304 protein-coding genes, 1 tRNA gene, 3 rRNA genes, 6 pseudogenes and 1 riboswitch (1 of these 315 cut by a window edge) are annotated in these 397085 nt (G+C 70.6%); of the genes and pseudogenes, 204 read left to right on the forward strand and 110 right to left on the reverse strand.

All coding sequences use genetic code 11. The features are described 5' to 3' along the window. The 3 genes from AN215_RS26695 to AN215_RS26705 all read left to right on the forward strand — a co-directional run. A protein-coding gene (locus tag AN215_RS26695) for a M16 family metallopeptidase (protein ID WP_070010635.1) crosses the window boundary here: on the forward strand, window positions 1–1323 show its 3' portion. The gene continues 84 nt to the left of window position 1, outside the view; only the last 1323 of its 1407 coding nucleotides appear in the window; its start codon lies beyond the left edge, outside the window; the stop codon is at window positions 1321–1323. 88 nt (window positions 1324–1411) lie between these two features. Beyond that, entirely contained in the window at window positions 1412–2170 is a 759-nt protein-coding gene (dapB, locus tag AN215_RS26700; RefSeq protein WP_070010634.1) for a 4-hydroxy-tetrahydrodipicolinate reductase, read from the forward strand. Window positions 2171–2174: 4 nt separating this feature from the next. After that, window positions 2175–2684, forward strand: a complete 510-nt coding sequence (locus tag AN215_RS26705; protein ID WP_079123435.1) for a tetratricopeptide repeat protein — start codon at window positions 2175–2177, stop codon at window positions 2682–2684. Window positions 2685–2724: 40 nt separating this feature from the next. On the opposite strand, the gene AN215_RS26710 is transcribed toward AN215_RS26705, so the two are convergent. Both AN215_RS26710 and AN215_RS26715 read right to left on the reverse strand, forming a co-directional pair. Next, a complete protein-coding gene (locus AN215_RS26710) occupies window positions 2725–3315 on the reverse strand; it encodes a hypothetical protein (protein WP_070010633.1) in 591 nt (196 codons plus the stop codon). A gap of 157 nt (window positions 3316–3472) precedes the next feature. Then, window positions 3473–3709, reverse strand: a complete 237-nt coding sequence (locus AN215_RS26715; RefSeq protein ID WP_070010632.1) for a hypothetical protein — start codon at window positions 3707–3709, stop codon at window positions 3473–3475. A 336-nt stretch (window positions 3710–4045) separates the two neighbouring features. On the opposite strand from AN215_RS26715, the gene thyX reads away from it, so the two are divergent. From thyX to AN215_RS26755, 8 genes are all read left to right on the forward strand, one after another. Continuing rightward, on the forward strand, window positions 4046–4786 hold the full coding sequence (thyX, locus tag AN215_RS26720; protein ID WP_070010631.1) for an FAD-dependent thymidylate synthase: 741 nt from the start codon (window positions 4046–4048) through the stop codon (window positions 4784–4786). Window positions 4787–4990: 204 nt separating this feature from the next. Then, entirely contained in the window at window positions 4991–5890 is a 900-nt protein-coding gene (dapA, locus tag AN215_RS26725) for a 4-hydroxy-tetrahydrodipicolinate synthase (protein WP_070010630.1), read from the forward strand. A gap of 264 nt (window positions 5891–6154) precedes the next feature. Next, window positions 6155–7840: a ribonuclease J gene (locus tag AN215_RS26730; RefSeq protein ID WP_070010629.1), complete on the forward strand. Its 1686-nt coding sequence runs from the start codon at window positions 6155–6157 to the stop codon at window positions 7838–7840. Window positions 7841–8239: 399 nt separating this feature from the next. Next, window positions 8240–9767 (forward strand): 16S ribosomal RNA (locus AN215_RS26735). Window positions 9768–10116: 349 nt separating this feature from the next. Continuing rightward, window positions 10117–13245: ribosomal RNA gene (locus tag AN215_RS26740) — 23S ribosomal RNA — on the forward strand. A gap of 147 nt (window positions 13246–13392) precedes the next feature. Beyond that, window positions 13393–13509, forward strand: a 5S ribosomal RNA gene (gene rrf / locus AN215_RS26745). Together the 16S, 23S and 5S rRNA genes form the textbook arrangement of a ribosomal RNA operon. Before the next feature lie 102 nt (window positions 13510–13611). Further along, window positions 13612–14298, forward strand: coding sequence for a DegT/DnrJ/EryC1/StrS family aminotransferase (locus AN215_RS26750; RefSeq protein ID WP_070010628.1), 687 nt, complete (start codon window positions 13612–13614; stop codon window positions 14296–14298). Window positions 14299–14459: 161 nt separating this feature from the next. Next, window positions 14460–14532, forward strand: a tRNA-Thr gene (locus AN215_RS26755). 80 nt (window positions 14533–14612) lie between these two features. Here the strand turns inward: AN215_RS26755 and AN215_RS26760 are convergent. After that, window positions 14613–17228: a SpoIIE family protein phosphatase gene (locus AN215_RS26760; protein ID WP_070011305.1), complete on the reverse strand. Its 2616-nt coding sequence runs from the start codon at window positions 17226–17228 to the stop codon at window positions 14613–14615. Window positions 17229–17749: 521 nt separating this feature from the next. On the opposite strand from AN215_RS26760, the gene AN215_RS26765 reads away from it, so the two are divergent. The 8 genes from AN215_RS26765 (at window position 17750) to AN215_RS26800 (ending at window position 31828) form a co-directional block, all read left to right on the forward strand. Next, complete coding sequence (locus AN215_RS26765; protein ID WP_070010627.1) at window positions 17750–23470, forward strand: HAMP domain-containing protein; 5721 nt, start codon at window positions 17750–17752, stop codon at window positions 23468–23470. A gap of 246 nt (window positions 23471–23716) precedes the next feature. Further along, a complete protein-coding gene (locus AN215_RS26770; RefSeq protein WP_070010626.1) occupies window positions 23717–24424 on the forward strand; it encodes a response regulator in 708 nt (235 codons plus the stop codon). A 118-nt stretch (window positions 24425–24542) separates the two neighbouring features. Next, entirely contained in the window at window positions 24543–27296 is a 2754-nt protein-coding gene (locus AN215_RS26775; RefSeq protein WP_070010625.1) for a DNA translocase FtsK, read from the forward strand. Window positions 27297–27486: 190 nt separating this feature from the next. Beyond that, the gene (locus tag AN215_RS26780) at window positions 27487–28311 is read left to right on the forward strand and encodes a helix-turn-helix domain-containing protein (RefSeq protein WP_070010624.1); all 825 of its coding nucleotides are present in this window, start codon (window positions 27487–27489) and stop codon (window positions 28309–28311) included. Window positions 28312–28456: 145 nt separating this feature from the next. Then, entirely contained in the window at window positions 28457–30046 is a 1590-nt protein-coding gene (gene rimO / locus AN215_RS26785) for a 30S ribosomal protein S12 methylthiotransferase RimO (protein ID WP_070010623.1), read from the forward strand. After that, window positions 30043–30753, forward strand: a complete 711-nt coding sequence (gene pgsA / locus AN215_RS26790; RefSeq protein WP_070010622.1) for a CDP-diacylglycerol--glycerol-3-phosphate 3-phosphatidyltransferase — start codon at window positions 30043–30045, stop codon at window positions 30751–30753. Before rimO ends, pgsA begins: the two co-directional genes overlap by 4 nt. Further along, window positions 30746–31312 (forward strand): CinA family protein, encoded by a 567-nt coding sequence (locus AN215_RS26795; protein ID WP_245694735.1) that lies wholly within the window; start codon window positions 30746–30748, stop codon window positions 31310–31312. The genes pgsA and AN215_RS26795 overlap by 8 nt, the downstream gene beginning before the upstream one ends. A 132-nt stretch (window positions 31313–31444) precedes the next feature. Continuing rightward, entirely contained in the window at window positions 31445–31828 is a 384-nt protein-coding gene (locus AN215_RS26800; protein WP_070010621.1) for a helix-turn-helix domain-containing protein, read from the forward strand. A 632-nt stretch (window positions 31829–32460) separates the two neighbouring features. Here the strand turns inward: AN215_RS26800 and AN215_RS26805 are convergent. Both AN215_RS26805 and AN215_RS26810 read right to left on the reverse strand, forming a co-directional pair. After that, window positions 32461–33285: an Fpg/Nei family DNA glycosylase gene (locus tag AN215_RS26805; RefSeq protein WP_070010620.1), complete on the reverse strand. Its 825-nt coding sequence runs from the start codon at window positions 33283–33285 to the stop codon at window positions 32461–32463. A 153-nt stretch (window positions 33286–33438) separates the two neighbouring features. After that, entirely contained in the window at window positions 33439–38187 is a 4749-nt protein-coding gene (locus AN215_RS26810) for an ATP-dependent helicase (RefSeq protein WP_070011303.1), read from the reverse strand. A gap of 57 nt (window positions 38188–38244) precedes the next feature. Here AN215_RS26810 and AN215_RS26815 point away from each other — a divergent pair, with 57 nt between their 5' ends. From AN215_RS26815 to recX, 6 genes are all read left to right on the forward strand, one after another. Further along, window positions 38245–39072 (forward strand): AraC family transcriptional regulator, encoded by an 828-nt coding sequence (locus AN215_RS26815; RefSeq protein WP_070010619.1) that lies wholly within the window; start codon window positions 38245–38247, stop codon window positions 39070–39072. 106 nt (window positions 39073–39178) lie between these two features. Continuing rightward, window positions 39179–40006 (forward strand): AzlC family ABC transporter permease, encoded by an 828-nt coding sequence (locus AN215_RS26820; protein WP_070011302.1) that lies wholly within the window; start codon window positions 39179–39181, stop codon window positions 40004–40006. Next, window positions 40003–40317, forward strand: coding sequence for an AzlD domain-containing protein (locus AN215_RS26825; protein ID WP_070010618.1), 315 nt, complete (start codon window positions 40003–40005; stop codon window positions 40315–40317). The genes AN215_RS26820 and AN215_RS26825 overlap by 4 nt, the downstream gene beginning before the upstream one ends. Window positions 40318–40372: 55 nt before the next feature. Continuing rightward, the gene (locus AN215_RS26830) at window positions 40373–40567 is read left to right on the forward strand and encodes a DUF3046 domain-containing protein (RefSeq protein ID WP_070010617.1); all 195 of its coding nucleotides are present in this window, start codon (window positions 40373–40375) and stop codon (window positions 40565–40567) included. A 289-nt stretch (window positions 40568–40856) separates the two neighbouring features. Further along, window positions 40857–41990 carry a recombinase RecA gene (recA, locus tag AN215_RS26835; protein ID WP_070010616.1) on the forward strand — a complete coding sequence of 378 codons (1134 nt, stop codon included), beginning with the start codon at window positions 40857–40859 and terminating at the stop codon, window positions 41988–41990. A gap of 69 nt (window positions 41991–42059) precedes the next feature. Then, complete coding sequence (gene recX, locus AN215_RS26840) at window positions 42060–42767, forward strand: recombination regulator RecX (protein ID WP_079123437.1); 708 nt, start codon at window positions 42060–42062, stop codon at window positions 42765–42767. 65 nt (window positions 42768–42832) lie between these two features. Here the strand turns inward: recX and AN215_RS26845 are convergent, their stop codons facing one another. The 5 genes from AN215_RS26845 to AN215_RS26865 all read right to left on the reverse strand — a co-directional run bounded on the left by AN215_RS26845 (window position 42833) and on the right by AN215_RS26865 (window position 48671). Next, a complete protein-coding gene (locus AN215_RS26845; protein ID WP_070010615.1) occupies window positions 42833–44704 on the reverse strand; it encodes an FAD-dependent monooxygenase in 1872 nt (623 codons plus the stop codon). A gap of 292 nt (window positions 44705–44996) precedes the next feature. After that, window positions 44997–45869, reverse strand: coding sequence for an amino acid ABC transporter permease (locus AN215_RS26850; RefSeq protein WP_070010614.1), 873 nt, complete (start codon window positions 45867–45869; stop codon window positions 44997–44999). After that, window positions 45866–46513, reverse strand: a complete 648-nt coding sequence (locus AN215_RS26855) for an amino acid ABC transporter permease (RefSeq protein WP_070010613.1) — start codon at window positions 46511–46513, stop codon at window positions 45866–45868. Before AN215_RS26855 ends, AN215_RS26850 begins: the two co-directional genes overlap by 4 nt. 172 nt (window positions 46514–46685) lie before the next feature. Further along, on the reverse strand, window positions 46686–47606 hold the full coding sequence (locus AN215_RS26860) for a glutamate ABC transporter substrate-binding protein (RefSeq protein WP_070011300.1): 921 nt from the start codon (window positions 47604–47606) through the stop codon (window positions 46686–46688). A gap of 288 nt (window positions 47607–47894) precedes the next feature. Continuing rightward, window positions 47895–48671, reverse strand: coding sequence for an amino acid ABC transporter ATP-binding protein (locus AN215_RS26865; protein WP_070010612.1), 777 nt, complete (start codon window positions 48669–48671; stop codon window positions 47895–47897). 275 nt (window positions 48672–48946) lie between these two features. Between AN215_RS26865 and AN215_RS26870 the strand changes: the two genes are divergently transcribed. Together AN215_RS26870 and AN215_RS26875 are read left to right on the forward strand one after the other, a co-directional pair. Further along, window positions 48947–49669: a response regulator transcription factor gene (locus tag AN215_RS26870; RefSeq protein WP_070010611.1), complete on the forward strand. Its 723-nt coding sequence runs from the start codon at window positions 48947–48949 to the stop codon at window positions 49667–49669. A gap of 27 nt (window positions 49670–49696) precedes the next feature. After that, entirely contained in the window at window positions 49697–51160 is a 1464-nt protein-coding gene (locus AN215_RS26875; protein WP_070010610.1) for a sensor histidine kinase, read from the forward strand. A 101-nt stretch (window positions 51161–51261) separates the two neighbouring features. Here AN215_RS26875 and AN215_RS26880 read toward each other — a convergent pair whose 3' ends face one another. Both AN215_RS26880 and AN215_RS26885 read right to left on the reverse strand, forming a co-directional pair. Next, window positions 51262–54306 carry an alpha-mannosidase gene (locus tag AN215_RS26880; protein WP_070010609.1) on the reverse strand — a complete coding sequence of 1015 codons (3045 nt, stop codon included), beginning with the start codon at window positions 54304–54306 and terminating at the stop codon, window positions 51262–51264. Window positions 54307–54597: 291 nt separating this feature from the next. Further along, entirely contained in the window at window positions 54598–55041 is a 444-nt protein-coding gene (locus tag AN215_RS26885) for a RidA family protein (RefSeq protein ID WP_338057942.1), read from the reverse strand. A 268-nt stretch (window positions 55042–55309) separates the two neighbouring features. On the opposite strand from AN215_RS26885, the gene AN215_RS26890 reads away from it, so the two are divergent. Beyond that, window positions 55310–57499 carry a WD40 repeat domain-containing serine/threonine protein kinase gene (locus AN215_RS26890; protein WP_070031262.1) on the forward strand — a complete coding sequence of 730 codons (2190 nt, stop codon included), beginning with the start codon at window positions 55310–55312 and terminating at the stop codon, window positions 57497–57499. 149 nt (window positions 57500–57648) lie between these two features. Here AN215_RS26890 and AN215_RS26895 read toward each other — a convergent pair whose 3' ends face one another. Together AN215_RS26895 and AN215_RS26900 are read right to left on the reverse strand one after the other, a co-directional pair. After that, window positions 57649–58671, reverse strand: a complete 1023-nt coding sequence (locus tag AN215_RS26895) for a TAXI family TRAP transporter solute-binding subunit (protein WP_070010606.1) — start codon at window positions 58669–58671, stop codon at window positions 57649–57651. Between the two features lie 138 nt (window positions 58672–58809). Continuing rightward, window positions 58810–59400 (reverse strand): TetR/AcrR family transcriptional regulator, encoded by a 591-nt coding sequence (locus tag AN215_RS26900; protein WP_070010605.1) that lies wholly within the window; start codon window positions 59398–59400, stop codon window positions 58810–58812. Between the two features lie 99 nt (window positions 59401–59499). Between AN215_RS26900 and AN215_RS26905 the strand changes: the two genes are divergently transcribed. The 3 genes from AN215_RS26905 to AN215_RS26915 all read left to right on the forward strand — a co-directional run bounded on the left by AN215_RS26905 (window position 59500) and on the right by AN215_RS26915 (window position 62871). Beyond that, window positions 59500–60405 carry an oxidoreductase gene (locus AN215_RS26905; RefSeq protein ID WP_070010604.1) on the forward strand — a complete coding sequence of 302 codons (906 nt, stop codon included), beginning with the start codon at window positions 59500–59502 and terminating at the stop codon, window positions 60403–60405. Window positions 60406–60516: 111 nt separating this feature from the next. Next, the gene (miaB, locus tag AN215_RS26910; RefSeq protein WP_070010603.1) at window positions 60517–62025 is read left to right on the forward strand and encodes a tRNA (N6-isopentenyl adenosine(37)-C2)-methylthiotransferase MiaB; all 1509 of its coding nucleotides are present in this window, start codon (window positions 60517–60519) and stop codon (window positions 62023–62025) included. A gap of 108 nt (window positions 62026–62133) precedes the next feature. Further along, window positions 62134–62871 carry a class III extradiol dioxygenase subunit B-like domain-containing protein gene (locus AN215_RS26915; RefSeq protein ID WP_070010602.1) on the forward strand — a complete coding sequence of 246 codons (738 nt, stop codon included), beginning with the start codon at window positions 62134–62136 and terminating at the stop codon, window positions 62869–62871. Between the two features lie 135 nt (window positions 62872–63006). On the opposite strand, the gene AN215_RS26920 is transcribed toward AN215_RS26915, so the two are convergent. Continuing rightward, entirely contained in the window at window positions 63007–63216 is a 210-nt protein-coding gene (locus AN215_RS26920) for an antitoxin (RefSeq protein WP_070010601.1), read from the reverse strand. A gap of 442 nt (window positions 63217–63658) precedes the next feature. Here AN215_RS26920 and miaA point away from each other — a divergent pair, with 442 nt between their 5' ends. From miaA to hflX, 6 genes are all read left to right on the forward strand, one after another. Continuing rightward, window positions 63659–64606, forward strand: coding sequence for a tRNA (adenosine(37)-N6)-dimethylallyltransferase MiaA (gene miaA / locus AN215_RS26930; protein ID WP_070010599.1), 948 nt, complete (start codon window positions 63659–63661; stop codon window positions 64604–64606). Window positions 64607–64707: 101 nt separating this feature from the next. Beyond that, window positions 64708–65373, forward strand: a complete 666-nt coding sequence (locus AN215_RS30575) for a hypothetical protein (protein WP_245694736.1) — start codon at window positions 64708–64710, stop codon at window positions 65371–65373. Window positions 65374–65470: 97 nt separating this feature from the next. After that, window positions 65471–66340, forward strand: coding sequence for a diaminopimelate epimerase (gene dapF, locus AN215_RS26940; RefSeq protein WP_070010598.1), 870 nt, complete (start codon window positions 65471–65473; stop codon window positions 66338–66340). A 205-nt stretch (window positions 66341–66545) separates the two neighbouring features. Beyond that, window positions 66546–68759 (forward strand): RelA/SpoT family protein, encoded by a 2214-nt coding sequence (locus tag AN215_RS26945; protein WP_070010597.1) that lies wholly within the window; start codon window positions 66546–66548, stop codon window positions 68757–68759. A gap of 100 nt (window positions 68760–68859) precedes the next feature. Next, window positions 68860–70356, forward strand: coding sequence for a M1 family metallopeptidase (locus tag AN215_RS26950; RefSeq protein ID WP_079123438.1), 1497 nt, complete (start codon window positions 68860–68862; stop codon window positions 70354–70356). Window positions 70357–70734: 378 nt separating this feature from the next. Further along, window positions 70735–72243: a GTPase HflX gene (gene hflX, locus AN215_RS26955; protein WP_070010596.1), complete on the forward strand. Its 1509-nt coding sequence runs from the start codon at window positions 70735–70737 to the stop codon at window positions 72241–72243. A 97-nt stretch (window positions 72244–72340) separates the two neighbouring features. Here the strand turns inward: hflX and AN215_RS26960 are convergent, their stop codons facing one another. Both AN215_RS26960 and AN215_RS26965 read right to left on the reverse strand, forming a co-directional pair. Continuing rightward, the gene (locus AN215_RS26960; protein ID WP_070010595.1) at window positions 72341–73540 is read right to left on the reverse strand and encodes a trypsin-like serine peptidase; all 1200 of its coding nucleotides are present in this window, start codon (window positions 73538–73540) and stop codon (window positions 72341–72343) included. A gap of 345 nt (window positions 73541–73885) precedes the next feature. Further along, a complete protein-coding gene (locus AN215_RS26965) occupies window positions 73886–75103 on the reverse strand; it encodes a trypsin-like serine peptidase (RefSeq protein ID WP_070010594.1) in 1218 nt (405 codons plus the stop codon). A gap of 430 nt (window positions 75104–75533) precedes the next feature. Between AN215_RS26965 and AN215_RS26970 the strand changes: the two genes are divergently transcribed. The 4 genes from AN215_RS26970 (at window position 75534) to AN215_RS26985 (ending at window position 82466) form a co-directional block, all read left to right on the forward strand. Beyond that, window positions 75534–77480: an IucA/IucC family protein gene (locus AN215_RS26970; RefSeq protein WP_420856169.1), complete on the forward strand. Its 1947-nt coding sequence runs from the start codon at window positions 75534–75536 to the stop codon at window positions 77478–77480. A gap of 37 nt (window positions 77481–77517) precedes the next feature. Next, window positions 77518–78354 (forward strand): GNAT family N-acetyltransferase, encoded by an 837-nt coding sequence (locus tag AN215_RS26975; RefSeq protein WP_070010592.1) that lies wholly within the window; start codon window positions 77518–77520, stop codon window positions 78352–78354. 157 nt (window positions 78355–78511) lie between these two features. After that, the gene (locus AN215_RS26980) at window positions 78512–80380 is read left to right on the forward strand and encodes an IucA/IucC family protein (RefSeq protein WP_070011297.1); all 1869 of its coding nucleotides are present in this window, start codon (window positions 78512–78514) and stop codon (window positions 80378–80380) included. A gap of 52 nt (window positions 80381–80432) precedes the next feature. Then, complete coding sequence (locus tag AN215_RS26985; RefSeq protein ID WP_070010591.1) at window positions 80433–82466, forward strand: ATP-dependent DNA helicase; 2034 nt, start codon at window positions 80433–80435, stop codon at window positions 82464–82466. A 236-nt stretch (window positions 82467–82702) separates the two neighbouring features. Here the strand turns inward: AN215_RS26985 and lexA are convergent, their stop codons facing one another. Then, complete coding sequence (gene lexA / locus AN215_RS26990; protein ID WP_070010590.1) at window positions 82703–83515, reverse strand: transcriptional repressor LexA; 813 nt, start codon at window positions 83513–83515, stop codon at window positions 82703–82705. A 442-nt stretch (window positions 83516–83957) separates the two neighbouring features. Between lexA and nrdR the strand changes: the two genes are divergently transcribed. The 7 genes from nrdR to AN215_RS28965 all read left to right on the forward strand — a co-directional run bounded on the left by nrdR (window position 83958) and on the right by AN215_RS28965 (window position 91874). After that, window positions 83958–84626 carry a transcriptional regulator NrdR gene (nrdR, locus tag AN215_RS26995; protein ID WP_079123439.1) on the forward strand — a complete coding sequence of 223 codons (669 nt, stop codon included), beginning with the start codon at window positions 83958–83960 and terminating at the stop codon, window positions 84624–84626. Window positions 84627–84765: 139 nt separating this feature from the next. Further along, on the forward strand, window positions 84766–87654 hold the full coding sequence (locus AN215_RS27000; RefSeq protein WP_070010589.1) for a vitamin B12-dependent ribonucleotide reductase: 2889 nt from the start codon (window positions 84766–84768) through the stop codon (window positions 87652–87654). A 174-nt stretch (window positions 87655–87828) separates the two neighbouring features. After that, a complete protein-coding gene (locus tag AN215_RS27005; protein ID WP_070010588.1) occupies window positions 87829–88707 on the forward strand; it encodes an SDR family oxidoreductase in 879 nt (292 codons plus the stop codon). Window positions 88708–88796: 89 nt separating this feature from the next. Next, complete coding sequence (locus AN215_RS27010; protein ID WP_070010587.1) at window positions 88797–89405, forward strand: YdbC family protein; 609 nt, start codon at window positions 88797–88799, stop codon at window positions 89403–89405. 27 nt (window positions 89406–89432) lie between these two features. Next, the gene (locus AN215_RS27015; RefSeq protein ID WP_070010586.1) at window positions 89433–90092 is read left to right on the forward strand and encodes a histidine phosphatase family protein; all 660 of its coding nucleotides are present in this window, start codon (window positions 89433–89435) and stop codon (window positions 90090–90092) included. A 396-nt stretch (window positions 90093–90488) separates the two neighbouring features. Next, entirely contained in the window at window positions 90489–91184 is a 696-nt protein-coding gene (rnhB, locus tag AN215_RS27020; RefSeq protein WP_070011296.1) for a ribonuclease HII, read from the forward strand. Between the two features lie 264 nt (window positions 91185–91448). Beyond that, window positions 91449–91874, forward strand: a complete 426-nt coding sequence (locus AN215_RS28965; protein WP_338057943.1) for a hypothetical protein — start codon at window positions 91449–91451, stop codon at window positions 91872–91874. Window positions 91875–92026: 152 nt separating this feature from the next. On the opposite strand, the gene AN215_RS27030 is transcribed toward AN215_RS28965, so the two are convergent. Continuing rightward, on the reverse strand, window positions 92027–94219 hold the full coding sequence (locus tag AN215_RS27030; RefSeq protein WP_070010585.1) for a RecQ family ATP-dependent DNA helicase: 2193 nt from the start codon (window positions 94217–94219) through the stop codon (window positions 92027–92029). A gap of 139 nt (window positions 94220–94358) precedes the next feature. Here AN215_RS27030 and AN215_RS27035 point away from each other — a divergent pair, with 139 nt between their 5' ends. The 14 genes from AN215_RS27035 (at window position 94359) to AN215_RS27095 (ending at window position 113051) form a co-directional block, all read left to right on the forward strand. Then, window positions 94359–95609 (forward strand): DUF4192 domain-containing protein, encoded by a 1251-nt coding sequence (locus AN215_RS27035; RefSeq protein ID WP_070010584.1) that lies wholly within the window; start codon window positions 94359–94361, stop codon window positions 95607–95609. A 107-nt stretch (window positions 95610–95716) separates the two neighbouring features. Further along, the gene (locus AN215_RS27040; RefSeq protein WP_107374471.1) at window positions 95717–97861 is read left to right on the forward strand and encodes a glycogen debranching N-terminal domain-containing protein; all 2145 of its coding nucleotides are present in this window, start codon (window positions 95717–95719) and stop codon (window positions 97859–97861) included. Window positions 97862–98037: 176 nt separating this feature from the next. Next, the gene (locus tag AN215_RS27045; RefSeq protein ID WP_070010582.1) at window positions 98038–98799 is read left to right on the forward strand and encodes an NUDIX hydrolase; all 762 of its coding nucleotides are present in this window, start codon (window positions 98038–98040) and stop codon (window positions 98797–98799) included. A gap of 233 nt (window positions 98800–99032) precedes the next feature. Then, window positions 99033–101669 carry an ABC transporter ATP-binding protein gene (locus AN215_RS27050; RefSeq protein WP_070010581.1) on the forward strand — a complete coding sequence of 879 codons (2637 nt, stop codon included), beginning with the start codon at window positions 99033–99035 and terminating at the stop codon, window positions 101667–101669. A 142-nt stretch (window positions 101670–101811) separates the two neighbouring features. Continuing rightward, window positions 101812–102825: a FadR/GntR family transcriptional regulator gene (locus AN215_RS27055; RefSeq protein WP_079123441.1), complete on the forward strand. Its 1014-nt coding sequence runs from the start codon at window positions 101812–101814 to the stop codon at window positions 102823–102825. A gap of 400 nt (window positions 102826–103225) precedes the next feature. Further along, the gene (locus AN215_RS27060) at window positions 103226–104857 is read left to right on the forward strand and encodes an RNA polymerase sigma factor (RefSeq protein WP_275521579.1); all 1632 of its coding nucleotides are present in this window, start codon (window positions 103226–103228) and stop codon (window positions 104855–104857) included. Between the two features lie 120 nt (window positions 104858–104977). Next, window positions 104978–105859 carry a tyrosine-type recombinase/integrase gene (locus AN215_RS27065; protein ID WP_079123442.1) on the forward strand — a complete coding sequence of 294 codons (882 nt, stop codon included), beginning with the start codon at window positions 104978–104980 and terminating at the stop codon, window positions 105857–105859. Between the two features lie 257 nt (window positions 105860–106116). Beyond that, a complete protein-coding gene (locus tag AN215_RS27070) occupies window positions 106117–106392 on the forward strand; it encodes a hypothetical protein (RefSeq protein WP_216093824.1) in 276 nt (91 codons plus the stop codon). 382 nt (window positions 106393–106774) lie between these two features. Continuing rightward, the gene (locus AN215_RS27075; RefSeq protein WP_070010579.1) at window positions 106775–106969 is read left to right on the forward strand and encodes a helix-turn-helix transcriptional regulator; all 195 of its coding nucleotides are present in this window, start codon (window positions 106775–106777) and stop codon (window positions 106967–106969) included. Window positions 106970–107046: 77 nt separating this feature from the next. Further along, window positions 107047–108348, forward strand: coding sequence for an AAA family ATPase (locus tag AN215_RS27080; protein ID WP_107374472.1), 1302 nt, complete (start codon window positions 107047–107049; stop codon window positions 108346–108348). A gap of 347 nt (window positions 108349–108695) precedes the next feature. Beyond that, entirely contained in the window at window positions 108696–109052 is a 357-nt protein-coding gene (locus AN215_RS30930) for a zinc finger domain-containing protein (protein WP_431306318.1), read from the forward strand. Between the two features lie 672 nt (window positions 109053–109724). After that, on the forward strand, window positions 109725–111134 hold the full coding sequence (locus AN215_RS27085; protein ID WP_070010578.1) for a phage major capsid protein: 1410 nt from the start codon (window positions 109725–109727) through the stop codon (window positions 111132–111134). A 15-nt stretch (window positions 111135–111149) separates the two neighbouring features. Further along, window positions 111150–111422, forward strand: coding sequence for a hypothetical protein (locus AN215_RS27090; protein WP_070010577.1), 273 nt, complete (start codon window positions 111150–111152; stop codon window positions 111420–111422). Window positions 111423–112835: 1413 nt separating this feature from the next. Beyond that, the gene (locus AN215_RS27095; RefSeq protein ID WP_070010576.1) at window positions 112836–113051 is read left to right on the forward strand and encodes a hypothetical protein; all 216 of its coding nucleotides are present in this window, start codon (window positions 112836–112838) and stop codon (window positions 113049–113051) included. A gap of 240 nt (window positions 113052–113291) precedes the next feature. Here AN215_RS27095 and AN215_RS27100 read toward each other — a convergent pair whose 3' ends face one another. After that, window positions 113292–113486, reverse strand: a complete 195-nt coding sequence (locus AN215_RS27100) for a DUF397 domain-containing protein (protein WP_070010575.1) — start codon at window positions 113484–113486, stop codon at window positions 113292–113294. Further along, the gene (locus AN215_RS27105; protein ID WP_070011290.1) at window positions 113483–114307 is read right to left on the reverse strand and encodes a helix-turn-helix domain-containing protein; all 825 of its coding nucleotides are present in this window, start codon (window positions 114305–114307) and stop codon (window positions 113483–113485) included. Before AN215_RS27105 ends, AN215_RS27100 begins: the two co-directional genes overlap by 4 nt. Window positions 114308–114421: 114 nt before the next feature. On the opposite strand from AN215_RS27105, the gene AN215_RS27110 reads away from it, so the two are divergent. Further along, on the forward strand, window positions 114422–114676 hold the full coding sequence (locus AN215_RS27110) for a hypothetical protein (protein WP_070010574.1): 255 nt from the start codon (window positions 114422–114424) through the stop codon (window positions 114674–114676). Further along, window positions 114673–114876 (forward strand): hypothetical protein, encoded by a 204-nt coding sequence (locus AN215_RS27115; protein WP_070010573.1) that lies wholly within the window; start codon window positions 114673–114675, stop codon window positions 114874–114876. Before AN215_RS27110 ends, AN215_RS27115 begins: the two co-directional genes overlap by 4 nt. Before the next feature lie 280 nt (window positions 114877–115156). Here AN215_RS27115 and AN215_RS27120 read toward each other — a convergent pair whose 3' ends face one another. Continuing rightward, window positions 115157–115408 carry a hypothetical protein gene (locus AN215_RS27120; RefSeq protein WP_139140787.1) on the reverse strand — a complete coding sequence of 84 codons (252 nt, stop codon included), beginning with the start codon at window positions 115406–115408 and terminating at the stop codon, window positions 115157–115159. Window positions 115409–115805: 397 nt separating this feature from the next. On the opposite strand from AN215_RS27120, the gene AN215_RS27125 reads away from it, so the two are divergent. Continuing rightward, the gene (locus tag AN215_RS27125) at window positions 115806–116648 is read left to right on the forward strand and encodes a S1 family peptidase (RefSeq protein ID WP_079123444.1); all 843 of its coding nucleotides are present in this window, start codon (window positions 115806–115808) and stop codon (window positions 116646–116648) included. 258 nt (window positions 116649–116906) lie between these two features. Here the strand turns inward: AN215_RS27125 and AN215_RS27130 are convergent, their stop codons facing one another. Next, window positions 116907–117134, reverse strand: coding sequence for a DUF7455 domain-containing protein (locus tag AN215_RS27130; protein WP_055487912.1), 228 nt, complete (start codon window positions 117132–117134; stop codon window positions 116907–116909). Window positions 117135–117557: 423 nt separating this feature from the next. Between AN215_RS27130 and AN215_RS27135 the strand changes: the two genes are divergently transcribed. From AN215_RS27135 to AN215_RS27150, 4 genes are all read left to right on the forward strand, one after another. Next, window positions 117558–119705, forward strand: coding sequence for a DNA gyrase/topoisomerase IV subunit B (locus AN215_RS27135; RefSeq protein ID WP_070010571.1), 2148 nt, complete (start codon window positions 117558–117560; stop codon window positions 119703–119705). Window positions 119706–119851: 146 nt separating this feature from the next. Further along, window positions 119852–120484 (forward strand): DUF485 domain-containing protein, encoded by a 633-nt coding sequence (locus AN215_RS28970; RefSeq protein ID WP_079123445.1) that lies wholly within the window; start codon window positions 119852–119854, stop codon window positions 120482–120484. After that, the gene (locus AN215_RS27145) at window positions 120481–122067 is read left to right on the forward strand and encodes a solute symporter family protein (RefSeq protein ID WP_070010570.1); all 1587 of its coding nucleotides are present in this window, start codon (window positions 120481–120483) and stop codon (window positions 122065–122067) included. Before AN215_RS28970 ends, AN215_RS27145 begins: the two co-directional genes overlap by 4 nt. A 319-nt stretch (window positions 122068–122386) precedes the next feature. Beyond that, the gene (locus tag AN215_RS27150) at window positions 122387–123247 is read left to right on the forward strand and encodes a glycoside hydrolase family 16 protein (RefSeq protein WP_070010569.1); all 861 of its coding nucleotides are present in this window, start codon (window positions 122387–122389) and stop codon (window positions 123245–123247) included. 30 nt (window positions 123248–123277) lie between these two features. Here the strand turns inward: AN215_RS27150 and AN215_RS28975 are convergent, their stop codons facing one another. Next, complete coding sequence (locus AN215_RS28975; RefSeq protein ID WP_171904291.1) at window positions 123278–125044, reverse strand: ATP-binding protein; 1767 nt, start codon at window positions 125042–125044, stop codon at window positions 123278–123280. Window positions 125045–125565: 521 nt separating this feature from the next. On the opposite strand from AN215_RS28975, the gene AN215_RS27160 reads away from it, so the two are divergent. Beyond that, window positions 125566–126816, forward strand: a complete 1251-nt coding sequence (locus tag AN215_RS27160) for a CobW family GTP-binding protein (protein WP_070010568.1) — start codon at window positions 125566–125568, stop codon at window positions 126814–126816. Window positions 126817–126934: 118 nt separating this feature from the next. Here AN215_RS27160 and AN215_RS27165 read toward each other — a convergent pair whose 3' ends face one another. After that, a complete protein-coding gene (locus AN215_RS27165; RefSeq protein WP_070010567.1) occupies window positions 126935–129379 on the reverse strand; it encodes a DNA gyrase/topoisomerase IV subunit A in 2445 nt (814 codons plus the stop codon). A gap of 292 nt (window positions 129380–129671) precedes the next feature. Here AN215_RS27165 and AN215_RS27170 point away from each other — a divergent pair, with 292 nt between their 5' ends. The 3 genes from AN215_RS27170 to AN215_RS27180 all read left to right on the forward strand — a co-directional run bounded on the left by AN215_RS27170 (window position 129672) and on the right by AN215_RS27180 (window position 133944). Continuing rightward, window positions 129672–131051 carry a M16 family metallopeptidase gene (locus AN215_RS27170; RefSeq protein WP_079123447.1) on the forward strand — a complete coding sequence of 460 codons (1380 nt, stop codon included), beginning with the start codon at window positions 129672–129674 and terminating at the stop codon, window positions 131049–131051. 59 nt (window positions 131052–131110) lie between these two features. After that, the gene (locus AN215_RS27175) at window positions 131111–132481 is read left to right on the forward strand and encodes a M16 family metallopeptidase (RefSeq protein WP_070011287.1); all 1371 of its coding nucleotides are present in this window, start codon (window positions 131111–131113) and stop codon (window positions 132479–132481) included. Window positions 132482–133095: 614 nt separating this feature from the next. Further along, complete coding sequence (locus tag AN215_RS27180) at window positions 133096–133944, forward strand: M23 family metallopeptidase (RefSeq protein ID WP_070010565.1); 849 nt, start codon at window positions 133096–133098, stop codon at window positions 133942–133944. A gap of 80 nt (window positions 133945–134024) precedes the next feature. Here the strand turns inward: AN215_RS27180 and AN215_RS27185 are convergent, their stop codons facing one another. Then, window positions 134025–135257, reverse strand: coding sequence for an IS30 family transposase (locus AN215_RS27185; protein ID WP_070008649.1), 1233 nt, complete (start codon window positions 135255–135257; stop codon window positions 134025–134027). 136 nt (window positions 135258–135393) lie between these two features. Continuing rightward, a complete protein-coding gene (locus AN215_RS27190) occupies window positions 135394–135678 on the reverse strand; it encodes an HPr family phosphocarrier protein (RefSeq protein WP_070010564.1) in 285 nt (94 codons plus the stop codon). A 140-nt stretch (window positions 135679–135818) separates the two neighbouring features. Here AN215_RS27190 and AN215_RS27195 point away from each other — a divergent pair, with 140 nt between their 5' ends. The 4 genes from AN215_RS27195 (at window position 135819) to AN215_RS27210 (ending at window position 141264) form a co-directional block, all read left to right on the forward strand. Then, complete coding sequence (locus tag AN215_RS27195; RefSeq protein ID WP_070010563.1) at window positions 135819–138695, forward strand: bifunctional acetate--CoA ligase family protein/GNAT family N-acetyltransferase; 2877 nt, start codon at window positions 135819–135821, stop codon at window positions 138693–138695. 28 nt (window positions 138696–138723) lie between these two features. Next, entirely contained in the window at window positions 138724–139308 is a 585-nt protein-coding gene (locus AN215_RS27200; RefSeq protein ID WP_070011286.1) for a DUF5998 family protein, read from the forward strand. Next, window positions 139308–140510, forward strand: coding sequence for an alkaline phosphatase family protein (locus tag AN215_RS27205; protein ID WP_070010562.1), 1203 nt, complete (start codon window positions 139308–139310; stop codon window positions 140508–140510). Before AN215_RS27200 ends, AN215_RS27205 begins: the two co-directional genes overlap by 1 nt. Before the next feature lie 85 nt (window positions 140511–140595). Further along, window positions 140596–141264 carry a thymidine kinase gene (locus AN215_RS27210; protein ID WP_070010561.1) on the forward strand — a complete coding sequence of 223 codons (669 nt, stop codon included), beginning with the start codon at window positions 140596–140598 and terminating at the stop codon, window positions 141262–141264. Window positions 141265–141347: 83 nt separating this feature from the next. Here AN215_RS27210 and AN215_RS27215 read toward each other — a convergent pair whose 3' ends face one another. Next, entirely contained in the window at window positions 141348–142202 is an 855-nt protein-coding gene (locus tag AN215_RS27215; RefSeq protein WP_070010560.1) for a VOC family protein, read from the reverse strand. Between the two features lie 186 nt (window positions 142203–142388). Between AN215_RS27215 and AN215_RS27220 the strand changes: the two genes are divergently transcribed. Then, window positions 142389–143231 carry a sulfurtransferase gene (locus AN215_RS27220; RefSeq protein ID WP_070010559.1) on the forward strand — a complete coding sequence of 281 codons (843 nt, stop codon included), beginning with the start codon at window positions 142389–142391 and terminating at the stop codon, window positions 143229–143231. A gap of 57 nt (window positions 143232–143288) precedes the next feature. On the opposite strand, the gene sepH is transcribed toward AN215_RS27220, so the two are convergent. Next, window positions 143289–144383, reverse strand: coding sequence for a septation protein SepH (gene sepH, locus AN215_RS27225; RefSeq protein ID WP_070010558.1), 1095 nt, complete (start codon window positions 144381–144383; stop codon window positions 143289–143291). 642 nt (window positions 144384–145025) lie between these two features. After that, entirely contained in the window at window positions 145026–146393 is a 1368-nt protein-coding gene (locus AN215_RS27230; protein WP_079123534.1) for a D-arabinono-1,4-lactone oxidase, read from the reverse strand. A 128-nt stretch (window positions 146394–146521) separates the two neighbouring features. Here AN215_RS27230 and AN215_RS27235 point away from each other — a divergent pair, with 128 nt between their 5' ends. Further along, window positions 146522–147697, forward strand: a complete 1176-nt coding sequence (locus AN215_RS27235) for a ferrochelatase (protein ID WP_079123448.1) — start codon at window positions 146522–146524, stop codon at window positions 147695–147697. 118 nt (window positions 147698–147815) lie between these two features. Then, window positions 147816–148625, forward strand: a complete 810-nt coding sequence (locus AN215_RS27240; protein ID WP_070010556.1) for an inositol monophosphatase family protein — start codon at window positions 147816–147818, stop codon at window positions 148623–148625. A 124-nt stretch (window positions 148626–148749) separates the two neighbouring features. On the opposite strand, the gene AN215_RS29980 is transcribed toward AN215_RS27240, so the two are convergent. Next, entirely contained in the window at window positions 148750–148923 is a 174-nt protein-coding gene (locus AN215_RS29980) for a hypothetical protein (protein ID WP_171904292.1), read from the reverse strand. Window positions 148924–149265: 342 nt separating this feature from the next. On the opposite strand from AN215_RS29980, the gene AN215_RS27245 reads away from it, so the two are divergent. From AN215_RS27245 to AN215_RS27260, 4 genes are all read left to right on the forward strand, one after another. Further along, on the forward strand, window positions 149266–149919 hold the full coding sequence (locus AN215_RS27245; RefSeq protein ID WP_070010555.1) for a response regulator transcription factor: 654 nt from the start codon (window positions 149266–149268) through the stop codon (window positions 149917–149919). A 5-nt stretch (window positions 149920–149924) separates the two neighbouring features. Further along, the gene (locus tag AN215_RS27250; RefSeq protein ID WP_070010554.1) at window positions 149925–151208 is read left to right on the forward strand and encodes a sensor histidine kinase; all 1284 of its coding nucleotides are present in this window, start codon (window positions 149925–149927) and stop codon (window positions 151206–151208) included. Between the two features lie 446 nt (window positions 151209–151654). Beyond that, entirely contained in the window at window positions 151655–151954 is a 300-nt protein-coding gene (locus AN215_RS27255) for a DUF4193 domain-containing protein (RefSeq protein WP_070010553.1), read from the forward strand. Beyond that, window positions 151890–152828, forward strand: coding sequence for a hypothetical protein (locus AN215_RS27260; RefSeq protein WP_420856168.1), 939 nt, complete (start codon window positions 151890–151892; stop codon window positions 152826–152828). The genes AN215_RS27255 and AN215_RS27260 overlap by 65 nt, the downstream gene beginning before the upstream one ends. 115 nt (window positions 152829–152943) lie before the next feature. On the opposite strand, the gene AN215_RS27265 is transcribed toward AN215_RS27260, so the two are convergent. After that, window positions 152944–153420 (reverse strand): DUF3093 domain-containing protein, encoded by a 477-nt coding sequence (locus tag AN215_RS27265; protein WP_070010552.1) that lies wholly within the window; start codon window positions 153418–153420, stop codon window positions 152944–152946. A 161-nt stretch (window positions 153421–153581) separates the two neighbouring features. Here AN215_RS27265 and AN215_RS27270 point away from each other — a divergent pair, with 161 nt between their 5' ends. The 5 genes from AN215_RS27270 (at window position 153582) to AN215_RS27290 (ending at window position 157029) form a co-directional block, all read left to right on the forward strand. Further along, a complete protein-coding gene (locus tag AN215_RS27270) occupies window positions 153582–154145 on the forward strand; it encodes a PaaI family thioesterase (protein ID WP_070011283.1) in 564 nt (187 codons plus the stop codon). Further along, entirely contained in the window at window positions 154142–154663 is a 522-nt protein-coding gene (gene dut / locus AN215_RS27275) for a dUTP diphosphatase (protein ID WP_107374473.1), read from the forward strand. Before AN215_RS27270 ends, dut begins: the two co-directional genes overlap by 4 nt. A 1-nt stretch (window position 154664) precedes the next feature. Then, the gene (locus AN215_RS27280; protein ID WP_070010551.1) at window positions 154665–155450 is read left to right on the forward strand and encodes a DUF3710 domain-containing protein; all 786 of its coding nucleotides are present in this window, start codon (window positions 154665–154667) and stop codon (window positions 155448–155450) included. Window positions 155451–155687: 237 nt separating this feature from the next. Beyond that, window positions 155688–156098 (forward strand): OB-fold nucleic acid binding domain-containing protein, encoded by a 411-nt coding sequence (locus AN215_RS27285; protein WP_070010550.1) that lies wholly within the window; start codon window positions 155688–155690, stop codon window positions 156096–156098. A gap of 4 nt (window positions 156099–156102) precedes the next feature. Then, window positions 156103–157029, forward strand: coding sequence for a DUF3159 domain-containing protein (locus AN215_RS27290; RefSeq protein WP_245694739.1), 927 nt, complete (start codon window positions 156103–156105; stop codon window positions 157027–157029). A gap of 66 nt (window positions 157030–157095) precedes the next feature. Here AN215_RS27290 and AN215_RS27295 read toward each other — a convergent pair whose 3' ends face one another. Both AN215_RS27295 and AN215_RS27300 read right to left on the reverse strand, forming a co-directional pair. Next, a complete protein-coding gene (locus tag AN215_RS27295) occupies window positions 157096–157767 on the reverse strand; it encodes a potassium channel family protein (protein ID WP_079123449.1) in 672 nt (223 codons plus the stop codon). 34 nt (window positions 157768–157801) lie between these two features. Beyond that, window positions 157802–158470, reverse strand: a complete 669-nt coding sequence (locus tag AN215_RS27300; protein ID WP_070010548.1) for a potassium channel family protein — start codon at window positions 158468–158470, stop codon at window positions 157802–157804. Window positions 158471–158548: 78 nt separating this feature from the next. Between AN215_RS27300 and AN215_RS27305 the strand changes: the two genes are divergently transcribed. Further along, window positions 158549–160663 carry an APC family permease gene (locus tag AN215_RS27305; protein ID WP_070010547.1) on the forward strand — a complete coding sequence of 705 codons (2115 nt, stop codon included), beginning with the start codon at window positions 158549–158551 and terminating at the stop codon, window positions 160661–160663. A 102-nt stretch (window positions 160664–160765) separates the two neighbouring features. After that, window positions 160766–162118, forward strand: a complete 1353-nt coding sequence (locus tag AN215_RS27310) for a class I SAM-dependent RNA methyltransferase (RefSeq protein WP_070010546.1) — start codon at window positions 160766–160768, stop codon at window positions 162116–162118. A 22-nt stretch (window positions 162119–162140) separates the two neighbouring features. On the opposite strand, the gene AN215_RS27315 is transcribed toward AN215_RS27310, so the two are convergent. Both AN215_RS27315 and AN215_RS27320 read right to left on the reverse strand, forming a co-directional pair. Beyond that, window positions 162141–162407 (reverse strand): hypothetical protein, encoded by a 267-nt coding sequence (locus tag AN215_RS27315; protein WP_070010545.1) that lies wholly within the window; start codon window positions 162405–162407, stop codon window positions 162141–162143. Between the two features lie 46 nt (window positions 162408–162453). Then, window positions 162454–163569 (reverse strand): alpha/beta hydrolase family protein, encoded by a 1116-nt coding sequence (locus AN215_RS27320; RefSeq protein ID WP_245694740.1) that lies wholly within the window; start codon window positions 163567–163569, stop codon window positions 162454–162456. A 422-nt stretch (window positions 163570–163991) separates the two neighbouring features. Between AN215_RS27320 and AN215_RS27325 the strand changes: the two genes are divergently transcribed. Then, the gene (locus AN215_RS27325) at window positions 163992–164753 is read left to right on the forward strand and encodes a S1 family peptidase (RefSeq protein ID WP_070010543.1); all 762 of its coding nucleotides are present in this window, start codon (window positions 163992–163994) and stop codon (window positions 164751–164753) included. After that, window positions 164746–166284: a hypothetical protein gene (locus AN215_RS27330; protein WP_070010542.1), complete on the forward strand. Its 1539-nt coding sequence runs from the start codon at window positions 164746–164748 to the stop codon at window positions 166282–166284. The genes AN215_RS27325 and AN215_RS27330 overlap by 8 nt, the downstream gene beginning before the upstream one ends. A gap of 36 nt (window positions 166285–166320) precedes the next feature. Here the strand turns inward: AN215_RS27330 and AN215_RS27335 are convergent, their stop codons facing one another. Continuing rightward, on the reverse strand, window positions 166321–167274 hold the full coding sequence (locus tag AN215_RS27335; protein WP_070010541.1) for a TIGR01777 family oxidoreductase: 954 nt from the start codon (window positions 167272–167274) through the stop codon (window positions 166321–166323). A 149-nt stretch (window positions 167275–167423) separates the two neighbouring features. Here AN215_RS27335 and AN215_RS27340 point away from each other — a divergent pair, with 149 nt between their 5' ends. Then, window positions 167424–168071 (forward strand): TetR/AcrR family transcriptional regulator, encoded by a 648-nt coding sequence (locus tag AN215_RS27340; RefSeq protein ID WP_070010540.1) that lies wholly within the window; start codon window positions 167424–167426, stop codon window positions 168069–168071. Between the two features lie 87 nt (window positions 168072–168158). Here AN215_RS27340 and AN215_RS27345 read toward each other — a convergent pair whose 3' ends face one another. From AN215_RS27345 to AN215_RS27365, 5 genes are all read right to left on the reverse strand, one after another. Continuing rightward, a complete protein-coding gene (locus tag AN215_RS27345; RefSeq protein ID WP_070010539.1) occupies window positions 168159–169271 on the reverse strand; it encodes an ABC transporter permease in 1113 nt (370 codons plus the stop codon). Then, window positions 169268–170230 carry an ABC transporter permease gene (locus tag AN215_RS27350; protein ID WP_070010538.1) on the reverse strand — a complete coding sequence of 321 codons (963 nt, stop codon included), beginning with the start codon at window positions 170228–170230 and terminating at the stop codon, window positions 169268–169270. Before AN215_RS27350 ends, AN215_RS27345 begins: the two co-directional genes overlap by 4 nt. Continuing rightward, window positions 170223–171851 (reverse strand): sugar ABC transporter ATP-binding protein, encoded by a 1629-nt coding sequence (locus AN215_RS27355; RefSeq protein WP_070010537.1) that lies wholly within the window; start codon window positions 171849–171851, stop codon window positions 170223–170225. Before AN215_RS27355 ends, AN215_RS27350 begins: the two co-directional genes overlap by 8 nt. Then, window positions 171851–172927, reverse strand: a complete 1077-nt coding sequence (locus tag AN215_RS27360; RefSeq protein WP_070010536.1) for an ABC transporter substrate-binding protein — start codon at window positions 172925–172927, stop codon at window positions 171851–171853. Before AN215_RS27360 ends, AN215_RS27355 begins: the two co-directional genes overlap by 1 nt. A 176-nt stretch (window positions 172928–173103) precedes the next feature. Then, window positions 173104–174135: a LacI family DNA-binding transcriptional regulator gene (locus AN215_RS27365; protein ID WP_070010535.1), complete on the reverse strand. Its 1032-nt coding sequence runs from the start codon at window positions 174133–174135 to the stop codon at window positions 173104–173106. 173 nt (window positions 174136–174308) lie between these two features. Here AN215_RS27365 and AN215_RS27370 point away from each other — a divergent pair, with 173 nt between their 5' ends. Further along, window positions 174309–176984, forward strand: coding sequence for a PA14 domain-containing protein (locus AN215_RS27370; protein ID WP_420856137.1), 2676 nt, complete (start codon window positions 174309–174311; stop codon window positions 176982–176984). A 134-nt stretch (window positions 176985–177118) separates the two neighbouring features. Here the strand turns inward: AN215_RS27370 and AN215_RS27375 are convergent, their stop codons facing one another. The 7 genes from AN215_RS27375 to AN215_RS27405 form a co-directional block, all read right to left on the reverse strand. After that, window positions 177119–179986: an SCO7613 C-terminal domain-containing membrane protein gene (locus AN215_RS27375; protein WP_079123451.1), complete on the reverse strand. Its 2868-nt coding sequence runs from the start codon at window positions 179984–179986 to the stop codon at window positions 177119–177121. A gap of 197 nt (window positions 179987–180183) precedes the next feature. Beyond that, the gene (locus AN215_RS27380) at window positions 180184–180897 is read right to left on the reverse strand and encodes a S1 family peptidase (RefSeq protein WP_070010534.1); all 714 of its coding nucleotides are present in this window, start codon (window positions 180895–180897) and stop codon (window positions 180184–180186) included. Window positions 180898–181245: 348 nt separating this feature from the next. After that, on the reverse strand, window positions 181246–181863 hold the full coding sequence (locus AN215_RS27385; protein ID WP_070010533.1) for a TOPRIM nucleotidyl transferase/hydrolase domain-containing protein: 618 nt from the start codon (window positions 181861–181863) through the stop codon (window positions 181246–181248). Window positions 181864–181958: 95 nt separating this feature from the next. Beyond that, window positions 181959–182738, reverse strand: a complete 780-nt coding sequence (locus AN215_RS27390) for an enoyl-CoA hydratase-related protein (RefSeq protein WP_070010532.1) — start codon at window positions 182736–182738, stop codon at window positions 181959–181961. Then, window positions 182662–185094 (reverse strand): acetate--CoA ligase family protein, encoded by a 2433-nt coding sequence (locus AN215_RS27395; RefSeq protein WP_070010531.1) that lies wholly within the window; start codon window positions 185092–185094, stop codon window positions 182662–182664. Before AN215_RS27395 ends, AN215_RS27390 begins: the two co-directional genes overlap by 77 nt. Further along, the gene (locus AN215_RS27400; protein WP_070010530.1) at window positions 185094–186284 is read right to left on the reverse strand and encodes an acyl-CoA dehydrogenase family protein; all 1191 of its coding nucleotides are present in this window, start codon (window positions 186282–186284) and stop codon (window positions 185094–185096) included. Before AN215_RS27400 ends, AN215_RS27395 begins: the two co-directional genes overlap by 1 nt. Window positions 186285–186298: 14 nt before the next feature. Beyond that, on the reverse strand, window positions 186299–186865 hold the full coding sequence (locus AN215_RS27405) for a thioesterase family protein (RefSeq protein ID WP_070010529.1): 567 nt from the start codon (window positions 186863–186865) through the stop codon (window positions 186299–186301). Window positions 186866–187037: 172 nt separating this feature from the next. Between AN215_RS27405 and AN215_RS27410 the strand changes: the two genes are divergently transcribed. Next, window positions 187038–187874 (forward strand): IclR family transcriptional regulator, encoded by an 837-nt coding sequence (locus AN215_RS27410; protein ID WP_070010528.1) that lies wholly within the window; start codon window positions 187038–187040, stop codon window positions 187872–187874. A 28-nt stretch (window positions 187875–187902) separates the two neighbouring features. On the opposite strand, the gene AN215_RS27415 is transcribed toward AN215_RS27410, so the two are convergent. From AN215_RS27415 to AN215_RS27435, 6 genes are all read right to left on the reverse strand, one after another. Further along, window positions 187903–188691: an ABC transporter ATP-binding protein gene (locus tag AN215_RS27415; RefSeq protein WP_070010527.1), complete on the reverse strand. Its 789-nt coding sequence runs from the start codon at window positions 188689–188691 to the stop codon at window positions 187903–187905. Beyond that, window positions 188688–189827, reverse strand: a complete 1140-nt coding sequence (locus AN215_RS27420) for a FecCD family ABC transporter permease (RefSeq protein ID WP_070010526.1) — start codon at window positions 189825–189827, stop codon at window positions 188688–188690. Before AN215_RS27420 ends, AN215_RS27415 begins: the two co-directional genes overlap by 4 nt. Further along, the gene (locus AN215_RS27425) at window positions 189824–190867 is read right to left on the reverse strand and encodes an ABC transporter substrate-binding protein (RefSeq protein WP_107374506.1); all 1044 of its coding nucleotides are present in this window, start codon (window positions 190865–190867) and stop codon (window positions 189824–189826) included. Before AN215_RS27425 ends, AN215_RS27420 begins: the two co-directional genes overlap by 4 nt. Before the next feature lie 42 nt (window positions 190868–190909). Further along, window positions 190910–191091, reverse strand: a riboswitch (cobalamin riboswitch). A gap of 188 nt (window positions 191092–191279) precedes the next feature. Further along, entirely contained in the window at window positions 191280–191750 is a 471-nt protein-coding gene (locus AN215_RS27430) for a hypothetical protein (RefSeq protein ID WP_070010524.1), read from the reverse strand. Between the two features lie 640 nt (window positions 191751–192390). Then, window positions 192391–192768, reverse strand: coding sequence for a hypothetical protein (locus tag AN215_RS29660; RefSeq protein ID WP_139140788.1), 378 nt, complete (start codon window positions 192766–192768; stop codon window positions 192391–192393). 54 nt (window positions 192769–192822) lie between these two features. Beyond that, window positions 192823–197409 (reverse strand): DUF6531 domain-containing protein, encoded by a 4587-nt coding sequence (locus AN215_RS27435; protein WP_070010523.1) that lies wholly within the window; start codon window positions 197407–197409, stop codon window positions 192823–192825. 289 nt (window positions 197410–197698) lie between these two features. Here AN215_RS27435 and AN215_RS27440 point away from each other — a divergent pair, with 289 nt between their 5' ends. From AN215_RS27440 to AN215_RS27505, 14 genes are all read left to right on the forward strand, one after another. After that, window positions 197699–198190 carry a DUF6069 family protein gene (locus AN215_RS27440; RefSeq protein WP_216093823.1) on the forward strand — a complete coding sequence of 164 codons (492 nt, stop codon included), beginning with the start codon at window positions 197699–197701 and terminating at the stop codon, window positions 198188–198190. 251 nt (window positions 198191–198441) lie between these two features. Next, window positions 198442–198681 (forward strand): DUF6411 family protein, encoded by a 240-nt coding sequence (locus tag AN215_RS27445; protein ID WP_070010522.1) that lies wholly within the window; start codon window positions 198442–198444, stop codon window positions 198679–198681. A 141-nt stretch (window positions 198682–198822) separates the two neighbouring features. Next, window positions 198823–199260 carry a hypothetical protein gene (locus AN215_RS27450; RefSeq protein WP_070010521.1) on the forward strand — a complete coding sequence of 146 codons (438 nt, stop codon included), beginning with the start codon at window positions 198823–198825 and terminating at the stop codon, window positions 199258–199260. Continuing rightward, entirely contained in the window at window positions 199257–199628 is a 372-nt protein-coding gene (locus AN215_RS27455) for an MmcQ/YjbR family DNA-binding protein (RefSeq protein WP_070010520.1), read from the forward strand. The genes AN215_RS27450 and AN215_RS27455 overlap by 4 nt, the downstream gene beginning before the upstream one ends. Before the next feature lie 111 nt (window positions 199629–199739). Further along, window positions 199740–200453 carry a haloacid dehalogenase type II gene (locus AN215_RS27460; RefSeq protein ID WP_070010519.1) on the forward strand — a complete coding sequence of 238 codons (714 nt, stop codon included), beginning with the start codon at window positions 199740–199742 and terminating at the stop codon, window positions 200451–200453. Between the two features lie 75 nt (window positions 200454–200528). After that, a complete protein-coding gene (locus AN215_RS27465) occupies window positions 200529–201083 on the forward strand; it encodes a GNAT family N-acetyltransferase (RefSeq protein WP_070010518.1) in 555 nt (184 codons plus the stop codon). A gap of 161 nt (window positions 201084–201244) precedes the next feature. Then, on the forward strand, window positions 201245–201808 hold the full coding sequence (locus AN215_RS27470) for a dihydrofolate reductase family protein (RefSeq protein WP_070010517.1): 564 nt from the start codon (window positions 201245–201247) through the stop codon (window positions 201806–201808). 255 nt (window positions 201809–202063) lie between these two features. Beyond that, window positions 202064–202789 (forward strand): HAD family acid phosphatase, encoded by a 726-nt coding sequence (locus AN215_RS27475; protein WP_070010516.1) that lies wholly within the window; start codon window positions 202064–202066, stop codon window positions 202787–202789. Window positions 202790–203163: 374 nt separating this feature from the next. Further along, the gene (locus AN215_RS27480; protein ID WP_070010515.1) at window positions 203164–203784 is read left to right on the forward strand and encodes an L-threonylcarbamoyladenylate synthase; all 621 of its coding nucleotides are present in this window, start codon (window positions 203164–203166) and stop codon (window positions 203782–203784) included. A gap of 281 nt (window positions 203785–204065) precedes the next feature. After that, a complete protein-coding gene (locus tag AN215_RS27485; protein ID WP_245694741.1) occupies window positions 204066–204470 on the forward strand; it encodes a GntR family transcriptional regulator in 405 nt (134 codons plus the stop codon). Further along, window positions 204467–205408 carry an ATP-binding cassette domain-containing protein gene (locus AN215_RS27490; RefSeq protein ID WP_070010514.1) on the forward strand — a complete coding sequence of 314 codons (942 nt, stop codon included), beginning with the start codon at window positions 204467–204469 and terminating at the stop codon, window positions 205406–205408. Before AN215_RS27485 ends, AN215_RS27490 begins: the two co-directional genes overlap by 4 nt. Then, window positions 205405–206349: a hypothetical protein gene (locus AN215_RS27495; RefSeq protein ID WP_070010513.1), complete on the forward strand. Its 945-nt coding sequence runs from the start codon at window positions 205405–205407 to the stop codon at window positions 206347–206349. The genes AN215_RS27490 and AN215_RS27495 overlap by 4 nt, the downstream gene beginning before the upstream one ends. A 219-nt stretch (window positions 206350–206568) precedes the next feature. Next, window positions 206569–209211 (forward strand): LuxR family transcriptional regulator, encoded by a 2643-nt coding sequence (locus AN215_RS27500; protein ID WP_070010512.1) that lies wholly within the window; start codon window positions 206569–206571, stop codon window positions 209209–209211. Window positions 209212–209865: 654 nt separating this feature from the next. Then, window positions 209866–210789, forward strand: a complete 924-nt coding sequence (locus tag AN215_RS27505) for a trypsin-like serine peptidase (RefSeq protein ID WP_139140789.1) — start codon at window positions 209866–209868, stop codon at window positions 210787–210789. Window positions 210790–210860: 71 nt separating this feature from the next. Here the strand turns inward: AN215_RS27505 and AN215_RS27510 are convergent, their stop codons facing one another. Both AN215_RS27510 and AN215_RS30935 read right to left on the reverse strand, forming a co-directional pair. Beyond that, the gene (locus tag AN215_RS27510) at window positions 210861–212183 is read right to left on the reverse strand and encodes a hypothetical protein (RefSeq protein ID WP_171904293.1); all 1323 of its coding nucleotides are present in this window, start codon (window positions 212181–212183) and stop codon (window positions 210861–210863) included. Between the two features lie 199 nt (window positions 212184–212382). Continuing rightward, window positions 212383–212697: pseudogene (locus AN215_RS30935) on the reverse strand (ATP-binding protein); the annotation flags it as partial. Between AN215_RS30935 and AN215_RS29985 the strand changes: the two are divergent. Next, window positions 212584–212844, forward strand: a complete 261-nt coding sequence (locus AN215_RS29985; RefSeq protein ID WP_070010509.1) for a hypothetical protein — start codon at window positions 212584–212586, stop codon at window positions 212842–212844. The pseudogene AN215_RS30935 and the gene AN215_RS29985 overlap by 114 nt on opposite strands. A gap of 488 nt (window positions 212845–213332) precedes the next feature. On the opposite strand, the gene AN215_RS27520 is transcribed toward AN215_RS29985, so the two are convergent. Continuing rightward, a complete protein-coding gene (locus AN215_RS27520; protein WP_171904294.1) occupies window positions 213333–213554 on the reverse strand; it encodes a DUF397 domain-containing protein in 222 nt (73 codons plus the stop codon). Window positions 213555–213556: 2 nt separating this feature from the next. Beyond that, window positions 213557–214015 (reverse strand): Scr1 family TA system antitoxin-like transcriptional regulator, encoded by a 459-nt coding sequence (locus AN215_RS27525; protein ID WP_070010507.1) that lies wholly within the window; start codon window positions 214013–214015, stop codon window positions 213557–213559. 15 nt (window positions 214016–214030) lie between these two features. On the opposite strand from AN215_RS27525, the pseudogene AN215_RS30580 reads away from it, so the two are divergent. Then, a pseudogene (locus AN215_RS30580) lies at window positions 214031–214183 on the forward strand (ATP-binding protein); the annotation flags it as partial. On the opposite strand, the gene AN215_RS27530 reads toward AN215_RS30580, so the two are convergent. From AN215_RS27530 to AN215_RS27540, 3 genes are read right to left on the reverse strand one after another with little or no spacing between them, the layout of a single operon-like run. After that, window positions 214168–214503 (reverse strand): hypothetical protein, encoded by a 336-nt coding sequence (locus AN215_RS27530; protein ID WP_139140790.1) that lies wholly within the window; start codon window positions 214501–214503, stop codon window positions 214168–214170. The pseudogene AN215_RS30580 and the gene AN215_RS27530 sit on opposite strands and share 16 nt — an antisense overlap. Beyond that, window positions 214500–215867, reverse strand: coding sequence for a hypothetical protein (locus AN215_RS27535; protein ID WP_070010505.1), 1368 nt, complete (start codon window positions 215865–215867; stop codon window positions 214500–214502). The genes AN215_RS27530 and AN215_RS27535 overlap by 4 nt, the downstream gene beginning before the upstream one ends. 5 nt (window positions 215868–215872) lie before the next feature. Continuing rightward, window positions 215873–216205, reverse strand: coding sequence for a hypothetical protein (locus tag AN215_RS27540; protein ID WP_070010504.1), 333 nt, complete (start codon window positions 216203–216205; stop codon window positions 215873–215875). Between the two features lie 295 nt (window positions 216206–216500). Here AN215_RS27540 and AN215_RS27545 point away from each other — a divergent pair, with 295 nt between their 5' ends. From AN215_RS27545 to AN215_RS27600, 12 genes and pseudogenes are all read left to right on the forward strand, one after another. After that, entirely contained in the window at window positions 216501–217559 is a 1059-nt protein-coding gene (locus tag AN215_RS27545) for a hypothetical protein (RefSeq protein ID WP_070010503.1), read from the forward strand. Window positions 217560–218275: 716 nt separating this feature from the next. Further along, on the forward strand, window positions 218276–219307 hold the full coding sequence (locus AN215_RS27550) for a 2,5-dihydroxypyridine 5,6-dioxygenase NicX family protein (protein ID WP_070010502.1): 1032 nt from the start codon (window positions 218276–218278) through the stop codon (window positions 219305–219307). A gap of 97 nt (window positions 219308–219404) precedes the next feature. Continuing rightward, complete coding sequence (locus tag AN215_RS27555; protein ID WP_070010501.1) at window positions 219405–220673, forward strand: FAD-dependent monooxygenase; 1269 nt, start codon at window positions 219405–219407, stop codon at window positions 220671–220673. 123 nt (window positions 220674–220796) lie between these two features. Beyond that, window positions 220797–222215 carry an MFS transporter gene (locus AN215_RS27560; RefSeq protein ID WP_070010500.1) on the forward strand — a complete coding sequence of 473 codons (1419 nt, stop codon included), beginning with the start codon at window positions 220797–220799 and terminating at the stop codon, window positions 222213–222215. A gap of 162 nt (window positions 222216–222377) precedes the next feature. Then, on the forward strand, window positions 222378–223247 hold the full coding sequence (locus AN215_RS27565) for an FAD binding domain-containing protein (protein ID WP_070010499.1): 870 nt from the start codon (window positions 222378–222380) through the stop codon (window positions 223245–223247). Next, complete coding sequence (locus AN215_RS27570) at window positions 223244–225745, forward strand: xanthine dehydrogenase family protein molybdopterin-binding subunit (protein ID WP_079123538.1); 2502 nt, start codon at window positions 223244–223246, stop codon at window positions 225743–225745. The genes AN215_RS27565 and AN215_RS27570 overlap by 4 nt, the downstream gene beginning before the upstream one ends. Continuing rightward, a pseudogene (locus AN215_RS27575) lies at window positions 225742–226248 on the forward strand ((2Fe-2S)-binding protein); the annotation flags it as partial. The gene AN215_RS27570 and the pseudogene AN215_RS27575, both read left to right, overlap by 4 nt. A gap of 179 nt (window positions 226249–226427) precedes the next feature. Continuing rightward, on the forward strand, window positions 226428–227159 hold the full coding sequence (locus AN215_RS27580) for an SRPBCC family protein (protein ID WP_070010498.1): 732 nt from the start codon (window positions 226428–226430) through the stop codon (window positions 227157–227159). After that, window positions 227156–227860 carry an isochorismatase family protein gene (locus AN215_RS27585; protein ID WP_070010497.1) on the forward strand — a complete coding sequence of 235 codons (705 nt, stop codon included), beginning with the start codon at window positions 227156–227158 and terminating at the stop codon, window positions 227858–227860. The genes AN215_RS27580 and AN215_RS27585 overlap by 4 nt, the downstream gene beginning before the upstream one ends. Before the next feature lie 87 nt (window positions 227861–227947). After that, window positions 227948–228802, forward strand: coding sequence for an alpha/beta fold hydrolase (locus AN215_RS27590; protein WP_070010496.1), 855 nt, complete (start codon window positions 227948–227950; stop codon window positions 228800–228802). A 186-nt stretch (window positions 228803–228988) separates the two neighbouring features. Next, window positions 228989–229471, forward strand: coding sequence for a MarR family winged helix-turn-helix transcriptional regulator (locus tag AN215_RS27595; protein WP_070010495.1), 483 nt, complete (start codon window positions 228989–228991; stop codon window positions 229469–229471). A gap of 233 nt (window positions 229472–229704) precedes the next feature. Beyond that, window positions 229705–230436, forward strand: a complete 732-nt coding sequence (locus AN215_RS27600) for a maleate cis-trans isomerase family protein (RefSeq protein ID WP_070011278.1) — start codon at window positions 229705–229707, stop codon at window positions 230434–230436. A gap of 30 nt (window positions 230437–230466) precedes the next feature. On the opposite strand, the gene AN215_RS27605 is transcribed toward AN215_RS27600, so the two are convergent. Continuing rightward, entirely contained in the window at window positions 230467–231585 is a 1119-nt protein-coding gene (locus AN215_RS27605; protein WP_070011277.1) for an L-talarate/galactarate dehydratase, read from the reverse strand. Between the two features lie 391 nt (window positions 231586–231976). Between AN215_RS27605 and AN215_RS27610 the strand changes: the two genes are divergently transcribed. Next, window positions 231977–233314, forward strand: a complete 1338-nt coding sequence (locus AN215_RS27610; protein ID WP_070010494.1) for a gluconate:H+ symporter — start codon at window positions 231977–231979, stop codon at window positions 233312–233314. A 15-nt stretch (window positions 233315–233329) separates the two neighbouring features. On the opposite strand, the gene AN215_RS27615 is transcribed toward AN215_RS27610, so the two are convergent. Then, window positions 233330–233560: a hypothetical protein gene (locus tag AN215_RS27615; protein ID WP_070010493.1), complete on the reverse strand. Its 231-nt coding sequence runs from the start codon at window positions 233558–233560 to the stop codon at window positions 233330–233332. A 284-nt stretch (window positions 233561–233844) separates the two neighbouring features. Here AN215_RS27615 and AN215_RS27620 point away from each other — a divergent pair, with 284 nt between their 5' ends. After that, a complete protein-coding gene (locus AN215_RS27620; RefSeq protein ID WP_070010492.1) occupies window positions 233845–234378 on the forward strand; it encodes a MarR family winged helix-turn-helix transcriptional regulator in 534 nt (177 codons plus the stop codon). Between the two features lie 41 nt (window positions 234379–234419). On the opposite strand, the gene AN215_RS27625 is transcribed toward AN215_RS27620, so the two are convergent. Continuing rightward, on the reverse strand, window positions 234420–235649 hold the full coding sequence (locus tag AN215_RS27625; protein ID WP_070010491.1) for a PP2C family protein-serine/threonine phosphatase: 1230 nt from the start codon (window positions 235647–235649) through the stop codon (window positions 234420–234422). Between the two features lie 240 nt (window positions 235650–235889). Here AN215_RS27625 and AN215_RS27630 point away from each other — a divergent pair, with 240 nt between their 5' ends. Further along, window positions 235890–236759: a SigB/SigF/SigG family RNA polymerase sigma factor gene (locus AN215_RS27630; RefSeq protein WP_070010490.1), complete on the forward strand. Its 870-nt coding sequence runs from the start codon at window positions 235890–235892 to the stop codon at window positions 236757–236759. A gap of 198 nt (window positions 236760–236957) precedes the next feature. Here the strand turns inward: AN215_RS27630 and AN215_RS27635 are convergent, their stop codons facing one another. Then, window positions 236958–238187, reverse strand: coding sequence for an FUSC family protein (locus AN215_RS27635; protein ID WP_079123460.1), 1230 nt, complete (start codon window positions 238185–238187; stop codon window positions 236958–236960). Between the two features lie 147 nt (window positions 238188–238334). Between AN215_RS27635 and AN215_RS27640 the strand changes: the two genes are divergently transcribed. Continuing rightward, on the forward strand, window positions 238335–239546 hold the full coding sequence (locus AN215_RS27640) for a phospholipase D-like domain-containing protein (RefSeq protein WP_070010488.1): 1212 nt from the start codon (window positions 238335–238337) through the stop codon (window positions 239544–239546). A gap of 19 nt (window positions 239547–239565) precedes the next feature. On the opposite strand, the gene AN215_RS27645 is transcribed toward AN215_RS27640, so the two are convergent. Next, entirely contained in the window at window positions 239566–239760 is a 195-nt protein-coding gene (locus AN215_RS27645) for a DUF397 domain-containing protein (RefSeq protein WP_070010487.1), read from the reverse strand. Continuing rightward, a complete protein-coding gene (locus tag AN215_RS27650; RefSeq protein ID WP_070010486.1) occupies window positions 239757–240581 on the reverse strand; it encodes a helix-turn-helix domain-containing protein in 825 nt (274 codons plus the stop codon). Before AN215_RS27650 ends, AN215_RS27645 begins: the two co-directional genes overlap by 4 nt. A gap of 220 nt (window positions 240582–240801) precedes the next feature. Here AN215_RS27650 and AN215_RS27655 point away from each other — a divergent pair, with 220 nt between their 5' ends. The 9 genes from AN215_RS27655 to AN215_RS27695 all read left to right on the forward strand — a co-directional run bounded on the left by AN215_RS27655 (window position 240802) and on the right by AN215_RS27695 (window position 250480). Next, window positions 240802–241263 (forward strand): ATP-binding protein, encoded by a 462-nt coding sequence (locus AN215_RS27655; RefSeq protein WP_338057944.1) that lies wholly within the window; start codon window positions 240802–240804, stop codon window positions 241261–241263. Window positions 241264–241539: 276 nt separating this feature from the next. Beyond that, window positions 241540–242595, forward strand: coding sequence for an NAD(P)/FAD-dependent oxidoreductase (locus tag AN215_RS27660; RefSeq protein WP_070010485.1), 1056 nt, complete (start codon window positions 241540–241542; stop codon window positions 242593–242595). Window positions 242596–242723: 128 nt separating this feature from the next. Further along, window positions 242724–242960, forward strand: coding sequence for a hypothetical protein (locus AN215_RS27665; RefSeq protein WP_070010484.1), 237 nt, complete (start codon window positions 242724–242726; stop codon window positions 242958–242960). Between the two features lie 245 nt (window positions 242961–243205). Continuing rightward, window positions 243206–243823 carry an ABC transporter ATP-binding protein gene (locus tag AN215_RS27670; protein WP_245694742.1) on the forward strand — a complete coding sequence of 206 codons (618 nt, stop codon included), beginning with the start codon at window positions 243206–243208 and terminating at the stop codon, window positions 243821–243823. Continuing rightward, entirely contained in the window at window positions 243820–245367 is a 1548-nt protein-coding gene (locus tag AN215_RS27675; protein WP_070010482.1) for a hypothetical protein, read from the forward strand. The genes AN215_RS27670 and AN215_RS27675 overlap by 4 nt, the downstream gene beginning before the upstream one ends. A 365-nt stretch (window positions 245368–245732) precedes the next feature. Further along, entirely contained in the window at window positions 245733–246635 is a 903-nt protein-coding gene (locus tag AN215_RS27680; protein WP_070010481.1) for a S1 family peptidase, read from the forward strand. Between the two features lie 221 nt (window positions 246636–246856). Continuing rightward, window positions 246857–248293: an ATP-binding protein gene (locus AN215_RS27685; protein WP_070010480.1), complete on the forward strand. Its 1437-nt coding sequence runs from the start codon at window positions 246857–246859 to the stop codon at window positions 248291–248293. Between the two features lie 331 nt (window positions 248294–248624). Beyond that, the gene (locus tag AN215_RS27690) at window positions 248625–249923 is read left to right on the forward strand and encodes a molybdopterin-dependent oxidoreductase (RefSeq protein WP_245694776.1); all 1299 of its coding nucleotides are present in this window, start codon (window positions 248625–248627) and stop codon (window positions 249921–249923) included. Window positions 249924–249976: 53 nt separating this feature from the next. Further along, the gene (locus AN215_RS27695) at window positions 249977–250480 is read left to right on the forward strand and encodes a hypothetical protein (protein ID WP_070011274.1); all 504 of its coding nucleotides are present in this window, start codon (window positions 249977–249979) and stop codon (window positions 250478–250480) included. 18 nt (window positions 250481–250498) lie between these two features. Here AN215_RS27695 and AN215_RS29990 read toward each other — a convergent pair whose 3' ends face one another. After that, complete coding sequence (locus AN215_RS29990; protein WP_070031264.1) at window positions 250499–252676, reverse strand: hypothetical protein; 2178 nt, start codon at window positions 252674–252676, stop codon at window positions 250499–250501. A gap of 1010 nt (window positions 252677–253686) precedes the next feature. Between AN215_RS29990 and AN215_RS27705 the strand changes: the two genes are divergently transcribed. The 8 genes and pseudogenes from AN215_RS27705 to AN215_RS30585 all read left to right on the forward strand — a co-directional run bounded on the left by AN215_RS27705 (window position 253687) and on the right by AN215_RS30585 (window position 274990). Beyond that, a complete protein-coding gene (locus AN215_RS27705; RefSeq protein ID WP_070031265.1) occupies window positions 253687–261498 on the forward strand; it encodes a type I polyketide synthase in 7812 nt (2603 codons plus the stop codon). A 74-nt stretch (window positions 261499–261572) separates the two neighbouring features. Beyond that, window positions 261573–263324 (forward strand): annotated as a pseudogene (locus AN215_RS27710) (beta-ketoacyl [acyl carrier protein] synthase domain-containing protein); the annotation flags it as partial. Between the two features lie 74 nt (window positions 263325–263398). Next, complete coding sequence (locus tag AN215_RS27715) at window positions 263399–265147, forward strand: SDR family NAD(P)-dependent oxidoreductase (RefSeq protein ID WP_079123539.1); 1749 nt, start codon at window positions 263399–263401, stop codon at window positions 265145–265147. Between the two features lie 5 nt (window positions 265148–265152). Continuing rightward, entirely contained in the window at window positions 265153–270108 is a 4956-nt protein-coding gene (locus tag AN215_RS27720; RefSeq protein ID WP_275521593.1) for a type I polyketide synthase, read from the forward strand. An 85-nt stretch (window positions 270109–270193) separates the two neighbouring features. Then, on the forward strand, window positions 270194–270448 hold the full coding sequence (locus AN215_RS27725) for an acyl carrier protein (protein WP_245694778.1): 255 nt from the start codon (window positions 270194–270196) through the stop codon (window positions 270446–270448). Window positions 270449–270454: 6 nt separating this feature from the next. Then, window positions 270455–271321 carry an alpha/beta fold hydrolase gene (locus tag AN215_RS27730; RefSeq protein WP_070010475.1) on the forward strand — a complete coding sequence of 289 codons (867 nt, stop codon included), beginning with the start codon at window positions 270455–270457 and terminating at the stop codon, window positions 271319–271321. Beyond that, on the forward strand, window positions 271318–272514 hold the full coding sequence (locus AN215_RS27735) for a glycosyltransferase (protein WP_070010474.1): 1197 nt from the start codon (window positions 271318–271320) through the stop codon (window positions 272512–272514). The genes AN215_RS27730 and AN215_RS27735 overlap by 4 nt, the downstream gene beginning before the upstream one ends. A gap of 31 nt (window positions 272515–272545) precedes the next feature. Then, window positions 272546–274990: an ABC transporter ATP-binding protein gene (locus AN215_RS30585; RefSeq protein WP_245694744.1), complete on the forward strand. Its 2445-nt coding sequence runs from the start codon at window positions 272546–272548 to the stop codon at window positions 274988–274990. 122 nt (window positions 274991–275112) lie between these two features. Here the strand turns inward: AN215_RS30585 and AN215_RS27750 are convergent, their stop codons facing one another. After that, the gene (locus tag AN215_RS27750; protein WP_245694745.1) at window positions 275113–276015 is read right to left on the reverse strand and encodes an SGNH/GDSL hydrolase family protein; all 903 of its coding nucleotides are present in this window, start codon (window positions 276013–276015) and stop codon (window positions 275113–275115) included. Window positions 276016–276414: 399 nt separating this feature from the next. Between AN215_RS27750 and AN215_RS27755 the strand changes: the two genes are divergently transcribed. From AN215_RS27755 to mmuM, 5 genes are all read left to right on the forward strand, one after another. Continuing rightward, on the forward strand, window positions 276415–277713 hold the full coding sequence (locus AN215_RS27755) for an AAA family ATPase (RefSeq protein WP_070031268.1): 1299 nt from the start codon (window positions 276415–276417) through the stop codon (window positions 277711–277713). Between the two features lie 113 nt (window positions 277714–277826). After that, on the forward strand, window positions 277827–278162 hold the full coding sequence (locus tag AN215_RS27760) for a nucleotide pyrophosphohydrolase (protein ID WP_253186463.1): 336 nt from the start codon (window positions 277827–277829) through the stop codon (window positions 278160–278162). A 99-nt stretch (window positions 278163–278261) separates the two neighbouring features. Next, window positions 278262–278747, forward strand: a complete 486-nt coding sequence (locus AN215_RS27765; protein ID WP_338057945.1) for a DUF6099 family protein — start codon at window positions 278262–278264, stop codon at window positions 278745–278747. Window positions 278748–278922: 175 nt separating this feature from the next. Then, on the forward strand, window positions 278923–279843 hold the full coding sequence (locus AN215_RS27770; RefSeq protein WP_070010471.1) for an LLM class F420-dependent oxidoreductase: 921 nt from the start codon (window positions 278923–278925) through the stop codon (window positions 279841–279843). Beyond that, a complete protein-coding gene (gene mmuM / locus AN215_RS27775; RefSeq protein WP_070010470.1) occupies window positions 279840–280784 on the forward strand; it encodes a homocysteine S-methyltransferase in 945 nt (314 codons plus the stop codon). Before AN215_RS27770 ends, mmuM begins: the two co-directional genes overlap by 4 nt. Before the next feature lie 84 nt (window positions 280785–280868). Here mmuM and AN215_RS27780 read toward each other — a convergent pair whose 3' ends face one another. Beyond that, on the reverse strand, window positions 280869–281690 hold the full coding sequence (locus AN215_RS27780; RefSeq protein WP_245694747.1) for an alpha/beta hydrolase: 822 nt from the start codon (window positions 281688–281690) through the stop codon (window positions 280869–280871). Between the two features lie 98 nt (window positions 281691–281788). Here AN215_RS27780 and AN215_RS27785 point away from each other — a divergent pair, with 98 nt between their 5' ends. The 3 genes from AN215_RS27785 (at window position 281789) to argF (ending at window position 284918) form a co-directional block, all read left to right on the forward strand. After that, the gene (locus AN215_RS27785; protein ID WP_070010469.1) at window positions 281789–282406 is read left to right on the forward strand and encodes a TetR/AcrR family transcriptional regulator; all 618 of its coding nucleotides are present in this window, start codon (window positions 281789–281791) and stop codon (window positions 282404–282406) included. 153 nt (window positions 282407–282559) lie between these two features. Next, window positions 282560–283795: an arginine deiminase gene (locus AN215_RS27790; protein ID WP_070010468.1), complete on the forward strand. Its 1236-nt coding sequence runs from the start codon at window positions 282560–282562 to the stop codon at window positions 283793–283795. A 118-nt stretch (window positions 283796–283913) separates the two neighbouring features. Then, the gene (argF, locus tag AN215_RS27795; protein ID WP_070010467.1) at window positions 283914–284918 is read left to right on the forward strand and encodes an ornithine carbamoyltransferase; all 1005 of its coding nucleotides are present in this window, start codon (window positions 283914–283916) and stop codon (window positions 284916–284918) included. 215 nt (window positions 284919–285133) lie between these two features. On the opposite strand, the gene AN215_RS27800 is transcribed toward argF, so the two are convergent. Beyond that, window positions 285134–286102, reverse strand: coding sequence for a LysR family transcriptional regulator (locus AN215_RS27800; protein WP_070010466.1), 969 nt, complete (start codon window positions 286100–286102; stop codon window positions 285134–285136). A 104-nt stretch (window positions 286103–286206) separates the two neighbouring features. Between AN215_RS27800 and AN215_RS27805 the strand changes: the two genes are divergently transcribed. Continuing rightward, window positions 286207–286947 carry a sulfite exporter TauE/SafE family protein gene (locus AN215_RS27805; RefSeq protein ID WP_420856167.1) on the forward strand — a complete coding sequence of 247 codons (741 nt, stop codon included), beginning with the start codon at window positions 286207–286209 and terminating at the stop codon, window positions 286945–286947. Between the two features lie 134 nt (window positions 286948–287081). Here AN215_RS27805 and AN215_RS27810 read toward each other — a convergent pair whose 3' ends face one another. Next, window positions 287082–287852, reverse strand: coding sequence for a sulfite exporter TauE/SafE family protein (locus tag AN215_RS27810; RefSeq protein WP_070010464.1), 771 nt, complete (start codon window positions 287850–287852; stop codon window positions 287082–287084). 245 nt (window positions 287853–288097) lie between these two features. On the opposite strand from AN215_RS27810, the gene AN215_RS27815 reads away from it, so the two are divergent. Together AN215_RS27815 and AN215_RS27820 are read left to right on the forward strand one after the other, a co-directional pair. After that, window positions 288098–288925 (forward strand): enoyl-CoA hydratase family protein, encoded by an 828-nt coding sequence (locus tag AN215_RS27815; RefSeq protein ID WP_070010463.1) that lies wholly within the window; start codon window positions 288098–288100, stop codon window positions 288923–288925. A 40-nt stretch (window positions 288926–288965) separates the two neighbouring features. After that, on the forward strand, window positions 288966–291284 hold the full coding sequence (locus tag AN215_RS27820) for a bifunctional salicylyl-CoA 5-hydroxylase/oxidoreductase (protein WP_070011270.1): 2319 nt from the start codon (window positions 288966–288968) through the stop codon (window positions 291282–291284). A 609-nt stretch (window positions 291285–291893) separates the two neighbouring features. On the opposite strand, the gene AN215_RS27825 is transcribed toward AN215_RS27820, so the two are convergent. Then, on the reverse strand, window positions 291894–292124 hold the full coding sequence (locus tag AN215_RS27825; RefSeq protein WP_070010462.1) for a DUF3099 domain-containing protein: 231 nt from the start codon (window positions 292122–292124) through the stop codon (window positions 291894–291896). 166 nt (window positions 292125–292290) lie between these two features. On the opposite strand from AN215_RS27825, the gene AN215_RS27830 reads away from it, so the two are divergent. Both AN215_RS27830 and AN215_RS27835 read left to right on the forward strand, forming a co-directional pair. Further along, complete coding sequence (locus AN215_RS27830) at window positions 292291–293196, forward strand: AraC family transcriptional regulator (RefSeq protein WP_070010461.1); 906 nt, start codon at window positions 292291–292293, stop codon at window positions 293194–293196. A gap of 158 nt (window positions 293197–293354) precedes the next feature. Then, window positions 293355–294104, forward strand: a complete 750-nt coding sequence (locus AN215_RS27835; RefSeq protein WP_070011269.1) for an SDR family oxidoreductase — start codon at window positions 293355–293357, stop codon at window positions 294102–294104. Between the two features lie 102 nt (window positions 294105–294206). Here the strand turns inward: AN215_RS27835 and AN215_RS27840 are convergent, their stop codons facing one another. Further along, window positions 294207–295040, reverse strand: coding sequence for a PaaX family transcriptional regulator (locus AN215_RS27840; RefSeq protein WP_070010460.1), 834 nt, complete (start codon window positions 295038–295040; stop codon window positions 294207–294209). Between the two features lie 21 nt (window positions 295041–295061). Then, the gene (locus tag AN215_RS27845; RefSeq protein WP_079123465.1) at window positions 295062–296828 is read right to left on the reverse strand and encodes an AMP-binding protein; all 1767 of its coding nucleotides are present in this window, start codon (window positions 296826–296828) and stop codon (window positions 295062–295064) included. 151 nt (window positions 296829–296979) lie between these two features. On the opposite strand from AN215_RS27845, the gene AN215_RS27850 reads away from it, so the two are divergent. Together AN215_RS27850 and AN215_RS27855 are read left to right on the forward strand one after the other, a co-directional pair. Beyond that, window positions 296980–298116: an acyl-CoA dehydrogenase family protein gene (locus tag AN215_RS27850; protein ID WP_070010459.1), complete on the forward strand. Its 1137-nt coding sequence runs from the start codon at window positions 296980–296982 to the stop codon at window positions 298114–298116. 92 nt (window positions 298117–298208) lie between these two features. Further along, entirely contained in the window at window positions 298209–298601 is a 393-nt protein-coding gene (locus AN215_RS27855; RefSeq protein WP_070011268.1) for a RidA family protein, read from the forward strand. Window positions 298602–298643: 42 nt separating this feature from the next. Here AN215_RS27855 and AN215_RS27860 read toward each other — a convergent pair whose 3' ends face one another. Next, window positions 298644–299048: a PIN domain-containing protein gene (locus AN215_RS27860; protein WP_070010458.1), complete on the reverse strand. Its 405-nt coding sequence runs from the start codon at window positions 299046–299048 to the stop codon at window positions 298644–298646. Then, window positions 299033–299287: a type II toxin-antitoxin system Phd/YefM family antitoxin gene (locus tag AN215_RS27865; protein WP_070010457.1), complete on the reverse strand. Its 255-nt coding sequence runs from the start codon at window positions 299285–299287 to the stop codon at window positions 299033–299035. The genes AN215_RS27860 and AN215_RS27865 overlap by 16 nt, the downstream gene beginning before the upstream one ends. 208 nt (window positions 299288–299495) lie before the next feature. On the opposite strand from AN215_RS27865, the gene AN215_RS27870 reads away from it, so the two are divergent. Continuing rightward, window positions 299496–300014, forward strand: coding sequence for a MarR family winged helix-turn-helix transcriptional regulator (locus AN215_RS27870; protein ID WP_070010456.1), 519 nt, complete (start codon window positions 299496–299498; stop codon window positions 300012–300014). Then, a complete protein-coding gene (locus AN215_RS27875; protein WP_079123467.1) occupies window positions 300011–301294 on the forward strand; it encodes a multidrug effflux MFS transporter in 1284 nt (427 codons plus the stop codon). The genes AN215_RS27870 and AN215_RS27875 overlap by 4 nt, the downstream gene beginning before the upstream one ends. 9 nt (window positions 301295–301303) lie before the next feature. Here the strand turns inward: AN215_RS27875 and AN215_RS27880 are convergent, their stop codons facing one another. From AN215_RS27880 to AN215_RS30590, 4 genes are all read right to left on the reverse strand, one after another. Further along, window positions 301304–304066 (reverse strand): ABC transporter substrate-binding protein, encoded by a 2763-nt coding sequence (locus AN215_RS27880; RefSeq protein WP_070010455.1) that lies wholly within the window; start codon window positions 304064–304066, stop codon window positions 301304–301306. A gap of 275 nt (window positions 304067–304341) precedes the next feature. Then, entirely contained in the window at window positions 304342–305133 is a 792-nt protein-coding gene (locus AN215_RS27885; RefSeq protein WP_070010454.1) for a hypothetical protein, read from the reverse strand. 209 nt (window positions 305134–305342) lie between these two features. Beyond that, window positions 305343–306674 (reverse strand): hypothetical protein, encoded by a 1332-nt coding sequence (locus tag AN215_RS27890; RefSeq protein ID WP_070011266.1) that lies wholly within the window; start codon window positions 306672–306674, stop codon window positions 305343–305345. A 158-nt stretch (window positions 306675–306832) separates the two neighbouring features. Then, complete coding sequence (locus AN215_RS30590; RefSeq protein WP_070010453.1) at window positions 306833–307456, reverse strand: alpha-L-rhamnosidase C-terminal domain-containing protein; 624 nt, start codon at window positions 307454–307456, stop codon at window positions 306833–306835. 36 nt (window positions 307457–307492) lie between these two features. Here AN215_RS30590 and AN215_RS30595 point away from each other — a divergent pair. Then, window positions 307493–307936: pseudogene (locus tag AN215_RS30595) on the forward strand (substrate-binding domain-containing protein); the annotation flags it as partial. Between the two features lie 11 nt (window positions 307937–307947). Here the strand turns inward: AN215_RS30595 and AN215_RS27905 are convergent. Further along, window positions 307948–308364, reverse strand: a complete 417-nt coding sequence (locus AN215_RS27905; protein WP_070011265.1) for an SLOG family protein — start codon at window positions 308362–308364, stop codon at window positions 307948–307950. A 317-nt stretch (window positions 308365–308681) separates the two neighbouring features. Between AN215_RS27905 and AN215_RS27910 the strand changes: the two genes are divergently transcribed. From AN215_RS27910 to AN215_RS27920, 3 genes are all read left to right on the forward strand, one after another. After that, window positions 308682–311408 (forward strand): alpha/beta fold hydrolase, encoded by a 2727-nt coding sequence (locus AN215_RS27910; protein WP_079123470.1) that lies wholly within the window; start codon window positions 308682–308684, stop codon window positions 311406–311408. Then, window positions 311405–312280: an ABC transporter permease gene (locus tag AN215_RS27915; RefSeq protein WP_070010451.1), complete on the forward strand. Its 876-nt coding sequence runs from the start codon at window positions 311405–311407 to the stop codon at window positions 312278–312280. Before AN215_RS27910 ends, AN215_RS27915 begins: the two co-directional genes overlap by 4 nt. Before the next feature lie 111 nt (window positions 312281–312391). Then, window positions 312392–314083 (forward strand): alkaline phosphatase family protein, encoded by a 1692-nt coding sequence (locus AN215_RS27920; protein ID WP_245694751.1) that lies wholly within the window; start codon window positions 312392–312394, stop codon window positions 314081–314083. A gap of 190 nt (window positions 314084–314273) precedes the next feature. On the opposite strand, the gene AN215_RS27925 is transcribed toward AN215_RS27920, so the two are convergent. Further along, window positions 314274–315884: an HtaA domain-containing protein gene (locus AN215_RS27925; protein WP_070010450.1), complete on the reverse strand. Its 1611-nt coding sequence runs from the start codon at window positions 315882–315884 to the stop codon at window positions 314274–314276. Window positions 315885–315974: 90 nt separating this feature from the next. Beyond that, entirely contained in the window at window positions 315975–317441 is a 1467-nt protein-coding gene (locus AN215_RS27930) for an HtaA domain-containing protein (RefSeq protein ID WP_070010449.1), read from the reverse strand. A gap of 190 nt (window positions 317442–317631) precedes the next feature. Here AN215_RS27930 and AN215_RS27935 point away from each other — a divergent pair, with 190 nt between their 5' ends. From AN215_RS27935 to AN215_RS27955, 5 genes are all read left to right on the forward strand, one after another. Further along, window positions 317632–318648, forward strand: coding sequence for a heme/hemin ABC transporter substrate-binding protein (locus AN215_RS27935; protein WP_070010448.1), 1017 nt, complete (start codon window positions 317632–317634; stop codon window positions 318646–318648). Between the two features lie 149 nt (window positions 318649–318797). After that, window positions 318798–319910 carry a FecCD family ABC transporter permease gene (locus AN215_RS27940; protein ID WP_070011262.1) on the forward strand — a complete coding sequence of 371 codons (1113 nt, stop codon included), beginning with the start codon at window positions 318798–318800 and terminating at the stop codon, window positions 319908–319910. Window positions 319911–319951: 41 nt separating this feature from the next. After that, window positions 319952–320839 carry a heme ABC transporter ATP-binding protein gene (locus AN215_RS27945; protein ID WP_079123471.1) on the forward strand — a complete coding sequence of 296 codons (888 nt, stop codon included), beginning with the start codon at window positions 319952–319954 and terminating at the stop codon, window positions 320837–320839. Between the two features lie 334 nt (window positions 320840–321173). After that, on the forward strand, window positions 321174–321401 hold the full coding sequence (locus tag AN215_RS27950; protein ID WP_070010447.1) for a hypothetical protein: 228 nt from the start codon (window positions 321174–321176) through the stop codon (window positions 321399–321401). 96 nt (window positions 321402–321497) lie between these two features. After that, entirely contained in the window at window positions 321498–322733 is a 1236-nt protein-coding gene (locus AN215_RS27955) for a right-handed parallel beta-helix repeat-containing protein (protein WP_070010446.1), read from the forward strand. Window positions 322734–322849: 116 nt separating this feature from the next. On the opposite strand, the gene AN215_RS27960 is transcribed toward AN215_RS27955, so the two are convergent. Beyond that, the gene (locus tag AN215_RS27960) at window positions 322850–324379 is read right to left on the reverse strand and encodes a helix-turn-helix domain-containing protein (RefSeq protein ID WP_070010445.1); all 1530 of its coding nucleotides are present in this window, start codon (window positions 324377–324379) and stop codon (window positions 322850–322852) included. Window positions 324380–324635: 256 nt separating this feature from the next. Between AN215_RS27960 and AN215_RS27965 the strand changes: the two genes are divergently transcribed. The 10 genes from AN215_RS27965 (at window position 324636) to dxs (ending at window position 340449) form a co-directional block, all read left to right on the forward strand. Continuing rightward, a complete protein-coding gene (locus AN215_RS27965) occupies window positions 324636–325532 on the forward strand; it encodes a bifunctional helix-turn-helix transcriptional regulator/GNAT family N-acetyltransferase (protein WP_070010444.1) in 897 nt (298 codons plus the stop codon). 263 nt (window positions 325533–325795) lie between these two features. Next, on the forward strand, window positions 325796–328603 hold the full coding sequence (locus AN215_RS27970; RefSeq protein ID WP_070010443.1) for an aconitate hydratase: 2808 nt from the start codon (window positions 325796–325798) through the stop codon (window positions 328601–328603). Window positions 328604–328966: 363 nt separating this feature from the next. Continuing rightward, window positions 328967–330385 (forward strand): N-acetylglucosamine/diacetylchitobiose ABC transporter substrate-binding protein, encoded by a 1419-nt coding sequence (gene ngcE / locus AN215_RS27975; protein ID WP_070010442.1) that lies wholly within the window; start codon window positions 328967–328969, stop codon window positions 330383–330385. Window positions 330386–330452: 67 nt separating this feature from the next. Continuing rightward, window positions 330453–331529, forward strand: a complete 1077-nt coding sequence (locus tag AN215_RS27980) for a carbohydrate ABC transporter permease (RefSeq protein ID WP_079123472.1) — start codon at window positions 330453–330455, stop codon at window positions 331527–331529. A 23-nt stretch (window positions 331530–331552) separates the two neighbouring features. After that, the gene (locus AN215_RS27985; protein ID WP_070010441.1) at window positions 331553–332491 is read left to right on the forward strand and encodes a carbohydrate ABC transporter permease; all 939 of its coding nucleotides are present in this window, start codon (window positions 331553–331555) and stop codon (window positions 332489–332491) included. A 296-nt stretch (window positions 332492–332787) separates the two neighbouring features. Then, window positions 332788–334041, forward strand: coding sequence for an ROK family transcriptional regulator (locus tag AN215_RS27990; RefSeq protein ID WP_070011259.1), 1254 nt, complete (start codon window positions 332788–332790; stop codon window positions 334039–334041). 212 nt (window positions 334042–334253) lie between these two features. Further along, window positions 334254–335345, forward strand: a complete 1092-nt coding sequence (locus tag AN215_RS27995) for a substrate-binding domain-containing protein (RefSeq protein WP_070010440.1) — start codon at window positions 334254–334256, stop codon at window positions 335343–335345. A 123-nt stretch (window positions 335346–335468) separates the two neighbouring features. After that, entirely contained in the window at window positions 335469–336236 is a 768-nt protein-coding gene (locus tag AN215_RS28000) for an ATP-binding cassette domain-containing protein (protein ID WP_420856166.1), read from the forward strand. Continuing rightward, on the forward strand, window positions 336233–337540 hold the full coding sequence (locus AN215_RS28005; RefSeq protein WP_070010438.1) for a sugar ABC transporter permease: 1308 nt from the start codon (window positions 336233–336235) through the stop codon (window positions 337538–337540). The genes AN215_RS28000 and AN215_RS28005 overlap by 4 nt, the downstream gene beginning before the upstream one ends. A 986-nt stretch (window positions 337541–338526) precedes the next feature. Further along, the gene (dxs, locus tag AN215_RS28010; RefSeq protein WP_070011258.1) at window positions 338527–340449 is read left to right on the forward strand and encodes a 1-deoxy-D-xylulose-5-phosphate synthase; all 1923 of its coding nucleotides are present in this window, start codon (window positions 338527–338529) and stop codon (window positions 340447–340449) included. A gap of 218 nt (window positions 340450–340667) precedes the next feature. Here the strand turns inward: dxs and AN215_RS28015 are convergent, their stop codons facing one another. Further along, window positions 340668–341033 carry a VOC family protein gene (locus AN215_RS28015; protein ID WP_070010437.1) on the reverse strand — a complete coding sequence of 122 codons (366 nt, stop codon included), beginning with the start codon at window positions 341031–341033 and terminating at the stop codon, window positions 340668–340670. A gap of 225 nt (window positions 341034–341258) precedes the next feature. On the opposite strand from AN215_RS28015, the gene AN215_RS28020 reads away from it, so the two are divergent. Continuing rightward, window positions 341259–342770: a glycosyltransferase family 39 protein gene (locus AN215_RS28020; RefSeq protein WP_079123474.1), complete on the forward strand. Its 1512-nt coding sequence runs from the start codon at window positions 341259–341261 to the stop codon at window positions 342768–342770. A 320-nt stretch (window positions 342771–343090) separates the two neighbouring features. Here the strand turns inward: AN215_RS28020 and AN215_RS28025 are convergent, their stop codons facing one another. The 6 genes from AN215_RS28025 to AN215_RS28045 form a co-directional block, all read right to left on the reverse strand. Beyond that, window positions 343091–345223, reverse strand: coding sequence for a 3-hydroxyacyl-CoA dehydrogenase NAD-binding domain-containing protein (locus tag AN215_RS28025; protein ID WP_070010436.1), 2133 nt, complete (start codon window positions 345221–345223; stop codon window positions 343091–343093). Beyond that, window positions 345220–346443, reverse strand: a complete 1224-nt coding sequence (locus AN215_RS28030) for a thiolase family protein (protein WP_070010435.1) — start codon at window positions 346441–346443, stop codon at window positions 345220–345222. The genes AN215_RS28025 and AN215_RS28030 overlap by 4 nt, the downstream gene beginning before the upstream one ends. Window positions 346444–346946: 503 nt before the next feature. Continuing rightward, window positions 346947–347105: a hypothetical protein gene (locus tag AN215_RS29995; protein WP_171904295.1), complete on the reverse strand. Its 159-nt coding sequence runs from the start codon at window positions 347103–347105 to the stop codon at window positions 346947–346949. A gap of 15 nt (window positions 347106–347120) precedes the next feature. After that, a complete protein-coding gene (locus AN215_RS28035; RefSeq protein WP_070010434.1) occupies window positions 347121–348398 on the reverse strand; it encodes a ribonuclease D in 1278 nt (425 codons plus the stop codon). Between the two features lie 193 nt (window positions 348399–348591). Continuing rightward, complete coding sequence (locus AN215_RS28040; RefSeq protein WP_028433019.1) at window positions 348592–349266, reverse strand: response regulator transcription factor; 675 nt, start codon at window positions 349264–349266, stop codon at window positions 348592–348594. 297 nt (window positions 349267–349563) lie between these two features. Next, on the reverse strand, window positions 349564–350232 hold the full coding sequence (locus tag AN215_RS28045; RefSeq protein WP_070010433.1) for a DUF3000 domain-containing protein: 669 nt from the start codon (window positions 350230–350232) through the stop codon (window positions 349564–349566). A gap of 265 nt (window positions 350233–350497) precedes the next feature. Between AN215_RS28045 and hemE the strand changes: the two genes are divergently transcribed. Continuing rightward, a complete protein-coding gene (gene hemE / locus AN215_RS28050) occupies window positions 350498–351565 on the forward strand; it encodes a uroporphyrinogen decarboxylase (RefSeq protein ID WP_070010432.1) in 1068 nt (355 codons plus the stop codon). A 114-nt stretch (window positions 351566–351679) separates the two neighbouring features. On the opposite strand, the gene AN215_RS28055 is transcribed toward hemE, so the two are convergent. Continuing rightward, window positions 351680–353122: an FAD-dependent oxidoreductase gene (locus AN215_RS28055; RefSeq protein WP_070010431.1), complete on the reverse strand. Its 1443-nt coding sequence runs from the start codon at window positions 353120–353122 to the stop codon at window positions 351680–351682. Window positions 353123–353240: 118 nt separating this feature from the next. Here AN215_RS28055 and hemG point away from each other — a divergent pair, with 118 nt between their 5' ends. Both hemG and hemQ read left to right on the forward strand, forming a co-directional pair. Then, entirely contained in the window at window positions 353241–354749 is a 1509-nt protein-coding gene (hemG, locus tag AN215_RS28060) for a protoporphyrinogen oxidase (RefSeq protein WP_070010430.1), read from the forward strand. A gap of 4 nt (window positions 354750–354753) precedes the next feature. Beyond that, a complete protein-coding gene (gene hemQ / locus AN215_RS28065) occupies window positions 354754–355485 on the forward strand; it encodes a hydrogen peroxide-dependent heme synthase (protein ID WP_070010429.1) in 732 nt (243 codons plus the stop codon). A 34-nt stretch (window positions 355486–355519) separates the two neighbouring features. Here hemQ and AN215_RS28070 read toward each other — a convergent pair whose 3' ends face one another. Together AN215_RS28070 and AN215_RS28075 are read right to left on the reverse strand one after the other, a co-directional pair. Beyond that, window positions 355520–357148 carry an alpha/beta hydrolase gene (locus AN215_RS28070; RefSeq protein ID WP_070010428.1) on the reverse strand — a complete coding sequence of 543 codons (1629 nt, stop codon included), beginning with the start codon at window positions 357146–357148 and terminating at the stop codon, window positions 355520–355522. Window positions 357149–357469: 321 nt separating this feature from the next. Next, window positions 357470–358861 carry an MbnB/TglH/ChrH family RiPP precursor modification enzyme gene (locus AN215_RS28075; RefSeq protein ID WP_070031269.1) on the reverse strand — a complete coding sequence of 464 codons (1392 nt, stop codon included), beginning with the start codon at window positions 358859–358861 and terminating at the stop codon, window positions 357470–357472. Window positions 358862–359090: 229 nt separating this feature from the next. Here AN215_RS28075 and AN215_RS28080 point away from each other — a divergent pair, with 229 nt between their 5' ends. The 5 genes from AN215_RS28080 to AN215_RS28100 all read left to right on the forward strand — a co-directional run bounded on the left by AN215_RS28080 (window position 359091) and on the right by AN215_RS28100 (window position 364455). Next, window positions 359091–359942 carry an ATP-binding cassette domain-containing protein gene (locus AN215_RS28080; protein WP_079123475.1) on the forward strand — a complete coding sequence of 284 codons (852 nt, stop codon included), beginning with the start codon at window positions 359091–359093 and terminating at the stop codon, window positions 359940–359942. Next, window positions 359939–360607 (forward strand): ABC transporter, encoded by a 669-nt coding sequence (locus AN215_RS28085; protein WP_070010425.1) that lies wholly within the window; start codon window positions 359939–359941, stop codon window positions 360605–360607. The genes AN215_RS28080 and AN215_RS28085 overlap by 4 nt, the downstream gene beginning before the upstream one ends. A 113-nt stretch (window positions 360608–360720) precedes the next feature. Next, window positions 360721–361248, forward strand: coding sequence for a (2Fe-2S)-binding protein (locus tag AN215_RS28090; protein WP_070010424.1), 528 nt, complete (start codon window positions 360721–360723; stop codon window positions 361246–361248). A 10-nt stretch (window positions 361249–361258) separates the two neighbouring features. Then, a complete protein-coding gene (locus AN215_RS28095) occupies window positions 361259–362224 on the forward strand; it encodes an FAD binding domain-containing protein (RefSeq protein ID WP_338057946.1) in 966 nt (321 codons plus the stop codon). After that, complete coding sequence (locus AN215_RS28100; protein WP_245694752.1) at window positions 362221–364455, forward strand: xanthine dehydrogenase family protein molybdopterin-binding subunit; 2235 nt, start codon at window positions 362221–362223, stop codon at window positions 364453–364455. The genes AN215_RS28095 and AN215_RS28100 overlap by 4 nt, the downstream gene beginning before the upstream one ends. Before the next feature lie 157 nt (window positions 364456–364612). Here the strand turns inward: AN215_RS28100 and AN215_RS28105 are convergent, their stop codons facing one another. Next, complete coding sequence (locus tag AN215_RS28105; RefSeq protein ID WP_070010422.1) at window positions 364613–365992, reverse strand: alkaline phosphatase PhoX; 1380 nt, start codon at window positions 365990–365992, stop codon at window positions 364613–364615. Between the two features lie 266 nt (window positions 365993–366258). Beyond that, window positions 366259–367428: a cell division protein ZapE gene (gene zapE / locus AN215_RS28110; RefSeq protein WP_420856135.1), complete on the reverse strand. Its 1170-nt coding sequence runs from the start codon at window positions 367426–367428 to the stop codon at window positions 366259–366261. 88 nt (window positions 367429–367516) lie between these two features. On the opposite strand from zapE, the gene AN215_RS28115 reads away from it, so the two are divergent. The 4 genes from AN215_RS28115 to msrB all read left to right on the forward strand — a co-directional run bounded on the left by AN215_RS28115 (window position 367517) and on the right by msrB (window position 371046). After that, a complete protein-coding gene (locus AN215_RS28115; protein WP_070031270.1) occupies window positions 367517–368443 on the forward strand; it encodes a pyrimidine reductase family protein in 927 nt (308 codons plus the stop codon). 78 nt (window positions 368444–368521) lie between these two features. Next, window positions 368522–368989 (forward strand): universal stress protein, encoded by a 468-nt coding sequence (locus tag AN215_RS28120; RefSeq protein ID WP_070011255.1) that lies wholly within the window; start codon window positions 368522–368524, stop codon window positions 368987–368989. Between the two features lie 190 nt (window positions 368990–369179). Beyond that, a complete protein-coding gene (gene murC / locus AN215_RS28125) occupies window positions 369180–370592 on the forward strand; it encodes a UDP-N-acetylmuramate--L-alanine ligase (RefSeq protein ID WP_070010420.1) in 1413 nt (470 codons plus the stop codon). Between the two features lie 46 nt (window positions 370593–370638). Then, complete coding sequence (gene msrB, locus AN215_RS28130) at window positions 370639–371046, forward strand: peptide-methionine (R)-S-oxide reductase MsrB (protein ID WP_070010419.1); 408 nt, start codon at window positions 370639–370641, stop codon at window positions 371044–371046. 133 nt (window positions 371047–371179) lie between these two features. On the opposite strand, the pseudogene rho reads toward msrB, so the two are convergent. Continuing rightward, a pseudogene (rho, locus tag AN215_RS28135) lies at window positions 371180–372430 on the reverse strand (transcription termination factor Rho); the annotation flags it as partial. A 396-nt stretch (window positions 372431–372826) separates the two neighbouring features. Between rho and AN215_RS28140 the strand changes: the two are divergent. From AN215_RS28140 to katG, 4 genes are all read left to right on the forward strand, one after another. Further along, window positions 372827–374305 carry an MFS transporter gene (locus AN215_RS28140; protein WP_070010418.1) on the forward strand — a complete coding sequence of 493 codons (1479 nt, stop codon included), beginning with the start codon at window positions 372827–372829 and terminating at the stop codon, window positions 374303–374305. A 43-nt stretch (window positions 374306–374348) separates the two neighbouring features. Next, window positions 374349–374972 (forward strand): LysE family translocator, encoded by a 624-nt coding sequence (locus AN215_RS28145; RefSeq protein WP_070011254.1) that lies wholly within the window; start codon window positions 374349–374351, stop codon window positions 374970–374972. An 86-nt stretch (window positions 374973–375058) separates the two neighbouring features. Continuing rightward, window positions 375059–375499 carry a Fur family transcriptional regulator gene (locus AN215_RS28150; protein WP_420856165.1) on the forward strand — a complete coding sequence of 147 codons (441 nt, stop codon included), beginning with the start codon at window positions 375059–375061 and terminating at the stop codon, window positions 375497–375499. A 30-nt stretch (window positions 375500–375529) separates the two neighbouring features. After that, window positions 375530–377761, forward strand: coding sequence for a catalase/peroxidase HPI (gene katG, locus AN215_RS28155; RefSeq protein WP_070010416.1), 2232 nt, complete (start codon window positions 375530–375532; stop codon window positions 377759–377761). Between the two features lie 111 nt (window positions 377762–377872). Here katG and AN215_RS28160 read toward each other — a convergent pair whose 3' ends face one another. Continuing rightward, on the reverse strand, window positions 377873–378853 hold the full coding sequence (locus AN215_RS28160) for a GNAT family N-acetyltransferase (RefSeq protein WP_070010415.1): 981 nt from the start codon (window positions 378851–378853) through the stop codon (window positions 377873–377875). A 378-nt stretch (window positions 378854–379231) separates the two neighbouring features. Between AN215_RS28160 and AN215_RS28165 the strand changes: the two genes are divergently transcribed. Beyond that, entirely contained in the window at window positions 379232–379837 is a 606-nt protein-coding gene (locus tag AN215_RS28165) for an FHA domain-containing protein (protein WP_070011253.1), read from the forward strand. On the opposite strand, the gene glgX is transcribed toward AN215_RS28165, so the two are convergent. Next, window positions 379831–382050 (reverse strand): glycogen debranching protein GlgX, encoded by a 2220-nt coding sequence (gene glgX / locus AN215_RS28170; protein ID WP_070010414.1) that lies wholly within the window; start codon window positions 382048–382050, stop codon window positions 379831–379833. The two genes, AN215_RS28165 and glgX, sit on opposite strands and share 7 nt — an antisense overlap. Before the next feature lie 223 nt (window positions 382051–382273). On the opposite strand from glgX, the gene AN215_RS28175 reads away from it, so the two are divergent. The 5 genes from AN215_RS28175 (at window position 382274) to AN215_RS28190 (ending at window position 387039) form a co-directional block, all read left to right on the forward strand. Further along, on the forward strand, window positions 382274–383536 hold the full coding sequence (locus tag AN215_RS28175; protein WP_070010413.1) for a DUF5919 domain-containing protein: 1263 nt from the start codon (window positions 382274–382276) through the stop codon (window positions 383534–383536). 50 nt (window positions 383537–383586) lie between these two features. Beyond that, entirely contained in the window at window positions 383587–384114 is a 528-nt protein-coding gene (locus tag AN215_RS28180; RefSeq protein ID WP_107374510.1) for a DUF1697 domain-containing protein, read from the forward strand. Between the two features lie 395 nt (window positions 384115–384509). Then, window positions 384510–385748, forward strand: coding sequence for a S8 family peptidase (locus AN215_RS28185; RefSeq protein WP_070010411.1), 1239 nt, complete (start codon window positions 384510–384512; stop codon window positions 385746–385748). Between the two features lie 255 nt (window positions 385749–386003). Next, a complete protein-coding gene (locus AN215_RS30940; protein ID WP_420856134.1) occupies window positions 386004–386099 on the forward strand; it encodes a putative leader peptide in 96 nt (31 codons plus the stop codon). 313 nt (window positions 386100–386412) lie between these two features. Further along, entirely contained in the window at window positions 386413–387039 is a 627-nt protein-coding gene (locus AN215_RS28190; protein ID WP_070010410.1) for a winged helix-turn-helix domain-containing protein, read from the forward strand. 61 nt (window positions 387040–387100) lie between these two features. Here the strand turns inward: AN215_RS28190 and AN215_RS28195 are convergent, their stop codons facing one another. The 9 genes from AN215_RS28195 to AN215_RS28235 all read right to left on the reverse strand — a co-directional run bounded on the left by AN215_RS28195 (window position 387101) and on the right by AN215_RS28235 (window position 396710). Next, on the reverse strand, window positions 387101–387865 hold the full coding sequence (locus tag AN215_RS28195; protein ID WP_070031271.1) for a sirohydrochlorin chelatase: 765 nt from the start codon (window positions 387863–387865) through the stop codon (window positions 387101–387103). Window positions 387866–387981: 116 nt separating this feature from the next. After that, window positions 387982–389358, reverse strand: coding sequence for a sulfate adenylyltransferase subunit 1 (locus AN215_RS28200; protein ID WP_070010408.1), 1377 nt, complete (start codon window positions 389356–389358; stop codon window positions 387982–387984). Between the two features lie 2 nt (window positions 389359–389360). Continuing rightward, complete coding sequence (gene cysD / locus AN215_RS28205; RefSeq protein ID WP_070010407.1) at window positions 389361–390296, reverse strand: sulfate adenylyltransferase subunit CysD; 936 nt, start codon at window positions 390294–390296, stop codon at window positions 389361–389363. Next, complete coding sequence (cysC, locus tag AN215_RS28210) at window positions 390293–390859, reverse strand: adenylyl-sulfate kinase (RefSeq protein ID WP_070010406.1); 567 nt, start codon at window positions 390857–390859, stop codon at window positions 390293–390295. The genes cysD and cysC overlap by 4 nt, the downstream gene beginning before the upstream one ends. Before the next feature lie 61 nt (window positions 390860–390920). Then, entirely contained in the window at window positions 390921–391631 is a 711-nt protein-coding gene (locus AN215_RS28215) for a phosphoadenylyl-sulfate reductase (protein ID WP_070010405.1), read from the reverse strand. Beyond that, the gene (locus AN215_RS28220) at window positions 391628–391822 is read right to left on the reverse strand and encodes a hypothetical protein (protein ID WP_070010404.1); all 195 of its coding nucleotides are present in this window, start codon (window positions 391820–391822) and stop codon (window positions 391628–391630) included. The genes AN215_RS28215 and AN215_RS28220 overlap by 4 nt, the downstream gene beginning before the upstream one ends. Before the next feature lie 82 nt (window positions 391823–391904). After that, window positions 391905–393602: a nitrite/sulfite reductase gene (locus AN215_RS28225; protein WP_070010403.1), complete on the reverse strand. Its 1698-nt coding sequence runs from the start codon at window positions 393600–393602 to the stop codon at window positions 391905–391907. Between the two features lie 430 nt (window positions 393603–394032). Beyond that, the gene (locus tag AN215_RS28230; protein WP_070010402.1) at window positions 394033–394740 is read right to left on the reverse strand and encodes a GNAT family N-acetyltransferase; all 708 of its coding nucleotides are present in this window, start codon (window positions 394738–394740) and stop codon (window positions 394033–394035) included. Next, a complete protein-coding gene (locus AN215_RS28235; RefSeq protein WP_245694753.1) occupies window positions 394737–396710 on the reverse strand; it encodes an ABC-ATPase domain-containing protein in 1974 nt (657 codons plus the stop codon). Before AN215_RS28235 ends, AN215_RS28230 begins: the two co-directional genes overlap by 4 nt. Between the last annotated feature and the right edge of the window lie 375 nt (window positions 396711–397085).

The following is a 397085-nucleotide window of genomic DNA, read 5'->3' on the forward strand; positions in this document are numbered from 1 at the left end:
ATGTCCGGCGGCGGACGCCCGACCGCGGCAGGCGAGGGCGAGGTCCGCAAGACCGTCCTGCCCGGCGGGCTTCGCGTCATCACCGAGACCGTGCCCACCGTCCGCTCGGCGACGCTCGGCATCTGGGCGCACGTCGGCTCCCGTGACGAGACGCCGGCGCTCGGCGGCGCCACCCACTACCTGGAGCACCTGCTCTTCAAGGGCACCAGGCGACGCAGCGCCCTCGACATCTCGGCCACGCTGGACGCGGTGGGCGGTGAGGTGAACGCCTTCACCGCCAAGGAGTTCACCTGCTACTACGCACGTGTCCTCGACTCCGACCTGCCGCTGGCCATCGACGTCGTCGGAGACATGCTCACCGGCTCGGTGCTGGACGCCGCGGAGATCGAGGCCGAGCGGGGCGTCATCCTCGAAGAGATCGCCATGACCGAGGACGACCCCGGCGACTGCGTGCACGACCTGTTCGCCCGCGCGCTGCTGGGCGACTCACCGCTCGGCCGCCCCGTCCTGGGCACCGTCGAGACAGTGGGCGGCTTCACGCGCGACCGTCTCGCGCGCTTCTACCGCAAGCATTACGACGCGCCGCACCTGGTCGTCGCCGCCGCCGGCAACCTCGACCACGACACCGTCGTGCGGCAGGTGCGTGCGGCCTTCGACAGGGCGGGCGCCCTCGAACGTACGGCGGGCCGCGAGCCGGTGGGTCCCCGTACCGGCGCCCGCACCCTGCGCGCGGGCGGCCGCGTGGAGATCGCCGACCGCAGCACGGAACAGGCCCATCTCGTACTCGGAATGCCGGGCTACTCGCGCAACGACGACCGCCGCTGGGCCCTGGGCGTGCTCAGCGCCGCGCTGGGCGGCGGCATGAGCTCCCGCCTCTTCCAGGAGATCCGGGAGAAGCGCGGCCTGGCCTACAGCACGTACTCCTACACCTCCGGCTTCGCCGACTGCGGCGTCTTCGGCGTGTACGCGGGCTGCCGTCCCGGCCAGCTCTCCGACGTGCTGAAGATCTGCCGCGACGAGCTGGACCAGGCCGCACGGCACGGCCTGCCCGACGAAGAACTGCGCCGTGCCATCGGCCAGTTGTCCGGGGCGACGGTGCTCGGCCTGGAGGACACCGGCGCGCTGATGCACCGGCTCGGCAAGAGCGAACTGTGCTGGGGCGAACAGCTCTCCGTCGACGAGATGCTCGCCAGAATCGCGGCCGTGACACCCGACGACGTACGCGAAGCAGCCCGCGACGTCCTCGGCCGGCGTCCCTCGCTCGCCGTCATCGGCCCGCTCACCGACCGGCAGGCATCCCAGCTGCAGGACGCGGTGGCCTGACACGCGCCCCTTCCCGCCCCCACTCCCGTCTCCCGCCACAGACCCCCGGCCCGCGCACCGGCCCGGGCAGTCACGAAGGAACGAAACGATGAGCAAGCTGCGCGTGGCCGTACTCGGCTCCGAAGGACGGATGGGCTCGGAGGCCGTCCGGGCCGTCGAAGCCGCCGCCGACATGGAACTGGCAGCCGCCCTCGACCGCGACGACAGCCTCGACGACGGTCTCACCCGCTCCGGCGCCCAGGTCGCCGTCGACCTGACCCACCCCGACGCCGTGATGGGCAACCTCGAGCGCTGCGTCGCGGCGGGTGTCCACGCCGTCGTCGGCACCACCGGCTGGACGGACGAGCGCCTCGCCGCCGTACGGGGCTGGCTGGAGGCCTCACCGGGCACCGGCGTCCTCATCGCACCCAACTTCGGGATCGGCGCGGTCCTGACCATGCAGTTCGCACAGCAGGCCGCCCGCTTCTTCGAGTCCGCCGAGGTCGTGGAGCTGCACCACCCGGACAAGGCGGACGCACCGAGCGGCACGGCTGTACGCACCGCGCAGCTCATCGCCTCCGCCCGTGAGGAAGCCGGCCTGCTCGCCCAGCCCGACGCCACATCCACCGCCCTGGACGGCGCACGCGGCGCGGACGTCGACGGCGTCCCGGTGCACGCCGTACGGCTGCGCGGTCTCGTCGCCCACCAGGAGGTGCTGCTCGGAGGCGAGGGGGAGACCCTCACCATCCGGCACGACTCGCTGCACCGCAGCTCGTTCATGCCGGGCGTGCTGCTCGGAGTGCGCCGCGTCGTCTCCACGCCGGGACTCACCTACGGGCTGGAGCACTTCCTCGACCTGGACCGGTGACGGAGTGCGGGCGAAGATCACGTACTTCGTACTGGCCGCCGTGCTGGTCGCCTACTTCGTACTGGCGGGCAGCCGCGGGGTGCTGCTGATCGAGCAGGGCACGCCGCTCACCGTCACCTTCGGCCTCGCCGTCCTCGTCCTGCCGCTGATCGGCGTCTGGTTCCTGTGGCAGACCACCCGCTTCGCACAGAAGGCCGAGCGGCTGGCCCGGGAGCTGGAGGCGGAGGGCGGGCTGCCCGCGGACGAACTGCGGCGCACGCCGTCGGGCCGTATCGACAGGGACTCCGCCGACGAGGTGTTCACCCGCAGGAAGGCCGAGGCCGAACGGGAACCTGACGACTGGCGCCGCTGGTTCCGGCTGGCCGTCGCCTACCGCGACGCAGGCGACACTCCCCGGGCCCGCAAGGCCATGCAGCACGCCATCCACCTGCACGACAGGGAGGACCGGCGCCATCCGCACGGCCCGTCCGGCGGGCCCGCGAACGGCCATGCAGGCAGCGGCGACGCCCCCTAGCGCTGTGCCCGGGAAGGTCCACCGGCCGCGGCGCCGTCGGTCACCAGCGGTGCGCCGTTCCCTCCGCGACCGACCGCGATTCTGCCGCCCAGCCCTCTATGACGTCGGCTGCGCGGTCGAACGCCTCGGGCCGCGCGAGAAAGTCCGCGTTGTGGTCGGTGAGCAGCGTGCGCAGCCGCTCACCGTCGCCGGCCCGTACGACGTCCAGCGCCTGCCCCTGAACGGTCCGCGGCAGCCCCAGCCACCGCACCGGCTGCTGCACCGTCCGTACGGCCGCCACGTCGGCCCAGCCCAGCGTCACCGTGTTGAGGAGGCCGACCCGCCGCAGGCCGTACGCCGAGACCCATACGCCCACCCGCAGGAGCCGCAGCGCCAGCCCGATGACCGCCGCCGCGGCGCCGAGACAGACCAGCGCGCCGGGAATCGCCCCCGACATGGCGATGATCAGCGCGGAGAACAGCATGTACGAGGCGAGCAGCAGCAGCACCGCGGCACCCCCGACCCGCCAGGGGCCGGGACGGTACGGACGGCGCCAGTGCTCACGGACGTCGTGCGGCAGGGGGCTGGGGCTCTGGTCCGGCTGCTCTGCCGCGCCGGACTGTCCTGCGGACGTCATGAAGGGCAGGGGCACTGGTGGTCCTCGCTCGGAACGGTCCCGTTCGGGTGGATCGGGTGGTGCGCGAGGACACTAGCGAGGTGTGCGGGACCCGGCCAGCCCGGCAGGTCGGCGCGGCGCGGCGCGGCCGCCGGGGGGCGGAGGGAACGTCGGGCTGTGACGCCCGGTGGGGTCAGCGGCTCTCGGCGGCGGCGGGCCCGCCGTGCTGCGACTGACGTTCGGGATCGAGGGCGGGGACGCCCAGAATCAGGGAACCGACGAGCCCCGCCACGACCGTCAGGCCGAACAGGGCGCTGCCTGCCTTCTCGGCGGCACTTCGCTGGGCACGCGGCGGCGGCGTGACATTGCTGCGGAACCGGTCGGCGTCGGCGAGGAACGCGAACGGTACTGACTCTCCGCGGCGGAACATGGGCAGGGGGCTCCTGTCGAGATCGTTCTGGAAGGTTTCGTAGGTAGAACGCCCGTGGCGGCTCAGAAGTGCCGGGTGAAGGAGGACGTGCATCAAAAATACCAAGCGGACACGTGGCATCCAGCAGCGACCCCCCTTATCACATCAGACCGCACCTTTTGTCCGGACAGAAGGTGCGTACGCGACAGCCCAGGCCTGCGAAAACGCGGTCCCACGGCAGGCGGCCACGGATGCGGTCGGGAGCTGGGCGAAGGACGCCGGGCACGGTCGGGGAGTGTCGGTGGTCCGCCGTAGGCTTGGCGCGCCCGGAAGCCGCACCACACGGAAGGACCGCCCGTGACCGACACTCCAGACCAGCCCGCCGCACCCAGCTTCCGCGGAGACATGACCGTCGAGCTGGTCAAGCACAGTGCCGCCGACACCGACGTGCTGTGGGCGGCCCGGGTCTCGACGGGGGGCGAGAAGTCCCTGGAGGAGCTGCACAAGGACCCGCAGCGCTCCAAGGGCCTGATCAACTACCTGATGCGCGACCGCCACGGCAGCCCCTTCGAGCACAACTCGATGACCTTCTTCATCAGTGCTCCGCTCTTCGTCTTCCGGGAGTTCCACCGGCACAGGGTCGGCTGGTCCTACAACGAGGAGTCGGGCCGCTACCGCGAGCTCCAGCCCGTCTTCTACACCCCGGCGCCCACCCGGAAGCTCGTCCAGCAGGGCCGTCCAGGCAAGTACGAGTTCGTGGAGGGCACCCCTGAGCAGCACGAACTGACGAGCTCCGCGATGCAGGAGTCCTACCGGCAGGCGTATGAGACCTATCAGCGCCTGCTGGCCGGTGGTGTCGCCCGCGAGGTGGCCCGGGCCGTCCTCCCGGTCGGCCTGTACTCCTCCATGTACGCGACCTGCAACGCCCGCTCCCTCATGCACTTCCTCGGCCTGCGCACCCAGCACGAGCAGGCGAAGGTGCCGTCGTTCCCGCAGCGGGAGATCGAGATGGTGGGTGAGCTGATGGAGGAGCAGTGGTCGAAGCTGATGCCCCTCACGTATGAGGCCTTCAACGCCAACGGCCGCGTCGCTCCTTAAATGCCCGGATTGCGGGCTTTCGTGTAGTACGTCTACGCTGAAATCACGGCCCGGCACTGCTTGAACCCCCGAGCAGGCAGTGCCGGGTCTCCCTTGCCACAGGGCGCCGTCAAGAGCGTGTAATCCGCCTTCGTAACCGCCGGATGACCATGACCATGGCCCCGAGGGGGCACGACCGCCCGAGCTGCGAGTAGCGTGGACCCTATGGCTCCGACCTCCACACCGCACACGCCCTTCGGGCGGGTCCTGACAGCGATGGTCACGCCGTTCACTTCAGACGGCGCCCTCGACCTCGACGGTGCGCAGCAGCTCGCCGTTCACCTGGTGGACGCCGGCAATGACGGCTTGATCCTCAACGGCACCACCGGCGAGTCCCCGACGACCAGCGATGTCGAGAAAGCCCAGCTCGTGCAGGCAGTGGTCGAAGCGGTCGGCGACCGCGCCCACATCGTCGCCGGAGCCGGTACGAACGACACCGCACACAGTCTCGAACTCGCGCGCGACGCGGCGAAGGCCGGTGCACACGGCCTGCTCGCGGTGACGCCGTATTACAACAAGCCGCCGCAGGAGGGCCTCTTCAGGCACTTCACCGCCATCGCCGACGCCACTGATCTCCCGGTGATGCTCTACGACATCCCCGGCCGTTCCGGCGTCCCGATCAACACCGAGACGATCGTGCGGCTTGCCGAGCACCCGCGGATCGTCGCCAACAAGGACGCGAAGGGCGACCTGGGCCGTGCCAGCTGGGCCATCGCCACCAGCGGACTCGCCTGGTACAGCGGCGACGACATGCTCAACCTGCCGCTGCTCTCCGTCGGCGCGATCGGCTATGTCTCGGTGGTCGGTCACCTGGTCACGCCGGAGCTGCGTTCGATGCTCGAGGCACATCTCAGCGGTGATGTGACCAAGGCCACCGAGATCCACCAGAAGCTGCTCCCCGTCTTCACGGGCATGTTCCGCACGCAGGGTGTGATCACGTCGAAGGCCGCCCTCACGCTCCGCGGCCTGCCGGGCGGGCCCCTCAGGATGCCGCTCGTCGAGCTTTCCCCTGAGGAGACGCAGCAGCTGCGGCACGACCTCGCACACGGCGGCGTGCAGATCTGAACACCGACGTCATAACTCCATAACGGGCAACACCAGAAGAATCCAGACATAGTCAGTACGAGCGAGAAGCATCAACCCCCATTACCCGAATATCGCGCGCGCCACGTGTCCCACGGGTCCCTCATGCCGGAGGCCGGTGGGGTTCCCCATGCCGGAGGCCGGCGGGGTCCCTCATGAGGAGACCCACCGGAACCCTCATGCCGGAGGCCAGTGGGGTCCCCACGCCGGAGGCCAGGGAGGCGCGCGTCTGGTGAGGAGAGTCTTTTGAGTCATCCGCATCCCGAGCTCGGCCCACCGCCGAAGCTGCCCGAAGGCGGCCTGCGCATCACGCCGCTCGGCGGCCTGGGCGAAATCGGCCGCAACATGACTGTCGTCGAGTACGGCGGCAGGCTGCTGATCATCGACTGCGGCGTGCTCTTCCCCGAGGAAGAACAGCCCGGAGTCGACCTGATCCTGCCGGACTTCACTTCGCTGAGGGACCGTCTCGACGACATCGACGGCATCGTGCTGACGCACGGGCACGAGGACCACATCGGCGGCGTACCGTTCCTTCTCCGCGAGAAGGCCGACATCCCGCTGATCGGCTCCAAGCTGACCCTCGCACTGATCGAGGCGAAGCTGCAGGAGCACCGCATCCGGCCGTACACGCTGGAGGTCGAGGAAGGCCACCGCGAGCGCATCGGGCCCTTCGAGTGCGAGTTCGTCTCGGTCAACCACTCCATTCCCGACGCGCTGGCCGTCGCGATCCGCACGCCCGCGGGCATGGTCGTCCACACCGGCGACTTCAAGATGGACCAACTCCCGATGGACGGGCGCCTGACGGATCTGCGCGCCTTCGCGCGCCTCGGCGAGGAAGGCATCGACCTGCTGCTCTCCGACTCGACGAACGCCGAAGTACCGGGCTTCGTCCCGCCGGAGAGGGACATCTCGGGTGTGCTCCGGCAGGTGTTCGCCGGAGCACAGAAGCGCATCATCGTGGCGAGCTTCGCCAGTCACGTGCACCGCATTCAGCAAATCCTGGACGCCGCCCACGAGTTCGGACGGCGAGTGGCCTTCGTGGGCCGTTCGATGGTCCGCAACATGGGAATCGCCAGGGACCTCGGCTACCTGGACGTCCCCGCCGGTCTCGTCGTCGACGTCAAGACGCTCGACGACCTCCCGGACGACGAAGTGGTGCTCGTGTGCACCGGATCGCAGGGCGAACCGATGGCGGCGCTGTCCCGCATGGCCAACCGCGACCACCAGATCCGCATCGTCCAGGGCGACACGGTGATCCTCGCCTCGTCCCTCATCCCGGGCAACGAGAACGCCGTGTTCCGGGTCATCAACGGTCTCACCCGCTGGGGCGCCAACGTCGTGCACAAGGGCAACGCCAAGGTCCACGTCTCCGGGCACGCCTCGGCCGGCGAGCTGCTGTACTTCTACAACATCTGCCAGCCCAAGAACCTCATGCCGGTGCACGGTGAGTGGCGCCATCTGCGCGCCAACGCCGAACTGGGGGCCCAGACCGGAGTGCCGCGCGAGCGGGTCGTCATCGCGGAGGACGGGGTCGTCGTCGACCTGATCGACGGCAAGGCCACCATCGCGGGCAAGGTCCATGCCGGCTACGTGTACGTCGATGGCCTCTCGGTCGGCGATGTGACGGAGTCCTCCCTCAAGGACCGCCGCATCCTCGGCGACGAGGGGATCATCTCGGTCTTCGTCGTCGTGGACAGCAGCACAGGGAAGATCGTCGGTGGGCCGCACATCCAGTCGCGCGGCTCGGGCATCGACGACGCCGACTTCGAGCGGGTGGTTCCGAAGATCGACGAGGCGCTCGCCAAGTCGGCACAGGACGGGATCGCAGAAACGCACCAGCTCCAGCAGCTGGTACGCCGCACAGTGGGCAAGTGGGTCTCCGACACCTACCGCCGCCGCCCGATGATCCTCCCCGTGGTCGTCGAGGTCTGAGTCCCAACGACGAGCGGAGCGCCTCGATTTGCATCCAGGCGCTCCGCTCGAGTATGTTTGCAGCTCCAACTCAGCGGGTAACGGGCGATCTTCGCCGACGCAGACCCGCAGCCAGTACCAACTGGAGGGTCCGGCAAACGGATTCGGAAAGCGGTCCTGGTAAGGTTGGAATCACCGAGAGGGAAGCGCCCGGAGTGGCCTGTGGCAGGGTTGTGATGGAAGCGTCCGTTCTTTGAGAACTCAACAGCGTGCCAAAAGTCAACGCCAGATATGTTGATACCTCGTGCCCCTGGTGTGTTTGCCGGGGGTGGGGATTTCTTTGATGACAGCGAGGATGTTGTGCGCGACCGGGATTATTCCTTCTGGTTGTGCCGCTCTTTCGGGTCTGTCTTGTAGGCATTCACGGAGAGTTTGATCCTGGCTCAGGACGAACGCTGGCGGCGTGCTTAACACATGCAAGTCGAACGATGAAGCCCTTTCGGGGGTGGATTAGTGGCGAACGGGTGAGTAACACGTGGGCAATCTGCCCTGCACTTCGGGACAAGCCCTGGAAACGGGGTCTAATACCGTATAGGACTGCCGGCCGCATGGTCTGGTGGTGGAAAGCTTCGGCGGTGCAGGATGAGCCCGCGGCCTATCAGCTTGTTGGTGGGGTGATGGCCTACCAAGGCGACGACGGGTAGCCGGCCTGAGAGGGCGACCGGCCACACTGGGACTGAGACACGGCCCAGACTCCTACGGGAGGCAGCAGTGGGGAATATTGCACAATGGGCGGAAGCCTGATGCAGCGACGCCGCGTGAGGGATGACGGCCTTCGGGTTGTAAACCTCTTTCAGCAGGGAAGAAGCTTTTGTGACGGTACCTGCAGAAGAAGCACCGGCTAACTACGTGCCAGCAGCCGCGGTAATACGTAGGGTGCGAGCGTTGTCCGGAATTATTGGGCGTAAAGAGCTCGTAGGCGGCTTGTCGCGTCGGATGTGAAAGCCCGGGGCTTAACCCTGGGTCTGCATTCGATACGGGCAGGCTGGAGTTCGGTAGGGGAGATCGGAATTCCTGGTGTAGCGGTGAAATGCGCAGATATCAGGAGGAACACCGGTGGCGAAGGCGGATCTCTGGGCCGATACTGACGCTGAGGAGCGAAAGCATGGGGAGCGAACAGGATTAGATACCCTGGTAGTCCATGCCGTAAACGTTGGGCACTAGGTGTGGGCGACATTCCACGTTGTCCGTGCCGCAGCTAACGCATTAAGTGCCCCGCCTGGGGAGTACGGCCGCAAGGCTAAAACTCAAAGGAATTGACGGGGGCCCGCACAAGCGGCGGAGCATGTGGCTTAATTCGACGCAACGCGAAGAACCTTACCAAGGCTTGACATACACCGGAAAGCTCTGGAGACAGAGCCCCCCTTGTGGTCGGTGTACAGGTGGTGCATGGCTGTCGTCAGCTCGTGTCGTGAGATGTTGGGTTAAGTCCCGCAACGAGCGCAACCCTTGTCTCGTGTTGCCAGCAGGCCCTTGTGGTGCTGGGGACTCACGGGAGACTGCCGGGGTCAACTCGGAGGAAGGTGGGGACGACGTCAAGTCATCATGCCCCTTATGTCTTGGGCTGCACACGTGCTACAATGGCCGGTACAATGAGTGGCGATGCCGTGAGGTGGAGCGAATCTCAAAAAGCCGGTCTCAGTTCGGATTGGGGTCTGCAACTCGACCCCATGAAGTCGGAGTCGCTAGTAATCGCAGATCAGCATTGCTGCGGTGAATACGTTCCCGGGCCTTGTACACACCGCCCGTCACGTCACGAAAGTCGGTAACACCCGAAGCCGGTGGCCCAACCCCTTGTGGGAGGGAGCCGTCGAAGGTGGGACTGGCGATTGGGACGAAGTCGTAACAAGGTAGCCGTACCGGAAGGTGCGGCTGGATCACCTCCTTTCTAAGGAGCATCTCTCACCGCCGGCCCCCGGGCCGGGTGGTGACAGAGCCAGTACACCGGCGCACGTCCGGTGCTGGACGCTCATGGGTGGAACGTTGACTATTCAGCTCTCGTGCCGGTGTCGGCCGTTAGTACTGCCTGTGTTGTTGCAGGTGTGGAAGACGGTCCGCTGCCGGCGGTGGGGGCTGGGCGCGCTGTTGGGTGTCTGAGAGTGCGGGCGGCCGCTGGTTTCCGGTGGTTGGTCGTGGGTCTCTTGGTTGCCGGTCCCGGTGTACTTCGCCCCGATGGGGTGGGGGTGGTGGGTGGCTGGTTGTTGTTTGAGAACTGGACAGTGGACGCGAGCATCTGTGGCCAAGTTTTTAAGGGCGCACGGTGGATGCCTTGGCACCAGGAACCGATGAAGGACGTGGGAGGCCGCGATAGGCCCCGGGGAGTTGTCAACCGAGCTGTGATCCGGGGGTGTCCGAATGGGGAAACCCGGCAGTCGTCATGGGCTGTCACCCGCATCTGAATGTATAGGGTGTGTGGAGGGAACGCGGGGAAGTGAAACATCTCAGTACCCGCAGGAAGAGAAAACAACTGTGATTCCGGGAGTAGTGGCGAGCGAAACTGGATGAGGCTAAACCGTATGTGTGTGAGACCCGGCAGGGGTTGCATGTACGGGGTTGTGGGAGTTCTCTTGTCCGGTCTGCCGGCCGGTCGGCGAGTCAGAAATTGTTGATGTAGGCGAAGGGTATGCGAAAGGCCCGGCGTAGAGGGTAAGACCCCCGTAGCTGAAATGTCAGCAACTTGTTTGAGGACCACCCGAGTAGCATGGGGCCCGAGAAATCCTGTGTGAATCTGGCGGGACCACCCGTCAAGCCTAAATATTCCCTGGTGACCGATAGCGGATAGTACCGTGAGGGAATGGTGAAAAGTACCGCGGGAGCGGAGTGAAAGAGTACCTGAAACCGTGTGCCTACAAGCCGTGGGAGCGTCGCGTGCCAAGCTTGCTTGGTGCGTCGTGACTGCGTGCCTTTTGAAGAATGAGCCTGCGAGTTTGCGGCATGTTGCGAGGTTAACCCGTGTGGGGGAGCCGTAGCGAAAGCGAGTCCGAAGAGGGCGGTCTGAGTAGCGTGTTCAAGACCCGAAGCGGAGTGATCTAGCCATGGGCAGGGTGAAGCGGAGGTAAGACTTCGTGGAGGCCCGAACCCACCAGGGTTGAAAACCTGGGGGATGACCTGTGGTTAGGGGTGAAAGGCCAATCAAACTCCGTGATAGCTGGTTCTCCCCGAAATGCATTTAGGTGCAGCGTCGTGTGTTTCTTGCCGGAGGTAGAGCACTGGATAGGCGATGGGCCCTACCGGGTTACTGACCTTAGCCAAACTCCGAATGCCGGTAAGTGAGAGCGCGGCAGTGAGACTGTGGGGGATAAGCTCCATGGTCGAGAGGGAAACAGCCCAGAGCATCGACTAAGGCCCCTAAGCGTGTGCTAAGTGGGAAAGGATGTGGAGTCGCAGAGACAACCAGGAGGTTGGCTTAGAAGCAGCCATCCTTGAAAGAGTGCGTAATAGCTCACTGGTCAAGTGATTCCGCGCCGACAATGTAGCGGGGCTCAAGCACACCGCCGACGTCGTGTCACTCCAACGTGAAGGGCTAACGCCTGTTGGGGTGGGTAGGGGAGCGTCGTGTGCCGGGTGAAGCAGCACCGGAAGGTAGTTGTGGACGGTATGCGAGTGAGAATGCAGGCATGAGTAGCGATACATGCGTGAGAAACGTGTGCGCCGATTGACTAAGGGTTCCTGGGTCAAGCTGATCTGCCCAGGGTAAGTCGGGTCCTAAGGCGAGGCCGACAGGCGTAGTCGATGGATAACCGGTTGATATTCCGGTACCCGTGGCAGTGCGCCAGCGCTGAATCAGGTGATGCTAAGCCCGTGAAACCCCCGGTCGGATTCTTCGGAAAACGGCTGGTGTGGTGGAGCCGGCGGTCCGAGTCTGTAGTAGGTGAGTGATGGGGTGACGCAGGAAGGTAGTCCAGCCCGGGCGGTGGTTGTCCCGGGGTAAGGGTGTAGGGCGTCATGCAGGTAAATCCGCATGGCACGAAGCCTGAGACCTGATGCCGAGCCGATTGTGGTGAAGTGGATGATCCTATGCTGTCGAGAAAAGCCTCTAGCGAGTGCTGTTGCGGCCCGTACCCTAAACCGACTCAGGTGGTCTGGTAGAGAATACCGAGGCGTTCGGGTGAACTATGGTTAAGGAACTCGGCAAAATGCCCCCGTAACTTCGGGAGAAGGGGGGCCACGGCCGGTGAAGAGTCTTGCACTCGGAGCTGGTGGTGGCCGCAGAGACCAGCGAGAAGCGACTGTTTACTAAAAACACAGGTCCGTGCGAAGCCGTAAGGCGATGTATACGGACTGACGCCTGCCCGGTGCTGGAACGTTAAGGGGACCGGTTAGTCACATTTCGGTGTGGCGAAGCTGAGAACTTAAGCGCCAGTAAACGGCGGTGGTAACTATAACCATCCTAAGGTAGCGAAATTCCTTGTCGGGTAAGTTCCGACCTGCACGAATGGCGTAACGACTTCTTGACTGTCTCAACCATAGGCCCGGTGAAATTGCACTACGAGTAAAGATGCTCGTTTCGCGCAGCAGGACGGAAAGACCCCGGGACCTTTACTACAGCTTGATATTGGTGTTCGGTTCGGTTTGTGTAGGATAGGTGGGAGACTGTGAAGCATTCGCGCCAGCGGGTGTGGAGTCGTTGTTGAAATACCACTCTGATCGTGCTGGATGTCTAACCTGGGTCCGTGATCCGGATCAGGGACAGTGTCTGGTGGGTAGTTTAACTGGGGCGGTTGCCTCCTAAAATGTAACGGAGGCGCCCAAAGGTTCCCTCAGCCTGGTTGGTCATCAGGTGGTGAGTGTAAGTGCACAAGGGAGCTTGACTGTGAGACTGACGGGTCGAGCAGGGACGAAAGTCGGGACTAGTGATCCGGCGGTGGCTTGTGGAAGCGCCGTCGCTCAACGGATAAAAGGTACCCCGGGGATAACAGGCTGATCTTCCCCAAGAGTCCATATCGACGGGATGGTTTGGCACCTCGATGTCGGCTCGTCGCATCCTGGGGCTGGAGTCGGTCCCAAGGGTTGGGCTGTTCGCCCATTAAAGCGGTACGCGAGCTGGGTTTAGAACGTCGTGAGACAGTTCGGTCCCTATCCGCTGCGCGCGTAGGAGTCTTGAGAAGGGCTGTCCCTAGTACGAGAGGACCGGGACGGACGGACCTCTGGTGTGCCAGTTGTTCTGCCAAGAGCATGGCTGGTTGGCTACGTTCGGGAGGGATAACCGCTGAAAGCATCTAAGCGGGAAGCCTGCTTCGAGATGAGGACTCCCACCCCCTGTGTGGGGTTAAGGCTCCCGGGAGATGACCGGGTTGATAGGCCGGATATGGAAGACCCGTGAGGGTTGGAGTTGACCGGTACTAATAAGCCGAGGGCTTGACCACACATGCTTCGCGTCCACTGTGCAGTATCTGAAACAACAACCCCCCGCACCCCGCACCAAAGGGTTGCCGGCCGGTTGTTAAGTGAAGAGTGCGCTGACACAACACAGAGAACACAGAGTTTCCCCCACCCGTGTGTGGGGGGTGTGTTTCGGTGGTCATAGCGTGAGGGAAACGCCCGGTCACATTCCGAACCCGGAAGCTAAGCCTTACTGCGCCGATGGTACTGCATGCGGGAGCGTGTGGGAGAGTAGGACACCGCCGAACTATCATTCAAGGGCTGTGGTTCCGAAACTGTTCGGTTTTGGAACCACAGCCCTTATTCATTTCGTCACCGGCAGTTCATTTTCCGCCCGCACCATCGGCGCCATGAGCGCGACTGAGATGACGGGCGTCGGCATAGGCAGCGGAGACGAGGTTGTGGTGCCGGGCTTCGGCGGAGCCGAAGTGGCAGGCGCAGTACGGGCGGTGGGGGCGCGCCCGGTGTTCGCGGACATCGATCCGTTGAGCTTCTGCTTGTCCCCCGCGGCAGTTGACGCCGCGGTCACGGACCGGACGGTCGCCATCGCGCCGGTTCATCTCTTCGGTCATCCCGCGGACATGGTGTGCCTGCACGAGGTCGCCCAGCGGCGAGGTCTCCGGGTGGTCGATCCCGAGCCCGAACGCTCAGTGGTCTCCGTGGACGCCGCGCGCCGCCGGCAGTTCGCCGACTACCTCGAGAGGCGGCTGCGAGGCGTGGTCATACCCTCCGTCGCCCTCGGGGTGCAGCATTCGTTCACCGAGTACGTGGTGCGTGTGCCGGGCAACGGACGACCCGACCGGGACGCCTTCAAACGCGCACTCCGGTCGCGCGGAGTGGACTGCTACGTACCGGTCAAGACGCCGGCCCACCGCACCGCGGAGTTCCGCAGCGATGTGTGGCTGCCCGAATCGGAGCGTGCGGCGGACGAGACGCTAGCGCTCCCCGTCTCTACGTCGATGACGAAGCGCGAACTCCATCGCCTGGTCTCCGCCTGCAACGGGCTCGGTGGCCTGCTGATGGATTCCGCCTGCTGACAGGGCCCGCCCTGCTGAGTCCGCGGATCTTCGCCGTCCGTATGTTCACAGGCGGCGTCTGCGGGCTGCGAACCCGGCGAGCGTCAGGGCGGGTTGGTGCCGGGCCGCCGGGTCGATTTGTGGAGCGGCATCGTCCGTCGGGTAAGATCCGGCTGCAGCGCGCCCCAATAGCTCAGTCGGCAGAGCGTCTCCATGGTAAGGAGAAGGTCAACGGTTCGATTCCGTTTTGGGGCTCTGAGCAGCGAGTTGAAGAGGCTTCCGTCCACCGGCGGAAGCCTCTTTCGTGTTTGCGCCCGCCGGTTTCCGTGCCGTGTCTACTCGGGAACGCGCATGGCGAGGATGGCCATGTCGTCCGAGGGCGCCGCGCTGGCGAATCGCTCGACGGCGCGCATGATGCGCGCGGCGACGGCGCCGGCAGTGAGGCCCGTACAGCTGGTGAGAACGTCCGCGAGCCCGTCGTCCCCGAGCATGCGGGTGCCTTCGCGGCGCTCGGTGACGCCGTCCGTGACGCAGAGGAGCACGTCGCCGGGGTCGAGGATGACCCTCTGCTCATACAGTTCGAGGTCGTCCATGACGCCGAGGAGGGGCTGCGGGTCGGCGGCCGGTTCCACACTGCCGTCCTGACGCAGCCGCAGTGGAAGCGGATGGCCGGCGCAGACGACCTTCAGCTCGGCGCTGCCGTCACGTTGCGGCCGCAGCTCGCCGTAGAGAAGCGTCAGGAAGCGGCTGCGTGCGCCCTCGTCGAGGATCGCGGTGTTCAGCCGGTCCAGGACCGCGGGTCCGCCCAGGCCCTCGCGGGCGAGCAGGCGCAGGGCGTGCCTGGCGAGTCCGGTCACCGCGGCCGCCTCGGGGCCGGTGCCGCAGACGTCGCCGATGGCGAAGCCGTAGGTGTCCTCGGAGATGTCGAAGAGGTCGTAGAAGTCGCCGCCGACCTCGTTGCCCTCGCCCGCCGCGCGGTAGATGACCTCGACCTCGACTCCGCCGCTGACCTCGGGCAGTTCGGGCGGGAGGAGGCTGCGCTGCAGCGACTGGCTGATGGCCGTACGTTCCGAGTAGAGCCGCGCGTTGTCGAGGGCCAGCGCCGCACGGCGGGAGAGATCCTCGGCGAGTTCGAGGATCTCCTGACGGAACCGTTCTTCTGCCGGTTTGCCCAGCGTGAGCATGCCGATGACGCGGTTGCGGGCGACGAGCGGAAGCACGACGGTCTCGCCGCCGACCGCTGTCGCCGTGGCCCGGGTCGAGCCCGGCGACAGATGGTGTTCCTCCTCGCCGAGCACCACCGTGCGCAGCGAGCTGCGCAGCGCCGCCGAGTGCGCCGCGTCCGACGGGGCGCTCCACACACGGGCGCCGGGAGCGGGCACGGGGTCCGGCGGATCGACCTTGTTGAGGAGCGCCTTGAGGTGGTCGATCCGGTCCTCGTCCTCGTGCAGCACGTACGAGAGCTTCGGGTCCGAGCCGGGTTCGGCGACCGTGTACACGGCGCACCAGGCGGCGAGCGTGGGCACCGTCATCTGCGCCATGAGCGCGAGCGTCTGGTCCCGGTCGAGGGTGCCGGCCAGCAGGTCGGAGGCTTCGACGAGGAAGGAGAGCGAGCCGCGGCGCAGCCTCTCCAGCTCGGTGAGGCGGGCCCGTTCGACGGCGAGCGCAATGCGGTCGGCGGCGAACTGGAGGCGCAGGGCTTCCTCGTTGGTGTACCGGCCGGGGGACTCGGTGGCCACGCCCAGCGAACCGGTGAGCCTGCCCTCGACCTTCAGCGGCACCGTGACGACGGAACGCATGCCCGTGCCGGCGAGCAGCGGCACCGCCCCCGGTACGACCGTGAGGTCCTCGTGCACGGAGGGCATGCGGGCCGATCCGTAACGCCCGGTGCCCGCCTCGACCGGGACGCGGGCGAAGCGCTGGCGGGCGGAGGGCAGCCCGGTGGACGCACGGACTTCGAGTTCGGTCTCGTCGTCGGTGGCCAGCAGGAGGTAGGCGGAGTCGCCGTCCAGCATGTCCCGGGCACGCTCCACCGTTCGCTGGAGCAAGCCGTCGAGATCGTCCGGAGCCGGGGAACCGATAAAGATTTCGAAGGGGTCGCCGGGGCCCTCGCCGCTGTCGTGGCGGCTCGCGGAGTCGGGTGCCGGAGAGCGCAACGGGGACTGCAGAACGGCCCGTTCGTGGTCGCGTACGAGCAGGCACACGGTGGACGGTTCGCCGTCGCTGTCGCGCACACGCAGGTGAGAGGCGTAGACGGGGATCGTACGGCCGTCGGCGTCCCGCAGCCCGTACGAGCCCTCCCAGCGCGAGAGGTGGAGCGCCTCGGCGATGCCGGTGCTCGTCCCCGGCGTGTGGGGCCAGGCGGCGAAGTCGGTGAGCGGCTTGCCGACGACCTGCTCCGCCGGATATCCGAAGAGCTGCTCCGCGTCCTCGTTCCAGGCGGAGATGGCGCCGCCGCGGTCGATCTGGATGACGGCCACGTGTACGCGCGCGTCGGCGACGGGAAGGGCGTCGTCCGGCAGGGCGGGTCCTGCGGCACGGGTGCCCACGGGGCGTTCTGGCAGGTCGAGGCTGAACCAGACGCGCTTGTCGGCGGCCGTGTAGTCCACGCCCCAGTGAGAGGCCAGTGCGGCGCACAGCAGGAGCCCGCGGCCGCCTTCACGGTCCGGGCTGCCGAGGACGTGGGCGGGGTCCTGGAGCGGCAGTTCGCGCTCGGGATAGCGGTCGACGACCTCGATGCGTACGCCTTCGCCGTCGCGCAGGCACACGACCTCGGCGGCCGTGCCGGCGTGCACCACTGCGTTGGTGACGAGTTCGCTGGTCAGGACGACGGCGTCGTCGACGATGTCGCCGAGCCCCCAGCCCTGGAGGGTGTCCCGCACGAAGGCGCGGGCCGTCGCGACGGAACGTCCGACAGGCTCGAACGTGGCCGCTGCCCTCGCGGTGATCACTCGTCTCCCCTTGTATCGCTGATCGCTTCCGGCCCGCGCCCCGTCGGTGCCCTGCGCCCCGTCGGAGCCCTGCGGGGCGTGCTGCGCCGCGATGGCGGGCGTTCTCGCGCTGCCGTCTGCGGGGCCGTCCCCGTTGCGGCCGGCCGGGAGACCCACGTCGCCGTCCGCGGGCGGACTCCCGCGCTCGGCGCTCTGCTCTTGCGTCACCCGCGGCGCCCCTCCGTTGCCTTTCATGCTCTCGCAGCTGCCCCCCGGCCCTCTCCGTGCGTTTTCGTACGATTCGCACTTTTCGCGCTCTGTCCGCAACACGGGACGGATGGACAGCCGGAAGCCAGGTTACTTACGTTCGCAGTGTGCGCGGGTGCCGGATCCAGTGTGTTTTCCGTCCGGGGTGTGTGGAGAGCGGTGTGCCATGCTGCCGAACTGTTATCGCCTGGTTCGGGCAGGGTGAAACACTGGGAAGGCTCGAAGCAACAGCCCGGGTATGACGGCAGGACGGTCGACCCTTCGGGAGGGACACGGTGGAGTCTGGCGCAGCGGCGCGTGGCAAGAGTGCGCGTGCGAAGGGCGGCCGCTCCCGGAAGAGCGGGACGATCGAGGTCGACGCGGCTACCGTCAATCGGCTGCTGACGGCCCTGACGGCGATGCGTGACGGTAACTTCCGTAAACGTCTGACCGTCACCGGTGACGGGCCCATGGCGGAGATCGCCGCGGTCTTCAACGAGGTCGCGGATCAGAACCTCCACCTGACCGGCGAGCTGGCCCGCGTACGGCGGGTGGTCGGCCGTGAGGGCAAGCTGACGGAGCGGCTCGAGACCGGCACGTGCGAGGGATCGTGGGCGGCGGCGATCGACGCGTCCAACGCCCTGGTGGAGGACCTGGTCCGGCCCGTCTCGGAGGTCGGCAGAGTGCTGACCGCGGTGGCCGAGGGCGACCTGGAGCAGCGGATGGATCTGCGCTCCCGCGGGGCCGACGGCAGCGGGCGGCCGCTGCGCGGCGAGTTCCTGAAGGTGGGGCGCACCGTCAACGGGCTCGTGGATCAGCTTTCCGCGTTCACGGACGAAGTGACGCGCGTCGCAAGCGAGGTCGGCACGGAGGGGAAGCTGGGCGGCCAGGCGCGGGTGCGCGGCATGTCCGGCTCCTGGAAGGACCTGACGGACTCCGTCAACACGATGGCGTCCCGGCTGACCGCGCAGGTGCGGGACATCGCGCTCGTGACGACCGCGGTCGCCAAGGGTGATCTCTCGCGCAAGGTCACCGTGCATGTGGCCGGTGAGATGCTGGAGTTGAAGAACACCGTCAACACGATGGTGGACCAGCTCTCCTCCTTCCAGTCCGAGGTGACGCGGGTCGCCCGGGAGGTCGGCACCGAGGGAGAGCTCGGCGGCCAGGCCCGCGTGCAGGGCGTGGCGGGCGTGTGGAAGGACCTGACGGACTCCGTCAACCTCATGGCGGGCAATCTCACTTCACAGGTGCGTGAGATCGCTCAGGTGACCACGGCGGTCGCCAACGGCGACCTGTCGCAGAAGATCACGGTCAACGCGCGGGGTGAGGTCGCGCAGCTCGCCGAGACGATCAACACGATGACGGAGACGCTGCGTACGTTCGCCGACGAGGTGACCCGCGCGGCGAACGAGGTCGGTACGGAGGGCGTCCTCGGCGGTCAGGCGCAGGTGCCGGGCGCGGCAGGGATCTGGAAGGACCTGACGGACTCGGTGAACACCGCGTTCCGCAACCTCACCGCGCAGGTCCGGGACATCGCGCAGGTCACGACGGCCGTGGCGAACGGCGACCTGTCGCAGAAGGTGACCGTTGACGTCTCCGGCGAGATGCTGGAGCTGAAGACCACGGTGAACACGATGGTCGACCAGCTCTCCTCGTTCGGCGCCGAAGTGACCCGCGTCGCACGGGAGATCGGCGTCGAGGGTGAACTGGGCGGTCAGGCGCAGGTGCCGGGTGCGGGCGGCACCTGGAAGGACCTGACGGACTCGGTGAACACCGCGTTCCGCAACCTCACCGGCCAGGTCCGCAACATCGCGCAGGTCACGACCGCTGTAGCGAACGGCGACCTGTCGCAGAAGGTCGCCGTGGACGTCTCCGGCGAGATGCTGGAGCTGAAGAACACCGTCAACACGATGGTCGACCAGCTCTCCTCCTTCGCCGAGCAGGTCACGAGGATGGCCAGGGACGTCGGTACGGAGGGCCGTCTGGGCGGCCAGGCCCGCGTCGACGGCGTCTCCGGTACGTGGAAGGACCTCACGGACTCCGTCAACTTCATGGCGGGCAACCTGACTTCGCAGGTCCGCAACATCGCTCAGGTGACCACGGCCGTCGCCCGCGGCGATCTGTCGCAGAAGATCGAAGTCGACGCCCGCGGCGAGATCCTGGAACTCAAGAACACCATCAACACGATGGTCGACCAGCTGTCGTCGTTCGCCGAGCAGGTCACGCGGGTGGCCCGCGAGGTCGGTACGGAGGGACGGCTGGGCGGTCAGGCGCAGGTGCCCGGCGTCGCGGGCGTCTGGCGCGACCTGACCGACTCGGTGAACGGCATGGCCGGCAACCTCACGGACCAGGTGCGCAACATCGCCCAGGTGGCGACGGCGGTCGCCCGCGGTGACCTGTCGCAGAAGATCACCGTGGACGCGCGCGGTGAGATCCTGGAGCTCAAGAACACCCTGAACACGATGGTCGACCAGCTGTCGTCGTTCGCCGAGCAGGTCACGCGGGTGGCCCGCGAGGTCGGCACCGAGGGCATCCTTGGCGGCCAGGCGGAGGTCAAGGGCGTCTCCGGGACGTGGAAGGACCTCACGCAGTCCGTGAACTTCATGGCGAACAACCTCACCTCCCAGGTGCGGAACATCGCGGAGGTCACGACGGCCGTCGCGCAGGGCGACCTGTCGAAGAAGATCACCGTCGACGCCAAGGGCGAGATCCTCGCTCTCGTGACGACGGTGAACACGATGGTCGACCAGCTGTCGTCGTTCGCCGAGCAGGTCACGCGCGTCGCCCGCGAAGTGGGCACCGAGGGCATGCTCGGCGGTCAGGCGCGGGTGCCGGGCGTCACCGGCATCTGGAAGGACCTGAGCGAGAACGTCAACCTCATGGCGAACAACCTCACCAGCCAGGTCCGTAACATCTCGCAGGTCGCCACGGCCGTCGCCAACGGTGACCTGACGAAGAAGGTCACCGTGGAGGCGAGCGGTGAGGTCGAGCAGCTCGCGGACACCCTCAACACGATGGTGACGGCGCTCTCGACGTTCGCCGAAGAGGTCACCAGGGTCGCCCGGGAGGTCGGTACGGACGGCGTCCTGGGCGGACAGGCCCGGGTGGCCGGCGTGGCCGGTACGTGGAAGGACCTGACCGAGTCGGTGAACTCGATGGCCTCCAACCTCACCGGCCAGGTCCGCAACATCGCGATGGTCACCACCGCGATCGCCCGCGGTGACCTGACGAAGAAGATCGACATCGAGGCGAACGGCGAGATCCTTGAGCTGAAGACGACCATCAACACGATGGTCGACCAGCTCTCCTCGTTCGCGGAGCAGGTGACCCGGGTGGCCCGCGAGGTGGGCACGGAGGGTCAGCTGGGCGGTCAGGCGCGCGTACGGGGCGTCGCGGGCACGTGGAAGGACCTGACCGACTCGGTGAACGAGATGGCCTCCAACCTCACCCGGCAGATGCGCGCCATCGCCGACGTCGCGACCGCCGTGACCCGCGGCGATCACAACGTACGCATCGACGTCGAGGCCGCGGGCGAGATCCTGCAGCTCCAGGGCTACATCAACACCATGATCGCCAACCTGCGCGAGACCACGCTCGCCAACCAGGAGCAGGACTGGCTCAAGGGCAACCTCGCGCGCATTTCCGGTCTCATGCAGGGCCGCCGCGACCTCAAGGACGTGGCCGGCCTGATCATGAGCGAGCTGACGCCCGTCGTGTCCGCGCAGCACGGAGCCTTCTTCCTGGCCTTCTCCACCGGTGCGGACAAGGAGGACGTGGGCATCGGCGCCGACCACAGCGCCGACGGCAACTACGAGCTGCGCATGGTCGGCAGCTACGGCTACTCCACGGAGGCCATGCCGACGACGTTCACGCCCGGCGAGTCCCTCATCGGCACGGCTGCGCAAGAGGCCCGCACGATCCTCGTCGAGAACGCGCCGCCTGGCTATCTGAAGATCTCCTCCGGGCTCGGAGAGGCGCCGCCGGCGCACGTCATCGTGCTGCCCGTCGTCTTCGAAGGGACGATCCTCGGGGTCATCGAACTGGCGGCGTTCCAGCCGTTCGCGCAGATCCAGAAGGACTTCCTCAACCAGATCGCCGAAATGATCGCGACGAGCGTCAACACGATCAGCGTCAACACGAAGACCGAGGTCCTGCTGCAGCAGTCGCAGGAGCTGACCGAGCAGTTGCGGGACCGCTCGGAGGAGCTGGAGAACCGGCAGCGCGCGCTGCAGGAGTCCAACGCGCAGCTCGAGGAGAAGGCAGAGCAGCTCGCCCAGACCAACAGCGACATCGAGATCAAGAACAGGGAGATCGAGGAGGCGCGGCAGGTCCTGGAGGAGCGCGCCGAGCAGCTGTCGGTCTCGATGCGCTACAAGTCCGAGTTCCTGGCGAACATGAGCCACGAGCTGCGTACGCCGCTCAACTCGTTGCTCATCCTCGCGAAGCTGCTCGCGGACAACGCCGAGGGGAACCTCTCCCCGAAGCAGGTCGAGTTCGCCGAGACGATCCACGGCGCGGGCTCGGACCTGCTCCAGCTGATCAACGACATCCTCGACCTGTCGAAGGTCGAGGCGGGCAAGATGGACGTCAGCCCCACGCGCATCGCGCTCGTCCAGCTCGTCGACTACGTCGAGGCCACGTTCCGGCCGCTCACCGCGGAGAAGGGGCTCGATTTCTCCGTACGCGTCTCGCCGGAACTGCCCGCCACGCTGCACACCGACGAACAGCGGCTGCTGCAGGTGCTGCGCAACCTGCTGTCCAACGCGGTGAAGTTCACCGACACCGGCGCCGTCGAGCTGGTGATCCGCTCCGCTCAGGCCGATGTTCCCGACGTGATCAAGGAGCAGATGCTCGAGCACGGATCACTGCTGGACGCCGACGCCGAGATGATCGCCTTCTCGGTGACCGACACCGGTATCGGGATCGCGGCCAGCAAGATGCGGGTGATCTTCGAGGCGTTCAAGCAGGCCGACGGCACGACGAGCCGCAAGTACGGAGGCACGGGCCTGGGCCTGTCCATCAGCCGGGAGATCGCCCGGCTGCTGGGCGGCGAGATCTACGCGGCGAGCGAGGCCGGCCGAGGTTCCACCTTCACGCTCTACCTGCCGCTGCATCCGACCGAACTGCCGCCCCATGGCTACGCGCAGCTGGGTTCGGGCACGCTCGCCGTCGCCGCCGCCGCGGAGACGGGCGCGGCCGCCGCCGAACGCATCGAACCGCTGGAACGGGCGGACGAGACGCCGCAGCTCGGTCCTGGGGACCAAGGCGCCGAGGACACGGCCGAGTCCGGCGCGGCAGAGCCCGGCGAGACACCGGACCAGTCGGCGAGCGACGTCGCCGCCTCCGAGGCGGAACGGGCCGCCGCCTCGCTCGTACGACGGCGTCGGCAGCGCAACGCCACGGAGCCCGAGCAGCAGCGGGAGTTGCCCCCCGAGGCGCAGCCGGAGCCCCGCGCGCTCCAGAACGGCCGCGGCGCTCAGGGGGCGCAGAACGGCCGTACGGCCCCGGGCACCGCCTCCGGGCGGGGCAAGGCCGGCGGAGCCGCCTCGAAGGCCGCCGAGGGTGCCGAGAGCGCGCAGGGCGACGACGCCTGGCTGCACAGCGGACAGGATCTGGTCGAGCCGGGCCCCGGGGGCGACTTCGGCGGCGAGAAGGTGCTGATCGTCGACGACGACATCCGCAACGTCTTCGCACTCACCAGCGTCCTCGAACAGCACGGGCTGCAGGTCCTCTACGCCGAGAACGGCCGTGAGGGCATCGAGGTCCTGGAGCAGCACGACGACGTCACCGTCGTGCTGATGGACATCATGATGCCCGAGATGGACGGTTATGCGACGACGGCGGCGATCCGCAAGATGCCGCAGTTCGCGGGGCTGCCGATCATCGCGCTGACGGCCAAGGCGATGAAGGGCGACCGGGAGAAGAGCATCGAGGCCGGAGCGTCCGACTACGTGACGAAACCCGTGGACACCGACCACCTGCTCACTGTCATGCAGGAGTGGATGAGCGCGCGCTGATGTGGCACCGTGCTGGTAGCAGTCGACCGCTGACGCAGTGTGTCGAAGACGTGTGGAAGTGCGGTCGTCCGGGAACCTTTTGGTCCCCTGAGGCGTTTCTGCTGTGTGCACAGTGACATCACGGTGACAGGGTGTGGTGAACGTCGGCATGCGGCTACGATGACCCGCACAAGGACGGGCGGCGCTGTCGATGAGCGGCCCCCAGGGGCGGCGTCCGACGGACTGCCGGGGCGAGGAGGACGGGCCATGGTGCAGAAGGCCAAGATCCTCCTGGTCGATGACCGGCCGGAGAATCTGCTGGCGCTGGAGGCCATTCTCTCCGCGCTCGATCAGACACTGGTGCGGGCATCGTCAGGGGAGGAAGCGCTCAAGGCGCTGCTGACGGACGATTTCGCGGTCATCCTGCTCGACGTCCAGATGCCAGGCATGGATGGCTTCGAGACGGCGGCCCACATCAAGCGCCGGGAGCGCACGCGCGACATCCCGATCATCTTCCTGACGGCGATCAACCACGGCCCGCACCACACCTTCCGGGGCTATGCGGCAGGCGCGGTGGACTACATCTCCAAGCCGTTCGACCCGTGGGTGCTGCGTGCCAAGGTCTCCGTCTTCGTAGAGCTCTACATGAAGAACGTTCAGCTGCGTGAGCAGGCATCCCTGCTGCGGCGCCAGTTGGAGAACGGCAGCGGTCCCGGTCAGCCCCCCGCGGAGAGCGCGGAGACCGAGGAAGGCACCGAGCCCCCGGGTCTGCTCGCGGAGTTGTCCGCGCGTCTCGCCGCCGTGGAGGAGCAGGCAGAGGCGCTCTCCAAACAGCTCGGCGACAGCGCAGAGTCGGCCACGGTCGCCACGGCCGCACACCTGGAGCGGAAAATCACCGGGCTCCGCAGGGCACTTGACGCCCTGGAACCCGGCGCCGGCGGCAGCGCCTCGGCCCAGGTGCCCTCGCAGAACTGACGAGCCGGGCGCCGGTCCGAGCGGTACGGTGCCTGACCTCCCGTCAGCGGCCCCTCGGCGCAGCCGCGCTGCACAGCCGTTCGTGCCCCCGCCGCCCGACGACGGTAACCTCACAGCCATGGCCTCTCGTACGTCCGGCTCCGGAAAGGCAGCCAAGAAAGCGCCCGCGAAGAAGGCTGCCGCGAAAAAGGCGCCGGCGAAGCAGGCCACCGCCAAGAAGGCAGCGGCCAAGAAGCCGGCCGCCAAGGCGAAAGCCAAGGCCGCGCCCAAGCCGGCGCCATCGCCCACCGGCGGCATCTACCGGCTGGTGCGCGCCTGCTGGCTCGGCGTCGCACACACCGTCGGTGCGCTCTTCCGCGGCATAGGGCGCAGCACGAAGGGGCTCGATCCCGCGCACCGCAAGGACGGGCTGGCCCTGCTGCTGCTGGGCATCGCGCTCGTCGTGGCCGCGGGCACCTGGTCCAACCTGGACGGCACGGTCGGCGACCTCATCAAGATGCTCATCACGGGTGCGTTCGGACGGCTCGATCTTCTCGTGCCGGTGCTGCTCGGCGTGATCGCCGTACGGCTCATCCGGCACCCGGAGAAGCCGGAGGCCAACGGCCGCATCGTCGTGGGTCTTTCGGCGCTCCTCATCGGCGGGCTCGGGCTCGTGCACATCGCCTGCGGTGCTCCGGGGCGAAGTGCGGGCGAGAGCGCGATCCAGGACTCGGGCGGCCTCATCGGCTGGGCGGCCTCACGGCCGCTCATCGAGACCGTCGGCCAGGTGCTGGCCGTGCCCCTGCTCGTACTGGTCGCCGTCTTCGGGCTTCTTGTCGTCACCGCCACTCCCGTCAACGCCATTCCGCGGCGGCTGCGTGCGCTCGCCGTGCGGCTGGGGCTCGCCGACGCCCCGGCCCCCGCACGGGAGTCCGAGGACGACGAGACGGACGGGGAGCAGCACGCACGCCCCCGGCGCGGCAGCGCGCACAACATGCGCAAGGACTATCTCGACCCCGCGCACGCGGAGAAGGAAGCTCTCGACAGCCGCCGCTCCTCCCGCAAGGGCCGTGCCCGGCGGGGCGGTGCGGCGGCGGACGCCGGCCACCACGACGAGTCGCGCGACGTCGCGGCGGACGCCGCCGCTTCGCTCGACGGAGCGCTGCTGCACGGCGTGCAGCCCTCGCCGCTCGTCGCCGACCTGAGCAGCGGTGTCTCCTCCGGCGAGCGGCGCAGGGCCGCGGCCGCGGGGGACGGGGAAGCCCGGGACGCCGGGCCGGGGCGCAAGGAGACGGGAGCGGACTCGAAGGACGCCGGCAGGCGCGAGGACACCCCCGTACCCGATCTGACGAAGCAGTCGGCGCACCAGGAGCCGGATTCGCTTCCGCCGCGCGCCGAACAGCTTCAGCTCTCCGGCGACATCACCTACTCGCTGCCGTCCCTTGACCTGCTGGAGCGCGGCGGCCCGGGGCGTACGCGCAGCGCGGCCAACGACCGGGTCGTGGAGTCGCTGACGAACGTCTTCGGCGAGTTCAAGGTGGACGCCGCCGTCACCGGCTTCACCCGGGGCCCCACCGTCACGCGGTACGTGATCGAACTCGGGCCGGCGGTCAAGGTCGAGAAGATCACCGCACTGACGAAGAACATCGCCTATGCCGTCGCCAGTCCGGACGTGCGCATCATCAGCCCCATCCCGGGCAAGTCGGCGGTCGGCATCGAGATCCCCAACAGCGACCGGGAGATGGTCAATCTCGGCGACGTGCTGCGCTCCGCCGAGGCCGCCGGCGAGGAACACCCCATGCTCGTGGGCCTCGGCAAGGACGTCGAGGGGGGCTATGTCTCGGCCAATCTCGCCCGCATGCCGCACATCCTCATCGCGGGCGCGACCGGTTCCGGCAAGTCCTCCTGCATCAACTGCCTCATCACCTCCGTGCTGGCGCGTGCCACCCCGGAGGACGTACGGATGGTCCTCGTCGACCCCAAGCGGGTCGAACTGACCGCCTACGAAGGCATTCCGCACCTGATCACGCCCATCATCACCAACCCCAAGAAGGCCGCCGAGGCCCTGCAGTGGGTCGTGCGCGAGATGGACCTGCGCTACGACGACCTCGCGGCCTACGGCTACCGCCACATCGACGACTTCAACGCGGCGGTGCGCAGCGGCAAGGCCACCGCCCCCGAAGGCAGCGAGCGCGAGCTGGCCCCGTACCCCTATCTCCTGGTCATCGTCGACGAGTTGGCGGACCTGATGATGGTGGCGCCACGGGACGTCGAGGACGCGATCGTACGGATCACGCAGCTCGCACGGGCTGCGGGCATCCATCTGGTGCTGGCCACACAGCGCCCGTCCGTCGACGTCGTCACGGGCCTGATCAAGGCCAATGTGCCCTCCAGGCTGGGCTTCTCCACCTCGTCCCTCGCCGACAGCCGCGTCATCCTCGACCAGGCGGGTGCCGAGAAACTGATCGGCAAGGGCGACGGGCTCTTTCTCCCGATGGGCGCGAACAAGCCCGTCCGCATGCAGGGCGCCTTCGTGGACGAGGAGGAGATCCACGGGGTGGTCGCGCACTGCAAGGCGCAGATGTCCCCGGTCTTCCGCGAGGACGTCGTCGTCGGGCAGAGCAAGAAGAAGGAGATCGACGAGGAGATCGGCGACGATCTGGACCTGCTCTGCCAGGCGGCCGAGCTGGTGGTCTCCACACAGTTCGGTTCCACGTCGATGCTGCAGCGGAAGCTGCGGGTGGGCTTCGCCAAGGCCGGACGGCTGATGGATCTGATGGAGTCGCGGGGCGTGGTCGGGCCGAGCGAGGGGTCGAAGGCCCGGGACGTGTTGATCAAGCCCGACGAACTCGATGGTGTGCTGGCCGTGATCCGCGGGGAGTCTCACCCGTAAGGACGAGTGAGGCAACCGTTTCCCTGGCGTATACGTCAAGTTGGAGAAGGGAGCGGGAGGAAGTGTCCGGAGTCAGGCGGTACGACAATCCTGATGGCGTACAAAGTTCGTCCGCCCGCTTGCCCCACTCTTTTGCTCCGCCCCTAGACTGAACGTCCAGCAGGTGGCTACACGCTCGAAAGGCGCCCCCGTGTCCATCGGCAACGCAGCGGAAGAGGACCGTCCATCGGTCGGTCAAGCCCTCCAGCAAGCCCGTACTGAAGCACGGCTGACTGTCGACGAAGTCAGTACGTCTACGAGAGTGCGCGTCCCCATCGTGCAGGCGATCGAGGCCGACGACTTCTCCCGCTGCGGCGGTGACGTCTACGCCCGCGGGCACATCCGAACCCTGGCACGCGAAGTCGGACTGGATCCTCAGGAGCTCGTCGCGCAGTACGACGAGGAGCACGGGGGGCGTCCTCAGCCGACTCCGCCCGCCGCGCTCTTCGAAGCCGAACGCATCCGCCCGGAACGGCGCAGGCCGAACTGGACGGCCGCGATGGTCGCCGCGATCGTGGCGGTCGTCGGCTTCGTCGGCTTCACCCTCGTGGGAGGGGGCGGTGACCAGGAGCCCTCAAAGGCGAAGGAGACGCCCTCAGCGAAGCCCACGGAGACCGACACCCCCTCAAGGCCTCCCGAGACCACGGATCCCGCCGAGGACCAGAAGCCCTCGGACAGTCCGGACCCATCCGACAGCGCGATCGCCGCGGCACCCGCCGACAAGGTGACGGTGCAGATGACCGCGGAGCAGGACGTGTGGATCTCCGCGCGGGACCACAACGGACGGCTGGTCCACGAAGGCGTGCTGAAGAAGAGCAAGAGCAAGGTCTTCACCGACGACAAGCGGCTCAGCCTCGTACTCGGCAATGCCGGCGGCGTGAAGCTCTACGTCAACGGCAAGGAAGTCGAGAACGTCGGCGAGGACGGTCAGGTACAGCGCGTCAGCTACACCCGGGGCGACCCGGAAGCGGGTTAGCCGCGACCGCACGGACGGGCCTCGGCACGCCTGACCTGGGCGCCGCCGCAGGGCCGCACACGGTCTCAGTCGCAGCGCGTCCCGCCCACCAGCCGCAGCATCACCTGCGGCTGGTGGGCGGGACGTGACGAAGTACGCTGAGTCCATGCCCGAATCCCGCACCGTCGCCCTTGTCACGCTTGGGTGCGCCCGCAACGAAGTCGACTCCGAAGAGCTCGCAGGCCGCCTGGCGGCGGACGGCTGGGATCTGGTGGAAGACGCCGCGGACGCCGACGTCGCCGTCGTCAACACCTGCGGCTTCGTCGAGGCCGCGAAGAAGGACTCCGTCGACGCGCTGCTCGAGGCCAACGACCTGAAGTCCGGCGCGGGTTCGGACGGCGCCGGCCGCACGAAGGCCGTCGTGGCGGTGGGCTGTATGGCGGAGCGGTACGGCAAGGAGCTCGCCGAGGCGCTGCCGGAGGCCGACGGAGTGCTCGGGTTCGACGACTACGCCGACATCTCCAGCCGGCTCCGTACCATCCTCGGCGGCGGCGTGCACGCCCCGCACACCCCGCGCGACCGCCGCAAGCTGCTGCCCATCAGCCCCGCCGAGAGGCAGGACGCCGGCTCCGGCGTCGCGCTGCCCGGGCACGGTGCGCCGGAGGACCTTCCGGCCGGAGTGGCTCCGGCGTCCGGGCCCCGTGCGCCTCTGCGGCGGCGGCTGGGCGGCAGCCCCGTCGCGTCCGTGAAGCTGGCGTCCGGCTGCGACCGGCGCTGCTCGTTCTGCGCGATCCCCTCCTTCCGCGGCTCCTTCATCTCGCGGCGGCCGTCCGACGTTCTGGGCGAGACGCGCTGGCTGGCCGAGCAGGGCGTGCGCGAGGTCATGCTCGTCTCAGAGAACAACACCTCCTACGGCAAGGACCTGGGCGACATCCGGCTGCTGGAGACGCTGCTGCCCGAACTGGCCGCCGTGGACGGCATCGAGCGGGTCAGGGTCAGCTATCTGCAGCCGGCCGAGATGCGTCCCGATCTGATCGACGTACTGACGCAGACGGAGAAGGTCGCCCCGTACTTCGACCTGTCCTTCCAGCACTCCGCGCCGGGTGTGCTGCGGGCGATGCGGCGGTTCGGCGACACGGGGAGCTTCCTGGAGCTGCTGGAGACGATCAGATCCAAGTCGCCGCAGGCGGGCGTCCGTTCGAACTTCATCGTGGGCTTCCCCGGCGAGAGCGAGGCCGACGTCGAGGAACTGGAGCGCTTCCTCAGTGAGGCCCGGCTGGATGCGGTCGGAGTCTTCGGATACTCCGACGAGGACGGTACGGAAGCCGCCGGCTACCAGGAGAAGAACGCTCCCGACGTCGTCGCGGAACGCCTGGAGAGGGTCTCCCGGCTTGCTGAGGAGCTCACGGGGCAGCGCGCCGAGGAGCGGCTCGGCGAGACGGTTCATGTGCTCGTCGAGGGGGTCGAGCAGGACGAGGACGGTGACGGGGACGGCGAGGGCGCAGTCGACGCCTCGGGCCGCACCTCGCCCGCCGGCACGGTGCTCCTCGGCCGCGCCGCGCACCAGGCGCCCGAGACGGACGGCCAGGTGCTGCTGAGCGGGGGGCCCACTCCGCTACGGGGCTCCGCGATCGGACGTATGGTCGAGGCGAAGGTGGTCGCCACAGAAGGCGTGGACCTGGTCGCCGAGCCGCTGCACAGCGGTGCCGAGGGGGGCGACGAGGGCGGCGGAGGCAGCAAGGAGGCCGGCGGATGACAGGAGTGCCGGCTTCCGCGGCGAGTGGTGGTGCGATGGCCAAACCCCAGCACAAGCCCCAGTACGAGGCCCTGTCCGGTGGCGCTGCAGGATCGGTCCGCCGGGTCAGCCTGTGGAACATCGCCAACATCCTCACGATGGTGCGGCTGCTGCTCGTCCCCGGTTTCGTGGCGCTGATGATGTGGCACGGCGGGCACGACCCGGCCTGGCGCTCGTTCGCCTGGGCCGCCTTCACCGTGGCGATGATCACCGATCTCTTCGATGGGGAGCTCGCCCGCCGGTACGACCTCGTCACCGACTTCGGCAAGATCGCTGACCCGATCGCGGACAAGGCGATCATGGGAGCCGCGCTGGCCTGCCTGTCCGTCCTGGGCGACCTTCCCTGGTGGGTGACCGGCGTGATCCTCTTCCGCGAGCTCGGCATCACCGCGTTGCGGTTCTGGGTGATCCGGCACGGCGTCATCCCCGCCAGCAGGGGCGGCAAGCTCAAGACCCTGGCGCAGGGCGTCGCGGTGGGCATGTACGTACTGGCGCTGACCGGGCCGCTCGCGACGCTGCGCTGGTGGGTCATGGCGGTGGCCGTCGTGCTCACGGTGGCGACCGGGCTCGACTACGTACGGCAGGCGATCGTGCTGCGCCGGGCCGGGCGGGCGCGTGAGCGGGCGGCGCGGGCGGCGGGTACGACAGGCCGGGGCAGCGGTGAGTGACTCCCTGGAGCCGGACGAGTGTGAAGAGGCTTACGCCGACGTCGCCGCACAGGTACTGGAGCTGCTGGTGGAGCGCGGCGAGACGCTGGCCGTCGCCGAGTCGCTGACCGGCGGCATGGTGGCCGCCGAGATCACGGCGGCGCCGGGGTCCTCGCGGGCGTTCCGGGGCTCGGTCACGGCGTACGCGACGGATCTGAAGAGGGATCTCCTGGGCGTGGACGGGGCGCTGCTGGCGGAACGGGGCGCTGTCGACGAGGACGTCGCCCGCAGGATGGCCGAGGGAGTGCAAGGGGCGCTGAGCGCCTCCTGGGGCCTTTCGACGACCGGGGTCGCCGGCCCCGAGCCGCAGGACGGCCGGCCGGTCGGCACGGTCTTCGCGGCCGTCGCGGGTCCGCACGGCGCGACGGTGTCCCGCGGGCTGAAGTTCGAGGGCGACCGCGGGGAGATCCGCGAGCAGAGCGTGACGGGTGCACTGGAGCTGTTGCGCGGCGAACTGGCCGGGAACGTACGGGGGAAGGGTAAGGAACAAGACGGGGGGAATGGTTGTTTGCAGCCCTGAGTGAACACGACATCGCTCCCCGCACGGGTGCAGCCCGAGGCGGTACGGTGGAGCCTGAAGGATTCACGCCCGATGGGGTGGTGGGTATATCAAGCTGTGGAAGACGCCGCGCGTTGAGAGGGAGGAGCACCGATGATTCTGCTCCGTCGCCTGCTGGGTGACGTGCTGCGTCGGCAGCGCCAGCGCCAGGGACGAACCCTGCGCGAAGTCTCTTCATCTGCCCGGGTTTCGCTCGGGTATCTCTCCGAGGTCGAGCGTGGCCAGAAGGAAGCTTCCTCGGAGCTGTTGTCCTCGATCTGCGACGCCCTGGATGTCCGGATGTCGGAGCTGATGCGGGAGGTCAGCGACGAGCTGGCGCTCGCGGAGCTGGCCGAGTCGGCTGCGAGCGACACGGTGCCCGCGCCGATGCGCCGCACTGTCCTCAACCCCGTTTCCGTGACATCGGTCACAGGAGTCCCGGAGGAGCGCGTCACGATCAAGGCGCCCGCCGAGGCCGTCGACGTGGTCGCGGCCTGACGCGTACCTCGTACGGACGGCGCGACAGCGAGAGAGTTCGACGAGAGGCCCCGCCGGTTGGTCCGGCGGGGCCTCTCGCTGTCCGTGCCGGGCGCTGTGGTGGTGCGCCGCCACCGGCCTACCCGAACCGGCTTCTTCGTCCGGGGCTGCTCGCGCCCACTGCCCCGTGGGCAGCGGGCTTCCCGCTGCTGTCGCGGGGTCGCACAGAGTGCGCGACCATGGGCGGAGCGTGTCCAGCGACCGGTTCATCCGGGAGGTGCGGGAGATGGCGGGGTGCATACCGCGGCCGGCGGTGCGCCGGGCTCTGGCAACCGTCGGCACGGTGGGAGCCGTGTGGCTCGTGTGGCGGCTCATAGCCCCCGGTGCACCGCCGGCTGAGGCGATGGCTGCAGTGCTCGGCTGGGGGCTGGGGGTGGTGCCCGTCCATGTGACGCTCAGGGACCGGCACCAGGGGGAAGCCGGTCCGCGTACGACGGTGCGGCGTCCGGCGCAGATGTACGAGCGAGGAGCGGGGAGACGAACGCGCGGGCGGGACAGGCGAGTTCGGTGGCGGGGGGACAGAGGAGAACCCCGGTGGTGAGCCCCGGCCACGGCTCCGGTCACGGCCACTGCCACTCCCACTGCCACGGTGGTTACGGCTGCTTCGGCTGCGGGCCGGGCTGGCAGCGGGGGCAGTAGAAGGCGGTGCGCGAGCGGTCGGGCGGCCCGTGCGTGCCTGTGCGCACGCGGTTGCCGCAGCGGTGGCAGGGCCGGTGGGTGCGCCCGTACACCCACAGAGCGCGGTCGCGGTCGGAACCGGCCGGCGCCTGGGTGGTGCGGCGGTCGAGGCGTTCCTTGTTGGCGTCGAGGAGATTGCGGGCGGCAGCGAGCAGCTTCTCCAGGCGTGGGGGTGGGAGCTCGCCGACGGGGCTCCAGGGCGAACGGCCCGCGAGGAAGCAGAGTTCGGCGGCGTACACGTTGCCGATGCCCGCGAGGTTGCGCTGATCCAGCAGTGCTTCGACCAGGGGGCGGTCCGGTTCCGCGAGGAGACGCTGCCGGGCCTCGTGTGCGTCCCAGTCGGGGCCCAGAAGGTCGGGGCCGAGATGCCCGAGCGCTGCCGACTCCTCGTCGGTGCGCAGCAGTTCGAGGAGGGGGAGGCGGTAGCCCGTCGCCGTGCCGGTGGCCGTCGCGAGTACGACGCGGATCTGGTGTGACGGTCCGCCACCGCCTCGTGCGGGACGTTCGGGAGTGCTGACCCGCCACGCGCCCTCCATGCCGAGATGCGAGTGGATCGTCACGCCGCTCTCGACACGGATGAGGATGTGCTTGCCGCGGGGGACGGCTTCGAGGGCGCGGCGGCCGGAGAGGTCCGCCGTCGCAAGCCGCGGTACGCGGAAGTCGGTACGCGTGAGGGCCTGCCCGGCGAGCATTCCGTGCAGCCGGCGGGCCGTGTACCAGACGGTGTCTCCTTCGGGCATGCGCTCATCCTCGCAACGGAGGCGGAGGCGGAGGCGGAGGCGGGAGCGGGGCAGGAGGTGAGGGCAGTCGTGGGTGCATTGCGCCGGTGGCCTTCGCCCGCGCACCGGTCTCCGGCGCCGCAAGGGCTGTCGCCGTGCCCCGGACCGGTGCCGTCATCGGGCCCGCAGGCGCAGCCCGCGTGGAGTGGCGTGGAAGCCGGCGCTCTCCAAGAGGCTGCCGAAAGGTGACGAGAGCGCCGGAACTCCGTTCACCCGTTCCACGGTGACGGTGCCCAGGGCGCCCTCCAGCGCGGCACGTGCCAGTGCCTCAGCTGCCGTGGCTGGAGCGGGCACGCCGCCCGTATCCATGACGTCGTCGTGCGGGGCCGTGCCGCCGTCGGCGGAGGTGCCCGGCCAGACGAGCAGCGTCTTGCCCCCGCGCTCCATGTAGATCGTCAACTCGCCGTCGACCAGGACGACCACGGCTCCCGCTTTGCGGCCCGGTTTGTGCGTCGCCCCCTCGGGCGGCTCGGGCCACGGGAGAGCCGCTCCGTATGCGTTCGCCGGGTCGGCGGCGGCCAGCACCACGGCGCGGAAGTGCTGGTCCCGTTCGCGGGCCGTGTGCACCGCGCGGAGCCTGTCGATGGCGCCGTCCATCGCGAACTGCGCGGCGCCCAGGCCCTCCACGACATATCCGCGCCGTGCCTGCCCGCTCTCCTCGAACGCCGACAGAACCCTGTACGCGGCGGAGAAGCCGCCCTCCACACCCTCCGCGGCCACGGCGCCGCGCGTGACGATGCCGTGCCGGTCGAGGAGCGTACGGGCAAGGGCGTGCGCCCGGTGCGTCGCGTCCGTCTCGGCGGCGGGCAGCAGGGACCAGCGGCCCGCGACGGTCGGCGGGCCGTTGCGGGAAGCGGTCGGGCGGTTCGTGCCGCTGCGGGTGGTGGCGGCGGTGAGGGAGCCGTAACGCCCGCGCGGGACCGCTCGCTTGGCGCGGTGGGCCGTCGCCCCCGCCGTACGGCCGGAGCCGAGGAGGGCGCGGAGCGGAGCCAGCGTGTCGTTGGAGACGCGGCCGGACCAGGCCAGATCCCAGAGGGCGTCGGCCAGTTGAGGATCGGTGGCCTCCGGATCGCCGGCGGCGCGCACTTGGTCGGCGATCTGACGGAAGAACAGGCCGTAGCCCGGCGCGAGCGCATCGAGGACGGCCTGGTGCAGAGGCCCCGGCTCGAGCGGCAGCGGCGGCGGCAGCAGCAGCGGCGCCGTGTCGGCCGGATACAGCGAGACCCAGCCGTCCTTGCCGGGCAGCGAACCAGCGCCGGCCCAGACGATCTCGCCCGAGGTGGTGAGCTCGTCGAGCATGCCGGGGCCGTAGTCACGTACGCGACCGGGCAGGACCAGCTTCTCCAGCGCCGAGGCGGGCACCGGCGCGCCCTGCAACTGCTCGACGGTGCGCATCAGTCCGTCGATGCCGCGCACGCCGCCCGCGCCCGACGGGGACACATGCTGCCACTGGGGGAGGAAGGCCGCGAGCGCGGACCCCGGCACCGGCTCCAGCTCCTGGCGCAGCGCCGCGAGCGAACGGCGCCGCAGCCGGCGCAGGACGGAGGCGTCGCACCACTCCTGGCCCACACCGGCGGGATGGAACTCTCCCTGCACGAGACGCCCGCCCGCCCCGAGCCGCTGCAGCGCTCCTTCCGCCACGGCTGTGCCCAGTCCGAAACGGGCCGCGGCGTCGGCGGAGACGAACGGCCCGTGCGTACGGGCGTACCGGGCCAGAAGGTCGCCGAGCGGATCGGGCACCGGCTCGGTGAACGCCTCCGGGACACCCACGGGAAGGGCGACGCCCAGCGCGTCACGCAGCCGCCCCGCGTCCTCGACGGCAGCGAAGTGCTCCTCTCCCGCGATACGGACGCGGATGGCCCGCCGGGCCGACTCCAGATCCACGGCCCACTGGGGATCCGCTCCGCGCTCCCGCAGCGCGGCACTCGTCAGCGGGCCCAGCAGCCGGAGCAGATCGGCCACGCCCTCGGCGTCCTTCACGCGCCGGTCCTCGCTCAGCCACTGCAGCTCACGCTCCAGCTCCGTCAGGACCTCGGCATCGAGCAGCTCACGCAGCTCCGCCTGGCCCAGCAGCTCGGCCAGCAGCCGGGAGTCCAGCGACAGGGCCGCCGCGCGGCGCTCCGCGAGGGGTGAGTCGCCCTCGTACAGATACTGCGCGACATAGCCGAAGAGCAGCGACCTGGCGAAGGGGGACGGATCGGCGGTGGTGACCTCGACCACGCGGACCCGGCGTGCCTCGATGTCGCCCATCAGCTCGGAGAGGCCCGGCACGTCGAAGACGTCCTGGAGGCATTCGCGGACCGCCTCCAGCACGATCGGGAAGGAACCGAACTCGGATGCGACCTGGAGGAGTTGGGCGGCGCGCTGCCGCTGCTGCCACAGCGGTGTGCGCTTGCCGGGGTTGCGGCGCGGCAGCAGCAGCGCACGCGCGGCGCACTCCCGGAAACGGGCGGCGAAGAGCGCCGAGCCGCCCACCTGGTCGGTGACGATCTGCTCGACGTCGCCCGCGTCGAAGAGGACGTCGGAGACGCCGACCGGTGCCTGTCCGTCGTCGAAGGCCGCACTGCCCCCGGACGGAGCGTCCGCGGCGGCCTCCTCCAGCAGATCCAGGCCCATCAGGCCGGCGTCGGGGAGGCGGAGCACGAGGCCGTCGTCGGCGTGCATGACCTGGGCGTCCATCCCGTACCGCTCGGTGAGCCGGGCTCCGAGAGCCAGCGCCCACGGCGCGTGGACCTGCGCCCCGAAGGGGGAATGCACGACGATCCGCCAGTCGCCCAGCTCGTCGCGGAAACGCTCGACCACGATCGTCCGGTCGTCGGGGACGTGACCGCAGGCGCTGCGCTGCTCGTCGAGATAGGTGAGCAGATTGCCGGCCGCCAGCTCGTCGAGGCCCGCCGCCGACAGCCGCTCGCGCGCCGCTTCCGGGCCGAGCGAGCCGATCTCGCGGAGGAACCCGCCCAGCGCACGCCCCAACTCCAGGGGACGGCCCAGCTGATCGCCCTTCCAGAAGGGCAGACGCCCCGGCACACCGGGAGCGGGCGTGACGAGCACACGGTCCCGGGTGATGTCCTCGATCCGCCAGGAGGTGGTGCCCAGGGTGAAGACGTCGCCCACGCGGGACTCGTAGACCATCTCCTCGTCGAGCTCGCCGACCCGGCCGCCGCCCTTCTTCGGATCGGCACCCGCCAGGAAGACGCCGAACAGACCGCGGTCGGGGATGGTGCCGCCGGACGTGACCGCGAGACGCTGCGCCCCGGGCCGTCCGCTGAGCGTCTGCGCCACCCTGTCCCACACCAGACGCGGCCGCAGTTCGGCGAACGCGTCGGACGGATAGCGGCCGGCGAGCATGTCCAGCACGGCGTGGTAGGCCGACTCGGGAAGGGAGGCGAACGGCGCGGCGCGGCGCACCACGAGCAGCAGCTCCTCCACGTCCCACGTGTCCACGGAGACCATGGCGACCAGCTGCTGCGCGAGAACGTCCAGCGGATTCGCGGGGACGCGCAGCGCCTCGATGGCACCGTCGCGCATCCGCTCCGTGACCACCGCCGACTGGACGAGATCGCCCCGGTACTTGGGGAAGACCACACCGGCCGAGACGGCGCCGACCTGATGGCCGGCACGCCCCACACGCTGCAGTCCGGACGCGACGGACGGAGGGGACTCGACCTGGACGACCAGGTCCACCGCCCCCATGTCGATGCCCAGCTCCAGGCTGGACGTGGCGACGACGGCGGGCAGCCGCCCCGACTTCAGCTCCTCCTCCACCTGCGCACGCTGGTCCTTGGAGACCGAACCATGGTGCGCGCGGGCCAGCAGCGCGGGCGCTCCCTTCGCCGAGCCCGCCTCGGCCATCACCTCCGCCGGCGAATGGTGCTCGGGCATGGGCTCGCCTGTGGCGCGCTCGTACGCGATCTCGTTCAGCCTGTTGCACAGACGCTCCGCGAGACGGCGGGAGTTGGCGAACACGATGGTCGAGCGGTGCGCCTGCACGAGGTCGGCGATGCGCTCCTCCACCGAGGGCCAGATCGACGGCTTCCCGCCGCCGCCCGGACCGCCGCCGCCCGGGGCGCCGGCGTCCTGGGCGGGCGAGCCGCTCAGCTCGCCCATGTCCTCGACGGGCACCACCACCGACAGATCGAACTCCTTGCCGGACTGCGGCTGCACCACGGTGGCCTTGCGCTGCGGCGAGAGGAAACGCGCCACCTCGTCCACGGGCCGCACGGTGGCGGAGAGGCCGATGCGGCGGGCGGGCCGCTCCAGCAGCTCGTCCAACCGCTCCAGCGACAGCGCCAGATGAGCGCCACGCTTGGTGCCGGCCACCGCGTGCACCTCGTCCAGAATCACGGTCTCGACGCCGGAGAGGGCCTCGCGGGCCGCGGAGGTGAGCATCAGGAACAGCGACTCGGGCGTGGTGATCATGATGTCCGGCGGGCGGCGGGCCAGCGAACGGCGCTCGGCGGCCGGGGTGTCACCGGAGCGGATGCCGACCCTGATGTCCGGCTCGGGCCGGCCGAGCCGGAGCGACTCCTGCCGGATGCCGGTCAGCGGGCTGCGCAGATTGCGCTCCACATCGACCGCGAGCGCCTTCAGCGGCGAGACATACAGCACACGGCAGCGCTTGACCGGATCCGCGGGCGGGGGAACGGAGGCCAGCCTGTCGAGCGACGCGAGGAAGGCGGCCAGGGTCTTGCCGGAGCCGGTGGGCGCCACGACCAGTGCGTCCGACTCCTCCGCCAGCGCGCGCCAGGCGCCCGCCTGGGCGGACGTGGGCGCGCGGAAGGCTCCCGTGAACCAGGCCCGGGTCGCGGGTGAGAAGGCATCGAGAGCCGAGGCGGGTGCGGAGCCCGGCGAGATCTGACCCATGGAGTCCATCGTGCACCTCACCACTGACAACGCCGCCGCACGGCGCAGAATGGCCCCATGGGAGCGGGAGAGAGCGCGCGGCACTGGCGGCATCCGCAGCTGCCGGGCGTCGATCTGCTGCGTGCGCGCTATCTGACCAAGACCTTCGCCCGGCACACGCACGACGCCTACGTCATCGGGGCCATCGCCGAGGGCGTCGAGGTCTTCCGGCACCGCGGCGCCGAGCACCGAGCCGGGCCGGGCGGGCTGGCGCTGATCAATCCCGGTGTCCCGCACTCGGCCCACGCGGGCGGGCCGGAGGGCTGGCGCTACGACGTGCTGTATACGGACCCGGGACTCGTCGCCGGCATAGCCGCCGAGACCGCGTCGGTCCGCGGCACCCCGGGCTTCGCCACCGCCGTCGCCGACGATCCCGGGAGCGCCGGTCTCGTCGCCCGCGTACACCGCGCCGCGGAGGAAGGGCAGGTGCTCGCCGCGGACAGTCTGCTGCGGATCGCGGTGGCCAGGCTGCTGCGGCTGCACGGCGGTCCGCTCCCCTCGCGTCCCCTCACGACGGCAGGTGCCAGGACGGCGGAGCGCGCTCGTGCGGTCCTGGAGGAGCGGATGGCGGACCCTCCCACCCTGGAAGGGCTCGCGGACCAGCTGTCCACCGGAGTGTTCGCGCTGCTGCGGGCCTACCGCGAGCGGTACGGGATGCCGCCGCACGCCTGGCTGACCGACGCCCGTGTGCACCGGGCGCGCTCGCTGCTGGAGGCGGGCGTGCCACTCGCGGACACCGCTGCCGCGGTGGGCTTCACGGACCAGTCGCATCTCAGCCGGCACTTCGGACGCATCGTGGGCGTACCGCCGGGCGCCTACCAGCGCGAGCGTCTGCGGCCCGGCTGAACCACCCTGGCGGGCGCCGTGTGCGCGGCCTCGCTGTACGGGGCCGGCGGCCGGGGCGCAAGAACGTACAAGACCGCGGGGGCGTCCCGCGGCTAACGTGACGCCCGTGCTCGAACAGAAAGACGACTCACAGCCTCCCACCAGCCCGCACTCCACTCCGGGTGCCGACGACCGCGCAGTCGTACGCGACGCGCTGGGCGTGGGGGTCGCCGTCGGGCTGTCCGGATTCGCCTTCGGTGTGACGGCGGCCGGCGCGGGCGTCAGCCTGCCGCAGACCTGCGCGCTCAGTCTCTTCGTCTTCACGGGGGCCTCGCAGTTCGCCCTCGTGGGGGCGCTCGCGGCGGGCGCGAGCCCGCTGACGGCAGCGGCGGGAGCGTTCTTCCTGGGCGTACGGAACGCCTTCTACGGACTGCGCCTTGCCACCCTGCTGCGGCTGCCGCGCGCGATACGTCCTCTCGCCGCGCACATGGTCATCGACGAGACCGCCGCGGTCACGCTCGCCCAGCGGACCCGGCGGGGCGCCCGTATCGGCTTCACGGTCACCGGCGTGACTCTCTTCGTGCTGTGGAACCTCACCACGCTGCTCGGCGCGCTGGGAGCGGGCGCGCTCGGGGACACGAAGACATGGGGCCTGGACGCGGCGGGGCCCGCGGTCTTCCTGGCACTGCTGGCACCGATGCTCCGCACGTCCGCCGCCCGCGCCACCGCCGCGCTGGCCGTCGCGCTGGGGCTCGGGCTGCTGCCCGTACTGCCGGGAGGCGTGCCGGTACTGCTCGCGGCGCTGGCGGCGCCGGCCGTGCTGCTGCTGCGCGGACGCCGGGAGCGGGAGCGGGGGGACGAGGCCGGGACGGGGACGAAGACGGGGACGGAGACCGCGCCGGGGACTGGGACGGAAACCGCGACGGTTACGGAGAAGGGGGAGGAGCGGCGATGAGCGTGTGGATCGCGATAGGCGCGACTGCTCTGGGCTGCTACGCCGCGAAGCTGCTCGGGCTGTCCGTGCCCGAAGGGATGCTGGAACGCCCGGTCGTCAAGCGGCTGGTGACGCTGCTTCCGGTCGCGCTGCTCGCCGCGCTGACGGCACAGCAGACCTTCAGCGACGGCGGGGCGCTGCTGCTGGACGCGAAGGCGGCGGGGCTTGGGGCGGCAGCGGTGATGCTGCTGCTCCGTGCGCCCTTCCTCGTGGTGATCGCGGCCGCGGTGCTGGTCACGGCCGCGGTACGCGCACTGGGCTGGTCCGCGTGAGCGGAGGGCCCATGGGGCCGGCGGCCGGTGCGGACCGGGCCTGGATACTGGGCCCATGCGCTTGACGGACTTCTGGCAGCGGATGGCGGACCACTTCGGCGAGTCCTACGCGGACTCCTTCGCCCATGACCATGTGATGTCCGAACTCGGCGGCCGTACGGTCTGCGAGGCCCTGGACGCGGGCTGGGACGCGAAGGAGATCTGGCGCACGGTGTGTGCCGTCATGGAGGTGCCCGCCGAGAAGCGGTGATCCTGCAGGGCTCCAGTCGGCGGCCGTGACTGTGGAGCCGCGGCTGTGGGGCCGTGGCCGCCGGCCGTGCCGTGGCAACTCGCCTTTTTGGGCGGGGATTTCGGTAGTTGTCCACAGGATTTCAGGGTGGCTTGACGCAAAAATCGAACATCGATTCTTATGGAGGCTCTGGCGGGGTCCTCCCGCTCCCCCTTACCGGGTGAGGAGCAGGGAGCCGGGCCGATTGTCAGTGGCAGACGCTAGCGTCGTGGACGTGAAGCGATCGACTCAAGCAAACCGGGTGGCCCCAATGGCAGAAACCGACCGCGAGAAGGCGCTCGAAACCGCCCTCGCGCAGATTGAACGGCAGTTCGGCAAGGGCGCCGTGATGCGCATGGGAGAGCGGCCGAACGTGCCCGTCGAGGTCATCCCCACGGGTTCCACCGCCCTCGATGTCGCTCTCGGCGCCGGCGGCCTGCCGCGTGGCCGCGTCGTCGAGGTGTTCGGGCCGGAGTCCTCCGGCAAGACGACCCTGACACTGCACGCGGTGGCCAACGCCCAGAAGGGCGGCGGCACGGTCGCGTTCGTCGACGCGGAGCACGCCCTCGACCCCGAGTACGCGAAGAAGCTCGGTGTCGACACGGACGCGCTGATCCTCTCCCAGCCGGACAACGGCGAACAGGCCCTGGAAATCACGGACATGCTCATCCGATCCGGTGCGCTCGACCTGATCGTCATCGACTCCGTCGCCGCGCTCGTGCCGCGTGCGGAGATCGAGGGCGAGATGGGCGATTCGCACGTGGGCCTCCAGGCCCGGCTGATGAGCCAGGCACTCCGGAAGATCACCGGCGCGCTGAACCACTCCAAGACCACTGCGATCTTCATCAACCAGCTGCGCGAGAAGGTCGGCGTCATGTTCGGGTCGCCCGAGACCACGACGGGTGGCCGCGCGCTGAAGTTCTACGCCTCCGTGCGGCTCGACATCCGCCGCATCGAGACGCTCAAGGACGGTACCGACGCCGTGGGCAACCGCACCCGCGTCAAGGTCGTCAAGAACAAGGTCGCCCCGCCCTTCAAGCAGGCCGAGTTCGACATCCTCTACGGACAGGGCATCAGCCGCGAGGGCGGGCTGATCGACATGGGCGTGGAGAACGGCTTCATCCGCAAGTCCGGCGCCTGGTACACGTACGAGGGCGACCAGCTGGGCCAGGGCAAGGAGAACTCCCGCAACTTCCTGCGCGACAACCCCGATCTGGCCAACGAGATCGAGAAGAAGATCAAGGAGAAGCTGGGCATCGGAGTGACGCCCGAGGAACCGGGCGGAGAGCCCGGTGCCGACGCCGCAGGTGCGGCAGCGCCCCCGGCCGACGGTTCCGCGGAAGCGGTCAAGACGGCGCCGGCTTCGAAGGCGAAGGCTCCCAAATCCGCTGCCGCGAAGAGCTGATCCGTGACACGGCGCACACAATGGCCGGTCCAGGAAGACAGCGGTGGCCCCACTTCGTCGAGGGCCGAGGTGGGGTCACCGCGTTCTGCCCGCACATCACGCAGGCGCACGTCCGGTGCCCGGCGCACAGGTGAGGGAGCGCTGCCGGGCGACGCCGAGGACGGTGACGGCCAGGCCGCGGAGGACGGTGACGCCCGGGCGGAGGCAGACGGGCTCGCAGACGCCGCTGGTGACGGTGAGGGGGGCCGGTCGCAGGGAGCCGGGCCGGAGAAGGACCCTGCGGAGCAGGCAAGGGCCATTTGTCTGAGGCTGCTCACCGGCACGCCGCGGACGCGTCGGCAGCTCGCCGACGCCCTGCGGAAGCGGGAGATCCCGGACGACGTCGCCGGGGAGGTGCTCTCCCGCTTCGAGGAGGTCGGGCTGATCGACGATGCCGCCTTCGCCGACGCGTGGGTCGAGTCCCGCCATCACAGCCGGGGGCTGGCCCGCAGGGCACTCGCGCGCGAACTGCGCACCAAAGGGGTGGATTCCCAGGTCGTGGACGACGCCGTCGGGCAGCTCGATGCCGAGCGGGAGGCGGAGACGGCGCGTGCTCTGGTGGAGGGGAAGCTGCGCTCCACCAGGGGGCTCGACCGGGAGAAGCGCATCCGCCGCCTCGCCGGGATGCTGGCCCGCAGGGGGTACGGCGAAGGGCTCGCGTTGCGTGTGGTGCGGCAGGCACTGGAGGAAGAGGGGGACGATCCGGAGCTGCTGGACCGGTATCTGCCAGAGGACTGACTTCCTCAGCCCACCGCGTCGCCCGCCGCCGGTCGTTGTGCGGCATGCGCCGGTCTATCCGTCGTCTACCGGCGTGCTCCGCGGGACGTTGCCGGCCGGTTTCCGGAAAGGGTGCCTCCGCGCACGGCGTCCGCGCACGCTCGCAACTGACCGGTGCGCGGCCCGGGCAGGGCCACCACCAGATGACCGTCGGGCCGTATCACCAGCACGGTGTGTGCGGCCGCGCCCGGATACTGTTCCGTCACCAGCAGCCGGGCCTTCAGGGGCAACGCGTCCACGGCCGCGGCCAGTTCGGGCATCAGGCCGGCCGAGAGCCAATGCCGGCTGTCCCAGACGGCGGTGCCCGGAGCGACGAGCAGCACCAGCAGTTCGCTGCCCGAGCCGCACAGCTGTGCGCGCAGCCTCCCGCGCTCCCCGTCCAGCGCGATCACCGGCACATCCTCGACGGGCCCACCAGGCAGCGTCCCGACCGGCACGGTCTCGACGGCGCTCCGCGCGGGTGTGAGCGGCGAGTGCCGGTATGTGGCGGGCGCCCCCAGCAGCCCGCGCCCCAGATGCCCGTCCGTCAGCAGCTCCAGCGGTGTACGGGCGCCGCCGCCCGGCAGCATCGACCGCAGACCGCCGCCCTCCCTGCGTACCAGCGGCAATGCCTGGTCGACAGCGCGGAGCCGGGCTCCCACGGCGCCGCGCCGCTCCGACTCGTAGCTGTCCAGGAGCACTTCGACGGCGTCCCGGTCCACGCGCGGCCCCCGTACGCCGTTGGCCTCGTGCCAGGCCAGAGCCAGCTTCCAGGCGAGGTTCGCCGCGTCGCGCAGCCCTTCGTCCACCGACTGCACGCCGAGCGCCCCGACGAGATGGGCTGCGTCGCCGGCGAGGAACGTACGTCCCACACGCCAGCGCCGTGCGAGCCGCTGGTGGGATGTGTGGACGCCGGTGTCGAGGAGTTCGTACGGACCGACGTCCTCCGCACCGCCGCCACTGCCGCCACCGCGCCCCCCGCCGGCTCCGCCGTCGCGCCCCGCTCCTCCCACTCCGTACCACTGGCCGAGGGTGGCGTGGACGCGCTCCAACAGGGCGTCCGGGGTGACGAGTTCGCCGCGCGGGGGCAGCAGCCAGTCGAGCCGCCATACGCCGTCCGGCAGCGGCCGGGCCGTCACCTCCGTCTGCCGCCCGCCACTGCCACGTCCACCGCCACCCCGGCCGGCGCCGCCTCCGCCGCCCAACTCCCGGTGCAGCACGGCCTGTTGTTCCCACGGAAGCTCTGTGCGCAGCGCAGCGACCGCATGCCGCTCGACTGCGGTACGGCCCGCGAAGGGCACACCGAGCAGTTTCCGTACGGTGGAGCGTGCGCCGTCGCAGCCGACGAGATAGCTGCCGCGCCACCAGGTGCCGCCCCTGCCGGGCCTGTTGCCCCGCCCACCGCTGACCTCCGGCAGGCGGTCCGGGCCGTCCGAGCCGTACCCGCCTCCCCCGTCGCCGTCGCCGGCCGCCGGGACAGGGACGGCGGAGCCGCGCGGCCGCGTGTGCGCGGTGACACCCGTCGCGTCCTGCTCGACGATGTCGACGTGGCTGCGGGTGACGATCTGTGCGAGCTTCTCCCGCGCGAGCGCGTCACGCAGCCCGCGCTCCAGCGCATGCTGCTCCAGATGCAGCGGTGCCGTCTCCTCCGTCAACTCCACGTCCTGGACGAGCTGTTGACGGCGTCTCGTGCTCCAGCGGGTCCAGCGCGCGCCCGGGACGGCGGAATCCGGAGCCGTCAGTGCCGCGAGCCACGAGGCGGTGTCGGGGCGCAGCACACAGCTGCGGGCGGCCCGCACGGTCACCTCCCCGTCGCCGTTGTCCAGTACCAGCGAGGGCACACCGGATTTCGCGAGCGCCAGTGACAGTGCGAGCCCGGCCGGCCCCGCGCCGACGACGATGACTTCGGACTCACTCACGCGTGCGTCCCCGTGCGGTGCCGGACAGCGCGGACCGCACGGCCCGCGCAGGCGGCTGAGGAGGGGGGAGAGGAAACGGGTGGAGCACAGTGCGCGATCACGAAACGTATGCAACCCAGTGCCAGGTCACCCGTCAAGCTGAGGTGGAGCGGCGGGAGCGGCTGCCCGGACAGATCGTGACAAGTCCAGGCCGCCGCTCCCGTGCTGACGGCTACCGCCGGCCGTTCCTCCGCGGACCACCGGCCGCGCTCCGGTGGGGATGCGGCCGTCGCGACATGACCGGCTCTCCGCGTCAGGTCGCCGGTCCTGCGCCCCCGCCCATGTCGGGTGCCGCCTTCTGCGCTTCGGCCACCTTGATGCCCGTCTTGGCCCGCCGCCCCCGCTTCTCGATCCAGTTGGCGAGCGCGGACAGGGCGAGGCACATCGCGACGTAGATGGCGCCGAAGACCAGCACGACCGGGACGTAGGGGTTCTCCCCGTCGACGAGGATGGTGCTGGCCATCTGCCGCCCGGCGTACAGGAGTTCCTCGTAGGTGATGACGAAGCCGAGCGAGGTGTCCTTGAGCGTGACGACGAGCTGGCTGACGATCGTCGGCAGCATGGACCGCACGGCCTGCGGGATGAGGACGGTGGTCATCACCTGCGTCTTGCTCATGCCCAGCGCGTACGCGGCCTCGCTCTGCCCCTTGGGTACGGCGAGGATGCCCGCGCGCAGCACCTCGGCCTGCACCGCGCCGTTGTAGAGCGTGAGGCCGATGACCACCGCCCACAGCGGGTCGCTGGTGAAGAAGCCCACCCACAGCACGTAGATGGTGATCAGCAGCGGCACGGCCCGGAACAGTTCGATGACGCCTGTCGCCACCCAGCTGACGGGCCTGTGGTCGGAGAGCCGTGCCACCGCGAGCAGCACGGCCAGCACCAGCGACAGAACACCCGCGATCGCGAACGCCTCAAGGGTGCTGACGAGGCCCTTGGCGATGGAGTTGCGCACCCCGGCGTAGTTGAAGATGTCCCACATCGCACCGTCCAGATGGCCCTTCGCGGCCAGCCGGTAGACGATGAAGGCGATCAGCCCGAGAAGCGCGGCGGAGCCTGCGACGGCGTAGATGCGGTTGCGTGCGCGGGCCTTGGGGCCCGGAGAGTCGAAGAGAACGGACGAGCTCATCGGGCGACCTCCATCCTGCGCTCCAGCAGCCGGAAGAAACCGCTGATCAGGAAGACGAGCACCAGGTAGGCGAGGGCCACCCAGACGAAGATGACCATGACGTTGTAGCCCTTGTCGCTCAGCACCTTCTGGACGCTGAAGAGTTCGGGGTTGTTGAAGGCGCCGGCGATGGCGGAGTTCTTCGTGAGCGCGATCATGATGCTGCTCAGCGGGGGGAGCACGGTCCGCGTCGCCTGCGGCAGTACGACCATGCGGAGTGTCTGTACGAAGGTCATCCCGAGGCTGCGGGCGGCCTCGGCCTGCCCGAGCGGCACGGTGCTGATGCCGGAGCGAACCGCTTCGCACACGAACGACGAGGTGTAGAAGCCGAGCGCCAGTACGCCCAGGACGTACGAGCTGATGCCGGGGAAGAGGACCTGCGGCAGCACGAAGAAGGCCACGAGGAAGAGCAGCGTAAGCGGGGTGTTGCGCAGCAGCGTCACCCACGCGGTGCCGAACGCACGCAGCGGCGGCACCGGCGAGACCCGGAAGCCGGCTATCAGCACGCCGAGTATGAGCGCGAGCGCGGCACTGGCCGCGGTCAGCGAGACCGTTCCGATGAATCCGTCGCGGAACAGGTCCAAGTGGTCGAGCAGAACATTCATAGGGTCTCCGCAGGGCGGTCAGGGAATGCCGCGTCCCGTACGCCCGCCCGTGCGGACGGGCGTACGGGACGCGGGTTGGCGCCGGCCGGCCGGTCGGTCGTGACCGCCGCGCGAGGTGGGCTGTGCCGTCGGATCAGGCTGTCTGATACGCCGGCGCATCCCGGAGAGTCGGTCAGCGCTCGAGGGCCGGCGGCTCCTCGAACTTCGAACCGGAGCGGCCCAGCGTCGCGTCGTAGGCCTTCTTGTAGCTGCCGTCCTTCTGGTGCGCCTCGACGGCGTCGAGCACGGCGCTCTGCAGCTCCTTGTCGTCCTTCTTGAGGCCGATGCCGTACGGCTCCTCGCTGAAGGTCTCGCCGACGACCTTGAGCTTGGTGGGACGCTCGGCGGCGTAGCCCTTGAGGATGGCGTCGTCGGTCGTCATGGCGTCGACCTGGCCGTCGAGGAGCTGCTTGACGCAGTCGGTGTACTTGCCGAACTCGACGGGCTCGGCGCCGAACTTGGACTTGTTGTCCTTCAGGTTCTGCAGCGGCGTCGAACCGGTGACGGAGCAGACCTTCTTGCCCTTGATGCTGTCCGGGCCCTTGATCGACTTTTCGTCCTTGCGGACCAGGAGGTCCTGCCCGGCCATGTAGTACGGGCCGGCGAAGCTGACCTGCTTCTTCCGCTCGTCGTTGATCGTGTACGTGCCGACCATCAGGTCGACCTGGCCCTTGGAGATCGCGGTCTCGCGGACGGACGAGTCGATCGTCTTGAACTGGACGTCCTTCTCCGGGTCGAAGCCCAGGTCGGCGGCGACCATCTTGGCGACCTCGATGTCGAAGCCCTCGTACTTCTTGGACGAGGGGTCCTGGAAGCCGAGGTAGGGCTGGTCGGACTTGGCGCCGATGATCAGCTTGCCGCGCTTCTGTGCCTTCTTCAGCACGGGCGAGTCGACCTTGACGTCCTTGGCGACCTTGTACTCCGGCAGCGCCTTGGTGTCCGTGTCGCCGCCGGGCTTGTCACCGGCGGGGCCTTCCTTGCCACCGCAGGCTGTGGCGGACAGGGCGAGAGTGAGGACCACGGCCGCCGAGGCGGCGGTCTTCCGGAACTTCATGATGGGCATCCCTTGCGCTCGGTGTTCTGCTGGTCGGCGGTGTTACGCCGCCGGTCGTGCGGGTCGCCGGCGGTGCGGGCGGCTGCCGCGGGTCCGGCCTCCGGCTGCCGGTGGGGTGGCAGCCGGACGGCCGGTGAACCGGGGCGGCTGGGGCCGGCGGTCGTTGCGGGGGCGTTGCTGGCTGGACTGGGATCTGCTTCGCAGATCTGCTCGGAACTGCTCTCTGAACTGGGCTGATCTGCCAGGAACCGACCGAATCCCGCTCGGAAGGTTCCGCTCAGCGGCACATCAGTGATGAAGGATCTTCGCAAGGAAGTCCTTCGCCCGGTCACTGCGGGGGTTGTTGAAGAACTGGTCCGGCGTCGCCTCCTCGACGATCCGCCCGTCCGACATGAAGACGACGCGGTTGGCGGCCGAGCGTGCGAACCCCATCTCGTGTGTGACGACGACCATCGTCATGCCCTCGTCGGCGAGCTGCTTCATCACCTCGAGGACCTCGTTGATCATCTCGGGGTCGAGCGCCGACGTGGGCTCGTCGAAGAGCATCACCTTGGGGTCCATGGCGAGCGCGCGGGCGATGGCCACCCGCTGCTGCTGCCCCCCGGAGAGCTGTGCGGGGTACTTGTCGGCCTGGTTGCCGACGCCGACGCGGTCGAGGAGGGCACGTGCCTTCGTCTCGGCGGCCTGCTTCTCGGTGCGGCGGACCTTGGTCTGCCCCAGCATCACGTTCTCCAGCACCGTCTTGTGCGCGAAGAGGTTGAACGCCTGGAAGACCATGCCGACGTCCGCACGCAGCTTCGCCAGCGGCTTGCCCTCCTGCGGGAGCGGCTTCCCGTCGATGGAGATGTGGCCCGAGTCGACCGTCTCCAGACGGTTGATCGTGCGGCACAGGGTGGACTTGCCCGACCCGGAGGGCCCGATGACGACGACGACCTCTCCGCGCGCGATCTTCAGGTCGATGTCCTGGAGCACATGCAGCGCACCGAAGTGCTTGTTGACGTTGTCCAGTACGACCAGATCTTCCGCGGCCGGCGCGGCGTCCTTGGTCACCGATACTTCGCTCATCGGCGTGTAGCTCCGTCCTCGTCGGTTGCGAGGACACTAATGAGCTACCGCCACCAGCGTCATTACATCTGAGGGGAAATTGAGCATAACGATCCCGTCGCGGTCGTCACCCGCACGCACGATCGCCGCGGAATCCGTAGTCTGTCGTACCGGCTGCATGACGGAAAGCCGGTGGGATCAGGAGCCCCTTGACTCACCTGCGCCGATACGGGTGGATGCAGTGCTTGTGCGCGGGCCCGCCGCGCACCGGGACGGCATCGCGGAGGGAGGCCCGAGTGAGGTTGCTGCTCGTCGAGGACGACAATCACGTCGCCGCGGCTCTCTCAGCCGTGCTCGAGCGCCACGGCTTCGACGTGGTGCACGCCCGCAGCGGCGAGGAGGCACTGCGTGAGCTGCTGCCCTCCGACGAGGTGGCTCCCTTCGGAGTCGTCCTGCTCGACCTGGGGCTGCCGGACCAGGACGGCTTCGAGGTCTGCGGCCGCATCCGGAAGATAAGCAGCACTCCCGTGATCATGGTGACCGCGCGCGGCGGCGTGCGCTCCCGCATCCACGGCCTCAACCTGGGCGCCGACGACTACGTGGTCAAGCCGTACGACACCGGTGAGCTGCTCGCCCGCATCCACGCCGTCAGCCGCCGGGCGGCCGTCCCCGACGAGAGCGAGGGCACTGCACGCGACGACAGCGTCCCCGCGGACTCCACCCTCCGCGTCGGAGCCGTCACCATCGAGCTGCCCACACGGCAGGTGTGCGTGGACGGCACGGCCGTCTCGCTGACACGCAAGGAGTTCGACGTGCTGGCCCTGCTCGCGCAGCGCCCCGGCGTCGTCTTCCGCCGCGAGCAGATCATCAGCGAGGTGTGGCGCACCAGCTGGGAGGGGACGGGCCGGACGCTGGAGGTGCACGTGGCGTCGCTGCGCTCCAAGCTGCGCCTGCCCGCGCTGATCGAGACGGTACGGGGCGTCGGCTACCGTCTCGTCGAGCCGTCACAGACCGTCTAGCCGCAGGGGACCGGGGGCCGTAAGAGGATGCACGCCCGTCTGCTGCCACTCCTGCTCGTCCTGCTCGCCGGTGTGCTGCTCGCCCTGGGCTTCCCGCTCGCCGCCAGCCAGGCCGCAGCCGAACAGCAGCGCGTCGTCGTCGACCGCATCGACGACACGGCCCGCTTCGCCGCGCTCGCCCAGTTCGTGGCCTCCTCACCGGACGAGGGCGAGCGCCGGGCGATACTCCAGGACGAGCTGCAGCGGTATCACTCCCTCTACGGCATCGAGGCCGGCGTCTTCCTCCGCGACGGCCGCGCCCTCGCCGTGGCCCCCGACGGCTGGAACGTGCCCGACTCCGGGCAGGGCGCCGACGCCTTCGCCGAGGCGCTCGCCGGACGGCGCAGCCACGACCCCGCGCAGGTGTGGCCCTGGCAGGAGGGACGCATCGCCGTCGCCTCGCCGGTCATCCGCGACGGCGACGTGGCGGCGGTGGTGCTCACCGATTCACCGACCGGGCATCTGCGCTCGCGCATCCTGCAGGGCTGGCTGCCGATCATCGCGGGCGAGGCCGCCGCGACGCTGCTCGCCGTGGGTCTGGCCCTGCGCCTGACGGGCTGGGTGCTCCGCCCCGTACGGACCCTGGACCGGGCCGCCCACGAGATCGCCGTCGGCCGGTTCAAGTCCCGCGTCGCCGTCTCGGGCGGTCCTCCGGAGCTGCGGCGGCTGACCCGCTCCTTCAACGAGATGGCCGACAACGTCGAGGACGTGCTGGAGCAGCAGCGCGCCTTCGTGGCCGACGCCTCGCACCAGCTGCGCAACCCGCTCTCCGCCCTGCTGCTGCGCATCGAGCTGCTCGGGCTCGAACTGCCCGAAGGCGAGGAGGAGTTCAAGTCCGTACAGGCCGAGGGGAACCGGCTGGCACGGGTGCTGGACGACCTGCTCGACCTGGCTCTGGCGGAACACGCCTCGGCCGACCTGCGGGTGACGGACGTGGCGGAGCTGGCGGCGGAGCGAGTGGAGGCGTGGCGTCCGGTCGCCGACATCAGGGGCTGTGTGCTGGAGTCGGCGGGGCCGCAGGCGGTGACGGGATGGGCGGACCCCGTCGCGCTCTCCAGCGCCCTGGACGCGGTCGTGGACAACGCCATCAAGTTCACGCCGGAGGGCGAGCGGGTCACCGTGAGCGTCTCCCGGGAGGGCGACAGCGTCACCGTGGAGGTCGCGGACCACGGGCCGGGGCTCACCGAGGAGGAGATGGAGCGGATCGGCGACCGCTTCTGGCGCAGCAACCGGCACCAGAACATCTCCGGCTCAGGGCTGGGCCTGTCCATCACGAGGGCGCTGCTGGCGTCGGGCGGCGCGGAGCTCGCGTACGCGCACAACGAACCGAAGGGACTGCGCGTCCTGATCACGGTGCCGCGGAATCCGCCCACGGCCGACGACGGCGACGAGGGCGGCCGGGACGGCAAGGCGCCCGGGCAGGTCGTCTCCTTGATCAAGCGACCCCGGTGATCCGCTGACACGGAGAGCCGGGGGCCGTGGCCCGGAGCGACTCTTGCCGGGCCCGTGCGGAGGCCCGCTCCGGCAGGCCCCCGCACGGCGTGCGCGCCCCGCTACGCCTTCGCGAAGCGCAGCGTGAGGATCTGGAAGGGGCGCATCGTCACCTCCACGGAACCGTCCGGTGACAGTACGTGCGCGGAGGTCGCGGCGGTCTCCTCCAGCGGCCGCTCCAGCAGATCCGTCTCGGTCACGGACGTCACCGGTGTGCCCGTACGGAGCACCGCTCGTGCGCGCCCGCCGTGCGACTCGTACAGCCGCACCACGACATCCCCGCTGCGGTCGTCCGCCAGCTTCACCGCCTCGACCACGACCTGGTCGTTGTCGACGCCGATCAGCGGCTCGACGGTGCCGCCGGCCCCCCGCACCGTGCGCTCCGGCAGATTGATCCAGTGGCCCTCCCGCACCGCGTCGCCCACGCTCGCGCCCGGTGCGAGCGCGAAGCGCAGCCGGTGTGTGCCCTGGTCGGTCTCCGGGTCCGGGTAGCGCGGTGCCCGCAGCAGCGACAGCCGCACGGTGGTGGTCTGGCCGCCGTCCTCGCGGACGGCACGGGTCACGTCGTGCCCGTACGTCGAGTCGTTGACGAGCGCGGCACCCCAGCCCGGCTCCTCCACCTGCAGCCAGCGGTGGGCGCAGATCTCGAACTTGGCAGTCTCCCATGAGGTGTTGGTGTGCGTCGGACGGAAGACGTGCCCGAACTGCGTCTCACCCGCCGATCGGTCCGCCTTCACATCCAGCGGGAAGGCCGCCTTGAGGAACATCTCGCTCTCGTGCCAGTCCACTTCGGTGTCGATGTCGAGCACCTTCGAACCGGCGCGCAGTGTCAGCCGCTGCACCACCGTCGAGTCCCCGAACGAGCGGGCGACGCGTACGGTCGCGCTCTCCTCGCCCGACTCGGCCAGATCCAGCTCGTCCGTACCGGTCAGGTCGGTGACGTTGTGCCGGTAGAAGGAGTCGACGTCCCAGGCGTCCCAGTGGTTGGGCAGATCCGGGTGGATCTGGAGCAGGTTGGCCGCCTCGCCCGGTGCGACGCTCTCGCGGCGGGCGTCCTTGTCGTAGGCGGAGACGACCAGGCCGCGCCCGTCGACCTCGATACGCAGCAGCCCGTTGGCCAGGACCCAGCCGCCGCCGGGGCGTGCCTCGGCCGTGACGGGCGTCCCGCCGGTGCGCTCCCGGGCCGGCGCCGCGCCACCGGCGGCCACGCCGTCGCGCGCGTGCGGCGCGGCGTTGAAGACGACCGGCTCGTCGCCGTCGCCGGCGAGGGCCGCCTGCGCGCCCGCGATGATCTCCTCCAGTTCGGCCCGCACCCGCGCGTACGTCTCCCGGGCCTCGCGGTGCACCCACGCGATCGACGAGCCGGGCAGGATGTCGTGGAACTGGTGCAGCAGCACCGTCTTCCACAGCTCGTCCAGCTGCTCGTACGGGTAGGTGTGCCCGGTGCGTACGGCCGCCGTCGCCGACCACAACTCGGCCTCGCGCAGCAGGGATTCGCTGTGCCGGTTGCCCTGCTTGGTCTTGGCCTGTGAGGTGTACGTGCCGCGGTGCAGCTCCAGATACAGTTCGCCCGCCCAGACGGGCGCCTTCTGCGCGTACTCCTCCTGTGCCTTGGAGAAGAACGCCGAGGGCTTCTCGACCGTCACCCGCGGCGAGCCCTCCAGATCCTTCAGCCGCTCCGCCCGCGCCAGCATCTCGCGCGTGGAACCGCCTCCGCCGTCGCCCCATCCGAAGGGCGCGAGCGAGCGCGAAGCGCCGCCCTTCTCTCGGTAGTTGCGTGCGGCGTGCGCCATCTCGGCGCCGCCCAGGTCGGAGTTGTAGGTGTCGACGGGCGGGAAGTGCGTGAAGACGCGCGTGCCGTCGATGCCCTCCCACCAGAAGGTGTGGTGCGGGAACTTGTTCGTCTCGCTCCAGGAGATCTTCTGCGTCAGGAACCACTTGGCCCCCGCCAGCTTCACGATCTGCGGCATCGCCGCCGTGTAGCCGAAGGAGTCCGGCAGCCACACCTCCTTCGTCTCGACGCCGAACTCCTCCAGGAAGAACCGCTTCCCGTAGACGAACTGCCGCGCCATGGCCTCTCCGCCGACCATGTTCGTGTCGGACTCGACCCACATGCCGCCCACCGGTACGAACTGGCCGTCCGCCACCTTCTTCTTGACCTTCGCGTAGACCTCGGGCCGGTAGTTCTTGATCCACTCCAGCTGCTGCGCGGAGGACATGGCGAAGACGAACTCGGGGTGGTCGTCCATCAGGTTGACCATGTTCGACGCCGTACGCGCGACCTTCCGTACGGTCTCGCGCACCGGCCACAGCCACGCCGAGTCGATGTGCGCGTGCCCGACGGCGCTGATCCGGTGCGCGGAGGGGCGCGCGGGCGTGGAGAGCACACCGCTGAGCGCGGCACGCGCGGCGGAGGCGGTGCCAACGATGTCATGCAGGCTGAGAGCGTCCAGGGAATCCTCGATGGCACGCAGCAACTCCCAGCGCCGCGCGTCCTCCAGGGGCAGCTCCCGCATCAGCGAACCTGCCACCTCCAGGTCCTGGACCAGCTCCCACACCTCGGTCTCGAAGAGCGCGAGGTCCATCCGCCGCAGCCGGTAGAGCGGGCGGTCGTCGGCGGTGAGCCTGTCGCCCTGGTACGTCGGCGTCTGGGGCGTGTTGACGATGGGGTTCGCCGCAGCCTCGACGAACAGCTCCACCTCCTCGCCTCCGGCCGCCGCCTCGGCGATGCGGACCCAGTCGTTACGGGGATTGAGCGCCTTGACCGCTTCGCCGTCCGCCCGGTAGATCAGGCCCTCGCACTGGAAGCCCGGCATGTTCCGCTCGAAACCGAGATCCAGCACGGCCTCGACGGTGCGGCCCTGCCACTCCTGCGGCACCTGCCCCGTGACCTTGAACCACGTCGTGCCCCACGCCGGGCCCCATCGCTCACCGGCCTTCGAGGGCGCGTACGTGGCGGCGAGCCCCTCCGCGACGGGCACCGGCTCTCCCGGGACGTCCCAGCGTTCCACGGTCAGGGGGAAAGGGCTGCTGTATACGGCGGGCTTGATCCGCTCGGCCAGGACACGGCGCAGGCGGTCCTCAACGATGCGGCGGTCGTCGTGCATGCGGCTGCTCCGATCTACGGGTCCTCGGGTGCTGTGCTCGTTACGTTCGACCTGGTGAGGAGCCTGCCATCATGCGGGCCGCGAAGACAGCGTTGTGTTTCGGCCCGTGGTCGCGTATTGGAGGCACGGCGGCACGACGCTTCGTACCTGGACCCGGAGAACGGGCAATTGGCGGCAGACGTCGGCATCCGCACGCCGGAAGGCGGTCAGTTCCACACGGTTGGTTGTTGCCGAACCGCGGAGCGGGGGGAACGACCCGGGAGCGCCGGGAACGGGCCTGTCGGAGGGCGCCTACGGTTCCCCGGCCTGGTCCACGATGGCGTCGATCTCCACTTCGACGAGCCAGTCGGGATCGATGAACCGTGAGACCTCGACGAAGGTGGCTGCGGGACGGACCGAGGCGAACCGCTCTCCGTGAGCCTGCGCGGCCTCCCTCCACCGCGACACGTCGGTGAGCATGACGCGGGTCCGCACGACGTCCTGCAGCGAGGCTCCCGCTGCCTTCAACGCACTCTCTGCCACATCCAGGCACCTGACGGTCTGGGCGTGTACGTCGTCCTGTCCCACGGTGTTCCCGTCGTCGCCGATGGGAGCAGTACCGGCAACCACAACATGCGCGCCTTTGCGGACCGCCCGTGAGAACCCGATCCGTGGTTCGAGCGGCGATCCCGAACTGACTGTCTGCCGGCTGTGTTCCATCGCACCATGATCCCAGAGCGCTCCGCCGGAACGCATCCGCAGGCGTCGACACCCGGCGCGGCAGGCCGAGTTGGGGGCCGCTCCGGAGGGGGAGCGGGCAATGCGGTCCGGCGGTCCTGAGGCACCGGGGAGATCTGTTCAGCGGTGTCGGGGTCGTCTAACCTGTGGCTCGCTCGGACACCCCGCCAGGCCTCGGCCTGGGAGCCGGGGGCGGGCGGGGGCCGGGACCGCTGGGCGGTCCTCGCCGCATCAGGGGGCCGACGGCGGGGTGCGGTCGCAGAAGATCAGCGGGGGGACAGTCGGCATGTCTCAACTGGGCCATGGCCGCCCGGCGGTTCCGCCTGCCGGCGGCGGACAGCGACCGGGCTGGCCGACCACTCCGCCGCCGCACCGGCCGCTCGGGTCCGCCGATCCGGCCGAGGTCGGTCCGTACCGGCTGGAGGCCGTCCTCGGCGCAGGCGGGATGGGCCGCGTCTATCTGGGGCACACCCCGGCCGGCAGCGAGGTTGCGGTCAAGCTCGTGCACCGCGAGTACGCGGGCGACGGGGCGTTCCGCAAGCGCTTCGAGCAGGAGGTGGCCGCGGCCAGGCGGGTGCAGGGGCTCTACACCGTGCCCGTCGTCGACGCGGACCTGCAGGCCGACGAGCCCTGGCTGGCCACGGCATACGTCCCCGGGCCCTCCCTTCAGCAGGCCGTCGACGACGGCGGTCTCCCCGGAGGCAGTCCAGAGGGAGGTCCGCTGCCGGTCGATGCCGCACTGGTGCTGATCGCGAGGGTGGCCGAAGCCCTGCAGTCGATCCACGCCGCGGGCGTGATCCACCGCGATCTCAAACCCTCCAACATCATCCTCACCGCGGAGGGTCCCAAGGTCATCGACTTCGGCATCGCACGCGCCGCGGACGTCACTTCGGTGACCGGTACGGGGATGCGCGCGGGGACGCCCGCGTACATGGCGCCCGAATACATCAGAGGGCAGGCCCTCACCGAGGCCGTCGACATCTTCGCCCTCGGGCTCGTCGCGCACTTCGCCGCCACCGGAGGGCTCGCGTTCGGCGGTGGCAGCGCACACAGCGTCACCTACCGCATCCTCGAACAGGAACCCGACCTCGGCGACTGCCCCGAGCCCCTCCGTACGGTCGCCGCCCGCTGCCTGGAGAAGGACCCTCAGCGGCGGCCGACCCCCGCCGAGGTCATCCAGCTCTGCCGCAGTACGCCCGCGCCGGAAGGCACGGTCGTCGACGTCCACTCGGCTCCGACCCGGCCTGCTCACCCCGCCGAACCCGTCCTGCCGGGTTCGCCGGGCGCGGCCGCGGCGCCCGCGCCGCCTCCGACGAGGCAGGACCCGGCGCAGGGGACGCCTCGTCAGGCGCCGGACGCCCGCCCTGTGAGCCCGGCTCCGCCGGGTGCGTACTCCCCGAACCCGCATGCCGCCCTTGGTTCTTCCGCGTCCGGAGAGTCAGGTGCGTGGGTCGTCTGGAGCGCGCTCGGCGCCTTCCTTCTTGTCTCCGCCCTGATATCCGCCCTTCTCTTCCTTCCCGAACGCGATGGTTCTCCTCCCTGGCGCAAGCCCACGGCGACGCTCACCAGCCCGAACGACGCGGTTCGCGACGTGGCGTTCAGTCCGGACGGGAAGACGCTCGCCGCCGGTGTCCAGCAGGGCATGGTGCGGCTGTGGGACGTAGCCGGGCGCGAACAGCTGGCCACCCTCACCCAGCGCGACGAAGACGGCCAGGAGCAGGTGATCGGGATCTCCAGCGTCGAGTTCAGTCCCGATGGCAGGACGCTCGCGGCCGCCGCCGGCGACGGAACGGTGGGGCTGTGGGACGTGGCCGAGCGCAAGCAGACCGCCACCTTTGTCGCGAGTGACTCGGATCCGCTCCGGGACGTCGCCTTCAGCCCGGACGGCAAGCTGCTCGCCACAGGCAGCGAGGACGGCAAGGTGCGGTTGTGGGACGCCGGCAGCCGGAAGGACCGTGACCTCGCCACTCTCGACCACGGCCTGCCGGTGTGGGACGTCGAGTTCAGCCCGGACGGCCGGTCGGTGGCCTCCGCGGGTTACGAACCGGCCGGGGGCCTGACGCCCACGGCGAAGCTGTGGGACGTGGCGGGCCACAAGGAACGCCACAGCCTGCGTCACTCCAGGAGCGTCACGGGTGTGGCGTTCCGTCAGGACGGCAGGACCCTGGTCACGGTCAGTTCGTCGGACAAGATCAGGCAGTGGGATGTGGCCGGCGGTGGTGAGACGGAGCCCCTCAACGACGGAGGATTCACCTCGGCCGACGGTGTGGCGTCCAGCCCGGACGGCGAGACGGTCGCCACCGCCCACTGGCGTGAGGTGCGGCTGTGGGACCTGGCAGACGGCGAACCACGTGCCGTCCTGGAGGGCAACAAGAACAGTGTGAGCGGCCTGGCCTTCAGCCCGAGCGGCCGGCTCCTCGCAACCGCGGCCGAGGACGGCAAGGTGCGGCTCTGGAAGACTGCGAAGGACGGCTGACATGGGGCAGCTGACGGCTGACAATTTTCACCGGTTGTCAGCCGTCAGCCCGTAGCAGTCAGCTGTCAGTCGGTTGTCCTCAGCCGTCAGCCGTCAGCCGTCAGCCGTCAGCCGCCAACTGCCTGGCGCGCCCCGCTCGCTGCGACGCCTCACGGCTTCACCGACCTGTAGTAGTCGCGGGCGCCCCGGTGCAGCGGCAGCGGTGCCGTGTAGATCGCCGTACGCCTGTCGACCTTCTGCGCCGCGTGCACCTTCTCGCCGATCTGGTCACGGCTGTTGAGCACGGCGCGGGTCATGCCCTCCGTGAGGGCGGTGTCCGTACGGTCCGTGGTCACCAGCAGATTCGCGACGGCCACGGTGTTGACGGGCTCTCCCTGCTGCACCGCCGGATAGGCGTCGGCGGGCATCACGGCGGCCCGGTAGTGGCGCGTCTCGGGCTGCAGGGCGTGGAGTTCCTCCACCAGGTCGCCCAGCTGCACGAGCTGGATGTTGGTCTTGGCGGAGAGGTTCTCGATGGCGCTCGTCGGCAGGCCGCCGGACCAGAAGAAGGCGTCGATCCTGCCTTTCTCCAGCAGACCGGGCATGCGGTCGATGCCCTGACGCACCGCGTGCACGTCCTTGTCCACGTCGAGGCCCGCGGCGCGCAGCAGGCGTCCCGCGATGAGGTTCACGCCGGAGCGCTCCTGGCCGACGCCGACCCGCATGCCCTTGAGATCCCTCGCGCTGCGTACGCCCGAGCCCGCCGGGACGACGAGCTGGATGTAGTCGTCGTACAGCCGGGCGCACGCGCGCAGCCGGTCGGCTCCCGGTTCTTTCCCGTCGCGGTAGGTGGCCACGGCGTCCGAGGCCGCGATGGTGAAGGAGGCCTTGCCGGAAGTGACCATGTCCAGGTTCTGCACCGAGCCCTGGCTGGGAAGCAGCCGCAGCCGGACGTCGGGCATCTCGCGGTGGACCCGGTCCTGGAGGAGGGTGCCGTAGCGCGCGTAGACCCCCGTGGGCACCCCGGTGGCGAAGGAGACGTTGCCGCTCGGGGATGTGCTGCCGCTGGGCACCAGCCACCACAGCAGCAGGCTGAGCACGACGGCCGCGGCCGCCGCGGCGCGGAGCACGCGCCGCCTGCCGGGGCGCAGGCGGCCGCCCGTGAGGTGTGCGATTCGGGGGAGACCGGCCATGGACGGTGATCGTGCCAGCCGCGGGCGCGGGAAGCGAGGCCGGGGAGCCGGCCGCCTCCCCGGCGGGACTCCCGGTGCATGCGTTGGCCGGGTGCCCGGAGTCCTGACGTGGCCTGGCGCCGCGGCGCCCGGGCGCGGTCAACGCCGGCGCAGCCCCGAGAGCAGCCTCTCGACGGCGTCAGGAACGACGGTCTCCAGCTCCTCCACGTCGAGCATCCCGCTGTTGGCCATCGCGGCGAGCCCGTGGAGCGTCGCGAGCGCCACCTGCGCCAGGGACTCCGGGTCGCCGGGTACGAGTTCGCCCGACCCCTGCGCCTCCGAGATGACGCCCAGGGAGACCGCGAACGCCTGCTCCGCCGCCGCGTGCACGGACTCGGCGCCCTCGCGGTGCTTGCCGGTGTACATCAGCTCCAGCAGGGCCGCGTGCCGCGTTGCGAACCGGACGTACGCGCCTGCGAGGGCCTGGAGCCTGGCGGTGCAATCCGGTTCGGCGTCCCGTACGGCTCCGTCGAGGGCCTGGCCGAGGCGTACGAATCCGTCCTCGGCGAGCGCGTCCAGCAGCGCCTGCCGGTCGCCGAAGTGGCGGCGGGGGGCGCCGTGGCTGACGCCGGTCTCGCGGGCGAGTTCGCGCAGGGAGAGCGCCTGCACTCCACGCTCACGCACCGTCTCCTCGGCCCGTGCGAGAAGGGCGGCTCGGAGATTGCCGTGGTGGTACGAGCGGGCGCGCATGGCGGCAGAGTACTCGACTGCTTGTTTGCCTCCCTGGTCAACGGACACTTGGCGCAACGGCGTTGACGACGAATGTAGTCACTGACTACATTCCCTCCCATGACTACTTCCGCATGGACAGCGCAGCAACTCCCCGACCTCTCGGGCCGCACCGTCGTCGTGACGGGGGCCAACAGCGGACTCGGCCTCATCACGGCACGCGAGACGGCCCGCGCCGGAGCCCACGTCGTCCTCGCCGTGCGGGACACCGCACGCGGTGAGGCCGCCGCGTCCACGGTGCCGGGCAGCACCGAGGTGCGGCGGCTCGACCTCGCCGACCTCGCCTCCGTACGCGCCTTCGCCGAGGAGTGGCAGGGCACGCTCGACCTCCTGATCAACAACGCCGGCGTGATGGCGATACCCGAGCGCCGCACCGCCGACGGCTTCGAGATGCAGATCGGCACGAACCACCTCGGCCACTTCGCCCTCACCAACCTCCTGCTGCCGCACATCACCGGCCGCGTCGTGACCGTCTCGTCCACGGCCCACCGCATGGGGCGCATCGCCTTCGACGACCTCAACTCCCACAGCGGCTACAGCCGTTGGCGGGCATACGGGCAGTCCAAGCTCGCGAACCTGCTGTTCACCGCCGAACTGGCCCGGCGGCTGGAGGCCGTGAGCTCACCGGTCACCGCGCACGCCGCACACCCCGGCTACGCCGCTACGAACCTGCAGTCGCACTCGGGCAGCAAGGTGGAGAACGCGTTCATGACCGTCACGAACCGGCTGGTCGCCCAACGGGACGAGATGGGCGCCCTGCCCACGCTCTACGCCGCCACGCAGCCACTGCCCAGCGGCAGCTACACCGGCCCCGGCGGCCTCATGGAGAGCCGTGGGTACCCGGCGCCCGCCCGCAGGAGCGCGGCCGCGCGCAACGAGCGCGACGCCGAACGGCTCTGGGGCCTCTCCGAGAGCCTGACCGGAGTCGCCTTCCCGCTCGCCCCGGCCGCCTCCGGACGCGCCTGAGCCGCGGCCTGCTGCGGCAACGGGGGCAGCGGTGACGGGGCCCGCCGCGAGCGGGGACCCCGGAAGCGGCGGGCGTGCGCCGCGCCCGAGCGCGTACCCTGTCCGACTGAGATGACTGCGAAGACTTACGAGCTGCGGACGTTCGGCTGCCAGATGAACGTCCACGACAGCGAGCGGATGGCTGGCCTGCTGGAGGAGGCGGGCTACGTGCGCGCGCCCGAGGGCCCGAGCGGCGACGGCGGTGCCGCGGACCTCGTCGTCTTCAACACCTGCGCGGTGCGGGAGAACGCCGACAACCGCCTCTACGGCAATCTCGGTCAGCTCGCGCCGAAGAAGGCCGCGAGCCCCGGAATGCAGATCGCTGTCGGCGGCTGCCTGGCGCAGAAGGACCGCGAGACGATCGTGAAGAAGGCCCCCTGGGTCGACGTCGTCTTCGGCACGCACAACGTCGGCAAGCTGCCGGTGCTCCTGGAGCGTGCCCGCATCCAGGAGGAGGCGCAGGTCGAGGTCGCCGAGTCGCTGGAGGCGTTCCCCTCGACGCTGCCGACGCGGCGCGAGAGCGCGTACGCGGCCTGGGTGTCCGTCTCCGTCGGCTGCAACAACACCTGCACCTTCTGCATCGTTCCGCAGCTGCGCGGCAAGGAGAAGGACCGCCGGCCCGGCGACATCCTCGCCGAGGTGGAGGCGCTGGTCGCCGAGGGCGTCACCGAGATCACGCTACTCGGGCAGAACGTCAACGCCTACGGCTCGGACATCGGCGACCGCGAGGCGTTCGGCAAGCTGCTGCGCGCCTGCGGCCGCGTCGAGGGCCTGGAGCGCGTCCGCTTCACCTCCCCGCACCCGCGCGACTTCACGGACGACGTGATCGCGGCCATGGCCGAGACCCCCAACGTGATGCCGCAGCTGCACATGCCCCTGCAGTCCGGCTCGTCGCGGGTGCTGAAGGCGATGCGGCGCTCCTACCGGCAGGAGCGCTTCCTGAGCATCATCGAGAAGGTCCGCGCCGCGATGCCGCACGCTGCGATCTCGACGGACATCATCGTGGGCTTCCCCGGCGAGACCGAGGAGGACTTCCAGGAGACGCTGCACGTCGTGCGGGAGGCGCGCTTCGCTCAGGCGTTCACGTTCCAGTACAGCAAGCGGCCGGGGACGCCCGCCGCGGAGATGGACGGACAGATCCCCAAGAAGACCGTCCAGGAGCGGTACGAACGGCTCGTCGCCCTCCAGGAGGAGATCTCTTGGGAGGAGAACAAGAAGCAGGTCGGACGCACGCTCGAACTGCTCGTGTCCGAGGGCGAGGGCCGCAAGAACGACGCCACGAAGCGGCTGTCCGGGCGCGCTCCCGACAACCGGCTCGTGCACTTCGCCCGCCCCGCCGAACCGGTGCGCCCCGGCGACATGGTCACCGCGGAGGTGACCTACGCGGCGCCGCACCACCTGCTCGCCGAGGCGCCGCCGGCCTCTGTGCGGCGTACGCGCGCGGGCGACGCGTGGGAGGCACGGAACGCCGCGCCCCGCGACGCGGCCGGTCAGCAAGGCGTGATGCTCGGTCTGCCGGCCGTCGGCGTACCGGAACCGCTGCCGGCCGACGCGGGCGGCAGCGGCTGCGCCGTCTGCTGACGCGTACCGGAGCGCACTCAGGCCGTCCGGCCGGCGCAGAACCCGGGAGCGGCACCGGTCCGCACCGTGTGGTTACGCAGAGCGACTTGCGGCGTTAAGCTGCCCGCCATGCTTGTCGCCGCCGCCACATGCCCTTGTCCGCCCCTGCTCGTCCCCGAGGTCGCGGGAGGCGCGGCCCACGAGATGGACGCCGCCCGCGCCGCCTGCGACGACGCTCTCGGCGCCCTCGCCTCCGCACGCCCGGACCGTCTCGTCGTCGCCGGCCCCGCGGAGCAGTCCGCGCGGGGCACGCATCCCCAGGGCGCGAGGGGTTCCTTCCGCGGTTACGGGGTGGATCAGGAGGTCTCCCTGGGCAAGGGGGAGCCTCCCGCCGACGCCCGCCCGCTGCCGTCGTCCCTGGCCGTAGGGGCGTGGCTGCTGACACGCAACGAATGGACGGCCGCACCCGTCGAGGGCCTCGGCGTGGGCGAACCGCTCAGCCGCGCGCGCTGCGAGGAGACGGGCCGTCAACTCGCGGACTCTGCCGAACGGGTGGCTCTGCTGGTCATGGGCGACGGCACCAACTGCCGTACGGTCAAGGCCCCCGGCTACTTCGACGAGCGCGCCACGGCCTTCGACGCGGAGGCGGCCCGGGCCCTGGGGAACGCCGACGCCGGCGGACTGCTGGCGCTGGACGAGGAGTTGGCGTACGAGCTGAACGCTTCGGGCCGTTCCTGCTGGCAGCTGCTCGCGGGCGCGGCGGGCCGCGGCGGAGGCGCGGACGGGAACGCCAGGGGACTGCGGGGCAAGCTGCTCTACGACGAAGCCCCGTACGGCGTCGGCTACTTCGTGGCGAGCTGGACCTGACCCGCGAGCTTCACCACGCCTCGCGGTGACCTGACGCGAACGGGCGTGCGCCCGCCGGATCTCCGGCGGGCGCACCCACGTGTGCTCGCGGACCCTCGCGGACCGACAGCCGCCGGCCGTCCGGAAGCGGCGCGGTCAGGACCCGCTCTGAGGGCCCTTCCCGCCGCCGCCCTCGCGGCCGTACTTCTGGGCCTGGTCCTTGGCCTTCTGGGTGCCGGTCCGGATCTGGTTGCTGTACTTGCCCTTGGTCTTCGAGTCGGCCATGCCCGCGGCCTTGTCGATTCCCTTGGAGATCTTGTCGCTGTGCTGGCCCAGCATCCCCTTGACCTTGTCCATGAAGCCCATGGCGGCACCTTCCTTCCGTCAGCGGCAGTTCAGTTTCGGGCGTCGTCCGCGGCTTCGCTGTCGGCTGCTCCGTCTGCTGACTGCTGCTTCGGGATGCCGACGTCCTCGGACTCGTCCCCGGCTCCGGCCGCCCCAACCTCCTCTTCCTTCGCCTTCTCGCCCGCTCCGGCCTCAGCGGCCGGGGCGGCGCCGGCGGCCGGCTTCCGGGGCGACCCGGAAGAACGGCGCAGAAGTCTTGCAAAGACGCCCATATCTACACTCCTGACCTTACTCACGTGGCTGCGATCCGGCGCACCGGGAACGAGCGCCCCTCCCCGCCTGCGGCGGTACGGTCCCGGAATTCGGCTGCGGGACCCTCGCAACAGGCAACGAAACCGGAGGGCCGCCGTCACGTAGCTCGTTCGGGTCCGGAGGGGTGCGGGAGGTTTGCGACACTGACGGCGTGAATGCCGCACTCTCGTCCCCGTCATCCCCGCCCGTCGTCGCGGTCGTCGGCCCCACCGCCGCCGGGAAGTCCGACCTGGGCGTCGCACTCGCCCGCCATCTCGGCGGTGAGGTGATCAACGCGGACTCGATGCAGCTCTACCGCGGCATGGACATCGGGACGGCGAAGCTCGGCCGCACCGAGCGGGAGGGCGTCCCGCACCACCTGCTGGACATCTGGGACGTGACGGTCGCGGCCAGCGTCGCCGAGTACCAGCGGCTCGCACGAGCGGAGATAGACCGGCTGCGCGCCGCCGGCCGTGTCCCGGTCCTGGTGGGCGGTTCCGGCCTGTACGTACGCGGCGCGATCGACGCCATGGACTTCCCCGGCACCGACCCGGCCGTACGGCAGCGGCTGGAGGACGAACTCGCCGAACAGGGCTCAGGAGCGCTGCACAGACGGCTGGCCGGGGCGGACCCGCAGGCGGCACGCGCGATCCTGCCGAGCAACGGACGCCGCATCGTGCGGGCGCTGGAGGTCATCGAGATCACCGGACGGCCCTTCACGGCGAACCTTCCCGGCCACGAGGCGGTCTACGAGACGGTGCAGGTCGGAGTCGACGTCGCCCGCCCGGAGCTGGACGGGCGGATCGCGGCCCGCGTCGACCGGATGTGGGAGGAGGGCCTCGTGGCGGAGGTACGGGAGCTGGAGGCGGCGGGTCTGCGCACAGGCCGTACGGCCTCGCGTGCGCTGGGTTACCAGCAGGTCCTCGCGTCGCTCGCCGGCGAGTGCACCGAGCAGGAGGCGCGCGAGGAGACCGTACGCGCCACGAAGCGCTTCGCCCGGCGCCAGGATTCCTGGTTCCGCCGCGACCCGCGCGTGCACTGGCTCAGCGGCGCGGAGGACGACAGGCCGGAACTGACCGCAAAGGCACTGGCCTTGCTGGAAGAAGCGGTCACAGCCTGATCACGTGATGGCATCGGGACGTCCTGGGCGTCTGCCGGGGCCATACGGGCGTGCCATCATCGACCATCGATCGGAGCCTGCAGTCGTAGTTGGGAGGGCGGGTGGCGATGGAGGCCGGCCCTCGTGACAATGAGGAGACCGCCGTCGACGAGGTTGAGCGTGGCGCGTCCGTGGGTCGCATCGACGACCTCACGGAGTTCGGCGGGCGTAGCGGAAGCGTGCCCCTCGGCAACGGGGACGCCGCGGCCGACCGCCCGCGCGGAGCACGGGAGATGAGCGGCGGCCTGGACTCCGGCGAGGGCGTGGACGCCGGGGAGAGCCTGGACGCCGGTGACGTCCCCCAAGCCGGATCCGGCGACGACGGCGGCCCGGACATCCACAGCGGACGCAACGGTTCCGACGCACCCCTCGAAGCCGACGGGACGCCCGTGGAGCCGCACGAACTGCGCCCGCAGCGGAAGCTCCGGGTGTGGCAGCTCGCCCCCATCGTGGTGCTGAGCGCACTGGGCTCCCTGATGTTCGCCTTCCCGCTCGCCTTCGAGCCCGGCGGCGGCACGGGCGCGGTCGTCTCCATGCTCGGCCTGCTGATCTGCGGCTGCGCCGCCGGCTGGGCCGTGGCGGCGGCCCGCAGGGTCGGGCTGTCCTGGCCCGGTCTGCCCGCCCCGGACTCCGGGGAGCGCCCGGACTGGCGGATCGTCGCGCTGTACACGGTCGTCGTCGGCACGGTCGTGATGCTGGCGATCTGGCGAGTGGCCAGGCTGAGCTGATCCCGCCGACCGGCCGGCGGGCGCGCGGAAGCTACTGAGGTACGGGCCGGGTCCGCCCCAGCCGGCGGGCACGCACCGCTCCCGTACGATCGTCCGTATGACCTCCGCGCGACCTGTGCCGTTCCTCAAGGGGCACGGCACCGAGAACGACTTCGTGATCCTCCCCGACCCGGACGGGCTCCTCGACCTGTCGGCGGAGACGGTCGCGCGGCTGTGCGACCGCCGGGCCGGGATCGGCGGCGACGGGCTGCTGCGGGTCGTACGCTCCGCGGCACACCCCGAGGCACGGGCGATGGCCGGCGACGCGGAGTGGTTCATGGACTACCGCAACGCCGACGGCTCGGTCGCGGAGATGTGCGGCAACGGCGTGCGCGTCTTCGTGCGCCACCTGGAGCGTGCCGGGCTGGTCAAGCCGGGGGAGGTCGCCGTCGCGAGCCGCGCGGGCGTGAAGCGCACGCATCTCGCCGAGGACGGGTCGGGCGTCACCGTCTCCATGGGCGCGGCGGTGCTGCCGGCCGGCGACGTGACCGTACGGGTGGGAGCGCGGAGCTGGCCCGCCCTGCACGTGAACATGGGCAATCCGCACGCGGTCGCCTTCGTCGGTGATCTCGCCGACGCGGGAGGGCTGCTGGAGGCTCCGGGCGTGGAGCCGGCGAACGCGTACCCCACCGGTACGAACGTCGAGTTCGTGGTGGACCGCGGGCCACGGCACGTCGCGATGCGCGTGCACGAACGCGGGTCCGGCGAGACGCGCTCCTGCGGTACGGGCGCGTGCGCCGTCATGGTCGCGGCGGCACGGCGCGACGGCGTGGACCCGGCGGCCGACGGCGAGGACGCCACATACACCGTCGATCTGCCCGGCGGCAGCCTCGTGATCACCGAACGCGCGGACGGCGAGGTCGAGATGACCGGTGCCGCGGTGATCGTCGCCGAGGGCACCGTCGACCCGGAGTGGCTGCGCCTGTAGCACGCAGGAAGGGCGCGTGAGCCCGGCGCCGGCGGGCGCCCTGAAGGGCGTTCAGAAATCGAACTCCCAAGTGCCCCGCGCCCGAACGTCCCTCGGACGGGTGATCCGTTTCACGCTGCGCAGGACCCGGACATCAGCCTGTGCTGGGGTCGGTACCATCACAGGCCCCGGGCCTGGCCGGGGCTTCGCGTCAGCGGGAGGTGCCATGAAGAGTCTCCGAAGGCTCAGCCGCGCGGCCCTGCTGGGGCAGGCACCACGCCGTGACGGGCTCCCCGACGCCATCGAGCACGTGGCCCAGGTGCACCGTGCGCACCATCCCCGAGCAGAGCTCGGCGTGCTGCGCCGCGCGTACGTCCTCGCCGAGTCCTCGCACCGCGGTCAGATGCGCAAGAGCGGCGACCCCTACATCACGCACCCGCTCGCCGTGACGCTGCTGCTGGCCCAACTCGGCGCGGAGACGACCACGTTGACGGCCTCCCTGCTCCACGACACCGTCGAGGACACGGATGTGACGCTGGAGCAGGTGCGCAAGGAGTTCGGCGAGGAGGTCGGGTATCTCGTCGACGGCGTCACCAAGCTGGAGAAGGTGGACCACGGCGCCGCCGCCGAGCCGGAGACCTTCCGCAAGATGCTGGTCGCGACCGGCAGCGACGTCCGGGTGATGTCGATCAAACTCGCGGACCGGCTGCACAACATGCGCACGCTCGGCGTCATGCGCCCCGAGAAACAGGTCCGCATCGCCAAGGTCACCCGTGACGTCCTGATCCCGCTCGCCGAACGCCTCGGCGTGCAGGCGGTCAAGAGCGAGCTGGAAGACCTCACGTTCGCGATCCTGCACCCCGAAGAACACGCCCTGGCAAGGGAGTTGATCTCGGAGCACGCCCGCGAGCCCGATCCGCTCACGGGCGTGGCCACGTCCGTACGCAGGCTGCTGCGTGAGGCGGACATCGCCGCCCAGGTGCTGATCCGGCCGCGGCACACGGTCTCCGTGCACCGGCTGCGCCTCAAGCGCGGCGACCTGGGGCCCTGTGACTTCGCGCGGCTGCTGATCCTGGTCGAGGAGGACGCCGACTGCTATGCGGTCCTCGGCGAACTGCACACCTGCTTCACGCCGCTCGTCGCGGAGTTCAAGGACTTCATCGCCGCGCCCAAGTTCAACCTCTACCGCTCGCTGCACACCGCCATCGCCGACGACGAGGGCAGGGTGGCCGAAGTCCTCGTGCGTACAAGGCAGATGCACCGTGTCGCCGAAGCGGGGGTCATCGCACTGGGCGATCCGCACCGTGCGTCGGCATCGGCCCCGGCGCCCGCACCTGAGCAGGCCGGCGAGGGCGAGGGCACCGGTGAGCACGGCGGCCCCGGCTGGCTCTCCCGCCTGCTGGAGTGGCAGAGCCACGCCACCGACACCGAGACCTTCTGGACGGAGCTGCACGACGAGCTGGCGCAGGACGGCGAGATCACCGTCTACTGCGCCTCGCCCGGGGCGGCGCCCGCGTCCGGCGGCGGCCCCCTGGCGCTGCCCGCGGGCGCGACGTGCGTCGACGCGGCGTACGCGCGGTACGGAGACGCGGCGCACCGCTGCATCGGGGTCCGCGTCAACGGACGGCTGACAGCCTTGAGCACCGTCCTGCGGGACGGCGACGCCGTTCAGCTCTTCATGGAGCCCGCCGCGGGGGCGGTCCCGTCGGGACCGTCGCCGGAGTGGCTGGAGCACGCCCGTACGCCCGCCGCCCGCATCGCCATCCGGCAATGGCTCGCGGCGCATCCGCCCGCGCCGGAGCAGGAGCCGGCCACGCCGGGGCCGGGCGAAGCGGGCGTGGACGCCGCCGATGTGTGGCTCGCCGACGACGTGCCCCCGGGGTCGGTCCGTCGCGGCGCCGCCGCCGGGGAGTCCCGTACGGACGGGGGCGTGCGCACCGCCCGGCGGGGGGAGTGCGGCATGGCGGCGGGAGCCGGAGACGGCACCGCCTCCGTCGTCGCGGAGGACCCGCACGCCGCGGTACGGCTGGCCGGCTGCTGTACGCCCGTACCGCCCGACAGCGTCACCGGATTCGCGGTGCGCGGCGGCACCGTCACCGTCCACCGCGACAGCTGCCACTCCGTGACCCGGATGACCTCCACCGGGCGGCGTCCGGTGCCGGTGCGCTGGGAGCAGGGCGCTTCCGGGTGCCGGGTGACGCTGCGTGCCGAGGCGCTCGGCCGGACACATCTGCTGGCCGACCTGACCGAGATCATCGCGGCACAGGGGGCGACCGTGGTCTCCGCCGAGGTCGAGCCGCCCCGCGAGCAGCGCGTGCTGCACACGTACACGCTGCAACTTCCCGACGCCGCCGGGCTGCCGGCCCTGATGCGCGCGATGCGCCGTGTCCCCGGGGTCTACGACGTCACGCGGGCCGCGCGCCCGGTTCCGGCCCGCTGACGCCGGGGCGGCCGAGGCGGCCGCCGCGTACCGACTTCTTTCGGGTGTGCCGCTGCTGTGCCGACCCCGAAGGCGGACAGTGTGCTGATAGCACTAATGCATGGTCGACTCATCTCCCGCAGTGAAAAGGCCTGCTCACACCCCCCGCGTCCGCTTCCGGAACCACAACCGCGCCCGCGCCCGCACGTCCGCGGCCGTCGCCTGCGCCGTCCTCGCGCTCGTCGGCGCGGGGCTCCCCTCGCCGAAGCCGCTCGGTGTGGGCGACCGTCTCTTTCCGCACCTGGGGAATCCCGGGTACGACGTGCGCGCCTACGACATCTCCTTCCGCTACGAAGGCAACACCGAGCCGCTGGAGGCCCGTACGGTCATCGAGGCCGACGTCACCGCGCGGGACGGACTGCCGCGCTTCAACCTCGACTTCGCCTCCGGCAAGGTGCGCTCCGTGAGCGTGGCCGGACGCGGCGCCCGGTTCGAGCAGGCAGGCGAGGACCTCGTCGTCACCCCCCCTGAGAGCGTCCGCAAGGGCGAGCGCATGCGGGTCGTGGTCCGGCACACGAGCCCGACGCAGGGAGTGGCGAACGGCGGCTGGGTGCAGACACGGGACGGGCTGGCCATGGCCAACCAGCCCGACGCGGCGCACCGCGTCTTCCCCGGGAACGACCACCCCTCGGACAAGGCCCGCTTCACCTTCCACGTCACCGCGCCCCGCGAACTGACCGTGGTCGCCGGCGGACGCCTCAAGAACAAGGTCCGCAGCGGCGAGAGCACCCGGTGGACGTACCGGGTCGCCCACCCCATGGCCACCGAGCTCGCCCAGGTCTCCATCGGACTCTCCCACGTGCGGCGTACGAAGGGGCCGCACGGTCTGCCGCTGCGGGACGTGGTGCCGGTGCGCGACCGGGAGGAGCTGCGGCCCTGGCTGGAGAAGACCCCCCGTCAGATGAAGTGGCTGGAGCGGAGACTGGGCCCCTACCCCTTCGAGACGTACGGGTTGCTCGTCGCCGACGCGCAGACGGGGTTCGAGCTGGAGACTCAGACGCTCTCGCTCTTCGAGAAGCAGCTCTTCACCGTCCCCTCGGTCCCGTCCTGGTACAAGGAGTCGGTGATGGTGCACGAGCTCGCGCACCAGTGGCTCGGCGACAGCGTCACCCCCGAGACGTGGGACGACCTGTGGCTGAACGAAGGCCACGCCACCTGGTACGAGTGGCTCTACGGCGCCGAACGCGGCGGCGCGTCGCTGACCTCCCGCGCGCGGGACGCGTACAAGAAGTCGGACGACTGGCGCAAGCGCCACGGACCTCCCGCGAAGCTGCACGCGGTGAAGACGGACACCAAGACCGACATCTTCCGCAAGAGCGTCTACGAGGGCTCGGCGGTCGCGCTCTACGCGCTCCGCCAGAAGATCGGCGACGAGGACTTCAGGCGTCTTCAGCGTGAGTGGATCACTCAGCACCGCGACGGAAACGCCTCCACCGCGGACTTCACAAGGCTCGCGAATGCCGTCGCGAAGAAGGATCTCACCGGTTTTCTCAAGGACTGGCTGTACGGCGAGAAGACCCCGCCGATGCCCGGGCACCCGGACTGGCGCAGCTCCTGAGAAAGAGTCCCCGGGGAACCTTTTCGCAACCGGCAGGGGAGCGCCGGGCCGACGGGCGGACGGAGCCGGTCCGGACACGGTGCGCGCGCCTGAAGGGGCCGCTGCCCGTGCCCGGCGGGGGGACGGTGCGGATATGTGCGGCGATCCGGCCCGGTCCGGTCCCGCGGCCCGGCGGAGCGGACCCGGCGGTCGGGGCGCCGTCCGTCCGGAACAAATCCGGATGACGGCACGGGGCGCCCGTGCCACCATTTCCGTCGGCGCACGACGCGCTTCGGCGGGCCTGCGGCGGGAATCAATACCGCCTGACGAGCGTTGTCCGGTCAGGGAACAACCGGCAATTTCTCCGGCCCGGATCTCTCACTTCGACGTAAGGACCAAATGACCTTCTCCTCTTCTCTTCCGCACAATGGCCAGCGTGTCGCCGAGTCCGACCGCCGAGCTGACGCCCTGATGGAAGAGGACGTTGCTTGGAGTGACGGGATCGACGGCGAGCGTGACGGCGATCAGTACGACCGCAGCGAGCGTGCGGCGCTGCGCCGCGTGGCGGGCCTCTCCACCGAGCTGGAGGACGTCACCGAGGTCGAGTACCGGCAGCTGCGACTGGAGCGCGTGGTGCTCGTGGGGGTGTGGACCGCCGGAAGCGCACAGGACGCGGAGAACTCCCTGGCGGAGCTCGCCGCCCTGGCGGAGACGGCGGGCGCCCTCGTGCTCGACGGGGTCGTCCAGCGCCGTGACAAGCCGGACCCGGCCACGTACATCGGCTCCGGCAAGGCGCAGGAGCTGCGGGACATCGTTCTGGACAGCGGCGCGGACACCGTGGTGTGCGACGGTGAGCTGAGCCCTGGCCAGCTGATCCATCTCGAGGACGTCGTCAAGGTCAAGGTCGTCGACCGTACGGCCCTGATCCTGGACATCTTCGCGCAGCACGCCAAGTCCCGTGAGGGCAAGGCCCAGGTGGCGCTGGCACAGATGCAGTACATGCTGCCGAGGCTCCGCGGCTGGGGTCAGTCGCTCTCCCGGCAGATGGGTGGCGGCGGCTCCGGCTCGGCCGGAGGCGGCATGGCCACCCGTGGCCCCGGTGAGACCAAGATCGAGACGGACCGCCGGCGCATCCGCGAGAAGATGGCCAAGATGCGCCGTGAGATCACGGAGATGAAGACCGGCCGTGAGATCAAACGGCAGGAGCGGCGCCGCAACAAGGTGCCGTCGGTCGCCATCGCCGGATACACCAACGCGGGCAAGTCCTCGCTGCTCAACAGGCTCACGGGTGCGGGCGTCCTCGTGGAGAACTCCCTGTTCGCCACGCTGGATCCGACCGTACGCAAGGCCGAGACGCCCAGCGGCAGGGTGCACACGCTGACCGACACCGTCGGCTTCGTGCGGCATCTGCCGCACCACCTGGTGGACGCCTTCCGCTCGACGATGGAGGAGGTGGCGGACGCCGACCTCATCGTGCACGTGGTCGACGGCGCTCACCCCGCTCCCGAGGAGCAACTGGCCTCGGTGCGCGGCGTGATCCGGGACGTGGGTGCCTCGGCCGTGCCGGAGATCGTGGTGGTCAACAAGGCCGACGCGGCCGAACCGCTCGTCCTGGAGCGGCTGTTGCGGGCCGAGACGGACGCGATCGCTGTGTCGGCACGGACCGGGCAGGGCATCGAGGAGCTGCGTGCCCTGATCGACGAGGAACTGCCGCGCCCCTCGGTCGAGTTGGAGGCCCTGGTGCCGTACACCGAGGGCAAGCTGGTCTCGCGTGTGCACAGCGAGGGCGAGGTGCTCTCCGAGACGCACACGGAGGACGGCACGCTGCTCAAGGCGCGCGTGCACGCGGAACTCGCCGCGGAGCTGCGCAAGTTCGTGCCGCAGGCGGCGGACCTGCAGCGGCTGTAGCGGTGTCCGGCGGCTCATGACATGGCTGTGGCCTGCTCCTCGGTTCCGACCGGGGGCAGGCCACAGCCGTTGTGCCGGCAGGCCGGCGGGCGGGGTCTCAGTTCTTGCCGGCGTACTTCCTGCTGACGGCGTCGAACACGCCCTTGGCCGTCGGTCCGAGGCGCGGTCCGGCCAGCCAGGCCGCGGGCTGCGGGCCGATCGAGTTGACCGACACCAGCTCGGGCTTGCCGCCCCCGCCCTTCATGAACCAGCCGCCGCCGGAGGACCCTCCTGTCATGGTGCAGCCGATCCGGTAGAGCGCCGGCTGCGACGGGTCGATCGTCAGCGCGCCCGGCTTGTCGGTGCAGCTGTACATTCTCGCGCCGTCGAAGGGGGGCGCCGCCGGGTAGCCGTAGGAGCTGAGCCCCGAGAAGCGGTCGGCGCGCGGCGCACGGAAGTTGATCTTCACGGCGGCGCCGACCGTCTCCTCGAGCGACTTGCCCGCGGGCCGCTCGAGGCGTACGTGCAGCACGGCGAAGTCCTGCTGCGAGCCGCCGCCACCCGAAGCGGAACCCTTCTTGATCCAGTAGTCGCTGGTCTGCGCCCACTCGCCCCACCACTGACCGTACGGGGCGACGTCCTGCGGCTGTGAGCTCTCCACCTGGGACGGCGGCAGGCCACGGTTGTTGTAGGCGGGCACGAACATGATGTTGCGCAGCCAGCCGCCGTCGCGGCCCGAGTGGACGCAGTGCCCCGCGGTGGCCACCAGGTTGGACTTCCCGGGGTTGCGCGGGTCCTCGACGACCGTTCCGGAACAGACCATCGGCCCCTTCGGGGTCTCCATGAAGACCTTGCCCGCGGGTGCCGCGTGCCGCGTGTACGGCGTCTCCACGCCGCGTGCCTTCACCGGGCGCGGTTCGGGGCCGGTGGCCTCGGCGCCGGAGGCAGCCTCGACATCGGCCGGGACGCGCTTGCCGTTGTCCTCGGCCTGGTCCATGCGCTCCTGTTTCCAGTGGTCCTTGATGTAGGGGTTCACGAACTTCGAGCCCTCACGGACCCATTGGTCGCGGTCCCAGTTCTTCCATTCGCCGTTGCGCCACTTCTCAAGATCCTTCAGGGACGTGGGGAGGTCCTCGGGCAGGTCCTCCGGAATGCCCAGGTCCTCGGTCGGCGACGGCTTGGCGGAGGCCCCGGCCCGCGCGTCGGTGCCACCGCCGCCTCCGGTCTGGCAGGCGGTCACGGTGAGGGCGAGCGCCGCGAGCACGGCGGCTGCGGCCCTGCCCGTACGGCGGTGCCGGCGGCTGCGTATGGATGACATGGAAGGAGATCCCCCTGGGACTGGCACCGGAACAGGCCTGAACGGACGTGCCGGTGAGGCTGACGAGACGACGAGGGCGGCGAGGCCGACGAGGCGGCGAGACTGACGAGACGGACGAGACGGACGAGGACGGCGGAAGCACGCGCCGGGAGGCGTGCGAACCGGCGGGCAGCCAGGGGAGCGGGGTGCGGTGCGTACGCGGACGCGTGCCGTCCGCCGCCGGCTCCGGCCGGGTGGTCCCGGTGGCGGATCCGGCGGCGCGCATCGCGAACACCCCGCCCCTGACCGCAGGTTCACGGGCGCCTCCGGAGCGGAGTCTGCTCCCGGGCGCCCGCTTCCCGGCGCCTACTTCGCGGAGATGCCGTCGAAGACGCCCTTGGCCTCCTTGCCGAGACGCGGCCCGGCGAGCCAACCGCCCTCCACGGGCCCGACCGACGTGACGGAGAGCAGCTGCCTGCCACTCGGGCTGAGCCAGCCGCCGCCGGAGGAACCGCCCGTCATGGTGCAGCCGACGCGGTACATGGTGGGCTGGTGCGGGTCGAGCGTCAGCCGCCCGGGCTTGCCGTTGCAGGTGAGCATCTTCGTACCGTCGAACGGCGGCGACGCCGGGTATCCGTGCGGCGTGAGACCCGGGATCGCCTTCACCCGGGGCGTGTTGAAGTTGATCTTGGCCGCCTTGCCGACGGTCTCCTCCAGCGACGGACCGGACTTCCTGTCCTCCGGCCGCACCTTCAGCATGGCGAAGTCCTGCGGCGCGCCCTTGCCGCCCGTCTTGGAGCCCTTCGCGATCCAGTGGTCCGTGGTGCGTGCGTACCGCGCCCACCAGACGCCGTCGGGGGCGACGTCCTTCCTTGCCGCCTTGGCCAGTTGGGCCTCCGAGAGGCCCTTGGGGTTGTAGCGGGGCACGAAGACGACGTTGCGGAACCAGCCGCCGCTCCGGCCCGCGTGCACACAGTGCCCGGCCGTCGCCACCAGGTTCGACTTGCCGGGGTTGGCCGGGTCCTCGACGACGGTGCCGGAGCAGACCATCGAACCCTGCGGGGTGTCCATGAACACCTTGCCGACCGGCGGACTCGACTTGGTGTAGGGCAGCTTGACCTGCTTCGCCGGCACGCGTGCCGGAGTGGGATCGGTGACGCCCTCGTCCTCGCCGGTGCCGCCGTCGCCGCCGCTCCCGCCGTCGTCGATCTCGCTGTCGTCGACCTTGCGGTCGTTCCCGTCGGCGTCCTTCATCCGGTCCGGGTCCCACAGGTCATCGATGATCGGGTTGATGAACTCCTTGGCGCGCCGGAGCCATTCGTCCCGGTCCCAGTTCTTCCATTCGCCGTTGCGCCACTTGTCGAGGTCCTCGAGCGAACTGGGCAGGTCCTTGGGCAGATCCTCCGGAAGGCCGAGGTCCCGCTTCTTGTCCTGCTCGGCCGCCGATTCGGAAGCAGCCGGCTCGCTCCCCGCGCCGTTGTCCTCCGGGCCGCAGGCGGTGGCCGTGACGGCCAGTGCTGCGACGACCGCAGCGACGGCCGACGCGGTACGTCGCCGCCGCGCGGGCCTGATGGTGGCTGACATGAATGAACTCCCCCTGAATGTCCTCGTGCTTGTTGAATTGTCATGACCGCCCTGCAGAAGGCGGGACGAGCCTCCCGGCGGAAACCGAGGTGGGACCTCACCGGCGAAGCCAGGGGAAACTATGCCCCGTGCGGTGGGGGACGGGCCCGGCGGGGTCCACGGTTCCGACCGGTTCACGTCACAGATCTTCACTTCGCCCGTGATCGGGGCGCTCCGGATTCGTTGGTACGGACGGGGGATGCGGCCCGCACTTCTGCGCGCCGAGTCGAGACCGGAGGAGACCTCTGTGAACGCGCGTACCGGAGCGGCCCATTCAGTCCCGCGGGACCTCGTCGTCAGCGACGAGTCCGGCACTCCCGTACCGCACGCCCCGCCGGTCTCCGGTGCCTCTCTGACGCCGTCGGCGCCGCCGGTGACTTCGGCGCCGTCCCTGCGGCCTGTGTCCGTATCCGCGTCCCCGGGACTCCTGCCCGGACAGGCGCAGCGCCCGGCGCCGGGTCCCCGCACGGAAGTTCCCGTGGCCGCCGGCGTCGACGATCCGGCACGTACGGCCGATGCCGCCGCCGTCGCCAACCTGCTGTGCTGCTGGGTACGGGAGAGAGACCTGCCGGAACCCGCGGACGGCAAGGCCCTCCTGCTCCCCATGGACGCCACCGGGGTCACGGTGCGCGTCCCCGTGCGCTACTGGTCGCCCACCGGACGGCATGCCTTCGGGCCGCCGCTCCTGGACGACGCCGCCGACGGCGCCCCACCGCTCGACGCCGTCGCCCTCGCCGCACTCATCGCGCGCGAGGCCGCCCACCGCAGCCGCGGCGGCGGCCCCGGTGAAGCGAAGACGGACCGCGGTCCGGACGTTCACTCCGCGGATGCGCAGGGTGCCCGGAGCACCGCGGGTCCCGTCCCCACCGACGCCGCAGACCTCGTGGCGCGGGTCGCGGACTCCGTGCGTCGCGCCACGGAGTTCCTCGCCGAGCGCACTGCCGAGCCCGGACTCCCGCCCGGTAACAGCCCGTTCCTCGACGCCGAGCAGTCGCTCGTCCTCGGCCACCCGCTGCATCCCGCCCCCAAGAGCCGCCAGGGCCTCTCGGACGACGAGTGCCGTGCGTACTCCCCCGAAATGCGGGCGGCCTTCCCGCTGCACTGGATCGCCGTGGACGAGTCCGTCCTCGCATGCGACTCCGCCTGGACGGAGCGCGGACGCACCGTCGGCGCCGAGCAGCTCGCCGTCCGGCTCGCGGGCGAGGCGCTCACCTCCCGGCTGCCCGCCGGCACCGTGCCCCTGCCGCTGCACCCGTGGCAGGCGCGCCGGCTCTCGCACCGTCCCGCCGCCGCCCGGCTTCTCTCCGAGGGGCTGCTGACCGACCTGGGCGAGGCGCCGGGCGTCTGGCACCCGACCTCGTCGGTCCGTACGGTGATGCGGCCCGGCGGACCGGCGATGCTCAAGCTCTCCCTCGGCCTGCCCATCACCAACTCCCGCCGGGAGAACCTGCGCAAGGAACTCCTGCGCGGACTCGAGGTGCACCGGCTGCTGCGCTCCGGCCTCGGCGCACAGTGGCGTGCGGTGCATCCCGGCTTCGACATCGTCCGCGACCCGGCGTGGCTCGGAGTCGACGGACCCGACGGACAGCCGCTTCAGGGCCTGGACACCGTGATCAGGCACAATCCCTTCGGGCCGGAGGAGGACGCCGTCTGCGTGGCCGGGCTGACGGCCGAACACCCCTGGCCGGGCGCCCCGCGCGGGATGCTGCGCTCACGACTGGCGGACATCGTCGAGGGACTCGCCGCACGCACGGACCGGTCGGTGACGACGGTGACCACAGAGTGGTTCCTGCGCTACCTCGACGCGGTCGTGGCGCCGGTGCTCTGGCTGGACGCACACGCCGGCATCGCTCTGGAAGCCCACCAGCAGAACACGCTCGTGCTGCTGGACCGCGCCGGATGGCCGTCCGGCGGCCGCTACCGCGACAACCAGGGCTACTACTTCCGCGAGTCCCGCCGCGAGGCCCTCGGACAGCGGCTTCCGGGCGCCGGCCCCGGCGTCGGGAGCGACTCCTTCGTCGACGACTCCGTGGCCGACGAGCGCTTCGCGTACTACCTCGGCATCAACAACGTGCTCGGTCTTGTCGGCGCCATGGGCGTCCAGGGCCTCGCCGACGAACGGGTGCTGCTCGCCGCCGCGCGCCGGTTCCTGCGGACGCGGGCCGAAGGCACTCGCGACGGCGGTCCCGTCTCGGCGCTGCCCGCCCTGCTGCTGCACTCGCCGACGCTGCGCTGCAAGGCCAACCTGCTCACCCGGCTCCACGGCATGGACGAACTCGTGGGCCCCGTCGACACGCAGTCCGTCTACGTCACCGTCACCAACCCCCTGTGCCGGTGAGCGGCCGCGCCGCACCCCGGGAGGGAGGAGGCCCCAGATGAACCTTCCGGACCCGGGTGCGTCAGGCAGACCTGACACATCCACTCCGTCCGCCGCCGGACCGGCCCGGGAGCCGGCCGGTGACGACACCATCGATCTGCGGCTCACCGGCGAACTCGCCGATCTGCTCGCCGAACACGAGCAGTTCGGACGGGACGGACGGGACGCCTCCGACGGCCGCGTAGGGCACACGCGTGCGGCTGCCGACCTGCCGGGGGAGCGGCCCGGGGACGGGCACGGGCCGCCGCCCCCGGCGCCGGAAGGCGACCTGCTCGACTCCGTCGGCGACTGGCCGGCTTCCGCCACACCCGTGGGCACACTGCGGCTCGTCCCCGTCCGCATGGACCGCGACCTGCGGCTGATCGCCGCCTGGATGAACGATCCCGCGGTGGCCGCATTCTGGGAGCTGGCGGGCCCGCGGGAGGTGACGGCGGCACACCTGCGCGCCCAACTGGAGGGCGACGGGCGCAGCGTGCCCTGCCTGGGGGTACTCGACGGAGTCCCGATGAGCTACTGGGAGATCTACCGCGCCGATCTCGACCCGATCGCCCGCCACTGCCGTGCCCGTCCCCATGACACGGGTCTCCACGTCCTGATCGGCGGTGTGCCGGACCGGGGGCGCGGCATCGGCACAGCGCTGCTGCGTGCCGTCGCGGATCTCGTACTCGACCAACGGCCGCGCTGCGGGCGGGTGCTGGCCGAGCCGGCCGTACGGAACGTCGCCTCCGTCGCCGCCTTCCTGAGCGCCGGCTTCCGGCTGTCGGCCGAGGTCGATCTGCCCGGCAAGCGTGCCGCGCTGATGGTCCGCGACCGGGCCCTGCGCGACGTGCTCTGAGGGCCGCCCAGTCCCAGCACTCCGGCCGGTGCTCCCACGGCCCCGGCCACTCCTGTCCTGTCCCCGAACAAGGAGAACCACTGTGCACCTGCCGGACCCCGAAGACCGTCACGACGACTCCCGCACCTCCGCCGCCGCACCGGCACTGCCGCCCGGCATGGACCACGACAGCTGGCGCCGGGCAGGCAGGCGTCTGCTGGTGAAGATGATCAGTGAGTTCGCGTACGAGGAGATCATCCGGCCGGTGCCCGACACCCAGCACGACGCACGTCCCGGCACGGCGCCGGGGGAGCAGCCGGAGCGACCGGCGGTCGCCGGGGCGGCGGAGGTCTCCGGCGCCCCGGAGCCCGCCGAACCGTCCGAGGCGTACGAACAGACCCCCGGCGCATCTCTTCCGTACCGTCTCCGCGTCAGCGACGACCTCACCCTCCGCTTCCGGGCCCGCCGCGGCGCCTACGGGCACTGGAACATCGACACCGCCTCGCTCACCCCGGCCGACGCCGACCCCTTCGGTTTCGTGCTGCGCGCGCACGACACGCTCCTCGGACTCACCGGCGACACCACGGGCCACCTCATCCGCGAACTGTCCGCCACTCTCCTCGCCGACGTACGGCTCAGCGAGCGCCAACTGCCCGCCGCCCGTCTCGCCGACCTCGGATACGCGGAGCTCGAAGGCCACCAGAAGGGCCACCCCTGGCTCGTCGCCAACAAGGGCCGGCTCGGCTTCTCCGCCTCCGACGCCGCCCGCTGGGCGCCCGAGGCACGCCGGGAGCAGTGCCTTCCCTGGATCGCCGTACGGACCGGCCTCGCCGCCTACCGCGGCGTGCCCACCCTCGCGGAGCCGCACCGTCTCTACGAGCGCGAACTCAGCCCCGAGACCCTCCGGGACTTCCGCCACACGCTGCGCTCCCGCGGACTGCCCTCCGAGGACTATCTCTTCCTGCCCGTGCATCCCTGGCAGTGGGACGAGACCATCGCGCCGCTCTTCGCCGACTCGCTCGCCAAGGGCGACATCGTCCCCCTCCGCTCGGACGGCGACATGCGGCTGCCGCAGCAGTCCGTGCGTACCTTCCTCAACACGAGCCGGCCCGAGCGGCACACGGTGAAGCTGCCGCTCTCGGTGCTCAACACCCTTGTCTGGCGCGGCCTTCCGACGGAACGGACCCTCGCGGCGCCGGCCGTCACGCAGTGGATCCACGCGCTGCGCGACGGCGACGCGTTCCTGCGCGACGAGTGCCGGGTGATCCTGCTCGGCGAGGTCGCCTCCGTCACCGTCGGACACCCCCTCTACGACCGGCTGCCGCAGGTGCCGTACCAGTACCGCGAACTGCTGGGCTGCATCTGGCGCGAACCGCTCGTCGGGCAGCTCGAATCGGGGGAGCGGGCGCGCACCCTCGCCTCCCTCATCCACACCGACGCCCGCGCGAGGTCGCTCACCGCGGAACTCGTGGCGCGGTCCGGTCTATCGCCGCGCGTGTGGCTGCGCCGGCTCTTCGCAGCGCTCCTGCCCCCGCTTCTGCACTTCCTCTACCGCTACGGGACGGTCTTCTCGCCGCACGGTGAGAACGCGATCGTCGTCTTCGACGAGGACGACGTCCCCGTGCGGCTGGCCGTCAAGGACTTCGTCGACGACGTCAACGTCAGCGCCGAGCCGGTGCCCGAACTGGACGCCATGCCCGCTCAGGTGCGCGAGGTGCTGCTGACCGAACCGCCGCACTTCCTCACCCAGTTCATCCACTCGGGTCTCTTCGTCGGCGTCTGCCGCTACCTGGCACCGCTGTACGAGGAGCAACTGAACGTCCCGGAGGCTGAGTTCTGGTCCCTGCTGCGCTCGGAGACCGACCGCTACCACGCGCGCTTCCCCGAACTGAAGGAACGCTTCGCGGTGTTCGACCTGCTCACACCGCGTATCGAGCGTCTCTGCCTGAACCGCAACCGGCTGCACATGGACGGCTACCGCGACAGCTCCGAGCGCCCGCACGCCGCCGTGCACGGCACCGTCGCCAACCCCCTGCACCCGGCGTGAGCGCACCGGTGGCGGACGCGGTGTCAGAGGTGCCCCGTAGGGTGTCGGATCTATGAGCAAGCCCGCCCTCACCGATCTCCTGCACGCCGCCGTCACCGCCGTCGGCGGTACGGAACGGCCCGGTCAGGTCGCCATGGCCGAAGCCGTCGAGGAGGCCGTCGGCAGCGGCACCCATCTGCTGATCCAGGCGGGCACCGGCACCGGCAAGTCCCTCGGGTATCTCGTGCCCGCGCTGGCGCACGGCGAGCCCGTCGTCATCGCCACGGCCACGCTCGCCCTGCAGCGGCAGCTGGTGGAGCGCGATCTGCCCCGTACGGTCGAAGCGCTGCATCCGCTTCTGCGGCGCCGGGCTGCCTTCGCCATGCTCAAGGGCCGCTCCAACTACCTCTGCCTGCACCGCCTCCACGAGGGCGTGCCGCAGGAAGAGGAGGACGGCCTCTTCGATCCTTTCGAGGCAGCGGCCCCCACCTCCAGGCTGGGCAAGGACCTGCTGCGCCTGCGGGACTGGTCCGGAGAGACGGACACGGGGGACAGGGACGATCTGCGTCCGGGAGTCTCCGACCGTGCCTGGTCCCAGGTATCGGTCTCCTCACGCGAGTGCCTGGGCGCCTCGAAGTGCGCGTACGGGGCGGAGTGCTTCGCGGAGGCGGCCCGCGAGCGGGCCAAGCTCGCCGAGGTGATCGTCACGAACCACGCCCTGCTCGCCATCGACGCCATCGAGGACGCTCCGGTGCTGCCGCCCCACGAGGTTCTGATCGTCGACGAGGGGCACGAACTGGTCTCGCGGGTGACGGGCGTGGCCACGGGCGAACTGACCCCGGCCGGCGTCAACCGTGCCGTCCGGCGGGCGGCGAAGCTCATCGACGAGAAGACGGCCGACCGGCTCCAGACCGCCGCCGAGAGCTTCGAGCGGCTGATGGAGCTGGCGCTGCCCGGCAGGCTGGAGGTGGTCCCGGACGATCTCGGGCACGCGCTCATGGCCCTCAGGGACGCCACCCGCGCATCGGTCACGGCCCTCGGCAACACCCGCGACAAATCGGTGCAGGACGAGGACGCGGTGCGCAAACAGGCCCTGGCCTCGATGGAGAATGTCCACGACGTCGCCGAACGGGTCGCCGAAGCCTCCGAGTTCGACGTGATCTGGTACGAGCGGCACGACCGCTACGGCGCCTCGCTGCGCGTCGCCCCGCTGTCCGTGTCGGGGCTGCTGCGGGAGAGGCTCTTCGCCGACCGCTCGGTCGTCCTCACCTCGGCCACGCTCAAGCTCGGCGGCGACTTCAACGGTGTCGGGGCCTCGCTCGGGCTGGCCCCCGAGCGCGTGCTGAGCGACGACTCGCCCGGCGGCGAGGGTGAGCCGCAGCGGCAGGAGACTCCCCGGTGGCGCGGCCTCGACGCGGGCTCTCCGTTCGACTACCGCAAGCAGGGCATTCTCTACGTCGCCGGCCATCTGGCGCCGCCCGGGCGCGAGCCGTCCCGGCGCGACATGCTCGACGAGCTCGCCGATCTGGTGGGCGCGGCCGGCGGCCGTACGCTCGGGCTGTTCTCGTCGATGCGGGCCGCCCAGACCGCGGCGGAGGACCTGCGCGGCAGGCTGGACGTGCCCGTACTGCTGCAGGGCGAGGAGACGCTCGGTGAGCTGATCCGCCGCTTCGCCGAGGACGCCGAGACGTGCCTGTTCGGCACGCTCTCGCTCTGGCAGGGCGTCGATGTGCCGGGCGCGAACTGCCAGTTGGTGGTGATGGACCGCATTCCCTTCCCCCGGCCCGACGACCCGCTGATGAGCGCCAGGCAGAAGGCCGTCGAGGAGCACGGCGGCAACGGCTTCATGGCTGTCGCGGCCACGCACGCGGCGCTGCTGATGGCGCAGGGCTCGGGGCGGCTCGTGAGGGACTCCGCGGACCGCGGCGTGGTCGCGGTGCTCGATCCGAGGCTGGAGCGGGCGCGTTACGGCGGCTTTCTGCGGGCTTCGATGCCGGACTTCTGGTACACGACGGACGGCGCCCAGGTGCGCCGTTCACTGGCCGCGATCGACGCGACGGCGAAGGCGGAAGCGAAAGCCGTGGCGGACGTGCCGGCCGAGGCGTGACGGCCGAGGCGGACGCGAAGGGCCGGTGAGCGGGAAGGCACGGGGCGGCCTGGAAGGCTCCACAGACGACTCCGGGAAGAACCCCGAACCGGAGGGACCCGGGCAGAGCAGGGGCGGGCGCGGCGGGCGGCATCGGCGTGCGGATGCGGACACGGCGGAGCCGCCGGTTCCGGCGCAGTGGAACCGGCGGCTCGTGACTCGCGAGGGGCCCGGGCCACGGGCCGCTGCGCGGGGCTTCAGACCCGGCGCAGCACCGCGACGACCTTGCCGAGGATCGTCGCGTCGTCACCAGGGATGGGCTGATACGCGGAGTTGTGCGGCAGCAGCCACACGTGACCGTCCTCGCGCTTGAAGCGCTTCACGGTGGCCTCGCCGTCGAGCATCGCCGCGACGATGTCCCCGTTCTCGGCGACGGGCTGCCGCCGTACGGTGACCCAGTCGCCGTCGCAGATCGCCGCCTCGACCATCGAGTCGCCGACGACCTTGAGCACGAACAGCTCGCCGTCACCGACGAGTTGGCGCGGCAGCGGGAAGACGTCCTCGACGGACTCCTCCGCGAGGATCGGGCCACCTGCGGCGATCCGGCCGACGAGCGGCACGTAGGACGCCGACGGCTTGCCTGTGGTGTCGGTGGTGACCTGGGTGGCCGGGGTGTCCGAACCGCGCACCTCGTAGGCGCGGGGACGGTGCGGGTCGCGACGGAGGAAGCCCTTGCGTTCCAGGGCCATCAGCTGGTGCGCGACGGACGAGGTGCTGGAGAGACCGACGGCCTGGCCGATCTCCCGCATGGACGGCGGGTAGCCGCGGCGCTGCACCGAGTCACGGATCACTTCGATCACGCGGCGCTGGCGGTCCGTGAGCCCCGAGCTGTCGGCACGGATTCCCGGAGGTCGCCCCGGCAGCGAGCGCTTTGCCTGTTGAATGTCCTGTGCCTCGGCGTCCAGGGCGCCGTCCGCCTCTTCCACCGGGGTCACCGGCGGGATGTGGTCGAGCGACTGCGCGGAACGGTTCTGGGACGTGATGGTGGCACTGTCTGCTGTGGTGGTCACGGCGGCCCCTCTCGAGCGTTTCTCCCTAGTGGGACAACGGTAGTTGGTTTCGAAAGGTTGCGCCAAACACACGTTCGAGTGAAAAATTGCTGGTTCTTCTGACGGGACCGGCGGGCGCGGTGTAGTTGCCTGCTGCTGCCGAGTGTCCGTACTTCCTCACGGAGTGTGGCAGGAGTGCCCCGTCCGCAGGGGGCGCACCTGCACTCGCGTACCCTCGTCCACTGCCGCCAACCTGCGACACGCTTCCCTCCAACTCGCGTGCCGACACCAGATCTAGTGGTTAGATTGGCGCACGCCACCCACAAGTTGTGGTCCCGCTGCTCCCAGTTGGGAGATTGTGGACTATGCTGGTGGCAACTTCGCGGACTCCTGCCGGGTCCGTGCGAGGGCGTAACAGTCATGCACGAAGCGGGCTTTCGCAGGCTCAAGGAGGGTGGGGGAAATGCACTGTCCCTTCTGCCGGCACCCCGACAGCCGTGTCGTCGACAGCCGGACGACGGACGACGGCACCGCGATCAGGCGGCGCCGCCAGTGCCCCGACTGCTCCCGTCGCTTCACCACCGTGGAGAGCGCGTCCTTGATGGTGATCAAGCGCAGCGGTGTCACCGAGCCCTTCAGCCGGGACAAGGTGATCGCGGGCGTGCGCAAGGCATGCCAGGGGCGCCCGGTCACGGAGGACGCCCTCGCTCAGCTCGGCCAGCGGGTCGAGGAGACGGCAAGGGCCACGGGCAGTGCCGAGCTGTCCACGCACGACGTGGGCCTCGCGATACTCGGCCCCCTTCAGGACCTCGATCTTGTGGCGTATCTGCGGTTCGCCTCCGTCTACCGAGCCTTCGATTCCCTCGAGGACTTCGAGGACGCGGTGACGGAGCTCCGGGAGGCCCGCGAGAGCGACCCGGCCGCCGGTGACGGTGCAGGTGGCGAGGGCGAGGGGGGCGCGGACGCGGCACCCCGGGGGAGCCAGGGGGACCAGGCAGGCCAGGGCATCCGCGACCGCGAGGCCCGTGGGACCCGCGAGTCCCGGGAGTCCCGCGCCGGTGGCGCTGAGAGCAGTGCGGACGTTGCGGGCGCGATCCCGGAGGCGCCGCTTCCGGCGCGCTCCGGCGACTGACCGGCGGAGCGTCGAAGAAGACCTTCGGTTCCGGCGGGGATGCGCACTGTCGCGCAGGCCGCCGAGAGCCATGAACAAGCAAGGTGTCCCGGGAAGATCCGGGGCGCATCGGGGCGTTATGCCCGTTAAGGGAGGCGGAATGACAGAGACGACGAGCGGCCCGGCACGCGGCTCCCGGGCCAAGGGCGGCAAGACGGCGAAGGGGCTGCGGATGGAGCGGATCCACACCACCCCCGGCGTCCACCCCTACGACGAAGTGCAGTGGGAGCGCCGTGACGTCGTCATGACCAACTGGCGTGACGGTTCGGTCAACTTCGAACAGCGCGGCGTCGAATTCCCCGCCTTCTGGTCGGTGAACGCCACCAACATCGTGACCAGCAAGTACTTCCGCGGCGCGGTGGGCACACCGCAGCGGGAGAACAGCCTGAAGCAGCTGATCGACCGTGTCGTGAAGACGTACCGTGCCGCGGGCGAGACGCACGGTTACTTCGCGTCACCCGCGGACGCCGAGACCTTCGAGCACGAACTCGCCTACGCGGTGCTGCACCAGGTCTTCAGCTTCAACTCGCCCGTGTGGTTCAACGTGGGCACGGCGCAGCCGCAGCAGGTCTCGGCCTGCTTCATCCTCTCCGTGGACGACTCCATGGAGTCGATCCTCGACTGGTACAAGGAAGAGGGGATGATCTTCAAGGGCGGTTCCGGCGCCGGCCTGAACCTCTCGCGCATCCGCTCCTCCAAGGAGCTGCTCTCCTCCGGCGGCAACGCCTCCGGGCCCGTCTCCTTCATGCGCGGTGCCGACGCTTCCGCGGGCACGATCAAGTCCGGCGGAGCCACGCGCCGCGCGGCCAAGATGGTCGTGCTCGACGTCGACCACCCGGACGTCGAGGCCTTCATCGAGACCAAGGTGAAGGAGGAGGAGAAGATCCGCGCGCTGCGTGACGCGGGCTTCGACATGGACCTGGGCGGCGACGACATCACCTCCGTCCAGTACCAGAACGCCAACAACTCGGTGCGTGTGACCGACGACTTCATGAAGGCGGTCGAGTCCGGTTCGAAGTTCGGGCTCCGCGGCCGCATGACCGGTGAGATCGTCGACGAGGTCGACGCCAAGGAACTCTTCCGCAAGATGGCCGAGGCGGCGCACGTCTGCGCGGACCCGGGCATCCAGTACGACGACACGATCAACCACTGGCACACGTCGCCGGAGTCGGGCCGTATCACCGCCTCCAACCCGTGCAGCGAGTACATGCACCTGGACAACTCCTCGTGCAATCTCGCCTCTCTGAACCTGATGAAGTTCCTGCGCGACGACGACGAGGGCCACCAGTCCTTCGACGCCGGGCGCTTCGCGAAGGTCGTCGAGCTCGTCATCACGGCGATGGACATCTCCATCTCCTTTGCCGACTTCCCGACCGAGAAGATCGGTGAGACGACGCGGGCCTTCCGTCAGCTGGGCATCGGCTACGCCAACCTGGGCGCCCTGCTGATGGCCACGGGCCACGCGTACGACTCGGACGGCGGCCGTGCGCTCGCCGGAAGCATCACGTCGCTCATGACGGGCACCTCCTACCGGCGCTCGGCCGAACTGGCCGCCGCCGTCGGCCCGTACGAGGGCTACGCGCGCAACTCCGACGCCCACAACCGCGTCATGCGGCAGCACTCCGACGCCAACGACTCGGCCCGGCGCGCCGACGACCTGGACACCCCGGTGTGGGCCGCCGCCACGGAGGCGTGGCAGGACGTGCTGCGGCTCGGCGAGAAGCACGGCTTCCGCAACGCTCAGGCCTCCGTGCTGGCACCGACGGGCACCATCGGCCTGATGATGGACTGCGACACCACAGGCGTCGAACCGGACCTGGCCCTGGTGAAGTTCAAGAAGCTGGTCGGCGGCGGCTCGATGCAGATCGTGAACAACACCGTGCCCAAGGCGCTGAAGCGTCTGGGCTACCAGGCGGAGCAGATCGAGGCGATCGTCGAGCACATCGCCGAGCACGGCAACATCTCCGACGCCCCTGGCCTGCGCCTGGAGCACTACGACGTCTTCGACTGCGCCATGGGCGAGCGCTCCATCTCCCCGATGGGGCACGTACGGATGATGGCTGCCGCGCAGCCGTTCCTCTCGGGCGCCATCTCCAAGACGGTGAACATGCCCGCCTCCTCCACCGTCGAGGACGTCGAGGAGATCTACCTGCAGGGCTGGAAGCTCGGCACGAAGGCGCTCGCCGTCTACGTCGAGAACTCCAAGGTCGGCCAGCCGCTTTCGGCCAAGCGCAAGGAGGAGAAGGCCGAGCCCGAGCCGGAGAAGGTCGTCGAGTACCGGCCGGTGCGGCAGCGCCTGCCCAAGGGCCGGCCCGGCATCACCACGTCGTTCACGGTGGGCGGCGCCGAGGGCTACATGACGGCGAACTCCTACCCCGACGACGGCCTGGGCGAGGTCTTCCTGAAGATGTCCAAGCAGGGTTCGACCCTCGCGGGCATGATGGACGCCTTCTCCATCGCGGTCTCGGTCGGCCTGCAGTACGGGGTGCCGCTGGAGACGTACGTCTCGAAGTTCACGAACATGCGCTTCGAGCCGGCGGGCATGACGGACGACCCGGACGTGCGGATGGCGCAGTCGATCGTCGACTACATCTTCCGGCGCCTCGCCCTGGACTTCCTGCCGTTCGAGACGCGGTCCGCGCTGGGCATCCACTCGGCGGGCGAGCGTCAGCGTCACCTGGAGACCGGTTCGTACGAACCGTCCGAGGACGAACTGGACGTGGAGGGCCTCGCCCAGTCCGCTCCCAAGGCCGAGACCGTCAAGGAGGCCAAGGAGAAGGCGAAGGAAGAGGCCAAGGCTGAGGGAGTCAGCGAAGCCCAGGCGCCGGCTCCGGCGCCGGGTGGCGCGCACAACTCCACGGAGCTGATGGAGATGCAGCTCGGGCTGAACGCCGATGCGCCGCTGTGCTTCTCCTGCGGGACGAAGATGCGCCGCGCGGGAAGCTGCTACCTCTGCGAGGGCTGCGGTTCGACCAGCGGGTGCAGCTGAGGCGGCTGACCGCTGAGGTGTGACGCCTGACGAGGGCGACGCCACTGCGACGAGGCGGGGGCCGGCGGATGCGCCGGTCCCCGCCTCCGCTGTTGCCGGGGGGCGGGCGTTCGGGCGGCCGGGGTTTGGCGGTGGCTGCGCATGCGGAGTATGGACTGGTGGAGGAAGGACCGCATGAGCACAGGAGAGTCCGGCCCGGCGGGCCCGGTACTGGTCACCGGAGGCACGGGCACCCTCGGCCGCCAGGTCGTACGGAAGCTGCTGGCGCGCGGGCGGGCGGTCAGGGTGCTCAGCCGCCGTACGCACCCGGAAAGCGGGGCTCCGGCTCGGGCCGGTGGGAGTGCGGGCACGGGCGAGGGTCTCTCCGGGCCCGAACGGGCGATAGGGGATCTCACCTCGGGCGCCGGGCTCGACGCCGCGGTGACGGGAGTCGCGAGCGTCGTCCACTGTGCGACCACCGGGACCCGCAAGGACGTCGTGGGGACGCAAAGGCTGACCGAGGCGCTGAGCCGGTCGGGCGGCAGCCCGCACCTGGTCTACATCTCCATCGTGGGAGTCGACCTCGTTCCGTTCTTCTACTACCGGGCGAAGCTGGAGGCGGAGCGTGTAGTCCAGGGCAGCGGACTGCCGTGGACGGTGCTGCGCGCCACCCAGTTCCACGATCTGATCGCGCGTCTCACCGCGGCGCAGCGGTGGTTGCCCGTCACGCTCTTCCCCGCCGGTCTGTCCTTCCAGCCGGTCGAGGTGGAGGAAGTCGCGGAACGCCTGGTGGAGCTGGCACTCGGGCCGCCCCAGGGACGGGTCCCGGACATGGGCGGACCCGAGGTGCGCACCTCCCGTGAGCTCGCACGGCTGACTCTGCGCGCGTACGGGCGTCGCCGTCCGTTGCTGCCCGTCCCGCTCGCGGGGAAGGCCGCGCGGGGCTACAGGGCCGGCCACCACATGACGCCGCCGCACGACATGACGGAAGCCGCACACGCTGCAGGACACACCACCTACGCCGAGTATCTGGCTGCCACGGCCAGGCCGGTGCGGGACCGCCGCGGGCGGTGACCGGCGGCGCCGGGGCGCGATCCCCGGCGCGAGGGCACGCGGGACCGTGTGCGTACGGATTGTCACCCGGTTGGCCGTACGATGGCGCGGTGCTGGTCAAGTGGATGCGCTGCACCGTCGTGGACCGTCGGGGGTTCGAGCGGGGGCAGCGGAAGTGGGCTGGGCTGCTCGGTGAGCCGGGTTTCCGGGGTCAGGGCGGCGGATGGAGCCGTGCCAGGGAGGGTGTGGCACACCTCTTCGGCTTCTGGGAGAGCCGTGCCTTCTACGACTCGTTCATGGCGCGATCTCATGACCGGCTGCATGCGGCCCAGGTCGGCACGTACAGAGACATGCGGGTGCGTCTCTTCGAATACCGCTTCGACGTGAAGACCGGCTTCCGGCCCGTCTTCGCGGACGCCGATCTGCTGCGGGTCGCCCACTGCAGGGTGCGCGGCGACCGGATCGAGCACTACACGCTGATGCAGGAGAAGGTCTGGAACCCGGCGATGGCAGGGTCGCCCGGCATGCTGCGCGGCGTGTTCACACAAGCGCAGACCGAAGACGAGTTCATGGTGCTGTCCATGTGGGACTCGACGGCGGAGCACGGCAAGTACCGCACCGAGCGGGTGGAGCGCCTTGCGCTCCGTGCCCAGCTGGGAGCCGACGTGACCGGAATCGCCGGGGACGTGATCGATCTCGAACCCTCCTGGACCGTCTGAATTCGCCGAGGGCCATAGAGTGGCCATATGGCACGACCGAGGCGCATCGTCCTGGTCCGGCACGGAGAGTCGGAGGGGAACCAGGACGACTCCATCTATGAACGTGTGCCCGATCATGCCCTCGCGCTGACCGAGAAGGGGATGCGGCAGGCCCAGGCCACGGGGGAGGGGCTGCGTGAGCTCTTCGGCCAGGAGCATGTCTCCGCATACGTCTCCCCCTACCGCCGCACGCACCAGACGCTCGCCGCCTTCGGGCTCGACCCGGCTCTGCTGCGCGTACGGGAGGAGCCGCGGCTGCGGGAGCAGGACTGGGGCAACTGGCAGGACCGCGAGGACGTACGGAAGCAGAAGGAGTACCGGGACGCCTACGGGCACTTCTTCTACCGCTTCGCACAGGGGGAGTCCGGGGCGGACGTGTACGACAGGGCGGGTGCGTTCCTGGAGAGCCTCTGGCGCAGCTTCGAGCGGCCCGACCACCCGCCGAACGTGCTGATCGTCACGCACGGGCTGACCATGCGCCTTTTCTGCATGCGCTGGCTGCACTGGACGGTGGCCGAGTTCGAGTCGCTGTCGAATCCCGGGAACGCGGAGACCCGTACGCTGGAACTGGGGAAGGACGGGCGCTACCACCTCGACCGCCCCTTCGAGCAATGGTGCATCCCGCGCTCGTACGGAACCTGCATGTGACGGTCCACCGGCCGCGGTGGGCGGCACGGGCACGTGGACGACGACAACCGGACGACGCACTGTGAACGCTTGACCATGAACCCCGAATCCCAAGATCCCGCAACCGGCGAGGCGTCGGGCGAACCGGGCGGCAAGTCGGCTGCGCCGCACGGCCATCGGGGCGTCCCGCAGGACGACCGGTGGGGAGACGCGTGGGACAGCCGCACGGGCCGCGAGCAGGATGAGAAGACCGAGGCCCGGGAGCGGGGCGGCGCAGGGGACGGACGCGAGACCTGGCCCGCGCCGGGGCCGGGAGACGGGGAGGGGGCAGCCGGCCCCGGTCCCTCCGGCCCCCTCTGCCCCACCGGTGGCCCCGGCGGGCACACGGCGGAGAGCCGGCGCTACGCTGAACCGGCCATGCCGATCACTCCTCCAACACACCGCGTCGAGCGGTCGATTCGCGCCAGGACGGGCGCCAAGGTCGTGGCGGGAATCGACGAGGTCGGCAGGGGAGCCTGGGCGGGACCGGTCACCGTGTGCGCCGCGGTCACCGGGCTGCGCCGGCCACCCGAGGGCCTCACCGACTCCAAGCTGCTGACTGTGAAGCGCCGAACGGAACTGGCGGGTGTGCTCGATGACTGGGTCTCCGCCCACGCCCTCGGCCACTCCTCGTCGGAGGAGATCGACGAGTTGGGGATGACGGCCGCGCTTCGGCTGGCCGCCCAGCGTGCACTCGAAGCGCTGCCTGTCTGCCCGGACGCGGTGATCCTCGACGGCAAGCACGACTACCTCGGGGTCCCCTGGCAGGTACGAACCGTGATCAAGGGCGACCAGTCCTGCATCTCCGTGGCGGCCGCCTCCGTGCTGGCGAAGGTGCGCCGGGACGCTCTCATGGCCGAACTCGGTGCCGCCCACGCTGACTTCGCATTCGGCGAAAACGCCGGTTACCCCTCGCCGGTGCACAAGACCGCGCTCCAGGCGCTGGGGCCCACTCCGCACCACCGGATGTCGTGGGCGTTCATGGACGCGCTGCCGCGGTGGCAGCACCTCAAGCGCACACGTGCCGTCCCGGACGAAGAGACCCCGGCTGCCGAGCAGATGGGCTTCTTCTGACCAGCCCGCCCTCGAACGGAAAACCGCTGGCCGAACCCGCTTACGCGCGTCACGCCGGCGTTTGATAGACATCACCCCATGCCTCTCACCCCTGAGGAGCCACAGATTCACGAGAGTGTCCCGGGCAGCCGCAGCTCCGCGGCCGCGACCCGGACCCCGCAGGCTTCCCGCCCCGCAGCACCCATCCCCGGACCCCGGGCTCCGTCGCGTCCCAAGCCGCCGCGCGCGGACAGTAAGGGGCCGACTCCGGGCCGGCCCGGCACCGTGCGCACAGCTGGTGCGCAGCGGACCGCCGCCGCGCCCGCGCGTACCGCTGCGCAGATCGAACTGGTCACCGCCGCCGACGCGACAGCTGTCGACGTCGCGGACGAGACGGTGGACAAGCTCCTGGACGAGGGCACTCGTCCAGGTGACGTCCTCGTGGTCACCACCGGCGAACAACATCCGTGGGCGCAGCATGAACTCTCCTTCGGTGAGGACGCCTACTGGCGTCAGCTTGCTGAGGGTGAGGACGTCTTCTGCGTGCACACCACGGCGTTGCCGAGCGTCGGACGCCGGGCCGTGGTCGTCCTCGCCGTCAACGGAGGCACGGACTCCGAGGCCGCCGAAGCGCTGCCCGCAGCGCTCACGAAGGCGGGACGCAGCCTGATCGTCTGCGGCGACCCGCAGCGTCTGCGTCAACTCCTCTGAGCTGAGGAACTTCGTCCACGTCCGGGCGCCGATTCCGGACGTTCTGCCTCTCCGTCTGTGTGCTCGCCTCCAGGTGGTGCTCCTCCTCCTGCTCCCCGGTGGGCGTGTCCTCTACCGCTGGGCGTGCCAGGAGCGGAGGGACGCCCCTGGCATCACCCCTGTGCGGCGAGGACCAGCGGCAGCACCCGCTCCGCGCCGGCCCGCAGCAGCAGCCGCGCCGCAACGGCGAGCGTCCAGCCGGTGTCGGTGAAGTCGTCCACCAGCAGCAGCGGACCGGCCGCGTCCGCGACCGCGGCCGACAAAGGCTCGGGAAGGATCAGCGACCCGTGCAGTGCGCGCATCCGCTGTGCCCCGTTGCTGCGTGCGGGAGCGACGTCCGGAACCCCTTCCGCGTACGTCACCGTGCCGAGCAGGGGCATGCGGCCGATCTGAGATATACGTTCGCCGAGCGACTGCACGAGTCGGGGCCGGGTCCGCGAGGCCACCGTGACCACGCCGACAGGCCGGGCAGGGGCATCCGGCGCTCCGGTGCCCCAACCACCGGGAGCCTTGGCCCAGTCGGCGAGTACGTCCACCACCGCGGCGACGACGTCATCGGGCACCGGGCCGTCCTGCGACTGCGGAGCTAGGAGGGGGCGGAGCCGGTTGCCCCAGCCGATGTCCGAGAGCCGTCCCAACGCCCGGCCGGTCGCGGGCTGTTCACCTGGTGGGATCTTCCCCTTGAGATCCACTCCGATCGCCGGCAGACCCGTCGGCCACATCTTGCGAGGCTCCACTTCGACTCCGGGCCGGGCGAGTTCACCGCGGGCCGCCTCCAGGGTGACCGCGGAGACCTCGGCCGTGAACCGCGGGCCCGTGCAGTTGTCGCAGCGTCCGCACGGAGCCGCCTCGCCGTCGTCGAGCTGGCGGCGCAGGAACTCCATCCGGCAGTCCGCGGTCGCCGTGTAGTCCCGCATGGCCTGCTGCTCGGCTTCACGCTGCCGGGCCACCCAGGCGTAACGCTGCGTGTCGTACTGCCACGGCCGGCCGGTGACCGTCCAGCCGCCGCGCACCCTCCGCACCGCGCCGTCCACGTCGAGCACCTTCAGCATGGTCTCCAGCCGCGAGCGGCGCAGCTCGACCTGCGGCTCCAGCGCGGGCAGCGACAGCGGCCTGTCCGCCGCCCCCAGGACGTCGAGAGTCCTGCGCACCTGGTCCTCGTCGGGGAAGGCGAGCGAGGCGAAGTAGCGCCAGATCGCCTCGTCCTCCCGGCCCGGCAGCAGCAGCACCTCCGCGTGCTCGACGCCGCGGCCTGCGCGGCCCACCTGCTGGTAGTAGGCGATGGGGGAGGAGGGGGAGCCGAGATGGACGACGAAGCCCAGGTCGGGTTTGTCGAAGCCCATGCCCAGGGCGGACGTCGCCACGAGGGCTTTGACGCGGTTGGCCAGCAGGTCCGCCTCCGCGGCCTCCCGTTCCGTGTTCTCCGACTTGCCCGTGTAGGCGGCCACCGTATGGCCCTGGCCTCGGAGGAACGCCGTCACCTCTTCCGCCGCCGCGACCGTGAGGGTGTAGACGATGCCGGAGCCCGGCAGCTTCTCAAGCTGCTCGGACAGCCAGGCCATCCGGTGGGCCGCGTCGGGGAGTGTGAGGACGCCGAGGCTGAGGCTCTCCCGCTCCAGCGGCCCGCGCAGCACCAGTGCCTCGCCGTCGCCCCTGTCCGGGCCGGCACCGTCGCCCGCGGGGACGGTGCCGAGTTGGTCGGCGACGTCGGCGGTCACCCTGGCGTTGGCCGTGGCCGTCGTGGCCAGCACAGGCACGCCGGCGGGCAGTTCGGCCAGCATCGTGCGCAGCCGGCGGTAGTCAGGCCGGAAATCGTGGCCCCAGTCGGAGATGCAGTGGGCTTCGTCGACCACCAGCAGGCCCGTGGCCGCGGTCAGTTCGGGAAGCACCTGGTCCCTGAAGTCAGGATTGTTCAGCCGCTCCGGGCTGACCAGCAGCACGTCCACGGTCCCTTCGGCGACCTCGGCCTGGATCGCCTGCCAGTCCTGCGTGTTCGAGGAATTGATGGTGCGGGCGCGGATACCGGCGCCCGCAGCCGCGGCCACCTGATTCCGCATCAGGGCGAGCAGCGGCGAGACAATGACGGTGGGTCCCTGCCCGGCCGCCCGGAGCAGCGCGGTCGCGACGAAGTAGACGGCCGACTTGCCCCATCCGGTGCGCTGGACCACAAGAGCCCGCCGCCGCTCGGCGACCAGCGCCTCGATGGCCCGCCACTGGTCGTCGCGCAGCCGTGCCTCGCCCGAGTCGTCGCCGACGAGGCGGGCGAGAACAGCATCGGCCTTGAGGCGCAGTTCCGTGTGGTTCATGGTCTCCATGCAACCGGATGCGGGACGCCCGGGCCAATGAGCCTGTGGAAAACCGACCTTCAGTAAGAAAGAAATACGAACGGGCGCAGCTGTGGATAAGTCATGACGAACAGCGACTCGTTCCCGGCACCGTTGCGCCATGACTCATCGAGACAACGGACAACACGGCCACAGCGACGACGGCACACCGCGCGAGCCCGGCGCCACTGAGCCCGCCCCGGTCGGCACACCCCACGAGGTAAAGAGCGAGATCGCGTTGCGCAACCCGGCCGAGCTGGCCGACGCCCTTCCATACCTGCTCGGCTTCTATCCGGACGACTCCGTCGTGGTCGTCGCCCTGCACGGTCCACGAGGGCGCTTCGGCGGGCGGATCCGGATCGGTATCCCGACCTCCGCCGACGAATGGGGCGCCGTCTCCGAACAGGTAGCCACCTGTCTGGAGGGCGAAGTGAGGTCGGACGGCCGTCGGCCCGAAGGGGCCATCGTCTTTCTCTGCCAGGATCCCGGCGCCGGGCAGCGGAAGGAGGAGGTGATGCAGCGCCTGCGGCCGCTCGCCCAGGCGCTGCGCACGGCCTGCGGCGCCCGCGAGATCCCGGTCTACGAGGCGCTTTGCCTGTCGGATGGCTCCTATTGGTCCTACTGCTGCCCCGACTCGTCATGCTGCCCGAGCGAAGGCCGCCCCCTGGGTGCGACCGGAACATCGGCCATGGCGGCCGCCGCTGCCTATGCGGGAATCCAAGTCCGGGGCTCCTTGCGGGAGATGGAGCGGCGCCTGGCCGCGCTCGGGTCCGGCCTGGCCCAGGAGCAGGAGAGTGCTCTCGATTCGGCGAGCTCCGCCCTCGTCCCCCGCATGCTGGCCCCGGACGGCTGCGCGGCCGTGCGAGCCGAGACGCTGCGGCTTGCCCGTTCGCTGCTGGACCGGTTCCGTGAGGCAGTTCCCGATCAGGCCGACAGCGCCCTCGCCGACGAGTACGACGACGCGCTCCTCGGCCATGACGACGCGGCAGCGGTGATCCTCGGCCTCCAGGACCGCCGCACCCGTGACCGGGCGGCAGAGTGGATGGAAGGCTCCGACTCGGCCCCTGCACTGCGGCTTTGGCGTGCCCTGTCCCGGCGCTGCGTAGGCCCGTACAGCGAGCACGCCGCGGCTCCGCTGACGCTCGCCGGCTGGGTCGCCTGGTCCACCGGAGACGGGCCCTCGGCGCGGGTCGCGCTCGACCGCGCCCTTCGCAGCGACCCCGACTACGTATTCGCGCAGCTGCTTCACCGCGCCTTCAACGACGGCATGGACCCGGAGCCCTTGCGCCGCTGCATGCGCAAGGAGCGGGCAGTGCGCCAAGCGGAGGACAAGCGCGGTTCTGCCGGCCCCACCACCTGCAGCGTGCCGTGACCAGCATGCCCGTCAACCGTTCAACTCTGTGCAGACGCCGCTCATCTCCAGCCCCGGCCCAGACCGGACCACACACAAGAGGAAGCGGAGGTACGTCCATGTCCCCGATGTCGCAGCCGGTTTCGCCCCAGCCGCGCACCCCCGGCCGGTATCCGACGGCCGCGCCGCCACCCGCTCTCATCGCTGCGCGGGGAGAGAGGCCCGCCCCTGGACGCACTTTTGCGCAGCCGCCACCCGCGGCGGAGCACCAGTCGGCCCACGCCGCGCTGATCTGCGTCGCGGCGCCGCATCTCGCTGTGTCCGCTGAGCACGGCCAGTTGAACGGCGAAGGCATGGAGGGCTTCTACTACGGGGGCCGACGAGTGATCGCTCGCTGCCGCCTCCTCCTGGGCGGCAAGGAGCCGCTTCCGCTGCAGGGACGCATGATGAGTGCCAGACAGGCCCGCTTCACAGCGACAGCGCCGACGACGGTCGGGACCGGGCCCGATCCGGCGCTCGTCGTCGAGAGGCTGAGATCCGCAGACGGCACGGAGCGCGTCACCGTACGGAACACCGGCGGGCGGCCGGTGAGGCTGCCGCTCGAGCTGCGTCTCGGCACCGACCTGGCGGAGATCGCCGCCATCGCAGTCGGGCAGGCCGGGCACGAGCTCCCCGCATCGGTTCACGGTTCAGGCCTGTTGTGGTCGGCGGGAAATCTCCGCGCCGCCGTATCCGCCGAGCCGCAGCCTGACACCCGCTGGGCTCAGCTGGGGCTGCTGAGGTGGGACTGGGAGCTGCCACCCGGGTCCGAACGGAGTGTGGTCCTCAGGACCGACCTCGTACGGACTCCCGCCGCTGCCCCGAAGGGCAAGGCCAAGAGCAGGGGCAGGAGCAGGAAGAGAGTCCCGGGCCCGGTCTCCGTCCTCGCCGCCGGCCGGCCGCCGAGGCTCTGGCGCGGTGCCCGTGCGGACGGTGACGACCCCAGGGTCGTGGCCCTCTTCAGAGCCGGGCTCGACGATGCCAACGCGCTCCTGATGAGCGATCCGGCGGCACCGTCGGATCTGCATCTCGCCGCTGGAGCACCGTGGCGCTGCGCCCTGGCCCCTGCCGACTCCCTTCGTGCGGCCCGGATGCTGCTGCCCCTCGGCACTCGCCTGGCGGCGGGCACCCTGCGCACACTCGCTCGCGGCCAGCTGACCGGGCCCGGCCCGGATGCGGGCCGCCTCCCGGGCGCGCTGCGTCACGCGGGCCCGTACGCCCCGCCGAGCTGCAGCGGGACGGAAGCCACCCTGCTCTTCCCAGCCGTCCTCGCCGAGGCACGGCTGTGGGGCCTGCCCGAGTGCGACACGCAGCAGCTCCTGCCCGCGGCCGAACGCTGCCTGACCTGGATGCTCAACACCGCAGGAGAGGGATTGTTCCTGCCCGACCCGGCGCCCGACGGCCTGTACCGCTGCGAAGTACAGGCGAGCGCCCACCGCGCCGCGCTGCTCGGAGCCGACCTCCTCGACGCCTGCGGAGGCGACGGGGGAGGAGCGCTGCGGGAGTGGGCTGAGGACCTGGCCCACCGCTTCCAGGAGGAGTTCTGGCTGGAGGAGGAGAGCGGGGCGAGACCTGTGGCGGCCCGTGCCAAGGATGGGGCCGTCTTGACTCATCTGACTTCCGCAGCGGTGGAGTTGCTTGATACGGGCCTGGCCGCAGGTGGCCGTCCCGCCGTCGGGCTGCTGACCAAGGAGCAGACGGAACAGCTCTGCCGTTATCTGGAGAGTCCCGAGCTCGATTCCGGCTGGGGGCTGCGCAGCCTCGGCCAAGGCGACGCGCGGCACAATCCGTTCGGGCATCGCGGCGGTGCCGTTCGCGTCCAGGAGTCCGTGAGCGCTGTCGCCGGGCTCGCCGCGGCGGGCCATGAGGAAGAGGCGTGTTCACTACTGCACGGAGTGCTCGACGCGGCAGCGTCGTTCGGCTTCCGGCTGCCCGAGATGTACGCGGCTGAGCAGCGGGCGGGAGGTGGCATGCCGCTTCCGCACCCCGCGGCGTGCCGGCCCGCTGCGGTGGCCGCGGCAGGAGCCGTGCATCTGCTCCTCACGCTCGCCGGGGTCCGCCCGGATGTCCCGGCGGGAACGGTGTCCGTGCGGCCGCTGCCGGACCCGTCGCTCGGTGCCGTGCGGTTCGCCGGTCTGCGTGTCGCCGGGGAGCCGTTCACTGTCCGGGTGAGCGGCACCGGGGAGGGCGAGGTCGAGGAGGTGTCGGACGGGGTGAGGACTGCCGTCGACTGAATTGCCGCCGACCGAAGGGAAGCCCGGTGCACCAACAGCGGGAACACCCGCGGCAGTAGCGCCGATGCGCCGTCCGGTCGCGGCCCGGAGAGCGGTCCGGACGGTTGGCCGCACCCTGATGGAAGACCCGCCGGGAACCGCCTGATTATCGTCAGGAAGACGACTATGATCATGGCATGCCCTACGAGCCGTCGGCCTTCCCTCCCTTCGCCGTCACCGTCGACCTCGTGGTGCTCACGGTGCGCAGACACGCGCTCTGTGCTCTGGCAGTACGTCGTGGCGAGGCACCGTACGAGGGGAAGTGGGCGCTGCCCGGGGGCTTCGTCCGGGCAGACGAGGATCTTGATTCCGCCGCCGCGCGTGAACTCGCCGAGGAGACGGGCCTGCAGGCGCACGACACGGCCGGGGGACTTCCCGGTGCGCACCTCGAACAGCTGGCGACCTACGGCGATCCCGGCCGCGATCCGCGGATGAGGGTTGTGAGTGTCGCCCACCTCGCCCTCGCACCGGATCTGCCGTCACCCACACCCGGGGGAGATGCGCGGGGCGCCCGTTGGGCTCCCGTCGAAGACCTCCTCGTCGACGACGCCTCCACCCGTCGCCACGCCGACGACGGAGACAAGGCATCTCTCGCCTTCGACCACGACCAGATCCTCGCGGCCGGTGTGGAAAGAGCGCGTTCGAAGATCGAGTATTCGTCGCTCGCCACCGCCTTCTGTCCACCGGAGTTCACGGTCGGCGAGCTGCGCAGGGTCTACGAAGCGGTGTGGGGCGTGGCTCTCGATCCGCGCAACTTCCATCGCAAAGTGACCGGGACGCCCGGCTTCCTCGTCCCCAGCGGAGGAACGACCACGCGTCAGGGCGGCCGTCCCGCACAGCTGTTCCGGGCAGGTGGCGCCAATCTCCTGAACCCGCCGATGCTGCGTCCCGAGGTCTGACTCCCCGCCACCGCTCCCGACCCTGCTCCCCGGCAGCGACCACCGGCCGATCCGCACACCGCCGTCTGCACACCGCTGTCCGCACACCGCCGTCTGCACACGTCCGTTCGCCCGAGCCCACAGCCCGCCCGCCGGCAACGGACCTGGCCGTGCGCAGTGCATTACCGGTGAAAGCAAGACATGTCGCGCTATCTTGCCTGGGTGCATCCCCCATGCGTTACGCGGGAGAAGCGATGATCCAGGCAATCGGGCTCACGAGCCTGCCTCGCCGTCACCAACTCAAGCCCGCTGTCGACGACCTCACCTTCGAGGCCCGTCCCGGCAGGGTCACCGTGCTCCACGGACCCGGAGGCTCGGGCAAGACAACTGCCCTGCGTCTCATGCTCCAGCTGCAGGCCGGACGCGGAACGGCCCTCTTCCGGGGGCGTCCGGTACACCGGATCACGAACCTCGCGCGCGAAGTCGGCGTGCTGTTCGGCGAAGTGAACGGGCACCCGGGCCGTACCGCCCGGGGTCATCTTCGGATGCTCGCCGCGGCAGCCGGTGTCCCGGCGGGCAGAGCGGACGACGTGCTCGACGTCGTCGGTCTCAGCGGGCTGGCCGACCAGCGGATGGGCATGCTCTCCCGTGGAATGGACCGACGCCTCGGCATGGCCTGCGCCTTGCTGGGAGATCCGCACACGCTGATCCTCGACGAACCGGCGAACGGCCTGTCCCCTCGGGAGACGGCCTGGCTCTATTCACTGCTGCGGGGATACGCGCACCAGGGCGGTGCCGTCCTCGTCACCTCACACCTCTCCGAAGAAGCGGCCGGACTGGCCGACCGCGTCATCAGCGTCGACTCGGGCCGGCTGATCGCCGACCAGGGTGTCGCAGACTTCGTGCGTACGCGCCTCCGCCCGCGCGTGGCCGTGCGCACGCCGTACGCGGAACGCCTCGTCGCCGTACTCACGCAGGAGGGGCGCAAGGCGGGCAAGGACCGCGACAACGGCCCGCTCAAGGTCGTCCGCGAAGGAGGTACGAGAGTCTCCGTCTACGGCAGCAGCTGTGCCGAAGTCGGGGAGTACGCCCACCGGAACGGCATCCTCATCCATCAACTCACTGACGAGAGCGGCGATACCGGAGACGCGCACGTCCCTGGTCCGCTCGAACGGGCCGACGGCCGGGGCCCGTCACGGAGCGAGGCCGGGCCCGTTCCCGCAGCGGCGGCTTCCGCGCAGGCGCATGCCGGGACGGAGGCGGCCGACGAAGCCTTCGCGCCCACTTCACCTCCCGGGGCTCCGGAACCGGACAGCGCGGGGACACCCGTCGAACCGGAACCCACGACGAACCCGGTACTCCTGGAACTCGAAGAGCTCACGGAACTCGAAGACCCCGCTGCAGACGAAGACGCCGCGCCCGACTCCCGCCCGGGAACGGTGAGTTCGGAGCAGCCGCCGCCCCATCACGGGACCGACCACCGTCCTCGCCCCGAGCCCGGCGACGACCCCGGCACGGAACCGGAGCCCGTGCTCGTCTCGAGCCCCGCGGCAGCACCGGCGTCCGCCACGACCTCAGCCTCCGGTCTGACCGGACCGGCGTCCATGAGAGCCGCGTCCGGTGACGAGACGCCACCGCACGGCCTGGACGCACGTCCCGGTACGGCTTCCGAGGCCGACCCGGAGACGATCGCCTCGGAGGCACCGACGGTCCGGCTCAGCGAGAGCCCACTCGACGGCCCGCCCGACGCACCCTCCGCCGAGCTGCGAACCGATTCGCGAACCGATCCGGAAACCGAACCGTCAGCCGATGCGGTCACCGATTCCTCCGAGCCGGGCCGCTCCTCCTCCGGCACCGTCTCCATCGGCCCGGGCATCGTGCTGAAGCCGCTTGCCGACCCGGACCTCCGCGCCAAGTCCACCCCCGCCAAATCGACCTCCTCCGAGGCCACCTCCGCCAAGTCCTCGTCCCGCGAGTCCGCCTCCGCCTGGACCCCGAACCGTCCGCCCGCACGTGCCGCCGCCGAACTCCCGCCGCAGCTGCACGCGGTCGCGCGTCCCGGCCCTGCCGCACCTCTGCGCTATGAACTGTGCCGCCTGATCAGCATCCGCAGCACCTGGACGGCGATGGTCCTGACGCTGGTGGTGGCACTCTGCGTCGGTCTCGTCATGGCACGCACCGGTGCGGGACTTCCCGCAGGCTCGGGCGGCTCTCTGACACCGGCCGTGCGCCTGCTCGCGGGCTGGCCCGCGGGCGGCGTCTTCTTCCTGCCGCCCGCCGCCCTCGCAGCCGGACTGCTGGGGGCCTTCGCCTTCGGTGAGGAGTTCCGCTACCCCGCACTCGCCCCTGCCCGTTCACCCGTGCCGCGCCGCCTCAGCCTCCTCGCGGCCAAACTCGCCGTCTCGGCAACGCTGGCCCTGCTGCTCAGTGTCGCTGTCGCGGTCGTCAACGCGGCAGGCGTGACGCTGCTCTTCGGGTCCGAAGCCCTCTCGCTCCCCTCGGACACGACGCCTGTCGCCGACGGCTCGTGGCAACTGCACATCGCGGCGGTGTTCGCATTCGCGGTCGGCTGCGCCTGGGCCGGAGTTCTGGCCGCGGGAGTCTTCCGTTCCGGCGTGGTGGGCACGGCAGTCGTGGTCACGGTTCCCTTGCTGCTCGCGCCTGTTGTACGGACGTTTCTCGGCGGTGCCCCGGGTCCGGGCCGTTCCGCCGAGGGACTTCCCGGACGTCTGGAAGCCGCGCTTCTGGTGCCCTGGCCGCCCGGAACCGAGGACTGGGTGGCTGCGGTGCTGGAGCTGGCCTCCCAACCCGTCGGCTCCGCACTGGCGTTGTCGCTGACGGTGCTGCTCGCCGGATACGTCGTCACCGTCCTGAACAGCAAGGTCAGATAGCGCCGGGCGAGACCTCGGGGGCTCACTTCGCAGGCTGTTCTCCTGCATCAACACGCCGCATATGACAGGAAGATGACCCCCGGGCAACGCCTTCTTTCCGATAAGGCGTCAATTGTCCCGAAGTCAGTGATCACCCTTTCGTGTGCTTTTCACCAAAGCCCTCAAGGCCGCCCGGAGGGCCGCCGACAAAGGATGCGTGACTACCCTTGCGCACTCCATGATGACCTCCGCTCGCTCAGCCGACTCCGGCCTCGCCGGCCCGGGCGAACTCGACCGTTACGCGTACGCCGAGTCCTCCGGCACGGCACGCACGACCAGCAACGTCCCTGCCTGGCAAGGCTCCGAGGCCGACATCAACCGCGCCGGCCGCCGCGCGGCCGGCAGCCGCGGACGCGGTCTGCACGGCCAACTCGTCCAGCAGCTCGGTCAGATGATCGTCTCCGGCGACCTGGGGGCCGACCGTCCCCTCGTTCCCGAGGAGATCGGCCACCGCTTCGAGGTCTCCCGCACCGTCGTCCGCGAATCCCTCCGCGTCCTGGAGGCGAAGGGACTGGTCAGTGCCCGGCCCAACGTCGGTACCAGGGTGCGCCCCGTCAGCGACTGGAACCTGCTCGACCCCGACATCATCGAGTGGCGGGCCTTCGGCCCGAAGCGTGAGGACCAGCGGCGGGAGCTGCGTGAACTGCGAAGCACCATCGAGCCGTTGGCCGCGCGCCTCGCAGCCGGCCAGGTGCGCGACGAGGTGCAGCAGCGCTTGGCGGACATGGTCGAGATCATGACGCACGCCGTCGGGCAGGGCGACACCCTGACCTTCTCCCGTGCGGACGCCGAGTTCCACGGCCAGCTCCTCCAGGCGGCCGGGAACCGCATGCTCGAACACCTCTCGGGCATCGTCTCCGCCGCCCTCCAGGTGTCGGGCGGTTCCGGTACGGGATGCGACGTCGCCACGGAGGCCTCGATCGCCCAGCACCAGCGGGTGGTCGACGCGCTCGCCTCCGGTGAGGGCGCCGCCGCCGAGTCGGCGATGCGGCACGTCCTCAGCGGCCGTCCCGACGCCGGTGCTCCTCCGGTCTCGCAGCCCGGCGTGGGGAGCGGCGGCTCCGCCACGGGTGCGGCCGGCGCCGATCACGTGGTCCCCCCGCCGCGCGAGCACTGAGTCCGGCGGTCCCTGAGCAGCGAGAGCCGCTCCGTGCCGGCCGCAGGCGGGGTGCCCGGCCGGCCGCGTCCGGCGGGCCTCGTTCCGCCGCGAAAACGGATGCGCCGCCGGAATTCGGCGGCGCATCCGTTTCCGCCCTCGTGCATGCGGGGCAGCTTCTTTGGAGTGGCGTCCTTTTCGTCGGCCTCTTTCCAGAATGTATGGAGAAGGGTGTGACCCGGGCCACGTGTATTGCCCGTAACGCTTCGCGTCACAGCGCGATGACTCAAGAGGTGACAGCCGAGGAGGGAATACGGCACCCGCAGCCGGTGCTCGTACAGGCGCTGTATCCCCTCCCAGCCGAACCCGCGCCGTCGGTTCATCCCCACCGGCGGTTTGCCGTTTCCATCGTTCCGAGAGGTTGTTCGTGTCGGCCAGCACATCCCGTACGCTCCCCGCGGAGATCGCCGAATCCGAATCTGTGGTGGCGCTCATCGAGCGGGGAAAGGCTGAGGGGCAGATCGGCGGCGACGACGTGCGTCGGGCCTTCGAGGCTGACCAGATTCCGCCAACCCAGTGGAAGAACGTACTGCGCAGCCTCAACCAGATCCTCGACGAGGAGGGTGTGACGCTGATGGTGAGTGCCGCAGAGGCCCCCAAGCGCACCCGTAAGAGCGTTGCGGCCAAGACCCCCGCCAAGCGCACCGCCACGAAGACGGTTCCGGCCAGGTCCGCGGCCGCGAAGAAGGCGGCCGGCAAGCCGGAGACGGCGCCGGCGGAGGCCGACGCCGCGATCGCGGAGGACGCCGTCGACGTGAGCGCCGTCGAGGCGGTCGCCGCCGAGATGGCCGACGAGCCGGTCAAGAAGGCCGTCGCCAAGAAGGCCACCGCGAAGAAGACGGCCAAGAAGGCGGCAGCGAAGAAGGCCGCTCCGAAGAAGACAGCCGCCAAGAAGTCCGTCGTCGACGAGATCCTCGAGGACGGCGACGAGTCGTCCGAGGAAGCACCCGCCAAGCCCGCTGCGAACAAGCCCGGCGCCGACGACGGCCCCGCCGCCGAGGTCAAGAACGAGAACGAGGGCTTCGTCCTCTCCGACGACGACGAGGACGACGCCCCGGCCCAGCAGGTGGCGGCGGCCGGCGCGACCGCCGACCCGGTGAAGGACTACCTCAAGCAGATCGGCAAGGTCCCCCTGCTCAACGCCGAGCAGGAGGTCGAGCTCGCGAAGCGGATCGAGGCGGGCCTGTTCGCCGAGGACAAGCTGGCACCCGCCACCGACAAGCTGGCACCCAAGCTCAAGCGCGAGCTGGAGATCATCGCCGAGGACGGCCGCCGCGCCAAGAACCACCTGCTGGAGGCCAACCTCCGCCTCGTGGTCTCCCTGGCCAAGCGCTACACGGGCCGCGGCATGCTCTTCCTGGACCTGATCCAGGAAGGCAACCTCGGTCTCATCCGCGCCGTCGAGAAGTTCGACTACACCAAGGGCTACAAGTTCTCGACGTACGCGACGTGGTGGATCCGGCAGGCGATCACGCGCGCGATGGCCGACCAGGCCCGCACCATCCGCATCCCGGTGCACATGGTCGAGGTCATCAACAAACTCGCGCGCGTCCAGCGCCAGATGCTCCAGGACCTGGGCCGCGAGCCCTCCCCGGAGGAGCTGGCCAAGGAGCTGGACATGACGCCGGAGAAGGTCGTCGAGGTCCAGAAGTACGGGCGTGAGCCGATCTCGCTGCACACGCCTCTCGGCGAGGACGGCGACAGCGAGTTCGGTGACCTCATCGAGGACTCGGAAGCCGTCGTCCCCGCCGACGCCGTCAGCTTCACGCTCCTCCAGGAGCAGCTCCACTCCGTTCTGGACACGCTCAGCGAGCGCGAGGCGGGCGTGGTCTCGATGCGCTTCGGACTGACGGACGGTCAGCCCAAGACCCTCGACGAGATCGGCAAGGTCTACGGCGTCACGCGTGAGCGGATCCGTCAGATCGAGTCCAAGACGATGTCGAAGCTGCGGCACCCCTCCCGTTCCCAGGTCCTGCGCGACTACCTGGACTGAGGGATTGCCTCGAAGGGGCCTCTGACCTGCACTGTTGCGGGTCGGGGGCCTCTCTTCGTGTGAGCGCAGCGCTCCCAGTACAGATATCGGGCGCGGCCTTCCGGAGTACCCTCGGCCAGCATGAACCTGCACGAACTGCTCTCCTCGTGGCTCGTCCACCTCAAGGCCGAGCGGAAGTCTCCCGAGACCCTGAAGTCTTACAGCCGAGGCGTAGGCGCCTTCCTGGCCTGGTGTGAGGCGAACGGCGTAGCTCCGTCACTCGACCGGGTTTCGGTCAACGCATGGACTGCCTCGCTACTCGACTCGGGAGCGGAGCCGTCTACCGCCAGGGCCCGTCAACTGGCTGTACGCCGGTTCTCTTCCTGGCTGGCCGACGAGGGAGAGATAGACACCGACCAGCTCGTCAGGCTGAGGCCGCCCAGGCTTGAGCACAAGATCACCCCTGAACTCTCCGAGGACCAGCTCGGGAATCTGATCAAGGCGTGTTCGGGGAAGCGTCTGGTCGACCGACGGGATGAGGCGATCATCCGGTTCATGATCGAGACCGGTGCGCGGGCCGGTGAGGTGGTCGCGATGCGTACGGGTGACGCGGATCTGTCCGGTGGTGCCGTTCTCCGCAAGACGAAGTCGGCACGCGCGAGAACTGTCCCGTTCTCCCCGAAGACGGCTCAAGCGCTGGACCGGTACCTGCGACTGCGCAAGGGGCACCGGCTGGCGGACACCGACACGCTGTGGCTCGGCGCCCAGGGGCGTGGCCTGTCCTACGACGGGCTGTACTCGGCGTTGAAGGCTCGGGCCAAGGATGCCGGGATCGAGGACTTCCACCCGCACCTGTTGCGCCACACGGCGGCTGCCCGGTGGCTTGCTGCCGGTGGCTCCGAGGGCGGCCTCATGTCTGTGGCCGGTTGGACGCGCCGGGACATGCTGGACCGCTACACCCGTGCGTCATCGGAGAAGCGTGCGGCAGAGGAGGCCAGGCGGCTCGGACTCGGGGAGTTCTGACGGTGCGCTACGCTCGGTGAAGAGACACCGGCACGAAGATCCTTTTGACGGATAACCGTCATTTTGATCACTCGGTGCCGCCGAACTTGTGGGGCGCCCCACGTTTTCAGTCTCCGGACCCTCGTTGAAATCGGGATGGTTACCCGAGGTCCGTCAACGTCATCACGCGTCCGTCCACGTCGGGGCGGCACCCGCGCAGAGCTGGCCACTGGATCGCGCGAATCGCCCAACTCCCTCTTTACGGAGTGTGATTCGCCGTGGATCTCTCTGACATGACTCCGGCCCAGCGCCGCATGCGTGCCTCTCTGGCCGCCCACGAGATGTGGTCCAACTGCCCTGACCGTAGCGCCCGTACGGCCCGTGCCCGTGCCGCGTTCCTCGACCGGTTCGAGGACGAGGTCGACCCTGACCGCCAACTCTCTGCCGAAGAGCGCAAGTTGAGAGCCGGCAGTGCCATGAAGGCTCACTTCGCCCGCCTCTCTCTGTTGTCGTCGAGGGCGAGGGCCAAGCGCAAGGGCAGTCAGGCCAGTTGAGCGCACTGTGCCTACACCGAGGGAACTCCCAGCGCCCGTCAGATGTTCGGGACCGAAAATTTCAGCGGGCAGATCAATTCTTGGGGCGCCCCAACCTTCACAAGATCGCCCGGTGGCGCGACCCGGATCGCCAAGAACGATCTTGCCAATTACGGGCGCCCGCGTTTTTCGGTTAGCGCCCAGGACATCTTCGGCAAGGAGAACTTCTTCTTCGACCAGATGGACCACCACGCCGGGCCTGAGCATGGGGGTTTCGGGGGCTCTGACAACTCACGGTGCCCGGTATGTGTATCTCTAGGCGCGCAGATCTCCGTGGGTCTTCCAGGTCGTGTTGAAGTATGGCTCGCAGCTCAATCGACGAGAGCTGTGAGGAGCACCCGGAATGAAGCAAGTCCTTTTGCCCGACGTGATGACCGCCGACGAGTTGGCCGCCTATCTCCGTATGTCCGTGGAGACGGTCCAGAGGTGGGCGCGGTACGGGTACGGTCCGCCGCATGTCCGCTGTGGACGGTCGCTGCGTTGGCGGCGTGAAGACGTGGAGACCTGGATCTCTAGTGGAGGCGACCAGGCGGCATAGCCAGAACCCATTAGGCCGACCGGTCGTTGCTTCCCGCGCGGCGACGGCCGGTCTTCTGGGAAGGAAGACAACACGATATGGACGGCAACTACAGCGCCCCCTCCGGGAAGATCGGAGAGGGCGCCCAAGAAACACACCTGAATAACTCAAACGGTACCACCGAGGATGCCGCTGCGGCGCTGACCGAATTGCTGGTCCTCCTGCCCCAGGAGAATTCCAAGCAGCGCATCGACAGAATCAAGGAACTCTTCGCAGTCCTGCCCAAGGAACTGCAACACGAGCTGTACCGCACCCGCCCCAAGATGGGTGAGTGGAGCAGTGCCATCTCCATTGCCCGCAAGGCCGTGGCTGAGGCACAGGCAGAGCGTGAGGCACAGGAAGAGGCGGAGAGGGAGGCGCGTGACCGCCTCGGCTTGCACCGCATAGTGCCCGGGGACGCCTTCGTACTCGATGTACCCACCCATGTGCCCGCCCTGTGGGGGGCCGGCCAGGAGGTGCTGTGGGCCGAGGGCGAGGCGTTGATGGTCTGCGGCTCACCAGGCGTCGGCAAGACCACCCTCATCGGTCAGGTCGTGCGCGCACTCATCGGCCTGGGCGACGGCAACGTACTCGGGTATCCCGTGCAGCCCGCCGAGGGCAAGGTGCTGTACCTCGCCATGGACCGGCCGAGTCAGATCAGGCGCTCACTGCACAGACAGTTCACCGAGGACGAACGCAAGGCGCTTGAGGAACGGCTGATCTTCATGCCCGGCCCGCCACCCATGGACCTCGCCAAGCACCCCGACCTGCTGGCCGACCTGTGCGAAGAGGTGGGCGCCTCACACGTCGTACTCGACTCGCTCAAGGACGCGGCCATAGGGCTCACCGAGGACGAGACGGCCGCCGCCTACAACCGTGCCCGGCAGACAGCCCTCACCCGAGGCGTGCAGGTACTGGAGTCGCACCACCAGACCAAGCACGGCACCACCGGAGGTAAGCCCGACAAGCTGGAGAACGTCTACGGATCGACATGGCTCACGGCCGGAGTCGGTTCCGTCGCGCTGCTGGTCGGTGAGGCGGGCGATCCCGTCGTCCAGTTCAGGCACCTCAAGCAGCCAGCCGAAACCGTGGGCCCCTTCACCGTGCAACACGACCACGACACTGGTCGCTCATGGGTCGAGGACCAGGTGGACATTCCCTCGCTGGCCGCCGCCCGAGGCACGGGTGGACTCACCGCACTGGACCTCGCACGAGTGCTGCACGGTAGGGACCCCACAGCGGCGGAGCGTGAGCGCGCACGTCGGAAGCTGGACAAGCTCGCGCGGGACGGGGTGCTGAGTAAGCGGGACGGGGACACGTCGGCGGGGCGGCCAGACACGTATCACAGGGGGGTGCTGTAGCCCGTGGTTACACCCTCACGCACCCCTCACGCTTGGGGCATTTCGGACTCTTGCGAGGCACCCCTTTACGACCCTCACGCCCAGAGGAATAACCGCAGGTCAGAACCCCTCACGGCAACCCCCACGACCCTCACGCCCACTCGACCGGCTACCCCTCACGAAACCCAAGGGGCCTGTAAGGCCCCTGGGGTGAGTAGCTCAGGAATTGATCAAGAAGGGAAGACCGAATATGAATCACAACAGGAAGCTGGGCGAAGGACACGACTCTCTGGTCGATCATGACCCGCTGGTCGAATCTCCATCGCTCCCCGATCCTCTGCCGTACTTCGGGGCCGAGCCACTGGGCGATGGTTTCGACGCCCAGGCTCGCGCTTCGCGCTCGCTCCACCCCGATATGTGTGGTGGTTGACGTGGCACGGAGATCACTCAGTGGTGCGGTGGATGCATTGCAAGCTGAAATACACGGGCTGGCCGAGGCGATCGACACGCTGAGCGGACTCGTGTACGCCCTTCTCCCGCCCTCGGACCGTAGACCCGGGGTTCTGGCTCATACCGAGACACGTTCGGCTGGTGCAGCGCCACACGGCACACCCTGTCCCGAGTGTCATGCGGGGATAGGCAAGCCGTGCCGTTCTCTCCGAGGTGACCCCCTTGATGTGAGCCACGGTGCACGACGAATGGGAGGTGCCTCATGCCGTGGATGATCTTCAGGGGAATCTGCCGTCACTGTGACGCGTTCGCCTCGGCCAACCGCGAGCCCGGAGATGAAAGCCTCGCCGCCGAATGCAATCACCGTCGTGGCTGCCGGTGGGCCGAACGCTGGATAGATCAAGACGTTGGCGAAGAGATTGTCACCGTCCCGCCCACGCCGAACAGACCGGGGGGTGGGGTAGTGGTGCACCGTCGTGCCGATGTCGAGGACTCTATGCATTCCGAGTAGATGCCCGTAGAATGTGGAACATAACTTCATAAGCATGGAGGCATCGCACTTTTCATGTGTAGCCCGATGCGCACATTGCCCGCTTTCAAGGTGGGCGATCCTCCTTATCTCGCATCCACCTTCCAGGATTGTAATGATCTTGGTGAGGACCGGGCGGGCAATGTGTCGGGGCACACACAAAGGCGATGTCATTCCATCGAAGTGAAGTACAAGCCGTCGAACGGGCGAGCCTGGGTGAGTGTAGACCTGCGAGAGGTTAGGGGCTAGAGCCTCCCTTGTGGGGGAGCACAAGTATCTCCCGCTCTAGTAGGACGCCGGTGCTGAGAGTCGAGCCATAGCTCCTCCCGCATCTGGATTGGGGACAGCCATCCCCCTCATCAAACACGTCTGAGTACAGCCCAGTTGAGGTGTGCTCTATTCGAAAGTAGGTATTGCCATGACTCGAAGCAAGCGATGGCAGCAGTTCGAGGACGGAGACGAGTTCGAGTTCGCACTCACCGCACTCCGCTCCGCTGGTCACTGTGAAGAGGTACTTCACACACTTCATGAGAGTGCGGGTCCGCGCGAGCTAGACGAACGCGAGCAGCAGCTCTGGGATGCGGTGAAGGAACGCGGCGAGCGGTTCCAGCGTGCCGAGATCGCAGCCGCGAGGGGCTACGTCGACGGGCCCTCGGGCATCGGTCACCGCACAGCCAACGAGGTGCGCAGTGCAGCTCTCCGCCACATGGATCACCACGTGAACACCGGGGCTCTCTCACCCGAGGGTGCGGAGATCATCGATGGTGTCATGGGTTCGGGCTCGTACATGGAGCGCACCATGTCCCAGAGGTGGGCGATGGCGACGGGCAACCCGGCGTACGAGTCGGCGTTCGCCAAGATCCTGATCAATCCCCAGCGCGGGCACATGCTCTGGACTCCGGCCGAGCAGCGTGCGGTGCAGATCGTGCACGAGGTCAGGGCCGCCATGTCACTGGGCGCCGGCACCGGTGCAGAGTTGGTACCTCTCACTCTGGACCCGACGATCCTGCTCACCAACGCGGGTACTGCGAACAGCCTTCGCAAGGTGAGCCGCGTTGTCCAGACCTCAAGTGGTCAGTGGAAGGGCGTCAGTTCGTCTGGTGCCACGAGTGAATGGCTGGCCGAAGCGACCGAGGCTGCCGACGGTTCGCCTCCCCTCGACGACATCCCGATCCCCGTGTGGAAGGCGGCCGTCGACGTGGTGTGGTCTTACGAGATCGAGCAGGATTCGGCCGGTGACTTCCTGAAGCAGGTTCGTACGGTGTCGCAGGATGCGGTCGACAACATGACAGCTCTCGCTTACACCACCGGCACTGGTACTGCGCAGCCGAAGGGCTTCGTCACTGCACTGGCCGGTACCACGAGTGAGATCAACACGACTGGTACCGAGGCGATGGTGGCAACGGATCCGTTCGCTCTTCAGAATGCGCTGGGCGCACGGTTCTCCGCGAACGCGTCGTTCCAGTCTCACATCGGTACGGCCAACGCACTGCGTGCATTCGAGACCAGCAACGGTGCACTGTACTGGCCGGAGTTGCGGAACAATCCGCCTGCCCTGGCGGGCAAGCCGTGGCACGAGAACTCGCACATGAAGAGTTCGACTGCGGTCAACCCGGCAGTGACTGCGAACAACTACGTGCTCGCGTACGGGGACTGGAAGCACTTCGTGATCGTGGATCAGATCGGTGCTCTCTTCGAGATCATCCCTGGTCTTGGTGCGAACCGGCGTCCCACCGCACAGCGGCACGGATTCCTCACGTTCCGGACCGGGTCGGATGTCACCATGAAGGAAGCGTTCAGGCTGCTCGACATTCCGACGACCGCCTGAGAGTGGGGAGTTGACATGGCTATCACCCTCACTGAAACCGCAACCATCGTGGCCGCCCCTCACAACAGGACGGTAAGCCAGACGGTCACTGTTGATCTGCATGGTGATGACGTGATCACCTGGGGATTCAAGTTCGACCCGAAGACCCCGGGCGACCACCAATTGCTGGTGAACAGCTACCCCGATGGGCTCGGGAATTGGGTCTTCGATCTGCGTCGAGATCCGTCGGTGAACTACGCGGTCACGGTGTACGTGATCACGGATGGGCAGCCCTCTCGCAAGAGGTAGTATCCGAATGCAAGAAGAGCATCACCCTGGCGTTTACTCATGGCGTCGGGGCGGTGCTCTTCTCATTTCGTAGGAGCAGCGAAATTCTCCCGAAGATGATCTTGGATAGTAGGAGCCACGTGACACACAGGTAAATGATCATGGGGTACATGAGTGGCGCTCAAGGTGTAGTGCGTGGTCGAGTAGCGGTAAACACCCATGCCTGGTTGAGTCGTAGTACACCATGGATGCGCACGCAAATGATCATGGATAGTGGAGGGGCGCCCAACCTGGCCAAAGGGGAGGGTGATAGGCCCCCATGACCTGGGGGTGCGTGCATATAGGGGCAGGGGTAAGCACCTATATAGGGGGTTTCAAATACCCCCTTCAATGCCCTCGATGCACTATATAGGTCAGCACACTATTACACATTACCCAATGCTGTGTACTAGCAACACCTAACTAATACACATTACGCAATACACATATAACCAGTACAGCAATACACAATGCACATGAAGTAATGTACTAGTACATGTATATACTCACACCACATGTATACACTACACATGTGTATAGATATACTCAATGCATAATACAATATATGTAATGGATTGTTTAAGGAATCCCTTATCGCATATGTAAGGAATCCATTAACAGATCTCTTAAACAATCCATTAAGGAATCCGTTAATGGATTCCTTAAACAATCCATTAAACGATCCCTTAAGAGATCTGTTAAGGAATCCGTTAAGGAGTCCATCTAAGGAATCCATTAAAGGATCCCTTGAGGTACCTGCACCTACCCCCTTGATGGCTCCTTAACAGATCTCTTAAGAGATCCCATGGAGACTCCCGGTAAGGGATCCCTTCTGAGACTCCTGCGAGGGCCCCTTGGAGACATCAGCAAGAGATCCCTTAGAGACTCCCGAAGGGGATCCCCTTGGTGCCGCAAGGGATCCTTTTGAGACTCCTCAACGTTCCCTTGCAAGGGTTCCCTTCAAAGCGTGGTGCATGTTCATCGAGGGTGGGGCCGGGTCCCGCGACGGAAGATTTTCACGCCCCACGACCCCGCTCTTCCTTCTCTTCTCTCTCTTGAGAAAAATCTCGCGGATTTCTCGAATATCTCAGAACTTGGAACACCCTCCCATAGGCACACACGTAGAGAGTCTTTCAGGCTGGCTGGCGGTCAGTGGGAGTCGTTCAGGTGCGCGGCTGAGGCTCCGGTACGGGCTGGTGCCGTTTTCCTCCGAACTGGGCGCAGTTCGCGTTGGGCTATCCTGATCCGAACTGGTTTAGGGGGTAGGGGGTCCCCCCGATTTCGAGTTCTCACGCGTCGTCTAGCGAATTCGAGGCTCGTCAGCCAGCTCAGCAAGATCAAAAGTACGTAGGGGGTCCCCCACCCCCACCAAACGCGTAGCTGAGGAGCACGCCAATGAGAAGTCTTACGGATTTCGTCCTGGACGAATGGATCGCCGCTCCGGCTATGGCCACGGACATCGACATCAGGCGGGGCTGGGACCTATGGGTTGAGGCCCGTGCCGCCTGGGGTGAGGAGCGAGGGATAACGCCCTCCAAGTTCGTGGAGGAGTGTGAGCTTCGGCGGACCTTGATGGCCTACGGGCTGCCCTACTGGGCCATGGCGGTATGAGAATCCCGGTTCCCGACAAGGACACGCGCTGCCGACTCGAACTGGTCAGAACGTTCGCTGCGGTGTGTGCGGCGTTGGGGTCGATTGCAACGCTGGTCGTTGTCCTGGTCGTGCGGTAACCATCGTCCACAAGATCGCCGGTGGGGAGGCAATCCCCAGAAACGATCTTTCGACAGGTCGACCAGTCCGGAACGCACAACGCCCCCGCCACGAACAGGGCAGGGGCGAAGGCTGGTCGAGTCACAGGGAGTCGATGAACGCCTGCCAGGCACCGGCAGCGACGACCAGGGCTGGTCCCTCCGGTGCCTTGGAGTCCCGTACGGGGACCACGCCGGGGTAGCCATCAGCGACCTCGACGCACTCGCCCCCCTGGCCGTTGCTGTAGCTGGACCGGCGCCAGGCTGCGGCGCCCAGGTCCAGGCGGTCCGTACTCATGACATCTCCTCTTGTGCCTTACGGATGAGGGCGGCTGAATCCTCACGGTTGAGGGCCGTTGCCTGCAAGAGAGAGTAGGCCACCCCGCAATCTGTGACCTGCTCTGGCTCCTCGAAGAGCTGCCCCGTGAAGGGCCCTTCGACGTAGGCGACCCCCGGTGCGTCCGGCAGGGTGAGCATGGTCAGTGTCCCGCCGAGTGCCGCGTGGGCGCCCACAGATGTTGGCAACACCTGGATGACCAGGGCGGGATCCTCGGTCAACGCTGCGAGGTGGGCGAGCTGTTCGGCCATCGTTTCCCGGCCTCCGACTGGGCGCCGAAGCAACTCCTCTTCCAGGACGAACCACAGGGCCGGCGGATTGTCCCGGGCCAGGAGTTCCTGACGCCGCAACCGCGCCTGGACACGGTTCTCGACCTCCTCGACCCGGTCGCGTGGTCGTCCGGCCCTGAGCACGGCCCGTGCGTATCCCTCGCTCTGGAGCAGCCCTGGCACAACCATGGGCGCGTAGCCGTTGATGGCGGTGGCCAGTATCTCCAGACGCATGTACCGCTGCACCCAGTCCGGGAAGGCGGGAGTGCTGTCCATCAGGTCGATGAGCCTGGCGAACAGGCCGCCGGTCTCCAACGCGACGTCAAGTGCAGTGGCGTTGTGACGAGTTGCCGGGATGGAGGCCAGTTCGATCTGGGCGATCCGAGAGGGGCTGATGTTGGTCTTCGCCCCGAGGTCCCGCTGCGACCACCCACGCTCTTCGCGCCGCACCCGCACCTCTGCCCCGAAGAACGCTGCCGGTGAGGCGGAGTGGTCAAGTTCCTTGCCAGGCACGGGGATCACCGCTCTTTAAGACTCAGAAGTTAAAGGGCTGCCTCCTGTTGAGACTACCCACATGCAGTCAGTCTGTGACGTGCAGTTACAGCGATTGTCCCGGAAGGCAGACCCATGACCGACCAGAGCCCGACCCTTGCCGAACAGGCAGCGGCCCTACGAACCGAAGGTGAGGAGGTCGACCCGGACTCGGCCGTCCAAGCCCTGGGTCTCGCCCTGCGCTCGGCGGACATCATGCTGCCCGACCTCCGGGCCGACGACTGTCTCTGCGGACACATCAGCACCGGCCCGCTGATCGAACTCGGCTCCGTGCGCCCGGATGTGGCGGTCGCTCTGGCCGAAGTCATCGCGAAGGGGACGAGGGCATGAGGTACCTGCTGGTCGACACCCGCACGTCCAAGATCGGCGAGCTGGTGGGCCGCGACGGCACCCAGCTCCTCCTGCGGCCCGTACGGGGTGGGCGTGAGTGGACGTGCCCCCCAGGCTCCACACGGGAGCCCACGGCGGCCGAGAAGATGCACGCAGGGGTGGCGGCGGCCAATGCTAGGAGCACGGGAGGGCTGCGGTGAACCTCTCTCTAACGGAGCCAGTGCCCGTGCCTATGTGCCCTACCTGCGACCGGCTGCGGGACCAGCGCCAGAAAGCTCATGACCGAGGAGACCGGAGCGCGGAGACGGACGCCCGTGTACTCCTCGCCCGGCACCTCGCGAGCACCCACCGATGAAGACGGCCGTGCGCGTCGTGGGGCGATTCGCCGGACCACTGCTGATCTTGCTGATCGTGACCGGCATGGTTCTCGTGGTCGCCCTCGCCGTTGCTGGCAGCTCGGAGTGACCGCTTTCGATGCCGTCAGGAGCGTCGTCGGAGGGCTTCGGCCTGGTACTGGAATTCCGTACTGGTGAGGAGGTCAAGGCCGATGGCGTCGCCACCGTTGAGGTGGACCTCTCCCCTGTCCAGATCAAGCTGGAAATCCGGACGATTGTCGATCAGCCACTTCATGTTGACGAGGGCGGTGGCCGTCGTCTTGCTGATGTTCTGCTCGGCCGCGAGCCTGTCTACGGGCCCTTCCAGACGCTTCTTCCAGTCTTCCTTGTTCTCCATGGCGATCACCTCGCGCGTGCCTCTCTTTCCAGTATCGCTCCCGATCTGCGCCCGCCACTCGGGTACCGGGCCGTTCTGACAGAGGGAACACGAGGCCAGAGTCGACCCAGGATATTTCGCGCCTAGCGCTCCCAACTGACCTGCGATGCAGGTGGGGATGCGTACCGCTGAGCCGTTCATATTGCGCGACTACCTGGACTGAGGAGAGCAGCGGCAGCGCGCCGCTCGCGCCAGACGGCTGAGACAACGGCTGAGACAGGGGCCGGTGACCTTACCAAGGGTCACCGGCCCCTGCCGTGCGTAGGCACCGTCCCCTCAGGATGCGGAGCTGCTCCATCCGGATCACTCTTGATGGTCCGGAAGGCCTTCCCCGGGGCCCTCACCGCCAGGAGGCTCTATGCGTCCGCTGCGCGCTCTCCCGCTGCCCGCGCTGATACCCGTGATACCCGCGCTGCTCGGCGTCCTGCTCGCGTTTCTGCCGGCGCCTCAGGCCCAGGCCCGGGACCGGGCCGTGGTGGGCGGCCGCCCCGTGGACGCCGCCGAGCACCCGTGGGTGGTGGCGCTCGCCAGCCGGGACCGCTTCGGGGACACCCGCTCCGGCCAGTTCTGCGGAGGGGCGCTCGTGGGCGTCCGTACGGTGATCACGGCCGCGCACTGCCTGAGCCAGGAAGTGCTGGGCGTCGCACACGCGGAGGTCGACGACCTGCATGTCATATCCGGGCGGAACGACCTCGGTGAGGACACCGGGCGCGAGGTGAAGGTGGGCAAGAAGTGGATCAATCCCGGCTACGACACCGGGACGAACGCGGGCGACATCGCCGTACTGACCCTCGACGAGGCCATGCCCGGGGGTTCCACGATCACGATGGCCGGCAGCGGCGACCGCGGCTACACCCCGGGCTCGGCAGCCGAGGTCTACGGCTGGGGCGACATCAGCGGGAACGGCGACTACGCGCCGCAGCTGCGTGCGGCCGAGGTGGACATGCTGGAGGACTCGGCCTGTGCCCGCGCCTACCCGAACCGCTCCGAAGGGGCCTTCGACAAGGACTCCATGGTGTGTGCGGGGGTCGCGGAGGGCGGCCGGGACGCCTGCCAGGGCGACAGCGGCGGGCCCCTGGTGGCGCACGGAAAGGTCGTGGGGCTCGTGTCGTGGGGGGCCGGGTGCGGCGAGGAGGGCCGGCCCGGCGTCTATACCCGTGTCTCGGCCGTGGCCAGCCTCGTCCGAGAGCACAGCGGATGAGCAGATCCATCGCGGTCTGTTCGCTGAGAGCGGAAGCATGGGGGAGCCCACAGCCCACGGCGGAGTCCGAGCCCGCTCGCCCCGGCCGTCGCGTCGACCCGGAGTCGACCCGGACAGGAGCCCGGTCCAGGGGCCGGGCGGTCCGGGCCCTGGACATGGAAGGGCGGCCACCCGGTGTCACCGGATGACCGCCCTCCGATTCCGGCCTTCAGCCGGTCCGAGCTCGTCGGTTCGGGACGTCTTGTCAGGTCAGGACACTCAGCCCTCGCCGGCCTCCGTGCCGGCAGGAGCGGTGAGCTTCTCCGTCTCGTCCTGTATCTCCGCGGCGATCTTCTTGAGCTCCGGCTCGAACTTACGCCCGTGGTGTGCGCAGAACAGCAGCTCTCCGCCGCTGAGCAGTACGACGCGCAGGTATGCCTGAGCGTTGCAGCGGTCGCAGCGGTCGGCGGCCGTCAACGGAGTCGCGGGGGTCAGAACAGTAGTCACGTCGCCTCTTCTCTAGCTCGACGAGCTGTCGTACCAGGGTCAACATCCAACCAGGTCGAAAACGTTCCCGCTCTCGACCGATCCTCGAAGATTTCTCCCCGGGGCGGCTGCATGTTGCCGGGTGGCGGCGAATGAGCCGTATTGCGTGGATTGCTTCGTGGTCAGGGTCTTGGTTGCTGTTGTCCAGTTGTTTGTCTCTGCAGTGTTCCCGTGTTGAAGGGGACGTGCCCGGAGCCTAAATGGTTCATGCGCCAAAGGGAACGTGATGTGTGCGTCACCCCATCGAGTTATCGAACGTACGAACGAGCTTGGGCTACCATGTATGCCTTCATGGGTGGCGCGGCACGCCCTGTCCTGCAGTCTCGGTACCCTCTGACGCGGCAACCAGCCACCACAAGCAGAATTCAGCGAGGAGCGAACCGCGTGACCGCCGACTCTTCCCTGGCCTCCGGCAGGGGGAACACCAAGCCGTCCACCGCGCTGCTCGCCGGGGCAGACAGGGACGGCGGCACGAATTACACCGCGCGGCACCTGCTCGTCCTGGAGGGGCTCGAAGCGGTGCGCAAGCGCCCCGGCATGTACATCGGCTCCACCGACAGCCGCGGCCTCATGCACTGTCTGTGGGAGATCATCGACAATTCCGTCGACGAGGCCCTGGGCGGGCACTGCGACCGGATCGAGGTCGTCCTGTACGAGGACGGCTCGGTGGAGATCCGCGACAACGGCCGCGGCATCCCCGTCGACGTCGAGCCCAAGACCGGGCTGTCCGGCGTCGAGGTCGTGATGACGAAGCTGCACGCGGGAGGCAAGTTCGGCGGCGGCTCCTATGCGGCCTCGGGTGGCCTGCACGGCGTGGGCGCCTCCGTCGTCAACGCGCTCTCCTCCCGCCTGGACATCGAGGTCGACCGCGGCAGCCGTACGCACTCCATCAGCTTCCGCCGCGGCGTTCCCGGCATCTTCACCGAGTCCGGTCCGGACGCCCCGTTCGACCCCGCGAGCGGGCTGCGCAAGGGCAAGAAGCTGCCGAAGAGCCGCACCGGTACGCGCGTGCGCTACTGGGCGGACCGGCAGATCTTCCTCAAGGACGCGCGGCTCTCCCTGGAGACGCTGCACGGGCGCGCCCGGCAGACCGCGTTCCTCGTGCCGGGACTCACGCTGGTCGTGCGGGACGAGCGGAGACTCGACGGGAAGGACGTCTCGGAGGAGGTCTTCCGCTACGACGGCGGCATCAGCGAGTTCTGCGAGTACCTCGCGCAGGACAAGCCCGTCAGCGACGTGCTGCGACTGCAGGGGAAGGGCCAGTTCAAGGAGACGGTGCCCGTCCTCGACGACCGCGGCCACATGATCCCCACGGAGGTGCAGCGCGAGCTGGACGTCGACATCGCGCTCCGCTGGGGCACGGGCTACGACAGCCTGCTGAAGTCGTTCGTCAACATCATCGCCACCCCCAAGGGCGGCACTCACGTCTCCGGATTCGAGCGGTCCGTGGCCAAGACCGTCAACGAGGCGCTGCGCTCCACGAAGATCCTGCGGGTCGCCGAGGACGACGTCGCCAAGGACGACGCGATGGAGGGCCTCACGGCGGTGGTGACCGTGCGGCTGGCCGAGCCCCAGTTCGAGGGACAGACGAAGGAGGTGCTGGGCACCTCGGCGGCCTCCCGCATCGTCGCGCAGGTCGTGAGCAAGGAGCTCAAGAACTTCCTGACCTCCACCAAGCGGGACGCCAAGCAGCAGGCGCGTGCCGTGCTGGAGAAGATCGCAGCGGCGGCCCGTACACGCATCGCCGCCCGTCAGCACAAGGAGGCGCAGCGGCGGAAGACTGCACTGGAATCGTCCTCGCTGCCCGCCAAGCTGGCCGATTGCCGCAGTGACGACGTCGACCGCAGCGAATTGTTCATCGTCGAGGGCGACTCGGCGCTGGGCACCGCGAAACTGGCCCGGAATTCCGAGTTCCAGGCGCTGCTGCCGATCCGCGGCAAGATCCTCAACGTCCAGAAGTCCTCTGTTTCGGACATGCTCAAGAACGCGGAGTGCGGCTCGATCATCCAGGTGATAGGAGCAGGGTCCGGGCGGACCTTCGACATCGACCAGGCGCGGTACGGGAAGGTCATCTTCCTCGCCGACGCGGACGTGGACGGCGCGCACATCCGCATCCTGCTGCTCACGCTCTTCCAGCGCTACATGCGGCCGATGATCGAGGAGGGCCGTGTCTTCTCCGCGGTGCCTCCGCTGCACCGGATCGAGCTGGTCAGCCCCAAGAAGGGGCAGGAGAAGTACATCTACACCTACTCCGACAACGAGCTGCGGCAGACGCTGCTCGAACTGGAGCGCACCAAGGTGCGGTACAAGGACTCGATCCAGCGGTACAAGGGCCTCGGTGAGATGGACGCCGGCCAGCTCGCGGAGACCACCATGGATCCACGTCACCGCACGCTTCGCCGGATCAACATCAGCGACCTGGAGGCGGCGGAGACGGCCTTCGACCTGCTGATGGGGAGCGAGGTGGCTCCCCGCAGGGAGTTCATCAGCTCCTCCGCGGCGACGCTGGACCGCGCACGCATCGACGTCTGATACGCGGCTCCGGCGCCGGACGGGGACACGGCGCCGGAGCGTGCGTCGTGCCGTGATCATGACTGGTTACCCGGTAAGTCACCTGAAGGGGTGAACAGTCCGGGATGCCCCATCCGTGATCTTCTGTGCGTGCCCATCCTTGGGCCATGCGCACCGATGATCCCTGGTACGACACCGTGGCCTCCGGCTCGGGCGACCACGACGACGCACCGCTCGCGGAGGCAGCCACGGCCGCGGCCCGACGTGGCCGTGAGCAGTGCACGGGTGCCGCTGCCGGGGGCGTCACCGGAGCCGCTGGCTCCGTCGAGGCTGCCGGGTCCGTCGAGGCCGACGGGTCCGCCCGATCCGGGACATCACGGGGGTCCGCTGGGTTGCCGGGCCGCGACGCGCGGCCTCGTGGCGGGCGGGCGCGTGACGCGCACGCCGCCGTCTATCTCGCGGTGCAGCGCAGCGACGCCTTCCAGCAGGTGCGGCGGCGCTACCGGCGCTTCGTGCTGCCCGTCAGCGCGCTGTTCCTGATCTGGTATCTCGCCTACGTCGTCACCGCGACCGCCGCGCCGGAGCTGATGGCCCGCCCCGTGGCCGGGGTGTTCAACGTGGCCATGGCCGCCGGCCTCGCGCAGTTCGCCAGCACCTTCCTGCTGACGTGGGCGTACGTGCGTCACGCGCGGCTGCGGAGGGACGCGCTCGCGCTCGAACTCCGCTGGGAGACACAGGACATGGCCCGTGCGTACGCCGGTGCCCCCGCCCCACGTACCGCCAGGGAGAACGTGCGTTGACCGGCACCCATCAAACAATGACCCTGGTGCTCTTCAGCGCCGTCATCGCCGTCACCCTGGCCATCACCACCTGGGCGAGCCGCAGGCGGCAGGGCTCGCCGGAGGAGTTCTACGCGGGCGGGCGTCTGTTCAGCCCGATGGAGAACGGCCTCGCCATCGCCGGTGACTACATGTCGGCCGCTTCCTTCCTCGGAATCTCCGGTCTCATCGCTCTCTACGGATACGACGGCATGCTCTATGCGGTCGGCTTCCTGGTCGCGTGGCTGGTGGTGCTGCTTCTCGTCGCCGAACTCGTGCGGAACTGCGGCCGGTTCACGCTGGCGGACGTCGTCACGGCAAGGCTGCGCGAACGTCCGGTCCGTATCGCCTCGGGCATCTCGTGCGTGACCGTCTCCGTGCTCTACCTCGTCGCGCAGATGGTCGGTGCGGGCAGTCTCGTGGCGCTGCTGCTGGGAGGTGCGAGCGGTGCTGCGCGTTCCTGGACGGTGGTGGGGGTGGGCGCGCTCATGGTCGTCTACGTCTCGTGCGGCGGTATGCGTGCGACCACGTGGATTCAGATCGTGAAGGCGGTGCTGCTGCTGGGCGGGGCCGTCACGCTGACGGTGCTGGTGCTGATGCGTTTCGGCGGCGACCTGGGTGCGCTGCTGAGCAGCGCCGCCGAACGGAGCGGCCACGGCCGGGACTTCCTCGCGCCCGGGCTGCGCTACGGAGGCGAGTGGACGCACCGGCTGGACTTCATCAGCCTCGGTCTCGCGCTCGTACTGGGGACCGCGGGGCTGCCGCACATCCTGTCCCGCTTCTACACCGTGCCCACGGCGCGGGCCGCGCGCCGCTCCGTCGTCTGGTCGATCGGGCTGATCGGCGCCTTCTATCTGATGACGATCGTGCTCGGATTCGGGGCCGCGGCGCTGCTGGGCAGCGGCGCCCTGCGTGGTTCCGATGCGGCGGGGAACACGGCGGTGCCGCTGCTGTCGCTGGAGCTGGGCGGGGGAGCCGGGTCGACGGGGGGCGCTGTGCTGTTCGCGGTCGTCGCAGCGGTCGCGTTCGCCACGATCCTCGCCGTCGTCGCGGGGATCACGCTCGCGTCCTCCGCGTCGGTCGCCCACGATCTCTACGCCTCGATGAGCAAGCGCGGTGCGCGCGGGGAGGTGGGCGTCGCCCGGGTCGCCGCCGTCGGGGTCGGCGTCGCGGCGATCGGGCTCGGACTCCTCGCGCAGCATCTCAACGTCGCGTTCCTGGTAGGCCTGGCCTTCGCCGTCGCAGCGGCCGCGAATCTGCCGGTGCTGCTCTATGCCTTGTTCTGGCGCCGGTTCACCACCAAGGGAGCGGTCTGGTCGGTGTACGGCGGGCTGCTCCCGGCCATCGTGCTCGTGCTGCTCTCGCCGGTCGTCTCGGGCGGGCCGGACGCCCTCTTCCCCCGACTGGACTTCGCCGTCTTCCCGTTGGAGAACCCCGGCGTGGTCGCGATTCCGCTCGGCTTCTTCTTCGGGTGGCTCGGCACCGTCACGTCGCGGGAGGTGGCGGACGACGCCAGGCATGCCGAGACCGAGGTGCGGTCGCTGACGGGAGCGGGAGCCGTGTGACATGACGCGGCCAGGGGCCGACTTCATGCGGGCACGTGTGCCGGGGCCTGCAGACAAGTTGTGAAGACAGGCACGCAGATAGGTCCGGACCTATTGACATCGCTGTCGTGGCGCCGGAGATTGTCTTCAAGAGATGACGGCATGCCCATCGATGCGGTCCGCTTCCTCCTGCTGCCAAGCGAACAGCCGTTCGCCGCCTGGGTAGTTCACCGGAGTGCGGCTCGTCCCTCGGACTGCCGGAGCGCGACCCGGCCGCCCCCGCGACCGGGACCTTCTGGGCCGCCGTGAGCGGTCCCTCCCCACAGGAAGGCACCGCTCGATGAGACCCAAGACATCCCTGACGGCCGGGCTGTTCGCCGCGCTGGTACTGGCCACGACCCCGCTGCTCACGACCTCCGCGAACGCCGCCGCACCTCCCGCCGGCGGGCAGCCGGCCAAGGTGGCGGAGTTCAGCGATAACTTCGACGGGCCGGCCGGGAGCGCCGTCGACGGATCGAAGTGGACGCTCGAGACCGGCGACAACGTCAACAACCACGAGCGCCAGTACTACACGTCCGGGACGGACAATGCGGCGCTGGACGGCAACGGGAACCTCGTCATCACCGCCAAGAAGGAGAACCCGGGCAACTACAGCTGCTGGTACGGGCCCTGTGAGTACACCTCGGCGCGACTCAACACCGCGAGCAAATTCACCACGACATACGGGCACGCGGAAGCCCGTATGAAGGTCCCTCAGGGGCAGGGCATGTGGCCCGCGTTCTGGATGCTGGGTGAGGACATCGGCAGCACGGGCTGGCCCGGCTGCGGCGAGATCGACATCATGGAGAACATCGGCTCCGAACCGAGCACGGTACACGGCACGATCCACGGCCCCGGATACTCCGGAGGAGAGGGCATCGGCGCCGGCTACTCACTGCCGAACGGACAGAAGTTCTCCGACGACTTCCACACCTTCGCAGTCGACTGGTCACCGGAGAAGATCACTTGGTCGGTCGACGGCAACACATACCAGACCCGCACGCCAGCCGACCTGGGTGGCGACCGATGGGTCTTCGACCACCCCTTCTTCATGATCCTCAACCTCGCGGTCGGCGGCTACTGGCCGGGCGACCCCGACGGCAGCACCACCTTCCCGCAGCAGCTGGTCGTCGACTACGTACGCGTGACCGGCGGCAACTGACGGCCCGGACAACACCGGAATCCGGCGGGCTCACCCGGATGAGCCTGCCGGATGCAGCGCCTCCGGCAGCACCACGGTGAACTCCGCGCCTCCGCAGGCCGCTTCGCCGGCCCGTGCCGAGCCGCCGTGGCGCTCCGCGAGCCGGCGCACAAGTGCCAGGCCGAGCCCCCGCTGCCGGTGCGGGGGCGGCTCCTTGGTGGACCAGCCTTCGGCGAAGACCAGTTCACGCCGATCGGACGGGATTCCCGGACCGCTGTCGGTCACCCTGAGGACGATGCCGGTGCCGCCGCTTCCGTCTCCCGCGCCGTCTCCGTCTCCGGCTTCGGTTTCGGCTTGGAAGGAGGTTGCCGCTGCGGATTCGTCCAGGTCCTCGTTCCGGCCCCCGTTCCGGCCCTCACCCTCCGAGGCGCCGGCGTCCGGGACGTCTGTGCCCGTGGCCTCTGCGTCCCTGACGTCGAAGTCCGCGAGGGACGCGTCGTATTGGTCCGCGACGGGATCCGTGCGGAGCTCCACCTCGACCAGGGCGTCCGCCGAACCAGCCGCCGCGTCCAGCGCGTTGTCGACGAGGTTCCCCAGCACTGTGGCCAGTTCTCGGGGGTCGACCAGCCGGTCGGGCAGACGCGTGTCGGCAGTGAGGCGCAGAGCGACCCCGCGCTCGGCGGCCACCGTCGCCTTCCCCACCAGCAGTGCCGCCAGCAGCGGGTCCTCCACGCGCTCTGCGATCTGCTCCGCCGTGGCCCGCTGCACACCGACGGCCTCGCTGAGATACGCGGCCGCCTCCTCGTACTGCTCCAGCTGAAGCAGCCCCAGCAGCAGGTGCATCCGGTTGGCGTGCTCGTGATCCTGTGCGCGCAGGGCGTCTATCAGGCCGCGGGACCCGTCGAGCTCGCGGCCGAGCAGTTCCAGCTCCGTACGGTCCCGGAAGGTGGCCACCGCGCCCCCGTCGCCCGTGGGCATGCGGTTGGCGACGAGCACCCTGCCGCCGCTGACGGTGAGCAGATCCGCGCCGGTGACGCTCCCGCACAGCACGTCTGCGGTGCGTCCCGGCCCGAGCACCTCAGCCAGCGGACGGCCGGTGTCCTCGGGGCTCAGCTCCAGCAGCCGCTGTGCCTCGTCGTTGACGAGCCTGATCCTGCCGTCCGCGTCGAGGGCGACGACACCTTCGCGGATGCCGTGGAGCATCGCCTCCCGCTCGTCCAGGAGGGAGGAGATGTCGGAGAAGGCGAGGTCATGGGTCTGCCGCTGCAGCCGGCGGGAGACGAGCAGCGAGGCGAGTACGCCGACGGCGAGTGCCCCGCCCGCGTACGCGAGCAGCTCCGGCACCGCTTCGAGGAGCCGCTCACGCACACCCTCGTACGCGATGCCGACGGAGACGGCCCCGACCACCTCGCCGTGCTCGTCGCGCAGCGGCACCTTGCCGCGGGCGGAGCGGCCCAGCGTGCCCTCGTCGATGTGCCGCACCTCGTGTCCGGCGAGCGCGGCGCCCGGGTCGGTGGAGACGTGCCGCCCGACGCGGCGCGGCTCGGGGTGCGACCAGCGGATGCCGCGGGTGTCCAGGACCACGACGTAACCGGCGCCGGTGGCCTTGCGTATCTGCTCGGCCCGCCGCTGGACCGGGCCCTCTGCGGAAGGGCCGGGTCCGGTTGCGAGGCGGTGGGCGAATTCGGGCCTGGCGGCGGTCGTCTGCGCGATGGCCAGGGCACGGTCCATCGCCCGTTCGTCCAGTTCGTCGCTGAGCGGAGCCAGGAAGAAGCCCGTGACCAGGGCGGTGACGCCGGTGGCGAGCGCCAGCTGCATCAGCAGCACCTGGGCGAAGACCCGCTGCGGCCAGCGGACACGGCCGAGGGACGCGGACAGGCGGCCCCGTCCGGACGGGGCCGCCGCCGATGCCCCCTGCGGCGGCCGGCCCGGCGTCCCGGCAGGCGCCTGGGCAGCCGACTCCCGTGAGGCGGCTGCTCCGCCACCGGGGGCGGCACCCGAAGGCGCCCCGGCTCCGGCGCGGGGCTCAGGGGTGGAAGCTTCGAATGGAGCGGTCACGGAGACCTCGGTGCTCTGCGGGACGGAGAGACGGGGTGGGGACGCACGGGCGGGGAGGGGCGGGGGAGGCCCGCCCCCGAAGCCCGCACGGACGCCCGGAGGCAAGGACGGCCGGACGGCCGCGAGGCAGGACCGGACAGGACCCAGGCCAGGACAGGCCGGTCCGGCTCGGGCTCCTCCGAGGACCGTAACGGGTCGGCGGAGCTGGGCGCTGTGACGTGCGGCATCGCCGCGTACGATCGGCATCCGCCCCGCACCTCGCACATCCCGGAGGATCACTCGTGGCCCGACCACGCCGCGTACCGGTCATCGTCCTGGCGGGCTTCCTCGGCTCGGGCAAGACCACCCTGCTCAACTACCTGCTGCGGCACAGCGGCGGCACCCGCGTCGGCGCGGTCGTCAACGACTTCGGCAGCATCGAGATCGACGCCATGACGGTGGCCGGTCAGGCCGACTCGATGGTCCCGCTCGGCGACGGATGCCTTTGCTGTGCGGTGGACACGAGCGACATGGACGTGGTTCTGGACCGGCTCGCGCAGCCGTCGGCAGGCATGGACGTGATCGTCGTGGAAGCCAGCGGCCTGGCGGAGCCCGAGACCGTCATCCGCATGATCCTCGCCTCCGGAAGCGAACACATCGTCTACGGCGGACTCGTCGAGGTCGTCGACGGTGCCGGGTTCGAGGACGTCCGCAGGCGCCATCCCGAGCTGGAACGGCATGTGCGGGCCGCCGACCTCGTCGTGCTGGGCAAGGCCGACCGGGTGCGGGAGCCGGAGCTGCGGCGGCTGAAGGAGATGCTGGAGGCGATCGCCCCAGGGAGACCCGTCGTGCCCGCCGCACACGGGCGGATCGATCCCGCGCTGCTCTTCGACCCCGTGCAGCGGCCGCGCCCGCAGGTCGAGCAGCTCTCCTTCGACGTCCTGTGGCGGGAGGCGGAGGACGGGGACGCCTGTGCGGACGCGAGTACGGAAGAGGGCCCGGGCGCGGACCACTCCGGTCATCTGCACGCGGCGTACGAGAGCGTCGAGTTCACGTCGGCGAAGCCGCTGGACCCCAGGCGTTTCCTGGGCTTCCTGGACAGCCGCCCGCCGGGTCTCTACCGGATCAAGGGGTTCGTCGACTTCGGCTCGGCCGACCCCGTGAACAGCTATACGGTGCACGCCGTGGGCGCGTTCCTCCGCTTCGCGCCCTCGCGGCGGCGGACGGGCGAGGAAGGCCTGACGCAGCTCGTGCTGATCGGCGCCGGGACCGACGGCGAGGCGCTGCGCAAGGAACTCGCGGCGTGCGTCGTCGCCGACGACTCCGCCCCGCGGGACCCGCACGCGATGTGGGGAGTGCTGCGGTACGTGGAGGCCGCCGACGACGGACCGGACGGCGTCGGGGCAGAAGTGCCCTCCGCCGACGCCGAGTTCGGCACCGACATCGACGAGCACCTCGGCGGCGGCTGGGAGGACGACTTGGACGGGGACGTGGACGGCGACTTGGACGATGACGGCATCAGCACCGCCCATGGACCCGGTGCGCAGCACTGACCCATCCGCGACGCCCGGCTGACTGGCCGTTCGCCCCCGCGCCCGGCCGCACCCGGCGCCGTGAGCGAAACGGCTCGCCCGTCGACCCCGGCGGTCCCGCACGGGCCCGCCACCACGGCTACACCGGCCCCGCCACCACCGCGACCGGCTTCTTCAGCGGCACCCCTGAACCGTCCCGGCGCGGATCCAGCTCGGGCAGCTCCGCCGGAGTGCCGTTCTGCGCCGCGGCCTTCGCCGGGACCGGCCCCGCCCACGCCATGGCCAGCGAATCCTCGCCCTTCAGGAACCGCTGGCAGCGGACACCGCCCGTCGCGCGCCCCTTCCTCGGGAACTGGTCGAACGGCGTGAGCTTTGCCGTACTGATCGAGTCGTCCAGCGTGCCGTGCGATCCGGAGAGCGTGAAGACCACCGCGTCCACCGCCGGATCGACGGCGGTGAAGGAGATCACCTTCGCCTCGCCCGTCAGCTTGATGCCGGCCATGCCGCCCGCGGCGCGCCCCTGCGGCCTGACCTGGTTCGCCGCGTAGCGCAGCAGCTGCGCCTCGTCGGTGATGAAGACCAGGTCCTCCTCGCCCGTACGAAGCTCGGCGCCGCCCACGACCCGGTCGCCCTCGCGGAGCGAGATGACCTCCAACTCCTCCTTGTGCGACGGGTAGTCGGGCACGACCCGCTTGACGACGCCCTGTTCGGTGCCCAGCGCAAGGCCGGGGGAGGACTCGTCGAGGGTTGTCAGGCAGATCAGTTCCTCGTCGTCCTCCAGGGACAGGAACTCCGACACCTGTGCGCCCCCTGCGAGATGGGGTGCGGAGGCGGACTCCGGAAGCTGCGGCAGGTCGACGACGGTGAGCCGCAGCAGCCGGCCCGCCGAGGTGACGGCCCCGATCTCGCCGCGCGTCGTCGCGGGCACGGCGGAGACGATCACGTCGTGTTTGACGCGCTTCGCCTCCTGGTCGAAGGCGGGTTCGCCGTTGGCCGTACGGGCGAGGAGCCCCGTCGAGGACATCAGCACCCGGCACGGATCGTCGGCGACCTCCAGCGGTACGGACGTGACGGGAGAGCCGGCGGATTCCAGAAGCTCCGTGCGGCGCGGAGTGGCGTACTTCTTCGCCACCTGGGCGAGTTCGCCGGAGACGAGCTTGCGCAGCTCCGCGTCGGACTCCAGGATCCGCGTCAGCTCCTCGATCTCCGCACGCAGACGGTCCCGTTCGCTCTCGAGCTCGATGCGGTCGAACTTGGTCAGGCGGCGCAGCGGGGTGTCCAGGATGTACTGCGTCTGCACGTCGCTGAGGCCGAAGCGGGCGATGAGCGACTCCTTGGCCTGCGCCGCGTTCTCACTCGACCGGATGATCCTGATGACCTCGTCGATGTCGACGAGCGCCACCAGCAGACCCTCGACCAGGTGCAGCCTGTCGCGCCGCTTGCCGCGCCGGAACTCGCTGCGCCTGCGGACCACCGTGAAGCGGTGGTCGACGTAGACCTCCAGCAGCTCCTTCAGGCCGAGCGTGAGCGGCTGCCCGTCCACCAGCGCCACGTTGTTGATGCCGAAGGACTCCTCCATGGGTGTCAGCTTGTACAGCTGCTCAAGGACGGCCTCCGGGTTGAACCCGTTCTTCACCTCGATGACCAGACGCAGCCCGTACGTCCGGTCGGTGAGGTCCTTCACGTCCGCGATGCCCTGCAGGCGCTTGGAGTTGACCAGGTCCTTGATCTTGGAAATGACCTTCTCGGGACCGACGGTGAAGGGCAGCTCAGTCACGACCAGGCCCTTGCGGCGCGGGGTGACCTGTTCGACGGCGACGGTGGCGCGCATCTTGAAGCTGCCGCGGCCGCCCGCGTAAGCGTCCTTGATGCCGTCCATGCCGACGATCCGTCCGCCCGTGGGCAGGTCGGGGCCAGGCACATGGCGCATCAGCGTCTCGAGGTCGGCGCCCGGATGCTTGATCAAGTGCCGCGCTGCGGCGATGACTTCGCCGAGGTTGTGCGGAGGCATGTTCGTCGCCATGCCGACGGCGATGCCGGATGAGCCGTTGACGAGCAGGTTGGGATAGGCGGCCGGCAGGGAGCCGGGCTCCTGCTCGCTGCCGTCGTAGTTGGCGCCGAAGTCGACGGTGTCCTCGTCGATCGACTCGACCATCAGGCCCGCGGCGGGCGCGGCCCGGCACTCCGTGTACCGCATCGCGGCGGGCGGGTCGTCGTTGCCCAGCGAGCCGAAGTTGCCGTGGCCGTCGACCAGCGGCAGGCGCATGGAGAACGGCTGTGCCATGCGCACCAGCGCGTCGTAGATCGCCGAGTCGCCGTGGGGGTGGAGCTTGCCCATCACCTCGCCGACGACGCGGGCGCACTTGACGTAGCTGCGGTCGGGGCGCAGGCCCATCTCGTGCATCTGGTAGAGGATGCGCCGCTGAACGGGCTTCATCCCGTCGCGGGCGTCGGGGAGCGCCCGCGAGTAGATGACCGAGTAGGCGTACTCCAGGAAGGAGCCCTGCATCTCGTCGACGACGTCGATGTCGAGGATCCGTTCCTCGAAATCGTCCGGCTGTGTCTTCGTACTGCGGGGGGCCATCGCGGCTGCGGCTCCTTCTGTGCATTCCGCACGGCGACGGGGGCGGACCCGTCCGGTGCGGAGGCGGCTCTGACGCGGACCATTGTGGACCGCGGCGCTGACAACCGGTTCCCCGACCCGGCGGTCGGGGGCCGGTCCGTGCCGTTCCCCGCCGTTCGTACGGAGAATGACGGGGACCGGGCCCGGTACACGGGCGTACGGTACGGGAACTTCGCACGCGCTCGGCCCGGTTGCATAGGGTGACAGGACCGCTTGCGCACGTACACGCATCTGACGCGATCGAAGGGACTCCATGCCCATGGGTCACACTGCCACGCCCCCGCCGGCCACCGGCGGGCTGACAGCGACGGAGCACCGGCTGGCCAACGGCCTGCGCGTGGTGCTCTCCGAGGACCATCTCACTCCGGTCGCAGCGGTCTGTCTCTGGTACGACGTCGGCTCCCGGCACGAGGTCGCCGGCCGCACCGGGCTCGCCCACCTCTTCGAGCACCTGATGTTCCAGGGCTCCGCGCAGGTGCAGGGCAACGGGCACTTCGAGCTGGTGCAGGGCGCCGGCGGCTCGCTCAACGGCTCTACCAGCTTCGAGCGTACGAACTACTACGAGACCATGCCCGCCCACGAGTTGGAACTCGCGCTCTGGCTGGAGGCGGACCGCATGGGCTCCCTGCTGACCGCCCTGGACGACGAGTCCATGGAGAACCAGCGCGACGTGGTCAAGAACGAGCGCCGCCAGCGCTACGACAACGTGCCCTACGGCACCGCGTTCGAGAAGCTCACGGCCATGGCCTACCCGGAGGGCCACCCGTATCACCACACCCCGATCGGCTCGATGGCCGACCTGGACGCGGCGTCGCTGGAGGACGCCCGGGAGTTCTTCCGCACGTACTACGCGCCGAACAACGCCGTGCTGACCGTCGTCGGCGACATCGACACGGAGCAGACGCTCGGCTGGATCGAGAAGTACTTCGGCTCCGTCCCGGGCCACGAGGGCAAGAAGCCGCCGCGGGACGGCACTCTGCCGGAGGTCATCGGCGAACAGATGCGCGAGGTCCTCGAAGAGGAGGTGCCCTCGCGGGCGTTGATGGCCGCGTACCGGCTGCCGCACGACGGCACCCGCGAGTGCGACGCCGCGGACCTGGCGCTGACGGCGCTCGGCGGCGGCGAGTCCTCGCGCCTCAACAAGCGCCTGGTCCGCCGGGACAGGCTCGCGGTCGGCGCCGGGTTCGGGCTGCTGAGGCTCGCCGGTGCGCCGTCGCTCGGCTGGCTGGACGTCAAGGCGTCCGGCGGCGTCGAGGTGACCGAGATCGAGGCGGCCGTCGACGACGAGCTGCGGCGCTTCGCGGAGGAAGGCCCGACGCCGGAGGAGATGGAGCGCGCCCAGGCCCAGTTGGAGCGCGAGTGGCTCGACAGGCTCGCCACCGTGGGCGGCCGCGCCGACGAACTCTGCCGCTACGCGGTGCTGTTCGGCGATCCTCAGCTCGCGCTGACCGCCGTGCAGCGCGTCCTGGACATCACCGCCGAGGAGGTGCGCGAGGTGGCCGCCGCCCGGCTCCGTCCGGACAACCGCGCGGTGCTCGTGTACGAGCCCACCGAGCCCGCGGAGTCCGCCGAGGCCGCCGAGCAGGCCGCCGGCGACGACGAGACCCACGAGACCGAGGAGCCCGGCCAGTGAGCGACGCCCCGAACCAGCAGACCGCCCCGGCCGGCACCTCACAGGCCCAGGGCAAGCAGATGGAGTTCCATCCGCGTCCCGGTGGCGGCCGGCCCAAGCCCTGGGCATTCCCCGCACCGGACCGCGGCGTGCTCGGAAACGGGCTGACGGTGCTGCGCTGCCACCGCCCGGGCCAGCAGGTCGTCGCCGTCGAAGTCACGCTGCAGGCGCCGCTGGACGCCGAGCCGGCCGGCCTCGACGGGGTGGCGACGATCATGGCTCGCGCCTTCTCCGAGGGCACGGACAAGCTCGACGCCGAGGCATTCGCCGACGAGCTGGAGAGCTGCGGAGCCTCCCTCGACGCATACGCCGACCACGCGGCCGTGCGCGTCTCGCTGGAGGTGCCCGCCTCCCGGCTGCGCAAGGCGCTCGGCCTGTTCGCCGACGCGCTGCGCGCCCCCGCCTTCCCGGAGAGCGAGGTCGAACGTCTCGTCGGCAACCGTCTGGACGAGATCCCGCACGAGCTGGCCAACCCGACGCGGCGTGCCGCCAAGGAGCTCGCGAAGGAGCTGTATCCGGCCTCCGCCCGGATGTCCCGTCCGCGGCAGGGCACGGAGGAGACGGTCGCCCGTATCGACGCGGCAGCGGTCCGCGCCTTCTACGACGCGCACGTACGGCCCGCCACGGCCACCGCGGTCGTGGTCGGCGACCTCGACGGCGTCGACCTGGACGCCGTACTGGCCGAGACCCTGGGAGACTGGACGGGGTCAGCGGCCGAGCCGCGGCATGCGGCCCCCATCACGGCCGACGACACCGGGCGCGTCATCATCGTCGACCGGCCGGGCGCGGTGCAGACCCAGCTGCTGATCGGCCGCATCGGGCCCGACAGGCACGACCGCGTCTGGCCGGCGCAGGTCCTGGGCACGTACTGCCTGGGCGGCACCCTCACCTCGCGGCTCGACCGTGTGCTGCGCGAGGAGAAGGGCTACACCTACGGTGTGCGCGCCTTCGGGCAGGTCCTGCGCTCCACCGCCGACGGCACGGGCGCGGCCCTGCTCGCGGTCTCCGGATCGGTCGCCACGGACGTCACCGGCCCGGCCCTCGCGGATCTGTGGCACGTGCTGCGCACGCTCGCCGCCGAGGGGCTCACGGACGACGAGCGCGACGTCGCCGTGCAGAACCTGGTGGGCGTCGCACCCCTGAAGTACGAGACGGCTGCCGCCGTCGCCGACACCCTCGCGGAGCAGGTCGAGCAGCAACTCCCCGACGACTACCAGGCGAACGTCTACGAGGAGCTGGCCCGTACGGGCACGGTCGAGGCCACGGCCGCGGTCGTGTCGGCCTTCCCGCCGGACAGGCTCGTGACGGTGCTCGTCGGCGACGCCTCCCAGATCGCCGGTCCCGTACGGGAGTTGGGGATCGGCGAGGTCAAGGTCGTGACCGGCGGCTGAGCATGCCGCACGGCTGACGCACCACCAGGACACGCGCCGCGAAGACACACGCGCCCCGGTTCACACAGAGCGTGAACCGGGGCGCTGTGCCGTCGCGGCCGAAATGCCGCTGAATGCCGCCGAGAGGCGGTCCTAATGTCCGTATTGCCGGTAGTACCCCGTTCCGTTGTGTGGGCTGCGCGACAAAACAAGGGTTTGGTTTGGCCGTTGGCAGATGTCCCCTTTAGCGTCGATCCGGCTGTTCGTCAGAAGTGACCGCGACCGCGGCCGACGTTCGGCTTCGCCGAGTCTCCCCGTACGACGACGTACACAGGGAGAGCCGGGGGCTCTTCCCTCGCGGCGCCGCCAAGGCGCAGAGGGTCCCCTCCCAGTCCGGACCGGAAACGGTACGGCGGGGGAGGGGGTGGGGTGAATCGGTCCGCTGCGCTGCGGACCGTAGGAGACCTTCCTGCTCCGAACCGACTGGGGGCCCCTCCCGCCGGATTCCCCGCTGGATACCGCCGGGTGTTCCGCCGCAGCGATGCGCGGAGACCCGTGCGCGACCCTGCGCGGAATCATGCAGGCAGGAGGCAGACCCGGTAGGCGAGAAGGAGGGAAAGGAGTCACGCCACCCCATGGCGTTCATCCGTGCCACCGGGACGCACCGCCGTACCCGCCCCAAGAGCCGGCGTGCGAAGGCCGCAGGCATAGCCGGCCTGACCGTCGGCGTCGTCGGAACCCTCGCGACCCCCGCGCTGGCCGGGACAGGCCAGACGCAGACAGCGAGCGGCGCCGCTGAGAAGAGCGTCCAGGAGACCCGGGACGAGGCCGGTCACGAGGCCGGCAAGGCCGGCTCCGGAGCCGGCCACGACACCGGTCTCAGCCGTGCCGTCGGATTCGGCGACTCGATCGCCGAGACCGTCAGCGAACAGGCCCAGCTCCAGAAGGAGGCCGCCGCCCAGGCTAAGGCCGCGAACGAGGCCAAGCGCAAGGCCGCCGCCGACAAGGCGAAGCGCGAGCGCGAGGCCGAGGAGAAGGCCGAGCGGGCCGCAAGGGCAAAGGAACGGGCGAAGCTCAACGCATACGTCGCCCCGCTGGAGGACGCCTCGCTGTCCACCCCGTACCAGAGCTCCGGCGGGCTGTGGTCCTCCGGCAGCCACACCGGTGTCGACTTCTCGGCCGGCGAGGGCACCGAGGTGCGTTCGGTCGCGTCCGGCGAGGTCGTCGAGGCAGGCAGCGACGGCTCGTTCGGCAACAGCATCGTCATCAAGCACCGGGACGGCACCTACACGCAGTACGGACACCTGTCGTCGCTCAGCGTCTCGGCCGGCCAGACGGTCAAGGCGGGCCAGCAGATCGCGCTGTCCGGCTCCACCGGGAACACCACGGGCCCGCACCTGCACTTCGAGGCCCGCACCGGTGCCGACTACGGCTCGGACATGGATCCGGTCGCCTACCTCCGCAAGCACGGCGTCGACCTCTGACGGGCGGCGTCCTTCGCACGGAGCACGACGAAGCCCCCGGCCGCCAGGGCGAATTCGAGGGGTCGTTGCAACACAAGTGATCAACTGGCTGTTGCCAGGAGCTTAGCGAGGCGCTCGGCTGGGGTTTCCCAGCCGAGCGTTTTGCGTGGGCGGCTGTTGAGTTCGGCTGCGACGGCGTCCAGGTGGTCTCGGGTGTGGACGGACAGGTCTGTTCCTTTCGGGAAGTACTGTCGCAGCAGGCCGTTGGTGTTCTCGTTCGAGCCGCGCTGCCAGGGGCTGCCGGGGTTACAGAAGTAGACGGGGATGTCGGTGGCGATGGTGAATGCCTGGTGGGCGGCCATCTCCGAGCCCTGGTCCCAGGTCAGAGACTTCCGCAGGTGCGGCGGCAGGTCCTTCACGGTCTCGGCCAGCGCGTCTCGGGTGTTGCCCGCGCTGTGACCGGCCGGCAGGTGGACGAGCAGGACGTAGCGGGTGGCTCGCTCCACGAGGGTGCCGATCGAGGACTTGTGATCCTTGCCGATGATGAGGTCGCCCTCCCAGTGGCCGGGAACGGCCCGGTCGGCGGCCTCAGCGGGACGATCGCTGATCATCACCATGTTCGGGATGCTGCGGGGCTGGCGCTTGTAGGACTGTCGGTGGGGCCGGCGCCGTGCGCGACCGGTTCGCAGGGCTCGGGTCAGCTCGCGGCGGAGTTCTCCGCGGCCCTGGACGTAGAGGGCCTGGTAGATGGTCTCGTGCGTCACGTGCATCTCCGGCCGGTCGGGAAAGCGTGCACGCAGAGCGTGGCAGATCTGTTCCGGGCTCCATCGCAGCGTGAGGTGGTCCTGGATGAAGTCACGCAGCTGCGAGTTCTGCCCGATCTTGCCGGGCTTGGGACGCGGGCGCCGCTGTTCGGCTCGGCGATGGGCGGCATGCGGGCGGTAGACCCAGCAAGACGCGTCCCCGCGTAACGGCATGCCGTTACGGCGTACTTCTCGACTGATCGTGGACGGGCTGCGGTCCAGCTCGGTGGCAATCTGCCGGATCGAGGCGTTCTCCCTCAACCGGTCGGCTATGTGGATGCGGTCCTTCTCCTGGAGGTAGCGCGAGGAGCCGGAAGCCGAAGCCTCGACATGGATCGGAGGCTTCGGCTTCCCTGTAGGCGGCGCATGCCAGCCGTTGCGCCATCTCTTGCCGGTCCGCAAGTTGATGCCGACGATCCGGCAGGCCTCTCTGCTGCTGTAGCCCTGCTCCATGAGCCGGAAGTATGCCGCCCGCTCACGCGTCAGACGGCGCCCCTTCTGATGCCGGTCCGCCCGGATCTCGAAGTCCATCGCACCCCTTGAACTGGGGTGTTGCAACGACCACTAGAACTCAAGTCGGGCGGCCGGGGGCTTCGTGTCGCTGTCCGGCTGTGTGGCCGGGCGCCCGATCCGTACGAAACCGGACGCTATTCGCGTAGAGAGGGCGTCAGACGGTCTCGGGCAGTTCCTCCAGGCCCTCGGAGACCAGCGTCGCCAGACGCTCCAGAGCGCCCTCGGCGTCCACCGCGTCGGACGCCAGCACGATCACCTCACCGGACTCCGCGCCCAGGCCCAGGACACCGAGCATCGACGCCGCATTGACCGGAGTGCCGTCGTCACCCTTCCTGACGGTGACGGGGACACCGGCCGCGGCCGCCGCGCGGCAGAAGATCGAGGCAGGACGGGCGTGCAAGCCCTCCGCCCACCCGACGGTGACGCGGCGCTCTACCATGGTTGTTGCCCTTCGAATCGTGCTTGCGTCCCTCCGGGACAAGTCTCGCATGCCCCTCCCGGTGGGCTGTCGCACCCCCTTGACGTGCGCTGCCGGATGTCCGGGGCCGTGTCCGCCGGTGCGGCCTTACCCTGATCCCCATGCGTACCCCTGGGGAGCGTTCGTACCCGGCGCACTGGGAGGCCGACGTGGTGCTCCGCGACGGCGGCACCGCGTTGATCAGGCCCATCACCCCGGACGACGCCGGGCGCCTCGTCGGCTTCTACGAACGAGTGTCCGATGAGTCCAAGTACTACCGCTTCTTCGCGCCCTACCCGCGCCTCTCGGACCGCGACGTGCGCCGCTTCACGCACCACGACTACGTCGACCGCGTGGGCCTCGCAGCCACCGTCGGGGGCGAGTTCATCGCCACGGTTCGCTACGACCGCGTCGACGACAGCGGACGCGCCGCCACCGCGTCCTCCGACGAGGGGGAGTCCGCACAGGCGGAGGTGGCCTTCCTCGTACGCGACGACCAGCAGGGACGCGGCGTCGCCTCCGCTCTGCTGGAGCACATCGCCGCCGTCGCACGCGAGCGCGGCATCCAGCGCTTCATCGCGGAAGTGCTGCCCGCCAACACCAAGATGATCAAGGTGTTCACCGATGCGGGCTACTCGCAGCACCGCAGCTTCGAGGACGGTTCCGTCCATCTCACCTTCGACCTCGAACCGACCGAGCGCTCCCTCGCCGTGATGAGCGCGCGCGAACAGCGCGCGGAAGGCAGCTCCGTGCAGCGGCTGCTCGCACCCGGTTCGGTCGCGGTCATCGGTGCCAGCCGCTCGCCGCGGGGTGCCGGACGGCGGGTCCTGGAGAGTCTGCGCGCCGGCGGGTTCACGGGCCGGGTGTACGCCGTCAACCGCGGGCTTCCCGAGGGAGGCGGCGAAGTGGGGGGCGTCTCCGGGTTCCGTTCCGTCAATGACGTGCCCGAGCACCTCGATCTGGCCGTCGTCGCCGTGCCCGCGGATCAGGTGCACGCCCTCGCGCGGGAGTGCGGGGAGGCGGGTGTGCAGGGACTGGTCGTGCTCACCGCCGACTTCAGCCGCGACGAACAGCGCGAACTCGTCCGGCTCGCCCGCTCGTACGGCACTCGCGTCATCGGTCCGAACGCCTTCGGCCTGATGAACACCGCACCGGACGTGCGCCTCAACGCCACACTCTCCCCGGAGATGCCGGGGCGGGGCACGGTCGGCCTGTTCACTCAGTCCGGGGCCATCGGCATCGCGCTGCTGGCCGGCCTCCACCAGCGCGGGATCGGGCTGTCCAGCTTCGTCTCGGCGGGCAACCGCGCGGACGTCTCGGGCAACGACGTGCTCCAGCACTGGGACGACGATCCCGACACGGACGTCGCGCTCCTGTACCTCGAATCGATCGGCAATCCGCGGAAGTTCACCCGGCTGGCCAGGCGCATCGCCGCACGCAAGCCGGTCGTCGTCGTCAAGGGGGCGCGGCACAGCGGGAGCGCACCACCGGCGGGTCACGCCGCGCCGGTCTCCCGTACGCCGGTTGCGACGGTCACCACGCTGCTCCGGCAGGCAGGCGTCGTCATGGTCGACACGGTCACCGAACTGCTGGACGCGGGTGCCCTGCTCGTCTCCCAGCCGCTCCCGGCGGGGCCGCGCACCGCCATCCTCGGCAACGCCGAGTCGCTCGGGCTGCTCTCGTACGACGCGGCTCTCGCCGGCGAGCTCCGGCCGCAGCCGGTGCGCGACCTCGGCACGTCCGCGACGCCGGAGGAGTACCGGCGGGCCGTGCGTGAGGCACTCGACGACCCGGAGACCGACGCGGTCGTCGTCACCGTCATCCCGTGGGTCGGCGAGAGCCTCGCGGCCGAGCTTGCCGACGCGCTGCGCGAGGCGTCCGAGGGCGCGGAGAAGCCCGTGACCGTCGTGCACCTGGCGATCGAGGGCCTGGAGAAGGCACTCGCGGAACGCGGCATCCCCTCCTATCCCGCTCCCGAGCGGGCGGTGCGCGCCCTCTCGGAGGCGGCGCACTACGCGAACTGGCGCCGTGAGGCGGAGAACCCGGGCCGGGTACCGGAGTTCGAGGCCGACGAGGCGGCGGCCGCCGCGCTGCTGGAGCGTGCGGCGGCGGAGGCGGCGGGCCAGGCGCAGGAGGCGGACCAGGCACGGGCCGCACCGGACGAGGCGCAGGACGCGCCGGTCCACGCGCGGGACGCCGTCCCGGCAGCCGGCGAGGCAGGGGCCGGACCCGCGGTCGGCACTGAAGCCGGACCCGGAACCGGACCCGGTGCCGCCCGCCCCGCCGGAGACACCGCCGGGGAACAGGACCGGAGCATCACTCTCAGTTCCCGTGACGCCGCGGATCTGCTCGCCTGCTACGGCATCGAGGTCCAGCCGGCCCTTCCCGCCCCCAGCGCCGACGACGCGGCCGCGGCGGCGCGCCGCCTCGGATACCCGGTCGCGCTCAAGACCACGGCCCCGCATCTGCGCCACCGTGCCGATCTCGGCGGCGTACGCCTCGACATCTCCTCGAAGACCGAACTGCGCCGCGACTACGCGGAGCTCACGGACGCACTCGGAGATCCCGCCGAACTGCGCCCCGTCGTGCAGGCCATGGCGCCGCGCGGAGTCGACACCGTCGTCAGGGCGGCCGTCGATCCGTCCATCGGGGCCGTGATCTCCTTCGGCCTCGCGGGAACGCCGTCGGAACTGCTCGAAGACGTGGCGCACCGGCTCGTCCCGGTCACCGACAAGGATGCCGCGGAGTTGGTACGTACCATTCGCAGTGCTCCGATACTGTTCGGCTGGCGCGGCGCGCAGCCCGTGGACGTCGAGTCCCTGGAGGCCCTGCTGCTGCGGGTCTCCCGCCTCCTGCACGACCGTCCCGAGATCGTCGCCGTCGACCTGGAGCCGGTCGTCGTCGCTCCGCGCGGACACACGGTTCTCGGCGCGGCCGTCCGTGTCGCCGAGCCCTCGCCGCAGACGGACCTGGGCCGCCGCAGCCTGCCCGCTTACTGAGAGTCGGCGGGCCCGTAGGATGGCCCGCATGGCGAAGACCGGTACGACGACCCAGGGGCTGCGTGAGGCGATCGAGCGCAGCGGCTACTACCCGACCCTCGTGGGCGAGGCCGTCGAGGCGGCGGTGGGCGGCGAGCCCGTCACTTCCTACCTCGTGCACCAGGAGACGACGTTCGACTCCAACGAGGTGCGTCGCCACGTCACGGTCCTCGTCCTCACCGGCACGCGTTTCCTCGTCAGCCACACCGACGAGCAACCCGCGGACGGCACCTCGTCCTCCCCGTATGCGACGACCTCCACGGAGTCCGTGAAGATCCAGCGCATCTCGTCCGTCGTGCTCTCCCGCGTCGTCGCCGACCCGGAGTCCTACACGCCCGGCACCCTGCCCCGCGAGGTCGTGCTCACCATCGGCTGGGGCGCCGTCTCCCGGCTCGACATGGAGCCCGCCACCTGCGGCGACCCCAATTGCGAGGCGGACCACGGCTATACGGGCTCCTCCACGGCCGACGACCTCTCGCTGCGTGTCAGCGAGGCGGCCGACGGACCGGACACGGTGCGCCAGACCCTCGCCTTCGCGCAGGCGCTCTCAGAGGCGACGGTGACCCCTTCCTGATGGCACAGGCCGCCACCGAGAATCCGCAGGAACCGCTCCCGCTGGATCCGCGCACCGCACCCGTACCGCGCTACGGACACGCATCGCTGTCGGACCTGCTGCCCGCCGTCGTCACCGCACAGGGGCTGGAGGGGCTGGAGGGGCTGCAGACGGGGCTGCGGCTGGAGCCGGCCGACCGTGCCTGTGTGTTCCTCGTCGACGGCCTCGGCTGGGAGGCGCTGCGGGCGCATCCGGAGGAGACGCCGTTCCTCACCTCGCTCCTGGACACCTCCCTCGGCGGCACCGGCACCGCCCTGACCGCCGGTTTTCCCTCCACGACCGCGAGTTCGCTGGCTTCCGTCGGCACGGGCCTCCCCCCGGGGAGGCACGGGCTGCCGGGCTACACCGCCCTCGACCCGGACACCGGCAGGCTGATGAACCAGCTGCGCTGGCAGCCCTGGACGGAGCCGCACGTGTGGCAGCCGTATCCGACGGTCTTCCAGCTCGCCGACACCGCGGGAATCACCGCCAGCCAGGTCTCCGCGCCGCACTTCGAGCAGACCCCGCTCACGCGCGTCGCCCTGTCGGGGGGCACGTTCTACGGCGTGCTGAGCGCCGAGGACCGGATGGACCGGGCCGCCGAACGACTCGCCGCCGCGGACCGCACCCTCGTGTACACGTACTACGCCGAACTCGACGGCCACGGCCACCGGTACGGCATCGACTCCGACGCCTGGCGCGGCCAGCTGATGTATGTCGACAGGCTCGCCCAGCGGCTCGCCGAGCAACTGCCGCCCCGGTCGGCGCTGTACATCACCGCAGACCACGGCATGGTCGACGTGCCGACGACTCCGCAGGCACGTTTCGACGTCGACGAGGACTGGGAGTTGAGCGCCGGTGTCGCCCAGCTCGGCGGCGAGGGCCGGATGCGCCACCTGTACGCCGTGCCCGGTGCCGCGCGCGACGTGGCGTCGGTGTGGCGCGAGGTGCTCGCCGGACACGCGTGGGTGGCCACCCGTGAAGAGGCCGTCGGACTGGGGTGGTTCGGGCCGCGGATCGACGATCGCGTGCACGCCCGTATCGGCGATGTGGTGGCGGCGATGAGCGGGGACGCCGCAGTGGTGGCCACCGAACGCGAACCGAAGGAGTCCGCGCTCATCGGCATGCACGGCTCGGCCACCTCCGCCGAACAGCTCGTCCCGCTCCTCGAAGTCCGTACGTAACAGCAGCCGCCCGTGCGTACGCCGGACCCCGGCCCGTACGAGGCGCACACGCCCCGCCCGCCCGTGCAGAAAGGCCGACGTCCCCATGCCAGAGCTGGTGTTCTTCTCCGGAACGATGGACTGCGGAAAGTCGACACTCGCTCTCCAGATCGAGCACAACCGTTCCACGCGCGGCCTCCAGGGCATGATCTTCACGCGCAACGACCGCGCGGGGGAGGGACGGCTCTCGTCCCGGCTCGGTCTGGTGACGGACGCCGTCGAGGCGAGAGACGGCTTCGACTTCCACGCCCACCTCGTGAAGCATCTGACGGCGGGCGGCCGTACGGACTACGTCATCGTGGACGAGGCGCAGTTCCTCACCCCGGAACAGATCGACCAACTGGCCCGCATCGTCGACGACTTGGGCATGGACGTGTTCGCCTTCGGTATCGCGACGGACTTCCGGACCAGGCTCTTCCCAGGTTCGCAGCGGCTGATGGAACTGGCCGACCGCATCGAGGTGCTGCAGGTCGAGGCGCTGTGCTGGTGCGGGGCGCGGGCCACGCACAACGCCCGTACGGTCGGCGGGAAGATGGTCGTCGAGGGTGCCCAGGTCGTCGTCGGCGACGTCGGCGAACCCACCGGCGAAGTCGGCTACGAGGTGCTCTGCCGCCGCCATCACCGCCGCCGGCTCACCTCGGCGACAGCACGGGCGGGGGCGCTCTCGCCGGACGTGCTGCCCATCGACGCACCCGCCACGCCCCACGTGTTCTAGCGGCACCTCTCTGCCGGGGGCGCCTCCGGCAGCCGGCCGCACGTGTTCTGGCGGCTGCCGGAGCGCGCTGTGGCACCGGTCGTTCAGACGTGCGCGGTCACGCTGAACTGCGCGCCTTCGGGATCTGCTGCCGTGGCGACCCGCCCGTGCGGGGTGTCGGACGGCAAGTGCACGATGGAGCCGCCGAGTTCGAGTACGCGTCGGGCCGTGGCGTCGGTGTCGGCGACGGCGAAGTAGGTCTTCCAGTACGGTCCGCGGTCGCGGGGCAGGGCGCGTCCGACGCCGTGGATGCCCGCCACCGGCGTGCCGCCGACGTGCAGCGTCAGATAGTCGTCCGCCGCGTCCTCCCTGGCACCCGCGTCCTTCCCGTGCTCCCCCTCCCTCGCTTCTGCGTCGCCCGTCCCGGCGCCGCCCTCGGACTCGTAGCCGAAGACGGCGGGGTAGAAGACGCCGGCCACCGAGGAGTCGCGCGTGATCAGTTCGTACCAGACGGGCGCGCCCGGCACCTCTGCCGTTGCAGGACTCAGACTGTCCGGCTGCGGCGCCGGCTGCCACACACCGAAGCTCGCACCCGCGGTGTCCGCGGCGATCGCCATCCGCCCCGCGCTGTCGGCCTCCAGCGGCCCGACGGCGACGGTGCCGCCGCGTTCGCGGATCACTCCCGCCGTAGCGTCGGCGTCGTCGCATGCCATGTACGGCAGCCAGGCGACGCTCAAGCTCCTTCCCGGCACGATCTCGCCCAGCCCGGCCACCTCGTGTCCGTCGGCCAACGCCCGTACGTAGGGGCCCGGTTGATCCGGTCCCGTATAGAACTCCCATCCGAACAGCTCGTGGTAGAACTCCTGGCTGCGCCCGAGGTCGCGCACCAGCAGACTCGCCCAGCACGGTGTGCCGGGCATCTGTCTCGGATGCGAGTGGCGAGTCACTGACTCCGTCATGCGTCGTCTCCCTTGTGACCATCGTCGATGTGGCCGCGTCGTGTGTTGTCTGCGACGGACCCCTCCGGGTCCTGTTCCGTGCCCCTTGCTGATGGTCCCACCACCTGTGGCGCCATAGTCACCGACACCGCCGGTAATTCCCCTTTCGCAGCGTTCTGTTCCGCACAGGTGAGTGAAAATGGCGGGATGACAGCCATCACTTCCGCATCAGCTCTCGCGGACGAACTCGCTGCCGGCCAGCCGCCCGTGCTCCTGGACGTCCGCTGGCAGCTCGGCGGCCCCGACGGCAGGCCCGACTACGAGGCAGGCCATCTGCCCGGAGCCGTCTACGTCGACCTCGACTCCGAACTGGCCGCACCGCCGGGCGCGTCGGGCCGCCATCCACTTCCCGACCCGGAGGTCTTCCAGGCGGCGATGCGCCGTGCGGGCGTCTCCGCTGCCCGGCCGGTGGTCGTCTACGACGGCGGTACGGGCTGGGCCGCGGCGCGTGCCTGGTGGCTGCTGCGCTGGGCCGGGCACGGCGACGTCCGGGTGCTGGACGGCGGCCTCGCCGCATGGGACGGGCGGCTGGAGGCGGGCGAAGTCACGCCCGAGCCCGGCGACTTCACCGCGCGCCCGGGATCGCTCCGCGTCCTGGACGCCGGCGGCGCGGCGGCGCTGGCGCGGCGCGGCGTTCTGCTGGACGCGCGGGCCGCCGAGCGGTACCGGGGCGAGACCGAGCCGATCGACCCCGTGGGAGGCCACATCCCGGGCGCCGTCTCCGCGCCGACGGCGGAGAACGTGCGGGGCGCCGGGCCCGAAGGAGCGCCCCTGCTGCGTTCCCCCGACGAACTGCGCGACCGCTTCCGGGAGTTGGGCGTCACCGAGACGACCGAGGTCGGCGTCTACTGCGGCTCGGGCGTCTCGGCGGCCCATGAGGTACTCGCCCTGGCGCAGGCAGGCATCGACGCCGTCCTGTACCCGGGCTCCTGGAGCGAATGGTCCGCCGACCCCGGCCGTCCGGTCGCCACCGGACCGGAACCCGGCTGACACCGCGCCGCTGCGGCCTCAGCGCGGGCGCCGGGAACAGGTGACCGGAGCGAGCGGTCAGTCCTTCTTGCGGCGGGTCCCGAAGACGATCTCGTCCCAACTGGGCACCGCGGCACGGCGACCGGGGCGCACACCGTCCGCCTCGGCCTGCCGGTCGGTGTTCCCCTTCAGCCGGTCGCGGTGCGCGCTGACCGAGCGCGGCATCAGCACGTCCGCGTACGCCGAACCGGCGCCCGCGGCCGTCGCCGGAGGCTCGACGGGCTCCTCCTCTTCCTCCGCCTCCCGCTCGTCCTCGGACGAGGTCTCCGTCTCCGACGGGGACGAGGTGTGAGCGGCGGAGGCGGGGCCGCTCTGCTGCTCCGGCACGACCATGTCGCCCCGGAAGTTCGGCACGGCCTCCAGCAGGCTTGTCAGCGAGTCGGGCTGGTCGCCGTCGCCGTCCGCCCCGTCGCCCGACGGGCCGCCTGAGAAGCCCGCCGGTTCCAGCTCCGCCCGGTCGCCGCCGCGCTCGCCCTTGTCGCTGCGCTCCCTGGGGAGCCGCGCGATCCGCGGCACGAAGGGAGTGCTGGGCTCGGGGGTGTCGTCGGTCTCGCCGATGAGCGAGCGGGCCTCGTCGTCGACTGCCTGTACCAGGCGTCGCGGCGGGTCGTACGTCCATGTCGCGGAGTGCGGCTGACCGGCCACCCGGTAGGCGAGCAGCACTTCCCACGTGCCGTCGTCGCGTCTCCAGGAGTCCCAGTGCACCGCGTCCTTGTCGGCGCCGCGCAGCAGCAGCCGCTCGGCCACGGCCTCGCCGAGCTGAGGTCCCGCGTTCTCCCCGGGGCGGCGTACCGGCGTCTTGCGTGCGCGCTCGGCCATGAACGCGCGCTCGGCCAGCACGGGGCCCTCGAAGCGGCGTACGCGGTCGACGGGGATGCCCGCGAGCTGTGCGACCTCCTCAGCGGAGGCACCGGCCCGTATGCGCGCCTGGATGTCGCGGGGACGCAGGTGGCTCTCGACCTCGATCTCGATCTGGCCGAGACGTGCGCGGTCGTTGCGTACGGCGGCGCGCAGCCGCTCGTCAATCGGAAGCGTGTATTCCGTGCTGTCGGCAGCTTTGAGCACCAGACGTGTGCCGTCGTTGCTGACGGCCACGACACGCAGTTCGGGCATGTGAACCTCCCGGGTGGTGCCTGCCGACATCACGTGCGTCGCTGCTCCCGCTGGACGAATGTGGCCTGCCCGTGTGCGGCCTGCCACAACCTTGCCGACCTGTCCGACGTCCGGGACCTTCCCGGAACCGCATGCGGCACGGTTATCACTTCGCAACGCATAGTGACCGTCCTCGTCACCTGTGCTGCCTGAGCCGGGTCTGAGCCGAGGCCAGGGCTCGTCACACTACTCCATTAGGGCCACGGGGGTGGACCGGCGCGCCGTTCAAATTGCTCGCGGGGAAAGGGGTTTGAGGCCGGGACAGGTCTTGAAGCGGCGTTCACGGGTGGCAAGAGTCACAGAACCGCCGGGAACGGAACCATTGCCTTCGGATCCTGCCCACTTGGAGGCACGTTATGAACGGATCGTCCACCGCCGCGTGTTGACAGGAAGGAGCGGCAAGTCCCCCGGACCGGGGACCACTTCGGACGAACCACCGAGTCGTTCAGGCACGCACGTGGGTGCGCCGGGGGCGGACGGAGGCAGCGCCCCGGCGAACGGAGCCGTCGCGTGCTCCCCTGACTGCGCCCGGGAACCGCCCATGCCACCGGCGGACCCACTGCCGCAGCTGCCGACGGGCGGCGGATTCCGTGCCGGAATCCGTCAGTCGCCCAGCACGCGCCGCAGGTAGTCGTTGCCGAAGACGCGGTCCGGGTCGAGCCTGTCGCGGACCCGGGTGAATTCGGCGAACCGCGGATAGGACGAGGCGAGATACGCGACGTCCCGTGTGTGGACCTTGCCCCAGTGCGGACGCCCGCGGTGCGCCGTCATGATCCGCTCGGCTTCCGTGAAGTACGCCTCGTGGGGCGAGCCCCGGTACATGTGCACCGCGACGTATGCCGTCTCGCGCCCGTGCGCCGTGGAGAGCGGGATCCCGTCCGACGGCGCGGTACGCACCTCGACGGGGAAGCTGACGTGGAGGCGGGAGCGTTCGACGAGCCGCTTCAGCTCCCGCAGCGCCGGAACGAGCGCCTCGCGCGGCAGGGCGTACTCCATCTCGATGAAGCGCACGCGCCGGGGGCTGGTGAAGACCCGGTACGGGATGTCCGTGTACGTACGGGCCGAGAGGGCCTTGCCGGCGATGCGGGCCATGGCCGGCACGGCGGACGGTGCCGCCGCTCCCAGCGAACAGACGCCCTGGAAGACGCCGTTGGAGAGCAGCTCGTCGTCTATCCAGCCGCGCACCCGGGGCAGCGGGGCCGCCGGACCGTCGCTGCGGTTGTTGCGCTTGGTGTTGCAGTTGTCGGTGTGCGGGAACCAGTAGAACTCGAAGTGCTCGTTCTCGGCCACGAGTTGATCGAAGTCGCCGGTGACCTTGTCGAAGGCCATCGGTTCCTCGCGTGCGGTCAGCAGGAACTCCGGTTCGACGGAGAACGTCAGCTCGCTGATCACGCCGAGAGCGCCGAGCCCGAGCCGTGCCGCCGCGAAGACCTCCGCGTTCTCCTGCTCCGAGCAGCGCAGCACCGATCCGTCCGCGCACACCAGCTCCAGCCCGCTGACCTGCGCCGCGAGTGACGCCGACGTACGGCCCGTGCCGTGTGTCCCCGTACTGACGGCACCGGAGACCGTCTGCTCCATGATGTCGCCCATGTTGGTCAGCGACAGTCCGGCCGCGGCCAGCGTCTCGTTGAGGTGCTTCAGCGAGGTTCCGGCGGCGACCGTCACCGTTCCGGCGTCGCGGTCCAGCTCCCGGATGCCGGCGAGGCGTTCGGGCCGTATCAGCATGCCGTCCGTGGCCGCCGCGGCCGTGAAGGAGTGCCCTGTGCCGACTGCCTTGACGCGCAGCCCTTCCTCGGTGGCGCGCCGTATCGCCTCCGCCAGCGCCCCGGTGGTGGAGGGGGAGACGGTTCGTGCGGGGGCCGTCGCGACGTTCCCGGCCCAGTTGCGCCAGGTCGTGCGGGTACCCCTCGCGGGCCCGTCCACCCGGCCCGTCCGGCTGCTCCGGCCGCTGCTCGTCGGCTGCGCGCTCATCAGGCCGTGCCCCCTCTCGCGGTGACATCGGATCATACTCACGGTCCGGGGCCCGTACGGCCGAGGGTTCCGCGGTAGGCGGGAGGGCCCCGCGGGCTCCGCGGGCCCCGGGATGGCAGGATCGGGACATGTCCGATGTGCTCGATGCCGGTGGCGCTGCCGACGACTCAGCCGGCGTCTCCGCCTCCTCCGGCGCCCGTCCCTACGACGCCCTGCTGCTGCTGTCGTTCGGAGGCCCGGAGGGGCCTGACGACGTCGTGCCGTTCCTGGAGAACGTCACGAGGGGGCGCGGCATCCCGCGCGAGCGCCTCGCCGAAGTCGGCGAGCACTACTTCCTCTTCGGCGGTGTCAGCCCGATCAACGCCCAGTGCCGGACGCTGATGGACGCCCTGCGCAAGGACTTCGCCGAGCAGGGCGTGGAACTCCCCGTCTACTGGGGCAACCGCAACTGGACGCCGTATCTGACCGACACCCTGCGCGAGATGGCACGCGACGGCCGCCGCCGTGTGCTGACGTTCGCGACCAGCGCCTACGCCTCGTACTCCGGCTGCCGTCAGTACCGGGAGAACCTGGCCGAGGCACTGGCCGCCGTCGAAGCGGAGGGCCTCCGGCCGCCCCGCGTCGACAAGCTGCGCCACTTCTTCAACCACCCCGGCTTCCTCGAGCCGGTCACCGACGGCGTCGTCGCCGCGCTGGAAGCGCTGCCCGCCCCGGTGAGGGAGGGCGCGCACCTCGCCTTCACCACCCACTCCATTCCCACCGCCGCCGCCGACACCTCGGGACCGCCCGGACAGCACGGCTCCGGCGGCGCGTACGTCGCGCAGCATCTGGACGCCGCCCGGCTCGTCGCCTCCGCCGTGGCGGAGCGGACGGGCACCGAGCGGCCCTGGCGGCTGGTGTACCAGTCGCGCAGCGGCCCGCCCGCGGTGCCGTGGCTGGAGCCGGACATCTGCGACCACTTGGAGACCCTGCACGCGCAGGGCGCGCCGGCCGCCGTGATGGTGCCGGTCGGCTTCGTCTCGGACCACATGGAGGTCCTCTACGACCTCGACACCGAGGCCACCGCCAAGGCCGGGGAGCTCGGGCTGCCCGTGGCCAGGTCCGCGACCGTCGGCGCGGACCCGCGCTTCACGGCCGCCGTACGCGAACTGGTCCTGGAGCGCGCCGCCACAGAGCGTGGCGCGCGCCCCGAACGGTGCGCCGTCGGCACCCTTGGACCCAGCCACGACGTGTGCCCGGTGGGCTGCTGCCCGGGCCGTACGGCGAGGCCCGCCGCCGCGGGAGCGGACAGCCCCTTCGCGTGAGGCAGTGCAACGGGACACCTCCGGCGCCCGTCACGCGTAATGCCGCCGCCTCCCGAGCAGGAGCAAGGGTGGGGAACAACCGCGACCAGCAGGACCAGAGCACCGAGCAAGGAGAATCGTGAGCGCCCAGGTCGACCAGCTCAAGGCCGAACTCCTCGAACTCGCCCTGGAGGCCGCCCACCGCGCCGGTGCCCTCCTTCACGACGGACGTCCCGCGGAGCTGGAGGTCTCCGCGACCAAGTCCAGTTCCGTCGACGTCGTCACGGAGATGGACCTCGCCTCCGAGAAGCTGATCACCGGCTATCTCTCGGAGCGCCGTCCGGACGACGGCTTCCTCGGCGAGGAGGGCGCGTCCTCGCCCGGCACGAGCGGCGTCCGCTGGATCGTCGACCCCCTCGACGGCACGGTGAACTACCTGTACGGGCTGCCCGGCTGGGCCGTCTCCATCGCGGCGGAGTTCGAAGGGGAGACCGTCATCGGCGTCGTCGAGTCGCCGCCCCGCCGCGAGACCTTCCGTGCCGCGCTCGGTCACGGCGCCTTCTGCAACGCCCAGCCCCTGCGGTGCCGCCCGGCGCCCCCGTTCGACCAGGCCCTCGTCGCCACCGGCTTCAACTACGTGGCCGAGCGCCGCGCCGCCCAGGCGGAACTGGTGCGGCAGCTCATCCCGCGCGTCCGCGACATCCGCCGTTCCGGCTCGGCAGCCGTCGATCTGTGCGACGTCGCCGCCGGGCGGCTCGACGCCTTCTACGAACGCGGGCTGCACGCCTGGGACCTGGCCGCCGGCGACCTCATCGCGCGTGAGGCGGGAGCGCGTACGGGCGGCCGTCCCGGTCTGGCGCCGGACGGCGAACTGGCCGTCGCCGCCTCACCGGGTGTCTTCGAGATCCTCCAGCCGCTGCTCGACCGCCTCGGCGCCTGGCACGACTGAGCCGGCGCGGGCCCCGGCCCGGCGTCCGGGCGGGGCCCTGCCCCTGCGCGCGGCGGCGTCCCGGACATGAGTGAGCCCCGGGGCGGGGGCTCCCGGGGCTCATGGTGCGTGTGCGGCCGGGCGTTCAGACCGAGCCGGCGCCGATCTCCACGCCGTGCTCGGCGGCGATCCGGTGGAGATCTTCCAGCTCCGACTGTTCGACGTCCACGAGGAAGTCGTCGCCCGACTCACGAGCGCGGCTCAGGTCGCTTTCGGTGTTCTGTATACGCTGCAGAAGTCCGGCAGTGAACGCGTCCATGGGTGCGCCCCCTCGTCATGGGTCGGTGGCACGGGGTGTGTGCCGAGGGTTCGGTCGATCATGATCACGACGTGCTCCCTGGCTGGACGGTCGGCAGCCGGAGCGGCCGGTCTCCCGGACGCGGTGGCAAGCCGCCTACAGGGCGTGATCGCGGGGTGTGCCCCTCGTCCTCCCCCTCCGCAACCTCAGAGAAACCTCAAGTCACGAAAAATCTCGCGGGCCGCCCGCGGCCTGGCTCTTACCGGCGATTTACCGACGTACGGGGCAGGATTGCAGCATCACAGCAAGTCGCCGCACGGCTGGTGTGCGGGCGGATTCAGCACCCAGGAAAGGGAAGGTGCCGTGCGCGTACTCGTCGTCGAGGACGAACAGCTGCTCGCCGACGCCGTCGCCACCGGGCTCCGCAGGGAAGCCATGGCAGTCGACGTGGTCTACGACGGAGCGGCGGCCCAGGAGCGCATCGACGTGAACGACTACGACGTCGTCGTCCTCGACCGCGACCTCCCACTCGTGCACGGCGACGACGTCTGCCGCAGCATCGTCGAACTCGGCCTGCCCACGAGAGTGCTGATGCTCACCGCCTCCGGCGACGTCAGCGACCGGGTCGAGGGCCTGGAGATCGGCGCGGACGACTATCTGCCCAAGCCGTTCGCGTTCTCCGAACTGGTCGCGCGCGTACGGGCGCTCGGCCGCCGTGCCACGTCCCCGCTGCCACCCGTGCTGGAGCGCGCCGGCATCCGGCTCGACCCGAACCGGCGCGAGGTCTTCCGTAACGGCTCGGAGATCCAGCTCGCCCCGAAGGAGTTCGCCGTGCTGGAGGTGCTGATGCGCGGGGAGGGCACCGTCGTCTCCGCCGAGCAGCTGCTGGAGAAGGCCTGGGACGAGAACACCGATCCCTTCACCAACGTCGTACGCGTCACCGTGATGACGCTGCGCCGCAAGCTCGGCGAGCCGCCCGTGATCCTCACTGTCCCCGGCGCCGGATACAGGATCTGATCGCCATGGCCGCCCACACGACCCCCTCGGGGCCGGCGGAGCCCCGGCAGCAGCCGCCGTCCGGGCCCGCCTCCGCGCCGCCGAAGCCCACCTGGGACCCGGGGGAGCCCGCACGCCCGTACCCCTGGCTGCGTCCGACGATCCGGATACGGCTCACGCTGCTGTACGGCGGCATGTTCCTCATCGCGGGGATGGTGCTGCTCACGCTGATCTATCTGCTCGCGGCCGAGGCCCTGCACGAGGGCAGCAAGCTTCCCTTCCGCATCCTCAACGCCAACGCACAGCTCACCTCCGACAGTTGTCCCGGCCTGACGGGCACGCTGCCGAGCGAGCAGTTCATGGAGCGGCTGGGCGAGTGCACCGACGCGCAGCGCGCCGTCGCCCTGGACGAACTGCTGCAGCGCTCCCTGATGGCGCTGCTCGGCCTCGCGGTCGCCGCCTTCGCCTTCGGTTACGTGATGGCGGGGCGGGTTCTCTCGCCGCTGGGACGCATCACGCGCACGGCGCGCCAGGTCGCCAGCTCGGACCTGCACAAGCGGATCGAGCTGGAGGGCCCGGACGACGAGCTGAAGGAGCTCTCGGACACCTTCGACGACATGCTGGACAGGCTCGACCGCGCCTTCACGGCCCAGCAGCGCTTCGTCGCGAACGCCTCCCACGAGCTGCGCACGCCGCTGGCGATCAACCGCACGCTGCTGGAGGTCCAGCTCTCCGACCCGGAGGCCTCGCAGGAGCTCCAGCAGCTGGGCAAGACCCTCCTCGCCACCAACGAGCGCAGCGAGCAGCTGGTGGAAGGGCTGCTGCTGCTCGCGCGCAGCGAGAACGAGATCGTCGACCGCAAGCCCGTGGACCTCGCCGAGGTCGCCGGCCGCGCCGTCGAGCAGGTGCGCGCGGAGGCGGACGGCAAGGGGGTCGAGCTGCGCGGAGTGCGGCACCCGGTGTACGTACAGGGGAACGGGGTGCTCCTGGAGCGGGTGGCCCTCAACCTCGTGCAGAACGCGGTGCGTTACAACCTGCAAGAGGGTGGATGGGTCTCCGTCGCCACGGAGCCTCTGCCCGGCCACGCGGTGCTGCTGGTCGAGAACACGGGCCCGGCCGTCCCGGGCTACGAGACCGACAACCTCTTCGAACCCTTCCGGCGGCTGGGCGGCGACCGTACGGGCAGCGACAGGGGAGTCGGGCTCGGCCTGTCGATCGTCCGCTCGGTGGTGCGGGCACACGGCGGCACGGTCACCGCGGAAGGGCGGGAAGGGGGCGGCCTTGCGCTGCGCGTCGTGCTGCCTGTCTGACGTTCCGCCGGGATGGCTCGCGTACCGGGGCATGCACGGACGGTGTCCGTGTAGGGCGGCCGTGAGGGTAACTCCCCGAGTTCGCTATATGCGGAATTTTGTCCGGCGGCGCGCACTGGACGTGTCTGTGATCGATCACACACGCGATTTTCCCGTTCCCCACCCTGGGTGATCTCGTTACGGGAAGAATTACCGGAAAATCCAGGTTTCCGCAGGTGGAGATCGTGGGCAGTACCCGGGGTGCGTGCGCGCAGCGCGAGCAGGGGACCGTTTAAGGTCCTCCTCGGCAGCCGACGCGATCACCTCTTCAGGGGCGCGGTTGGGTGTCGATTGAGTAACAGACCTTGATGTGAGGCAAAATCTCCGCCTCAGGTCGGGCACAAGTCCGGCCTCTCACGCGTTACGTGCGCTGGAGACACCAAAGAAACCCAGAGGGGGAGAGCGAAATGGCAACGGACTACGACACCCCACGCAAGACCGATGACGATGTCAACGAAGACAGCATCGAGGAGCTGAAGGCCCGGCGGAACGACAAGTCGGCGTCCAACGTCGACGTCGACGAGTTCGAGCAGGCCGAGGGTCTGGAGCTGCCCGGCGCGGACCTCTCCAACGAGGAGCTGTCCGTGCGGGTCCTGCCGCGCCAGGCCGACGAGTTCACGTGCATGAGCTGCTTCCTCGTTCATCACCGGTCCCAGCTCGCCGCCGAGAAGAACGGCCAGCCCGTCTGCCGCGACTGCGCGGCCTGACCGGAGCGGGGCTGCCGTAGTGGCGGACGAAACGCGTGACGACGAGCGAGGCGAGCCCGACCAGCGGACCTCGCTCGTGCCTGTCCCCGCGAAGCCGGCTCGACGCTACCGCCTGCCGTGGCCGCGCAAGGGGGGCGGCACGGCGCAAGGCAGTGACGTCGCAGAGGGCGCGGACGCGAGCGGGGACGAGACGGCGAAGCAGCGCGGCAACGGAAGGGTGCGCGCCTTCCTGGGCCTCGTCGCCGACCGTGTGATCGAGACGGCGCCGCGTATCCCCGTACGGGATCTGGAGACGCTGCGGCACCAGTTCCCCGGCCTGGGCCGGGAGGAGATGGCCGACAAGCTGGTCGCCGGAGCGGTTCGCGGCTCGGCGACGGTGGGAGCCGGAGTCGGTGCCGCCGCGATGATGCCCGTACCGCCGGCCATGCCCGCCGAGCTGGCCGCCGAGATCGTCGGTGTCGCCTCCGTCGAGCTGAAGCTCATCGCTGAGCTGCACGAGGTGTACGGACACCGCCCGCCCGGCAACGTCAAGCAGCGGGCAGCCGCCTATCTCGGGGCGTGGACCTCCGAACGCGGCATCGACATCACCAGACCCACGACGCTGAACGCCGCTCTCGGCGGTCAGATGAAGCGCGAGCTGCGGCAGCAGCTTCTCAAGCGCACCGTGCGCAACCTCCCCAACCTGACGCCCTTCATGGTCGGCGCCGCGGTCGGCGCGGTCATGAACAGCCGGGACACCAAGAAGCTCGCGGAGAAGATCCGCGAGGACCTGCGTGCCTCCGGCGACGGCTGGGAGGCGCTGCCGCCCGGCGTCGAAGGCAGCGACGGCGCCGGACCGGCCGGCAGGCGGGCCCTGCCCCCGTCCCCGGGCTGACTCCGCGCCCGGGCAGGTCCTGTGGTCCCGCGGACCACGGCGGACCTCGCCGGTCCCTCCAAGGCGCCGTGAAGCCCGCAAGACCCCGTTGAAGGTCCTCAGGGCCCCGGAAAGGTCACTCCCGCGCCGTCCGCGGCTCCGCCGCCGCCGGGGAGAGCGCGTCGGCCAGCCGCTGCGGCGTACGCGTGGAGAGAAAGATGTACGGCGTCGGGTCGGCCGGATCCGTGACCTCCACACGCACCGCGGTCCGGATGTAGCTGCGCAGCAGCATGTGCGCACGCGGATCCGCCTTGTGCGTGCGCCAGGCGAAGGCCTCCTCCTCGTCCAGCACATGCGCCGTTCCGAGCGCCGACAGCGGTACGCGGGCGTCCCCCGCGACGAGCGAGTCCGCGAGGACGCGGATGCGTGCGGAGCCGTACGAGCTGACGGCCACGGCCGCGAGAACGCCCGCCGTCGCCAGCCCGCCGAGCATCGGCAGCACACCGAGGGGCAGCATCACCAGCGCGCCCGCGACACCTGTGAGTGCGGCGATGAGCCACCAGGAGCGGGGAGCCGTGAGGCGTTCGTCGTAGGGCCGTTCCCGAGCAACCATGCGCCCAGCCTGTCACGTGCCGCCGGCCGCCCACGGGCGGGATCCGCGGCCCTTCGGCGCCACGTGGCCGCAACCCGGCGGTAAGGTCTGCACACGTGAGTACAGCCCGACCGCGGAACGCGCCCGAGACCGAGGGGCGGCCCGACCCGCCCAAGACACCGCTGACGCCGCCCTCCGGCGCCGCCGCAGCGGTACGACACCCCGACGCCCCCGCGCCCGGAGAGCTTCTCGGCTCACATTACGAGCACTGTTTCGGCTGCGGCGGCGCACAGGCGCACGGACTGCACCTGGAGGTCAGGGCGGGCGAAGGAGTGGACGTCACCGCCGAGTTCACAGTGCGTCCCGTGCACCAGGGCGCTCCCGGACTCGCGCACGGCGGCGTGCTCTCCACAGCTCTGGACGAGACGATGGGCTCGCTCGGCTGGCTCATGCACATGATCGTGGTGACGGGACACCTGGAGACGGACTTCGTACGCCCCGTCCCGGTCGGCACCGTGCTCCACCTGAGCGCGGCCGTCACCGCCGTGGACGGCCGCAAGGTCTTCACCAGGGCGACGGGCAGGATCGGCGGCCCCGAGGGGCCCGTCGCCGTCCGCGCCGAGGCCCTCTTCATCAAGGTGGACGTCGAGCACTTCACCGACCACGGGCGCGACGAGGAGATCCAGGCAGCCATGGCCGATCCCGACCAGGTCCGGCGCGCGCGGGCCTTCGAGGTGAACCCGTGAACGGGACGCCCGTCGACGTCATGCTGCGGCGCCTGGACCCGGGCGTACCCGTTCCCGCGTACGCACATCCCGGGGACGCGGGCTGCGACCTCGTCACGACCGAGGCCGCGGAACTCGCACCCGGCGAGCGCACGGTACTGCCCACGGGCATCGCCATCGCGCTGCCCGAGGGCTTCGCGGCGTTCGTGCACCCGCGCTCCGGGCTGGCCGCCCGCTGCGGCGTCTCCTTGGTCAATGCACCCGGAACGGTCGACGCCGGGTACCGTGGAGAGATCAAGGTGATCGTGGCCAATCTTGATCCGCGCGAGACCGTGCGGTTCGAGCGTCTCGACCGCATTGCCCAACTCGTCGTCCAGCAGGTGGAGAAGGTGCGTTTCCACGAGGTGGCGGAGTTGCCGGGCTCGGTGCGGGCCGCGGGGGGATTCGGCTCCACAGGCGGTCACAGCCAGGCCGCCGCACATCAGAATGACTACGTTCCGGTCGGAGCCGACCGGCATTCCGACCTGAGAGGACAGTGACGTGTTCGGACGTCGTCGCAAGAAGAGCGAAGAGCCTGAGACGGGCACCTCGGACGACTTCGGCTCGCACGGGCAGGAGGCCGAGGATGCCGGTTCCGCCGACGCGGTCACGGACGCCGAAGCGACGCGCGTGAAGCTGCCGCCGGCGCCGCGCCCCGACGGTCCCTGGGACGTCAGCGAGGTCAGCGACCCCGGCAGCGGCCGTGTGGACCTCGGCGGCATCTTCGTGCCCGGTGTCGAGGGCATGGAACTGCGCGTGGAGGTCGCCGGCGAGTCGATCGTCGCCGCCACGCTCGTCGTACAGGACAGCGCACTCCAGCTGCAGGCGTTCGCGGCGCCGAAGCGCGAGGGCCTCTGGGAAGAGGTGCGCGAGGAGATCGCGACCGGCATCACCAAGCAGGGCGGCGTGATCGACGAGGTCGAGGGCCCGCTGGGCTGGGAGCTGCGCGCTCAGGTCCCGGTGCAGCTCCCGGACGGTACGAACGGGGTCCAGGTCGTGCGCTTCGTCGGCGTCGACGGGCCGCGCTGGTTCCTGCGGGGCGTGATCTCCGGTCAGGGCGCGGTCCAGCCGCAGACGGGCGGCCTGCTGGAGCAGGTCTTCCGCGACACGGTCATCGTGCGCGGCGAGTCGCCCATGGCTCCGCGCGACCCGATCGTCCTCAAGCTGCCGGAGGACGCCCAGATGGTGCCGGACGGCGTCCAGCAGGAGACCGTCGAGGAGGGCTCGCGCTTCGCGGGCGGCCTCGACAAGCTGCAGCGCGGACCGGAGATCACCGAGGTGCGCTGACGCGGTCGGTTCGGGGCTACGGGGGTCGTCCCCCGGGAGATCGCAGCACCGAGGTGCGCTGAGCCCACGACGGCACCGCCGCGTCACCGCGTCGGCTGACGACAAGCGGAATGGGACGAGCCGCCGCGTGCCCGCAGGAAGCGGGCCGCGGCGGCTCGTCCGCGTCGGGGCAACGCCGCCCGGTGGTACGGCCACGGGCCCGGTATCGGGGCCCGGCCGCACCGGTACGCTTGCAGCATGAGTGGCGCCACCCGAGCAGAGAAGGCACAGCGGGGGGAAGGCGGGCGCTTCAAGCGTTTCCTGGAGCGGCTGTCCTCGTCCGAGGAGGATCTGCATTCGCAGGAGCTGCGGCAGGAGGCCGACAGCACCGGCTGCACCCGCATCGCGGCCTGCGGCGACCGTCAGATCGTCCGCGTGACAGGTACTCTGCGCACCGTCACCCTGCGTCCGCGGGCCGGGGTGCCGACGTTGGAGGCGGAGCTGTTCGACGGCTCCGCCGCCCTGGACGTGGTCTGGCTGGGGCGCCGCGCGATCGCGGGCATCGAGCCGGGCCGCGGCCTGACGGCGTGGGGGCGGATATCGATGAATCACGGCCGCCCGGTGATGTTCAATCCGAAGTACGAGTTGCGACCCCTCGGACAGGAGTAGCTGGGTGACCCCCCTCGACAAGCCGATCGCGGACGGAACCGGAACACCGAGCGGTGCGGGCCCCGAAGCGGGCACCGGATCCGGAACCTCGAACGGGGCCGACGGCGAGGCGGCCGCTCCCCGCGCCGTCACCGAAGCCGCGCTCTTCGAAGCCTTCGGCGGGCTGCGCGGACTGGTGGAGACGACCCTTCCCGGCCTGCTCTTCATCTCCTGGTACACGTTCAACAAGGACATCCACTCCGCGGCGCTGACGGCTCTTGCCGTCTCCGCGCTGCTGGGTGTCCTCCGGCTGGTCCGCCGCGACACCGTCAAGCACGCCTTCAGCGGGGTCTTCGGCGTCGCCTTCGGCGTGCTCTTCGCGATGATGACGGGCAACGCCAAGGACTTCTATCTGCCCGGAATGTTCTACGGGCTGGGCCTGGCCCTCGCGTACATCATCACGGCGGCCGCCGGGGTGCCCCTGCTGGGGCTGGTGCTCGGACCGGTCTTCAAGGAGAACCTCTCCTGGCGCAAGAGGAACCCGGGCCGCAAGAAGGCGTACACGAAGGCCAGTTACGCGTGGGGCTTCATCCTGCTCGGCAAGTCCGCCATCCTCTTCCCGCTGTACCTGTGGGGGGACACCACCCGCTTCGGCTGGGTCACGGTGGCGTTGAAGATCCCGCCGTTCCTGCTGGCCGTCTACCTCACGTGGATCTTCCTGGCGAAGGCTCCCGCGCCCATCAACGTCATCGCGGAGATGGAGGCGGAGGAGAAGGCGGAGAAGGAGCGCGAGGAGCGGCTGAAGCAGGAGGACGAACAGCAGCGCAGGACGCTCGCCGCGATGGGCGACGAGTTCACCGAGGACGCCTCACGCGCACTGCTCGCCGACTCCGAACGGGTGCGGGACGATCCCGGCTCCGGTGCCGGTCCCGGGGGACGGCACCGCCGCTGACGGCCGTTCACCGCTGAGCCACGGTCCGGGGTTCGCCCGCCCGTACGTACGACGGCGGCGCGGCGTCTACGACGGTTCGCCGCGCACCGAGAGCAGGTCCTCCAGTTGCTCCTCGCGCGCGGGCGCGGCCACGAACAGCAGCTCGTCGCCGACCTCCAGCGCGTCGTCACTGTCGGGCACCAGCACCCGGTTGCCCCGGATGATGGTGACCAGAGCGGTGTCCTCGGGCCACGTCACGTCGCCCACACGCGTCCCGGCCAGCGCGGCCTCCGGCGGCAGTGTCAGCTCGACCAGGTTCGCGTCGCCCTGCGAGAAGCGCAGCAGCCGCACCAGGTCGCCCACGCTCACGGCCTCCTCGACGAGCGCCGACATCAGGCGCGGCGTCGAGACGGCGACGTCGACGCCCCACGACTCGTTGAACAGCCATTCGTTCTTGGGGTTGTTGACGCGTGAGACGACCCGCGGGACCCCGTACTCGGTCTTGGCGAGCAGCGAGACGACCAGGTTGACCTTGTCGTCGCCGGTGGCCGCGATCACGACGTTGCACCGCTCCAGCGCGGCCTCGTCGAGCGAGGTGATCTCGCACGCGTCGGCCAGCAGCCACTCGGCCTGCGGCACCCGCTCCACCGAGATCGCCGTCGGCGCCTTGTCGATGAGCAGCACCTCGTGCCCGTTCTCCAGCAGCTCGCCCGCGATCGAGCGCCCCACGGCGCCCGCGCCCGCAATGGCTACCCTCATCGGAGAAGCCCCCTGTCCGCTGTGCGTACGCCGGTCACGAGCGCCCCTCCTCGGGACCCGTCGCGAAGACGGCCTCCACCTGATCGATCTGATCGCTGCGCATCATCACATGCACCAGATCGCCTTCCTGCAGCACCGTCTCCGATGTCGGCAGCATCGCCTCACCCACCCTGGTGAGGAAGGCGACCCGCACCCCGGCCTCCTCCTGCAGCCTGCTGACCCGGTGGCCCACCCAGTCCGGCCCGGTGTGCACCTCTGCGAGCTGCACACCGCCACTGGGGTCCCGCCACAGCGGCTCGGATCCTGAGGGAAGCAGCCTGCGAAGCATCTGGTCGGCCGTCCAGCGCACCGTGGCGACGGTGGGAATGCCCAGACGCTGGTAGACCTCGGCCCGCTTGGGGTCGTAGATGCGGGCCGCGACGTGCTCGATGCCGAACATTTCCCGTGCGACCCGCGCCGCGATGATGTTGGAGTTGTCACCGCTGCTGACAGCGGCGAACGCGCCGGCCTCCTCGATACCGGCCTCCCGCAGGGTGTCCTGGTCGAAGCCGACCCCGGAGACCCGGCGGCCGCCGAAGCCCGATCCCAGGCGGCGGAAAGCCGTCGGGTCCTGGTCCACGACCGCGACGGTATGGCCCTGCTGCTCCAGTGCCTGAGCGAGCTCGGCGCCAACCCGGCCGCAGCCCATGATCACAACATGCACGCCCGTCCCTCTCGTCACATACAGCGGGCCGTCTCAGGATCGCACGACCGACCGCATACGATCCTTCCCGTGCCAAGGATGACCCATCTCCCGAAGCGGCTGCTGCTCGGGCGTGCGCTCCGCAGCGACCGGCTGGCAGAGACGCTGCTGCCGAAGCGCATCGCGCTGCCCGTCTTCGCCTCCGACCCGCTGTCGTCGGTGGCGTACGCCCCGGGGGAGGTTCTGCTCGTCCTCTCGGTCGCGGGCGTCTCCGCATACCACTTCAGCCCCTGGATCGCCGTCGCCGTCGTGGTGCTGCTGTTCACGGTCGTCGCCTCGTACCGGCAGAACGTCCGTGCGTACCCCTCGGGGGGCGGCGACTACGAGGTCGCCACGACGAACATGGGCAGGAGGGCCGGGCTGACCGTCGCGAGCGCGCTGCTCGTCGACTACGTGCTGACCGTCGCCGTGTCCATCTCCTCCGGGGTGGAGAACCTCGGCTCCGCAGTGCCGTTCATCGTCGAGCACAAGACCCTCGTGGCCGTCGTCATCATCGTGATGCTGACGCTGATGAACCTTCGTGGCGTACGTGAGTCGGGCAAGCTCTTCGCCATCCCCACCTACTGCTTCGTGGCGGGCGTCTTCGGGATGATCCTCTGGGGTGTCATACGCGGGGCCGTGCTCGGCGAGGAGATGCGGGCGCCCACGGCCGACTTCGAGATCGACGCCGAACACAGCGGCGGACTCACCGGGTTCGCCCTCGCTTTCCTGCTGCTGCGGGCCTTCTCCTCCGGCTGTGCCGCCCTGACGGGCGTCGAGGCCATCAGCAACGGAGTGCCCGCCTTCCGTAAGCCCAAGTCCCGCAACGCGGCCAACACCCTTGCCATGATGGGCCTGATCGCGGCCGTCATGTTCTGCGGCGTGATCGTCCTGGCCCTCGCGACCGACGTGAAGATGGCCGAGAACCCGGCCACGGAACTGATCATCAACGGCAGGCCTGCAGGCCCTGACTACGCGCAGAACCCGGTCATCTCCCAGGTGGCTGCCGCGGTCTTCGGTGACGGGACCTTCCCCTTCATCTTCCTCGCGTCGGCCACCGCGCTCGTGCTCTTCCTCGCCGCGAACACCGCCTACAACGGCTTCCCGCTGCTCGGTTCGATTCTCGCCCAGGACCGTTACCTGCCACGGCAGTTGCACACCCGCGGCGACCGTCTCGCCTTCTCCAACGGCATCGTGCTGCTGGCCGGGGCCGCCGCCATACTCGTCGTGGTCTACAACGCCGACTCGACCCGCCTCATCCAGCTCTACATCGTCGGCGTCTTCGTCTCCTTCACGCTCAGCCAGATCGGCATGGTCCGGCACTGGAACCGGCTGCTGACCGACGAGCGGGACACGGCCGCGCGGCGCCGCATGCACCGCTCCAGGGCCATCAACGCCTTCGGCGCCTTCTGCACGGGGCTCGTCCTGGTCGTCGTACTCGTCACGAAGTTCTCGCACGGGGCGTGGGTCTCGCTGCTCGGCATGCTGCTCTTCTACGGCGTGATGACCGCGATCCGCCGCCACTACGACCTCGTCGCGGAGGAACTCGCCGCCGACGACCCGGACGAGAAGCGCGTACGCCCCTCCCGCGTGCACTCCATCGTGCTCGTCTCCAAGACGCACAAGCCGACGATGCGTGCGCTCGCGTACGCACGGCTGATGCGCTCGGACACGCTGGAAGCGCTCACCATCAGCGTGGACGCCCAGGAGACGGCACAGCTGCGCAGGGAGTGGGAGGAGACGGGCATGGACGTGCCGCTGAAGATCCTCGACTCGCCCTACCGTGAGATCACGCGGCCCGTCATCGACTACGTGAAGCGGCTGCGCAGGGAGAACCCGCGCGACGTCGTCAGCGTCTACATCCCGGAGTACGTCGTGGGCCGCTGGTACGAGCAGCTCCTGCACAACCAGAGTGCGCTGCGCCTCAAGGGCCGGCTGCTCTACACGCCGGGCGTGATGGTGACCTCCGTGCCCTGGCAGCTGGAGTCCTCCGAGGTGGCGCGCAAGCGCCTCAAGAAGCGGGCGGACTGGGCAGCGCCCGGCTCCGTCCGTCGCGGGCCGACGGCGCGTCCGGGAGCGGGACGCGGGAACGGCGGCGGGACCGGCACAAGCAACGGCGGTGGCGGCAGCGGCGGTGGCACGACGGCCGGGAAGCCGGACGGCGACGGGCAGTAGACTGCACCGCTGCCCCCGCGTTCGCGCGTTCGCGCACTCCCGCCGCCTTCGGGCGGCCGCCGAGCCGGCGCCTCGATTCCGTACCTCTGGAGCTCACCCGTCATGCCGTCCGAAACCCCCGCAGACGCCCTTGCCCCATCGCTGGTGGGGGAGGAGTACGAGGTCGAGGTCGGCCCCGTCGCGCACGGCGGGCACTGCGTCGCCCGTACGGAGGCGGGGCGGGTGCTGTTCGTACGCCACACGCTCCCCGGCGAGCGCGTCGTCGCGCGCGTCACGGAGGGCCGCGAGGACTCCCGGTTCCTGCGCGCGGACGCCGTCGAGGTGCTGGACGCGGCGAAGGACCGCATCCCCGCGCCCTGCCCCTTCTCAGGTCCGGGCCGCTGTGGCGGCTGCGACTGGCAGCACGTCAAGCCGGGCGCGCAGCGGCGCATGAAGGGCGAGGTGCTCACCGAACAGCTGTGGCGGCTGGCGCAGTTGACCCCTGAGGACGTCTCGTGGGACGGCACCGTCGAACCGGCGCCTGGCGACAAGGTGCCCGCGGGGGAGGTCCCGGCATGGCGCACCCGCGTGCAGTTCGCGGTGGACGACGAGGGGCGCGCGGGGCTGCGGCGGCACCGCTCGCACGAGGTCGAGCCCGTGGACCACTGCCTCATCGCCGCCCCGGGCGTGGAGGAACTGGGCATCGAGGACCGCGAGTGGCCGCAGATGGCCGGGGTCGAGGTGACGGCGGCCACCGGTTCGCAGGACCGGCAGGTCGTCCTCACGCCGAAGCCCGGCGGGCGTCTTCCCATCGTCGAACTGGACCGCCCCGTCTCGGTGTTGAGGGTGGGGGAGCGCGGCGGCGACAAGGGCGTCCTGCACCGCGTGCACGGCCGTGACTTCGTACGCGAGCGCGCCGACGGCCGTACGTGGCGGGTGGGCGCCGGCGGTTTCTGGCAGGTGCACCCGCAGGCGGCGGAGCTGCTCGTGGACGCGCTGATGCGCGGACTCACCCCGCGCAAGGGGGAGATGGCGCTCGATCTGTACTGCGGCGTCGGACTCTTCGCGGGCGCACTGGCCGACCGCATCGGCGAGAGAGGGGCCGTGCTCGGCATCGAGTCGTCCAAGCGGGCCGTGGAGGACGCCCGGCGCAACCTCGCCGACTTCCCGAGGGTCCGCGTCGAGCAGGGCAAGGTCGACTCCGTACTGCCGCGCACCGGCATCGCCGAGGCGGACCTGGTCGTGCTGGACCCGCCGCGAGCGGGCGCGGGCAGGCAGACGGTGCGCCACATCGCGGGCCTGGGCCCGCGCCGCGTCGGCTATGTGGCGTGCGATCCGGCAGCACTGGCCCGCGACTTGGGCTACTTCCGCGACGCGGGGTACGTGCCGCGCTTCCTGCGCGCCTTCGATCTCTTCCCGATGACGCATCACCTGGAGTGCGTGGCGATCCTGGAACCGGCGGGGAAGGGGACCTGACCTGAGTCCCAAAGACGCCGAGTCACCACGGCCTGTTCCGGCGGCTCGGGTCGAACGGACCCATTTCCAGGTCTCGCATGGTCTGAAAGCGGCGCGCCGTCGTCATGTACCACTGGCCCAGGACGGCGATCGTGACCAGTGCGCCGACGGTGCACACCGCGATCGTTGTGAAGGCACCGCCCTGCAGGTACACCCACGCTCCGAGACCGACCACCACGAAGAGCCACCCCCTCAGCCACACGATGTGGTGGCCGCTGCGGGCGAAAGCGAGCTGATGGACAGCCGGCACCAGGAGCGCGACGCTCCCGTGCCAGCTCGCACGCGGCCCGCCGTACTCAATCGATGAAACGCACCTCCGGGTGGGCGGGGGAAGGGCCGTTCAACAGGTCCTGGGGCCGGCCCCGCAGGTGCTGGTCGAAGAACGCGGTGATGAAGGCGCGCTGGGCGGCGGTACTGCGTTCGGGATCCACCGTGCCGATGTACTGCTCGCGGAGTGCGGCCGGGACGTCCAGATGCTCGTCCAGGGCCGGCACGAACGACTGTGCATCCGTGTAACTGAAGTGACTGCCGTCTTCGAGACTCAAGTCCCGCTTCCACCCGGTCGAGCGGTCCCAGAAGGACCGCCAGGAGGGCTTGTTGAGGTGTGTCTGGTCGGCCTTGCCCATGAGCATGAACGGACGGTGCAGTCCGCTCCGGGCCACCGGCAGGAATTCGCTGTCGTTGTACTGAAGCGTGCCGTCCATGTTGACGCCCGCGTCGATACGGCGGTCCACGCGCATGGTCTCGGCCGCGGTCGCGCCTCCCCCTGAATGTCCGAACATCCCGATCCGCTTCAGATTCAGCGTCTTCCCCAGGCACTTGGGCAGTCGGCGCCCCTCTGCGTCCGGGTTTCGGCCGCTGTGCAGCAGGGCGAGTTGACCGAGAACGAAGCGTGTGTCGCGCACCCGGGTGTCCACGGCCTTCTTCAGTCCTTCGATGCCGGACATCGGCTTCTGAAGCTCGACCCGGCCCTGCGGAAACTCCACCGCGGGGGCCTCATATGTGTGATCCACGGTGACGACGACATAGCCACGGCTTGCCAGCTCCGCCGCAGTCGAGGTGCCGAGTGTCCGGGAGGTCTTCAGGCCCGGCGAGTACAGCACGACAGGCCGGTCCTCACCGTCGTCGGCAGGGGCCGTCGCGGCCGCCTCCGTGCGGACGCCCGCCCAGTCCACCTGGCCGGGCCCGGCAAGACCGAAGGAGCCGGATTCGTCCACGGAACGCGCGACGCCAGGAGGCATGTACGGCTGACGCGGATGCCGCTCCGCCCGACGGGCCGGATACCAGATGCTGACCATCAGTTCCCGGTCCTTGCCGGCGACCCAGGGGTCACGCCGAGCGCTGTCGACGAGATGGAGTTCGGTGCTCCCGACCGGGTGCCGCCCCGTCGACTCCGGCAGCTCGAACCGCACACCCCCATGAGTACGGGTGGGGGGCGGAGCGGAGGGTGCGGCAGAGGCGGCAGCCCCTGCCGCGACGACCAGGCAGAGGGCAAGAGGCACGGTAGTCTTCACGACCGGTCGAATACGCATGGCGACCAATCTCCGCCCGGGCAGCGCTCAGGACATCCGTCGCCAGGCGGACTCGCCCCCTGGCATCCCCCGAGCGGCTTCTCGTCAACTCGTCAGGGTCGGCTCCGCGCCCGGGAGTCTGCAGGATCCCGCGGGCCGCGGGCCCCGGCCGGCGGGCTGGTGCCGTGACGTTCCCGGACCCTCCGCGCGTTGTCGCCCTTCCTAGCTCACCCTGTCCCACTTCTTGAGCAATCGCTCAAGAAGCTATACCTTCATTTTGAGCAGGCGCTCAAAACCTCTGAACGGCCGGAAGGGACGAGGACATGGGAGTGCACGTACACCGCCGGAGAAAGATCACCGCTGCCGGTCTTCTGGCCGGCCTCGCGGCGACCGGGACAGCCTTCGCCGGTACGGGTTGGGCGATCACCGAAGGCAAGGAGGCCGCCGGCGCGCCGAACGGCATGGTCCAGGTCTCCACCAGCCGCACGGGGAACGGGACTTCACTGTGCGGGGGGTCGCTCATCAACGAGAGGTGGGTGCTCACGGCAGCGCACTGCGTGGAGGCGAGCAGCGAGGGGGGAGAAGTCGAGTCCATCAGGGTTCTGTACGGCAGCCTGGAACGCGACAGGGGCTCGGCCCTCGCGGTGAAGCGCCGGCACATCGAGGCGGGGTTCGACCTCGCGCTGCTGGAACTGAAGGACGGTGCAGGCGCTGCTGCCACCGCGCCCCTCGCCGATACCGGCCCCGCGGTCGGATCCACGGGCGAGGTGTCCGGCTGGGGGACGACCGGAAATGGTGAATTCCCGGACAAGTTGAGGACCGCACGGGTCAAGGTCGACGCGGTCGGCGGGGACTGCACGGACGGAGCCGGAGGGCCGGGCGTGTGCACTTCCGAGGTCACCGGTGAATTCGCAGGCGGCGACTCCGGTGGTCCGCTTTTCGTCGACGGCAGGCAGGCCGGCGTGGTCTCCAACAGCGAGAACTTCGCCTTCGCCGGCGTCGCCGGCAGGCTGCCGTGGATGGAGAAGACGACCGGGCTTGACCTTGACGACGACGGCAGCGGCGGAGCGGGTCCCGATGCCTGACTGGACCTATCACCCGCTGCGCGGCATCGCCGCAGCACTGCTGGGGGAACGCCGGTCTCAACGGGCCGCGCTGCGGGCGCTGGCCGCCGTCGCCTCCCTGCCCGGTGGCGGCCGCCTGATCGTGAAGGCGGCCGGCCACCGCTCTCCGCCGCCCGGCCTGGCCGGGTCGGTCGACGGCGCCGCCGTGACCGTACGTCTCGGCGCGGTGGTTCCGCCGGACGTGGCGCGGGACGCGGTGCGCGCGCTGCCGCCGCTCGGAGCCGGGCTGATCGAGATAGCGCCGGTCGGCCCGGCCGACGTCCCGGCGGTGTGCGAGGCCGCCGCCGGCCGGCGCGTACCGGTGGTGATACGGGCCGAAGGGCCGGATGCACCGGAGGTCGTCGAGGCGCTGTCACCCCATGTCGACGCCGTACGTACGGGGCCGGACTCCTGTGCGGTGCAGGCGACTTCGGTTGCCGATGCCGCGGCCGCACTCGCGGACACGGAGAGCGTGGTCCTGGCGACGCCCGCGGTGCTGAAGCAGGCGGGGCCGGGCTGGTTCACGCGGGTGGCCGAGGCGGCGACGCACACGCACCCTCCCGCGGCCGGACTCGGCGAGGTGGGCCGCGATCCGCGGCGCTGGCCGGCGTGGTGGTGGGGCGTGCTGGTCGGCGCGGGGATGATCTGTGCCGGGATCGGGGCCGCCGCGATCACGCTCGGTCCGGTGCTGCTCTGGTACGACCGCGACTACCTGGGCATGTCGACGGAGCAACTGCACGCCGCCAACCACCACTTGGTGCACTTCCTGCAGCACGACCGGATCACCATGGCGGGCACCATGGTGACGATCGGCATCCTCTACGTCGCTCTGTCCGCCGGCGGGATGCGCCGCGGATGGCCCTGGGCCCGGGAGGCCTACCTGGTCTCCGGATGGATCGCCTTCCCGCCGCTCTTCTACTTCCTGGGCTTCGGCTTCCTGGAGCCGCTGCACACCGCGGTCACCCTGGTCCTCTTCCCCGTCTTCCTTCTCGCCACCCGGCGCAAGGGCGTCGGCCGGCCCAGGTGGACCTTGCTCCCGGAGGGGCCCGAACGCGAGCGCAGACGGGCTCTGGCCGGCCAACTCCTGCTGATCTTCACCGGATCCGGGATCTTCATAGGCGGGGCGGCCGTGTCCGTGGTCGGTCTCACCAGCGTATTCGTACCCCCCGACCTGGTCTTCCTGCATACCGGGCCCGAGGCGCTGCATACGGCGAATCCGCGGCTGATGTCCTTCATCGCGCACGACCGGGCCGGGCTCGGCGGCGCCCTGATGGCCACCGCCGGGGCGGTCGTGCTGCTCACCGCGTGGGGGTGGCGCCGCGGGGAGTCCTGGGTCTGGTGGACTCTGCTCCTGTGCGCCGTCACCGGCTTCCTCCCGGCGATCGTCGTGCACGGCGCCATCGGCTACACCGACTTCCTCCATCTGGCACCCGTCTACCTCGGTGTCCTCCTCACCGCCACAGCGCTGGCCCTCGGCCGCGCGTACCTGTGCGCGCCGCGCGCCGTCAGGTGACCGTCCGGTGTGAGGTGACCGGCCGGTGGTGACCGTTCAGGCGGTCGAGCGTTCCCCGCGCACCCGGCTCACGAGATCGGCGGCGGCCCGCGGCCATTCGCCCTGGTCGAACGTGAATCCGGCGTCCAGGAGACGGCCCGGCGTGACGCGGCGGCTCTTCAGCAGGAGTTCGGTGTCGGTGCGAAGCGCGAACGCGCCGAGCTGTGCCATCCACTTCGTCGCGGGCAGGCCCACCGGGACACCCCAGGCGGTCCGCAGCGCGCGCATGAACGCGCGCTGCGGCAGGGGTGCGGGGGCAGCGAGATTCACGGGCCCGGTGAGCTCGTCCTTCTCGATCAGGAACTCCACCGCGCGGACGAAGTCGTGGTCGTGGATCCAGGACACGTACTGCCCGCCTCCGGCGACCGGTCCGCCGAGCCCCAGCCGCGCCAGTCGCAGCAGGACATCGAAGATGCCGCCGCGGTCGGGGCTCATGACCATTGCCGAGCGCAGGGCGACCTTGCGGGTGTGAGGAGTCCTTGCGCGGGCCTGTTCGCGTTCCCAGTTCTCCGCGATCTTGACGCTGTAGGACCAGTAGTCCGGAACGCCGGGTTCCGTGCCGCCCAGGATGCCGGTGGCCTCGTCGTTGGGTGCGTCGAAGCGGTGGGCATAGATCGTCGCGGTGCTCATCTGGAGCCAGACACGGGGAGGCCGCCGGGCTGCGGCGACGGCCTCACCCACCACTCGGGCGGAGTCCACGCGCGAGTCCATCATGGCCTGGAGGTTGGCCTGGGTGTAACGGCAACTGACGCTGCGTCCGGCCAAGTTGATCACGGCGTCACTGCCGTCCACGGCGTCCACCCAGCTGCCCTGCGTCTTCCCGTCCCAGTGAACGTCAGTGTCGCGGACCGGCCTTCTGGTCAGAACGACGACCTCATGGCCGGCGGCTCTCAGGGCGCGGTCGAGAATCCCGCCCACCTGACCGGTCCCCCCGGGTATGACGATCTTCATCGGCTTCACCTCTCGTCGGCGCCACCGTTTGAGCGGTCGCTCAAACAGGTCTTCAGTTTAAGCATTCGCTCAATAGTTGTGCCATACTCGCGGGCGCATGGTCCGGATCTGATCGGAGGCGACGCCGTGGTGCGCGAGGAGTTGCGGGGATGAGCGCGGGCGCGGACACGCGCACGAAGCTGCTGGCGGGTGCGCTGCGGACCGTGACCGAGCAGGGATATGCGAAGACCTCCGCCCGTACGGTCGCCGCCGCGGCCGGGGTCAACCAGGCGCTGGTCTTCTACCACTTCGGCAGCGTCGACGAACTCCTCGCCGCGGCCTGCCGGTACGGCGCCGAGCAGCGGGTCGCGCTCTACCGCGAACGCCTCGCCCGGGTGGAGAGCCTGGCCGAACTGCTGGCGCTCGGGCGGGAGTTGCACGCGGAGGAGCGTGTCGGCGGCAACGTCGCCGTCCTGGCCCAGCTCCTCTCCGGCGCGCAGACACAGCCGCGGCTCGCACCCGCCACCGCCGCGGGACTCGCCCTGTGGATCGACGAGATCGAGCAGGTGCTGGCCCGCGTCCTCACCGGCTCGCCGATCGCCGAGTTCGTCGACGCGCCCGGTCTCGCCCGTGCGGTGGCGGCGGGCTTCGTCGGGCTGGAGCTCTACGAGGGTGTCGACGAACAGGGCGCACAGCGTGCCCTGGACGCGCTTGAGCAGCTGTCCGGGCTGGTCGGCGTGCTGGAAGAGCTGGGCCCGGTCGCCCAGCGGGCGGTGAGGGCCAGGCTGCGGCGGGGCTCCGGGCGACGACGCGCCTAGAAGGTGCCGCGCGGCCGGCCGGCCCCCCGTACCCGGAGGAGCCCCGGAGTCAGACGAGTGAGGCCGGATGAGGTCAGGCGGGTGAGGTCAGCCGGGTGAGGTCAGGCGGGCCTTTCGGCGGCGGCCCAGCCAGGTCTGCACGACCACGACCACGATCAGGAAGGCGCCGCTGACCACCTGCTGGTAGGCGGAGTCGAGCGAGCCGATCTGGTTGATGACGTTCTGGATGACCTTCAGCAGCAGTACGCCGGCCAGCGACCCGCTGACATAGCCCATCCCGCCGGACAGCAGCGTCCCGCCGATCACCACGGCCGAGATCGCCTCCAGCTCCATGCCCTGCCCCAGGATCGTCACCCCGGAGGCCAGCCAGGCGGCGTTGAGCGCTCCGGCCAGCCCGGCGAGCAGCCCGGACAAGACGTACACCGACACCTTCGTACGGGTCACGGAGGCGCCCATGAGGGAGGCGGCGTCCTCGTTGCCGCCGACCGCGTAGACGTGCTGGCCGAACCGTGTGCGGCGCAGCAGCAGACCGCCGAGCACGAACAGGACGAGCGTGATCCAGACGGGTATGCCGACGCCCAGCAGCTTGCCGCGCCCGAGCTCGGCGAAGACCGAGTCCTTCGCGAGCAGGAAGGTGGAGGTGCCCTCTTCGGTGATGTTCAGCATCAGACCACGGGCACCCAGCATCGCGGCCAGCGTGACGATGAACGGCGCCAACCGGGCCCGGGCGATGAGCAGTCCGTTGATCAGGCCGATCGTGCCGCACACCGACAGTGCAAGAAGCAGCGCGACGACCGGGCCGTACCGCGAGCCCCAGGCGGCGAGTACGCCGCCCAGCGCGAAGACGGAGCCGACGGACAGGTCGATGCCGCCGGAGACGATCACGAACGTCATGCCGAGCGCGACGATGGCCAGGAAGGCGGAGGAGACGGCGATGTTCTCCAGGTTGCCGGCGCCGGCGAACGAGTCGAAGGACAGCGAGGCGATCAGTACCGTCAGCAGCAACGCGACGAGTGCGCCGTGCTGTTGGGCGAGGGCGCTGAGCCGTTCGGCACGGATGCCCCCGCTGCCCGGGCCTGCGGGGCCGGCCCTGTCCGCCGTCCGGTTGCGGGGTGCGCGGCCGGCCGGACCGGCGCCTTCCTGCGAACCGGCGGCTTCCTGCGAACCGGCGCCGCGGTGACGGGTGTTCGCCGCGCTCATCGCTTCCCCCTCTCACGTGCCGCGTACACCGCGAGAACGATGACGGCGGCCTGCGCGATCTGCGTCCACGAGGGAGGCAGGTCGTGCTTGATGAGCGTGGCCGTCAGCAGCTGGATGAGTACGGCGCCGGCGACGGTGCCGCCGACGCGTACACGGCCGCCGCTGAGCGGGGTGCCGCCCACCACGACGGCGGTGATGGCCGACAGTTCCATCAGGCTCCCCAGCGATGTGGGATCGCTGGCCTGGAGCCGGGCCGTGGCCAGGAAGCCGGCGACGGCCGCCAGCGCTCCGGAGGCGACGTAGACGCACAACAGCACGCGCCGCACGGGGAGTCCGGCCAGCCGGGCCGCCGGGCGGCTGTCGCCGATCGCCAGCAGCTGTCTGCCGAAGGTCGTGCGCCGCACCGCGAAGCCGACCAGCAGCACGAGGGCCAGCGCGATCAGCACCGGGTAAGGGACGCCCAGCAGGTCACCCGAGCCCAGGGCGCGCATCCCCGGGTCGCGCACGTCCTCCAGCTGCGGGACCAGTACGAGGGCCAGGCCCCGGCCGCCCACCATGAGCGCCAGCGTCGCCACGATGGGCTGGACACCGACGAACGCGACCAGCGAGCCGTTGACCAGGCCGATCGCGATGCCGCCCAGCACCGTCGCAAGCAGCGCGACCCACGGTCCGTAACCCAGGTACAGCGCCACCAGTGAGGTGGAGAGGGCCATCACCGAGCCCACCGACAGGTCGATTCCCTCGGAGCCGATGGCAAGTGCCATGCCCAGAGCCACGATCAGGATGGGGGCCACCTGCACCGCCTGTGTGCGGAAGTTCTCCGCGGACAGGAAATGGTCGGTGAAGGCGACGTTGAAGAGCAGCAGTACCCCGACGCCCACGTAGACGCCGTACGCCTGGAGCCAGGAGTGGACGGCGGCCCGGTCCGGTGCGATGCGGCCGGCGACGGCCTCAGCCATGCGGTGCCCCTTCTCGCGCGGAGCCGGGCGCGGAGTCCCCCATGGGGACCGCTGCGGGGGTCTCCGCCGGTGCCTCCGAGTGCGGTTCCTCCTCCGCCGCTCCCGCGATGGCCTCCATGAGCCGGTCCTCGGTGACGTCGTCCCCGGTCAGCTCGTCGACCACGGCACCGTCACGGAGCACCACGACCCGGTCCGAGCCTTCGATCAGCTCCTCCAGGTCGGAGGAGATCAGCAGCACGCCCAGACCCTCTGCGGCCAGCTCGTCCACCAGTTTCTGCACCTCTGCCTTGGCACCGACGTCGATGCCGCGGGTGGGCTCGTCCAGCAGCAGCACCCGTGGTTCGGCGGCCAGCCAGCGGGCCAGCAGGACCTTCTGCTGGTTGCCGCCGGAGAGTTCGCCGGCCTTCTGGTGCGGCGAGGACGCCTTGATCCGCAGCCGCTCCATGAAGGTGCGCACGAGTGAGTCGATGCGCGCCTCCGACACCAGCCCGGCACGGGAGAGCCGGGGCAGTACGGCCAGCGCGATGTTCTCGCGCACGGACAGACCGGGCACGATGCCCTCGCTCTTGCGGTCCTCGGGCAGCAGGGAGACGCCTGCGCGGATGGCCGCGCCCGGGGAGCCCGTACGTACGGGGGCACCGGCCACCGTGACCCGCCCGGCGCTGCGCGGCACGGCACCGGCGACTGCCTTGACCGTCTCCGTACGTCCTGAGCCCAGCAGCCCGCCCAGGCCGACCACTTCACCGGGGCGCACCGTGAAGGAGACCCCGTGCAGCTGGTGCGGGACGCTGAGCCCTTCGGCGTGCAGCACCGGCTCCGCGGAAGCCGCCTCGTGGTCGCCGCCGAACTTGGTGGTGCCCTCAGCCCGCACCTCGCCGATCTCGCGCCCGAGCATCAGCGAGACGAGCCGCAGCCGCTCCAGCCCTTCGAGCGGGCCGGTGTGGACGGTGCGTCCGTCGCGCAGCACGGTGACCGTGTCGCACACGGCGTACAGCTCGTCGAGCCGGTGGCTGACGTAGACCACGGCGACGCCGCGGTCCCGCAGCCGCCGGATGACGCCGAAGAGGGTCTCGACCTCCCGTGGCTCCAGCGAGGACGTCGGTTCGTCCATGACGACGACCCGCGCGTCGACCGACACGGCCCGGGCCAGGGCGACCATCTGCTGTGCCCCGACGCCCAGTTCGCCCAGCCGACGGCGCACGTCGGCGCGGACGCCGTAGTCGCTCAGCAGCCGTTCGCCGTCCCTGTGCATCCGGCCGAAGTCGATCAGCCCCAGCCTGCCGCGCGGCTCGCGGCCCAGGAAGAGGTTGCGGGCCACGCTCATCAGCGGAACGAGATTGACCTCCTGGTAGATGGTGGAGATCCCCGCCCGCTGGGCGGCCAGCGGGGTGCCGAACGAGACGGGCCCGCCGCCGCGGAGCACCTCGCCCTCGTCCGGCGCGTACACGCCGGTCAGCACCTTGATGAGCGTGGACTTGCCCGCGCCGTTCTCGCCGATCAGCGCGTGCACCTCGCCGGGCCGCACGCCGAAGTCGACGCGGTCCAGGGCGAGTACGCCGGGGAAGCGCTTGGTCAGCCCGCGCGTGGAGAGCGCGTACGCACCGGGCCGGGTGGGCGGCATCAGAACGCCTTGCTCAGATCCCGCTCGGCGTTGGCGGGGGTGTAGGCGCCGTCCTTGATGACGATGCTCTGGCCGACCTTCTTGCCGCTGGTGAAGTCGTCGAGCGTCGAGAAGGCGAGCGGGCCGAAGCGGGGGTTGGACTCGATGACTCCGTGGATCCACTTGTCCACGACGCCCTGCACCGCGTTGCGTGTGCCGTCCACCGTGACGATCTTGACGTCTCCGGCCTTCCTGCCCGCGCTCTTGAGGGCGTTGACCGCGCCGAGGCCCATCTCGTCGTTCTCCGCGTATATCCCGTCGATGTCCGGCTTGGACTGGATGAGCTGTTCGGTGACCTGCTGGCCCTTCTCGCGGGCGAACTCACCGGTCTGCTGGAAGACGACGTCGAGTTCAGGGGCCTTCTTCTTGATGCGGTCCCGGAAGCCCTTGGTGCGTTCGGTGGTGACGTTGTTGCCGGGTGTTCCGAGCAGGATGGCGACCTTGCCCTTGCCTCCGGTGGCCTTGATCATCTGGTCGGCGGCGCGGCGGCCCTGCTGTACGAAGTCGGAGCCGATGAAGCTGACGTAGTCCTTGCACGCCGTGGCGTTGATCTGCCGGTCGACGGTGACGATCGGGACGTTCTTCGACGCGGCCTGCTTGAGCACCGGTTCCCAGCCGTCCGAGTTGAGCGGCGCGATGACCAGCAGGTCGGCGCCCTTGGAGATGAGGTCCTGCACGTCGCTGATCTGCTTGGAGAACTGTGACTGGGCGTTGGCCGTGAGCAGCTTGACCCCGCGCTTCTCCGCCTCCGCCCTGATCGAGGCGGTCTCGGCTATCCGGAAGGGGTTGGCCTCCTTCTCGGACTGGGAGAAGCCGACGGTGGCCTTGCTCAGGTCCAGCTTCTCGCCGCCGTACCGGCCGACGGTGCAGGTCTTCGCGCCCTTCGTCGGCTCGGCGGCCACCTGTCCGCCGCCCTCGGAACCGGCGCCGGAAGTCGGCTTGCCGGCCTCGTCCTCCGACTTGGCACAGCCGCTGGCCAGGGCGAGCGCGGTGAGCAGGGCGGTGGCGGCGGTGAGACGTCTTGCGAGCGGCTTCATGGGGACCCCCACGGTGTGTCGTGCAGACGACGTGACGCCAGTTTTTTACATCGTTGAAGAAGCGCTGTAAACAGTGCGCGCGCGAACTGGCCCAGACCTGGCGCGAGTTGGGCCTTCCTGGGGGCATCCGGCCTGCGGGAACGGCCGGTCGGCGTGCCGGTGCCCGCGGCAGGGGCTCAGCCCGGAGGGCGCCGTCCGCGTGTGCTCTCCCGCTCCACGAGGGTGAATCCCGCCTGCAGCTGACGGGTCGCGGCGCCGTCGCCGGCGTCCTTCCCGGCCAGGCGTCCGGTGATCGACTCCACCGCCATCCTGGCGATGGCCTGCTTGTCGGGTGCCACCGTCGTCAGGGTCACCGCGCCGTACCGTCCCTCCGTCAGATCGTCGAAGCCGACGACCGCGATGTCCTCCGGCACCCGCAGCCCTCGCTCGGACATCACCCGCATCGCCCCGATCGCGATCAGGTCGTTGTAGGCGAACACCGCGTCAGGCCTCTCACCCGCGTCGAGCAGGGCCGCCATCGCCGCCGCGCCGTCGGCGCGCTCCCAGCCGTCCACCGGCGCGACGAGACCGTCGTCGGCCTTCACGCCGCGGGCGGCCAACTCCGCCTGCCAGCCCAGGAGCCGGAGGTGGGAGGGCTGGCTGGGGCGGTCGCCCCGTGCGCCGAGGAACGCGATGCGGCGGCGGCCCAGATCCAGCAGGTGGCGCACCGCGGCACGGGCCGCCGCGATGTTGTCTATCGCGACGTGGTCGTGCGGCAGGTCGTAGCGCCGCTCGCCGATCAGCACCAGCGGTGCGCTGTCGGTACGTGCGGCGAGGTCTTCGGTCTCCAGCTCCAGCGGGTTGAGGATCAGCCCGTCGATGACCTGTGCCTGGAAGCCCTGGGTGACGAGGAGTTCGCGCTCGCGGCTGCCCTGGGTGTGGTCCAGCAGGACGGTGTAGTCGTGCGCCGCGGCGGCGTCGATCACGGCGCCGGCGAGTTCGGCGAAGTACGGGTTGCCCAGCTCGGGCACCGCGAGCGCGATGATCCCGGTACGGCCCTTGCGCAGGTGGCGGGCCGTCAGGTTAGGCCGGTAGCCCAGGGTGTCGATGGCCCTCTGGACCTTCTCCCGGGTGGAGGGAGTGATGTGCGGATACTTGTTCACCACGTTGGAGACGGTCTTGATCGACACCCCCGCGTACTCCGCGACGTCCTTGAGACTCACCCTCACCCTGCGCTCCCCACTCCCGTCGGGCCGTCGTGCTTCCGCTGCCGTCACGTGCCTGGACAGGTGACAGCAGGCGTGCTGTCATGCCAACAACCCTTGTTTCCAACGTTATACAAGACGGATCGGGCCAAGGGCAGTGCCGCAACCATCTCCTGCACACCTCATCCGGAGGTCCCGTGAGACGCGCACACACCTGGCCGGCGGCAGCTGCCGCCGCATTCTCCCTCCTCGTTCTCCTGGCGGTCTCGCTGGGATCCGTACGGCCCGCGGCGGCCGCCCCGCCCGGCCAGGCACCCCCCGTGGTGCACGGGCTCAAGGGCGAGTACTGGACCCAGTCGGCCCCTGGCGCATACGACTTCGGCACCCTGGAGGCCACCGCCTTCGACCCCTCCCTCGACTTCGCGGACCTGGAACCGCGCCTGAAGGAGCGCAGCGGCCGCGCCGACCACGCCAGCGTCCGCTGGACCGGGTCGGTCACTCCCACGAGGACGGGTGAACACACCTTCCACATCACAGGCGACAACGGCTTCCGCATGTGGGTGGACGACGAACTCGTCATCGACCACTGGGTTCCCGACTGGGACAACGAGCAGAACTCGGCGCCCGTCCGGCTGCGCGAGGGCGCACGGCACTCCGTGAAGATCGAGTACTTCGAGGAGGAGGGCGGATCCGGCCTGCACGTGCGCTGGACACCGCCCGGCGGCGAGAAGACCGCGATCCCGCAGTCCGCCTACACCCCGCCCGAGGACTTCGACTACGACGGACCGGCCGAGGTGCGCGTCGGCACCTCCGGGCGCACCCTGGAGATGGCCTTCGCGCAGCGCCTGGCCGAACCGCCCGCCGCGTTCCCGGAACACCTCAAGGCCGTGATCGGCGGCGTCGAATGGCCGCTGGACGGCGCACGGCTGGACCCGGACGACGACCACCGGCTGGTCGTCACCCTCCCCGAGCCCGTGGTCGGCCAGGGCGGTGCGGCGGACGTGCGCTACGACGGCGACGGCGGTCTCGCCGGCGCGGACGGCGAGCAGGTCGGCGCCTTCTGGACCGCGGGCGAGAACGGCTCGGAGTACCAGCTCAGGACCGACTGGGCCGAGGAGGTCGGACCGGACAACGCGCTGCCCGAGTACCCCCGGCCCCAGCTCAAGCGCGACCAGTGGCGCAACCTGAACGGCATCTGGCAGTTCGCCGGTGCCGAGAAGGGCGAGCGGCCGCCGACCGGCGAGAAGCGCCGCCTGGGGGAGAAGGTCCTCGTGCCCTATCCCGTCGAGTCGCAGCTCTCCGGCGTCGAACGGCACGAGGAACGCATGTGGTACAAGCGGTCGTTCACCGTCCCGGAAGGCTGGGACATCGGCTCGGGGAAGCGTCTGTACCTCAACTTCGACGCCGTCGACTGGCATGCCGCCGTCTACGTCAACGGTGAGCGGGTGGGCGCGCACAAGGGCGGCTACGACCGTTTCACCGTCGACGTCACCGACGCCCTGCGGCCGGGGCGGTACCAGGAACTCGTCGTCGGCGTGCACGACCCGACGGACTCCCCGGAGGGCGAGAATCCGCCCGTCGGCAAGCAGCGGCTGGAGCCGGAGGGCATCTGGTACACGCCCTCGTCGGGCATCTGGCAGACCGTCTGGATGGAGCCCGTGGCCGCCGAGCACACCACGGACGTCAAGACGACACCGGACGTGAGCGGCGAGCAGGTGACCGTCACCGCGCGGGGTGTGCCCGACGGCGTGCCCGTCACGGCCGTCGCGTACGACACGAGGGGCGGCAAGACAGGCGGTCGCGAGGGGCCCGGGAGTGAGCGGGGCCGCGGAGTCGGACGCGCCACCGGAACCGGCGACGAGCCCTTCGACGTCCCCGTGCCCGATCCGAAGCTGTGGTCGCCGGACGATCCGCACCTCTACACCCTCAAGGTGACGGTGGGGGAGGGCGGTTCGGCCGACGCCGTCGAGAGCTACTTCGGCATGCGCGAGATCGCGGTGAAGACCGTCGACGGCAAGCGCCGCATGGTGCTCAACGGTGAGCCGGTCTTCTCCATGGCAACCCTCGACCAGGGCTTCTGGCCCGACGGCCTGTACACCGCGCCGACCGACGAGGCCCTCGCCTACGACCTGCGTGCACACAAGGAGCTGGGCTTCAACTCGGTGCGCAAGCACATCAAGGTCGAGCCCGACCGCTGGTTCTACCACGCCGACCGCCTCGGCCTGCTGGTGTGGCAGGACATGCCCTCGATGCGCTCGGACCGCACGCCGGACCAGGCGGCACGCGGTCAGTACGAACACGAGATGAAGCGCATGATCGAGCAGCACGACAGCCACCCCTCGGTGATCATGTGGGTCACCTTCAACGAGGGCTGGGGACAGTACGACCAGGCCCGTATCGCCGACTACGCGAAGGGACTCGACCCCACGCGGCTGGTCAACAACATGAGCGGCCACAACTGCTGCGGCGCCGTCGACGGAGGCAACGGCGACATCTCCGACGCGCACGGTTACCCAGGCGCCCAACTGCCCGAGCCGGACGGCGAACGGGCCCTGGTGAGCGGTGAGTACGGGGGCCTCGGGCTGGCCGTGCCCGGCCATTCGTGGCCGGTACGGCACACCTACGTCGGTGTGGAGAAGGAGAAGTACACGGACGAGTACCTCACCAAGCTCAAGGACATCGAGCAGTTCGCCGCCTGCGAGGGCAGCAGCGGCGCCGTCTACACCCAGATCACCGACCTGGAAGGGGAGTTGAACGGCCTGATGACCTACGACCGTAAGGTCGGCAAGGCGGACACGGGCCGCCTCGCAGCGGCACACGCCGCCCTGCTGAAGGGCGCCGCCGAGGGCACCCTCACCTGCGAACGCGGGTGAAGCATCCCTTCCACTGTTTCCCCTGCCTCTGCCACGGGTCCGGCTCCCGTGGCAGAGGCGGTTCCGGGTCCGCCGCCTTGTTCCGGCAGCGTCGCCGACCGGACGCCCGGCGCTCGCGCGCACGGACCACGGCCTCAACTCAGCCGCTGCCAGGCGCGCTTCAGCCGGCGCGCCTCCTCCAGCCGTCGCTCGTACGTGGCACCCGTCGCGACCAGCAGCAGACCGGCGAGCGCGGGCATCAGCCAGCGCGGCAGCAGCCAGGCGACCTGGGCGACGTACGGGGCGAGTTCGTGTGCTCCGACCGCCGCGAGAGTTGCCCCGCCGAGCAGCAGCGGCGCCTGCGTCCGCCACCGGGCGCCCGCGAGTGTGGTGCCCAGCGCGCCGGCGCCCAGCAGCAGCGGGCGCAGCCAGTGCGGGTCGCTCCCCACCATGATCAGGCTCGGCAGGAACGTGAAGGCGAGCCCGCCGCCGTACGCCCACCACGACGACACCCGCGTCCGCGCCGCCGTCCCGCCGCCGGCCGTCCGGCGCCTGCGCAGCCAGCCGATGAGCAGCAGGGCGACCGAGACCGGCAGCGTGTACGCCTCGGGGGTGGAGACGCCGGAGGCGGACAGCCGTACCCACGTGGCGAGTACGAGCAGCGCGGCCGAGGCATGGCCCGCGCCCGGACGCCGGTCGGCGCGGAGGGCGACACCCGCGGCGGAGACGGCGCAGAGGGCGAGTGCGAGCCAGAGTGTGCCGGGATGCGGGGCGCAGAGCAGGAGCGCGGCCAACGCCGTGGCGTAGCCCGTGCATTCGACGGCGAGTGAGACCGCCTTCCGGGAGGCGGGCACCGTCGCATCGGCGTCGCGGCTCAGCAGGGCGGCCGCCGGCACAGTGCACACGGCGACCGCGAGCACCGCGAACGCGGCCTGGTGCGCGGGATACTGCAGCGACGCGGCCAGCGCCCCCGCCAGCCCGGCCGCATACGCGACCGCCGACGCCGCAAGTGCGGCCAGGCGTCCCGGGCCGCCCTTGGGCGACCACGCCGCGGTCGCCGCGGACGCCACGCACAGCAGGGCCGACACGCCCAGGGTGGCGGCCTGTTGAGCGAGGGCCCAGCCGGTCGCGGTACCGGCCAGGACGAGGCCCGACACCAGTGCGGTGACGCCGGTCGTGGCGTCCGTGACCGTGACGGCGGCGGCGAGCAGGACGACCGCCAGGGCGGTGACGACGGCGACGGTCGGCACATACGGCAGACCGAGGGCCGGCGGCGCCGTCGCACCCGCGGCAGCACACAGTGCGGGCAGGGCGGGAAGCGCGGGCAGCGCGGGCACATACGGTCGTGCGGCTGAAAGCTTGCTGAACGCGCCGTCGTCGCGGGGCTGTTGACCGTCCCGGTGCTGACCGTCCCGCTGTTGACCGTGCTGCTGCCCGTCACTTGCCGCCCTGCCGGGCGCGCGGGCGAGCAGTGCCACCGACAGCGCCAGCGTCAGGAGGATCAGCAGCGTCGCGGCGGAGCCCGTCCATGCGTGGTGAGAGTCGACGGCCTGCCCGACCGGGCCGCGCCGCGGCCCCTCCCACGCCCGCGTCACGAAGGACCACGGCCCGGACACCGCCTCCACCACCGGCCGCAGCACCCACACCAGCGCACCGCACTGCACCACGACGGCCCCCACCACGAGCCCGGCGGACTGCTCGGCACTCGGTGCGTTCGGTTCGCCCGGTGCGTTCGGTTTGCGCGCTGCGCGCAGGACGAGCACCGCGCCCGACAGGCCCGTCGCGCACAGCAGATACACCAGCACCCGCCAGTCCCAGCCGGCCGTGCCCCCGGCCCGTACCGCCGCCCACACGACACCCCCCAGGGCCGTGATCAGCACCAGCCCGGCCGCCGTGCCCAGCGGGCCCGCCAGCCGACGGGCCTGATGCCGCCGCCCCGCATACAGAAGGACGGCCGCCGCCACCGCCTGCAGGGCGTTCCAACTCGCGGCCGCGGCGACACCGTCGGTCTGCTGCGCCAGGGTCACGCCCATCATCGCTACGCCCGCAGGCACGGCCGCCACGGCAGCCGTCAGACGTACCGCCAGTGCGGTCGCGCGCATGCCCCGCCCGTCCCGCTGTCGCGACACCGCCAGAACGACGTCCGCGGCGAAGGTGAGCAGCAGCGCGACGGCCAGTCCGTAGAGCCTCCGGTCCGAAGTCCCGGCGAGCGTCAGCGCCCAGAGCGGCAGCGGCAGTTGGGCGACAACGACGGCGAAGGGCAGCGGCAGCCGCAGCCCCGGCCCCGGAAGCGCCAGCCCGTAGCCGGCCCACAGTGCGGCGATCACGGCCGCACTGGACGCGGCATAGCCGAGACCGTCCGCGGACGGGAATGCGACCTCGTGCAGCGCGTACGCGTCCAGCGCCAGCAGCGCCAGTCCGAAACCGGCGACGGACTCGGCGGTGGCCACCAGCTTGCGGCGCAACAGCGGCAGGGGTGCGGCGAGGGTGCCGAGAGTCAGCCCGCCGAGCACCGCCGCACGGCCGCCGATGCCCATGTCGCCCCAGCTCAGCAGCGTGAAGGCGAGCGCGGCCACGGTGAGCAGCAGCCCGCCGAGCACGAGCAGGACGTTGCGTGCGGTGTACGAGGAGGTCTCGGCCCGCCCCGCGCCCCACGGCCTCGGCACAGGCCCGTGCGCCGGACCAGGTCCGTGGACCGGCCCAGGTCCGTACGCCGGCAGCGGCCCGTAGGCACCGCCCGGAGCTCCGCGCCTTGCCGGCGCCCCGTGCGAGGCACCCCGCGCCGCGGCCCGCAGCCCGGCCAGCAGGGTCTGCCGCCGCCCGTGGAGAGCGGCGCGCCGCTGTTCAAGACCGGCCAGCTCCGCGTCGATCCGCCGCACCTCCCCGTACTCCTCGCCGGTCAACGGCAGTGCGCAGTACGGGCAGTGGGCGGGCCCCGGCCCTTGCCCCTCCCCGTGCTCCGCCGCCTGTCCCAGCGGTCCGCGGCAGTCGGGGCAGTGTGCGAGCGGCTGGTTGTACTCCATGCCGGGCAGCCTGACGTGGTGCCCGCGCCCCTGACATCCGTAGGGATACTCAGATCTGCCCGGACCGGCCGCTCCTCTCGACACCCGGCGGCAGGTGACCGGCACGGTGGGTGTACGGGCCGCCGGCCCCGGGTGTACGGCCGCCGCCCCGCTCGAACGGCGGGGCGGCGGCCGGCGGCGTTACGCGCAGGGGCCGGTCAGGAGAGGGTCAGGCCGTAGACCGCGAGGACTTCCGAGACGGGCTGGTAGAAGGTCGAGCCGCCGCCGGAGCCGACGATGAAGCCGAGGGCGGTGTTGCCGGAGAAGGCGGGGCCTCCTTCGTCGCCCGGCTCCGAGTGCGCGGTGGAGCGGAAGAGGCCGTTGACGGTGCCCTCCGGGTAGTTGACCGAGACGTTGACCGCCTCCACGGTGCCGCACTGCAGGCCGCTGACGCGTCCCACGTGGCACATCGACTGGCCGACGACGGGGGAGGCGCTGCCCGTGATGTCGACCGGTTCGCCGGTGCCGGTGTTGATCTCGCCCGGGCGCGCCACGTCGGGGTTGGTGTAGCGGATCAGCCCGTAGTCGTTGCCGGGGAAGGACGAGCCGGCCGTCGCGCCCACGGGCACGGTCATGGCGGGGTCGGCGTACCAGGTGCTTGCGCCCGTCACGCAGTGGCCGGGACTGATGGCGTAGTCGTCGGTTCCGTCGGTGGCGTTGAAGCTGACGGTGCAGACACGCCCTGGTGCGTAGAGGGAGTCGCCGCCCCGGACGGCCGTCTGCGCGGCGGCGGCGTGCCGGTCCTGCGTGCCGGCGCGGGCTGTGCCGGAGGTGTCGCCGTCCGGTGCGGCGACTGCGGCCTGCGCGGGCATCGCACCGAGCAGCAGTACGGCGAGCAGGGCGGCGCCCGCGGCGATACGTGCGCGGGGCATCGTGTGTGCGAACGCGTGAGGTCTTCGCGGTCTTCGCGGTTTCCGTGTTCTCATCGTCCGGTCCTCCTCCTATGACGCGCCGCGGCAGCAACTGCTTGCCGCGGCTTGCGTGTTGAGCCCGTCATCGGGCTATCTGTACGAGCTCGCCCATTGTGTGAGAAGGGCCGCCGGCCCACCAGACGGTCTCGCGGCGGCGTTTGCCCGCGCTTGCCCGCGGTCGCCGCATCCCGCCCGCGCGCCTGGTCGCCAACCCCCGTACGCGCCAACCCCCGTACACGCCAACCCACGTGCGCGCCTGCGCGCCTGTGCGCCCGAGTTCAGCCCCGGGCCCCCGGCATTCCCCAGTGGTCAGAGGCTGGTGAGCAGGTCGTCGAGCGGGGCGGGTACGCGGTCGGGGTCGAGTGCCTCGACGAGCACCCGGCCGTAGTGGATCTTGCGCCCCTTCTTCGTGCCGAGGAAGCGCCGCAGCTGCTGCTGTGAGGTGCGGTCCCGTTGTGCGGGCTGGCGCAGGAAGGTCTGCAGGGCGCGCACGTCGCCCTCCGCGTGGACGAGTTCCGCCACCCGTGTCACGCCCAGCGCGCGGATGAGTTCGTCCTCCAGGTCCGCCGCGCAGACGAAGAACTCCCGCCGGGCCGCACCGGCCCGCTCCAGGCCGCGGTCGTAGAAGCCCCGTTCCGCCTCGTCGCACAGCCCTGTGAGGCGGAGGCCCAGGCCGGGTGGCCCGAGCAGGTGGGCGTAACGCCCGACGCTCATCGCACCGCCCATCGGCAGGACGCAGACCCCTTCGGCCGCCAGGTCCCGCCCGCGGCTCGCCGCCAGGGCGCTGACCGCTTCGGCGTCGCTCGACCCTTCGAGCAGGACTGCCGTCCGCACGCGCAGCCGCGCGGCCAGTTCGCGCGCGGGATCGCCGGGGCCGCCGGCCGCCCACGCGGTGACCGCTTCCCGGAAAGACCCCATGTCTGCCATGAGGCGAGTCTCCGGCCTTTCCGGCCGCCACGGTAGGGAATTTCCGCCGGGCGCGGCGGACCGGGTAGGCAGGGGTGCGGACGGCGGCCTGGGACTCAGCTCCAGCGGGGCGCCCGCTTCTCCGCGAAGGCGCGCGGCCCCTCCTGTGCGTCCTCGGAGGCCAGCATGGCGCGGTAGCGGTGCATGCCGGTGCCGCGCATGCGGGCGTAGGCGTCCTCGATCCCCAACTGCTCGGTCGCGCGCAGCACTTCCTTCACCGCCGCGATGGCCGGTGGCGCGCCCTCACGGATGGTGTGTGCCAGGACGAGCGCCTTCTCCAGTGCGGTGTGCGGGTGTTCGGCGACCTTGTTCACCAGTCCCCACCGTGCGGCTTCCCCGGCGCCCAGCCGCCGGCCGGTCAGCAGCAGCTCCGTCGCCACGGCACGCGGCAGCCTGCGCGGCAGCCGCAGTACACCGCCGGAGTCGGCGATCAGGCCGACCTTCACTTCGGGCAGGGCGAACTCCGCGTGGGCGTCGGCCACGATCAGGTCGGCGGCGAGGGCGAGTTCGAAGCCTCCGCCCAGTGCGAGGCCGTTCACCGCGGCGATGACCGGCTTGTCCAGGTCGAACAGTTCCGTCAGCCCCGCGAATCCGCCGGGCCCGTGGTCGGCGTCGACGGCCTCGCCGGCGGCGGCCGCCTTGAGGTCCCAGCCCGCGGAGAAGAACCGTTCCCCCGCGCCGGTGATCACGGCGGCCCGCAGTGTGCCGTCCGTGCGAAGGCGGTCGAAGGCCTCGTACAGGGCGTGACTCGTGGGGGAGTCAATGGCGTTGGCCTTGGGGCGGTCCAGTGTGATCACGAGTACGCCGTCGTGTACGTCGAGTCGTACGGGGTCCATGGTCTCCTTGTCCTTGTCCTTGTCCTTGTCCTTGTCCTTGTCCTTGTCCTTGTCCTTGCCCTTGGTCGCCGTCGCCGTCGCCTTCGCTGCCGTCGTTGCCGTCACCGGTGGACCGGCTGTTGTCCTTCCGGCGGTTCCCGCCGTTCCCGCGGTTCCCGCCGTTCCCGTCGTTCCGGTCGTCCGGGTGCCGTGTGATTCGTCTGAGCAGCACGTCCGCGGCGACCGCGCCCCGCCCGGCGGGCAGCACCAGCAGCGGGTTGACGTCCAGTTCGGTGATCTCCGGGTGGTCGCGTACACAGGCGGCGACGGCCTCGACCGCGTCGACCGCCGCGCGTACGTCGCCCTCCGGGCCGCCCCGGAAGCCGCACAGCATCGGCCACAAGCGCAGTGAGGAGATCGCGGCTCCGATCTCCTCGCGGGTGGCGGGCAGCAGCAACGTGGCGGTGTCGCGGACCAGTTCGACGAGTACGCCGCCCGCTCCCAGTGTCAGCGCGGGGCCGAAGACGGGGTCGTGGTGCACGCCGACGAGGAGTTCCGCGACGGCGTCCGGCACCATCCGCTCGATGAGGAACCGGCCGGTGAGCCCCGCCATACCCGACACGGCCTCCTCCACCGCCGCTCCACCGGTCAGCCCGAGGCGTACGCCGCCCGCTTCGCTCTTGTGCGCCAAGCCGGGGTCGAGGGCCTTCGCGACGACGGGGAAACCCAGACCGCGCGCGGCATGCGCGGCCCCGCCGGGTGCCGTCACGACGCCGTCCGGGACGGTCACGCCGTACCCGGCGAGCACCCGCTTTCCCGCGTGCTCGTCCAGTACTTCCTCGTAGGGTGTCCCGGCTTCGCGGGCGGCCGGCCGGGGTACCGGGCCGTACGGCGGCGGCAGCCGTTCAGCCGTGCGCCGGGCGGCGCCGATCCGGTGGGCCGCCGCGACGGCCCGTACGGAGTCCGCCAATCCCTGCAAGGGGGCGATCCCCTCCGACAGCAGCCGCTGCGCCACCGGTTCCGGCAGCCCCTCGGGCAGCGAGCCGACGACGCACGCCGGAGCACCGGTATGGCGCTGTGCCGCGGCGTAGGCGTCCAGGGTGCTGATCCAGGCGTCGCTCTCGCACCGGTCGGCGCGTGGCACGTCGAGCAGCAGAAGGTTCATGTCGCAGCCCGCGTCCAGGAGCGCGGCGAAGCACTCCCGCTGGGCCGTGAAATCGCCCCAGATATAGGTGTGGTAATCCAGCGGATTGCGTATGTGCACCTTCTCGCCGAGCACTTCGCGCAGGCGCAGGGCCGACTGCTCGGGGAGCGGCGGGAGTTCGACGCCGTGGCGTTGCGCGGTGTCGGCGAGCAGTGCGGCCTCGCCGCCCGAGCAGCTGGCCGAGGTGATCCGGGCACACCCCACCTGATACGGGACGCCGCCCGGACCACTTTCCGGGCCGGCTGCCGGACGATCTCCCGGGCCACCTTCCGGACCGTCGTCCGGTCCGCCGCTCAGGGGGCCGTGCACGTGCAGCAGCTTCAGCGTCTCCACGAAGGTGCCGATCTCCTCCACCCGCGCGACACCGGTACGCCGGAACAGGGCGTCGCACAGCACGTCGGAGCCGGCGAGAGCGCTGGTGTGGCTCATGGTGGTCTGCGCGCCAAGCTCCGAAGTGCCCGTCTTCAGCGCCACGACCGGCACTCCGCGCCGCAGCGCGGACAGAGCCGCGCGGGCGAACCCGGCGGCGTCCTCGATCCCTTCCATGTGCAGCCCGATGGCGGTCACCCGCGGGTCCTCCAGCAGCGCCTCCATCAGCCGGGGTGTCCCCGTGACCGCACCGTTCCCGGAGGTGATCACGTACGAGAGGGGGAGAGCGCGGCGCTGCATGGTGAGGTTCTGGGCGATGTTGCCGCTCTGGGTGATGACGGCGGCGCCGCTGTCCGTGCGGACGCCGCCTTGCTGGTCGGCCCAGAGTGCCGTGCCGTCGAGGTAGTTGAGGACGCCGATGCAGTTGGGGCCGATCACCGGCATGTCGCCCGCGGCGGCACGCAGCCGGTCCTCCAGTGCGGCGCCCCGCGGCCCGTCCTCGGCGAAGCCGGACGCGTGGCACACGGCCCCTCCGGCGCCGCGCCGGGCGAGTTCCGCGACGATCCCCACGGTGGCCTCCCCGCGCACCGCGACGAAGGCGGCGTCGGGCGCCGTGGGAAGCCCGGCCGTGCTGCGGTGACAGGGCAGGCCCTCGATGTGCTCCCGCCTCGGGTGTACGGGCCACAGCTCGCCCTCGTAGCCGACGGCGCGGCACTGGCGTACGGCCTCGGCGGCCGGCTCGCCGCCGTACAGGGCGATGTGACGGGGCGCCAGCAGACGCCGCAGGGAGTGCGGGCCCGTCATCAAGCGCCCAGTGGCCGCAGCAGGGAACGGGAGATGATGTGCCGCTGGATCTCGCTCGTGCCGTCCCAGATGCGCTCCACGCGGGCGTCGCGCCAGTAGCGTTCGATGGGCAGTTCGGCCATGAGGCCCATGCCGCCGAAGGTCTGGACCGCCTGGTCGGTGATGCGGCCCAGGAGTTCCGAGGCGTACAGCTTGGCCATCGCCGCGTCGCGGTCGGTCATGGTGCCCTGGTCATGCTTCCAGGCGGCGCGCAGCGTCAGCAGTTCGGCGGCCTCCAGTTCGGTGGCCATGTCGGCGAGCGGGAAGCTCACGCCCTGGAACCGGCCGACGGGCTGCCCGAACTGCTCGCGTCCGGCGGCCCATTCGAGGGTGAGGTCGAGGACCCGGCGGGCGCGGCCGATGCTCGTGGCGGCGACCTGGAGGCGGCTGGCTCCGAGCCAGCGCCCCATCAGCGCGAAGCCCTCTCCTTCTTCGCCCAGCCGCTGCCCGGCGGGCAACGGGACGTCGGTGAAGGTGAGTTCGCACTGGTGGTAGCCGCGGTGCGACACGCACCCGGAGCCGCGCCGCACCTCGACGCCCGGCGTGTCGAGGTCCACGAGGAAGGCGGTGATGAGGTTCTTGGTGCCCCGCGGTGTCTCCTCGGTGCCGGTGGCCGCGAACACGATGGCGAAGTCGGCCATGTCGGCATGCGAGATGAAGTGCTTGGTGCCGTTCAGTACGTAACCGCCTGCGTCATCCCCGCTGTTGCCGCTGCCGTCGGCGACCCGTACGGCGCGGGTCCGCATCGAGCGCACGTCGGAGCCGGCGCCCGGCTCGGTCATGGCGAGACAGTCGTGCCGCTCGCCCCGGACAGCGGGGAGGAGGTAGCGGGTGCGCTGCTCTCCCTCGCACGCTTCGAGGATGTTGCTCGGGCGCGCGACGAGCATCTGGAGGGCGAGACCGGTCTTGCCCAGCTCGCGTTCGACAAGGGTCAAGCTGACCGCGTCGAGTCCGCCGCCGCCGGTCTCCACCGGCATGTTCGCCGCGTACAGCCCTGCCTCGATCGCCTTCTCCCGGATGCTGCGGGCCAGTTGGGGTGGTATGGCGTCGAGCCGCTCGACCTCGTCGGCATGCGGGTCCAGTTCGTTCGTCACGAACTTGCCGACCGTCTCGACGATCATGCGCTGCTCGTCGGTGAGCCTGAACTCCACGGTTCCTCCTCCTGTCACGTGGCCCGGCGGCCGCGGTCACCGGGTATGCCCATGGGTTTGCCGACCGTTCCGGGCACGGGAAGTGCGTCGTGCGCGGTCTGGATCGCACCGAGCCGGCGCAGCAGTTCGCCGGGGAACGGGCAGGCCCTGCCCTGCTCCGTGTCGACGTGCAGCAGCATCTGTTCGGCGGTGGCCAGCAGCGCGTCGTCCCTGCCGTGCCGCATCTCGTGGAAGAGGTGCACGCGCTTCGCGTCGTGGTCGAGCAGCCGCAGCGTGAGCCGGAGCGGTTCCCCCTCGGCGGCCTCGCGCCTGTTGTGCAGGTGCGTCTCGACCGTGTAGAGCGACCCGCCCCGCGCCCGGTACTCCTCGTCGATGCCGAGGAAGCGGAAGAAGGCGTCGGAGTTGTCGCCGAAGACGAGCAGGTAGCAGGACTCGCTCATGTGCCCGTTGTAATCCACCCACTCCGGCCGCACCGGAGTGCTGTGCAGCGCCAGCGGCGCCGGAACCGGTGCCGTGTCCACCCACGGCCGGTGCCCCGTCCCCTCGTACGGGGTGACGACGCGTGCCGCCTTCTCTGCCATCTGCCCACCCGAGATCATACCGTGGATCGCATATTGTGCGACGTACGTTCGTAATATGCGACGCTACGAGTGAGCGTTCCGGCCGTCAAGGGGCGGCGAACGCCCCCGCGGGCCCCGCCCGTGCGGACAACTACGCTTCCCGGAACGGACGGAGAGAGCGGAGGCAACGGAAATGGACGCGGCACACGCCCCGGTCGCCCCGGACGAGCAGGACCAGCAGGACCAGCAGGACCAGCAAGGGGACACCCGTACGGGCGGAGGCCGGGTACAGGCACTGGAGCGGGCAATCGCCCTGCTCAACGCGGTCTCCGCGAGCGCCCCCGACGGGCGCCCCGTCGCCGAACTCGCCGCCGAATGCGGCCTGAACCGGGCCACGGCCTGGCGGCTGCTGGCCACCCTGGAACACCACGGCCTGGTCGAGCGCGACCCGGCCGGCAACCGCTACACCATCGGTTCCGCGATCAGCCGCATGGCCTCGAACGCGAGCGTGGAAGGGCTGATCCGCCGATCGCACGACGTACTCGAGCGGCTGTGCCAGGACACCGGCGAGACGGCGAACCTCGCGGTGGCCGGGCGGCTCGGCCTCACCTACGTCGACGAGGTCGTCCCGCCCGCGGTGCTCAGTGCGCGCTGGCTCGGCCGGCAGGTGCCCATCCACGCCACGTCCGCCGGCAAGGCGCTGCTGGCCTGGAAGGCACCGGGAGAGGTGGACGCGCTGCTCTCCGGCCCGCTCGCCGGGTACACCGAGACCACCCACACCGACCGGCGGGCCCTGCACGCCGAACTCGCCAAGGTCCGCGCCCAGGGCTACAGCGTCAGCGTCGGCGAACTCGAACCCCAGCTGTACGGAGTCGCCGCCCCCGTCCTGGACGCGGGCGACCGTCCCGTCGCCGTCGTGAGCGTTTGGGGCCCGCGGGACCGCGTTCCCGAATCCCGCTTCGCGGAACTCGGCGCACAGGCGCGACAGGCGGCGCGCGAAGTACGCGAACGCCTCGCTCCGGGAGTGTGACCGCCGCCGGGCAACCGGCGGACACCCCTCACGCCAGGCGTGCTTTCTCCGGCAGGAAGGTCACCTGCGGTGCGCCCGTACGCGGATGGACGGCGACCTCGGCAGCCACGCCGTACACCTCGTCCAGCAGCCGCGGAGTGAGCACGTCGGCGGGGGTGCCGGAGGCCGCCACTTCACCGTCGCGCAGCACGTAGAGGCGGTCGCAGTAGTACGCGGCGAGGTTCAGGTCGTGCAGGGCCACCAGCACGGTGGCGGGCAGCCGGCGCAGTACGCCGAGCACCTCCAACTGGTGCCGTACGTCCAGGTGGTTGGTGGGTTCGTCCAGTGCCAGCAGCGACGGCTGCTGCGCCAGGGCGCGGGCGATGAGCACGCGCTGGCGCTCACCCCCGGAGAGCCGGTCGAAAGTGCGGTCGGCAAGGCCGACCGAGTCGACGGCCTCCAGGGCCGATTCGACGAGCCGGTTGTCCTCGGCGCTGTCGCCGTCCAGCAGACGCTTGTGCGGGGTGCGGCCCATCGCCACGACCTCCCGCACGGTCAGGTCGAAGTCCGCCCCGGCGTCCTGCACCACGGCCGCAAGGGTCCGTGCCAGCCGGCGCACGGGCAGCGACCAGGCGTCGGTGCCGTCCACGCGTACGCACCCGGCGTCGGGGCGCAGCACGCGGTAGACGGCGCGCAGCAGACTGGACTTGCCGCTGCCGTTGGGGCCCACCAGGCCGACCACCTCACCGGGCCGTACGTTCAGGGAGACGTCCCGCACGAGGTGGTGTGCGCCGGCGGTGAGAGTGACGTCCTCGACGTGCAGCTCGGTCGCGCTCATGCCACTCCTCGGTCGGTGTTCCGCCGGGCTTCACGGCGCATCAGCCACAGGAAGAACGGCCCGCCGCACAGCGCCGTCAGCACGCCGACGGGGATCTCCATGGGGGCGGTCAGGCTCCGCGCCGCGATGTCGGTGCAGACCAGGAAGACCGCGCCGCCCAGCGCGGCCGCCGGCAGCACCCGGCGGTGGTCGCCGCCCACGAAGAGGCGGACGATGTGCGGCAGCATCAGGCCGACGAAGGCGATCGGCCCGGCCGCCGCCACCAGCACGCCGGTGACCAGCGAGAGGAGGACGAACATCCGGGAGCGGAACCGGGCCACGTCCAGGCCCATCGTCGTGGCGGCCTCCTCGCCCGCCAGCAGCAGGTTCAGCGGCCTGGCCTGGATCAGCAGGACCACGATGCCGAGCAGCAGCGCCGCGCCCGGCAGCCACAGCGAGTCCCACTGCACGCCGCCGAGGCCCCCGAGGGTCCAGGCGAGGACGGCTCGCGCCTCGTTGCCCTGCTCCGTCGTCAGCAGCAGCAGGTTCGTCACCGCGCTGAGCACGGCGGCGACCGCCACTCCGGACAGCACCAGCCGCACCGAGGTGATGCGCCCGCCCGTGCGGGCCGTCGTGTACACGAGCAGGAGCGTCAGCAGCGCCCCCGCGAACGCCGCCGCCGACAGCGACACCGGGCCGAACACGCTCACGCCGAAGACGAACACCGAGACGGCACCCAGCGACGCGCCCGAGGAGACCCCCAGCAGATAAGGCTCCGCGAGGGGATTGCGGACCAGGGCCTGCATGGCCGTGCCCACGAGCGCGAGCCCTGCACCCGTCACCGCCCCGAGCAGTACGCGAGGAGCCCGCACGTCCAGCACGATCGTCTCGCGCGCCTGCGACCAGGCCGGGTCCGGCCCGCCGGCGCCCAGCGCGTGCGCGACGATGCCCCATACCTGACCGGGCGGCACGTGCACGGAGCCGGTGGCCAGCCCCGCTGTGAGCGACGCCAGAAGCAGAACACCGAGGACCGCCAGGGTCACCGTGAAGGACCACCGGCGTGGCCGGTTTCCGTCGCGGTCTGCCTTGCGGTTCCCGTGACCGCTGCCGCGGGCGGCGCCGGAAGGGGGCGCGGAGGTCCCGGCGGGGGCCGTCACCGGAACCTCTCGGGATGCAGTCCGCGGGCCAGATCTCCGACCGCGTGCGACGGCCGTACGCCGACCAGGGTCGCGGTGAGCGGCACCACGACGAACCGCTTGTTCCTCACGGCCGGTACGCCGGCCAGCGCGGGCTGCGAGAGCAGGTACTTCTTCTTCCGCTCGACGTTCCCGGCTCCTCCGTAGTCGTAGATCGCGATGACTTCGGGTTTGCGGGCGACGACCTGCTCCCAGGACACGTCGCCGAAGACGTCGTCCAGGTCCGCGAACACGTTCCGCCCGCCCGCGAGTTCGATGATCTCGGTGCCGAGGCTCCTGCCGCCCGCGGTGAGCGCGGACTTCTCGCCGCTGTCGTAGACGAAGACCGGCACGGCGGGTTCGCCCTCGACCTTCCGGGTGGTGCGCTCCACGCGTGCCCGGAGGTCCTCGACCAGCTTGCCGGCCCGCTCCCGCACTCCGAAGATCCTGCCGATGGTGCGTATCTCGTCGTACGTGTCCTGCATGGACACCTGCTTCTTCCCGCAGTATTCGCGGTTGAGGTAGGTGTCGATGCCGGCGTCCGCGAACGCCTTGCGGGAGCGCCCCTCGTTCTTGGCGAACGCACTGCCGTAGCCGCCGTACACGAAGTCCGGTTCGGCGTTGAGGACCGTCTCGAAGGACGGTTCCTTCTTGGCCAGTTCCGGTACGGCTTCGAAGTCCTTCCTGAGCTCCGGCAGTACGGCGGAGTCGGGGAAGGCCGTGCCTGTCATGCGGTCCTTGAGCCCCAGCGACAGCATCAGCTCGGCGGGGTGCTGGTGGATGGTGACGGCTCGGGCGGGTGGCTTCTCGTACGTGGTGCGGGTGCCGCAGTTGTCGACCGTGACCGGGAACCCCTTCGCCGACGAGGGCGCTTCCTTGCCGTCCCGGGCGGTGTCGTTCGTCGTACCGCAGCCGGTCAGCACGGTCGCGGAGAGGGCCGCCGACAGGGCCGCGGTCAGTGTCGCGGTGCGAAGTGCCCGGCGTTTGCGGGCAGTCGGGGGGATGGAACGGGGGCGGGTCATGCACTCGTACACGTAGAGCCTCCTGGGGAGTCCGCGCTCCTCGGAACGGGCCCGCGACAGGCCAGTGTCCTGACTCCCGGATCGACGTTCCCCCGGCCTTCCCGCGCGCGTGCGCAGTGGCATGTCGAAGGGTGCACTCCCCGGTCACAGTGGCGGGACCGTGCCGGATTCGCACCGGCTTCCTGTCTCCCGTCGCGGTGATGACCAGGCGATATTACGTTCGGCCGCGCGGGAGGCAAAGAGTGCGGGGGGCCGGACCGGGCGCGTGGGCAACGGATTTGTCCCGGCGTCAGTTGCCCGGGGGCGCAGGCGAGCGGGGCGGCGCCGGACGCCGCCCCGCCGCTACCGGATGACGCGGTTGCGCGGTGCCTCAGGAGTGGTGCTCACGGGGTGGTGCTCACGAGTGATGCCCTCAGAAGGTGAACGGCCCCGGCGACTGGGGCGATGTGGCGGTGCAGTTCACCGTGATGGTGCCGAAGATCACGAGCTTCACCGACTTCGCCTCCATGACGTCGCCGGCGGCCACGGTGCCGTCCAGCGGGCCGGAGTTGACGTCGTCACCGGCGGACATCGCCGGGTTGGACTTGCCCGTGAAGGTCGCGGTGTCGCTGCCGTTCTTCGTCATGGTGAGCGTGGTCTCGACCGATCCGGCGGCCACGTCGATCGGGGCCTTCACGGCCGAGGACGAGAGAGTGATCGTCGCGGCGGTTCCGTCCTGCGTGGCCTTGAGCGTGGCCTCGCCGGAGCCGGCGCTTCCGCAGTCGGCCGACACGGTCGCCGTCGTCGGGTCGACGGCAGCCGCGGTCGGCGCGAACGCCAAGGCGCCCACCGCGAGTACGGCCGTACCCAGTCCAGTTGCGTACGCTGATCTGCTGCGTCCCATGGAAATGCCTTCCGGTTGTGGGGGAGTTGCATGACCACCGCAGTCGTCGCGTCACGTCTGACGCGCGGGGACGGTGTGGGGGGGTGCGGTGCGCGCTGCGGTCTCCACGGAGGCGAACGGCCGTTGCTCAGGCCGCACTCCGGGACGCCACAGTGTCTGGCCAGTCAGTTCACGCGTTGCTAATTGATGCGCGTGATGCGGGTGAACGCAAGAGTGCCTGTGGCCGACTTCAAGCCATCTCCGCGACGCGGGGCGGGGCTTGGCGGCGGGGGCCGCAGTCCGCCCGCCCCCTGCTGCACCAGAGGGCGCCCCGGGCTACGGTCCTCTGCTCGTGGTAGCAGACAGGCGCTACATGGACGACGTCAAGAATGGACGTGGGCGCTTACGAGTAAGGATCCGCTGAGAACTCCGGGTGGCGACTTGGGAAATCGTCCGGAAAGATGTCGAGGTTCTGCACGCCTGCGCACGCCCCTCCGTCCGCCATCCGGACCGGCTTCCGTCCGGCACCCTGAACTGCCCAACGGGGCGGGGGAGTCGGGGTTACAGGGAGCGAGCGGTACGGATGGGAGTCGTACCGGTAGATGCGGGCGGTGCGCCTGAAGGCGCAACAGGCAGGGTTCTGCTCGCACGAGCCAAATGTTCAGCTATCGGCTGTGTTGGGGGGCTGTTCCCGCGCAGAAGGGCGCACACCCAGGCAAGCGATGACCTTGATGGCCTCGGCGTCGAGAAACAATTGGAAGTAGAACCCGCCACGCTCCCTGTCGTCAACGTACCCAATCCGGAGTTCTTCCTCATCGAATTCTTTCAATGCGTGCATTGCCTGAGTGAAGCCGATGGAGGGTTGTTGAATTCTCCGGTTGTGTTTTTCTCTTCTGGCGTAGATGGATGCGACCCGGTTCGTATCGGTCGTTTCTTCCCAGACCGTGAATGGTGAGCCACTCGCGAGTGCTTCTGCGCAGCGGCTGGCTGGCTCGTCGCCATGCGATACGAGCATTAGTCTGAGTTCTTCCCTGTTCACAAACCATCGCTCCATGAAGAGAAGTGGGAAGCGCCGTACGGAGTATTACGTCGATCAAGGCCTGCGCCAAGGGCCTCTGTCTACGCTGATCTCAGCGCCAGATACAGTCCCACGTATTGCATGCTCCATCTCTTCGTAGCTCTCATGATCGGTGTCGTGGACCTGAATATTCCTGTCTGCGGGTATTTCGGACTCCCTCATTCTCATCACAATACCGCCCGGTCCGAGTTCGTCCGCAGCATCCAGGGCCACACCCTCATAGTCGTGAGTCCAGGAGGTGAAAATACTGTCGGTATAACCGCCAGCATGTCTTCCTGGGTCATCGTGCCCGCCGCGCGGCTCCGCGCGACCGGCGAGCGCATCGTTGTACATAGGGTGACCAGCGGGAACTCCCCGATATAGATACCCGTCCCCTGCGCTGCAGGGGGAGAGCCCGAGGACGTCAGTCCATGTGTGGGGGTTCTGGACGTAGGCCGCCGGGTTCGGCGCCGGTGCGAGCCCCAGGGGGTCCGGGGACGTGTAGCGGGCGGTCTCCGGGTCGTAGTGGCGGAAGTAGTTGTAGTGGAGGGCCGTTTCGGGGTCTTCGTACTGGCCCGGGAAGCGCAATGGCGTGTGGGCCGTGGCGTCGCTGTTGCGGGTGGTGGTGCCCCAGAGGGTGGTGCGGCTGTACCAGGCGATGTGGCCGGTTTCGTCGACGAGTTCGGTGGGGGTGCCCACCAGGTCGGTGACGATGGCGAAGAAGCGGGAGTCGTACTCGTCCTGGGTGAGGCCGTCCGTCGCCCGTGGTTTGCGTTCGAGCTGGGTGAGGGGCTTGTGGCCTTCGTGGTCCCAGGTGAGGGTGACGCCGGTGGTGGTGTCGGTCTGTTCGGCGAGGCGGGTGCCGTCCCAGGTGAAGTGGACGGCTTCGACGGGTGAACCGCTCTCGTCGAGGCGGTACTTGGCGGTGCGGCGGCCCATGGGATCGTAGGTGTAGCGCCACCGTGTTCCGTCTGGTGTGGTGCATGAGGTGAGGCGGTCCTCGGCGTCCCACTCGTAGCGCCAGGTGTCCGGCTTGCGGGAGAGGCGGCGCTTCTGACGCAGGGTCATGCGGCCTGCGGCGTCGTGTTCGTAGCGGACGCCGCCGGCGGTGAGGATGCGGGTGCCGGTGTACTGGCGTTCGCCGCGGGCTTCGGAGCGACCTGCTCCTTCGGGCCACCTCGCCTCGGTCTGGTTGCCTGCCTGGTCGTAGGCGTAGGACTCGGTCCAGCCGTCGGCCGTGACCGTCAACGGGCGCCCGGCCGGGTCGAGTTCCATCTGCTGCCGCGTACCGGTCACGTCGTCGGTGATGGACGTGAGGTGGTTGTCGGCCCGGTAGGTGTAGTTCCGGGCGCGCAGGGTGCGGCCCGGGGTTGCGAGGGCGTGGGCGACAGGACGGCCGGCCATGTCCCAGGCGGTGGTCAGCGCGACCGGGGACGTGTCGGAGCCGAGCGCGCGGGTGAGTTCCTGGCCGAGGGCGTCGTGGGTGAAGTCCAGGCGGTGGCCGTCGGTTGTGAGCGCAGAGCGGTCCCCGGTCGTGTTGTAGGTGAGCTCCGTGAGGGCGCCGGTGGGAGTGGTTCGGGAGGCGCGGCGGCCGAGCACGTCGTATGTGAAGCGTGTCGTGCGGCCGTCGACGGTCTCGGACAGGAGCCGCCCCATCACGTCCCGTGCGAAGGCGAGCGTGGAGGTGGGGGAGGTCGCGCGTATGAGCGCGCCGGCGGCGTCGTACGCGTACTCGGTGCGGATTCCCCCCGCGTCCTTCGCCGTCACTCGGCCCAAGTCGTCGTAGGAGTAGGCGATTTCCTGCCCGAGCGGCGTGGTGCGTGATGTGACGCGGCCCAACGCGTCGTGGGTGTATGTGACTTCGCGGTCGTCGAAGTCGGACTCCGCGGTCAGATTCCCGGCGCCGTCGTAGGTGTAGTCCCAGGTGAGGCCCTGGGGGTTGTGGACCTGAGTGAGGCGGAGTTCGGCGTCGTAGCCGAAGGCGTAGCGGACACCGTCGGGCCCGGTCCGGGCGGCGAGCTTGTCGAAGTGGGTGTACTCGAAGACCGTGGTGCCGCCGTGTGCGTCGGTTCTGCTCAGGCAGTTGCCCTCGCCGTCCCAGGTGAGGCGTTCGGTGCGGCCGTCAGGGGTGGTGCGCGCCGAGACGCGGCCTTCCACGGTCCACACGGCGCGGGTGACCGCCCCGAGGGGGTCGGTCATGGTGGTGGGCCGGCCGAAGGCGTCACGCTCGACGGTGGCGATCCTGCCGGAGGTGTCGGTGACGGAGACCGGCAGGCCCGCGTCGTTGTTGCCGTAGGTGGCGGTCGCCCCTGACGGGTCGGTGGCGGTGGCCACGGCGCCGGTGCGGTGATGCGTGAAACGGCTGGTCGTACCGTCCGGACCCGTGACCGCGGTGCGGTTTCCCCACTCGTCGAACTCCTGGGCCCACACGGCTCCGTCGGGTCCGGTCGCGGAGACCGGGAGGTTGAGTTCGTTGTAGGCCGCCGTGACGTGGCTGCCGTCCGGGAGGTGGACGGCGGTGACGTTGCGAGCCTCGTCGTACTCGTAGCTGGTCGTCGCGCCGAGCGGGTCGGTGCGGGAGAGGAGGTTGTCGTAGCGGTCCCACTCCGAAGTGGTCGTGTGGCCAAGGGGGTCGGTCTCGGCGACGATCTGGTGGAGGGCGTTGAGCTGGTAGACGGTGGTGGCCCCGGTGGCGTCGGTGAAGTGGGTGGTGCGCCGGACGCGGTCGTAGGACCAGCGGGAGGAGAGGTAGCCGTCCGGCCCGATCGTCTCGGTGACGCGGTTCGCCTCGTCGTAGACGTAGCGGTACGTGGAGTCGTTGCGGTCCGTCCAGGCGGTGATCCGGCCGTGCGTGTCGTAGTCGAAGACCAGGGCCTGGCCGCTCGAGTTGGTGACGTGTGTGAGGTTGCCCGTGGCGTCGTGGCCGTAGGACATCACGTCCACAGGGCCGTCGGGGGTGTTGAGCGTGAGACGGGTGAGGCGTCCGAGATCGGTGTGCAGGTTGACGCGGTAGCCGCCGGAGTGGACGAGCGTGGTGGGAGTGCCGTCCTCAAGGCGGGCGAGGGTGATCTCGTTGCTGTTGCGGTCCTGCCACCAGCGCAGCCAGTACCAGCCCGAGCGGTGAGCGGGGCTGTCCGCGAAGCCGCGTGTGATGCCGGTGTGCGGGTCGTCGATGCGGTAGGTGATCTCGCCGAGGGCGCCCGTGCCCTCCCAGCTCAGCGGCAGGCGCGGCCCTTCCTCCGGCATGACCTCGTCTTCGCCGTCGGCGGCGGGAAGACGCGGGTAGTACAGGATGGAACCGTCCTCGCGTGACCACCGCACTGCGCCCCTGTCGTCGACTTCGAGGCGTTCGTCGAGCGTGGAGGCCCAGGAGGGGCCGAAGAACTGGCCGTAGCGGTATGTCGACAGATGCGTCCGGGTGATCAGCAGCGGCAGCACGCCGGGAAGGGCCAGGTCCGTCTGGGGCAGCATCATCTCGCCGCTGGCCACGTCGACCGGGTCCGTCTTGCAGACCCTGTTCTGACCGTCGCGGCCGGTCAGCCGCAGATCCGACCCTGACTTGTCCATGGAGTCGGGCTTCACATGGCTGGAACCGCCGTCCGGTCCACCGCCGTTGGGCCCCCGGCCGTCGTTGCGGGAGTTGATGCCTTTGAGGTCGTCGACGATGGAGTCTTCGTTGCGTTTGTGGTTCTTGGAGGTGGTGCGGATGGCGCGGGTCATGCCGTCGGATATGTGGTCGCGCAGGGCGGGGCCTGCCTTCTTGGCGGCTTTGACGCCGGAGTCGATGAGGGCGTCGAAGGGGGCGGTGAAGGCGTCCTTGCCGCGGACGCGGCCGTGGCTGGAGTCGGCACGGTCGAGCTTGGACAGGGCGCCGGAGTCCATTTTCGAGCCGAGGCTTGCGAGGCTGGTGGCGGCGGTGTCGTGTTCGTCGTGGTCGACCTTGACCTTGCCGGTCTTGCCGGGTCCGGAGCCGAAACCGGCCGATCCGGGTGCGGAGTTGAGCTGGGTGGCGTCCTTGCCCTTGGGCGGTCCGTCGCCGCCGGGCAGGCCGAGTGCTTCGGAGCCGAGCTCGACGAGGAGGTCGGCGGCCTTGCTCTCCAGCTTGGCCACGACGGGCTCGGTCAGTTTCGCGACGAGCTCCTCGACGATCGCCTCGGAGGCTTCCTTGATGGCGCGGCGGATGGCCTCCCGGCAGGCGGCGCTCGCGGCGGCGCCGCCCAGGGCGGACAGGCCGCCGGTGAAGACGGCGGCGGCCAGCGAGATGCCGACGGCGGCGGCCATGACGCCGAGTTCGATCTCGGCTTTGCGTTTCATTCCTTCGATGAGCCCGGCGATGACGTCCATGGCGTCGGCGAAGGTGCGGGAGACGTCGGCGACGTCCTGGAGGTGTTTGGTCTTGACTTTGCCCCAGTGTGCTTCGAGGGCGTCGGCGGCGGCGCCTTCGCCGGAGGAGAGCAGCCGCTGGATCGCGCGGTGGGCCTCTGCTCCGTGGTCCTCGATGTCGTCGGCGAACTCGCGCAGGCCGGTGGCCATTTCGCGGTAGTCGTCCTCGTCCACGTTCGGGAAACTGATCCCGATGTAGTCCAGGACCTCGTCCGCCCATTCCGGCAGCGTGTAACCCACCGTCAACTCCCCCGTGTGCCCCGTGACTTCGCGCCCTCCCCAGGGCACTTGTCCGCCAGAATGCCACAGTGAACTCGGCGGAGCACGGCGATAATCGGACCCTCGCGGAACAGAACACGAGGTCAGCGGTGTACCCGCCCGTGCTGCAGCCGACTGGCACCGGCCGTTGCACGGGGACGTACGCGATGTCCGGGGTGAACTCCTCCTCCAGGCCGATGAGTTCGGCCGCCCGCGGCCGTCTGTCTCTGCGGAGCCCTCGGCCGAGGGCCGGCCGTCTGAGGAGGCAGAGATGAGCGAGAACCCCACCAACGACATGACCGCGCCCCGGCCGGCAGGAGCCGGCACGGCCCCGAGCCCCCTCCGGTCGCGGATCACCGCGCAGCCGGTCTGGCGGCTCGGTGTTCTCGTCGCCGTGGCCGGTGCCGCGGTCACCGAGGTGTTCGCGCTGGGTGCGCGCGGACTCGGCGTTCCCATGGAGGCCGCCTCCCCGGGCGCCGCGGCCGCCCAGGAGATTCCGCTCTTCGGCTTCGCGTTCGGAGTCCTCTTCAACTCCGTCGTGGGCATCGTCCTCGCGGTGGCCCTGGCCAGATGGGCGAAGCGGCCCGCACGGATCTTCCTGGTCACGACGGTCGTACTCACCGCGCTGTCGCTGATCCCGCCGGCACTCGCCCCGCACACCGCGGTCTTGACGCAGGTCGTGCTGGCTCTCTCCCACCTGGTGGCGGCTGCCGTCATCATCCCGCCGCTGACGCTCCGGCTGAAGCACGCCGAGGGGCGTTGAGGCGGCGGCGCGCGACGTCGCTCCGCGGTGGCCTTCCTGCGGTCCGCAGGCGCCTCTCAGTCCGAAGCCGCTTGCGGAACCGTTCAGATGAGCTCCCGAAGTGAGCAGACCGCCGCGGAACGACTCCTCGTACGCCGAGCGAACGTGGAGCATCCGAATTCGGTAACTTCCGTCACATCCTCGGTCCTACGGTGTATGGGCGCCCACACGGGGCACTCCGGCGTTCCGTAGCAACGAAGGAGTGTGTCCCCGTGGTCATCGGCATCGTCGTGGTCTGCGTCGTCCTGGCCGTACTCGCCTTCCTGCTGCCGCGGTTCTCGCACCGTCCGCAGCGTGGGGCGCAGCGCTCTCTGGGGGCCGGGACCCAGGTGGCGGGCAAGGCACCCGGGAAGTCCGGCCGCCTGCTCAGCAAGCCGTTCCGCAGCAGTTCGCGTGCTGTGGGCAAGAGCGGGCGTGCCGGCCGCCGGGCCCGCCGCCGTATGCCCTTCTGATACGCCGCCCGGCGCCCGTCGGAACCTCGTGCCCGGCCCCTGCCCCGGGATCGGGACCGGACCCGGACCCCGGCCCGCCCCCGTGTGCGGGGTGGGGCCCGCCGGATTACGGTCGTCGGAGGCGGCGATGAGCATGAACGCGTGAAGACATCGATACCGGCACGGCTCGCCCGGCTGTGCGCGTTGATCCTCGGCACCGGTTTCGTGGTCGTCGGCGTCATGCGGTTCGTACCGCTGTCCGGGCTGCCCGGCTGGGAAACCGCCGAGCCCCTGCACGGCACGCTGCATCTGGCCTCCGGGCTGCTGTGGCTCGCCGCGGGCCTGTGGGCGCCGCGGGGGTGGGGAGCCGCGCGGGCCGATCTGTCGCTCGGGCTCTTCTGGCTGCTGCTGGGAGTGTTCGGCAACCTGTCGCTGCTGGACTGGGCGGAACCGTTGTCCTTCGACGACAACAAGGTGCACCTCGCCGTCGGCATCCTGGCGACGGCGGCCGGCTGCGCCGCACACATCGATGACCGCCGCGCCCGTCGCCGGCCCGGTCGCGCCGACGGCGGATCCGGCAGCAGAGAGGACCGGGAATGAGCAACATGGACCGCCTGGAGCGGATCGCTGCGGAACTGCCGGAGGCGGAGCGCGTCGACATCGAGCAGTGGGGCGACCATCCGACCTTCCGCGTACGCGGGAAGAACTTCGTCTTCTGCGACGGAGAGGCCCAGCATCTCTCGCTCAAGCTGACACGGGAGGAGGCCGCGGCCGTCGTGGCGACGGACCCCGACGCCGAAGCGGCCGGTTACGGGCTGGGCCGACACGGGTGGATCGCCGTCACCCTCGCTCCGGACGCCGACGCGGAGCGCTGGCAGCAGGTCACGGAGTGGGTCCGTACGTCGTACGCACTCGTCGCGCCGAAGAAGCTGGCACGCGTGGTCCTCGAGGAGGACGGCACGCTCTGACGTCCGGGGCCGGGGAATCAGGAAGGCGGCCGACCGCGTTCGGCCAGCAGCCGCTGCACCGCCTGCCCGCCTCGCGCACAGGAGACGTCTCCCATGTCAGCCACGTCAGTCATGTCAGAGCTGGAGACCGATGAGATCGATGCCGTCGTGTTCGACGTGCTCGGCACGCTCGTCGACGAGCCCGCCGGTATCCGCGCCGGCATCCGCCGACTCGGCCCGTCGCTCGAAGAGGCCAGGACCGAAGAGCTCTTGTCCCTGTGGCATCAGCACATCGACCGCGAACAACGCCGCATCCTCGACGGCGTACGTTCCTACGTACCCGGCGACGTTCTGGACCGCGAAGCCGCCCAGCTTGTCGCGGACGCGGCCGGAGTCGGCGATGCGGCCGCCGTGGCGACGCTGGCCCGCTCGGGCCGCCGGCTTCCGCCGTGGCCCGACACCGTGCCGGGGCTCGCCCGGCTTGCCGAACGGTTCCCGCTGATCGGGCTCTCCAACGCGAGCCGGACCGCGCTGCTGGAACTCAACGCCCACGCCGGATTGCGCTGGCACCAGGTCCTGTCCGCCGAGGACGTCCGGACGTACAAGCCGGACCCGGCGGTCTACCAGCTGGCCGTCACCGTCTCCGGACGACCGCCCGAGCGGCTGCTGATGGCCGCCGCCCATGCGTGGGACCTGCGCGCGGCGCAGGAACTCGGCCTGCGCACCGCCTACGTGGCCCGCCCCGTCGGTGACCCGCCCCTGCCCTCGGACCGGTTCGACGTGCATGCCGAGGACGTGGCCGACCTGGCCCGGCAACTGGGCGATGCCCAGGGCCTGTCCGGCTGATCCCTCGGTCCGTCACGGCCGGCACCGCCTCTTATCCGATTGCCGCCGGCCGGCCAAGTCGGATAGGAAGCCTGCATGCTGAGGGGGAACAAGGTCGGGCTCAGGGCCCGGCACGAGGACGACATCCCGGTCCTGCAGGCCGAGTTGCACGACGACGTGGCCAACGCAGCGCGGGCCCAGGGCCGGCCGTGGCGGCCGATCACGCCGGGCTCGAAGGAATCGCAGTTCGTGGTGGACGACAAAAAGCAGGGGCACGTCCCGTTCTCCGTGGTGGAGCTGGACGGCGGCGCCCTGGTCGGCGCCGCGACGCTGTGGGGCATCGACGATCACAACCGGTCCGCGCACATCGGGCTGGGGCTGCTGCCGTCCTCCCGCGGCAGGGGCTACGGGACAGACGTGGTCGCGGTGCTGTGCCACTACGGTTTCGTCGTGCGCGGCCTGCAGCGGCTGCAGATCGAGACGCTGTCGGACAACGCGGCGATGCTGCGCTCCGCCGAGCGCAGCGGCTTCGTACGTGAGGGCGTGCTGCGCTCCTCGGCCTGGGTGCTGGGCGAGTTCATGGACGAGGTGCTGCTCGGCCTCCTCGTCCAGGACTGGAAGCCGGACTCGAAGCAGTACTCGAAGGGCTAGAGCTGCGGCCTGCCGGTCGGAGCCGGGCCGCGGAGCCGGGGACGGACGACGGCGGGTCAGGACGGCGCGTCGTCCCGTCCGGCGATCGCGGCACACCGATGATTCCCGGCCTTCGGCGCGGTCGTACGGGGAGACCCGCACCGACTTCGCAGAGGGACGGCATGCGCACACTCGCGATCACCCAGAACATCACCGTCGACGGCGCCGTCGAAATGATCACTGACTGGTTCGACCCTCAGGGCCAGGGCGCCCCGGACATGAGCGACGTCCTGGAGGAGAACCAGCGGCAGAGCAGCCGGGCCGACGCCGTGCTCCTGGGCCGGCAGACCTTCGAGGACTTCCGCGGCTACTGGCCGCTGCAGACCGACGACACCACAGGCGTCACCGACTACCTCAACCGGGTGCAGAAGTACGTCGTCTCCTCCTCGCTCACAGATCCCCGGTGGGAGAACTCGACAGTGCTGGCGGGCGACCCGGTCGAAGAGGTGGCCTCGCTGAAGTCCGGTAGCGGCAAGGACATCGTGCTCACCGGCAGCATCACCCTGGCGCACGCGGTGATCGGGGCGGGACTGGCGGACGAGTACCGCCTCTTCGTGTATCCCGTCGTTCAGGGCCGCGGCCGGCGCCTGTTCCCGGACGGGTACGAGATCCCGCGGCTGCGCCTGCTGGAGTCGAAGGCGTTCCGCAGCGGGATCACCCTGCAGCGCTACGCCCCTGTCCGCTGAGGCGGCGCCTTCTCATCGCTCCATCACCCCTGTTCCCGCGCCCACTTCGCACGGAGGAGCGGGGGAGCGGGTGTGCGTGAGCGCCCCGCGTCGCAATGGCTGCTTTTGCACGGTGCAGAACATGTCATCACTACCGACCGGTAGCCGGAACTTTCCCCTCCGTCCATGATGAGACGTGAACATGCCACCGGGCCCCACGCCGTTCCGGCGAGGGGCCATCCCAAGTCGGTTTCGCGACTCAGGAGTGAACCCCCCATGCATGGACGTAACTGGAAGAAGCGGATCTCGGTGTCCGTCGCCGGAGCGGCCGTCGCGACGGTGACGGCCGTCGGTGTGGCTCCCGCCACGGCCGCGCCCCCGCAGGCCCCGGCGACGGCGCAGGCGCCCGCCACCGCGCCCGCCGACTCGCAGGCGGCGCCCGCGACTTCGGCCGTGACCTTCGCCGGGCCGCACGGCGCCGACGGCCACTCCGCGCTCGCGGAAGAGGTCGACTACGAACAGTGGAAGCGCGACGTGAGCGCGGTCACGGACGAGGCACGCCCGTACCTCGAAGAGCGCATCTCGCAGGGCGGCGGCGAGAAGATGGCGATCGTCCTCGACATCGACAACACCTCGCTGGAGACGCACTTCCACCCCATCTGGGAGCTGCCGACGCCCGCGGTCGAGCAGACTCTGGACCTCGCCCGCTACGCCGACTCCCAAGGCGTGGCCGTCTACTTCGTCACCGCCCGCCCGGGCATCATCTACGGGCTCACCAAGGACAACCTGGAGAAGGAAGGCTTCCCGATCTCCGGTCTGTACGTGCGTGACCTGCCGGACATCTTCGACGAGGTCAGCAAGTACAAGACCGCCAAGCGGGCCGAGATCGAGTCCAAGGGCTACAAGATCATCGCCAACATCGGCAACACTCCGACGGACGTCGTGGGCGGGCACGCCGAGAAGACCTTCAAACTGCCGGACTACGACGGCGCGTTGAGCTGACCCCGAACGTCTGCCTCTTCAGAGCCTGACCCCCGGAGTGGCCGAACGGCCAGGGCTGCGCGAGAGCCCTGGCCGTTCCCCGTTCGCAGGCACCGCTGCTGAGCGGCCCCGGCGCTGATCTGCGAACCGTCAACGGACCTGCGGGACTGCGGGGTCCGTCGGCGGCACCGTCCCGGTCGGCATGGGGGCCCGGCCGGAACCGTGTGCCTGCTCACGGAACACGATTCGCGGAGGGTGATGCCGGGCGAGTGAGTAATCACCGCTCAACTTCCCTGTGTGGCGGTCCCGTCACGTGGGGCAGCCGTTCAGTTCGCCGCATCGTCGCCGTTGCGGTCCCCGGACCGCTGTCCGGCGAGATCACATAGGGTCGGCGGATGGCGAAGTACTTCGACGTGCACCCCGACAATCCGCAACCGCGCACCATCAGCACGGTGGCCGACAGTCTCCGCTCCGGCGCGCTCGTCGCGTATCCGACGGACTCCTGTTTCGCGCTGGGATGCCAGCTGGGCAGCCGCGACGGCATGGACCGGATCCGGTCGATCCGCAACCTCGACGACCGTCACCACTTCACGCTCGTGTGCCAGAACTTCGCGCAGCTGGGCCAGTTCGTCCACGTCGACAACGACGTGTTCCGCGCGATCAAGGCGGCGACGCCCGGCAGTTACACCTTCATCCTCCCGGCGACCAAGGAGGTGCCGCGCCGTCTGCTGCATCCGAAGAAGAAGACGGTCGGCGTCCGGATCCCCGATCACGCCGTGACCCAGGCGCTGCTCGCCGCACTCGGCGAGCCGATGCTCTCCAGCACCCTGCTCCTGCCCGACGAGGACGAACCGATGACGCAGGGCTGGGAGATCAAGGAAAGGCTCGACCACACGGTGGACGCGGTGATCGACTCGGGGGACTGCGGTACTGAGCCGACCACGGTCATCGACTTCTCGGGCGGCGGCGCCGAGATCGTACGCCGCGGCGCCGGCGACACCGCGCGCTTCGAATAGCCGCACCGGTGGCGGGACGCCGCCCGGGCCGGGCGGCACGTCAGTCACGGCGCGGCACGGTGCGATAGCACTGCACTGCACACCACCTCACCTCATCGCCCTTCCCCGCACAGGAGACGCGGGGGAGGGCGATGACGTGTGCGGGGGTAGTGGCCGTACTCCCGACGCGCGCCTGACCTGCGTACATGCCTCCGCGAACGGGACGGATCCACCGGAGACTTGACAGTCACCGCACCTTCATCCACCCTTTCACTACTCAATTAGTGAAAGGGTGCTGGGGCTTGACCGCAGCAGGATCAATCCAGTTCCGAATCGACCGCAGCAGTGGTGTCGCCACGTACGTGCAGTTCGTGCAGCAGGTCAGGCAGGCCTTGCGCCTGGGCCTGCTGCAGCCCGGCGACAAACTCCCCACGGCACGCGAGGTCGTGGAGGCGACAGCCGTGAATCCCAACACCGTGCTGAAGGCGTACCGCGAGCTGGAGCGCGCGGGGCTGGTCGAAGCGCACCGGGGGCTCGGCACCTTCGTCCGGGACACGGTGAGTGCCGCTCAGGCCCTCGACTCCCCGTACCGGGCCGGCCTGGAGGACTGGGTTGCCCGCGCCCACGAAGGCGGCCTGGAGCGGGAGGACATGGAGGCCCTCTTCGACTCCGTGCTGAACAAACACTTCCCGCAGGAGACCCCATGAACTACGACGCGTCCGCCCTGGAGGCGACCGGCCTGGGCATGACGTACACGCGCCACAGGAAGGCCGTGCTCGCCGACTGCTCCTTCCGGCTCCCACAGGGACGCATATGCGCCCTGGTCGGCCCGAACGGCGCCGGCAAGACCACTCTGCTCAGACTCGCGGCCGGGCTTCTCCGGCCCACCGCCGGGGCCCTCACCGTGCTCGGGCGGACGCCCGCCGAGGCACGTGAACGCATCGCGTACGTCGCCCAGTCCAAGCCGCTCCACCCGCATCTGTCCGTCGCCGGCACGCTCCGGTACGGCGCGGAACTCAACCGCCGGTCCGGCCGCTGGGACCAGCAGGCCGCCGAACGGATCGCGTACGGCGACGGCTCCATCGACCCCGGCGCCAAGATCCGGACGCTGTCCGGAGGGCAGCGCACCCGCGTGGCGCTCGCCCTCGCCTTCGGCAAGCGGGCCGAACTGCTGCTGATCGACGAGCCGATGGCGGATCTCGACCCGCTGGCCCGGCAGCAGCTCACGGGAGCGCTGATGTCGTCCGCAGTCGAGGACGGAACCACCATCGTGATGTCCTCCCACGTGATCCCCGAACTGGAGGGCACCTGCGACTTCCTGTTCCTGATCGCCGACGGCCGGCTCCGGCTCGGCGGCGGGTTCGAGGAGGTCATGGCGGCGCACACCCTGCTCACCGGCGCCGCCGCCCCCGGCCCCGGATGCGGGACCGTGATCGAGCAGCGGCCCGCGGGCCGTGGCTGCACGGCTCTCGTCCGTCCGGACGGTGACCGTCCCGGCGACTGGCTCGCCGAGCGGCCCACCACGGAGGAAGTCCTGCTGGCTCACATCCGCAACACCCAGGCACCGCCGTTCCTCACCGAGTCCGCCCGCCCCGTCCCCCGTCAGCGCCAGCAGAGCGCCCGGCCGCAGGAGAACGCCGCATGAGCAGCACCCCCACCAAGGCCCGCACGCCCGCCCCAGCCCCGGCAGGCGCCGAGCGCCGCGGAACGCGGTTCGGCACGGTGCTCCAGGTGCACCGCACGGCGCTGTGGATCTGGATCGCCTTCGTGGTGATCTCGGCAGCGTTCCTTCTCTGGCTGCGCTACGGCCCGGACGCGAGCGCCGCCGCGCAGTTCCAGGCCGAGTGCGAGACCCTGACCCGCACCGGCCGCTGCAGCGCGTTCTCCGACGACGCCGCGGCCGTCCGCTGGTACGAGTACATCGGTACGGATCTGGTGTCGCTCCTGCGCAACCTCCCCCCGGTCGTCGCCGGATGGGCCGCTGCCGTACTGATCGGGCGCGAGCTGGAGAACGGCACCGCCGAGCTGGCCTGGACGCAGTCCATCAGCCCCGCCCGCTGGCTCGCGGAGAAGCTCGTCGTCCCCGCGGTGTTCATCACCGCCGGCACGGGCCTCCTCGTCCTCGGGCTGCGCGGTTTCATCGACTGGACCGCCGCGCACCGGCTGCTCGCCGCGGGCTACCAGACCAACGACGCCTTCTTCGCCCTGGGTCCCTCGCTCGTCGCACATGCCCTGCTCGGCCTGGCAGCCGGCGTCCTCGCCGCCCTCCTCACCCGCAGGATGCTGCCCGCGCTGGCTGCCGGAGCCCTCACCACCTGGGCCGTCGCCTGGCTCGTCAACCCGTGGCGCACCGAGATCTGGCCGGCGGTCGCGCGTACCGCGAAGGGCGAGGGCCCCTTCGGCTTCACGGCGTGGGCCTGTAAGTACGACCAGGCCGACCACAAGTACTCGGTCGACGCCTGCATGGGCGCCCGGCCGGCCTCCAACTTCTGGCCCGCTCAGCTCACCGAGACGGGCTTCGTCCTCCTCCTCGCCGTCCTCGTCGTGGCAGGCGCCTTCTGGTGCCTTCGCCGGCGTACGGGCTGACGACGGGGGTGCGCGGTGGAGATCCGGTCCGGGGAGGTGTGGTCCCGTACGAGCAGTCCGGCTGCAACCAATCGAGCCCGTGCTGCGTGCTGTGAAATGAGACTCGACGAAAGGAACAAGCCACGGTGCAGTAGGGATCGCCCAGGGCCGAAGACCCAGCCGCCCAGTCCGGGGGCGGCCCGGCCCGCAGGGCACCCGGGCTCTGCGGAAGGGGGATCAATGGTCGACGCGATGACGTGGCCGTTCGTCGGGCGGGACAGGGAGACCGCCGCGTTCGACGAGGCCCTGGCCGACGGGTCGTGCCACGCGTTCATCCTGCACGGCCCGCAGGGAGTCGGGAAATCCCAGCTCGCGAACGTCTGCCGGCGCCGTGCCGAACAGGCCGGCCATGCCACGGGCAGGACGATAAGCGTGCCCCAAAGTCTCGCCTCCCCCTTGGCCTCCGTCGCCCATCTCCTTCCCCAGGACGTGCGTGCCGACGACCCGGTGACCCTGTTCAGGAGGACCCGCGACGCCCTGACCGAGCTCGACGGCGACGCCTCGTCCCAGGAGGTACGACGCCGGTTCGTCCTCCTCGTCGACGATCTCGACAGCCTGGACGAGTCGACCGCCAACCTGGCGGGACAGCTCCTGGAGGCCGGAGTCCTCTTCCTCGCGGGCACCGTGAGTTCCCTGAAGGAGCTGAAGCCGGTCGCGTTCTCGCTGCAGGCCTCCGAGGCGGCGCGGAGGATCGATCTGCGGGGGCTGAGCGAGGCCGAGGTGGGCGACGCGATGAGCAGCGCGCTCGGCGGACCGGTCGAGCCCCGCACGGTCGCGATGATGCACAGGGCGAGCGAGGGAAGCCCGCGCTACCTCAGGGAGTTCGTGCTGTGCTCGTTGTCCACGGGCGCCCTCGTGGACGACGGTGAGTCGTGGGCGCTCGTCTCGGAGGTGGGCCCGACGCCGCTCCTGGAGTCCCTGCTGGAGAGACGGCTGGCCGGCGTCACACCGGCCGCTCGCACGACGCTGAACAGAATCGCCCTCTGCCAGCCCGTCGACGCCGCCGGCCTTCCCGGCGGCGTGACCGACGAGCTCGAATCCCTCGGCCTCGTACGGGCGTCGCGCGACGGCCGGCGTGAATCGGTGTCACTGAGGCATCCGGCACACGAGAAGGTGCTCCGGCTGGCGATCCCCTCCTCCGAGAGACGCCGGATATTCGAGGAGGAGACCGCGCTCGTCCGGGCATGGGGAGCCAGACGCCGCACGGACCAGATCCGCATCGCCTCCTGGCAGCTGTCCGCCACGGGATCGGCCGATCCGGAGACGCTCCTGCAGGCCGCGAGGCTGGCCCGCCGGGACCAGGACTTCCGCCAGGTCTCCGAGTTCGCCGAGGCCGCATGCCGGGTCGGCGAGGACTTCGAACCCCGTCTCCTCCTGGCCGAGTCCCTCTACGAACTCGGTGATCTCCCCGGCGCCTGGAAGGTGTTCGAGGACGCCACGGACAGAGCGGTCCACGATCCGGACCGGCTGCTCCTCGCGCTCGGCAAGTGCAGGCTGCTGGCATGGGGACTCATCGACGACGAACAGGCCCTGGACGTCACCGCCGAAGCGATGCGCTCGATCACCGGGACGCCGTACCGCGACGTGCTGAAGGCCGCTCGCGGGGCGGTCTTCATGGCGTTCGGCCGGCCCGCCGAGGCACTGCAGGCCCTGAGCGACGTCCGGTTCGACGGCAACGACCAGGCGGGCATCGTCGGCAAAGGCCCGCTCGCCGCGGCCACCGTGGCGACCGGCCGCGTGGACGAAGGACTCGAACTGGCCCGGGAGGCATACCAGGACCGTCTCGGGCTGGAGGACTCCTCGGCGATCCCCCATCCCGTCCAGTACCTCAACACCGTGATGTTCGCGCTGGAGGAGGCAGGCAGGCTCGACGAGGCATACAGAACCGGCCAACAGGGGTGGGAAGAGGCGCTCGCCGCCGACGCGGCGGGTGCGGAGGGCTGGATCGCCGCGGCGCTCGCGCGCTGTTCGCTGCTGCGCGGCCGTCCCCTCGACGCCGAACGCTGGGCTTCTCAGGCGGCATCCGTGGCGGGGCGGCATTCACTGCGCGGGACGCTGCACATGGCACTGGCGCGGAAGGCGGAGGCGGCCGCGCTGAAGGGCGACGTTGCGACCGCGGAGAAGTCGCTGAACGAGTGCGAGGACCTGCCGGAATGGGGCGCCTTCCGCTCCGAACTGCCCCTGGGCCGCGCATGGTTGGCCGTCGCGAAAGGAAACGTGCGGGAAGGCCGGAACGTGCTGTGGGAGGCGGTCGCCTCCGCGCGGACCGCCGGTCATCTGGCCAGCGAATCCAGGCTCCTGGTGGACATCGCACGGCTCGGTGACGCGAAGGGCGCTCTCGCAGGGCTGCGCGGAATCTCCGGCGCCATGGACGGTGAACTGTTCCGGACCCGCCTCTCCTGTGTCCGCGCCCTGGCCGAGGGCGACCCCGAGGGGCTTCTCGACAGCGCGCAGGCCCTGCGGCGTACCGGATCCGTGATGCTTGCCGCCGAGGCCGCGGCCTCGGCCTGCCTGCACTGGGGCAACAGAGGCGAACAGCGCTCCGCCGCAGCCGCCGAGAATCTCTCCTTCGCACTGCGAGGCCACTGTCAGGGCGCCGCCAGCCCAGGGCTCTCGCTGCTGGGAGTGGCCAAGCATCTGACGCGGAGAGAAGCCGAGATCACCGATCTCGTGTGCTCAGGCCTCACCAATGCGGAGGTCGCCGGAACGCTCACCGTCTCCAAGCGCACCGTCGACAATCATCTGCAGAACATCTACCGGAAACTGGGCGTACGCAACCGCGCGGCGCTGCAGGCGGAACACCTCAGGCAGAACGGCAACTGACGCCCCGTTCCGGCCTGTCGGACCACGTCGGATCACGTCGGATCACGCAGAGGGGCCGCTGCTCCGCCGGGACCGCCTCGCCGGGGAGTCCCGGAGGGAAGAGCCCCGCGCCCGGCTGCGGCGGCGACGGATCGCGGCGGGCTTGCCGGGGCGATGGCCTGCCGCCGGTTCCGTCGGTGCGCACCCTCCCCCTGTCCGGGCCGCGGGGCTCTGGCTCAACGGCTTCACTCGGTCCTTCCGTCAGCTGTCCGCCGCGCAGGTCTGCGAGGCGGGGACGAAGCGCCGGCGCCGTCACGCAGAAACCCCCCGGTATCTGCCTGGACGACGTCGGGCAATCGGAATTCACCCCCTTTCCTTTGTGGAATTCCTTCGTGATGCACCGCTCTCACAATTCGCCGAGCGGCTGTCCCGGATGTGAAGTTACCGCTTCACCCGAGGCCGTGCATGAGTATTCCGTGCTCACATCACGGGAGGTGGAGGGCGCGGAAATCAGGGCCCGGGAAGGTGTGTTGCTCAATTCTCCGGAACCTCGTTGCGGCGCCGGACGGGCGCTGGTCGACTGACCGCTTGTCAGGGCACGGAACGGTCTGCGGAAACCGGAGTCGATCAGTGGCCCGTCACCGTACCGAATTCCCGGAAAAGGAGAAGTGGACCATGAAGAGACGTACGAAGACAGCCGCCGCTGTTCTCGTCCTGGCCGCGAGTGGCTGGATCGTCAGCGGAACAGCGGGAGCGGGCGAGGCGGATGGGAATTCGTCCCAGCAGACGAAGGACGCCGCACCCGCGGAACCCGCGGAGCGATCCGCCGCCCCGGCCGCCGGCTGCAGCGAGAACGACGGCAAGGGCAGCCAGGACACCACCCCCGCCGAAGCGGCGCTCTGCGACGCGGGAATCACCACCGCCCCCGTGGGGAGACTCACCCGCCCGCAGGGAGACAAGGTAGGGCTCTGCACGGCGACGGTGGTGGCCCGGAACGTGGTGCTGACCGCCAAGCACTGCACCGGTGAGGAGGGAACCAGTCCCACGATGACCTTCACCCCCGGCCAGACCCCCGAGGGAAAGCCGCACGGTTCGTGGAAGAGCGAATCCATAGTCCGCTCCGCGACCCAGGATCTGGCCTTCATCAGGCTGGGCTCCGGCGGAGAGAGCGGCAAGCCGGTGGGCGACGTCGTGGGGACGCACAAGATGTGGTTCGACGTCCCCGACGCCTCCCTGCCCGCCACGAACAAGGGCCTGCCGGAGACGATCACGCTGATGGGCTACTCGGGAAGCGGCCACGACGACGGCACCTCGCTGGACCTGGAGATCTGCCAGAACGGCGCCGTGGACGAGACGGCCAGCGAGGTGACCGAGGCGGAGGAAGGCCCGTCCATCAGGTCAGGCGTCGTACACGGGGACTACGCCTGCTTCGCCGAAGGCGTCGACGGGCCCGTGATCGAGGGCGGGGCCTCGGGCGGCCCGTGGTTCGGGCTCGCCGCGGACGGCAAGCCGTACATCCTGGGCACGCATCACGGCGGGCACCGGGCGGCGATCGCCGGCACCGAAGCGCAGGAGCTGCTGGAGAGCGCCTCCCGATAGGAGCGCCAATGGAGCCGCACGGCCTCCGTTCTGACGGAACGGAGGCCGTGCGGCTCTTGGCTGACCGGCGGCTACTTCTTGATGCGCTGCTCGTAGTACTGCTTGACGGCCGCCGCGACGGCCTTGCCGGTCTCCTCGGGGTGGTCGTTCTTCAGCGAAGGGCCCATCTCCAGCTGCACCGCGTCGACCTGGCAGGGGGATTCGGTGCGCTCCAGCAGCGGTTCGTACGTCGTACCCGCCGCGTTTGCCTGCTGCTCCGGGTTCTCCTTCTGCAGGGCGCCGGTGATCCGTCGCGTGACGTCCTCGTTGGCCGCCTTGCCCCCCTCGCTCTCGTCCGCATAAAGGGCGCCCGTGCCTGCTGCCGTGCCGGCGCCCTCGACCTTCCGGGTCTCCTCCTTGGACGCCTCCGCCAGGCGCACTTCGCCGTCGATCACCTTCTCGCGCCCGACGACGCCGTCGTCCAGTTTCATGTCCGGGAAGGTCACCAGCGAACCGGTCTCGCCACCGCTCCCCGCGCTGCCGGCCGACTTGTAGAAGACCGGCTCCTGGCCTCCGACGGCGGCGAAGTCGTATCCCGCCAGCTTCTCGACGCCGTAATGCCGCGTCGTGTACCCGCCGTTGAAGGGGTCCTCGGACGCTTCGAGATCGTTGTGGAAGGCTTCCCCGGCCGGGATGAAACTCTCCGGGCTCTGGTAGATGCCCTGGCGGAGCACCTCACTCTGGAGCGGCTCGAGGAAGTCCTCCTTGATGCCGGGCTTGCTCGCCTCCGAGATCGAACTGCCTTCACCGGTACCGCGGTTGAGGTCGTCCGCCGCCTTGCCGTGCACGTCGATGATCAGTGCGCGCTCACTGGTCTTCTCTATCTTCCGGCAGAATTCGGCGACCTTGTCGTGATAGAGGCCGTAGCCTTCCTTCGCGTCCTGCGACCCGGCCTCGAAGTGCTGCCAGGCGCCGGCCGCGCGCCGGTTGTTGTCGACGAAGCCTCTGGCTATGGACGACTTGACGACGTACGGCTTCGCGGCCTCGTCGAAGTTGCTCCGGATCGCGTCGGTGACCTCGATGGTGTTTCCGTCGAAGGCATCGAACGGCGCGTCCTCGTCGAAGGTCACCTCCCCGTCCCCGTAACCGGCGAATGCCGAGTCCTTCTTCCGTACGGGCGCGTCTCCCGGCTTGGTGTCGCCGCCGTGTCCGGCGAGGAGAAGAACGGGGATGTTGCCCTCCTGCAGGGTGACGCAGGCTCTCGTATCACCGCCCGCCGTCGTGCATTTAAGGGATTTCTGTTCCTCCACGGCAGGGGAGTACGGAGCGAGCAGCGCCCCGCCTGCAACGGCAGCCCCTGCGACCGCCGTTGCTCTTATCCACTTCCTGGTCGCACTTCGGCCTCGTCCGGTCATGAATTCCTCCTTCGGTTACGGCGACGGTCACTCGCCGACCGGTGGACGGCGAGCTCCCGGGTCTGCGCGGCGTCCTGCAACAGGCAGAACCGGCAGTGCGTTCAGCGATCGGTGCATGCGCCTCTAACCCCCCTGCACACACCGGGAACACGACACTCACCGTCAGTCCGCCGCCGAGGGGAGTCTCGACGGCAGCGGACGCGCCGTGCGCGTGCGCGATGGCCACGACACGGGACAACTCACTCCCCGGCTCGCGCTGTTGCTCACTCCCCGGCTCACTCCCGGGCTCACCGCCCGGGTCGTTCCGGCCGGTCTCCCGGCGTCGCGCGAGCGACATCAGCGACGTCACGCGCTGAGGGGGGACGGGCGGCCCGGTGTTGCTGACTTCGAGCGTCCGGTCGTGGACGCTGAGCGTGATCCGGCCCTCGTCGTGGTTGTGGCGAACGGCGTTCTCCAGAAGGCCGCAGACCAGCCTGCCGAGTTGCACCGGGTCGCCGTCGACGGTCGTGGGCACGGTGCGGACGGCGAGCGTGAAGCCGCGGCACCACACCTCGTCGGCATGGCCGGCGGCCACGGCCCGTACGAGATCGCTGAGTTCGACCGGCTCACGGCGCGGCGGCTCCCCGCCCGTCATCGGCGGGCACACGGCGTCGTCCTGTGAGAGCCCGCAGCGGACGGGTTCCGGGCAGCCGGCGGCCTCCGCGGGGCGCGCCGGGAGCGTCATCGGCGTCCACGGGTTCCGTTCCGGCCGTACGCTCGGGCGCGCGGACCGTTCTCCGCGCATACCGAACTCACTTCTCTCGCTTCACCTACGGTCATGACGCCGGCTTCGGGCGCCGGCGAGGGCGGGCGGCCGGTACGTTTCCCCGTGCCTGAACAGGCTCTTCAGCGCTCGCCTGCCCACTGCGACATGATCCGGGGGCGGCGGCAGGCAGCGCATGAGTATGCGGCGCTCAAGTTCGGTATGAGGGGTGAGCTGGGACGACGGCCTGGACCGGGGGTACGGGTGCGTTCCCGGGGTCTCGTCTGTGTGAGGAAGGGGCTCAGTCGTGAGCTTCCTGCTGAAGGAGCACGGGTTGCCCTGGAACGGTTTCAGTTTCTGTACCGCACAAAGGCCCCGCTTCCGCGGGGCCTGAGGCGAACCGTGCGTCAGTTCGGAGAAGCCGTCGGGACCGAGCCCGCTCCTCGGGCTCGGCCGTGCGCGGCGTAACTCACGAACCGTCCCCACCCCTCATGCCCCACGGTGAACGCGGGACGTGCCAAGTCCTTGGAGTCGCGTACGTGGACGGCCTGTTGGGCGACGGCGACCTCGATGCAGTTGTCGCCCTGAGCGGTGCTGTAGCTGGACTTGTACCAGTAGATTTCGGACATGCTCACAAGGCTCCTCGCATCCGCTGCAGCAGACCCGTGGAGTCCTTAGGGGAGAGGGCCTGCGAGCGCAGTCTGGCATAGCGCATCTGGATCCTGCTGACCTCTTTCGGGTCAGCGATCAGGCGGCCGTTCTCCTGGCCCTCGGAGTACGCGAGCCGCTGGCCGTGAGGGGTTTCCAGCACGCACGCGGGCCCGACCAGGCACGCGTGGAACTCGCTGTCGGCAGGCATGATCTGAAGCGTCGTGTTCCGCAGTGAGCACAAGTCAAGAATGTGGTCGAGGAGTTCACGTGTGACGTCGCCTCCGCCGAGGCGGCGCATCAGGACGGATTCCTCGACGACGAAGTCGAACGTGGTGTTGGGCTTCTCGCGCAGCAGCCGTTGACGGTCCATCCGGGCAGTAACCGTGACTTCCAACTCGTCGTCGGTCAGTGGCGGAACGGTGACCGCTTCCCTGGTCACCGCCCCGACGCGGGTTCCGAGACCGAGTCCGGCCGCGGGCTCCTGCTGATCGGAGCGCTCGCCGACCGCTGGGGCGCGGAGCCGTACCCACCGAGCGGCAAGACAGTGTGGGCCGAGACAGACCTCCGATCTCCAGGCGACTCGTCAGAGCGTCACCACGGGTCGTAGGCGAGGACCAGATACGCGTAACGAACGGCTGCAAGGACCAGCATCGCGGCCGGTGGTGCGAACCAGAGTCGTCGCAGCCAGCTCAGCTTCACAGGGAGGATGGTCAGCAGCAGCGTCGGCAAGGCGAAGCCCATCGTGAACAGCGCGCCAAGTCCGGCGCCGTCCAGCGCCTCCTGGTCGTGTTCGTCCTGCGGCACCATCCAGAACGCGACGAAGAGCCAGAACGCGGCGACGAGGTTGCATCCGCCCAGCACGAGCACGCTGAGCACGGACCCGAGAGCGCGTGGCCGTCCCGGTCGCTGTTCCTGCTGCACGGTCACCTCAGAGCCTGCCCTGCCTGTTCACGATTCTGCTCGAATCTGTCGGCGTAGCCCTGGGCGTCGCCGCCTTCCCAGTGAGGACCGCCGTTGTACCGCGCGGCCAGCTCGCGGTACTGGGCTTGCGTCATCTCCTCCGGCGGCACGTCGGCGAATGAGCTCTGGGCCTTGAGATCGGCCATGTACTTCGCGGAGATCAGCATGTTCTGGCTGGGGTCCTTCAACGAGGTGGTCAATTCGTCGCGCTGGTCCTCGGTGAGATTCTCCGGGTCGTACCCCAGGACCTCCGCCGCGCGGCGGACCTGCACGGCCATCGGGCCGTACGAGGTGTTGTCGCGGTCCCCGGCGAGTGGGCCGGGAAGGTAATCCGGGGTGAGCGGGCTCCACCCGGACTCGGCAGCGCTGCGAGCCCAATCGGTCATGCCGTCGGCGACGTAGGGCTTGCCGCCGACCTCGATCCAGGCGATGCCGGCCATCATGTCCGGCGGAAGGCCGTACGCCCGCGCGGCCTCCTTGATGGCACCCTTGTTCGCCGCGATCCACTCCTCCTTGCTGCCGAAGGCGTCGGTCAGCCACATGCTGTCGACCTCAGGCATGCTCTTGCGGTTGTTCCGAAGGTCCTGGAGCAGCGGTGAGACTTTCTCGTCGCCGACCATCGGCAGGCTCCCCTTGCCCTCGGTGCTGCCGGGTAGCTGTGTGAGCGGGTTGTCGGCGGCCTCCACCTTCTCGAAGGACAGCGCCTTGACCTTGAAGAGCAGGGCTGCTGCGTCCTTGTTCGCGGTGCGGAAGTCGGGGATCAGGCCCTTGGCCCGCTTGAGAGCGGCCACGCACTCGGCGCGCGGACCCCTCTCCGCGCGCAGGGCGGCGCTGAACGCCTCGTCGGCCTGGTCGTAGTAGCGGTTGGCGTCGTCTCTGATGGCGTCGGCGTCCACGCCGAGTTCGGCGAACCAGTCGAGCACACCCGTCGTGGACCGCACGTCTTCCCAGCGCCGCATCGGCTCGGCATCCTGTGCCGTACGCGTGATCGGCATGGCCTCGCGGGAGATCACCTCGGACAGCCGGTCCTGTGCGTCTCCGCCTTGCCGGAGACTCTTCCGGGCTTCCTCAACGGCGTCGGCGTACTTCAGCAGCGCCTTCCACGCCGCTTCATAGCCTTCCATCAGCCCCTGGACCAGGCCCCGTACGTCCTTCAGCCGCTCCTCGTAGGAGGCCCGGGCGTCGCTGGTCCACTCCACGGACTGCGCCCTCTTGACGGAAGGTTCGAGGGAGTCCAGCAGGTCGCGCATGCGCTTGTATTCCGCGGCGTTGCGCTCGATCAGCTTGGGGTCGCAGTCCTCCAGGAACTCGACGTCCGCGTAGTAGGTCACGGCGATCAGTTTCCCTTCGGCGCGACATACGACGACGAGTCGACGAAGTCCTTCAAAGCGGCCGCGGTGCTGCTCTCCACAGAGGTGTAGTTGTTGCCCGTGGCCTTGAGCAGGGTGGACAGCGCGGTCAGCAGCGCGGCGAGATCCTTGCCCTGGTCGTCGGCGAAGCGGGCGAAATCCAGCACCGCGACCGACACGTCCCTGTGCGAGCGCGGCACGCGCGCCATGGTGCCGATGTCGCCGTCGAGACTGCCCTGTTCGAGCAGCCCGGCGATCTCCAGCAGCAGGTGCGCGCTGCCGTCGATCGACTCGGGCACCGCGCTGAAGCCCTCACCCATCCCCCGACCTCCGTCCCCCGGTTCACGTCGATGGCAAGGCTAGCCAACGCCCTGGCCGGGCGGCAGCGTGCAAGCGGGAGGTAGGCGGGTTTCGGCCGCCTCAAGACGCGCACCCGAAGCAAGGCCCCACCGATTCTCTCCGGAACTGTCAACTGGCTTGGTCTGATCCTTGGTTGAAGCCGGGCCGGGAGTTGAATGCCCGCAAGGGTGAGCGCGTCGACGCCGGACCGGGAACGGTCCCCCGGGCGTCTGCGTCGTACATGCATTCACGTCCACGGCTCGGAGGAGATGGGGCATGCACGAAGGCACGCGGCGGGCCGCCGCTGTCCTGGCGGCGGCGATACCCCTCCTGGCGGCGGCGATGGCGGCCGTGCAACTGGCGGCCCTGGACAGCGCGATCTCCGCTGGACGCCCTGGCTACCCCGAGGACGACGCGGACGACGCGGAAGAGATGTGGAGGGCCGGCCTGCACGACGTGGCCTGGGACTGCGGCCCGCTGCTGCTCGTCGGGCTTCTCGCGGTGCTCTTCGCCCACAGGCTGTGGCGCGGCTCGGCGCGGTCCGGAGGCGCCCTGGCCTGCTTGGCCGTGCCGATGCTCTTCGCCGGGTACATCGCCTTGGGCGCCGACGCGGTCAGCGGCGCGCTCTGGCTCGGCACCAGCGACACGGGCAGCACGCTCGTCGACACGCCTGGCTGGTGCGAGCCCGCGTCGAAGGCGCTGCTGTGGGCGACCGCCGTCGTCCAACTGGTCCTCGTCGTCGTGCTGCGGCCCTGGCAGCTGCTGAACGAAGCGGCAGAGCCGCGACTCGACCCTGACCGGACCCGTCGCGGCTCGTGGCTGCTCACAGCCGCGGCCGGTCTCGGACTCGGGCTGATCGGGCTGTACTGGGCGGCCTTCGGAATCACGGAGGCCCGGGTGCAGCACCTGGCCGAGGCTGACGACCTGCACTACGCCGGCCTGACGCTGCTGTGGACGGGAGCGCCGCTCGCACTCGTCTGCCTGGCCCTCCTCGCTCTCGCGCTTCCGGCTCGCCGCGGGGTGTTCTGGGTGACGGCGTGCGTGTGGCCGCTGAATGCGCTGATGCTGTCGGCGGTGGTGCTCGTCGGCTGGGCACACCCGCTCAAGCTGGACCTGATCGAGGAGGGCGCCGACGCCGGGGACGACTACGGGCCGGTCATCGACGCGATCCCCGGCTGGTACATCCCCGCGCGCATCGCGCTCTCGCTCGCGGTCGTGGCCGTGTGCTTCGTCGCGGCGAAGTCCCTGAGAAGCTCCCGGGCGACTGGCCGGGACCGAGCCGGGCCACTCGGCCGACGGCACGGCGAATACTCGGCCACGACCACCGGCCCGTGAACTCAAGAGCGTTCGAAGGTCGTCACGCCGGCCCGGTACCGGGCGTCCTCGCGGGCTTCTGAGATCTCGACGACGAAGTCGGGGAGGGCATGGCCGGCCGGACTGCCGTCCGCCCGTGGTCGAGCCGGGTTCCGCTTCCCAGTCGATCAGATGAACCACTGCACAGTACTTTCCGCTGTCCAGCGGGACGGTGTTGCATCCCGCGGACGAGGCATCGACCTCCTCGATGCCTCCAGTGCAGACGGTTCCGTGCGACGCGAGAAGATAAGGACCGGAGCTCACGAAGACGTACTCGCGCTCCCTCCCGGTCAGCCCTCCGCGTTCCGTGCGTCCCCTCAGGGCGAGTTGATACGCCCCGTCACTGCCGATGTTCACCGGGACGAACGCCCCTGCCTCTATGTACGGCAGGAAGCGGGCGTCCTCTCCGAACGTGGCTTGGTCCAAGCCGAATCAGGCCGTGGCGAAAAATCGGCGTTAACTCCCGCCCCGACCCTTGCCAAGCGGAGTTAGTACGTGTTCGGATTAGTTCTGCCCAGGCGTACAGCGCCTGCAGATTTCCGCTGGTCAGAGCCTATGCGGTGGGCCGATTCCGGCCTGCGCCGACGACGCCCCGACGGCCGCGAACGGCCTCGACGGTCCGCTTTCCGCGGTGGAGCGCCGTCACGGACAGGCCACAGGCCCCCATAGCTGAAGCGAAGACTCCTGGAGGAACATCCATGTTCGATCTGTCGTCCGTCGATCTGCTCGGCGCGTTCACCCGAGAACTGGAGCTGTGCAAGCTCGAGAAGGGCGAGCACGTCGTCGTCCTCGCCGAGCCCGGCAGCCGCGGCGACTACGTGGCCGCCGCCTTCGGAGCCGCGAAGTCCCTGGGAGCCCACGTCATCTCCGCGACCGTGCCCGGCGGCAGCGCCGCCCCGATGGACAGCACCCACACCGGTGCGGGGCCCGGACTGACCTCCGTCCTGGACGACACCGCCGCTCAGGACCTGCTCAAGTCGGCCGACCTGGTCGTCGACCTCACGCAGGAGGGCTTCATCCACGCCCCCGTCCAGCAGGAGATCCTGCGGACCGGCACCCGCATCATCTTCGTCTGCGACGCCCCCGACGTCCTCATCCGCAACCTGCCGCAGGCGAGCGACAAGGAGCGCGTCCTGGAGGCGTCCGGCCTTCTCAAGCGCTCGGAGATCATGCGCGTCACCTCCGCCGCCGGTACGGACCTGACAGTGCAGCTCAAGGGCTCGCACCCGGAGTTCCAGGTCGGCTTCGCCGACGACCCGGGCCGCTGGGATCACTGGCCGAGCACGATGGTGCTGTGCTGGCCGGAGTTCTCCGACGGCCGGCTGGTGCTGGCGGAGGGCGACATCCTGCTGCCCTTCAAGGAGTACGTCCGTGACCCGGTCACTCTGGACATCGCCGACGGCCACATCGAGAAGATCTCCGGCGGCGCCGAGGCGAAGCTCCTGGACAGCTTCTTCGAGGACTGCGACGACCAATGGGGGCGCAGCCTCTCCCACATGGGATGGGGTCTGATGAAGACCGCCGACTGGTTCGCCACCGCCCTGTACGGCAAGGGCGAGCTGATGGGCATGGACGCCCGCGCGTTCGCCGGTAACTTCCTCTGGTCGACCGGGCCGCACCCCGTGCTCGGCCGTGAGTCCTATGCGCACGTGGACATCGCGATGCGCGGCTGCACCGTCTCCGTCGACGGCACGGACGTCGTCGTGGACGGGAAGCTCACCGAACGCTGACCGGCGGCCCGCACCGGCCCGCACCGGCACCGGCCCGCGACGCCCCCCGTACACGCGTCCGTTCACGCGTCCGTTCACGCCTCGCCTTGGAGGAGCTTTGGCGCCCAGCCAGTCTTTCGAAGTCACCGTCGTCGGCGGTGGATTGGGCGGTCTGACCGCCGCGCTCGCCCTGCGCCACAGGGGCATCCGGGTCACCGTCCTGGAGCAGGCACCCGAGCTGGGAGAGGTGGGGGCCGGAATCCAGACGGCGCCCAACGCCAGCCGCGTCCTGCTCGGACTCGGACTGCGCCGCCAACTGGAGGCCATCCACACCGAGCCGCAGGACCAGGTGCGGCGCAGGTGGAAGGACGGCAGCGTCGTCGGCCTGACCAGGCTGGGCCAGTACTGCAAAGACCAGTACAACGCCCCGTACTGGCACTACCACCGGGCCGACCTGCACCGCGTGATCATGGACGCCTGTACGGACCCGTACGGTCCGGGCCCCGTGGTGACCCTGCACACAGACCAGAAGGTCACAGGGCTGGACCGCGGCGACCCCCGGCGCCCCGCGGCCCTCACCGGCGACGGCTGCCGCTACGAGAGCGACGCGCTCATCGGGGCGGACGGAATCCGCTCACGGGTCCGTGACGCCATCGGCGCTGAGGACACCCTGCTCTTCTCCGGCGAGATGGCCTTCCGGGCGCTGATCCCGGGCGACCTGATCGCCGCCGACCCGGCGACGAGGTGGCTCGTCGACCGCTACCAGAGCACCATCTGGTACGGCCCCGACCGGCATCTCGTCCACTACATGATCCGCCGCGGCGAGTTCCTGAACGTCGTCGCCTGCGTACCCTGCACCGACGAGGTCGCCGAGAAGTGGGTGGTGTCCTCCAGCGCGCAGGAGCTGGCCGAGGCATTCCCCGGCTGGGACGACCGAGTCCCCGCGATGCTCTCCAAGGCAAAGGAGGACGTGTCCTGCTTCGCCCTCTACCACCGGCGTCCCGACCCGGTGTGGATGGACGATCACATCGCCCTTCTGGGCGACGCATGCCATGCCATGCTTCCCTACCAGGCACAAGGCGCCTCGCAGGCCATGGAGGACGCCGCCGTGCTCGCGGAGGAACTGGGAGCCGTCACCGCCGACGGCATCCGGGGAGCGCTGCGCCGCTACGTGGACCGGCGGGCCAAGCACGCCGGGATGGTGCAGCAGGCCTCACTCCGCAACAAGACCTTCTACCACTTCCCCGACGGGCCCGAGCAGCGCGAACGCGACGCGAAGCTGGCGCACTTCGACGGAGAGTCCGACGTCTCCTACGACTGGCTGTGGAGCGGCACCCCGCTCAACGACCCCGACCTGGGGTCCTTCTCGTACCAATTCTCCCGGTGAGCCGCGCGGGCGCGCCGGCGCGGCGTCCCCGCTGTCCCCCCTGACAACAGGCGAGCGAACCGGCGTCGGCGCCGTCCACCCAGGCGGCGCGCACGAGCCCATCACCGAACCGTGGAGCGAACCGTGAAGACAGGCGATCAGATAGTCCAGGAACTCCCATGGAAATGGGGTGTCCAGGGCAGGATTTTCATCATCGGTGGCCTCGGCTACCTGTTCGACGCGTGGGACATAGCACTCAACGGCTTCCTCATGCCGTTGCTGTCCAAGGACTTCGGCCTCACCGTCGGCGAGAGCGGTCTCGTCGCCACGGCCAACCTCGTCGGCATGGCGGTCGGAGCCGTCGTGTGGGGGGCCATCGCCGACCGCATCGGCCGTAAGCGGGCCTTCAGCGCCACGTTGCTGATCTTCGCGGTGTTCTCGGTGCTCGGCGCCCTCTCGCCCGACTACTCGGTCTTCCTCGTGCTGCGCTTCCTCGCCGGTGTCGGCCTCGGCGGCTGCATACCCGTCGACTACGCCCTCGTCAGTGAGTTCTCACCGCGCAAGCACCGGGGCCGCATCCTGACCGCGCTCGACCTGTGGTGGCCCGTCGGCGTCACGCTGTGCGGACTGGCGGCGACCCTGATGATTCCGCTGCCGGGCAACTGGCGCTGGATGCTCGCGACGATGGTCCTGCCCGCGCTGCTGCTGTTCTGGGTACGCCGCGGAGTGCCCGAGTCCCCGATCTACCTCACCCGGGTCGGCAGGGAGGCCGAGGCACGGCAGGTCATCGACTCGCTCGTCGCACGCACCGGCGCGGTGCCCGAGCCGTACGAGATCCCCGTGCCCGCCGCGGGCGAGGGCTCCGACAGGCCGAAGGGCCTGCGCGCCGGCTACGAGCAGTTCCGGCGGCTGTGGAAGTTCAACCCCCGCATCACCTCGGTGTGCTGGCTGCTGTTCGTGACGATCATGCTGGTCTACTACGCGGCCCTCACCTGGATGCCTTCGATCCTCAAGGAGGAGGGCTACGACGACACCGCGTCCTTCATGGGCCCCACCCTGATGAGCGGCGTCGGCATCCTGGGCGTCCTGGCCTCCACCTGGCTGGTCGAGATCACCGGCCGCAAGTGGCTCATCGGGGTCTCCGCGCCCCTCTCGACGGCCGCGCTGGTCGGCTTCGCGCTGGTGCTGAAGGTGGAGACGGCCGCCATGGCCGCGATCGCCGTCTTCGGCTTCCTCATCCAGCTGACCATCCCGGTGCTGTACGCGTACGCCGCCGAGCTGTACCCGACGACGCTGCGCGCCAGCGGCTTCGGGTGGGCGTCCTCGGTCAGCCGGATCAGCACCGGATTCGCCCCGATGCTGTTCGGGTCGCTGATGTGGCCGCTGCTCGGCCTGCCGATGACCTTCACGGTGCTGGGCGTGGTCGTGGTCCTCGCGGTCGTCTGGATGGCCTTCGGCGCGCCCGAGACCAAGGGCAAGGACCTGGACGACGTCGATGAGGAACCGGTCCTCGAACAGGTGACTGTTCCGCCGCCGGCTGAGAAGACGCCCGTACAGGGCTGAGCAGGGAGCCGTCCTGCGGGCGCGGGTGCGTGGCCCCTCGTCCCCGCCCCGCAGGACACCGCCTGATCACCGGCCGTCCGCCGCCCTGCGGCCCCGCCGCCCGGCTGTCCCGGCCGTCCGGCAACCGGCCGTTCCACCGACCCCGTCCCCGGGAGGAGAGCGATGAAGCCCGCCGCCTTCACGTATCACCGTGCGCGCGACGTCGAGGGCGCAGCACGTCTGCTCGCCGAGCTCGGAGACGAGGCGAAGATCATCGCGGGAGGCCAGAGCCTCGTGGCGATGATGAACTTCCGCCTGGCACGGCCGCAGCACCTGGTCGACATAGCGGGCCTCGACGGCCTGGACGGGGTCCGTACCGGCCCGGACGGCGGCCTCCGCATCGGCGCCCTGGCCACACACCACGCCGTGGAGACCGCACCGCCCGGGGCGCTGGGTGCCGGCTTCGCCGTCGTACGGGAGGCAATGCGCTGGATCGGGCATCTGCCGATCCGCACCCGCGGAACAGTCGGCGGCAGCCTGGCGCACGCCGACTCCACAGCCGAGTGGTGCCTGCTCGCGGTGCTTCTCGACGCGGAGCTCGTGGCCCGCGGCCCGTCGGGGGAGCGGCGCATCGCGGCGGGCGACTTCTTCCACGGCTACTACACGACCGCGCTGGAGCCCGAGGAGATCCTCGTCGAGGTCGTCTTCCCGCGGCCCGCGCCCAACGCCGCGCTCACCGAATTCGCCGAGCGGCGTGGCGACTTCGCCGTCGTCGCGGCGGCCGTCGACCTCCGGCTCGCACCGGGCGGAGGGCACATCGAGGGCGGGCGTGTGGCGCTCGGCGGGGTGACCCCGCAGCCCGTACGGGTGCCGGAGGCCGAGGCGGTCCTCGCCCGGGGAGGGACGCCGGGGCCGCGACTCTTCGCCGAGTGCGCCGAGTCGGCGGCCGGCGCTGTCAATCCCCCAAGCGACGCGAACGGCAGTGCGCAGTACCGCAGGAGGCTCATCCGCACGCTGGTGGCGCGCGCATGCGAGGAGGCGACGGCCCGATGACGCACGAACACCGCCATGGCCACCACGGCGACCGGAGCAGCGACGGCGACCGGAGCAACAACGGCCGTACGCAGGGGAGTTGGATCGGCGCATCAGTGGGGCGCCGCGAGGACCCGCGTCTGCTGAGCGGACGCGGGTGCTTCACCGACGATCTGGAGGTTCCGGGCACGCTGCACGCGCAGTTCGTGCGCGCGACCGTCGCGCACGCCACGGTCACCTCGCTCGACCTGTCCGCCGTACGGCAAGTGCCGGGCGTGGTGGCGGCGTTCGACGCGGAGGACCTCGCCCTGGCCGACATCACCGCGCGGCTGGGCCGTCCGCTCACCGAGTTCGTGCCCACCGGCATGCCCGTGCTCGCGCGGGAGCGGGTCCGGTACGCCGGTGAGCCGCTGGCGGTGGTCGTCGCGCGTGATCCGTACGCCGCCGAGGACGGCGTCGAGGCGGCGAAGGTGACGTACGAGACGCGTCCGCCCGTCGTCTCCGAGGAGGCCGCACTGGCACCGGGCGCGCCGCTCGTGCACGACGAGGCGAGCGCCAACACCCTGCTGGACGTCTCCATGTTCGCCACCGAAGGCATCGACGACGTCTTCGACGAGGCGCCGTGCGTCGTACGCGTGGAGACCAGGACGGGACGGCAGAACGCCCTTCCGCTGGAGACGCGGGGCGTCCTCGCAGGCTGGGACGACCGCGAGGACCAGCTGCTCATGCGCACCTCCACGCAGGTGCCGCACCAGGTGCGCACGACCGCCGCCCGCTGCCTGGGGCTCGACGAACGCGCCGTGCGGGTCGTAGTCCCCGACATGGGCGGCGGCTTCGGACTGAAGTGCGTGGTGGGCCGTGAGGAGATCGCGGTGGGCGCGGCGGCGCTGCGGCTGGACCGCCCCGTGAAGTGGATCGAGGACCGCAAGGACGCCCTGACCGCCTCCTTCCTCGCCCGCGAACAGCACTACGACGTGCGCGCCGCCTTCGACGGCGACGGCCGCATCCTCGGTCTCGATGCCGGGATCGTCTGCGACATGGGCGCCTACTCCTGCTATCCCTTCACCGCCGGCATCGAACCGCTGATGGCGTCGGCCGAGATGCCCGGCGTCTACAAGGTGCCCGCCTACCGCGTACGGGCGCGCGCCGTCACCACCAACAAGGCGCCCACGGCGCCCTACCGGGGTGTGAGCAGGCCGCAGTACGTGATGGTCATGGAGCGGATCTTCGAGCGTGCCGCACGCGAACTGGGCCTGGGCGCCACGGAGATACGCCGCCGCAACCTCATCACCCGGTTCCCCTACACGGGCGTCAACAACGTGACGTACGACCCGGGTTCGTATCTGGAGTCGCTGAACCTGTGCGAGAGCGCTCTGACCGAGGAGGGCTGGTACGCGGCGAAGGAGAAGGCCGCCGCCGAGGGCCGCCACATCGGCATCGGCTACTCCTGCTTCAGCGAGCGCACCGGCTACGGCTCGGGAGCCTTCGCGCAGCGCAAGATGGAGGTCGTTCCGGGCTTCGACATCTCCGAGGTACGGATGGACACCAGCGGCGCGCTCGTCGTCACGACCGGCACCATGAGCCACGGCCAGAGCCACGAGACGACGATGGCGCAGATCGCCGCGGACGAACTCGGCCTGGACATCGCGCAGGTGCGCATCCACCAGGGCGACACCGACCGGATCACCTACGGCTGGGGCACCTTCGCCAGCCGGTCCATCGCCATCGGCGGCAGCGCCGTACGGCTCGCGGCGGGCAAGCTCGGCGAGAAGCTGAAGACGATCGCCGCGTCGGTGCTCGAAGTCCCCGCTGAAGAGCTGGAGTTGGGCGAAGGGCTGGTGACGCACCCCGCCGGCGGCGGCTCGGTCGCCTACCAGGAGATCGCCGACATCGCCTACCTCAGGTCGCATCTGCTGCCCAAGGGCGCGGAGCCGGGGCTGACGGCGACCGCCACCTTCGACGTCACCGGCGACGGCACCTTCTCCAACGCCACACACGGTGCCGTCGTCGAACTCCACGAGGGGACGGGCCAGGTGGAGATCCTGCGCTACGTCTGCGTCGAGGACTGCGGCGTGGCCATCAACCCCAAGGTGGTGGAGGGCCAGACCAGGGGCGGCATCGCCCAGGGCATCGCCGGCGCCCTGTTCGAGCAGGTCACCTACGACGAGCAGGGCGCACCCTCCGCCGTCAGCTTCATGGAGTACAAGGTCCCCACCGCGATGGAGATCCCCGAGGTGAGCATCCATCATCTGGAGACGCCTTGCGCGTTCACCGAGACCGGTGCGAAGGGCGTGGGGGAGGGCGGCACCATCGGCGCGCCCGCCGCCGTGATCAACGCGGTCAACGACGGACTGCTGCACACAGGAGTCGAGTTGAACGACACCCCGATAACGCCGGAGACGGTGGCGGACGCGCTCGCCGCGACCGTGCCCGACGCAGCGTCCGCACCGGCGCCCGCAGCGGCACGGCGTGCGCCCCGCACCGCGGAATCACCGGAGCACATGGAGCCCACCTCATGACGGAGACGGCACACCGCGAGGCCGATCCGCGGCACCAGCAGCTGATCAGCCTGCACGTCAACGGCGAGGCGCACGAGGTCCTCACCGAGGCACGCCGCACCCTCGTGGACGTCCTCAGGCACGACCTGCGCCTGACCGGCACCCACGTCGGCTGCGAGCACGGAATCTGCGGCGCCTGCACGGTGCTGCTGGACGGCGCGCCCGTACGCGCGTGCCTGATGTTCGCCGCGCAGGCCGAGGGCCGTGAGCTCCGCACCGTCGAGTCGCTGGCCGACGGACGCGAACTCAGCGATCTCCAGCGGGCGTTCGGCGAACACCACGGTCTGCAGTGCGGCTTCTGCACCCCGGGGTTCCTGATGCTCGCGGAGGGGTTCCTCGCCGAGCGGCCACAGGCGTCGAAGGAGGAGATACGCGAGGTCGTCGCCTCCAACCTGTGCCGCTGTACCGGCTACCAGACCATCGTCGAGGCGATCGACGACTGCGCCACCCGGCGCCGCGCGGCACTCCAGCAGCGCCTGGACGAGACGCGTACGGACGAGACGCGTACGGACGAGGCGCGTACGGACGATGCGCGTACGGACGATGCGCGTACGGACGAAGTGTCTGCGGACGAGGTGTCCAAGGGCGGGGCGCGGACGCCTGGGGCGGTCACGGGCGGCACCGAAGAGCAGGAGGAGGTTCGATGCGGATCGACAGCGCGGTCCCGGTGAAGGCGTCGCCAGGAGAGGTGTTCGCCCTCGTCAACGACGTGGAGCGGGTGGCCGGCTGCATGCCGGGCGCCACGCTGGAGGAGAAGGACGGCGACGCCTGGTCGGGAAGGGTGAAGGTCAAGGTCGGGCCGATCACCGCCGCCTACGCCGGGACCGTACGGTTCCTGGAGGTCGACGAGGAGAAGCGGCGGCTGCGCGTACAGGCGCGGGGTGCCGACACCCACGGCAGCGGCGACGCCGAGGCGGAGGTCGGCCTGGAGGTGGCGGAGGCCCCGGAGGGCGCCGAGCTGCGGCTGACCACGGACCTCGTGATCCGCGGGAAGATCGCCCAGTTCGGCAAGGGCGCGGTCGCGGCCGTCTCCGACAGGATCCTCCAGCAGTTCGCGCGCAACCTCGGCAACCTCCTGGAGCAGGAACGGCACGGTGGCGCCGCACCGGTTCCGCGGCTAGCCGCAGCCGCCACCGCCGGGGGCGGCTCCGGCGCGGCGCAGGTGACGCCGGCCGCACAGGTTCCCCAGACGCCCGCCGCGGACTCCGAACTGAACGGCCTGTCGGTACTCGTCCCGCCGTCCGTGGCCAAGTACGCCCCGGTCGTCGGCGCGTTCGCCTTCGGCCTCTTCGAGGGCTGGCTGCTCAGCCGCGCCCTCGGCAACGGGAAACACGGCACGCACCGCTGCTGCACGGCGGCGAGGAGGCACCGATGAGCGAGGAGCCGTACGCGCAGAACGGCCGGAGCCGCTACGGCGAGGAGACCGACCGAACCTACGAGCGTGCCGGATTCGGCGCGCCGGTGCGCCGTGGCAGCAGGCCCGCGCTCGTCGTCGTCGATCTCACCCGCGGATTCACAGAGGACGCCTTTCCCTCCGGCGCCGACATGACCGAGGTGGTCGAGGCGACCGCGACCCTCGTGCAGGCGGCGCGCCCCGTCCGGGTCCCGGTCATCTGGACCGCGATCGCCTACAGCACGGCCGAGGCGCAGGGCAACTCGGTGACCTGGCTGGAGAAGGCGCCCGGCATGCGCGCCCTCGTCGAGGGCACCCGGGCCGTGGCGCTCGACCCGCGGCTGCCGCACAGGCCGGAGGACCAACTCGTCGTGAAGAAGGGCGCGTCGGCGTTCTTCGGCACGTCGCTCGCCGCCACGCTCACCGCACTGGGATGCGACACGGTGCTGGTCTGCGGCGCCACGACCAGCGGCTGCGTACGGGCCACGACCGTGGACGCCGTGCAGTCCGGCTTCCCCGTCCTGGTGCCGCAGGAGTGCGCGGGCGACCGTGCCCAAGGGCCGCACGACGCGGCGCTGTTCGACATCCAGGCCAAGTACGGGGACGTCGTTCCGCTCTCCGATGCTCTCGCCTATCTCGGCAAGCTTCCCGCTCCCGCGCTGCCCGGCCATCCGGCCGGCTGACCGCCGGCGCACGCCCGTCGGCGTCCCCCGACCCACCCGCTCGCACCACCCGGGCATCACCCGCACCACGAACCAGAGGAACCACACATGCCGGACCGGTTCATCACCCAGCCCGCACTCGCCGACCTGGCAGGCGTACCCGCCCGCAGCCGCTGGATCCGCTCCGGCTCGCTGCGGCTGCACGCCCTCGACTACGGCGACGGGACCGGCGGTGAGCGCGTGCCGATGCTGCTGCTGCCGGGGATCACCAGCCCCGCCGTCACGATGGATTTCGTCGCGCGGCGCCTGACCGATCTCGTACGCCCGATCGTCCCCGACATCCGCGGCCGGGGCTTCTCCGACGACGGCGACGGCTACTCGCTGGAGGCGTACGCCGAGGACACCGAGGCCTGGGTCACCGGCCTCGGTCTCCAAGGCCCCGTGATCGCGGGCCACTCGATGGGCGCCCGGATCGCGGCTGTCACCGCCGTACGGGCGAAGGTGGCCGTCCGCGGCACGGTGCTCGTCGACCCGCCCATGAGCGGCCCCGGCAGGGACCCGTACCCGACGACGCTGCCCGCCTTCCTCGGCCAGCTTGAGCAGGCGGTGCGCGGGACCGACGCCGACGAGGTGGCCGAGGCATGGCCGCGCTGGCCCCGCCGCGAACAGGAGCTGCGCGCACACTGGCTGTCCAGCTGCGGCGAGGAGGCGCTGCGGGCCACCCACCACGGCTTCGAGACCGAGGACTTCTTCGACTGGTGGCCTTCGGTGCCCACACCCACGGCGCTGCTCTACGGGGAGGACAGCCCGGTCGTCACGCCCGCCGGCGTCGAGGAGGCGACGGAGAGGCACCCGCAGGCCCGGCTGGCCGGAATCGCCGACGCCGGGCACATGGTCTTCTGGGACAACCCCGGCGCGGCTCTGGACGCTCTGCGCGAGGCCCTCGCCGCCATGCTCGCGTGAGCGGGCGGCGGGGTGCCGCGGGCGGTACGGGGATCAGCGCGCACGCCGGTGCCGGAGCCGGCGCGGGAACCGGAGCCGGTGCGGGAATCCGCGCCGGAACCCAAAGGGAGTCCCGCCCAAACCGGTGCCGGAGCCGGTTCGGGAGGCGCGGGACTGCCCGTCGCAAGGCCGTGCTTTAGTGGGCCCATGGCTGACAAGACCACACCGGCCTCGGGCACGGCTGCCCCTCCCGCTGCGCTGCTCGCCGCTCCCGGATATCAGGTTCGCCGCCTCTACCAGGCATACCTCGCGGCATGGGTGCGCAGCGTCGATCCGACGCTGACAGGCCCGCAGTTCGCGGTTCTCACCGCGGTCGACGCCGCGCCGGGACACGACCAGAGCGCGATGGCCTCGGCGGTCGCGCTGGACACCTCCACGATGGCGGACGTCGCCCGGCGCCTGGAGAAGCGCGGGCTGATAGTGCGCCGCACGGCCGCCGACGACGGGCGCCGCAAGCTCCTCTTCCTCACCGAGGACGGCGAGCGGACGCTGCGCGAGGCGGACGACCGCGCCCGGGCCCTCGACGAGCGGCTGCTGGAGGGTTACAGATCCAGCGCGGAGCGCAGCGAGTTGATGCGTGAGCTGACGCAGCTGGCGGACCACTGGGAGGGGCTCTCCGGGGATGCCTGAACCGCAGAGGTGACCCCGGTGGCCCGCACGCGAGGCCCGCCCCCGGAAAGCGAACGGTCAAGGGCCTTGCGCGACCAATTAGTACGTGTTCGGATTAATTCTGTGTGCGGCTGCTGCGCGCGCCGTACGCCGGAAAGACTGGAGGCCCCATGGCAGAGCACGCAGAGCACGCAGAGCACGCAGAGCAAGCAGAGCGCCCGGACCAGGTACGGAACGCGGACCACCACATCGGCATGATCGTCCCGAGCTCGAATCTGACGATGGAGACCGAACTGCCTCGCATGCTGCGGGAGCGGGAGGCGGCCGACCCGAGCGACCGCTTCGTCTTCCACAGCAGCCGGATGCGGATGCAGAAGGTGACTCCGGAGCAACTGCGGGAGATGAACGCCCAGACCGAGCGGGCCTCCCTCGAACTCGCCGACGCCCGGCCCGATGTCGTCGCCACCGCCTGCCTCGTGGCGATCATGGCGCAGGGCCCGGGCCACCACTGCACCGCGGAGGACGAGATCACCTCCGTACTCAAGGGGCAGGGCGCCGAAGTGCCGGTCGTCTCCAGCGCGGGCGCGCTGCTCAGCGGGATCGAGGCGCTCGGCGCGAAGCGCGTCGCGGTCATCACGCCGTACATGAAGCCGCTCACCGAGACGGTCGTGAACTACATCGAGGACGCCGGGAGCGAGGTCGTCGACTCGCTCAGCCTCGAGGTCCCGGACAACCTGGCCGTGGCCCGCCTCGACCCCGAGGGCCTGCGCGAGCACTGGCGCCGCCTCCACCTCGCCCGCGCCGACGCGATCGTGCTGTCGGCGTGTGTGCAGATGCCCTCGCTCCCGGCCGTGCAGTACGTCGAAGACGCCTCTGGCCTGCCCGTGCTGACGGCTGCGACCGCGACGACCTACCGCATCCTTACCGAACTGGGCCTGAAGCCCTTCGTTCCGGACGCCGGCGCGCTTCTCGACGGCGGGCACTGACAGCCGGCGGCGCCGTCCAGCCGACGCGCCTCAGGGCCGCCGGCCGATCTCGCACATCTCCCGCGTCCAGGTGCGCGCCTGTTCGGTGAGGGTGATGCCGAGGCCGGGGCGCCGGGGCACGCGCATGCGGCCGTCGCCGATCTCCACGCGCTCCTCGAACAGCGGATCCAGCCAGTCGAAGTGCTCGACCCACGGCTCGTACGGATAGGCCGCCGCGAGATGGAGGTGGATCTCCATCGCGAAGTGCGGTGCGAGCTGCAGATGCTGGTGCTCGGCGAGGGCGGCGAGCTTGAGGAACTGGGTGATGCCGCCGATGCGCGGAGCGTCGGGCTGGATGACGTCCGCCGCGCCTGCCCGTATCAACTCCCAGTGCTCCGCGACGGATGCGAGCATCTCGCCGGTGGCGACCGGGGTGTCCAGGCAGGCGGCGAGCGCCGCATGGCCCTGTGCGTCGTAGGCGTCGAGGGGCTCTTCGAGCCAGACCAGCCCGAAGTCCTCCATGGCACGGCCCATCCGCCGGGCCGTGGGCCTGTCCCACTGCTGGTTGGCGTCGGCCATCAGCGGCACGCCGTCGCCCAACTGCTCGCGTACGGCGGTGAGTCGGCGCAGGTCTTCGCCCCTGTCGGGATGGCCCACCTTGATCTTGACTCCGCCGATTCCGCCGGCGACGGAGGCCGATGCGTTCTCCACCAGTTCCTCGACGGGGGTGTGGAGAAAACCGCCCGAGGTGTTGTAGCAGCGTACGGAGTCGCGGTGTGCGCCCAGGAGTTTGGCCAGCGGCAGGCCGGCGCGCTTGGCCTTCATGTCCCACAGCGCGATGTCGAACGCGGCGAGGGCCTGCGTGGCGAGGCCGCTGCGGCCCACCGAGGCGCCGGACCACACCAGCTTCGTCCAGAGCCGTCCGATGTCGCTCGGGTCCTCGCCGATCAGATCGGGTGCGACCTCCTTGGCGTGGGCGAACTGGCCGGGGCCGCCCGCGCGCTTGGAGTAGCTGAAACCGATTCCCTCGTGACCGTCGTCCGTCGCGATCTCGGCGAAGAGCAGGGCCACTTCGCTCATCGGACGCTGCCGTCCGGTGAGCACCTTGGCGTCGCTGACGGGTGTGCCGAGGGGGAGACGGACGGAGGAGAGCCTGACCCAGCGGATCATGCCGGCGGCCGCGCCGGCGTCTTCCCTGTGCGCTGCGTCGAGGGCGCTGTGTGTCGTGTTCACGGCTGCGTCCCGGGAGTCGAGGTGTCTCGGGGCCGGGGAGTCCGATTCCGCTCCGGCGGCTGCACACCCATTGACCCCGCCTGGCCACAACCATAACCTCCATTCTCATACATGGACACCATCTCAGTATGGAGACAGCTCCGATGACCGAAGTGGCTCTGGTCTCTGCCGTGGGCGCCATGAACTCGCCCTGCAGACCGTGGCGTTCACATCACTGAACCGTCAGAGCCGTTCGTCCGACTCGTCCGTACGGGACCGCCGACGCCGGGCGGCGCGTGACCCACGCGATCCCGCAAGCACACACGCCACGCCTGAGGAGAACTGACGCATGCCCCTGGTCGCCGTCGGGATCAGCGTTCTGATCCTGCTCTTCCTGATGACCAAGCTGAAACTCAACGGCTTCGTCGCCCTGCTCCTGGTGGCCGTAGGTGTCGCCCTGGTCCAGGGAATACCCGCGGCGGAGATACCGGAGGTGCTCGCGGGAGGCATCGGGGACCAGATCGGCGACACCATGCTCACCATCGGCCTCGGCGCCATGGTCGGCCGTGTCATGGGGGACTCCGGCGCCGCCCAGCGCGTCGCCGGCAAGCTCATCGACGCCTTCGGCCGGCAGCGCGTGCAGGTGGCCATGGTGGTGACGGCAATGCTCATCGGCGTCACGATGTTCTACGAGGTCGCCTTCGTCATCATCGTGCCCGTCGCGTTCACCATCGTCAGGGTCACCGGGGCGAACCTGCTGTGGGTCGGACTTCCGATGTCGATCACCTTGTCGACCATGCACAGCTTCCTGCCGCCGCACCCCGGCCCGACCGCGGTGGCCGCGTCCTTCGACGCCTCGGTCGGACTGACGCTGTTCTACGGCCTGTTCATCGCCGTCCCCCTGGGCGCGCTCATCGCGCTGGTCTGGCCGCGGCTGCCGTTCGTGAGGGCGATGAACCCCTCCATCCCCAAGGGCCTGGTCAGCGAACGCGTCTTCACCGACGAGGAGATGCCGGGCATGGCCTGGTCGCTGTTCGTCGCGCTCTTGCCCGTCGTGCTGATCGCGGGCGCCGCCGTGACCGACATGGCCGCCTCCGGCTCGAACGGCTTCCTGCACTTCATCGCCTTCATCGGCTCGGCACCGATCGCGCTGCTGCTCACGCTGCTGCTGGCGGTCTGGGCCTTCGGCCCGCGGATCGGCCGCAGCCTGTCGGAGGTCAGCGCGTCGTGCACCTCGGCCGCCCAGGCGATGGCGATGATCCTGCTGGTCATCGGCGCCGGAGGCGCCTTCAAGCAGGTCCTCGTCGACGGCGGCATCTCCGACTACATCAAGGACGTCACCCACGGGTGGCCCGTGTCGCCGATCATCCTCGCGTGGCTCATCGCCGTGATTCTGCGCGTCGCACTGGGATCGGCCACGGTCGCCGTCGTCACCGCGTCGGGAGTGGTGCTGCCGCTCCTGGCGGGCAGCGGAGTCCACCCCGAGATCATGGTGCTCGCCGTCTCCTGCGGATCGATCGCCTTCTCACACGTCAACGACCCGGGCTTCTGGATGTTCAAGGAGTACTTCAACCTGTCGGTCATCGACGCGATCAAGGCACGCACGACGTACACGACGGTGCTCGCGGTCCTCGGTCTGGGAGGCGTACTTGTCCTCGAGTGGGCTCTTGACGCACTCAACCTGTAGGCGGACAGGGGTCGTTCAGGCGTCGTCGGCGGGGGGTTCGCCGCGCGCCCTGCGGCGGGCCTGCCCCGACACGCTGCCGATCGCGAGGCCGATCGGAATGCCCACCCCGAATCCGAGGGCGATGTTGTCGAACACGAGCAGCCCGAACACCGAACCGAGCATCATGCCGATGACGATGCCGTTCATGTAGCCACCCCCGCTCGCGCCCGCGCCCGGAGTGCCGCTCTCCTCGTTTCCGTCAGCCATCGGGCCATTGTGCGGGGGCGGCGGCTGCTTTGGCGAGGCGTACTGCAGGAACGCCGTCCACTCATCGACTCCGGAGGCGGGCTCCGGCCTCCGGCAGGCAGGTGTAGATGCGGCCGGAGCAGGGCAACAGCAATCGAAGTACGATTGCTGTTGGACAAGGGTTCGCCCGGCAATTGCTGGTCGGTGGTATGAGACCTTTCGTCGGACGGACCGGAGTCACGGATATGAAGCGCCGGTCCGGCTCGTGCCGGTATTCGGTCGCGCTTGGTTCGGAGGGTCCTGAGATGGGTGACAGCCGTCCCCGGCCTGTTCAGCCGCCGCAGCGCGGGCCGTCCGGGCGCGGGTCGCGCGAAGCGGCCGAAGTGACCGCTGAGGTCATCGAGTTGCTCGAAGTGCTCTGGGAGAAGGGCAGGGACGCGGCGTCCACTTCTCCCGTCTCGGCTTCGCAGCTGCGGGTGCTGTACTGCCTGGACCGCGAGGACGGGATGAACCTGCGGACCCTGGGGGAGAGCCTGGGTTCCGCGCCGTCCTCCGTCAGCCGCCTGTGCGACAGGCTCCAGGCACTGGGCTTTCTCGAGCGCCGTCCCAGCTCGGTCAGCCGGAGGGAGCTGGAGCTCCACCTGACGCGGCAGGGGAAGGACTACCTGCGCGGTCTGCGGCTCCGGCGTGAGGAGTCCCTGACCGCCACCATCGCCGCGATGCCGCCGAAGGCGCGTACGGCGCTGCTGGAGGGACTCACAGGGTTCCGGGACGTCGCGGAAGAGCTGATTCCCCAGCGGCGGCTGACAGTTCAGAAGCAGACCGGCAAGCCGGCCTGACCACCCTCGACGGCGTCCCCTTCACGCGGAGGGAGCCCCGTCTACTGCGCGAAGTTGTTCCTGCGTCGCACGCCCTGCTCCTGCGCGTCTCCTGCGGGCCCGCCGTATTCGCGCCCGTACCAGTCGAGGCAGAGCACGAGGGCGTCGTCGTCGAGCGGTGTGACTCCCCTGTAGTCGCCGAGTTCGCGGAGTATCGCCCGGGGCACCTGTGCCGCCGGCAGCAGCCTGTTGGCGTTCAGGGAGCGGCCGAGCGTGTGCTCCCCGTACCGCTCGCCGCCCTGTGACGCTGTGTCGTAGACGCCGTCGCTGGCGAAGAGCAGCCGGTCGCCCGGGTCCACTTGGAAGTGCTCGGCGACGAACGGGGTGTCCTCGAACATGCCCAGGGGAAGCTGTGCGTCGAATTCGAGCGCCTCGACCTTGCCCTCCCGCATCCTCCAGACCCTGGGGGAGCCGGCTTCGACCACTTCGACCCGCCCCGACTCCAGCTCGAAGCGCATCAGCAGCATCGATACGTACGCCGCGCCGCGGTACTGGGCGTAGACGGCCTGGTCGGCGAGGAACGCCTGGTCGGCGAGGCCGAGGCCGGCACGGCGGGCGTTGCGCATCGCGTTGACGGCGAGATTGCTGAGCAGGGCGGCATCGATGCCTTCGCCCATGCCGTTGGTGACGGCCACGGTGAGGTGATCGGCCGATGTGGACCAGTCGAAGTTGTCCCCGAAGATCGCGTACGCCGGTTCCAGGTGGGCACCGAGAGCGAACTCGGGCCTGCGGCATGAGCGTCCCGGCAGCAGCTGCCACTGCATTTCCGCGGCGAGAGTCAGACGGGCCGCCCGCCGGGCCAGTACGTAGAGATCGGTGTCACGTTCGGCGACCATGATCTCGTGGCCGAGTGCCTCGCTGAGCTGCGTGAGCTCCGGCAGAAGTGCCGGGGCAGCCGCGCTCTCGGGGACAGTGACTGACAGCACCCCTACGCGGTCGCCGCGCACGCTCACGGCCACATGGGCGGTCACTGTGTCCGCGCTGCGGTCCCGTGTCACGACCGGGTCCGGGGCGACGAACGCCTTGCCCTGCGGACTGCCGTGAATGGGTACCGGATCGGTGGTGAGCAGCACGGGCTCCACCAACTGCAGGCTCCGTACCCCGTAGTCGGCCATGCGCAGCTGCACGCCGACAGCGTCGTAGTGCCGCCGCATCGCCGCGTCGACGACGTCGAGCAGTTCGTGCGGGGCGGCGGCGCGCAGAGCACGCTCGACCTTGGCGGTTCTGTCCACTTCTCCTGTTTCCGGCCAGGCCCGCATGGAGCAGGGCGCCCGGCTGTGGGGTCCTCGTGACCACGTCTTCCGCGTCAGAGTACGTGCACACGGAGTCTTCACTTCCACGTCGGAAACGTGAAGACAGTCACACCTTCCTGTGTGGCGGGCGAAGAGAAAGTCGTCCCGGGGGTGTGGCGTCCGGCGTCTCGGGCAGGTAGAAACATGCAGGACGACAACAATTGCCGTACGGAGGCTTTCATGGGTGTCACCACCGCGCCGACGGCCGGCGCCACGGACGACAGGGCCGATACGGCAGGCAACGCCGAACTGCCGTTGATCACCGACCCGCAGGCCGTCGCGCCGAGAGACGCGCGACGCATGACACAGCTCTTCCTTCAGCGCCTCGACGAACTGGAGGAGGGCACCGCCGAGTACCAGTACGCACGCAACACGCTGATCGAGCTGTGCCTCCCCCTGGTGGGCTTCGCGGCGAAGCGCTTCCACCAGCGGGAAGACCAGCACGAGGACATCCGGCAGGTCGGAACGATCGGGCTCATCAAGGCCATCGACCGGTTCGAGGTGAACCGCAACGTCGAGTTCACCTCCTTCGCGATCCCCTACATCACCGGCGAGGTGAAGCGCTTCTTCCGGGACACCACCTGGGCCGTGCACGTCCCCCGCCGGCTCCAGGAGCAGCGCATCGCCCTTGCCCGTGCGACCGACCAGCTGGAGGCGCGGCTGGGCAGGTCGCCCAGCACCGGGGAGCTGGCCGAGGCGATGGAGATGACAGCCGAGGAGGTCAGCGAGGCGCAGATCGCTGCCAACGGCTACTCGACGCACTCCCTCGACCTGTCCACCCAGGAGGATGCCGACACGGACGAGGGCAGTACGCTGCTCGGCCGGGTCGGCCACTGCGACCCGGAGCTCGAGAAGATCGAGGACCTCAACTCGCTCAAGCCGCTGCTCGCAGAACTGGAGGACCGCGACCGCAGAATCCTCGAGATGCATTTCGGTGAGGAACTCACACAGCAGCAGATCGGGGAAAGGCTCGGTCTCTCGCAGATGCACATCTCGCGTCTTCTGCGCAAATGCCTGGACGGTCTGCGGACCGGCATGACGCAGGACTGAAGTGAGGTTCTCGCCGGTGATCCGCTGCTGAGCTTCTTCATCCGCCCCGCGCGCGGGGCGGCAGCCGGGGCAGGTGGTATCGGTGGCAGGCCGAGAAGAATGAATGCGGCATGAATGGCGGGAGCGTCCGAGGGGGCCGCTCCCGCCATTCATGTTCGTGTGCTTCCCTCACTCACTTCCCTAGCGCGCGACCGTTCCTCAGGGGCATCCCGATGTCTTTCCGGCGTCCACGCTCTGCTGCAGCACATCGCATGTGTACTGGAATTCGTCCATGACCCGGGTGGCCTCCACAAGCAGAATTCCGTACGGCTGTGTCAGGTCGCTGACCGGAAGTTCGCATGCCTCTGCCTCATCGACGAGACGGGAGCGCTGCTCCTGTGACTCCGCCGCGGCCGAGCACAACTCGCGCGCCTGCTCCAGCAGGTGATCCTCATCGATCCGGCTGAACAAGTCGGTGATGTGAGCCAGCGACGAGAGAAAGTCACCGTAGTGCTGGAGGAAGTCGTCGTAGGTCTCCCCGTCCGCTCTCCCGTCGTGCCACTGATCCAGGCTGCGGACCAGGGAACCCACCTGATGCGTGACGCGCCCGAGGGCGTCCACCACCTCCTTGTAGCCGGAGAAGCTGGTGTGGCTCCCATGGCGGCGCAGCAGCCGGCGCGGGTTGTAATGCGCGCTCTCCTGGGCTTCCTGCACCGACGACTGCGCCTGGCGCACGAGCCCGGGCAGATCCTCCGCACGCCGGCGCCAATGGCGTGTGCGCTCCCCGTCCATCTTCCGTTCCCTGAGAGCCGGATAGATGTCGCCGACGAGGTTGCAGAGCGAGTGCGCAAGCGTGTGGATTCCGTGCTCGGCGCTGCGGTACCGCATGGGCGGGAGAACCGTCACATTCACCAGGACGCCGACCGCGCATCCGATCAGGACGAGCAGGACGATCTGGCCCAGCTGGCTGACGCGTTCGGTGTTTCCGGAAGCCGACACATAGGTGGAGAAGGCGAAGAAGGCCGCCGTCGTGACCTGAGAGCCCTGAGAGCCCAGGTGCCGCCACCGGCCTATTGCCAAGGCGACCAACGACACCAGCACGAACGTCAGGAGTTCCGGGCCCGCCAGGAAACCGAGCGCTCCCTGCAGAGCCACGCCAGTGGACACGGCCCCGACATAGCGCAGAGCCTGAACCACGGATTGATAAACGGTGACCTGCATGATGACGACGGCTGAGAACGGCGCGAATGCCGGGGACCGCGCGCCGATATGGTCATGAGCGATCACCCATGAAATCGTGGCTGCCAGTGCGCATTTGGCGATCAGTGCGACGGTGTGCCGCTCGTGCCCGTCGGAAGCGGCCGCGCGGCTGAGCCATTGCCTGGTCCGTGCCCCCAAGCCCTGGTCCGCCGCCTGCCTTTGATGTGGTGGCGCCGCTGTCTCGGACAAATTTCTCTCCCTACAGGTGTTGCCGGCGGACCGTGGGTTCCCCACAGTGCTGATCCATAACGTCGTTGTGACCGACGTCTCTGTGACACCGGACCGCTGTCAGGAGGGGAATGGAGGATTTCGGCTACCTCGCGTAACCTGCGCCGCATGAATACGACCGATGCCAGTCCTTCCCTGACTTCCGTCCCCGGACCGACGAATACCGCAACACGCAAGCAATGGCTCAGGAGGCGCCTGGAGAAACTGATCGGAATCGCCGCCACCGAAGGCAACGATCTCCGTGTGCTGCGCAACGGCGACGAGATATTCCCGGCGATGCTGAAAGCCATCCGCGCCGCTCGATACACCATCGACATGATGACGTTCGTCTACTGGCGGGGCGATATCGCCCGCGAGTTCGCGGGCGCGCTCGCCGCCCGTGCCCGGGAGGGCGTACGAGTACGGCTGCTGCTCGACGGGTTCGGCAGCCGCCTCATAGAGCAGGACCTGCTCGACGACATGGCCGACGCCGGCGTCCGAGTCGTCTGGTTCCGCAAGCCGCTGTGGATCTCCCCGTTCAAGCAGAACCACCGCTGTCACCGCAAGGCTCTGGTGGTCGACGAACGGGTGGCCTTCACCGGCGGTGTCGGCATCGCCGAGGAGTGGTCCGGCAACGCCCGCAACGAGAACGAGTGGCGGGACACTCATATAGAGGTGCGGGGCCCGGCAGTCGACGGCATCGCGGCGGCTTTCGCCCAGAACTGGGCCGAAACGCATCACGAACTCTTCGACGACAGCGATCGTTTCATCGAGCACGACGTTCACGGGTCGTCAGTGGTGCAGGTGACCCGCGGTTCCGCCAGTTTCGGCTGGCAGGACATGCAGACGCTGATTCATGTGGTCCTTGAGACGGCTCAGGAGCATGTCCGCCTCGCCACCGCCTACTTCGCACCGGACGAGCACTTCATCGGTCTTCTGTGCCGCGCGGCTCGTCGGGGCGTGACGGTGGAGGTGCTGGCGCCGGGGCGCTGCACCGACAAACGTGTGTGCCGGATCGCGGGACAACGGCACTACTCCGCGCTCCTGGACGCCGGAGTCGAGATCCGCGAGTACCAGCCGACCATGTTCCACGCCAAGATCATGACGATCGACGGGGTGGCCGCCCTGATCGGCTCGACCAACTTCAACCGCCGCTCTCTGGACCACGACGAGGAGGTGATGCTCACGGTGCTGGACGAGGACTTCACCGCCACCCTCGACCGTCAGTTCGCCGAGGACATGCAGGTGAGCCGTGTGGTCGATCCCGTACGGTGGGAGCGAAGGGCCTTCGCACAGCGCGCACTTGAGACTTCGGTCCGCCCGATCCGCCGTTTCCTGTGAGGGCTCGCGGCGGCACGCGTCAGACCGCGAACTCCACGAACGACGACCAGGCATCGGCACCGAAGGAGAGCGTGGGCCCGAAGGTGACCTTCGAGTCCCGTACGTGGACGGTCCCTGGGCATGCGGCGATTTCGAGGCAGTCGCCGCCCTCCCCGTCGCTGTAGCTGCTCTTGAACCAGCTCAACTCACCAGTCGTGAACTCGTCAGTGCTCACAGTTCCCCTAGTCGCTTCTCGATGAAGGCCAGTGACTCACGTGGAGTGAGTGCTTGCGCACGGATGATTCCATGCCGGGCGGCGATCGAGCGGACTTCCTCTCGGGCCGAGGCAGTTGTGCTGCGGCCTTGCGCCTCCATGTAGGCGACCTGCTCGCCTCCCTTAGGGCTGAGCAGTTTGAAGGGGCCGCCCAGACCTGCGTGGTCCTCCCTGCCGCACGGCATGACCTGGATTTCCACATTGCGCTTCGCGCCGACGAGGAGCAAGTGCTCCAACTGGCCGCGTAGTACGGGACTTCCGCCGAGCGGCCGCCGGAGAACCGGCTCCTCGATGACGAAGCTCAGCGTGGGCGCAGGGCGCCGCTCGAAAATCTCCTGGCGCGCCATACGGGCCGCGAGCCTTTGCTCGACGGTGTCCTCGTCGAGCAGCGGGCGGCGCATGCTGAAGACCGCGCGGGCGTAATCCTCGGTCTGCAAGAGCCCGTTGATGATGTGGGTGTCGTAAACGTGCAGCTCCACCGCCTCCGCCTCCAGCCGCGCCGCGTCGCGGAAGAACGCCGGGTAGCGCGCCCGCGCGACCTCCTCCTTCATCGCGCTGAGGAGGCCGCCCGCCTCCAGCACGCGGTCCGCCGCGTCGATCATCTCCGGCTTCGGGATGCGGCGTCCCCGCTCCACCGAGGCGACGTGGTCCGCGCCGTACCCGATGCGCGAGCCGAGCTCCGCCTGGGTCAACTCGGCGCGCTCCCGCAGGAGTTTGAGCTGTCTGCCGAAGCACTTGAGGAAGGCGCCCGAGCCCTCACCGTCCGCTCCCTGGGTGGTCATATTCCGTACCTCCGCACCGCCTCGTGGCCCTCACGGCGGGTAACGACGGTCAGACCGGTCAGTGCGCGCGCCGCACCGGTACAGCCGGTCTCCGTACCCCGTGATCTGCTGGTCACAGTAGGTGCGGGCGGACAGGCTCGGAGGCATGTCCGATGAATTTCACGAAGCAAGTCCCGCCGTCGGCACGGAGGTTGAGCCTCAGCTTGCACAGTCCGTCACCGTGGCCGCTCCCAGGTTCGCCATGCGGTTCACGTCCACTCCGCGCGGAGCCCGTCTCGCGCGGCGTCTTGTCGCGCGGCGGCTGGCCGACTGGGGCCATCCGTACGGATCGGAGACCAACGAGACCATGACCCTCATCGCCGGCGAGCTCGCCGCCAACGCCGTACGGCACGGGCACGTCCCCGGGCGCGACTTCCGGCTCGCCCTGACGGCGGCGCCCGATGTGCTGCGTATCGAAGTCACGGACACACGGGGCGAGTTGCGGCCGGCGTGCAGGGTGACCGGGCCGGACGCGGAGAGCGGTCGCGGTCTGCTGCTCGTCTCGCAGCTCGCGGAGCGCTGGGCCGTGACCACCGCGGGGCCGACGCACCCGGGTAAGACGGTCTGGGCCGAAGTGCCGACCGCTCCGGCCCCACCCCGTGCCCGCCCGGACCAGGCAGCGGCTCCTTCCGGACCCCGGTGACGGCGGGGACCGGCGGTGAGCTGGATGAGCTCGTCACCGACTTCGACGAGGCTCACGGTCCGGCCGATCCGGAAGCCGTGGCGGCGAAGCGTCGTTCCCTTCTCATGCCGCCCGCAGGTCGCCCGCACCCTTAAGGCGGAGCGGTATGCCGCGTGGCCCCCAAGCGCGAATGTCGCTTGTCGCCGCGGGCACCCTGCGGCACAGTGCTGCGGATGAGCGTGCGACGCATCGTGACGGACCTGCCCGGCCGGGCACCGGCGGAGAGCTGAGCGGGCGGTGAGCAGCGACCTGGTCGTCGTCGGCGGCGGCATCCTCGGCGCCTCCGTGGCCTATCACGCCGCCCGGGCCGGTGCCGCCGTGACTCTCGTCGACGCGGGGCGGCCGGGCGGCGGCGTGACGGCGGACTCGTTCGCCTGGATCGGAGGGCCCGGCGTACGCACCGGTCCGGCCGCCGCGCTGCGGGCGACCGCCACGCAGGAGTACCGCCGGGTCGAGGCCGAACTGCCGGGACTCCCGGTGACCTGGTCCGGCTCTCTGTCCTGGGGTGCGGCGGACGCGCAGCCGGAGGCGGGGCCCGGGCAGGAGATCGTGGACGCGGCCACCGTGGCGACGCTCGAACCCGCCCTGCGGCAGCCCCCGGAGTGGGCCGTCTGGGCACCCGGTGACGCCGCCGTCGACCCGGTGGGCGCGACCGAGCACCTGGTCGCGGGTGCCCGCGCCCACGGCGCCCGGGTCCGCCCGGACACCCAGGTCACCTCGGTCAGCCGGGACGCCGCGGGCCGGGTCGCCGGGGTCGAGACGGCCGAAGGGTCCCTCTCCGCTGCGACCGTGGTGCTCGCGGCCGGGGTGGCGACGGCCGCGCTGGGCGCGTCGCTCGGCGTACGCGTCCCGGTCGGCCCGTCGCCGGCGACGCTCTTCCGGTTCAGCGCTCCGGCCGGACTGGTCCGCACCGTGGTCAACAACCGGGACTTCGACCTCCGGCAGGTCGCCGGGGATGAGCTGCTCGCCGCCGCGGACTCGCCCGTACGGACTCTCGCCGCCGTCCGGTCCACCTTCCGCGGCGCCGCGGACGTCGAACTGCTCAGCACCCGGGTCGGCGTACGCCCCATGCCGGCCGACGGCGAGCCGATCGTAGGCCCGGTCGTCGAGGTGCCCGGCCTCTACGTGGCGGTGCTGCACGCTGCGGTCACGCTCGCCCCGGCCGTGGGCCGCCTGGTCGCGCGGGAGCTGGTCGACGGCACCGTGGAGCCGGTGCTGGCGGACTGCCGCCTCGGCCGCTTCCAGGGCGGGACTTCAACCACCGCGTCGCCGGGCTCCGAACGGCACACCTAGGGCGACCCGCATATCGCCCCCATTCCGGCCGTGTGACCTTGATCCGCCCTCCGGCTACTGACAGCGTCCTGCTCACGGGCCGAAGTGGCCGTGGCGTGCGTCGAGTTCGAGGAAGCCGGTGATCAGCCGTGACCGACCAGGCAGGTGTGTGGGAGCTGCGGCTGGGCGTGTACGCCACGCATGCGCAGGCAGAGCAGATCAAGGAACAGATCACCAGGCTGCTCTGCCCTGACCCCGAACACGCGCCGCCGTGCCCGATCCCGTGGTCCGCGCTCCTGCTCCACGAGTCGGATCTGGAGGACGCCGACACCTATCCCGAGCTCGTCGAGCAGGCCCGGATCGAGAGGCGGCAGCGCGGTGGTTGACCGGCTTCCTGCCGTGCGCCTGGAGGCACGGGCGCGGCGGCACGTACCTTCCTGGTCCAGGGTGCGGCGACACTGACCGCGTTTCACGAGACAGCCACCTGGGCGACGCTGCCGGAGATCCGGCTGATGACGCGGCTGACCGGCTTGGAGGTGGTGGGCGTCAACGGGACGTACGCGGGCGAGGACTACGGCACAAGCTCGCGGGAGATGCTTGTGGTTCTGGAGCGGAAGTGAGCGGAGTTCCTGTGATTGCGGCAGACCGCGCGACGGTCACGCTCGGCGAGACCACGCTGCTCGCGGCCACGACGTTCACGGTGATGCCGGGCGAGTTGTGGGGTGTCACCGGCAGCAACGGTTCGGGGAAGACCACCCTCCTGCGTGCCTTCCTCGGCAGCCGGAGCCTGACGGACGGTTCGTGCTCGGTGGGAGGCGAACCGGTCGACATGGCGAAGCCCGCCCACCGGCGTCTGGTGGCTTCGCTCGTCGAACCGATCCCCGTCGCCCGGGACATGACGCTGCGGGAGCAGGTGACGCTGGTCGCCGCTTCCTGGTATGGCAACGCACCTGAAGCAGCCGAGCACGCGGGCCGGATCATCGAGCAGCTGGGGCTGGCCTCGCTGGGTGAACGCTTTCCCCATCAGGTCTCGTCCGGGCAGGCGCAACTCTTCAGCCTCGCACTGACGTTCGTGCGTCCTGCCGGTGTCGTCCTGCTCGACGAACCCGAGCGGCACCTCGACGATCACCGGATCGATCTGGTGGCCGGCCTGCTCACCGAGCGGGCGAGGGAGGGTACGGCGTTCCTGATCGCCACCCACGAGGCCGCTCTGGTGGAAGCGTGCGACGGCCGCGTGGAGTTGGGATGACGGCGGACAGCATCACGGTGCCGGAGACCGATGACGGAATCCGCGTCAGCGCCGTATGGCACCGGTACGCGCGCCGCGGCGACCGGGCCACGGTGCGGGGCCGCGCGTACACCGTCTATCTCATCGCTCTGTTCGTCCTCATCTATCTGGTACCGGTCGTCTACACCGCCAGTACGTCGCCGGCGCTGATCGCCGTGGGATCTCCCGCCGGGGCGGCACCCGCCGCCTGGGCGATCGCGGTGACGGTGTGCTGGGGTGCCCAGCTCGCCGGCCGGTTCTGGGGGCCGCTGGTGATCCAGCCCTTCCTGCTGCACGTGTTCACGTCCACCGACATCCCTCCGGCGTCCTACCTCGGCACGATCGCCCGGCGCCGGCTGGCGTACGTGAGCACGGCCGTACTGCTGTCGGCGTGCACCGCGACGTACCTGACGACCGACCTGTACCGCGAACTCGGCCTGGCGTTGCAGGGTCTCGCGGCAGCGGCGGGGCTCAGCGCACTCGCGGCGGTGGCCTGGCTGTGGGGTCAGGTCCGAGCGGTGCCGGGCAATGTGCTGCTGGCCTCCGCCGCGGGTGCCGTGGCGCTCGCCGTGACCGTGATCGGCCGAGTCGCCCCGGGCGGCGGGGGCGGGCTGTGGCTCGTCGCCGGCGTGCTGGCGGCCGGGGCCGCCGTGATCGGGCGGACGGCCTTCCGGTCGATCCCGGCCATCGACCTCGCCAGACTCGCACGCGAGTCGGCGCGCGCCTCCCAGGCGCAGACGTATGCGTTGACCGGTACGCTCCACCACGCGCTCGACCTCTACCGGCCCGAGCCCCGCCGGTACACCTCGGCCCTGATCCGCACGGACGGCACCCTCCGCGGACATCTCACACAAGGCGCGATCCGAGCGCTCCGCACTCCCGGTCGCGCCGCCGCGGCCGTGGTGCTTCTGCTCGCCGGCGGCGCCGTGCTGACGCTCGGGGCGGCCGCCCAGGAGGGCCGGCCGGCTTTGGTGTCGTGGATGGCCGGGTCGGTCTGTGTGTACCTGGGGTCCGGGTGGGTGAGTGAGACCTGGCGCGGTCTGCGCGACGAGTTGACTCTGCCCCCGCTGTACGGCGAGCGGTGGGGCGGGGTGCTCGCCCGTACGCTGGCGTGGCCCGTACTCGCCGTCACCGCCGGCACGTGCGCCGGAAGCGGTCTCGCGCTCACCACGCCGTGGTGGCCGCTTCACGGCGAATCCGCGGCCGGCACGCTCCTGCTCCTCGCGGGATCGCTGGTGTTGGTGCTCGCAGCCAGGTTCCTGCGTGAGATGAAACTGGACCTGCCGCTCGAACTGCTCATGCCCATCGCTTCACCGCTCGGCGACCTCTCCGGACTGCGCATCGTGGCGTGGCAGTTCGACGGCCTCGTGGCCGTAGTGGCCGGGATCGGCCTGATCAGCGCCGTCCCGTCCGCGCCCGGCGCCACGGCGCTCGCCGTCGCCATCGCTGCCTGGTACGTCTGGTCAGGCCTGCGCCGCACAGGATGGGGCCACCGAGGTCTCCTCACCCGCCTCAGCCGCACCTGAGCCGGCGACGGCCGGCGGCCTCGGTGGGGCCCGTCAACTGCCCGCCGTCCGACGCGTGTTGAGCCGGGGCATCGCGCGCAGTGCCCAGGCAGCCACGGATGCGAGGTAGTTGGTGAGGGCACACACTCTTCTCAGGCGTCCGCTTCTCCCCTTATGGGATGGATCAAAGTGACATTTCGTCTCGCCGAGGATCTTTCACTTTTTCAACTTTGAAGCAGCATCTTGCGTGGGCCGGAGGGCTCGGCAAATATTCGCCTCAGCGCTTGTCAGGGACACGGCGGGTAGGCCCGTCGTGGGTGTCCGGCTGCGCCCAACGGGCCCACCACCCCAAGGGCCCCCCGTTCTCCAAACTGGAGGAAATTTCAGTGAGAATCACGCGAACCACCCCCCATCGCACCCTTGCGAGACGCGTGCGCCTCATAGCAGTAACGTCCGGTCTCGCCACCGCGGCCGCGATCGCCCTCCCGGCGAGCGGCGCCACGGCGGCCGAGCCCGCTCCCACGAAGTTCAGCGCCGCGGCGCTGAGCGACGCGTCCGACGCGCTGCGCAGCGCGCACGTCGGCGGCGCCGCCTGGTACACCGACAAGAAGGCCGACAAGGTCGTCGTCACGGTCGACAGCACGGTCTCCAAGGCGGACCTCGCGAAGATCAAGAAGGAGGCCGGCCGCAACGCCGGTGCCCTCGAGATCAACCGCACCGACGGCAAGTTCGAGAAGTACATCGCCGGCGGCGAGGCCATCACGACGGGCGGCGCCCGTTGCTCGCTCGGCTTCAACGTGCAGGACGGTGCCGGCACCAAGTTCGCCCTGACCGCCGGCCACTGCACCAACATCGGCAGCTCCTGGTCCATCGGCACCACTGTCGGCAGCAGCTTCCCCGGTAACGACTACGGCCTGATCCAGCACTCCGACCCGGGTGCCGCCGACGGACGTGTCTCCCTCTACAACGGCTCGTTCCAGGAGATCACCGGTGCCGGTGACGCCTCCGTCGGGCAGTCCGTGCAGCGCAGTGGCAGCACCACGGGGCTGCACGGCGGCAGCGTGACGGGGCTGAACGCCACCGTCGACTACGGCCCCGACGGCATCGTCGAAGGCATGATCCAGACCGACGTCTGCGCCGAGCCCGGCGACAGCGGCGGCGCGCTCTTCTCCGGCGAGACCGCTCTCGGTCTGACCTCCGGCGGCAGCGGCAACTGCTCCTCCGGCGGCGTGACCTTCTACCAGCCCGTGCCCGAGGCGCTCGCCGCCTACGGCGTGAGCATCATCTGAACCCACCGTCAGCACGGCAGGGAGGCTCTCCCTGCGTGAGGTGACTGCCGGCCTGTGCGCCCCAGCGGGGGTGCGCAGGCCGGCTGCTGTGTGTGCGGGGTGCGCGCGCAGGCGCGGGGTCGCCAGAAGGCGTCGGCGAGTAAGACGCCAGCGACGTAAGACGAGCTAAAGTAAGATCTAATCTACGTTAGATTGAATCTACCTTTAGCCGGAGGCCCCGCATGGAGTTCCAGGGTCGCGCCGCGGATCTCGACCTGCTGGCGCGGGAGTACGGAACGGTCGCCGACGGCACGGCCGCCACACGCGGCAGGGCCGTGATCATGACGGGGCGGCGGCGTGTGGGGAAGTCGAGACTGGCGCAGGAGTTCTGCGACCGCTCCGGTGCGCCCTACATCGTTTTCCAGGCGACCCGTGGGCGCAATCCCGCGGCGGAGCGGGCGGACTTCACCTCTGCGCTCGCACAGTCATCCCTTCCGGGCGCGGAGCTGGTCGCCGGCTTGCAGGGCGGGGACTGGAACCAGGCGCTGCGGGCGCTGGCCGTGGCGGCACCGGACGATACGCCCAGCGTCGCGGTGATCGACGAGGTGCCGTGGCTGGTCGAGCAGGACCAGGAGTTCGAAGGCGCACTGCAGACCGTCTGGGACCGGCATCTGTCGGCGAAACCGCTGCTGCTGCTGCTGGTCGGCAGCGACATGTCGGTGATGGAGGCCCTGCAGTCCTACGGGCGGCCCTTCTTCGGCAGGGCGGCGAAGATGACCGTCCTGCCCTTGAACGTGGCCGACGTGCAGTCCATGACCGGCCTGGACGCCGCGGATGCGGTGGACGCTTCGCTGATCACGGGAGGCTTTCCGGAGCTCGTCCAGTCCTGGCGGCCCGGGACGAACCGTGAGGACTTCCTGAGACAGGCTGTCGCGACTCCTCTCTCACCGCTGCTCGCCGCCGGAGAGCTGTCGCTCCTGGGGGAGTTCCCCGAAGCCTCGCGCTCACGGGCCGTGCTGGAAGCCATCGGAAGCGGTGAACGGACCTTCGGTGCCATCGCCGCACAGGCCGGAGGCGCCGGCGCGCTTCCCTCCGGCACGCTCTCTCCCTTGCTGAACATGCTGCAGGCCAAGCGGATCGTGGCCGTCGACCTCCCGCTGTCCGCGAAACCGGACAGCAAGAACAAGCGCTACCGCGTGGCCGATCCCTATCTGAGGTTCTGGCTTGCCTTCCTGCAACGCAGCATCCCGCTCATCGAGCGGGGCCGTGGTGATCTGGCGCTGGAGCGCATCGAGCGCTCCTGGACGACATGGCGGGGCAGGGCAATCGAGCCCTTCGTCCGTGAGTCACTGCTGAGGCTGCTGTCCGGCACCTGGCCCGGGATCGAGGCGGTCGGCGGCTGGTGGAACCGGCAGAACAACCCCGAGGTCGATCTGATCGGGGCGGACCGTGCGCCGGTCGCCGCGCACGTGCACTTCGCCGGGTCCGTGAAGTGGCTCGAGAGTCAGAGGTTCGCCCGCCGGGAGTACGACGCGCTCGTCCGCGACGTGGCCGCGGTTCCGGGCACGAGCGAGGACACACCGCTGGTGGCGGTCTCACGGTGCGGGGTGGAGGAGGGACTTCCGCTCGCGGTGAGCTGGGGGCCCGAGGAACTCGTACGGGCGTGGCAGCCGGGGTAGACCGCGCCGGGCGGTGGCTTTCCCGGGCATCCGGGCGGATCAAACAGTCCGGTGACGTGGCTGCCGTCCTGCGGGCCGCGGCCCTCCTCGCGGCATAGCGTCGGTGCGACGGACCGCACGGCCGTCACGCACCGCGGAGGATGGCATGCAGGCCAAGGAGCACCCGGGAGACTCCCGCCCACCGGCAGAGGGTGAGTCCACCGGACCCGGACCCCGACCCGGAGCCGGACCCGGATCGGGACCGGGCCCGGGCCCCGGACACGGCGCACGCCGCGCGCCCGAACAGCCGCGCGGAGGCGCCAAGCCGGGCGGCGGGAAGTCCGCCCGGCTCCTGGATCGCGCCCGCGACGTGGGGCCGCCCCCCGGCCCCACGCGGCCGGGATTCTGGCGCAGCCCGCTCCGCGGCCCGTGGCTGACCTCGGTGTTCGGACTCGTCCTGCTCGTCGGCGTCCCCGTGCTGTTCGTGACGGGACTGCTCTCGTACGCCGCCTACAACCCCGGCCTCGGACCGCCCAACGACAAGACTCCGGAGGCGGGCTGGCTCGGCTTCTACCTCTTCCCCTGGCCGACCGACCCGCCGTGGCTGTACCGCCTCAACCAGGGAGTGCACGTCACGCTCGGGGTGGTGCTGGTGCCGGTGCTGCTGGCGAAGCTGTGGTCGGTCGTGCCGAAGCTGTTCACCTGGCCGCCGGTGCGCTCGCTGAGCCATGCGCTGGAGCGGCTGTCGCTGCTGCTGCTCGTGGGCGGTGCGATCTTCGAGTTCGCGACCGGCCTGCTGGATGTGCAGCTGGACTACATCTTCCCCGGCTCCTTCTACACCCTCCACTTCTACGGCGCGTGGGTCTTCATCGGCGCCTTCGTCGTGCACATCGCCTTCCGCATCCCCCTCATGGTGCGTGCGCTGCGAAGCCGCGATCTGCGCCGCGAGCTGCGTACCCCGGCCCGGCGCACCGAGCCCGAACCGGCCGACGAGACGGGCCTGGTCACCCCCCATCCGGCACCGGCCACGATGTCGAGGCGCGGCGCACTGGGCATGGTGGCTGCGGGCTCGGGTGTGCTGTTCGTGGTGACGGCGGGTCAGAGCATCGGCGGATCGCTGCGGGAGACCGCCGTGCTCGCGCCCCGGTACACCGACCCCGGTACGGGGCCCAACGGATTCCAGATCAACAAGACCGCCGAGGCCCGCGGAATCCGCGCCTCGGACATCGGAGCGGAGTGGCGGCTCACGGTGCGGGGCCGCGACGGGGCGAAGAAGGTGCTCACACGGCAGGAACTGCTGGACATGCCTCAGCACACCGCCGCGCTCCCGATCGCCTGTGTGGAGGGCTGGTCCACCGAGGACCAGCGGTGGAGCGGTGTACGCCTGTCGGCGCTCGCGGCGCTGGCCGGGTTCCTGGAGGACGACCCTCCGGACGTCTTCGTCGAATCGGCGCAGCGCAGCGGCTCGTTCCGCTCGGCGGGCCTGCGCGACAACCAGGTCCGCGACCCGCGTTCGCTGCTCGCGCTGCGGGTCAACGGCGCCGATCTGTCGCCGGACCACGGCTATCCCGCGCGGGTCATCGTCCCCGCCAACCCGGGCGTGAACAACACGAAGTGGGTCACGGACCTGACCTTCGGGGCGCGGCCGTGAAGCGCATCGGCAAGGGCCGGAGCCAGGGCACGGGTGGGAGGAAGGGCGGCGGCGTGGGCCGTCTCCGGGACCGGTACGGTGCCTCGCCGCTGCATCTGCTGCTGGTGCTCTGCTCGTTCGCGCTGACCGGATACGCGGGCGTCCGGCTGCTGGACGGGGACACCCTCGGCGTCGTCCTGTGGTTCGTCGGAGGGGCCGTGGTGCACGACCTGGTCCTGGTGCCGCTGTACTCGGCGGCAGACCGTGCGCTGCGGGCCGCCGGCGCCCGCGTCCCGCTCGGGAGCCGTACGCACGACGAGGCGGCCTGGCGGGAGCAGATCAACTACGTGCGCGTGCCCGCCTTCGTCTCGCTGGTGCTGCTCCTCGTCTGGTACCCGCTGATTTTCGACCGGGTCGGCCACTACGCCTCCTACACCGCCCTGGAGCCGGGTGTCTTCATGGGCCGGTGGCTGCTGGTCACAGCGGCGCTCTTCGCCGTCTCCGCGCTCTGTCTGACGGCGCGTGCGTGGCGGGGACGGCGCGCCCTGCGGCGGGCCCGCCGTACGGGAGAGGCGTAAGCCCCCTACGCCGGCCCCTCATCCCCCGGAACGCCGCGCGACGGCGAAACCGTGGGCCGGGACGGTGACTTGGGCGCCCGGCGCGGTGGCCGTACGGCTGCCCGCGGGCCGTGCCCGCACGTCGTACAGCTCGACGGTCACGGGCCCCTGACCCGGCAGCGTCACCCCGGCCGTGTGCGGCTGCCCGTCGCCGTTGTGCAGCAGGGCGAGGCTCTCCTCCGGCCCCGACAGCACCAGACGTGCCACCGCGGGCCGTACGAGTACGGCGTCCACCCGCAGCGCCCGCCCACCGACGCCGTCGGCGCGGGCCCGCAGCCGTCCGCCCGGCGCGAAGGTACCCGGAAGCGCCACGGGCGTCAGCGCGCCCGGCGCGGCCGTGATGCCCTGTTCGCCGCCGGTGCCGTGGTCGATGCGCGAGGTGCGGCCGGAGCCGCGGCCGGAGCGGGAGCCGGGCCAGGTCGCGCCGGCGCCGCCGTCACCGCGCCAGACCGTCGCTCCCGCGTCCCTGTCGGCCACGAGGTCGACGACCGGCGAGACGAGCAGCGGTCCCCGGGCGTCCTCCGGCAGCGTCCAGGAGACCGCACCGTCCTCGCGCAGCGAGGCGTACGCGCCGCCGCCGTACTGCGACTCCCCGGTCCAGGCGTTGTCGGGGCGCACCGCCTTCGCCGCGCCCGTCAACTCTCCGTCCTCCGCCTCCAGCACGCGCAGCCCGTCCCGCTCCATGCCCACCCCGCCCGAGCCGCCGCGCCCCGGCGGCCGGGCGGCTGCGCTCGCACCGCCGTCCGGCAGGGCGTCGAGCGCGAGCATCGAAAGCAGTCCGTGGATGGTGGATTCGGCTCCGGAGTTGCGGTTGATCTCACCGTCCGGCGCGATCCCGTCGAATGTGACGCCGGTGTCCGGGTCGTAGACCGCCTCGCCTGCCGCGTTCGCACCGAAGTACCAGGACGCGGTGAGCGCGGCCAGCGGGTACAGGCCCGGAGCGCCTCCCCTGTCCGCGACCGCGAGCAGCGCGCGCAGCCGCGAGTCCACGCCGTACGCGATCTGGTTGCGGTCGACCGGTGCGGGCAGCCAGCCGTTGTCGCAGCCTCCGGCGGTCAGCAGTCCGGGCGTGAATCCGGCAGTGTCGGCCAGCGCGGCGGCCAGCAGCGCGGGACGCCCGAGCACGTCGTCGGCGGCGACGAGAGCGGTCGGCATCTGCGCACCCCACGCGTGCCACTGGGAGAGGGACTGGGCGCTGGGCAGCACGGCACCGTACGGCCAGCGTCCGGGACCGCCGGACGCCATCGCTGCGATGCCCTCCGCGAGCCGGGCCGCCGCGCGGCGCGCGCGGGCGCCGCCGCCCGCGCGCACGTACGCCGCCAGCCCGAGCACGGCCTCCGAAGTGGCGTCCGCGCCGTGCGTGATGAGCCAGCCGGGGACGCGCCGGCCGTCGGCCGTCTCCCAGGTGCCGTAGCGGGTGAGGACGTCGCGTTCCAGTGCCCCCAGGGCGAGTTCGAGGCGGTCGCGGAGGAACGAGGCGAACGCGGGGTCGGCACGCCGGAAGCCCTCGAAGCCCTCGCCGAGCGCCCATATGAGACGCGCCAGCCAGTAGGACGGGCCGGAGTCGGACGGGTCGGGCTTCTCCGGCGGGTGGGCGCTGCGGGTGAGGGTGCCGTCGGCCTGCTGCCACAGGACGACGTTGCCCGCGTGGGGGCCGTCGGTGGTCTGCAAATAGCAGACGCCGCGCAGCAGTTCGCGCGCGGAGCGCCGGCTGTGCGCCGAGCCCGTGGAGGTCCAGTGCCTGAGATAGACGACGGCTGCGCGTGCCACGTCGTCGGCGTTGAACGCGCCCTGCTCGTAGTGACCGGTCTCCGGGTCCAGCGCGCCGCCGCCGATTCGCCGGTACGAGCCGTCCTGCTCACGCTCCGCGTAGGTCCACAGCGTGCCCAGCGCGGGCTCTTCGCGCAGCCTGTACGTGTCGTGCCCGGGGACCGGCGGTGGTGTCACCGTGTCGCAGAGGAAGTCGAGATGGGCCAGTTCGGTCAGCGGGCGCCGAGGGTGACTGCGGCCCGTACGGCCGGTGGCCGCGGCCACCTCGCGTGCGGGGACGGCCCGTGCGTGCGCCGCCTGTGCGTGTGCGGCGCCCAGCACCGATGCGGCCGGTACGGCGGCTCCCAGGGCGAGGAGTCTTCTGCGGGGCACGCTCGGCACGCTCATTGGTTCGGCTCCTCGTCGTCGTCGACGGCTGCCGCCGCGGCTCGTCGTACGTCTCGTCCCGTGCCCGGTCCGGTCCGCCGGCCGGGAGGGCTCGCACCCTGCCCGTTTAAATCGGTTTAGACAAGCCTGCGACCGGACTTGGGGCGCAGCCGCTACCGCTGAATCGCCGTGCTGTCGAGGCCGGCGTACGAACAGGCGGAAAAGAGCGGGTCGTTGAGTCCTGTACGAGCCGCCGAGCGTGGCCGGACGGTGCCGTTGCGGCTGAAAGCGCACATTCTTGGCCCGTCAAGCTGTCGAAATCGCATCCCGCGAACCCCGGCACACGTGAATTCGTGGCAGATACTTGCCATTGTGTGTCCCTCTCTTGTGACTCACGAGTATCCCGGCGTACTTTCTCCGCGCGTAGACATTCCGACCCCCACCGGGACAGTCGCCAGGAGGCCGCCGTGACCGCCAACCAACGTGACGCAGGCGCGAGATCGAGCAGACGCACACCCACGGGCACAGCTCGCGGACCGGCCGTCCCCGGGGTGTGTCCGGGCTGACGGGCCCCGGAATCCGGCGTGCGTTCGCGCATTTGCGCAATGACGACCAACGACACCGGGAGCTGGGGCACAATCCCCGGACAACCGGATTCGTCCGGCGTCACACGTCTCAGGTCGCGGGCAGGGTCGACCTCCTGCCGCCGGCCTGCCCGGCGAGGCCGCCGGCGGTTCCGGAAATCCCCGCTTCAATGCTGTGATCTGCCACACAGCCCCTGTGTGGTACGTAAGCGGACGGTTACATGGCCATGACAAACGTAATGACCGTTGCGTTCCGTCTCCGTGACGTGTGCGTCAAGGCCCGGCTCGCTGTACCAGGGAGGGCGAATTGCCCTGCCGTGGGTACAGCTCTCCCGGTTGACGGAGAGTGACGAGCACGCGGAAAACCTTAGGTTGACCGCGTAGTAACCGTCCCGTCTACTACGCATGGTCAGCTGACCGCAGCGATCGTGCAGTCGGGAGAGCCCAATGAGGATGCTGGAAACGGACGCGTCCGACGTGTCCTCGTCATCGGTTCCAGTCATCGCGATCAACCCTGTTCACCGGCCGTCACCGCGGCTCACCGCGGCCGCCTGTGCCGCCGGCGCACTCGGAGTGCTCGAACTGCCAACCGGTGACGGTGCGCTGCGCGAGGCCGCGGAGCATCTCGACCGTACGGACCGCTGGGCCGCCCGCCCGTTCGGAGTGCGCATCCGTCCCGGATGCCCCGTGACGGCGGGCGACCTTCCCGACGCCGCGGACACGGTCCTCCTGGCCGACCCCGCCAGGTCCCCCGGGGAATTCGGCGGACGGCGCGTCCTCGTCGAGGTCACGGGGCTGGACGAGGCGCGCCGCGCCGCGGCGGCCGGCGCGCACGGTCTCATCGTCCGCGGCACCGAAAGCGGCGGCCGGGCCGGGGAGTTGAGCACCTTCGTGCTGCTGCAGCACGTCCTGGCGGACCGCGGCCCGGCGGACCGCGGCGGCGAACCGGCCGCCGGACTGCCCGACTGGATGCCCGTGTGGGCGTGCGGGGGAGTGGGGCCCCGCACCGCTGCCGCCGCCGTCGCGGGCGGCGCCGCCGGCGTGGTGCTCGACACGCAACTCGCGCTGCTCGACGAGGCGGGTCTGCCGCTGGAGATCACCGAAGCGCTCGCCGGTCTCGACGGCTCCGAGACGGTGCTGCACCACGGCATGCGCGTACTGCGGCGGCGGGGCCCCGGGGCACCCGAACTGCCACCGGACGCCGCGGAGTTCACCGCCCGCATCGGTGGCGACGACCTGCGCACGCAGTTCCTCCCCGTCGGCCAGGACGCCTTCCTCGCCGCGTCGTTCGCGCGCCGCTGGAAGACGGTCACCGACGTCGTACGGGGCATCCGCGAAGCCGTCGCCGCCGCCTTCGAGGACGACGAGGCGGCCACCGCGCTCGGCCCCGGCGCTCCCGGCGCCGCCGCCCTCGGCACCCGGCTGCCCGTCGCACAGGGCCCGATGACCCGCGTCAGCGACCAGCCGGAGTTCGCCGCGGCCGTCGCCGCCGACGGCGCGCTGCCCTTCCTCGCCCTCGCCCTCGCAGGCGCGGAGCAGACCAGGACGATGCTGGAGGCCACAAAGTCGGCGCTGGGCGAGGCGCCCTGGGGCGTGGGCATCCTCGGGTTCGCGGACGAGGAGATCAGGGCGGCACAGCTGGAAGCCGTACGCCAGGTGCGGCCGACCCACGCGATCATCGCCGGCGGCCGGCCCGCGCAGGCCTCCGCGCTGGAGGCGGAAGGCATATCCACCTTCCTGCACGTTCCTTCGCCCGGTCTGCTGCGGCAGTTCCTCGCCGCGGGCGCCCGCAAGTTCATCTTCGAGGGCGCCGAGTGCGGCGGCCACGTCGGGCCGCGCAACAGCTTCCCGCTGTGGGAGGCCCAGACCGAGATCCTGCTGGAGTTCGCGGAGAAGGAGAGACCCGGCGCTGCCGGTGAGATCACCGTCCTCTTCGCCGGCGGCGTGCACGACGAACGATCCGTCTCGATGGTCGCCGCACTGGCCGCACCGCTGACCCGCTCCGGGGTCGCGACCGGCGTACTGATGGGCACCGCCTACCTCTTCACCCAGGAAGCCGTGCAGGCCGGGGCCATCCTTCCCCGGTTCCAGCAGCACGTCGTGGCCGCCCGGCGCACCGACCTCCTGGAGACCGCACCCGGGCACGCCACCCGGTGCGCACACAGCGCGTTCACCTCGCAGTTCGCCGCCCTCAAGGAACAGCTGCGGCAGGCCGGGGTGCCTGAGCGGGAGATCTGGGAACAGCTGGAGAAGTTCAACGTCGGCCGGCTGCGCGTGGCCAGCAAGGGCATCGAACGCGTCGGGCCCGAGCTGCGCGGCGTGGACGAGCAACGACAGGGCGACGAGGGCATGTTCATGGCCGGCGAGGTCTGCGTACTTCGTCAGGACGTCACGACCGTCGCCGCGCTCCACGACTCCGTGGGCGAGCGCGCCGCGGCATGGCTGCGGGAACGCGCGAGTGAGCTGCGGGCCGAACTCGGCCTCGCACAGGGCGGACCGGGGCACGAGGAGGAGGCCCACGCTCCCGAGCCGCTGCGCATCGCGATCGTCGGGATGGCGGGGATGTTCCCCGGCGCCGAGGACCTGAGCACCTTCTGGGCCAACGTGCTCGCGGGCAAGGACTGCGTCACCGAGGTGCCCGGCGAGCGCTGGGACCCGGAGCTGTACTACTCGCCCGACGGCGACGGCGAGCGCACTCCGTCGCGCTGGGGCGGATTCCTCCCCGAAATACCCTTCGACCCGCTCAGCTTCGGAATCCCGCCCGCTTCGCTGGCAAGCATCGAGCCCGTGCAGCTGCTGGCGCTGGAGGCCGCGCGCCGCGCGCTGGCCGACGCCGGATGCGAGGGAAGGCCGGTCGACCATGCCCGTACGTCCGTCGTGTTCGGGGCGGAGGCCGGCAGCGACCTGTCCAACGCGAGCGTGCTGCGCACGGTCCTGCCTTCCTACCTCGGCGGGGATCTGCCCGAAGCACTCGACGAGCAACTGCCGCATCTGACCGAGGACTCCTTCCCCGGCGTGCTCGCCAACGTCATCGCGGGCCGCATCGCCAACCGCCTCAACCTCGGAGGCGCCAACTACACGGTCGACGCGGCGTGCGCGTCCTCGCTGACGGCCGTGGACGTGGCCTGCAAGGAACTGGTCACCGGCACCAGCGACATGGTGCTGTGCGGCGGCGCCGACCTGCACAACGGCATCAACGACTACCTGCTCTTCTCCTCCGTGCACGCCCTCTCGCCGACCGGGCGCTCCTCCACGTTCGACGACGGCGCCGACGGCATCGCACTCGGTGAGGGCGTCGGCTGCGTCGTGCTCAAGCGCCTCGCCGACGCCGAACGCGACGGCGACCGCGTCTACGCCGTGATCGACGGCGTCGGCAGCGCCAGCGACGGCCGGGCCCTCGGCCTCACCGCGCCACGCCCCGAGGGCCAGCGCGCCGCGCTCACCCGCGCCTACCGCAACGCGGGCGTCTCACCGGCGCAGATCGGCCTGATCGAGGCGCACGGCACGGGCACCGTCGTGGGCGACCGTACGGAACTGACCACGCTCACCGAGGTGTTCACCGAGGCGGGCGCCGAGCCGGGCAGCTGCGCCATCGGCTCGGTGAAGTCCCAGATCGGGCACACCAAGTGCGCGGCCGGGCTCGCCGGGCTGATCAAGACCACCCTCGCGCTCTACCACGGCGTGAAGCCGCCGACGCTGCACATCGAGCAGCCCAACGCCGCCTGGAGCCAGGAGGACAGCCCGTTCTTCTTCCACGCGGCGGCGAGGCCCTGGGCCGCCGAGGCCGCCGAACGTGTCGCGGGTGTAAGCGCATTCGGCTTCGGCGGTACGAACTTCCACGCCGTGCTGCGCGCCTACGACCAGGCGCCTTCCGTGCACTCCAGCGACGAATGGCCCGTCGAGCTGTTCACCTTCCGTGGCAGGGACGACGCCTCGGCGCAGCGTGCCGTACGCCGCCTGCTGGAGAAGACCGAACAGGCGGAGCAGGGCGCGCAGGCGCGTGCCGGACAGCCGCGCGCCAGCACCTGGCGCCTGCGGGACTACGCCCTCGGGGCCGCCCGCGTCAGCGACTCGGCCGCCGTGCGCGGCGAACCCGTGCGCATCGCCCTCCTGGCGCAGAGCGTGGACGAACTGCCCGCGCTGCTGCGCCGCGCGGCCGACGGCGTGCACGACCCGTCCGCCGGAATCTTCGCGGCGGCGGGAGCGCGGACGGAGTCCGGGGGAGCCGCGGCCACCGGGGGTCCTTTGCCGGGCCCGGCCGGGGGGACCCCCACCGGGACGGAGTCCGGGGGAGGCGCCATCGCGTTCCTCTTCCCCGGCCAGGGCAGCCAGCGACCGGGCATGCTGGCGGACCTCTTCGTCGCCTTCCCCGAGCTCCAGCGCTACCTGCAGCTCGGGCGGCGCTGGGCCGACGCCCTGTATCCGCCGACCGCGTACGACAAGGCGACCGCCGACGCGCAGCTCGCCCGCATCACGGACACGGCCGTCGCACAGCCCGCCCTCGGCATCGTCGAACTCGCCGCCGCCGACCTGCTCGCCTCGCTCGGCATACGTCCCGACATGGCCGCCGGGCACAGCTACGGCGAACTGGTCGCGCTCGGCGTCGCCGGAGCGCTCTCCCCCCAGGACGTGCTCACCGCGAGCGCCGCGCGCGCCGAGGCGATACTCGCGCAGATACCCGAGGACGGTGACGCGGGCGCGATGGCCGCCGTCACCGCCGTACCCGAGAAGGTCGACGAGGTGCTGGCCCTGGCCGGCCTCGACGGCGAGGTCGTGACCGCGAACCGCAACTCGCCGCGGCAGACGGTGATCTCCGGGCCGACCGAGGCCGTCACGAAGGCCGTCGGGCACCTGCGGGACGCGGGCCTGTCCGCCAAGCCCCTGCAGGTGGCGTGCGCCTTCCACAGCCCGCTGGTGGCGGGCGCGGGGGCGGAGTTCGCGCGGACGCTCCAGTCGATGTACCTGCACGCACCCGGACTTCCCGTCTGGGCCAACAGCACGGCCGAGCCCTACGACACCGTCCCCCATGCGGTGCGCGCAGGGCTGGCCGCCCAGATCGGATCACCGGTCCGCTTCGCCGAACAGATCGAGTCCATGTACGCCGCCGGTGCCCGCGTCTTCACAGAAGTCGGGCCCGGGAAGGTCCTGACCAGGCTTGTCTCGTCGATTCTCGGTGACCGTCCACACAGTACGGTCACACTTGAGGACGCCAGGCGCCCAGGACTGTACGGTTTTCTCGCCGGTGTCGCACAGCTCGCCGTCGCCGGCGCAGACGTGCGAACCGGAAAGCTCTACCAGGGGCGGGACGCCGTCGACCCGGAGAGCGCCACCCCCGGCAGGCCCGCCGGCTGGACCGTGGACGGTCAGCTCATCCGTCTCGCCGACGGCACCGTTCCGCCCAACGCCCTTCGTCCCCCACGCCCTGTCACGGAGCTGATCGTGCCGGAACCCCCCACCGAGAACGGCGTCACGCCGTCCGGTCCGGACGCTCTCATCGCCGAATTCCTGCGCACCAGCAGGGAGATGGTCACAGCGCAGAGAGATGTGCTGCTGCGCTATCTGGGAGCCGCCGAACTGCCGCCCCCGCCCGCCGGTTCGCCGGCGCCGCCGTTCCCCACGACGGCCGTCAGCCCCGGCACCGCGGACGCGCCCGCCGCTCAGGCTCCGCCGGTGCCGTCCGCGTCGGCGCCCGCTCCTTCGGTGCCCGCTGCCGCGTCGCCTGCTGCTGCTTCGGTGCCTGCTGCCGTTGGTGCCGGTGGTGTGCCGTCGGCGCCGCCGGTGTTGTCGGCGGATGCGGTGCTGGAGTCGGTGTTGTCGGTGGTGGCGGAGCGTACGGGTTATCCGGTGGACATGATCGAGCCGGGCTTGGATCTGGAGGCGGATCTGAGTGTGGATTCGATCAAGAGGGCTGAGATAGCGGGTGAGTTGGCGGTCCGGCTGGGGTTGCCTGCGGGCCGGGACGCGGATGTGGAGGAGCTGAGTACGGCTCGTACGGCTTCGGGTATCGCGGAACTCCTCGTCGCCGCACTCGGCGCCGCTGCCGCGTCGCCTGCTGCTGCTTCGGTGCCTGCTGCCGTTGGTGCCGGTGGTGTGTCGTCGGCGCCGCCGGTGTTGTCGGCGGATGCGGTGCTGGAGTCGGTGTTGTCGGTGGTGGCGGAGCGTACGGGTTATCCGGTGGACATGATCGAGCCGGGCTTGGATCTGGAGGCGGATCTGAGTGTGGATTCGATCAAGAGGGCTGAGATAGCGGGTGAGTTGGCGGTCCGGCTGGGGTTGCCTGCGGGCCGGGACGCGGATGTGGAGGAGCTGAGTACGGCTCGTACGGCTTCGGGTATCGCGGAACTCCTCGTCGCCGCACTCGGCGCCGCTGCCGCGTCGCCTGCTGCTGCTTCGGTGCCTGCTGCCGTTGGTGCCGGTGGTGTGTCGTCGGCGCCGCCGGTGTTGTCGGCGGATGCGGTGCTGGAGTCGGTGTTGTCGGTGGTGGCGGAGCGTACGGGTTATCCGGTGGACATGATCGAGCCGGGCTTGGATCTGGAGGCGGATCTGAGTGTGGATTCGATCAAGAGGGCTGAGATAGCGGGTGAGTTGGCGGTCCGGCTGGGGTTGCCTGCGGGCCGGGACGCGGATGTGGAGGAGCTGAGTACGGCTCGTACGGCTTCGGGCATCGCGGAACTCCTCGTCGCCGCACTCGGCGCCGCCTCTCCGGCCGCCGCGGTCCCAGTGGCCCCCGCGGCCGGCGAACCGCAGACTGCCGCCGTCTCCGAGGTGCCCTCTTCCGGCGGCACCTCCCACGCCGACGCCGTCGTCGTGGCCCCGCAGCGGCTCGAGTTCACCGAGACCGAACTGCCGGCGCCGCCCGCCCCCGACATCTCCGAGGGCACCGCCGTCACCGTTCTCGGCGGCGGCGCGCTCGGCACGCTCGTCGCGGAGCGGCTGCGGGAGGCGGGTGCGCTGCCGCAGACCGTGCCCGACGGGCAGCAACTCCCCGAGGACCTGGGCGAGATCGTCGTCCACCTGCAGGCGCTGGAGTCCCCGGACACCCAGCTGCCCGAGACCTTCCCGGTCTTCCAGAAGGTCCTGGCCGCCGGCCCGAAGCGGCTGCTCGCCGCCGACCGCCGTGCCGACGGCGCCGCGTCCGGGCTGCGCGGCTTCTTCCGCAGCGTCGCCCGCGAGTACGAGGACATGACCGCGACGCTCGTCGAGGTGGGCGCCGAGGACGCACCCGACACCGTCGCCCGCATCCTCGTCGCCGAACTCGGCGCCACCGAGCGCGAACCCGTCGTCCTCGCCGAGGGCGGACGCAGGCGCGCGCTGAAGCTGACCCCCACCGACCTGGGAGCGCTCGCCGCGACCGGCGCCGGACCGGCCGGCGACGGCGCAGCCGAAGCGGCCGCCGCGGGCATCGACCGCGACTCGGTCGTGCTGCTCGTCGGCGGTGCCCGCGGCATCACCGCGCGCTTCGCCCGTACGGTCGCCGCCGCGAGCCGCTGCCGCATCGAACTGCTGGGCCGTACCCCCGTGCCCCCGCAGACCGAGGACCCGGCGACGGCCTCCGCATCCGGACGCGACGAGCTGCGGGCCGCCTTCATCGCCTCCGGCATGACCTCGCCCGCCGAGATCGAACGGGCCGTCTCCGCCGTGCAAGCCGAACGCGAGGTGCGCCAGACCCTCGCCGCCCTGCGGGAGTCGGGCAGCCAGGCGCGCTACCGCTCCGTCGACGTGCTCGACGAGGAAGCGGTACGGGCCGCGGTGAAGGAGATGCACGCGGAGCACGGCAGGCTCGACGGAGTCGTCTACGCCGCCGGCGTCATCGAGGACAAGCTGATCGCCGAGAAGTCGCCCGAGTCCTTCACCCGCGTCTTCTCCACCAAGGCCGGCGGTGCCCGCGTACTGCTCGACGCGCTCGGCGCCCTGCCCGAATCACCCCGCTTCGCGGTGCTGTTCGGCAGCATCGCCGGGGCCCTGGGCAACCGCGGACAGGCCGACTACGCCGCCGCCAACGACGCCCTGGAGGAGCTCGGCAGGCGCTGGTCCACCGAGGACCGCCGCGGCCTGACCGTGCACTGGGGGCCGTGGGCACCGGCGGACGGCCCGGACGGAACCGGCAGCGGCATGGTGACCCCGGAGCTGATGCGCTCCTACGCGGCCCGCGGCATCCAGCTCGTCGACCCGGACGAGGGACCGCTGTGTCTGCTGCGCGAACTCGCCTGGGGAGCGCCTACGGTGCACGCGGTGGTCGCCGCCGCATCCGGATGGTGAGGGCAGTGTCCTCCCCGTCCTCCCCGCCCCCGTCGTCCCCCTCGTCGTCCCGCAGCCCGGTCGCGATCGTCGGCATGGCCGCTCTCTTCCCCGGCGCGGACGGCCTGGAGAGCTACTGGAAGAACATCACCGACGGCGTCGACGCGATCACCGAGGTGCCCGAGGGCCGCTGGGACGAGGACTTCTACGCCGCCGACGCGCCACGCCGTGCCGACCGCGTCTACTGCCGGCGCGGCGGATTCATCGACGGCACCGCCGAGTTCGACCTGACGCGGTTCGGCATCATGCCGAACTCGGTGCCCGGGACCGAGCCCGACCAGCTGATCGCCCTCGATGTGGCCCACCGCTCCATCGAGGACGCGGGCGGCGACGGCGTGCTGCCGGACGACCGGCAGCGGGCAGGGGTCGTACTGGGCCGCGGCGGATACCTCACGCCCGGCCTCGTCCGGCTCGACCAGCGGGTGCGTACGAGCAACCAGATCGTGCGCACACTCCGCGAGCTGGCGCCCGAACTGGGCGAGGACCGGCTGGAGGAGGTGCGGTCGGCGTTCGCGGAGCAACTCGGGCCCGAGGCACCGGAGTCGGCCATCGGCCTCGTGCCGAACCTGGCTGCCTCGCGGGTCGCCAACCGGCTCGACCTGCGCGGCCCCGCCTACACCGTCGACGCCGCGTGCGCGTCCTCGCTCGTGGCCGTCGACCACGCGGTGCGCGAACTCGACGCGGGACGCTGCGACATCATGCTCGCCGGCGGCGTGCACCACTGCCACGACATCACCCTGTGGTCCGTCTTCAGCCAGCTCGGCGCGCTCTCGCGCAGCCAGCGGATACGCCCGCTGCACCGCGGGGCGGACGGCGTCCTCATCGGCGAGGGCACCGGCGTCGTGGTGCTCAAGCGGCTGGAGGACGCCGAACGCGACGGCGACCGCGTGTACGCCGTCATACGCGGAACGGGCGTGGCCAGCGACGGGCGTTCGGCCAGCCTGTTCAACCCCGACCCCGGGGGCCAGGTGCGTGCCGTGCGGCAGGCCTGGGAGGCGGCGGGACTCGACCCGCTCGCGCCCGGCGCCATCGGACTGCTGGAGGCGCACGGCACCGCCACACCCGCGGGCGACGAGGCCGAACTGACCACGCTCGCCGAGGTGTTCGGGAGCGGGAGCGGTGCGGGTACCGGTGCGGACACGGGTGCGGACACGGGTGCGGACGCCGGTGCCGGTGGCACCGCCGGCACCGGCACGGACGCCCGTACCGGCACGGACGCGGACCGGCCCGCGGTCATCGGCTCGGTCAAGTCCATGATCGGCCACACGATGCCCGCCGCCGGCATCGCCGGACTCATCAAGGCCGCACTCGCCGTCCACCACGGGGTGCTGCCCCCGACGCTGCACTGCGACGACCCGCATCCCGCCCTGGCCCGTACGCGCTTCGCGCCGCTCGCGGAGGCCAGGCCCTGGGCCGAGCCCGAGGGAGGCGGACCCCGCAGGGCGGGCGTCAACGCCTTCGGCTTCGGCGGCATCAACGCACACGTCGTACTGGAGCAGCCTGCCGTGCGCCCCGCCGCGCAGACGTCCGGGGCGGCGCAGGCAGCGCCCGCCGCACAGCAGGCCGCCGCCGAACCGGACGCTCCGGCCCGTGCCGCGGCCACCGTCGCGGAACCCGAGCGGGTGCTGCGCCTCGCAGCCGAAAGCCCCCGGGCGCTCGCGGAGTTGCTGGACCAGGACGACGCGTCCGTGCTCGCGGCCGGACTCGACGAACGCACCCACGTCACCGAACCGTGCAGGCTGGGCGTCGTCGACCCGACGGAGCGCAGGCTGANCCGTCGGCGCCGCCGGTGTTGTCGGCGGATGCGGTGCTGGAGTCGGTGTTGTCGGTGGTGGCGGAGCGTACGGGTTATCCGGTGGACATGATCGAGCCGGGCTTGGATCTGGAGGCGGATCTGAGTGTGGATTCGATCAAGAGGGCTGAGATAGCGGGTGAGTTGGCGGTCCGGCTGGGGTTGCCTGCGGGCCGGGACGCGGATGTGGAGGAGCTGAGTACGGCTCGTACGGCTTCGGGTATCGCGGAACTCCTCGTCGCCGCACTCGGCGCCGCCTCTCCGGCCGCCGCGGTCCCAGTGGCCCCCGCGGCCGGCGAACCGCAGACTGCCGCCGTCTCCGAGGTGCCCTCTTCCGGCGGCACCTCCCACGCCGACGCCGTCGTCGTGGCCCCGCAGCGGCTCGAGTTCACCGAGACCGAACTGCCGGCGCCGCCCGCCCCCGACATCTCCGAGGGCACCGCCGTCACCGTTCTCGGCGGCGGCGCGCTCGGCACGCTCGTCGCGGAGCGGCTGCGGGAGGCGGGTGCGCTGCCGCAGACCGTGCCCGACGGGCAGCAACTCCCCGAGGACCTGGGCGAGATCGTCGTCCACCTGCAGGCGCTGGAGTCCCCGGACACCCAGCTGCCCGAGACCTTCCCGGTCTTCCAGAAGGTCCTGGCCGCCGGCCCGAAGCGGCTGCTCGCCGCCGACCGCCGTGCCGACGGCGCCGCGTCCGGGCTGCGCGGCTTCTTCCGCAGCGTCGCCCGCGAGTACGAGGACATGACCGCGACGCTCGTCGAGGTGGGCGCCGAGGACGCACCCGACACCGTCGCCCGCATCCTCGTCGCCGAACTCGGCGCCACCGAGCGCGAACCCGTCGTCCTCGCCGAGGGCGGACGCAGGCGCGCGCTGAAGCTGACCCCCACCGACCTGGGAGCGCTCGCCGCGACCGGCGCCGGACCGGCCGGCGACGGCGCAGCCGAAGCGGCCGCCGCGGGCATCGACCGCGACTCGGTCGTGCTGCTCGTCGGCGGTGCCCGCGGCATCACCGCGCGCTTCGCCCGTACGGTCGCCGCCGCGAGCCGCTGCCGCATCGAACTGCTGGGCCGTACCCCCGTGCCCCCGCAGACCGAGGACCCGGCGACGGCCTCCGCATCCGGACGCGACGAGCTGCGGGCCGCCTTCATCGCCTCCGGCATGACCTCGCCCGCCGAGATCGAACGGGCCGTCTCCGCCGTGCAAGCCGAACGCGAGGTGCGCCAGACCCTCGCCGCCCTGCGGGAGTCGGGCAGCCAGGCGCGCTACCGCTCCGTCGACGTGCTCGACGAGGAAGCGGTACGGGCCGCGGTGAAGGAGATGCACGCGGAGCACGGCAGGCTCGACGGAGTCGTCTACGCCGCCGGCGTCATCGAGGACAAGCTGATCGCCGAGAAGTCGCCCGAGTCCTTCACCCGCGTCTTCTCCACCAAGGCCGGCGGTGCCCGCGTACTGCTCGACGCGCTCGGCGCCCTGCCCGAATCACCCCGCTTCGCGGTGCTGTTCGGCAGCATCGCCGGGGCCCTGGGCAACCGCGGACAGGCCGACTACGCCGCCGCCAACGACGCCCTGGAGGAGCTCGGCAGGCGCTGGTCCACCGAGGACCGCCGCGGCCTGACCGTGCACTGGGGGCCGTGGGCACCGGCGGACGGCCCGGACGGAACCGGCAGCGGCATGGTGACCCCGGAGCTGATGCGCTCCTACGCGGCCCGCGGCATCCAGCTCGTCGACCCGGACGAGGGACCGCTGTGTCTGCTGCGCGAACTCGCCTGGGGAGCGCCTACGGTGCACGCGGTGGTCGCCGCCGCATCCGGATGGTGAGGGCAGTGTCCTCCCCGTCCTCCCCGCCCCCGTCGTCCCCCTCGTCGTCCCGCAGCCCGGTCGCGATCGTCGGCATGGCCGCTCTCTTCCCCGGCGCGGACGGCCTGGAGAGCTACTGGAAGAACATCACCGACGGCGTCGACGCGATCACCGAGGTGCCCGAGGGCCGCTGGGACGAGGACTTCTACGCCGCCGACGCGCCACGCCGTGCCGACCGCGTCTACTGCCGGCGCGGCGGATTCATCGACGGCACCGCCGAGTTCGACCTGACGCGGTTCGGCATCATGCCGAACTCGGTGCCCGGGACCGAGCCCGACCAGCTGATCGCCCTCGATGTGGCCCACCGCTCCATCGAGGACGCGGGCGGCGACGGCGTGCTGCCGGACGACCGGCAGCGGGCAGGGGTCGTACTGGGCCGCGGCGGATACCTCACGCCCGGCCTCGTCCGGCTCGACCAGCGGGTGCGTACGAGCAACCAGATCGTGCGCACACTCCGCGAGCTGGCGCCCGAACTGGGCGAGGACCGGCTGGAGGAGGTGCGGTCGGCGTTCGCGGAGCAACTCGGGCCCGAGGCACCGGAGTCGGCCATCGGCCTCGTGCCGAACCTGGCTGCCTCGCGGGTCGCCAACCGGCTCGACCTGCGCGGCCCCGCCTACACCGTCGACGCCGCGTGCGCGTCCTCGCTCGTGGCCGTCGACCACGCGGTGCGCGAACTCGACGCGGGACGCTGCGACATCATGCTCGCCGGCGGCGTGCACCACTGCCACGACATCACCCTGTGGTCCGTCTTCAGCCAGCTCGGCGCGCTCTCGCGCAGCCAGCGGATACGCCCGCTGCACCGCGGGGCGGACGGCGTCCTCATCGGCGAGGGCACCGGCGTCGTGGTGCTCAAGCGGCTGGAGGACGCCGAACGCGACGGCGACCGCGTGTACGCCGTCATACGCGGAACGGGCGTGGCCAGCGACGGGCGTTCGGCCAGCCTGTTCAACCCCGACCCCGGGGGCCAGGTGCGTGCCGTGCGGCAGGCCTGGGAGGCGGCGGGACTCGACCCGCTCGCGCCCGGCGCCATCGGACTGCTGGAGGCGCACGGCACCGCCACACCCGCGGGCGACGAGGCCGAACTGACCACGCTCGCCGAGGTGTTCGGGAGCGGGAGCGGTGCGGGTACCGGTGCGGACACGGGTGCGGACACGGGTGCGGACGCCGGTGCCGGTGGCACCGCCGGCACCGGCACGGACGCCCGTACCGGCACGGACGCGGACCGGCCCGCGGTCATCGGCTCGGTCAAGTCCATGATCGGCCACACGATGCCCGCCGCCGGCATCGCCGGACTCATCAAGGCCGCACTCGCCGTCCACCACGGGGTGCTGCCCCCGACGCTGCACTGCGACGACCCGCATCCCGCCCTGGCCCGTACGCGCTTCGCGCCGCTCGCGGAGGCCAGGCCCTGGGCCGAGCCCGAGGGAGGCGGACCCCGCAGGGCGGGCGTCAACGCCTTCGGCTTCGGCGGCATCAACGCACACGTCGTACTGGAGCAGCCTGCCGTGCGCCCCGCCGCGCAGACGTCCGGGGCGGCGCAGGCAGCGCCCGCCGCACAGCAGGCCGCCGCCGAACCGGACGCTCCGGCCCGTGCCGCGGCCACCGTCGCGGAACCCGAGCGGGTGCTGCGCCTCGCAGCCGAAAGCCCCCGGGCGCTCGCGGAGTTGCTGGACCAGGACGACGCGTCCGTGCTCGCGGCCGGACTCGACGAACGCACCCACGTCACCGAACCGTGCAGGCTGGGCGTCGTCGACCCGACGGAGCGCAGGCTGAAGCTCGCACGCAGGGCCGTCACGAAGGGCGCACCCTGGCCCGGACGCAGCGACGTGTGGTTCAGCCCCCGTCCGATACTCGGCAGCGCCGGCGGACGTACGGCGTTCGTCTTTCCCGGGCTGGAGGCCGAGTTCGACCCGCGTGCGGACGCGCTGGCCGAACGGTTCGGGCTGGACTTCTCGCACGGCAGGGAGGCGGAGGTCGGCGACGTCGGCCGGCACGGCGCCGCGGTCTTCCAGCTGGGCAGGGTTCTGGACGCCGCGCTGCGCCGGCTCGCCGTCGTCCCCGACGCGGTCGCCGGACACAGCGTCGGGGAGTGGACCGCGATGGCGGCGGGCGGCATTCACGCCGCGGACGAAGTCGACGCGTTCCTCGCCCGGTTCGACCCGGACGCGCTGCGCGTGCCCGGCGCGGTCTTCGGCGTACTCGGCATGTCCGCCGAGGACGTGCTCGCCGAGCTCCACGGACGCAAGGACGTGGTGCTCTCCCACGACAACGCCCCGAACCAGTCGATGATCTGCGGTCCCGAGGAGGCCGTCGAGGCGATCGTGCTGCGCATGCGGTCCCGCGGAGTGATCGGCCAGGTCCTGCCGTTCCGTTCCGGATTCCACACCCCGATGCTCGCCCCGTACCTCGGCCCCATCCGCGGTGCGGCGGAGACCTACCGGCTGCACCCGCAGACCACCCCCGTGTGGTCGGCCACCACCGCCTCGACGTACCCCCATGACCCGGACGACGTACGGGAGTTGTTCGTGCGGCATCTGCTGGAACCCGTGCGGTTCCGGCAGATGATCCTGGCGATGTACGACGCGGGCCACCGCGCGTTCATCCAGCTGGGCGCCGGGCAGCTGGGCTCCCTCATCGACGACACCCTCGCCGGCTGCGACCGGCTGGTGGTCTCCGCGCACGCGGGGACGCGGGACAGCCTCGCCCAGCTGCGCAGGGTCGTCACCGCCCTGTGGGTGGAGGGTGCCGAGCCGGACGTCGCACCCCTATTGGAGACGGGGGACGCGGCGCGCAGCGCGCCCAAGTCCCAGGCGAAGGCGGCCAGTTCACGGCCCCGCGTCCGGCTGGACCTCGACGGTGCACTGGTGTCGCTGCCCGGACGGATGCGGGGCAGCCTCACGGCGGAGACGGCGGAGACATCGGCTGCCGGAGCGGGAGGAGCCGCTGCCCCGGCACCCCCGGCGTCCCCCGCGGCACCCGCCTCCCCGGGCGCACCCGCCGTTCCGCCCGCGTCCGTTCCGATGGCCCGCCTCGACCAGGCGGCGGCACTCGATCCGCTCGCAGCCGAACTGGCCGCGCTGCTGGGCGAGACGGCGTCGGCGGCAGCCGATGTGCTCGACGCCGGGTCGCGCCGCTGCGAGGGGACCGCACGGGCGCTGCCGCGTCCACGGCGGCCCGTCGACCCCGGCCGCCTGCGGGGCGGTTCCACGCCGATCAGCGGCGCGGCACCGGCCGCACAGGGCCCCGCAGGTCCGGTGAGCCCCGTACCGCCGGCCTCCGGCGTGCCGTCCGTGCCTCCCCCGGACTCCGTCCCTGTGGTACCCCCGGTGCTGCGGGTCGGCGTCGAGGAGATGCCGTACCTGCTCGACCACTGCTTCTTCCGGCAACGGCCCGGCTGGCCCGACGTCGCCGACGGCTGGCCGATCGTGCCCGCCACCACAGTGATCAAGCACCTCATGGAGATCGCCGAACGTGCCGTGCCCGGCATGCGCGCGGTCGGCGTGCGTGACGTGCGGCTGCTGAAGTGGATCGAGGCCGTCCCCGCCCGCGACGTCCCCGTCGCCGTGCGCCTGACCGCGCCCGGAGAGGCAGAGGTCGAACTGACGGGCTCCTCCCGCGCGGTCGTCGAACTCGCCCCCCGGCACGAGGAACCTGCCCCGGACTCCGTCCGGGGGGTCCCCCAGGCGCCGTGGCCCGTCGACCCGGCCGTCGACCGCGTACCGCGGATGCGGGCCGAACAGCTCTACACGGAACGCTGGATGTTCCACGGCCCCCGCTTCCAGGGCGTGACCGAACTGACGGCGATCGGCGACCGGCACGTACGGGGCGTGCTCACCGCGCCGGAGGCTCCGGGCTCCCTGCTGGACAACGTCGGGCAGCTCCTGGGCTACTGGATCATGGCGACGCTCACGGAGCGTACGACGGTCTTCCCGGTGAGCGTGGACCACATGCGCTTCCACGGTCCCGAGCCGGGCGTCGGCGAGCGCCTCATCTGCTCGATCCGCATCACCGGCGTCACGGACAGCTCGCTGACCGCGGACATGCAGCTGCTCCACGAAGGCCGTGTCTGGGCCGAGTTGAAGGGCTGGACGGACCGCCGGTTCGACACCGATCCCGGCATTCGCGCGGTCGACCGCTTCCCGGGCTCCAACACGCTCTCCACCCGCCAACCGGAGGGCTGGTCCCTCGTGCACGAGCGCTGGCCGGACCTGGCGACGCGCGAACTGATCATGCGCAACATGCTCGGCGGTGCGGAGCGCGAGGGCTACGCCGGGCTTCCCCCCGTCCGCAGGCGGCAGTTCCTGCTCGGCAGGATCGCCGCGAAGGACGCGGTGCGCGAACTGCTGTGGGCGGAGGGCGCAGGCGACGTCTATCCGGCGGAGATCTCCGTGCACAACGACGACGGGGGCAGGCCCTTCGTACGCGGCGTGCACGGGCGCGAGGTCGGGGAGCTGACGCTCTCCATCGCGCACCGCGGCGAGTGCGGCGTGGCGATCGCCCGGCGCGGCCCGTGCGGCATCGACGTGGAGGAGATCACCGCCCGTCCGCGCGCCACCGTCGAGGCGGCGTGCGGGGAGGAGGAACTCGCCCTGCTGCGCGAGCTGGTGGAGAGCCGGCCGCCGCGGCGGGACGCGGAGGGTTCCGGGGCTTCCGGCGGTTCCGGGAGCGAGGAGGTCTGGTTCACGCGCCTGTGGGCGGCGAAGGAAGCCGTCGCGAAGATGCGTGGCACCGGACTGCGGGGCCGGCCGTCCGACTACCAGGTGGTCGCGGCGGACACCGACCGGCTCCGGGTGCGTCACGGGGGCGACTCGTACGAGGTGCGGGTGCGGGAAACATCCAATCCGCCGGGCTTGCCCGAGCGGCGGTATGTGGTCGCGTGGACGGCCGCCTACGACGAATCAGGAGTACGAGATGACCACTGACGCGACCGGTGTCGCGCCCGCGCAGCCGCAGAACGGGGCGCAGGCCCGAACCGATCCGGGGGCCGTCCTGGCGGACATCGCCGGCATGCTGCGCGAACTGCTGGAGGAGTACGGGCTCGACGAGGCCGAGATCGGACGGGAGACCACCTTCCACGACGATCTGGAGCTGGAGAGCATCGACCTGGTGTCGCTGTCGGGGTCGCTGCGCGAGCACTACGGGGACCGCGTCAACTTCGCCGAGTTCGTCGCCGATCTCGAACTCGACGAGATCATCGCGCTCACGGTCGGGCAACTGGTGGACTTCGTCGTCGAGTCGCTGCGCGCGACGGAAGCGGGCTGATACGGGATGAAGATCCGTACCGGTGACATCACCACCCACGTGCAGCACCTCCCCGCCGCGGTGCGTGAGGGGCAGCAGGGGGAGCCGCCTGTAGTGGTGTTCGTGCACGGGCTGCTCACCGACAGCCTGGCCAGCTACTACTTCACGCTCGGGCCCGCGTTCGCGGCGGCGGGCATCGACGTGATCATGTACGACCTGCGCGGGCACGGCCGCAGCGAACGCCCCTCGTCCGGCTATCAGGTGGAGTGCTTCGTCGACGACCTGATCGCACTGCTCGACGCGCTCGGCGAGCGGCGTCAGGTGCACCTCGTCGGCAACTCCTTCGGCGGCACGGTGGCCGCCGGTGCCGCCGCCTGGTATCCGGAGCGGATCGCGACCCTCACCCTCATCGAGGCCGAGCCGCCGGTCCAGCGGTGGACGCGGCACATGGCCGAAGGGCTCGCGCTCGCCAAGGAGCAGCTCGTGCACGAGGAGGTCATCGACTGGATCAAGGAGAACCGGGGTGCGCAGACCGCGCGCCTGTCGCGAATAGCCGGCCGCATCCTCAACTCCACGACGCTGGGTCAGGAGGTGTGGAGCGGACGCGTCATCGACGACGACCTGTCGGCGATCACCTGCCCGGTGCTGGCGATCTTCGGCGAGGAGTCGGGTCTCGTCGCCCAGGTACCGCTGTTCGAGAGCGCGCTCGACCGCTGCCGTACGGTCGTACTGCCCGACCAGGGGCACTCCGTACTGGTGGAGCGCACGAAGGAGACGCGCGACCTGCTGCTGGAGTGGATACGCGAGCACGACCTCCCTCAGCACCACGACGGCCACCGCGAGCACCGCGGCCACCGCGCACCCGTGCACCAACTGGCAGAGGCCCTGCGGTGACCAGCTTCCTCTTCGTCGTCCCCCCACTGGTCGGGCACACCAACCCGCTCCTGGGGGTCGCCGGCGAACTCGCCCGCAGGGGCCACCGGGTGGCCTGGGCCGGGTACGGCGACCAGATCCGCAGCCTGGCGGGGGAGGACGCCGAGGTGTACGAGACGCAGATGCCGGACGCCGAACTGCGCAGGCCGCCCAAGCTGACCGGGCCGGCCGCCTTCCGCTTCCTGTGGGAGGACTTCTTCGCACCGCTGGCCGGGCTGATGGCTCCCGGAGTCGAGGCCGCCGTCCAGGAGTACGGGCCGGACGTGGTCGTGGCCGACCAGCACGCCGTCGCCGGTGCGCTGGTGGCCGAGAGGCACGGCATCCCGTACGTCACGTCGGTGACGACCTCCGCCGAACTCACCGACCCGCTCTCCTCGATGCCGAAGGTCGAAGCCTGGCTCAGGGGCATCTTCGCGTCGCTGCGCGAGCAGTTCGGCGACTCACGGCACACCGGCGATCCCCGCTTCTCGCCGCACGGGATCATCGCCTTCACCGGCCGCGCCCTGCTCGGCGACGCCCCGCTGCCGTGGGACGGCGTACATCTGGTGGGCCCGGCGATCGCACCGCGGGCGCCGCGTTGCGACTTCCCCTACGGGGAGTTGGACCCGGAGCGCCGCAAGGTGCTGGTGACGCTGGGCACCGCGAACCTCGACGCGGGGGAACGGTTCCTCAAGGAGGCGGTCGCCGCGCTGGAGGAACTGCGCGGGACCGTACAGGGCATCGTCGTCGACCCCGGCGGGCTGCTCGGAGAGGAGCGCAAGCTGCCCGGACCGGGGCTGCTGCTGCGCGAGTTCGTGCCGCAGCTCGAGCTGCTTCCACACCTCGACGCCGTCGTGTGCCACGGCGGCCACAACACCGTGTGCGAGTCGCTGTGGCACGGCGTACCGCTCGTCCTCGCGCCGATCCGCGACGACCAGCCGATCGTCTCGGGACAGGTCGTCGACGCGGGCGCCGGGGTACGCGTCCGCTTCAACAGGGTGGACGCGGCACGGCTGGCCGCCGCCGTCAGCTCCGTGCTCGATCCGGCGAGCGGCCACAGGGCCGCGGCGGAGGAGATCGGCCGTTCCTTCCGTGAGGCCGGTGGTGCGCGGGCTGCGGCCGACCACCTCGGCCGTATCGCCGCACGCCCGGCGAACTACCAGGCAGCAGGCTGATTCCGCCCGACCAGCGACGTCAGGACCTCACATGACGCAGGCTCCCGGACCCCACGAGCCCTTCGGGTTCTTCCAGGGCACCCGGCCCCAGGCTCCGCCGCAGGCACCGCCCGTGCCCGAGCGGCCGGGCGACCCGCGGGCGAGCGTGCTGCGGATCGACCACCGCAAGCGCGCGCCGCTGCGGGTGCTGATGGGATACGCCCGTCCTCACCGCCTCGTCCTGTTCGCGACGCTGCTGCTCGTGCTCGCCTCCAGCGGCGCCGGCCTGATGCAGCCGCTCGTGGCTCAGCAAGTACTCACCGGGCTCTCGGACGGTGACGACGTCAAAGGCCCCGTCATCCTGCTCGGTGCCCTCGTGGTCGCCGGCGCCGGACTGACCGGACTCCAGTCGTGGTGGCAGCAGCGCACCTCGGAGCGAGTCGTGCGGCGCGTACGGCAGGACCTGGTGTTCCGGCTGATCAGGCTGCGCGTTCCCGAACTCGACCGCCGGCCGCCCGGCGACCTCATCGCCCGTGTGACGTCCGACAGCACACTGCTGCAGAACGCCGCCACGGAGGGCCTGATCCTGATCGCCAACGGCATCCTCAGCATCGCCGGAGCCGGCGTGCTGATGGGGATCGTGCATCTGCCGCTGCTCGGCGTGACGGTGGGCGTGCTGGTGACGGTCGGCCTGGTCATGGGCGGCATCCTGCCGCGCATCCGCAAGGCGGTCGCCCGTGCCCAGGAGTCGATCGGTGAGGTCGGTTCGGCGCTGGACCGCACGCTCGGCGCGGCCCGTACGGTGAAGGCCAACGGCGCGGAGGACCGGGAGACCGAGGTGGCCGACCGCGCCATCGACGGGGCCTACAAGGCGGGGCTCGTCGGCGCCAAGTACGTGGCGCTCGTGAAGATACTCTCAGGCGTCTCCATCCAGGCGGCGTTCCTCGCGGTGCTCGGGGTGGGCGGTGCGCTGGTCGCCTCCGGGGACCTGGGGACGCCCGAGCTGATCGCCTTCCTGCTCTACGTCTTCTACCTGGCCAGCCCGATCGGCTCCCTCGTCGGCGGACTGGGCATGCTTCAGCAGGGGCTCGGGGCTGTGGGCCGCATCGAGCAGATCAAGCGGATGGCCGTGGAGGCGGACGTCGACGAGGCACCCGAGGGAACCGCGGTTCCGGGTACGCCCGGAGCGCCCGGTGTGCCCGCCGCGCCGCGGGAGCTGCCACGGCATCCGGCGAGCGCGGGCGCGAGGCCCCCGGTGAACGGCGGGCCGAACCTTCCCGTGAACGGCGCACCGAACGGGCATGCGGACATGGCGCCGGAACTCCACGGCAACCCGGCGTCGACGATGAAACTGCAGGCGATCGGGGCGCGGGCGGCCGGCGTCCGCAGGCCGCCCACCATCGAGTTCCGCGACGTGCGCTTCTCGTACCCCGGCCGCGGCACGGCGCTCAAGGGCATCTCGTACACCATCCCCGGCGGCACCCAGACGGCACTCGTCGGTCTCTCCGGCGCCGGCAAGACCACGATGTTCGCGCTGCTCCAGCGCTTCTACGACCCCACGGCCGGCCAGATCATCATCGACGGCGTCGACATCGAGAGCATGCGCCGGGCCGAGGTGCGCCGCCGCATCGCGTACGTGGAGCAGGACTCGCCGGTGATGGCGGGCACGCTGGAGGACAACCTCAAGTACTCGGCGACGAACGCCTCCGAGGCCGACATCGCCGAGGCGCTGCGCGTGACGCGTCTCGACGCGCTGATCAGCCGCCTGCCGGACGGACTGCGCACGGAGGTGGGCAACCGCGGCGTCTCCCTCTCCGGCGGAGAACGCCAACGGCTCGCGATCGCACGGGCGTTGCTGCGCAAGCCGGAGGTGCTGCTGCTCGACGAGGCCACGGCGCAGCTCGACGCCCGCAACGAGCAGGCGCTGCGCGAGGCCGTGGACCAGGCGGCCCGCAGGTGCACCGTCATCCTCATCGCGCACCGCCTGTCCACGGTGACGCACGCGGACCAGATCGTGGTCATGGAGCACGGTGAGATCCGCGCGCTCGGCAGCCATGAGGAACTGGTGCGCGCCGACGGCCTCTACCGCGAACTCGCCGCCTCGCAGATGCTCGTGGGGGAGGAGGACGCGGGCACGCCGGGCGGCGGGTCCGGCGGTGCGGGGCCGGGCGGCGGAGCGGGGGGTGCGCGGGGCGGCACCGGCGATCACCAACGGCCCCCACAGTCGCAGGCACAGCCACCGGCACCACAGGCACAGCCACCGGCACCGGGGCCGGCAGAGGCCCCGCCCCGGTCACCAGGGCAGGCACCAGGACAGGCACCAGGTCAGGGACCGGCACCGGCTCCGCCGCAGGCAACCGGACCGGAACCCGGCCGGAGGCCTCCGCAGCAGGGGGCCGCACCGGGGGCCGCACCCGAACCCCCGCCCGGGCCGCCCGCGTCCGGGCGGCCTCCGGGGCGCCCCCTCACGTCGCCGGGCACCCCTCCGCGTCGTTGATCGCAGGCGCAACCTGACCGGCCGGACAGGCCACAGCGACCTCCGCAAGCCGGAAGGGCGCCCGCCGGAATCGGCGGACGCCCTTCACAACCCCGCCAGGGGCACTGCGGTATGACGGACGGTCAGCCCATCAGAGGGTTCAGGGCGGCGAGGTAGCCGTCCCGGTGCCCTTCGATGTTCGGGTGGTAGGACTCGTTGAGCTTGTCCCACTCCAGGCTGGTGACCCATTCGTCGTTGCCGGAGCAGATCGTGTGCGGGTCGAATACCGGCCGCGCGTCCAGGAATGTGAATCCTGCTTCCTTCGAGCGCGCGGACATGATCTCGGCGAGTGTGTCGGCCGCGGAGTTCAGTGCGGTCCGCTCCTTGTCACTCAGGCCGAGAATGCCGCAGTCACCTCCAATTGTGTAGAGACGCGGATATCCCACGACGATGACTTTCGCGGACGGTGCCGCCGCGCGCACGGCCGAGTACGTCTTGGAAAGCGCCGGCGACAGTGTGCTGCTCGCGGCGGCCTTCGCGGCCTCGACCCCGGCGATGCAGTCGGCGTCATCGACGGTGAGGATGCAGTTCTTCAGCACGTCGACGAATCCGACGTCGTTGCCGCCGACCTGCACGGTCACCAGGGACGTGTCGGGTGTCAACTGGCCGACCTGCGAGTTCATCACGTCGGCCGTGGTCGCCCCGGAGCACGACGCTTCCACGAATCCGACATCCGGGTGCGCGGCCGCCCACAGCCTCGGGTAGGCGGTGGGCCCACGCCGGCACGGGTCGTCCGGATTGTCGTACGTCTTCGTTCCTACAGCCACGGTGTAGGAATCACCGATAGCCACATATTTGCCCGCGGCAGCCTGTGATCCCGGAGCGACGAAGGCTATGGCCACCATCGCAAGCAATGCGGCGAACAGCAGCTTCAACGAGCGCATGAAGTTGTCTTCTCCGAAGGTGGGGGATGAGAACAGAACATCATAGAAATAGCAGCAGGCCTGCTCGCGTGGGTACGCCCGTGTGCGTAATTTTTGGATCACGTTTCGATAAACTCAGGGATTTTCGATCATGATTCGGTGATCAATTCAGGGTGGCAATACCGGCAAATGCGGGCGACTTTGATTCAAACTTGTCCGGTGTCACGGGAATGAAATTGCGGCTGCGATTCCCGGCGCGGGGCGGGTGCCGTCCGGGGCGTCCCGGCGGTGTGCGCGGGCCGGCGTCGCCGCGAGCCCGCTGCCTGCCGTGAAGACCCTTCACCATGTGGTCACTTCACCCGACGGTTCCCGTCACGCGCTCAACAGGCCTGCGGGCGCTTCGCGTTCGCAACCCCCTCCGTGGCAGGCGGAGGGCGACGCCGGTGCACGCGCTCGCTCTTTCGGGGGAGCGCCGGGCAGACGGAACGGTTCGGCTCCCGAGACGCTGCATACCGTCCCGGCATGCACGTCACGACGAACCGCCCGACGACCAGCACGACGAGCGCCTCCGCGTACGCGCCCGCCCGCGGAGGCGAAGAGGCCCCCGCAGCAGGTCGGTCGACCACCGCGACCGTGACCGCCCTGCACCTGTCGGCGTTCCGCGCGCTGCGCGACCGGACCGTCCCGCTCGGCCCCGTCACTGTGCTGACGGGGCCGAGCGGAAGCGGCAAGTCCGCAGCCCTGGAGGCGTACGAGGCGCTGGCACGGCTCGGCGGCGGCGAGGTGCTGGGCGAGGTCTTCGGCCGGGCGTCCGGCGGTGCGAGCGCGTACGTCCCCCGCAGTTCCCGTCCCGACGGCGAGGGCCGCAGGGGCTTCCGGCTCGGCTGCACGGTCGACGGCCCCGCCGGGCCCGTGCGGTTCGAACTCGCGGTGCAGGCCGAGCCCGTGCTGCGCATCGCGGGCGAGCGCCTTTCGGTGCCCGGCGGCCGCACCCTGCTCTCCACCGCCCTGCGCGACCCCTCGCGCCCCACCGTCCATGCCGAGTGGCACAGCGCCGGCTCCGGCCGCGTCACGCGGGCGAGGCTCCCGGGCGACCGGCTCGCCACGGCCCTCCTGCCGCTGCGGGTCGCCGGCGGCACGGAGGAGGAACGCCGGGTGCTGGCGGCCGCCGAGCAGGTCGTGGTGGCGCTGCGCTCCGTCTTCGCCTGCGACCCGCGTCCGGAGACGATGCGCGACCCGGTGGTCGCCGCCGACAGCCTGCTGCGCGGCGGGTGCGACAACGTGGCGGCGGTGCTGCGCCGTACACGCACGGAGTGCACCGTCCGGTACGGGCATCTCGTCGAGGCGTTGCGGGCCGGATGCGCCGGCCCGGTCTCGGACGTGGTCGCCGACGTCTCGCACGGGGCAGGCGAACAGGGGCGCGTGCGTGCGGCGATCGTCAGCGGCACCGCCGAGGGGAGGGGTGGAGCGGGAGAGTCCCGTACGCCCCTGGAGTGGCTGGGCGACGGGGAGTTGCGCTACGTGGCCATGGCGCTGGTGCTGCTCACGGGCCCCGGCGTGCTCTCGATGGACCCGGCGCAGGAGGTGCTCCCCGCACGGCAGGCGCTGACCGTGCTCGCCGACGGCCTCGACCGCGGTCTGGACACGGCGCAGACGGCCGGACTGACCGCGCTTGCGGTGCGGATGGGGCTGCGGGGGCATGTGCGGCTGCTCGCCGCGGTGAGCGAGGCGGGCGCGGCGGTGCTGGCCCGTGACCCGTCCGGACGGGTCACGGGGGAGGTGTGGCCCCAGGAGGTGTCCCTGGTAGACCTTGGGGCGTGAGCGAATCCCCTTCCCCCTCTTCGCCCTCGGCGTCCTCCGGCCACGAAACCTCCCCGCAGCCGCGTCCTGGCACGAGCCGTGACACGGACCCGGGCGCGTCGCCCGGCACCGCCGTGACGGTGGCCCAACTGCAGCGCAGACTCGCGGAGTTCGCCGCGGCCCGCGACTGGGGGCGGTATCACACGCCGAAGAATCTGGCCGCGGCGCTGAGCGTCGAGGCGGGCGAACTCGTGGAGATCTTCCAGTGGCTGACGCCCGAGGAGTCGGCTCGTGTGATGGAGCGCCCCGAGTCCGCGCAGCGGGTCGAGGACGAAGTCGCGGACGTCCTCTCGTATCTGCTCCAGTTCTGCGAGGTGCTGGGCGTGGACGTCCTGAAAGCGCTTGCCGCGAAGATCGAACGGAACGAGAAGCGTTTCCCGACTACCGGAACCGGTCACTCTATGAAGTGACGAACGAATAGGCGCAAGGCGGTATGTCCGGATTAGTAGCAATTTCCCTGACTTGCTTGCCTGTTGAATGTCACTCTCTGTAGTGACATCTGGAGGGAGGTGGCGCAGTTGGATGCCGTGCATCTCATCAAGGCCACCCGGCACGCGCTCGCCGAATGCGAGTCCGTGGAAGACATCATCGCCGAATCGTGGCAGGTACAGGCCCTCGCCGGGGCGATCGGGAGTCATCTCGCGGCGGGCGGCCCGCAGTCGGTACGGGTGGAGGCGCTCGGGCTGAGCGAAGCGGGCGCCCGTGCCTGCCGCGCGTGCGCCCCCTCCGGGCTCCCCGCCGGCGAGGTGTGCGAGGCGCATGATGCGCGTGCCGACCGGCTCTCCCAGATCCAGGACGCCAAGTGCGCTCTGTCCGACCTGAGCGGACTGCTTGCGGAGGCGGGTGTGGCACTCGTCCTCGTGGCCGTCACCGCCAGGGAGGAAGGGCTCTACTGGCAGTGCATCGAGGCCATCGACGCCGCCGACGAGTCGCAGGACCGGGTATCGGCCATTCTTCGGAGACTGGAGGTGCAGGAGCACGGTCCGGCGGCCTGAACGGACCGGTACGAGCCATGAGTTCCGCACCCTCCGCGCGCTTCCGCACGTTCCACGCCTTCCGCACGCCCCGCGCCGGAAGTGCGCGAGCCGCACGGGACCGCGGAGATTCCACCGCGGGCGCCACCTGCGTGGACCTGACCGGATGCGGACGGGGGTGAGGCAGGATGGCCTCATGAGGCTGCGCGTATTCACCGAACCCCAGCAAGGAGCGAGCTACGAGACGCTGCTGCGCGTCGCGAAGGCCGCCGAGGACCTGGACTTCGACGCCTTCTACCGGTCGGACCACTATCTCGCCATGGGCGGGGACGGCCTCCCCGGCCCGACCGACGCCTGGATCACCCTCGCCGGGCTGGCCCGTGAGACCAGCCGCATCAGACTGGGCACCCTCATGACCGCGGCCACCTTCCGGCTGCCGGGTCCGCTCGCCATCCAGGTCGCCCAGGTCGACGCCATGTCGGGCGGCCGCGTCGAACTGGGCCTGGGCAGCGGCTGGTTCGAGCAGGAGCACACGGCGTACGGAATTCCCTTCCCCAAGGAGAAGTTCAGCCGGCTGGAGGAGCAGCTGGAGATCATCACGGGTCTGTGGTCGACGCCCGTCGGCGAGAAGTTCGGCTACGACGGCACGCACTACACGCTGAGGGACTCGCCCGCGCTCCCCAAGCCCGCCCAGTCCACGGTGCCGTTGCTGATCGGCGGCCACGGCAAGGTGCGTACGCCCGCTCTCGCGGCCCGTTTCGCGGACGAGTTCAACATCCCGTTCGCCTCGCTGGAAGACACCCGGCGGCAGTTCGCCCGGGTGCGGGCTGCGGCCGGAGAGGCGGGACGGCCGGACGGCGACATCGTCATGTCCAACGCGCTCGTCGCGTGCGTCGGGAAGGACGACGCCGAGACCGCGCGCCGCGCCGCCGCCATCGGACGGGACGTGGCGGAGCTCAAGGAGCACGGCCTGGCCGGCTCGCCCGCCGAGGTCGTCGACAAGATCGGCCGCTACGGGCAGGCAGGTTCCTCCCGGATCTATCTGCAGATCCTCGACCTGTCCGACCTCGACCATCTCCAGCTGATCTCCGAGCAGGTGCGGACCCAGCTGCCGTGACGCGTCCCGCCGTCCCGCTGGGCACCGCCCTCGCCCGCGGCCCGCTCGTACTGGACGGCGGGCTCGCACACCAGCTGGAGGCCCAAGGCTGCGACCTGGGCGGTGAGTTGTGGACGGCGCGGCTCCTGCGCGACGACCCGGGGCAGATCGAGGCCGCGCATGCCGCGTACGTACGGGCAGGGGCGCGGGTGCTCATCACCGGCAGCTACCAGGCGTCGTTCGAGGGCTTCGCACGGGCAGGCGCGGACCGGCGGGAGGCTGCCGCGCTCTTCCGCCGCAGCGTCGCGCTCGCACGCGAGGCGGCGGGCCGGGCCCCGGATCCGGTGTGGGTCGCCGCCTCGGTCGGCCCGTACGGAGCGGTCACTGCCGACGGCGGCGAATACCGCGGCCGGTACGGGCTGAGCGTGCGCGAGCTCGCCGCCTTCCACCGCCCGCGGATCGAGGCCCTCGCCGAAGCCGAACCGGACGTGCTCGCGCTGGAGACGGTCCCGGACGCCGACGAGGTGGAGGCGCTGCTGGAGGCCGCGGACGGCTGCGGCGTACCGGTGTGGCTGAGCTGCACGGTCGCCGGTGACCGCACCCGCGCCGGGCAGCCCCTCGCGGACGCCTTCCGTCCGGCGGCGGGCCGGGACCAGGTCGTCGCCGCCGGCGTCAACTGCTGTGCGCCGGGCGACGCGGACCACGCGGTGGAGACCGCGTCGGCGGTGACAGGCAAGCCGGCCGTCGTCTACCCCAACAGCGGCGAGCGGTGGGGTGGCGCCGATGGCCGCACATGGCACGGCACGGACGTTTTCGCCGCAGGGCGACCGGGCGCAAGGGGTGCCGGAACGTCCCGGTCCTGGGCTCTTGGCTGGGTGGAGAGGGGCGCACGGCTGATCGGCGGTTGCTGCCGTGCCGGTCCGGCGCATGTCGCGGAGCTAGCACGCGAGTTGGCGCCCTGACGTGCGGACGAGCGCAGGTCGGACCGCTGCGCGTACGGGTCCGGTGTACTGCAGCCGACGGACGACGCCCAGGCGGCTCCCGTCTCAACTCCCGCTACGGGTCCCGGCGCTGTGGGCGACGGCCCATTCGAGAGCGCGGCCGACGACTTCCTCCCAGCCCGTCTCTCCGACGGTGAAGTGCGACCTGCCCGGGAACTCCATGTAGTGGGCGATGCCGGACTTGTAGCGCCGATGGTTCTCCCTGACCACGGATGCGGGGACGGTGCGGTCGGCGTCGCCCGCGACGAACAGCAGGGGTGCGCGGTCCGCTCTGCTGTAGTCGACCCTGGTGACGGCGCGCGGGTTGAGGTTGGCAAGCGCCGCCTGGAAGAGAGGGCGCGCCGGAGCGGGCACGTGGTAGGCCGACCAGGCCTCCCGGGAGTCCTCCTCGCTCAGGGCGTTGGCGAAGCCCCAGTGGAACTGTCCAGGAGTCAGCGGCACTCCCCGGTTCAGGTTGAACGGGTTGCCGATGGCGGGCAGCGCGGAACGCAGCTGCGCAGGCGGCACGCGGAAGACGCCCTTGGTCTGTCCCGGGTGGATGGCGACACCGGCTGCGCCGAGTCCGCGGTCGAGCAGAAGCTGGGTCACGAGGCCGCCCACCGAATGCCCCATGATGATCGGTGCCGTGTCCAGCCTGCTGATCAACTCGGCGTGGTGGTCGGTGATCTCGGTGATCCCGAGCCCCCCGACGAGCGAGGGGTCGGCACGCAGTTCCTCGATGGGGCGGTCCATGCGGGGCCAGGCCGGGGCGATGACCCTGTAGCCGCGGTCCTCCAGGTACGGGACCCAGTCGTGCCAGCTCAGCGGGGTCATCCAGAGGCCGTGTATGAGTACGACGGTGTCGGGCGCGGTGGTGCTCAGTGTCACCAGCTCCTAGGGAGAACGATCGGTCTTTCTGCTTACGCTATGTGGACCTATGGGGACTGTCAACGCAAGGAAGATCGACCGTTCAGTACGGTGATGGCATGAGTCCCGGATTCCCCGACACGGCGCCCACGCCCAGTCCGTCCGCCCCTCGGGACCGGCTCCTCGCCACCGCGTCCGCGCTGTTCTACGCGGAGGGCATCCATGCCGTCGGCGTCGAGCGCCTCATCACCCAGGCGAGCGTGACCCGTGCGACCTTCTACCGGCACTTCGGGGGCAAAGAGGAGCTGGTCACGGCATACGTCGAGGCGCAGGACGCGGCGTTGCGCGCCCAGTACGAGGAGGCGGCCCAGCTGATCGACGAGCCCGCCGGTCTCCTGCGGGCGCTCGTCGGCGGCATTTCCGAGACGGTCTGCGGGCCCGGCTTCCGCGGCTGTCCGTTCATCAACGCGGCGGCCGAGTACCCCGACCCTGCCACCCCGGTCCACCGTGCGGTTCTGGCTCACCGGACGTGGTTCCGCACCGTCCTGCTCGAACTGCTCGCGGCGGCCGGCCACTCGGACCCGCCCTGGGCGGCCCGAAGGCTCGTCATGATCCGGGACGGAGCCATGGTCGGCGGGTATCTGGGCGAGCGCGACGAGGTCGTCACCTCACTGGCGACCGTGGTGGACGAAGTGCTCGGCTCCGGTCGCACGGACATGGAGGCAGGTCCCGGGTGACCTGGGGGCGGACGGCAGTGGCTGACGGAATGCAGGGGTGAGCCCGGGATCCCCGCGTCCGGGAGCCGCGCACTTCCCGGACGGGAGGAGCCGATGCCCGGGATGTTGCGCAAACACTACGCGCGTCACATCCGCCTCGGAGAAGATGGAGACATGGGATTCCATGTCGACTCAGAGGCCGGACGGCTGCGCCGCGTCATCCTGCACCGTCCTGACCTGGAGCTGAAGCGGCTCACGCCGACGAACAAGGACGACCTCCTCTTCGACGACGTGCTGTGGGTCCGCCGTGCCCGCCAGGAGCACGACGCCCTGGCGGACGCGCTGCGCGACCGCGGAATCGCGGTGCATCTCTTCAGCGACCTGCTGGCCGAGACGCTGGACATCCCCGAGGCCCGCACCCTCGTCCTGGACCGCGTCTTCCACGAGAACGAGTACGGGCCGCTCGCCACCGCCCATCTGCGCGCCGCCTTCGACAGGTTGCCGACGAAGGAGCTGACGGAAGCGCTGGTCGGGGGCATGACCAAGCGGGAGTTCCTGGAGGCGTACGAGGAGCCGGCGTCCGTCCGCTTCCACGTGCTGGATCTGGACGGCTTCCTGCTCGCCCCGCTGCCCAATCACCTCTTCACGCGCGACACCTCCGCCTGGGTCTACGACGGCGTCTCGATCAACGCGATGCGCTGGCCCGCCCGTCAGCGCGAGACGGTGCACTTCGAGGCGATCTACCACCACCACCCGCTCTTCGCGGGGCCCGGCAGCCCCGCCTTCCACGTCTGGTCGGAGGGCCAGGGCGCGTATCCGTCCACCATCGAGGGCGGGGACGTGCTGGTCATCGGCTCGGGCGCGGTGCTGATCGGGATGAGTGAGCGCACCACGCCGCAGGCCGTGGAGATGCTGGCGCGGGGCCTCTTCGCGGCGGGCTCGGCCCGTACGATCGTGGCGCTCGACATGCCCAAGCGCCGCGCGTTCATGCACCTGGACACGGTGATGACGATGGTGGACGGCGACACCTTCACCCAGTACGAGGGCCTGGGCATGCTCCGCTCGTACACCATCGAGCCCGGCGGCAGCGCCAACGAGCTGAAGGTGACGGACCACCCGCCGGAGCACATGCACAGAGCCATCGCGGCGGCCCTCGGCCTGGACCACGTCCGCGTGCTCACGGCGACACAGGACGTGCACTCGGCGGAGCGCGAGCAGTGGGACGACGGGTGCAACGTGCTGGCCGTCGAACCGGGTGTCGTGCTCGCGTACGAACGGAACTTCACGACGAACACGTATCTGCGCAAGCAGGGCATCGAGGTGCTGGAGATCCCCGGCAGCGAGCTCGGCCGGGGCAGGGGCGGACCGCGGTGCATGAGCTGCCCGGTGGAGAGGGACCCGGTCCGGTAGCGAGGGCGGGCGGCCGCCGGGGAGCGGGCCCGCCAGACCGGACTGTATAGAGATTCGAGCGCCGGTATAGAATTCCAGGTCGGACATCGTCATCCCTGCCAGCGACCTAGGAGCCCTCATGGCGACAGACCTCACGGGCCGCCACTTCCTGAAGGAACTGGACTTCTCGCCCGAGGAGTTCCGTCACCTGATCGATCTGGCCGCCGAGCTGAAGGTGGCCAAGAAGGCGGGTGCCGAGCAGCAGCGCCTGCGGGGCCGTACGATCGCGCTGGTCTTCGAGAAGACGTCGACGCGTACCCGCTGCGCGTTCGAGGTCGCCGCCGCCGACCAGGGCGCGGGCACCACCTACCTCGACCCGGGCGGCTCGCAGCTCGGGCACAAGGAGTCCGTGCGGGACACCGCGCGCGTGCTGGGCAGGATGTACGACGGCATCGAGTACAGGGGCAGCGGCCAGGCGGTCGTCGAGGAGCTCGCGGCCTACGCCGGAGTCCCCGTCTACAACGGACTGACCGACGACTGGCACCCCACGCAGATGCTCGCCGACGTGCTCACCATGACCGAGCACTGTGCCAAGCCCCTCGACGGGACCGCGTACGCCTACCTCGGCGACGCCCGCAACAACATGGGCAACTCCTACCTCGTCACCGGTGCCCTGCTCGGCATGGACGTGCGCATCGTCGCCCCGCGTGTGCTGTGGCCCGAGGAGGCGGTCGTCGCGCAGGCCCGTGCCCTCGCCGGCCGTACCGGTGCCCGGATATCGCTCACCGAGGACGTCGAAGAGGGCGTACGGGCAGCCGACTTCGTCGCCACCGACGTGTGGGTGTCGATGGGCGAGCCCAAGGAGGTCTGGGACGAACGCATCGCGCTGCTGCGGCCCTACTCCGTGACGATGGACGTCCTGCGGGCCACCGGAAATCCGGATGTGAAGTTCCTGCACTGCCTGCCGGCCTTCCACGACCTGGGCACGGCCGTGGGACGGGAGATCCACGCCCGGCACGGCCTGGACTCCCTCGAAGTGACGGACGAGGTCTTCGAGTCGGCCGAGCACTCCGTCGTCTTCGACGAGGCGGAGAACCGGATGCACACCATCAAGGCGGTGCTCGTCGCCACCCTGGCGCGCTAGTGCCGTGACCGGCGACTCGTCCGCCCTCAACGAACGTCCGGCATGTGCGCGGGCCGCTCCCGGTCGCTGTGCCGGGAGGGCTCCGCCCGCGAAGGGGGGAGCCGGGGCACTCGCGGCCGAAGTCCCCTGAGCCTGGCGGCCAGGGCGGTACTCCCGCACCGCGTGCAGGGCGGTGCGACCGGGCGAAGTCGTCCGGGAGGGCAGCAGAAGGAGTCTCACCCGGCGTCGGGCCGGACGACTGCCGGGAAGGCGATCCTCTCCGGCGCGTTCTCCCTGTGCGCGGGCGGCGGTTGTTCGAACGACGCCGCGTGACGCAGGTGCTCGGCGAGCGCCGCGGTGGCGGCCGACGAGGCGTGGTCCTCGATGCCCCAGGCCAGCAGGTGGTGCCGGCGGGCCCAGGGGTCCTGCAGTTCGCACACGTCGAGCGGCTGGTCCGGATCGACGGCGCGGCGCGGCACGACGGCGAGCCCCGCGCCGCCGGCCGCGAGGGCGACGAGGACGTTGAGGTCGGCGACGGTGGTGCGGTAGCGCGGCACCGACGAGTGCGGGCCGAGGTGCTTCTCGGTCCAGCGCCGCAGCGAGGAGCCGGGATCTAGTCCGACGAGAGGGTGCTCGGCGGCCTCGCTGTACGTCAGCGCGGTCCGCCCGGCGAGAATCCCGCCGGCCTGGCCGATCACCACCAGCGAGTCGTCACCGAGCGGCTCCGTGCGGAGGCCGCAGTCGCGGGCCTCGTCGTCGAGCACGACCCCGAGATGCGCCTCGCCGTCCGCGAGCATCCGCACGGTCTGCGGGGTGCGGCTCTCGGAGACCGTGACGTCGACGTCCGGATGGGCGCGGAGGAACGAGACCAGGGCACGCGGTACGAGCCGGTGCATCGCGGAACCGCCGCCCAGCAGGGTCAGCGCCGTGGTCCGGGACCTGCTGTAGCCGGCGACGGCGCTCTCCAGCCGCGCGGTCCGGGTCAGCACATCGCGCGCATGGCGGGCCAGGGCCGTACCCGCAGGCGTGGGCCGGACGCCGCGCCGGCCGCGGACCAGCAGCGCCACGTCGGCCTGGCGCTCGAGCGAACGCACCCGGGCGCTGGCCGAGGGCAGGCTCAGATGCATGCGGCCGGCACCTGCCGTGATCGACCCCTCCGTCACGATGTGGAGAAACAGCCGCAAGTCGTCCAGGTCGTAGCGCACACCCTCAGCCTAAGGCGCTGCCATAGGCTGGGTATGCCGATTACGCATTGCGAAGCGGGCGGTCACGGTCCGATGCTCGACGCGTGTACGAGATCCCGCTGATCATGCTGGCCGGTGTCGCCGCCGGGGCGCTGAACGCCGTCGGCGGCGGCGGCACGTTCGTGGCGCTGCCGGCCCTCGTCGCCTTCGGCCTGTCGCCGGTGACGGCCAACGCGGTCTCGCGGATCGCTCTCGTACCCGGGGCAGTGGCCAGTACATGGGTGCTGCGGAACGAGCTCACCAGGGTCGGCACGACATCCACCAAGGTGCTGACGGCGGTCAGCGTGGCGGGCGGCGGAGCCGGGGCCGCTCTGCTGCTGGTGCTGCCCGCCTCGTCGTTCGACGTCGCGGTGCCCTGGCTGCTGGCCTTCGCGACGCTGGTCCTCGCCTTCGGACGCCGCTTGTCGGGGGCATTGAGCGCCGCGCTGGGCCGCTCGTTCAGCATGAGCCCCCGGGCCGTTCTCATCGGGCAGTTCTTCGTCGCGGCGTACGGAGGTTACTTCGGCGGTGCCGTAGGCATCCTGATGCTGGCTCTGTGGAGCACCGGCCTCGGCCTCGACCCGGCGGCCGGCAATCCGATGCGGGTCGCGCAGCTCGCGGCCATCTTTCTCAGCGCGACAGTGCTGTTCCTCTTCGCGTCCGACGCGCTGCGCGTCCCGCTGATGCTCGCCGCCATGCTGGCCGGTGCCGTGGCCGGCGGCTTCGCCGGAGGGCACCTCGCCCGCCGCCTCCCGGCCGCACTGCTGAGGGCCGTCCTTCTGACGACCGCCGTGACCACGACCGTCCTGTACTTCCTGCGCGGCTGAACGGGCGGAGGTGTGTGATCACTCCCGAGGCGCCGGAGCCGCGCCCGGCCGGCACTCCCGCGGGCCGGCCGCACACCCGGACCAGCCACCTCAGGACAGAACCGGACGATCCCGGTGCTCCGTCGGTCTTGGACCTAGCCGTGCAGTGCCAGATAGGGCGCGAGAGCCAGCAGGGTGCCGGCGAGCGCGTACTTGAGCTTGCGTACGGGCACGGCGTGGGCGATCTTCCAGCCGATCACGACACCTGCCAGTTCCGGGACGCCGACCAGCGCCGCGAGCATCCAGTCGATCGAGCCGTGCACCAGATATCCCGCGGTCCCCACGCTCGCGATGACCACCGACTGGGCCTGCGCGGCCGCCAGCGCGGGCAGCAGCGGAAGACCGCAGATCACCAGCAGCGGCACGCTCAGCATCGGGCCGCCCAGACCGAAGAGTCCCGCGGCGACCGCTACGACCAGCCCGACGGCCCCCGTGAGGACGGGTGAGAGCTCCCCGTCACCGTCGTCCTCGCTCGCGGAGGCACGGCGCTCGCGCACCCACACCAGGATGCCGGTCGTGGCGACGGCGGTGGCGAGCAGAATCGCGAACCCCCGCCCGCCGACAAGGGTGTTGAAGAGCACGCCCAGGGGTGCCCCCACCAGCGCGGCGGCCGAGAGGATCACCGCGACCCGTCGCGTACGCGCTTCGCGCAGCTGACCGGAGCGCGTGAACGCCGCCGTGCCGAGGGCGCCGGTCGCGATGTGCGTGGCGATGGCCGTGCCGGCGACGCCGGATGGGGAGAGCCCCGTCAGCAGGAACATGCCGATGGTGGGCAGTACGCCGCCCGGGCCCACCGCGGTGATGCCGATGCCGCCCAGCAGCCCGAAGAGCCCCAGCAGCACGAGTATCAGCGGATCGAGCTCCATTCCGGCCTTTCCCTCCCGTCCCCTCGCGCGCGACCTGAGACCTGTGGGCCTGCGGCCACGCTATCCGGCCCGTGTACGGGCGCCGGGCGCGGTCTCCCGCGGCCCTCTCGTCTATCGCGCACCCGTGACGGCAGTCACGAACCGGTGATACGTTCACGTCGTGCCGTCGCCGGCGTCGCTGAGGAGGCCCGAGCCGTGAGTGAGCCCACCTGGACCACCGAGCACAGCGCACCGGGAGCCCCCGCATGAGCCCGTACACGGGGTCGGCCCGCCCCACCGGCGAATGGCAGCACATCCGGGTCTCCGAGGAGGACGGTGTCGTCACCGTCACGCTGGCCCGCCCTGCCCGCCTCAACGCCCTCACCTTCGGCGCGTACGCCGATCTGCGCGATCTCCTCGCCGAGTTGTCGCGGGAGCGCCGCGCGCGGGCGCTCGTACTGGCGGGGGAGGGGCGCGGCTTCTGCTCGGGCGGCGACGTCGAGGAGATCATCGGCGCCACGCTGGATGCCGACACCGGGGAGCTGCTGGATTTCAACCGCATGACGGGCCAGGTCGTACGAGCGCTGCGCGAGGCGCCGTTCCCCGTCGTCGCGGCCGTGCACGGTGTCGCCGCGGGCGCGGGCGCGGTGCTCGCGCTGGCCTCCGACTTCCGCGTCGCCGACCCCACCGCGCGATTCTCCTTCCTCTTCACCAAGGTCGGTCTCTCCGGCGGGGACATGGGCGCGGCCTATCTGCTGCCGCGCGTCGTCGGGCTGGGCCACGCCACGCGCATCCTGATGCTCGGTGAGCCCGTACGGGCACCGGAGGCCGAACGCATCGGTCTCATCAGCCGGTTGACCGAGGAGGGGGAGGCGCACGACGCCGCGGCCGAACTCGCCCGCAGCCTCGCTGACGGTCCGGCGCTCGCCCTCGCCCAGACCAAGGCGCTGCTCACGGCGGAGCTGGACATGCCGCTGTCGGCGGCCGTCGAGATGGACGCTTCCACGCAGGCGCTGCTCATGCACAGCGAGGACTACGCCGAATTCCACGCGTCCTTCAGCGAGAAGCGGTCGCCGAAGTGGCGGGGAAAGTGACATGAGCGGACGGACCGCGACCGGGAACGGCACCACGGGCATGCGCGTCGCCGTCGTGGGCGGCGGTCCGGGCGGCCTGTACGCGGCCGCGCTCCTCAAGCGGCTCGACCCCTCCCGCAGCGTCACAGTCCACGAACGCAACGCCCCCGACGACACGTTCGGCTTCGGCGTGGTCCTCTCCGACGAGACCCTCGGCGGCATCGAGCACGCCGACCCGGCCGTCTACGCCGCGCTCCAGCGGGAGTTCGTCCGCTGGGACGACATCGACATCGTGCACCGCGGCCGGACGCTCACCTCCGGCGGACACGGGTTCGCCGCCCTGGGGCGCCGCCGGCTGCTGGCCGTACTGCACGATCGCTGCCGCGAGCTCGGCGTGGATCTCCGCTTCCGCAGCGAGGCGCCGCCGCCGGACGAACTGGCCGCCTCGCACGACCTGGTGGTCGCGGCCGACGGAGTGCACAGCACCACCCGCGACGCGTTCGCCGGTGTCTTCCGCCCGCAGGTGACCACGCACCGCTGCCGCTACATCTGGCTCGCCGCCGACTTCGCGCTCGACGCCTTCCGCTTCGAGATCGCCGAGACGGAGCACGGCGTGCTCCAACTCCACGCGTATCCCTACGAGATGGCGGGCGAGGTCGGCCCGGGTGCCTCAACGGTCATCGTCGAGGCCCGCGAAGAGGTCTGGCGGGCCGCGGGGCTGGACAAGCTGGACGAGCACGGCTCCGCCGAGCAGTGCGCCAAGCTGTTCCCCGAAACCCTCGCCGGCAGGCCGCTGCGCGGCAACAACTCGCAGTGGATCGCCTTCCGTACGGTCGTCAACGAGCGCTGGTCGCACGGGAACGTGGTGCTTCTCGGCGACGCCGCGCACACCGCGCACTTCTCCATCGGCTCCGGCACCAAGCTCGCCGTCGAGGACGCCCTCGCCCTCGCGGCCTGCGTCGAGGAACAGCCGGACCTGCCGGCGGCGCTCGCCGCGTACGAGGAGGAGCGCCGCCCCGTCGTGCTCTCCACGCAGCGCGCGGCGCGCGGCAGCCTGGAGTGGTTCGAGGACCTGGCGACCTGCACCGGTCAGCCGCCGCGGCAGTTCGCCTTCAACCTGCTCACCCGCAGCCGCCGCGTCACCCACGACAACCTCCGCCTGCGGGACCCCGGGTTCGTCGCGGGCGTCGAGGCGGAGGCGGGCGTCCCCGAGGGCACTCCGCCGATGTTCACACCCTTCCGGCTGGGCGGACTGACGCTGCGCAACCGGATCGTGGTCTCCGCGATGGACATGTACTCGGCCGAGGACGGGGCCCCGGACGGCGCCGCCGACGCGGGCACCTCCGGCGTCCCCGGCGACTTCCACCTCGTGCATCTGGGCGCCCGGGCGCTGGGCGGAGCGGGCCTGGTCATGACGGAGATGGTCTGCGTCTCGCCGGACGGCCGCATCACGCCCGGCTGTACGGGCCTGTGGTCGCCGGAGCAGGAGGCGGCGTGGAGCCGCGTCACCCGCTTCGTGCACACGCAGTCGCCCGGCACGGCCATCGGCGTCCAGCTCGGGCACTCCGGACGCAAGGGCTCGACCAAGGTCATGTGGGAGGGCATCGACGAACCGCTGCCCGAGGGCAACTGGCCCGTCGTGGCGCCCTCACCGCTGCCCTACCGCGAAGGCGTCAATCAGGTGCCGCACGCTCTGACCGCGGTCGAAATGGCCGCCGTACGGGAAGAGTTCGCCGACTCCGCACGGCGTGCCGCCAGGGCCGGCTTCGACCTGCTCGAACTCCACTGCGCCCACGGCTACTTGCTCTCCAGCTTCCTCTCACCCCTCACCAACCGCCGCACCGACGCCTACGGCGGCGGCATCGAAGGCCGCCTCCGCTTCCCCTTGGAGGTCTTCGACGCGGTCCGCGAAGTGTGGCCCCGGGAGCGGGCGATGACCGTGCGCGTCTCCGCCACGGACTGGGCGGAGGGCGGCATCACACCCGAGGAGTCGCTGCGCGTGGCCGCCGCGTTCAGCGATCACGGCGCCGACGCGATCGACGTGTCCACCGGTCAGGTCGTCGCCGAGGAACGGCCCGACTTCGGCCGCTCGTACCAGACCCCGTACGCCGACCGCATCCGCAACACCCTCGGGGTGCCGGTGATCGCCGTCGGCGCCATCTCCTCCTGGGACGACGTGAATTCGCTGCTGCTCGCCGGGCGCGCCGACCTGTGCGCGCTGGGCCGCCCGCACCTGTACGACCCGCACTGGACGCTGCACGCGGCGGCCGACCAGGACTACGCGGGGCCGGGAGCCCCCTGGCCGGTGCAGTACCGCGCGGGCAGCCGCAAACCGCCGACGGGCCGCACGGACGCGCCGAAGCCGCGGCTGACGCTTTAGCGGTTGCGCGCGTTCTCGCGGTGCGTGTGTTCGGGGTGCCGGGTGCGTGCCGCTCCGGGAGCCAGTCCGGACGGCATGATTTCCCTCCCCGAACCGGTACGGGCCTTCGTGCTGCCTCCCATATACCGGTCCGCAAATCACTTCCCCACGCTTCGCTGGGGAGACCCCAAGGGTGTCCGGACGTGCCTCCCTGCGCGTCCCGCCCCCTCCCGTCCGCCGGCGGCTCCCCGCCGGTGGCCCCGGTCAGTTGCCTCGTTCCTCCGGGCAGGCCCGGTGCCGCTCTCGGACCGCTCCAGGGCCCAACGGGCCCCTGAACACCGATGGTTGGAGCCGCAAGGCACGTACACGCGCCGAAAGGTCCGTCCGGCAGCGAACCGACGCCGGTGTGGCGACCACGAGGGAGAGCCGCTGAACCGACCGGAGGGGGTGGGACGCGGAGGCGTGCGTGTCCGGACGCTTGCCCGTGATTTGTCGACCGGTACATGAGGGGCAGCACGAAGGCCCGTAACGGTTCAGGGAGGTAAATCATGGGTCCGGACATGTGCGCCGGAGTGGCACGCCCCCGGCACCACGCACCCGCCCGAAGCGAACATCGGCAAACCCGCCGCGTCAGCGGCGATACGTGTCGCGGTCCGGGTTCCAGTCCTCGTCGAACCAGCGGTCGTCCGGCTCGCGCCGGTTGCCCACGATGGCCGCGATCGGCGGGATCACCAGCGCGGCCACGCACAGTCCGACGGCTGCCGGTACGGAGATCAGACGCACGAACGCCCATGCGCTGACGAAGAGCACCAAGCACGTCGTCATCAGCACGAAATAACGCTTGCGCCGTCGCGCGTACATACCTCCAGGGTATTGCGCCCGCGCGGGTCCGTGCCTGCAGGCGCTCATCCCCGCCCCGGGCCGGTCCTGCCCCCGTTCTCCGGGCACACGAACCATGGCCGCTGGCACGTGCACGATCCCCGTAATGCGGGGGGGCACCGACCCGGGTGTCTGCTGCACTGGAGGCATGTACCTCGACGAGCTGCGCACGCTGCTGGCCCGGCATGTCCGCCCTGACTGGACCACCGCCATCGACGGCGTCCTGATCTCGAAGGTCGACCGGCCGGACCCGCCGGAGCCCTCCATGTCCGGCACGGTGCTCGCAGTCATCGCGCAGGGCGCCAAGCACCTCGCACTGGGTGATCGGGTCTACGAGTACGGGGCCGGGCAGTACCTGGTCGCCTCCGTCGACCTGCCCGTCACCGGGCAGTTCATCCAGGCCGCCCCGGACCGGCCCGCACTGGGCTTCGGTCTCGTGCTGGAACCGTCCGTGGTCGCCGAGTTGCTGCTTCAGGCCGGTCCCGGGGACACCCCCCGCGCCGGTGCCGGTGCACCGTCGGGGATCGCCGTCAGCGACGCCCCGCCCGCGATGCTCGACGCGGTGGTCCGCCTGCTCCGGCTGCTCGACGAGCCCCGCGACCGCGCCGTACTGGCCCCTCTGATCAAGCGCGAGATCCTGTGGCGCCTGATCACCGGCGAGCAGGGCGCGGCGGTGCGCCAGCTCGGCCTCGCCGACAGCGGCCTCAGCCATGTCTCCCGGGCCGTGCGGTGGATTCGCGAGCACTATGCCGAGCCCTTCCGGGTCGAGGACGTGGCACGCCTGTCCGGGATGAGCGTCTCCGCCTTCTACCGCAACTTCCAGGCGGTGACCGCGATGAGCCCCATCCAGTTCCAGAAGCAGATCCGGCTCCAGGAGGCGCGGCTGCTGCTCGCCACGCACCCGGGCGACGTGACGGGGGTGGGCCACCGTGTCGGCTACGACAACCCCTCGCAGTTCAGCCGCGAGTACCGCCGGCAGTTCGGCGAACCCCCGAGCCGGGACGCCGCCCGCCTGCGGAACACCGCACGGACCGCGGCGGGCGCTCTGACCTGAGCGTGACGTGGCTGGCCGCGAAGAGGATCGTGCAAGGGAAAGGGAGGATCTTCGTAGAGTTCATGCAGGTCATGGCGGTTCACTGGAATCAGGAGTTCTTCTGCGGAGCAGGAAAATGCCGCTCCGCGGATCCCGTCACACATCGTGAGGATCACACCATGAAGACCGTTCTGATCACCGGTACATCGTCCGGATACGGCCGGGAGACCGCCCGCTGCTTCCATGAGCAGGGGTGGAACGTCATCGCGACGATGCGCACTCCGCGTCCAGGCGTCCTTCCGGAGACGGACCGGCTCCGGGTCCTCGAACTCGACGTGACGAAGCCCGAGACCATCGATGCCGCGCTGGAGGCGGCGGGGCCCGTCGACGCCCTCGTCAACAACGCGGGTATCCCCTCGATCGGCGTTTTCGAGCGGACACCCATGGCCCGAGTGCGGGAGGTCTTCGAGACCAACACGTTCGGCGTGATGGCGACGACCCAGGCCGTGCTGCCCGGGTTCCGTGAGCGCGGCTCCGGTGTGGTCGTCAACGTGACGTCCAGCGTGGTTCTGGGCCACATGCCGCTCACCGCCGTCTACAAGGCGAGCAAGACGGCCGTCGAGGGATTCACCGCGTCCCTCGCGCTCGAACTCGAACCCTTCGGAGTGCGGGCGAAGACCGTCGAGCCGGGCGCCTGCCTGACCACGAACTTCGGCGAGACCGCGCTGGACGGCGATTCCCTGGAAGAGGCCGTCCCGCAGCCCTACCTTCCGTGGGCGCAGAAGGTCATGAGCGGTTTCATGAACCAGGATGTGTTCACCAAGGAGAGCGACGTCGCCGAGACCGTGTGGCGTGCCGTGCATGACACGACCGGCCAGCTGCGGTTCCCCGCCGGCCCCGATGCGATCAGCCTCGCCCAGGCGAAGTGATCGACCAGTCGGCAGGAGGATGCTCGACCGACGCCACGAGCCGGCCCAGCAGGACAACCCGGGCTCGCCCGCGCCCGCCGGGGCGCGGGCGAGCAGGCCCGCTCACACCTGCGCGAAACCCACCGCGTACTCGCGCCCGGCCTCGCGCAGCTTCTCGTGCAGCGCGAAGAAGACCTCCGCGGAGCGCTCGCCGGGCCAGTCCGGCGGCAGCAGCGACGTCGGCAGCCCCGGATCCGCGTAGGGGAGACGCCGCCACGCGTCCAGCGCCGGCAAGTAGTCCCGGTACGCCTCCTCGGCGGGCACCTCGTGCCGCTGTGACCAGGAACGCAGCACCGGCTCGTGCACGTCCAGGAAGGACCGGTGCAGCGCCGCCAGCGACGGCAGGTCCCACCAGCGCGCCACCGCGTCCGCCGTCGGTTCGAAGCCTTCGTGCGTGCCGTTGAAGAGGTCCACGTACGGGGTGAGACCGAGCCGTTCCAGGCTGTGACGCGTCTCCTTCTCCAGGTGGGACGGGGCGATCCAGATGCCCGGTGCGGCGTTGCCGAAGCCGAGCCGGGACAGACGGGAGCGGAGTATGTGCCGGCGGCCGCGCTCGCTCTCCGGGACGGAGAAGACGGCCAGCAGCCAGCGCCCGTCCGGCACCGGACGGGCGTAGACGCGGCGGTCGCCGTCGTCGAGGAGCTGCCGGCCCGCCTTCGACGGTGCGTAGCCGGCCGCCTTGCTTCCGGGCCGGTCCGCCGTGAGCAGCTCGCGCCGCTTCAGCCGGGACACGGCCGACCGTACCGACGGCGCGTCGACGCCGACCGCGCCGAGCAGCCGGATCAGCGCGGAGACCGCCACCGTGCTTCCGGGGAAGGCCCGCCCGTACGCCCCGTAGAAGGTGAGGATGAGCGAACTCGGCGAGGGCGGTCTGGGTGCGGCGGGCTGCTGACTCACGCCGTCACTCTAGGGGTGCCCTCATGCGGGCAGACCGTCGGCGGACCGGTCCCCGGCGGACCCTCCGGAGGCGGCCTGCCCCGGGTGCCGCTCCGCGCCCGGCTCCGCAACCGCCTGCTCCGCGCCCCGCTCCGCCCCCACCTCCCGCAGCACGTACCGCTGGAGCTTCCCGGTCGGTGTGCGCGGCAGGGAGCCGGCGAAGACGAACTCGCGCGGACACTTGTACGGCGTGAGCTGACCGGTGGTGAACTCACGCAGCGCGTCCGCCGTTCCGGGCCCCGCCTCCACTCCCTCGCGGAGCACCACGTGCGCGACGACGACCTGGCCGCGCTGCTCGTCGGGGCGTCCCACGACGGCCGCCTCGGCCACGTCGGGATGGCGCAGCAGGGCCTCCTCGACCTCCGGGCCGGCGATGTTGTAGCCGGAGGAGACGATCATGTCGTCGGCGCGTGCGACGTAGCGGAAGTAGCCGTCGGCACCGCGCACGTAGGTGTCTCCCGTGAGGTTCCAGCCGTCGCACACGTACTCGCGCTGCCGCGGGTCCGCGAGATAGCGGCAGCCGACCGGGCCGCGCACCGCGAGCAGCCCCGGCTCGCCGTCCGGCACGGGGCTCAGACGCCCTTCCTCGTCCTTGCGCACCACACGGGCCTCGAAGCCCGGCACGGCGACGCCGGTCGCACCGGCGCGTGCGTCGTCGTCTGCGGCGGAGACGAAGATGTGCAGCATCTCCGTCGCGCCGATGCCGTTGATCATGCGAAGCCCGGTCGTCTCATGCCATGCCTCGTACGTGGCCGCGGGCAGGTTCTCACCGGCGGAGACGCAGCGCCGCAGCGAGGAGATGTCGTACGTACGCGCGCCAGGTGTGCCCGGGGGAGCGGCGGCCAGCTTGGAGAGCATCCCGCGGTAGGCGGTCGGAGCGGTGAACAGCACGGTCACACGGTGCCGTTCGACCGCTGCGAGCAACTGCTCCGGGCCGCTCCAGTGCCCGAGCAGCGTGGCCGCGCCGGCCCGCAGCGGGAAGATCAGCAGCCCGCCCAGTCCGAAGGTGAAGCCCAGCGGCGGGCTGCCGGCGAAGAGATCACCGGGTTCCGGGCGCAGCACGTGCGTGGAGAAGCTGTCGGCGACGGCGAGTACATCGCGGTGGAAATGGACGCAGCCCTTCGGCTGCCCGGTCGTGCCGGAGGTGAAGGCGATCATGGCGACGTCGTCCGCTGCGGTCTCCACGGCCTCGTAGCGCTCGGGCTGCGACTCGCAGAGGGCCAGCAGGTCGGCGGGTCCGTCGCCGCCGAAGGGGGCCACACGGAGCCCGGGTACGTCCGCCTTCTCCAGTTCCTCCAGCGATGCGGCGTCGCACAGCGCATGGCTGACCTGCCCCAGGGCGCACACCTTGCGCAGCTCGTGCGCGCGCTGCGCCGCGAGCACGGTCACGGCCACCGCGCCCGCCTTCATCACCGCGAGCCAGCAGGCCGCCAGATGGGGCGAGTTGGGCCCGCGAAGCAGTACACGGTTGCCGGGCGCGACGCCCAGTTCGCCGGTGAGGACGTGGGCGATCCGGTCGACGCGCGCACGCAGTTCGCCGTATGTCCAGCACTGCCCGTCGTCGCCGACGACCGCGGGGCGCCCGGCCCCGTACCGCTCGGCGGAGGCGTCGAGGAGCTCGGCACCGCAGTTGAGACGGTCCGGATAGCGCAGCTCGGGCCGGTCGAAGACCATCTGCGGCCACTGCTCCGGTGGGGGCAGGTGGTCCCGGGCGAAGGTGTCGACGTGTGCGGACGGGCTCAGGTGCATCGCAGGCCCCCCTCGGGGGTGTGCCGTGGGCCGGTGTCGCCGGTGTGCCGTTGAGCGTAACGTGTTGGTGACGACAGTCAACGGTCCGCGATAGAGGATCAGCGGCTGCGGCGCCGGACGCCGCCGGCCGCGACCAGAAGGAGGCACGCCGATGCCCGCGTTCGCACTGGAGGCCGAGCAGCGCAAGTGGTGCGAGGAGCTGCGGACGCTGGCCGCCCGTGAGCTCCGCCCGCTCGCCGACGCCGGTGAAGAGGGCCGTATCAACCGCGAACTGCTCGCCGCGCTGGGCGAACTCGGCCTGCTCGGGCGTCTCTTCGCGCCGGACGGACGCCCCGCGAGCGCCCTCGACCTGTGCCTGCTGCGCGAATCCCTCGCCTACTCCTGCACCGAGGCCGAGACGGCGCTCGCCCTCCAGGGCCTCGGCGCAGGACCGGTCGCCCTCGCGGGCACGGACGGACAGCGCGCACGCTGGCTCACCGAAGTGACCGCGGGACGTGCCGTGGCCGCCTTCGCGCTGAGCGAGCCGGGCGCGGGCAGCGACGCCGCGGCCCTCGCCCTCGACGCCGAACCGGACGGTAAGGGGGCCGGGCACGGCTGGCGCCTGACCGGCAGCAAGACCTGGATCTCCAACGCACCGCACGCCGACGTCTTCACCGTCTTCGCCCGTACGGTCAAGGGCGCGGGCTCCCGCGGCGTGACGGCCTTCCTCGTACCGGCGGGGCGGCCGGGGCTCGGCGGCGAGCCGCTGGAGATGCTCTCCCCGCACCCGGTCGGCACGGTCACCTTCGACGGCGTGCCCGTCACGCGCGACGACCTGCTCGGCGAGGTCGACGGCGGCTTCGGCGTCGCGATGCGCACGCTGAACCTCTTCCGCCCCAGCGTCGGCGCGTTCGCGACGGGCATGGCACAGGCCGCGCTGGACGCCGCGGTCGAACACGCGGGCACGCGGCGCGCGTTCGGCGGCACGCTCCGCGATCTGCAGTCCGTCTCGCATCAGTTGGCGGAGACGGCCACCCGCGTCGAGGCCGCGCGGCTGCTCGTCTACGCGGCGGCAGCGGCGTACGACCGCGGCGAACCGGACATCCCGCGGCGCGCCGCCATGGCGAAGCTGCTGGCCACGGAGACCGCTCAGCAGGCCGTCGACGCCGCCGTACAGATCCACGGAGCGGCGGCCCTGCAGCGGGGCCACCTCCTCGAACACCTCTACCGCGAGGTCCGCGCGCCCCGCATTTACGAGGGCGCCAGCGAAGTGCAGCGCTCGATCATCGCGAAGGAGCTCTACAGTTGACCGACGCCGACGCAGCAGACGCCCGCCCGCGCGCACACGCCGACGCCGGTGGTGGTGCCGACGCCGTCGGTGGCACGGGCTCCGGCCCGCACCTGCGGCGCACCAACCCGCCCGAACTCTCCCCGCCCACCGGCTTCTCGCACGCCGTGACCGCCACCGGCTCGCGCGTCGTCTTCCTCGCCGGCCAGACGGCACTCGACACCGAAGGGGCGGTCGTCGGCGCCACTATCACCGAGCAGTTCGAGCGGGCGCTGGCCAATTTGCTGACAGCGCTGGACGCTTCGGGGGGCACTCCCGCGGACCTCACGCGCGTCACCGTCTACACCACGGACGTGGCCGCCTACCGCGCCGTGGCCCGGGACCTGGGCGGGGTCTGGCGCCGCCACGCAGGCCGGGACTACCCCGCGATGGCGGTCATCGGCGTCTCCCGTCTGTGGGACGAGGAGGCCCTGGTGGAGCTGGACGGCATCGCGGTCCTGCCGTAGGCCCGGCCGGCGCCCCGCCCACGCCCCGGCACGGCTGCTCGATCAGGAACCGATGATCACGTTGACTCCGGGCAGATCTTCGAACGCCGCTTTGCCGTCGAGAGTGACCAGCGTGCGAGCGGTAGCGGCGGCCGTTGCCGCGATGATCAGGTCGTGTGCGTTTCTTGGCTTCCCGGTGCGCCGCACGTGTGCCAGAAGCCGGGCATGCACGCGCGCGACGTCGGAGGTGTAGTCCTCCACAGGTACGAGGGCGTGTACGCCGTCGACGTATTCCTGCCTCCGGATGCGGCGGTCACCCTCGCTGAGCTCGACACCCAGTTGCAACTCGGTCAGTGTCATGGCCGAGATGGTGACGTCGTCATCACGCTCCAGCAGTCCCGCGAGGCCTGTGCGGTCCCGCTCCGCCCGGATGAGGACCCCGGTGTCCAGGATCAGTCGTCTGGCCACGTCGCGCTCATTTCATCCGTAACGCTGGCGCGGGCCGAGGCGACGTCCGCCTCGAAGTCGTCATCCACCGGGTGTGCGGCGAGGAAATCCATGAGGGCGCCACCGTTCCCGGTTGTGGTCGGGGCAAGCGTGGCGAGCCGCCGTCCCCCTCTTGTGATCACGATGGTCTCTCCGTGCTCGGCACGGTCGAGGACTGAGGCGAAGTTCCTCGACACTTCGGTCGCCGTCATAGTCTTCATGGAGTCAGAGTATCTGATTTCTCCTAGCCGTGTGTGGTCACTGCTCGTCGCGAGCGCAGTGTGCCCCGGTGCACGGCGGCGGCCCGTGACAGTCCATCTCTCGTTCCGCAGCTTGATCAATATGTCAAGTATAAGCTTGTTGATTTGCCATTGAATGGCGCGAAAACAACGGTTGCTGCACGCATATCTTAAGCGTTAGCTTGTCTTCATGTGGAACTCGGAGGACGACCGGCAGACGGCGGAGATGCTGCGGTGGGGAGTGTCGCGGCTGGCGTCCCGGTTGCGTGCGGAGCAGCCGGGGAGCGGCCAGGGGCTGACGCGTCTCGCCGTTTCCGTTCTGGCGAACCTGCGGCACAGCGGCCCCCTTACGCCGACGGAGCTCGCAGGGATCGAAGGACTGCAGGCACAGTCGTTGACGCGTGTGCTGAACGACCTGGAGGACCGGGGGCGCATCGTGCGATCACGCGGTCAGGAGGACCGCCGCAGACAGGAGATCGCTCTCACGGACTCCGGCAGGGAGGCGCTGCGGGATCACGTGCAGGACGGCAACGCATGGCTTGCCGCAGCACTGGCGCAGGAGCTGACACCGGCCGAACGCGGGCTGCTGCACCTCGCGGCCGAGCTTCTTCAGCAATTGGCTGCCGCTGACGTCTCTGACGCGGCAGTCGGCCATCGGTCCGCGTCCGACGGACAAGCCGGTCCGCGAGGGGCGGCCCCGCCGCTGTGACCACTCGCCCCCGGGACGAACCAGCCCCCGCTGCCGGCGACTTACCGGTCGGCACGGGCGACCGGGTCCGCCTGATCCTGGTCCTGGCGGGCCTGAGTGCTGCCGGCCCGCTGGCCACCGACATGTACGTGCCAGGACTCCCGCAGATGGCCCGTTCCCTGCACACGGACACCGCGGGGGCGCAGGTGTCCCTGGCCGGATTCCTGATCGGCGTCATCGTAGGACAGCTCGTATGGGGGCCGTTGAGCGACGCGGCAGGCAGGCGACCCGTGCTGCTGGCGGGTACATCGTCCTTCGCCGTCTTCTCCCTCGTGTGCGCTCTGGCGCCGACGGCGGAGGTCCTCGACGCGGCGCGGGTCGGACAGGGCTTCACCGGCGCCGCCGGCATCGTGGTCGCGCGGGCGGTGGTGTCCGACCTCTTCGACGACTCGCAACTCGCCCGCGTCTTCTCTGCGTTGGGCGCGATCACCGCCCTCGGTCCCGTGATCGCACCGCTGCTCGGCGGGGCGCTGCTCGCTGTGGCGTCGTGGCGTTCCGTGTTCGTGGTGCTGGCGGTCACCGGGCTGCTGCTCACGGCCGGAGTGCTGCGGGAACTCCCGGAAACCCATCACCGGGAGGCACGTACGAAAGGCGGCGTCGCGGGCAGTCTCCGGTCCGTCGCCGGGGTGGCCCGGCGGCCGGCCGTGCTGGCCCCCGTACTCGCCGTGGGGTTCGGGTCGGCCGCGGTCTTCGCCTACATCGCCGGGACGTCCTTCGTCTTCCAGGACGTCTACCACCTCACCTCCGCATCCGCCGGCGTGGTGTACGGGGTCAACGCGGTCGGAAACGTGGCGGGCAGCCTCGCCTACGGGCGGCTCGTCCGCCGGTGGCGGGCCGGGGCGCTGCTCACCGCCTCGGGCGCCGCCGGACTCGCCGCGTCGGCCGCCCTGCTGGCGGTGCAGGCCTTGGCGGGCGGCGGTGTCATCGTCACCTGGACCTGCCTGTTCGCCGCCGTCACCGCCTTCGGCGTCTTCTTCCCCGCCGTGACGACCGTCGCCCAGAGCCGCGGCCGTGACGCCCCCGGGGCGACGTCCGCGCTGATGGGCAGCGGCCAGTTCGCCTTCGGGGCGGCTGCGGCCCCCACGGTCGGTCTGTTCGGTACGCACAGCCCGCTGCCCATGGCGGCGGTCATGACCGCGTGCCTGTCAGCGGCTCTTCTTGCCGCACTCCTGGCGGCAAAGCCGGAGCGTCACCCCGCGGCCGGGCCCCGGGGAGCGTCCGCGCCCGGCGCCGGCCGGTGACCGGCGGCCTCAGTTCTCCTGGTCCCTCGGGCATGCGAACTCGTCCTTCGTTCCCCATGTCCTGTGCTCGTCGCCGTCGTCCCGCATCCCGCACTCCAGAGCGACCTCGGCGCCACGCGCGGTGTCATGAAGGATCAGCAGCCGCTTGTTCTCCGGTACGCCGTCCCCCCTGCCGAAGTTCAGCGGGCCCGTGGCGCCGCGTTCCTCCGAGCCGGCGACGACGTTGCCCCGCACCGTGCCCCGGGTGAGCCCGGCCGTTCCCGACTCCTCCCGGGCCGTGTCGACCGCCTGGGAGATCACCAGCATCGCGTCCCAGGCGAGGGGCGTGCGGCCGTCGTTGCTCCAGTGGTCGTTCTTGTCGTACTCCTGCTGGTAGACGCGCCGGAAGGTGCGCGCTCTGGAAGTCTGCGGGTAGCTCGCGGGCAGTGCGTGCGCGGCGTAGTAGAGCCGGGCGTCGGGGTGGTTCACGCTGGGCTGCTGGTCGTCCACGACCGAGTTGGTCAGGTCGTTGCCGCCGAGCACGCTCACCCGGCCCTTGCACTCGCCCTCCCCGTCGAAGTAGTTGAGGAACGCGCCGAATTCGTTGGACCGCTCCGCCCAGTACACGACGGTGCGAGGGTCTTTCGTGAGGCGCCGGCACACCAGCTTCGCCATCTCGCTGGGGGAGGCGACCCATTCGCCGTCGCTACGGCCGCCCGTCCTGCGCCTGTTGGGCTCGCCGTCGGGGCTGTACCAGAGCGTGTGGGCCGTGTCCGGGCGGCCGCGCTCGAACTCCTCCGTGAACCGTCTGCTCAGGTTGTCGCTGTACTTGTCGTCCGGGTCCGCGATCACCACCGCCTTACGGGCGGGCACACAGGTGTCCGTCTCCGTACCCGTCTGCACGATGTTGCCGCGGCGGGCGAAGTCCGCGGCGATCCTCGCCTCACGTCCGTTGTCCGGAGCGACCTGCCGGTACCACTGGTGGTCCTGCATCTCCTCCGCCGTCGCGACGGTCCCGATCATCGGCAGTTTGGCCTCGTCCCCGAGGATGTCCCGGGCCTCCATCGTGGTGGTGCGGCTCTGCCCGAGGCCCACGACCCCCAGGATCTCCTCCGACTTGCCGGACTTGACCTCGTCCGCGATGTCCCTGGCGACCGCCGGGGCCTTGGAGAACTTCTCGCCGGCGTCCGCGACGCGCACCCTCAGATAGACCTTGTGCTTCTGGTCCATGGACGCCTCGTTGTTGAGCTGCCGCTGGGCGAGCGCGACGCCGCGCAGTTCCGGGATCGCCCCGCTGTACATGGCCTCGTCCCCGGCGCCGGGGTGCACGGGAACGCCCAGGTAGACGACGGTCCTTACGACCGCGTCCGGGTTCTCCTTCTCGGCCCTGTCGGCGGCGCGGTTGTTCTGCCTCACCAGTTCCCGCGCCTGCTCGTACACCTTGTCGGGCTGCCAGTCGTCGGGAATCCGGGAGCCGCCGGAGGACCTGGCCTCCGCCACGGCGGCTCCGATGCACCGGGTGGAGCTGTTGTCGAGGGCCCGGTTCACGCCGTAGACGCCGGCTCCGCCGAGGACGCCCAGGGCCAGGACGGCGCAGAGGACGGCCTCGGCACGCGGAGCCCCGTCCGAGTAGTTCCGCTCCGGATAGATCTCGGGGTGCCGGCCGAGCCAGCGGGCCGCCCCCTGGTCCTCGGCGTGCGGCTCGATCCCCACCCGCACCGCCCGTGCTCCGCCGCTGCCGGTCGTGCCCTGCCAGGACCTCAGGGTGATCGCGGCCTCCGCGAAACTCTCCGTACGTTCGCCCTCCGACCGCTCCGCGGAGACGAGCACCACGCCCATGCTGCCCGTCTGCTCGACGGCGACGGGGAACTGCTCCACCAGACGCGACACCCATTCCGGGGACCCGTCGATCTGTGGGAGGACGATCACGAAGCGGCTCTTGCGGCGCCGTCCCCACGGCGAGAGCCGGGGACGGCGGAAGGCCGCCTCGAGGTCGGCGAGCAGCGCCCTCAGCAGCACACCGGTGGTCCGGTCGAGGCGTTCCGCGCGTTCCTCGTCGGTCTCCGGCTCCTCGCCGGCGTTGTCGTCCAGTCCGCTCAGGAGGCCCTGTTCGAGCGTGGGGACGGGCGCTATGCCGGCGAAACGGGTCGCGTCGTGGAAGAAGCCGGTGCCTCTGGGCAGGTCGGCCCACTGCCGGTACCAGCTGCCCTTGTGCGTCATCCGGCGTTCCTGCAGCCGGCCGTACAGCCAGCGCGGCAGCACGTTGAAGAGCGGCTGCCGGGTCCAGTACCAGAGGAACGCGGGGATGCCGGCCGGCGCCTGGTCGCCGCCGCTGACCGTCGCCAGCACCTTGAGAAAATTGGAGTCCTTGCGGCGCTCGGCGAAGCACCGGTCGCGCAACTCCCGTGCCTGTACGGACGACTGGCGTTCCGTGAGGTCCGTCTCGATGACGCTGCACATCAGCGTGAACTGGGGCAGCCGCAGCTTTCCGAACCCGCCGGGACGGTTGCGTTCCAGCTCCTGCTCCAGCTTCTGGAAGACGTCCCCGATACGTTCGTTCCGGGGGCCCGACGGCTGCCCCGCCACCTGTGCGTACGGGACGCGGGCACGGCCGCCGACGCGGAAGCGGGCGCACAGGCCGTCCGCGATCAGCTCCGCCTCACGCCCGTCGCCGAGCTGGCTGAGCAGCACCAGAGGCGACGGGCCGCGTTTGCCGGGCGGCAGCTTGACGAGCTGCTCCAGAGCATCGACGAACGTGTCGATCTTGGGTAACGGTGGAACCGAAGACGCCATGGCGAATCTCCCCCGTGGCAGGTTCCCCGTGGCGTGCTGAGGCCCCCGCCCCTCGGCCGTACGAATGGGCTCGCCGACGCTGACGGGCTCGTCGACGGGCGGTGTGTCCTGAGTCACCGCGCCGGACGCATATTTCCTGCCGTTGCGGGGACCACGCAAGGACTTCTCGGCAAACGCGACTGCTCACGGCAATTGTGGCTGGAACCGGCCGCACGTCGGGGATTTCATGATTCGCCGTGCTCGACTCCGCCCGGGCGTACGCCGGTTCGGCGCCGTCACACCACCGGTGCGGTCGCCACGTCGCTCTGCTCGCCGAGGGCGTCGAGCCGCTCGGGCATCGTCAGGCGCACCAACTTGCGCCAGCCGCCGAGCCGTTCGAACCCGCACATCGCGTGGATGCCGAGGGCGAGGGCCGTCGTCTTGACCGCGGGCCAGTCCAGGAGCCGCCCCATGTGGGACATCACCGCGAGGGAGACGTCGCGGTGCACGACCACCTCGGCCAGCGCGCACCGCCGCAGGCTGCGCCGGATCGCGGCCTCGTGCCCCTGCGCGGCCAGGCGCAGCAACTCCTCGTGGCAGTAGGCCAGATGGTTGTCCTCGTCGTTGCTGATCATCCTGATCGCACGGGCGGTCTCGGGATCGTCGCCGCAGCTGTCGAGCAGCATCGCCATCTGCTCGGAGGCCCGCTGCTCGGTGACGCGGCTGTGCGTCAGATAGACGATGACGTCGTGTTCGGTCAACGGCTCGTCACGGCGCAGCTTCTCGTGCATGAGGCCGATGCCGCGCCGCTCCAGCAGCATCGTGTAGTCGGTCTCCAGCGGCACCTTGACGGGCTTGAGGCCCCGCTTCTTGAGCAGCGCGTTGAAGATCCGGCCGTGCTTGTCCTCGTCCGTCCCGTGCTTGGTGATCTTCGGGGCCAGATGCCGCATGCTCTCCGGCACCAGCGCGGCGATCCGGGCGTTCTCCCAGCCGCCCTGGGCCTCACCGCTCGCGGCGATGGAGCAGAAGAGCTGGAAGGAGCGGTCGTTCTCCAGGATCTCCCGGAACAGGTTTCGGGACGAGAGCATCAGTGCCACCTCCGTACGGCGTCCGCACATTCGAGTCAAAGGGGACGACGCGGAACCGGCAACAGCAGCGCCTCTTCCCTGTGCCAAACGAAGTAAGGCGCACCTGACCGCCTGCGTGCGCAGTGGCGGACGGGCGGCCGCGGGCGCGCAGCCGCGGACGCGCGGCCGGACCGCCGCCCGCGTACCGACGATGGCCCGCGGTCACAAGGTCAGAAGCCGCCTCCGCCGAAGTCACCGCCCCCGAAGCCCCCTCCGTCGAATCCGCCTCCGCCGTCGCCGAAGCCGCCCTCGTCGAATCCGCCCTCGAAGCCGGCGTCGCCGTAGCCCCAGGGTCCGATCGCGCTGCCCAGCACCGTGCCGACCAGCAGCCCCGGCAGGATGCCGCCGCCGAAGTAGCCGCCCGCCCAGGGCCCGTAGACCGAGCCCGCCTCCCAGTAGGGCCGCCGCCCTTCGGGGGTGTCCACGGTGCGCGCCATGGGTTCCGCGCCGTCCCTCAGCCGCGCCGCGTCCGCCGCGCAGACCGGGACCGTACGCTCCGTACCGCCCGGCGGGGCCCAGCGCACGTCCTCCACCGACGGTCCGTGGCGCGGGTCGAAGAAGCACGGCATCCGGCGCTCCGGCAGCGGCTCGCCGTTACGCCTTGCCTCCAGGGTGGCGAGCGCGAAGCGCCCGTCCTCCAGGGCCTCCGTGACCTCCTTCACGTCCCCGGGTCCGCGTGCGGCCTCCGCCTTCCCCTTCGCCTCGTCGTACTTGTCGATGGCGTGGGTGTAGTCCTCGCGCATGGCGTCGTCCGACTCCGGTGCCTGCGGGTCGAAGCCGATGCGGTCCAGTTCCTCGCCGAAGGCCGTGATGTCCTCGTCCACCACGGGACGGAGCTTCTCCAGCTGCTCCCGCTGCTGCTGCTCCTCACGCTTGCGGGCGCGGTTGCGTACGAGGAAACCCCCCGCCACGCCGGCGATGAGCAGCGCCAGCAGCACCACCAGTACGAATCCGCCGCCCGTGCCCCGCGACGGTCCGCCGTCCCAGGAGGCGGGCGCGTCGCCGCGCGCCTCCTTCGCCGCCCCGTCCACGAACCGGTCCAGCTTCGCCTCGGTGTCGCCCCCCGGGCTCTCGGAGGACCGCCGCAGATCGTTGACCTCGCTCCGTGGCATCACGGACCTGTCGGCGCCCGCCGCGAAGTCGTCACCGAGCGTCACGCCGTAGACGCCTCTGTCGCCCACCTGCGAGCGCAGGTCCTGCAGCAGGTCCGAACGCGGGAATTCGCGCGCCTCGGGCAGCACGGCCACGAAGACGGGCTTGTCGGCGTTCTTGATCTTCTCTGTGAGGTCCCTCGCGTCGGCACCGGAGAGCCGGTCCGAGGCGCGCGGGTCGACGTAGACAGGACCCTCCCGCAGAGCCGCGGCCACCTCGCCGACGCTGTCCGCCTTGCCCGACGCGGCCGCGCCGGGAGCCATGGCGGACAACGGCAGAACGACGGCGGCCACGAGAACGAGGAGAAGTCTCGGGAAACGCGCAGGTCGCTTATGCCGTATTTGACTCATGCGCGCCGTGTACCCCGGATCCGTCCGGCCCTGCACGCGGTTCCTGTTCCGCCGTGACCTGGGCGGTCTCCGGCTCCCGGCCCGCCCAGGAGACCGGCCGGCCCCAGGAGGCGGGCCCGCTCCGGGAGGCGGGCCCGCTCCGGGAGGCGGGCCCACTCCTAAGAGAGGAGCCGTCCGAGCTCCCGGCAGACCTCTTCGGCGCGCTCGCCGGTCCCCTTGTGCGACACCAGCCGCGGAAGGTTCTCCGCCGGATGATCCAGGTACCGGGCGGCACGGTCCGCCACCTGCGCGGCGTCGTCGGCGAGCCCGTGGCCGACCAGCACCGAGACCGCCTTCGGCCACAGCTCCACGGTGTCTATGAGCTCGCGAACCGTCCCCGGCCTGGGTTCCGGCACCGCGCACGGATCGGGCACCGTCCAGGAGTGCCGCCCGTGCCCCACGGTGACCGGCTCCTGCCCGGGCAGGTGCACCGTGGCGCTGGTGCCGACGGGCACCACGGCGTCGAGCGAGAACCGGCCGTCCGCGCGCTGCCACGCGACCGAGGCCTCGCCGTACGGGGTGTGATGCCGCGCCGAGGCGTGTGTCAGCGGAGGGTGGGGCCGCGGCCGGACCGTGATCTCCCGGTAGCCGGGCGCGGCAGGGGCGAGTCCGGCGACCACGCGGTGCATCCAGTCCGCGACCGCGCCCAGCGCGTAGTGGTTGAACGAGGTCATCTGGCCGGGGTTGACCGAACCGTCCGGCAGCATGCTGTCCCAGCGTTCCCAGATCGTCGTCGCCCCCATGCCGACCGGGTACAGCCACGACGGGCAGCCGCGCTCCAGCAGCAGGACCGGCTGGCGGGCGGGCTGAAGGCGCTCGGCGACGCCGGACTCCCGCCGGAGAGGTTCACGGTGCTGGAGAACGGCGCGGACGACGTGGCGTACGGCCGCGATGCCGGATCACGCTTCCTCGGCATGCAGTCGCGGCCCACCGCGATCTTCTGCTCCAACGATCTGCTCGCTCTGGGTGTGCTGCAGACCCTGTTCGCGGCGGGCGTGCGCGTGCCCGAGGAGGTCGCCATCGTGGGGTACGACGACATCGAGTTCGCCGAAGCCGCCGCGGTGCCGCTGACGTCGGTGCGCCAGCCCGCGGTGACGATGGGCCGTACCGCCGCCGAGCTGCTGATCCAGGAGACCGGGCGGGACCCGGGACATGAGCACCGGAGCGTCGCCTTCCAGCCCGAACTCGTGGTGCGGCGTTCCACCTTGCCCGGCCAGCGCTAGGGGGTGCCTGGTCAGCTGGTCCATCTCCGTACGGGTATGCCTGCGTCCTTGGCGAGTTCGGCGCATGCGTTGGCGTCATGGGAGTTGTGCGGTTTGGGCCGCCGGCACTTGCCGGACGCGCAGGGGGCGATGAAGACGAGGCACACGTCGGCGCCCGCGGCGACCATCCGCTGGTTGCGTATGTAGCCGGCGTCCGAGCCGTCCTTCTCCCAGTCGGCGGGGTGGGGTTCGTCGGGGACGCCGTTCGAGAGGCACCAGTCGGCCGCCTCCCGGTCGGCGCCGTGCGGGCAGGCGCCGTGCACGACGAGGATGCTGTCGGCGCCGTCCTGGAGCGCCTCGCTCCAGGCTTCGCGGAGCGCGTCGGCGGTCTGCCGTCCGTCTTCCCAGCTGCGGGAGCCGGTGACGAGCACACGTCGGATGTCGGTCATGCGGCCATCCCTCTTCTCGTACGTTCGCAGGCGTGCGGCGGGTGCGGGCCGGCCGGGCCGCAGGTCCGCCGTGACCCCTGCGCCGTCGGGCACTCGCTTGCCGCATGTTGCTGCCTGGGCGGGGGAGCGGCAGCGTCGGCCGCGGTACGGCCGGATCGCTCCGGTTCCCTCGCCGCGCCGGGACCGGGACGTGCGCTCCGGGCAGGAGCCGTACGGCGTCGGTTGTACGCGGGCAGGTCAGGGTACGCCCCGGAGCGCAATCAGGGATCCACCTGGAGGCCGCCGAAACACGGGGTCCGTGCTTCTAGGGTTCGAGCATGGATCTGCGAAACGGGCGTGGGACACGGTCGGCCTGGCTGTCGGCTCTGGTGCCGGCCCGGCTGCGCGGCAGGGCGCGGGCCGGCCGGAGACGGCTGATCGTCGGGGCTGCCGCCCTGGTCACGCTCGCCGGGGCGGGCACGTGGAACGCGACGGCCTCCGACGGGCAGCCGCCCGTCCGGCAGGCGGACCGCACCTTCGACATGCCCGGTGCGCGGATCGACGCGTCGTACTTCACGTCGGGTTCCCGGTCCGAGCGGCGGCCCGCGGTGCTGCTCGGACACGGTTTCGGCGGCAGCAAGGACGACGTGCGGACGCAGGCGCGGAACCTGGCCCGCGAGGGCTACGCCGTACTGACGTGGTCGGCGCGCGGCTTCGGGGCCTCGACCGGCGAGATCGGCCTCAACGACCCCGATCACGAGGTCGCGGACGTCTCCCGCCTGATCGACTGGCTGGCACGGCGCCCCGAGGTGCGCCTCGACGGGACCGGCGACCCGCGGGTCGGGCTGGCCGGCGCCTCCTACGGCGGCGCGATCTCGCTGCTCGCGGCCGGACACGACGACCGGGTCGACGCCATCGCGCCGCGGATGACCTATTGGAACCTGGCTGACGCGCTGTTCCCGGACGGGGTCTTCAAGAAGCTCTGGGCGGGGGTCTTCTTCGGCTCCGGCTCGCCCCGGGGCGGCTGCGGCCGCTTCGAGGCCGAGGTGTGCGAGATGTACGAGCGCGTCGCGGTGAGCGGCAAGCCGGACGCGGCCGCCCGTGAACTGCTCGAAGCCCGCAGCCCGTCCGCCGTCGGGGACCGGATCAAGGTGCCCACGCTGATCGCGCAGGGCCAGTCCGACTCCCTCTTCCCGCTCGGCCAGGCCGATGCCATGGCAAAGGCGATCCGTGCCAACGGGGCGCCCGTCTCCGTCGACTGGTTCGCGGGCGGGCACGACGGCGGCGACCTGGAGACGGCCCGCCTCGACGCCCGTACGACGGCCTGGTTCGACCGCCACCTGAAGCGCGAGAAGGGCGTGGAGGCAGGACCTGCCTTCCGCGTCACGAGGGCCGGAGGGATGGACTCCACGGACGGCACCCTCCAGACACGGGGCGCCACCGGCACCGCCTACCCCGGCTTGAACAGCGATGCCCGCACCGTCCCCCTCGACACCGCGGAGAAGCGCTTCGAGAACCCGCCCGGCGCCGGACCGCCCTCGATCTCCGCCGTTCCCGGCCTCGGCGGCGGCCTCGGCGGCGGCCTCTCCCAGCTGTCCTCGCTCGGCGTCGGCGGGCTGAACGTCGACTTCCCCGGACAGCACGCCCGCTTCGACTCCGGGCCGCTGAAGAGTTCCGTGCGCCTCACGGGCTCACCCACCGTCAAGGCGCGTGTGAAGTCCGACGGTGCCGGCAGCGCCGACGGGGCCGTGCTCTTCGCGAAGGTGTACGACGTCGGGCCGGACGGCAGCCGAACCCTGCCCTCCCAGCTCGTCTCCCCGGTCAGGGTCCCCGACGCCCGTGAGAGCCGGACCGTACAACTCCGTCTGCCTGCCGTTGACTACGAGATCGAGGCGGGCCACCGGCTGCAGCTCGTCCTCGCCGCCACCGACCTCGGCTACGCGTCCCCGGCCGAACCCAGCTCGTACACCGCGTCGGTGGTGGGCGGACTGAGCGTTCCCACCGCTCACGGAGTCACCACCGGGACCGAGCCGCTGCCCGCCTGGGTCTGGGGTCTGCCCGTCGCCGGTGCCGTGGTCGCGGTCCTGCTGGTGACCGGCAGACGGCGCCGCGCCCCGTCCCCCGCTCCCGATCCGGAGCTGTCCGAAGTGCCCCTGGAGATCACCGGGTTGACGAAGCGCTACGGGAAGTCCGCCGGCAGATACGCCGTACGCGACCTGTCCTTCCGCGTCGAGAAGGGCCAAGTGCTCGGTCTCCTCGGCCCGAACGGCGCCGGCAAGACCACCGCCCTCCGCATGCTGATGGGCCTCGTCGCGCCCGACGAGGGCGAGATCCGGATCTACGGACACGCCGTACGGCCCGGCGCGCCTGTGCTCTCCCGGGTGGGCTCCTTCGTCGAGGGCCCGGGTTTCCTCCCTCATCTGTCCGGGCGCACCAACCTTGAGCTGTACTGGGCCGCGACCGGCCGTCCCCCGGGGGACGCCCACATCGAGCAGGCCCTGGAGATCGCCGGTCTCGGAGAAGCGCTCGGGCGCCCCGTGCGCACCTACTCCCAGGGCATGCGGCAGCGGCTGGCCATCGCCCAGGCCATGCTCGGTCTGCCCGATCTGCTCATCCTCGACGAGCCGACGAACGGACTCGATCCGCCGCAGATCCGCGAGATGCGCGAGGTCATGATCCGGTACGCGGCCGAGGGCCGCACCGTCATCGTCTCCTCCCACCTCCTGGCCGAGGTCGAGCAGACCTGCACCCACCTCGTCGTCATGGACCGCGGCCGGCTGGTGCGGGCGGACACGGTCACGGAGATCACCGGCTCCGGCGAGACGCTGCTCATCGGCATCGACGGCCCGCCCCCGTCGGACGCGTTGGTGGGCAAGGTGTCGGGACTGCCGGGCGTCGGCTCCGTCGTACGGACCGACGACGGCCTGCTCGTACGGCTGAGCGGCGCGAGCCCGTCCCAGCTGCTCGCGGAGCTCGTCGGGATGGGGATACCGGTGAACGGGCTCGGCCCGCACCGCCGCCTTGAGGACGCCTTCCTCACCCTGATCGAAGGAGAGACCCCGTGACCGTCCAGTCGGAGACCGCGTCCGGCTACCGGCCGGGCAGCACCCTCCCCTTCCGGGTGGAGGCCGTACGACAACTGCGCCGCCGTCGTACGACGGTGGTGGCGGTGATCCTGAGCGTCCTCCCCTTCGTCCTGGTGGCGGCCTTCGCGATCGGTGGTGGTGGCGACGACGACGGCGGTGCCGGCGGCGGCCGGGAGCAGCGGATCGACCTGATGGACACCGCCACCGCGTCCGGACTCAACTTCGCCACTTCGGCACTGTTCCTGTCCGCCGGATTCCTGCTGGTCATCCCGGTGGCACTGTTCTTCGGAGACACCGTCGCCTCGGAGGCCGGGTGGTCGTCCCTGCGCTATCTGCTGGCCGCGCCCGTGCCCCGCGCGCGAATGCTGTGGAGCAAGCTCCTGGTGGCGCTGACCTTCAGCCTGGCCGCGATCGTGCTGCTGCCCCTCCTCTCCCTTGCGGTCGGCACGGTCGCCTACGGATGGCAGCCGCTGCAGAGTCCGACGGGCAGTTCGATTCCCGCCGACGACGCCGTGTTCAGACTCGCCCTCGCTGTCGCCTTCGTCTTCGTCTCCCAACTGGTCACGGCGGGGCTGGCGTTCTGGCTCTCCACCATCACGGACGCGCCGCTGGGTGCGGTCGGCGGAGCGGTCGGCCTGACCATCGTCGGGAATCTGCTGGACGCGGTCGAAGCCCTGGGGTCCTGGCGGGAGTTCCTGCCCGCGCACTGGCAGTACGCGTGGGCGGACGCGATACAGCCCCAGCTGGAGTGGACAGGGATGATCAAGGGGGTGTCCGTCTCGGTCTCCTTCGCGCTGGTGCTGTTCGCCCTCGCGTTCCGGGGGTTCGGCCGCAAGGATGTGGTCTCCTGAGCCGGTGGCGGCCGACTTCGCGGTTGCGCGAGCCTCCGAGGCGGTGGAACGGGGTCTGAACAGTCGGCCAACCCGCCGACCCGTTCCCGTCACCCTCATACGCTGCGGGCCGTGGGCGAGAGAGCATCGGACGGCGGCCGCCGGGCCAGGATCACCGCCAAGTACCGGGACAGGTTCCCGGTCCTGGCGCGTGCTCTGCCATGGGTGACCACCGGACTGGCCGCCGTTGTGGTGCTGTTCGGCCTTCTCCTCCCGAACTCTCTCGACCGCCTCTCTGCGGGCACGCTCCTGCGCCTGCCCGTGGAGGCGATATACCTTGCCGCCTTGCTGCTCGTCCTGCCCCGGAGGGCGGGCCGGCTGGTGTCCCTGGCAGCCGGTGTGAGCCTCGGTCTGCTGACCGTTCTGAGGCTCATCGACATGGGCTTCTTCTCGGTTCTCGACCGGCCCTTCGACCCGGTGCTCGACTGGATCCTGCTGGACGACGCCGAGGAGTTCCTCCGGACGACGGTGGGCCGGGCCGGCGCCGTCGCCGTCGCCGCCGGCATCGTGATCCTGGTTCTCCTGGTGCTCGTTCTCATGACGCTGGCAGTCCGCAGGCTGAGCGACCTCGTCGTCCGGAACAGCGTCGTCGCGACCCGAACCACGCTGGTACTCGGCACGGCCTGGATCACGATCTCGTCGCTGGGTCTGCAGGCGGTCGAGGGCATACCGTTCGCGACCAAGGCCGCCTCCAGGCTCGTCGAGGAACGCGCGATGCTGCTGAGGAAGGGACTGAACGACGGAAAGGCGTTCGCGGAGCAGGCCGCGGTCGACGACTTCCGCGGCACCTCGCCGGACAGGCTTCTGACCGGTCTGCGGGGCAAGGACGTCATCTTCGCCTTCGTCGAGAGCTACGGACGCGGTGCCGTCGAGGATCCGGAGATGGCGCCCCAGGTCGGCGCGGTGCTCAGGAACCAGGACGACCGGCTGCGCGAGGCCGGATTCTCGTCGAGGAGCGGCTGGCTCACCTCACCGACGACGGGCGCGGGCAGCTGGCTGGCCCACTCCACGCTCATGTCGGGGCTGTGGATCGACAACAACCAGCGCTACCGCACCGCCACCGCGAGCGACCGCTTCACCCTCACCGGCGCCTTCCAGCGCTCCAAGGCATGGCGGACGGTCGGCATGATGCCGGGCGTGCGGCGTTCCTGGCCGGAGGGGCAGTTCTACCACTTCGACAAGATCTACGACTCCCGCGAAATGGGCTACAAGGGCCCGATGTTCAGCTGGTCGCCCGTGCCCGACCAGTACACGATGCAGGCCTTCGAACGCCTGGAGAACGGCAGGAAGAACCGCAAGCCGCTGATGACGACCGTCATCCTCGCCACCAGCCACAACCCCTGGGCGCCCCTGCCCACGACGGTCGGCTGGGACGAGATCGGCGACGGCTCGATCTACCACGCGCAGAAGAAGGCAGGCAAGACGCCGCAAGAGGTGTGGAAGGACCCGGGCCGGGTGCGCACGGAGTACCGGCGTTCCGTTCAGTACTCGATACGCAGCCTCACCGACTACGTGGCGAAGTACGGCGACAAGGACACCGTGCTCGTCTTCCTCGGCGACCACCAGCCCGTGCCGACCGTCGTCGGCAACGACGCCGGCCGGGACGTGCCGATCACGATCGCCGCCCGCGATCCGAAGGTGATGGACCGGATGTCCGACTGGGGGTGGGATGACGGCCTGAAGCCCGGGAAGGGCGCCCCGGTCTGGCGGATGGACAGCTTCCGCGACCGCTTCCTGACCACCTACGGTCCCAGGTCCAGGTGAGCTTCCCGGTGCCCGTGAATGATGCACCCCCCGCCGGACGCCCTCGGGGGAGAGCCGTCCGTGCCCCGTCCGAGGGCCGTGGTACGGACGGAACAGCGGTGCGGGGGGTGCAGTGAGAGCCGGCCCATCGGCTCTCGTTCCAGGGGCTGCCGACCCGAGTTCGCCGTGGCCGGCGGCTGCCTTCAGGGGGTCAGCTGTTGCCGGGCACGGCCCGGGTGCGGTGACGCGCGGCGTAGAGGGCGCCGCCGCCCAGCGAGGCGAGCAGCGCTGCGCCGCCGAGCAGCGCGCCGGAGGGCAGGCCGCTGCCGCTGGAGGCGAGCGTTCCACCGTCACCCCCGCCGCCGACGCTGCCCCCGCCGCCGGCGGAGCCGGGACCTGAGCCGGACCCTGAGCCCTCGCCGCCGTCCGAATCCGCCCCCGGCAGCGAGGCGTTCTCGTCGAGCGAGACGGCCGCCGTGACCGGGTCGAGCTTGTCGCCCGGTTTGTAGAAGCCCCCGAACGCCTCGGAGCCGTCGGCGGTGAGGGTGGCCGGAGCCTTCTTTACGGTGACGACGTCCTCCACCGGGTCCAGTGCTCCCGCTTTCAGCTTGAGGCTCGCCACGGAGAGGGCCTTGTGCGTGGTGACCTTGCCGCTCTCCCGGTCCTTGCTGCGCACGTCGGAGACGAGCGTGCCCTTGGTGCCGGCCGCCTTGACCCTGAGGTTCGAGAAGGTGAGGTCGAGGCTGTAGGAGCCGCCTTCCTCGTGGCCGAGGAAACGCACGCCGCCCTGGAAGGAGGCATTCAGGGAGCCGGATCCTGCTTCCCCGCCGCCCTTGGGGAAGCGGTAGCCGCCGCTGGTGGACTCGGCGCCGCCGGAGAGGTTCACCTTGCCGTCGGCGATGGGCCCCGTGACGTACTCGCGGAAGGACTTCTTGACGCCCCAGTCGAGATTGCCGTCGACGATGGTGCCGGCTGCGGGGTTGCCGCTGCCGCTGCCCGCGCTGCTGCCGCCGGTCCCGGCCGTGGTCGCCGGTCCGCCGGTGCCGCCGCTGTCGGAACCACCGCTGTCAGAGCCGCCGGATGTGCCGTTGCCCGCCGAGCCGCCGCTGCCGCCCGGACCGCCGCCGGTGTGCACGTTGAGCGTCGCGGCGTCGAGTTTCTCGCCTTCCTTGTAGTAGCCCTCGAAGGCGGCGGAGCCGTCGGCAGTGAGCGTGGCGGGGATGTCCGCGAAGGTCATCGCGCCGTCCTCGCCGGTACCCGGTTCGACGTCCGACAGGTCGAGAGCGGCGAGTTGGACGTCCTCCTGGACGTCCTTCGCCTCCTCCGTGCCGCTCTCGCCCGTGCCCTTCGCCACATCGGCCGACAGGGAGCCGTCCTCACCCTCGGTGGTGAGCTTGAAGTCGGACAGTTCGATGTCGAGCGCGCCGTGGTGGCCGTAGAGATGGACGCTGCCCTGGAAGGCGGTGGAGACGGCGTGCTTGTCCATGTCGTACGTGCCCTCGCCGCCGGTGAAACGGAAGGTGCCGTCCGAGTTGGTGCTCGCGCCGTCCGCGACCGTGATCGTGCCGTCGGCTATCGGCCCGGTGATGTAGTCGCGGAAGGACTTCTTGATGCCCCAGTCCAGGGTGCCGTCCGTGAGCGGGACGGGCTCGGCTGCGGGTCCTGCCGCGGGCCCGGCGGCGCCGGGTCTGCTGTCGGCCCCGGTCGCGGCGTACGCGGGCAGCGCGAGGGCCGTGGCACCGAGCACGGTCGCGGTTGCGGCGGCCAGCGCGATGGTGCCGCCGCGTGAACGGCCGTGCGGGGAACGTGAGTTGACGGTCATGATCCGGTTTCTCTCCTCGGAATGGCGGGACGGTGAGACATGTGGGAGCAGGGGAGTGGGGGAGCAGGCATGGGCAGCCGCACTGCCGGTTCAGCCGGCCGCCGGGCCGCCGCGCCTTCTGCGGACGACGGCGAACGTGGCCCCGGCCGCGAGGAGCAGGGCGACTGCCCCGCCGGTCACGACCAGCGGCACCGCCGGGGAGGCCGAGGTTCCGGAGGCGGCCTTCTCGGTCCGGCCGGTCTCCGCCGCGCCGGCCTTCTCCGCCGAAGCGGAGGATCCGCTGCCCAGATCGGGGAGTGGGGGCAGATCGGCGTCGCCGTCGAGCGCGACGGCCAGCGATACGGGGTCCATGGCGGTGCCCTCGGCATACATGCCGCCGAACGCCTCCGCCCCCTCGGGTGTGAGCTTCGCGGGCACTTCGGTGAGGACGACCAGGCCCTTGCTGCCGGGCTCCAGCGCGGACTTCTTCGCTGCGAAGGTCACCAGGGGCTGCTTCTTCGCGGTCCCGCCGTCGCTCCGCACGTCGGCGGAGAGGGTGCCTTCGCCGTCCTCGACGCGCACGGAGAACTTCGACAGCGTGAGGTCGAGATGCCTGCCGGTGAACCGGACCGCACCGGTGAAGTCCGCGTCGAGCGTGCCCTTCCCGGTGTCGTACTCGCCCTTGCCCTGGCCGAAGCGGAAGAGTGCCCCGCCGTCCTGGGCGCCGCCGGTCAGCTTCCATCTGCCCTTGGCGACGGCGCCGGTGACGTACTCGCGGAAGGTGCGGCGCACACCCCAGTCGACGGAGCCGTCCTCGATACGGCCCGCCTCTTCCGGCTTCCTCGCGCCGTCCTTCACGGACTTCCCGCCCCCGGAGCCGTCCCGCTTCCCCGTCTTCGCCTTCAGATCGACGGAGAGGCTGACGGGGTCGAGAGGCGTACCCGCCTTGTAGTAGCCGGCGAAGGACTTGGCGCCTGCCGCCGTGAGGGCCGCGGGGACGTCGGTGAGGGCGACCGGGCTCTTGCCGCCGCGCATGTTCACGCCGGAGAGGTCGAGTGAGGCGAGCGGCACCTGAGCCCGAGTGGACAGCCGGCCGCTGCCCTTGGCCTTGCTGCGGATGTCCGCGTACAGGGTGCCCGAGCCGCCGTCGATCCGGACGGCCGGGCGGCTGACGGTGAGGTCCAGCTCATGGGTTCCGTCGGGCTTCTTGTGCCCGGTGAAGCGGACGCCGCCCTGGAAGGCGGCGTCGAAGGCGCCGCTGTCCGGTGCGTAGCTGCCGTCGGCCGAGTGGAAGCGGAACCGGCTCCGGCCGGCCGTCGCCGTGCCGCCGTCGAGTGCCCAGCGGCCCTTGGCTATGGGCCCGGTGACGTAGCTCTGGAAGGACGCCTTGATGCCCCAGTCCAACCGCCCGCCGGAGACGGCCCGTTCAGCCGATTCGGCCTCGACCGCCCCCGCGGCTCCGGCCGTTGCCGCCCTCGGGGTGCCGGCCTGCGCGGTGGTCGCGGGGAGCGCCGCCAGTGGCACCGCGGCCAGCAGCGTCACGGCGAGTGTGCGTGGCAGGCATCTGCGATGCGGCATCGGTGCTTCTCCAGTCACAGCGGGCGCGGCCCGGTGGCCGGCGCGCGGGCCGGTCCGCAGTCGGCCGGGGCCGGGCATGGGACAGCAGGGGACAACCGGTACTAGCGATGTTAGGTAAGCCTAACCTAAGGTATTCGCGAACTCCACTGGAACCACCGCGTTCCGGCACTCCCACGCGAAAGGCGCAGAAGTGCATCAACGACCGCGCGTTCTCGGGGCCTTCGGCGTCGTACTCGCCCTGGCGCTCGCTCTCACCGGCTGCGGCGGCCCCGGACAGGGCGACGGAACCGGCACGGGCGGGGAGCCCCGTGCACGCTCGGCCGCCGACCGCGCAGAGCCCCTGAGCGGTCCCGCTCCCGAGCCCGAACTGCCCGCCCGCGTCACATCTGCCGACGGGCACCGCGTCACGGTGCGCGACGCCCGGCGGATCGTGCCGCTCTCCGGCTCCCTCTCCGAGATCGTCTACAGCCTCGGCCTCGGGAAGCGGGTCGTCGCCCGCGACATCACCGCCACGTTCGCCCAGGCCAGGAAGCTGCCCGTGGTCACGCGCGCGCACGACGTCTCGGCGGAGAGCGTGCTGTCCCTCAAGCCGTCCGTCGTGCTCGCCGAGACCACGACCGGGCCGGCCGAGGCCGTCGACCAGATCCGCGAGGCGGGCATCCCGCTCGTCGTCCTCGGCCCCGCACAAGACCTCGGCGACGTGGGCACCCGTATCGCCGCTGTCGCCAAGGCACTTGGCGTGGACGACGCGGGCGACCGGTTGCGGGAGCGCACGGACAAGCGCATCGACGCCGTACGCGACGACCTGCCCGGCGGCGACCGGCCCCGTGTCGCATTCCTCTACCTGCGCGGGTCCGCATCCGTCTACCTCCTCGGCGGCGCCCGCTCAGGTGCCTCCTCCCTCATCGAGGCGGCGGGCGGCGTCGACGCGGGTGAGGAGTCCGGGATCGAGAAGGACTTCACCGCCATCACCAGTGAGGCCCTCGCGAAGGCGGCGCCCGACGTCATCCTCGTCATGTCCAAGGGCCTGGAGTCCGTCGACGGGGTGGACGGGCTCCTCAAGATCCCCGGCGTCGCCGAGACCCCCGCCGGAGCGGACCGCCGCGTCGCAGCCATCGACGACGGCATCCTGCTCAACTACGGCCCCCGCACTGACGAGGTGCTCAAGGATCTCTCCCGGCAGATCCACAACGGCGGCGCCAAGTGAGCGCTCCCGCACGCCCCGAAGAGGGCGGCACCGGCACGGACCTCGCGGACGCAGCGCCTCCGGTGGAGGACGCGAACCGTGCGGACGGGGCGGTCCGGCCGGCGGTGCCGGGGACGGTGGAGGCCGGCCCTCACCGCAAGACCCTTGCGTTGAGGGCCGGTCGGGGCCGCAAGAGCACGGGCGACCCCGGCCGCCGCCAGGCCGGACCGGCACCGAACCCCTCGCTCCGTACCCGCCGCAGCGTCGCCGCACCGCTCACCACCGGACTCCTCGCCGCGCTCGTCGCGCTGGGTCTGCTCTCCGCGGGGATCGGCGCCTACGGGATACCGGTCGGCGACGTACTCGGCTCGCTCGCGCACCGGTTGGGCGTGGGCGGCGCCCCGCTGGACCGGGTCGCCGAGAGCGTGCTGTGGAACGTGCGGCTGCCGCGCGTCGCGCTCGCGCTCCTCGCCGGTGCGTCGCTCGGCTGCGCGGGAGCCTTGATGCAGGGCGTGTTCGGCAACCCGCTGGCCGAGCCCGGCGTCATCGGCATCTCTTCCGGGGCGGCCGTGGGCGCCGTCGCCTCCATCGCCTTCGGACTGAGCTTCCTCGGCAACTGGACGGTCACCGCCTGCGCGTTCGTCGCCGGGCTCGTCACCGTCCTGCTCGTGTACGTGCTTTCGCGCTCCGGCGGGCGTACGGAGGTCGTGACACTCATACTCACCGGCATCGCCGTCAACGCCTTCGCGGGCGCCCTCATCGGCCTGTTCATCTTCTTCGCCGACAACGCGCAGATCTCCCAGATCACCTTCTGGCAGCTCGGTTCGCTCGCCCAGGCCACCTGGCCCAAGGTCCTTGCCGTCCTTCCCTGTGCCCTGCTCGGGCTGTTCGCCGCGCCGTTCTACGCCCGCAAGCTCGACCTGCTCTCCCTCGGTGAACGCTCGGCGCGGCATCTCGGCGTCGACGTCGAACGGCTGCGCGTCGCCCTGGTGCTGGTCGTCGCGCTGTTCACCGCAGCAGCCGTAGCGGTGGCGGGCGTCATCACCTTCGTGGGGCTGCTCGTGCCGCATCTGCTGCGCATGGCCGCGGGCCCCGGCCACCGGTTCCTCGTGCCGGGCAGCGCGCTGGGCGGCGCCCTCGTCCTCGTCGCCGCGGACCTCGCCGCCCGTACGGTCGCGCAGCCCGCCGAACTGCCCCTCGGAGTCCTCACCGCGCTGCTCGGCAGCCCGTTCTTCTTCTGGCTGCTGCGCAGGGCCCGCCGCCGTCAGGGCGGCTGGGGGTGACCCCCGCCTCCGCCCGCGCCCGCACGGAAAGGCACGCACCCATGGCACGTCTCCTCGCCTCGCTGTCCCCGCTGTCCTCCCGCTTCTCCCGGCGCGGACAGCGCGGCGCACCCGCCGGCCCGGCCCTGCCACCGGGCACCCCGGGGGCCGAGGCGCACGGTGCGACCGTGCGACTCGGGCGACGTACGGTTCTCGACGGCGTGGACCTCGCTCTCGCTCCCGGCGAAGTCCTCGCGCTCGTCGGCCCGAACGGCGCCGGCAAGTCCACGCTGCTGGCGGCGCTCGCCGCCGACACCCCCGTGAGCGGGGGCAGCGTGCACATCGCGGGCCGCCCCGCCGGCGCCTGGACGGCCCGCGAGCTCGCCACCCGCCGCGCCGTGCTGCCCCAAGCCGCCACGCTGGCCTTCCCGTTCACCGTCGAAGAGGTCGTCCGGATGGGCCGCGCCCCCTGGGCGGGCACCCCGCACGAGGACGACGACGAGGCGGCCGTCGCCGCGGCGATGACCGGCGCCGAGGTCACGGACCTGGCGGCGCGTCCCTTCTCCTCGCTGTCCGGCGGGGAACGCGCCCGCGTCGCCCTCGCCCGCGTGCTGGCCCAACGCGCGCCCGTGCTCCTGCTGGACGAGCCGACGGCGGCCCTCGACCTGCGCCACCAGGAGCTCGTCCTGCGGCTGTGCCGCGAGCGCGCCGCCGAGGGCGAGGCGGTCGCCGTCGTCCTGCACGACCTGGCGCTCGCCGCCGCCTACGCGCACCGGATCGCGCTGCTGGACGCGGGCCGCCTGATCTCGGCGGGCGCGCCCGCCGAAGTCCTGGACCCGGCGGTGCTCACCCGCGTCTACCAGCATCCCGTCGAGAGCGTCCCTCATCCGCGCACGGGGGCGCGGCTGGTGCTGCCCGTACGGGACACCGGCGGACACCCGGCGAAGTGAGGCCGCACCGCCGACCGAGGACACGGCTCGTGGCGGACCGGGGGCTCCGGGGGCACGTCGTCCACTTCCTCGGCCGTCGCACCGGGTGCGCCCGCCAAGGGGCTTGGCTCGCGCCTGCGCGTAGCGCCCGGTGCTCACCGGGGAATCGCTCGGTTGCGCGGCGCAAACCTCAGGCCAAGAGATGAGTACGTCCACCGGTCGCACACCGCGCAAGGCCCGCGGATCAGCCCGGGCATACGGACCTGCTGGAGGGGCGCCTCCGCTTCCGCGGTCGTAGCGTCGTCGAAGTGATCACCCCGGCGACTCATTCCCTCCGGAAGACGGGATCCTCCGCATGACGACCACGTGCAAGCGAGGCGGGCTGAACGCCGCCGCCCTGGCACTCGGCCAACGCCGGCGATGCGAGGTTGGTCTCCACCGGGTCACCGCCAACACCGCCACCGCGAACGGCGGCGGCGTCTACCAGGCCGCCCCCGCAGTGAGCCTCACCGGGAGCGCCGTCATCAACAACACCCCTGACAACTGCGCACCCGTCGGCACCGTCCCCGGCTGCAACGGCTGACCCCTCCCCTCCCCACCCGCCCGGGTGCGGGTCAGTGCCGGAAACCCAGGAACATCGCAGCCCGATCAGGCTCAACCCCTCTACAAGGGAGCAGAGATGTCCTCGACCAGATCCGTCGTCAAGTACCTGCTCACCACCGGCATGGTCGCCCTCCTCTGGGCCACCGGCCTCGCCTCACCGGCCTCGGCCACCCAAGCCGTGATCGTCGTGGGAACACCGAGCGCAACATGCTCGAACCCGCAGCACGCGACCATTCAAGCCGCGGTCACCGCAGCGGCAGCCGGTGACACCATCCGCGTCTGCCCCGGCACGTACAACGAGTCGGTGAACGTGACCAAGTCATTGGTCTTCCGCGGGGCAAGGGCAGGCGTGGACGCACGCAGCGGCCGCACGAATCCCACACAGGAGTCCGTCGTTCAGCCCGGTGCGTCCGCCGGTTTCACGGTCGCATCCGGGGTCAGCGACGTCACCGTCGACGGGTTCACCATCCAGAACTCCGCAGCCGACGGCATCAACACGCTCTCCGGCGGCAGCGGCTTCACCATCACCAACAACATCGTCACGGGGAACGCCATCGGCATCAACTTCCGTTCCCCGGGCACCGCTTCGACCCCTTCAGTGATCCGGCACAACCGGATCGTGAACAACAACAACAGCCTGCCTGAGGGTGGCGGATCGGGCGTGTTCCTCGGCGGCGGCCAGGGAACCAACGACCTTTCGGTCATCCAGAACCGCTTCGGCGGTCACGTCAATGCGGACGTCAACACGCAGGGAGTCCTGGGCGGCGGAGACCCCGCGGAAGATCTGACCATCGCCGGCAACACAAGCACGGACAGCGCCACATTTCTCGTACTGATCAACGCCGACGGCCCGAGGGTCCTCAGCAACCAGATCACGAAGAACGCCGCGCTGCCTTCCGGCAGCGCCATGCTCATCGACTCGGACACCGACAACGCTCAAGTCCTGAGCAACATCATCACAGGCGGCCAAGGCACAGGCATCCGGGTAGCAGCGCTGTTCGGTCCCGATCCCAGCACCGACCTGAGAGTCTCGAACAACATCGTCCGGTCCCGAACCAACGGCGTCCTCATCGAGGGACTGGACTCAGGCACCTTCTCCTCCAACGTCGTCCAGGCGAGCACCGCCAACGGAATTCAGGTGGACGCGACCGTGGACCCGGCCACCCCGCTGCTGTTCACCGGCAACGTCGCCAGGGACAACGCCACATGGGACGCCATCGATGAAACCAGCGGCGGCGGGACGGCCGGCACGGCCAACACCTGGAGAGGGAACGTGTGTCCCAAGGACTCCCCGGACGGGATCTGCGTCTGAACGACACCTGCGATTGATCGAGAAGTCATGAGCCCGGCGGAGCCGGCGGACCCGATCCGGGGCCGCCGGCTCCCGCCGGGCGTCGCGGGCACGGATCCGGGAAACCGGGCACTCACTCAGATGTCGCGGAACGTCTCGATCTGTGCGCCCACTTCGTTGAGCCGCTCGGCGAGATCCTCGTAACCGCGGTTGATCACATAGACGTTGCGCAGCACGGACGTGCCCTCCGCCGCCAGCATCCCCAGCAGCACCACGACCGCCGGTCGCAGCGCCGGCGGGCACATCATCTCCGCGGCGCGCCAGCGGGTCGGGCCCTCCACCAATACCCGGTGCGGGTCGAGGAGTTGGAGACGCCCCCCGAGGCGGTTGAGGTCGGTGAGGTAGATGGCGCGGTTGTCGTAGACCCAGTCGTGGATGAGGGTCTGCCCCTCCGCGACGGCGGCGATCGCGGCGAAGAAGGGGACGTTGTCGATGTTGATGCCCGGGAACGGCATCGGGTGGATCTTGTCCGCCGGCGCCTCCAGCTTGGAGGGACGCACCGTCAGGTCGACCAGGCGCGTACGGCCGTTGTCCGCCGCGTACTCCGGGCTGCGGTCGGTGTCGAGGCCCATCTCCTCCAGCACCGCGAGCTCGATCTCCAGGAACTCCACCGGCACTCTGCACACGGTCAGTTCGGAACCGGTGACGACCGCTGCCGCCAGCAGGCTCATCGCCTCCACCGGGTCCTCGGAGGGGGAGTAGTCGACGTCGACGTCGATCTCGGGAATGCCGTGCACGGTCAGCGTGGTGGTGCCGATTCCCTCGACCCTGACGCCGAGCTGCTCCAGGAAGAAGCACAGGTCCTGGACCATGTAGTTGGAGGAGGCGTTGCGGATCACGGTCACGCCGTCGTGCCGCGCCGCGGCCAGCAGCGCGTTCTCGGTGACGGTGTCCCCGCGCTCGGTCAGCACGATGGGGCCGCCGGGCGTGACGGAACTCTCGACGACGGCGTGGTAGAGGCCCTCGGTCGCCGTGATCTCCAGGCCGAAGCGGCGCAGGGCGATCATGTGCGGCTGCACGGTGCGCGTGCCGAGGTCGCAGCCGCCCGCGTACGGGATGCGGAACTGGTCCATCCTGTGCAGCAGCGGGCCGAGGAACATGATGATGCTGCGGGTGCGGCGGGCGGCGTCCGCGTCGATGGACTCCAGGTCCAGCTCCGCCGGGGGCACGATCTCCAGATCCGCGCCGTCGTTGATCCAGCGGGCGCGTACGCCGATGGAGGAGAGCACCTCCAGGATGCGGAAGACCTCCTCGATGCGGGCCACCCGACGCAGCACCGTACGCCCGGAGTTGAGCAGCGAGGCGCACAGCAGGGCGACGCAAGCGTTCTTGCTCGTCTTGACGTCGATGCTCCCGGACAGGCGGCGCCCGCCGACGACGCGCAGGTGCATCGGACCCGAGTAGCCGAGGGAGACGATCTCGCTGTCGAGGGCCTCGGAGATGCGGGCGATCATCTCAAGACTGATGTTCTGGTTGCCGCGCTCGATGCGATTCACCGCGCTCTGGCTCGTACCGAGAGCCTCTGCGAGTTTCACTTGTGTCCAGCCCCGGTGCTGACGGGCGTCGCGGATCAGTTGCCCGATGCGGGCCAGGTAGTCATCAGTCATAGCCCTGAGAATATCTCACATGTGAGATGACTTCGCACCGAGGGTGTGTCCGTGCGGTGTGCATGCGCGTCTCCGCCGGGCAGGGCGGGGAAAATCCGCACCGGGGTACGGGCGCGTCGCAGCGCGTGACCGCGGCGGGGTGCGCGACCGCGCGGGATGTGCGCGGCGGCGCCGGACGGGCGTGCCACACGCCCTTGCTCGGCCGCGGGGTGCCGGGCTCTGGTCAGCGGGAGGATTCTCTGACTATGGTCAGAGAATGGATGCCGGACAGATCGACCAGGTGCGGCGGTTCAACCGCACCGTCACCGAGCGCGTGGGCGCGCTCCACGATCACTTCCTGGGCCGTGACCGGCCCATCGGCGAGGCCAGGCTGCTCTGGGAGATCGGAGAGGCGGGTCAGGAGGTGCGGCAGCTGCGCGAGCGCCTGGGGCTCGACTCCGGATACATCAGCCGGCTGCTGCGCTCACTGACCGACGCAGGCCTGGTGGCGGTGGAGCCGGAGCCCGGGGACAGGCGGGTGCGCACCGTCCGGCTCACCGAGGCGGGGCGCGCGGAACGCACCATGCTCGACGACCGCAGCGACGAGCTGGCCGGCTCCCTGCTGCGCCCGCTCAACGCCGCTCAGCGGGCCCGCCTGGTCGACGCCATGGGCGAGGTCGACCGGCTGCTGACCGCCGCGACGGTCACCCTCGCCGCCGTCGACCCCGACCATGCCGACGCCCGGCACTGCCTGCGGTCCTACTTCACCGAGCTTCAGGAGCGCTTCGAGGCCGGCTTCGACCCCGCGCGGAGCCTGCTGCCCGACGCCGGCGAACTGCGGCCCCCGTACGGGCTGTTCCTGGTCGCCCGGCTGCACGGCGAGCCGGTGGGCTGCGCCGGGCTCAAGCTGCCGCCGGGCGCCCCGGCCGAGATCAAGCGCATGTGGGTCGCACCGGACGCCCGACGGCTCGGACTCGGCCGCCGCTTCCTGTCCGAGCTCGAGGAACGGGCCGTACGGCACGGCCGGGACGTGCTGCGCCTGGACACGAACAAGACGCTGAACGCCGCGAAGGGTCTGTACGAGGCGTGCGGGTTCCGGGAAGTGCCCGCCTTCAACGACGAGCCGTACGCCCACCACTGGTTCGAGAAGCGGATCGGCCGGCCGCCGGCGTGAGAGCCCGGGCGAGCGGTACGCCTCCGGTGCGGGGCGTCGTCGTCGAAGACGGCGGCGCGCACCCCCCATGACCGAGCGGCGGTCGTGTATTAGGGTTATCTCGACATCGAGATAACTTGCTGAGCGTGTGCACAGAAACGCGCACACACGACCGCAGCTGAGTAAGGCTTGCCGGCAAGGCCGAAGCCAAGCCTCGCCCGCTGGGGGTTCTCCGGCCGCAGGGCCAGGGGACGGATGCCAAAGACGCACTGAAGGAGACTGTCGTGTCGGCGAACAGCTTCGACGCCCGCAGCACGCTGCAGGTGGGCGACGAGTCGTACGAGATCTTCAAGCTGGACAAGGTGGAGGGCTCCGCCCGCCTCCCGTACAGCCTGAAGGTCCTGCTGGAGAACCTCCTCCGTACCGAGGACGGCGCTAACATCACCGCCGACCACATCCGGGCCGTGGGCAGCTGGGACCCGAACGCCCAGCCCAGCCAGGAGATCCAGTTCACGCCCGCCCGCGTGATCATGCAGGACTTCACGGGCGTGCCGTGCGTGGTGGACCTGGCGACCATGCGCGAGGCCGTCAAGGAGCTGGGCGGCGACCCGGACCGCATCAACCCCCTCGCCCCCGCCGAGCTGGTCATCGACCACTCCGTGATCGCCGACAAGTTCGGCACGGCGAACGCGTTCGCGCAGAACGTCGAGCTGGAGTACGGCCGCAACCGTGAGCGCTACCAGTTCCTGCGCTGGGGCCAGACCGCCTTCGACGAGTTCAAGGTCGTACCGCCCGGCACCGGAATCGTCCACCAGGTCAACATCGAGCACCTGGCCCGTACGGTCATGGTGCGCGGCGGCCAGGCCTACCCGGACACCCTCGTGGGCACCGACTCGCACACCACCATGGTCAACGGTCTGGGCGTGCTCGGCTGGGGCGTCGGCGGCATCGAGGCGGAGGCCGCGATGCTCGGGCAGCCGGTTTCGATGCTGATCCCGCGCGTCGTCGGCTTCAAGCTGACCGGCTCGCTGCCGACCGGCACCACCGCCACCGACCTGGTCCTCACGATCACCGAGATGCTGCGCAAGCACGGCGTCGTCGGGAAGTTCGTGGAGTTCTACGGCGAGGGCGTGGGCGCGGTGCCGCTCGCCAACCGCGCGACCATCGGCAACATGTCGCCCGAGTTCGGCTCCACCGCGGCGATCTTCCCGATCGACGGGGAGACCATCAACTACCTGAAGCTGACCGGCCGTTCGCAGGAGCAGCTCCAGCTCGTCGAGGCGTACGCCAAGGCACAGGGCATGTGGCACGACGCCGGTCACGAGCCCGAGTACAGCGAGTACCTGGAGCTGGACCTGGCCACGGTGGTGCCCTCCATCGCCGGCCCGAAGCGTCCGCAGGACCGCATCGCGCTCGCCGACGCCAAGCGGCAGTTCCTCGCGGACCTGCCCGACTACGTCTCGGACGCCCAGCCGGCCGCGGCCCCGCAGGCCTCTGCCTCTCCGGTCGATGAGGCGAGCTCGGAGTCCTTCCCGGCGAGCGACGCCCCGGCCTACGGCCACGCCGAGAACGGCGCCGGCAGCCCCCAGCACGCCGCCATCGGCTCGCAGCCGGACAGCGGGCCCTCCAAGCGTGTGCAGGTCACGGGGCCCGACGGGAACTCGTACGAGATCGACCACGGTGCCGTCGCGGTCGCCGCGATCACCTCCTGCACCAACACCTCCAACCCGTACGTGATGGTGGGCGCCGCCCTGGTGGCCAAGAAGGCGGTCGAGAAGGGCCTCACGCGCAAGCCGTGGGTCAAGACCACCCTCGCCCCCGGCTCCCAGGTCGTCATGGACTACTACGACCGGGCCGGACTCACCCCGTACCTGGACAAGCTCGGCTTCAACCTCGTCGGCTACGGCTGCACGACCTGCATCGGCAACTCCGGCCCGCTGCCGGAGGAGATCTCGCAGGCCGTGAACGACAACGACCTCGCCGTCGTGTCCGTGCTCTCCGGCAACCGGAACTTCGAGGGCCGGATCAACCCGGACGTGAAGATGAACTACCTCGCGTCCCCGCCGCTGGTCGTCGCCTACGCCATCGCCGGCTCGATGAAGACCGACATCACCACCGAGCCGCTGGGCACCGACCAGGACGGCAACCCGGTGCACCTCGCCGACCTGTGGCCCTCCGAGCAGGAGGTCGAGGAGGTCGTCGCGGGCGCCATCGGGCAGGAGATGTACACCAAGGGCTACACCGACGTCTTCGCCGGCGACGCACAGTGGCAGGCGCTGCCGGTGCCGACCGGCAACACCTTCGAGTGGGACCCGCAGTCCACGTACGTGCGCAAGCCTCCGTACTTCGACGGCATGGGCACCGAGCCCTCCCCGGTGGAGGACATCTCGGGCGCACGGGTGCTGGCCAAGCTGGGCGACTCCGTCACCACCGACCACATCTCGCCGGCCGGTGCGATCAAGGCCGACACCCCCGCGGGCCAGTACCTCACGGAGCACGGTGTCGAACGCCGGGAGTTCAACAGCTACGGCTCGCGGCGCGGCAACCACGAGGTGATGATCCGCGGGACCTTCGCCAACATCCGGCTGCGCAACCAGATCGCCCAGGGCACCGAAGGCGGCTTCACCCGCGACTTCACCCAGCCCGACGCCCCTGTGTCCTTCATCTACGACGCGTCGCAGAACTACCAGGCGCAGGGCATCCCGCTGGTGATCCTTGCGGGCAAGGAGTACGGCTCCGGCTCGTCCCGCGACTGGGCCGCCAAGGGCACGGCGCTGCTGGGCGTCAAGGCCGTCATCGCCGAGTCGTACGAGCGCATCCACCGCTCGAACCTGATCGGCATGGGTGTGCTGCCGCTGCAGTTCCCCGAGGGGCAGAGCGCCGAGTCGCTGGGGCTGAGCGGCGAGGAGACCTTCTCCTTCTCCGGGATCACCGCGCTCAACGACGGCGGTACGCCCGAGACTGTCAGGGTCTCCACGGAGACCGGCGTCTCCTTCGACGCCACGGTCCGCATCGACACCCCTGGTGAGGCCGACTACTACCGCAACGGCGGGATCATGCAGTACGTGCTGCGCTCCCTGCTGCGCAAGTAGCACGGCACCGGCCCGGGCGACGGGTGTGCACCACGGCAAGCGAGGCGGGTGCCGGGATCGACCTCCCGGCACCCGCCTCTGCGTGTTCGCCCCCGGCCGCGCGCCCGTACCGCCGGCCAAGAATCCGCCAGGTCTCAACTCGGGAAAGACTCACCAAACGGGTTGCTTTGATCTTGCCCTGTTGACGCCAAGTGGACTATACCTGTCGGCACCTCACGAGGGCCCGTGCGCGCGGCGCTCCTGGCGGTAGCGAAACGTACAACTCAGCTTCAACTGACCCGCGGTGTCGGGCCCTTCGCCGGTGGGCGAGTCGTCGGGAGACCGGAACACCGCCTGAGTCCTGGAGAAGGCGAGGACTTGAGCATGGGATCCAACCACGTCAACCGCCGTGACCTGATCAAGCGATCCGCAGCGGTCGGCCTGGTCGCCGCACCCGGCATGGGCATGCTGAGCGCCTGCGCCAGCGGCGGCGGCGAGAACGACGACAAGGTCGAGAAGGGCAAGAAGACCAAGGACAATCCGCTGGCGGTCAACAAGGACGCCAAGCTCGAAGTCGTGATCTTCAACGGTGGCTACGGCGACCAGTACGCCCTGGACAACCACAAGGTCTACGAGAAGAACTTCGGCAACGTCAGCCACTCCAAGACCCAGAAGATCCGCACGAAGATGCAGCCGCGGATGGTCAAGGGCAATCCGCCGGACGTGATCAACAACTCCGGCGCCGAGAACATGGACGTCGCCAGCCTCATCGAGAAGGACCAGGTCGCGGACCTCCAGCCGCTGCTGGACGCGCCCTCCCTCTACGACCCGTCGAAGAAGGTCAGCGAGACCCTGCTGCCCGGCGTGGTGGAGAAGGGCCGCTTCGGCAGCGACAAGGTCTACCAGCTCAACTACTCCTACACCGTCTACGGCGTCTGGTACTCCAAGACGAACCTGGAGAAGCTCGACCTGGAGTACCCGAAGACCTGGGACGAGATGCTCGCCGCCTGCGCCAAGGCGAAGAAGGAGGGCATAGCGGGCTGGACGTACGCGGGCAAGCACCCGTACTACTTCGCCTTCAGCCTCTACCCCTTCATCGCCAAGATCGGCGGCAAGGAGGTCCTCGAGGCGATCGACAACCTCGAGCCCAACGCCTGGAAGCACGACGCCGTGAAGAAGGCCTTCGAGGCCTACCACGAGCTCTACGCCAAGGGCTACATCCTCAAGGGCACCCCGGGAATCGACCACATCCAGTCCCAGACGCAGTGGACCAAGGGCAAGGCGCTGTTCCTCCCGAACGGCTCCTGGGTCGAGAACGAGGCCAAGGGCACCACGCCCAAGGACTTCGAGATGACCGTGGCTCCGCCCTCCAGCCTCGACAAGTCCGACGCCATGCCCTTCGAGACCATCTGGGCTGAGGCGAGCGAGCCGTTCATGGTGCCCGCACAGGCCAAGAACGTCGAAGGCGGCATGGAGTGGCTGCGCACCATGATGAGCAAGCAGTCCACGCAGAACTTCAGCAAGCAGGTCTCCGCTCTCACCTGCGTCGACGGCGCCTCCGACGGGCTGGACCTGCAGTCCGGTCTCGCCTCCGCGCAGGAGATCCTCAAGGCGGCCGGGGACGAGAACCGGGTGGGTCCGCGCATCCGCGACTGGTACCTGGAGCTGGACAAGGACAAGGTCGGTGGCGCGCTCGCCTCGATGATGTCCGGCGACATCGAGCCGGCCGAGGCCATGAAGCGCTGCCAGAAGGCGGCCGACGAGGTGGCAAAGGACGACTCGGTCAAGAAGTACAAGCGCTGACGGGGAGGGTCCACAGCAGCGCGGTACGTGATCCATCGGTCGACTGGTGAGTATGGAGCGGGGCGGAATGGCGAACGACGTCCGGACAGTGGACAAGACCACCACTGATTCAGGATCGGACAGAGGCGCCGGGGGACCGGCGCGCAGCGGAGCGGGACCTCTCGTTCTCGCGTTCCTCCTGCCGCCCCGCTTCACACCGGAGAAAGTGCGCAACGACCGGCGCTACCGGACGCTGGACAAGTACCGGTTCGTCTGCTGGTTCCTGCTCCTCCCGATCGTCATCTACGCGATCTTCGTCGTCTCGCCCTTCTTCCAGGCGTTCTACTACTCGCTGACCGACTGGACGGGCTTCAGCAGCGACTTCGCCTTCGTCGGAGCCGACAACTACGTCCGGCTGCTGGAGGACTCGTCGTTCTGGGCCTCGTTGCGGCACAGCCTGCTGCTGCTCGTGGTCGCACCGCTGGTGACACTGGGCCTCGGGCTCTTCTTCGCCTTCATGCTCCAGGCGGGCGGGCGGCACAAGAAGAACGAGGCCATCTCGGGCGTACGCGGCGCGAAGCTGTACAAGAACGTGTACTTCTTCCCGCAGGTGCTCTCCGTGGCGATCATCGGTGTCGTCTGGGGCGCGATGTACGACCCGATCACCGGGCCCATCAACGAGGTGCTGCGCCTGGCCGGGCTGGACTTCCTCACGCGCTCCTGGCTCGCGGACCCCAAGTTCGCGCTGTCGTGCGTGCTGTTCGTGCTGTGCTGGATGTTCATCGGCTTCTACGTGGTGCTCTTCTCGGCCGCCATGGGCGCGATCCCCAAGGACATCTACGAGGCGGCGCTGCTGGACGGCGCGAGCCGTCCCGCCACGTTCTTCCGCGTCACGCTGCCGCTGATCTGGGACACGGTGCAGACCGGCTGGATCTACATGGGCATCCAGGCGCTGGACTCCTTCGCGATCGTGCACATCATGACCATCAACCGAGGGGGTCCGGGGGAGTCGACGCTTGTCACTCCGGTCTACCTGTACAAGAAGGCATTCGACTCCGGGCAGGCCGGTTACGCCACCGCGATCGGCGTCGTACTGCTGCTCGTGACCATGGTGTTCGCGGCGATCATGATGCTGCTGAACCGCCGCGACCGGATCGAGTACTGAGAATGAGCGGGGAGACATCAGCAATGAGCGCAACCCAGCCCGCCGAGCCTGCCGAGAAGGCCGCGGCCGAGGCACCTTCCCAGCCGGCCGCGGGCGTGGCGGCGGCGGCGAAGGAGCCGAAGGGACCGGGTACGGAAGGCGGCACGCTCAACGTCTTCGCCAACTCCTTCCTCGTGCTGTGGGTCGTCATGGCCGCCGGCCCGCTGGTGTGGGTGATGGTCAACTCCCTGCGGGACTCGGGGGACATCCAGGGCAAGCCCTTCGGACTGCCCACCGCGTTCAGCTTCGAGAACTTCGCCAACGCCTGGTCCGACGCGAACATCGGCACCTTCGCGCTCAACTCGCTGATCATCCTCGCGGGTTCGCTGCCCGGCACGATGCTTCTGGGCTCGATGGCCGCGTACGTGATCGCCCGGTTCACCTTCCCGGGCAACCGCTTCATCTATCTGCTCTTCGCCGGCGGCATGATGTTCCCCATCATCCTGGCCGTCGTGCCGCTGTTCTTCGTGATGGACAACTTCGGCCTGCTGGACACCAGGCAGGGGCTGATCCTGGCCTACATCGCCTATTCGCTGCCGTTCACGACGTTCTTCATGACGGCGTTCTTCCGCACGCTGCCCGGCAGCATCGCCGAAGCGGCCACCATCGACGGCGCCTCGCACATGCGGACGTTCTTCCAGATCATGCTGCCGATGGCCAAGCCCGGTCTGATCAGCATCGGCATCTTCAACTTCCTCGGCCAGTGGAACCAGTACTTCCTGCCGCTCGCGCTGAACTCTGAGCACGGGGACCAGGCGCTGCTGACCCAGGGCCTCGCCGAACTCTCCGTCAACCAGGGCTACGAGGGGGACTGGGGTGCCCTCTTCGCGGGCCTGACCATCGCGATGGTCCCGATCCTCGTCGTCTACATGGTCTTCCAGCGTCAGGTCCAGGAGGGGCTCACCGCGGGCGCCGTCAAGTGATCCGCCCGGAGCGGGCAGGACTCCCGGAACGGGCGGAATCAGACGGAACGGGACAACCGCGGAACCGCCGCGGACCGGGCCGTACGCGGGAGAGGGCTGCCCGCTCACACTCCGTAGAATGTCCCGCAGGTGAGCACCCACCTCGTTCAAGGTCTTGACGGGAGATAACCGCTCGGGCTCTGCTTGGAGTTCAGGTGTTGGAGACAAGCCGTTTCCCGAAGACGCGGTACGGCGGACGGTCCGATGGTCGCGCCGCGCCACGCGTTGGCGGCCGTCGAGGCGGGAGTGGATCAGTGGTGGAGACTCCGGGGTCGCAGTCCTCGCTGCACCGGGCGAACCTTGAACGGGTCGTACGGGCGGTACGCATGGCGGGCTCGCTCACCCAGGCGGAGATCGCCCGGACCACGGGGCTGTCCGCGGCCACCGTCTCCAACATCGTCCGGGAGCTCAAGGAGAGCGGAACCGTCCAGGTCACGCCCACCTCGGCGGGGGGACGCAGGGCGCGCGCCGTGTCACTCAGCGGCGACGCGGGCGCCGTCGTCGGCGTCGACTTCGGGCACTCGCATCTGCGCGTCGCGGTCGGCAACCTGGCACACCAGGTGCTGGCCGAGGAGGCAGAGCCGATCGACGTCGACGCCTCGGCCGACGAGGGCTTCGACCGGGCCGAACAGCTGGTGCACCGGCTCGTCGCCGCCACCGGCATCAGCCGCGAGAAGCTGATCGGCGTCGGCCTGGGCGTTCCGGGGCCCATCGACGTGGTCACCGGTGAGCTGGGGTCCACGTCCATCCTGCCGGGCTGGAGCGGCACCCATCCGCGGGAGGAGCTGGCCGCACGGCTGGGAGTGCCCGTACACGTCGACAACGACGCGAACCTCGGTGCCCTGGGCGAGCAGGTGTGGGGCAACGGGCGCGGCGCGAGCGACCTGGCGTACATCAAGGTCGCCAGCGGTGTCGGCGCCGGCCTCGTGATCAACGGCCAGATCTACCGTGGCCCGGGCGGCACGGCGGGCGAGATCGGCCACATCACGCTCGACGAGTCGGGCCCGGTCTGCCGCTGCGGCAACCGCGGCTGCCTTGAAACCTTCACGGCGGCCCGCTACGTACTGCCACTGCTGCACTCCAGCCACGGCACCGATCTGACGATGGCGCGGGTCGTTCAGCTCGCGCGGGAGGGCGACCCGGGCTGCCGGCGGGTCGTCGGCGACCTCGGCCGCCACATCGGCAGCGGTGTCGCCAATCTCTGCAATCTGCTCAACCCCAGCCGGGTCGTGCTCGGCGGCGACCTCGCGGAGGCCGGTGACGTGGTTCTCGGCCCGGTGCGCGACTCGGTGGCGCGGTACGCGATCCCCAGTGCCGCACGTCAGTTGACGGTGGTGCCCGGCACCCTGGGCGGACGGGCCGAGGTTCTCGGCGCGCTGGCCCTCGTGCTGAGCGAGATGGGCGACGCGACGCTCCTGGAGCCCTCCGGCTCTTCCCCCGCGAGCACGGCCGCGGGCACCGTGGACGGTGTGAGCAGGGCGCCGGTGGGTGCCGTGGCGGCATCCGCCTGACCGACGGGCCGCAGGACGGGAGCGGCGGGCGGTTCGCCTCCGCTCCGGATCCGTTCAGGCACACAAAGTGGCGCTTTGGGTTCATACAGATAACGGATGGCATCGTTGCCGTCTCGTTAATGATTTACTTCTTGACGCTTGCGTGACCTGGGAGTTGACTTCCGACCACCTCGGCCGCAACGACGCGGCCTCGTCAGGGAGGTTGGAACCCCATGAACGCAAAGGTGCGTCGCGTCGTCATCGGTACGGCTGCCATATCGATGGCCGTTTCGCTCGCAGCCTGCGGCAAGGCAGGCGGCGGCGACGGCGGCAGCGGTGGCGACAACAAGACCATCGGCCTGCTGCTTCCGGAGAACAAGACCACTCGTTACGAGACGTTCGACCGGCCGTACATGACCGACAAGATCAAGTCCCTCTGCAAGGACTGCAAGGTCAAGTACAACAACGCCAACCAGGACTCCGAGCTGCAGAAGAAGCAGTTCGACGCGCTCATCGCGCAGGGCGTCAAGACGATCATCCTGGACGCCGTCGACGCACAGGCCACCAAGTCCTGGGTGGACCGCGCCGCGAAGAAGGACGTCAAGGTCGTCGCGTACGACCGCCTCGCCGAGGGCGACATCTCCGCCTACATCTCGTACGACAACTACCGCATCGGCGAGCTGCAGGGTCAGGGCCTCGTCGAGGCGCTGGGCGACAAGGCCAAGGACAGCAACGTCGTCATGATCAACGGTTCGCCCACCGACCCGAACGCGCCGCTGTTCAAGAAGGGCGCGCACAGCGTGCTCGACAAGAAGGTCAAGAAGGTCGTCTACGAGCAGGACATCCCGGACTGGTCGCCGGACGAGGCCAACAAGAAGATGGGCGCCGCGATCACCAAGCTCGGCAAGGACGGCTTCGAAGGCGTCTACGCGGCCAACGACGGCATGGCCGGCGGCGTCTCCACCGCCATGAAGAAGGCCGGCGTCAAGGACGTCCCGCTGGGCGGCCAGGACGCCGAACTCGCCGGTCTGCAGCGGATCATCAAGGGTGACCAGACGCTGACCATCTACAAGGCGATCAAGCCGCAGGCCGAGACCACCGCCGAGATCGCCGTGGCCCTGCTCCAGGGCAAGAAGATCGACGAGTTCACTCCGAAGAAGGTCGACAGCAAGAGCAAGAAGGGCGTTCCCGCCCAGCTCTACGACGCCAAGATCGTGACCAAGGACAACATCAAGGACACGATCATCAAGGACAAGGTCTACAAGGTCGACCAGATCTGCACGCCTCAGTTCGAGAAGGCCTGCGAGGCGGCCGGTCTGAAGTGACCACCGGGGGCCGCGGCTTCCCCGCGGCCCCTCCCCTTGTACGAATCGCAGGCCGCCGCCCCCGCCACGAGCGGGGGCGGCTCCTGACAGAAGATCGGAGTTGGCCCAGTGGCGAAGGAAACCGTGCTGGCGCTGCGCGGGATCTCCAAGCGGTTCGGTGCCGTCCAGGCACTCACCGACGTTGATCTGGAAGTACTGTCCGGCGAGGTGATCGCCCTCGTCGGCGACAACGGCGCCGGCAAATCGACCCTCGTCAAGACCATCGCGGGCGTGCACCCCATCGACGAGGGCGGCATCGAGTGGGAGGGCCGGCCGGTCACCATCAACCGGCCCCACGACGCCCAGGACCTCGGCATCGCCACCGTCTACCAGGACCTGGCGCTCTGCGACAACCTGGACGTCGTCGCCAACCTCTTCCTCGGGAACGAGGCGCGCCACGCCTCGATCCTCGACGAGATCACCATGGAGAAGCGCGCGATGGAGCTGCTGGAGACGCTCTCCATCCGCATCCCCAGCGTCCGCATACCGGTCGCGTCGCTCTCCGGCGGCCAGCGGCAGGTCGTCGCGATCGCCCGCGCGCTCATCGGCGACCCGAAGGTCGTCATCCTCGACGAACCGACAGCCGCACTCGGCGTCGAACAGACGGCACAGGTCCTCGACCTGGTCGAGCGGCTGCGGGAACGCGGCCTCGCCGTCATCCTCATCAGCCACAACATGGCGGACGTGCAGGCCGTGGCCGACCGTGTCGCGGTGCTGCGCCTCGGCCGCAACAACGGCGTCTTCGACGTGGCGACCACCTCCCACGAGGAGGTCATCGCGGCTATCACCGGCGCCTCCGACAACGCGGTCACCCGCCGCCAGGCCCGTACGGACAAGGAGGCGGCGCTGTGAGCGACACCGTCGACAAGGAACGCGGCTCCGAGGCCGCGAACCCGAAGGACGCGGCGCCCGCAGACGGCTCGGCCGGCGGTGGTGACCGCGCGGTCGACCCGCGGCTGCTCGTGCGTGAACAGGGCTTCGCCGGCTATCTGACGGAGTTCAAGCGCAAGGTGCGCGGCGGCGAACTCGGTTCGCTGCCCGTCGTCCTCGGCCTGATCATCATCGCCGTGATCTTCCAGTCGCTGAACGACAGCTTCCTCTCCGCGGGCAGCGTCAGCGACATCGGCGTCTACATCGCCGGTACGGGCATCATGGCCACCGGCATCGTCTTCGTGCTGCTGCTCGGCGAGATCGACCTTTCGGTCGGCTCCGTCGCCGGCGTCGGTGCCGCCGTGTGGGCGGTGCTCAGCGTCACCCACAACGTCAACGACTGGCTGGCGGTCGTCATCGCCATCGTCGCCGGCCTGTGCATCGGCGGACTGCACGGCTTCTTCTTCGCCAGGGTCGGCGTCCCCGCCTTCGTGGTCACGCTGGCCGGATTCCTCGGCTGGAGCGGTCTGCAGATCTGGCTGATGGGCACCGAGGGCAGCATCAACACGCCCGACAGCAGCGTCGTCGAGGACCTGACCGGTTACTACTTCGAGGACATCGCCGCCGCCTACGGCCTGGCTCTCGTCGCCGTGCTCGCCTACGCGGCCGCCCTGCTCGTGGACGCCAAGCGCCGCCGCGGCGCGCGCCTTCCCTCGCGTCCGATGAGCGAGATCCTGGTGCGCACCGTGGTGATGGCGGTGGTCGCCTTCGCCGGCGCGTACGTGCTCAACCAGTCGCGCGGGCTGCCCCTGGCGCTGGTGCTGTTCCTGGCGGTGCTCGTCATCGCCGACTTCGCGGTGCGCCGTACGACGTACGGGCGGCAGATCTTCGCGGTCGGCGGCAACGCCGAGGCGGCACGCCGGGCCGGCATCAACGTGGAGTGGGTGCGCATCAGCGTCTTCGGTATCGCGGGCATGCTCGCGGCGTTCGGAGGCCTCTTCATCGCGAGCCTCTCCGGCGGCGCCACCAAGAGCCTCGGCGCCGGCAACACGCTGATGAACGTCATCGCCGCGGCCGTCATCGGCGGCACCAGCCTCTTCGGCGGACGCGGCAAGATCTGGTCGGCGCTGCTGGGAATCCTCGTCATCCAGTCCATCCAGCAGGGGCTGAACCTGCTCGGCATGGCGAGCGAGATCCAGTACATGATCACGGGCGCGGTTCTGCTGGCCGCGGTCGTCATCGACTCCGTCTCCAGGCGTACGCAGAAAACCGCCGGCCGGACTTAGCGCCGACGGAGCGGCGCGTGCGAGCGCCGCACATGGCGTGGCGGGACGCGGGACGCAGCCCTGGTCGCAGGACCGGCCGGGCCCGGGCCAGGACCAGGACCCGGGCCCGGACTCCGGCTCGGGAAGAGCGGGCACCGGCGTCACACCGCCGCCGCCGATCAGGGCTCCGGCCCTGAACCGCCCCTCATGGGCCCGGGGCGGTGGGCCCCCATCGGGACTCCTCCCGCTGGGGGCCCGCGGCATGCGGTGGCGCGTTCGCACCCCGGCGGGATGTGCGGGCGAGGGCGGGCGGGCGCGGGTGGGCCTCAGGCTGCCCGGCCTCTTCCCCCGTGGCGGCGTTCCCTTCCGCCGTAGTCGCCGCCGCGGGCAGGAACCTGCCGGGCCCGCGGGCACGTCCCTGGAGGCGCCTCCAGGGGGAGGACGAGCGGAGCGAGACCGCCGGGGACGGCGGACCGGCGGCAAGACCGGCCGGCCACGGGGCCCACGTCGGCCGCCCGGCACGGACCCTTCCGCCCTGCCGACGCCAGGGGGAGGAACTCGGTCTGCCGCGATGGCGCGTGACCGACGCACACGAGGGGCGACGGGGCGCCCGTGAACGGCCCCGGCACCGCCATGCGGGGCACGGGGGGCGCCCCGCTGGATGCCCGCCCGCGGTGTGGGCGGCGCGCGCGTGGCCACGCGCGCGGCTGCCGCGCCCGACAGGGCGTCCCCGTCCCCGGAACGGGGGCGTCCCGCGCGGTGTGCCGGACTTGCTTCCCGCCCCGCAAGTGAGCCTGGCCGCGCCCCACGCCACCGCCAGACGGGTGATCGATCTCGCACGGCCAGGAGTTCCCCGCTGCGGTAGGAACATTAGACTCGACGGATCGACACGGTTCGATCACGCTCGAAAGCAAGGAGGCACCGTGGATAAGGGGCCGCGCTCAGCGCGTCATCCCGGGTCGGGGGCGGTGGAGTTCCCCAAGGCGCAGCGCCGGGGAAGGTGGGAACTGCTGACCCGCATCGAGGAACCGCGCGACCTCGACCAGCTTTCACCGGAGCAGTTGGAGCAGCTGGCCGGAGAGGTGCGGTCGTTCCTCGTCGACTCGGTGTCCAAGACCGGGGGACACCTCGGCCCGAACCTGGGCGTGGTTGAGCTGACCATCGCCCTGCACCGGGTGTTCGACTCCCCGAAGGACAAGATCCTCTTCGACACCGGGCACCAGTCCTACGTCCACAAGCTGCTGACCGGACGTCAGGACTTCACCCGGCTCAAGAGCAAGGGCGGCCTGTCCGGCTACCCGGCGCGTGCCGAGTCCGAGCACGATGTCATCGAGAACAGCCACGCCTCCACCGTCCTCGGCTGGGCCGACGGCCTCGCGAAGGCCAACGAGCTGCGCGGCAAGGACGACCACGTGGTGGCCGTCATCGGCGACGGCGCACTGACCGGCGGCATGGCCTGGGAGGCCCTGAACAACATCGCCGCGGCCAAGGACCGTCCGCTCGTCATCGTCGTCAACGACAACGAGCGCAGCTACGCGCCGACGATCGGCGGCCTCGCCAACCACCTCGCCACACTCCGCACCACCGACGGCTACGAGCGCTTCCTGGCCCGCGGCAAGGAGGTCCTCAACCGCACACCCGTCGTGGGCAAACCCCTGTACGAAACGCTGCACGGCGCCAAGAAGGGCCTGAAGGACTTCATCGCCCCGCAGGGCATGTTCGAGGACCTCGGCCTGAAATACGTCGGCCCCATCGACGGCCACGACCTCGCCGCCGTCGAGTCCGCCCTGCAGCGCGCCAAGCGTTTCGGCGGCCCCGTGCTCGTCCACTGCCTGACGGAGAAGGGCCGCGGCTACCAGCCCGCCCTGGAGGACGAGGCGGACCAGTTCCACCAGGTCGGCATCATCCACCCCGACACGGGCCTGCCGGTGAAGTCCTCCGGCGCCGACTGGACTTCGGTCTTCGGCGAGGAGATGGTCAAGCTCGGCCGTGAGCGCGAGGACATCGTCGCCATCACCGCTGCGATGATGCGCCCGGTCGGACTGCAGCGCTTCGCCGAGGAGTTCCCGGACCGCGTCTACGACGTCGGGATCGCCGAGCAGCACGCCGCCGTCTCCGCGGCGGGCCTGGCCACCGGCGGTCTGCACCCGGTCTTCGCCGTCTATGCCACCTTCCTCAACCGGGCCTTCGACCAGCTCCTGATGGACGTGGCGCTGCACAAGTGCGGCGTGACCTTCGTCCTGGACCGTGCGGGCGTCACCGGCTCCGACGGCGCCTCGCACAACGGCATGTGGGACATGTCCGTCCTGCAGTGCGTGCCCGGGCTGCGGCTGGCCGCGCCCCGCGACGCCGAACAGGTGCGCAAGCAGCTCCGCGAAGCCGTGGAGGTGGACGACGCCCCGACGGTGGTGCGCTACTCCAAGGGCAAGGTCGGGCCCGCCGTTCCGGCGGTCGGCCGCGTCGGCAGGATGGACGTGCTGCACAAGCCCGCCGATGTCCAGCGGCCCGATGTGCTGCTGGTGTCCGTGGGCGCGCTCGCTCCGATGTGCCTGGAGATCGCCGGGCTCCTCGACAAGCAGGGCATCTCCACGACGGTGGTCGACCCGCGCTGGGTCAAGCCCGTGGACGAGGAGCTGGCGCCGCTCGCCGAGCAGCACCGCGTCGTCGTCACCGTCGAGGACAACGGCCGCAGCGGCGGCGTCGGTTCGGCGGTCGCGCAGTCCCTGCGGGACGCGAACGTCGACGTGCCGCTGCGTGACTTCGGCATCCCCGAGCGCTTCCTCGACCACGGCTCACGCGCCGATGTGATGGCCGAGATCGGGCTCACCGCGCCGGACATCGCCCGTCAGGTGACGGGGCTCGTCGCGAAGCTGGACGGACGGTACGGGACCGAGGCCGCCGAAGCCGAGGCCGAAGCGGCACGCGACTGACACGCGGTGCAGCGCCCGGCATCCCCGGCCTGAGCGCCCCCGGCCGGGGGTGCCCGCGCGGTGGTGGATCACGAGCAGACAGGGCCGGGGCCGGGACCTCTGAGGGTCCCGGCCCCGGCCCTGTGCGTGCGAGTCCGACAGCGTTGGACCAGTCGGCGGCGCCCACGACCGGAGCGGTGCGCTGCGATGGGTCGTGAATGAGTCATCGCAGCCTGTCGTCAGTCGACGGGGGCGACTCGGATCAGGTTGCCGTCAGGGTCCGCGACGACGAACGTCCGGCCGAACACCTCGTCGTGCGGCTCACTGACCACTCGAGCTCCTTTCGTCACCCACTGCTCGAACCGGCGGTCGATTTCGTCGGGTCCGCCAGGCAGTGCGAGACAGACCTCGCTGGTGCGTGGCACCGTCGGAGTCAGGCCGTCGGTATGCCCGCTCCAGAGCGCGAGGTCCGCGCCGTCGCCGAGGCCGAAGGCGATGTATCCAGGGGTCTCGAAGCTGGGCTTGATCGAGAGCAGGTCCGCGTAGAAGCGGGCAGCTTCGGGCGCGTCGTTGACGTAGACGATGAACACGATCGAGGGTGGCATTGCTCGCTCCTTGGGTCGGTCTCACTGAACGACTGGGAGCGTGCACGTCATTCATGACAGATTCCGTCATGATTTCTGCGATTCTCTGTCCCGTGACTCCGGATCGCTTCTCTCGCTGTAGCTGACGGGTGGGAGCCGGCTTCGCCGGGGGAGTGCCCCCAGCGAGCACGGCAGACGCCGCGACTCCCCGACAGGACTTACGCGGCGAAGCACTAGCTTGGTGCCATGCCGCCCTCCCGTACGACCGCGCTCCCCGCCCGCGACGCCGGTGACATCGTGTCCGTCGCCGGGGACGCGGGCGAGGCAGGACGTCGCTACTGGCTGCGGCTGCTGCCCGTACTGGCTCTGCTCGCGGCGGTGACCAGGCTGCCGTCCTTCACGCGGCCCCTGTGGAACCCGGACGAGGGCTACCTCGCCACGCAGGCAAGGCAGCTGGCGGCCGGGGGGACGCTCTACGAGACGGTCGTGGACCGCAAGCCGCCGCTGCTGCCCTGGCTCTACCGGGGCGCGTTCGAGCTCTTCGGCGACCGTCCGCCGTGGTCCCTGTGGCCGCTGAAGGCGCTCGCCGTACTGGCTGTGCTGGCCGGTGCCGTGCTGCTCGCGTCGCTCGCGCGCCGCCGCTGGGGCGACAGAGCGGGGCTGCTGGCCGGCGTCTGCTACGTCCTCGCGTCCGTCGCCTTGGTGCCCGAGGACACGCAGGCGGCGACGTTCGAGGTCTTCATGCTGCCGTGGACGGTGCTCGCCATGTGGTGCGCGGACCGCGGCCGTTGGGCGGGCGCGGGCCTGGCGGTCGCGGGTGCGGTGCTCACCAAGCAGACGGGCGGCGCCGTCCTCCTGCCGGTGCTGTGGCTGCTGTGGACGTCGCGGGCCGGATGGTGGCCGCTGGCGAGGCTGTCGGCCGCCACGGCGCTGCCCGTGCTGGCGGCCGCGCTCCTCCACGGGCCCGCCCGCTTCGTCTTCTGGATGGTCACCGGCTCCGGCAGCTACGTGTCGGCGGACGGCGCGGTGGGCCACGCGCTCATACGTGGCCTCGCCAACTGCGGTCTGTTCGCGGCGGGTTGCCTCCCCATGCTGCTGGCGCTGCTGTACGTCGCACGCACCGGCCGCCCCATGACGCGGACCGGGGACGTGTGGGTGTGGCTGGCGGCCTCGGGTGCGGCCGTCACCGTGGGTCTCCAGTTCTTCGGCCACTACTTCCTGCAACTCACCCCCGCCGTCGCCCTGCTGGCCGCGGCCGCCCTGCGGCACCTCACCGCGCGGGGCGCGGTGGCGGTGATCGCCGCCAACTCCCTGATCGCGGCGGGCTTCCTCACCTGGGCGCTGCTGCTCTTCCCGCGCACCGAACCCGTCCACCAGCAGCGGCTCGCCGCCGAGGTCCGCGCCCGCACCGCGCCCACGGACCGTGTGCTGCTGTGGGGCATGCACCCCGAGGGCTACTGGCTGTCCGGGCGGGCCCCCGCCTCCCGCTATCTCACCGCGGGCTTCCTCACCAACTTCAGCGGCGGACGGGGCGGCGCACGCGTCGGCGAGCAGCACGCCATGGACGGCGCGTGGCCGTACTTCCGCCGCGAACTGCGGCTGCGGCCGCCCGCGTTGATCGTCGACGACTCCCGCGGCAAGCCGTACGCGCTGCCGCGCACGCCGACGCTGCGGTCGTATGTGGCCCGCCACTATGAGCTCGTCGCCACGTTCGACGGCGCGGACCTGTACGCCCGTTCGCCGGCGCCGGGCCGCTGACCGGCGACCGGCGGGCCGGGCGAGCGCGGCTTCGCCGCTGGAAGCGCGATCCGGTCGCGGGAGCCTGTACCGGGGACGCCCGGCGCGGCCGGGGAGGGCCGGACGCGGTCGCCGCGGTGGCCCTTCGCCGCCGGACCGTGCGTTGAGTACTGCGCACCGTGGCGGCGGTCTTGTCGCCCGGCGACGGCGGCCGGCCACGACGGCAGGGCCGTCCGGCGACGGCTGGGCATCAACGGCCTGTTCCGTGGCCGGGGAAAGCGACGGGTCCCCCGCCATGGCGGGGGACCCTCACGTTCGGAGAACGGGCCGACCGACCGCCGTCAGGCGGGAACGCTGGCGACGCCCGGCTCCAGGAAGCGGCGCCCGGTGGCCCGCTCGCTGACACCCTCACGGTCCAGGTACGGGGTGATCCCGCCCAGGTGGAAGGGCCAGCCCGCACCGGTGATCAGGCACAGGTCGATGTCCTGCGCCTCGGCGACGACGCCCTCGTCGAGCATGAGGCGGACCTCCTGCGCGATGGCGTCCAGCGCCCGTTCGCGGACCTGCTCCTCGGTGAGCTGCACATCGCCCGTCTGGAAGAGGGCCTCGACCTCCGGGTCCAGCTCCGGCTTCGCGGAGCCCGGGACGTAGAGGTTGCGCTTGCCCGCCTCGACGACGCGGCCGAGGTTCTCCGAGACGCCGAAGCGGTCGGGGAAGGCGGAGTGCAGCGTGCCCGAGACGTGGTGCGCGACGGCGGGGCCGACCAGTTCCAGCAGCACGATCGGCGACATGGGCAGGCCCAGCGGCGCCAGCGCGCGGTCGGCGACGTCGACAGGGGTGCCCTCGTCGATGGAGCGCAGCACCTCGCCGAGGAACCGGGTCAGCACCCGGTTGACGACGAACGCCGGTGCGTCCTTGACCAGGACGGCCGTCTTCTTCAGGGACTTGGCCACGGAGAAGGCAGTGGCCAGCGAGGCGTCGTCCGTGCGCTCCGCCCGTACGATCTCCAGCAGCGGCAGGATCGCGACGGGGTTGAAGAAGTGGAAGCCCACGACCCGCTCGGGGTGCTTGAGCTTCGAGGACATCTCCGTGATCGACAGCGAGGAGGTGTTGGTGGCGAGGATGGCGTGCTCCGGCACGACCGCCTCGACCTCCGCGAAGATCTTCTGCTTGAGGGACATCTCCTCGAAGACGGCCTCGATGACGAAGTCGGCGTCCGCGAAGGCGGTGGCCTTGTCCAGCGACCCGGTCACCAGCGCCTTCAACCGGTTCGCCTTGTCCTGGTTGACCCGGCCCTTCAGCAGCAGCTTGTCGATCTCCTCGTGGACGTAGCCGACCCCCTTGTCCACGCGCTCCTGGTCGATGTCGGTCAGTACGACCGGCACCTCCAGGCGCCGCGCGAAGAGCATCGCCAGCTGCGAGGCCATCAGCCCGGCGCCCACGACACCGACCTTGGTGACGGGACGCGCGAGGGACTTGTCCGGAGCGCCGGCCGGACGCTTGGCGCGCTTCTGCACCAGGTTGAACGCGTAGATGCCGCTGCGCAGTTCACCGCCCATGATCAGGTCGGCCAGCGCCCTGTCCTCCGCGTCGAAGCCCGCACGCAGATCGCCGCTCTTGGCCGCGGCGACGATGTCGAGCGCGCGGTAGGCGGCGGGGGCCGCGCCGTGCACCTTGTCGTCCGCGATCTGCTTGCCGCGGGCCACGGCCTGGTCCCACGCCTCGTCACGGTCGACCTCGGGGCGTACGACCTCGATCTCGCCCTTGAGTACCGCCGCCGTCCAGCGCAGCGACTGCTCCAGGAAGTCGGCGCCCTCGAACAGGGCGTCGGCGATGCCCAGTTCGTAGACCTGCGGGCCCTTGAGCAGCTTGTTCTGGTTGAGGGAGTTCTCGACGATGACCGAGACGGCACGGTCGGCGCCGATGAGGTTCGGCAGCAGCGCGCAGCCGCCCCAGCCGGGCACCAGGCCGAGGAAGACCTCCGGCAGTCCGAAGGCCGGGACGGCCTGCGAGACGGTGCGGTAGGTGCAGTGCAGCCCGACCTCGACGCCGCCCCCCATCGCGGCGCCGTTGTAGTACGCGAAGGTCGGCACCGCCAGGTCGGCCAGCCGCCGGAAGACCGCGTGGCCGCCCTGCCCGATCGCGAGCGCGTCCTCGTGCTTCTTCAGCAGCTCGACGCCCTTGAGGTCGGCGCCGACGGCGAAGATGAACGGCTTGCCGGTCAGCCCGACGCCGACGATCTCGCCTTCCCTCGCCTCCTTCTCGACCTGGTCGATCGCGGCGTTCAGATTGGCGAGCGAAGCCGGCCCGAAGGTCGTTGGCTTGGTGTGGTCGAACCCGTTGTCCAGGGTGATCAGCGCGAACCGCCCAACTGCACCGGGCAGTTCGAGATGGCGTACGTGCGCCTGCGTGACGACCTCGTCGGGGAACAGCTCGGCCGCGCCCTTCAGCAACTCGGCGGTGTTGGTGCTCACTTGCCTGCTCCCTCGCTCCAGTTGGGGTTCTCCCAGATGACGGTTCCGCCCATGCCGAAGCCGACACACATCGTCGTCAGCCCGTACCGCACGTGCGGCTGCTCCTCGAACTGCCGGGCGAGCTGCGTCATCAGGCGCACGCCGGAGGAGGCCAGCGGGTGACCGTAGGCGATCGCGCCGCCGTACTGGTTGACGCGCGGGTCGTCGTCGGCGATGCCGTAGTGGTCCAGCAGCGCGAGCACCTGCACCGCGAAGGCCTCGTTGACCTCGAAGAGGCCGATGTCGTCGATCGACAGCCCCGCCTTGGCGAGTGCCTTCTGCGTGGACGGGACGGGCCCGACGCCCATGACCTCCGGCTCGACACCGGCGAAGGCGTAGCTGACCAGCCGCATCCTGACCGGCAGCCCCATCTCCTGCGCGAAGTCCTCGGCGGCGATCAGCGAGGCGGTGGCGCCGTCGTTGAGACCGGCGGCGTTGCCCGGCGTGACACGGCCGTGCGGGCGGAAGGGAGTCTTGAGCCCGGCGAGGGACTCCAGCGTGGTGCCCGGACGCATCGGCTCATCCTGCGTCGCGAGACCCCAACCGGTCTCGCCGGCCTCGTCGTTCGTACGGCGGATCGAGACCGGCACCAGGTCCTGCTGGATCTTGCCGTTGGCGTACGCCTTCGCGGCCTTCTCCTGGCTGTTCACCGCGTACTCGTCGGCGCGCTGCTTGGTCAGGTGGGGGAAGCGGTCGTGAAGGTTCTCCGCCGTCATGCCCATGAACAGCGCGGACTGGTCGACCAGCTTCTCCGATACGAAGCGCGGGTTCGGGTCGACGGCCTCACCCATCGGGTGACGGCCCATGTGCTCGACGCCGCCGGCGAGCACGACGTCGTACGCGCCGAAGGAGATGGAACCGGCGGTGCTGGTCACCGCCGTCATCGCGCCGGCGCACATGCGGTCGATCGAATAGCCGGGGACGGTGTTCGGCAGCCCGGCGAGGATGCCGGCGGTGCGTCCCAGGGTCAGGCCCTGGTCGCCGATCTGGGTGGTGGCGGCGACGGCCACCTCGTCGATGCGCTCCGGCGGCAGGTCCGGGTTACGGCGCAGCAGTTCGCGGATGCACTTCACGACCAGGTCGTCTGCCCTGGTCTCGTGATAGATGCCCTTGGGGCCCGCCTTGCCGAACGGTGTGCGGACGCCGTCGACGAAGACGACGTCCCTAGCGGTACGAGGCACTTTGGCTCTCCTCCAGGTGCGGTGCAGTTACGCCGTACGGCGCGCTTCCCACAAGCCATGCTACCCGTGGGTAACTGAGGGGCAAGGCCGGTTCCGGGGGAGGGGCACACGTCACATCCGGCAGCCCCGGCGCCGTCCCCGCAGACGAAGACGCAGCCGGTCCGCCTCGCCCGGCCGCCCGCCGGGCGAGGGTGCCGGAGCCTTGCGCTCCGCCTGCGCCAGGATCTCGACCGCGGAGTCGTGCGCGGTGACACGGAAGGCCTCGGGCGTGTCCGCAGAGTCCCTCCCCCAGACTCCGTCTGGGAGGTGCCCCCAGGGCCGCGGGTCCTGGCACGCGCGCTCTCCCCCGCTTCGATGGAGGTGCCCCCAGCGTTGTCGGTCGTCGGCGCAGCCCGCTGCGCTCTCGCCCCCTGGGCCGGTCGGCCCGGGGTGGTACCCCCGCCCTCCGCCTTGCGATCACACGCACCAGACCCCGCGGCCCCCGCCCTGACGGGCGGACGACGCTACTTTGCGGACACGCCCTCATCGTGAGCGGCCGGCGCGGCCCGGAGGGCTCCGCCGGCGAGACCACGCCGGCGGACGACCGCCGCCAGCCAGGCGAAGAACCCCAGGACCGCGGCGAGTACCCCGGCCGTCACCAGGTACGGGAGCCAGTCACCCATGGGACGCCCGGCTTCCTACTCGGAGGGAGCGGGCGTCGCCAGGGCCTCGGTCAGCAGCGTCGCCGTCTGCTCGATCTGCCACTCGCGTGCGCCGAGCGCACGCAGCGCGGAGACGACCTCCGGCTCCGTACGCGCACGCGGCGGCTGCCAGCACAGCCGCCTCACCGTGTCCGGAGTCAGCAGGTTCTCCTGCGGCATGGAGAGCTCCTCCGCGCGTGCGGTGACCGCCGCACGCGCCGCCGCCAGCCGGGCGGCGGCCGCCGGGTCCTTGTCGGCCCACGAACGCGGCGGAGGCGGGCCGTTCGTCACCTGGCTCTGCTGCGGAAGAGCCGATTCCGGCAGCGCCTTCGCCTTGTCGACGGCCGCCTGCCAGTGGTCGAGCTGCTTGCGTCCCATCCGGTGCCCGAACCCCGGCAGGGCCGAGAGGGCACGCGCGTCCGACGGCAGCGCCAGGGCCGCCTCCACCACCGCAGAGTCCGAGAGCACCTTGCCGGGCGAGACGTCCCGCTTCTGCGCGATCTTGTCCCTGGCCGTCCACAGCTCCCGTACGACGGCCATCTGACGGCGCCGCCGCACCTTGTGCATCCCGGAGGTGCGCCGCCAGGGGTCCTTGCGGGGAGGCGCCGGGGGCGCGGAGGCGATGGCCTCGAACTCCTGCCGCGCCCAGGCCAGCTTGCCCTGCCGCTCCAGCTCCTCCTCCAGCGCGTCCCGGAGGTCGATCAGCAGCTCGACGTCCAGCGCCGCGTAGTGCAGCCACGGCTCCGGGAGCGGACGGGTGGACCAGTCGACGGCGGAGTGGCCCTTCTCCAGTGCGTAACCGAGCAGGTTCTCCACCATCGCGCCCAGCCCGACCCGCGCGTACCCGGCGAGCCGTCCCGCGAGCTCGGTGTCGAACAGTCGCCGGGGCACCATGCCTATCTCACGCAGACACGGCAGGTCCTGGGTGGCGGCGTGCAGGACCCACTCGGAGTCGGCGAGTACGGAACCCAGCCCCGTCAGGTCCGGGCAGCCCACGGGGTCCACCAGGGCGCTGCCCGCGCCCTCGCGCCGCAGCTGTACGAGATACGCCCGCTGTCCGTAGCGGTAACCGGAAGCCCGTTCCGCGTCCACGGCGACCGGGCCCGTGCCGGCGGCGAAGGCAGCGATGATCTCTGCCAGGCCCGTCTCGTCCCCCGTCACAGGTGGAACGCCCTCGCGGGGCTCCAGCAGGGGGACCGGCGCCTGACCAGAGTCCGGGCCCTCGTCGGGGGCCTTAGCTGGCTTTGCTGATGCGGTTTCTCGGGCGTCGGTCACCGGTCAAGGGTAGCTGCGGGAAGCGGGTGGTTGTCCGAATGTCCGGGCAGACAGTTGCCCGTGGCACCGGAATATCCGCCGGTGCCTCCGGCAGTGGCCACGCGGTCGTCACGGCCGCGGCACACACGAGGCGCCCGCCGGCTGTGCTTGCCGGCGGGCGCCTCGAAGGTGTGGGGGAGGAGGGGCCCCGCGATCAGTGGATGATGCCCGTGCGAAGCGCCACGGCGACCATGCCCGCGCGGTCACCGGTGCCCAACTTGCGGGCGATACGGGCCAGATGAGACTTCACCGTGAGGGCGGAGAGGCCCATGGACACGCCGATCGCCTTGTTGGACTGGCCCTCCGCAACCAGCCGCAGCACCTCGACCTCGCGGCCCGACAGCTCACGCTGGCCGCCGGGGTGCCCCGGCCCGCCCGGGCCGCCGCCGGGGCGGCGGTGCATGCGCGCCGCCGCGGCACCGATGGGGGCCGCGCCGTGGCGTGTGGGCATGGCGCCCAGGTTGTTGCGGGTGCCGGTGACGACGTAGCCCTTGACGCCGCCCGCGAGGGCGTTGCGTACGGCGCCGATGTCGTCGGCTGCGGAGAGGGCCAGGCCGTTCGGCCAGCCCGCGGCGCGGGTCTCGGACAGCAGGCTGAGGCCCGAGCCGTCCGGGAGGTGGACGTCGGCCACGCAGATGTCGCGTGGATTGCCGACTCGGGGACGTGCCTCCGCGATCGACGACGCCTCGATGACATCCCGTACGCCGAGAGCCCAGAGATGTCGGGTCACGGTGGAACGGACGCGGGGGTCGGCCACGACGACCATGGCCGTCGGCTTGTTCGGGCGGTAGGCGACCAGGCTTGTGGGGTGCTCAAGAAGAACAGACACCGGGCCTCCGAGGGCTGGCTGCGGACGGAACGATTCCGGTGACCGTGCGGGGTGAGCCGGGGAGTTCCGTGTGGAAGGGTCATAGACTCCTTCGGCAGGTCGGGGGCCCTGCTTTAGGGAATGATCACCAATTGATGACCGATATTTCCCGAATCGGACAGTCGCTCGACATGGCCTCTCATGGGCCCGTTGCGGGCGCGGCGGAGCTCTGCCGTGGAGTGGTCATGGCCTCCGGTCATGGGCCGGTCATGGGGCCGGTCATGGACAGGCCGTGGGGAAGCCGGGGCGGGGAATGCGTCAGAGAGGCTGCGGGCCGCGCCGCTTGGGCAGCGAGACGACGGAGCTTCCGTCCCCGGACTCCGGCGGCAGTCCCGCGCACTGGCACAGCAGCTCGGACCAGGCGGTGAGATGGACGGACAGGTCGGGCAGGGCGTCCGGCGCCGCCGGATCGTCGGGGCGCGGGGTCCAGCTGGCGCGGATCTCCAGCTCCGTCTGCGGCGGGCGCTCGTCGAGGCCGCCGAAGTAGGAGGAACCGGAGCGGGTGACCGTACCGCTGGAATCCGAGTACGCGGCGGACTGCGCCTCGAGCGCACCCGTCAGCCATGACCAGGTGACCTCGGGCAGCAGCGGATCGCCGGCCATCTCCGGCTCCAGATCCGTGCGGGCGAGGGTGACGACGCGGAACGTGCCCTGCCAGGACTCCTGACCGGAGGGGTCGTGGAGCAGCACGAAGCGGCCGTCAGCGAGCTCCGCCGAGTCGTCCTCGGGGTCCATGACCGCCGCCGACAGCGCGCACGAGAAAGGGGCGAGGCGTTTGGGCGCGGGAAGCGCGGAGAGCTGCACCTCCGGCCTGGTGTGTGCGGCGTCCAGGGCCGCCATCGCACGCTGAAAGGGCAGCGGGGCTCCTTCGCCTCCGCCGCCCGGGCTGCCGGAGCCCTCCGTCATCCTTGGTCGCGCCGCTGCCATGGGGCGCAAGAGTAGGGCGAGCGGGAGGCACAGACCGGTAGGGACACTCGCAAGTGGCCGAAGAGCGGTGGGTGTTGAAGAAGCGGAGGCGCTCGCAGCGCGGTCAGGGAGAGGATCGCGGCCGGGTGGCTGCCGAGATTGGCTGACAACTGACGGCTCGTGACAGCCGTACGGCGCCCGCCGGAGCGGAAGGGGAAGAGAGCCGCACGCCCCCGTGCCACCTCGGCTGTCAATTGCCTCCACCGGGCGTGGGAGACTGCGGTGCGTGAGTGCCAACGACCCCCAGCCGGGCAAGCCGACCGACCTGCACGACTCCGCCTTTCTCAGGGCGTGCCGCCGGGAGGCGGTGCCGCACACGCCGGTGTGGTTCATGCGGCAGGCCGGGCGCTCGCTGCCGGAGTACCGGAAGGTGCGAGAGGGCATCGCGATGCTCGACTCCTGCATGCGTCCGGACCTGGTCACGGAGATCACGCTGCAGCCGGTGCGCCGCCACGGCGTCGACGCCGCGATCTACTTCAGCGACATCGTCGTACCGCTGAAGGCCATCGGGATCGACCTCGACATCAAGCCGGGCGTCGGGCCCGTCGTGGAGGAGCCCGTCCGTACACGAGCGGACCTGGACCGGCTTCGGCCCCTCGAACCGGACGACGTCGGGTACGTGACGGAGGCCGTGCGGCTGCTCACCGCGGAACTCGGCGCCACGCCTCTCATCGGCTTCGCCGGGGCCCCGTTCACCCTGGCCAGCTACCTCGTCGAGGGCGGGCCCTCACGCAACCACGAGCGCACCAAGGCGCTGATGTACGGCGATCCCGAGCTGTGGGCCGCGCTTCTGGACCGGCTGGCGGTCATCACCTCCACGTTCCTGAAGGTGCAGATCGAGGCCGGGGCATCGGCCGTGCAGCTCTTCGACTCCTGGGCCGGCGCCCTCTCCGAGGCCGACTACCGGCTCTCCGTCATGCCCGCCTCGGAGAAGGTCTTCGCGAGCGTGGCGCACTACGGCGTGCCCCGTATCCACTTCGGCGTCGGTACCGGCGAACTGCTCGGTGCCATGGGCGAGGCGGGCGCGGACGTCGTCGGGGCGGACTGGCGTGTGCCGCTGGGCGAGGCGGCCCGGCGGGTGGGACCGGGGAAGGCGGTGCAGGGGAACCTGGACCCGGCGGTGCTGTTCGCGCCGCGGGAGGCCGTCGAGGTGCAGGCACGGCGGGTGCTGGACGACGCGCGTGGTCTGGAGGGGCACATCTTCAACCTCGGGCACGGCGTGCTGCCCGAGACGGATCCGGATGCGCTGACCAGGCTGGTGGGGTACGTGCATGAGCAGACGGCGGGCAGCTGACGGATAACAGCTGACAGAAGCCGACGATTGTCAGCTGTCAGCTGTCAGCTGTCAGCTGTCAGCTGTCAGCCGTTATCCGTTATCCGTTATCCGTTATCCGTCAGCCGTCAGCCGTCAGCCGCCGCTCTCCGCCTTCACCGCCGCGGCCGCCTTCCGTGCCGCCACCAGGACCGGGTCCCACACCGGGGAGAACGGCGGGGCGTAGCCCAGGTCGAGATACATGATCTGTTCGACGGTCATACCGGCGCTCAGTGCGACCGCCGCGATGTCCACACGCTTTCCCGCGCCCTCGCGTCCCACGATCTGCGTGCCGAGCAGCCGTCCCGTGCCGCGTTCCGCGAGCATCTTCACCCGCATCGGCCGGCTGCCGGGGAAGTAGCCCGCGCGGCTGGTCGCTTCGGCCGTCACGGTGACGAACTGCAGCCCCACGTCCCGGGCCTGCGCCTCCAGCACTCCCGTACGGGCGATCTCCAGGTCGCAGACCTTGCTGACGGCGGTGCCGACGACCCCGGGGAAGGTGGCGTAGCCGCCGCCGATGTTGGCGCCGACGACCTGCCCGTGCTTGTTGGCATGTGTGCCGAGGGCGATGTGCCGGGTGCGTCCCGAGACGAGGTCGAGGACCTCGACGCAGTCGCCGCCGGCCCAGATGTTCTCCCGTCCGCGCACCCGCATCGCCAGGTCCGTCAGCACGCCGCCGGATTCGCCCAGGGGCAGCCCGGCCTCGCGCGCGAGCGACGTCTCGGGGACGACGCCGAGGCCGAGCACCACCACGTCGGCCGGGTAGGAAGCCTCCTTCGTGACGACGGCGAGGGTCCGTCCTCCCGGGCCGGAGGTTTCCCGCTCGTCGGTCTCGACCGCGGTGACGGCCGCTCCGGTCACCACCTCCATGCCCATGTCGCACATCGCGTCGCGCACCAGCTCGCCCATGTCGGGGTCGAGGGTGGTCATGGGCTGGGGAGCCTGGTCGATGACGGTCACCTCGAAGTCCCGCCGGACCAGGGCCTCCGCCATCTCCACACCGATGTAGCCGGCGCCGACGACGACGGCCTTGCGGGGGCGTCCGCCGTCGTCCGAGGCGGTGCCCTGCAGCGGCGTCAGCGTCTCCAGCAGTACCTGCCCGTCCTCCAGGGACTGCACGCCGTGCACGCCTTCGGCGTCGATGCCGGGCAGCGGCGGGCGCATCGGGCGTGCGCCGGTCGCGAGTACGAGGTCGTCGAAGTCCGTCCAGTACTCGCGTCCCCGCGCGCCGCCCGGCGGGAGTTCGCGGGCACGCACTCGTGAGCGGTCCAGGTCGAGTTCGGTGACCTCGGTGCGCATCCGCAGATCGATGCCGCGCTCACGGTGCTGCTCCGGTGTGCGGGCGATCAGATCGTCCCGTTCCGTGACGTCGCCGCCGAGCCAGTACGGGATTCCGCACGCGGAGTAGGAGGAGAAGTCGCCGCGCTCGAAGGCGACGATCTCCAGCTCGTCCGGTCCCTGGAGCCGGCGGGCCTGCGACGCGGCCGTCATGCCCGCCGCGTCACCCCCGACGACGACCATGCGTCGAACAGCGGCCATGATCCGTACTCCTCACCTCGTGGGCCGGACCTGCGGATCCGGATTCGCGCCCGTGTGCCTGACGTCCCGCCGTTGCCCTGGTTACGCCGGGCGGTACCCGCGCTGGGACGATGGACACATGCGTGTGATCGTGATCGGCGGCGGCATCTCGGGGCTCGCCGCCGCCCTGCGGCTCTCCTCGGGTGGCGCCTCCGTGACCGTACTGGAGGCGTCCAGCCGCCTGGGCGGGAAGCTGCTGCGCGGCGACATCGCGGGCGCCGCGGCCGTCGACCTGGGCGCGGAGTCGATGCTGGCACGCCGCGAGGAGGGTGTGGACCTCGCGCGGGCTGCCGGGCTCGGGGACGAACTGGAGCCGCCGACGGGCGCCGGCGCCGCGATCTGGTCCCGCGGTGAGCTGTGCCCGATGCCCAAGGGCCATGTGATGGGTGTGCCCGGCGACCCGGACGCACTGCGAGGGCTCCTCTCCGAGGAGGGAGTCGCCCGCGTCGGCGAGGACGCCCGGCTGCCGCGCACGGAGATCGGCGAGGACGCCGCCGTCGGCGGGTACGTGGCGGAGCGGCTCGGCCGCGAAGTCGTGGACCGCCTGGTCGAGCCGCTGCTGGGCGGCGTGTACGCGGGCGACGCGTACCGGATCTCGATGCGTGCCGCCGTGCCGCAGCTCTACGAGGCAGCACGGACCGGGACTTCGCTCCTCGACGGCGTGCGCGCCCTGCAGCGGCGGGCGCCGGCACAGCCCGCCGGTGCGCCGGTCTTCGCCGGAATCCGTGGCGGGATCGGGCGGCTGCCGGGTGCCGTGGCGGAGGCATGCCGTGCCGCGGGCACGCGTATCCGTACGGGCGTCGCCGTACGTGCACTGCGGGCGCACGCCGTCGCTGACGGGCCGTCACCGGGCGGTTCCCTGACTCCGGGCGCTCCGGATACGCCCGGTGCTCCGGGTGTGCCGAGGCCCCCGGGCGCGCCGGCCGCGGACGAGGCGCCCGCCCCGTGGACCGTGCTCACCGAGGCCGGTGAGGCGCTGCACGCGGACGCGGTCGTCCTGGCCGTGCCGGCGCCACAGGCCGCCCGGCTGCTCGCGGACGAGGTGCCTGCCGCGGCGGCCGAGCTGCGCGCCGTGGAGTACGCGTCGATGGCGCTGGTCACGATGGCCTTCCGGCGCGCGGATCTTGAGCGGACGCCCCACGGCAGCGGCTTCCTCGTCCCGCCCGTCGAAGGGCGCACCATCAAGGCGTCCACCTTCTCCAGCAACAAGTGGGGCTGGGTGGCCGCCCAGGAACCCGGGCTCTTCGTGCTGCGCACCTCGGTCGGGCGGTACGGGGAGGAAGCGGTCCTGGAGCGTGAGGACTCCGAGATCGTGGAGGTGTCGCTGCGGGACCTGGCGGATGCGACCGGGCTGTCGGCCCGGCCCGTGGAGGGGCTGGTCAGCCGCTGGGAGGGCGGCCTGCCGCAGTACGCGGTCGGCCATGTCTCCCGGGTCGCCCGTATCCGCGACGCCGTGGAGCGGGTGCCGGGGCTGGCGGTGTGCGGTGCGGCGTACGAAGGCGTGGGCATCCCCGCGTGCATCGCGAGCGGGCAGCGGGCCGCCAGGGAGACCCTGGCGCGGGCCACGGCGGGCAGCGCGCGAGAATAGGCGCATGACTGCTGCACCGGAGCCTGACAGGCCGGAGAAGGCCCCCAACGCGGGCAAGAAGGCCAAGGACCTCAACGAGGTCGTCCGATACACCCTCTGGTCGGTCTTCCGGCTGCGCGACGTCCTGCCCGACGACCGTGCCGGACACGCGGACGAGGTGGAGGAGCTGTTCGGGCAGCTCGCCGCGAAGGACGTCGTCGTGCGCGGTACGTACGACGTCTCGGGACTGCGCGCCGACGCCGACCTCATGATCTGGTGGCACGCGGAGTCCGCCGACGCCCTCCAGGACGCGTACAACCGCTTCCGCCGCACCCGGCTCGGCCGCGCGCTGGAACCGGTCTGGTCGAACATGGCGCTGCACCGCCCGGCCGAGTTCAACAAGTCGCATCTGCCGGCCTTCGTGGCGGGCGAGGAGCCGCGTGCGTATGTGAGCGTGTATCCGTTCGTGCGTTCGTACGACTGGTATCTGCTGCCGGACGAGGACCGCCGCCGCATGCTCGCCGACCACGGCAGGATGGCCCGTGGCTTCCCCGACGTACGGGCCAATACGGTGCCCGCCTTCTCCCTCGGCGACTACGAGTGGATCCTCGCCTTCGAGGCCGACGAACTGCACCGCATCGTGGACCTGATGCGTCATCTGCGCGGCTCGGAGGCCCGGATGCACGTACGGGAAGAGGTCCCCTTCTTCACGGGGCGGCGCAAGCCCGTCGCGGAGCTGCTGGCGGGGCTGGTCTAGGGACGGCGCCGACGGCGTCCCGGGGCCCGGTGTCCTACTGGGAGGACGCGTCGCGCGGCAGGGGACGCGGCGCGGGCCGAGCGGGGCAGTCAGCGGCGCGTCCGGGCGCCCTGTCGTGCAGCAGGTACGCGGCGAGATGCCGGTCGGCGCAGTCGTTGCCCCCGGCGACGCCGTGCGTGCCCGCTCCCTTCTCGGTGACGAGGGAGGCGCTCGGCAGCCGCTTCCATGTCTCCACCGCGCCCCCGTACGGGGTGGCTGCGTCGCGGGTCGACGCGAGCAGCAGCACGGGCGGCAGCTCACCCGGTGCGGCGCGCACGTCGACGGGCCGGGAGCGCCTGCCTTTCCAGTACGCGCACGGAAGGTTCGCCCTCACGTTCTCCCACGTCTGGAACGGGGCCCGGCGGGCGGTCGTGGTGTTGTCACGGTCCCAGCGTGACCAGTCGCGCGGCCAGTGGCCCTCGGAACACTGCACCGCGCTGTAGACGGAGTCGCTGTTCTCCTCCTGCGCCGCCGCGCGGGGGCCGGGGGCCGCCAGCCCGGCCAGTGGGCGCGGGTCCCCTTCGTGGAACTCGGCCAGGGCCGCCGCGAGCCGGGGCCAGCTCTCGTCGCTGTAGCCGGCGTCGTGGTAGCTGCGCAGCAACTGCCGTGAGCCGGCGCGGCGTCCGGCCCAGCCGCCGACGCCGTGCCCGTCGAAGGTGTCGCGTGCCCTGTCGAAGGTGCGCTGCACGGCCTCTGCGCTGCGGCCGAGGCCGTATACGGAGTGGTGTGCTGCGGTCCAGGACGTGAAGTCCCGCCAGCGGCGCTGGAAGCTCTCGTTCTGCGCGAGGGCGTTGCGGTACCAGATCCGCCCGGGGCGCGGGTCGACGACGCCGTCGAGCACGAGGTGCCGCACACGGTCCGGGAAGAGGGTGGCGTAGACGGCGCCGAGGTAGCTGCCCCACGAGGTGCCGACGAAGTCGGTCCTCCGGCGGTGGAGGGCGGCGCGCAGCACGTCGAGATCGCGGGCGTTGTCAGCGGTGGTGAAGTGGCCCAGACGTCCCCGGTGTTCGTGTGCGCAGGCCCTTGCGAACGCGGCCGCCTCCTCGCGCATCCGGCGCTTGTACGCCTCCGAGGGGACGCGCGGTGAGCGGGAGGGGCCACGGTCCGCCTCTGCGGGGTCACGGCACAGCAGGGGTGCGGAGCGTCCCGTGCCGCGTGGGGCGTGACCGACGAAGTCGTACGCGCGGTTGAGCTTCTTCCACACGCCGCCCCGTGTCGTGCCGTAGAGGGGGAAGTTCATGCCGTCGACGCCGGGGCCGCCGGGGTTGTGGAGCAGCGGACCCCGGCGCTGTGCCGCGGGGCCCGTCGCGCGCTTGCGGCTGACGGCGAGGCGGATCTTCCGGCCGCCGGGCTCGGCGTAGTCGAGGGGCACGGTGACCCTGCCGCACTCGACGGTCGAGGGGAGCTCCTCCGACTCCGGGCACGTACGCCAGTGGATCCCGGCGGCGGCCGCCGCTTCGGCGGCCCTCGCCGCACCGACCGCCTCGCGGGCCGCGCGCATGGGCAGCGGCAGGCCGCCGGGGGAGGCAGGCGGTGCGGGTGCCGGTGCGGCCGCCGCCGGGACGACGGCCGTCGCCGTGATGACCAGGGCAGCGAGCGTGCCGCGGATCGCAACTGGGCGCACCGGCTGCCTCGTTCCTGCTGTGCTGTGAACGGGCGCCCGGCTCGACCTCGCCGTGAGCCGTACGTCAGCGCCCGGATGCGGTGTGTGACAACACGCATGCTGGGCAGGGCAGTTGGTGAAGTAAAGGACCGGCGGGCCGTGGCGGCGCCGATGCCCTCGAAGCGGGGAGCGTGGGCGCGGCCGTGCGAAATCCTTCCGTACGGACGGGTGTCCGGGCACAGGCAGGCGGCCGCGCAGGCGGGCATCCGCGGACAAGGGCTGACACGGGGCGATGCGGGCCGACGCGGTCCGGGGGCGCAGACGGGTGGGCGTGCTTGCCCGTCAGCGGGCGCGCGCGAGGTGCAGCGCGCGGCGGAGCCGGCTCCCGGGCAGCGGCTCCGGCCCGGACCGCTCCAGCCACCACAGCCTCAGCCTCCGTCGCTCCCGCCACCCGCCCGCGGAGCCCGAATCGAGGAGGTGGGTCGCGAATTCCAGTGCGTCGCGCCGGTAGCCGCCCGCCATGGGGCTAGTCCGCGCGTACGCCGTGAAGGCCGTACGGAAGGTCTTCTCGCCCAGGATCAGAGGCAGTTCGGGGGCCACCTTCGCGACGACGTCGGCCCGCTTCGCGGCGAGTGCGCGGCTCTGCACGGCGAGCCGGCCGCTGTCGAAGCCCTCAGGCGCGGGTGCGCCGGCGACGAGCGCGGCCAGCAGGTCCGCCTGCGCCCGCGCCAGGCGCTCACGCGCGGCGGCGGTGCCGTGCCCTGAGGTTCCGCCGGCAGCGGGAGATACCGGTGTGGGAGGTACGGGCGGGGGAGGCGGGGCCGCGGGCGCGCCTGTGCTCAACTCCCTTGCCGGAGCGGCGTCCTGGAGCACGGCCCGGATGCTCCCCAGTTCGTCGGCGAGTTCGCTCACGGGCGGGAAGTTCTCGTCCCGCTCCAGCAGCACGCCCGGTGGCTCCGTACGGGCGCACAGCTGCGCGAGCACGTCCAGGACGGGCTGCGGGACGGGATGCCCGTGGCTGTCGTGCCAGACTCCGTCCCGCTCGAAACCGCCCGCCACGTGCACGTACGCCAGTGCGTCCAGGGGGAGTTCGCCGAGCGCGGTGGCCGGGTCCTCGCCGCGGTTGACGTGGTTGGTGTGCAGGTTGGCCACGTCGATGAGCAGCCGGACGCCGGTACGTTCCACGAGTCCGGCGAGGAACTCGCCCTCGCTCAGCTCCTCGCCGGGCCATTCGACGAGCGCCGCGATGTTCTCCAGCGCGAGCGGCACCGGCAGCGCCTCCTGTGCGACGCGCACGTTCTCGCACAGCACGTCAAGAGCGTCCCGGGTGCGCGGGACCGGCAGCAGATGGCCGGCCTCCATGCTCACCCTGGGCACTGCGGGCCCGGGAGCCGTCTCCAGACCGGCCCGGGCGGGCGGCCCGCCTGCTCGTACGAACGCGATGTGCTCCGTGACGAGCGGCGCCCCGAGCGCCTCGGCGCGCTCGGCGAGCGCCGACAGGCGTGCCGGGTCCGGGAGTTCGGCGCCGCCCAGCCCGAGGGAGACGCCGTGCGGGACGACGGTCGTGCCGCGTTCGCGCAAGCGCCGCAGGCCGTCGGGCAGATGGCAGGGGCAGATGTTCTCCGCGACGACCTCGACCCAGTCGATGCCGGGCAGTGCCTCGATGCCGTCCGCGATCTCGGGCCGCCAGCCGATGCCGGTGCCCAGCCGGACCCGGGTGTCCGTCGCCCCCATGCGTGCCTCCCCGCGTCTGCCCCGTCTCTGTCCGCTCCTGCCACGGAACGGGCCGGTCAATCCCCCCTGCGGCCGGTTCAGAGCTTGAGTTGAGGTTCGGCGGCCCGCGCTGCCCGTACCGACCTGCACACCGCCCGGTACGGGCAGCGGGTACTCGGGCGCGTCCCGTGTTGAGTCGTTCAGCCGCTCACCGGGCCGGTCCGCCGGCGCTCGGCTAATGTCAATTCCCATGAAACTGGCGGGAGTCGGCCGACGCTACGGCCTGCGTAAGCACTGGGTCCTGCGCGGGGTCGACCTCTCGCTGCCCGAGCGGAGCCTGGTGCGCGTCCAGGGCGTCAACGGCAGCGGCAAGTCCACGCTGCTGCGGCTGATCGCCGGCATCGACGCACCCAGCGCGGGCCGGATCAGCGGCCGTCCGCCGAGCGCGTACGTGCCCGAACGCTTCCCGGCGGCGATGCCGCTGACGGCTCTGGGCTACCTGACCCACATGGGCCGCGTGCACGGGCTGCGCCGGGACGCAGCTGCCGGCGAGGCCCGCGAGTGGCTCGAGCGCTTCGGCGCCGACGCGTACGCGCGCACACCCCTGGCCGAACTGTCCAAGGGCAGCAGCCAGAAGGTCGTCGTCGCGCAGGCGCTGCTGGCCCGCCCCCGCCTGCTGGTCCTCGACGAGGCATGGACGGGGCTCGACCAGAACGCCCGCACGGTCCTGGACCGTTCGGTCGCCGAGCGCGTGGCGGAAGGCGGCACCGTCGTCTTCGTCGACCACGATCCCGCGCGCCTGGCCGGATCTCCCGACGTGACCTACCGGGTCGAGGGCGCCGCCGTGCGTGAGGTGGCGGAACATGTGCCGCCCGGCCACGGCGGCGTCCCCGCGACCGGGCCGCGGGTGCGCATCGAGGCCGAGGGCCCGCCCGGTGTCGCCCTACCGCCGGAGCTGCCCGGCTCCCCGCGTACGGAGCAGACCTCGGACGGCGCCACGGTGCTGACGGCTCCGGCCCCGTACTCCGACGCTCTGCTGCGCGGCCTGCTCGCAGGGCACTGGCACATCCGCTCCGTCGCGGTCGAGGAGATCCCCCGGTGAAGGCGCTGCTGGCGTATCAGACCGAGCTGCTCGTGCGCTCCCAGCGCTGGCTGCCGCCGCTGCTGCTGTACGTGGCGTTCCTGGGCCTGGGCATCCAGTCGGGCGGGCCGCTGCTGGACGCGCTCGGCTACGCGGCAGCGGCGCTGCTGCCCGTCACCGCGTGGCTCGTACGGATCTGCGTGGGCGGGGAGGCGGCGGCCGCCCGGCACTGCACGGCGGCGGCCGCGGGCCCGTGGCGCGTGCATCTGGCGAGCGTGCTGACCGCGCTGCTCGCCGCGTGTGTGCTGGGTGCCGTGGCGACGCTCTACGCGGTCGCCGTCAGCGACCCCCACAGCTCCGAGGGCCATGTGGGGGTGCCGGTGCCGCAGGCGGCCGGCGCCGGACTGCTGGCGGTCATCGCGTGCGCGCTGCTCGGCACGGCCGTCGGGGCGCTGTGCAACCGGCCGGTGCTGAGCAGTACGGGTCTGGCCGTACCGTCCGGGATGCTGGCGGCGCTGCTGGTGCTGGTGGCGGGCGGCTCGCCCGCGAACGCCGCGGTGTCGGGACTGGTGACGGGCTCCCACACGGGCACTGTGATCATGCCCTGGGTCCCGGCGGTGCTCTCCCTCGCCGTCGCCGCCGCGGCGACGGCCTTCGCCTGCCGTCAGGCCTCCAGACGGAGTTAGACCTCCCCGGCCACACGCCGCGACTGGCCCCGCGGCGTCACGCCCGGTGCGGTATGCGCGGCCTATGCTCGATTCCGGTTTGTACGATTTGCGCCGAGAATCGAGGAATGGCGATGGCCGAAGCACTGAGTCAGAGACGTGCGGCAGGGTTCGCGCCCGAAGCTCCGGTGGAGCTTCACGTCAACGGCCGCCGGCACAGACTGCACCTGGACGCCCGAGTGACCCTGCTCGACGCACTCCGCGACAGCCTGGGCCTGACAGGCACGAAGAAGGGCTGCGACCAGGGAACTTGCGGGGCCTGCACGGTGCACGCCGACGGGCGTCGCGTCCTGTCCTGCCTGACGCTCGCCGCCCAGTGCGAGGGGCGGGAGGTCACCACCATCGAGGGCCTGACGGCTCCGGACGGGGGTCCGCATCCGCTCCAGGAGTCGTTCGTGCGCCACGACGCCTTCCAGTGCGGTTACTGCACGCCGGGTCAGATCATGTCGGCGGCGGCCCTCCTGGAGGAGGGGCGAGCGGATTCGGACGAGGACGTACGTGAGTTCATGAGCGGCAATCTCTGCCGCTGCGGCGCCTACACGAACATCGTCGCCGCCGTACGGGACGTGGCAGCAGCGGGAGGTGCCGATGCTTCCGTTTGAATACGCCCGCGTGACCGGCGTCGATGAGGCGGTGAACCTGCTGGCGGCCGATCCGTCCGCGTCCTACCTGGCCGGCGGTACGACACAGCTCGACCTGATGAAGGACGGAGTGCTGGGTCCCGAACGGCTCGTGGACATCACCCGGCTTCCGCTCCGCGGCGTCACGCGTGACGCCGACGGCCTGCACATCGGTGCCCTGACCACGATGGAGGAGCTCGCGGCGGACCCGGTGGTGGCCGGCGAGCTGCCCGTGGTCCGTGAGGCGCTGCTGCTCGGCGCCTCGGCTCAGCTCCGCAACATGGCGACGATCGGCGGGAACCTCCTGCAGCGGGCGCGGTGCCGGTACTTCCGTGATCCGACCGTGCCCGACTGCAACAAGCGCGAGCCCGGCTCCGGGTGCGCCGCCGTACGGAACACCGCCCGGATGCACGCGATCCTCGGCGTCAGCGAGCGGTGCATCGCCCTGCATGCCTCGGATCTCGCCGTCGCCCTGGTCGCACTGGACGCCGTCGTGCGTCTGCACGGGACCTCCGGCAGCCGCAGCGTGCCGCTGACGCAGTTCTACCGGGAGGCCGGCACCAGCCCGGACGTCGAAAACGTGCTCCTCCACGGCGAGTTGATCACCGGCGTGACCATTCCGCCGCTGCCCGCGGAGGCTGCCACCGGCTATCTCAAGGTCCGCGACCGTGCCTCGTACGAGTTCGCGCTGGCGTCGGCCGCGGTCGTGCTCGTCATGCGGGACGACGTGATCGCGCAGGCCCGCGTCGGGCTCGGCGGCATCGGTTCGAAGCCCTGGCGCTCGCTGGAGGCGGAGCAGGTCCTCACCGGCGCCGCGGCGAGCGGGGAGATCTTCCGCGAGGCCGCGGCCGCCGCCGTACAGGGAGCGTGGACGGTGCCCGGCACGGCCTTCAAGGTCGAACTCGCACAGCGCACCCTCGTACGGGCCCTGCGGAACGTGTCGGGAGGCGCCCGGTGAGCACCGTCGAATCCAGGGACGTCAGAGGCTCCAGGGACGCCGCACCCGTCATCGGCACGGGAATGGACCGCGTCGACGGTGCCCGCAAGACGGCCGGTGCCGCCGGTTACCCGAGCGACGTCCAGCTGCCGGGGCAGACACACGCCGCCCTCGTGCAGAGCACCGTCGCCGCGGGGCGCATCCGGACACTGGAGACCGCCGCGGCGGAGGCGTCCCCGGGCGTACTGACCGTCATGACGCACCGCAACGCGCCCCGGCTGCCCGACGGACCGATGACCGCACTCGGTGCGTCGCCTCCGGCTCCTCTCCGGGACGACCGCATCCTCCACCACGGTCAGCACATCGCCCTCGTGGTCGCCGAGACGCCGGAACAGGCCGCCGCGGCGGCGCGGCTGGTACGGGTCACCTACGACACGTCCGACCCCGTGCTGGGCCTCGACGATCCGCGTGCCGAGCGGATGGATAACCCCTGGGGGATGGACGCCGACCGCGGCGATCCGGCGGAGGCGGTCAGAACGGCGGAGGCGAAGGTGTCGGGCACCTGGACCACGCCCGACAACACCAACAACCCGCTGGGCCTCTTCGCGACCGTGGCCGTCTGGGAGCGGGACGCCCTGACCGTCCACGACTCCACCCAGTGGCCGACGATGGGACGCGTCACCCTCGCGAAGGTCTTCGACGTGCCGGAGAGCGCCGTACGGGTCCTGGCTCCGTACGTGGGCGGCGCGTTCGGCGCGGGCCTGCGGGTGTGGCCGCACGTGATCCTGGCCGCGCTGGCGGCACGCGTGCTCAGGCGCCCGGTGAAGCTGGTCCTGACGAGGGCTCAGATGTTCACCTCGGTCGGGCACCGTCCCAGCACCGTCCAGCACCTGACGGTCGCCAGCACGGGGACCGGTGAACTGGTCGCCCTGGACCACCGCTGCACCTCGGGTGTGGCGATGGAGGACGACGACTTCGAGCCGTGCGCCGCGACGTCCGCGCTCGCCTACGCCTGCCCCAATGTGATCACCCGGGACGTGCAGCTGCGCCTGAACATCCCCGACCCGACGTCCATGCGCGCCCCCGCGGTGGGCCAGGGGAACTTCGCCCTGGAGTCGGCGCTGGACGAACTCGCCCACTCCCTGAGCACGGACCCGCTGGAGCTGCGGCTGCGCAACTACGCCGCGGAACATCCCGGGAACGGACTGCCGTGGTCGAGCAACGCCCTCAGGGAGTGCTACGAGGCCGGTGCCGAGAGGTTCGGATGGTCCCGCCGCGATCCGGAGCCGAGGTCGATGCGGGACGGCGACGAGCTCGTCGGATACGGCATGGCCGGTGTCAGCTATCCCTGGTACGCGCAGCCCTGCAAGGCGCGTGCGACCGTCAACAGCGACGGCAGCGCGTTCGTGCGCAGCGCCGCGACGGACATCGGGACCGGCACGTACACGGTGATGACACAGGTCTCCGCCGACACCCTGGGCATCCCGCCCGGCCGCGTCCGCTTCGACCTCGGTGACTCGGACATGCCCCAGTCACCGCAGGCGGGCGGCTCGGGCCTCACCGGCGCGCTGGCGACGGCCGTACGGGACGCGTGCCGGGGTGTGCTGGGGCGGATCCTCGACCTGGTGCGGGACGATTCCGAGTCGCCGCTGCGGGGCTGCACGATCGGTGACGTGACCGTGGGCGGCGGCCGCATGCACCTGCGCGGCAGGCCCGCGGAGGGGGAGTCCTACGCGGACATCCTCGCCAGGCACGGACAGGTGGAAGTGACCGCCGACGGCGCCAGCACACCGGCGGACGCCGCGGAACTGGGCATGGCACCCGCCGGGGCCTTCGGCGCGAAGTTCGTGGAGGTGCGTGTCGACGCCGATCTCGGCGTGATCCGTGTCCCGCGCGTCGTCTCGGCGATCGACGGCGGGCAGATCCTCAACGAGAAGACCGCCCGCAGCCAGATCATCGGCGGGACGGTGGGCGGCATCGGGCAGGCGCTGTTCGAGGAGACGGTCACCGACGCCGGGACCGGACGCATCGCCAATGCCACCTTCGGCGACTACCTCGTCCCCGTTAACGCGGACGTGACGCAGATGGACGTCCTCTTCGTCGGGGACCCCGACCGGGCGACTCCGCTGGGCACCAAGGGAGTCGGGGAGATCGGACTGGTGGGCATCGCGGCGGCCGTCGCGAACGCCGTCCACCACGCGACCGGCACACGCGTCCGGTCGCTTCCGGTCACGCTGGACCAGCTGCTGTGAGGGCGGGCTGTGAACGGCGGGCTGTGAGGGGGCCGGTCCTGGAGGGCCGTCTTGACGGCCGGATGTGAAACGGCCGCGGCCCGGCGCCCCTCTCGGGGGCACCGGGCCGCGGCCTTCGTGCGTTCGGCATGCGAGCCGGCCGTGGCGGGCCGGGGGCTCAGTGCCGCCAGGGGCCCGTCACCGCGAACGTGGTGCCGGGGTCATAGCAGTTGACGTACATCGTGCAGTTGTCCGGCGAGAAGGTGACGCCCGCGAACTCGCCCCATGCGGGCTCCTCGTCGGTGCCGATGTCCTGCCGGTTGCGCGCCATCGGGTAGACGGCGCCGTGCTTGGTCAGGCCGTAGACGTGCTGGGCGCCCTCGCCGTCCTCGGACACCATGAGCCCGCCGCTCGGGGCCAGGCAGATGTTGTCCGGCTCCTCGCCGGGCAGGTCCAGATCCGAGTCCGGCCCGAAGACGACGACCAGCGTCAGCTTCTTGTGCTTCGGGTCGTAGCGCCAGATCTGCCCGTAGTGGTCGGCCTTCGAGCCTTCCTCGCTCTTGGCGTAGCTGGAGACGAAGTAGACGGACTTGCCGCCCCAGTAGCAGCCCTCCAGCTTCTGGGCGTGCGTGATGCCGTCCTTGCCGAAGTCCTGGAAGCGGATCGCGGTCTCCTTGGCGAGGGGGTCGGGGACGTCCACCCACTCGATGCCCTCGAAGCTCGTGCCGGGCTCCTGTACGACGGACAGGTCGGGCACCCCCGGCACCCGCATGGCCTGCAGCTTGCCGCCCGCGTGGAGGGAGCCGTAACCGCCCAGCGGCTTCTCGGGCAGGAAGCGGTAGAAGAGCCCGAAGGGCTTCTCGAAGGCGTCCTCCGTCTCGTACACCACGCCGTTGCGCGGGTCGAAGGCGATGGCCTCGTGCTGGAAGCGGCCCATCGCCTTCAGCGGCTCCGTGGAAGTGGGCCGGTCGTGGCGGAAGCCGACCTCGAAGATGAATCCGTGGTCCTTGCTGTAGCCCTCCTCTCCGGCCTTGAACTCGGTCTCCTCGCAGGTCAGCCACGTGTCCCAGGGGCTCGGACCGCCCGCGCAGTTGGTGGAGGTGCCGGCGATGCCGACGCGTTCCTGCAGGACTTCGCCGCCGTGGTCGAGTTCGAGGACGGTGCAGCCGCCGAGCGCTTCGGGGTCGTAGGTGAGGCCCTCGACCGTGGGTACGCCGTGTTCGGCGTCCATCCGGTTCTCGTGGTTGCGTACGAGCCAGGTCGAGCCGTGGCGGTGGCCGTGTGGGCCGGCGAAGGCGGCCATGCCGTCGCAGTTGCTGGGGACCTTGCCCTCACCGGAGCGCAGTTCGTCGCCCGTGCGGGAGAGCACCTTGTACTTGAAGCCCTTGGGCAGATCGAGCAGGCCCTCGGGGTCGGGCACGAGCGGCCCGTAGCCGGAACGACCTCCGGTGCCCTGGGCGGCGGCGGTGCCCGTGAACAGTTCCGAGAGGGCACCCGAGAAGGCGATGCCTGCTCCCATCGCGCCCGATCTCGCGAGCACTTGGCGTCGTGTCGTCATCCGGAAACTCCATGTCGGCGGGGCAGATATCTCGTGTGTTTACCATGCGGACGGGCGTACGAGCACTAGCCACGACAGCAGCGGTCTACGCGCGTGCGTAGTGGAACGAAAGCCTCCGCAACGGCAACGGGGCGATCTCCGTGCGGCCGGGGCGGACGGTCCGTACGGACCCGGCCGTACGGACCGGTCCGTGCGGCCGGGGCGGCCCGGCCCCCGTGCCCGCCGGTGCGGGCCGGCCGTACGGGCGCCGCGCCGGGGCGGCGCCCTCAGTCGCCGGCGAGCCGCGCGCCGTCCCGGGCGAGCGAGGTGAGCCGGGAGATCGCGCGGAAGTACTTCTTCCGGTAGCCGCCTTCGAGCATCTCCTGCCCGAACAGCTCGTCGAACGGCGCTCCGGAGGCGGGCACGGGGAGTTCGCGGTCGTACAGGCGGTCCGCGAGCACCACGAGCCGCAGCGCCGTGGACTGGTCCGGCACCGGCCCGACGCCGGTCAGGCAGACGGCGCCGAGACCGTCGACGAGCGCCCCGTACCGGCTCGGGTGGACGGCTGCGAGGTGGGACAGGAGCTCGGGGAAGGTGTCGAGCGACGCACCGGGCGTGCGGTGCGCGACGCGCAGGACCTCGTCCTGCGTGAGCGGGGCGGGAGCGGCCGGAAGGCCCCGGTGCCGGTAGTCCTCGCCGTCGATGCGCAGCGTACGGAAGTGTGCGGAGAGGCCCTGGATCTCGCGGAGGAAGTCCGCCGCGGCGAAGCGGCCCTCGCCGAGCCTGCCGGGGAGCGTGTTGGACGTCGCGGCCAGCGCCACGCCCTGTTCGACGAGGCGGCGGAGGAGGCTGGAGACGAGGACGGTGTCGCCGGGGTCGTCCAGTTCGAACTCGTCGATGCACAGCAGCCGGTGGCCGCCGAGCGTGGCCACGGTCTGCTGGAAGCCAAGCGCCCCGACGAGGTTGGTCAGCTCGACGAAGGTGCCGAACGCCTTGCGCTCCGGCGGCGCGTCGGTGGCGTGCCAGAGCGAAGCGAGCAGATGCGTCTTGCCGACGCCGTACCCGCCGTCGAGGTAGACGCCCCGGGGAGCGCTGTCGGCCGCCGCCGCGCCGCCGCGCCGGAACCACCGCTTCAGGCCGCCGGCCCCGCCGCCCGCGCGCCGTTCCCCGCTGATGCTCCGGGAGAAGGAACGCAGCGCCTCGACGGCCTCGGACTGGCTGGGCCGCGCCGGGTCCGGAACGTACGTCCCGAAGCGGACGCCGTCGAAGCGCGGGGGCGGGACCATCTCGGCGACGAGCCGCTCGGCCGGCACACGCGGCTCACGCGACGTGAGGGAGAGCGGTGCACCTGCCTCGTCGGCGGTACGAGCGGAGGACGTACGGGCAGACGCCGTACCGGCAGGACCGGCGGGGTCAGCGGGCCCGGCAGGACCGGCCGGGTCGAGGGAGCGGGACACGCGTTCATGCTAAAGGGCCGTGGAGTGCGGATTTCACGGGCCGGGCGGCCCGGGGACCGGCGCCGGACGGCGTGCCAGACTGCGGTCCATGCGACGCCTGTTCCCGTGCCCTGCCGACGAACGCCCCGGAACGTCCCCCGAGCCCTCGGACGGCCGGTGGAGCATCGACGCGCTGGCCGAGGCATACGCCTACCCGGAGCCCGCGTCCGGGACCGCGTCCGGGACCGATTCCCGGTCCGCGTCCGCGTCCGCGTCCTCCTCCTCGTCCGCGTCCACGGCGCGTGGGCCCGGCACCCCGGACGTGTGGCTGCGCGCCAACATGGTCTCCTCGCTCGACGGCGCCGCCTATCACGACGGCCGCTCGCAGCCGCTCTCGTCCGAGGCCGACATGCGTGTGTTCGGCGTGCTGCGGGGTCTCGCGGACGCGGTCGTGGTGGGGGCGCAGACGGTGCGGCAAGAGGGCTACGGCCCGCCGCGCGAACGGGAGGTCTTCGCCCGGCGCCGCGCCGCCGCCGGACAGGGTCCCGCGCCCGCCATCGCCGTCGTCAGCGCGGGCCTGGACCTGGACTTCTCCCAGCCGCTCTTCACGCGCCCCCTCGTGCCGACGCTGCTGGTGACCGGGGCGGGCGCACCGTCCGACCGGGTCGCGGCCGCACGGTACGCGGGCGCGGAGGTCGTCTTCGCGGGCGAGGGCGCGGCGGTCGAGCCCGAGCGGCTGGCGGCCGCGCTCGCGGAGCGCGGGCTGCGGAGGCTGCTGACGGAAGGGGGGCCGCGGCTGCTGGGCCAGCTGGTCGCGGGGGGTGTGCTGGACGAGCTGTGCCTGACCCTCGCCCCCCGCGTCACCTCGGGTGAGGCCTCGCGGATCGTGAACGGCCCGGGCATCGGGGTGCCGGTGGACTTCCGGCTCGCCGGGATACTGGAGGAGGACGGCTTCCTGTTCACGCGGTACCAGCGGGCACGGGCGACGGCGGAACCGGCCGTTTCGGATACATCCGCCGGCGCCGGGGGAGCGTGAGATGCGCGTACGCGGGCAGCCGTTGGCAGGATGATCGCGCCGGAGCCCCCGGGCTCCATGATGAAGAAGGGCACCGCCGTGTTCACGACCGTATTGATGATCGAGAAGCCGCTGGTGTCCGACGATGTGGAACTCGTCACGACCCTGCACGGTGACGAGGCTGTCTCCTTCGTCGTACTGATACAGCCACGCGGGGACCAGGACCGCCTGCTGCGCGCCCTGGACGACGTCGCGCTCGGTGAGCTCGACCAGGCCGTCCGCGAGGGCAGCGAACCGGACGACCGCGATACGCGCGAGCCGGCCCGCCGGGCCCTGGAGCACTCGCTGACGCTGCTGCGGGAGGCCGGCGCCGAGGCACAGGGCCGGATCATCGAGAACCATCCGCTCGACGTGCTCACCGACGCGGTCGAGCGGCACAAGGCGGACGAGGTCATCGTGCTGACGGCCCCGCACCTGGTCGAGGAGTTCTTCCACCGCGACTGGGCGACCAGGGCCCGCCACAAGGTGGGCGTCCCCGTGCTGAAGCTCTTCGCGCACACCCCGTAGAGCCGGCCGGGGCAGGCCCGCCTGCCTCCTGCGGCCGGGCCGTGACCGGGGCGGCTTGCCGCGGGCTGCGCCCCTGGGGAGGCCAAGTGCCCACCCGTAACGCATAGGCTGAGCGGGCGCGTCGTGCACATCCGGGCCCCGGGTGCGCGCCGCGCCCGTTCGCGAGAGTACGAATCCTGGAGGCGCCCGCATGGCAGCCGACCTGTCCAGCCCGACCGTCCCGGCGGACCTGGCGCGCCCGCACTTCATCGGCATCGGCGGTGCGGGGATGTCCGGCATCGCGAAGATCCTCGCCCAGCGCGGTGCGCGGGTGCAGGGCAGCGACGCGAGGGAGTCCGTGACGGCGGCGGCGCTGCGCGGCCTCGGCGCCACCGTGCACATCGGCCACGATGCGGCGCACCTGGCGCCCGACGCCACGAGCGTCGTCGTCTCCAGCGCCATCCGGCCGGACAACCCGGAACTGGTCGCGGCGCAGCAGCACGGCGTGCCCGTCGTGCACCGCTCGGACGCGCTGGCCGCGCTGATGGACGCATGCAGGCCGCTGGCCGTCGCCGGCACCCACGGCAAGACGACCACGACCTCGATGCTCGCCGTCGGACTGGGCGCCCTCGGGCTCGACCCGTCGTACGCGATCGGCGGCGACCTGGACGAGCCGGGGTCCAACGCGCACAACGGCCGCGGTGAGATCTTCGTCGCCGAGGCGGACGAGTCCGACCGCAGTTTCCACAAGTACGAGCCCGAGGTGGCGATCGTCCTCAACGTGGAGCTCGACCACCACGCCAACTACTCCTCCATGGAGGAGATCTACGAGTCCTTCGTGACCTTCGCCGACCGGATCCGCCCCGGCGGCGTGCTGGTCGTCTCCGCGGACCACGAGGGCGCCCGCGAGCTGACGCGCCGCGTCCGCGAGCGCGGGCGGGTGCGGGTGCGCACCTACGGCGAGGCCGCCGACGCGGACGTCCGCGTCCTCGACGTCACGCCGCACGGACTGACCAGCGAGACCACGGTGCGTCTGGAGGGGGAGGAGCTGACGTTCGCCGTCTTCGTGCCCGGCAAGCACTACGCGCTCAACGCCGTCGCCGCTCTCGTCGCCGGCTCCGAGCTGGGCGTCCCCGCCGACGAGCTCGCGAAGGCCCTGGGCACGTACACCGGTGTGCGGCGCCGGCTCCAGCTCAAGGGTGAGGCGAACAGCGTCCAGGTCATCGACTCCTACGCGCACCACCCCACCGAGATGACCGCCGACCTGGAGGCCATCCGCGGCGGTTCCGGCGACGGACGGATCATCGTCCTCTTCCAGCCGCACCTCTTCAGCCGCACGCAGGAGCTGGCGACCGAGATGGGGGAGTCGCTGGCGCTGGCCGACGCCTCGGTCGTCCTCGACATCTATCCGGCCCGCGAGGACCCCATCCCCGGCGTGACCAGTGAGCTGATCATCGATGCCGCGCGCGCCGCGGGCGCGGACGTACGGCACGCGGCGACCAGCACGGCGGGCGCGGAGCTGGCCGCGGGAATGGCCGCCCCCGGTGATCTCGTTCTCACCATGGGGGCGGGTGACGTGACGGAGCTGGGCCCGGAGATCCTCGCCCGGCTGCCGCAGCAGTGAGCCCCGCGACGAAGCTCCCGAGACCGATGAAGGAGGCCGGCCGGCCGTGACGTACGAGATCGAGAAGCCGGAAGAGCAGTGGCGGGCCGAGCTCAGCCCCGAGGAGTACCGGGTGCTGCGCGAGGCGGGCACGGAACCCGCGTTCACCGGTGAATACACCGACACCAAGACCACCGGCGTCTACGACTGCCGGGCCTGCGGTGCGGAACTCTTCCGCTCCGACACGAAGTTCGAGTCGCACTGCGGCTGGCCGAGCTTCTACGACCCGGCCGGGTCCGAGGCCGTCGAACTGATCGAGGACCACTCGATGGGGATGCTGCGCACGGAGGTGCGGTGCGCCCGCTGCGGTTCCCACCTCGGTCACGTGTTCGACGGCGAGGGCTATCCGACGCCGACGGACCAGCGGTACTGCATCAACAGCATCGCCGTCCGGCTGGTGCCCTCGGAGTCCTGAATCCGGGCTCCGGGCTCCGGGCCCGGTCCCCAGGCTTGAGCTCCCGGCCCCGGGTTCCGGGCCCCGAGCTCCCGGCCCTGAGCATCCGGTGCTTCCCTGAACCGGCGGAATGCGCCCCCGCGCGTCGGCCGGGTCAGTCCGTACCGCTGCCGCCCTCGGGAAAGCCGGGGGTGGTTTTCTGGATCTGGAGCAGGAATTCGGTGTTGGACTTGGTCTGCTTCATCTTGTCCAGGAGCAGTTCGATGGCCTGCTGCTGGTCCAGGGCGTGCAGGACCCGGCGGAGCTTCCAGATGATCTGCAGCTCGTCGCCCGCCATGAGGATCTCCTCCTTGCGGGTGCCGGAGGCGTCCACGTCGACCGCGGGGAAGATCCGCTTCTCCGACAGCTTCCGGTCCAGCTTCAGCTCCATGTTGCCGGTGCCCTTGAACTCCTCGAAGATCACCTCGTCCATCCGGGAGCCGGTCTCCACCAAAGCCGCGGCCAGGATCGTCAGCGAACCGCCGTCCTCGATGTTCCGCGCCGCACCGAAGAACTTCTTCGGCGGATACAGCGCCGTGGAATCCACACCGCCGGACAGGATCCGCCCCGAAGCGGGAGCCGAGAGGTTGTAGGCCCGCCCCAGCCGGGTGATGTTGTCCAGCAGCACCACCACGTCATGACCCAGCTCCACCAGACGCTTGGCCCGCTCGATCGCCAGCTCCGCGATCGTGGTGTGATCCTCCGCGGGACGGTCGAAGGTCGAGGAGATCACCTCGCCCTTCACCGACCGCTGCATGTCGGTGACCTCTTCCGGCCGCTCATCGACCAGCACCACCATCAGATGGCACTCCGGATTGTTCACCGTGATCGAGTTCGCGATGCTCTGCAGCACCATCGTCTTGCCCGCCTTCGGCGGCGCCACGATCAGCCCCCGCTGCCCCTTCCCGATCGGCGAGACCAGATCGATGATCCGCGAGGTGAGCTGATTCGGCTCCGTCTCCAGCCGCAGCCGCTCCTGCGGATACAACGGCGTCAGCTTGTTGAACTCCGACCGCGACCGGCCGCCCTCCGGCGAGGTGCCGTTGACCGAATCCAGCCGCACCAGCGCATTGAACTTCTCCCGCCGCTCCCCCTCACGCGGCTGCCGCACCGCACCCGTGACGTGATCACCCTTGCGCAGACCGTTCTTCCGCACCTGCGCCAACGACACATACACATCATTCGGACCCGGCAGATACCCCGACGTCCGCACGAACGCATAGTTGTCCAGGATGTCCAAGATCCCCGCCACCGGAATCAGCACATCATCCTCAGCGATCTGCGGCTCGGCATCCTCACGACCACCACGAGCCCCACCACGAGCACCACGCCGGTCCCGGTAACGACCCCGCCGGCCACGCCGGCCTTCGCGCTTGGACGGACGGCCCTGTTCGGTGCCGGGGTGCGCGGTCGTTTCGGTGGTGTCGCTCACGGAGGGCCTTCCGGGACGGGATACGTACACATGTCCTCGCCGGCTGCCGCGGAGAAGACGGGAGTCCCACGGCGTGCCCCGCGAGGCGGACCGGCGGTCCGGCGGACGGGGAGGCTGCCGCAGGCTCAGGACGGTGGACGGACCACACCGTCATGCGTGCACTTCCCGCGCTGGCCGCCGGGAAACACCGCCGGGCGCCTCCGCGCCCCTTCTGCCCCGTCCTTGCGCCGGCCTCACAAAGCCCCGCGGAATAGCAGCGCAGGGCGCCGCGGTTCGCTTGTACGTTACAAACGATCCGAACGGCAGTCCCGTCACCCACCCGGAGTCCGCATGACCCATGCCCGCAGCGCCGCCCCGTCCGCGACCACCGGCGGGAGCGGCGGCAAGGCGGCCGCGGTCACCCGCAGGGGAGTCGTGCCGGTGCTGGCCTTCGCCGGCATCTCGGTCGCGGTCATGCAGACGCTGCTCGTCCCCGTCGTCGCCGGGCTGCCCGCGCTGCTGGGCACCACCACCTCCGACGCCGCCTGGGTCGTCACCGCGACGCTGCTCTCCGGGGCCGTGGCCACGCCCATCATGGGGCGCCTCGGCGACCTCTACGGCAAGCGCCGCCTCATCCTCTGCAGCCTGGGCGCGATGGTGGCGGGTTCGCTGATGTGCGCCATGACCTCGTCGCTGCTGCCGATGATCGCCGGACGTGCCGTGCAGGGGTTCGCGATGGGTGCCATCCCGCTCGGCATCAGCATCATGCGGGACGAACTGCCGCCCGACAGGCTCGGCCCGGCCATGGCGTTCATGAGCTCCTCGCTCGGTGTCGGCGGGGCGCTGGGCATGCCCGCCGCCGCGTACGTCGCGCAGCACACCGACTGGCACGTGCTCTTCTTCGGGGCGGCCGGTCTCGGTCTGCTGGCCATGCTGACGGTGGCCGCGGTGGTGCCGGAGTCCGCGCAGCGCACCGGAGGCCGCTTCGACTTCCCCGGTGCGCTGGGCCTGTCGGCGGGTCTCGTCGCGCTGCTGCTGGCGATATCCAAGGGCGGCGACTGGGGCTGGAGCAGCGGGCTCACGCTCGGTCTCCTCGCCGCCGCGCTGCTGATCCTCCTCCTGTGGGGGCTGATGGAGCTGCGCGTACCGCAACCGCTGGTCGATCTGCGCAGCACGGCCCGCCGCCAGGTGCTGCTGACCAACCTCGCCTCCATCACCGTCGGCCTCGCGTTCTACGCCGCCACGCTGGTGCTGCCGCAACTGCTCCAGCTGCCGCGTTCCACCGGCTACGGGCTCGGGCAGTCGATGGTCGTCGCCGGAGTGTGCGTGGCACCGATGGGCATCGCCATGATGCTCGTGTCCTCGCTCTCCGCGCGGATCTCGGAGGCCCGCGGCCCGAAGGTCTCGCTGATGGCGGGCCTTGTGATCCTGGCCGTGGCCTATCTCGCCGGCATGGTTCTGATGGGCGCCGTCTGGCAGGTCGTACTGACCGCCGTCCTCATCGGCGTCGGCATCGGCATCGCCTACTCGGCGATGCCGGCGCTGATCCTCGGTGCCGTGCCGCCGTCCGAGTCGGGGGCCGCGAACGGGCTGAACACGCTGATGCGTTCGATCGGCACCTCCTCCTCCAGCGCCGTCGTCGGCGTGGTGCTGGCACACATGAGCCGGCCGCTGGGCGGCGCCGACGTGCCCAGCCAGGGCGGCTTCCGCGTCTCGTTCCTCATCGCCGCGGGAGCCGCGCTCGCCGGACTGCTCATCGCCTCGTTCCTGCCGGGACGGCGTGCGGGCGTCACCAGGACCGGCAAGGCCCAGGGGGAGGGCGACGCCTGAAAAGCGTTCGCCCCGCGCCGGACGCGCCCCCAGGATGGAGCACATGCTGACAACCCTGCTGTCCTTCCTCGGCGCATGTCTGCTGGTCGCGATGTCTCCCGGACCCAGCACCGTGCTGATCATCCGCAGTTCGCTGCGCAGCCGCCGCTCGGGCTTCATGACGGTGCTGGGGAACGAGACGGGTGTCTTCATCTGGGGCGTCGTCGCCGCCCTCGGGCTCACGGCGCTGCTCGCCGCGTCCCAACTGGCCTACGACGTACTGCGCTTCGGGGGAGCGGCCGTGCTGATCGTCTTCGGGGTGCAGGCGATCCGAGCGGCCCGGCGGGGCGGAAGCTTCGAGGTGGCCGCGGAGTCGGGCCCCACGAAGGAGCGCGGGTGGCGCTCCTACCGGGCCGGGCTGCTGCTGAACCTCGCCAATCCGAAGGCGGCGGTCTTCGCGATGTCCTTCCTCCCGCAGTTCGTCCCGCAGGGCGCTCCGCAGCTGCCCCTGATGATGACGCTGGCGGCGATCTGGGCGGTCTTCGAAGTGGGCTACTACGGGCTGTACGTGTGGTTCGTCGGACGGATGCGGCGCGTGCTGTCCCGCGCCGGCGTACGGCGCAGGCTGGAGCAGATCTCGGGCGGCGTGCTGCTGGCGCTCGGCGTACGGCTGGCACTGGACGGCTAGGGGCACGTCCGCAGACGGGGGGCGGACCCGGGCGGGGCCGTCCGCCCGTCGACTGTTTCTTGATTGATTCCAGAATCTGCGGCAGGCTGCGTACCGTGCCAACCACCACGGACTACGAGCGCATGCTTCGCGAGGCCGCACTGCGCGTGACGCGGCCCCGGGTGGCGGTGCTGCACGCGGTGCACGACCATCCGCACGCCGAGACCGAATCGATCATCGGTGCCGTGCGTGGGGATCTCGGTGGCGTCTCCCACCAGGCCGTCTACGACGTGCTGCGCGCGCTGACCGCGGCGGGCCTGGTGCGGCGCATCCAGCCTCCGGGCTCACTGGCGCGCTACGAGGCACGGGTCGGGGACAACCACCATCACGTGGTGTGCCGGTCGTGCGGAGTCGTCGCCGACGTCGACTGCGCCGTCGGCGAAGCGCCCTGCCTGTCCGCGTCCGAGGACCACGGCTTCGTGATCGACGAGGCCGAGGTCATCTACTGGGGCCTGTGCCCCGATTGTTCCGCCGTACCCAGCTCTTGATCACTGCTGATCGAATTGGAAGGGATTTCCGTGTCCGAGAAACACGAAGCAACCGTCGACGAGACGAGCACGGAAGGTGCAGGCGGCTGCCCGGTTGTCCACGGCCGCGCCCCGCACCCGACCCAGGGCGGCGGGAACCGGGGCTGGTGGCCGAACCGCCTCAATCTGACGATCCTCGCCAAGAACACCCCCGTGACGAACCCCATGAGCGAGGAGTTCAGTTACGCCGAGGCGTTCAAGAACCTCGATCTGCCCGCAGTGAAGCGGGACATCGCCGAGGTGCTCACGGACTCCAAGGACTGGTGGCCGGCCGACTTCGGGCACTACGGGCCTTTCATGATCCGGATGGCGTGGCACAGCGCGGGCACCTACCGCATCAGCGACGGCCGCGGCGGTGCCGGGTCCGGCCAGCAGCGCTTCGCGCCGCTCAACAGCTGGCCTGACAACGGAAACCTCGACAAGGCCCGCCGTCTGCTGTGGCCGGTGAAGAAGAAGTACGGCCAGAAGCTGTCGTGGGCCGACCTGATGGTCCTCACCGGCAACGTCGCCCTGGAGCAGATGGGCTTCGAGACCTTCGGCTTCGCCGGCGGCCGTGAGGACGTCTGGGAGCCCGAGGAGGACGTCTACTGGGGTCCCGAGACCACCTGGCTCGGCGACGAGCGCTACACCGGCGACCGGGAGCTCGAAAACCCCCTCGGCGCCGTTCAGATGGGCCTCATCTACGTCAACCCGGAGGGCCCCAACGGCAACCCCGACCCGGTCGCCGCGGCCCGTGACATCCGGGAGACGTTCCGCCGCATGGCGATGAACGACGAGGAGACGGTCGCGCTGATCGCCGGCGGTCACACCTTCGGCAAGACCCACGGTGCCGCTCCCGACAGCCACCTCGGCCCCGAACCGGAGGCCGCCCCGCTGGAGTTGCAGGGCCTGGGCTGGAAGGGCGGCCACGGCACCGGCGTCGGCGGCGACGCGATCACCAGCGGTCTCGAAGGCATCTGGACCGACACCCCCACGAAGTGGGACAACAGCTTCTTCGAGATCCTCTTCGGCTACGAGTGGGAGCTGACGCAGAGCCCCGCAGGAGCCAACCAGTGGCAGCCCAAGGGCGGTGCGGGAGCGGGCACCGTGCCCGACGCCCACGACTCGTCGAAGAGCCACGCCCCGACGATGCTCACGACCGACCTGTCACTGCGCATGGACCCGGTCTACGAGCCGATCTCGCGGCGCTTCAAGGACAACCCCGCCGAGTTCGCGGACGCCTTCGCACGCGCGTGGTTCAAGCTGACCCACCGCGACATGGGACCGATCCAGCGCTACCTCGGCCCGGAGGTCCCGAGCGAGAGGCTGATCTGGCAGGACCCGGTCCCCGAGCTGGACCACGAAGTCATCGGGTCCGACGACACCGCCGCCCTCAAGACCCAGATCCGGGACTCGGGGCTGACGGTGTCCGAGCTGGTCTCCACCGCCTGGGCGTCCGCCTCGTCGTTCCGGGGCAGCGACAAGCGCGGAGGCGCCAACGGCGCGCGCATCCGCCTGGAGCCGCAGAACGGCTGGGAGGTCAACAACCCCGACCAGCTGGCGGCGGTCCTGCGCAAGCTGGAGGGCATCCAGGAGAACTTCAACTCCGCCCAGAGCACGAACAAGAGGGTCTCGCTGGCCGACCTGGTCGTCCTCGGCGGCTGCGTCGGTGTCGAGGAGGCGGCCCGGGAGGCCGGCCACCAGATCGAGGTCCCCTTCACGCCGGGACGTACGGACGCATCGGCCGAGCAGACCGACGCGGACTCCTTCGAGGCGCTGGAGCCTTCCGCGGACGGCTTCCGCAACTACACCGGGAAGGGCAACCGGCTCCCGGCCGAGTACCTGCTCCTCGACAGGGCGAACCTGCTCACCCTGAGCGCGCCCGAGATGACGGTGCTCGTCGGCGGTCTGCGCGTCCTGGGCGCGAACTACGACAAGTCCTCACTCGGCGTGCTCACCGAGCGCCCCGGTTCGCTGACGAACGACTTCTTCGTCAACCTGCTCGACATGGGCACGAAGTGGGAGCCGGCGTCCGAGGCCGCCGAGACCTTCGAGGGCCGTGACACCGTCACGGGCGAGGTCAAGTGGACCGGCAGCCGCGTCGACCTCCTCTTCGGCTCGAACTCCGAGCTGCGCGCGCTCGCGGAGGTCTACGCGTGCGACGACGCGGGCGAGAAGCTCGTGCACGACTTCGTCGCGGCGTGGGACAAGGTCATGAACCTCGACCGGTTCGACCTGGCCTGACGACCGCTGTCCGGGCCGGTCCGCGAAGGACGGCCCGGACGGTCGGGTACGTACGCGGACGCCCGTGTCCCGGATTCCGGGGCACGGGCGTCCGTTTGTGCAGTCCCTCTGTCACGCGCCGACGGCGCTCCCCGTGCCCGGCGTCATGCAGAACCGGTGCTGGACGACCGGATATCCGGCCTTCGCGAAAGCGGCGGCCATCGGGGCGTTGCCCAGGTCCGTCGCCGCGGCGACGGACTCGGCGCCCTCGGCGGCCAGTTGGCGGGTGCACTCGGCGAGCAGGTCGTAGGCGTACCCGTTGCCGCGCTGCTGCGGCACCACGCCGATGAAGCCGACGGCGTAACCGCTGGGGATCAGGCCGGGCACGTGCAGCCCGGCAAGCGCGCCGTCCGGGGTGTGGGCCAGGCGCCACCACTCGCGGCCGCCGTGGGACGCCATCCACCGCAGGTGGTCCATGTCCTCGCGGGCGGCCCGTTCGACGGCTGGACCGTCCTCGTTCCCCGTCGCGAGCGCCTGCCGGGCGTGTGCGTCGAGCGTGCCGTGCTGGATCTGCCGCAGCACGTCCAGGATCACTTCGTCGTCCGGCTCGGGCCGGAAGCGGAGACGTCCGGAGTGCTCGGGAACTCCCGAATCCGGCGTCCACCGGTATCGGAAGCGTTCGACGAGCGGTGTCCAGCCCGCCTCCGAGGCCGCGTCGATACGGGCCTCGGCCGCGGCCCGTGCGGCCGGATCGGAGCGCCAGCCCGGCGGCAGTACGACTTCGAACTCGACCTTCGGCGAGATCCCGCGCAGGAGTCGCACGGCAGCCTCTCTCTCGCCGGGCTCGAAGTCGAACCAGTCGATGAGCAGGGGCTGTTGGTCGGCCGGTCCGGCCCACAGGGCCGCGCGGGCGACGACGCGCCCCTCGCGTTCGGCGACCCACGTCCACTCGGGGCGGTATTCGCCGCCCTCGTGGACTGTCGTGTAGGGGCGGCCGAGCAGGGCCCCGCCGACGAGCCCCGGATCGGGGAGGGAAGTGAAGACGTCGCGAGCCTCTGACTCCGCGAGCGTGCGGACGACCAGGTCTCCGGTCGTGCCGGTGATGCCGTTCATCGTGAGAGCTGTCCTTCCGGGAGCGGGTTCCGCGCTCCCGGGCGGGTGCCTAGTGGATGCGGAGGCCCAGGGGGAGCGCGGGTGTGAACGTGCACATCAGCTACCGCCTCCTCTCCTCTGGCCTGGGGCACCCCGGCCGCGGAGGCCGGGAAGGTTCGCGCAACGTAGCGCGCGGTCCGCGTGCACGTCCAAGGAGTTTTCGGGCGCGGCTCCGGCTGGGCACCGCAGCCCGGGTGGGACCGCCGAGTTCCGGACAGGACGGGACGGGACAGGACAGGACGGGTTCCCCCGCCGTCTGAGCGGCCCGGATGTATTGGTTCGGCTACTGCACAAGGCCCGGCCTGGACAGGGGGTTTGGGCGTACTGAGAATGATGCACATGACATCTCTCGAGTTCGGTGCCTACCCACCGCGGCTTTCCGACGCGGACCGGGAACGGGCTCTGGAGGTGCTGCGCGAGGGTGCGGCCGAGGGACGCATCTCGCAGAACACGTTCGAGCGGCGCATGGACGTGGTCCTCAAGGCGCAGTGGCACGGTGAGCTGCACGCCGCGTTGCAGGACCTGCCGACGCGCCGGCCGAGGGGCCGGTGGTTCGCCGAAGGCATCGCCCGTGTCCTCTCCTTCCCCCGTGCGCTCCGGAAGGCCTGGCAGTCCGAGCGCCTGCCGGAACTGCTGCTTCCGGCACCCGGCTCGCACGCGTACTCCATCGGCCGTGCGCCCGGTTCGATGCTGCGGCTCAACCACTTCACCGTCTCCCGTACGCATGCGCAGCTGCGCGCGACCGGCGACGGCTGGAAGCTGCGCGACCTCGGGTCCAGCAACGGGACGTGGGTGAACGGCAGCAGGGTGACCGGCTCGGTGCGCGTGCGCCCCGGTGACACGGTCCGGTTCGGGCAGACGGGCTTCAGGCTCGTCCTGGGCGCCACCGCCACTCCGCCGCCACCTCCGCAACTGCCGCCCACGCAGCCGCCGCCCGGCTACTGACGGGCCCGGCCGTCCTGACGTACGCACCGCAGCACCACGAGGCTGCGGTCGGTCAGCGTGATCCGGTCGCCCGGTCCGGCCTTGCGGGTCTCCAGTGCCGAGGGAGGAGCGTCCACCGCGGTGTCGAGGACGAGCTGCCAGCCGCACGCGGCGTCCGCCGGGTCCGCGGAGTGTGCATGACCCGCGGAGTCGGAGGGACCACCGGGCGCGTCGGGGACGGCGAAGTCCACCGGCGCGTGGTGCGCGTTGAACAGCAGCAGGAACGAGTCGTCGGTGACGGGTTCGCCGCGCCTGCCGGGCTCGGAGATGGCGCCGCCGTTGAGCAGCACCGTCAGCGACCGGGACTCCTCCTCGTGCCAGTCCTGCGGCCGCATGGGCTCGCCGGCGGGCGTGAACCAGGCGATGTCGGGTGCCGCCGGGTACGAGCCGCCGGCGCCGTCCTCCGCGCACGGTCCCCGGAAGAAGCGGCGCCGCCGGAAGACGGGGTGCTCGCGCCGCAGAGCGGTCAACTCGGCGATGAACGTGGCCAGTTCGTTCTCCGGCAGCGGTCCCGGTGCTGCCGGGCCGCTCTCCGGCCAGTGCACCCACGTCAGTTCGCCGTCATGGCAGTAGGCGTTGTTGTTGCCGTGCTGGGTGCGGGCGAACTCGTCGCCGTGGCTGAGCATCGGCACGCCCTGCGAGAGCATGAGCGTCGCGGCGAAGTTGCGCATCTGCCGCCGCCGCAGCCGCAGTACGTCCGGGTCGTCGGTGCCGCCCTCGGCCCCGCAGTTCCAGGACCTGTTGTGGCTTTCGCCGTCCCTGCCGCCCTCGCCGTTGGCCTCGTTGTGCTTGCCGTCGTAACTGACGAGGTCGTGCAGGGTGAAACCGTCGTGGCACGTGACGAAGTTGACGGAGGCCAGCGGGCGTCTGCCGTCCCGGTAGAGGTCGGAGGAGCCGGTGAGCCGGGAGGCGAACTCCGCCAGCGTGCCCGGCTCGCCGCGCCACAGGTCCCGCACCGTGTCGCGGTAGCGGCCGTTCCATTCCGCCCACGGGGGAGGGAAGTTGCCGACCTGGTAGCCGCCCTCACCCAGGTCCCACGGCTCGGCGATCAGCTTGACACGGCTCACCACCGGGTCCTGCTGAACCAGGTCGAAGAAGGAGGAGAGCCGGTCCACCTCGTGGAACTGCCGGGCCAGCGTCGCCGCCAGATCGAAGCGGAAGCCGTCCACATGCATCTCGGTCACCCAGTAGCGCAGCGAGTCCATGATGAGCCGCAGTACGTGAGGGCTGCGCATCAACAGTGAATTACCCGTGCCCGTCGTATCCGTGTAGTAGCGCGGATCCTCGCTCAGCCGGTAATACGAGGGGTTGTCGAGCCCCCGGAAGGAGAGCGTGGGACCAAGGTGACTGCCTTCCGCGGTGTGGTTGTAGACGACGTCGAGGAGAACCTCGATGCCCGCGCCGTGCAGGGCGCGCACCGCCTGCTTGAACTCCAGCACCTGCTGTCCGCGGTCGCCCCACGAGGCGTAGGCGTTGTGCGGTGCGAAGAAGCCGATGGTGTTGTAGCCCCAGTAGTTCACCGTTCCCGCGTCCGCGAGCCCGTGGTCCGTGACGGACTGGTGCACCGGCATCAACTCCAGTGCGGTGACGCCGAGCCGGGTGAGGTGGCCGATGACGGCCGGGTGTGCCAGCGCCGCGTACGTGCCGCGCACTTCGGGGGGCAGGTCCGGATGCAGCATCGTGAGGCCCTTCACGTGTGCCTCGTAGATGACGGTGCGGTCGTATCCGGTGCGCGGCGGCCGGTCGTCGCCCCAGTCGAAGTAGGGATTGACCACCACCGACGCCATCGTGTGCGGTGCGGAGTCGAGGTCGTTGCGCAGCTCCGGGGCGCCGAAGCGGTATCCGTAGACCGCCTCGTCCCAGTCGACGCGCCCGCTCATGGCCTTCGCGTACGGGTCGAGGAGCAGCTTCGCGCTGTTGCAGCGCAGACCCCGTCCGGGGTCGTACGGGCCGTGTACACGGAATCCGTAGCGCTGCCCCGGCATCACCCCCGGCAGGTAGGCGTGCCGCACGTAGCCGTCGGCTTCGCGGAGCTCCACCGCCGTCTCGCGCCCCTCGTCGTCCAGCAGGCACAGCTCGATACGCCGGGCCGCTTCGGAGAAGACCGCGAAATTCGTACCCGCGCCGTCATAGGTTGCACCGAGGGGGTACGCCTGTCCCGGCCAGACCTGCATGCGATGCTCTCCTCCCGCCGTCACCGTCCGGCTGCTGCCGCCGCACCGGGGCATCCTTGCCCAGGTGGTGCGAAAGGGAATGGATCGCGAGTGGCACAGCGGGCTGCAATCCCTCGTACGGACGTACGGGCGGGGCAAGTTGATGGGGGTTCAGGGTGCGGCCCTTCCGGGGCCGAAGTAGTCTTCCTTGATCGCTCAACAGGGTCAGGAAGGCGGTGCGCGGGTGGGTGCGGGAGGGCTTGAGCTCCCCCCAGGTGAAAGCGGCGACGACGGTGACGGGGAGGCCGCCGGCGTGCCGGCCGGTGCGGTGTCACTGGCGCGCCCCATGGAGATCGGCGCGGACCTCGACTGGGACGCGGACGCGTGGTCCGAGGTGCGCACACGGGCCCGTCGGGCAGGCCGCGCCTACATCTGGCTGAATCTCGTCGAACAGCGGCTGCGCGCGGTCGTCTCCGCGGTGCTGCGGCCGATCTACGAACCGGTGCACGGAAGCGACTGGGTCGTCGCCGCGGCCGGTCCGGCAGGGCAGGAGTGGGTGCAACGGGCCGTGGCGGTACGGGAGGTGAGCCGCCGCAAGGGCTATCTCCTCGACCCCGCCGACGACAACGTTCTCTGCTTCCTCACGCTGCCGCAGCTGCGCGAGCTGATGGTGCAGCACTGGCCCTGCTTCGAGCCGTACTTCGACGACCGCCGCGAGGTCGAACTCGCCCTGGACGAGCTGGAGGTGGCGCGCAGCGCGGTCGCCCGCAACCGTGCGCTGTCCGAGACGGTCCTCGCGCAGGCCGAGCGGATGTGCGCCCGGCTGCTGGAGCTGCTGGGCGCCTCCGGCGACGAGACGCCCTCCGCGCACCGGCTGCCCGTCGACGCCGTCGAGGACCTGGTCGGCGACCGCTTCGCCGACGTCGTCGGAGTCCACTCCGACCGGGTGCGCCTCCAGCGGAGCCTGCCCGCCGAGGACCTCTTCGGCGGTGCGCGCCGCCTGGACGCGATGGGCATAGGCCTCAATCTGCTCGTGCAGAACTACTCGGGCCGCAGACTGGTGCGGCTGGCCGCCTCCGGGTGCCGGCTGCGGCTGCTCTTCCTCAACCCGGCCAGCAGCGCCGTGCGCCGCCGGGAGCGCGAACTGAACATAAAGAAGGGCGAGTTGAGCCGCACGGTGGAGATGAACATTCTCCATATGCGCCGGGTGCGGGCGCGGCTGCGTGACACGGGCGCCTTCGAGATCCATGTCTTCGACGAGACGCCGCGCTTCTCCGCGTACATGGTCGACGGGGACGGGGCGGACGGCCTGGCCGTCGTGCAGCCGTATCTGCGTCGGGTGCGCGGCATGGAGGCTCCGGTGCTGGTCCTGCGCGGCGGAGGCAGGGAACTGGTGCAGCCCCGCGAGGGGCACGACAAGCCGCAGGACGAGGGTGTGAGCGGGCTGTTCCAGACCTACCGTGAGGAGTTCGAGTCCGCGTGGGCGGACTCACGCCCGGTGTCATGAACCGCACTGTCCGCCACCTGGTGTCGGACGCCTCTTCTAAGCTGCCGCCCATGACGACGTATGCGGCGTTACTGCGCGGGATCAACGTGGGTGGTCACAGGAAGGTCCCCATGGCCGAGTTGCGGGAGGTCATGGCGGGCCTTGGCTGGAGCGACGTCCGCACCTACCTGCAGAGCGGCAACGCGGTCTTCACCACCGACGACGCGGACCCGCGCGCCCGGCTGGAGCGTGCCGTCGCCGGCCACTTCGGCTTCGAGGTGAGCTGCCTCGTCCGTACGGCCGGGGAGTTGCGCGCCGTGGCCGCGGCCTGCCCCTATCCGGCCGCGGAGCTGGACCCGGCCAAGCTGCTGGTGGTCTTCCTCGAAGAGGCTCCGCCGGAGGGGCACTTCGACTCCGTGGACGCCGCGGCGTTCGCTCCCGACACCTTCCACCATGCGGGCAGCGCGGTGTACTGCTATTTTCCGGACGGAATGGGCCGCAGCAGGCTTCCGGCCGCGCTGGAATCCCTGCGGCCCAAGGTGACGGCGACCAGCCGCAATTGGCGTACGGTCCAGCGGCTGATCGAGCTCGCCGGCTGACCTCCCCGGGCCCGCACATCGAGGCCTTCACCCTTGGCCCCCTTGATCCCTTGATCCCGAATTGAACCTGCTTGAGCCCGCTTTGAGTCTGATCGGGCCCTCCAGTCCGGGGGCCTGCGGACCGGGCGCACCCTGCACAGGACTTGCACGGAAGTGAGTCAGGGCGGTCAGCTATCTGATCGTTCTGATGGGCTGTCAGGTCAACTTGGGGTGATACAGGGCGCTTTGCCGTGCCTACTCGAAAGTTGTGTATGTCACACCCGCTCATACGGCTTGAGGTGAGCGGATCAATCAGACAGTGTTTCGAGTCACCCGGTTGCGGATCATCACCGCGACTGTGCCGGGTGCGAAAAGTGACATAGAACCCCCCACACCTCACGAGGAGGACCCTCGTCATGGCAACCAACACGCCCAGAAGCCCGGAGAAGTCCGCAAGGCGGCGCCGCATCACTCTGGCGACCGGCGTCGCCGCGGCGGTGGTCGGGGCGGCCACGCTGCTGACGCTGCCTGCCGGTGCGGCTCCCGCCGAAGGCCACGTGTACGGCACGAAGGCCAAGGGCACGGTCGACGGCAGCTACATCGTCATGCTGAAGGACGCCAAGGGTGCCAACTCCGTGAAGTCCGCGGGGAACGACCTGGTCGACCAGTACGGCGGCAAGGTCAAGAACACCTACGACTCCGCCATCAACGGCTTCTCCGCGAAGGGCCTGAGCGCCGAGGAGGCCCGCCAGCTGGCCGGCAACTCCCAGGTCGAGAAGGTCGTTCAGAACAAGAAGTTCACGATCAACGAGACGCAGGCCAACCCGCCGTCGTGGGGCCTGGACCGCATCGACCAGACGGACACCAAGGGCGACAAGAAGTACACCTTCCCGGACAGTGCCGGCGAGGGTGTGACGGCGTTCGTCATCGACACCGGCGTCCGCATCACGCACAAGGACTTCGGCAAGCGCGCCACCCACGGCTTCGACGCCGTCGACGGTGACGACAACGCCGACGACGGCCAGGGCCACGGCACGCACGTCGCGGGCACCGTCGCGGGCTCCGACCACGGCGTCGCCAAGAAGGCCAAGATCGTCGCCGTGCGTGTGCTGGACGACCAGGGCTCCGGCACCACCGAGCAGGTCGTCAAGGGCATCGACTGGGTGACCAAGAACGCCAAGGGTCCCTCCGTCGCCAACATGTCCCTCGGCGGTCCGAAGGACGAGGCGCTCGACGCGGCCGTGCAGAAGTCCATCGACGCCGGCGTCACCTACGCCCTCGCCGCGGGCAACGAGAGCCAGGACGCCGACAACAGCTCGCCGGCGCGCGTCAAGGACGCCATCACCGTCGCCGCCAGCGACGACAAGGACGCCCAGGCCGAGTTCTCCAACTTCGGCAAGCTGGTCGACATCTACGCGCCGGGCGTCGACATCGTCTCCGCGACCAACACCGGCGACGACGCCACCGAGACCCTGTCGGGCACCTCGATGGCCGCTCCGCACGTCGCGGGTGCCGCCGCGCTCTTCCTCGGCGAGAACAAGGACGCCAAGCCGGCGGACGTCGCCAAGGGTCTGACCGACGCCGCGACGCCGGACGCGATATCCAACCCGAGCGAGGGCACGCCGAACAAGCTGCTCAACGTCAACAAGAAGTGACCGGCGAGCACGCCCGCTGAGCACGACGCACCACGGCACAAAGCAGCACAACGCATCACAGCACAAGACCGCCCGCCGCGTTCTTCCACGAGCGCGGCGGGCGGCCGCGTTCGTACGGCGTCCTGGGGCGCGAACGCGGGCTCGGCGACGACTTCCCGGCCCTCCGGAACGGCCGCGCCCTTTCCTTCCGCGGCGCCGTCATCCGCTATTCGATACGGCTGGCGAATTCGTTGACGCCGTAGGTCAATTGCTGCCATGCTCGATTCCGTGAATCAGTCCGCAATTCTTGTAGCGCGCCTGCACGTCGATCTGCGACGGCACGCCAGCGCGATCTGTGCCGACGGCTTCTGAGCTCCGCGCTCGGCTGATTCCTTTCCGCTCTGCTCTCCGCTCCTTCCCTGACGGAGCCGATGCGAGCTGCGGTTCTTCCCTCCGGTCACCGGCTTCGGGACGCGATGTCCCGTGACCGGCGGCCTTTCCCGATTCGCTTCCTGACCACCGGGTGAGCCGTTCCGACGCGTTTCCACGGCCGGTGATCGCGCATTCCGTGTTCCGTTCCGAGCGGTCCCGGATGCCCTGCGCCGTCCGGCAGTTCACGAGCGGGGCTTCTCCCTTACCGGTGCTTCACGGCTCGCCCTTGAGAACTCTCCGCGAAGGAGCCCGAATGACTTCCGCCCTTTCCGCCGTCGCACGCCATCTTCGCGTCGTCGACGAGACCGCCACCGACGGACCGGCCTCCGGACGGGACACGGCCGACGAAGACGGTCCGCCCGGCGATGCGACGCCCGTCGTCGGCTACGTCGTCCTCGTCCCCGAGGGCACCGACCCGACGGAACTCTTCACCGCGGACGGCACCAGAGCCCGTTTCCGTCCGCTGCTGCCCGCCGAACAGCCTCCGGTTCCGCAAGGGGTGCGGCAGCAGCCCGTACGCCGGACGCCCGTACCGCAGACGCCCCCGCAGGAGCAGCAGGACGGAGCCGCCCCCGACGGCCTGGACACCGCCGGCGGCCTGCGCGTCGACACCGAGCGGCACACCGCGCAGGCCGACGGGGAGCAACTGAGCCTGACCTACCTGGAGTTCGAGCTGCTCGCCCACCTGCTGGCGAATCCGCACCGGGTGCACACCCGCGGCCACCTCGTGGCAACGCTGTGGGGCTACAGCCACGTCGGCGACGGCCGTACCGTCGATGTGCACATCGCCCGGCTGCGCCGAAAGCTCGGCCGCTTCCGGGACACGATCGTCACCGTCCGCCGCGTCGGCTACAAGTACGAGCCGGGCAGGGCCCGTTGAGCCGCTGAGGTACCGGCCGCCGAGGCGCTGAGCCGCTGAGGCGAGGCCGCCGCCCGGGCCGTCAGGCGCTCAGTGCCAGCGGCCCGCGAGCGGCGGCCTCGTCGTAGCGCAGCGCCAGCAGCTCCGCCAGCTCGGGCGCGGCGCCCAGCACCGGCGCCAGCACGTCGGCCCGCGCCTCGAAGGCGCCGCCGCGGATGCGGTCGGGGAGACGGCCGGGCGCGATGACGTACGGCGCCACCGCCACATGCTCGACGCCGTCGGCACGCAGCCCCCGTACGGCGTCCTCGGTGCGGGGCAGGGAGGCGGAGGCGAACGCAGGACGCACGGCACACCAGCCACCGGTGCGCCGCCACTCCCGCGCGGTCTGTGCGATCACTGCGATCGCCTCCGGATCGGAGGAGCCCGCCGACGCCAGCACGACGCCGGTCGAGCCGTGCTTCTCCCGGCGCAGGCCGGCCTCGCGCAGCCGCCGCTCCAGCGCGCCGACGAGCAGCGGGTGCGGGCCCAGAACTTCCGCCTGCCGCACGCGCAGGCGCGGCAGCCGCGACGTCGCCTCGTTCAGCTCCGCGGGGATGTCGGACTTGGCGTGGAAGGCGCGGCTGAGCAGCAGGGGCAGCGCGACGACGTCGTGGACGCCCTCGGCGTGCAGCCGCTCCAGAAGACGCGGTACGGAGGGCGTGTTGAAGTCCAGATGTGCCGCCTCCACGCGCAGCCCGGGACGCAGCGAACGCACACGCGCGCAGAGCGCGGCGACGGTCGCGGCGTGCCTCGGGTCGCGGCTGCCGTGCGCGACGACCACGAGAGTGGGCCGTGTCGCATCGTGCATGGCGGTCGTCCGTTCCTCTTCCGTCTCGTTCTGTACGGTCAGTCGGTCAGTCGGTCAGTCGGTCAGTCGGTCAGTCGGTCAGTGCTTCCGGTGTTCCCGTGGCCGGTGCTGCGGCCTCAGAAGTCCCAGCCGTCGTCGTCCGCCACGCTCAGCCCTTCGGCCTCCGCGGTCTCCCGTACGGCGTCGGCGAAGGCGTGGCCCGCCATACCGGCGCTCAGGGTGGAGCCGTCCGCCGGGTCGACGAGCACGAAGGAGCCGGTGCGGCGGGAGTCGGCGTAGGCGTCGACGGGCAGCGGCTCGGAGGTGCGCAGCACCACGCGGCCGATGTCGTTGGCGACGAGACGGCCCGGCTCCGGGTGCTGGGAGAGGTCGTCCAGCGTCAAACGGGAGGGGATCTCCTTCACGATGGCCTTGACCGTGCGGGTGGTGTGCTTCAGCAGCACCCGGGCGCCGGGCGTGAGCGGGGTGTCGTGCAGGTGGCACACCGTCGCGGTGAGGTCCTGGCTGGGGGTGACGGAGGCGTCGGACGGCACGATCATGTCGCCGCGTGAGATGTCGAGGTCGTCCGCGAGGAGCACCGTCACCGACTGCGGGGCCCAGGCGACGTCCACGGACTGGCCCAGCACGTCCAGGCCCTCGATCGTGGACGTACGGCCGGAGGGCAGGACCGTCACATGCTGCCCGGTGCGCAGCAGGCCGGAGGCGATCTGCCCCGCGTAGCCCCGGTAGTCGGGGTGTTCGGGTGTCTGCGGCCGGATGACGTACTGGACGGGGAAGCGTGCCGGATCGTCAGCCGGGTCGTCGGTGACCGCGACGGTTTCCAGGTGTTCCAGCACGGTCGGCCCGCCGTACCAGTCCATGTGCGCGGACGGCGTCACGACGTTGTCGCCGACGAGTGCGGAGATGGGGACGGCGGTGATCTCCGGGACACCGAGGGAAGCGGCGTAGCGGGTGAACTCCTCGGCGATGGCGGCGAAGACGTCCTCGTCGTAGTCGACGAGGTCCATCTTGTTGACGGCCAGGACGACGTGCGGGACGCGCAGCAGCGCTGCCACGGCGGCGTGCCGGCGTGTCTGCTCGACGACGCCGTTGCGGGCGTCGACGAGGACGACGGCGAGCTCGGCGGTCGAGGCGCCCGTGACCATGTTCCGGGTGTACTGCACATGGCCCGGTGTGTCGGCAAGGATGAACCGCCGCCGAGGCGTGGCGAAGTAGCGGTACGCCACATCGATGGTGATGCCCTGCTCACGTTCGGCGCGCAGCCCGTCCGTCAGCAGCGCCAGGTCGGGGGTGTCCTGTCCGCGGTTGCGGGAGGCGGACTCCACGGCCTCCAGCTGGTCGGCGAGCACCGACTTGGAGTCGTGCAGCAGCCGTCCCACCAGCGTGGACTTGCCGTCGTCGACGGAGCCCGCCGTCGCGAAGCGCAGCAGCGAGGTCGCCCCGAGCGCGGCGTCCGCGGCGGGGTGGCCGGCGGGCGTGGCGGGAGTGTCCATGATCAGAAGTACCCCTCGCGCTTGCGGTCCTCCATGGCGGCCTCGGAGAGCTTGTCGTCGGCCCGGGTCGCCCCGCGCTCCGTCAGCCGGGAGGCGGCGATCTCGGAGATGACCTTCTCGATGCTGTCCGCGTCGGAGTCGACCGCGCCCGTGCAGGACATGTCTCCGACAGTGCGGTAGCGCACCTTGCGCCGCTCGACCCGCTCGTCCTGGCGCGGGCCGCCCCACTCGCCGGGGGCCAGCCACATGCCGGTACGGGAGAAGACGGTGCGCTCGTGCGCGTAGTAGATGGCGGGCAGTTCGATCTTCTCCCGGGCGATGTACTGCCACACGTCCAGCTCGGTCCAGTTCGACAGCGGGAAGACGCGTACGTGTTCGCCGGGTGCGTGCCGCCCGTTGTAGAGCTGCCACAGCTCCGGCCGCTGACGCCGCGGGTCCCAGCCGCCGAACTCGTCCCTGAGGGAGAAGACCCGCTCCTTGGCCCGGGCCTTCTCCTCGTCGCGCCGGCCGCCGCCGAAGACCGCGTCGAAGCTCTCCTTCTCGATCGCGTTCAGCAGCGGCACGGTCTGCAGCGGATTACGGGTCCCGTCGGGGCGCTCCTTCAGCTCACCGCGGTCGATGAACTCCTGCACCTCCGCCACGTGCAGGCGCAGCCCGTGCTGCGCCACCACGCGGTCGCGGTACTCCAGCACCTCGGGGAAGTTGTGCCCGGTGTCCACGTGCAGCAGCGTGAACGGCACCGGCGCCGGCGCGAAGGCCTTGAGCGCCAGATGCAGCATGACGATGGAGTCCTTGCCGCCGGAGAAGAGAATCACCGGGCGCTCGAACTCACCTGCCACCTCACGGAAGATGTGCACACCCTCCGACTCCAGCGCGTCCAGGTGCGAGAGCGCATAAGGGTTGTCCCGCTCCTCCAGCGCCGTGACAGCCGTCCTCACAGCAGTCCCCTCTCACTCAGCAGCGCGCTCAGCGCCGCAGCGGATTCCTCAACGCCCTGCCGGTGCGCCTCGATCCGCAGATCCGGCTCCTCGGGGGCCTCGTACGGGTCGTCCACGCCCGTCAGTCCGGAGATCTCCCCGGACGCCTGACGTGCGTACAGTCCCTTCACATCGCGCTGTGAGCACACCTCCACCGGAGTGGCGACGTGCACCTCCAAGTAGCCGGTGCCCGCGGCCTGGTGGCGCTTGCGCACGGCGGCGCGGCTGTCCGCGTACGGAGCGATCACCGGTACGAGGACGGTCACGCCGTGCGAGGCGAGCAGCTCGGCCACGAAGCCGATGCGCTGCACGTTCAGGTCGCGGTCCGCGCGGGAGAAGCCGAGCCCGGCGGAGAGGAACGTGCGGATCTCGTCGCCGTCCAGCACCTCCACCCGGCGGCCCCGCGCGGCGAGTTGTTCCGCCAGCGCCGTCGCGATCGTCGTCTTGCCCGCGCTCGGCAGGCCCGTGAGCCACACCGTGGCTCCGGTCCCAAGGGCCTGCTCCTGCGCAGTCGCCTCACTCATCTCCCGCTCCCAGCCGCGGAGTTCACCGTGCCGGTGTCCGAGTTCACATCCGTGTCCCCGTTCACAGGTGGATACCGCACTCGCTCTTGCCCCGCCCGGACCAGCGTCCGGCGCGGGCGTCCTCACCCTCGATAACGCGCCGGGTGCACGGGGCGCATCCCACCGAGGCGTAACCGTCGGAGAGCAGAGGATTGGTCAGCACGCCGTGCTCCGCCACATAGGCGTCGACATCTGCCTGATTCCAGCGGGCTATCGGCGAGATCTTGACCTTCTCGCGGCGCTCGTCCCAGCCGACGACGGGTGTGTCCGCCCGTGTCGGCGACTCGTCGCGGCGAAGGCCCGTCGCCCAGGCGTCGTAGGCCCGCAGGCCCTCCTCCAGAGGCGCCACCTTCCGCATCGCGCAGCACAGGTCGGGGTTGCGGTCGTGCAGCTTCGGGCCGTGCTCGGCGTCCTGTTCGGCGACGCTCTGCCGCGGCGTCAGCGTGATCACTTCGACGTCCATGACGGCGGCGACGGCGTCACGCGTGCCGATCGTCTCGGGGAAGTGGTAGCCGGTGTCGAGGAAGACGACGTGGACGCCCGGGGCGACGCGGGAGGCGAGATGCGCCACCACCGCGTCCTCCATGGACGAGGTGACGCAGAAGCGGTCGCCGAAGGTGCCGGCGGCCCAGCTCAGTATCTCCAGCGCCGGTGCGTCCTCCAGGTCCCGGCCCGCCTCTTCCGCGAGCCGCCGCAGCTGTGCCGCGGAGTGCTGCTGGGCAGCGGTGGTCATGAGTCCGGACTCCCTTCCGGGGCCGTTCCGTCGTCCCCGCGCTGCAGGCCCCTGGCCAGCAGCCCGAGGAACGAGATCTTGAACGCCCTGTTGCACGCGGCGCATTCCCAGGCGCCGGCGCCCTCCTCGGAGGGGCGCAGGTCCTCGTCGCCGCAGTACGGGCAGTAGAACGGTGCCGCGCGCTCGCTCACTGTGCCTCCCGCTCAGCCTCGGCGCGCTCAGCCGCGGCGCGCTCTGACGCGTCGGCTTCCCTCGTCACTGTTCGAGGCTCGCTCACTTCAGCGCACCCTCTTCCGCGCGTGCCGCCCACTGGGCGAAGCGTTCGCCGTCCTCGCGCTGCTCCTTGAAGTTCAGCAGCACGCGCTCGATGTAGTCGGGCAGTTCCGCGGCGGTGACCTTCAGCCCGCGCACCTTGCGGCCGAAGCCCGGCTCCATGCCCAGCGAACCGCCCAGATGCACCTGGTAGCCCTCGACCTGCTCGCCGTCGGCGTCGGTGACGAGCTGGCCCTTGAGCCCGATGTCGGCGACCTGGATGCGGGCGCAGGAGTTGGGGCAGCCGTTGAGGTTGATGGTGACCGGCTCGTCGAAGTGGGGGAGGCGCTGCTCCAGTTCGTCGATGAGCGAGGAACCGCGCGCCTTCGTCTCGACGATGGCCAGCTTGCAGAACTCGATGCCGGTGCAGGCCATGGTGCCGCGGCGGAAGACCGACGGCCGGGCGGTGAGGTCGAGCGCCTCCAGCCCCTCCGTCAGGGATTCCACCTGGTCCCCGGCGACATCGAGGACGATCATCTTCTGTTCGGCGGTGGTACGGACGCGGCCCGAGCCGTGCGACTCTGCGAGGTCCGCGATCTTGGCGAGCGTGCCTCCGTCGATGCGTCCGACGCGCGGCGCGAAGCCCACGTAGTGGTTGCCGTCGCGCTGTTCGTGCACGCCGATGTGGTCGCGCCACTGCTGGACGGGCGCCTCCGGCGCGGGGCCGTCGGCCATCCTGCGCAGCAGGTACTCGTCCTCCAGCACCTGACGGAACTTCTCCGCGCCCCAGTCGGCGACGAGGAACTTGATGCGGGCGCGCGTGCGCAGCCGCCGGTACCCGTAGTCGCGGAAGACGGAGACGATGCCCTCGTGCACGTCCGCGACGTCCTCGATGGGCACCCACGCGCCGAGCCGCACGCCCAGCTTTGGGTTGGTCGACAGGCCGCCGCCGACCCACACGTCGAAGCCGGGGCCGAGTTCGGGGTGTTCGACGCCGACGAACGCGACGTCGTTGATCTCGTGCGCGACGTCGAGCAGCGGCGAGCCCGAGACCGCGGTCTTGAACTTCCGCGGCAGGTTCGAATATGCGGGGTTGCCGATTACCCGGCGGTGGATCTCGTCGATGGCGGGAGTGCCGTCGATGATCTCGTCCGCGGCGATGCCGGCGACGGGTGAGCCCATGATGACGCGCGGGGTGTCGCCGCACGCCTCTGTCGTGGAGAGGCCGACGCCCTCCAGGCGGCGCCAGATCTCCGGCATGTCCTCGATGCGGATCCAGTGGAACTGGATGTTCTGCCGGTCGGTGATGTCGGCGGTGCCGCGGGCGAAGTCCTGCGAGATCTCGCCGACGGTGCGCAGTTGCTGCGTCGTCAGCTGCCCGCCGTCGATGCGCACGCGGAGCATGAAGTACTCGTCGTCCAGCTCCTCCGGTTCCAGCACGGCCGTCTTGCCGCCGCTGATGCCGGGCCGGCGCTGGGTGTACAGGCCCCACCAGCGCATACGGCCGCGCAGGTCGGCGCCGTCGATCGAGTCGAATCCGCGGTGTGCATAGATCGTCTCAATGCGTGTCCGCACATTGAGACCGTCATCGTCCTTCTTGGTCTGCTCGTTGCCGTTGAGCGGAGTGAAGTGACCAGCGGCCCACTGTCCCTCGCCGCGGTGGCGTCCGGCCTTGCGGCGGCTCGGTGCGGAAGCGGGACGCTTGGAGGTGTCGGCCATGGCAGTTGTCCTTCGGGGTCCTTCAGGTGTCCGTCGGGCGGCGTCACGGCCGGGCGGCCGGGCAGCCGGACACAGCCGGTCGTCAGAGACGGTGCAGGTCAGCAGGGGCGGGCGCGCGCGGCGCAGCCCGCTTCCGTCGGTACGTGGCGCATGCTCGTACGCGCGGAGGGCAGGGTCGGCCGCTGCGGTTCAGCCGGGAAGAGCTCATGCCCGCGACAGTGAGGGCGGCTCTTGGGTCGGTGGTGCTGGGACTGTCAGCCCGCGCGACAGATGGCGCTGGACATGCGGCCGAAGTCGACGTGGCGTCGACTCACCAAGGCGATTCCAGCGCGAGACATGACGGAAGCGTCGCACGGTGCCGAACCGGCAGTCCACCAATATCCAGGATGTGGACAAGTCTGTCCCGGATAATGGGACGATGTGGGAGCGGTCACATCGGGGAAGAGCGCGGCCCGGGCGTACGCGGTGCCGGGCCGGCGCTCCCCGTTCCCTCCGGGGACGCCTGCGCGGCGGCTTCTTCGGCCGTTTCGGTGGCCGGTTCCGCGGCCGGTTCCCTGGCGACTTCCTTCGCGAAGATGCGGAAGCCCCGGCGCTGGTAGTTGCGCAGGGCGTACGGACCGTCCTTGCTGCACGTGTGCAGCCAAACCCTCGCCGTCGGCAGCCGACCGCTCCACCGTTCGTCCAGATCCCATGCGCGGCGGGCGCCGTACGCGAGCAGCCGGCCGCCGATTCCGAGCCCCCGGAAGCCGGGCAGGAGTCCGAAGTAGCTGATCTCCACCGTCGTGCCCGGGCGGGCACCGCGCCCCGAGGTGTCCCTGGTCGCCCCGTCCAGCTCGATGTAACCGGCGGGCGTGCCGTGCTGATAGGCGACCCACGTCTCCACGCCCGGTCGCTCCAGCCACTCGCGCCACTGCTCGCGCGTCCACGGCAGCCGGTCGGCCCACTCCACGTCCGCGCCCACCTCGCTGTAGAGGAAGCGGCTGAAGGCGGGGCTGTGCACCTCGGCCCGTGCGATCCGCAGACCGGAGGGCCCGTCCTCGTCCGCTTCCTGGCCGGGGGCGGGGACGCCTCGCAGATCCCCGGGGTCCGTCTGCTCCAGGAACCATGTGGTGACGGTCCGCGTGGTGCTCTCGCTCAACCCGTGCTCCCCGTTCCTCCGGTGCTCGCCGTTCTCGCCGTGCTCCCCGTGCTCGCCGGTGTCCGGCTCCCGGCCCTGGTGACGCGCAGACCACGTACGCGGTTGAGTGCCGCCGCCGTCTCGAAACGGCGCGGCACCGCGAAGTCCTCGTCGCGCACCGCCAGCAGCGCCTCCGCCCCCGCGTCCTCCAGATCGGCGTCGAGCAGATCCAGGGCCTCCGCGAGCGTACGGGTGCCGTCCACGTACCCGCGCCGGACCATCAGTTCGAGTGCGAGGCCGATGCCCGCCACCTGACGGGAGTCGGCGATCTGCTCCACGGAGCGCAGGTCGACCTCGTGCTCGCCGAACGTCAGCGCGTCCTCGCCGCGCGAGCGGATGCGCGTGCGCCCCCGTGACTCGGACTCCAGCGACGACGGGTCGGGGACCCGGTGCACCACGGGAGGGAAGGACTCCGCCTCGGCGTGCCGCCCCGCTGGTACGGAAGCGACCTCGCGGGCGCGTTCCGTGACGTCGGACGGCCGGTAGGCGTCCATCATCAACACCCGGTCGGCGACCTCCAGATAGTCGCCGGAGCCGCCCATGACCAGCACCGTCGAGACGCCGTGGTCGCGGTGGAGCGAGCGTACGGAGTCCACGAGCGGTGTCAGCGGCTCGCGCTCCTTGGCCACGAGGGACTGCATGCGGGCGTCGCGGATCATCAGATTGGTCGCGGCCGTGTCCTCGTCGATGAGCAGCACGCGAGCACCGGCCTCCACGGCCTCGCACAGTGACGCCGCCTGGGAGGTGGAGCCGGAGGCGTTGCCGGTGGAGAAGTCGGTGGTGTCCGAGCCGTCGGGGAGATGGCCCACGAACGCGTGCACGTCGACCCGCTCGACGCGCCGCCCGTCCTCGGCGCGCAGCTTCACCGTCTCGGGGCGTGAGACGGCGAGTTCACGACCGTCGCCCGGCACGTGGTCCCAGATGCCCGTCTCCAGGGCGCGCAGCAGCGTCGACTTGCCGTGGAAGCCACCGCCGACGATCAGGCTCACTCCCTCCCGCAGCCCCATCCCGGAGACGGCGCCGGCGTTCGGCAGCTCGACCGTCGTCCGCAGGCCCTCGGGTGAGGAGAACGGCACGACTCCCTCGCCCGTCGCCGGACGGTCGTCCACGCCGCTGCCACGGGGCAGCACCGAGCCGTCGGCCACGAAGGCGACCAGGCCGAGGCCGGGCAGTGCGTCCCGCAGGGCGACGGAGTCCTCGACGGTCTCGACGAACCGCCGCAGGGCTCCGGCGTCCAGCGACGCGTACCGCAGCGCCCGTGAGGCGATCTCCGGCACCGAGCGGCACATCAGCCGCTCCGCGGCCCGTGCGTCGATACGGCGGCCCCTGCCGGGGAGCGCGAGACCGAACCGGAGCGTGACGCCGCCGTCGTCCGCCGAGACCTGGCACGAACCGCGTTCCAGTACCTCCTGGCCGCCCCCGTCGATCCTCAACGACCGCTCGCCGCCCGCGACTTCGGCCGCTCGGCGGGCGAGGAAGCCGGCGAGGGCCCGACGCCGCACGGGCGTGCTCCACAGCTCCGGAGGGAAGCCGGCGCGCTCCGCGGGCACCCGCACCGCAGCACGTGCGGGAGGTGCGAACGGATCGGCCTGGCCGCGTACGAGCTGGAAGGTCTCGCCGGTCGTCCCCGCACCGGGCAGCTCCCACGTGCCGACGAGGCCCTTGTAGCGGCCGTAAGGGGCGCCTTCGAGACGGGCGAGCTGCTCCTGCAGCTCGCCGCGCGGTGCGCCTCCGGTGCGCGGAGGCCTCTCCCCGTGGGTCTCGTGGGCCTCATGGTGTCCGTGCGGACCACGGGTCTCGCCGCGCGGTCCGCCCCGGCCGCCTCGGTCACGGCGGCCGCCTCGGTCACGGCGGTCGCCGGAGCCACCGCCGGTGCCCGGTCCGCGGCGCGACCGGTGGCCGCCGGGGTCCCGGCCCTGCTCACGTGGCACTGCGATGTCCCTTTCCGCCGGGGTGGTGTCTGCGACGGGACGATACATACCGGACGCCTCCGGCACGGGCGCCGGGGACGGCCCGCCGCACCGTACGCACTGCCCGTGCCCGGCACACGCCCGCCGGTGCCCGTATCAAGCCCGCATGCGGAACGCCCTCGTTGACAGGGCCACTGACGGCTGCTGGACTCCAGCAGCCGCCCCCGGCCTGGCGGCGCACCGCGCCCCTCCTCCGATCACCGACCGAGGGACCGGCCGACCGCCCCCCGAGCCCGAATCCGTGAGGTCCGCAATGCCCGCGCCAGTCCCTTCCGCCGGCGGAACTCCCGGCGCCGCCCCCGTCGCCGTGCTCGGTGAGTGCGTCGCCGACGCCTT

Source organism: Streptomyces abyssalis (assembly GCF_001751365.1).
Lineage (GTDB): Bacteria > Actinomycetota > Actinomycetes > Streptomycetales > Streptomycetaceae > Streptomyces > Streptomyces abyssalis.

Bases quoted from the DNA above. Each gene is read 5' to 3' on its own strand.
- AN215_RS27455 (WP_070010520.1), top strand. From the start codon at position 199,257: ATGAGCAACATGGACCGCCTGGAGCGGATCGCTGCGGAACTGCCGGAG.
- AN215_RS27905 (WP_070011265.1), bottom strand. From the start codon at position 308,364: ATGACCGACATCCGACGTGTGCTCGTCACCGGCTCCCGCAGCTGGGAA.
- AN215_RS28225 (WP_070010403.1), bottom strand. From the start codon at position 393,602: ATGGCCGACACCTCCAAGCGTCCCGCTTCCGCACCGAGCCGCCGCAAG.
- AN215_RS26920 (WP_070010601.1), bottom strand. From the start codon at position 63,216: ATGGGCTTCATGGACAAGGTCAAGGGGATGCTGGGCCAGCACAGCGAC.
- recA (WP_070010616.1), top strand. From the start codon at position 40,857: ATGGCAGAAACCGACCGCGAGAAGGCGCTCGAAACCGCCCTCGCGCAG.
- AN215_RS27015 (WP_070010586.1), top strand. From the start codon at position 89,433: ATGGCACGACCGAGGCGCATCGTCCTGGTCCGGCACGGAGAGTCGGAG.
- AN215_RS27035 (WP_070010584.1), top strand. From the start codon at position 94,359: ATGACTCATCGAGACAACGGACAACACGGCCACAGCGACGACGGCACA.
- AN215_RS27385 (WP_070010533.1), bottom strand. From the start codon at position 181,863: ATGGCAGACATGGGGTCTTTCCGGGAAGCGGTCACCGCGTGGGCGGCC.
- AN215_RS27930 (WP_070010449.1), bottom strand. From the start codon at position 317,441: ATGCCGCATCGCAGATGCCTGCCACGCACACTCGCCGTGACGCTGCTG.
- AN215_RS27615 (WP_070010493.1), bottom strand. From the start codon at position 233,560: ATGGCTGACGGAAACGAGGAGAGCGGCACTCCGGGCGCGGGCGCGAGC.
- AN215_RS28115 (WP_070031270.1), top strand. From the start codon at position 367,517: ATGCGACGCCTGTTCCCGTGCCCTGCCGACGAACGCCCCGGAACGTCC.
- hemG (WP_070010430.1), top strand. From the start codon at position 353,241: ATGCGTGTGATCGTGATCGGCGGCGGCATCTCGGGGCTCGCCGCCGCC.
- AN215_RS27375 (WP_079123451.1), bottom strand. From the start codon at position 179,986: ATGGAGTACAACCAGCCGCTCGCACACTGCCCCGACTGCCGCGGACCG.
- AN215_RS27755 (WP_070031268.1), top strand. From the start codon at position 276,415: ATGCACGTCACGACGAACCGCCCGACGACCAGCACGACGAGCGCCTCC.
- AN215_RS26770 (WP_070010626.1), top strand. From the start codon at position 23,717: ATGGTGCAGAAGGCCAAGATCCTCCTGGTCGATGACCGGCCGGAGAAT.
- AN215_RS30590 (WP_070010453.1), bottom strand. From the start codon at position 307,456: ATGGGGGCGACGACGATCTGGGAACGCTGGGACAGCATGCTGCCGGAC.
- AN215_RS26900 (WP_070010605.1), bottom strand. From the start codon at position 59,400: ATGCGCGCCCGCTCGTACCACCACGGCAATCTCCGAGCCGCCCTTCTC.
- AN215_RS26860 (WP_070011300.1), bottom strand. From the start codon at position 47,606: ATGAAGTTCCGGAAGACCGCCGCCTCGGCGGCCGTGGTCCTCACTCTC.
- AN215_RS27330 (WP_070010542.1), top strand. From the start codon at position 164,746: ATGCCTGACTGGACCTATCACCCGCTGCGCGGCATCGCCGCAGCACTG.
- AN215_RS27845 (WP_079123465.1), bottom strand. From the start codon at position 296,828: ATGCACCTGAGCCCGTCCGCACACGTCGACACCTTCGCCCGGGACCAC.
- AN215_RS26805 (WP_070010620.1), bottom strand. From the start codon at position 33,285: ATGCCCGAAGGAGACACCGTCTGGTACACGGCCCGCCGGCTGCACGGA.
- AN215_RS26715 (WP_070010632.1), bottom strand. From the start codon at position 3,709: ATGTTCCGCCGCGGAGAGTCAGTACCGTTCGCGTTCCTCGCCGACGCC.
- AN215_RS27995 (WP_070010440.1), top strand. From the start codon at position 334,254: ATGAACGCAAAGGTGCGTCGCGTCGTCATCGGTACGGCTGCCATATCG.
- AN215_RS27945 (WP_079123471.1), top strand. From the start codon at position 319,952: ATGGCACGTCTCCTCGCCTCGCTGTCCCCGCTGTCCTCCCGCTTCTCC.
- AN215_RS28215 (WP_070010405.1), bottom strand. From the start codon at position 391,631: ATGACCACCGCTGCCCAGCAGCACTCCGCGGCACAGCTGCGGCGGCTC.
- AN215_RS27570 (WP_079123538.1), top strand. From the start codon at position 223,244: ATGACGCACGAACACCGCCATGGCCACCACGGCGACCGGAGCAGCGAC.
- AN215_RS27870 (WP_070010456.1), top strand. From the start codon at position 299,496: ATGTGGAACTCGGAGGACGACCGGCAGACGGCGGAGATGCTGCGGTGG.
- AN215_RS27050 (WP_070010581.1), top strand. From the start codon at position 99,033: ATGATCCAGGCAATCGGGCTCACGAGCCTGCCTCGCCGTCACCAACTC.
- AN215_RS28145 (WP_070011254.1), top strand. From the start codon at position 374,349: ATGCTGACAACCCTGCTGTCCTTCCTCGGCGCATGTCTGCTGGTCGCG.
- AN215_RS27425 (WP_107374506.1), bottom strand. From the start codon at position 190,867: ATGACCCGCCCCCGTTCCATCCCCCCGACTGCCCGCAAACGCCGGGCA.
- AN215_RS27115 (WP_070010573.1), top strand. From the start codon at position 114,673: ATGAGGTACCTGCTGGTCGACACCCGCACGTCCAAGATCGGCGAGCTG.
- AN215_RS27075 (WP_070010579.1), top strand. From the start codon at position 106,775: ATGAAGCAAGTCCTTTTGCCCGACGTGATGACCGCCGACGAGTTGGCC.
- argF (WP_070010467.1), top strand. From the start codon at position 283,914: ATGGCGACAGACCTCACGGGCCGCCACTTCCTGAAGGAACTGGACTTC.
- AN215_RS30930 (WP_431306318.1), top strand. From the start codon at position 108,696: ATGGTTTCGACGCCCAGGCTCGCGCTTCGCGCTCGCTCCACCCCGATA.
- AN215_RS27880 (WP_070010455.1), bottom strand. From the start codon at position 304,066: ATGGCGTCTTCGGTTCCACCGTTACCCAAGATCGACACGTTCGTCGAT.
- AN215_RS27355 (WP_070010537.1), bottom strand. From the start codon at position 171,851: ATGCCGCCCACCCGGCCCGGTGCGTACGCGCTCTCCACGCGCGGGCTG.
- AN215_RS26815 (WP_070010619.1), top strand. From the start codon at position 38,245: ATGGGAGCGGGAGAGAGCGCGCGGCACTGGCGGCATCCGCAGCTGCCG.
- AN215_RS27505 (WP_139140789.1), top strand. From the start codon at position 209,866: ATGAAGAGACGTACGAAGACAGCCGCCGCTGTTCTCGTCCTGGCCGCG.
- AN215_RS27950 (WP_070010447.1), top strand. From the start codon at position 321,174: ATGACGACCACGTGCAAGCGAGGCGGGCTGAACGCCGCCGCCCTGGCA.
- AN215_RS27175 (WP_070011287.1), top strand. From the start codon at position 131,111: ATGGAGTTCCATCCGCGTCCCGGTGGCGGCCGGCCCAAGCCCTGGGCA.
- AN215_RS27255 (WP_070010553.1), top strand. From the start codon at position 151,655: ATGGCAACGGACTACGACACCCCACGCAAGACCGATGACGATGTCAAC.
- AN215_RS27210 (WP_070010561.1), top strand. From the start codon at position 140,596: ATGCCAGAGCTGGTGTTCTTCTCCGGAACGATGGACTGCGGAAAGTCG.
- AN215_RS28195 (WP_070031271.1), bottom strand. From the start codon at position 387,865: ATGCACGATGCGACACGGCCCACTCTCGTGGTCGTCGCGCACGGCAGC.
- AN215_RS27110 (WP_070010574.1), top strand. From the start codon at position 114,422: ATGACCGACCAGAGCCCGACCCTTGCCGAACAGGCAGCGGCCCTACGA.
- AN215_RS27510 (WP_171904293.1), bottom strand. From the start codon at position 212,183: ATGACCGGACGAGGCCGAAGTGCGACCAGGAAGTGGATAAGAGCAACG.
- murC (WP_070010420.1), top strand. From the start codon at position 369,180: ATGGCAGCCGACCTGTCCAGCCCGACCGTCCCGGCGGACCTGGCGCGC.
- AN215_RS27125 (WP_079123444.1), top strand. From the start codon at position 115,806: ATGCGTCCGCTGCGCGCTCTCCCGCTGCCCGCGCTGATACCCGTGATA.
- AN215_RS27605 (WP_070011277.1), bottom strand. From the start codon at position 231,585: ATGATCCGCTGGGTCAGGCTCTCCTCCGTCCGTCTCCCCCTCGGCACA.
- AN215_RS26905 (WP_070010604.1), top strand. From the start codon at position 59,500: ATGACTACTTCCGCATGGACAGCGCAGCAACTCCCCGACCTCTCGGGC.
- AN215_RS26875 (WP_070010610.1), top strand. From the start codon at position 49,697: ATGCACGCCCGTCTGCTGCCACTCCTGCTCGTCCTGCTCGCCGGTGTG.
- AN215_RS27085 (WP_070010578.1), top strand. From the start codon at position 109,725: ATGACTCGAAGCAAGCGATGGCAGCAGTTCGAGGACGGAGACGAGTTC.
- AN215_RS26960 (WP_070010595.1), bottom strand. From the start codon at position 73,540: ATGTCATCCATACGCAGCCGCCGGCACCGCCGTACGGGCAGGGCCGCA.
- AN215_RS27350 (WP_070010538.1), bottom strand. From the start codon at position 170,230: ATGGCTGAGGCCGTCGCCGGCCGCATCGCACCGGACCGGGCCGCCGTC.
- AN215_RS27495 (WP_070010513.1), top strand. From the start codon at position 205,405: ATGAGCAGCACCCCCACCAAGGCCCGCACGCCCGCCCCAGCCCCGGCA.
- AN215_RS27360 (WP_070010536.1), bottom strand. From the start codon at position 172,927: ATGAAGCCGCTCGCAAGACGTCTCACCGCCGCCACCGCCCTGCTCACC.
- AN215_RS26885 (WP_338057942.1), bottom strand. From the start codon at position 55,041: ATGCGTTCCGGCGGAGCGCTCTGGGATCATGGTGCGATGGAACACAGC.
- AN215_RS26975 (WP_070010592.1), top strand. From the start codon at position 77,518: ATGAACCTTCCGGACCCGGGTGCGTCAGGCAGACCTGACACATCCACT.
- AN215_RS27100 (WP_070010575.1), bottom strand. From the start codon at position 113,486: ATGAGTACGGACCGCCTGGACCTGGGCGCCGCAGCCTGGCGCCGGTCC.
- AN215_RS29995 (WP_171904295.1), bottom strand. From the start codon at position 347,105: ATGGGTGACTGGCTCCCGTACCTGGTGACGGCCGGGGTACTCGCCGCG.
- AN215_RS26965 (WP_070010594.1), bottom strand. From the start codon at position 75,103: ATGTCAGCCACCATCAGGCCCGCGCGGCGGCGACGTACCGCGTCGGCC.
- AN215_RS28105 (WP_070010422.1), bottom strand. From the start codon at position 365,992: ATGACGACACGACGCCAAGTGCTCGCGAGATCGGGCGCGATGGGAGCA.
- AN215_RS27725 (WP_245694778.1), top strand. From the start codon at position 270,194: ATGCTGCGCGAACTGCTGGAGGAGTACGGGCTCGACGAGGCCGAGATC.
- AN215_RS28190 (WP_070010410.1), top strand. From the start codon at position 386,413: ATGACTTCCGCCCTTTCCGCCGTCGCACGCCATCTTCGCGTCGTCGAC.
- AN215_RS27080 (WP_107374472.1), top strand. From the start codon at position 107,047: ATGGACGGCAACTACAGCGCCCCCTCCGGGAAGATCGGAGAGGGCGCC.
- AN215_RS27595 (WP_070010495.1), top strand. From the start codon at position 228,989: ATGGCTGACAAGACCACACCGGCCTCGGGCACGGCTGCCCCTCCCGCT.
- AN215_RS27850 (WP_070010459.1), top strand. From the start codon at position 296,980: ATGCCCGCGTTCGCACTGGAGGCCGAGCAGCGCAAGTGGTGCGAGGAG.
- AN215_RS26750 (WP_070010628.1), top strand. From the start codon at position 13,612: ATGAGCGCGACTGAGATGACGGGCGTCGGCATAGGCAGCGGAGACGAG.
- AN215_RS27580 (WP_070010498.1), top strand. From the start codon at position 226,428: ATGCGGATCGACAGCGCGGTCCCGGTGAAGGCGTCGCCAGGAGAGGTG.
- AN215_RS27620 (WP_070010492.1), top strand. From the start codon at position 233,845: ATGGGTGACAGCCGTCCCCGGCCTGTTCAGCCGCCGCAGCGCGGGCCG.
- AN215_RS27170 (WP_079123447.1), top strand. From the start codon at position 129,672: ATGCCCATGGGTCACACTGCCACGCCCCCGCCGGCCACCGGCGGGCTG.
- AN215_RS28045 (WP_070010433.1), bottom strand. From the start codon at position 350,232: ATGGCAGCGGCGCGACCAAGGATGACGGAGGGCTCCGGCAGCCCGGGC.
- cysC (WP_070010406.1), bottom strand. From the start codon at position 390,859: ATGAGTGAGGCGACTGCGCAGGAGCAGGCCCTTGGGACCGGAGCCACG.
- AN215_RS27640 (WP_070010488.1), top strand. From the start codon at position 238,335: ATGAATACGACCGATGCCAGTCCTTCCCTGACTTCCGTCCCCGGACCG.
- AN215_RS27295 (WP_079123449.1), bottom strand. From the start codon at position 157,767: ATGAGGGTAGCCATTGCGGGCGCGGGCGCCGTGGGGCGCTCGATCGCG.
- dapF (WP_070010598.1), top strand. From the start codon at position 65,471: ATGACCTCCGCGCGACCTGTGCCGTTCCTCAAGGGGCACGGCACCGAG.
- AN215_RS27490 (WP_070010514.1), top strand. From the start codon at position 204,467: ATGAACTACGACGCGTCCGCCCTGGAGGCGACCGGCCTGGGCATGACG.
- AN215_RS27415 (WP_070010527.1), bottom strand. From the start codon at position 188,691: ATGAGCGCGACCGAGCTGCACGTCGAGGACGTCACTCTCACCGCCGGC.
- AN215_RS27865 (WP_070010457.1), bottom strand. From the start codon at position 299,287: ATGAAGACTATGACGGCGACCGAAGTGTCGAGGAACTTCGCCTCAGTC.
- AN215_RS27590 (WP_070010496.1), top strand. From the start codon at position 227,948: ATGCCGGACCGGTTCATCACCCAGCCCGCACTCGCCGACCTGGCAGGC.
- AN215_RS27835 (WP_070011269.1), top strand. From the start codon at position 293,355: ATGAAGACCGTTCTGATCACCGGTACATCGTCCGGATACGGCCGGGAG.
- AN215_RS26890 (WP_070031262.1), top strand. From the start codon at position 55,310: ATGTCTCAACTGGGCCATGGCCGCCCGGCGGTTCCGCCTGCCGGCGGC.
- AN215_RS26850 (WP_070010614.1), bottom strand. From the start codon at position 45,869: ATGAGCTCGTCCGTTCTCTTCGACTCTCCGGGCCCCAAGGCCCGCGCA.
- AN215_RS28180 (WP_107374510.1), top strand. From the start codon at position 383,587: ATGACGACGTATGCGGCGTTACTGCGCGGGATCAACGTGGGTGGTCAC.
- AN215_RS27540 (WP_070010504.1), bottom strand. From the start codon at position 216,205: ATGGGTGAGGGCTTCAGCGCGGTGCCCGAGTCGATCGACGGCAGCGCG.
- AN215_RS26945 (WP_070010597.1), top strand. From the start codon at position 66,546: ATGAAGAGTCTCCGAAGGCTCAGCCGCGCGGCCCTGCTGGGGCAGGCA.
- AN215_RS27715 (WP_079123539.1), top strand. From the start codon at position 263,399: ATGATCGAGCCGGGCTTGGATCTGGAGGCGGATCTGAGTGTGGATTCG.
- AN215_RS26855 (WP_070010613.1), bottom strand. From the start codon at position 46,513: ATGAATGTTCTGCTCGACCACTTGGACCTGTTCCGCGACGGATTCATC.
- AN215_RS26980 (WP_070011297.1), top strand. From the start codon at position 78,512: ATGGACCACGACAGCTGGCGCCGGGCAGGCAGGCGTCTGCTGGTGAAG.
- AN215_RS28975 (WP_171904291.1), bottom strand. From the start codon at position 125,044: ATGCAGCTGGCGCTCGCCACCGGCGTCACCGCCCTGGTCACGGGCTTC.
- AN215_RS28200 (WP_070010408.1), bottom strand. From the start codon at position 389,358: ATGGACACTCCCGCCACGCCCGCCGGCCACCCCGCCGCGGACGCCGCG.
- AN215_RS30940 (WP_420856134.1), top strand. From the start codon at position 386,004: ATGCTCGATTCCGTGAATCAGTCCGCAATTCTTGTAGCGCGCCTGCAC.
- AN215_RS26865 (WP_070010612.1), bottom strand. From the start codon at position 48,671: ATGAGCGAAGTATCGGTGACCAAGGACGCCGCGCCGGCCGCGGAAGAT.
- AN215_RS30585 (WP_245694744.1), top strand. From the start codon at position 272,546: ATGACGCAGGCTCCCGGACCCCACGAGCCCTTCGGGTTCTTCCAGGGC.
- AN215_RS27200 (WP_070011286.1), top strand. From the start codon at position 138,724: ATGGCGAAGACCGGTACGACGACCCAGGGGCTGCGTGAGGCGATCGAG.
- AN215_RS27005 (WP_070010588.1), top strand. From the start codon at position 87,829: ATGAGCACAGGAGAGTCCGGCCCGGCGGGCCCGGTACTGGTCACCGGA.
- AN215_RS27310 (WP_070010546.1), top strand. From the start codon at position 160,766: ATGCCGTCCGAAACCCCCGCAGACGCCCTTGCCCCATCGCTGGTGGGG.
- AN215_RS27960 (WP_070010445.1), bottom strand. From the start codon at position 324,379: ATGACTGATGACTACCTGGCCCGCATCGGGCAACTGATCCGCGACGCC.
- AN215_RS27040 (WP_107374471.1), top strand. From the start codon at position 95,717: ATGTCGCAGCCGGTTTCGCCCCAGCCGCGCACCCCCGGCCGGTATCCG.
- AN215_RS27910 (WP_079123470.1), top strand. From the start codon at position 308,682: ATGGATCTGCGAAACGGGCGTGGGACACGGTCGGCCTGGCTGTCGGCT.
- AN215_RS29980 (WP_171904292.1), bottom strand. From the start codon at position 148,923: ATGGACGCGTTCACTGCCGGACTTCTGCAGCGTATACAGAACACCGAA.
- AN215_RS27410 (WP_070010528.1), top strand. From the start codon at position 187,038: ATGGACGCGGCACACGCCCCGGTCGCCCCGGACGAGCAGGACCAGCAG.
- AN215_RS27820 (WP_070011270.1), top strand. From the start codon at position 288,966: ATGCGCGTCGCCGTCGTGGGCGGCGGTCCGGGCGGCCTGTACGCGGCC.
- AN215_RS27090 (WP_070010577.1), top strand. From the start codon at position 111,150: ATGGCTATCACCCTCACTGAAACCGCAACCATCGTGGCCGCCCCTCAC.
- AN215_RS27705 (WP_070031265.1), top strand. From the start codon at position 253,687: ATGAGGATGCTGGAAACGGACGCGTCCGACGTGTCCTCGTCATCGGTT.
- AN215_RS26825 (WP_070010618.1), top strand. From the start codon at position 40,003: ATGAGCGTGTGGATCGCGATAGGCGCGACTGCTCTGGGCTGCTACGCC.
- AN215_RS27890 (WP_070011266.1), bottom strand. From the start codon at position 306,674: ATGAGTCAAATACGGCATAAGCGACCTGCGCGTTTCCCGAGACTTCTC.
- AN215_RS27045 (WP_070010582.1), top strand. From the start codon at position 98,038: ATGCCCTACGAGCCGTCGGCCTTCCCTCCCTTCGCCGTCACCGTCGAC.
- AN215_RS27430 (WP_070010524.1), bottom strand. From the start codon at position 191,750: ATGGGACGCAGCAGATCAGCGTACGCAACTGGACTGGGTACGGCCGTA.
- hemQ (WP_070010429.1), top strand. From the start codon at position 354,754: ATGACTGCTGCACCGGAGCCTGACAGGCCGGAGAAGGCCCCCAACGCG.
- AN215_RS27475 (WP_070010516.1), top strand. From the start codon at position 202,064: ATGCATGGACGTAACTGGAAGAAGCGGATCTCGGTGTCCGTCGCCGGA.
- AN215_RS27285 (WP_070010550.1), top strand. From the start codon at position 155,688: ATGAGTGGCGCCACCCGAGCAGAGAAGGCACAGCGGGGGGAAGGCGGG.
- nrdR (WP_079123439.1), top strand. From the start codon at position 83,958: ATGCACTGTCCCTTCTGCCGGCACCCCGACAGCCGTGTCGTCGACAGC.
- AN215_RS27480 (WP_070010515.1), top strand. From the start codon at position 203,164: ATGGCGAAGTACTTCGACGTGCACCCCGACAATCCGCAACCGCGCACC.
- AN215_RS27985 (WP_070010441.1), top strand. From the start codon at position 331,553: ATGAGCGCAACCCAGCCCGCCGAGCCTGCCGAGAAGGCCGCGGCCGAG.
- AN215_RS28055 (WP_070010431.1), bottom strand. From the start codon at position 353,122: ATGGCCGCTGTTCGACGCATGGTCGTCGTCGGGGGTGACGCGGCGGGC.
- AN215_RS27815 (WP_070010463.1), top strand. From the start codon at position 288,098: ATGAGCCCGTACACGGGGTCGGCCCGCCCCACCGGCGAATGGCAGCAC.
- AN215_RS27675 (WP_070010482.1), top strand. From the start codon at position 243,820: ATGACGGCGGACAGCATCACGGTGCCGGAGACCGATGACGGAATCCGC.
- AN215_RS27885 (WP_070010454.1), bottom strand. From the start codon at position 305,133: ATGCTCTCGTCCCGAAACCTGTTCCGGGAGATCCTGGAGAACGACCGC.
- AN215_RS26800 (WP_070010621.1), top strand. From the start codon at position 31,445: ATGATTCTGCTCCGTCGCCTGCTGGGTGACGTGCTGCGTCGGCAGCGC.
- AN215_RS27000 (WP_070010589.1), top strand. From the start codon at position 84,766: ATGACAGAGACGACGAGCGGCCCGGCACGCGGCTCCCGGGCCAAGGGC.
- AN215_RS27405 (WP_070010529.1), bottom strand. From the start codon at position 186,865: ATGGCAGAGAAGGCGGCACGCGTCGTCACCCCGTACGAGGGGACGGGG.
- AN215_RS27965 (WP_070010444.1), top strand. From the start codon at position 324,636: ATGGATGCCGGACAGATCGACCAGGTGCGGCGGTTCAACCGCACCGTC.
- AN215_RS26895 (WP_070010606.1), bottom strand. From the start codon at position 58,671: ATGGCCGGTCTCCCCCGAATCGCACACCTCACGGGCGGCCGCCTGCGC.
- AN215_RS27790 (WP_070010468.1), top strand. From the start codon at position 282,560: ATGGGATTCCATGTCGACTCAGAGGCCGGACGGCTGCGCCGCGTCATC.
- AN215_RS27390 (WP_070010532.1), bottom strand. From the start codon at position 182,738: ATGGACCCCGTACGACTCGACGTACACGACGGCGTACTCGTGATCACA.
- AN215_RS27195 (WP_070010563.1), top strand. From the start codon at position 135,819: ATGCGTACCCCTGGGGAGCGTTCGTACCCGGCGCACTGGGAGGCCGAC.
- AN215_RS26985 (WP_070010591.1), top strand. From the start codon at position 80,433: ATGAGCAAGCCCGCCCTCACCGATCTCCTGCACGCCGCCGTCACCGCC.
- AN215_RS27600 (WP_070011278.1), top strand. From the start codon at position 229,705: ATGATCGTCCCGAGCTCGAATCTGACGATGGAGACCGAACTGCCTCGC.
- AN215_RS27585 (WP_070010497.1), top strand. From the start codon at position 227,156: ATGAGCGAGGAGCCGTACGCGCAGAACGGCCGGAGCCGCTACGGCGAG.
- AN215_RS27925 (WP_070010450.1), bottom strand. From the start codon at position 315,884: ATGACCGTCAACTCACGTTCCCCGCACGGCCGTTCACGCGGCGGCACC.
- AN215_RS28075 (WP_070031269.1), bottom strand. From the start codon at position 358,861: ATGGGGGCGACGGACACCCGGGTCCGGCTGGGCACCGGCATCGGCTGG.
- AN215_RS27460 (WP_070010519.1), top strand. From the start codon at position 199,740: ATGTCAGAGCTGGAGACCGATGAGATCGATGCCGTCGTGTTCGACGTG.
- AN215_RS27220 (WP_070010559.1), top strand. From the start codon at position 142,389: ATGACAGCCATCACTTCCGCATCAGCTCTCGCGGACGAACTCGCTGCC.
- AN215_RS26830 (WP_070010617.1), top strand. From the start codon at position 40,373: ATGCGCTTGACGGACTTCTGGCAGCGGATGGCGGACCACTTCGGCGAG.
- AN215_RS27770 (WP_070010471.1), top strand. From the start codon at position 278,923: ATGAGGCTGCGCGTATTCACCGAACCCCAGCAAGGAGCGAGCTACGAG.
- AN215_RS27205 (WP_070010562.1), top strand. From the start codon at position 139,308: ATGGCACAGGCCGCCACCGAGAATCCGCAGGAACCGCTCCCGCTGGAT.
- AN215_RS27545 (WP_070010503.1), top strand. From the start codon at position 216,501: ATGCACGAAGGCACGCGGCGGGCCGCCGCTGTCCTGGCGGCGGCGATA.
- AN215_RS27185 (WP_070008649.1), bottom strand. From the start codon at position 135,257: ATGGACTTCGAGATCCGGGCGGACCGGCATCAGAAGGGGCGCCGTCTG.
- AN215_RS27150 (WP_070010569.1), top strand. From the start codon at position 122,387: ATGAGACCCAAGACATCCCTGACGGCCGGGCTGTTCGCCGCGCTGGTA.
- AN215_RS27650 (WP_070010486.1), bottom strand. From the start codon at position 240,581: ATGACCACCCAGGGAGCGGACGGTGAGGGCTCGGGCGCCTTCCTCAAG.
- AN215_RS27250 (WP_070010554.1), top strand. From the start codon at position 149,925: ATGGCCGCCCACACGACCCCCTCGGGGCCGGCGGAGCCCCGGCAGCAG.
- AN215_RS27030 (WP_070010585.1), bottom strand. From the start codon at position 94,219: ATGAACCACACGGAACTGCGCCTCAAGGCCGATGCTGTTCTCGCCCGC.
- hflX (WP_070010596.1), top strand. From the start codon at position 70,735: ATGACCTTCTCCTCTTCTCTTCCGCACAATGGCCAGCGTGTCGCCGAG.
- AN215_RS28080 (WP_079123475.1), top strand. From the start codon at position 359,091: ATGAAACTGGCGGGAGTCGGCCGACGCTACGGCCTGCGTAAGCACTGG.
- AN215_RS27955 (WP_070010446.1), top strand. From the start codon at position 321,498: ATGTCCTCGACCAGATCCGTCGTCAAGTACCTGCTCACCACCGGCATG.
- AN215_RS27785 (WP_070010469.1), top strand. From the start codon at position 281,789: ATGAGTCCCGGATTCCCCGACACGGCGCCCACGCCCAGTCCGTCCGCC.
- AN215_RS27830 (WP_070010461.1), top strand. From the start codon at position 292,291: ATGTACCTCGACGAGCTGCGCACGCTGCTGGCCCGGCATGTCCGCCCT.
- AN215_RS27980 (WP_079123472.1), top strand. From the start codon at position 330,453: ATGGCGAACGACGTCCGGACAGTGGACAAGACCACCACTGATTCAGGA.
- AN215_RS27265 (WP_070010552.1), bottom strand. From the start codon at position 153,420: ATGGTTGCTCGGGAACGGCCCTACGACGAACGCCTCACGGCTCCCCGC.
- AN215_RS27305 (WP_070010547.1), top strand. From the start codon at position 158,549: ATGACCCATCTCCCGAAGCGGCTGCTGCTCGGGCGTGCGCTCCGCAGC.
- AN215_RS28020 (WP_079123474.1), top strand. From the start codon at position 341,259: ATGCCGCCCTCCCGTACGACCGCGCTCCCCGCCCGCGACGCCGGTGAC.
- AN215_RS27685 (WP_070010480.1), top strand. From the start codon at position 246,857: ATGGAGTTCCAGGGTCGCGCCGCGGATCTCGACCTGCTGGCGCGGGAG.
- AN215_RS27180 (WP_070010565.1), top strand. From the start codon at position 133,096: ATGGCGTTCATCCGTGCCACCGGGACGCACCGCCGTACCCGCCCCAAG.
- AN215_RS28090 (WP_070010424.1), top strand. From the start codon at position 360,721: ATGGCCGAAGCACTGAGTCAGAGACGTGCGGCAGGGTTCGCGCCCGAA.
- AN215_RS26810 (WP_070011303.1), bottom strand. From the start codon at position 38,187: ATGGGTCAGATCTCGCCGGGCTCCGCACCCGCCTCGGCTCTCGATGCC.
- AN215_RS27610 (WP_070010494.1), top strand. From the start codon at position 231,977: ATGCCCCTGGTCGCCGTCGGGATCAGCGTTCTGATCCTGCTCTTCCTG.
- AN215_RS27550 (WP_070010502.1), top strand. From the start codon at position 218,276: ATGTTCGATCTGTCGTCCGTCGATCTGCTCGGCGCGTTCACCCGAGAA.
- AN215_RS27065 (WP_079123442.1), top strand. From the start codon at position 104,978: ATGAACCTGCACGAACTGCTCTCCTCGTGGCTCGTCCACCTCAAGGCC.
- AN215_RS27730 (WP_070010475.1), top strand. From the start codon at position 270,455: ATGAAGATCCGTACCGGTGACATCACCACCCACGTGCAGCACCTCCCC.
- glgX (WP_070010414.1), bottom strand. From the start codon at position 382,050: ATGCAGGTCTGGCCGGGACAGGCGTACCCCCTCGGTGCAACCTATGAC.
- rnhB (WP_070011296.1), top strand. From the start codon at position 90,489: ATGCCGATCACTCCTCCAACACACCGCGTCGAGCGGTCGATTCGCGCC.
- dapB (WP_070010634.1), top strand. From the start codon at position 1,412: ATGAGCAAGCTGCGCGTGGCCGTACTCGGCTCCGAAGGACGGATGGGC.
- pgsA (WP_070010622.1), top strand. From the start codon at position 30,043: ATGACAGGAGTGCCGGCTTCCGCGGCGAGTGGTGGTGCGATGGCCAAA.
- dapA (WP_070010630.1), top strand. From the start codon at position 4,991: ATGGCTCCGACCTCCACACCGCACACGCCCTTCGGGCGGGTCCTGACA.
- AN215_RS27565 (WP_070010499.1), top strand. From the start codon at position 222,378: ATGAAGCCCGCCGCCTTCACGTATCACCGTGCGCGCGACGTCGAGGGC.
- AN215_RS28140 (WP_070010418.1), top strand. From the start codon at position 372,827: ATGACCCATGCCCGCAGCGCCGCCCCGTCCGCGACCACCGGCGGGAGC.
- AN215_RS27380 (WP_070010534.1), bottom strand. From the start codon at position 180,897: ATGCCCCGCGCACGTATCGCCGCGGGCGCCGCCCTGCTCGCCGTACTG.
- AN215_RS27215 (WP_070010560.1), bottom strand. From the start codon at position 142,202: ATGACGGAGTCAGTGACTCGCCACTCGCATCCGAGACAGATGCCCGGC.
- AN215_RS27345 (WP_070010539.1), bottom strand. From the start codon at position 169,271: ATGAGCGCGGCGAACACCCGTCACCGCGGCGCCGGTTCGCAGGAAGCC.
- ngcE (WP_070010442.1), top strand. From the start codon at position 328,967: ATGGGATCCAACCACGTCAACCGCCGTGACCTGATCAAGCGATCCGCA.
- AN215_RS26915 (WP_070010602.1), top strand. From the start codon at position 62,134: ATGCTTGTCGCCGCCGCCACATGCCCTTGTCCGCCCCTGCTCGTCCCC.
- AN215_RS27230 (WP_079123534.1), bottom strand. From the start codon at position 146,393: ATGAGCGCGCAGCCGACGAGCAGCGGCCGGAGCAGCCGGACGGGCCGG.
- AN215_RS27465 (WP_070010518.1), top strand. From the start codon at position 200,529: ATGCTGAGGGGGAACAAGGTCGGGCTCAGGGCCCGGCACGAGGACGAC.
- AN215_RS27335 (WP_070010541.1), bottom strand. From the start codon at position 167,274: ATGAAGATCGTCATACCCGGGGGGACCGGTCAGGTGGGCGGGATTCTC.
- AN215_RS28165 (WP_070011253.1), top strand. From the start codon at position 379,232: ATGACATCTCTCGAGTTCGGTGCCTACCCACCGCGGCTTTCCGACGCG.
- AN215_RS27235 (WP_079123448.1), top strand. From the start codon at position 146,522: ATGTCCGATGTGCTCGATGCCGGTGGCGCTGCCGACGACTCAGCCGGC.
- rimO (WP_070010623.1), top strand. From the start codon at position 28,457: ATGCCCGAATCCCGCACCGTCGCCCTTGTCACGCTTGGGTGCGCCCGC.
- AN215_RS27325 (WP_070010543.1), top strand. From the start codon at position 163,992: ATGGGAGTGCACGTACACCGCCGGAGAAAGATCACCGCTGCCGGTCTT.
- AN215_RS27165 (WP_070010567.1), bottom strand. From the start codon at position 129,379: ATGGCCCCCCGCAGTACGAAGACACAGCCGGACGATTTCGAGGAACGG.
- AN215_RS27805 (WP_420856167.1), top strand. From the start codon at position 286,207: ATGCTGGCCGGTGTCGCCGCCGGGGCGCTGAACGCCGTCGGCGGCGGC.
- AN215_RS27440 (WP_216093823.1), top strand. From the start codon at position 197,699: ATGAGCGAGAACCCCACCAACGACATGACCGCGCCCCGGCCGGCAGGA.
- AN215_RS27470 (WP_070010517.1), top strand. From the start codon at position 201,245: ATGCGCACACTCGCGATCACCCAGAACATCACCGTCGACGGCGCCGTC.
- sepH (WP_070010558.1), bottom strand. From the start codon at position 144,383: ATGCCCGAACTGCGTGTCGTGGCCGTCAGCAACGACGGCACACGTCTG.
- AN215_RS27810 (WP_070010464.1), bottom strand. From the start codon at position 287,852: ATGGAGCTCGATCCGCTGATACTCGTGCTGCTGGGGCTCTTCGGGCTG.
- AN215_RS28160 (WP_070010415.1), bottom strand. From the start codon at position 378,853: ATGAACGGCATCACCGGCACGACCGGAGACCTGGTCGTCCGCACGCTC.
- AN215_RS27520 (WP_171904294.1), bottom strand. From the start codon at position 213,554: ATGTCCGAAATCTACTGGTACAAGTCCAGCTACAGCACCGCTCAGGGC.
- AN215_RS27190 (WP_070010564.1), bottom strand. From the start codon at position 135,678: ATGGTAGAGCGCCGCGTCACCGTCGGGTGGGCGGAGGGCTTGCACGCC.
- AN215_RS28185 (WP_070010411.1), top strand. From the start codon at position 384,510: ATGGCAACCAACACGCCCAGAAGCCCGGAGAAGTCCGCAAGGCGGCGC.
- AN215_RS27395 (WP_070010531.1), bottom strand. From the start codon at position 185,094: ATGACGGGCCCGCACTCCCTGCGGCGTCTGCTGGCGCCCCGTCACATC.
- AN215_RS28015 (WP_070010437.1), bottom strand. From the start codon at position 341,033: ATGCCACCCTCGATCGTGTTCATCGTCTACGTCAACGACGCGCCCGAA.
- AN215_RS27825 (WP_070010462.1), bottom strand. From the start codon at position 292,124: ATGTACGCGCGACGGCGCAAGCGTTATTTCGTGCTGATGACGACGTGC.
- AN215_RS27095 (WP_070010576.1), top strand. From the start codon at position 112,836: ATGAGAAGTCTTACGGATTTCGTCCTGGACGAATGGATCGCCGCTCCG.
- AN215_RS26775 (WP_070010625.1), top strand. From the start codon at position 24,543: ATGGCCTCTCGTACGTCCGGCTCCGGAAAGGCAGCCAAGAAAGCGCCC.
- AN215_RS27630 (WP_070010490.1), top strand. From the start codon at position 235,890: ATGGGTGTCACCACCGCGCCGACGGCCGGCGCCACGGACGACAGGGCC.
- AN215_RS27500 (WP_070010512.1), top strand. From the start codon at position 206,569: ATGGTCGACGCGATGACGTGGCCGTTCGTCGGGCGGGACAGGGAGACC.
- AN215_RS26950 (WP_079123438.1), top strand. From the start codon at position 68,860: ATGGTCGACTCATCTCCCGCAGTGAAAAGGCCTGCTCACACCCCCCGC.
- miaB (WP_070010603.1), top strand. From the start codon at position 60,517: ATGACTGCGAAGACTTACGAGCTGCGGACGTTCGGCTGCCAGATGAAC.
- AN215_RS29990 (WP_070031264.1), bottom strand. From the start codon at position 252,676: ATGAGCGTGCCGAGCGTGCCCCGCAGAAGACTCCTCGCCCTGGGAGCC.
- AN215_RS26880 (WP_070010609.1), bottom strand. From the start codon at position 54,306: ATGCACGACGACCGCCGCATCGTTGAGGACCGCCTGCGCCGTGTCCTG.
- AN215_RS27120 (WP_139140787.1), bottom strand. From the start codon at position 115,408: ATGGAGAACAAGGAAGACTGGAAGAAGCGTCTGGAAGGGCCCGTAGAC.
- AN215_RS28970 (WP_079123445.1), top strand. From the start codon at position 119,852: ATGCGCACCGATGATCCCTGGTACGACACCGTGGCCTCCGGCTCGGGC.
- AN215_RS27340 (WP_070010540.1), top strand. From the start codon at position 167,424: ATGAGCGCGGGCGCGGACACGCGCACGAAGCTGCTGGCGGGTGCGCTG.